We start from the raw sequence: 461373 nt of genomic DNA, 5'->3' as shown, positions 1-461373 counted from the left end.
AAGAACGAAACCTCGCCCGCCTCATTTTACGCCATGGTATCGTTAGATAGCACCCGTTACGAGCAGCAGTTAATAGCTTATGCCGAAAACCTGAAGGCGAAGCAATACTTTACAGACAACCCGGGTGTGCAGGCTTTTATAAACCGCATGATGGCTGCCAAACCCGTGTCTGTTGGTCAGAAGGCGCCTGAATTTGTTATCAGAGGCTTGGATGATAAGCCGGTTAAGTTATCAGATTACAAGGGTAAATACGTAATGCTTGACTTTTGGGCGTCATGGTGCGGCCCCTGCAGACAGGAAAATCCAAACGTGGTAAAACAATACAATCTTTATAAAGACAAAGGCTTTAATATACTGGGTATTTCGCTTGACGAGGACAAGGATCTTTGGCGGAAAGCTATAGAAGCGGATAAATTAACCTGGAAACACGCTTCTGAGTTAAAAAGCTTTGAAGGCAGCACACCATCACTTTACAGGATATACGCTATCCCTGCAAATTTTATAATTGATCCTCAAGGCATTATCATCGCAAAAAATATTACCGGTACTGATCTTGAAGATTTTTTAAAGAAAACATTTACCAAGGCTCAATAGAATGTTAAAATAAAGTACCATTTAACAATTTGTTAATATTGAGTTAACTGCAATCTTCTTTTAAGCTTATACTTTTACTCAAAAAAATAGTTAATGAGCAACACTACCAAACAGAAGATACTTATTGTTGATGATGAGCCTGATATTTTAGAGCTTATTGAATACAATTTGAAGAAGGAAGGCTACCAGGTTTACCTGGCCCATAATGGTCAGGAGGCCGTTGCCGAAGCAAAACGTTCACTGCCCGATTTGATAGTTCTTGATATAATGATGCCTAAAATGGATGGCATTGAAGCCTGCCGTATTATGCGCACCATGCCCGAGTTTAAAAATACTTTTATGGTGTTTTTAACCGCCCGCAGCGAAGAATATTCAGAGATTGCCGGTTTTAACGTTGGCGCCGATGATTACATAGCCAAACCTATTAAGCCGCGCGCCTTGGTTAGCCGTATAAACGCTATTTTGCGCCGTAATGCGCCTGTTGAAGACGTTGCAGATAATAAGCTGGAAATTGGCTCGCTGGTTATTGACCGTGAGGCATATTTGGTTTACAAGGATGGACAAAAAGTTGTACTGGCTAAAAAGGAGTTTGAACTGCTTTACTTGCTTGCATCAAAACCCGGCAAAGTTTACACCCGCGAGGTGATCCTTAAAAACATCTGGGAAGACTCGGTAGTAGTTACCAATCGTACCATTGATGTACACATTAGAAAGCTGAGAGAGAAATTAGGCGATGATGTAGTAGCCACCGTAAAAGGTGTAGGATACAAATTTGAAGCATAAAACAAAAACGCCTCCTGATAATTCAGGAGGCGTTTTTGTTTTATAGCCATTATATTATAATATAGGCTTGCGCTTAGCGGTAGCTTTTTTAGCTGTACCGGCTTTAGCGGCTGTTGCCTTAGCTGGGGCTGTATCAGCCTTCGCTTTGGTAGCAATGGCCTTTACTTTCGTATCAGCTTGTTTTTTAACATCGGCAGCAGCTGTCTTAGCTTTTGTTGTAATGGTTTTAGCTTTGTCCTCTGCTTTTGCTTTAACATCTGCAACCTTGGCTTTAGTTTCTTTAACTGCAGCTTTGGCTTTTGTGGCAACATCACTCGTTTCTTTTTTTACTGATGCTTTAGCCGTGGCTACTTTGCGGGTTGCGGCTCTTTTCTTTGGTGCAACAGCCTCTTTCAGGTCGTCAAATTTTTCTTCCGCAACATCTGCTACGTCTTCTGCCTTGTCTTTGGTGCCTTCCCACAGCTCCTCAATTGTTTCTTTAACCTTCTCAAAAAATCCCTTTTCTTCAGGTTCGGTTTTTTTATCACTCATGTTTTTATAGATAGATATTTGTATGTCAGTTAATAACCAATATTATTTGGATTTTGTTTTAGGAGGATGGAAACTGATGGGTAATTGAAAGAGATCATTTATATTATAAGTGTTGGAAAGATTTAAAAAGAGCGGCGGGCGGTGCGATTCCCGTCTCGAGAGGGGGGTTTTAATGGAGATGTTTTAAAAGTACCAGGCGGCTTTAGCTAAAACTGACGTTAAGGATTTAAATTAATAACCGTATTTTTGCCGGCTAACATAAAAGCATGAAGATACCCAAGTTTGCCGACCTGATACTGTTTGAGGATGATGATTTGATAGTGATAAACAAGCCGGCTTTTATAAGCTCGTTGGATGAACGGGGAGAGGGCAGCAGTGATATCAGCATTTTGCGTATGGCAAAGGCTTACTCAGATGATGCGCAGATCTGCCATCGTTTAGATAAAGAGACTTCCGGATCATTGATCATCGCTAAAAACCCTGAAGCGTATCGGCATATATCTATGCAGTTTGAAAAACGACAGGTAAATAAGGTTTATCATGCGGTGATTGATGGTACCCACGTATTTGATAACCTGCTGGTTGATCTGCCTATCCTAAACGTTGGTAAAGGTAACGTAACCATTAGCAGGCAGGAGGGCAAACGTGCCGAAACCTGGTTCCAGTCGCTTAAATTTTTTAAACACTATACTTTGGTAGAGTGCCGCCCGGTTACAGGTCGTATGCACCAGATCCGCATTCATTTAGCCACCCAACGTGCTTCCATCGCCGGAGACGAAATGTATAAAGGCAAACCGGTGTTTCTCTCTGCCATTAAGCGTAAATATCATTTAGGCAAGGAGCAGGAAGAACTGCCTATTATGAAGCGTTTTGCCCTGCATGCTTATCAGGTTACCTTCAAAATCTTAAACGGCACAGATGTTACTATTCATGCTCCATATCCGAAGGATTTTGAAACGCTGCTGAAGTTGTTGGAGAAGTTTGATAGTTAGTTAAACACGCGCTTTGTCGCTTGATGAGGCTTACGCGCTTACCTTGCCGCGCTATGGTCGATATGCATTTTTTCTTTTTCGAGGGGATGACCTGCGTTACTTATCGCTTGGTTAGTCCCTCGCGCTTGGCTTGCCCCGCTCATTTGCCGCGGAGGCTGTTACTTTTGTCTTGAGTGGCTGTTGCGCAACCGCCATAAGGAGCTTTCAATTTTTTATATTTATGATAGTTGCACGTGATAGAAGTTGATTCTTTCCAGGTAGATGTAGGCTTTATAAACGTGTTCACGAAGGATAATTACACTTAACTTCACCGGTTTTGGTCGGTATTTCAACATTTTCTTAAGATTATAAGCGATAGCAGCCATAGTTAGGCATTTATTGGCCTGTATAAGTCCTTTACAGTTGACCCTTTTAATGCCGAGATAATTTACCAATGTGCCGATAACCGGCTCAACTGTACTTTGTCGAAGCTTCATTAGTCTTTTAGCTTTTCGGGTCCGCATTCTCAGGTGCATAGTATCGTAATAAGGTTTGTCTAAAGTTTCCTTTATCCTTAGTCTGTTACCTTTAAAGGCTGCGCATGTGGCTTGTTGCTCGCAATTGCTACAACCCTTCACCCCGGCTCCATACTGCTTCATCCAATAGCCTGCGGTAAAGTAAGTTCCCAGATAGTTTACGTTTACGCCCCGCTCGCATTGGTAGTGATCTTGTATTGCATCATAAGTAAAACCTTCTCTCTCATAGTTGAACTGGCCTCTGTTTGGAATATAACCGGTTATACCACTTGCTTGTAGCGCCTTTAAAGCATCGGGACTGCTATAACCTGTATCAGCTACGATCTCTTGCAGCGCAATATCATTTTCAAGTAAGGTAGCTTTGAGATGTCTTAACACAGCAGCTAAACATTCACTGTCTCTTTTATCCGCTGTAAAAGCCTGTACATGGGTGATCATGTGAGTTGCTGTATCAACTGCTACCTGCCCAAGATAGTTAAGTGCCGTTGGTTTACCGGGCTTTACTGACATCTTTGCATCAGGATCTGATGGACTATAATGGGTGTCGTTTGAGGGGTTCTTCTTTGGCTTCAATCCTTTATCATCAAGTTCATCCGCCTTTTTAAACGGTGATACCGATACTGATGGCTCTTCATTATCCTGTAGTTCACGGCTGTAAGCATCCGCATCATCCAAAATGTCTTTTTCAATCAGACTATCCAAGGAGGCATTAGCTTTAATAAAGAAACCATCTACAGCCTGCCTTTTGCCTGATACCATACCTTTATCAATACATTGTTTCAGCACTTGTTTAAACAGTTCTGTAAATACATGCTCCCCATATAGCTGCCTTGTGCGACTTAGGGTGCTATGCCATGGCAATTCGTCGTCCAGATCATGATCGATGAAATACAAGAGATCCAACCGCAAGCGGGAGGTGGCTATGATACGGCGGTCGCTGTTTAGGTTTTCAAGGTAACCAACAAGTATCAACTTCATAAACACTACAGGGTCAATACTCTTTTGACCTTCTGTACCATAATACTCAGCCGTCAGCGGATAAATAAATCGTAAATCAAGTTGTTCCTTTAAGCGCCTATAGAAATTGTCGGCGGGGATATGATCTGATAGTTGAAAGTTAACAAACAACTTTTCCTGATAGGTCTTTTTGCCTTGCATACCACAAGATAACACATACCACAGTCCGCTTTGTCTGTATCTTTTCAACAAACTGTTAGTTGCGCAACAGCCACTTGATACAAAAGTAACCAAAAAATCAAGTCAGGCTGATCGCTGCCACCACACAGGCCAGACTCCCGGCCGCGCACCCTGACAGGCCTTTGCGCTTCTTTTTATTATTGCGTTATTTCTTATGGAAGAGGATCTGTCAGCCGCACAGCTTCAGCAAAGAGCAGGTAAAACTGTTGGACAGTGCGATGGCAGGGGCATAGTAAATTTTTGCTGAAGCGCGGGCCATGTGCGACAACAGGGGCAAAAAGATTACAGCCCGTGGTTTTACCTGATCGTGGGCAAGGCCTTGTGCGAAAAGAAGCATCGCGACTGACTTGATTTTTTGGTTCTTTTTCATCAAGTGGCTGTTGCGCAACTAACAGTTTGTTGAAAAGATACAGACAAAGCGGACTGTGGTATGTGTTATCTTGTGGTATGCAAGGCAAAAAGACCTATCAGGAAAAGTTGTTTGTTAACTTTCAACTATCAGATCATATTCCCGCCGACAATTTCTATAGGCGCTTAAAGGAACAACTTGATTTACGATTTATTTATCCGCTGACGGCTGAGTATTATGGTACAGAAGGTCAAAAGAGTATTGACCCTGTAGTGTTTATGAAGTTGATACTTGTTGGTTACCTTGAAAACCTAAACAGCGACCGCCGTATCATAGCCACCTCCCGCTTGCGGTTGGATCTCTTGTATTTCATCGATCATGATCTGGACGACGAATTGCCATGGCATAGCACCCTAAGTCGCACAAGGCAGCTATATGGGGAGCATGTATTTACAGAACTGTTTAAACAAGTGCTGAAACAATGTATTGATAAAGGTATGGTATCAGGCAAAAGGCAGGCTGTAGATGGTTTCTTTATTAAAGCTAATGCCTCCTTGGATAGTCTGATTGAAAAAGACATTTTGGATGATGCGGATGCTTACAGCCGTGAACTACAGGATAATGAAGAGCCATCAGTATCGGTATCACCGTTTAAAAAGGCGGATGAACTTGATGATAAAGGATTGAAGCCAAAGAAGAACCCCTCAAACGACACCCATTATAGTCCATCAGATCCTGATGCAAAGATGTCAGTAAAGCCCGGTAAACCAACGGCACTTAACTATCTTGGGCAGGTAGCAGTTGATACAGCAACTCACATGATCACCCATGTACAGGCTTTTACAGCGGATAAAAGAGACAGTGAATGTTTAGCTGCTGTGTTAAGACATCTCAAAGCTACCTTACTTGAAAATGATATTGCGCTGCAAGAGATCGTAGCTGATACAGGTTATAGCAGTCCCGATGCTTTAAAGGCGCTACAAGCAAGTGGTATAACCGGTTATATTCCAAACAGAGGCCAGTTCAACTATGAGAGAGAAGGTTTTACTTATGATGCAATACAAGATCACTACCAATGCGAGCGGGGCGTAAACGTAAACTATCTGGGAACTTACTTTACCGCAGGCTATTGGATGAAGCAGTATGGAGCCGGGGTGAAGGGTTGTAGCAATTGCGAGCAACAAGCCACATGCGCAGCCTTTAAAGGTAACAGACTAAGGATAAAGGAAACTTTAGACAAACCTTATTACGATACTATGCACCTGAGAATGCGGACCCGAAAAGCTAAAAGACTAATGAAGCTTCGACAAAGTACAGTTGAGCCGGTTATCGGCACATTGGTAAATTATCTCGGCATTAAAAGGGTCAACTGTAAAGGACTTATACAGGCCAATAAATGCCTAACTATGGCTGCTATCGCTTATAATCTTAAGAAAATGTTGAAATACCGACCAAAACCGGTGAAGTTAAGTGTAATTATCCTTCGTGAACACGTTTATAAAGCCTACATCTACCTGGAAAGAATCAACTTCTATCACGTGCAACTATCATAAATATAAAAAATTGAAAGCTCCTTATGGCGGTTGCGCAACAGCCACTCAAGGAAAAAGAACAAGGCCTCCGCGGCCTTAGCGGGGCAAGCCAAAAGTGAGGGACATCACCAAGCGATAAGGCAACCGCATGCTATGGTCTACGCCACTTCTTCCGCTAACTTCACTGTCGGTACACCAAACCTATTTAAAAAATCAACCCCTTCATCGCTGGCAATGCCCTTGTATTGCGCGTATGATTTGCTGAAATATACCTGTTTAATTCCTGCCGAAAAGATCAACCGGGCGCATGCTATGCAGGGAGATAGGGTGGTGTAAAGGGTAGCTCCTTCCAATCGCGCGCCGTTTTTTACGGCATATAAAATGGCGTTTTGTTCGGCGTGCAGGGCAAGTGAGCAACTACCTTTGGAGTCGCGGGCGCAGCCGGTTTCGGGCCATTCCTCATCGCAGTTGTGTGTGCCTGCAGGTGGGCCGTTATATCCAATAGAAATAATACGTGTATCGCGGGCTAAAACAGCACCAACCTGAGCCTTTACGCAGTGCGAGCGCAAGGCAAGGTCGGTAGCTAATTTCATAAATATATGGTCAAAACTGGGTTTCATAACTAATTGTTCTATAATGGTTTGCTGATTAATGAGCCGCCTTTACAGGTGCGTCCTCAAAATCAATTCCCTGCGCCTTCAAGATAGTTTTGGCTTTAATAGCGTAAAAAGCAAGATAAGCAAAGCAAGCCACTCCAACCAGATATGACCATTGTATGCCCAACAGCGCATCACCAGCTAAAAAGCCCTGTAATAGACTAATAAAGCCGCCACCCATTATCATCATAATAAGGTAGCCCGAGCCCTGATTGGCATGTTTGCCAAGGCCCGCAATTGCAAGGGCATAAATACAGGGCCATAAGGTAGAGCAGAAAAGGCCCACGCTTATTAAAGCATAAGCGCTGAGCATGCTGGTGGTTGTCATCCCTATAAATAAGGCTACAATAGCCAATGAAGAAAAAATTAAAAGCTGCTTTGCGGGGTTGCCTTTACTTAGCAGCTCGGCAATTATTAGTACTATTATAGCAAAACCGTAAACGTAAAACGGGGTAACATCATGGTTAGCTAATTTGCTTATTAACAGAAAAAGCCCAAAAGCTGCGTAAGGCACCACCACGTTCATTACTTTTTTGGCCACGCCCGTAAAGTTAAAAACAGCAATTGACGCTGTCCAGCGGCCAACCATCAAACTGGCCCAATATAATGATACATATGGCGCGCTGTTGGCTGTTGCCACCCCCAGTTTTTTAAGCATGTATTCGGGCAAATTGCTGGCGGTTGAAACTTCAACACCCACATAAACAAATATGGCTATCATGCCCAATACCAATTGCTGGTAACTCAGGGCGCTTTTTTTCTTAACACTTTTGGTTAATTGCGAAACATCCGCTGCTTCGGCTTCGGCCTCTGCTTCAATACGGTCGGGTATTGATGAGAATTTAAAAATAACGGCAACCAATAAAAATGCAGCTCCCAATATAAGGTACGGAAATTTTACTGCACTAATGCTGGCCTCGCTTGAACTTGCATTTACGCTGCCAAAAATAGCCAGGCTTACCAACACCGGCCCTATGGTACCACCCACGTTGTTTACGCCGCCCGCCAGGCTAAGTCGTTGTGCGCCTGTCTTCGGATCGCCCAAGGCAATAGCCAGCGCGTTGGCCGCAATTTGCTGGAGTGAAAAGCCCAAACCAACGATGAACAAGCCGGTTATCATGATGAGGAACGAAGCGGTTTCTGCGGCAGGATAAAACAACAGCGTACCCAAGGCAGAGATAACTAAACCCAAAGCAATACCGTTTTTGTAACCTATTCTATTCAGAATGTCGCCTTTAATGCCGCTTGAAATGATGGCGTAAATTATGGAACCAACTGTGTAAGCCACATAAAACGCGAATGAGATCATTTGCGATTGCCATTGCTCCAGTTGTAGCTTTTCTTTAAAAACCGGTATCAATATGTCATTACTTGCTGCAACAAATCCCCAGAAAAAAAATACCGTAATGAGGGTATACAGCGCCGATTTATAATTTTTTGACTTGTTTTGATCCATTTTTTGTTGCGGATATTAAGTTGGGATTCAAACACTAACATAAACCATTTTTTATAATTACGGCTATACTTTTTTAATTATACACACATTAGTTACCACATATAGGTATTTAAAGTTTGGTTGTTTATGATATAAGACAGATATTCGCGTTCTTCATTAAATTAAACCTAATAAATGATAGAGGCTGTTATTTCGGGGATAGGGATTGGAATAGTGTTGACGTTTTTAACCGGCCCGGTTTTTTTTGCGTTGATAAAAACCAGTATTGAACGGGGCTTTCATGCCGGTATCTACATGGCCCTGGGTGTTGTATGCAGCGATATTGTGTTTGTAGGAGCTATTTTGTTTGGCTCGCAGCTGTTTGATGTATCGGCCCAAACCAAAACCGTGGCAGGTGTTGTAGGCAGCATTATACTGTTTGTGGTTGGCATACGTTACATTATAAAAAAGGTAAAGATAAATTACAGCAATGATCAGCCCACCGGCTTAAAGCGCTACGGCTACTTTTTAAAAGGCTTTTTAATGTGTATTTTTAATCCTACGCTGTTGTTCCATTGGATAACGGTTATAGGTACAGCCAGTACAATTTTTCGTGCTGATGACAGCAGCCGCGGATTTAAAATTGCTGTAATGTTTTTAACCGTACTGGTGGTTCAGTTTGGGTTGGATACCACCAAAGCATTTTATGCTAACAAACTGCGGGATAAAGTATCGCCAAAATTAGTGCACCGCCTTAACCAGGTTGCCGGCGTGGCGCTTATTATCGCTTCGTTGGTTTTGGTTGATAAACTGGTTACACACTACATTTTTTCGGCCCCGCCCACACAGGCAAAAACTGCATCGGGCCGGCATCGTTCTTTTGCAGAGATCAAGGCGCTTTGGTAGCACCGTAAATCCAATTAAGTTTACTTCATACTCTCCCCTGGTTCTGTTTTTTTGATCTTTGCGCCCAATGGTTGTTTTATCACAAAGGCCGCTATGCTAATGCGCAAAATCAGCTCATCTACATCATGCCAAAATCTACTTTTTTAACCGCTAACTGGCTCAACCTTATCATGCTTAACTATGAGGTTGACCCCACCTTACTAAAACCTTATATCCCCGCCGGTACAGAGCTTGATCTTTGGGAGGGCAAGGCGCTGGTAAGCATGGTCGGTTTTTTATTTCATGACACCCGTGTGCTGGGCGTACACTGGCCATTTCATGTAAATTTTGAAGAAGTTAATCTGCGTTTTTATGTGCGTTATTTTGATGGTAAGATATGGAAACGCGGCGCAGTTTTTATAAGCGAGCTTGTTCCTAAACATGCCATAGCCTTAATTGCTAATAAATTATACCGCGAGCATTACCGCGCCCTGCCTATGCGCCATGCTATAAAACCGTTAAGCGAGGATAAAACCCAATATTTATACGAATGGAAGCTTAAAGGGCGCTGGAATAAATTAGGCGCAACCGTGAGCAATGAACCGGTTGACATTGTACCAGGCAGCGCAGAGGAGTTTATTTTTGAACATTATTGGGGATATAACATTTGGGATGTAAAAACTACCATGCAATACGAAGTGGAGCACCCGTCGTGGCAAACCCGCCGCGTTACTGATTATGTTTTTGATGCAGATGCTGCGGCCATTTACGGAGATGCTTTTGTGCCGTATTTACAGGGCAAACCGGCTTCTGCATTTTTTGCAAATGGCTCGGCCATTGGGGTTAGGATGGGAGAGAAGATAAGAATTTAATGTATTGTTTACTGTCCCACTTCTTGGTCAAAAAAAACAGCTATTTGCAACGTGTTGATACTTAAACTATTATATGCTATCTACAGCTAATTTTCCTGACTTATAAGTAGTCCCATTTTGTCCCAACTACAAAGTGCAAACTGCTTACTGCCAACTGCTTACTAAAAAAGGCGTCCCATCCCGGCTCATTTTGTCTCACACGCGTATGGGACACGCAGGTTGTTTACTTGTTCCCTAAAACCTGTAAAACAGCTTTGGCTTTAAGCAGGCACTCCTGGTATTCCTGCTCCGCATCGGCATGGTAAGTAATAGCGCTGCCGGCCTGGAAAGATAGGTAACGCGTTTCTGCATTATAAAGCAAGGTCCGTATCACCACATTAAAGTCAAAATCATCATCCGGACTGAAGTACCCAATGGCACCCGAGTAAAGGCCGCGTTTGCTGCGTTCGTATTCCTCCATCAGCTGCATGGCGCGTATTTTAGGCGCACCCGTCATGCTACCCATCGGGAAGGTATTACGCACCGCCTCAACAGCCAATACATCCTCCCGCAGTTGACAAACCACGGTTGATATCATTTGATGAACCTGCATAAAGCTGTATATGCCAAACAGCTCCTCGGTTTTAACAGTGCCGGGCTTAGCAGATTTGGTAAGATCATTGCGCACCAGGTCAACTATCATAACGTTTTCCTGCTGTTCCTTGGTGTGGTTGCGTAGCTGTAGCTTTATGGCTTCATCCTCCTCTGCAGTGTTGCCACGGGGCGCTGTTCCCTTTATAGGCTGAGATATAAGTGTGCTGCTACGCTTAGCCATAAAACGCTCCGGCGAGGCGCAAAGCGCATAGTTATTGTTCCACTTATAAAATGCCCCAAAAGGTTTGGGCGATGTGCGGGTGAGCTCCAGAAAGACGGCAACCGGATCGATTTTAGCATCATCAGCATAAAACTCCTGGCAGAAGTTGGTAACATAGATATCGCCTCGGGTAATGTGCTCCTTTATCTTGCCGGCTGCGCTTAAATACTGCTCCCTGCTAAACCGTTGCTTAAGTGTAACCGGTGCAATGGGCTTAACTTCTGTAATCTGATCTTCAATATCTTTTAATAGTTGTTCAGGATCATCTGAAATGATCTCAGCCTCATTACCACGGATGATGATAAGGTGCAGGGGCGCGAAAAAGTGCAGGTCAGGAAATTGGAGATGGTCGGGATTGGAAGAAGTAAGGTTCTCCACTTCATTCTTAAGGTCGTAACTCAAAAAGCCGGTTATCCAACCGGGATGCTTATTGCGGAATTTCACAAGGTCATTAAAAGCAGACCCGGCGTTGGTGATGATCTGGTGCTTAACACCAATGGCTATCAATGTATCAAATTTTGAATAAGGGTCTTTAAAATCGTTGGAGTCAAGATAACAAACCACGTCAAATGTCGAGGCCCAATGCAGGGCTTTCTTCTTGAAAATTCCGGTATCCTTTAATAGTTTTACCACCCCGTAAAAATAGCCATCTCCAAGCAAAAGGTTTGCAACCGGGCTGTAAATATCCGGGACTTGTAATTGTTTGGTAATTACCCTTATCTTTGCCTAAACTGATTTTATTATCCTTATAAAAATAATTGCAATGAAAAAACTGTTCATTTTAGCACTATGTCTTGCATTTGGCGGCTTTACTTACGCGCAAACAGATGCTCCTAAACCTGCTGCTCCGGGTGTAACTTACGGCAAAGGCACTACTGCCGACAAAGCGGTTACTACTTTAGCCCTTTCATCTGCGCTTAACACTACCCCCATTTTTAAAGGTAAAGTAACGGGTAAAGTTGTAGAAGTTTGTAAAGTTAAAGGATGCTTTATGCGATTAGCTAAAGATGATGGCAGCACCGTTGTTGTTCAATTTACTGATTACGGTTATTTTATGCCACAAAATATTGTTGGTAAAACCGTAGTAGTTGAAGGCGAAGCTGTTTTAAAAGAAACTTCAGTTAAAGACCTGAAACACCTTGCATCTGATGCAGGTAAATCAAAAGAAGAGATAGCAGCCATAAATGCACCCAAAAAGGACATTTCTGTTATGGCAGATGGCGTTTTGGTAGTTGACTAAATTGAAAGATTAGTGATTGAAGCTTAGTGATAAATGATTGATTTAAAAAGATAATAAAAATAAAGCCCTTGCTGCGTTAGCAAGGGCTTTTTTTTATTATCAACACATACTATCTTTTAATCTTCAATACTGATCTAATTAATTAGTTACCACCTTAGTGCAACACTAAAGTTTGTTTTCTATCGGGCCCTACCGAAAGATATTTAATTGGAACACCAAGTTCTTTTTCAAGATAATCAATGTATGACTGTAACCTTGCCGGTATTTCTGACAGCTCAGTTATGCCGGTCAGATCTTCGTTCCATCCGTCAATTTCCTTTAATACGGGCTCAGCATCAACCGAACAGATATCATAAGGCATATAGTCTATCTTTTCGCCTAAATAATTATAGTGAGTACAGGCGTATATTTTGTCAAATCCACTTAATACATCAGCTTTGGTCATAACCATTTGGGTAACGCCGTTCAGCATAATAGCATATTTTAAAGCAGGTAGATCTATCCAGCCGGTACGGCGTGGTCTGCCTGTTGTGGCACCAAACTCATGCCCAATACGACGCAGCTCTTCGCCGGTTTCATCATTCAACTCAGTAGGGAAGGGGCCACCGCCTACACGAGTGCAATAAGCTTTAAAAATGCCGATCACATCGCCAATGGTTGATGGTGCTATACCTAAGCCGGTACAGGCCCCGGCAGTAGTTGTGTTTGATGAAGTTACAAACGGGTAAGAACCGAAGTCTATATCCAGCATAGCGCCTTGGGCGCCCTCTGCCAAAACCTTTTTGCCTTCTCTAATATAGTTGTTAACTAAATGCTCAGAATCAACCAACGGGAATTGTTTGATCAGCTCAATGGCTTCAAAAAATGCTTGTTCGCGTTCGCTGAAATCGGCAACATCCCCATACAAAGCCTGTAGCATTGATGTATGTTTATCAACCAATTTCTGGTAACGTTCTTTAAAATCAGGCAAAGTAATATCGCCAATGCGTAAACCATTCCTACCGGTTTTATCCATGTAGGTAGGGCCAATGCCTTTTAACGTAGAACCTATCTTGCCATCACCCATGCGTTTTTCATTAGCGGCATCAAGCAACTGGTGAGTTGGCAATATAAGATGGGCTTTTTTCGCTATAACCAGGTTCTTTTTGGCAAGCAGGTCATGGCCGGCATCTTTTAATTTATCTAATTCCTTTTTTAAGGTGATAGGGTCAATAACAACGCCATTACCAATTAGGTTAAGCGTGTTGGCAAAGAATATTCCGGAAGGGATAGTATTCAGTACAAATTTCTTTCCGTCAAACTCTAAAGTGTGCCCTGCATTAGGGCCGCCCTGAAAACGGGCAATCAGGTCGTAACCTGCACTTAATACGTCAACAATCTTTCCTTTACCTTCGTCGCCCCATTGGAGGCCTAATAATACGTCAACAGCCATTATGAAATTATAGTGTTATATTAAAGGTCGCAAAGTTAATTTTTTCTGTCACAGAAACCTTCTCTAAGTTTTACACAATTTCCATAAAGATTTAAAGAGTGATGTTTGATCTCGAATTTAAGTAATTCACCCATCATGCTTTGAATCTGCTGAATGCGTGGGTCGCAAAACTCAACCACTTTACCGCAGTCTATACATATTATATGGTCGTGCTGGCGGTATCCGTATGATTTTTCAAACTGCGCCATGTTCTTACCAAACTGGTGCTTAGTAACCAGATCGCAAGATACCAGCAGCTCCAAAGTATTATAAACCGTAGCACGACTTACACGATACTTTTTGTTTTTCATGTGGATGTACAATGACTCCACATCAAAGTGATCGCTACGCGAATAGATTTCTTCTAAAATAGCAAAGCGTTCGGGCGTTTTGCGCAAACTTTTATTTTCAAGGTAAGCCTCAAAAATCTTTTTTACCATTGCTATGGTTTCCTGTTGGGGCATAGTGTTTTATTAAAGAGTCAAAGTTATCAATTATTGTTGATTAAGTTTATTGACTTGATTAAGTTGAATTCAAACAAGTCACCAAATCAACTGCTCACTAAATCAACCATTAAGAAGCCTTCTCAATCGCTGTATCAAAGCGACTCACGGTGTTAACTCCGTTTACCATTTTAAGCTTCTTTATCAGGTTGTCTAAATGTTCGGTATCATTAACATAAACCATAATTGAGCCTTCAAATATACCATTATCGCTATCAACGGTTATAGAACGCATATTCACTTTAAAGTCATTTGATATTACAGTGGTGATCTTGTTAATTAATCCAACATCGTCAATTCCCGTAATGCGTAAACCGGTTAAAAATGCCAGCTCCTGTTGATTTGTCCATTTTGCTTTAACAATGCGGTAGCCGTAATTTGCCATTAATTTCGCCGCATTAGGGCAGTTGGTGCGATGTATTTTTATGCCATCGCTTACGGTAATAAATCCAAATACATCATCGCCCGGTATGGGGTTACAACAGGCGGCCAGTTTATAGTCAATCTTCTGCATATCCTCGCCAATAAGCAGCATGTCGCTGTCTTTGGTCTTGATATTTCTAAGCAGCGTATGCACCTGCTCTGTATCTATCTTCTCCTGCGGTTTGTTTTCAATAACTTTTTCAGATAGCTGGTATTCCCGCAGATCCTTAATATCGATCAATCCTTTCGCAACATTGAAGAACAAATCCTGCGTAGACGATAACTTAAAGTAAAAACTCAGCTTATGCAGGTTTTCTGAGTTGTAGGTTATCTTGAGCGATTTCATTTTTCGCTCCAATATTTCCTTTCCATCTTCGGCAACTTTGCGTTTTTCTTCTTTTAATGCCGATTTTATTTTTGATTTTGCCTTGGCTGTAACTACAAAATTCAGCCAATCTTCTTTAGGTATTTGTTTACTCGAGGTGATGATCTCCACCTGGTCGCCATTTTGAAGCTTGTAGCTTAATGGTACCAGTTTATGGTTTACTTTAGCACCTATACAACTGGCGCCAACATCAGTGTGTATTTCAAAGGCAAAATCAAGGGCCGTAGCATTTAACGGCAGTTGTATAAGTGCTCCTTTCGGCGTGAAAATGAAGATCTCGTCAGAAAAGAGATTCATTTTAAAATCATCTAAGAACTCCAGTGCATTCGCATCAGGGTTTTTTAGCATTTCGCGCACTTTGCTCACCCACAGATCCAATCCGCTATCGGTTGATGCCTCTTTGTATTTCCAATGCGCTGCAAAACCCTTTTCGGCAATTTCGTTCATACGTTTGGTACGGATCTGCACTTCAACCCATTGCCCGCGCGGGCCCATTACGGTAGTGTGCAGAGACTCGTATCCATTTGCCTTTGGCGATGAAATCCAGTCGCGCAGCCTGTCCGGATTAGGTCTGTAAAGATCCGTGACAATAGAATATGCTTTCCAGCAATCGGCCTTTTCATTTTCGGGTGTGCTGTCCAATATAATTCTAATAGCAAAAAGATCATACACCTCCTCAAACGGCACAGCCTTTTTCTTCATCTTATTCCAGATGGAGTGGATGGATTTTGGCCGACCGAACAGATCGCCATCCAAACCCTGGCTTTCCAGTGTCTTTTTTACCGGCTCAATAAAATCGCGGATAAACCGCTCACGTTCAGTTTTTTTCTCGTTGAGTTTGTTTTTGATGAACTGGTAGGTTTCGCGCTCCATGTATTTCATGGAAAGGTCTTCCAGTTCAGACTTTATGGCATACAGGCCCAAACGGTGCGCAAGCGGCGCATACAGGTATATAGTTTCTGATGATAGTTTAAGCTGCTTATCGCGCGGCATAAACTCCATTGTGCGCATATTGTGCAGCCTGTCGGCTAACTTGATCAATATCACCCTAACATCATCTGCAAGGGTGAGCAGCATTTTCCTAAAGTTCTCGGCCTGTAAAGAGCTGTTGGTGTCAAAAACACCTGATATTTTGGTGAGGCCGTCAATAATTTTGGCTACCTTTTTACCAAACTCATTCTCTATTTCATCAAGTGTTATGTCAGTATCTTCTACAACGTCGTGCAGTAGCGCACATACTATAGAGGTAGTGCCGAGGCCAATTTCTTCGGCAGCTATCTGGGCTACTGCTATAGGATGGTAAATATAAGGTTCGCCGGATTTGCGGCGCATATCTTTATGGCTCTCCAAAGCCATATCAAAAGCCTTGCGTATCATGCGTTTATCACCCTTTTGTAAGGTAGATTTACTTGCACGCAGCAAGGTTCGATACCTTTTTAGTATCTCGGTTTTTTCCGCTTCAATGTCTATCACTAATTCTTTCATACCGCGGTTATAAATTTAATCATCACAGGTTTGCAATAAACATTTTATTTGCCGTAATTTATAAAATACAGAAAAAAATTGCTTTAATTTTGCAGAGAAGTAAAATTATGAAATTTCTTGGTCTTATTATAGTCTGCTGTTGCATGGCCGGTGTTGTAAAAGCACAGGACACTGCGCCGTATCCGGCCCTTGGCAAAAATGACACTATAAGGACCTATTCTGTTGAATATGAAGGTCAACGTATCCCATGGCTAGTGGCGCCGGAAGTACACATAGTAGACGTGCGTATTTTCAGAACGCAGGCCGACCGTGACGCTTATCGCCGTTTAAAATACAACGTTCATAAGGTTATCCCCTATGCTCGTTTTGCCGGAGAAAGATACAGGCAGTTAGAACGCGACTTGGCCCTTACTGCCGACAAAAGAAAACAGAAGGCTTTGGTAAAAGCTTGCGAGCTGCAAATAAAGGACATGTTTAAAAAGGAAATTGAAAATCTTACCGTTACCCAGGGCGAGATTTTGATAAAGTTAATTGATCGCGAGACCAATAATACTACCTATACCCTCGTTAAAGAACTAAAGGGGGGCTTTAATGCATTTCTGCTTCAATCAGCAGCGCGTATATTTGGCCATAACCTAAAAGAAGAATACGACAGGGACGAACAGCGCGATATTGAATATGTACTGCAGCAGGCGGGATATGATTCGTATAAATATTAATTAATGACTGATAATACCATCTACAGGTTTAACGCACCCATGTTAAACGGACTGGAAGAGAGTTTGAGCGCCTATAAAAATAAAGTGCTTTTAATAGTTAATACTGCCTCGCAATGTGGTTTTACCCCTCAAATGAACGATCTGGTAGCGCTGAAAAATGAGTTTGCAGGCTTGGATTTTGAAATACTTGCTTTTCCTTCCAACGATTTTGGCGGCCAGGAACCTCTGGAAGGTGCCGGTATAATTCAGTTTTGCGAGAACTATGGGGCAAATTTCCATGTTTTTGATAAGATAAGAGTAAGAGGGCCTTATGCACATCCTCTTTATAAGTTTTTTGCTGATAAAAAACAAAACGGTGTACTGTCATCAGTTCCACGCTGGAACTTCCATAAGTTTTTGGTTAACCGCCTCGGTATTGTAACAGATTTTTTTTATCCATTTACCAAGCCTACCTCATCAAAGATCAGGAAAAGAGTAGGCCGCCTGGTGAACGAAATTTAACCCCATGCAAAAATTAGATATACTGGTGCTCTCTGTACACCCGGACGATGCCGAGTTAGGTTGTGCAGGCACCCTGCTTAAACATATTGCCGACGGAAAGAAAGTAGGTATAGTGGACCTTACCCGCGGCGAATTAGGTACCCGCGGATCGGTTGAGATACGCGCTGCAGAAGCCGCCGCTTCTGCAGCTATTTTGGGCCTTCATGCCCGGGAGAATTTGGGCCTACCGGATGGGTTTTTTCAAAACACGAAGGAGTATCAATTGAAGGTTATTGAGGCTATACGTAAATATCAACCCGAAATAATTATTGGTAATGCTAGACACGACAGACATCCCGACCATGGACGAGCTTACGAATTAATTGACACGGCTTGTTTTTTATCGGGCCTGCGCAAGATTGAAACCTATAGCAACGGAGAGTTACAACAACCCTGGCGACCTAATATTTTGTTGAACTTTATACAGGACGAGTATATTGAGCCTGATATATTGGTTGACGTTACTGAACACTGGGAGAAAAAAATAGCAAGTGTTAAAGCCTTTGGTTCGCAGTTTTATAATCCTGATTGGAACGAGGGTGAGCCGCAAACCTATATTTCATCGCCTGGGTTTATTGAAGGTATTGAGGGGCGCGCGCGCGAATTTGGAAAAATTATAGGCGTAACCTACGCAGAAGGATTTACTTCGCGCAGGGTATTAGGGGTTGATAACTTGTTTAACCTTAAATAATAGCTTATACCTTAACATATTCAAACCTGTTATTTTCATCGTTACGTTGCCGTATTAACTTATTCTCATTAGACAACTTCAGCAAAATACCCGATAGTTCAGACGTTTTGAAATCGGAGTTGAATTTGTTTTTGCAATATTCTGCAATGGACGATATGGAATGCGGAGTTTTGAAAAAGTCTGTGCCCAATAACTGATTTAATACCTTTGTTGCACCGGGCTTTTTTCGCGATGCAACGTTATTTTGAGGGGCGGCATCGGTCTTTTTTTTGTGAAATATTTCGCCATTTTCTCCTTCGTTTTTTTCAAATTCTATCATGGCGTCTAATAACTTGTCCACAACTTTCACTTGTACGGCTTCGGATTTGAATGCATTAACAACCTCGGATATTTCAATAAGTTGTTTTTTTAGTTTTTCTATAGGCTTGCTCATATAAAATAACAATTTTTAGATAAAATTATTCTATGGCTAACAGGCTTATATTAGGGGGGGCGTACCTGCTAAAAAGAATTCATGATATAGATGTATACAAACATACGCTATAGGTATTTAAAATAGAAAGCAAGCATATTATTCGCCTAAGAAATAAGTTGTTGTAGCAACATTATTACATTTTTATAACAATTGAAGTATTTCCTCCAAAATATTAAGGCCATCATCAATATTATTTTTTTCAATAATAAGTGCCGGCCTAAAGCGTACGGTATGTGGGCCACAACCCAAAAACATAACGTTTCTCTTCATTCCCTCGCTTATAAATTTATCACGACTGGGCTTGTCCGCAAAATCAAATGCTGTAAGTAACCCTTTTCCGCGCACATTGTTTATTTTTGAACTACGCTCAGCTATAGTAGCCAATTGTTGTTGTAGATACAGACCATTTTCAGCTGCTTTATTGCAAAGGTCGTCCTCCTCAATTATCTCTAATATTTTTGTGGAGCGCACCATATCAACCAAACTACCGCCCCAGGTGGAGTTAATGCGTGATGGTACGTTAAACACATTGTGCTCAACTTCATCAACACGCTTGCCGGCTAAAATACCGCATACCTGCATTTTTTTGCCAAAAGCAATAATATCCGGCCGTGCTTTTTCGCCAAAGTGTTCGTGGCACCAAAATTTACCGCTAAGGCCAACGCCTGTTTGTACCTCATCAAATATTAAAAGAGCATCATTCTCATCGGCTAGTATCCGTACCCGCTCCATAAATTCTTTGCGGGCATGGTTGTCGCCGCCTTCGGCTTGTACCGGCTCAACTATTATGGCGCATATATCATCCTTGTTATCTGCAAAGGCTTGCTTTATTTGCTGGATAGAATCGTTTTCTCTCTTCTCCAGATCTGCCAGGTTCTCGTCGGTGATAGGGAATTTTACAGCCGGAAACGATACCCGCGGCCAATCAAACTTGGCAAACCACTTGGTTTTAACGGGGAGCGTGTTGGTTAGACTTAACGTGTAACCCGTTCTGCCGTGAAATGCGTGCTCAAAGTGCAGGACCTTAAAACCTTTCTCGGTGGTATAACCCTTGGCGAAGTTTTTCTGCACTTTCCAGTCCATAGCGGTTTTAAGAGCATTCTCAATAGCTAAGCCACCCCCTGATATAAAAAACGCATGCGGCAAGTAATCCGGAATGCCCACCCGTTCAAAAGTTTCAACAAACTGCGCGTACTCGGTTGTATAAATGTCAGAGTTAGAGGGATTGGTCAACGCGGCCAGCATTAGGCTCTTTTTAAATTGCTCGTCGGCCAACATTTTTGGATGGTTATATCCTAATGGAACAGAAGCAAAGCAGGTAAAAAAGTCGAGAAGGGTTCTCTGGTTTTTCGAATCGCGTATGTAAACACCCTCGCTTTTTTCCATATCAAAGGTAAGGTCGTAACCATCGGCTAAAACGTGTTTTTTTAGCGATTCAATAACATTCTCAGGAGCGACAGATAGATTGTACATAGGTATATGCTTTTAACAAACTTACTAAAAGATGTGCAAAGTGATGATGAGCAGATTTGCGGATGTGCAAATCTGCAAAATGCTAAACTGGCTTAATTGAAGGTTTGACACGTGGAATTTTTTGACGGGTAAGGTCTTATTTAATAGAATCATTTGCACATCCGCACATTTGCATATCAAAATCTATTTTTCATCCCCAACAAACCCCATATCCCGCCACTATGAATGGCTAATATTTTGCTGCCTGGTTCAAAACTGCCCTTAGCCGCCATATCATAAATGGCGTACAGCATTTTACCGGTATAAATAGGATCAATCAATATACCTGTTTTAGCAACAAACGTTTTAATGAAGGCAATTAGTTCAGTGTTTACTTTTCCATATCCACCAAAATGGTAGCTGGTATGGAGCTGGTATTCTCGGGGTTGTAATAAAAGTATTCCTATATCGCCCGTTAAAAACTCACCGCCTTTTAAAACCGGGATGCAATGAATTTGGGTGTTTAACTGATGAACCTGTAAACCGTTGACGATACCTGCTGCCATAGTTCCGGTTCCGCAGGCGCAGAAAATATGGTCATATGTTTCGGGGAGTTCATCAATCAATTCACTGCAGCCTTTTGCTGCCTCGGGCGATGCTCCGCCTTCATCAATAAAGAAAGTATCGTCGTTATCAGCAAAATGTTGGTTAAACAAGGCATGTTTATCGCGGTAGCTGTCCCGGTCAACAAAAATTAAATTCATGCCATGCATCCGGCACATAAAAAGCATGTCGTTATCAACATCGTCTCCGCGTACGAAGCCGGTTGCTTTAAAACCAAATAGTGCAGCGGCACCAGCTGTAGCTAACAAATGATTGGAGAACGCGCCGCCAAATGTTACTAAATGAGTTTTATTTTGAGCCTGTGCTTTTTTGAGAAGGTATTTAAGCTTGCGCCATTTATTGCCTGATATAATGGGGTGGATCAGGTCATCACGCTTTATAAAAACAGACAAGCCCCGTTCATCAAAAAGTTTATCCTTTATTTGATGAACGGGGCTGTAAATATCCAGATCGATATTCATTAAAGGGTATTAAAAGCCAAGGCCGATACCACCGTTAACGGATTTGTATTGACCTAAACTACCAGATGCATAAATACGAAACACAGCAAGGTTTAACTGAAAGCCAAGATCGGCGCGTAAGCCACTTACGCTGGTTTGGCTGATATTAACGGGATCTGTAAGTGTGTTGTAGGTATAAATAATGCCGTTTGGCCCTGGACCGCCACCAGATCTAACCACATACTTACCTAACACACCAAAATCTGTTTTAGCAGTTTGATAGGCCACAGCAACGAACGGCGTAAAGAACAATAATTTTTTTGATAATATAGCCTGAACGTTAACGCCACTAAACTTGGCATCAACGCGCTGGTTGTTTGAAGCATTTGATGTGCCGTCTTCGTTATCAACATCCAATGTTTTTGAGTAGTTAATGCGGCTGTAGTTAACTGCTACAGCCAGATCAAACGGACTGGCTTTTACAAAATCTTTTATAATGTTGTGTTTCACACCCAAACCAAACATACTTACTTTACCTGCGTCATCACCTAATTTAATATCAGGAGTTATCCGAAAGGTAACATCGGTATTTTGTACCAAACCCACCGTAAGCTGAACAGTTGGCGCGGGTATAATATGAAATATACCTGCAGGCATTCTGAAGCTGCTAAGTGTTTGGCCAGTTCCATCCTTCACATTCATTAATGGTCCTTCTGTGTCTTTTCCACCAAAAGTTGGTGCAATAACATCACTGGGGTTTGCCGGAGTAATGCGTGTTAAACCAACTTTGGTTACATCAAAGCTTTTGTCGGCCGTTGGTACAAAAGCTCCGTTTGCAGTTATGCGTAAATCAAAATGTAAGAGTTTTTTTGTTGCCGCAGTATTATTCCAGCCACTGTTTAAACCTGTGCCGAAGCCTTTAAATAACGGGTTTGCGTAGTTTGTAAACAGAATTGTTGCGTCGGCAGCGTTTGATCTGATCAGTTCGTCAAAACCATCCTGTGCATTAGCTGTAAGCGAAACGGCGGTCAATAATATTGCCGCAATAAAGGAGTAAAGTTTTCTCATAATTGTGATTTAAAGTGAATTAGCGGCGTAAATGTAGTATATATTTATAACTAAAAAAATAACTGCTATTTGGTATTTTACCCATATTCTCACAACTACAGATGTTAAAAAACAACTACTTTTGCCGGTATGAACGAGGATGCGGAAGTATTTGAGCAGGAAGAAAAGGACCTTTACGAACACCTTAGGGTTGTTGTGGACAAAGGCCAGTCGCTTTTGCGTATTGATAAGTTTTTAATGCATAGGGTTGAAAATGCTTCGCGCAACCGCATACAAAATGCTATTGATGCCGAAAATGTGCTGGTGAATGACAAGGCAGTTAAACCCAGCTACAAGGTAAAACCGCTCGACGTAATATCAGTGGTACTGCCGCATCCCCCCCGAGATACCGAAGTTTACCCGGAAGATCTACCTATTAATATTGTTTATGAAGATGACGATGTGTTGGTGGTGAATAAAGAAGCGGGTATGGTGGTTCATCCGGGTTACAACAATTACACCGGTACTTTAGTAAACGCGCTGGTTCATCACTTTCAGCTACTGCCCACATTGCCTGGTAATGACGGCCGCCCGGGTTTGGTGCATCGCATTGATAAAGATACATCGGGTTTGTTGCTTATCAGTAAGAATGAGCGCTCTATGAATTACTTGGCCAAGCAATTTTTTGATCACACCATTACGCGCAAGTACCTGGCCCTGGCCTGGGGCGATTTAGAGCAGGATGGTACTGTTACCGGATATATTGGCCGTAGCGTGGCCGACAGGCGCGTAATGTCAATTTATGATGATCCTGAAAAAGGGAAGTGGTCTGTAACGCACTATAAAGTTTTGGAACGATTGAATTATGTTACGCTGATAGAATGCCAGTTGGAAACAGGCCGTACACACCAGATACGTGCGCATATGAAACATATAGGGCACCCCTTATTCAGCGATGCAACCTACGGCGGCGATAAGATATTGAAAGGAACGGTCTTTAGCAAGTACAAGCAGTTTGTTGAAAATTGTTTTGAAATAATGCCCCGGCAGGCGCTACACGCGCAAACACTTGGCTTTGTGCATCCCTCTAAAAAGAAATACATACATTTTGAGGCTCCCCTGCCTGCTGATTTTTCGGCAGTGCTTGAAAAGTGGCGAAAGTATGCTACTCCTGTATAATTGGGCGCTAAACGCCCTATCTTTGTAACAATAACAAAACTACCTTTGTCAAAAAAATTAATAGATAACGTCTGCTGCTGCCCATGCTTTTTGTAAATTTTAACGGAGAAATATTGCCTGCAGACACCAAAGTACTTACGGTTGCCAACCGCGCGTTTAAGTATGGCGATGGTTTGTTTGAGAGCATGCGCATGCTGAAGGGGCAGCTTAAATTTGCCGCTGAACACGCCACCCGGCTTCAAAAGGGGATGAAAGCTTTAAAAATGGACGGTTATTCCCAAATGGACGCCTGGTTTTTAAAAGAGAAAGCTGATCAGCTGGCAACTGTTAATAAAATAAAGCATGGCCGCCTGCGCCTTAGCGTATATCGCGATGCAGAAGGATTGTACACACCATCTCAAAATAAAATTGGCTACCTGCTTGAAATTCAGCCTGTGGATGAGCCGCGTTATTTTTTAAACAGCAAGGGGCTTATAATTGATGTCTTTACCGAACTGACCAAGCCTACAAATTTCCTGTCGAATATAAAAACCTGCAACTCGCTTGTTTATGTAATGGCGGGGATCCATAAAAATCAAAATAATCTGGATGATGTTTTGCTGCTTAACCAGAATGGTTTTTTGTGCGAAGCCAGCAGCTCTAACGTGTTTGTTTATTACCAGAACCACTTATACACGCCTGCATTAAGCGAGGGTTGCGTAGAGGGTGTAATGCGGCAAGTAGTAATAGATATTGCCAACAAAATAGGGATCCCAATTACTGAAGCCCAGATAAATCCCGAAATTTTGTACGAAGCCGACGAGGTTTTTTTAACCAATGCGGTTAAGGGTATACAAACGGTAATGGGTTACGGGATCCGCAGGTATTTTAATAAGGTAAGCAAGATGTTGATGGATGAGTTGAATAAGGTTTAGAGGTAAAAATCCTTCAAATTGCCCACTCTCCAATACCTTTAAACCTTTCGCGGATGCTGCCGAGTGTCAAAAAGTCTTAGAACTATTACTTTATCTTTATTAATCCGGTAAAATATTTTTAACCTGCGATGGACTACAAATCCTCTAATGTTCTTATTTCTGATCTCAAAACTGCCAATTTCAGGAAATTGCTCAAGTAATGTTACAAAATCTAAAACAAGCTTTTTAAAATCGACAACCGACTGATGCCAAATTCAACGGCAATATAATTTAAGATAACCTCGAAATCAGTTTCAGCTTTCCGATTAAAGCTAACTTCAAAAGGCATTATTTAAATCTTGAACGAATAACTGATAATGGAATCAAATTAGATTCATCCTCGCTTTCTTCGTAAGCTTCCAATACCTGCTGTTGCTGATCTGATGACAGCGAAGTCCAAAGCGAGCCCTCACTATTTACCGATTGGCTAATTGCACCGTAAAACTGAGTTAAAATGGTCGGATCGTTAATTCGATCTATTAATTCATGGAACTCCGACTTTAACAATTCTATTTTCATAACGGTAAATTTACAACTTCACACCCCTTAAAAATTCCTCAATACTCATGCGTTTCTTGCCTTCTAACTGCACATCGGTAACTAATACATAACCATCTTGCGCGGCAAATTTCAGGTAGGTTTTGTTATCAGTTAAAAAGCCGCCGGGTAAAATTCCCGGGGTTGAGGGTTGCGTTTCTGCACGGAATATTCTAAATGTCTTATCGTTTAGTGTGGTATATGCCCCTGGCGACGGACTTAAGCCACGTATATGGTTATAAATATTTTCTGAAGGTTGGTTCCAGTTTATCAGACCATCTTTCTTGCTCAGTTTTGGTGCGGTCTTCAGCTCAATGTCTTCGGTTAACAAAGTTGATTGCGGATGCTGATTATAACGGCCGCTTTCAATAGCTTTTACTGTTTTTACCAGCAAAAGCGGCCCCTTATTCATCAACCTGTCGTGCAGTTCACCGGCTGTTTCATGGCCGGTAAGCGTAACCTTTTCGGTAAATAATATATTGCCTGTGTCAATTTCGTGTTTCAGGAAGAATGTAGTTACACCACTCTCTTTCTCACCATTTATTAATACCCAGTTAATTGGCGCCGCGCCACGATACTGAGGCAAGAGCGAGGCGTGTAAATTTATGGTGCCTTTTGACGGCATTGTCCAAACCTCTTCGGGCAACATTCTGAAAGCTACAACTACTTGCAGGTCTGCGTCAAGGGCCTTTAATTCTTCTAAAAATTTAGGGTCCTTAAGATTTGTTGGCTGCAACACCTTTAAGCCATGAGCTTTTGCGAACGTCTTTACCGGCGACTCGTTCATTTTCTGTCCCCTGCCTGCGGGCTTATCAGGCGCGGTTACCACGCCAACAATATTAGAACCTGCCTGTAGCAATTCATCCAGCGATGGAACAGCGAATTGGGGGGTGCCCATAAATACAATCTTCATAGTGATAATAGCGATGTGATGTTACTTGTAAAACTAAACTTTGTAAATAAAATATTGTATAAATTATTTATATCAACACACAGTTTTGCTGTTATATTACCCTTTACTGATACAACAAATACTTTTTTCGTGTGATTTTGAAACGGCTCAAACCCGGTTCCCAACTCCTGCGTATCTGCTGCTCCGTTTTACCCTCTTCTATTTGCTTGCGCAAAGTTTCTGTTCCTGCTAATTTGGTAAAATAAGCATTGAAAAAATTAGCCTTATCCGGAAAATCCTTATACATTTTTATCAGCCAGGAAAGATCGATCTTCCCGGTTTTTCTTAAACTGTCCGCATTGTAATTCTTAAGGTCGATACCGTAGCATACTATGTTTTTCTGCGGCGGATCTTCGCTCATGCCCGGAATACTAACAGGCATAAATGAATAGGCGTATTTCCCTTTTAAAGATGGATGCCCCACTACCTGGAACGGCTCCATAGTACCCCTGCCTAAACTAAAGGTTGTGCCCTCAAATAGGCAAACACTTGGGTAGAGCAAAATAGATTGGTAAGTATTTAAATTAGGCGATGGATTTACCGGTAATTTATAAGACGTAGCATGAGTGTAATTGGCCATTTTAATGATCGTTAGCTTACATTTTATACCTTTATTTAACCAACTTTCGCCATTTATCATTTGCGCGTATTCGGCAATGGTCATGCCGTGGGCTATTGGTATCCTGTGCATCCCAACAAACGATTTATAAGCTGTATCTAATATAGGGCCGTCAACGGTAAGCCCGTTGGGGTTTGGACGGTCAAGCACCATCAGCTCAATATTGTTTTCTGAACAAGCTTCCATTACGTAATGCAGGGTGGATATGTAAGTGTAAAACCTTGCGCCAACATCCTGAATATCAAATATCAGCACATCAAGCCCCTTTAAATCAGCCTGAGTGGGTTTGTAATGCTTACCATATAGCGATATTACGGGCAACCCGGTTTTGGCGTCTACATCGTCGCCAACAACAGCGCCGTTACTTGCATTTCCCCTAAAACCGTGTTCAGGGCCGAAGATCTTTTTTATTCTTATACCAAGCGTTAGCAAGCTGTCAACCGTAGTTGTTTGGTGCGTACCAATAACCGATGTTTGATTTACAACCATGCCTATATTTTTTCCCTTAATGTAGTTAAAATACAGCGGAATGCGGGCGGCGCCTGTAATAATTTTTTTTACGGTATCGGTTTTTGCAGATTTGCCCGCAAAAGTGCAGTTACTTTGTAGCGTTATGGTAAAAAGCAGCAGGAGGGAGGGGAGTGTCAGATCAAGAAATGATTTTATCCTTTTCATAAAAATAAATGCCTGCGCTATTTAAAAGTACCTTTTTAAGCGGTAAAACCGCATATTTGCGAAGTTACAAAAAAATACTTTTCCTTGAGTTTTGCATCATTCATAGCCGGGCGAATAACCTTTAAGTCAAAACGTACATTTTCAAAACTGATTGTGCGCATTGCTATTATTGGCATTATGCTGGGTTTAGGGGTGATGATATTATCGTTAGCGGTAGTAAAAGGTTTTAAGCGGGAGATCCGCGAAAAGATACGTGGCTTTGATGGCGATATGAAGGTGATCAAATATGATCTGAATACCTCGTTTGAAAATTCGCCTTTTGTAAGGGACACACTTTTAGAACAAACACTGCAACAAAACAAGGCTGTTGAGTACATAGCGCCTTATGCCAACAAGCCGGGGATTATTAAAGTCTCTGATAATATTGAAGGGGTAGTGCTTAAAGGCGTTAATAAAACGTATAACTGGACGTTTATAAAAAGTTGCCTGGTGGCAGGTAATGTTATCAATTTTGCCGATTCAATTGCTGCACGCACACAGCTGATGATATCGCAAACTACAGCCAACCGCTTGCGACTGAAAGTGGGTGATAAAGTGGTAATTTATTTTGTACAGAACCCACCCCGGCCCCGCCCGTTTAAAATTGTTGGTATATATGATACAAGCATTCAGGAGGTAGATAAAACCTACGTTATAGGCGACCTTTCTGTACTACAAACGGTTAATAGTCAGCAACCGGACGAAATAGGAGGGTACGAACTCAGAATAAAGAATTTTGACAAGCTCGACACCCTTGCAGGGCAGATCAACAGTGCGCTGCCTATTAAACTAAGGCTTACTACCATCAAAGAGAATTATAGCAATATATTCGACTGGTTGCAGATTTTGGATGTTAACGCACAGGTTATGCTGGTGCTGATGCTTTTGGTAGCGGTAATTAATATGATATCGGCATTGCTGATAATGATATTGGAACGCACATCAATGATAGGTATAATGAAAGCGATGGGCACCAACAACTGGGCCATACAGAAGATATTTTTATACAATGCTGCATACCTTATAAGCATTGGCTTACTGCTGGGCAATATCTTTGGGCTGGGGCTGGGGTTTTTTCAGCAAGCTACTCATTTTTTTAAGCTGGATGCCAGCTCTTATTACATGACGTTTATACCGGTTGAGATTACCTTGACAGATGTTGTGCTGCTTAACGTTGGCACCATGATAGTTTGCCTTGTAGTGCTCATAATTCCATCAATGCTAATTTCTCGCATTACACCTGTTAAGGCTATTCGGTTTAAGTAGCGTGTTAAAAATTTACAGTTTTACAAGTACGTATTCGTCAACATCATTAGCAGAAGACTTGGTTAATTTAAAATTGGTCCCATTAAATATGTACGAGTAACTGCCTTGTAAATAGCCTTTGTTAATTGCACCGGCAGTAGAGTAATTCGGATCACTAAAATCTAATGTAAGATCATCTCCTAAAAACTCACCGCTGCCGTTAGCGTGCACCACGACATCATCACTTGCCAACATGAAGCCGGTGGTAGCCATAGCTAATTGAATATTTGCCGTAGTAACATCTTTAGCAGACGTAACCGGGTCTGTATGTGTGTGCGTAAATTTACCGCTAAAAGTACCAAAGGGAGCCGGAGGTGGGTCATACTCTTTTTGGTTCGTTTTCATACATCCTGCAAAAAGTATCAATAAGGGCAATAAAAAAATCAGCTTTTTCATATGGCTTTTATAAAAGAATTACAAAGTTAAAACTACTGTTGCTTTTTTGCTTCCTCCCAAAAAACGTCCATTTCCGTAAGGCTCATGTCTTGTAACTGTCTGCCGTTTTCCGCGGCTTTGCTTTCCAGGTACTGAAACCGCTTAATAAACTTGCGGTTGGTTTTCTCTAACGCGTCTTCAGGGTTAATGTTAATAAAACGGGCATAATTTATAAGCGAAAACAAAAGATCGCCAAACTCACTTTCGGCCTTGTCATGGTCAATGGCGGTGTTATCTTCAGCATTGAACTCATTTTTAAACTCCTGCATTTCCTCTTCTACTTTTGCCCACACCTGGCTTTTTTCTTCCCAGTCAAACCCTACACCGCGGGCTTTTTCCTGTATGCGCGATGCCTTTACCAGTGCTGGTAAAGATGCAGGCACGCCACCCAATACAGATTTATTCCCTTCTTTAAGCTTTATTTGTTCCCAGTTGCGTTTTACGTCGTTCTCATCATTTACCTCCACGTCGCTATAAATGTGTGGGTGGCGGTTTATCAACTTATCGCATATACCGTTCAATACGCCTGTAATATCAAAATGGTTGCCTTCTGAGGCTATTTTGGTGTAGAACACCAGATGCAGCATTATATCACCCAACTCTTTTCTAATCTCGGGCATATCTCCGGCTAATATAGAATCCGACAGCTCATATACCTCCTCAATGGTTAAGTGCCGAAGGCTCTCTAATGTTTGTTTCCTGTCCCAAGGGCAGTTAAGGCGCAGGTCGTCCATTATGGCAAGCAGGCGCTCAAAAGCAGTTGCAGGTGTTGATGCGGTAACGGGGGGGATTAGTGGCATGTTATCGATGTGCAAATGTGTTATTAATGTGCAGATGTGCTGATATGCAAATGTGCAGATATTTTTTTGATGCGCAGATTTGAGTATGTAAATTATCTGCACATCCTCACATACGCAAATCCGTTTCTTCATCTGCACATCTTCATATCTTCACCGCTCTAAGCATTTCCCTTTTCCCCGGCGCGCCGGGTACTTTCTGCACTTGCAGCCCCATTGACTTGAGCATGCGTTTAAGATTGCCGGTTATAGCGTAGGTAACAAATACGCCGCCGAACTTGATAAATTGCATGGTATGGCCAATGGCTTCCTCGTTCCACATCTCGGGTTGGTGGGCGGCGGCAAAGGCATCAAAGTAAATAACGTCGTACCGGTTCTCTGTTTGGAACTGTAATAGTTGGCAGTGGGCGGTTTGCATATGGCAGTGGGCATTAAGTTGTACCGATTTTTGCATTGATGCCTGATAATTACCTATAAAAGAGTCCCATATAACAGGTTGGACATATTGCTCATAACCGGTATTACTTATCATTTCCTGACTTAAAGGGTAGGCCTCAATGCCGGTGTAGTTTATCTGTATGTTGTTTGTGCTGCAATAATCTGCGGTAAGCAGGAAGTTAAGGCCGGTACCGAAACCAACCTCTAAAACTGATACTTCAGTCGCTCCGGTCTGGCTGATAAAATACGCCAGTCCAGCTTTCAAAAACACGTGCCTGCTCTCTTGCAATGCGCCGTGGCGCGAGTGATAATTCTCGCCAACCTGCGGGTTAAATATGGTGTTGGAGCCATCTGCGGTGGCAACAATTTTCAAATCTGGTGTCATTACAGGCAAAGATAGAACAGAATAATTGGGTGTTGCAGAAAATATATGTTCCCAATTGTTAAAAATATAACTACTTGTATATCAATATTTTAACATTTTCAACACCAATAACTTATTCGTCGGTAAAATTCGCTGTAAATAGTGTATAACTACTTGTATATCAAATTAATACAATAGCCAATTTTAACCCTTTTTGAGGCCCATTTAGCAACAAAATAGCAACAGTTTAGCAACACAATAGCAACACTTTTGCAACAGCCTTTTAGAAAAAACGGTCGGCACTAAATCTTAAAAACAAACTATATCATTATATAATAATATATCCGCAAAACTTGTTTCACTAAATATTTAGGTATAAATTAGAATGCCAATTCTTTATTCATGAGATCAACCATAACAATCTTGCTGGTTTTAGTCAATATTTCTCTTTTTGCCCAAAAACTACCCACATTACAGCAGACCAGTTTACGTGCACCTGCCAATATTAAAATTGATGGCAAAAGCGCAGACTGGGGTGATCAATTCCAAGCCTATAACCCGGCTACCGAACTGTTTTACACAATTGCTAACGATAGTAAAAAGCTGTACCTGGTTGCAAAAACAGACGATCAGAAAGTGTTTAATAATATCATAAACGGCGGCATTAGAATCAATATACAAAAGGCAAATAATAAAACTGATGCCGGTGCATTAGCAGTTAAATATCCTTATTTAGAAAAAGGCAAATTAGTTCTGTTTACACTTCACAAAAAGGGAGAAATTCCGCCGCCCAGAGAGTTGGCAGATCATATAGCAGACTCGGTTATGACAGCGAATAACAAAAGGCTTGCTGCTAATGTAAAATGGATATATACCAATGGGCTAACAGATGTAGACAGTATATTGGCGATATATAACGATAACGGAATAGAAGCGGCAGGCGCATTTGATACTAAAAAAAGTTACACGTGCGAATTGGCCATTGATCTTAAACTTCTCGGGCTATCGGCAGAGAATGCTTCAAAATTCGCATACCATATTATCGTAAATGCCGAACCTAATAAATTTTCGATGGGACAATTTTTCGGTCGCACTATAAGCGGAACCAATGCCGACGGCAGCCCCATGAACCAGGCACAATTGGATGCATTGACAGAAAGTATGCAAAAAACAGCAAATGATATTAGTGCCACTACTGATTTTTGGGGAGAATACACTTTAGCTAAATAACCCGTCATGAAGAAGATCAACCTAACGCTATTAGCATTAACAACCATTGCAACTACTTTCGCGCAGAAACTCCCCAATGTGCAGCAGGTAAGTTTACGCGCGCCTGCTAATATCAAAATAGACGGTAAGGCTGCTGAATGGGGTGACAAATTTCAGGCCTTCAACAACGCGACAGGAGTTTTTTACAGCATTGCTAATGACAGCGAAAACCTATATCTGGTTATTTACTCAAACAGCATTGCAGCAACCGGAAAAATCCTGGCCGAAGGAATGAATATCAGCTTTAATGCAAAAAAGAAATCAACGGATAATAGCGTGCTTATAAAGTACCCTATTGCCCCAATTGGAGACGAGAGAAATGAACGGAACAAACTAATTATGTCAAAATTAAGCAAAGATGGCGAGACGATAAAAGCCGATGACAGAAAGGCCGGGCAGCTTAGTTTAAATAAAGCCATTATTGCGGCAAACAAACACATTAAAGTTTTAGGCTTGAATGCTCTTACAGACACGCTATTTTCTATATACGACGCTAAAGGAATTATAGTAAGTATGGATGGCCAGGAAGGAAATTTACTGTGTTATGAGCTTTCTATTCCTTTGAAGTACCTTGGAATTTTACCATCAGCTAAACTCAACTATAATATACGGGTAAATGAAAATTGGCTTAGTCATTACATGTCTCCGGTGGGGATACTGCCTGACGGAAAAGACGAGGGAGCGATGATGTATGCAACCGATTTTTGGGGAGAATACACTTTAGCTAAATAACCCGTCATGAAGAAGATCCAGCTAACGCTATTAGCATTAACAACCATTGCAACTACCTACGCGCAAAAGCTACCCACCGTACAACAGGCAAGTGTAACAGCTCCCTCCAACATAAAAATTGATGGAAAGGCCAATGATTGGGGCAATAAATTTGAAGCGAACAATTCCGCCACAGAGCTGCTATATACCATAGCTAATGATGATAAAAAATTATACCTAATTGCACAAACCACATCGCCAATTGTTATGAGCCGCATTGCCAATGGCGGTATAAAACTACTTATCCAGAAAAACGGCACCAAAACGGATGCAGGTGCACCTTTTATAAAGTTTCCGTTTTTACAAAAGGGCAAGCGGGTCAGCATCGGCTTTGTAAATATAATTGAAGATGGTAAGAACGGAATGCGGCGAGCGCCTGAACCTAAAAATGCAAAAGAGGCAGAAAGAATTGCCGACTCGTTAGCAAGGAATAACAACAAAAAACTAATGAAAGAGCAAAAGTGGGTATACACCAGCGGTATTGCCGGGGTGGATACCTTGCTTGCCATTTATAACGAGAACGGAATACAAGCTTCAAACGCTACCAATAGTAAAAAGGCATATACCTTTGAATTGGCAATCGATTTAAAGCTCCTTGGATTGCAGGCTGATAATGCCGAAAAGTTCTCCTATCATATTGTTATAAATGGCGAGCCCAATAAGTCTACATCACCGTTTGGCCCTGCTGTTTTTGCAGGCGACCCGGCGCTCGCTACTCAAAATGAAGAAAGAATACGAAGAATGAACGAACAAATGGAAGCACTTTATGCCACAACCGATTTTTGGGGAGAATACACTTTGGCTAAATAAAATAAAATTCACTGCCACTTTGTAGTTTTTACAAATGCTATCAACCTGACCCTGCCCGGTTTTGTTAAATAGTGTTAAAAAACTTTCGGAATTACGACAATTTCGTAGATTTACGAGATATTCGTAATAAAACTTAGATCAATCCGATTGCCATGACAAAACTATCACTATTATTATTTGCGACAGCAGCCTTCGCTAATGTAAATGCCCAAAAACTGCCGGCCATACAACAAAATAGCCCGCGTGCGCCTGCCGGTATTAAAATTGACGGTAAAACTACAGACTGGGGCAATAAATTTGAAGCCCGTAACCCAACTACTGAGTTGTTGTATACCATTGCTAATGACGATAAAAAGCTTTACCTGGTTATACAAACTGACGTTGACGATGTTTATAACCGCATAAGCAACGGGGGGATAAAACTTATTGTACAGAAAAGCGGCCGCAGAAGCGAAGAGGGAGCGGCTGTGGTTAAATTTCCATATCTGGAAAAGCCGGGTGATCTATTATTTGGCGGTTCAGGCAGGTTCCAGATAACGGTTGACCAGGGCACTATTAATGTAAGGAGAGGCGCAGAGCAGAAACCGGTTTCTAAAGAGCAGGCAGATTCTATTATGCAGGCAAACAATAAAAAACTAAGCGGTAGCTTAAAATGGATCTACACACATGGCATTGCAGGTATTGACAGTTTGGTGCCAATTTATAATGATAAAGGGATTGAAGCCGGTGTAGCGTTTGATAACAAAAAGACTTATACCTGCGAAATTGCCATTGATCTGCAACTGCTTGGGTTAACTGCCGCCACTGCCGAAAAATTTTCATATCGTCTTGTCGTTAATGGGCAACCTAATAAATACTCTGCGCCCACAGCCCCACCTACGCTTGTAATTTCGGGCTCGCCGAGTTCAGATGCAAACCCTGCAATGGCTGATAGAATAAGAACCACCAATGAAGCGCTTCAGGCTAATTTCTTACCGCGTTTTGTAACTACCGATTTTTGGGGAGAATACACCTTAGCCAAATAACCGCTACATTGTAAAAACTATGTTAGGAAGGTTAAATAATATTAAAAGCCTTGTTAACTAAAAAAATAGTTTGTATGTTAGAGCACCAATAACCATTACACCTTAAATTAGTATCTTATCTTATCACACCCTGTCCATGAAAGGCATTTACCTTACCTTATCTATATTAATACTATCGCTTAAGTTGTTGGCGCAAACCCCCGCAGCGCAAGTACCAGCTGCTTTGCCTTTTAGGGATGTGAGCGGTATAGTGAAAGACGAAAAGGACGATCCGGTACCGGGGGCCGTTATATTACTTAAATCGCCCTTAGATTCTGTTTTAACTACTACCAATAACAATGGCATATTTATATTTAAGCAGGTAAAGCGGGCGGGTTTTTATATTACCGTTAGCGGGCAGGGGATACCTACAACCACCAAACTATACCGTAATAATGATCTGGCCAAACAGATTGTGCTTGACCCCATAGAGTTAAAACCACCCAAGGCGATAGAATTAAAAGAGGTTACCATAAGCGGAGCACCCACCATAATTTATAAGCAAGACACGGTTGAGTACAAAGCCAGCGATTATAAGGTGCGCGAAGGTGATACCTTAGACGAATTGCTGAAAAAAATGGAAGGCTTTGATGTTGGGCGGGACGGAACACTGCTTTACCAGGGGCAGGAGGTAAAAAAGGGCAGACTAAACGGTAAGGATTTTATTGGCGGCGATGTTAAGCAGATTATACAGAACCTACCTGCTGAAATAATTGAAAAAGCCCAGGTAATAGATGACTATGGCGAACAGGCTGCTAAAACAGGTATTAAAACCCAGGAACCTACTAAACTTTTAAACGTTACCACCAAGCCCGAAAGGTCTATAGGTACTTATTTGAACCCAACGGCGCAAGCCGGTAATGATAAACGGTATAATACCAACGTAACCGTTACACATTTAAACGCAAACCGCCAAATAGGTATAATAGGGCGCATAAGTAACACGCAAAACGGTGTATCCAGCGGTACCAGTGGCGGCGGAGGGCAGGGAACTACCTTTAGCGGCAACCCATCAGTAAGCTACAGTGACCAGTGGACTAAGCTACGAGTAACATCGAGCTACAATTATATCTTTAGCGACAACAACTCCATCAACAAAAGCTTTGGCGAGACTTACTCTTTCGGGCAAACCGCTAACGTTAAAAACACCAGCTATTTTACACAGGAAAGCAGCAACAACATTAGTAACAGGGGCCACAGGGGTTCGGTAAGGCTTAATTACGATTTTGACAAGTATAATAACATATTGGTAGAGCCTACTTATAACTACACCAGCGGAAACACCATTTCCAGTAGCTACAAAGACAACTTAAATAATTTTACTACCGGGTTTGAGCACCAGGTAATGACCGGGGATAACACCAGCCAAACTACCAATACCGGTTTGGGCCTGAATGCCATTTACCAGCATATTTTTAAAAAGCCGCGCAGAAACATTTCTCTTCAGTTGAGTATTAACAGTTCTGACAATACAGCTGATGGAAAAAAGTTTACCAATTACAGCTTTTATGCCGATGAAACCAAGAATACTTTGCTGCGCGATTCAACGGCACATTTATTAACCCGCCGAACCAGCAACACTACAACATACGGCTCAACCTTAACCTACTTAGAGCCGCTTTCGGCAACCTCGCAGCTGGAGTTTATAGCCAGATTTAACCGCAACGTGAATGATAACGTGGCAAAGTCTGACACGGTATTGGCTAACGGTCAGCTTAAAGAGCTTACGCGCCTCAGCAATATATTTAACTACGCTTTTAACGAAAGCCGCATAACAGCCAACTATACTTACAATGGAAAAAAGATCAACCTGTCATTAGGTGGATCGTTACTGCCTACTGTTTTAACCGGTACCCGGGTCAATAACAACAATAACCAAACGGTATCTGCATCTATCAGTAATTTAAGGCTGATACCGGTTTTACGGTTTACCTATATATGGTCAACCTCACAACGATTTACGTTATCATACGCGGGTAACAATAGTCTGCCAACTTTTGATCAGATACAGCCATTTACAGATCGGTCAGACCCCATCAACATCACAACGGGTAACCCTAACCTTAAACCATCATTTAGCAATAACGTTACAGCGGCTTATAACAACTACATAGCTAATTCTAAAATTAATATAAGCTTGTCAGTAACCGCTTCTGAGACCAAAAACAAGGTGGTTACTAATACCATTCAACGGCCCGAACTGATCTCGACCAATCCAAACAGATACCGCACCGCCTACGAAACCACTTTTGTAAACCTGGATGGAGCCAACTCCTTGGGCGGCAATTACTCGTTTTCAAAACAACTGGCAGACAGGCGTTATAACCTGTCGTTCAGCGGCTCGGTAAGCTATAACTACAACGTTGCCATGAGCAACAATGTGCTGTACCACACCACTGCATGGAGTGTTAGAAACAGTTTTGGCCCGCGTATTAACCCTAATGATGTTATAGAGATCAACCCATCTATACAGCACCAAATTCAGCGTAGCTATACCTCGCTGCCCGGTGCCACCCCTACACTTTACCAAACCACATCGCTTGCGTTGGATGGCAGGTTTGTATTTAACAGCGGCTGGCGGTTTACCTACAGCGCATCAAAAAACTTTGTAACTGGTTTGGGATCCCTTAACACTAATCCGCTGGTAATAAACGCAGGCGCCGAGCGGCAGCTAACCAAAAAGAACAACCTGTATCTAACATTTAATGTATACGATATTTTAAAACAGAACAACTTTATACAGCAAAACGTAACAGCGCAGGGGGTAACCAATACATTGTCAAACTCTTTAAGCCGGTATTTTATGGTAGGCCTTAGGGCAACGTTCCAAAAATGGGGCGGCAGGCCAAAACGTAATGGGCAGGATCTGAAACGTAAGGGGGATGGAAGTTTTATTTATTAATAAAAAACAAAGGTTATGAAGAAGATCAGCTCAATAGTATTATGCCTGGCTATCGGGGCATCTGCCAATGCTCAAAAACTGCCCAACGTGCAGCAAGGCGGCACTAAAGCACCGGCTAATATTAAAATAGACGGGAAAACTACAGAATGGGGCAGTTTTGCAGCCGATAACTATGCTACAGGCCTGCGTTACACCATGGCTAATGACGATAAGAACTTGTATCTGGCCATACAGGCCACAGATCCAAATGTATTATCTAAGATCACTCAACGGGGTGTTTTGCTGATTATCGATCTTTCAGGACAAAAAACTGATAAAAATGCCATTACCGTTCAATACCCCGTTTTTGAGGTGCAGTATAAAAATAAGCCGTATTTAAAATTCAGTAACGCCGGCGGTTTAATGGCAGTAGAACGTGCCGCGATCCACGCCAATCCGGATTCCATGCTCGCTGTAGCTAATAAGCGACTAAAAACCAATGATAAGTACATTCGTACAAGCGGTATTACTGATGTGGATACGCTGCTGTCAGTTTATAATGATAAAGATATTGTTGCCCGGCAAGGGTTTGAGAAGTGGGAGCTTTATAACTACGAAATAGCCATACCGTTAAAGCATTTGAAGTTATCAGCTTCGGCAAAACAGAAGTTTTCTTATCACATCATTTTAAACGGAATAGAACTTATGAAAGATGCCGGGATGAAACAAGTTTTGATTGACGGAAAAATGGTCTGGACAATAGAGCCCGGTGCAGCATTATACAAAAAAGAAGACTTTCCTGTCATAACCGCCACCACCGATTTTTGGGCAGAATATACTTTAGCCAAATAAAAAAGGCCCCGGTCAATCACCGCGGGCCTTTTTGGGTATTATATATATGATAGGGGAAATTGCGCTTAGTTTAAGCCACGCCTGCTGGCAACGTTGCCGGCAAGATTAGTGCGGTTATCGTCTCCACGGCCGCGGTTGTCATTTGATGGCCTTCCTTCTCCACGTCCCGGTTGTGCTGGTTGGTCAAACCTGCCGTTGCCACGGTTATCATTTGATGGCCTACCTTCTCCACGTCCCGGTTGTGCCGGTTGGTCAAACCTGCCGTTGCCGCGGTTATCGTTGCGTTCGTCGGGGCGGCCGCCTCTGTTATCATTTCGGTTGTCGTTTCCTCCGTTCCAGTTAGGCTTGTTGTCGTTACGTCCGTTCCAATCCGGTCTGTTATCGTTTCCTCTGTTCCAATCGGGGCGGTTGTTGCTTGCGCTCCTATCCCAATCGCGGTTATCGTTGCGGTTGTCATAGCGTCTCCAGTCAAACTGGTTGCCACGGTACCTGGTACGGTAAACGGTATGGTTCAAGTACGGGCGGTTGGCGTGGATCTGCACCCTGCTCACATTGCGCCAGCTGTAATTGCGGTAAGCTCCCGGCAAGTAAACTGCCGATACCCAAGCGTACCCATTGTTATAGTAGTAAAGGTTCTCGCCTACGCTATAGTAAGCGTCAACTTCGGGCAGGTAATAATAATCGTCGTAAACTGCCACCGGCCTTTGTACTACAACCGGCCCACCCAGGTTAAAACCAACGCTTACGTGTACTTGTGCGCTTGCGCTATTGAAAGCAAAACCACTAAGGGCTAATGCTGATATTACGGCTAACTTTTTCATATTCTTCTCGTTTTATTTGCATTTATGACGATCAAAAAGCAGCATAGTTTAACCCGTTTAAGCTGTAAACCACTTAATTTAAAATAAAGTTTAATGCATTAAACCTTAGCCTGGGTTGGGCTTCTAAGCGAGAGGAGTAAACAAAACAGGAGAAATGCCCCTGTTTTGTTATTAAGCCATAAGGTAATTGTATTTTACATTTACCCTTAACTTTTCTTTAATCCTTTTTATATCCGCGTCTGCATTATCCTGCTCCTCTTTATTGGTGGAGTCTAACAGTGCAGCATGATAATGGCTGATTGATTTGTTCCAGTCCTTTTTCTTTTCAGCAAAAAGACCCAATAACGAATTTATAACAGCCGTGTTAACGCCTTTTACGGTAAACGCTTTTTCAGACACCGTGTTCACCATTTTATCCATGCCTAAAAATATTACCAGGCGTAAATAATGTTCATACACCTCTGGGAAATCGGGCTCCAGTTCGGCACACAGTTTAAAATGGTAACCAGCCAACTGGTAATCTTCAATAGTATAGTAATAGATTAAACCCAGTTGATAGTGCGCACGTGCGTATGTAGCGTCATTCGTTATTATCTCGTTTAGCAATTTTAAAGCCTTAGGGCGCTCGCCATAGCTTAACTCATCTAAAGCCTGTAAATATTTTTCTTCTATGGTGTAATAAGTTTCCATGTAAAAATGCATTATGCAGCTTAATGCCGCTAAGCATTAAACATAAATAAAATATAATTTTTGATATTGCCGTTTAAGCGCTGCGCTTAAACAAAGCTGCCGAAGGGTGAAGCAGATAATGCATAACCCTTCCGCTGCGGCGCACAAGGCCACATCGGTTGCATATAGCGGAAGTGATTTAGAAGTAGCATTTCTGTAAGTTTTTTACAAAGATGCTAAAAATTTTGTAAGAAGAAAAAAACAGCCTGAGATTATGCGGCTAAGCTTTGGCTAACTTTAACATTTTCAATGAGGTAATGATTTTTCAACTCAGTTTCTGATATAACAACGTTAAAATCGTCAAAGCGTATGCCATCCTCAAAAGCATACAAAATGTACGCTCTTTTATTTGCATCATAAGCGCCAAGCTCAAATATTTCGTCGTAGTTTTTACCTTTTATTTTCGCGCCGGTTACCAGTTGGTAAGCGTCAGTTATGGTTTCAAAAGTGATGTTTTTCATAGTGAAAAGGTTATTACAATAATTTTGCCAATTTATAAAGCCTACTGTTAAAAGGCAAAAAGGGCGTTTCACTTTTCAAGCGATATTCATCTTTTTATAATCAATTGATTTTGAGTGTCTTAAAAGTAATTTACAGCTAATTTTACTGACTTATAAGTTGTTTCATTTTGTTTCATGTTTAAATGTAATATGCTACCAGTCAGTGTTATATAAATTTTTTTGTTTCAAATGTTTCAGTGTTGTCATATATGTTGGTGAAACGCTGATAAGCTTAAACCTTGGCCCAACTACCAGTTATTATATGGTTTTTGGCAATATTTTAGCATAGCTTTTGCCATCTTTGCATAACATCTTTTATTATGAATAAACTGGCCAACTCCACCTCTCCATACCTGCTGCAGCATGCCAATAACCCCGTTAACTGGTATCCCTGGGGTGCAGAGGCGCTGCAAAGGGCAAAGGACGACAACAAGCTCATTATAGTAAGCATTGGTTATTCTGCCTGCCATTGGTGCCATGTTATGGAGCACGAAAGCTTTGAAGATGAGCAGGTAGCCGCTGTGATGAACGAATACTTTGTGTGTATTAAGGTAGACAGGGAGGAGCGCCCTGATGTTGATCAGATCTACATGAGCGCCGTGCAGCTGATGAGCGGCAGGGGGGGATGGCCGCTTAATTGCATTTGCCTGCCAGACCAGCGCCCTATTTATGGCGGCACCTACTACCGCAAAAACGACTGGACAAGCATCCTTTTTAACCTGGCCGACCTTTATAAGCAAAAGCCGGAAGAGGCCGAAGACTACGCTGTAAGACTGACAGACGGCATCCAGCGTTTTGAGACGCTTGACCGTATTGAAGAACAGCCTGAATATACAAAAGCTGACCTGACGCAGATCATTGGCGTTTGGAAAAGGCATCTTGACCGTGTAGAGGGCGGCGTGGGTACTGCGCCCAAATTCCCGATGCCCAACAACTGGATAAGCCTGATGCATTATGCGCATTTAGCCGAGGATGAAGATATTGCCTCTGCCGTGGAGCTTTCGTTGCAAAAAATGGCGCAAGGTGGTATATATGATCACGTTGGCGGTGGCTTTGCCCGTTACTCAGTTGACGGATTGTGGCACGTGCCGCATTTCGAGAAAATGCTGTATGATAATGCGCAGTTGGTAAGCTTGTATGCCGAGGCCAATACCTGGAGACCTGATGCTCAATATAAACAAGTAGTTAAAGAGGTGGTTGATTTTGCCGCCCGTGAGTTATTTTCGGCCGACGGCGGCTTTTACTCCGCTCTGGATGCCGATAGCGAAGGTGTGGAAGGCAAATTCTACACCTTTACTAAAGAGGAGATAGTGACTATTTTAGGTAATGATGCGGATGTGTTTTGTATTTACTATCATATAACCGACGAAGGCAACTGGCCCGAGGAAGAGACCAATGTGCTGTTTAAACGCGGCAATGACAAAGAGTTGGCCGAGGCTTTGGGTATTACGGTTGACCAAATGCTTGATAAAGTTACTACAGCACGCGCTAAAGTTTTTGCAGCACGCAGCGGCCGCATACGGCCCGGTTTGGATGACAAAATACTGGCATCGTGGAATGGTTTAATGCTTAAGGGGCTTTGCGATGCATACAGGGCTTTTAATGAGCAATATTACCTTGATCTGGCGCTAAAGAACGCCAAATTTATCACGGCTAACCTGATCGACGAAAACGGCAGGTTGCAGCGCATTTATAAAAAACCGGGCAGCACAGCTCCTGATGTTGCTTTTTTAGATGACTATGCCAACGTGGTAACAGCATTTATAGCTTTGTACGAGGTTACTTTTGACGAAACATGGCTTGATAAGGCAAAGCTCTTAACGGACAGGACGCTGCTGTATTATTATAACGAAACCGATGGCATATTTTTTTACACAGGCGATGATGACGAGCAGTTGATAGCCCGCAAATCAGAGATAATGGATAGCGTTATACCGGCGTCAAACTCGGTAATGGCGCGGGGCCTTAAAAAGCTGGGTTTACTGCTTGATAATGAGCTATACCTTGAAGTAGCCGCGCAACTGCTGCGTAACGTTATGCCGCATATGGTTAAGTTCGGTTCGTCTTATGCTAACTGGTTTATGTTGCTTACAGATGAAGTTTTTGGCATTTATGAAATAGCCATAACCGGTGCAAATGCACAAACATTGCGCACAGAGATGGAAAAAAATTACATTCCCAACAAAATTATGTTGGGCGGTACAAAAGGAAGTTTACCTTTGCTGCAAGGTAAGTTTGGGCAGGCAACTAAAATTTTTGTTTGTAAAGATAAAACCTGTGGTTTGCCTGTTGATGACGTAGCTGGTGCGATAAAACAAATAAGCAACTGAAACATTATTTATAAATCTGCCTTTTGTATAAAGAGGAATTAAACAGTTCTTCAAGGTGTTAACACTGCGAGGGGCGTATTGAAAATTAAAAATTATTACTAATGAAAATTGAATCGCAACACGTAGTGTCAGTAACATATGATCTGTATGTAGACCAGGACGGAACCGAGAACCTGGTTGAAAGCGCAACACAGGAACAACCACTTACATTTTTGTATGGCGTTGGCCAAATGCTGCCTAAGTTTGAAGAAAACTTAAGCACATTATCAACCGGCGACGACTATGATTTTAAATTAACTGCAGAAGATGCATACGGTGAGTATGACGATGAAGCTGTAGCCAATTTGCCAAAAGAAATGTTTACCGGTGCAGATGTGCCTGAGATAGGTTCTATTCTGCCTTTGCAGGATAACAATGGCAATCGTTTTCAGGGTCAGGTAGTATCAGTTGCCGAGGATTCGGTGGTTGTTGATCTGAACCACCCAATGGCAGGGCAGGAACTGCATTTTAAGGGTACCATTTTAAACGTACGCCCTGCAACACCCGAAGAGTTATCTCATGGTCACGCTCACGGTGCAGACGGACACGAGGGTCATTAAAAAATTATTAAAATACTTAAATAAGCTAACGGCTGTCTTCCAAAAAGAGACAGCCGTTTTTGTTTACTTGATTAAAAAAATACCTACTAGTGGGTATTTTTCTGCTGTTTGGGGTATTGTAAATTCGTGCCGTTAACAAACAACAACACAACTACTATATGCAGGGTAATGAAAAGCCATTGCTTAGGTGCCATAAATGCTCATCTGTATACCACTTTAAAGTGCAAGTGAATTGGTTTTTAAGACTTCTGCTATTTTTTGTGCCTTTAAAAGCATTTTTTTGCGCCCGATGTCTAAAGGTGCGGTACCATGTAATGACTTCGGAAAAATTGAAAAAATACAAGCCTGTTTAACAAACTTAAAATATAACAGCAACCGACTTCGGGAATGCGGCGGCCCTATGGGGGATAAGGCCCCCGTTCACGGGTCGGGTTGCTTGTTTAACCCTTAACGTATATTACTTGCTTGGTGTCAAAAAACTCTTCTTTAAAAAAATCTTTAAGATAATATTGCTGCACTTTTAACCCCGATTCTGTTATCTCTTCGGTTAAATCGCCACCCTTTAAATACAAAAGGCCGTTAGGTAAAACGTTTTTTGATTGTTTGTTATACTTGTTTTTTATCCACGGATGGAAGTCTTTTAAACGGGTTACAGCACGCGATACAACAAAATCAAATTTCTCTTCAACCTCTTCTGCACGCACGTGGGCTGCACGCACATTTTTAAGGCCTAAAGCGTTGGCCACTTCCTGCACCACTTTTATTTTTTTACCGATAGAGTCTACCAAAAAAAACTGTGTTTCAGGAAACATTATGGCCAGTGGTATGCCCGGGAAACCTCCGCCGGTGCCCACGTCAAGCACCTTTTCGCCCGGTAAAAACGGCATTACCTTAGCTATTCCTAACGAGTGCAATATATGACGCTCAAATAACTGGTCAATATCCTTGCGCGAGATAACGTTGATCTGGTTGTTCCACAATTCATAAAGTTCGGGCAGGCGGTCAACCTGTTGTTCTTGTTCGGGCGTAAGCTCAGGAAAGTAAGAAAATAGGGCCTCAGATGTCATCTCTGCTAACGCGGTTAATAATATTGCCCAAAAGATACCGCGCCCTGAATAATTGCGCCTTAACAGTGCCTAAAGGCAAGTCAAGCTGTTGAGCAATTTCTTCATATGATAGTTCATCAAAATAGCGCAGGGTTATTAAATTACGATACCGCAGCGGTAAACTCTGTATCAATAACTTTAGCTCTTCGGTTTGCTGTTTCTTTATTGATGTTTCCTCGGGGTTTAACTCATCTGCTTTTATTTGTAATTGTTTTTCTTCGCCGTCATCATCCATCATGCCATGAATGGAGAGCGTATTCAATTTCTTTTTGCGGATAAAATCAATACAATTATTGGTAGCAACCCTAAACAGCCAGGTACTAAAGGCATAATCAGGCTGGTATTTGTGTAACTTCTCAAAGGCCTTGGCAAATGTCTCAACAGTAAGATCCATAGCGTCTTCCTTATTGTTCACCATTTTAAGCACCATAAAGTATATAGAATCCTTGTACCGGTGCATCAGGTCGGCATAAGCTTTTTGGTTGCCTTCACGCGCTTTCACAACAAGGTAAAAGTCGTTTTTTGCATTTTCGGTAAAATTGGAGTTTATTTCCATTGCCTGGTTTTTACAAGTGCGCCGATAAGGCCAAATACACTAATGTAAATGTAATAAACAAAATCAATCACGGGCAAGTACCAAAGCTGTGCGCCTGCCGCAAGTTTTTTAAATATCCTGCTGTAAATAACTAATTGTATGATCCACCTCATTATAAAAACACCCAACACCCATAAAGGTTCAATATTTAACATAATGGATAAAATGAACACGGTGTAAAACATTAGTCCGCTTAATGCATCAAAGCTCAGCATGCGGCGGTGTTTGCCACGATACAATTTGCCTACACCCATATGGCGTTTTTTTTGACGGTATAAATCGCCAAAAGCTGCTTTTGCAGGGGTGTGCATAAACGCGTCGGGATGAATTTCAATAGCTGTATTAATCGGGGTAGCGTTTTGATTAACAAACAAATCATCATCGCCAGAAAGAATATGCATATGCGCCGCGAAACCTTTGCTTGCAAAAAATAAAGTTTTTGTATAAGCCAAATTACGGCCTATGCCCATATACGCGTTGTTATTTAACGCTGCGGAGAGGTAATTTATTGCCGTTTTTAAGGTCTCAAAACGGATGATAGAATTTAATAAACTTTTTGATTCAATATAAGGCGAGTATCCCAAAACAATTTGTATTTGAGGATCGACAAATTTGCCGGCCATATAAGTTATCCAATTTTTGGATACAGGGCTGCAATCTGCATCGGTAAATAAAAGGTGCTCATGGGCGGCGGCTTTTATCCCGAGGGTAAGTGCGAATTTCTTACCTGTTTTAAACCGCACATGCTCGGTTTTTGTAACTACTTTAAGGTGCGGGTAACGCTTTTGCAGATCTTGCAAAACAAGGTCCGAGTCGTCAGACGAGCAATCGTTCACAACAACCACTTCAAAATTTGGGTAATCCTGCTGTAATATCGCGGGCAAATTTTCTTTCAGGTTTTTCTCTTCGTTACGGGCACTTATAATAACAGATACAGGTAATTTGGCATCAGGCAGCGCCGCGGTAGGCTTATAAGTAGTTAACGACCGTTGTTTTGCTACCAGATAATATAGCTGAATAACGAAAGTCAGCAGAAAAACACCCAGAAGAGTAACGCGCAAATAAAGATCTAACACTGAATTTAAATGAGCCGCAAAGTTGTTAAAATTTTGTTGATTTTTTTACGTTGAAGATTGGTTATTGAAGATTAGTTATTAGGGACTGACGATTGGCATGTAAAGATTAATGATTGGTGTTCTATATATGCATTGAGCATAACCAATCTCCACCCACTAATCTTTAATCTCCAATCTTCAACAGCAATCACTAACTTTGCGCCGCAAAATGAAATTCAATTTAACAGCACAAGATCCGTTATCAAAAGCCCGTGCGGGCCAGATTACAACCGACCACGGAACCATACCAACGCCAATTTTTATGCCTGTGGGTACTGCGGGCACAGTAAAAGCAGTACATCAGCGCGAACTGAAAGACGATATTGAAGCCAAAATAATTTTAGGTAACACCTACCACCTTTATTTAAGGCCGGGTTTAGATGTGCTTGAACGCGCAGGTGGCCTGCATAAGTTTAATGGATGGGAGGGGCCGATATTGACCGATAGCGGCGGCTACCAGGTTTACTCATTAAGCGAGGTGCGTAAAATTAAAGAGGAAGGAGTTACTTTCCGATCGCATATTGATGGCTCTAAACACTTGTTTACGCCAGAGAATGTGATGGACATACAGCGTGTAATAGGCGGGGACATTATTATGGCATTTGATGAGTGTACGCCTTATCCCTGCGATTATAACTATGCTAAAAAGTCTATAGAAATGACGCACCGCTGGCTTAAGCGCTGCTGCGACAGGTTTGACAGTACAGAACCAAAATACGGTTATAATCAAACCTTGTTTCCAATTGTGCAGGGATCAGTTTACAAAGATTTGCGTGTACGTTCGGCAGAAGTTATAGCCTCTTTTGAGCGCGAAGGCAACGCTATAGGCGGCCTGTCAGTAGGCGAGCCGGCAGAAGAAATGTATGCCATGACAGAATTAGTGTGCGATATATTACCGGAGCAAAAACCGCGTTATTTAATGGGTGTAGGTACGCCTATTAATTTATTGGAAAATATTGCTCTGGGTGTTGATATGTTTGATTGTGTGATGCCAACCCGCAACGCGCGCAACGGGATGCTTTTTACCAAGAATGGTGTTATCAACATAAAAAATGAAAAGTGGAAGGATGATTTTTCGCCAATTGAAGAGGATAGTACCTTGTTTGCCGATAAGCAATATACAAAGGCGTACCTGCGGCATTTAATACACTCTGGCGAAATGCTGGGCGCGCAAATAGCAACATTGCACAACCTGCACTTTTATTTGTGGCTGGTAGCAGAGGCGCGTACTAAGATCATATCGGGCGAGTTTACAGCATGGAAAAACATAATGGTTAAGCGGTTGGGCCAAAGGCTTTAAATGAAGGGATTTATATACAAACATCTGAAGATACTTGACAGGTACATCATTAAGAAGTACCTGGGCACGTTTGTTTTCACATTGTTAATAGTTATAACCATATCTGTGGTGTTTGATATATCAGAACACCTGGATAATTTCTTAACGCATAACCGGTCAATTTTTGAGATAGCAAGATATTATATGGGGTTCATCCCCTTTTTTATCGATATGCTATCGCCGTTAATAACCTTCTTAGCCGTAATATTTTTTACAGCTAAAATGGCCAACCAAACAGAGATAGTGCCCATATTAAGCAGTAAAGCAAGCTTTATGCGCTTTTTAAGGCCCTACATCATAACAGCTACCCTTATTTTTCTTGTTTCACTTGTCGGTAAGGTTTATATTATACCTTATACTAACCAAATAAAGGTGACCTTTGAAAACCAGAACGGTTTTAACGGAGAGTTTAACGTGAAGAACGAAGTGCACCTGCAATTGGATAAAGGTACTTACGTTTATGTGCAATCTTTTGATAAGTTTTCAAAAACCGGCTATCAATTTGTCCTCGAGAAATTTGATGGAGACTATATGAAGCAAAGGATAGTGGCTAATTCAATTGCGTATGATTCTGTGAAAAGAGTATGGAATATGCGCGATTATTCCGTTCGTTACATAAATGGACTAAATGAAAAATTGGTGATGAACCTTAGCAAAGACACTGTATTGAACATGCAGCCCGCTGATTTTGAAAATATAAGCAATACTTATTCGGCTATGTCATTGTCTGAGTTAAATAGGCGCATTAAGCAGGAAGCAATTCGCGGATCAGGCGACTTGAAGGATATGCTTTACGAAAAATACCGGCGCTTTGTTTATCCATTCGCATCGTTTGTTCTTACGGCAATTGGTGTATCTATTTCATCGCGCAGGGTGAGGGGCGGAATTGGTATGCCCCTGGGGATTGGACTGTTTCTTTGTTTCGCTTATATAGTGGTTGATAAATTTGCGCTGGTTTTTGCTATTAAAGGCGGCCTGTCGCCATTTTTAGCTACGCTTATACCCAATACCTTTTTCGGCCTTATAGGCCTTTACCTGCTTTATAAAGCGCCTAAATGATGAAGCGTGCCGGTTCCATAAACGCTGCTGTTAATAATAATCTGCTAATACTCCATTTAACGGTATTTATATGGGGCTTTACAAGTATTTTGGGGGCGTTGATCTCTATATCTGCGGTGCAGTTAGTTTGGTACCGGGTGCTTATAGCAACAGTATCGCTGTTTCTTTATTTCAAGTTTAACAAAACAGCATTTACAATCCCCCGGCGGAGTTTTTTTCAGTTGGCTTTAATAGGAGGCATGGTAGGTGCACATTGGATTTTGTTCTTTGCATCTATCAAATTAGCCAACGTTCCGGTGGCGCTGGTATGCCTGTCATCTATCACTTTATTCACCGCTATACTTGATCCGCTCATTAGCAAAAAGCAAATTTCAAAGCTCGAAATCATCGCGGGTGTTTTGATAATAATAGGCATTGTAATTATTTTCAAATTTGAAGTACGATACACTAAGGGTATAATAGCAGGCCTTAGCAGCGCGTTGTGTGCTTCACTGTTTTCCATTGCCAACTCTATACAGATAAAAAAATACCAAGCCCCCGTGATTGCATTTTACGAGTTGATAGGAGCTTTTTTTTGGACGACCTTATACTTGCTTTTTACTGGTGGTTTTGATAAATATATGATACTTCACCGTGCTGATTTGGGTTATTTATTATTACTCGGAACGGTATGTACATCCCTTGCATACGTCGCCGGTGTATCGGTAATGCGGGAACTTTCTGCCTTCCGGGTAGCGCTTATAACCAACCTCGAGCCTGTTTATGGCATCGTAATGTCCTTTCTTTTTTTTGGGGACAGCGATAAGATGACGACCGGATTCTGGGTAGGGGCGGTCATTATTCTATCTACCATCTTTCTGTTTCCGGTAGCACTTAAGCATATTAACACCCGCAAGCAGGCTTAAATTAAGTCTTTATTTTTCCCCAATTTATAAACTAAAGCAGGGTAGGAGGTAAAATCGGTCTTTGCCCAGACTCATTTTTAAGCCCTCTAAGCGAAGTTGTGAATAGGCTGCTTCTATATACATTTTCAAAAAGATAACGCGTTACGGCGCAAATTTAGAAACAATAGTTGTGTAATGAATTGGCTTTGTTATCCGCTGGTTTTAAACGGCTATAATTGGTTAACTTTGCGGTCAAAATTTAAGTTTTGTTATTCCGATTATCGTTTGATAGTTTGTATATATAATTCTAATAATCAAATATTTAAGTTTACAGAATAGAATGGATAATTCATGTAAATGCGGTTAAGTTAATAAGTGTGAAACTAAATATTTTAGCATATCATAAAATATGGTTTATATTTGTATATAAAATGTTAACAATGAGATTAATAGAATATATTAAATAAATAATTACATCGGGTATGTAAATGAGCTGTATTTAAGGCGGGTTAGTGTATTAAAACGGTTGTTTTAATACATTGGGAAAATTGGAAGATGTTGCGCCACGAAAATTTATCCGGGGTTTCAACCGATTTTTTTGCTGTGTGATGTTCCCGCCACGGTAATCTTTTTTTCGGATACATCCATCGGCATCAAAACATCGTCGGATATCTGAATGCAATTTCAATGCCAGATGATTATTGGGCGGTCGAAGCCCAAGCTAGGTTGACCCTGAAAAACGGGTTCAATTTTTTAATAGGTGCACAATATGAATTTGCATTTTAATTCCATCAATAAAAATCGGATATTGGATAAACAATAAACCACAAGCCACCATGCGTATAACTACAATGCTTATCATCTTTATCACAATACTGTTAACCGTGGTACTGATGCAAAACACAGACCCCGTAAGATTCACCATTTTGTTCTCTGATGTAAGGATGTCCAAACTAACGGCTATGGCAATAACTGCACTGGTTGGTTTTGTTTTAGGTTACCTGGTAGGCCGCCCAAAGAAAGCCCGGGATATTGCACCAAGGTACCATGAAGGTGATCATGACGAAGATGATCCCGATACACTAAGTGAAGAAGACAGAAGGTATATAAGTAATGATTAGTAAAGCTGATTAGGCAATGGCACGAAAGATCAATTTGTCATTCTGGGCGATAGCGAAGAATCTTGTACGCTTTAAATTCGACGCGCTAAAACCGGTTTGTAAGACGCAAGAATCGAAATTTTACCTTCATTGTTCGATATCCAACATTCGGTGTTAGAGAATTAAATTCAGAATAAAAGGTACTACACCTTCCTCCGCTTCATCTCCTTTACTATCAAACTCAACTCACGGCTCATTTGGCCCGATATAGCGGTGTTTTCCTGGGCACGACGGAACAAGTAAGGCATAACGGCTTTGATTGGCCCATAGGGCACGTATTTGGCCACGTTGTATCCTCCATCAGCAAGGTTAAAGCTTAAGTTATCGCTCATGCCCAATAGCTGCGCAAAATAGACGTGTTTGTGCCTTGGGTCTATTTTTTTCATCTTTAAAAGTTCGGTTAAATAGCGGCAGCTATCTTCGTTATGCGTACCTGCAATAAAGGCTACTGCATTTATATTGTCTGTGCAATAATCTAATGCAAAATTAAAATCGCTATCGGTGGCAAATTTATCCGGCTGTATGGGCGAGGGGTAACCCAATTCATCGCCCCGGTTGCGTTCCTTTTCCATATAGGCGCCTCTAACTAATTTAGCACCCAAAATAAACTGTTCGGCTTTGGCGGTTGCGCCATCCTGCTTTAACGATGTCAGTTTATCAGCCCGGTAAAGTTGATAGGTGTTGTAAACAATGGCCTGCTCTTTATTATAGTTGCGCATCATATTAAGCGCAAGCAGGTCAATAGTATCCTGTATCCAGCTTTCTTCAGCATCTATCATAACCGGTACACCTGCAGAGTATGCCTTTTCGCAAATAGCCATTACCCTGTCGGCCACGCGTTGCCATTCTTCAATCTCCGTATCGGTTAGTGGCATGCGTTCATCCATTTTTTGCAACAAGGCAAATCTGCCCACCCCCGTTACTTTAAAAACTGTTATGGGGATTGATGGATCCTTAGCTGCCCGCCTAATGGTGCGTAATATTTCATCGCGGGTGTCATCAAAAACCTGCTCATCGTCCTCTCCCTCTATCGAGTAATCTAAAATTGTACCCACCCCTCCTTTTGCAAGGGTTTTGATGGTAGTTTCACATTCACGGATGTTCTCGCCGCCACAAAACTGTCTGAATATGGTCTTTTTGATCATACCTTGAATAGGCAGGCCCATTTTTAGCGCAAGGCTGGTAAGCGGTGGACCTATTTTAACCAAAAAATTGCTGTTTATAACTTTAAATAGCCAGTAGGCTCGGCGCAAGTCGGCATTTGAGGAATGGCGGAACGCCACCTCAGTATTTTCGAACGATAGAGGTTGTTCTTTGTGCATGGATAATAAGTATGGCCCTGCCTTGCAATAGATGCAACACACGGACAGATCAGTTAATGCCGCTAAATTATAAAATGTATATTAGATAACTCATTATTCTGCGAATAGTTTATTTTTGCTGGCACATGATTGAATTTAAAGTAACCGGCGATTTTATCCCTATGATCCAACTATTAAAGGCTACTAACCTGGTTCAAACCGGCGGCGAAGCACAAATAGTTGTGGATGAGGGCAAAGTGAAATACAACGGCCAGGTTGATTATCGTAAACGTTTGAAAGTGAGAGCGGGCGATACTGTTGAATTTGGTGGAGAGACTATAAAAGTGATATAAGAAGATGACTGAGGCATATAACGATACCTTTATTGCAGATACAATGGAACCTTTACAAAGCAATAGTTACAATATATACTTTAATGATGCTTTGACCGAAGTGGCCCGATTTATTGAGCAGGGAAAATACTCCCGGTTTTTTGTATTAACAGACGAGAACACGGTCGCACACTGCCTGCCTTTACTGCGCGAGAAATTGGGCGATGATGCTGACTTTGACCTGATAGAAATAAACGCCGGAGAAGAAAGCAAGGACATTGATTTTTGCATTGGTGTTTGGAAAATGCTGATAGACTTTGGCGCCGACCGCAAGGCCCTTTTGATAAACTTAGGTGGCGGTGTAGTTAGTGACCTGGGCGGCTTTGCTGCATCAACGTTTAAACGCGGTATTGACTTTGTACATGTACCAACAACCCTTCTTTCGCAGGTTGATGCTTCTGTGGGGGGCAAAACAGGAATTGATATTGACAGCATAAAAAACATCATTGGCACGTTTACGCAGCCAAAGGCGGTTTTTATTGAATACGAATTTTTAAAAACCCTGCCTGCCCGCCAGATCCTATCAGGCACCGCAGAGATGCTTAAACATGGCCTGATCTGCGACGCTGCTTACTGGAACCTTTTAAAAGAAAGCGACCTAAGCCAGCCTACAGCAGAAATGGTTTACAGATCTGTAGCCATAAAGAATAAAGTGGTGATAGAAGATCCGCATGAAAGGAATATCCGCAAATCATTAAACTTCGGGCACACCATTGGGCACGCGGTTGAAACCTATTCACTCATCAATGATGAAGATTCCCTTTCTCACGGCGAAGCTATCGCAATCGGCATGATCTGCGAAGCCTACCTATCCTACAAAAAAACCGGACTTAGCCTTGATGAACTGAACGAAATTACTGATGTGCTTATGGAACTTTATCCGTTCTACCAGTTGCGTGAAGAAATGAACGATAATTTGTTAGAGATCATGAAAAAGGATAAGAAGAATCAGGGTGGTAACATTAACTGCACCTTGTTAAGTACAATTGGTCAGTTTAATATCGACAACAATTGTACTGCCGAAGAGCTGATTGAAAGCCTACAGTTTTACGCGAGTTTGAATTGATAGAATAACAGGGGTGTCACCCTGAGCTTGTCGAAGGGTGCGCGTTGGCCTGCCCGCAATGGCCGACATGCTCACCATGACACTCGCGTACCATAAACAAAAAGAGCGATGAGTTTTTAAACTCATCGCTCTTTTTGTTTATACGGAGATTGTATTTTATTCTACCCCTTTTACTTTCATTTGCATGGTAAACACAGCTTTAGGGCTGGTTATAAATAAAACGTCCCGGTTTTTACCACCGAAGCAAACGTTGGTTGTTGATGGTTGAGGAACGGTTATTTGCGCTATGCGTTTTCCATCCTTGTTATAAACCTGTACGCCACGGCCGGTTAAATAAACATTGCCTTTGTCATCTAAAGTTATACCATCAGATCCTAAGTCGGCAAAAGGTGTTTTATTGCTTAGGGTACCATCCTTCTCAATGGTGTATTTAAAGGTTTTTCTGCCACCGTAATCAGCAACATAAAGGTATTTTCCATCGGGAGTACCAACAACGCCGTTAGGTACCCGCATATCGGTGATTACAGGCACGGCCTCATTGCTGCCTTTCCTTACCAAATAAACTTTCTGGCCATCCAACTGCATGCCCGGCGTGCCGCGGTGTTTCCAGAAACCACGTTGAAAATACGGATCAGAGAAATACATATCGCCTTTATCGGTTACAAAAACATCATTAGGGCCGTTCATAAATTTACCACCAATATCTTTGATCAAAGTCGTAATTTTTTTGTCAGGCGATATGCTGATCAACTCGTTCCTTAACTCGGCACAGGTAATTAAATTACCTTTTTTGTCAAAATAAGTACCATTTGCACGGCGAGAACTATCCATCCATACGGTAAGCTTATTATCAATGCCGTACATCCAGATCTTGTCGTTGTTCTGATCGGTAAAATAGATGTTGCCTTTTTTGTCGGGAGATGGCCCTTCGGTAAAGCCAAACTGATCTGATACCAAAACAGGCACCGTGCCGTCAGCAAAGAGGTCGCTGGTTGAGTCGGCCATCATAGCCAATCGCGGGTTAACAACAGGTGTAGGCTTTATCTGCATCGCCGTTAATGCCCCAAGCGATAATGCCGAGGCCACAAATATTTTATGGGTTAATTTCATGAGTATTAATAAATGGTAGCCAATTATAGTTAATAAAAAGCTAATTGGCAAATAGCTGTCGCTTTGCAGCCTTTCATCAATATATAATTTACAAACTGTTTGGGTATGATATAAAATAACGCAAATAGTTTAATGGTTTATTTTTTTGCTAATTTTGTTAGTATGAAACATTCCGGAAGAACTGACCTGCCCCTGCATTATGGTTACGTACCGCAATGGCTTGCGGAGCGTATGGCAAAGCTTGGCCTGGCGGTTATGGAAACCATTATAATGGATTACGGTGCTAATGAGGTTTTACGCCGCCTAAGCGATCCATTTTGGTTCCAGAGCCTTGGTGCGGTAATGGGTATGGACTGGCATTCTTCGGGCATAACCACCTCCGTAATGGGTGCGTTAAAATGGGCGATAAATCCGCATAGCAAAGAATTAGGCATTTATATCTGCGGCGGCAAGGGAAAATATTCAAAGCAAACACCGGACGAACTGATGAAAATAGGTTACCAAACCGGGCTCAATGGCGACGAGTTGGTGCGCTGTAGTAAGTTGAGTGCAAAGGTTGATAACACTGCCGTACAAGACGGCTTTCAGCTTTATACGCACAACTTTGTCGTTAGCAGCACCGGGCAATGGAGCGTTATACAGCAGGGCATGAATGGAAATTCGCGCATGGCGAGGCGCTATCATTGGCACTCAGAACAGCTAAGCTCGTTTGTTGAGGAACCACATAGCGCAATTTGCGGACCTAACCTTGGGTACATTTTAAACATGACGGATAAACTAGCCGCGCCCTCACGAAACGGAATAATGCAAATCGCTAATGAGCATCCCAAAAGCCATGATGGAGGAAGTTAAAAAGCTGGTCATGCCTTCGCATCACGATGTAAGGGCGAAGAATGTTGATTTGAAACGACTGGGCTCGGTGTTATGGCTGGCGCACGAGAGGCAGCCCAAAGATTTTGAAGAACTGCTTTTATTGCAGGGGCTCGGGCCGCGCACCCTGCAATCCATCACACTTGTAAGCGAAGTTATCCATGGTACGCCGTCAAGGTTTAAAGATCCTGCACGTTTCTCATTCGCGCATGGTGGCAAAGATGGGCATCCTTTCCCGGTACCAACCAAGGTTTACGACGAAACCATCGGCGTATTGCAAACAGCTATTTACAAAGCTAAATTGGGAAATAGCGATAAAAATGAAGCTATCAGGCGGCTTACCCAAATAGCCCAAAAAGCCGAAGCGGACTTTACACCTAATGCTGATTTTGATAAGGTGATAGAAGAAGAGCGCAACAACTCATGGAAATATGGCGGTCGCACTGTTTTTGGCAGAGCGAAACCGCCTGTGACACCACAACTAAAATTATTTTAACGAAGCCTTGATCTCCCGAGCCATTTCCAGGTGTTTTTTGAGCTTGGGTAACGCTCTCTCTGCAACCTTCTCTATATCGGCACTTTGACTGTGCAATTCGTTTTCAAAAAGTTTTACATCCTTTTCATGATCCATCACCATCATATTGATATAACTCTCATCAAACTCACTCCCTTTTTTTGCTTGCAGCTGCTTTATCATATCCTGGTGCTCGGTAGTTAGCACATTATTAACAACAAGTTTTTTATCGTCGGCCAGTATTTTTAATGCTTTGCCTATGCTATCATGATCGGTTATTATCATGTTGGCAAATTCCAACACCTTAGGATTGCCGCTTTTATTTTTAGCTAAATTTGCCGCTGTAATTTCAGCTAATCCTCCCTTAATACCTTTTTCCATAAACATCACGCCGCTTTTATCAGCATCAGTTTCGGTGTTTTGAACGTCCTGGCGCTGCCTTTCATCGCAAGCAGTAAATAGCGACAGAGTGGCGCAGATTGATATGCAATAAAATAGATTTTTCATAAACGATAGTTTTTAAAATACAACAAGCGTTGAAGCCGTTGGTTTGAAAAACTGTCGCAAAAAATAAATACTTCAACTGTAGCTAAACTAAATTGCGCCCTGCGTTAACAATGCCGTATACAGTACGAATAATCAATTTATCATATATAGCGTTAAGATCTGCGTTCTTTGAGTGATTTAAGCATTGTAAAGCGTAATGCTGCACAATAACTAAAGGCAATACAATCCGCTCACGAATAGCGATTGAACGCTTGTCAACCGGCGAATCCTGCATTAGCGCTTTGGCGTCTGTTAATTCAAGGAGCAGTTCTTTTGTAAGTTCAAATTCGTCCTTCAGTTGTTTCCAGAAAGCCCCAAACTTTTTATCTTTTTCAAGATAGGCCGTTATCCTGAAATCCGATTTTGACATAGACATTACGCAGTTGTCTATCATTGTACGGAAAAATCCCGACGTGTGATACAGTACTTCAACGTCTTCCCAATTGCCTTCAGCTTTCATCTTCTTCAGCGCGGTGCCTACCCCATAAAATGCAGGAACGTTTTGTTTAAGCTGGCTCCATGAAGTAACAAAGCTTATAGCGCGCAAATCTTCCAGTTTAAGCGGTGCATCTGCGTTACGCTTGGTTGGGCGACTGCTGATGTTAATACGCGACAGCAATTTTAATGGACTAAATTTTTCCAGGTACTCCACAAAAAGCGGATCGGTGCGCAGAGCCATGAACCTTTTATAGCTTTCATCGGCCATTGCAGATATGACAGCCTTTTGATCGTCCTTTAAAACATCACTGTTCTTCGGCTTTAAGGCCGATTGCACACCGGCATTTATTAGCTGCTCCATGTTAAACCGCGCAGTTTCAACCGAGCCGTATTGCGAGCTAACAGTTTGGCCCTGTATGGTAAGTTGTATATGCTCATTGGCTATTTCGCCGCCCATTGATGCGTAAAAGCGATGGGTTTTGCCACCGCCCCGTGCGGGTGGGCCGCCCCGGCCATCAAAAAAGCCCAATTCAATTTTATACTTGCGGGCCATGGCGGTTAATTCAACTTTTGCTTTATAGATTGACCAGTTGGCCATTATATAACCGCCATCCTTTGTACTATCAGAGAAACCCAGCATAATGGTTTGGCAGTTGCCACGGCGTTTTAAATGCTCGCGGTAAAATGGATGCGTATACAAACGTTCCATTACCTCAGCAGCAACTTTAAGGTCGTTCACGGTCTCAAATAAGGGCATAAAATCAACGGCAAGCTCTTCTGCCTTCCATCCGCTCCATAAAAACAGATCAATTAACTGCAAAATATCCGAAGCCTGCTGGCAGTTGCTGATGATAAAACGCTGACAGGCTTTTTGCCCGTTGGCGTATTGGATCTTCTTCATCAGCCTGATGGTGTTCAGCGTATCTTTAGTCATGTCATCGGCATCCTCAGGACAAACAAAATAGCGCTCGTTAAAGGTTAAAGCAGCCAGTTTTTGCTGCTCGTCCATCTCCAGGTAGCCTTGTGGTAGCCCCGTGTCAACGTTATTGGTAACATAATCAAGCACGTTGCGTAATATGCGGCTATCCTGCCTTATATCCAGCGTAGCGAAGAAACAGCCAAACAAGCGTATCTTACGTATCAGGTCATCAACTATATTAACAAAAAGACTGTCGTGGCTTTCTACCAGCGTTTTGCGAATAGAGCCTAATAGGTTTAGCATTTCACCCTGCAGATCACGCGCGTCTTCTTTTGGTTTGTTAAAAGCGTTCTCATAGAGCATGCTTTCCAGTGTTGCAATAGTTTTCTCAATCCCGCGGAAGGTAATACGGCGCTTCAAAAGCCTGAAATCGCGGTAATAACAGCGGAATATAATCTGCCTTAAAAGGTTAGCCACCTCGCGCGTAGTTTCGGTATTTACGTTGGGGTTACCATCGCGGTCGCCACCCGGCCAAAAACCCAGTTCAAGCAACTGGCTTTTTCGGATCTCATCAATATCAAATTCTTCCTCTAATTTTGATTGAATGCCTGATATAGCGTGATAAAAAGTATTCTCCAGGAACCAGACCAAACTAACGGCCTCATCAACCGGGGTAGGTGATGTTTTGTTAAAGAAGGGCGTTTTACCCAATTGTTGTAATAAAACATCAATGTTTTTAATATCGTTGGTTTTCAGGGCTTCGATCAGGTCATTCATAATACCCAGCACCGAGCCCGGATAAAACTGGGTAGGGTGGGCGGTAAGCACCATCCTTAACGAAAAATCCTTCAGTTTATCACTAATGTTGTCTCGCTGCTTATCACTGGCCGCGGCTTGCTGCAGTAAGCCCTGTAAAGTGCCTGTATCATCCGTACGGCCCAATTTACTGAATGATGAATCCTCTATCGCATCAAAAAGCACTACCTGCCGCTCAATGTATTGAATAAACCTGAACAGTCGGTTAAGCTGCTCGGCATGATCAATATCCGGAACGTATTTTTTAAAGAACGACTCGATAATAAGTGTAGGCGACTCCTCGTTTGCAGCACCTTTTTCGCAGTGTGAGCTAAAAAATGGCAGCAATATGCCTATCTCCTTTACCTGGTAAAAAGGCAAAGTTTGAAAAAGGCTGTTATACAACTCGAAGCGCGTAACCACCTCGCTGTTAAAGGCTGCTTCTCTTTGACTTAATTTCAAGGTTGACGACATAAGGATGTTTTTTAAAGCAGGAAAAAAAAGATGAAACCATCGCCTCACCAAATTGATGTGAATTTAAGCCAAATTAGATTAAATTGAAGAGTTATTAAAAATAATAAGTAAAAAATATTAATATACGTAATAAAATATGACATATATGTAATTATTGCAAATTTGGATATCAGGGTTTTTTACCGAAATTTACCCGATGCTAACCACCGATAAAGAGGTAAAAAGTTTTTTCTTCAGTCAATATTTTTCTGATGGGCTGCGCATGTCTTTAGGCATACTTATACCCGCACTTACCCTGTTGCAGTTTGACAGGTTTGAGCAAGGCATAGCGCTATCATTGGGCGCTGTTTGTATCTGCGTAACCGATAGCCCCGGGCCTATATTGCACAAGCGTAATGCTATGGCCATTGGCAACCTGTGTATGTTTATTGTGGCGCTTACCACCGGCTTTGCGCGTTTTAATGTATACACATTGGCGCTTGAGGTTACTGTTTTTACTTTCCTGTTTTCCATGTTTACGGTTTACGGCAACCGCTCAGCCTCTGTAGGTACTGCCGCGCTGCTTATCATGATCTTTATGATAGACAGGGATATTGAGCGCAGCGATGTGCTGAAATACAGCGGCAATATATTGGCGGGCGGTTTATGGTATATGGCGTTTAGCCTATTGTTTTTCGGGATAAGGCCTTACCGGGCCGCCCAACAGGCATTAGGTGAGAATATAGCCGATATAGTAAGGTTTTTACGTTTAAAGGCTGATTTTTACCTGCACGAAACCGACATTGAAGATAATTATCGTAAGGTAATATCCCAACAAATAAAAGTTAGCGAACACCAGGACCTTGTGCGCGAGCTGCTGTTTAAAAGCCGCGTTATGGTGCGCGAGTCTACCAATGCAAGCCGGATACTGGTATTAACCTTTGTTGACCTGGTAGATATGTTTGACCATATTATGGCTACGCATTATGATTACCAGGCCATTCGCGAAAAGTTCCAGCATACAGGCGTGCTTCCGCACATTTCACAGCTGATACAGGAAATGGCCGATGAACTGCAGAATATAGGCTACATGGTATTAAGCAACAATCGCCATAAACACCTGCGCAACTTTTTACCGCAGCTTGATCTGCTCAAACAAAAAATTGATGCCATTGGCAATGAGAAAGAAACCAGTACGCTTGTGCTAAAAAAGGTGCTAATCAACCTGCGGGACCTGAACAAGGAGATTGAAAATATCTGGACCTATTATAACTCTAACTCATCTAAGATCCTGATAGAACACAAAAGTCGCCCCGCATCTGACCATTCAAAATTTGTAAGCCACCAGGACTACGACTGGCGCATTTTTTTTGATAATCTTAACTTTGCATCAGGCGCCTTTAAACATGCCTTAAGGGTTTCTTTGGTGTGTTTTATAGGTTTTGTTGCTGCGCGATTACTGCCGCTGGGTCACCATAGCTATTGGATCTTGCTTACTATCATCGTTATTATGAAACCAGGCTTCAGCCTGTCTAAGCAACGCAATTATCAGCGCTTGTTGGGTACTATTGGGGGCGGTGTTATAGGTATACTTATTTTGATGTTTATACCCAACAGCAATGTGCAGTTTGCGTTAATGGTTGCCCTGATGATAGGCACTTACAGTTTTATGCGGCTTTATTATGTGGTAAGCGTTATCTGCATGACGCCTTATGTGCTTATCCTTTTTAAGTTTTTAGGCATCGGCGGGTTTGATATTCTGGAAGAGCGTATAATGGATACAGCCATAGGCTCTGGCTATAGCCATATTGGCAAGTTATCTTGCATTCCCTACCTGGGAGTTTGAACAAATAAAGAAGACGCTGGCTGATGCCATAACCGCAAATACCTGTTATTTGGTAAGAGCTACGGAGAGTATGACAGGTAAGCCCATAACGCTTACCGAATATAAGTTGGCGCGTAAGGATGTTTACATAAAATCTGCCAACTTATCGGCAGCGTTTGAACGGATGACATCCGAGCCTAAAAGCAAGCAGCGTAATATTAAGGATGTGCATAAGTTTGTGGTGCTAAATCATATTTTAAGCTCGTACATAGCTACGGTAGCAGGGGAGGTGACAAACAAACCCGATTATAAGGCCCGACCAAGTGCGGTAAAACTGGTAAGAAAAAGCCTTGCGTTGCTGAATGAGTCTATTAAAAAACTCGGCGGTAACAAGATTGAATTTTATGAAGATAAAAACCCTTTGCCTTTAGAGGAAAAGCCGGCTACAGTTAATGAAACGCTTTTAAAGGAACAATTGGAATTCATCAACAAAATAAGCGTTGATATTACTAAGGTTACCGATGACGTGCTGAAGTAGGCGTTTTAACTTTAAAAAACTATCAATCAATTATTTTGGCGAGGTCACGGTAAACAAAGGTTGATTCTCCGTTTGTGTTATCAATATCCAATTTCAGATCTTTTAATCCCGCGCCATGATAGCCCATGCCTTTGGTACGTTTAATGTCTTCTAACTTATTCCAGCTATTGATCAAAATAAGGCTTTGCGCGTGTATTCCGCTGCCGCTAATGTCAACTTTCATGTAATCTTTGCCTGCAATGTTGGCTAAACCCTCAAAGTTGAACGCAAGATTTACGGTACCATTATCCAAAAAATGTTTTATCAGCTCTTTTTTGTATTGTGCTGATGATGGATCAAGCGTCGCAAAAATATTATTTGTGGTTGTTGACTTACAAGATGGTGCAAGCAACATACAACTAATGGCTGAAACGATTAGAGAACTTTTCATAATGATGAGGTTTTATTATGCAATATAAGTCTTTTAATTGGTCAACAGCATATAGACATGCCGCTAAAGGAGAAGGCACAAAAAAAAGGTTTCTTTAAAAAAAGCAGGCTTAAGGTGTATGCAACTAATATTATAATGGCCTAAAAAGTCAATTTTTGATAAGTATATAGATTTAAAACGTTGTAAATGAATACTTTAGCAAAATTTCACAATTGGATTACTTGCTGTACACAGCTACACCTGCACACTCACAGCAATCCGTTTACCTTAAAAAACTGTTGAATATTGTCGGGAGCGGTAATTAAATAGGTTTGAAAACCTAACCTTTTAGCAGTTTCTAAATGCTGCGGACTATCATCAATAAACAAAGTTTCTGCCGGATTGAGGTTGTTTTCCTGCAAAACCTGCTCAAATATTTCAGCATCAGGTTTGCGTTTACCCATCAGGTGCGAGTAATAAACTTTCTCAAACAAATCATCGTTGTTGTCCATCCCAAACTCCGACTTTAAGTATTCATGTACAAAGTCAAAATGAATGGCATTAATGTTACTCAGCAAGAAAGTGCGGTATTTATGCTTTAATTGTGCCAAAAGCTCATGATTTCCTTCAGGAATACCCACAAATATTGCGTTCCATGCGCCATCTATCTGCTCGTCGGTAAGCTCCGGTTTCTTTGTGAGTTCGCGTATCCGGTTACGGAAACCTTCTGGCGTTATCTGTCCGCGTTCTAAAGCGTTAAAAACATCGTCCTGCTGGCGGTGCCCGTAGAATTCGTGAGCGTTGGTGATGCCTAATTGTTTCCAGGCTTCGGCTACCTTGTTAAAATCTATATGATAGATCACGTTACCGTAATCAAAAATGATGTTATTTATATTATTCATAACAAACGCGAGCTGCCAGTTGAGCGGCAATAATCGGCAGCAAAAATATAATAATTTAATTAAGTGAATCTCAGCGACGCAGCATTAAAAAAGGAAAATTTAAATAAATACGCTTTGTAATGTAAAGGTAAAGTCGTAAAATTGCAGCCTGAAATTTAACAGATTTCACTGCGCCTATAGCTCAGTTGGTTAGAGTAGAAGACTCATAATCTTTTGGTCCCTGGTTCGAGCCCAGGTGGGCGCACGGAAAGCGAATGAAAGACGTCGCTTGACCCTCTAAATCATTGATTTAGAGGGTTTTTATTTTATTCCAATCCTTTTCAATCCTTACGAATACACCCTTTGGAACCCCAATCCGGCTACCTGAAATTTGTTTTTAATTTCGAGGCAAATTTAAGAGTTAATGAACTGTTTTACAATTAGTTATGAGTGCTAATATAGACTAAAAAACACTCAAAATGACTCGAAAAAACACCAATCCGGCGACTAAAAGCGAGCAAGTAGGGTTTTATCCAACAGAGTCTTCAGGTGTTAGCAGGCCGGCGTCGGGCAGATTTCTTTCGATAACAAATTTTTCCATAACCAACTATTGATATTTGCCTGCAAAAATATAAGTAAGGTGGCTGAGGGCATTTTAAGATATTGCCGTATGGAACCTTTGTTCGGGAATCTCAAAGCATCTTCATGTATTGTGGTTTGTTTGATCATGGCCGCCCGCAGTACTCTTAAAACGGGCCGGCCAATATAGTTGTTGCAGAGTAGCTTTATCAGACAAATGGCAGTACGCATAAACATACTGCCATTTGTTTTTAGCCATTTGGGTGCGCCAGGCGCAGCATGTGTTTGCTATAGTGCGACTTAACTTGCAAGGTGAGGTGTATGCTCACTTGAAACTGGCGGATCGACCTGTATTAATTAGTCGCTGGTACCTGGTACAATTCGACCATATGTCCCCCACCATCCATGTACCTGGTGATAAAGCTCTTGTCGTTTAGTTCGAGTATAATAAACGTTATATTTAAGGCAGGTGCAGTGCCGGATGCAGGGCGGGTAGATGTATAATTACTTTGGTCTGCATTAAAGGCCCAGTTGCCGTTGGTGGTAACCGCACTACCATCAATGTAACTTGTTACAAGAGCACCATTGGGCATATTGGTAAAACGAGTGGCCAGCAAGCCGCTTGTTAAAGTTTGTTCAACGCCGTCAACCGTACGTTTGGCGTATTTCCAGGTTTTACCTGCAGCTGTGGTTCCTGCTATTTGCTGCACGCGGTTAAGTAAGGTTGCATCGTCACTTTTGATATAGTATGATTTTGCTCCGCCAAATTCAATGACCATTTCTGTATTACTCAGTGTCACCAAGTTAACAGGAACTCCATCTATAGATAGTGTTTTCCCGTCGGTAGATACCGACCAGGTGCCGGAATTTCCTGTTTGAGAAATAGTACCGTTGTTAATAGCGCAAGCGCGATCATCGCAGGTGTAAGTCGAGGTGCTGTAAGTGCCATTGCTGTTTAAAACTATTTTATCGTTATTTTTTGAGCAGGTACTGATACATTCTTCTACGTTATTGTAAGTGGCACGGTTGAGCGACCAGGCTTTAGTAGACGAACCGCTTAACAAGTTCTTAAAGTTTGTTGGTGTATTACCGTCCGTGTCCTTATCTTTTTTACACGATGGAATTACCGATATAAATAACAACAAGCTTAGCGCGGCGAGAGATTTTGGGATGATGTTTTTCATGAGCGTTCTTTGAGGTTTGTTTTAAAGTGTCACAGCAAAATTGAACAAACACTTCACCTCATACAATCGCATAAATATGTCTATTTTACAAGCTGATTTCAGACAATTAACAAAATGAAGATATTATAAAAGCCGGTATTTTATTGCTTTAACTACAGCTTCTGAGCGAGAGTGTACTTGCAGTTTTTCGTATATACTGCGGATATAGGTCCTTACGGTATCAACCGCAATAAAATGCTTCTCACCGATCATCTTGTAAGTCAGCCCGGCAACCAGACCTTCCAGAACCTCCAATTCTCGTTTGTTAAGTTCTATTTCTTCTTTGGGATTAGCGTAGTGTAACTTCATCAGGCCAAATACCTTCCGGGCAATAGCCGGCGACATTGGTGAACCGCCGCTACTTACCTGACGAATGGCATCCATAATATTCTCTGGCGACGAATTTTTAAGTAAATATCCTGAAGCCCCTGCTATAATGGCGGTAAGTACCTTATACTCATCTTCTAAAACAGTAAGCATTATAACCTGCGTGTTGCGGGTTTTAGTGTTCTCCTTTAATTGGCGGGTGCAATCCAGGCCGTTCATACCCGGCAGGTCAATATCCATCAACACCACATCCGGTACATCAGCAGTAATTGCTTTTATACCATCCGTGCCTGATCCGTATTCTCCTACGCATTCAAAATCGGTCGAAAAGTTAAGCAAATACTTAAGCCCGCCTCTAAAGAGTACATTGTCTTCAACAATCGCAACGCGTATAGGACTAAGCATAAATTTATTTCTAACCAGCTGTAAATATAGTAAATGGCAATGCTTAGCTCAGTCGCATAAACATGCGGTAGTTAAGATTTAGTAATTGGGCAATCAAAGAAAATTTGTGTTCCATCACCGCCGCGCGATACAATACTTAGTTTCCCGCCAGCCTGATCTGCCCGCTTGCGGATATTTCGCAACCCATTCCCTTGTCTCGCGGTAGCCACGTCAAAACCTTGTCCATCGTCAACGACACTTAAAAGAAGTATCCCACCATTTTTTGTAAGGTTAACATTGATGTTTTGAGCAGATGAATACTTAAAAGCATTGTTAAGCGATTCTTTATAAATAAGGTAAACGTTTTTGCGTATATCCATCGGTAGCTCTATCGTCTTTACATCCTCGGCTATGTTAAGTTTTACGTTGACATTTTTAACTTCTGCAAGCGGGAAGGCAAATTCACGCATCCGGTTAATTACCTCGCTCATGTTATCATTTTCAGGTTGTATCGCCCAGATCATATCCTGCATGGCCGAAACAGTACCACGCGAGGATTCCCCAATTATAGAAAGTATACCTTTTGTTCGCTGTGCGTCAGCCAGGTCGTCCCGCAAAGCCATTTCACTATATAATGCGATACTGCTCAATGTGGATCCTAACTCATCATGAAAATCTGCCGCAATGTTCGATCGGATATCTTCTACCTCTGACAGTTTTTTAAGTCGGTAACGCCTGTAAAATATAAACAGTACAACCAACAATATAGCGCAACCTGCTACTAACAGCAACATGTTCCTGTTCTGTACAGATAACTGTAAGTTATTCACCTGGTTTTTTTGGTTTAAGCTTTGCAGCTGCATGGAAGTAACCAAATTTGCTTTCTGATAATTATCCAGCTTTAAATGGTTCAACGATTCCTGCTGTCGCAAATTGTTCAATTTTAACAAAGCAAGTAATCGTTCTTTATTCATATTTGCCAGTCCCAAGCTGCTAATGCGGTTGCGATCTGTAAGACTGGCTATTTCTTGCTGTTTTTTCTCCGTTTCAGTCTCAAAGCGGTAAGCTGCATCTAATACACTTACCCGGTCAACCCGTTGCCTGGCAAAAATACTGTCTTTCAGGCCGAGGTGTTTTTTTAGATACAAGTTGGCCAATTGATGGTTTTCGATTTCCTGGTAGCAGTTAGCCAACACCTCGTAACAAGTCCATACCAAACTTTTGATATTATATAATTGGGCCTGTTGTAAACTTTTCAATTCGTATGTTATCGCCTTGTGGTATTCTCCTTTGGCTTCCGCTGTCCGGGCAAGATTGTTATAACTATACGCTCGTCCTCTCATATTTGCAACAGTATCTTCTGCGGAATAGGCCTTGTTGAAATATCCGATGGCAACATCGGGTTTGTTCATACTGAGATAAACCTTGCCGATATTGTTGTTAGCAATTACTTGTGTAAAGCTGTCATTTGGCTTTAGCTCCAAATATTTTTGATAGTAACTGATGCTTTCATTATACAAGCCCTGCGACTCTTTAATATTACCGATATTGACCAACAGATCTGCCAATGGTCCTTTTTTTAAACGTAAGGCCTGCTGATAAGCTGGTAGAAGATAGGTCATGGCTTTATCGTAATCTTCCAGGTATTTATAGATCATTCCTATTTTGTTATTGATCTGCATGACCAGTATGGCGTCGTTCAGCTTTTCGCTTAGTTTCAGCGCAGTCAGCAAATTCTCCATGGCCTGGCTGTAACTAAATTTCAGGTAAAAGCCTGAGCCTAGTCCATAATAATTTTTAGCTTCAAAAAGCACATCATTACCTCGCTTGGAATAGGTTATCCCCAGCAAACTATATTTAATAGATTCATCAGCGTTGAAGCTGTCGAAATTAATGCTTGAAACCGCGTAACCGGCGCGCCCTGCACCAACCCAGTTTTTGACTTTAAGGGCGTTATCTAAACGGCTATGCGCATTATCTAATAAAGTATCTTCATTCAAACCAACCGCATAAATATGTGCAGAAGCGCAGTAGTGAGATAGTACTAATAGAGCAATAAGCAGTTTGGAGCCAATGTTGCCAAGCATATAAGAAATGACTAAGCCTAAAAATAGGATTATATATTTACAAATACATTAGCATAAATATGTGAGGTAGGGTCGCTAAGATAACTTTGCGAAAATGCCGGAGCAGGAGAAGGCCGAACCTGACCTTGTGTAGTGAAAAGTACGAGTAAGAGCGCTTGGCTGGTTGCGGTATTAATTACAAGATGCCAGATCCACGGTAAGTAAGTCAGCGTTTTTCCACTTTATCCATCCCTCAACTTGTTTAAAACCCTCGTCTTCACCTGAGCAGTTTTTTACTGATTTGATCTTGATCTGATCACCCTTTAGTTGTAATACTTCGTATATCAAATCATTATTACTACCTGCGGCAGGTAATCTATTGCAGCCTTTAAGCCTTATTTTGTTATTTTTCAAATAGTCATCCCATTTACTAAAAGTGCACCTCAAACTGGCCTTTTTTACTTTTCGTTTTTCCTTATTTACATAAATAATAAGGTAATCCTTATCCGTACCAATGGCCTCGGCATCAAAGTCAAATTGCATGAAATCGTCTACCGGCACTACCGCCCTCGCAATTATTTTGGCAGGCATGTCCAGCATGTAAAAGCTATAGCCCTCATTATAAACCAGGAAGCCAAATTGAGACCCATCTTCGTTGTAAATATCCAGACGGTCATTCACCTCAAATTGAAACGATATTACGCCCACACCGCGTATTTTGTCTTCAGTATAACTGCTGGTGCCTGCGTCCGAGTATATCAGCGTTTCAGTTGCCTTACAATCGCCTGCATCCGGAGGGCTTTTAGGTGCTTCCGCAGGTGGACTTTCGGCGAGTAGAGCTTGGGTGGTGTCTGTGCTAGCCTGCTGTTGTGTAGCAACGTTTCCACAGCCGGCAGTAAAAACAAGGCTCATTATAGCCAACAATATCTTTAAACGTGTGTTACCAGTTAAATTCATTTTAGAAGTATTTTCTGCAGCTTATGAAACGCTTTGTTATCTGGAGGCTAACGATCTTGGTGCTTATATTGTTTTCGATAACGGCTGATAAATGTCAACCACAAATACTATGCAAGAAACCATTTCTTTAGAGGAAGTTATCAAAGAAGGCAGGAGTCCAGTTGTTAATCCAAATACTTACATGATATGCAAAAAAGATTAACTTATATCAGCCTGGCTATCTTGCTGTTATTTTTATATAGCAGCTGCAATCGGCAAAAGGAAATGGTTATTGAGCCAATAAGCGAAGAATTCAACAAGGAATACATCACCGGTAAAGGCTTAGATACAAATTTTTTTAATAACACTGATGTGATGCAATATTATCAAGTGACCAATTACGGTGGTTTGAACGCTGATCAGATCCTTGCCAATTTGCATGATTTCTCCATAGCGAGCTATCCGCCAAGCAAACTAACTCATATTCAAACACTAACTTTATTATTTTATGAAAAGAAGCTGTTTGTTGATTACCGCGATCATTTATATGAGTCAGCAAGAGATAATGACACCAGGCGGTTATATGATTACGGTGATGAGTTATTAGCGAGTATTACCTTTGAACGGCTAAAAGATGATCCCCGAAAAATGTCGTTACAAAAGATCGTTTACGATAAAGATAAACTTAAGAAGGAGGTGGTTGATACGATCTCAGTACCATAGTCGCCAAACACAAATTAGTAATAAGCTAACGTTTTATACATTGCTTAACCCATTCCAAAATCTCTTGTTTTTCAGCTTGTTTTAATACGCCTAAGGCCGTTAATGGCAGTATCCCGGAGTCCAAAGTAAGATAAAGCTGCCAGCCCGCCCAAAACGTTTTTTTGAGCGTAATATCCCGAATGCATTTGTATTGCACAAAAGTAAGCGGACCGGCATCCATTGCCATTTTACCTGCGCCACTGCCTTTTGGTATTTCCCGGTAATAAAACCCGTCATCATCCAGTCTGGCGCGTTCCACGCCATCTGCATATTTAATAAAGAAGTAGCCTCCTAACAAAAATCCCAACTTAAACGCAAGCATTAATAGCGACCCCAAAAATTCTACTACACCTTCAAAACTGAGCAGCACCCATTGGATATTATTCCAAAATGAATTTTTAATATCAACACCCATAAAGGTAAAAGCAAGCCCGACAATTATCAGAATGACACCAATTGTTATGGAGCGCCAAGGCGGCAAACAATAGCTCTTCGATGTTTCCCCGTCTTTCATTTGAGCAGAAAATGGTTTAACGTTTGTTTTTGTAAAACAACAGCGCAAGCACCCGACCTTTTTCCCCGTAACTTGCGCGGATGGTATTTGGTGCTTCTGTTTCTTCGTTTATACCGGTTAATATGATCTCCCGCTTATCTGCGACTGAACTTAAGCTCAAAACAAAGTTGCCGTTAGCTTCCGGTGTACCGTTTTGTGCAGTAAAAAGCTGTGTTTTTTGCCGGTTGCTAACCAATCTGATGTTGCTGGCACCGATATATCCATCCGTGTAAGCTAAGTGAAACACGCCATTTTTAAGCTTAGCTGTATATTTAACGGTTTCATACGCTTTAGGCTGCTGAGCCATTGCCGCGACTCCATAGAAGCAAAGGCTGCTAAATAGGACAGTTTGGAATAATATGAGTTTCATTATCTATTTATTCAAATCTGATTAAACAACCAGTTTACCAAATTGTTATCTTAATTAACAGATCTGTATTATCATGAAAACCTTTTTAAGATACGCAACCCTGCTTGTATTATTTCAAGCATTCATTGTGCGCGGTCAGTCGAAGACCAGCCTAAACGGGGTATATGCGGGAGTAGAGATCATGCCTTCTGCAATGGGGGGAATGAGCCGTAATGATGTAGTGATATTATTCCGGCCCGACGGCACCTATAATGACGATATGCGGAAGTCCGGCTGGCAACAACGTGTATCGGGCCGGTATACACTAAGCGGCCGTACGGTTTCACTGCGCACCCCAGGCGACAATAGGGCTATTACTTACACGCTGGACAATGATGGAAATATGAATGCCGGCAGCTTTAACCTTGTAAGACAACCTACGGATAACAATATACCTAACGGAAATTATGAATTTAGTTCAGCCGGGGGCTCAGGTGGCGGGGCCAGTGGCACGGCGGTGGGTAGTTTTTCAAATAAAGCATTCTATTTTGATGGACAAGGCAATTTTAGCACCAACAGCCAAACTGCCGTGGTAGTATCCGGCTCAAATGTGGGCGGTGGTAATAGTCATAAAAGCAGCGGGGGCGGCACTTATAAGATCAGCAAGGGCGTACTCACATTAACATTTGCAAATGGCGCAACCGAGGTGCATTCTTTCTTCTGTCGTCCCGGTTACGATCCTATTATGGCAGTAATTGACGGAGACATTTATTTCGTAAAAGATCGTCGTAAAAAATAATAATTATCGTTGTCGAATCTGTTTACGACAGCTAAGGTGTAGGCAAAGGGGTTCAAATAAATCACTTATAGCCTCACTGCGCCTGTATAGGTAACCAAGTTGAAGGTTCGATTTTGTTAACTTAGCAACATGGCGAACGAAATTCCGGGGCTGGATATAGCAAAACTGCGACTGCAGGGTTTCTGATCTGGGATTTTTGTAACGGGTATGCATTGCCTTAGTGCTTTTTTATCGCCGGTCATGGCTAAATAAAACGTCGGTTATACGCCATACTGCAACAAAACTTGTTGTTCACTTAAGGTAAAATGTTATCAGACCAACAAGTTTAATGTCCAGGAAATAGATTGGCTGAAAATCAACTGGTGGCTGGCTTTCGGAACTGAAGTGCGCTCCAGGTCTCATTAATTGATATTGTGGTGACGGTGGTTATTCCGAACTGTTAGGCAGTTTCTCTTATCATATCCCTGTTGAAATCAGTTTGATACCGGGATGTGCCTTTAGGGCAGGCAAACGACAACAATGTCAGGTTCAAGATAAAATGAGTCCGATGACAAAAAATTGCTATATTCTTTAAGGTTTGGAATGAAAACCATGGTGTTTTGCTCTTTTCTACATCATTAAATTTATCTGTGTGGCTGATGTACTCAAAGTCCTCTTTTATGTTTTTTGGTAGGTCAATGATCACAGGCCTGTTAAGCAAGCGTAGTTTTTCAGGTATTGATTTAATGTTTGCTCTTATTATGAGTAAAATGGTAACGGACGAAAGTTGCCGGAGCAAAAATAAACATGGCAAACAGTTGCGTCCAATGGCTACCTGTAGATAATAACATTGATGTGGCTGCCAGTAAGAATATTGCAATTGCCAAAAAAAAGTTCAGCATATAGCTTCGGGGCTTTCCGATCCACTGCACGACGTACCCAGCCAGCACCGAAAAAACAGCCCCCATCCAATGGTAATCAATTTAAAAGTGATGGACGCCGGCTCGTGTGGATGATGGGAGGTCAATGTAAACCACAGTACCGAGCTTAAGGCAAACACTAGATAAGCTGTGAAAACCGAAAAAATTTTGCGAATCATTTTGTTTCAGTCTGTCCTAGTGAAAACCAATTGCCGGAGTCATCAATGAACAATGCTTCAAAGCCATAGAATTCTTTGGTAGGTGCCTTAGTAAACACCACACCCTTAGCCTTAAGTTCTTCGTAAGTGGCAATAAGGTCTTTACATTCAAAAACGCCAAAGCCAAAAGTTCCGCTACTGACTAATTCGCGCATCTGAATTGCCGAGTCCTTTTTAAACATCATGCCTTCCGTAACAGCCATCAAGCTGATCTCCAGATCTGGCTGTTCAGGGGGACAAACGGTCAGCCAACGCATACCTGGTCCCATAGGGGCATCTGTATGCACTTTAAAGCCCAATTTATTTACATAAAAGTCGTAGGCATTATCCTGATCGAGAACAAATACGCTAACATGGTTTAATTTCGTTATCATTTTTATATTTTATATTTGCAAATATGAACTAACATCATATTTAACCCTTATTGAAAATTGCTATTTTTTTCCGACCAACCATTCTTTTCAGCAAAACAATTCGGAATAAATTTTAATGGTGTCTGCGCTATTTGGCTTTGACGTTCTAATTGGGCAAGCTGATAACTAGCCGGTGTTTGACCCACCACCTCTTTAAATAATGTAGTAAATGTACTTACGCTTTCAAATCCAACTGCAAAGCATGTTTCTGACACTTTATAATTGATTTTTAACAGACATTTAGCCTGATCAATTCTAACTCCCGTTAAGTATTGATGCGGTGTCTTTCCGTAAACGTTTTTAAAAATTCGGACAAAATGGAATTTGGAGAAAGACGCTTCTGACGAAATCAAATTCAAGTCAAGATGCTGCGAATAATTTTGATCTATAAATATCTTGGCATTCACTACTCGCCTGTATAAATAAATTTTGGGCAGTTCATTCATATAACAAATTTAATATTTATAGTTACTGAAGGCAGTGATTGATATTTTAAAATCATAAAGTATAAAATGTTGTTTAAAGAGTTGACGCTTATAAATCACCAAGCCTTTACAATATATCCAAGGCTAATTAAAGACTTGCATATACAAGCATCTGGTAGAATTTTTCCTGCTCTTTGTTGTTTCGACGTGCGGCGGCGGAATTGGAATTAAATCCATATTTTTAAAGATGACTTTTGAATTTACAGTGCAGCCTGGTTTTAATTTCGTTCAAAGCTTTGGCGAGTACTTTAACATTCCCGTCTTCAACAATGAATTGAAGATCCCGCCGCATATGGGCGAAGGCCATATCAAGATGGTTGATGTAGCACCGGGCTTTAAATTCGTTCTGCACCATTATACGTTAAAGGAAGAATTTCATTTGAAACGCAATGCGCCAGCCGAAGTCAGTGATTTGATCTCCATTGTGCTCAATAGCAATGAATTGCCCGCAGGATCTGCCATCGACCGGGAAACCGCAGTTGATTTTCTAAAGAAGAACGGTTCGTCCATCCAGGTTGCATCCACCGCTATCTCTACTGAAACCATTTTTCCTGCTAATGTTGAGGTCTATTTTGGCGTGATCGGAATTAAAAGACAGCTACTTTCCGAAATCCTGCGGGTAAACCAGGCAAATGGCCCTTTGGAAACAATTTTGCACAGCGATAGCCTGTTCTTTTATCACGAAAAAATGCATCCCGAAGTAGCGAGGGTTTTAAAGCTTGTTTCCGAGATCAATGAACTAAATAAATTGAGTGATCTGTTTTACAGCATCAAGGCCCACGAAATGGTCTACCTGTTGTTTAGTAAGCTGCTTGACCGGGACAGTGACAAACAAAGCCCGGTGAACAAGTCTGACATCGATAAATTATACCTGATCCGGACCGCTGTGCTGGCCGATCTGGGTCAGCCTCCTCATTTGAGCGAACTCGCTGTTATGGCTGGTATGAGCGAAACGAAAATGAAGCAGCTGTTTAAGCAGACCTTTGGTGATACGATTTATAACTTTTACCAGAATGAAAGGATGCAGCAAGCAGGGTTTCTATTGAAACATGCGGGCTACTCCGTTTCTGAGGCAGGCTACCGGCTCGGGTTTTCCAACCTCAGTCATTTCTCCAGGCTTTTCGAAAAACACTTTGGGGCCACTCCAAAAAAATACACGCTTGTCGGATAGGACTATTTTTCGGGCCCGCGCCGCTATTTTAACTTTCATATCCTGCTGACCTTTGACATATCAAAAAACAAACGATATGAAAAAGTTATTAATGCCTTATAAAAGCCAGGCCCTTCATTTAAAGAATCACTTAGTGATGGCGCCGATGACCCGCAGTCGTGCAATTGACAACTTACCTAACGCGCTGATTGCCGAATATTACAGCCAGCGCCGCGGCGCTGGGTTGATCATCACGGAAGGAACGGCCCCTGCACCGGAAGGCCTGGGTTATGCCCGTATTCCCGGCATATTTTCCAATGAACAAATTGAAGGCTGGAAATTAACGACTGCAGCCGTACACCAGAACAATACCAAAATATTCCTGCAACTGATGCATACTGGCCGTATTGGACACGAGGCTAACCTGCCAGCGGGTGTTCAGGTAGTTGGCGTATCCGCCATTGCAGCGGCCGGGCAAATGCATACCGATGCTGCTGGTATGCAGGATTATCCCGTTCCGATAGCTTTATCAACCCAAGGCGTAAAAAAAGTGATCGGCGAATATGTCACCGCCGCAAAAAATGCGATAGCAGCGGGTTTTGATGGTGTGGAATTACATGCTGCCAATGGCTACCTGATCGAGCAATTCCTTAACCCGAACGTTAATGATCGTAAAGATATATATGGAGGAAATATAGAAAACCGAGCGAGGTTTGCCATAGACGTTGCACAGCAGTTAGCTGATGCGATTGGTAAAGAAAAGGTGGGTGTAAGAATATCGCCTAACTCTACCCTCGGCGATCTGCAGGCTTATGATACCGATGCCACAGAGGAAACTTATATACATTTAAGCAGGGAGTTTAACCGCATTGGCCTGGCCTATATCCACATCAGTTTGAGCCCGCAGCTGCCGGTTACAACCTTAAACGCTATCCGTACAGAGTTTGAAGGTACGCTGATCTATTGTAATAACTTTACTGCCGAGAAAGCTGGGGCTGAACTGGAAAAAGGGGATGCCGACCTGATCGCTTTCGGACGGGGCTTCCTGGCCAATCCTGATCTGGAACAGCGTATCATCAATGACTCAGAATTGAATGCTCCCGACTTTACCACACTTTACACCCCAAGCGCTAAAGGTTATACGGATTATCCGGTCTTATTTTAATTAACGCCTAACAACTCAAAAAATGAAAAAGATAATTTATAATAAATTCGGCGATGCTGGTGTATTAGAAATGGCTGATGTAGAACTGCCTGTAGTCGGTGAAACATCACTTTTGATCAAGGTCAAAGCAGTGTCTGTTAATCCCCTGGACTGGAAGATCAGGAACGGGGAAATGAAATTAATGTCGGGCAGTAAATTCCCAAGAGGGACCGGTATTGACTTTTCGGGGATTGTTGAGGTTACAGGTAGTTCAGTTAAAAATTACAAGAAAGGCGATGAGGTATTTGGCCTGTTGGACGTTTTTAAAGGTGCGGCTTTGGCGGAATATATCCTGGCCGAAGAAAAAGATATTGCAATTAAACCTCAACATATTTCTTTTGAACAAGCTGCTGCCGCACCTGTAGTAGGTTCTGCGGCACTCCAGCTTTTTGATACTTTATTAAATATTGAGGCAGGTACAGAAGTGCTGATCAACGGCGCTTCGGGCGGAATTGGCATGTTTGCCATACAGATCGCGAAAATGAAGGGAGCCTTAGTTACCGCCGTGGCCAGCGATACCGGCTTAGCAGCAGTAAAGGACTGGGGAAGCGACGCGGTCATCAACTACCGCAAAGTAGATGTTTTGAAAGCGGGAAAGCTTTACGATGTTGTTATTGATCTGTCTAATCAGATGCCCTATAGCGCGGCAAAAAAGATCATGAAGCCCTCATCAGCCTATGTGCATACGGCTCCCGGACCAAAAGAGATCATCAGTTCATTTTTCATCAGCTTGTTTTCAGCAAAAAAATATAATGTGCTTATGCTTAAACCTTCACCGGTATATCTAAAGGCATTGGCAACTTATATTGACCAGGGTCTTTCTATTGTAGTCAGTAAAGCTTATCCGTTCGTTTCATTCAAAGCCGCTTTCGTCGAAGCTCCTAAAGCTCATATGGTTGGAAAAATGGTAATCAGCGTTGCTTGACATGGCATTAAGTCGACCAAACCACTGTTAAATGTAGTGGGGGCTTTCGAATTGCAGCCTCCAGAGGTCTGATGACGCTGCGGGAAGTATCAGGTGTTCATCTTCCTCGATAGATTTCCGTTAACTCATAATGCTTCATTTCGTGAAATATTATTTAAAGTATGGCGCTACTTGAGTCGTAGAAAGGAAAACGGCAGGACCGCCTGTGCAAATATCAGCAACAATAAATGTCTGGCTGCACCCTGCCGTTGTAGCTTCACCGGAAATTTTAAAGATCTGCTTACTCTTTAAGATAATAATTCGCCCATGCCAAAGATGGTCAGACCTTTGCCGAATTGTTCAACAACAGCCCGGTTAGCTGCTTCGATATATTCCCCTGTGATCGGGTCAACAACGGTTCTCAAAGGCCTTTTGCCTTTTTCTGTACCGATCAACTTAATGATCGCATCGGCCACATCCTGCGGGTTGGGGTTTTTGGTCTGGATCAGCCCGCCTACAGCGGCCATCATTTTGTTCGGCATGTCGGCAATCGCTCCATAACCCTCGAACACCGCTTGATCAGAAGCGTACTGGGTTTTCTGCTGCATTTCGGTAGGAAAGGCACCGGGCTGCAGGATAGCCACGTCAATCCCTAACCTTTTAACTTCGTAATGCAATCCTTCGCTTATACCTTCTAACCCGAACTTAGATCCGGCGTATATAGTCGCAAAGGGAAAAGAAACCCTGCCAAAGCCACTGGTTACATTAATGATCAGGCCATCGTTCTGCTTGCGCATAGCCGGTAATACCTGTTTAATGAATTTCCAGGGCGCGAAAACGTTAACATCAAATATAGCCTGTACGTCAGCGGTGGTGAAGCTTTCCGCAACGCCGTTCATGGAAACCCCGGCATTGTTGACCAGTACGTCAATGGTGCCTTCTTTTGCAATGATGGTATCGACAGCCTGCTTCACGCTTTCGTCGTCGGTCAGTGTTACATCAAGCACCGTCACATTTTCAACGGCTGCAAGGGCCTCAGCTTTTTCCGCGTTCTTACCCTTGGTATCTCTCATGGTGGCGTAAACCTGGTGGCCTAAAGCGGCAATGCTGTGGGCGGTCAGCCAACCGAAACCACTATTGGTTCCGGTTATTAATACGATCTTTTTTTTGCTCATCTTTAATTGTTTAAATAATGAGCAAATGTTGTAAAGCGATGCAGGTAAACTTTTACCATTTGGTAAAAAGCGCCGGGTGACCATTAAAAAGACAATCAACGGACATTTCGTCTTATCCGGCTAAGTGATTGCTGAGTGATGCCCAGGTAAGAAGCGACATGTGAAAGTGGTACACGATTGACAAGACCCGGAAAATGTTGATTGAACAACAGATAACGGTTTGTCGCGTCTTCTGAGACCAAAGGGCTTCTGCGTTCAATCGCTTTCAGCAGGCAATTTTTCAAGATAAGGTTCTCAATGTCTTTCCAGCTGACGATGGTATTGCCGATCTCATCCCAATCCTTTTTAGAAAAGACCAGAAATTTGCAATCGGTCTCTGCCTGAAGATATTCGGAGGAAATTATCTGTGCCTCGAACCTTTGCTGATCCGAAACAAAATTATTTTCTTCAACAAACGAGTGCGTGATCTCTTGCCCTTTATTATTGTAATAACAGAAACGAACTACGCCTTCCAGAAGAAATCCTACATACCTGGGAATCTTCCCCGCCTCAGAAAAATAGGCTTCCTTTTGAAATTCCAGGGTTTTTGCTTTGTTTAGAATGAAGTCCGTTTGCTGTTTGTTCAGATTCCCGAACTGTAGTACATAATTAATGAACGCTTCCATAGGGTAAATTTCGGGTTTATTGTGGGCGGTTTTTTTACCATTTGGTAAAAAATGGGGTTAAGCAAACATAAAGGTGCAACAATTAAAGCCTCGCTTTTTAAGCGGAGCTTTTTGTTGAATCAATACGTTATATAGATAGCCTATCAAGGCAAATGGCGCGCTAAGTGGAACCACAACAAGAACCCCTTAAATCAACGATTTAAGGGGTTCTTATTTTAAATGATCCGTTTCGATGCTCGTAAATACAGCATTTCTGGCAGTCAAATGGCTGGAAATTTTTATTTCCAGCCGCCACCCAGGGCGCGGTAAAGTGAAGAAACTGCAATTAATTCATCGCGCTTAATTGCTGCCAGTTCCAGCTCGCTTTGTAAAACATTGCCTTGGGCAGTTATAACTTCCAGATAATTGGCCATGCCGTTTCTGAATAACAAATTGGCATTGCCTGTTGCCTGTTGCAATGTATTAACACGTTGTAATGCTATGGCTTGCTGTTCTTTTAACTGTTCAATACTTACCAATGAGTTCGAAACTTCGCCTACTGCATTCAACACTGTTTGACGGAAACGCAGCACCACCTTTTCACGCTCTACCTGCGCTATCTTATAGTTGGTGCTCAGTTGTTTTTTATTGAGTAGTGGCTCTATAAGACTGCCAGATACTATACCGAATAACGATGCCGGTACATTGAACCAGTTACTTGCTCTCAATGAATTTACGCCACCGCTGGCGGTTATCCGCAATGCAGGGTACATTTCGGCCTTGGTTATACCAACGTTTGCATTGGCAATGTTTAATGTAAACTCTGCACTGCGTACGTCGGGTCTGCGGCTTATAACAACCGATGGGATGCCAGTAGCTATGTTATCAGGTAAATTAAACTGGTCTAAAACTGCGTTGCGGTTTACCTTATCAGGTAAAGCGCCCGTTAAAATGCGCAAGGCATTTTCCTGCATGGCGATAGCCTGTTCAAATTGCGGTACCAATTGCGCGGCAACTAAGCGTTGTGCTTGTGCTTGCTGTACGCCTAAAGAAGTTACCTGCCCTGCAGTGTACTGCAAGTTTATTATCCGTAATGTGCTGTCATTCAGCGTTACGTTCTTTTTCGCAATGGCCAACTGTTTATCCAGCATCAACAGGTTGTAATAGCCTTGGGCAACATTAGCTACTATGTTGGTTTGAATCAGCTTTTTTGCTTCGTTAGTTTGCAGGTAAGCAGCTAGCGCTAACTTGTTTTGATTGCGGATTTTACCCCATATATCAGCTTCCCATGATAGAGAAACATCGGCCTGGTAGTTCTCTATGTGATTTTTGCCAATGTTAAACTGGCTTAAACTCAAACCTGTCAAGCTATTGTCGGACGGGCGGTTGGAGTTTGCCGTAACATTTAATGCAAGTTGCGGTATATTGTTCCACTTTGACTGGCGCAGCACCAACTGCGATTGCTCCAGGTTTTTTACAGCCAGTTGCATATCGAAGTTATTACTGATGGCGCTGTCAATAAGTGTCTGCAAAACAGGTTCGGTAAAAAACTGTTTCCACTGTATATCAGCAATACTGCTGCTATCGCCGGTTGTTTTGATCTCCGCATTCCTGAAAGCCACAGGGGTTTCGGGTTGGGGAGTTTTTATATCTTTTGATACGGAACAAGCACTTACTATCAAAGAGATAAGGGCTAATCCGGTTATGTATTTTTTCATGTCTTTGTATTTTATGATTTGACCAATTAAGCGTTTAAAGCAGGTTCTAACTCATGCACTGCATGCCCGTTTAAATGAGGTCCTTCGTCTGTTTTGATTGGCTTGGGCTTGCCGGTTATGCGTTCTTGCAAGCCCTGGAAGATGACAAACAGGACGGGAATAATAAATAAACCTAATACCACGCCTGAAACCATCCCGCCGGCGGCGCCGATACTAATAGAGTGGTTACCTTGCGCAGATGGGCCCGTGGCAATACTCATTGGGAACAAACCGAAGATGAATGCAAGCGACGTCATGATAATGGGCCTTAACCGCAGTTTAGCTGCTTCTATGGCCGCATCAACCAATGATAAGCCTGCCTTACGGCGCTGCACAGCAAATTCTACTATCAAAATGGCGTTCTTGGCAAGCAAGCCTATCAGCATGATGAGCGCCACCTGTACATAGATGTTGTTTTCAATACCGGTAAAACCAAGTACCACAAAGGTTCCTAAAATACCGGTTGGGATAGATAGCATAACGGCCAGTGGCAGTACATAGCTTTCGTACTGAGCTGCTAACAAGAAGTATACGAATATCAAACACAGCATAAAAATTACGCTTGATTGCCCCAGTGATGAGATCTCCTCGCGGGTTTGACCCGAAAATTCAAATGTAAACCCGGATGGTAATTCTTCCTTAGCGGTTTCTTTTATGGCCTCGATGGCATCACCAGAACTAAAACCAGGTTTAGGAATAGCATTTATCTCGATAGAGTTAAAAAGGTTAAAACGAGATGCAGTTTCTGAACCATAGACACGGGTTAATTTCACCAGGGTACTTATGGGCACCATCTCGCCGGTTTTGTTTTTTACAAACACACGGTCAATTGATGCGGGATCAGTGCGGTCGGCAATATCAGCCTGAACAACCACGCGGTAATATTTGCCAAAGCGGTTAAAATCTGATGCCTGCGCACTACCAAAATAGGCTTGCATGGTTTGTAAAACGTCTTTCACGCTAACGCCTAACTGGTTGGCCTTATCATCGTCAACTTCTAATTGCAATTGCGGATAATCAGCCTTGAAAGAAGTGAAGGCTTGCGCAATGGCCGGTTTAGCCATCAGTTTGGCAATAAAGTTATTGGCTACTCCGCTAAATTTATCCAGCTTACCGCCGGTTTTATCCTGCAACACAACATTCAGGGCTTCTACATTACTAAAGCCCGGTACAGTTGGGAAGCTGAATACGAAGAAGCTGCCTGCGGTTATCTCTGCCAGTTTTCCGCGCAGGAGGTTTTGGATCTCGTCAATGTTTTTCACCTCGCCGCGTTCGTCATATGGCTTAAGCAATACAAAAAATACAGCAGATGAAGGACTCGTTGAATTCGTCAACAAATTAAAGCCGGATATACCTGTAACATAACGCGCTGATGGCATAGCATTAGCTGCATCTTCGGCCTGCTTAACTATTGCGCTTGTACGGTGCAAAGAAGCACCTGAAGGAGTACTAACAGATATCGCTATAAAGCCTTGATCTTCGGTAGGTATAAAGCCTGATTTTGTAGTGTTTACCAAATAAACGGTTACTCCAATTACAAGCGCTAATCCGGCAATGGCTACCTTTTTGTTTTTTATCAGGAATTTTACACCACCCAGGTACCTGTCGGTCATGGTGCTGAAACTGCTGTTAAAGCCTGCATAAAATTTTTCTTTAAAGCCTTTTTTATGCGCTGGTTCGCCGGTAGCAGAGTGGTTACTCTTTAAAAACAAAGCTGCCAAAGCGGGGCTTAGTGTTAAAGCGTTCACTGCTGATATTACAATTGCGATAGACATGGTGAAGGCAAATTGCCTGTAGAAAACACCGGTTGATCCCGTCATAAAGCCCACAGGTAAAAATACCGCCGCCATAACTAATGTAATGGATATGATGGCTCCCGTAATCTCGTGCATAGCTTTTGTGGTAGCCTCTCTGGGTCCTAAATGCTCGTTCTCCATTTTGGCATGCACGGCTTCTACCACTACTATCGCATCGTCAACAACAATACCTATTGCCAGTACCAATGCAAACAGGGTAAGCAAGTTGATAGAGAACCCAAACACATTCATAAAGAAGAACGTACCTAATATGGCAACCGGAACTGCAATAGCAGGAATAAGTGTTGACCTAAAATCCTGAAGGAATAAATAAACTACCAAAAACACCAGAATAAATGCTTCTATCAGCGTGTGCTCTACTTGCGATATGGATTCATCCAGCGCAGTTTTAGTACGATAGAAGTTATTAAAATGAATACCTGAAGGGAAATCCTTTGACGCTTTTTCCATCAGCTTATCAACCGCGATCTGAATTTCGTTAGCATTTGATCCGGCCAGTTGTATAACACCTATGGCTATACCATCTTTGCCGTTCAAATGGGTCATGCTGGTGTAGGAGTAGGAGCCTAATTCAACTCTTGCTACATCTTTTAAATGCAGTACAGAACCGTCTGAATTAGCGCGGATAGCTATATTCTCATACTCTTCGGGTTTGCTTAGCTTACCCTTGTATTTAATTACGTACTCAAAAACCTCGTCGCTACGCTCGCCAAGTTTGCCCGGTGCTGCTTCCAGGTTCTTATCCTGAATTGCGCTCATTACTTCGGCAGGGGTAACTTTGTAAGCAGCCATTTGCGCAGGATTTAGCCATACGCGCATTGAGTAATCTTTAACACCACCAAATATGCTTGCAGAACCTACTCCTGGTATACGTTTCAATTCAGGGATGATATTGATCTGGGCATAGTTAGCAACAAATGCCTGATCGTATTTTTTAGGGTTGTCTGTAAACATACCCACAGCACCAATTAAGCTGTTTTGCTGTTTAGTAGTAGTTATGCCTTGTTGCACTACCTCCGCGGGTAACTGACTGGTAGCCTGCGCTACCCGGTTCTGCACGTTTACTGCAGCCTGATCGGGGTCTGTACCCTGTTTGAAGTAAACTGTAATGGCAAGTGTTCCATCGTTGCTGGCAATTGAGCTCATGTAGCTCATGTTTTCAACACCGTTTATGGATTCTTCCAACGATGGGGCAACAGATCGTAATACCGTTTCTGCATTGGCGCCGGGATAAACAGCTGCTACCAATACCGCTGGTGGGGCAATATCCGGGAACTGCTGTAAGGGCAATCTGGTTAGGCCAAGTACACCTAAAATTACCAGTAAAATGGAGATAACTGTAGATAGTACAGGCCGTTCTATGAATTTTTTGAACATGACTTTAAATTTTTTTTTGTGATTTTTAGAGCAAACGCTCCCCGTTACGCGCCTAAAAGGCGATGTTGAAACGTTTTTTAGCTCCGTTTTGGAGCTGCGTTAACTAATGTTAGTGGGCTACGTTTACCGCTACTTTTTCGGCTTTTTGTTGAGGATTGATAACTGCACCTTCCTGCAAGTGATCCACACCACTCAAAACAATCCTGTCGCCTGCTTTCACGCCATCTTTTACCAGATAGTTATCACCACTTTTGCCAATAATAGTGATAGGACGTTTTTCAACTTTATTACTGTCGGCTAGGGCAAATACAAACACTTTGTCCTGCATTTCAATGGTAGCAGATTCAGGCACTGTAAGCGCATCTTTATGTTGTAGCCCCAGGCGTATTTTGCCGGTGTTACCTGCACGTAATAGGCCTTCTGGGTTGGCAAAGCTGGCACGGATAGTTATAGCGGCGGTTGTTTTATCAAACTGCCCGTCTATCATATCTATCTTACCCTGTTTAGCATAAGAAGAATTGTCAGACAGCAGCAGTGTTACCAAAGGCAATTGTGCTATTTTTTCTTTTAAAGTACTCCCGCGGTATTGTTCCTTAAAGGCTACAAAATCTTTTTCACTTAACGAAAAGTAAGCATGTACTTCGTGAACATCAGATAATTGGGTTAGTTCCTGCACATCTGTAGGGCTTACCAGGCTACCTTGTTTTTTTAATAATCTGCCTATGTAACCGTTAACCGGTGCTTTGATCAAGGTATAACCTAAGTTAATTTGGGCGGTAGATACGTTAGCTTTGGCCTGCTCAATATTTGCCTTGGCTATATCATAAGCTGCCTTTGCGGCATTTAACTGATAATCTGATATCACCTTGTTTTGAACAAGAGGGGTAAATTTTTCGATCTCAAGTCGTGCGTTGGCTAAAGCTCCTTCGGCAGCGTGCTGAGTCGCTAAAGCATTGTTTAGCGCTGCACGGAACGGCTGTTCGTTAATTTTAAACAGTGGCTGGCCGGCATTTACATATGCACCTTCATCAACAAATACTTTATCTAACGAACCACTTACCTGTGGGCGAACCTCTACATTCACAACGCCTTCTATTGCGGCAGGGTATTCCTGATAAGTAGTTTTGGTTGTGGCGCTTACAGCAGCTACCGGTAGTGATTGCGGTGGCGCGGCCGCAGTTTGAGGTGCAGGAGAACAACTGGCTAAGGCTATAGCTACAATAGCGAGAAGAATAACTTTCATAATGTTTGTTTTTGTTGTGGGATGAATGGTGCCGACAGCCTTACGTATGCTGTCGAGATAAATTGTGCTCGGCTCGTCCGAGTTATTAACGGCGTAATATTTGTTAACAGCGTTAAATCTTAATCGCGAATTAAAACTATTTGATGTCATGATTTAGTTGATTAGAGTAGTATTAGAGAGATTAAATTATATTTTATATTACTTAGTTAGATTACTTAACACCGTTAGGTAATTGTTAAGATGATTGTACATTTCATAAGCGTATGTATTAAGTGATTAATATTATTTGATACTTGCCGCGAAAGCGCTATGGTTTTATAGTGCGGATAATCCCGCCTATAGCGTCTTTCAAAACTTCTTCGTTAATTCCGTCAGGAACTCCCTGTCTTACCAGGTTGATAGAGATTAACCCGTGTACCACTGACCAAAACGTATAGTAGCGTTTACAGATCAAATCTTCGGGCGGGTTTTCCAAACCGGTTAATTTGCCTATTACGTCCCATATCATATTAGCAGGTATCTCTGCCTCAGGAATCGCATTGTCCCAAATACAACAGTTTATTTCTATACCAAACATTAACTGATACAGTTCCTTTTCGGCAAACGCAAAGTTCCAGTAGGCCAGCCACATGTCTTCCAATTGCTTCTCAGGCAATGTATGCCTATCCATTGCTGCCTTAGTATCTTTAGCTAACATAAGGTAACCCTTTTTAGTCAGCTCAAGCATTAAAGCCTCTTTGTTAGCAAAGTATTCGTAAATAACAGGCGGTGTGTATTCTATAATATCCGCAATTTTACGCATACTTAAGGCCTGCCATCCCTCTTCTCGTCCAATACGCATAGCCGCATCCAGTATACTCTTCCGGGTGTCGTCTTTTAAGCGTTGTTTTCTATCCTTGCTTGCCATTATATCACTGCAGTAATTTATCTAACAGTGTTAGGCAAATATACAGGTGTTTAATTAAATTAATATTCATTGTTTTGTCATTTAGTTATTTTCAGTTAAACATACTTAAAATCAGCACAATGAGAGTTGTTGAGATTCCTTGTTTAGGGGCTGTATATGTATTTATAGCCATAAAGCTTTTTTAAACCGAGGCCAGATTCCGTTATCCTACCCGAATATTATTTAATTATCCATAAATAATTGTTAAAACACGTTAAATTTGAATACTGTCTTCGCTAATCACTTATGGAATTTAATCAACAGCTGGAAAATGTTAAACAGTACGTGCTGACGTATTTTGGTAAGCACCACGATAAGGACCTTGTTTATCATGATTTGCAGCATACAAAAAATGTTGTAGCCAATGCCACCCTAATTGCTAATCATTATCAGTTGAATGAGAGGGATTTTTTTGTGGTGGTTGCCGCTGCGTGGCTGCATGATATGGGCTATTTTATAGATAAAAAGAATCATGAAGAAGCAGGAGCAGTTGCCGCCAGTGATTTATTGAAACAGTTTAACGTAGATGCCGCGCTTATTGAAGAGGTGAAGGGATGTATCATCGCAACTAAATTACCGCAACAACCAACGGGTCTGTTGCAAGAAATTGTGTGCGATGCTGATCTGTTTCATCTTGGTACCGAAGAATTCGGAGATCGTAACAAACTTTTGCGAAAGGAAATTGGCCTTATTAAACATATTGATCTTGATAAAAAGCAGTGGCGGCAAAAGAATATAGAAATGCTGCAATCGCATAAATACTTTACAGATTATGCCAGACTCTTACTAAATAAACAGTACCAAAAAAACCTTGATAAATTATTAGCCAAGCAAAATGAAAACGTAGGTGAACCTATAGCAACCACTACCCAAACTGAGGTTGTTAAAACCGAACCTATGGCAAATGAGAAAAAAGCAAAGTCTGATAGACCCGAACGTGGTATTGAAACGATGTTCAGGATCACATCAGGCAATAATCAGCGTCTTAGTGATATGGCTGATAATAAAGCGCATATATTGATAACGGTAAATTCTATCATTATGTCGGCTATTATAAGCTTGGTTCTGCGTAAACTGGAGGAAAATAGTTTTTTAACCATCCCCACCTTTATATTGCTTACCATCAGTTTGCTCTCCATGACTTTTTCTATACTGGCAACGCGCCCATCAATACCCAAAGGTGTTTTTACACCCGATGATATTGCTCAAAAAAAGGTGAACCTGCTATTTTTTGGTAATTTTTACAAAATGCATCTGGAAGAATATACAGATGGTATGCTTAAGGTAATGGCTGATAAAGATTTTTTATACGGAACGCTTATCCGCGATGTGTATTCGCAAGGGGTGGTGTTGGGTCGAAAATACCGGCTATTGCGTACGGCTTATAATGTTTTTATGTTTGGGCTTATCATATCGGTGCTGGCTTTTATCATAGCGTCTGTTATCAACAATCATCTTGATGTAACGCGTCACTAAAACCAGCATGGCGAAATATTCTTTTTTTGACCGCGACTTGAGTTGGCTAAGTTTTAATGAACGTGTTTTGCAGGAAGCCGCTCATGAAAATGTACCGTTAATGGAGCGTGTTAATTTTCTGGCTATATTTTCATCTAATCTGGACGAGTTTTATCGCGTACGCATGCCTGTTTTATTAGCTATGGATAATTTGGGTAAGCTTAATGATACGGTATTTGATAATCCTTTATTAGCTGCTCAACAATACATTATGCGCCAGCAAAACGAGTTTGGGAGGATATTTACCGAGCGTATAATTCCATTGCTAAAAGATAATAATGTTCATTTATTATTTAATGAAGTTTTACCCAACGCTGTTACCGAAAAAATAAGCGATTACTTTTTGAGCCAGGTGATGGCTTTTTTAAATCCGGTAGAGCTATCGCTAAAAAGCAAGTTCTTCCCGCAGAATAACGAGCTGTACTTTTTAATCAATCTTTTAGAGAACGGCGCTGAAAAAACCATTGTACTTAACATTCCATCCGACCAGTTACCCCGATTTTTTAAGACAGAGGCAGATGGCATTACTTATGTAATTTTTTTAGACGACATTATCAGATATAACCTTGATAGACTATTTAAAAACGCAGCTATACAAGGTTGCTATTCGTTTAAAATTACCAGAGATGCAGAGCTTGATCTGAAAGATGAATATACCGGCGACATGGCCGATCAGATAGAGACGCAATTATCCAAACGCGATCTGGGTATAGCCACTCGTTTTTTACACCAACCAGGTATACCGTTGCGAACTTTAAATTTGGTTAGCGATAGTTGGGGAATCCCTGCAACCAGTGCGGTGCAAGGTGGTCTATATCATAATTTAAAAGACCTGTTTAGCCTGCCGGTTAATTTGCCGGCCTCACAATATAATAAATGGCCTGCATTACACAACCCCTTTAATGCAGATGAGCCAATATTTGACCAAGTTGAAAATCAGGATATATTGTTAAATACGCCATACCAATCTTACGGCACCATTCTTCGTTTTTTTAACGAAGCCGCCCTTGATGAGGCTGTTGAAGAAATATATGTTACTCTTTATCGGGTAGCCCGCGATTCTCGTATTGCCAATGCCCTTATCAATGCGGCATCTGCGGGCAAGAAAGTAACTGTGATGGTTGAGCTAAAAGCCCGGTTTGATGAGGCGAATAACATTAAGTGGGCAAAAAAAATGAAGTCGGCCGGCGTGGATATCATCTACAGTATAACTGCTTTAAAAGTACACGCTAAGGTAGCATTGGTAAAACGCCGGATAAACCATCGCGTAAAATATTATGGTCTATTAGCTACAGGCAATTTTAATGAAAACACTGCTGCTTTTTATACCGATCATATTTTAATGACGGCCAACGGTTCAATATTAAGAGAAATAGAACTGCTGTTTATTTTTCTGGCCCGACGTGAAAAGCCATCGGCGCCGAATATGATACGTTTTGATCATTTGCTGGTTGCCGGCTTCAATTTGCGACAGCGGTTTATGGATATGATAGACCGTGAGATTGCAAATGCAAATAAAGGTTTGCCCGCATCTATCCTTATCAAATTAAACAATTTGGAGGAACGTAAACTAATAAGTAAGCTTTATGATGCATCACAGGCGGGGGTCAAAGTTGATCTTATTGTGCGCAGCATTTGCTGCTTAATTCCGGGAGTGAAAGGCATGAGCGAAAATATAACCGTTAGGCGCATTGTTGATCGCTACCTTGAGCATGGTCGGGCATTTATATTTCATAATAATGGCCAGCCCGAGGTTTATATGGGATCGGCAGACTGGATGAACCGAAATATCTATCGTCGTATAGAGGTGTGTTTCCCAGTGTACAGCGAGCAAGTAAAAACGGAGATAACGGCCATCATCAAACTGCAATTGCAAGACAATGTCAAAGCCGTAATGCTGAATGATAAATTAGAAAGTGTTAAGATAGAACCCGGTATGCCGGCCATACAATCGCAGCGTGCGGTTTATGAAATGATAGATAACGCTTTAACTGTATGAAAAACCTGGATATATTGTATAAGCTGTTTTGTGTGTGCGGGATCATCATATCTGGCGTATCATGCAATGAGCAGCAGCGTTATGCTAGTCCGCAAGGTTATGACCTAAACAAGCCGGTTAAGTATTTTATGGCCGACGCATTAACAGAGATCTCGGGTATTACATTTTATCGCGGTAAAGCCGATATATTATATGCTGAGCAGGACGAAGAGGGAAGAGTTTATTCTCTTGATCTGAACGATCCGCATTTGATGTATACCAAATTTGATAAAAAAGGCGACTATGAGGATATTGCCATTTTAGGCGAAGAGGTAATTGTGCTACGCAGCGACGGCGCCTTATTTGTATTCCCGTTTAACCAAATTGGCAAACCTGATGCCGCTAACGTAAGAAAATGGGACCGCCTGCTACCTCCAGGCGAATACGAAGGGATGTATGCAGATGAGGAAACCGGTCAGTTATACATACTCTGTAAACATTGCAGCGAAGAAAAGACAAGCAAAGAAGGAGGCGGCTTTATCTTTAAACTGTTGCCAAACGGAACATTGAAACAAAGCGGGCAATTTGGTATAAATGTACGCGATATAGAGACGTTGTTAGGTAAAAAGAAAGTACAACTCCATCCATCGGCTTTAGCTAAAAACCCTAAAACTAACGAGTGGTATATACTATCATCCGTTAATAAATTATTGGTGGTTGCTGATGCAGGCTGGAAAGTTAAAGCAGTTTATCCGCTCGCGCCATCGTTGTTTTTGCAGCCCGAGGGTATAGCTTTTGATAATAAGAATAACCTATATATATCAAACGAAGGCGATAAGGCGACAAAGGCAACGGTGTTAAAATTCAACTATAAAAAGTAGAGGCATGGCGATAAAACAATACCAGGTAAGTATTTTAACTGTTTTTTTTGCAATGCTATCGGCGCAAAGTTTTGCACAAACTGATAGTGTTACGATAGCCATTGAACCAGCATATAACAAAGTGAGCGGGTTGCACCGTTTAATTTTTGGTGAGAGTTACCGACAACTTTGGGCCACGCCGGTTAAAATGAGAGTTTTTCACCTGGCTAAAGAGAAAGGCGGATTAAAAATTTTACAACGTGGCGGAGGCTTTCAAACTAAATCACTGCGGTTGGAAGATGCCAACGGGCAGGAGTGGGTTATACGAACCATTCAAAAATATCCTGAGAGGGTGCTTCCGGCTACTTTACGAAAGACAATAGCAGCCACCATTATTCAGGATCAGATCTCGGCCGAGCATCCATTCTCCGCTTTGGTAGTTCCGCCATTGGCAAAAGCGTTGAAAATACCCCATGCAAATCCAGAAGTGGTTTTTATTCCGGATGATCCGGCTTTTGGTGAGTATCGCGCCGACTTTGCTAACCAGGTGTTTTTGTTCGAAGAACGCGAGCCGCTTGATGCTAAGAAAACTGATAATACAGCCAAAGCCCAGGAGCGGTTACAGGAAGATAACGATAATGCAGTAGATCAAAAGACCGTGTTGCGGGCTCGACTTTTAGACATGCTGTTAGGCGATTGGGATCGACATGAAGATCAGTGGCGCTGGGAAAGAGTAAAAGGTGCTAATGGTACTGTTTATGAACCCGTACCACGCGACCGTGACCAGGTTTTTTATAACACTTCGGGAGTATTACCGTGGATGGTGTCTCATCATTTATTGATGAGCAAATTTCAAAGCTATGAAGACCATATCCGATCTGTTAACCGATGGAACTTAAACGCCCGTTATTTTGACCGCTATTTCTTAAACGGATTAAGTGAGCAGGATTGGGAAGCGGAGATTGCAAATGTTCAAAAAACGCTAACTGACGATTTGATCAGCAAGTCTGTTAAACTAATGCCGGCTACCATCTATGCCAACGGCGGTGACGAGTTGGTTAAGAAGATGATTGGAAGGCGCAACATCCTTAAAAAACAGGCTTTAAAGTATTACAAATTTATATCATCCACAGTTGAAGTACCCACATCTGATAAGAATGAATATTTTGACATTACCAATCAGGCTGATGGGAAAGTAAGCTTGGTTATCAATAAGATTAACAAGAATGGTAATAAAGAGCAGGTAACTTATCAGCGCACTTTTGATCCTTCGGTAACAGATGAGATCCGGCTGTACGGAATGGGTGGTGAAGATGCTTTTAAGATCCACGGAGAAAGTAATTCTCCTATCAAAATAAGAATGGTAGGCGGCGGCGATGAAGATACTTTCGCTGTTGACAGCACCATGAGAGGTAAAGGTAATCGATATGTTTATGACCGCTCAGATAAGAAAAACAATTTGCCCGAGGATAAAGTCAAGTTGCGTTTAGGCAGCGACAGTACCGTTAATAGTTACGACAAGTACAGTTTTAAATACGACTTTTTTCAACCCTTGATACTCGGCAGCTTTAACAAAGATTACGGACTACAGTTTATTGGCAACTTTATATGGCAAAAACAGGGTTTCCGTAAAGATCCATATGCTTACCGGCAAAGTCTTTTAGTAAATTATGGCTTCACTTATAATTCGCTGCTTTTAAATTATAACGGCATTTTTAAAAACGCGGTAGGCAAAAGCGATTTGGTAATTAACGCATTAAACAAAGGGCCAAACTATACCAGTAACTTTTTTGGAGTTGGTAATAACACCATTTTTGAAAATACCGGTAATCGTCGTTTACGTTATTACCAGAATATCTACAACTATACTGAAGCCGACATCCGCGTAAAACACACTTACGATAGTAAATGGAATATAAGCGGTGGCATTACCGCGCAATACTACAATGGGGATGAAGACGACAATACTGATCGTTTTTTAAACAACTACAACACGCTGCATCCAGACGAGAAGGTATTTGCTACACAAACAAATGCTGGTTTGGTTGCCAGCTTTGGTGTTGATACCCGTAACGTGGGTGCCATTCCGCATAAGGGAGTTTATTGGAACACTAATCTGTTAGCAGTAAAATCACTCAACACTAACTCACATACCTTCGGGCAAATTCAATCAGAGTTTAGCTTTTATGTTGATCCGCTTCGTGATTCTTTACTGGTGTTGGCAGTTCGTACCGGTGGCGGTACGTCTTTCGGTAGTCCCTCTTATTATCAGAAATTAAAGCTTGGCGGCAATCAAAACCTGCGCGGTTATTACATCGGCAGATTTACCGGCAAAAGTATGGTTTACAACAATATTGAGCTGCGCCTTAAAGTGTTAGATTTTGCATCATACCTGCTGCCCGGAACGCTGGGACTTGTAGGCTTTAATGATGTTGGCCGTGTATGGTCGCCGGGAGAAAAATCGTCGCAGTGGCATTTGGGCTATGGAGGCGGTGTTTACTTTTTACCGGCGCAGCTGATATTGATACAGGGCGTTGTTGGCTTTTCAAAAGAAGGAGCCTATCCGTATATACAGGCAGGATTTAGGTTTTAGCCCCCCTAAATCTCCCCCGGTGGGGATACTTTTTGAATTGATCCGAAATATTTATTCTGCTTGCAATCCAAGCGCTCCCTTAGGGGAGTGTTGGGTGGCGCTTATAGTTGTTCATACAACTTATCATATGAAGCTGCTCTGAGCGTTGCCAGATTTTGACCATGCAACACGCCAACCCGCAAGGCCTTTAAGCCTGATACTGCCTGCAGATCCTCTACCTCTAAATGCTCCACAGTGGTGTCAAGGATCCCTTCAGCCTGCAAAATTTTAATATATTTTTTGTATTCTGTAGCTTCTTCGGCTTTTGAATAAACAATGGTGATCTTTCCTGGTTTGGTTATCCTTTCATCTGAGCCTTTGATATGCGCTTTGTCAATTCGCTTTTTAATCACTTCGTAACGGATATTATAAGCGCCATCCACATCAAAATGCTTTTCATCCATACGAAACCGGATAGCAATAGGCGTGCTAAATACCAGTATTAATGATGTAACGCCTAATGGGTAAGGTAAAATACTTTTCAGATCAAACTGTTCTATTTCCATTTCGGCAATAACGCGCAGTTGCCACAGCCGTAGCCGCTTCAGGTGCTCCGGTTTAAACTCCAGCTTTGGGGCAATGGTTTGCCCCATGTACAAGTTATGCTCAATACCATCCGTTTTAAATCGCTCAAAATAATGCGGAAAGAAAGTTTGTATTTCGGCTTGCCTGGTATCAATTACGGTTGTTAATTTTTGATTGATAAGTGATAATGTCTTTTCGTAGTTTCTGCGCTCTTGATGAAAGTAACCCGTTTTTACATCAGCATTTAAAAAATATCTTTCTACATCTTTTTGTGCCGAGAGGGATCGAAGCAAAGGATAAACCTTTGTCTCAATATAATGTTGTATCTGTTGCTCAGTATCGGCACGGATATTTATGACCAGATCACCTGTAAAAGTGCGAAGATCAAATAAAATTTCTTCAATAGCCAGCGTTTTACCGGGCTTATTCAACTTGTCTAAAATAGCTAACAGTGCCTTTAGCTGGTTGCTCAGATCTGTTTGTACGCTTTTATTGCGCGTTAAGGATGACTCGCTGATATCCACTTGCCCATACAGCGGATAAACGTCTTTAAATGTTATTTCTTTTAAAGTGTAGTCGATACCTGCGTTAGCTTCGCTGATAAAGTTAACCGCCTCGCGTTTAAACTTCCAGTAAACACTTGGGTGCAGGGTAGTATAATGATCTTGTATCAACGCCTGAACCCTGTTTTGCATTTCCTGCATTTTGCGGGCAATGGTATCTACCAAAAATGGCATTATTATATCCAGTTTGTTAGCGGTAACGCTGTTGAGTTCTTTCTTGCGCGGCGAAACCAGTTCTAAAACCCCCAGTAATACGCCATCTTTTATTACCGGCGCCAAAACGAAACTCTGTATACCTTGCTTTATTAAGTGTTGCAGCAGCTTATTGTCGGGATATTCTTTTAGCATAGCATCAACATCTGAACCTGCAAAATAAGTCTGATCATGCATAATACACTGGTAAGGCTCACCACTTAAAACCGTTTCTGCCTCATCGCCCAACATGTAGCTGGTAAATTTCAATCCCACCGCTTTGTTGTTAAAATAACCTTCATCGGGGTCAAAACGCGAAAACCCAAAACGCAGATCGGGCAGGCGGAACATGGACCGAAACGAATCCTGCAGGCTTTCTTTAACAACCTCGGGCGGTTGCCTGCTTAACAGATCTTCCTTTAAGTTAGAAAGCGCGCTTTCTAAAGTTACGTCAACCAAGGTCATAATAACAAAGCCTTTAATTACCCAACGATTAACGGGAAATCGCTTTTTCCATAACGCAAGGTCATCATAGTTGTCAATTAACTCATCTATTTCCTGCTGGGTGATAACCGGCGACTCTTCTGTAGGCAGGATCTCTAAAAAGTCAGCATTGTATAAAATACGGTAATGCTTTACAAGGCCGTCGGCAGTAGGGATGTCATAAAAAAGCGGCTTGGCAAAATCCAGGTGGACATTATAAAATCTGCTTAAAATAATGCAGCAGCTTAATACATAATACTGATGCTCGTTAAAGTCGCGTATGTTGATAGTGAAATCGGGACCGGCATCATTTAAAATATTTTGAAAACGCTGGGTCTTGTTAAATATCAATGATTGATATGGGAGGCTTACGGCTTTTATTTCATTAAGTGTTAATATCTCGGGAAATAGGTCGGCCAGTAACTCGGCTATCAGAACCTCATTATCTGTGATCTGTTCAATTGATGTTATGCCCTCACGCAACTCCGGATGCTGGTTAACTCTGGCCAGCAGATCAACAGCATGTGCGCTACGCCAATCTCCGCTATTCGCGGCGGTAACTTCCAGTTGTTCTATTATTTTATAGAAAGAAAATTGAAAGCTTAAAGGTTTATCTGTGAGCAACGTAAGCATTAGGGTGTATTAAAAACGTGGCAAATTTAAATATAAAAATAACGCATTGGGCCAGTATGCCACTATATTACATAAGAATGAGAGACAGCAGTTTAATGACAAATTAAGGGTTTGCTTTTAAGAACGAAAGCGAAACCGCTGTGCCCGCCCCTAATAATGCCCCGCCTGCAACATCAGTAGGATAATGCACGCCCAGATACATGCGCGAATAACTTACCGATCCTGCCCATAAAAACGCCGGGGCAATAACATACCATTTTGGATATGCTACAGACAAAGCTGTAGCTGTAGCTATAGTAGAAGAAGTATGGCCCGAAGGAAAAGAATATTCTTGTGCCTGGTAAACAGGTACAATCTTAATATTCTGTACAAACGGTCTGGGGCGCTTAACCAAAACCTTAATTAATTGATTAAGCCCGTATGATATGGCAGTACTACTGGCCACGTACAATGCGTTTTCACGCATTTGCCGGTCATTGGCTATTATGCCGGCTGCCAAAAGTCCGGCCGGGATACCAATATCACCATAGCGGTAAGTATTTGAAAGAAATAACATAACCCCGGTTTTTTCTGGCGTGCGATGTTCTGCCAGACTGATCATAACTCTATCGTCCCACTTTTGTACCGGCGATTGCGCAAACCCGCTGCGTAAGCCAACAATAATAAAACACAGCAGTAAAAATCTCTTTTTAATCATAAAACCTCATAAAGCAATATAAATATTTAATAATTCCTTAGCCGGATAATGAACCAGTAGGTTTTTTTTATTAAACATATTTAATAAGCTTTTCGTAAACCGTATATTAACCCATTCCTAAAAGACTATCCTTTGTGCTAAAAGTACAAGTTATAGCTAATTATTGAGCCAATTATAAACAACAAATGTGCAAAAATACCATATATAGGTGTAGCCTGTGGCTAATTGTAATATTAACAAGTATATCTTGTTCTCAGCAACTATACGCACAACCAAATCTATCAGGCAAAAAGAACGTAAAGTTCACTCATATAACCACTGCAGACGGACTATCGCAAAGTACGGTTACATGCATGTTAAAGGATAAGTATGGCTTTATCTGGTTTGGTACCGAAGATGGATTGAATAAATATGATGGCTATCGTTTCACAATTTACCGCAATAAATTAAGTGATAAAAGTAGTGTTGCGGGCAATAGTATAACTGCACTTTATGAAGATAAGGCAGCCAATTTATGGATTGGTACTAAGGAAGGGTTAAGCAGGTACAATCGCGTTAATAACACTTTTATCAATTATCATGCAGACCCGCGTAATCCAAATACGTTAACTAATTCGAGTGTTAACGCTATATGCGAGGGCGAAAATGGTAATTTGTGGATAGGTACATTTATCAATCTTAACCTTTTGAACCCTAAAACAAATAAAGTTATCCAATATACAGCTGACGGTAAACCTGGAAGTTTAAGTAACACAAGAGTAACCGACATTTTAAGCGATAGCCTTGGGCGCCTATGGGTAGGCACCAACAATGGTTTAAATCTTTTTGATCCTAAAACCGGAAAATTCAAAATATACTATCACAACAATCTTGATAAAAATACGCTGAGCAGCAGTTATGTTAAAAGAATGGCTGATGCCGGGCATGGTAACCTTTTGATCGGGACCAATGATGCAGGGTTAGACATGTTTAATACCCAGACAGGCGTTATTAGCCACCACCTGGCAAAAAAAGGTGATACATTAAGCATCAGCCATAATAATGTTCATGCCATTGCAGCAACAAACGCAGGCAACTTCTGGATAGGTACAGAAGAAGGACTTGATTTTTATAATCTCAAGGATGATAAATTTACTACATATAAAAACTCTCCGGCTGATAATACCAGTTTAAACGGCTCGTCTATAAGGGCGGTACTTGTTGATGATTTAGGTACACTGTGGGCAGCGGCGAGTTCGGCGGGGATAAGTAAGTATGATAAAAGCTTATCATTATTTAAAGCATATCGCTATTTATACGGTGATAAAAGGGGGCTGTCCGGCAGAGAGGTAACTGCATTTGCCGACGCTGACAATGGTAACATTTGGGTAGGCACAGATGGTGGTGGGCTAAATTTGTTTGATACCAGGAACGAGACCTTTAGCTACTATCAATACCGGGAAAATGTCAGGAAGGGATTGTCTGCTAATAATATACTTACCATTCTAAAAAGCAAAAGCGGCAATCGTTTATGGATAGGTAGCTACACAGGCGGGTTAGACTTGTTTGATGTTGATAAAAACCAATATACCAACTTCACTAAGGGAAATAGCGCCAATCAATTATCAGACGAAAGAGTGTTTGCTTTAATGGAAGACAGTAAAAATAATTTGTGGATAGGTACCAATGGGGGCGGAGTTAATATACTTGATCCAACTTTAACTAAAGTAACCAGGCTTAAAAGTGAATTTAATAATAACAAAACCATAAGCAACGATGTAATACGGTGCTTTTATGAAGATAGAAATGGCGACGTATGGATTGGTACTTATAACGCCGGAATTAGTGTTTACCGTGCGGCAACGCATACTATTAGCAGACTTAATAAAGCTAACAGTAATCTCTCAAACAATATTATTTTTGCTATTATCAGCGACAAGAATGGGAAGATTTGGGTGGCTACCGGCGGAGGTTTAAATGAATTTTTACCGGGTAAAAATCAGTTTAAAGCATATACAGCCGCCGATGGACTTGCTAATAACAATATTTACAGTATGGTTTGTGATACTGAAAATTACTTGTGGTTAAGCACCAGTATGGGAATAAGCCGCTTTGATAATGAAAAAAAAACCTTTAAAAATTTTACATTAAAAAACGGCTTACAAGACCATGAGTTTAAATTAAATGCTGGTTTTAGATCCGTTTCGGGCGAGATTTATTTTGGAGGTGTTAATGGTTTCAACCGTTTTGATCCAGCTTCTATTGTAGAAAATAAAAATATTCCAAAGGTGATAATAACAGGTTTTGAATTATTTAACAAACCTGTAGTAGCCGGGGTAGCTAATTCGCCGTTAAGGCAGTCTATTAGTGATGCCCGCGTTATCACTTTAAATCATGCACAATCAATATTTACATTTGAATTTTCGGCTTTAAATTATACCGTACCAGAAGATAATAGCTATGCGTATATGCTGGAGGGTTTTGAAACAGATTGGAACTATGTGGGCAGTCAACACCGGGCTACATACACTAATCTTAACGCCGGCACATACACTTTTAGGGTTAAGGCCGCTAACAACGATGGTGTTTGGAATGAAACGGGTACTGCTATAAAAATTATAATATTGCCACCATTTTGGTTAACGTGGTGGTTTAAGTCATTGGTGATATTGTTTATTATTTGTATGTTATATATTATATATAATTACAGGATAAGAATCATCAAGGCCCAAAAACTTGTATTGGAGAGGCAAGTTACAAAACGTACACAGGAGGTGCTGAAACAAGCAGAGGACCTGAAAAAGTTAAATAACGACTTAATAGAACAAACCGAAGAGCTGCAAACTTTAAACGAAGAGTTGCATGAGCAACGCATGCAGGAGGAGAAGGCCCATGCTGCTGCCGAGCAGGCAAGATTGGATGCCGAACAGGCAAACAAAGCCAAAAGCATATTTTTAGCTACTATGAGCCATGAAATACGTACACCAATGAACGGTGTTATCGGAATGGCGGCATTGTTGGGTGAAACAAATCTTAATGAAGAGCAGCACGAGTACGCAGAAACAATTATTCATAGCGGCGAAGCTTTATTAAACGTAATTAATGGCGTACTTGATTTTTCAAAGATTGAGTCGGGTAAGATGGATCTGGACCCACATGAATTCGAACTGAGGGTGTGTATTGAGGAAGTATTTGATCTATTTGCCAAAAAAACCACCGAAAACAATATCGATCTTATTTATCAGATCGATTACCGGTTGCCATCTTTACTTATTGCTGATGGTATGCGCTTACGGCAAATATTAATTAATCTGGTAAGCAACGCCATTAAATTTACACACCAAGGCGAAGTTTTTTTAAATGTCATGTTAGTCAATCAGCTTGATAACGAGTTAGAGCTGGCTTTTGAAGTGGTTGATACAGGCATAGGCATACCTGAAGAAAAGTTGCCTCAATTGTTTGAGGCATTTACTCAGGTCGACTCGTCAATAACACGTAAATATGGCGGTACAGGTTTAGGGCTGGCAATAAGTAAACGCCTTATTCAATTAATGGGCGGCTCAATAACTGTTGAAAGCAAGGAGGGCAAAGGTACCAGATTCAGATTTACTATGAAATGTGATGCATTACAGCATGACCGTCTGGAGGCATCCACACTTCCTGATGTTAAAGATAAAAACATACTAATTGTTGATGATAATACAACCAACTTAAAAGTACTAAAATCTCAGTTGGAGGTATGGAATTTAAATACTACTTCAACCCACTCCGCAGCAGAGGCACTGGAGCTTTTAAAAGCCGGGAAACCCTTTGATATGGTAATTACCGATATGCAAATGCCCGAAATGGACGGCCTTACTTTTACCCGGGTGGTTAAAAAAGCGTATCCTCAGCTACCGGTTATTTTATTAAGTTCGGTAGGTAACGAATCGCAAAAAAACTATCCCAACTTATTTGCAGCTACGCTAACCAAACCGGTTAAGCAGCACCACCTAAGCATGGCTATACAAAATGAGTTTAAGCACAAACAGTATTTGAGCAGCAATGAGCACAAACCCGTTTCTGTTTTATCGGTTGATTTTGCCGTTGCTAATCCGATAAGTATTTTAGTAGCCGAGGACAACCTGATCAATCAAAAACTTATAATGAGAATTTTAGAAAAGCTTGGATTTGAAGCGACACTGGCAAATAACGGACAGGAGGTGTTGAATGAACTTCATAAGAAAATGCATGATATTATACTGATGGATATACAAATGCCCGAATTAGATGGACTACAAACCACACGTAGTATACGTAAAATGGACCATATTGATCAGCCATATATTATAGCTATGACAGCTAATGCTATGCCCGAAGATCGCGAAGAATGCTTTGCAGCGGGCATGGACAATTATGTTTCAAAACCGGTCAAACTCGAGTTGTTGGTAAATGCGTTACATGAGGGTTATGAAGCAAAACGCCACGGTTAACCATTATCAGGGAGTGGAGATAATCCGGAAATTCAATCGATAATAATACTACTTAAGATTACCTATTCATAAGGGTAATATTCCTTAATAAATGGGTAATTACATTAATTTTTAAGTGAGTAAATAAATGTTAATTCGAAAAGCCAATTAAAGTTTTAAGTATAACAAATTACAGGCATTCCTTAATTTATTTATGTAAATCCTATACGATGAAAGTATTAAATAAATATTCGCGGTTAGGGGTTGTTTTAATCAGTTTTAGAAAATAAAATGCGAATCGGTTTTAATCATCGAATGGCATTAAAGACGAACCTGACGTGTAAGCGTTAACACACTCAGGCTTCATTTTAGTATAAGCGGGTTAAGCCGCGTTATCAATAGATGCGCGGCTTTATTATTGACACAAGGTTGCCTGCAAAGGATATAAATACAATATAAAAAAATGATCAAAAAAGTTTTAATTTTCATAACGGCCCTGCTGCCTGCAGTAACCTTTGCTCAGACGTACAAAAAGCACACTTTTACCAAGGAAAAATTATCCATTCAGTTATCCGAAGGGGTATTAAACATTATCCCTTTAACGGATAAATCTATCCGCGTGCAATGGCAAAAAGATCTCCCCGCTGAGAAGCTGGAGTTTGTTTTGATCAATAAACAAACTGCGCCCGCATTTAAAGTTACAGAAACACCCGGGCAATTAAAGTTAAGTACCAAAGCGGTAACGGTGTTATTTGATAAAAAAAGCAGCACGCTTACTTATACCAACAGCGCAGGTAAAGTGTTTTTAAGCGAAAAAGCCAACAGCCGTAAATTGATACCCGGCACCACAATGGGCGAGGCTTCTTACTCGGCAGAGCAAGCGTTTAACTCGCCTGCTGATGAATACGTATTTGGCTTAGGGCAGTTTCAGGATGGATATTATAATTTGCGCAATGTATCACGCAAGCTCATCCAGGTTAATACGCAAATCGCTATCCCATTTATTTATTCAAGCAAAGGCTATGGTATTTTATGGCACCAATATGGGTTAACCCAATTTAACCCGACTGATAATTTTGTTGAGCTTGCAAAAAAAGATACTAATGCTGTAAAAGTAAATGATGCCGATGTTACAACTACCTCAGGAACGCAGCGAGTATCGCAGCAACAGGCTTTGCATGTTGGAAAATTCAGGGTAGAAAAAGACGGCGACTACACTTTTATGCTTGACTTAGGGGATATGGATAGCCGCCATTTACTCGTTATTGACGGCGTTGCAAAGATAGATCAGGCAAACCAGTGGCTGCCACCTGCTGTAAGTAAGATCATCAGCCTTAAAGCAGGGGAGCATACTGTTCAGGTGTTATGTAAAGCATCAAACAAACAACCAAAATTATCGTGGAAACCAGTTGCAAATGAAAGCGTATTCCGCTCACCTAATGCAAAATCTTTAGATTATGTGGTGTTTTACGGTGGGGCAGATGAAGTGATAAACAACTACCGCAATCTCTCTGGCACAGTGCCAATGCTGCCGTTGTGGGCGTATGGATTTTGGCAGTGCCGTGAGCGTTATACATCAGGCAAACACCTGGTTGAAACTATTAAAGAGTTTAGAAAAAGAAATCTGCCCGTTGACGTGATAGTGCAAGACTGGCAGTATTGGGGTAAATACGGTTGGGGCGTACCTAAGTTTGATGAGACCAATTACCCAAATCCCGAAGGCTTTATAAAGGAACTACATGACCTGAATTCGCATTTCTCTGTATCGGTATGGGAAAACCTTGATAAAAAGTCAGACATAGCTAAGCCTTACCTTGAAAAAAATCTGTACCTGGCTAATAGCCCGTGGATAGATATTTACAATCCTGAAACGCAAAAAACACATTGGGCTGCTCTAAATGACAATTTGTTTGCCAAAGGAGTTGATTCATGGTGGATGGATGCTACTGAACCCGAGAACGATGCTTTGGTTGGAAAGCAAACCTATTTTGGCGCCGGCGAGTTTTACAGGCTAACCTATCCTTTGTTTGTAAGCAAGGCCGTTTATGAAGGCCAGCGCGCTGCCGACCCTAATAAAAGGGTAACTATATTAACCCGCTCAGCATTTCCTGGTCAGCAACGCTTTGGTACCATTAACTGGTCTGGTGATATTGGCTGGAATTGGGATACCTTCAAACGTCAAATCGTAGCCGGTTTAAACTACAATCTTACCGGCATGCCATACTGGACAACTGATATCGGTGGTTTCTTCCGTCCGGGCAGGGGGCAGTATACTGATGAAAAATATCATGATATATTAACCCGTTGGTTCCAGTTTGGTACGTTCAATGCCATATTCCGCATACACGGCTATCAAACCGAAACTGAACCATGGAAATACGGTGAGAAAGTGGAAGGCAATATGCGCAACATGATGAATTTAAGGTATCGTTTAATGCCGTACATCTATTCAGAAGGTTGGGAGGTGTCTAAACATGGCTCAACCATTATGCGCCCGCTGGTTATGGACTTTGCTGATGATGCTAAAGCTGTGCAACAAGAGTATCAATACATGTTCGGTAAATCATTTTTGGTTGCTCCAATTACCGCCACTGGTGTAACCGAGTGGGATGTATATCTCCCGAAAGCCGCAGGATGGTATGATTACTGGACAGGCAAACTCTATACTGCAGGGCAAACTGTTAAAGCAGCAGCACCACAGGATAAGATCCCGGTTTTTGTAAAAGCCGGTTCAATAGTGCCAATGGCTAAGCAAATGCAATATACAGGCGAGAAATCGCTTGATGTATTGGAGGTAAGGGTATACAAAGGTGCTGACGGAGCCTTCTCTTTATACGAAGATAAAGGCGACGGATATGACTATGAAAAAGGTGCATATACCACCATACCTTTTAAATGGAACGAAAAAACGCAAACCCTGGCTATTGGGGCAAGAGCAGGCGCTTATCCAAACTATTTAAAAAGCCGTACATTTAATATCGTAATTGTGAGTGAAAAAAATGGTGGCGGCATTGATGAAGGTACCACGGCTAAAAAGATCACTTACACAGGTAAACCAGTTTCTGTAAAAATTTAATTTATAAATCACCATTTTATTTATGTTCCATTCAGGATTTTCTATTAAGCGCCTTTTTTTTGCGGGCATTTTCTTAGCAACAATAACTAACATTAGTAATGCTCAAACAGCGCTTAGGGCTGGTATTGATTTCCCTGCTGAAATAGAAAATCCGGAAATAACAGGCATCAACAAAGAAGCCTACCATGCTACGTTAATGCCTTATGCAAATTTGCAGGAGGCTCTTGTAGCTAAAAGGCATTCTTCAACATTTGCTCGTAGCCTTAATGGCAAATGGAAATTTAACTGGGTAGCCAGCCCTGAAAAACGCCCGGTTGATTTTTATAAGCAAGATTTTGACGTATCTAAATGGTCCGATATATCGGTGCCTTCCAATTGGGAAGTACAGGGCTATGGTACACCGTTTTACCGTAACCTGGGCTATACCATAAAAAAGGATTTTCCGCATGTGATGAGCGAGCCTGATAAAAGATATACCGCCTTTAACGAGCGTAACCCGGTAGGTAGCTACAAAAGAAACTTTGACCTTCCTGCTGAATGGGCAGGTAGAAGGGTTTTTGTAACTTTTGATGGCGTGGACGCAGGTTTCTTTCTTTGGGTAAACGGACAAAAGGTAGGCTTTAGCGTGAATAGCCGTAATGCTGCCGAGTTTGACTTGACCAAATATTTAAAACCTGGCACTAATACAATTGCCGCCGAGGTTTATCAATACACATCAGGAACGTGGCTGGAAGATCAGGATATGTGGCGTTTGCACGGTATTTTCCGCAATGTTACTTTATGGAGTTCACCGCAAACGCACATCCGCGACTTTTTTGTAAAACCGGAGCTTGATGCCGCTTACCGCGACGCAACGGTTCAGGTATCAGCTAAAATAAAAAACTACGGCGATAACGCTACAAAAGCACAAACTTTAACGGCCACTCTTTATGACAATACAGGCAAAGAAATTGCTAAGGGAAATGTAGCCGGAGGCGCATTAAATACGAACCAGGAACAGGAACTTACGATTACTTTTCCGGTTACCAACCCAGCTAAATGGACGGCTGAAACACCAACGCTATATACCGCTGTATTAACTACGGGTGAGGGCGAGATCATTTCTCAAAAAATCGGTTTCCGTAAGATTGAGATCAAGGGGCGTATATTCATGGTAAATGGTGTACCTATCAAACTAAAAGGTGTTAACCGCCACGAACATTGGTCGGACGTTGGCCACGCTGTTACCGAGGAGCAAATGATACGCGACCTTGAAGTTATAAAACAAGGAAACTGTAACCACATACGTACCTCTCACTATTCCAATGACCCGCGCTGGTATGAGCTTTGCGATGAATGGGGCATTTGGCTGGTTGCAGAAGCAAATATGGAATACCACGGTTACGACCGTAAGTTTGACGAAGAACCAACTATGAAGGCGGCTATAGTTGACCGCAATGTGGCCAACGTAGAAAATTTTAAAAATCATCCATCAATAATCATATGGTCGCTAGGTAATGAGGGCGGTATAGGCGGTACCAACGTTGGCGCTGCGCTTACAGCAATTAAAGCGATTGATCCTTCGCGCCCAACGCATTATGAGCGTTATGGTACAGGTAAGGGCAATCCTACCGATCTGGACGGCAGAATGTACGGCACAGCTGAAGACTACCTTAGAATTGCCCAAGATAAAAATCTTACCAAACCCTTATACATCTGCGAGTTTGTGCATGCCATGTTCAACTCAATGGGTTCATTAGATACTTACTCGGATCTGTTTGATACTACTCCTGAAATTTTGGGCGGCGCAATTTGGGAGTTTCAGGATCAGGCGTTATGGAATAGGCGTGATCCTAAACACCCTATTTTGGCTTATGGTGGTGGTTTTGGCGAGTTTCCTAATGACCACTATTTCATCCACAAAGGCGTAGTTGCCTGGGATAGAAAAACGGTTAAGCCGCACTATCCGGAAATGAAAAAGGCGTTTCAATGGATAAGCACTGATCTTACCGATGCTGTTACAGGTGCTATCCGTATTCGTAACAAGTTTGAATTTGTTGCCTTAGAGGGGATAGAGGGCGTATGGAGCTTGACTGAAAATGGTGTTGAGATAAGCAAAGGCACATTTATAGTACCAAGAGTTGGCGCACGCAGAGATGGCAGGGCAACAATCCCATACAAAATAGAGCATCCTAAACCAGGGGCAGAGTACTACCTGCGTGTATCATACAATCAGGACCATAAAACCTTATGGGCTGATAAAGGCTTTGAGATTGCCTGGGATCAGTTCAAAGTGCCGGTTAACACTATAGCAATTGTAGAAGCTAAATCAACCAAGCCTGTCGCCTTAAGCCAAACGCCGCAGCTTATAAAAGTTACAGGGCAGGGTTTCTCGCTGGGCTTTGATAAACAGACCGGACAAATGAGCCAATTGATTAAAGGTGGTGTTAATATGTTAATAGCTGGTGGCGGCCCTAAAGTACACCTTTGGCGTGCTGCTCACCGTAATGATGATATGTGGGCCAATTCTGTTTGGGAAAAATATGGCGTAAATAAGCTTCAATTTTCGCTGGTGGACATCAAAGCACAGGCGGTGGATATGTTCACGGTTAAGGTAACCTCAACCGTTAGAGCAGAAGGAAAAGAAGGATTTGGCGTTTATCATACTGCTACTTATTTAATTAAAGGAGATGGATCTGTAATCGTGGATAACGATATGCAATTTGAAGGAATGCAGATAAGCCTTGGTAGGATAGGGGTACGCATGTTGCTTAACAAGGACCTTGACCACATGAAGTATTTTGGCAGGGGGCCACTAGAGAATTACAATGACCGTAAAAGCTCGGCCGATGTTGGATTGTATGAATTAGGCGTTAATGACCAGTATGAATATGAAAAACCGATGGACAGAGGTAATCATGAAGAAGTACGTTGGGTTGAGTTTGTTGGTGGAAAGACACCTTCACTCAAAATAAAGAGCGATGCCAACCTTATGCAGGTATCGGCATTGCCGCATACCGATGAGCAGATGTTTCCGGTTGAGTACAAAATAGATCTGCCACCAAGCACAGCTACGGTGTTTTGTTTGTCTACGAAAACACTGGGTGTTGGTTCTGCAAGTTGCGGCCCAAGGCCGTTGGATAAGTTCCAGGTGTGGGCGAATAACACCAGGTTTAGTTATACATTAAATTTAGTATCTAAATAAGAATTTTAACATTGTAACAATGTTGCTAAGGTGGATGGGCCCCCTTAGCATTATACATTAAACTTTGTTTACTTTTAATAAACCAACAAACCAGTTATATGAAATCGACATTTTTAAAAAATTTATCCCACGCGCGTGGGATAAAAATTGGTCTTTCAGCAATTGCTTGTATGGCTTTTGTCGCGGCTGTAGTTCCATCTAATAATGAGGACGGGCCAAAAAAGAAAGCAGAAGCTGTGCCACCACCACATACAGAATGGAAGGATTACGGCGGCGGACCCGACCACTCCAAATTCATGAACTTTACCCAGATCAACAAAAAAAACGTTGCCGATCTGCAGCCTGCATTTATCTATTCAACTGTAGCGGAAAGAGGTGGCTCATACAAGTTTAATCCAATTATTGTTGATGGAATAATGTATGTGCTGGCAAAAAATAGCTCATTAGTTGCAGTAGATATTGCCTCGGGCAAAGAGCTTTGGATACACGCTAATTTAAGAGGGATTGTTCAACGCGGCATTAACTTTTGGCAAAGTAAAGACAAAAAAGAGAAACGTTTTTTAATCTCGCTGGGCAATTACCTTCAGGCAATAGACGCCAATACGGGTAAATCCATATTAACGTTTGGAAAAAATGGTTCAGTAGATCTAAAAGAAGGTATTGGCCGCGCTCCGGAACTTTTAAGGCGTATGGCTTCAACCTCTGCCGGTCACGTTTATAATAACCTTATTCTTTTAGGCTCTGCTCCCGGTGAAGATCCTTTTTCTGGTCCTGGCGATGTAAGGGCATATGACGTAATAACTGGCAAAATGAAATGGGTGTTCCATACTATCCCACATCCGGGAGAATATGGTTACGAAAGCTGGCCTAAGGATGCCTGGAGATATTCAGGAGCTGCTAATACCTGGGGAGAAGTTTCGGTTGACGAAAAACGCGGAATAGCTTACTTTCCATTAGGGTCGCCTACTTACGATTATGATGGAGTTGACCGTAAGGGCAACAATGTTTTCGGCAATTGCCTTTTGGCCTTAGATGCGCGCAACGGAAAGCGCCTGTGGCATTTCCAAACCGTGCACCACGATATTTGGGATTATGACCTGACAGCTGCCCCTCAACTTATCACCATAAATCATAACGGTAAAAAAGTTGACGCGGTAGCCCAGGCATCAAAAAATGGATTCATGTATGTGTTTGATCGCGTTACAGGAAAACCCATCTGGCCAATCAAAGAAATGCCTTTCCCAAAAAGTGATTTGCCGGGCGAATGGACCTCGCCAACACAACCCATTCCAACTGTGGTACCCGCTTTTAACAGACATAATGTTGATGAGAAGGATATTAACCCTTATCTGCCTGATTCTATAAGACAAAAATATATAGCAAGGATAAAAGCCGCTAAAACCGGCTTATATCAACCCCTGTCTGATAAGTACGAAGTTTTTGCCTTGCCGGGTTCTGTAGGAGGCGCCAACCAGGGCAACACAGCGGCAAATCCTGATAAAGGTTTGGTTTACGTAATGTACCAGGAAATGTCGTGCTTTTATCAGTTGGTAAAAAGATCTGAAAGAGCGCCACGTGGAGGAGGCAATCCTAATGCCGCTGCGGCTTTACGCGGACAAACAGCTTATATACAATACTGCCAGGCCTGCCATGGCGCCGACCGTAATGGTGTAGAAGGTGCAGGAGTGTCTTTGGCAGACATTGGCAACCGCGTAACGCCTGACCTGTTTAAAACATATATCAATAATGGTAAAGGCCGTATGCCTGCCCAACCACACATTGATGATGCTACCCTCACTTCAATATATGCATTCCTTAACCCCGGTGGCCGGGGTGGCCGCGGCGGCGGGGCTCCTGCCGGCAACGCCATGCCTGATGGGCCAGTTGTTGCCTCGGGTGGCGCGCCTATAGCTAATCCAAGCAGTGCAAGCGAATACGGCGGCGGTATGACCGATTATCCATCAGATTATACAGGTCCTAAATCCATATATATTGAAAAAAGTAACTGGGGCACTGCCATTTCTGATATTTTGGCTCCACCTTTTGCAGGCATTGCCGCTTATGACCTTAATAAAGGCACTATAAAATGGAAGATACCATTGGGTGAGTATACCAAATCGGATGTTAAAGGTTTAGGTACACCTAACGGTACACAAAATAAGGGCATGGTGGTAACTGCCTCGGGTTTAATATTTGCAACATGCGCAGACGGTAAAGTCCGCGCTATTGATGCGGATAATGGAAAAATTTTGTGGGAGTACAACCTTGGCCGTAGCCAGCCTTCAGGTATACCTGCTATGTTCCAGGTTAATGGCAAACAATATCTGGTGGTATGCTCCACCGGCGCATTATTAGACCGAAATAAGAAAGAAGAGGACGTACCAAAGGGTTACATAACCTTTGCGTTACCCAATTTAAAATAGTTGGTATTATAAATTAATAACAAACTAACATGCTATGATAGTTAATAAGTATTTGAGGGTAATAAAAGCAGGTTTTGTGCTTTTGTTACTTGTATCGGTTTCCTTCCAGGTATCGGCCCAAAAGTTACCCACTAAAGTGATCTATTTCCTGGCGGGCCCTAAAGACCACGCAGGCGATGAAGGCTCTGGCCGGCATGAAACCCGCCGTGACCTTTTGGTAATGCAGCACTGCATTGATAGCATCAGCAATGCTACCGGCGTAAAAATCGTTACAAAATTCTCCTACAAACGCACTGCGCTTGACATTGAAGATTTGAAAGGTGTTGATGCTATAATTGTAGAGTGTAGTGCAGAAGGAAGTTCAAAAGAGCGGGCGCACCCTTTGTTTCCGCCGAGCGGTGATAACACCAAATCGTATGACAAGGCTACCCTTGCTTATTTAGCACAGTTAGATAGTCTGCATAAAGCAGGTATGGGAATTATGGTTTTGCATTGGGGTATTACCACTACCAATCAAAAAGCAACTCAGTATTACTTAAGTTGGTTTGGCTCGTCAAGTTTAAGCGGGTATACCCGTAATCCTTTGGGGTATTGGTCTGTATCACCTATTGAAGCGGCTAAGAACCACCCAATTTTGCGCGGTGTGGGGCCGTTTAACTATAAGGATGAAATATTTTCAAGAATGGTAGTGAATCCAGGAGACCCTTACCGTACAGACCTGCTTACCGGAACAATTGAAAAAAGTAATCAAGGTGCTTCCGAACCGCTTGGCATAGCTACAGCTTACGATAAGAACGGAGCACGTGGCGTACTATGGGGTGGCATGGATTACCATTCGGCTTTAAAGAATGAAAATTATCGCCGCTTTGTATTGAATGCTATTTTGTGGACGGCCGGTGTTGACGTGCCAAAAGGCGGCGTCAAATCAACCGCTAAACAACTGGCGTTATCACCAGACATCCCTGATACTTTTGACAAGTTAAAACCTGAAGGGTTTGTATTTAAATAGTTAGTTATATTTATACGATACAAATTTATTATACTGACATCAATGCTTAAATCTTTTTTTAAAACAGCTCTTTTTTTCGCCGCTGCCTGCCCGGTAGTTTGTAGCGCTCAAACCTATCAGTCGACAGCTTTGGGTGCTAAGGCTGTCGTAAACAGTCAGGCAATTGAGGTACAGTTTTATAGTCCGGACATAGTTCGGATCACAAAAACGCCTGCTGGTCAAACCTTCCAACAAGCCAGCCTTTCGGTGATTAAAAAGCCGGTTCAAACCCCTATAAAACTTATTAAGCGGGGCGATGCGCTTGACATAACAAGCAGCAAGATCAAAGTCACGCTCGACCTTAAAACAGGGGCCGTTTCGTACGCAACGGTTAAGGGCGCGATATTATTAAAAGAGAAAGCCGATGGAGCATCTTTTAAACCTTTTAATGATGCAGGGAGTAAGACACTTACTGTGGCACAATCGTTTGTTTTAGATAAGGATGAGGCTGTTTATGGCTTAGGGCAACATCAGCGCGGCAACTTGAATCAACGTAACCAGGTATATAAAAACATGATGCAGGGTAACACGGAGGATGTTGTGCCGTTTTTGCAATCTGTAAAAGGATATGGCGTTTTTTGGGACAATTATTCGCCAACAACTTTTAGCGATACGCCAAATGAAACTTTCTTTTCATCAGACGTAGGTGAAGGGATTGATTACTACTTTTTAAACGGTGGCAATGCCGATGGCGTTATAGCGCAAATGCGCGATTTGACAGGGCAAGCGCCTATGATGCCTTTATGGACCTTTGGTTTTTGGCAAAGTAAAGAGCGTTATAAAACTCAGGACGAAACAGTTGGTGTTGTAAAGAAATACCGTGAATTAGGCGTACCACTTGATGGCATTGTACAGGATTGGCAGTATTGGGGCAATAATTACCTGTGGAATTCCATGGAGTTTTTAAATGTAGATTTTTCAAATCCCCGAAAAATGATGTCTGAGGTGCATAATTTAAATGCACATCTAATGATTTCTATCTGGTCGTCATTTGGCCCTGAGACCAAGCCTTACAAAGATATGAAGGCTAAAAATATGCTGCTTGATTTTCGTACCTGGCCTGAGTCTGGCTCCGAACTATGGCCGCCAAAGCAAGACTATCCATCCGGCGTGAGACCTTATGATGTGTATAACCCCGAAGCTCGTGATATTTATTGGAACTATCTCAGTAAAGGTTTATTTCCGTATGGTATAGACGGTTGGTGGATGGATTCTACCGAGCCTGATCACCTTAGCGCCAAACCAACAGATCTGGACATTAAAACCTATTTAGGCTCTTTTCGTAAGGTCCGCAATGCCTATCCTTTAATGGGAGTTGGCGGAGTTTATGATCACCAGCGCGCCACGAGCTCAGATAAACGTGTGTTTATTTTAACCCGTTCGGCATTTGCCGGGCAGCAGCGTTATGGCGCTAACACGTGGTCGGGTGATATTACTTCATCATGGGAGACACTTGCCAAGCAGATCCCTACAGGGCTAAACTTTTCTTTAAGCGCTATTCCTTATTGGAACGCCGATATTGGTGGGTTCTTTTTAACAAAATACCCCAAAAAGCTTCAGGATCCTGATTACAGGGAACTTTATGCACGATGGATGGAGTTTGGAGCCTTTACCCCTTTAATGCGTTCGCATGGGGCCGATGCGCCAAGAGAGATCTACCAATTTGGTAATAAAGGAGACAAGGTTTATGATGCAGCTGAAAAATATATCAATTTACGCTACAGGCTTCTGCCTTACATTTATTCGGCTTCCTGGGATATAACAGCGCATCAATCAAGTATGATGCGAGCGCTGTTTATGGACTTTGCCGCTGACAAGAATGTATGGGATTCAACCAACGAATACATGTTCGGTAGGTCCATATTGGTTAACCCGGTAACTAAAGGGATGTATACCAAAGCTCAGAACACCACCACCAACATAGAGGACTTTAGCACTGTAAAATCCCAGGAAACCTATTTGCCCGCAGGCACATCATGGTATGATTTCTGGACAGGAGAGAAACTGGCAGGAGGCACCAAAGTATCAAGAGAAACTCCGTTAGACATTATCCCTATTTACATTAAAGCGGGTTCTGTACTGCCTTTCGGCCCTAAATTACAATACTCGTCAGAAAAGAACTGGGATAATCTGGAGATAAGAGTTTACCCGGGCGCTGATGGCGATTTTACCCTATATGAAGACGAGAACGACAATTATAACTATGAAAAGGGACAGTACAGCGAGGTCACTTTCCATTGGGACGATAAAAAGCGCAGCTTAAACATAGCCGACAGAAAAGGCGCATTTAAAGGAATGTTAGAAAGTCGCACCTTTAATGTTGTAGTGGCTCCGGCGGGAACAAATTATAATGGCGCCAGTGCAAAAGTTGTTAATTACACCGGTAAAAAGACCTCGGTAAAACTATAATTAAACCAACAAAAAAACGTCGTTTCCCTACCTGCGAACGGCGTTTTTTTGTGCTTTAAAACTTGCAAGTAAATTCTATAAGTCAAGTGTTGCAAAAAAATATACGTACCGGGAAAAAATGTGCAACACTTTTATTAAGTAATTGGTTATTAGTTACTTGTAAATATGGTATTTGATTTTTTTCTCTGACTTATTCGTCTGAAAAATCAACTGTAAAAGGCATGTAATGTTTTGTTTATCAACTAATTGAAAAATGAAAAAATTGACACTTTTTTGCAACAAGATAGCAACACTTTAGCAACAGAATAGCAACAGTTTTTTTACGACTCGGATGCCTTTACACCTATGGACTTAAAATATAAAAATGCTGATTACATGCTCGATGAGGCTTTCAATTCCGGGATTATTTGGCGGTTTGTAACATACTGATTACATTTAGGCACCGATTATAAATATAGCCCGATTATCCGGCCTAAAGAAAATTGCCTGTATGAACAACTCTGTACTAAAAATGTGCTGCTTTGCTGCGGCTGTACTATTTATTACCTCCTGCAAAAAAGGGAATACTGATAATAATCCAACACCAGCACCGCCTGTCACCTCCACAACGCTTATTCCTGGTTATACAGATACTGCCGGTGTGCTTAAAGTTTTAACGGCTTCAAAGTTTAGTAACATGGGTTTCGCGGTAACGTATGGGCTTATGGCAAACAACGCCGATTATCGCAATACGGTAAAAAGACATGGTAATGTGGTTACGTTTGGCAACGAGTTAAAAGAAGGATCTGTAGTTAAAAGCGACGGAAGTTATGATTATACCACTGCCGATGCCTTGTATAACATATGCAACACCAACGGTTTACAGGTGTTTGGGCACACTTTGGTGTGGCACTCTCAACAAAATACTACCTACCTTAACGGACTTATTACAGCAGCCGGCACCCCGGGTGTAGGCGGTACGCCCGGACCTAATATATTGGCTGCTTCAAACGGCGATTTTCAGCAGGGCACGAGCGGTACTTTCACCAATTGGCAAACTTTGGTAGGCGGTACAGCCGCCGCTACCTATGCTGAAGTTGCAGGTAACGGCTCAACACGGGCCTTGCAGGTAAATGTTGCAACAGCAGGTGCAAATGGTTATGATGTGCAGGCTATTGGTCCGGTGCTTAGTGTTCCGTCCGCGTCACCGGCACGTACTATCAATTTTTCAATAGACGTTAAAGCCGCTGCAGCGGGTGGTAAAGTTAGGGTAGTGGTGCAAAACGTCAATTACCTGGCTTATGATATAACACCAACCACCAGTTGGGCCACTTATACGTTTTCCTTACAGGTTGCCGAATCTGCCGCCACCGTAAGACTAAATTTCCCTAATGTGGGCACTTACGCCATTGATAACATTACCGCCAGCGACCCAACCCAAGGCACGCCGGGCGTAGGAGCAGCGCCCGCCACGGCTGCGCAGGCCGCTGCCGTAATTGATGCCGAAATGAAGCGTTACATAACCACCAGTATAACCCATTATGCAGGTAAAATAAACGCCTGGGATGTGGTAAACGAAGTTTTTTCTGATGGCAACGCGGCTATGCGTACAGATGCCAACTCAAGTGCTGGCGCTAATCAGTTTTTCTACGGAAAATATTTGGGTGTAAAGTACGATCAGGATAATTACGTGTTAAAGGCATTTAAGTATGCTAAGCAGGCTAATGCAAGCGTGTTGAGGTTTATTAATGATTACAACCTTGATTATTCACGAACCAAAACCGATTCATTAGTAGCCCTTGTAAATTTCATTAATAAAGATGGTGCTGCGTTGGTAGATGGTATAGGCACCCAAATGCACATCAGCGTAAACAGCAATAAAAGCAATATCGACTACTCGTTTCAGAAACTGGCGTCTACAGGATTAAAGATCAAGATCTCTGAAATGGATGTAGCCACTAATACATCAAAATCAAGTTCGTTCACTGCCGATGCAACAACGCTTGCTGCGCAGGCAGACATGTATAAATATGTTATACAGTCGTACCTAACAAACGTACCCGCAGCGCAGCGCTACGGCATTACAGTATGGGGTGTAGCCGATTCTGACAGCTGGATAAACACTGCAACCAACCCCGATGTGCCTTTGTTGTTTGATAAAAATTATGTTAAAAAGGCGGCGTTTGTGGGGGTGAAGTTGGGGGTGCAGTAATTAGTTGATTAGAGACTTTTTTTTCCCGCGTATTTGCGAGATAACAAGCAATCTCCGCGCGATAGGAAGTGCGTGGTTAATATCGCTTGATTAGTCCCTCGCGCTAGGCTTGCCCCGCTCAATTGCCGCGGAGGCTGTCCCCGGCCTTTGCGCTTCTTTTTTATAGTAATCCACCCTACTAGTCGAAGTTTTCAACTTCGACTAGTACATAGCCGTCCAACTTTCGCATTGTATATTAACACTTTTATCGTATAATTCTTTTCATGCAGTTTTACCGTATTTTCCTTTGGTAATTCTATCAAATCAGGTGTTTCTACGGCTGCGGTTGGCATTATTGTGGCTTTGCCTGCGCTATGAATGAGCTTCAATCAACGACTTTTTTAAGTCAATAACCGATGCCTCATCCAAATATCTAAAAAACACTAACCTATGGAATTGATAGAGATAATTGGCTTTACGGCAGGAATTTGCACTTCGGCGGCGGCGATACCACAGGTTATAAAAACAGTGAAAACCAAACAAGCCAAAGACATATCGCCGGTAATGTTTGTAATAATGCTTACCGGCAACTGCCTTTGGGTGTATTACGGGGTGGATAAATCAGATTTGCCCATTATTGTCACTAATTTGATAACCGTTGTATTGGATATTTCGATGCTTGTTTTAAAATATAAATACGGAAAGTCTCCCTCTTAATCTACCCATAATGTTGCATGCATATTAATTTGTGAAAGATGCTTTCAAAATTCCGGCTACAACAACCATAGATACGGCTACATGGCCCACGTATGCTTTGTTGATTTTGCATCAACAAATACATACACAACCATGAAAATTATTATAACAGGCTCATTGGGCCACATCAGTAAACCGCTTACAACGCAATTGGTGCAGGGCGGGCATACGGTAACCGTCATCAGCAGTAAAGAGGACAGGAGGGAAGAAATAGAAGCGCTGGAGGCCACGGCCGCCATAGGATCAGTTGAGGATGTTGATTTTTTAACTAAAACCTTCACCGGTGCCGATGCTGTTTATACCATGGTGCCGCCTAACCATTACTTTGATAAAAACCTTGATCTGATACCTTATTATGAACGCCTCGGCGCCAATTACTACCAGGCTATAAAAAACGCCGGCGTTAAGCGCCTGGTTAATTTAAGCACAGTTGGCGGTAATTTAAGCGAGGGTAACGGGATATTAAAAGGCGCTCATCGCGTCGAGCTGACTTTAAATAAACTGGGTAATGATGTTGCCATTACCCACATGCGCCCAACATCATTCAATTACAATTTGTACGGATATATTGACAGCATAAAAAATCAGGGGCTTATAGCAGCTAATTATGGTGCCGAGGATATAGTGCCCTGGGTATCGCCTTTGGATATTGCTGATGCTGTTGCGGAGGAACTGGTGACACTTAAGTCTGGCAACAAAGTGCGTTATGTATGCAGCGAGGAATTGAGCTGTAGTGAAACAGCCCGTATATTAGGTGAAGCCATTGGTAACCCCGGCCTGAAATGGGTAACAATAACAGATAAGGAAGCTTTGGATCATTTACTTTCAGTAGGGATGAATCCTGACATAGCCGAAGGTTTGGTTGAAATGTACGGAGCCTTGCACACCGGTTTATTAGCCGAAGATTACTTTGCTAACCGCCCCGTTGTTATGGGTAAGGTAAAAATGGAAGATTTTGCAAAGGATTTCGCAGCAGTATTTAATCAAAAATAAGTATATTGTATTATGGCAGGCACGGCACCACGCAGATTTGGTACAATAACAGATTTTCACCGCTTTAGGGGGTTGCCCAAACCGGAGCATCCGCTGATAAGCGTGGTGAATGTGGAGCAGATGAAAGACATTGAAGCGGATGAGCCTTATAGCATGACGTTTGATTTTTATGTAATAGCATTAAAAAGAAACTTCAACGCTAAACTAAAATACGGCCAGCAACAGTATGATTTTGATGAGGGCATGATGACCTTTACCGCTCCGGGGCAGGTAGTTGGCATTACACTTACCAGCGGCACCAAAATAAAACATTCGGGTTGGATGATATTGATCCACCCGGATTTTTTATGGGGAACCGCGCTGGCTAAAAGCATAAAGCAGTATGACTTTTTTGATTACTCGGTACACGAGGCGCTCTTCCTGTCAGACAAGGAAGAAGGCACTATTACCCAAATGATCCACAACGTAAGGCAGGAGAACAGCGCCAATATAGATAAGTATAGTCAGGGTATAATTATAGCCCAGCTGGAGCTGTTACTCACCTATGCCGAGCGCTTTTACAACAGGCAGTTTATTACCCGTAAAATTAATAACCACCAGATGCTGGATCAGTTAGAGATTGTTTTAGACGACTATTTTAAAGGCAATGTGCTAATGGAAAAGGGACTGCCTTCGGTTAGTGATGTTGCGGAGAAGTTAAATCTATCGCCCAATTATTTAAGCGGATTGCTAAAAGTACTTACGGGGCAAAGTACACAGCAGCACATCCACAATAAACTTATTGATAAAGCCAAGCAGCAACTCTCAACAACCGCGTTAACCGTTAGCGAGATTGCTTATCAATTAGGTTTTGAGCATCCGCAATCTTTCAGCAAGCTGTTCAAAACAAAAACACAACTGTCGCCGCTTGAGTTCAGGCAATCTTTTAATTGATTTATTAAGATTAAAGGTTGGGATTGAAGATTGGTGCCTATATATTATTTGATTTATTAAGATTGAAGATTGGTAGCTTATCTAATTAATGTGATGTATTAAGATTAAAGATTGGCGGCTTATCGAATTAATCCTAATCCCAACCAATCTTTAATCTTCAATCACCAATCTTCAACTAACTAAAACTAACTGTAATGGTACCGCTGGTACTCACTTTTACCGGTACGCCACCGCCGTTAACGGTACCGTCAACTTTGTCATCATCTTTGCTGCCGTTAAAATTGGTAAGCTGGTTTATGCGGATGCGGTTAGCGCGAAGCTTAAGATTAAGACCCTGGTTAGGCATTTTCAGGTTAATGCTGCCGCCGGAGTTATCTAAAGTAACATATTTACCCACCTTGGTAAGGCTTGCGGTTATGCTGCCACCGCTTGTTGAGGCATCTAAACTGCCTGATATATTTTGCAGGGCCATGCTGCCGCCGCTGGTGTGGGTTATCAATTCGCCGTTTATGTTGTTGGCGCTAACAGAGCCGCCGCTGGTGTTTGCCTCAACGGCGCCGGTCAAATCATTTAAACTTAATGATCCGCCTGAAGTATTGAGGCTAATGTTGCCGCTGCAATTTTGAGCTTTGATGCTTCCCCCGCTTGTTTCCAGTTTAATCTGGCTTTTAGAGTTAGCTATAGTAATGCTGCCGCCGCTTGTGTTTCCGTTAATATTACCGCTTAGCTGATTAAGACTTAAACTGCCGCCGCTGGTTGAAAAATCAAGGTTTCCATTCAAATCGGCCATAACTATGCTGCCACCGCTTGTGTTAAGGTTGGTTGATACGTTTTTAGGCACATATATCTTATAAGAGATACTTAAACCGTTTTTCCAGTTAAATATTTTATTTTTCTGGCTTGCGATAGCGCTTAACCGGCCGTTTGCTGCTGAAACATCAAAATTGTAATCTTCAGCCAGGCGTTGTTCAATCTGACCTTTGCTAAGCTCTTTATTGTATTGGCCTTTTATGTACACCTCAACGCGGGCCTCGCTGCCTGCAGTGCCGTTGATGGTTATACTACCGCCTGATGTGCGTGCTACGACATTCTGAACTGCTGCGCCGGAAAAGGATTTTGTTAAAAACGGGGCATTATCTGATTGAGCAAAGGCGGCTGTACTTAGCGCTGCTGCAAGTAATAAGGTAAGTATCTTTTTCATGATGGTATGGTTTATATATTAATTATATGACGTGTACACATGCGCAATGGTTACACCAAATTATTAATTAATTGATATATAAGTAAATATGGTCAAAGGTAAAAAACAGGTGCATCAAAAACGGACAGGCGCTGTACGGTTTTGGCGGGCCGGTGTTGTACATTTAACATAAATTAAACACTATGTTTAAAATAGCGTTTAGTCTGCATGGATTTCGGTATAGAATTAAAGGATATTTTCAGCATCATCACTTCAATTATATGCGGTGGCATTATCGGGTTTGAACGCGAGTATAAAAACAAGTCTACGGGTTTTCGCACCATTTTGCTCATTACGCTGGGTTCTACCATTTTCACCATCGTATCAAAACACGGCGTTGGTGCCGATGACAGAATCTCAGCCAATATAATAACTGGCATAGGCTTTATAGGGGCAGGGGTTATTTTTAAAGATAAAATGTCTGTGTTGGGCCTGACAACCGCAGCTGTTATATGGACATCGGCCGCTATCGGCATGACGGCGGGGATAGGTTATTATTCGCTTGCCATAGTGTTTACTGTAATTACATGGATAATACTGGTATTAGTAAATAAGATAGAGGTATTGATAGGCGACCTTAAAAAAAGCAAAGTAGTTAACATCACTTTTAATGATAATGACGTAAAACAACTCGGCCTTATTGAAGACAGAATAAAAGAGCTGCATTTAAAGAGCAAACGTTTACAGGTTTTTAAGGCTGATAAAGCTTTATGCGCCGTTTTAGAGATTGCCGGCACCAAACAAAATGCAGATAAACTAATAATTGAAATGCTGCAAATGGAAGAAATACGCGAATTTCATTAATAATATTGTAAATAAATACCTTAAATGGCGTATAAAATTAGTAATCTTTATGTTAGCGCTACTACCAAACAAAATTAACCGTATCTTGCACGCTTAACATTTAAAAAATATCATGGCAACAGGAACAGTAAAATTTTTTAATACTTCAAAAGGCTTCGGTTTTATTACCCCGGATGCTGGCGGTAAAGAAGTATTTGCACACGTAACAGGTTTAATTGATGAGATCCGCGAAGGTGACTCAGTTACCTACGAAGTAGAAGACGGCAAAAAAGGTCCGAGCGCGGTTAAAGTTAAATTAGCGTAATTACCTTGGCCAGATCAACAGAAACATTCAATAAAAAAGAACGAGAAAAGAAACGTCAGAAAAAGTCGTTGGATAAAAAGGAGAAGGCACAAGATCGTAAGGCTAACTCTACCAAAGGGAAAAGCCTTGATGATATGATGGCCTATATTGATGAATATGGCAACATTACATCAACACCACCAGATCCATCGCGTAAATTGAAAGTAAACTCTCAGGATATACAGATAGCTGTACCCAAACAGGAAACCATCATTGAGGATATTGTACGTACGGGGATCGTAGCATTTTTTAATGACGCCAAAGGTTATGGCTTTATAAAGGATATGCAAACCCAGGAGAGCATTTTTGTGCACGCCAATAGCCTTAGCGAACCTATAAAGGAAAACAACAAAGTAACTTTTGAAGTGGAACCCGGCCAAAAAGGCCCAACCGCTGTAAGAGTAAAAATATCCAGGTAAACCTATTGATCTTCTTGTCCGTATTCGTTTTAGTAAACGGAAGGACAAAAACAGGGAAGAAGTTAAAAAAACAAAGCCATCCGCATTGCGGATGGCTTTTCTGTTATAGCCTAATCACTAATCAGCCAATCACTAACTTAGGCTTGTTTAGCAAACTGAACGTTGAAGATCAGTTTCACCTCGTCGCTTACCACTACAGATCCAGCTTCGGTTATGCCGTCCCAGGTAAGGCCGAATTCTTTACGGTTAATTTTACCTGTAACATCAAAACCAGCCTTTGTATTGCCATAAAAATCGGTTGCAACGCCACCGTATTCTGCAGCAAGCTTAACCGGTTTGGTAACACCCTTTATAGTCAGATCGCCTTTTAGCGTATAATCGCTGCCATCTTTTTCAAATGAGGTTGATTTGAAAGTAATAGCCGGGTATTGTTCAGCGTCGAAAAAATCTGCGCCTTTTAAGTGGCCGTCGCGCTGATCCTGGTTGGTATCAATGCTGTTAACGTCAAGACTGAAGGTAACGTTAGCGCCTGTAAAATCTTCATTATCACTTTCTAAAGTGCCTTCAAATTTTTTGAATGAACCGGTAACGGTTGATATAACCAGGTGTTTTACTTTAAATTGTACTTCTGAGTGCATTGGGTCTAATACCCATTTTGTTGTTGTTGCCATTGTATTAAGAGTTTTATTTTTAAAATGATAGGACAAAGATAAATAATATATGTTTAAACATGTAGTTAAGTATTTATTATTACAATAAGCAGACACATGGTTGTTTAAACATGTAAAAAGTGATATTGTTTAGCCGAAATTGTACATGCTAAATTTAATATACCCGAAGCAACGTGCAGTAAAATTATTTGTCGGGGATAAACCGGAATCGTAAAATCAAAAAACAAGCGCTTTAAAATTGTGTTTAGTTCCTGATTAATAAATTCAAATTGGACAGTTTAAGTAACGGAAAATTCCACTTTTCAGATGACACAGTTAAACAGGATCTGGAACTTTTGACACAAGCGCTTGACGCCTCTATCTCTGGTATTATACTAACCGATCATCGACAGCCTGATAATCCGATCATCTATTGCAACAAGGCTTTTGAGACAATTACAGGTTATAACCGTAATGAGATCATTGGGCACAATTGCAGGTTTTTACAACAAGAAGACCGCCAGCAACCTGAAAGAGCTATTTTATTTAAAGCGATTAAAAATGGCGAGGCCGTATCCGTTGAAATAAGAAATTATAAAAAGGATGGCACCTTGTTCTGGAATGAATTGTATATGTCGCCAATTAAAGACGAACAAGGTAAAACTTGCTATTTTATTGGGGTGCAAAACGATATAACCAGGCGTAAAAAAGCGGAGCTTGATCTAAAGCATCAAAAAGATGTGATGGAAGAATGTGTAGTAGAGCGTACACGCAGCTTGAAGGAAAGTGAGGATTACCTGGCCAGTATTGTTCAAACCGTTCGCGAAAGTCTTATTGTGCTTAACCCTGAGCTAAAAGTTTTAAGTGTAAACGATCATTTTTTTAAAACCTTCAAAGTTACCCGCGAAGAGACCGAAGGAAAGTGGCTATACGAGTTGGGTAACGGTCAATGGAATATACCGAAGCTCAAAGAACTTTTAGAAAGCATATTGCCAACCAACAACCCGGTTGAAGCGTTTGAGGTAGAACATGATTTTCCGCATATCGGACGAAAGCTCATGTTGCTCAATGCGCATAGGATTGAACTGGAGGGTCAGTATCGCGACCGCATCTTGATAGCCATAGAAGATATAACCGACAGAAGGGAAATAGAACGCCGGAAAGACGATTTTCTATCCATAGCCAGTCACGAGCTTAAAACACCATTAACTACCATAAAAGGTTATGTGCAAATGATGCAGCGCCTTTTGCCGGTAAACGTTAGCGATAAATTTAAAGATATATTACGCAAAACAGCTATTCACGTAGACCGCCTTAATTCACTTATTGCAGAACTATTGGATGTTTCGCGAATGCAAAGCGGCAATATTGAGCTGCACCGCGAGCCTTTTGATTTTGATAAAATGGTGTATGAGACTGTAGATAATTTACAGGCTGCACACAAAAGTCATAAAATTATAGTGGTGGGAGAAGCGTCTAACAAGTATCTGGGCGATGAGGCACATATAATACAGGTAGTTAATAATCTTATATCAAACGCTATTAAGTATTCGCCTGATGCAGAAGACGTACAGGTTTACATTTCGCGTGTCAGCGATTATATAAAACTCGCTGTAACAGACAAAGGAATGGGTATTAATGCCGAGCATCATAAAAGAATATTTGAGCGTTTTTACCGCGTAGGCGAGATTCAGCAGCGTTTTCCGGGCATGGGTATAGGCCTTTATATATGTGATCAGATAATTAAAAACCACGGAGGCACACTGTGGGTGGAAAGTGAGCCAGGGAAGGGTTCTGTGTTTAGTTTTACCTTACCTGTCAATAAAGCATAATCATGAACAACAAAACAATATTAATTTGTGACGATGATGAAGGTATTCTTGATATGCTTGAACTCATTCTGGAAGACAGTGGATTTTCGATAATCCCCGTAAAAAATAGTCTGCAAATATACGATGAGATAAAAAAGACTAAGCCCGATCTGGTATTGCTTGATTTGTGGATGCCGGTACTGTCGGGCGACCAGGTGTTACGGGCGTTGCGTAAGGCGCCGGAAACCACTAAATTGCCCGTAATTGTTATTTCTGCCAGCCGGGAAGGTGAGCGTATAGCCAATGAAGCCGGAGCGAGTGATTTTATAGCTAAACCCTTTGATCTGGAATTATTAGTCAATAAGGTTAAAGAGTTGGTAGCAAATTAGCTTTGTATTGGTGTTATCAGGCATAGGGGTAACGCATTGCCCGTATGCGAGGTAAACCATGCCTACCCGAAACCCAAAGACCACTGTTCATAACTACTTAACTATTAACGCTGTATTAAGCTTGTCAAACATGCTGAACCAGCTTTGATACGCCCCCGTCTTTTTAGCCTCGGTTTCATCTACAGTTTGATGTAAAGTAACTTTGGTTTGGGTACCAATGGCAGCGAAGCTCACAGTAGTAACAATGGCTTGTGGCCATGCGTCTGATTTACCTGCCTCCCCCGCTGTTACCAAATCACCGTTTTCGTTACTTAATAGCATAGAAAAAACCAATTTCTCAGGTGCTAATACCTCCTGGTATTTGCCTTTTATCCAACAATCGCCATGTACGGGATCGTGTATAACGGAGTGAAACTCGCCACCAACTTTTACATCTAATGATTTAAAATCAATGGTGCAGCCTTCTGGGGCATACCAGTTTTTTAGAATTTCCAGATCGGTCCAAGCCTCAAAAACCTGGTCACGCGGCGCATCAAACAAATAGGTTATTTGTAATTCGTTGTTTTTATTTTCCATTGCTTTTGGTTTTTACGTCAGCTAAATATTTATCTAATTTTTCAAATTTGCTTAACCACAATTTTTTAGATTGAGTTACCCATGCCGCTACCTCGTCAAGCTGATCCAGCTTTGCTTCGCAAATACGGTCTCGCCCGTGTTGGTTTACGGTTATTAAGCCACATTCTTCCAATATGCCCACATGCAGCGAGATTGCCTGCCGGGTCATGTCAAACCGCTCTGCTATAGCATTTACATTATGCGGCTGTGCAGCAATCAAATTAATAATCCCTCTGCGGGTTGGGTCGGCAATTGCCTGGTACACGTCTCTTCTGGCTTTCATATATGCAAGTATGTGCTTGCAAATATAAGAGCAAGTATTTACTTGCGCAATAGCAAATGTTTTTTTTGTTAATGTTTATACGGTTTACCGGGCGTTATTAGTCAGCCTTATCCATGGTAGACCATACAGACTCATAAAGTTTATAATATTGTTCGGCCACCCGGTTGGGTTCAAAGCGTTTCCGGTTTAACCGGCCGCGAGCCAAGAGATGTTCTCTATACGGCTGCTCATTTATAATGCGAAGTATGCCTTTTTTAATGTCAGCTACATCAAGTGGATTTACCAGACATGCGCCATCACCGGCAACCTCTGGCATAGAAGAACAATTGGATGTAATTACCGGGCGTTCTATCATTTGAGCTTCAACAATGGGCATACCAAAGCCCTCACTTGTAGATACAAAGGCAAGCATATCGCAATCTTTATATGCCTGCAAAAGTTCATCATCGGTTAAATTATATTGATTGTCGTAATCAATATAATTATTTTTAAGTTCAAGCAGATGTGAATCCTCTAATTTTCCAATGATCCTGAGCCGGCACGGCATGTCTTTTAAAGCGCTAATGAGTCTGAAAATATTTTTATTATAGGCCGTACCTACCTGTAAAATTACCGGCTTTTCGTTATTAAAAGTTTTCGGAGAAGGCTGATAGTGAGTATCTACAGCTACCGGGATTACCTTAATTTTTTCTGCCGGGCAACCGGTATATTTAATTATTTCCTGTTTGGTGTTTTCTGATACTGTGGTTATCCACTGCGCGTGTTTTACCGGCTCATCAAGGTATAACCATTTGATCAGTTTTTGCGCCGCGCCGGTTTTTCGGTTCACCATGGCGCAATCATGGATAGTTAAAATGGTGCGTTTCCCTTTCATTAAAATATCAAGGAAATGCACCTCGCCGGTAATATGGTTGATGCCGTTATTCTGTCGCAGCGCTGCTTGTATTGTATTAAGTAGTTTACTAAAGTAACCATCGTTGTACCAACTACAGGTAAACACATTTATATGCACCCTATCTTGCAACTGTAACTTTAAATTGGCAAATATTGATTCAATACTAAAGTTTGAACCTGCACGCGGCTTTCTGTTAAAGAAATTAACTGTTAACTTGTTCACTAAATTGCTGATAACGTTTAATATTGATGCGCTATCAACCAAGGTAAACAATATTTCTTCGCCCATTTATTTTTTTTGTTTTTTCATCGGGCTAATCCAATGTTTCATATAATTTTTGCTCTGCTTTAAATTATTATATTAACCTTTAATATTTAAATAAAGTGCGATAGTGCCACAAACAATATCATAAGCTTCCTGTTTACCTTCCGTGCCTTTATCAGAGGCGTGTTAAACTGCTAAATCAAATTAAAGCCCTCAGGCGTAAGCACCTATGTAGTTTTAAGTTATTTTCTTAATTATTTATAAAAGAAAATAATATTTTTATAGTAATAAGAAAATATCGCATGAGTAAATCCCAAAAGAAAGGTTCGGTCACTTCATATCGCACATTGCCCAAATCAGCCACAGGTATTATCGGTTTAGACGAAATAACAGGTGGCGGATTTCCGACAGGCAGGCCAACACTTATATGCGGCGACGCGGGCAGTGGCAAGACGCTAATGTCTATGGAGTTTATTATACGCGGAGCAATAGAGTTTGATGAGCCTGGCGTGTTTATGGCCTTTGAGGAAAAGCCCGACGAATTAGCCATGAATGTTGCCTCTTTAGGCTTTGATTTAAAAAAACTGCAGACAGATAAAAAAATAAGGATTGACCACGTTCATATAGAACGCACCGAAATTGAAGAAACCGGCGAATACGATCTGGAAGGTTTATTTATCCGTTTAGGGCATGCCATTGATAGCATCAGCGCTAAGCGTGTGGTATTAGATACCATTGAAAACCTTTTTTCGGGCTTAACCAATGAGCGCATCCTTCGGGCCGAATTAGGAAGACTGTTTCACTGGCTTAAAGAGAAAGGCGTTACAGCAGTTATAACGGGCGAAAGGGGAGATGGAAAGCTTACAAGGCACGGTTTGGAAGAATATGTGTCTGATTGCGTAATACTGTTGGATCATCGCGTTATAGATCAGATATCAACCCGCCGCCTGCGCATTGTAAAATATCGTGGTACAGTACATGGCACAAACGAATATCCTTTTTTAATTGATGAAGAAGGTATTTCTGTATTGCCGGTAACGTCGCTGCATTTGGCTAAGGATGTGCAAACGGAGCGTGTGTCAACCGGTATTCCGGGACTTGATCAAATGTTAGGTGGGAAAGGGTTTTACAAGGGAAGCAGTATCCTTGTATCTGGCACCGCCGGAACAGGGAAAACCAGTATAGCGTCTTACTTTGCTGCGCAAGCCTGTAAGCGTGGCGACCGGTGCATCTACTTCTCATTTGAAGAATCGCCAAAACAGATCGTCAGAAATATGAAATCTATCGGTCTGAATGTACAGCAATATTTAGATAATGGGTTATTGCATTTCCACGCATCGCGGCCAACGCTGTACGGGTTAGAGATGCATCTTGTTGCCATGCATAAGCATATTCGCAAGTTTAAGCCGGATACTGTGATACTGGACCCCATAACCAACCTTATTACAATTGGTTCAGTAGGCGAGGTTAAATCAATGCTGGTACGTTTGCTTGATTTTTTAATGGAAGAGCAAATTACGGTGATGTTTACGGCTTTGTCATTAAATACAATAGTAAATGAGCAGACAGACGAAGGGGTATCATCATTAGTTGATGCCTGGCTGCTGGTGCGCGACATAGAGTTTAACGGCGAGCGTAACCGCGGTATGTATGTAATGAAATCGCGCGGCATGAAGCACTCCAACCAAGTTCGCGAATTTTTGATTACCGATACCGGCCTGAGCCTGGTGGATGTTTATTTAGGCCCGGATGGCGTGTTGACAGGCTCGGCGCGCGAAGCTGAACAACTTAAGGAACATACGGGTAAGGCGTTGCGCGATTACGCACTGGATCGTAAAGACCGCGAAGTGACCCGTAAACGCAAAGTCTTGGAATCTAAGATCTCCAGCCTGCAAACCGAGTTTGAATCGGTTGAGGAAGAGCTAAACAAGATTTATCTTGAAGAAGAACTGAAAAAAGAAATAATGGAGAAGAACCGCAGAGAGGTGATGGCACTGCGCCGCGAAAATAAGGATAATGAATTGGCAGAGGTTCCTGCTAAAAAGAAAGGTAAAAAATAAATGACACCCGTAAAATCAAAAAAAGCGTGGGAACTGAGGCTGTATGTTGCCGGTAAAACGGCTAAATCTGTTACTGCTTTAACTAATCTTCAAAAATATTGCGAAGAACATTTAAAAGGGCAGTATGTTATAGAAGTAATTGATCTGCTTGAAAAGCCACAGTTGGCAGAGGGCGATCAGATTTTTGCAATACCAACATTGGTTAGAAAGGTACCCGAGCCGATCCGAAAAATAATTGGCGATTTATCTAACGAAGAAAAAGTATTAGTAGGGCTAAATATTCGCCCTGCATAGCCGATGAAAGCAAACCAGTGGTTACAGGAAGGTAGCAGCCGAAACGACGATAAAATATCGTATAAATTGCGTTTATTTATTACTGGGGCAGCGCCTAACTCTACGCGTGCGGTTGATAATCTTATAGCTTTTTGCGAAAAAAACTTACAAGGCAATTATACGCTTGAAGTTATTGACGTTTACCAGCAGCCCGCTATTGCAGAAACAGAACAAATAATAGCCCTGCCTTTGTTAGTTAGGAATGCAGCAGAAACTAAAAGAAGATTGGTGGGGGATATGTCTGACACGCAAAAATTATATAGATATTTTAATATAACACCTTGATCACCCATGGAACAGCAACCCACATACCAACAGCTGCTGAACGAGAACAAGGAGTTACGGTGGCAGTTAGAAGAAGCAAATGATGCTATTGATGCTATCCGTAGCGGGCAGGTTGATGCCTTAATTGTAAAAAACGAAGACGGCCCTCAATTATACACTCTTAAAAGCGCCGACCAAACTTACCGGGTTTTTATTGAGCAAATGAATGAGGGGGCGGTAACTTTAAACAAGGAAGGGTTAATTCTTTACAGCAACTCGCGTTTTTCCGAGCTGGTTGGCAAGCCTTTAGAAAAAGTAATAGGTTTCAATTTCGCTGATTTTGTAATTGGCGATAAGGCTACCTTTTTTCATATAATAAACAGTAGCTGGAAGCAGGATTGCAAAGCCGAAGTGTCTATCGGTAGCGACGTTATTAGCATTCCGTGCTTGCTGTCTTGTAATGCGATGGATTTTGACGGTGGAACGGCTTTAAGCTTAATAATTACTGATCTCAGCATCCAGAAACAAAATCAAAAGCAGTTAGAGACGCAGTTTGGGCAGTTGGAAGAGGCGCAACTGCTAACACAAAAGCTAAACGATGAGTTAGAGGAAACCGTTAGGGAACGAACTAAAGATCTGATAATTAGCAAGGAACATCTAAGACTGCTAACAGACAACATTCCGCAGATGACCTGGACAAATTCCCCGGATGGTAAAATCACTTTTTACAATAAACGGTGGTATAGCTATACGGGTACTAAGCCCGTGCCGGGTGTATATGAAAGTTTTAGGTTCGTTATCCATCCGGACGATCTGAAATTGACCGAAGATCACTACTATAAAGCCATGCGCACAGGCGAGTTCTTTGAGTTTGAAAACCGTTACAGGCGGGCAGACGGAACTTATCGCTGGCACCTTAATCGGGGTATTCCGTTGTTGGATGAGGATGGCGAAATCTTGTTTTGGGTGGGCTCCGCTACCGATATTGAAGAACAAAAGCAAGCCATGGACAAGAAGGACGAGTTTATTGGTATTGCCAGCCATGAATTGAAAACGCCGCTTACAAGTTTAAAAGGTTACATCCAGCTAATGGGGATGTACAAAAAAGAAGAGGTGCCGGCTGTAATTAAGCAATATATAGCCAAGGCTAATAGCGCTGTTGTCAAGCTGCAGCATTTGATAAATGATCTGCTGGATGTAAGCAAAATACAGGCGGGGAGATTAGAGTATAAAATGGCTGATATCAACCTTGCGGAAATGTTGAATGCGGGTGTTGAGAATGCCATCCAGATGTACCCCGAATACACAATTGAACACAACATAGCTGCGGAATTGCCCGTATACGGCAATGCTGAACGGTTAGAACAAGTGATGAACAACTTGGTAAGCAACGCGGCTAAGTATTCAAGAACCGGAAGCAAGATAATGATTGAGGGGAAAGTCACAGATGGGAACGTACGCGTATCGGTAACCGACGAAGGAATTGGCCTCTCGGCCGAGCAACGCGAAAAGATCTTTGAGCGTTTTTACAGGGTGGAAGATAAAACCTATAGCGCCAGTGGCCTGGGCATGGGGCTTTACATCTCTACCGAGATCATCAACCACCATAAGGGGCAGATCAATGTGGAAAGCGAGTTAGATAAAGGATCAACCTTTTACTTTACGCTTCCCTTAAATAAGGTCTGAACACGCTTGTGTTTGTCCCACGCGTGCGCGAGACATTTTGGGACAACCGGGACACTCTTTGTAGTAAATAGTCGGCAGTAAGCATTTTCCGGTTTTTCGGCGGGACGAGTTGGGACTACTTATTCGTCAGGAAATTTAGCTGTGAATTGTAGTTAACGCGTTGATTTACAGTTATGCTAAACAGTGATGTTTTTTGCCTGATGAGACAGTCGTAGCGGGACACCAAACCCTCTACTTTAACCGATTAATAAACTCCACCAAAACCGGTACCAACTCAGGGTGCAGCGGCAGATCGGGTAGGGTATAGGTAGCTGCATTTTGTTGTATATCCGCAGGGCCTTGTTTTAAGATATGACTCATGCCATTTATCAGCTTAAACTGTGCAGAAGGTGCTGCGTTTCTTAACGTTTCTGCATTGTTTACGGCCACTTGTATGTCATTTGTGCCCTGTATTATCAGTTTCGGCACCGTTAGTTTGCTAATAGCTTTTGCGGGATCATATTTCATCCATGAAAACAAATAAGGCTGCACCACGGTGTTAAAGATCGAATTAAACGCCGGGTCCATTTTTTGTTTGGTAAAATTACCTGCCTTTACACTATCAATTATCGAAACCGCCTTTGTATAATCACTCGCAGAAAAACCGGCTTTAAGCTGTGTTTTTAAAATTACATCAGCAGGAACGCCCGGGCCAGCCAACGATATAAAGGCGTCCGCTTTTGCAGCCTCAACCGCCAGCATGCCTATTAACGATCCTTCACTGTGTCCGGCAACAATAACCTTGGTAAACCGCTTATCCGCCTTTAGCATTTTTATCATCGCTGCCGCATCGTCAACCATATCGTCAAAACTTACTTCCGCGGCAGGTTTGGTAGTGGTACTTTGGCCCACGCCGCGCTTGTCATAACGCAATACGGCAATGTCTTTAGCTTTAAGCGCCTCGCTTATCTGCAGCAGGTAATTTGGCTTTCCGTTTATCAGGGTGGAGTTACCATCGCGATCAGTAGGTCCCGAGCCCGCTATTAACAACACCACGGGCACAGCCTTTGATCCCTCAGGAACCATAAGCGTTCCCTTTAACACCGCGCTGCTGGTTTTAACCGTAACACTGCCGGGTGTTTCGCGTTTGTCAACATCTACAAAAAAGCCACCTACATTATTGGCAATATCAAAGCTGATATACAAAACTGGCCCCGAGCGTTCAAACGTGGCCAGGTACACTGTATATCCTTGCTGATTACTATAAAATTCGCTTTTGACCAAGTTGCCCAGACCGCCTTTCAACTGTTGCACGGCTACCTTCAACGCGGGTACAGTAAGCTTTGACCGCACATCATCAGCCATAAGCTCATATAAACTATCTGTTCTACCCGCATTGTAATAGGCTGTAAATTTTGCTGCTTGCCGGTCGGTAACAGCATGCTTTTGCGCGTACGCGGTATTTAGCATTAATAAGGTTATGAGCGATAGGAGAAAAGATTTCACGGGGATAAAAATTAATAACGCACATAACTTAATGCGATGGCGCTAAAGTACTGATTGATTTCTGTATATATATTAACGCCGCCTATCCAAGCGTCTCGCTTGGATACACCCATTTTAAGCGTCCCGCTTAAATTAACTAAGCAATTATTTTTAACGGACTTTCCGGGTTAGCGCTGCTATACCAGTATTCATAAGATGAGCCAACAAATCCTGCTCTAACCGGATTCTCTTGAACATAATCTATTTTTTGATCGATCACAGCAGGAGAGTAAAGTGAAACAGGATAATTGCCGTTTTGCCAAAACTGATGGCCTTCATTTAATGGATTATATTTCCCGGCGCGTTCAAAAGCTTTTATTATCCAATCGCGTCTGCTTTCCTGCGCGTTGTTTGCAATCATATCAAAAAGCTTTTTGGATGTATGGCTCTTAAACCGGCCTAACACATTACCCAGCGATCCTTGCGAAACATTGGCAACTAAGTGGATATGGTTGGTCATTATTACATAAGCATATATATTCAGACCCAAATGTTTTTGGCAATATGCGAGATTTTCAATTATAAAATCACAGTAGTAGCGCCTTGTAAAAACATCTATCCAATCAATTACGGTTAAAGTGACAAAATAAAGTTCGTCAGATGATGCATTCCGTGACACGGGCGAGGATTGTTTTTTTGCTCAATTTAATAATATATTCGTTATAATTTAAGCGGGACGCTTAAATTTTTGTGCGTCCAAGCTGCAAGCTTGGACGGGCGGAGTTATTGAGAATATAATAAAATGGGTACTATAAATATTAAGTGGTTGTTGTCATTATCCATATTGACTTTTGTACTGTCGACAATTCTTTCAAGCAATTTCAGCGGAGTAAGCGATGGTCTTACGCGTTTGGGATTCCCTATAGCTTTTATGCAGGATACCGGGGGTAAGTGCAAAGATTGCAGTGTTGCGAAATGGTTTAGATTTGGAAGCCTGATAATGGACATCGCTTTTGCTGTGGGATTGTCTTTAGGGATATTAAGTTTGTATAAAAAACTCCGGTAGTGGGTATTTATCCGCCTATCCAAGCGTCCCGCTTGGATACAACCAATTTAAGCGTCCCGCTTAAATTACTCTTCAACTATTGTTAATTGGGCAAAAAAAGTCTTTAGATTACCATGGTGGCGCTTAAATTTTTTTGCGTCCAACTTACAAGCATGGGCTGGCGTATACCGACCCCTAATTCCCCCAAGGTTTTCTAAAAAAAAATCATGACCTTGCACCCGTCAAAAAACAACGCTGTTGATGAAAAAATTAACGGAAGCGAATGCCCGCTCGTTTACCATAACGCTAATAACAATCACCTTTTTTATACGCCTGCTAATAGCCGCCTATACTGGCCTGGGCAACGGCGAGTCCTATTATTTCCGCGGCGCGTTGCACTTCGACTGGAGTTATTTTGATCAGCCGCCCTTGTTTTTCTGGTTGGGTGGTATCAGCATAAAATTACTGGGTCTTACCAATTTGGGCATTCGTTTTCCAACTGTTTTGCTGTTCGCGGGTACCAGCTGGTTGCTGTTTATCATCACCCAAAAAATATTTAATGCCAAAGCAGGCTTTTGGGCGGTAGTAGTAATGAATTTAAGCGCGGTGTTTACAGTAGCTACCGCCGTGTGGTTTCAGCCGGACGGGCCTTTAATGTTCTTTTGGCTGGCCGCCACCTGGTACCTGGTTAAACTGATGGGTGTAGGCGAGGAGCGGCTACTTGATGTTAAAGCCGACAAAGGCAAAATATACCGTTTATGGATATTGACAGGCATTTGTTTGGGCCTTGCAACCCTGAGCAAATACCATGTGTTGTTTATGTTCGCTGGTGTCTTTTTATTTGTATGTACCCGCAAGAATCAGCTGCACTGGCTTAAGCACCCGGGGCCATATATAGCTGTGTTGATTACCATTTTTATGGCTTTCCCGGTAATTTGGTGGAACTACAATAATAACTGGGTATCGTTTGTGTGGCAAGGCGAGCGCGCCGGTACCCGAGACCAGGCTTTTAAATGGCATTTTGATTGGTTTTTACGCAGCATTGGCGGGCAGGCTGCATGGCTGCTGCCATGGATCTGGTTCCCCACGGTAAGGCAATTATTTATAGCATGGAAAGAGCGCGCTAAACCCGAATATGGCTTTAACTTCTGGATGTCGGTACTGCCCATTGTTTTCTTCACGGTGCTTACCCTATGGGCCGATCTTCAATACCATTTCCACTGGCAGGCACCAGGTTACATGATGCTGTTTATGCCATTAGGGTTTGCCATTGACAAGGCATTGACAGGCACTGATGTAAACAGAAAGAAATTAACCCGCCGCTGGCTCAATTTCTCAATCTACTTTACAGTAATAACAATCAGCGTGCTTGGCTTGCACTTGGTTACGGGTTTTTGGCAAAGTTACGGCCCTAAATGGGTGGCAAGCCTGGGCGGCGGCAAGGTAGACCCCACCATACAAGGCGTTGATTATGATGAGGTAATGACCCGTTTTGAAAAAGAGGGCTGGCTAAATAATGACAAAATTTTTGCAGGCAGCCCCCGCTGGTGGCTGGCCGGCAAGGTAGATTGGGCGTTGAAGGGTAAAAAACCCATTATTTGCTTTAACCGCGATGCACGTAACTTGGCTTTTTTAGTGGACCCAAAAACATTATTGGGCAAAGATGCCATTGTTATTGGCGAGGCAAACGCTTACGATGAAACCATATACCGCGACGGCACACCCTTTTTTGATAGCATTACCCAACTGGCCGATATCCCCATCATTCGCGGCGGGGTGGTTGAAGAGCATCTGCAAGTGTATTACTGTAAAAACTTTCACCAGGCAAAAGCGCCGTTGAATGATTACCCGGTTTACCGTCAATTAAATGGTTTGGTGCCGTTTGGGAAGTAGGTTACACAGCAATAGCCGGTGATGAACCGAGGATGTTGGTATTATACACGCGCTTTTACCCGCCTGAATGTCCCCGCGCCTCCGGTATTCCAGGATGGCGCCGCAGTTACCTCTTTCTGCTCTTCTGCCTTTTTAATTAAACGATAGGTTAGCGTAGTTGCTACCGCAAACACAACATGCGCCGGTATACGTTGCAGATAGAACTTTGTATAATTTAACCAGGGTGGCAGGGGATGCGCTTTAAAAGTACCTTTCCATATTAATAACCCTATCAAGCCGCTTAATACCCCCAGTATAATGCCGTTGGTTATATTGTGTTTTATTTCCCGGTTTTCCCAAAGTTCCACATAAATAGCTGCAAATATAATACCCATGGTAAAGTGAGCGCCCCAGCCGGCTATAATTTTGGCTTGTTTGGATAAAGTGGGGGCAAGGCGCTTTATCATGGTCTCTAAATGGTCCGGCTCGCTAAAATTTTCGCCGGCAATTTTGGTCATTAATTCGCTTCCGAGCGTCATAATGAGTGTACCTGCGCTTCCGGATATAAATGTTTTTGCTACCTGGTTCATAACACGTGTTCTTTATAAAACAACGAGTCTGCCACGTTTTTTGTTCGACTCTATTTTTAAAAAGATGCTATGGGTGCACTTTGTCCAGCTTTAAATAGCCCAGATGGATAGCATCAGGTTGGCCGTCAGGTGCATGCGTAAGCTCAATCTGATATAAGGCTTTGTCATAGCTGCCAAGCAGGTCTTCAATGCGGTAGATCTCGTCTACATCTATGCCATATTTTTCGTCTATATGAGCGGCGGCGCTTTTAATAGCCTTAATGGTATTGCTTTTAAAAAACTCTGTAGTGGTGGCGGCTTTTACAGCCCATTTGCGGTCGTCTTGCACGGTTAATAGCGTATAGTGCTGCTCCTCGAGTTTGCCGCTTATGTAGCCACCCAGGTTTACAAAGAACAGACGCTTTCCGTTGTTGTTAATGGCAGAAGTTTTAGGTAAAACATTTACGCTAAAACCCTCCACTTGCGTTACCTCGCGCCAACCGTCAATATGCAGACTGCTGCCGGCTTCGGGCCAAAAATCGCGCATGCGGGGTATCAGTTCGTGCATTTCATGGGCAATGCCAAAAAAGAAATCGTGCTGCTCAACATTACGCTGCCGCGCCTTTGATCCTAATAACACCATAAAAAGTTTTAATTCAGCCATATCTTGAAACTTAGGATGCTTTTGCCAGTTTATCACCTTTCATGGCTTCAATTATAGCTGCCGAAGCTGCCTCACTAAAATCCAGTCCTGAATAGTCCGGGTTGTAACCGCCTATCAGCGGCACAGCCATAACATAGATCCTGTCGTTAAGCGCGTTAAATTTATCCAGGAGCTGAAAATGATCATTTATAGCCATGCCCGGCACTATTAAATAATATTCATCATCGGTGCCTTTTATAACCGGCTTGTCGCCACCATTTAACCAATCACTACCCACGGCGGCATCACGAAAGCGTATAGTAGCGTGACTGGCTGTATGATTCTCGACAAGGCTGCGGTAAGGAATTTCGTTAAAGGCCAAATGCTGCTGCCCTATGCAGTCAATAAATAAATTATAATGTTGCTCATGTTTGTGGCCTTGCCCGTCCATGTAACTGTACACGGCACCGCCATCTTCATGCGGTACAACTTCGCTGTCTTCGCCTACCGTTACCATGCTTAACCTGCCGGCATCATGCAGGGCCATCAGCGCCTCTGCCGAGCTTTGCGGTACAAATGCTATCACTACAGATATTAACGGCATTAGCGTTTTTTGCAGGCGCAGCATGTCTTCCGCCGAAAAATATTTTGCAGGGTAGTTCATCGCGAAGCTTAATACCGCCAGCATTTCCTTCCAGTATACCGATTCATGACGGATAATTGATTCGCGCGCTTCAACGTATTCCTTTTTTAGCAGATCAAACGGATCCTGCTCTTCGCGTTCGCTCATTATAAGTTCAACAAACTTTTCCATGTTCAGATCGGCTATCTTCTTATAATATGCGGGATCGTTCTTGCGGATGTAAGCTTTAAAATTTTGCTCAAAAACATAATCAAGCGACAAAAAGCCGTCGTTTTTTTCGCGGTTGGCTTTTACTTCTTCATCGCTTAACACCGTATCCTTACCCAAATGACTGTCTTCCAAATGGAAGCGTACAGCAGGCAGCAAACCGTTACGGGTATGCATTTTTATGCTAAAATACGAGCTATCCTCATTTACATAAAAGCGAAGAATACCTTTATCATCTTTTTCAAACCGGCCGTTGTGCCTGGCCAGTGTACGGATAGCATCAATAGCGGTTAATGACGCACCGCGGATAGCTACAGGGTAATTAGCTTGTAAAGCTATTTTTTGAGGCGGATAAGGCGAGTCGAACCAGCCGGAAACCGCATCTTCTTTGCCTTTGCGCCATAAGTGCCCGCTGCATATGATGACGCGGTTGTATTCATATTCGCCATTATCAGTAACAACGGTCACCGCATCTTTCCCCGGCTTATCTATAATATCACTCACCGTGGTGTTGTAATAAACAGTAGTGTTTATATTCAGGTCTTTGCCTTTTTTAAGCAGCATTTTAAACTGCGCATTAAGGTATTGCCCAAACAACAGTCTTGGCAGTACTTTATATTCGTTAAATTTTTCAGGATCGATATTGTATTTGTCCAGCGTGTCTTTAGGTACGCTTTTAATCCATTCAGATACCGTGGTAACCAACTCGGGTATCTCATTACCGGATACATTGGTAATGTGCTCATCGGCCGCGCCATCATGGCTGTAGGGCATTCCGCAGCCCAGATTATTGTTCTTTTCGTAAATATGTACTTCAAGTCCGGGTGTGAAGTTTTCCACCAGTCGTTTATACATAAACAAACCGCCCGGTCCGCCGCCGATAATGGCTATGGTATTATTCAGTTCTGCTTTCAACTTATAAGTATTTTCAGCATATAACCGCGTAATTCACGCTTTGTTCATTGCGGAAAATACTTGTCAATAAAACTTGTGGGAATTATCCTCTTAACCTAAGTTCAGGCACCACTATCTTTTCAATCAGCAGGCTTTTGTTATCATTTGCGTCTACATCTACCGCGCCATGATTGTTAAAGGCATCAACAGCTTCCTGCGCTTCGCGCGTTGATGCGGCGTGTACGGTAATTACAGTGCCGCTTCTTGCCAATGATGCATAGTGCTCAGCTTCGTCCTGGTTTTCGTACAGGTGGTTAAACAAGCCGTCTATCCGGTCCTCCGCAGACCTTGTCGGGTCGTAAGTATGGCGGTCAACATTTTCATCCTCAAACTCGTTGGCTACTAAATAATCTGCCGCTTGTTCAGCAAGTGAAGGGTCAGCAAAAATTCCTATTACTGTTATCATGTTTACTAAATGAATAACAGACTTAATTGTTTTACAGGCCGTTTATAAATATTGGCAGCGCATTTGCTATACCTAAACAACCTATAAAAGAAAAACATATGCAATATAAAGACGACGAGTTTTTGAATGATTTTGAGGATCAGCAAGAACAAAACGAACCTGCCGCTAATCCTATTGATGAGCCGCAAAACAATGATGCAGCCAATGCCTACGTAGTTAAAGATGAGGATGGGGTAGAAGAAAAGGACCTTAAACGTAGTTATTTATTTGGCGATGCCGAAACCAAGCCGGTGCGCGAAGGGCAACCTATGGGCGGCGAAAGCTTTGGAGAAAATAATGTAACCCCATCCGGTGATGATGAGAATAACCCTTCACGCAATGCAGGATACTCTAACGCCTACTTCGGCCGGACAGAACCAGCCGAGGAGCATCCTGAAAATAGCAACTTTACGCCGGATGGTGAAAATAACTACCAGGAAGGTACGGCAGATAACGACGGGCAATACCAGAATGCAGAACCAGGCCCTGTTGAAATAACAGATAAAGAGCGGTTAGGCCTGGATGATGAATTTGAGAACAGGCGCGATATTGAGCCTAAATAATTGGATAGCCCCGTCTGCAAAAGGCGGGGCTATTAGGTTAGGTATTATTATCTTTCAGCTATTTCTTTGACCTTGTTAAGTGCCTTTGGCCATATTTCCTTAAACATATCTACGTAGTCATTGGCCATATCACAATCTATAAGTAGCTCAGTTTGGCCACTTATTTCTTTGAGGGTATAATTTTCGTGTGCGCCGGCCCATTGCTGTACCTTTTCGCTTGTGGTATCTTCCACACCATCTTTTAGTTCGCCTAAATGTTCAATAGATAAAAATTCGTTGGGGATGTTCTCTTCAATCCGCGATACCATACCCCCCATGCCACTTTCGTCGGTGAATATAGCTTTACTGCCTTTTTTCCAGTCGGTTATAGCGCGTGAACCTTCCATAAAAACCGATGTCCACTCGCGGTAAGTAGCGTCATCCAGCAATACGCTCCACACTTTTTCGCGTGGCGCGTTAATTAATGTTTTAAAATGCAGCTTTTCCATAATGCAGTTTTTTAATTAATGCAAGTTACAAGGAAGCCTTTACAATAGAGTTGGGTAAAACGGACAATGTAGCGGGTGGAACAAGACAAGGAATGTTTCAAATCAATGAAAATTCCTCCCTTTATGAAACGCATCCTTCGGTATTGTTTCCGGTGGTATTTGCCGGGCATCATAAGGGAAAGGCTTCGAAACTTCATCACCGCGTGATGGGATGAACGGAAAATCTTCATCAGTAACCGCTGTAAGATTGTTCAGCATTTTGTTAAGGTTAAAGCAGCGTGTGGCTACCACGTGTATTACATCGCCTTCTATCTGTAGTTTACCTTCAACCATAAATAGTTTGGCCTGTAATATTTCTTTACGATATTTTTCAAAGATCTTTTCCCAAACTACCAGGTTAGAAAAGCCGGTCTCGTCTTTAATGGTAATAAATACAATACCCTTTGCCGTGCCGGGTCGTTGGCGTATGGTAATAAGGCCGGCCACTTTTACCCTGTCGCCATTCTTCATTTCTTTAAGCTTTCCGGTGGGCGTTATATGAAGCAGATCCAATTCGCGGCGGATAAAACTAACGGGATGAGCTTTGAGCGAGAGACCCGTAAAAGCAAAATCATGCACCACATGTTCGGCTGCTTTCATGGCGGGGAGTTCCATTTGCAACTGGTCAGTATTGTTGTCTTTTTTTCCTGCGAATAAACCAACCGGCTTGGTGTTAATGGCAGGTACTTCCCATAAAGCCTGCCGGCGATCTAAACCTATAGAACGGAATGCATCGGCATCTGTAAGGCGTTCAATAGCGGCTTTTGGTACGCCAGCATCGCTTATCTGTATCAGGTTGGTATAGCCGCTGCCGCGATTATCAACCAACAGCTTCATGTCTTTTTCCTTCAGGCCTTTTACTTGCCGGAAGCCGAGACGCACAACGCAATAATCGCCCTGCTTTTCTTCCATGATATTATCCCAATAAGAGTGGTTAATATCAACCGGACGAACAGTTACGCCATGCTGCCGGGCATCATCAACAATTTCGGCAGGCTGGTAAAAACCCATCGGCTGGCTGTTCAATAAAGAAGTACAAAAAACATCGGGGTAATAATACTTCAACCAGCAGGATATATAAACCAAATGCGCGAATGCCGCCGCATGGCTCTCGGGGAAACCGTAGCTGCCAAAACCTTCTAACTGTTTAAAAATGCGGGCTGCAAAATCAGGCTCATAACCTTTTTTTACCATGCCTGCCACTAACTTATCGCGGAAAGCACTAACCAGGCCCTTGGCTTTAAAAGTAGCCATGCTGCGGCGAAGTTGATCGGCCTCGGCGGGTGTAAAGTCGGCAGCTACCATGGCAATTTCCATGGCCTGCTCCTGAAAAAGTGGAACACCCAATGTTCGCCCCAATACTTCTTCCAATTCTTTTGACGGAAATTCTACCGGGTCAATACCATCCCTCCGGCGTAAATAAGGATGCACCATATCCCCCTGTATAGGGCCGGGGCGAACGATGGCTACTTCTATCACCAGATCATAAAATACACGCGGCTTCAATCGTGGCAGCATTGACATTTGGGCCCGGCTTTCTATCTGGAAAACGCCCAGTGTATCGGCCTTACATATCATATCATAAACCCTCGGGTCATCCTGGGGGACGTTTTCCAACGTAAGGCTGTGCCCGTAATGCAGTTTAACCAGATCAAACGCTTTGCGGATGCAGGTAAGCATACCCAGGGCCAATACATCCACTTTGAGTATGCCCAAAGCCTCCAAATCGTCTTTGTTCCATTCCAGTTGGGTGCGGTCTTCCATGCGGGCGTTCATTACCGGGCAAAGGTCTGACAGTTTGCAGCGCATAATAACAAAGCCACCGGTATGCTGCCCTAATTGCCGCGGAAAACCTCGCATTTGCATGGTCAAATCGAGCGCTTTTTTTAACAGCGGATCATCAGGATTGAGTCCCTGCCCGATGATGCGTTCCCGATCGAAAGCCTCTTCCGAAAAATCCCATATCGCCCCGCCCAAACGTTTAATGGTATCTTCTGATAGACCCATGGCCTTCCCCACATCGCGCAATGCGCCTTTATGCCTTTGCTGGGTTACGGTAGCTACAATGCCGGCATGTTCGCGCCCGTAAGTTTGGTAGATCCATTGGATGATCTCTTCACGGCGCTCGTGCTCAAAATCGCAATCTACATCGGGCCATTCCTCGCGCGAATCAGACATAAAACGAGAAAATAATAAACGAGATTTGGTTGGATTAACAGGCGTTATCCCCAAACAGAAACACACCGTACAGTTAGCTGCCGAGCCGCGCCCCTGATGCAAAATGCCCAATTCTTCTGCTTTTTGCGTGTACTCATAGATCCGCAGAAAATAAGGGGCCAAGGCTCTTTTCTTAAAAAAATCGAGCTCAAAATGGATCTGTTCAATAATTTCGGGAGTAATACTATCGCCCAACATTTTTTTGGCACCCGTCCAGGTATACTCTGCTAAATGCTCATCCGCCGTGCGCCCATCGGGGCTTATCCATTCTGGTTCCAGGTATTTCAGTTCATCTAAAGAGAAATTGCAGGCATTGGCAATTTCCATGGTGCGGGCCAGCGCATCAGGATATTGCCGAAACAGGCGCTCCAGTTCATCCAGCGGCTTTAAGTAGCGCTCGGCATTGGCGTGTAATTTAAACCCGGCGTTGTAAATAGTGCATTTTTCGCGTACGCAGGTCTCAATATCCTGCAACTCGCGCCGATAAGGAGCATGATAATGTACATTGCCCGTAGCTACCATAGGCACCCTGGTTTGCGCCAAACGATGAAAGCGCTTGGCATCATCGCCACTGTATGATCGGCTTGCCGCTATATATAATTGCGGCCCTAAAGCGGCTTTATATTGAGTTAAATGCGCTTTAAAATCATCATCAAAATCAAAATAAGCGTTTAAGGTATCCGGTGGGATCACCATAAATTTTATCCCTTCTGAATGATCAAAAACATCCTGCTTATACAGTTCGCATTTACCTTTTTCGGTACGCAGATTACCCAGGGTAAGCAGGCCACATAAACGGCTCCAGGCTTTAATATCAGTAGGGTAGGCCAGCAAACTGGGGCCGTCCAGCAGGTCTAAACGGCAGGCGGGAATAAGATTGATGCTATTTTTTTCAGGATTGCTATTGTTTGCCTTTATGGCGATGTGTGCACGCACCACACCAGCCATACTGTTATGATCGGTTATGGCAATGTGGTTATACCCTAATTGAGCGGCATATTCCGCCAACTCTTCGGGATGCGAACCGCCCCGCATAAAAGAGAAGTTGCTGGTTGTTTGTAGTTCGGCGTAATTTATCATGGGTGTGTGGGTGTTTGATAAATGCCAGCAGAACTCCTCTCTTGAGAGGGCGCGCGTCGGAATGTGCGGCTGCGGCGGGGATGTGTTAAGCTGCTCACATAACACACCCCTACACCCCTCTCAAGAGGGGAATCGCACAGGCCACCGCTCTGGCTTTCAATATTTGAAGTAATTGTCCTCATTGCCCCTAAGCAAAAAATCCATGAATAAACCATCTCGTATCCTCACTATCGTAATGCCCTGATCTGAATAGCCAGTACCGCCGCCCCTCAGTGTCTTCTACCGCGTAATAATCCCGGTGTTGCCCTTCATCGCGCCACCATTCGCGTTCTATACGTTCAGGGCCATCGGCTTTATCAATAAAATGCTTTTTGCCTTTATAGGTAAATTGTTTGGGGGGATAATCAGGTTCCAGCGACATTACTATTAGTTCCTCTGGTTTTCGCAATAAACGCAGCGGACGCGGCCTGTCGGCGCGCCATAAGGTAGTGGGCGCTTCCTGTAAAGATGTGGCCTCTTTTACAGATCTTTCGGGCCAATAATTTTCTGTAGGTAGGTACCTATGGATGCGCTCCGCGCCAATTTTACCACCCAACTTATCTAATAGCTCAGCTAAAGCGGCATCTTTCAGGTCGGGTTGGCTTACCCATACTTTTTCCTGCTTTACCTGCATATCTTCCACCCTTGGCAGCTCCATTACAAAAAGTTCAATACCTAAGGCGGGTTCAATTTTATCTATCTGCAAGCCAAAAAGCTTTTGCAGGTGCGATACACTGTGCGAACCCCGATTGGTGCTGATGCTTACCTGCACCTTTTTACCATCTATGCGGTAACATTTCAATATGGCTTTCCGCACTCCCTTACCTTCTGATTGCAAGCGGATGCATAAAGCTTCTAATAATTGCTGTATAGCTATTTCAATTCCGGGAACTGTTTTTATCGGTTCCATACTGGGTAGCCGTTCAACATACGCGACGGGTGGTATCAGTGGTACAAGCGGCTCATCTGTTAAACCCAAAGCTTGTGTTAAGCGTGTTATCAATTCATCACCAAAACGTTTGCGTAATTCACGGCCGGGCAAATTCATAAAGCTGCCAATTGTACGGAAACCCAGCTTTTGCAATCGCTCTAAAACCTCTTCCTCCAACCGCAGCGCGGCAGGGGGGAGTTTTGCTAATGCTTCGGCTTGTTTTTGCTGCGCGATGATGGGTGTAACCCTGCCAAAGCGTGCCACTGCCCAGGCTGCGCCCGGCGTATCGGCTATGGCGGCCCGTGCATCATAACCGTTGCCGCGCAGTTTTAAAACTATCTCTTTTAAATACCCACGTTCATCATCCCAAAGGTGGGTACAGCCAGATATATCCAACATAAGCCCCTCAGGTGCATCAGTTGCTACAACAGGCGTATAGCGTATGCACCAAAGGCCCAGTTTACGCAGCAGTTTTTCCTGTCTGCCTATTGGGTTATCAATTACTTTTAAGCCGGGTGCAATGGCCTTAGCATCGGCGGCGGCCATGCCTGCATAAACCCCTTCAGCCTCGGCTAAATTATTGGCGGCAGTTACAATAATGCGGTTACGAAGCGGGGCGGCAAAAACAAATGGCACATCCTTTAGCTCAGGCTGGCGGAGCGCCTGCCAGTCGGTCAATAAATGCCTGAACCATATGGACATATACCGTTTTTGCATGCCTCACGCCTGTAATTTATCAAATTGTGTAATTTGCTGTTCAGCAAGCATTTTTTCAACAACCACAAACTTCCCATTGGCCCATTCCACTTCCCAACTGCCCCCTCGCCCATTACGTACCCGCAGGAGGTCAACCCGCCAACGCGGAAAACCCAATCCCGGCAGATCATTAATAATTTGGCTGGGCAGGGGTGTTACCTGCCAGCGCGCGGCGCAGGCTGTAGCGCTTAATTTTTTTGATTGATTACGAAGAATAAAGCCCGTTACCCGGCTTTGCTCAACCGCTAACTGCAAACGCCGCGATTGCTTAAAATTGAGTTCGCGTACTTCGGCAACGGCCATTACCAGTCCCGGGCATTTAAGGGCTTCTTCCATGGCCCATAATACATCGCGGTCGTTCAGCAGATTTACAAAAATCACCCGTTCCGGACTAACCCCGAAAGTTTTTAAAGCCGATGGATAGAGGTTACCGGATAAGCCTATCCAAAGGCAAACGCCGCCCTGCTGCATTAAATTAGTTAGTAAGCCGCTTATTAACGCGCCCCCGGCAGTAGCCTGCTCGGTATTAGCGCAAACCATCTCGTGCACCGCACCAACCGGAAAAACCCCGTTAGGGAAAGCTGCTTCAATGGGGCCAAGGCCTATAGCTTTATGCTTACCCGCTTCGGGCGGCCTGTAGCCTTCCCATTGCAAAATATCTTTTTGCAGCCTGTTGATGAGGGCTTTGTTGGGGAAGGGCATAAACACTAATAATTTTAACGATGTAAAATTGCTAAAAATATTAGTATTTTTTGTATAAAAGTTAGAAAAAATGAATACCTGTAGGCTTAAGTGTTAAGCCACTTGAACTATACGAGCGTTTTCACATTCAGGATCAGAATTTACAAATTCGGTTATGGAATTATTCATATCTGTAAATGATTCGCCATAAAAATATAAGCCAGTTTCAGTATTACCCTGCCAATATCTTATAACATCAGTTTGTATGCCGGTTAAATTTTTGATCTTTTTATCAATTGCCTCTGTGTCTGAATTTTTATAAACTTCATCAGAAAGATTTACACCATCGAGATAAATCGCAAGGCCTTCTAATTTGCCGAATGGGATTTTTTCACCACTGTTTTCAATAATCAGTTTTGACCCCTTTGGCGCACCTAACGATTCTAATTTTGATATGATTTCATTAATCATTTCTGTAGACGGATTTATGTTCAAACGAATTTCAACATCACAATAGGATACTTCATTATTTGACTCTAATTGCGTACCTCCGCCGCTTACCTCTCCATAAAATTTTTGTTTTAAAAGCCCGTCTAAAGGGTCTTCATAAACTTCGCCCCGGTCAATAGGCATTATTTTATCGTTTAGCTGGGCAACAATATAGTTGTCTTTTGATTCCTGACTGCCTTTTGAAAATAGCTTATTCCAAATTTTTTTTATCATTGTAATTTATTAATTACCTCAGTTTATTTATCTTCTCTTAACTTCTTTATCTTTTCCAGTTCCAGCACGTCTATTTGGTCTTTTGGCCTGTTCACGGCTTTTTTATTGGAGATGAGCTGATTTATATGTAAAAAAGGGACAACGATACCATCCAGATCGGCTGTAGATGCCATTGCCAAACTTTCATTGAATGAATAGTCTATGCCTTTCATGCTGGTCATTATATCAATGTCAATGGAATTGCCTAAATAAAAACTTGTCCAGCCGGGAATAAATTCCATAGTTTCAAGTGATGGAAAATCACCATAACCCAAATCAATAAAACTGTGTCTTAAATTTTTACGGTTTTGTAGTGTGTCTTGCAACCAAAGGTCCAAATCTTCGGTATTACGATTAAAGCCATGAAAGCGGGTAGCAAAACCGCCAACCATAATATAGTTTACTTTATGATGGTTAAGGTTGCGCCAAAAGCGCAACAGTTCATCGTCTAAGATATCCATTTATTTATGACGTATTACAGCCTTCTTTAAAGCAGCATTCCTACGAAGCATCTGTGTAAAAAGTCTGAATTTCTCCATATCCGGCCTGTAAATATCCCTTTTTAACCGTTCAATTTCGGCTTCGGTCATTTCTGGTTCAATATGTTCTTTCTCCTGTTTTTGCATTGATATGCTAATATACAAACAAATTACATTAAAATTTGTCCGGGTAGTAGCATAATAGCCGTAATTTTATCCTGTTAAAATTTAAAACATACACCATGAAAATAAAATTTACGCTTACTCTATTATTAGCCGCAGGCTTATTAACAGCAAAGGCCCAAAAAACCACTGCCGACCATGAAAAGGTTAAAGGCGGCGAATTGACCATCCAGCCCATAACCCATGCCACTTTAGTATTGAGCTATCAGGGTAAAAATATTTATGTTGACCCAACAGGCGGTGCCACTGCTTTTACAGGGTTGGGCACGGCTGATATAATATTGCTGACCGATATTCATGGTGACCACTTTGATACCAAAACAATTGAAGCTATCAACACTGCAAAAACAACACTGGTAGTGCCCCAGGCGGTTGCAGAAAAGTTACCTGTTACTATTGACAAGGCAAAAGTGGTTGTCCTGAATAACGACCAAAAAACCACCCAAGGCGATATTGTTATTACTGCTGTGCCTATGTACAATCTGCCTGGAGCAAGTAACGCTAATATGCATACTAAAGGCCGTGGCAACGGGTATGTAATAACCATAGGCGGTAAAAATGTTTATATCTCAGGCGATACAGCGGGTACTCCTGAAATGAAGTCGCTAAAAAATATTGACATCGCTTTTGTTTGTATGAACCTGCCTTATACCATGGATGTGAACGAAGCAGCACAAGCCGTACTGGCTTTTAAACCAAAAGCTGTTTACCCGTACCACTACCGCGGACAAGATGTTAATACTTTTAAAAACCTGGTAAATACCGGCGATAAGAGTATTGATGTAAGACTGAGGGATTGGTATCCGGCGGCTAAATAATGCGCATAACTATCATCGGTTCCGGCAATGTTGCCACACACATGGCGGCCGCGTTAAAAAACGCGGGGCATAACATTGTGCAGGTGTACAGTCGTGATATACATCACGCCGCATTGCTGGCTTACCATGTAAAAGCCGAGCCTGTTGATGATCTGCAACACATCAGTAATGAAACTGATGTTTTTATTATTGCTGTTAAAGACGATGTAATAGGTTTGGTTGCCGAACAATTGGCAAAGTATGATAAACTGATACTACATACATCAGGCGCTACTGATATGTATTCTTTATTGGCTTTTACTGATAAGGCAGGCGTACTATATCCATTGCAAACCTTTAGTAAGGTCAAAGAAGTAAACTTTAGGCAGGTGCCTTTGTGTATTGAAGGGGCTCATGAAGGGATAATCAAACAAATAGAGGACCTTGCGCAAAGCATCAGTAATAATATTTACCGTGTTGATAGCGGGCAGCGTAAAACACTACACCTGGCAGCGGTTTTTGCCTGCAATTTCCCTAATTATTTGTACGAGGTAGCAAGACAACTGCTGGATGCCAAGGGACTTGATTTTGAATTATTGCGCCCGCTTATATCAGAGACCGCCCAAAAGGTGCAGGAACGCTTGCCTGCACAGGTGCAAACCGGGCCGGCGGTGCGTAATGATGCCGGTACTATGGATAGCCACTTAAAACTACTTGCTGAAACACCTCATTTACAGCAGATATACACAATGTTAAGTCAGGGTATTATCAAAATGGATTTTACACGACACGGCGATAAGTAATTTTGTTACTTTTGCCCAAATGAATGTTTTTAAATTAAAGATAAACTTTGAGGAAGCTGGTCACGAATCAGTTGAGTTACCTATAGCCGAAGGCGAGTCGGTACTTGATGTTTGCCTGGACAATGATATTGAGCTGCAGCATAACTGTGGCGGCGTATGCGGGTGCAGTACCTGCCATGTTTATATTAATAAGGGGATGGATAACATCCAGGAAATATCTGACAAGGAAGAGGATTTTATTGACAGGGCCGTTAATCCGCGAATTAACTCGCGTTTAGGTTGCCAAAGCGTGGTTATTGATGGCGATATTGAAGTTACGCTGCCCAATCAATCGCAGTTTTTAGGGCATTAATAAGTTTGTATACAGCATAACATGAAAGACGATAAATTTTCTTTACCTATACACTGGAACGATCACGAAGATATTGCCATGAGCCTTTACGAAAAGTTTGGCGATGATTTTAACGAATCAAAAATATACCGCATCCGGTTTACAGAATTGTTAGAGTGGGTGCTTTCACTCCCTAATTTTGCCGGTACCCGCGAGCAATCAACAGAGGGGCATCTTGAGCAGATCCAATCGGCTTGGGTGTACGAGTGGCGCGATAACCAATAATTTCAGTTGGCAGTTTTCAATTGGCAGTGCCTGCCCGTCTTAAAATAATCAAATTTAACTGCCCACTGCAAACTCAAAACTGCAAACTCAAAAATGGAATCATTTCTATCCAAGCTTAAAGATATTACCACATTTGTTTTTGATGTGGATGGCGTATTAACTGATGGTTCTGTTTTGATAACTGATACCGGCGAGCAGGCCCGTGCCTTTAACATTAAAGATGGATATGCATTGCAACTGGCCGTTAAATGCGGTTATAATGTTTGCGCCATATCCGGCAGCAGGTCTAAAATAGCTATTATCCGCTTAAATAGCTTGGGTATAAAGGATGTGTATGTAGGCGCAAACCGGAAAGTTGATAAGATGAAACTATATATGGAGGAAAAGCATGTTATCGGCTCCAATGTGTTATATATGGGTGATGACATCCCTGATCTGGGCGCCATGATGCTGGTGGGCCTGCCCACTTGCCCGGCCGATGCTGCCGAAGAAATTAAAGAGGTAAGCTTGTACGTATCGCCGCAACCCGGTGGCCGGGGCTGTGTACGCGATGTGATTGAAAAAGTGCTTAAGGTACAGGGCAAGTGGATGACCGAAGAATCATATAGCTGGTAGCCTTTGGTTCATAGTTGATGGTTCATAGCCATTACCTTCCATGAACTATGAACCATGAACTATGAACCAATTACAACTATGAACAAAAAGATCATCCTCGCATCCAAATCTCCGCGCAGGCAGGAGCTGTTAACATTAATGGATCTTGATTTCCGCATTGTGCTTAAAGATGTGGATGAGTCTTATCCCGACGGCCTGTCGCCTGAAGAAATCGCTGTTTATATAGCCAAAAAGAAAGCCGAGGCCTTTGATGAAATGGTCACTGACGAAGTAGTGCTTACTGCCGATACCATAGTAAGCATAGGCGATAAGATATTGGGCAAGCCAGATAATGAAGAACATGCTGTTGAAATGCTCAACCTACTATCCGGCAATACACACCAGGTAATTACCGGTGTTTGTTTGTTTTACAAACAGGAATACCACAGTTTTTTTGATGTATCTGATGTTACTTTTCGCCATATGAGCGATGAGGAGATACGGCATTATGTAAATAAATACAAGCCCATGGACAAAGCCGGCTCATACGGCATACAGGAGTGGGTAGGGGTTACGGGTATTGTAAAAATCAATGGCTCGTACACCAATGTGGTAGGGCTGCCTACCGAGAAGCTTTACCAGGCTTTGATAAAGTTGTAAGACATTCCCTTTTCTTAAAAAACACGGTGTTGCAAGAATATATACAACATTTGCAACAAACTTACACAACAAAAAGCCTGATGCGGAAGCACTAAAACTTTAACTATTGCATTAGTTATATAATGTGTTTATATTTAAACAACCTTTATAACCTATTGTAACAATGCCTGTCCGTAATTTTTCTTTTTTGGTGATGCTGCTGATGTTGTGTCTAGCAGCACAAAGCCAGTCTATACGCTCCGTGCAACAGGAAATAAATGCTATCTCGGCATACAACACCGCTCATACACCAGATAAGATCTTTATCCAAACCGATAAACAGAACTACAATAAAGAAGATACCATTTGGTTCAAAGCCTATGTATTTGACGCGGCAAGCCTTGGCGCATCAAATAATAGCGGGTTGATGTATATAGAAATTGAGGACGCCAATAATAGGGTAGTTAACCGCAATACTGTACTACTTACCGTAGGGGTAGGTTGGGGCAGTATTCCCCTTGTTGAAAATCGTTTTCCCGAAGGGACTTACACCTTACGGGCCTATACCAACTGGATGCGCAATTTTGATGAGCACTATATATTCAGCAGGCAGTTTACCATTGAAGCACCGCTGGATGAAGACTGGATGATCAACTCGCGCTTTGAGCTAAACGATAATGAAGGAATAAATAATGTAAAAACGGATCTGGCATTCACGACCAACGAGGGGCACAAAATGTTTGCCGAAGAATTAAAGGTGCGGATAACAGCCGGCCGGCGCACGTTGTACAGAACCGAGATGACAACCGGTGCTGATGGTACTTTGGCTTTTGATTTTAATTTACCTGATAAAGTAAATGCGAGGGACATTAATATCAGTCTTACAAAAAAGACAAAGAAAGAGAAGGAAGTGACGTTTAATGTGCCGGTAATAATAAACCGTGACGAGAAAACCGACCTGCAATTTATGCCCGAAGGCGGCAGCCTGATAACTGGAATGCTTAACAAGGTAGCTTTTAAGGCCATAAACGAAGACGGTAAAGGTGTTGATATAGAAGGAGGTGTTTACAATGACGCACATCAAAAAGTAGCTGATCTTAAGTCGATGCATCTGGGCATGGGCGTGTTTGAACTAAAGCCCGATGCCAGCCAAACTTATATTGCCAGGGTTAACTATAAACAAAAGCAACTCAGTTTTGCACTGCCCAAGGCAAAAGATACAGGCTTGGCACTGAGTGTCAGCAATAAAATAAATGGAGACTCGATAATCATTGTCGTTAACTTTACATCGGACATACAGCAAACAGATGGGATTTTTTACCTGATAGGGCAATCAAATAACAGGGTTCGTTATGGTGCCCTAATAAAAGCGGGCAAAGGCCAAAGGCTATTTAGCGTTCATCGTTCAGCCTTTCCTACAGGTGTGGCACGCTTTACGCTGCTTTCGCAGGCGCGTACACCTTTGGCAGAACGAATAATATTCATTGATCATCATGACGAGATCAAACTTGGCGTAGTCGCTTCAAAAACTGCTTACAACAATCGCGATAGTGTAAGCCTTGATATTATTGCAACAGATAAAGATGGTGCGCCTGTACAGGGGAGCTTCTCACTATTGGTTACAGATGATGCGCAGGTAAAGTTAGACTCGACAACTTTACCTAGCATGCCTGCCAAATTACTGCTGGCCGATGAACTGAAAGGTGAGATAGAAAATCCGGGCTGGTATTTTACAAAAGGAGATTCTACAGCCAAAGCCGCCGCGCTTGATGTTTTATTACTTACGCAGGGTTGGGTAAATTACAAGTGGGCCGACGTTTTTACACCTAAACAAAGGCCACCCGCCTATAAAGCCGAACCTGAATTTGCAGTAAGTGGAAGGGTGACTAACATTTTTAACACGCCAATTGAAAAAAGTAATATCATTCTGATCTCTTTAAAGCCTTTAATTGTGGCAGATACTATTACAAATGCCGCAGGAGAGTTTTCTTTTACCGGCCTTATTCCGTTTGATACGGTTGCTTATAACCTGCAAGCCAGAAATAAAAGAGGGAAGTCTTTTAATGTGGGTATAGAAGTAGACGATTTTGTTCCCCCTGTTTTTGCGGAAAATCAACAACGCCTTATTCCGTTGTATGTAAATATAGATACATCCAGGCTAAACGCTTTGCGGTTAAAACAATTGTATAGGGAAGAAGATGCAAAAATAACTGGCCGCCAGCTTCAGGAGGCTCACATAAAAGCAAAAAAAATAATTAAAGACTCAAAAAGCTTGGTTGACCCCGGCGAAGCGGATTTTGCGCTAAATACAGCTGATATAAAGGGGCAACCAAAGATGAGTTTGCTGGATCTTTTCAAAAAAAACATACCTGGCTTCAGGGTCAGGGAATATGGCACGGATGCTTTTTACAGCATTGATAACAAATCCGTTGTGTTGATAATTGACGGTATAGAGGGCAGTGCTTTCATGGGGCCAGGGTTTGGTTTAAGGCAGATATTAGAATATATGGACGCAGACGATGCAAAAGGTATAGAGGTAATGACATCTGGTAAAAATCAAATTCCTTACACCGAGCATTATCTGCCTTTTGGTTCACTTTTTTGGAAATATGCATTCATCGAACTCACCACATATTCCGGCACCGGTTTTACCAAAAAAGTGCCCGGCACTTATATTTTCCGTCCCCCTGTTTTTGCATCCAGAAAAGAGTTTTATTCACCGCGATACTCCATAAAGAAGAGCGACCCTGGCGTTGATACCCGCCAAACTCTATTTTGGGCTCCTAACGTAATTACAGGCGCTAACGGTAAAGCGTCAGTAAGTTTTTATACTGCCGATAAAACCGGAACTTATACCGTAAACGTGCAGGGCGCGGATATGGAAGGGCTGGTGGGGGCGGGCCAAAGTAAGTTAGCAATAAAAAGAAGTCAGTAAAGCTCCTTAAAAAGATACTCCTACCTGTATGGCTGCTCCTACAGAGGTAGGTAACCCATTACCAAAGCGTACCGGAAAAGGCACTGACATAAACAAACTGGCATCCTTGCCTTTTTTTATAATCTGGTTAACCACCGGTGTTACGCCAAAGCGTCCGCTACTTTCAAAGGCCAGGCGACCAATTAAATTAAAGCCGTGCTTAAACCTAAAGACCGCACCTGGATGAAATAGCACGGAATTTACCTTGGCTACATGGTTCTCGGTGCGTACGTAGGGCACAAACTCAAAGCTCACACCAAAGCTTTCACTTTTTAAAATATTGACACCAAATGGAAAACCAACGGTATACGCGCCAGAAAGGTTGCTATGGAAGCCACCATTCGAGAAAGAGCCTATAGGATTAACGATGGCGAAAAAACCGGTTACTTTTGGGTATGCCTGCGTTTGTTGAGCGGCCACTTTGGCGGGCGTAACTACCGCGGCAATAAAAAAGACGATAGGATAAATTAAAACTTTAGAGGTAATGTGTTTTAGCATATTATGGAAGATTTTAGTAAAGCTCCAAAGCTAAAAAAGCAGGTTTGGTAAAAATTGTAGGTTTTTAACTATTTGTATTGTTTTTACTTTTTAGATGTTTTTTATCCGGATAAATATTAACCTCAGCCTGCGGAAGGCAGTTCAATAACAAATGTTGTTCCTTTACCCTCCTCGCTTTCTACTCTAATAGTGCCTTTGTGGCTTTCTACTATCTGTTTTACAATACTGAGGCCCAGCCCGGTTGATTGTTCGCCTTTTAAACCTGTACGGCCTGCTTTTGAGAAACGTTCAAAAATATGGGGCAGCATATCCGCAGGAATACCCAGCCCGTGGTCTTTTATTTTAACAATAACTTTGTTGCCTTTTTGTTCCAAATGTAGTTCAATGTTATCTTTCTCTTTAGAGAATTTCATGGCATTGCTGATGAGGTTATCCAACACGCGTTGAAATTTCTCGTTATTAATATTGGTATGTACAGCGTTTGCCCCGCTTAAAAGCACTACGTTGTTTTTAAGATCCTTCTGTATCTTCCACATATTAATAATGCCCTTCAGCCATTGGTTCATCTCGGTTTTTTGCAGCTCAATATTGGTAAGGTTTTCGTTTTTTGCAGCCTCAAGCAGATCTGAGATAATACTACGAGCCTTTACACACGATGCCTTTATCATGCTAACGCTGTCCAGGGTATCTTCGCTCAGGTCATCATCTAACTCCATCATCATGGCTAATGATTCAACAGCTGCTATAGGGTTTCGCAGGTCATGCGCCACCATACCTAAAACCTGGTTTTTAAACACCGCAGCTTTCTCTATCTCCATGTTTTTGTTTCGTATCTCTATTATCTGTAAATAATAGCTGGCCTTGTACGAGTAAAAGTAACGGGAGATAAGGTAAAACCCCGACAGCAGTATGATAGAAATAAGCTGATCATACAACATGCTTGTGGTATCTGCACCAGTCATAAACAACAACCCCGTAAACACAGCCTCGCTGAGTATCATTATCACTATAACTTCATCATATTCAAGAACGCACATTACGCTTACCACACACAATGCTATCAGATAAATTGTCAGCGCATTTCGCGGTTCTGCAGTAACTATAAAAGCAGAGTACATGCCGGCAAGTATCAGGTAAAAAGAAAATATAAAAATAAAAAGGAGCATGCTTGTGCTTGCCTTTTTGGTTTTTCTTATCCGCCGTAACAGCAACTCGCTTATTAAACAAAAAACCGGCGTAACTATAATATAAAGCCAGTTGGTAAAGTTAAACTCGGGGAAATTCTGAGCTTTGGTAATATTTGCAGGCAAAACCGAAATAAGTATCCGTAGCGCAAAGTTTAACAGTAAAAAAACAATACTGCTATTGCGTATAGACATCAGATTTTGCAGCGTATAATAATTGCGGAACGCCGCCCGGTATCGCCCGGGTAAACTTCTAAAATAATGGGTATCCAATTATCAGGGGGTGCTTGGGTTTATCAAAAATAAAAAAATGAGCGACTTTTTAAAAATTGACAACTTGTTTTTAAATTGAAGGTTAATGTTTTTCCTTTTAGTTACATACTTATTTACTTTAAGGAATTGTATTTACTTGTGTTGTCAAAAAGGCGTAAGTTATTCAAATTGAATGACATTTTTTCAGACCCTTGCTAATGGCAAGCGTTTTGAGGTAGTGACACTGAAATTATTTAACCATGAATTTTAACAACTTCACCATAAAAGCGCAGGAAGCCGTGCAAAAGGCATCCGAAATTACTGTTGGCAACCAACAGCAGGCCATTGAAACAGCACATTTGTTAAAAGGCTTATTATTGGTTGATGAGAATGTAATATCGTACTTACTAAAAAAATTAAACGTAAACCTTAACCGGTTAAATACAATACTTGATAAGCAGATAGAATCGTTCGCTAAAGTGAGCGGAAGCGATGTTTACTTATCATCTGGCGCAAACTCTGCTTTGCAAAAGGCACAATCTTATCTTAAAGAGTTTAAAGATGAGTTTGTATCCGTTGAGCATATATTATTGGGTATTTTGTCTGTAAGCGATAAGGTAAGCACGGCTCTTAAAGACGCCGGCGTAAACGAAAAAGATCTGAAAAAAGCTATTGTAGGCCTACGTGGCGATAACAAGGTTACAGATCAAAACGCCGAGGCAACTTTTAATGCTTTGAATAAATATGCTCGAAATCTGAATGAATATGCCGAATCCGGCAAATTGGATCCCGTTATTGGTAGGGACGAGGAGATTCGTCGTACTATTCAAATTCTCTCCCGTCGTACAAAGAACAACCCTATTTTGGTTGGTGAGCCCGGCGTGGGTAAAACAGCAATTGCAGAGGGCATTGCGTTCCGTATTATTAAGGGCGATGTACCCGAGAGCTTGAAAAGCAAAACTGTATACTCGTTGGATATGGGGGCGCTTATAGCAGGCGCCAAATATAAAGGTGAGTTTGAAGAACGCTTAAAGGCAGTTATTAAAGAAGTTACCCAGGCCGATGGCGAGATAGTATTATTTATTGACGAAATACACACACTGGTAGGTGCAGGTGGGGGCGAGGGCGCTATGGACGCGGCCAATATTTTAAAGCCCGCCCTTGCACGCGGCGAATTAAGGGCCATTGGCGCTACAACGCTCAATGAGTATCAAAAATATGTTGAGAAGGATAAAGCCCTTGAACGCCGGTTCCAGATGGTGTTGGTAGATGAGCCGGATACGGCCGACGCCATTTCTATATTAAGAGGATTAAAGGAACGCTATGAGTCGCACCACAAGGTGCGGATTAAAGACGAGGCCATTATTGCCGCCGTTGAAATGTCGCAGCGATATATATCTGACAGGTTTTTACCGGATAAGGCTATTGACCTGATGGATGAAGCTGCATCAAAACTACGCATTGAGATGGACTCTGTACCCGAGGTGGTTGACGAGTTACAGCGCCGCATTATGCAATTGGAAATTGAACGCGAAGCTATTAAAAGAGAAAAAGACGATAAGAGAGTTGCCGAGCTAAGCGAGGAAATTGCAAATCTTTCTTCTGAGCGGGATTCTTTACGCGCCAAGTGGCAAGGTGAAAAAGATGCGGTTGATGGTATTAACTTAAAAGTTGAGCAGATTGAAAACTATAAACTGGAAGCAGAGCAGGCCGAACGCGCAGGCGATTACGGTAAAGTAGCCGAACTGCGTTATGGAAAGATCCGCGAAGCGCAGGAAGAGGTTGAGAAACTTAAGGAAGCTTTACAGGCAAACCAAAGCGAGAGCCGCATGCTGAAAGAAGAAGTTACTGCGGATGATATTGCAGGTGTGGTTTCCAGGTGGACGGGTATCCCTGTTTCTAAAATGATACAGAGCGAGCGTGAGAAATTGCTTAGCCTGGAAGATGAGTTGCACAAACGCGTAGCGGGGCAAGACGAAGCTATTGAGGCTATTAGCGATGCCATCCGTCGTAGCCGCGCGGGTTTGCAGGATAAGCGGAAACCAATAGGCTCCTTTATCTTCCTTGGAACAACCGGTGTTGGTAAAACAGAGTTAGCCAAAGCCTTGGCCGAGTATCTGTTTAACGATGAAGGCGCCATGGTGCGTATTGATATGAGCGAATACCAGGAACGCCATGCCGTATCAAGGCTGATAGGTGCGCCTCCGGGGTATGTGGGTTACGACGAAGGCGGACAGTTAACCGAAGCCGTGCGCAGAAAACCTTACAGCGTTATTTTGCTGGATGAGATAGAAAAAGCGCACCCCGATGTGTTTAACATATTGCTGCAGGTACTGGATGATGGCCGCTTAACGGATAACAAAGGCCGTTTAGTAAACTTTAAGAACACCATTATCATTATGACATCTAACATAGGCTCAAATATAATTCAGGAAAACTTCCAGTTTTTAGAGGAGGGCGACCGTGATGCCATCATCGCCAAAACAAAGAGTGACTTGTTTGAGCTGCTGCGTAAAACTATACGGCCCGAGTTTTTAAACCGTATTGACGAGATAATTATGTTTACGCCGCTTAACCGCGACGAGATAAGCGATATTGTTAAACTGCAATTTAAGCACGTACAGCAAACACTGGCCGAAATGGGCATCAGCATAGAAGCATCAGAAGAAGCTTTGGACTGGCTGGCACAGTTAGGTTACGATCCGCAATTTGGTGCAAGGCCACTAAAGCGTGTAATACAAAAACGTGTGTTGAACGAGTTATCTAAACAAATACTCGCAGGCAAAGTAGACAAAGACAGCAAAATAAAACTGGATATGTTTGATAATCAGTTTGTGTTTATGAATACGTCTGAAAATTAAATTGCACGTTTAGTTTTAAAAATACATCAAAAGCCTTCGGTTACATCCGAAGGCTTTTTGATTAAAACCTAAATGCGGGCCACTTAAATTTAAATATTTAAAAAAACAGTTTTGGGAATGTCATCGATTGGTAAAATATTTGTAATATACCGGTCCTAATTAACCCATTGATGAACCGTTGTTTTTGCCTGGTACGAGGTGTTATTGCCTTGTTTTTTTCTTTGCCGCTATTGTGTATCGCGCAGGATCTGCCCTTACTTAACGCTTTCGCACATAATGATTATCAACATAAAAAGCCTCTTTTTGATGCCTTAAGGAATGGCTATGTTAATATAGAAGCAGATGTTTATACATTTAAAGGCAAGTTAGTTGTTACCCACGTGTTGCCTCAAATACACCACCGGCGTACACTGGAAGATTTATATCTTGCTCCTTTGGCCAACCATATCGCAGGTAAAAATGTGGAAATTTATACCGGTTTTATAGAACCTCTTACCCTTATGATAGATATAAAATCTGATCCGGATAAAAGCTATAAGTTACTCAAGCCATTATTGGAAAAATATCGCAATTATTTATCCGGCTATCGTAATGGGCAATGGCAGGCTGGTCCGCTAAGAATTGTACTTTCAGGTAATAAGCCCTACAAACAACTAAAAAATGATCCTGATCGCCTGGCATTTATTGACGAAGATTTACGCAGAATAACTCGGGATACTTCTACCGGCTTATTTAGCATGGCAAGTTGCAAGTTTTCTAAACTGTTGCGTTGTAAAAAAGATGGTACATTTTCACAAAGAGATGAGGTTAGGCTACGTAACTATGTGGAGGATGCGCACAGGTATGGAGCGAGAGTTAGATTATGGTCGTCGCCGGATAAACATACAACGTGGCGGCAACTGCTTGATTGCGGTGTTGACCTGATTGTAACAGATAAACTTACCAACCTGCGCGATTTCTTGATTCAGGATAAAACGTTAGCAATAACCAGAGAAGAAGAGGAGTTAACTTATTATGCCGATACAGACAATTAAATTAACGGTCAGGAGTTTCCTATCACTTCTATCTCCTCATCAAATTTAGGCGAGATCTGCACCGTGGCAACTTTTTTCGTTAGCGCCTTTATTGTTAATGCCGCAACAATGCCTCCTAATAAATAATAGCTTACCGTTAACAATTTCGTTTCAGTGCTTTTATTTACCGGTCTGTCATTTAAACCAAGTGGTTTGGTCAATGTCAACGCACCTATTCCGGCGGCCAGCCCGAAGGCGGCGCCTTTAATAAGTAAATTTTTTTTGCGGCCCCAACCTATCATACTATAATATGCAGCGTTGTTTATTATATCGGCTGCAAGCGTGCTTAAAAACAATGTGTTTCCTGTTAGGGGCTTAGCGCCAATGCCTTTTAAGCCTTTGTTTAATGCCTGCTCGCCAATCAGATCAACACGGGGTGCTTTATCAATAAACTGTTTTGCAGTTTGATGGACAATATTTAACGCGGCCGCGCCTGCGAAGCCGCCAATGGTGTTATTTAAAGTTTTCATAAGTACACATACTTAATAACCAATAAGCCAATATAATGCCAATATAAATTTGGTGTAATAACGCTGATGACGTAAAACTTTGATTGTTTTTAGCGGTATTATATATATAATATTACACGTTATGGAAGCGAAAAAATCAAATCACCCGGAAGTGCAGGATAAACATCCTGATTATTTAAAAAGCCCTAAAGAGGCGGAAGATTTTGGTGGGCATGCTAACGAGCCCGATGTTAAAGAGAATCACCCCGACCTTGGCAATCAATCGCAGGCAGAGGCAGCTACAAATAGAGATGGAATGGATATTGAACCCGAACCGCGGGACACCGGCGGTATTATTGGTGCCGGCGATTAATTGCAAGAGGGTCGTTACAAACGGCCCTTTTAACATTTTTTTAGCAAGTTAAAGCCGGGTTGGGGTAATTATCGGTTTGATCTTCTACAGCATTATCCAGGCATTGAAAGTCTTTTTCTATTAAAAGGGATAGCTTATTATGATATCCGCTAAAGCCAACCTTTTCTGATGCCTCCCATTCCATTGCCATGTGCTCCGGCATATATAATACTATAGTATTTCGCTCAAAATCTGCGCTAAGCGTAGGTTTATCATATTTTTTTAGCGCGTAGATTAGTTTCTGTGGGCCAAAATCAACTGTTTCGTCTAAATATCCCGTTTTTATAAACTGATATACATCTGTTTTGCTCAGTCTGTATCGAATTGAGTTCCCTTTTATCCTGATTTTCATATTACGTGTCGGTTACGGCCCTTATTTTTCAAAGTATTTACTTATTAAGGTGGATTTTTCTATTAATTTATTGTGTATCTTATTTTAAAACGTATTAAAAGGTTTTCTTGATACGTTTTTCATGATTTTTATTAATTTGTTAAAAAAATATCAGTTTACGCTTGTTAAATTATTATAAAATTTGTGTTTGTTGTGTTTTGCTGTAAAATAATTAACAAATGTATGTTTAAAATCAGCAAAAATGCCATTATGTATATAAATAATATGCCAAAAATGTGATTAAAGTTATACAAAAATTGTAAATGTGATTTTTTTTATATAAAATTGCTAAGCAAACACGATAATAAGCCACTTTTTATTGTTTTGGTCATAAAAAAGTTTAAGAATATGGAAAAAACAACAGTTGTAGTGATCGGAAATGGCATGGTTGGTTACAAGTTCTGCGAAAAACTTGTAAAAAAATCATCAAACTTCAATATTGTAGTATTTGGAGAAGAGCCACGGCCTGCATATGACCGCGTTCATCTAAGCGAATATTTTAATGGAAAGTCTGCCGAGGAACTTTCGATGTCTTCCGGCTCATGGTATGCTGACAATGATATTACACTGCATCTTGCTGATCCGGTACAGGAAATAAACCGTACAAATAAAACAGTTCATTCGCTTTCGGGCATTACTATAAAATACGATTATTTAGTGTTGGCAACTGGCTCATCGGCCTTTGTACCAGATATCCCGGGAATAGAAAAGGACGGGGTATTTGTTTATCGTACTATTGAAGACCTTGACCTTATTAAAGCATATGCTACTAATGCAAAGACCGGTGCCGTAATGGGTGGCGGTCTTTTAGGTTTAGAAGCGGCTAAGGCGCTAATTGACCTGGGCATTGAAAACACACATGTAATTGAGTTTGCCCCGCGCCTTATGCCAAGGCAGATCGACTCAGCAGGAAGCGCCATGCTGCAATCAAAATTAAAAGAGCTGGGCCTTAACATACACCTCAATAAAAGCACATCATATATAGGCGGGGAGCATAAAGCAGAGTCATTAAATTTTAACAACGGTAGTGAACTGCCAATTGATATGCTGGTAATATCAGCAGGTATCCGCCCACGCGATGAATTGGCTAAATTGGCCGGTTTGCATGTTGGCACCCGGGGTGGTTTTTTGGTTGATGCCAAAATGCAAACAAGTGACGAAAGTATCTTCGCTATTGGTGAATGTGCATTATATGAAGGTATGATATATGGCCTGGTAGCCCCCGGCTATGAAATGGCCGATATTGTAGTATCGCAATTAACTGGCGGCAGCAAACTGTTTTATAGCTATGACATGAGCACCAAGCTAAAACTAATTGGTGTTGATGTAGCCAGCTTTGGCGATGCTTTTATTACTGAGCCAGATTGCCGCACCATAGTTTTTGAAGACACCCATAAAGGCATCTACAAACGCATTAATATTACTACTGATGGCAAGTACCTGTTAGGCGGTATTTTAATTGGCGATGCCGATGCATACAACATGTTGCTGCAAACAGTAAACAACAAACTGGTGCTTCCGCCAAATCCTGAAGATTTGATATTAGGATCAAGGGGTGGTGCAGAAAGTGAGGGAGCAGGCGTGATGAGCTTGCCGGATGATGCCCTTATATGCTCATGCGAGGCCGTAACTAAAGGAGCAATTTGTTCATCGGTAACAGACCTGGGTATTACCACTGTTGATGGCATAAAAAAATGCACCAAGGCAGGAACGGGTTGCGGCGGTTGTATGCCAATGGTGAAAGATCTGGTAAACGGTACACTGAAAGCAAACGGGGCTTACATTAAGAACACTATTTGTGAGCACTTTGATTACTCGCGCCAGGAGTTGTATGATCTGGTAAAAATGAACCAGATAAAAAATTACGATCTGGTGCTTGATCATTTTGGTAAAGGCGATGGCTGCGAAACCTGTAAGCCGTTGGTAGCAAGCATTCTTTCAAGCCTTTGGAACGAGGTAATAGTAAAACAATCTACCATACAGGATAGTAACGACCGTTACCTGGCCAATATCCAAAAAGGCGGTACTTACTCGGTAGTACCACGTATTCCGGGTGGCGAGATCACGCCAGATAAATTGATAGTGATAGGGCAGGTTGCTAAAAAGTATAACCTGTACACCAAAATAACCGGTGGCCAACGTATTGACTTATTCGGCGCGCACGTTAGCGATCTGCCATTAATATGGGAGGAACTGATAGATGCCGGCTTTGAAAGCGGGCATGCTTATGGCAAAGCCCTGCGTACAGTAAAAAGCTGTGTTGGCAGTACTTGGTGTCGATTTGGATTGCATGATAGCGTATCATTCGCCATAGAAGTGGAGGACAGGTACAAAGGCATCCGCGCACCGCACAAAATTAAAGGTGGTGTAAGCGGATGTATTAGGGAATGTGCCGAGGCGCAGTCGAAAGATTTCGGCATCATCGCTACAGAAAAAGGCTGGAACCTGTATGTATGCGGCAACGGCGGATCTAAACCGCAGCACGCGCAAATATTAGCAACTGATATTGACAAAGATACATTGGTTAAATACCTTGATAGGTTTTTAATGTTCTACATCAAAACTGCTGATCCGCTGACCCGTACCGCTACCTGGCTTAATAAAATGGAGGGCGGCATGAGCTACTTAAAAAATGTAGTAATAAATGATAGCCTGGGTATTTGCGAGCAGTTGGAAAGCGAAATGCAGCTATTGGTAAACACTTACCACTGCGAGTGGAAAGAAGTGGTTGAAAACCCGGAGCTACGTAAAAAATTCTCACACTTTGTTAACGAGCCCGCTCAAAAAGATCCGAGCGTAAAGTTTGAGGAAATGCGCGGACAGGTAAAAGCCAATTGGTAATAAAATAAATGCAAAACGTCATCCCGACTAGTTTCGGGACCCCGCAGGACAAGCACACCGCAATGCTTGTGGGGTGCTGAAACAAGTTCAGCATGACATATTTAAATAAGCAAAAACAAACAAACATGGAAACACTAACAGCAATTAATTGGATCCCGGCCTGCTACATTGATGATGTTCCTGAAAATGGCGGGGTTTGCATGAAACATGGCGATGAGCAAATTGCCATTTACAATTTTGCGCGCCGCAATGAGTGGTATGCTACCCAGAACCTTTGTCCGCATAAACAGCAAATGGCCTTGTCGCGCGGCATGATAGGTAGCGCCGGTGAAGACTGCGAACCTAAGATCGCTTGTCCTTTTCACAAAAAAACATTTTCGCTTTTAAGCGGCGAGTGCCTTAGCGGCGATGATTATCAAATAAAAACTTACCCTGTAAAGGTTGCCGACGGACGTGTTTATGTTGGAATTGCATTAGAATAAGCCCCACCACACCATAAAAAAAAGCCCTGCCGGGAGGTCGCATTCCCAAACAGAGCAATTAACAGTTTTATCGCTTTCACAAACTAAAAACTTAGCAAATGTATAAAAACCTACTTAAACGATGCACAATTTTTACAACAATTGTAATTTTTGCCTGCTTTTCGGCCTATGAAGCCGCTGCGCAAATGACACTAAACGCCCAGATAAGGCCACGGGCAGAATCAAGAAACGGAGTTGGTAACCTTGTATTAAAGGACTCCAAAAATGCCGGATTTGTATCGCAACGAACAAGATTAATTTTTGGTTATAAATGGGACAGGCTGACGGTTGGTGCCAGTTTACAAGATGTACGCGTGTGGGGCGCGGATGCATCTTCTGTATCGGCAACTGATAACAGAATGTTCCTGCACGAAGGTTGGGCCGAGCTTACGCTGGCCAACAAAGCCGATACGACCATCGGTTTTAAATGGGTTGATCAACTGTCATTTAAAATAGGCCGCCAGGAACTTGTTTATGATGATGCCCGATTAATTGGTAACCTTGATTGGTTGCAACAAGGCCGCCGCCACGACATGGCATTGCTAAAATTGATGCACCACGGCTGGCAGGTTGACTTAGGTTATGCCTATAACCAAAACAACGATGCTTTTGGCTTAACCAATACAGACTATGTGCCGGCAAACTTGCCGGCGACAGTAAAAAATTCTTTAGGCACGTTAGTACCTACTCCGGTCGGTATGCTTCCGTTGGCTGTAGGTGGCAGTGCCGCCAATAATAGTGCAAAAACGGGTACGCCGGTTTTTGCAAACCCGCCAGGTACCAACGGGGCTACACAGCAATACAAATCCTTTACAAGCTTATACATCAGCAAAAAGATAGATCAGACAAAATTTTCGGCACTGTTGTTTAGCGATAGTTTCGGCAAGTACCGCTTAGATTCTGTAGGTACCGCCGCTACGGGTTATGTATACGGGCGCCGTTTTGTAAGAACCGGTTTGACTGATACTTATGATTATTCTTCAGTTAACAGATACACTTACGGTTTAATGGTTAATCATACCATTGGTAACGCGTCGGGTTTCGGCAAAATAGCTATACAGGCCGCCTACTACCGTCAGGATGGCAAAAGTCGTGATAATGTGGCTTTAGATGCATACCACTATACAGCCGCTGTAACTTATCAAAAAGGCAACCTAAGCTTTACACCGGGTTATGATGTTTTATCAGGTAATAACGCAGTTAGCCCTTCGGGCAAAGACAACCGTTTTGATCCGCTATATGGTACACCACACAAGTTTTGGGGATATATGGATTACTTGTATGCAGGCACGGGCTCTCCGGCGGGTGGCTTAAACAACGCGTACTTTAAGGTTAAATATGCCACCAACACATTTGCGATAGGTGCAGATCTGCATTCATTTGCGCTAAATAAGGATATGAAAAAAGCTGATGGCAGCGTGATTGGTAAAAACCTGGGTAAAGAGATTGACTTACAGTTGAGCTATACGATGAACAAGTTTACCAACATAGAGTTGGGGTACTCAGTAATGAAAGCTACAGACAGTATGCCGTTTGCAAAAGCACAGGCTACTACAGACGTTGCCGCTGCTACCTACAATAAGACAGCCACGTGGGGATACCTTATGATCAAGTTCACCCCAGACTTTCTTTATACCAAACCTGTTGCTATCAGATAATTACAAACACTTTAAAACGTAGAAATCATGACTCAAAATATAAATAAGATATCAAAATTGTTTTTTGCCTGCATATTGCTAACCCTGTTATTTGGTGTAGCTAAGGGCGCAAATCCGCCTAAGCGCGTCATTAAACTGGGGTTTATCCCACTAACAGATTGCGCGCCGTTGGTAATAGCAAAAGAAATGGGCTTCTTCGCTAAATATGGTGTTGATGTTCAGATAACCAAAGAAGCGTCGTGGGCAGTTGTACGCGATAAAATATTAAACGGCGAGTTAGACGGCGCTCATTGCCTGTTCTCCATGCCTTTTTCAGTATATACAGGCATTGGCGGTAAAGCCGGTTCAGAAATGAAAATCGCCATGATATTGAGCAGCAATGGCCAAGCAATTACTTTATCAAAAGACTTCTGCGGAAGCGTTGGCTATAAAGATCTTAAGAGCGTTGCTGGTGCTGTAAAGCAGTTAAAAACTAAAAAAGAAGTAACCTTCGCCATGACGTTTCCGGGTGGTACGCACGATATATGGTTGCGTAACTGGTTGGCTGCTGCGGGTGTAAACTCAAAATCGGTAGGCATCATCACCATCCCTCCGCCGCAAATGGTGGCCAACATGAAGGTTGATAACATGGAAGGTTTTTGCGTAGGTGAGCCATGGAATGGTGTCGCAGCTACTCAGAATATCGGCTTTACACACATAGCCAGCCAGGATATATGGAAAGATCATCCTGAAAAGGCATTGGTAGTAAACAAGGCTTTTGCTGATACTGATAAAGAGGATCTGAAAAACGTAATGAAAGCCATTATTGACGCTTGCAAATGGTTAGATGTAATGAGCAATCGCAAAAAAGCCGCTTTGTTTTTAAGCAGACCCAATTATGTTAATGCTCCTGTTCAGGTAATTGAAGCACGACTGATGGGATCAACCGACTTGGGTTGTGACCTGGGTGTGCAAAAATACAAAGACGACTATATGTTATTTTACAAAAATGGCCAGGTAAACACCCCACGCATATCATATGGTGTTTGGTTTATGGCACAATATGTACGTTTCGGCATGTTGGATAGCGCTCCTAATTACAAAGCCATTGCGCAAAAACTGATCATGAGCGATCTGTATGAAGAAGTGGCAAAAAGCATGAATGTGCCCATTGCCGACGACATGAAACCGTTTAAGACAAACCTGGAAACGATCACTTTCGATCCGAACAATCCGGCCGCTTATATAGCCGGAGCAAAAAAATAATTTCTATCGGCAGGCTGCAATTGTAGCCTGCCGCTTATTCATCTTTTAAACAAGATAAAATGAAAAAGATATTTTCAATTCAGTCATTAATTTCCTTCGGGTACTTCTGCGCAGGCATGTTCATTTTGGGCGGGATATGGGCAGGTATTTCAAAGCTAACAGCCAATGAAATTCCAAGCCCGGGCGATACCTGGGTGGTTTTTAAAGAAGTAATGCAGCAGCCCTTTCAGGACGACCCTGACTATAAAGGCATCGGCACAAAATTATTAAGCTCTTTAGGTAGGGTAGGTATAGGGTTTGGATTAGGAAGCTTGTTGGCAATTCCATTAGGTATGTTGATGGGCAGCAGCTCAATAGCTATGCGAATGGTTAACCCAATAGTACAAATACTGCGCCCGGTATCTCCATTGGCGTGGTTCCCGTTAGGGTTGGCCATTTTTCAAGACTCGCCTAAGGCAAGCATATTCATGATCTTTATCTGTTCGCTTTGGCCGACGTTAATAAATGCCGCGGTAGGCGCAGCAAGCGTTCCGCAGGATCATAAGAATGTTAGTCGTGCTTTTGGGTTTTCAACGTGGAAATACCTAACCAAGATCTTGGTTCCTTATAGTCTTCCACATGTTATAACCGGCCTTCGCCTTTCCATCGGCGTAGCCTGGATGGTTATTGTTGCCGGCGAAATGCTTTCGGGCGGGATGGGCCTGGGTTACTTTGTTTGGGAAGAAGGGTTTAACGGCGGTAACGTAGCTAAAATTTTGGTTGCCATCATCATAATTGGTATTGTGGGTTCCTTGTTAGATAAATGTTTTACCTGGTTACAGCAGCGGTTTTCGTATGCGTAACCTTAAATTATTTCATCATGATAGATAGATCAGTTATTACGGTAGATAAGAATATAGAAGCAGTTGCAGACGCGCTGCTTAAGCAGGCCGCTGCAGAAACAAGTATAGAGGTAAACAATGTTACGGTAAGCTTTAAAACCGCTAAAGGTGTTTACACAGCCGTTAAAGACATTAACTTAACCGTACAAAAAGGCGAAATCATTTCCCTTATAGGTCATTCAGGTTGTGGTAAATCAACCTTAATGGGTACCATTAGCGGCATGGTTAAGGCTACCAGCGGCGAAGTTTATGCAAACGGAGCTAAAGTATCCGCTCCCGGACCTGACCGGGGTATAGTTTTTCAAAACTATTCGCTGCTACCCTGGATGAGCGTTTATAAAAACATTATGGTAGCAGTTGATTCTGCGCTTCCAAACTTAAGTACCGAAGAGAAACGCGCCCTCGTTGAAGCCAACCTTAAAATGGTTCACCTGTGGGATCATAAAGACAAACTACCGGGCCATTTATCGGGCGGTATGAAGCAGCGGGTGGCAATTGCTCGGGCGTTCTCTATCAATCCTAAAATTTTATTGTTAGATGAGCCCTTTGGCGCATTAGATGCATTGACCAAAAGCTCAATGCACATTGAACTGCTAAAACTTTGGAACCTGGATAACCGCGAAAAGACCATTGTAATGGTTACGCACGATATTGAAGAAGCGATTTTCTTATCGGACAGGGTAGTGGTAATGAACAATGGCCCTGCCGCTACGATAAAAGAGATCGTTGATATTCCGTTGGCTCGCCCACGTAATAAAAAAGATATTGTACACGACCCAAAATACATGGAGATACACGACAGGTTGTTAAATTTATTGATAGAAAAATTCTCCATCGCCGACGAGCACTAAGATCAAATACTATACTAAAACAATAACAGCATGACTACAACAGCAAATCAATTAAGCAAGATCAGGATCTTCAGTTTAAGCGGGGTGCAAATGCGCACTTTTCACATTACCTGGTTAATGTTTTTTGTGTGTTTCTTCGGATGGTTTGGTTTGGCGCCTTTAATGCCTACCATCCGTGCCGAACTTGGCCTTACCAAAGCACAGGTGGGTAACATCATCATTGCATCAGTAACAGCAACCATAATAGCGCGCCTTTTAATAGGTAAGCTATGTGATACCTGGGGGCCGCGTAAAACAGCAGTAAGGTTATTGCTGGTTGGAGCCATTCCGGTTTTCTTAGTGGGCTTGGCACACAGCTACACTACTTTTCTTATGTTTAGGTTAGCTATTGGCGTTATAGGGGCCTCGTTTGTCATTACCCAGTTCCATACATCAATGATGTTTGCACCCAGCATTAAGGGAACGGCTAACGCCATCACCGGCGGTTGGGGCAATTTAGGTGGCGGTGTAACTAATATGGTAATGCCTTTAATATTTACCGCCATTGTGGGATTTGGCTATTCGCCGGCACAGGCATGGCGCCATGCCATGATAGTGCCGGGTGTGATGATGCTGGTAATGGCGTTTTTATATCACCGGTATACTAAAGATACACCTAATGGTAACTATGATGAAATTGGCTATAAACAGCAAAATACCAAAACCGACTGGAGCGTATTGACTGATTGGCGTGTTTGGGCGCTAATGCTGGCGTATGCCATGTGTTTCGGTATGGAACTTACGTTTGATAACGTAGCGGCGTTGCATTTTGTAGATAGCTTTCATTTAGATCAAAGCACGGCTGGTTTTTGGGCAGGCATATTTGGTTTTATGAATATTTTTGCGCGTGCGGTAGGTGGGATAGCATCTGATAAAGTGGGTAAAAAGTATGGCATGCGTGGTAAAGGCTTGCTGTTGGCCGGGGTATTACTGTTAGAGGGTTGCGGATTATTATTATTCGCGCAAGCCGGCTCTTTGTTTATAGCAATAGCTTCAATGCTTACGTTCGCTATGTTCCTTAAAATGTCAAACGGTGCCACCTATGGTATTGTACCTTTTATAAACACCAAAAATGTTGGTTTGGTAAGCGGCATTGTAGGCGCTGGTGGTAATGTTGGTGGTATGCTATTTGGCTTCCTGTTCAAATCAGAGAGCATTACTTATGTAGAGGCCTTTACTTACATAGGTTATATTGTAATTGCCATATCGTTTGTAATACTTATAACCCGTTTTCAGAAACAACCCAATGCTAAGGTTGAGTTAAACAGCAACATGGCGGGCAGCGCTGTATAACTTTTGCCCTGTAAAAAAGCTCATGACGAGAAAGAACACCGAAAGTTTTACCTCTACCTGCTGCTACTGCGGGGTGGGCTGTGGTGTGCTTGTTAGTAAGGAAAAAAACGGCACCATTACCGTTGAAGGGGATAAGGCCCACCCGGTAAATATGGGCATGCTTTGCAGCAAGGGCATTAACCTGCACCATACCGTTAACGACAAAAGCGACAGATTGCTTTATCCGCAGATGCGGTATAATAAAAGTATGCCCATGCAGCGTGTAAGCTGGGATGATGCGCTTGACCGTGCTGCGGCAGTTTTTAAAACTTTTATTGATAAATACGGGCCGGATTCGGTAGCGTTTTACGCTTCGGGCCAGTGCCTTACCGAGGAATATTATGTACTGAATAAGCTGATGAAGGGTTTCATCGGCAGCAATAATATTGATACGAATTCGCGCCTGTGCATGAGCAGTGCAGTTGTGGGCTACAAAAAAGCCCTCGGCGAAGACAGCGTTCCGGTTTGTTATGATGATATCGAATTGGCCGATTGTTTTTATGTTACAGGAGCTAACCCCGCATGGTGCCACCCCATTTTATGGAGACGGGTTGAGGCACATAAAGCAGCTAACCCGAACATTAAGATCATTATTGTTGATCCTCGGGTTACTGATAGCGCAAGTATTGCTGATCTGCATTTGCAGATCAACCCGGGAACAGATATTACACTAAACCATGCCATTGGACGTGTGCTGATAGAGAACGGTGATATTGATCTTGATTTTATCACCAATCATGCTGAAGGATTTGAAGCATACAGCGAATTAGTATTTAGCAAAACGGTACATGAGTCGGCATTAATTTGCGGAGTTAGCGAAGCTGATATTCGTTTAGCCGCAAAATATATCGGCAATGCTAAAGGCTATATCTCTATGTGGACAATGGGGCTTAATCAAAGCGCTATCGGTGTAAATAAAAACCTGAGCCTTATAAATCTTAATTTGATCACCGGGCATATCGGTAAGCCGGGTTCGGGTCCGATGTCGTTAACCGGGCAACCCAACGCCATGGGCGGGCGCGAGGTGGGTGGTTTATCCAATTTGTTGCCTGCACACAGAGACCTGGCTAACCCGGTGCAACGCGAAGAAGTACAGAAATTTTGGGGCGGCGCAACCATTAATCCGCAAGCCGGTCTTTCTGCCACCGAGATGTTTGAGGCGCTGAATGATGGCCGCTTAAAAGCTATTTGGATATTGTGTACTAACCCAATGACCAGTTTGCCTAATGTACGCCTTGCAGAAGAGGCGCTTAAAAAGGCCAAGTTTGTGGTTGTGCAAGAGGTAACCGACAGATCAGAAAGTTTGGCTTATGCTGATGTAATATTGCCTGCTGCTGCCTGGGCCGAAAAGGAGGGCACAATGACCAATTCGGAGCGTCGCATAAGTTATCTCAATAAAATAATTGATGCGCCGGGCGAAGCTTTGCCCGATGCAGAGATAATTTGTCGCTTTGCGCAAAAAATGGGCTATAAGGGGTTTGATTTTAAAAATGCAGCAGCAATTTATGCTGAGCACGCTAAACTAACAGAGAAAACCAATATTGACATAAGCGGCTTGAATTATGATATTCTTAAGACGCGCAAAACGGTGCAATGGCCCTATAAAAAGAAAAGTCCGCTGCACGGTACGGCGCGTTTATTTACCGATAAGAAATTTTATACCCCATCCACCCGGGCTATTATTCATGCTGTGCCCGATGAGCTGACAAGCGAAATGCCCGACGCGCGTTTCCCATTTGTATTAACCACGGGCCGCATCCGCGATCAGTGGCATACAATGAGCAAAACAGGTAAGGTAAATAAGCTCAATCAGCATTATCCGGCTTCGTTTTTAGAGATCCATCCAATAGATGCACAAGCCTTGCAAATTAATGAGGGCGATGTCGCAATTATAACATCAAGAAGGGGCGAAGTGCAGGTTAAAGCCAAAATATCAACCCAAATAAAGCAGGGCGTTGTTTTTCTGCCAATGCATTGGGGTAAAGTATTAGGTAATGATTTGAACAGGGCAAATAACTTGACATCCGATCAGGTTGACCCGATGTCTAAAGAGCCTGATTTTAAATATTGTGCTGTAAGGGTAGAAAAATATAAAAAGCCTTTTCAGCGCATAGTTGTAATTGGTGCCGGCGCCGGCTCATATGGTTTTGTAAAATCATATAGAGAGTTAAATAAGGAAGATAAGATAACTGTTTTCAGTAAGGAGAATTTTCCGTTCTATAACCGCATTATGCTGCCTGATTACATAAGCGGCGAACAGAAGTGGGAGCAACTGGTAAAAATGACCGACGAAGAAGAGCCGGAATACAACATAAACCTGCTGCGCGGGGTAAGCATTGAAAAAATTGATCGCGCCAACAAAATAGTTACCGACTCACGAGGTGTTAAAACAGCTTATGACGTATTGTTGATGGCTACCGGCAGCAGGGCAGCGGTTCCGAGGAATGTGCCGCAGCTACCGGGTATTTTCACCATGCGTAACCGTACAGATGCCGATAACTTTAAAAAGCACGTGCCGCAAAATGGCCATGTTGTTGTGGTAGGTGGTGGTTTGCTGGGTCTGGAAATGGCTGCATCACTACGCGAAATGGGTATCAAGATCACCATCATTCAGCGCACGTCTCGGTTTTTGAACAGGCAGCTGGATGCATTGGGTAGCCAACTGCTTCATGAAGAAATGGCAGATCAGGGTTGTGATATTTATTACGACGACGAGATCCAGTTGTTTTACGGTCGTTCTAAATTAACAGGCGTTGGCTTAAAAAGCGGGCGCAAGCTTAACTGCGATGCCATAATACTGGCCATAGGCACTAATCCCAATTTTGAAATAGCTAAAGAAAGCGGTCTGGAATGCCGCCGTGGTGTAATTGTAAACGAACGCATGCAAACCAGCGATCCGGATATTTACGCGATTGGCGAGATTGCCGAGTTTGATGGTACCCTATACGGGATCTCAGCAGCAGCCGAGCAACAGGCAGGTGTAGTTGCAGCTTACATGAACGGTGACATAGCCAGCTATTACAAAGGTAGCCTGTTTATGAATATTATTAAGATCCACGGCTTTGATCTGTGCAGCATAGGCCTTTCAGAATGCCCTAACGATACTGAATACGAAGAAGTGGTGTTTATTGATAAGGCTAAACGCTACTATAAGAAATGCATTATTCACCAGGATAGACTGGTTGGAGCTATACTCATCGGCGACAAAAGCGAATTTTTAGAGTTTAGGGAACTAATAGCCAACAAGACAGAACTAAGCGAGAAACGCCTGCAACTGCTGCGCAGCGGAAAAGCCACCGAACCTGTGATAGGCAAATTGGTTTGCAGCTGTAATAATGTGGGCAGCGGCAACATTCAGAATAAAATTGAAGGGGGTTGCCATGGTTTGAAAGAGCTATGCTCGGTTACTGGTGCAGGAATGGGCTGCGGATCATGCAAGCCAGAGGTTAAGCGTTTGCTGGACGCGGCGCTTCAAAGCAATCTAATGGCTAAAGCGGGATAATGTATGGAGCATCTTATTAAAATAAACTTACCGGGAGGCTTTATATCAGCCGGCGATTTATATGAGATCTTACTGATTGCCGAAGCTGCGGGTGCTGATAATATCCGTTTTGGAAACCGGCAGCAACTGTATTTTAACATTGCTGCTGATAGGCTGGAGGACATGGAACTGGATATGCTGAAATCAGAGATCAGCTATGAGGTTGATGAGGATAGCCATCCTAATATCATTAGCTCCTATGTAGTAGATACTATTTTTAATCACTATGATGGCTGGCTGCGCGAGGGTGTATACAAAGATATTTTTGACGGTTTTGACCATCAGCCCAAGCTTAAGGTTAACCTGGTTGACAACAGCCAAACCTTTGTTCCGTTTTTTAGCGGGCATATCAACCTTATTGCTTCTAACACCAATAATTACTGGTTTACCTATATAAGGTTCCCTAAAACAGATCTGTTGTATTGTTTCCCTACACTGGTTTATTCGGAAGATATCCCTGCATTAGCTAAAGCTATTGAAGATACTATTTTGCAAAAGCGGGATTCGTTTTATAACCGGGCCACCGTTGACACGGACCTGTTTTACAAAATGGTCCAGAAGAAACTTAACATGGTTTTTAAGCAGGTAACCGAAGCTCTGAAACTTCCTGATTTTTACCTCCCTTATTACGAAGGGTTCAACAAATACAGCAATAAGTACTGGCTGGGTATTTATCGCCGTAACGAGCTTTTCTCGCTTAGCTTTTTAAAGGATGTTTGCCTGCTGTGCTTGAAAAGCCGTATTGGGCAGATCTATACCACGCCCTGGAAATCGCTTATCATAAAGGGTATTGACCCAACAGATCGCCCGCAGTGGGGTCTGATATTAAGCAAATACCATTTAAATGTACGCCATGCTGCTAACGAGCTCAACTGGCAGGTTGAAGATGTTTGCAAGGAAGGCCTTAAACTCAAATTGCAATTGGTACGACAATTTGAAGAGGCCGACCTGCGCACTTATCAGCTTTGCTTTGCCATTAAAACGCAGCCAAAAACAGGCTTGCAGGGGTCGATAATTATAAAGAAGGAGGGCGAGGACCTGTATACCATTTCGCATACGCGCGATTTTAACCCCAACTCGCGGGAAGAGATCACCTACGCGGCCGGAGTAGCGCAATTGGCGTTGACTGAGCATTTGGTATCGCTTTGTCACCATTTTCAAAATTTGCAGTGCGAAGCGATAGAGCCTGCGGAACTGCCTGCTAAAGCGACCCAACAAGAGGATAACCTGACAATTTACGAATGTAACTGCTGCCTTAGCCGCTACGACAAACAATACGGCGACCTGGCTAATGCTATAGCACCGGGTACTGATTTTGAAGAAATTGATACCTATAACTGCCCAGTCTGCGACGCACCAAAGAGTGAGTTTAGGCGTGTAAGCGTTTCACAAAATATGTAATACTCGCGAAACGATAGCAACACCATTATATGATAAGTGTCTGATTTTTAGATTGTTAATTTTTGTGATGAAACAATGTGAAACTACTTATTCGTCAGGAAAATTGACTGTAAAAGTTATATAACTAATTGATTATCAGGATTTTGAAATAAAACACTTTTTTTGCTGTTACGTGAAACACATATAATAGCCTTTAATTTTACTTTGCGCTTACCCCATTAAAAAGCGCCTTGAGTAAATTTGTATTATGAAAGTACAAATTTGGTCTGACGTGATGTGCCCGTTTTGCTACATAGGCAAACGCCGGTTTGAGCAAGCTTTGCAGCAGTTTGATGGCAAAGCAGATATTGAAGTGGAGTGGATGAGTTTTCAACTTAATCCGAATTTAAAAACCGATGCTTCCTTAAATGTAACGCAATACTTAGCTGATATTAAGGGTTGGACGATAGACCATGCCAGGCCAAATGAACAATCATGTTACCCAAATGGCTGCCGAGGTGGGGTTAACATATGATCTGGATAAGGCCATTGTAGCCAACAGCTTTGATGCCCACCGCTTTGCCCACCTGGCCAAGCAAAACGGCAAAGGCGAGGCAGCCGAAGAGGCCCTTTTTGATGCTTATTTTACAAAAAGGAAAAACATAGCCGACCATGATACACTCGCCGACTTGGGCGAAGCCATTGGCTTGGATAAAATTTTAGTTAAACAAACGCTAACGACAGAACAATACGCTACCGATGTTAATGCTGATGTAACGTTGGCCCAACGCTACGGAATAAGCGGTGTGCCGTTTTTTGTGGTTGATAACAAATACGGTATATCAGGCGCACAGGCAGTACCGGTTTTTTTGCAAACGCTGGAAAAAGCGTATGATGAATGGGCCGCGACCAATAAACCTGCCAAACTGGATGTTATCGAGGGCGATAGCTGCGAGGTGGGTGGTGATTGTTAAACTAAAAACCTTTTTTTATTTTAACTAAATTAATTAGCAAAACTTGCTAACTTTACGCTGTGTACGCCATAGTAGATATTGAGACAACAGGGGGGCATGCCAGTGCAAATGGTATTACCGAAATAGCCATTTGCCTGCACGATGGCAAAAAAGTAACGCAACGTTACAGCACGCTTGTAAATCCCCGCAGGGAAATACCTATTTATATAAGCGCGCTTACCGGCATTACCAACTATATGGTAGAACAGGCACCACCTTTTGAGGATGTAGCCGCAGATGTTTACCATATGCTTCACGGAAAGATCTTCGTGGCCCACAACGTTAATTTTGATTACTCGTTTGTGCGTTATCATTTGGCGCAGGCCGGGTATGAACTTACTTCTAATAAGCTTTGCACTGTTAGGTTGGGGCGCAAAATTTTGCCTGGCCACGCATCCTACAGTTTAGGGAGGCTGTGCCGCAGTTTAGGTATTGATAACGAAAGCCGCCACCGTGCTTTAGGTGACGCTGAAGCCACAGCAGAGTTATTTGGTATGATGCTGCGTGCCGACAGGGACGACCACATTAAAAAGGCCCTTAAGCAAAACTCAAAAGAACAGTTATTGCCACCGCATTTGCCAAAAGCAGATATAGAGGCGCTGCCGATGATGCCCGGCATATATTATTTTCATGACGATAGAGGCAAGGTGATATATGTAGGCAAAGCGCGGAATATAAAAAAGCGCGTTTGCAGTCATTTTACCGGTAATAACCCAGGTCCTCAGCGGCAGGAATTTTTGCGGAATATCCACCGGATAAGCTTTAAAGAATGCGGTACCGAACTGATAGCTTTTGTGTTGGAAGCAGTGGAGATAAAACGCCTTTGGCCCAAATATAACCGATCATTAAAACGTTTTGAGCATGCTTACGGCCTGTTTGTTTTTGAAGATCAGAGCGGCTATATGCGTTTAGCGGTTGATAAGCGGCGCAAATTCGCGCTGCAGCCTGTTTATACTTGTAACTCCATAAACGAGGGTTACAGCATTATCCATAGTCTTATTGATCAGTTTGAACTATGCCCTAAGCTGTGTTTTATACAGCGCAACAGCAATGCCTGCACCGGTAGTCATCCAGGCGCCTGTGCTTGCGAAGGTTTACAGGCCGTAGCCGAATATAACAATAGGGTTGCCGGCGCGATTGAGGGACTGCGCAATGCATTGCCAACCTTTGCTATTCGCGATGAAGGGCGCAACTATGATGAGCATAGCTGCATTTTGGTTGAGCGCGGGCAGTTTTATGGTATGGGCTATATTGCGCCGGGTTATCAAACTAATGATCTGCAGCAACTAAAAACCCAGCTTACTCCTTATCCGGGCAACGATTATATCCGCAATATGGTGATGAATTATGGCGAAAAATTTCCGGACAGGATGGTGGTTTTTTAAAGAAAACAGGTCTGCACTTGTTGTGATTGCAATCGATTGCTTGCTTTAAAATTAGTTTTTAGTAACAATTATACTACAGTGAAGTTTATTTTAGGGTGAATTAATGCTTCGTGTATCCTTTACATAGGCAGTGTGAGCCTTTTTGTTGCAATTATTTAACACTTTTTAAACTTTTGGTGCGTTTTAAAGTCAAAATAAGTAGCTAATAAGTTTTTGAGTAGGGGTGGCGGACTTGTTTTTGAACCCATATTATTTAAATTTGTTCGCTCAACCCACCGCAGTTTTAAATATTAATAAAACAATTAATTATATACACCAAAGGAAGATGAAGAGAACTATCGTATTAACAAGTTTTATATGTGCTATGCTTGTTGCTAATTATTCATTCGGTCAAACTACTAAAAAAACCACTACGGTTAAAAAGACCACTACAGTTACAAAAACAACAGTAGCAAAGCCAAGCGCTGCAGACCTTGTAATAGGCAAACAGGCGTTGTCAAAATCAGACTGTTTAGCTTGTCATAAAGAAGACACAAAGGTTATTGGCCCTGCTTATAATGATGTTGCAAAAAAATACGCGCCTACAGAAGCCAACTATGATATGTTGGTTAAAAAGGTAATAGCAGGTGGCTCTGGCAACTGGGGTACCGTAGCAATGTCGCCGCACCCATCATTGCCGCCGGCAGATGTAAAAAAAATGGTACAATACATATTGTCGCTTAACTAAATATTAAAAAAAGCTCTACCTTTAAATTAGGTAGGGCTTTTTTATTTTAATAAAAAAATAACTATTTGTGCTTCACGATCAGAGCACAAATTTTCTTGTTTTTTGATCGGCCGATTCATACAAAAACCAAATTATAAACCATTCCTAAATGATAAACTTTACAAAATATTACAGGCTTATCTGTAGCGTTTCGCTAATTGCCGCTATAGCTATCACCGCATCTTGTTCAAGCGCTAAAAAAGGTTCTTCTAAATCGAACAAGGTTTTGGTGTTTCACAAAATAGGCGTTAATGACAAGGGAGTACGTGCTTATCCGCATGCTTCAAGAATTCCCGGATCAATAGCTATTATGAAGTTAGGTACACAAAACAATTTTGTTGCCGATACTACCAGCGACGAAAACAAGTTTACTCCAGAGAATTTGAAGCAATACGCCGCGGTAATATTTATAAGTACTACCGGCGCTCATATTTTAAACGATGCGCATAAAGCGGCGTTTACATCATATATCCAACATGGTGGCGGGTACGTAGGTATACATGCAGCGTCGGATGGTGAATATGATTGGGCATGGTATGGAAAATTAGTTGGCGCTTACTTTAAAGCACACCCTCAAGGTACACCTACAGAAACAATTGATGTGGTTGATCGTACGTCGGCAGCTACCAAAATGTTACCTGCACGTTGGGAACGTAAAGATGAGTGGTATGCTTACAGGGCTTTGCCGCAAGATGTGCATGTTTTGTTAAACCTTGACGAGTCATCTGCTGCGCCTGAAGTTTACACCAGAAGTCCGCAAGCCAAAATGGGTGCTAACCATCCTTTAGCCTGGTGGCATGATTATGATGGCGGACGCGCGTTCTACACCGCCTTGGGCCACACAGATTCTTCTTATGAGGAGCCGCTTTTTCTGCAACACCTTTTAGCTGGTATAGAATATGCTATGGGCCGCAAAAAAATGTAATATTGATAACCCGAAAAACTAAAAACTAAATATAACCTGTAAGAATGAAAAATAACAACAAATGGCTTTTAGGTATAGCCTGCGTTTCGGCAGTGGCTTTTTATACCTGTAAGCCTGCTCAAAAGTATGCTACACAATACCCTGTAGAGCGCGATGCGGCAGGAAGGATAAAGGTGGATATGCACCCTGATCCTACACCGAAATCGCCTGAAGAAGAGATGAAGCACATTTACTTGCCGGCAGGTTACCACCTGCAATTGGTAGCATCTGAGCCAATGGTTAGTCAGCCGGTAGCCATAGCATGGGATGGTATGGGCAGAATGTACGTAGCGGAGTTGAATACCTATATGCTTGATGCTGATGGTACCGGCCAGCGTGACGAGAAATGTAGAATAAAACTTTTAGAAGATACTAATGGCGACGGCGTGATGGATAAAATGACCATTTACGTTGACAACATTATAATGCCAAGAACCTTACAGCCGCTTGATAATGGCCGCTTATTGGTAAGCCTTACCTGGACGAACGATGTATTCTGCTTTCAGGATACTAACGGCGACGGCGTGTCTGATAAAAGAACAACTGTTTATACCAGCCCGCAAGTTGGTAACAACAATAACCTTGAACACCAGAAAAGTGGTTTGATATGGAATTTGGATAATCGTATGTATGTAACATATGATGCTGTTCGTTACACCCTTCAAGGCGAAAAAGTAATAGGCGAAGAGATACAGGAAGGCGTACCACCGCAATGGGGTTTAACGCACGATGATTATGGCCGTTTGTTCTTTTCAAACGCGGGTGCTGAAGTACCTGCGCGCGATTTCCAACAGAATATCCATTACGGACAATTAGATACTAAAGATCAGTTTGACGCTGAATTTCAAGAAGTTTGGCCAATTGTAACTACGCCTGACGTTCAGGGTGGCCCAATTCGTTTGCGCCCTACAGACAGCACACTTAATCACTTTACAGCCGTTGCAGGTCAGTCAATCTATCGTGGTAACATGTTACCTAAAGATCTGTACGGAGACCTGTTAATTCCTGAACCTGTAGGTCGTATCATCCGTCGCGCTAAAGTTACCAATACCAATGGTAAAATTACTTTGCGTAACGCTTATGACAAACAAGAGTTTATTGCATCAACTGATATCAACTTCCGCCCTGTTAACACTGCAACAGGCCCGGATGGTAGCTTATATATCGTAGATATGTACCATGGTATTATCCAGGAAAGTAACTGGACTAGAAAAGGAACTTTCTTGCGCAATAAGATTGAAGACAAAGGACTGCAAAAGAATATAGGCCGTGGCCGTATCTACCGTTTGGTACATGACGATTACAAACCAAACTTTAAACAGAAATTTAACCTTTATACAGAAACGAGTGCACAGTTGGTGGCGCATTTAAGTAATATCAGCAATGGCTGGTGGAGAGATGAAGCACAGAAATTACTGGTAATCCGCAATGATAAATCAGTTGTTCCATCACTGCAAAAATTGGCTACTGATCCGGGTGTTAACCACCTTACCCGCATCCACGCATTGTGGACGCTGAACGGTATGGGATCATTAGATAACGCTACCTGGACAGCCGCTATGAAAGATAACGACGCCCGCGTTCGTAAAACTGTGGCATGGATAGGTGAGGATATGATGAAAGTTGATCCGAAAGCAATTGATCAACTGGCTACCATGATGAATGACCCGGATGCTGACGTTCGCTTCCAGTTAATGCTGAGCATGCGTTTTGTTGATTCTGATAAATCTAAAAAGATCATTGCTGATCTGATCAAGAATAATCCTAACGATCCGATGTTGGCGCTATCACAAAATTCAAGAGAAACCAAGCTTAAGGCCAAAGCAGAGCAAGCTGCACGTCAGGCAGCTTTAAGTGCTCAAAACGCTAAATTGGTTTCGCAAGGTCAAGTTATTTATAAGCAACTTTGCTTTACCTGCCATGGTGGCGATGGTAAGGGCGTTATTATTGGTGGTACTACCTCAACCGCTCCGGCGCTTGCAGGTAACCCCGATGTTAATGCATTTGGACCAGAGAAGCTGATCCGTACATTATTACATGGCTTAACAGGCCCTATCCGTGGCACTACTTACCCGGATGCTATGCCTGCTTTAGGTGGTAATGATGATGAATACATTGCATCAGTATTAAGCTATATCCGCAGCGACTTTGGCAACAAAGGAACAGTAGTTATACCTGAAGATGTTGCTACTGTTAGGAAAGCTACAGTAGCCAGAACAGCAAGCTACACTATGGCAGAATTAGATACGATCCGCCCTGTATTACGTGGAAGAGGTGGTTTTGGCGGCCCTGGTGGCCCTGCCGGACCTCCAAGATAGTATTTAAATAAGAACGATTTTAAAGGGAGCTTCTGGGAAAGAGGCTCCCTTTTTTGTGTATAAACTTTCTGTAAAATATAAATGAAAATAAAAAGCCGGTTTGAAAATCGCTAATGACTTTTTTGCGTAAGTAGGGTAATAACAGCACTACTACTAATGCAGCACTTAACAGAGAACATCCGCACAATAAGAGAAAAACTTGGCTATTCGCAGGAATATATGGCCATGAAATTGGGTATAGGCCAAAACGGCTACAGCAAAATAGAATTGGGTTATACCCGAATAACTGTTGATCGGTTATTTGAAATTGCAGGGATATTGAATACAGATGTAGTTGTTTTATTGCAACAGTCGCTGCTGAAGAAGGCGGTTTAAGTATATTAAATTTAATAAATTAACATATCATGGGAATAGGAGCACAAGAAATAATAATTATTCTGGTTATAGTATTACTGCTTTTCGGCGGTAAAAAAATACCTGAATTAATGCGTGGCATGGGTAAAGGACTTAAAGAATTTAAAGAAGCGCAAAACGAAACTCCTGCACCTGCAGAAGAGAAAATTTAGTAAAAAAGGAAACTGCGTCGGGAGCAATCCTATACGGCATATTATATAATTTGTGTTATTAGATTAACTGTTGTGTTTGGGTGTTTATTGGTTTAACTATATTCACATTATCTTATAACACTTGCGCCAAAACTATTATCCGCATTTGAAAATGCTTTTGATGCAGTACCTTTTATTTTATATCTAAACCTTTAATTTGCTCTTTATATGCTGATGGTAATAGGGCATTTCTGAAGAAACCATCAATGCCCGCCCGTCGCAATAGTTTATAAATGTCTATAACCGGCGCCGTCCAGAACATTTTTTTTAGATTCAGTAAACTATTTACATGTGCCGGCACCAAAATATCCTGCACCTGTAATACTATCTGATACCTGAAAGCGCCGAGGTGTTTTTTGTATTGTTTATACAGATCGGCAGTAAAGTTGCTATAAATCATGTTTTGTTTAAGCGATGTATCGCGCATTACATACCACTCGGTGATATTTGCGGGTAATCCATCTATTTGCATCCTTTTTCCCATCCGGTTAAATACATCAAATACTTCGTCTTTTTCTGCGTTGGTTAATGGTCTGTTAATCAATTCAAATGATCGTATGCTGTAATCTATCAGCATAAATAACACATCACGGTAGGCCCAATCGGGTATAGTGGCACCCCGGTTTTGTTCTACACCTTTATGTATAGCTGTTATCTTATCAATAGCATGCAGGGCTGTGGCTTCGTCAGCAAAAATTATCAAACGCGAGTAAGTAATAGTTGAGAACAACCGCCCCAGCGGGTCGGCAGGCAGTTTGCCGGTAAAGTACAGCCAGTCTACCGCCTTGTTTAAGGCAAATTCGGCAGCTGCACCGGCAAAAATGAACAGTGTAGTATCTGCTCGGCCCCAAATTTGGCGAACGATAGAGTTTTTAGCCACAAAAGTTTTCATGCTGATGCCTCCATTTGTTTTATCCATTTATGGCAAGGCAACAATACAGCCAAAGTGATAACCCCGAATGAACAATCTATGCATTGCCAAAAAAATGGTAGTCCACGCACGCTTCCTGCAATAAATGCTAATGGAAATATGAGCACTGCCCCGATTATACCAAACTGAACCACCCAAATGTTGCGCACAGGACTCCTAAGCGGGCCGATAAACAGTATCGCTAACATAATATGTGCAAAAGCCAGCCAGTCCGTTCCATAACTAATAAATGGATAACGTGTATTCGTGTCTTTAACCGCCAGGTACACTTTATCAAGCCATAGACTTAAGTCAGACGAACCATTTGCCTGATGCTTTACAAAGAATGCTAACTGGGTTTCAATAGGAAAGGCAGTAATTCCACTTATAAACAGGCCAATTATTACTATCCATATGCACAATCTTACACGGCTGCGGTTATTATTTATTTGAGCTTCCATCTGTTCCTTCTAAATTTTGATCAGTTCTTTTGAAATAGATCTCTGTGCCAATAATTACCAATGTACCCAGGGCGTACATTACAATGTCGGTAAAGGAGAAAAGGGTACCAAGCACTGTTGTTGCTGTAGACGAGCGGCCCAGGCCAAGCATTTGCACTAAATGGAAGTACTGCGAAACTTCTATTAAACAGGCGAAGAAAAATACGGCAATGGCTGTTTTTATAGGTGCTGAGTTTATAAAAGCTTTTACAGCGCAATAGATCAGTATTACAACCAGCAGATCGCCAAAGTAGGGGCGAATAAAGGCGTCATCCATATAAATTGCTATTGCAGTTTCAATAAAAAATAAAGCAGCTGCAAGTAAAAAGTAGATCAAATTAAATTTCATATAAAAGTACTTTGTTTTGCAAAGTAATTATAAATTTTATTAATTTGCAAGTGTTTGGCGAATAATAGTTATGTACGCTGAGGAGATCGCAAAAGTTATTTTTAAACGCTACGCTAAGCAGCTATTGATCGCTCAATAAACAGTTGGCTTTTCAGCCGGTATTTTTTTGCGAGTTATAACTACCGATTTTGAAAGCTTTAGCGCCGGTTTTTCAATAACCAGGTATATCAAATAAGCAGCTGGAATAACCGTTGCGGTAAATATAGCGCATAGTACCAAAGGCGATAAAGCATAGTTAGCTAATAAATGTTTCAGAAAATCCATTACCGGTATGTGTACCAGGTATATCGAGTATGATATTGTCCCTAAAAAGAAGGTCACAGGTTCGCGTTTTTGGGGCTTGACAAACAATATGGCTAGTACGGTAAAAAACGGTATCAAGCCACTTATAATTGATTTAAAGCTGCATATCAATAATGTAAGGGTTATAAGCGCCACAAAAAAATACCTGCGTTTTATCAGTTCCGAATAACTAATAAATGCCAAATAGCCAAAAACAAACAAGTATAAATAGGGGGCTATGTACCCAGTAGTAGTGAAGCGAAGGCAATAGCAACTAAGCAATAATAGCAGAGCGATAACTACGTATTTATTAGCTTTAATCAGCAAAGGAAATAACAATCCTAACAGTAAATAAAATTGAAACTCAATAGCCAGCGTCCAGTATACGGTTGTAAACCACCTTTGCCCGCTTATAAAGGGAATCAGGTAAGTAATATGATAAAACAACGTATCCGGCTCTATAGCGCTTAATGGGTAATATCCTATGGTGAAAAGCAAAATAATGGAAAACCAATAAGGCGGGTCTACCCGTAGGCTTCTCTTTAAGATAAAATTAAAATAGCCTTTAATCTCGTAACCTTTTCTGTATAAAGAAAGTGGTAAAATAAAGCCTGATATAACGAAGAAAATTGTTACACCCTGATTGCCGCTTTTAATTATGTAATCAATAAACTTGTTGACAGAAAGACCGGTGTTTAATTGAAAATGTAATACGCAAACGCCTAAAGCCGCAATAGCGCGTAAATACACTACGCTTGTAACAGTGTTATCCTTTACGATCATATTGAGTGGCAATATACGCAGACCTGAAACTTACTATAGCTAAACTATCAACCTTAAGAACAACCATTAAAATAGAAACGCCCCTTATACCATTTAATGAAGGGTACGTTTTTTGATCAAGTACTTCAGGTATTTCTTCAATTTCAGAAAACAAACTTTTTACCCTTTTATACTTCACCATAGCGATTAATTCGGCGAAAATAAAGGTATGAATTAATTGACGAGAGAAATTATAGTATTGTTTTTTTTAAATAAAATGTGATGTTTTAAAAAGATATTCTATCTTTGCAGTCCGTAAAAAAATGGAATTATTCCCTTTTTTATGTTGAAAATTAAATAAAAGCATTTGTAGCTCAATTGGATAGAGCATCTCACTACGGATGAGAAGGTTTGGGGTTCGAATCCCTACAAGTGCACTGAGAACAAAGCCTTTCTGTGTCAACCTTAGAAAGGCTTTTAATTTTAAAATAAGCATGCTCAACTTAGTACTATTTGGCCCTCCCGGGGCTGGTAAAGGCACCCAATCACAAAAACTTATTGAAAAATATGGGCTTATCCATCTTTCAACCGGCGATTTGTTGCGTGGCGAAATATCGCAAGGTACCAGCTTGGGTTTGGAGGCTAAAAAGCTAATGGATGAGGGAATGCTGGTTCCTGATGCGGTGGTTATCGGTATGATCAGTAATAAACTTGACTCCAACAAAAACGCTAAAGGGTTTATTTTTGATGGTTTCCCGCGTACTACAGCACAGGCGGAAGCGCTGGATGCGTTGTTAAGTAGCAAGCAATCGTCAATAACAGGTATGATCGCGCTTCAAGTTAACGATGATGAGTTAGAGAAAAGGTTGTTATTAAGAGGAAAAGATTCAGGTCGCCCTGATGACGCTAATCCGGAGATCATCCGCAAAAGAATAAAAGAATACAACGATAAAACTACACCAGTTGCCGAATACTATAAGGCACAAAATAAATTTACCGGTATAAACGGTATCGGCACAATCGATGAAATAGCTGCTGCTATCGATGCGATAATTGCCGGTTATTAATATTTCGGATTTCGGATGTTCAATTTCGGACTTACCGGTATTTGTATTTCGAATTTCGGATGTTCGCTTTCGAATTTGCGATAAAAAATCAAAATGGATGCTGGTTTGTTAATTACCAGGCACACATTCGAAATTCGAAATCTAAAATCCGAAATCAAAAATGTCTCAAGGTTCAAATTTTGTTGATTACGTAAAAATATGCTGCCGGTCTGGCCATGGCGGGGCTGGCTCTGCACATTTGCACCGCGATAAACATACCGCAACCGGCGGACCTGATGGTGGCGACGGTGGAAGAGGCGGCCATGTTATAGTTAAAGGAAATGCCCAGCTTTGGACACTATTGCACCTCAAATTCAGAAAGCACGTTATTGCAGGTGATGGCGACCGTGGCGGCAGTAGCTTATCCAGCGGTAAAACCGGCCGCGATGAAATATTGGAAGTGCCTTTGGGTACTATTGCCCGTAGCGCCGAAACCGGAGAGATATTGTTTGAAATAAATGAAGACGGCGAGACGCGCATATTAACAGATGGCGGTCGTGGCGGATTAGGTAACTGGCACTTTAAAACACCTACGCTGCAAACACCCCGCTTTGCCCAACCCGGCGAGCCCGGTAAAGAAGACTGGAACATTCTTGAATTGAAGCTTTTGGCTGATGTTGGTTTAGTGGGCTTCCCTAACGCCGGAAAATCAACACTGCTTTCGGTTGTATCTGCAGCTAAGCCAGAAATTGCCGACTATGCTTTTACTACCCTGGTACCTAATTTAGGCATTGTTGCTTACCGTGGTAACCGTTCATTTGTAATGGCCGATATTCCTGGAATAATTGAAGGAGCATCCACCGGCAAAGGCCTGGGCATACGTTTTCTTAAACACATTGAACGCAACGCCGTGTTGTTGTTTATGGTTCCGGCTGATACTACCCGTTCTATTAAACAAGAGTTTGACATTTTATTGAGGGAGTTGAACGAGTACAACCCTGAGTTAATGCACAAACCACGTGTTTTGGCAATTACCAAGGCAGATATGTTGGACGAGGAGCTGATGGAAGAAATGAAAAAAGAAGTGCCGACGGATATTCCTTCAGTTTTTATATCATCGGTAGCGCAAAAAAATATTGATCAGTTGAAAGACTTGCTTTGGGTCGAGATAAACAAACAATAATTACTCGTGGTGATAAGGCTCGCCCTTTAAAATGGTGAATGCCCTATATAAAGCTTCTGTAAAGAACAGGCGTATCATTTGATGAGAGAGGGTCATACGGGATAAAGAAAGCTTATCATTTGCCCTCGCATACACTGATTGATCAAATCCATAAGGCCCACCCACTATAAATACCAGATCTGCGGCTGCATGCGCCCGCTTTTCTAAATAACCGGCAAACTGTTTTGATGATAGTTCTGCACCGCGCTCATCCAGCAGAATAACATAATCTGTAGCGGTTATTTTTTTCAGTAACAATTCAGCTTCTTTAGTCTTCTGCTGATCCTGCGTTAAAGATTTGGTGTTTTTTAGCTCAGGCACCTCTACCACTTCCAATTTGGTGTAGTGTTTAAGGCGCTTAACGTATTTATCAATACCTTCTTTTAAATACTCATCTTCAGTTTTGCCGATAACAAGGAATGTGATCTTCATAGCGCTAAATTAAAATATAAGTGCTTATTTAGCCTCAGATTTATGGAAGATATAATTAACAATTACCAAAGCTACGCTTTGGCCGCCGCTGCGGAGGCCAGCCGTTATAAAAAACTTGCCGACCAGTACTCGCTTATGCGTTTGGGGGTGTTTTTCCTCATGGCTTTGTCTGTTTATTTAGGTATAGAGCTTAATGACTTTTCCATCATCGCCATATGTTTTGTAGTGCTTTTGTTATGTTTTGCAGCGTTAGTTAAGCGCCAAAGCATTTATGAGCAAAAAAGAAAATACTATACTGATTTGGAGCGTGTTAACAACAACGAGATAACCTGCATGCGCGATGGCAGTAATCTTTACAACAATGGTGCTCGATATAATAATGAAAAACATTTTTATACCTCTGATCTGGACATTTTTGGCAATGCATCATTATTTAGCCTGGTTAACAGGGCAGCAACCTCTTTGGGAAACGACAAATTAGCTGCCTGGCTGAATGCTCCGGCTAATCGCGATGCAATTTTGTTACGGCAGCAAGCCGCGGAGGAAATTGCCGGTAAAGGACAGTGGAAACCCGAATTGCAAACCTTGTTATTGTTTGCCAATGGTACTGATATTAACCGCTTTCAGCATTTATTCAATTATCTTAAAAGCCCCTTGAACATTCCCGGGGAAAAAGCGCTGTCTAAGTACATTACAATAGCGCCAATATTGTTAACCGTGGTAATTGTTGGGGCGTTTTTCAGTCCGGTTTTTAAATTATTGACACTTTTTTTGGTAGCGGCTAACTTGAGTATCGTAGCATCACGAGGCAGTTATATCATGAAATCGGGTTTTATTGCCGATAAAATAAGTGATGTTTTAGCTGCGTATGCCGTAGCTTTTAATAAGATTGAAGCAGAAAAATGGGACGCTGATTTGAATAAGGAACTGGCGGGCCGGATAATTGAAAAGCAAACATCAAAAAACATAGCTCAACTATCCCAACTTATTCATAAGCTTGGTTACAACCTGGTAATGATAGTAAACTTTGTGCTTAATATCTTTTTTCTGTGGGCACTTAAGCAGGTAATAGCTATTGAAAAATGGAAGCGCGATAATTACCACGACCTTGAAGATGCCTTTGATGTTATAGCAGAATTTGAGGCGCTATACAGTATTGCCGGCTTGCGCATCAACTACCAGGAATGGGCTATACCGCAGATTGCTGACGGCGAGGGCTACACCGTAACTAGTAAGGCGCTGGCGCATCCGCTTATTAAGGCATCAGGCCGTGTAGAGAATGATTATGAATTAACCGATACCTTTAAGGTAGACATTATAACGGGCTCAAATATGGCGGGAAAAAGCACATTTTTACGCACAGTAGGTATTAACAGTGTACTTGCACTATGTGGTGCGCCTGTGTGCGCCGAAAGTATGACCGTATCGGTAATTACATTGGTGAGTTATATGCGTATCAAAGATTCGCTAAACGAAAGCACCTCAACCTTTAAGGCCGAGCTTGATCGTTTACAAATGCTGCTGGCCGCGGTTGAAAACGAGCCCAAAGTTTTCTTTTTAATAGACGAAATGCTGCGGGGCACCAATTCTGTAGATAAATATTTAGGCTCAAAAGCAGTAATAGAGCAACTAATTAAAAAGAAAGGTGTGGGCATGGTTGCTACGCACGATCTGCAAATTGCCAGGTTGGAAGATAAGTACCCTGACTACGTGCGTAACTTCTATTTTGATATACAAATAAGTAACGGGCAAATGCTTTTTGATTACAAATTGAAGCTCGGCGAATGCAAAACTTTTAACGCCAGTTTGCTGCTAAAACAGATAGGTATTGATGTAAATACAACCGACTGAGCTTTGTAAAACTTTTGTTGCCCTAACAGCTTCATATATTGTTTGTTATATTTGTTATAGCAACACTGCTGAATTCAATCGCGATAAATATGAGGCGGATCAAGAAGTTATTGATTTTTACTTTACTGCTTTTACCAATTATAAGCAAGGCGAATTCAATTTTGCTACCTATGGACGAGGCGCAGAAAGAGCATCTTAAAGCTTATGGTATTGCGTTTTGGGTTTTAAAAGCTGATAAGGAGGTACAGTGGCTGCTTAATTATCGTGCAGGCAGCTTTTTAATTGAATACAGCAAAGCTTTAGAAGACGAGTGCAAAATACGTGGTGTAAGCTATGAGGTGGTAAGCGATGCCAGCGTAAGCACAATTATGGCTACCATAAATGATCCATCGGTAAATATGGATGTGGTTAAGCTGCAAAAGGCACCCAGAGTTGCTGTTTATTCGCCTAAGGATAAAGGGCCGTTAGAAGACGCAGTTGACCTTGTACTTAAGTATGCCGAAATACCATTTGATTATATTTACGATGAAGGTATTTTAAAAGGCGACCTGCCTAAATATGATTGGCTGCACCTGCATCATGAGGATTTTACAGGCCAGTTTAGCAAATTTGGTAACGGGTTTGGCAATTACGAATGGAATTTGCGTAACCGGCAGATGCAGGAGGAAGTAGCAAAGAAATTTGGATACAGCAAAGTATCAAAAATGAAACTGGCGGTGGCAGAGCGTATCAGAGATTTTACTGCAGGCGGCGGATTTTTGTTTGCCATGTGTTCCGGAGCGGATAGTTTTGACATAGCCTTAGCCGCCCATAATACTGATATTGTTGATAGTGAATATGACGGTGATCCTATCGACGATAACGCACAGGCCAAATTGGATTTTACTCAAACTTTCGCATTTCAGAATTTTACACTGCAGCTTGGCCCGCGGGCGCGTAAGTTCAGCAATATAGACACCCGTACCTTGAACAGGGTTCCAATGGCTACAGACTTTTTTACACTATTTGATTTTTCGGCCAAATGGGATATAGTACCGAGTATGCTTACCCAGGATCATGAGCGGGTTTTGAAAGGTTTTATAGGCTTAGCCACAGCTTTTGATAAAGATTTGCTAAAGCCCGGCGTTACCATTATGGGTGAACAGAAAACCGAAGGTGAAGCACGCTATATACATGGCGAATACGGCAAAGGGCAATGGACATTTTACGGAGGCCATGACCCCGAGGATTACCAGCATTCGCCCGGTTCTCCACAAACCGATCTTAAATTGCATCCCAACTCGCCCGGTTACCGGTTAATATTGAATAATGTATTATTCCCAGCGGCTAAGAAGAAGAAGCAGAAAACCTGATAACTAGGGCTAATAGTTTCTTTTTTGTGATTAAAGTGATATTTTTAAGAACTTATCCTTGGTCATGAAATTTTTTTCTCTCTTAATATCGTTAACCTTTTTTTCTTTATCCTCTTTTTGTCAGACAGATCAAAAGCAGGAAAGAGTGATGTTTATTGTAGATAGCATCCCTGTAATAGATGAGCCAGACAAAAGTGAGGGCACTCTTACGAATGAAGACATCGATCATGTAACCGTTATCACCTCTCCTGATAGTTTAAAATTACATGGGTATTCTAATTTAGATAAATTAATAATTGTTATTACTAAAGAATACGCCAAACGGCCCGCCGACGTAAAGAGAATCCCCTCTACTAAAATAATGGAACAAAGAAAGGGCGTTTGGTATTTAATGGGTGCCAAAATTCCCTATTCTGGGCATTTTATCGATTATTTTTATAATGGCAAAATAAAAGGAGACGGAACTTTAAAAGAAGGTATTGTTGATGGTCTTAGAACTACTTACTATTTAAACGGCAATAAAAGTTTTTTTAGAAATTATGTAAACGGAATTGCCGATGGTTATTCAGAGGAGTATTTCAGTAATGGAGCAATTAAACAGAAGGGGACCTTTAAAAAAGGATTGGACGATGGTATATGGCAAGATTTTTACTCAACAGGTGAACTCAAGAGGCAGGCAAACTTTGTGAACTTAAAGGCGGTAATGACAAAGGAAGAGGAAAAATTTTATACTTTACAAGACAAATCGGTTGAGTTGATGAGAAATGGAGATTATGGTGGTGCGATAAAAAAACTCAATGATGCTATCCTGTTGAATAACAACTATGCCGACGCTTATTTTAACAGAGGAACTGCAAAATTAAACAATCTCGATTTTGATAATGCTATTGCAGATTTTGATAAAGCAATAGAATTAGAGCCACTCTACATGGAGGCCCTTGCCAACAGAGCATTTGCAAGAATAAGAAAGTACCAGTTTAAAGATGGCACAACGCTATCAAAAACATCACAAATTACGGTGGTGGCGGCAAAAGATAAGGTAGAAATACCTTTAGAAGACAAAAATAAAATATGTAATGACTTGGCGAAGAGCGTTGAATTGGGTGATACTATTGATATGATATTTGAAGCAATAGAGAGTTATTGTAAATAATAATCTTACTGATAAAAATTCCACCTCACCCCAAATTTCAACATGCTTGACAGTTGCGGATAACGGTAAACCGTGTAATAGCCTTTACTAAATAAACCCTGATTAGCATAATCATACATCACCAGCAAGTCGGTGTTTTTAATGTTGGCTTTTAAAAACACAGAGGCAAAAGGGTAGGAGGAGAACTGCACATCGGCCCCATTATAAAACTGGCCTAAACCAACTGCGTATGAAGGAGCTGAATATGGGGTATTATAACGCACCGTTACGCCTGTTGATGTGCGCAGCACTTTGAATAGAAAAGAATTTAAGTATAAGCTACTGTAAGTATATACCTCCGGAATGCGCAAAGTTTTTTGGTAGTCGGTTTTTTGATAAACTACAAAGTTGTCAAAATGCCAGTTGCCAAACGCGAGGTTTTTACCCGCACTTATTTTTAAAAGGTTAATAGGACTGGAAAGTTGTACCGGATGGGCATCGTTTCCGCCGGGAGAAGATTCGTAATACAGGTAATCGTTCAATAAAAAATATTCAGCTTTAACATCTAACGCTAAAGCATCATTTATATAGTTGAAGGAAAGCGCCGTTGTTTTTTGGTTGGCGAAACTGTTGTTGAAAATATAATGATTACTTACCCAACTGGTAGCAACCAGCGATGGCGAACTGCTTTGCTGGTAAGCATTCAATACAATTCTTCCCGCTTTGTCATTACCGGATAGCAGCAACTTAGCGTCATACAAAAAATCGCCAAAATTGCGGCCAACCACTATCTGATTAACCGTGGCTTGTAAACTCAGCTTGTCGCTAAAGCGATAGCTGGCCCGCCCGTTAAGCGTAATATTTTGAAAATTTGCCTGCTGTTGTTTTTGCGGTAATACCACCTTTACACCAAACTCATTAAGTGTTGTATCAACTACATACTGATTGTAGCTATACAGATCGTGTGTAAGGCCAACATCTAACTTAAACTCGTTTTTTACAAACTGACTTGATTTACCACGCAAGTAAAAACTATAAGAAAACTCGTTTTGAATATTATTTACCGTTAACGAATCTTTAGTTCTATTTGAGCTAAAGTAATAGTCGGGGAAAACATGATAGACATCCTGGTCACCTTGTTGATAAATATATTTTTTCTGGCTTACATTCAGCGTATGCGAAAAGCGCTGTGTAGGCAAAATATTGGCACTGCTTTTATTTTTAACCAAGGTAGTATCAATGCGCCCCACATAGTAAAATTGCTTAATATGCAAGGTGGTCTCCTTTTGGTTAGAAAAAGAATTCGGCAAACGTACACGCTCCGTGTTTTTATCGAACGACCCGCGCGCACTGGTAAAAAGTGAATCATTCAACACAGAACCGGTTTCAGGCGATTTGATGTTATTGAAAATTAACGTAGTTAATAAATTGTATCTTTTGTTAGTTGACTCGTACCAGCTAAAAACATTCCCCGTAAGGTTGCTTACATTTTGTCCTAAAACACTTCTATTAGCATACGTTCCGCGCGAGCCGAGGAAGTTTAAGCTAAATCCCACATTCCAGTTAGGTTTTACGTTTTGTGTGTGAAAAGCTTTAAAAAATTGTTCTTCAGCACCACCTGTTACCATTGTTAAAAGGGTGTACGGCACCCGTGCATTAAAATAGTAAACATCATCCAGGGTGAACTGCCACGGATCAAGCGCGTGTAAGCCAACATCAAAGCCAATGGTTTTGCGTGGCTCAAACAACAAACTGCGGGCCGCGAGCCCCATTGTGCCACCCAGACTTATTTTTGGGTTTCGGGCGTAAAAAAGTGGATTGTAGTTCTCAAAGTCAACAAGCGAAGTATCGAGCGGAAACAACTGCGTGCTATCGCGCAGCAAAGCCTCGTTAGTTATCTTAATAAACCTTGTATTAAATATAACAGAATCCATACGCTGCCTTTCGCGTTTGCGAAGCGTATCAATCATTTGGTCAGAAGTTAACGCCTGGCTTCGGTTTCGCGTAGTGTCATTATAATTTTGGTAACGCGGGTCGTTATTATAATTACCGTTGTTGCTGCCGTTATTGTAACCGCCATTGTTATACCCACCGTTGTTGTACGGTGGTCCGTTTTGTGCAACAGTTGTTGTAACCCAAAAGCAAATAAATAAGAATAAAAGAAGCGTTAATCTATCAGGCATTTAAACTCGCTATCAGTTCTTTTAAAATCAACGTCATGTTCGGCTCAGCAGCTTGCGCAACGCCAATGATCTCTTCAACCGAAACAGGTACAAGTTCTTCTCCAAAACCTTCATCAGTGAGTACAGATATGGCAAAAACCGGCAAACTCATGTGTTTGGCCACTATAACTTCGGGTACCGTGCTCATGCCTACTGCATCGCCGCCAATAATACGCAGATAGCGATATTCGGCCCTTGTTTCCAAATTTGGCCCTGATACAGCTACGTATACCCCTTTGTGGCAGGTAATGTTGTTTTGTTTGGCAATATTAAGCGCTTTAGCTATCAAAGTATGTTGATAAGGCTGGCTCATATCCGGGAAACGCGGCCCCAACTCTTCGTTATTGCGGCCTGCCAGAGGGTTTTCTGGTTGCAGGTTAATATGATCAGCAATTACCATCAGATCGCCTTTTTTAAATTCGGGGTTTAAGGATCCGCTCGCGTTTGAAACAAACAGGGTTTTTATTCCCAGCATTTTCATCACCCTAACGGGGAAAGTTATCTCCTGCATGCTGTAACCTTCATAGTAATGCAGGCGCCCTTGCATGGCAACAACTTTTACACCGGCTAACTTTCCGAATATCAACTTACCCGAGTGAAACTCCAGGGTTGAGATAGGAAAATCAGGAATGTTGGAATACATCAGCTGTTTCTCAACCTCAATTTCGTTAACCAGGCCGCCTAAACCGGTGCCTAATATTATGCCTACTTCGGGTTCAAAGTCGCCTATCCGTTTTTTTATATAACTAACTGTGTGGTAGATGTTCTCTAACATAATTTAAAACTGTTTGATCAAAATTTTGCTGATGGTGTAAAAATTTAACGCCTATGGGCTGTATATATACCGGCAGCTGATTAAGTATTTCTTTGAGTTCATGCAATCCTAAACGCTGTGCATCCTTTTCTGTTGTGATGATCAGTTTTTTTTGTGATTTGCATGCACTAAAGTCATCGGCAAGTTTAGTGATATTTTTTAAGCTAAAGCTGTGATGATCTGGATAATTGTGATGTATAACGTTTAAAGTTTGTGTTTTTATATGGTCAACCAGCGGAGTGGGGTTAGCTATGCCCGTTAGCAGAAATACGGTGGTGCCTGCATCATCAATTTCTGCACTGGCACGGCTCCCGGCTATATCATATAATGGCATATAGCTTATAGTTGAAAAATACAACTGCTGATAGGGTAGCGGGTTTATTTTATCAGCTATTTTTTTCTGCATAGCATCGTTAATATTTTCCGGGCATTTGCTAATTACAATTATATCTGCTCGCCAGCGGCCGCTAAATGGTTCGCGCAGGTTTCCGGCAGGCAATAGAAATTGGGCCTGCTTAATACTGTTATAATCAAATAACAATATACTTAATCCGGGTTTTACTGCTCTGTGCTGGTAGGCATCGTCCAGAATGATAACATCGTGATGGCCTTTCAATTGTTCAATTCCAACCACCCGTTTCTCGCAGACCGCCACCGTAAGTTCCGGGAACTTATATTTAAACTGCGCCGGTTCATCACCAATTTGGCTTGCGTTAGTGTTTTTATCTGCTACCAGAAATCCTTTGGTGGTCCGCCCGTAACCCCTGCTAAGTGTAGCCAGTTTGTTATTGGTTTTGAGCAGGCGAATTAAATACTCTGTCATAGGGCTTTTACCTACGCCACCAATCTCCAGGTTGCCTACAGCAATAACCGGTATGTCGAACTCCCGGCTCACCAACAAGCCGGCATCATAAAGCCAGTTGCGCATTATGATAATGAGGCCATAAACCAGAGAGAATGGAAATAAAAGCAAGCGCAGGTATTTCATACAGCGAAGATAGTGATTGATTGAAGATTGGATAATTAAAGATTAGTAATAGCCGATGTATTCTTCAGAGATAATTAAGGTGTCGTTATAAACTAATCTTTACAAACCAATCTACCTCACTCCGTTTTCATTCTCTTTTTAGCTGCCGGTTTAAACTCATAATCGCCGCCAAGCAAGTAGCCCCACGGTTTGGTGCTTTCTATCCTGTCAAATATAATTTTGAATATAGCTATAACGGGAATGGAAAGAAACATACCCGACAACCCCCACAACATTTCGCCTAAAATGATGCCTAAAAAGGTTATTAATGCATTCAGCCTTACTTTTGATCCAACAACTGTGGGTAGCAATAAATTAGCATCAACAGCATGTATAACAATTATGCTTACAGCAACTGCAACAGTATTAGTTATTGGCCCTGTGGCAAAAGTTATCAGCACACTTAAAATCAGCGCTGTAAAGATGCCGAGATACGGTATTATGTTGAAAAGGCCAACCATCAGGCCGAGTAATACAGCGTATTTAATATCTATCATCCAGAAAGCGGTGCAGGCAACTGCGGCAACTATTATCATCTCAAATAATAATCCCAAAATGTACTGACGCAGGATGCTTTGTATGTTTTGAGCAATATCGTGTACGACATGTCCGTGTTCATCTGTAAATACTTTTAATACAAACCGATACAGCAACCTGCGGTAAAACAATATAAAAAACGTAAAGATTATTATAAAAGCATAGAACAACCTTAACGACGATACCGCGCCAAACGTGGTAGTAATAACCTGGCTGCCAGATGAAAGTAGTTTTTTTGCCGTATCATCCACCATTGTTTTTTGGCTTTCCAAATTGATGCTTAATCTTCCCTGTATCCATAGCGATACGTCGTTAATTGATTGTGTAAGCTGATTTTTAAGCATCGGCCAGTCTGCCGTTAAACGCGATATTTGAGCCCCTACCAAATAAAGTATCGCAATAACCATAGCTGCCAGGAGAATAACCGATAAAAACGAGGATATGGAACGAGGCATACGCAGCTTACGTTCAAAAAAATTAGAGAGCGGCAGCAACAATATGGCGAACAGAAAGCCAAACATAAGCGGATCAAGCAATTCTTTGCCCTGCACAATCAAATATCCCAACACTACAAAACCTATCAGAGTAAAGGCTAAGCGTTCGTAAAATGGGGCAATTATTTTTTTTGATACCATGTTGTCGTTTTTTTAAACTAACGCCCTTAAGCTGCCATTTATTTGTTTTGAATATAGTAATATAATAATAAACAGAGACGGTGCCATATAAAATGGCAAACATTTTGCTGAATAGTCAATTATTTACCTAATGAAAATGTTATGGCAAAGTATTCGGAAAAAGCAGGTGAAAAAGTAGAAAAAACCATGCACGAAATGAAGGAAGGCAAACTTAAAAGCGGCAGCGGCAAAAAAGTTACCAGCAAAAAACAGGCTGTAGCCATTGGCCTGTCAGAAGCGCGGAAAGAAGGCGCTAAGGTTCCTAAAAAGAAAGATTGAGCTGTAAGCAAGCGCCACATTGACAAATGTGGCCTTTTACTTTTTAATAAGTTCCGTAGCTATCCAATTCTCTAACTTGCCTTCACTTTCTAACTGGGCAAGCATCTCCACGTTTTTGTCTCGCGAGTGTTTTTTTTCTGCGCCGTATTTTGTAATTACGGCTTTAAATCCAGCCAGTTTTGCTTTGTTAATATCAAAGATTGTTTTATCTGCGTGGGTTTGCAAGGTATACTTTGTATACCCGCCCATATACGCAAAAAGCAACTCTTTATTTTTTTCCATTATTTTCATAAGGATATCATCGCTAACTTCTACGGTAACTGTAGGGCTGCCAGACATCCATGCTAAAAAAAACGAATTTGCGATCTGTCTTTCGCCATTTTTCGGATTCCATGGCGTTTGTTCTAACCAGTTGATGACGTTTATAACGTCTTTTTCATATTTGTTATAATCTTCCGGAGTTGTAAGGGAATAACTTTTAGGCACAGGAGATAGCTGTGCCAGGCTATTTAAGCTGGCGGTCAAAAAAAATACCGTAAATAAATAGGTAATAACTCTCATAAAAGTTTAAGTACTATTTTTACTAAATTAGATATTTTTTTTAAAATCAACTATTTCCTTCATTTTAAGGCAGGTTTGGCAAAGGCGTCTATAATATCCATTAAAACAATTGCATCATCCAAACTGCAAGGATTATCCCCCTCTCCATTAAAATAATTAACTACCTTTTCTATCATAGGGTAACCAATATGTGTGGGTTGAACAAACGTTTTTGCGGTTTCGCCATCGCCGTTCTTTAATGTTACAGTATAAGGGTCATTAAAAAACGGAAAACTAATGCTACCCTTTGAGCCAACTATTACACATTCATCTGCAACTTCAGACGGTGCAACATTAAAACACCACGAGCCGTTTACTACAACACCGTTCTCAAAAATTATGCTGCCGCAGGTATGGTCGGTAGCGCCATATGCGCCGGCCTGATTAATAGAAAATCCACTGTATTTTACCGGTGCACCAAAATAAAACAGCATTTGATCTAACTGATGGGGCGAAAGATCATTAAAATAACCACCGCCAGATAGATGGGGCATAATACGCCAGTTATCCGGTGATAGGTCTTCATTATCCGGCTTTGCGGTTTTCCACGTTCTTATTTGCACACTGCGTACATCGCCAATTGCACCACTATCCAACAGGTCTTTAACATACAGGTACATAGGCAACGCCCTGCGATAGTGCGCTACTGAAAGCTTGCCGCTGCTTTGCTTTAATGCCGCGGCCATTTGCCGGGCTTCGTTTGCGTTAATTGTTACCGGTTTATCTACGTAAACATTTAAACCACGTTTAAGGCACGCAATGGCATACGCTAAATGGGAGGACGGCGGCGTGGCCACATACACTGCATTTATCTCTGCGTTGTCTAACAACTGCTCTGCATCGCTGTACCATTTACCTACGCCATGTCTACGTGCGTAATCCTCTGCTTTGGCTGCGTCCCGGCGCATTACAGCTATCAGCCTGCTGTTAGGTGCTTTGTAAAGTGGCGGCCCGCTTTTTATCTCGGTAACATCGCCGCAGCCAATTATACCCCAGTTTATTGTTCCCATGCTATTAATTGCTTATGCTATCATTTAAATTATCTCGGCCACTACAAACGTACTGCCCCCCACAAAAACCAGATCTTTGGGTCCCGCGTTTATCTGCGCTGCGGCTAATGCTTCTTTTACTGACGGATAGCTTTCGCCATGCAAATCAAAATCGCGCGCTTTTTTACGTAAATCCTTAGCATCTAAGCCGCGCGGAATATCCGGACGGCAGAAGTAATATATTGCGTTTTTAGGCAAGAGCGCCAAAACTTTGCTGCTATCCTTATCGCTAACCATGCCTATAACAAAATGCAATTGTTGGTGCGGTGTCGCGGTAATGTTTTTCAGCACTTCCTGGATACCATCCGGATTATGGCCCGTATCGCAAATGGTCAGTGGCGATTGATTCAAAACTTCCCACCGCCCATGTAAACCTGTAAGTGTTTTTACTTTACTTAAGGCAGTTTTTACATGTTCATCAGTTATAACGAAGCCCTGACTGCGCAGTTCATCAACCGAGCTTAACACGGTTTTTATATTTTTAAGCTGATAACTGCCCACCAGATCCAGTTGTAATAAATAGGTGTGCTGTTTGAGGATATTTGAAGCCGCAACGCTTAGCTGCTGATTAATTACGCTGTCCTTTATTTCTATATTCCATTCGTCTGCTGCAAAACTAATGGGTGCCCCCACATCATCAGCTTTTTTTATAAACACATCAGCTACTTCATCCTGGCGTTCGCCAATTATAGCGGGGATGTTCGGCTTAATTATACCTGCTTTTTCAGCTGCAATAAAGGGGAGCGTATTGCCCAGCAGATCTGTATGGTCCCAACCTATATTGGTAATTACAGATAGTAATGGCGTGATAACGTTAGTAGAGTCGAGCCGGCCGCCTAAGCCGGTTTCAATAATGGCAATCTCAACCTGTTCGTTTGCAAAACATTCAAAGGCCAGGCCTACAGTCATTTCAAAGAACGACAGGTTTAGCCGTTCAATATCGTTGTTGTAACGCGCTACAAAATCAATAACGGCTTGTTTGCTGATCATTTCACCATTCAAGCGTATCCGTTCCCGGAAATCTTTTAAATGCGGCGATGTATAGAGGCCCGTTTTGTAACCTGCGGTTTGCAGTATAGCAGCCAGCATGTGCGACGTGGACCCCTTGCCGTTGGTGCCCGCTATGTGTACGCTCTTAAATTTAGTTTCGGGATGATTGAGTAGCTTACAGAGCGCTATAGTGTTACTTAGATCCTTAGTAATAGCGGCCGCCCCTGTGCGCGAGAACATAGGCAGGCGGGTATAGAGATAATTGATGGTTTGCTGATAGTCCATAAGGTTGCAGCGGTAAATTTAACAGAATTATAGATGGGTTTTTATACTAACGTAATTGTGAGCATTGTTTACCGGCAAATTAACCAAAATGCTTATTTTTGAAAAGTTTAGTCTTTTAAGTATACTTACACTCGTAATGAGAAAATTTCTGTTAGTACTGTTAATATTAGGTTGGGGCGCGTCTGCCGGGGCGCAAAGTATAAGTTTGTTAAACCTGATGAACTTAACCAGCCTTAGTAACCAACAGGCGGCAGACGACATTGCTGCACGCAAAGTTTTTAAGTTGCAGTATGGAGAAGAAGTAGACGGCTTTTTAATAGAGGCTTACACAACCACTGCGCCAAGTAATAAGGTAGAAACCATTATTGTGGGCCGCGGGTTTAAACTGGCCAGCGGCGGGGTGTTGCATACAGCCAGTTATGTTAGCGCCAATACAAAGGATGTTATTAAGCTGATGGCTCAGGCAAAGGGAGCAAACCTAAAGCAAAGCTTCCATGGAGCTGATAATAAAGATAACATTTATATTTACGACAGCATTTTATACCACATGATGGTGCGCATAAGTCTTGATGGTACCCGCTCGGCCGTTGATATTAGCGAGAAACAGCTTTTTATCGAGTAACACTGACGGTGTTGCAAAAAATATGCGTTCCCGAGGCAAAAAAAACCTAATTAATTGAATATTAGTACTTTATATATTTTGCTTTCGATTACTTATTCGTCAGCAAAATCAGCTGTGGATTACTTATAAGTTACTGATTATAAGCGTACTGTAAAACATAAAAATAGGCAGTTTCTCTGCAGTTTTTGCAACACTATATCAACAGATTAGCAACACTATAGCAACAGTTTTAGCACAGTGATAAACTTTATAATAGACATGTTAGTAATTTAAATATTATTTAGATTTATCAATTGAAACCAATTAGCTACTAAACCATGAAAAAGTATTTCAGAAAGGACATAGCCCTTATTGCGGCGGCGTTTGCAATTGTATTCTGCTATATCCAATGTTCTCCTAAACTTAGCCCAACTATTGCGGCTGTGCCAAATACTACGCCACAAGCTGATTTAAACAAGGGGCTGAAAGATTACTTTAAAGATGATTTTTTGGTTGGCGTGGCAGTGGGTTCCAGATCAATAAGAACAGACTCTCCTTTAATAACCAGGGAATTTAATAGCGTGACAGCAGAGAACGACATGAAAGTGGGGATTATACATCCAACGGAAGGCACTTACAACTGGAAGAATGCTGACGATATTGTAGCCTTTGCAGAAAGACATAAAATTAACATACGCGGCCATAATTTGCTTTGGCACACGCAAAATGCCGAGTGGATGTTTGTAGGGCCGGATGGGAAACAGGCTACAAAAGAGTTGGTGTTAAAGCGCCTAAAGGAACACATCTATACAGTGATGAACCGCTACAAAGGCAAAATTTATGCATGGGATGTGGTGAACGAAGCTATTGATGACAGCCAGGACCCTACAGTGATGTACCGCAAAACTAAATGGCTGGAAATATTTGACGGGCCTGAGTTTATAGACGCAGCTTTCAGGTTTGCGCACGAGGCGGATTCTAAAGCAAAGTTATATTACAATGAGTTTAACAGCGAGCGTGAGGTTAAACGCGAAAAGATATTTAAACTGATGAAAAGGCTGAAGGCTAACGGCGTACCGATTGACGGGGTGGGTTTTCAGGCGCATTGGTCATTAGATTATCCAACGGCTACGCAACTGCGTACTGCCCTGGATGAGATAGTTTCATTAGGTTTAGAGGTGCAAATTACCGAACTGGACCTAACAATTCATCCAAGGCCTTTAGGCGCACCAGCACCCACAACACCACCTGTTGACCTTGGTTATACTCCCGAATTAGAGGCCCGGCAAGTAGCGAAATATAAAGAGATATTTGACATATTAAGGGCGTATAAAAAGAATATAAAAGCTGTTACCTTTTGGAAAGTTAGCGACAGAGGAAGTTGGTTAGATAGCCGTGGGGGTGGCTCGGCAGGTGATGTGAAACCTGCCACGCCAATGATGCTTAAAGCTTACCCGCTATTGTTTGATGTTAACAGTCAACGTAAGAAAGCGTATTGGGCGGTTGTGAATAAATGATTTTTGCCCCCGCAGCGTTTCTCACAGCGTACACTGCAACAGAAACAACATTGTGCCTCGCAGGGTCCCTTTCAAAAGATGCTGCGGGACAAAGCACTACGTTTTTAAGAAGTTAATGCTACGTTTTTAGCCAACGTTTTAAAACGATCACCATCGGCTTGTACAACGGTAATGGTAACTGCGCCCGTTTTACTGGTGTTAATGTCGCGCACAATGCCCGCTTTACCTTTGTGGGTACCACCAATTACTTTACACGACGCTCCGTCTGATATTTCTTTACTCATGGCAGAAAATATATAATTATAATTATAAATATAGACGATTTTTAATTACAAGCAGAATGCCTGCATGCTGTATGCCTCAGGGGTGAGCATCAAACGATGAGAATTAGCGACAATGAAAACCTGGAAATTGGTATCAGTAACTATGAACCATAAACTATGATCCATCAACCAAAAACCTACTGCGCCTTAAACATAAACGTTACGGTGCCCAGCTGCTGTTCCTGCGCATTTTCAAGTGCGTTAAGGTGTGCATCACGAACGGCGTCTTCGCATTTATCCAGCAACGCGGCATCGGTAATGGTAGTGCCGCGGGCGCCTGCACGGGCATACACAACCGTACCATTTTTGTCAACACGCAGTTCCACCACCACTCGGCCTGTTTGCCTACCGGTATAAGTCACTATTGGTCTTGATGTAAAGCTACGTTGAGCCATCGTTAAGTTACCCCCGTTACCTGATCCGGTACCGTCATAATTATTGGTAAGAGTGCTACCTGTAGGTTTGCCCTGGTTGCCGGGCGCGTTGCCGTTGCCATCACCCTCGCCAACGCCGTTGTTGGTTTTGCCTTTGTATAACGCGTTTTGGTTAACTGTTGGTTTTGCTTCAGTTTTATTGGGTTGCGTAGCTACAGTACTGCTTGGTTTCTTAGTGTTTGCCGCAACTTCGGGCGCATCTTCGCTATTTTGAGTTACAACATTTTTATCGCTGCTTTCAACCTGGGTTTTCTCCGGGGTGGGGGTGGCGTCGGTTACTTTATCGGGCTTGGTATTGTTGGCGTTCTCAGCAACCGATGGCTCATCAATACTCATATAATCGCTGCCCATACCTTCATCAACCGTACCGTAATTTACCAATATACCGCCTGTACCGTTTTCGGGCAGGGCAGGCGTACCGAACACAATAAACCAGCACGCAGCAATAAGCACAGCCATAATTATGCCTGTAGCTAAAAATGCTTTGGGATAGTTGTTTTCTTCGTGTTCGTAGTTAGTCATTTGTCATTTGTCATTATGTCATTGGTAATCCGGTATAACCTAATCAACCAATCTCTAGTTAACTAATCACTAATTTTTCGGTTCTGTTGCCAAAACAAGTTTCATATTCAATTTTTGGGCCGTGTCCATCACTTGTACCACATCTTGTATAGCAACCGTTTTTTCTACATATAAAACAATGGTTAGTTCTGTTGCCAGTTTTTTGTAACCCTCCAGGGTGCTGCTCAAATTGGCAACGGGTATTTCCTTTTTATCAACGTAATATTTCAGGTCCTGAGTTATAGATACTACTATCGTTTTTTTTGAGATCGATTTCCCGCTGGATGATTTAGGCAGCATCAATTTAATAACGTTGGGATTTGCTACCGTTGACGCAATGAGGAAAAACAAAAGCAGGAAGAACATGATATCGTTCATAGCCGAAGTATGTACTTCGGCAGAAGCTCCTCTTTTTCTTTTTCTTAAATTCATTTGCTTGGTTCTTCTAACAGGTCAATAAATTCAATTGCGTCTGTTTCCAGTTTTAATATCACTTTATCCACCATCATATTCAAAATGTGGTAGCATATATAAGCTATCATACCTACAAATAAGCCAGCAGCCGATGTTACCATCTTTACATACAAACCAGCTGATATTGTGCCTATACCTATATCACCTGTTTGTGAGATATCAAAAAATATTTTTATTACGCCGGCTATTGTTCCTAAAAAGCCTAACATGGGGGCTATGCCAGCTATAATGCCCAAAATACCTATGTTTTTTTCGAGTTTTGATACCTCTAACTTGCCAATGTTTTCAACAGCGCCCTCAATGTCTTTTATAGGGCGGCCTATGCGTAATAATCCTTTTTGCAGCATGCGGCCCAAAGGCGTGTTGCTGTTGCGGCAAATTGCAATGGCAGAGTCAAGATTACCCGCTAATACGCTGCCACGGATCTGCTGGATTAACTGCGACTCATTTTTTGCGGCTTTGCGGATGGTAAAATATCGCTCAAAAAATATGACTAAACCTAATACCGCTAAAATACCTATGGGTAGCATAACCCAGCCGCCTTTTAATAAAAGGTCGCCAAAACGTAGTTCTTGTGGTGGTGCGGTCGCTAACTGTTGCGCGGTGCGGTTTGCGGTATCCGCCAATTGGCTAATGGTATCTGTAACTGCCTGCATTATGTATAATTATAGTTCTTTATTGGTTTAATTTTGTTCGGGTATTTCTATGGTATAGGCCCACTTGTTTAATTTACCTTCTTTTATAAGCTTTTGTTTAAAAGCCTCGCTTTCACTTATTGACGTAAAGTTGCCTAATGAAATTTTAATAAGCTTCCCCGGCCTGTCTTCAGCCAGTTTAGCGTTAAGCAGGCCCATCGCCTTGTATTTTTTTACCGCTTCGTTAGCTGCCCATAAATTTTTAAAGCCTTTCCCTGTTATTAATTCAAAGCGGGCTCTTGCAATTGTATCTGCTGCAACAACACTTGTCGTATCATTTAACGTATTATCAGCGCTATCAGTATTTGCTGTATCAAGTGCGGGAACTTCAATTGTGTTTGGTCGCGTTTCTACAGCGGTGACTGGCTGATCGTTTTTCCAAAATTGTAGCTTGTTAAAAGTATCCGGGGAATACATGTAAAGTGCCAAAACACCAACTGCTAATACGGCAACTATAACAAGCGATATCAGTATGCTCCGTAAGGGACCACTGCGTTCTTCCTCCTCTTCGGGCAGATCAAGAAAAGCTTCGTCATAAGCTGATGATGTATGAGGCTCAAGCGTTTCTTCCGGATGGTTACTAAAAGGTTCCACATAGTTTGATGATATGGAATCTTCAAATTTATCGGCAACAAGAGGCGAAACTTTTTCTTCAGCTATAGGCGCAAACTTTTCCTCAGCAACAGGAGTGAATGTCTTTTCGCTAACAGGTTCGATGCTTTTATTAACAAATTCAACTTTCTCTTCTTCAGTGTTGTGATAAGAAAACGCAGTTTCGGGTGCGGACTGATGCTGACGGGCAGACGCATTACTTAACTTAGTGATCCTGATAGGAACATACCCGTAAAGTTCGGAGTCGTCAAGTAACCTGTCATTTGGTCTAAATGAAAGCTCGGACCTGTCAGTAAAAAAATAGCCCATATTACCCAGCGGTACATCTGCAACTATAGCCTGCAAGCGCAGGTTGGCAACGTATTTTTGAATAAAATATTTAGCAGATGTAAGCGATATGTGTTTTTTAGCAACCAAATATTCAGCTAATTCATCATTATCTACGTCAACCTGCGGCTCAAAATGTACTTTGTTATACGGCGGGTAAAAAAGTTCTTCCCTCTCATCATAATAAGCGCTCATGCGTATTTGCGAAAAGTTTCCCAAGCCGGCTACCTTTACTTCGCCCTGCTGTACTAAAAACTCACCCAAATAAAAACCTACATCCATGGGCTAAAAGTAAGGGATAATCGCATAACATCAAAACCAGTGATGCCCTTTAAAAGCTATAACTTGCGCCGCCAAATATATTAAAGCCATAATTTTGATAATACAGCCAGTTTTGACTGTCAGCGTTCAGGATGTTGTTAACCTGCCCAAATATGGTTATCTTCTTTGTTACCTTATATTCAACTCCGCCACTCAGATCTGCAAACGCGTCTATAGCAGAGCGGGTAGCTCCGGCTGCCTGCATAGAGGCGCTTACGTAAGGATCAAAAGTTTGGCCCCTGTACAACAGCGTGCCGTTTACAATAACCTTATCATTAATACGTATAGAGGCTCCGCCTTTCAGTTTAAATTTGGGAAGATTCCAGGCAGTTTTTTCTGACGCCAACTGATAATCCACAAATTCAACGCTCCCGAAAATATTTACATCCTCGGTTGCTTTGTAATCAAGTTCGCCGTTGAAGCCGTTTACGCGCGCAGTGCCATCGTCATATAAAACTTTAAACTTGTTGTATCCTGCCGCTATATTAAAATTGCTTACCATCAAAGGCATATTTTTAACGCTGTTACGGTAAATAGTGGCTTTAAAGTTTAAGCCGGGGGCTAGTGTACCTTTTAATCCCGCGCTTATATCCAATTCGTCAACCGAGTTGCGGATGCCGAGATTTTGGCCAAGAAAAGGGTTTACAGCATAAAAATTCCTCAACGTTGATTTATTGATGTCGCCTTTGGCTTCAACAAACAAGCGGGCATATTTGGGTATAACCTGCAACTCGGCTTTTGCCGCCGGAAATATAAAAAAGCGCGATGAAAAGCCAAATTCGGTGGCAAGGGTAACGCCTGCATCAATTTTGTAATTGGTACCCTGAAATTTTATGTAAGGATTAACACGTGCAATGCTGTTATTGATGGAGTATTGCTCGTCTTTTTGTGTGGTCAGATCAAGCGATGCGCTTGCACCCGCGTAAAACTGCTTAATGGTTTGATTTAAAAATCCGGATATGGCAACATTGTTTTCGCGTGCTTTAAACCTGTCCGCAAAACCATAGCCCTGCAACTTAAGCGCATAAGTAAAATCATTTTCCACATCGCGGTAATTCTTAACCAGTTCACCTTCGGCGCTTATGGTATTAAAATATTGATGGGCAGGGAAGAAGTTTGCGGCAGGGGGTGGGTCATAAGGATTGTAACCGTAAAAGTTGTTACTGCGATTACTGAAGTCAATACGCCCGCTCAGTGAATTTACAGAGCCTATACTTTTGCCAAATACACCAACCTGATTGGTAATGGTATTCTGTTTTTCAAAAGCAGTGCCGCTTTGGCCAAAATGTTTAAAATAGCCCGCAACCTGCAGGGCTTCGTCTTTGCCATTACCAAAATAGCCCTCGGCAAAGGTAGTTTTAAGGCTCCCGACACCGGCCCTGACAAAATTGTTCGTCGGGATTGAATCTACCTCTGCAGGCATACGCATGGCGTTTAGCTGTTTTATATCCGTATTGCGTTCCAAACGCTTGTCAATAGGTGTATAGGTAAGCGGTGCCTTAAACGGTGCCTTATCTTCCATATCAGGGTTACGGCGCAGCTTAACAGCGTCGGCCAAAACTGGTTTGTATGCCGTAGTAATCACAATTTCTTCAGACAGGCTACCACCGCTTTGCTGCGCATTATTAGCTGCTCCACCGTTTTTAGTTGTATCAACTTTAATCTTTGATGCAGCATCGCCAATGTTTTGTGCATCGGCCTTTTTTGGCTGCGTTGCTGGTTTTTGCGCAGGTCTTCTTTGCGCATCTGCGCCCAGAGTAAAGCAAAGCACCATCAGTAAGGTAAGCAGGGTAAGTGTGTATCTCAATTTCATTGCTTTTGTATAGTATTTACTTGTTGCCTTGTTTTATTGTTTACTGGTGCTATCCTGTTGTGTGCCGGTTACGGTTGTTTTTTTCTGCGGCGATAGCCTGTCCAGCTTTTGGCGGGCCGTTGTAAGAATATCATCTTCGCCTTTATAATTTTCAATTATACTCTGCAGTGTAGCCTTAGCCTGAAAGGTATCTTTAAGGCCAACATAGTTGTCGGCTAAAAGGATATAGGTTTTTGCAACCCAGTAATCATAATTCGGCAGGTCCTTCACAAGATCAAAGCAGGTTTTTTGCGATATCTTATATTGCCGCTTTAAGTATTGCACATTGGCAATATTGTAGCGGGCCTCTGCGGCGGCAATAGTCTTAGTATTATCAGCAGTATAGGTAAATTCTTTTACAGCAGATGTGGTATCGGCAAGTTGTAAGTAAGCCACGCCGGCGTATAAGCCTGTTTTGAATTTATCCTCCTGCGATGTTTTTTCATTTTCGCGCACAAGGTGCACGTAGTTAATGGCTTCCTCAGGCATGCGCATTTGCGAATAGCAAAGCATCAAATTATTAATCGCGAATGTGTAGTCAGCTTTATATTCTGATGTGGTTTCCAGCTTTTTAAGAAATGCCACTGCATCGTTCCATTTTTTCTGCGCCAGATATAGCTTAGCCATGCTGATGAGTGATTGCTCAGTGTAAGCGCTGCTCCAGTCGTTCAATATCACATTATAATCGGCCACGGCCTCATCGTAGCGGTTAAGATTAACCAAGCTTTGAGCGCGGGTAAACCGGGCTTGTTTTTCGTAAATAGGTTTTGTATTAAATTTATCAAAATAGGCACTCACGGCTGCCGCAGCTCCCTGCCAATCGCCGCGCACATACAGATTGTTTGCTGCCGTCATCATTATACTTTCCTGTTCAGATGTTGTATAATTGCCAATAGGTGTGCTAACGGCATAGTTTAGATACGTTTGAGCGTCGCCTTTATCCGTATAAATTTTCTCAATCTGTTTAAGAGCTTGCTTTGCTTCAGTTGCAGACGGGTAATCTTTCACTACCCGTTTAAAGTCTTCCACCGCAGCCATGTCATCACCAGCGTTATAGTCTATTAAACCAATTGTTGTGAGGGCGCGTGGTATGTAGCTGCTGCGCGGATATTTTTCAACCATGGTTTGCAGCGCGCTTTTGGCTGTGGCGCCATCGTTTTTAACAAAATAAGTGTAAGCTATCTCAAAGTCTGAATCATCGGCGTAATCAGAATTAGGGAATTTGTTTAGTACCTCTTTAAGCGTGCCGATCTTAGCATCCGGACTGCCTTGTAAGCCCTGTATCATTCCACGTTGAAACAAAGCGTAATCCTGACCTTTGCTTCCCTGTGCAATTATGCGGTTGTAATAACCAAGCGCCTTGCCGTAGCTTTTCAGTACAAAGTAGCTGTCGCCAATACGGGTAACAGCATCGTTTATGCTGTTTTTGTCTTTCTCTTCGCCACGTAAAAAACGTTCAAAAAACTGTGCAGCCTTGCTGTACTTTTCGTCGTAAAACGCGGCATAGGCCAAAGCATAGTTGGCATAGTTGGCAACATTCGTTTCGGCAGCCTCAGGCATCTGCAAAAATTTCTCAAAATTCTCAACAGATTCGCCGTATTTGCGCACTTCATACATCGCTTCCGCCATCCAGTAAGTCGTGAGGGCTTTAATGTTCCGGTCTACCGGGTTTTGCAATGAGCGTAAAAAGATGCCAATTGCATTCTCAAAAGCACGTTCGTTGTAAAATTCTAATCCACGGTAATAAGTAACTTTTTGATAAGCTATTCTCGCACTTTCAGATTTGTTAGGAATAGGTTCCAATATCTCAACCGCCTCTTTATAATTACGCGAATTTAAAAGCACCTCTCCTAAAAGCACTTTAACCTCGGTATTGCGGGTTGAGTTGGGATAGTTTTTAAGGTAGGCACGTGTGGCATCTAAAGCCTGCGTATAAAAATCAAGTTCGTATGATAATTTGGCATACTCATAAAGCGCGTCTTCCTGTAATTGTCTGTCAAAGTTCAGTTTTGAAGCCGCCAGGAAAGCGTTGCGGGCACTTTCCTTGTTATTCATTTTCAGGAAAACCTGCCCCAGTATATAGCTGCCGTTTTGGGCGTAAACATCATTGTCGCTAACAAGGGTTTCTAATTCGCTGGCTGCCTTTGAAAAATTACCAACCTTAAAATAGGCGTAACCCATTTGGTAACTATCCTGCGTGTTTTGGGTTTTGCCCAGGTCTTTATCTTCAAACTTGCTGTAGTAATTAACCGCATTATCATAATCGCTTTTTGCAAAATACGAAGCACCGAGTATGCGCAGCATTTCAGTTTCATTTTGCTGACGGGTGCGGTTTAAAATGGGTACTGCATAGTTTATAACGTCATCATACCTTTTATCCAGAAAATAAACGGCGGTAATATAATAAGGATAGCTGTTCTCGTATTTTTTTGAATTTTTTAACTTTTCAAAGTTTACCAGCGCCAGGTGATAATCTTGATTTAAGTAGGCTATATAGGCAAAATAGTAGGTGGCATCATCGGTAAATTGAGAACGCTTGTTTTTTACTTCGCCAAACAGTTGCTGCGCATTTTTAAAATCGTTGAGCGAAAAGTAAGCGTAAGCTTTGCGGAATTTGTACTCGTTATTTTCAGGACCGGTAAGTTCGTTGGCATCAATTTTATCAAACCATTTAATGGTCTCCTGGTATTTACTCTGTTTTGAGTAGGAGCGGCCTATCTGGTAAAACGCCAGTTTGGTAAGCGTATTTTCAGGATGTTCTTTAATGAACTTTAAGAACAGACTTTCGGCATCATCATTACCCAACTCCAGCGCGCAAAGGGCAAGATAATATTGCGAACTCTCTTCTATAAGAGAAAGTTCTGACTCAAACTTTGATTGATTAGAAGTTTTAAGCGCCAGATCTTGCACCAGGTGATATTGCTGGGCCGCAGCAACATATTTTCCGTCATCAAGCAAGCGTTTTGCAGCATGGTAGGTGCTGTAAAGTTGCGAGGAGGGGTTTTGTTGTGCTAATGCTGGCGCGGTGATTATGAAAAGAGGGAACAGGTAGTATTTTAATTTTATCATAAAACGCGGACAAAAAGTTCTGCAATTTAATTATTCAATAAGCTATAATCCACATAAATAATTAACACCTGTGGAAAATTAGTTTTTTAACGCAGTAAATTTTGGGATGGTATGGATGTGGAAAAAATTAGTCATTGGTGATTAGTCAATGGTAATTAGTTACACTTTTGATTAATTGAATGTATTAGCAGAGAATGCGGTATTAAGATATTGTTGGGGGATTAAGCATTATCAAGTACATGTTTCGGGCTTATTAATATTAGCTGCAAAAATGACCAATAACAATTGACTAATGGCAATTAAGCCACTATCTGCCGCTGAACGCAGCTTAGTAACGCATCTATATCAAAAGGTTTAGCAACAAAACCATCCGGTTGGTAAGCGGGAGAGTTTATATCTTTAAGTGCATGGCTGGCAGAGATCATAATAACCGGAATTTTATGAGTTTCTACATTCGTTTTAATATCGCGGCATAGTTCGCGTCCATCCATATTGCCTAACATAATATCCAATATTATCAGATCAGGCTTAAATGATCGGATATTATCGAATAAAGAATGGCCATTTGTAAGGGGCTCAACTAAATAACCTGAATCTTCCAGGATATATTGTACTATTTCAAGGATGTCTTTGTCGTCATCAACCACTAAAATCCGTCTCATTGTTAAAAATACTATATAAAAAAGGTACAGCAATTACTTATTGTTTAACAAGCAATTGCTGTACCATTTTTCAATTTAACTTAATTATTAGTTGTTTTCCGGTTTTAGATATTAAAATATTATTAGAACGATATATTTTATATTAAATAGAAATATAGAAGTGTGTTATATTGTTAACATTAGCTTGACTGTCCTAAAAACCGAATAGCTGTTTAAGGTCAGGCTTTATAACTGTACCGTATTTTTTCAAATCTTCTTCGCTTACCTTTTTCTCTGATGCAACAATGCAATAAGTATAAGCTTTGTTTTTAATTTGCGCGTCATGAAATGCTTTCAGGTCAGCAAAGCTCATTTTATCCAAATTCTCAAAAACGTCCTTACGCAGATCATGGTCAAGACCCAGGCGTTTTGCGGCCAAATAGTCTGTTATAATACCGTCCTCGGTAATACGTTCTGTTTCTATTGATTTACGCACATTATCTTTTGCAAGAGTTACACCCTCATTTGATTCAGGTAAAACGGTAAGCAAATCATTCATGCCTTTTATCGCTTCGTTTAGCTTATCGGCCTGTGTGCCTATATAAGCTGCAAACACACCGCGGTTTTCTTTTTTACCCGGCGTTGCATATTGAGCAGAGGTGGAATATGCCAAAGCTTTAGATTCCCGCAGATCCTGCAATACTATTGAACTAAAACCGCCTGTACCGAAGTAATTATTAAACACCTCAATGCTTGGTTCTAATGCAGGGTTATATTTTTCACCGTTATGTATCCAGTAAATTTCTGCCTGCACCATATCGTAGTTTGCAAAAAGCACCTGGTTTGCCGTGTTGGTTACCTGGGTAAATTTAACCGCCGGCGGGTACGCTGTAAATGATGCAGGTACTTTATGCAGCGAAGCTACGTCTGAACCAGCCGCCGCGGCTGTTTTTGGCCCGTAATAAAGTACTATATGGCTGTAATTGTTAAGCTCATGCAAAACCCGTATAAGATCCTCAGATTTTAAGGCATCCAATTGCTCATTAGTAAGGCCATAATTGTACGGGTTTTCAGGGCCATATTGGGCGTAGCTTAACAACCCCTGCATAAGGGCTGATTTATTTATTTTAGAGTTTTCGCGTGAACGTTTTATCCTTGCCTTTAAACTCGCCAGTGCCGCCTCGTCGGGCTTACAGTTGGCCAACAGGTCTTCATAAAGCTTTACGGTGGCCGCAAAGTTCTCCTGCAAGCCGTTAAAGCTTACCGTAGTGATCTCATTGCCTGCACTTATACTATAGGTGGATGCTAATTTATAAAACGCTTTGCTAAAGTCCTCTGATGTTTGTGTACCTGTACCTAAAAACTGCAGGTATTGGGCCGCTATTGGTAACAGTTTATTGTTCCAGGCACCCATCTCATAACGGTAATATAATCTGAAAAGGTTGTTATCGTTATTTTTCACTGCCAATACGTCAAGGTTACCTGCCTTAGCGCGCTGTATGTCTTTTTGATAGTCCAACCAAACAGGTTTTATATTAGTAACCGGCATTGCCATAACCTGTTTTAAGAACGACGACTGCGCTGCGGGGTTTAAATCAACCGGCGTAATTGTGGGTTTGTCCACTTTAACAATGTTCTTGTCCTCGCCCTGGTGCTTATAAACTATAACATAGTTTTGGCTGTTAAGGTATTTATTGGCAAAGGCTATTATTTGTGGCTTTGTTACTGCAGACAGCTCTTTTACAGTACCAACAACGTTTTTCCAGTCAACACCTGATGTAAAAGCACTCATCAGGTCATCTGCTCTCGCAGAATAATCTTCATTTTGTTGTATTAGGCGTTTTTTCTCGTTGTTAACAATGGATAGGATCAGGTCGTCAGAAAATTCACCCGCACGCAGCTTGGCAATTTCTGCCAACATCAGGTCGCGTACTTCATCTAACGACTGGCCCTTAACGGGGTTGCCACGCAGCATCAGCACACCATAATCTTTTAAACCGTAACTGCTTGCACTTGCGCTCAATAGCTTTTGTTTTTTGATAAGGTCAAGGTCAAACAAACCTGCTTTTCCGTTAGTAAGCATTGAACCCATCAGGTCAAGCAAGCGCGCGTCGCGGGTATTTGCACCCGGAAAACGAAACGCCAAAGTAACGTTCTCGGCATTTGGCCCATATACATCTGCCATTATTGGCGCGGTTATAGGTTGTTCCGCATCAAATTTATAGGCCGGGACGGGCTTTGATTTAAGATAACTAAAGGCAACGTCTATTTTTTTAATTACTGCATCGGGATTAAAATCGCCCGAAAGAATAACACCCATATTATTCGGAACGTAGTAATCATAATAATACCTGCGAATAGCAACCAGCGATGGGTTTTTTAAATGCTCAACGGTACCAATTGTAGTTTGTTTACCATAATTGTTATTGGGGAACAACTTCGTAAACATGGTCTCTGTCACCTTACGGCCATCATCATCAAGCGTGCGATTCTTTTCTTCATACACTGCTTCCAATTCGGTGTGGAAAATTCTAAGTATAGGGTTTCTAAAACGCTCCGCCTGCACTTTCAGAAATTTATCCATAGCGTTAGCCGGTATATCTTCGGTATAAACAGTCTGTTCAAACGAGGTGAAGGCGTTGCTGCTTTGGCCGCCCATCGAGGTCATCATTTTATCGTATTCGTTGGCGATAGCATATTTAGCCGCCTCGCCCGATGCCTTGTCGATCTCTTTGTATATCTCCTTACGTTTTGCTTCGTCCTTTGTGTTATTATATTGTTCGTACAAAGCGTCAACTTTAGTAAGTAATGGTTTTTCTTTTTCCCAGTTTAACGATCCAAATTTATCGGTTCCCTTAAAAAGCATATGCTCCAGGTAATGTGCCAGGCCTGTGTGGTCGGCAGGGTCGGTTTTGCTTCCGGCCTTTACAGCTATATAGGCCTGTATACGCGGCTGTTTTTTTGTGGGGCTTAAAATAACAGTTAAGCCATTTTTTAAAGTATAAAACCGTGAGTGCGTAGGGTCGCCTGTTACATATTTGTAATTATAACCCGCTGCGGTGGCCTGTTTCCAGGCAATAGGGGTTTGAGCCGTTAAACTTTGGGCTACAAAAAATAAAAGGCCGAGGAAAAGGAATCTGTATTTCATGATATTGTTTGGATGTTGCAGCAATAAAAGTATTTAAAAATAACACATAAAAAAAGCCGGCGTATGTTAACGTCGGCTCATTTTTCTATTTTTTATAAAAACTATCGTTAATAGTCAGATTCCCCACTGCTGCGGTCGCGGTAATTTCCGTTTCCTCCGCCGCTGCGCTTATCATCGTTTCCATATTTTTTATAACCACCGCCGCTATCGTTTCCACCGCGGTAACCGCTGTTACCTCCTCCGCCGCTGCGCTTATCATCATTTCCATATTTTTTATAACCGCCGCCGCTGTCATTGCCACCACGGAAATTGCGGTTACCACCGCCGAAATTGCCCGCGGGCCTTTCTTTTTCGCGAGCTTCGCTAACAGCAATGTTTTTGTCAAGAACTTTTCTTTCGTTCAGTTCGGCAATTGCGTTGTTCGCCTCGGTACTGTCGGGCATTTCAACAAATGCAAAACACTTGCTTCTGCCGGTTTCGCGGTCCATAATAAGGTTGACAGAATTTACCGTCCCATAAGCGGCAAAAAGGTCTGCAATTTGGGCTTCCTGATATTGATGGGGCAGCCTGGCTACAAAAATTTTCATTAAACTATAATATGATGATTAAAAAAGCAAGTTTGTAGTGTAAACATACACTAATATAATTTTATTTACAATTACAATAGCCAAGCTTAATTTGTTTTAAAAAACGGTAGTTTTTTAATTATTTTATAAGAAGATTTACTTTTTCGACCAGTTCTGTAAGATCAAAAGGTTTGTTAATGATAGCATCACATCCATACGCCGATAATTCATCGGCATGATTAACATAAGCTGAGAAAATAATTACGGGTACATGCTTAAAATCAGGGTGCGATTTTATCTGCCGGCAAAGCTCGCCGCCGTTGGTGCCCGAAACGCGATAATCTAATATTACCAGGTTGGGATTAAATTGTTTTACAAGCGGAATAACGTCCGTGCTCTCTGAGGTGCTTTTGACATCAAACTTTTCGTAGGATAATGTTTCGTGGACAATATCCAGGATGTCTTGATTGTCATCTAAAACTAATATGCGTTTTGACATTGATGTTAATATTCCGGGAAAAATTAAAAAAGCGGTTAATGTGTTTTAAAATCTAAGCGTCGGAAAAAAATAGTCTGAAAATTGGAACGTTGCAAAAATAGTAATTTTGTTAAATAATAACCTGCACAAAAAGCGCGGTTGTTAATTTGTAACGAATATTAATAATATTGAATAATACAGGCATACCAAATATAATAGATTTTGAGCTTTACATGTTGGTGTGCATGGGCTTGTTAAAAGGCCTCACCAACCGTAAGTAACAACAATTTGCTTTCCTGGCTCATGCCAAAGTCAATGCCAATATTGGTGTCAGACTTTTTGTTGTATTTTATACGTATGCCTGCGCCGGCAGCGGGGTTCCAGTATTTAAATTGCCGGGTATTAGATTCGCTGGCCGAATTAACATTTGCAAATACTACAAAACCTAACAAGCCATTTCGAGTTAGATCACGGCGGTATTCAGCCTCAAAGTATAACAAAGCCTGCCCACGATGCCGGTTTTGTAATATGCCGCGGCCAGACCTTTGGTCGGGTTCCATGCCAATAGCGGGCAAATTTAAATAAGGTGTTAGTGGCGTAAGGGTGGCCCAGTAATAAGTCCAGAAAGCCAGCAGGTTTTTCTTGCCGTTATTACTCAGCGAGTGGTACTTGCGCACATCAAGGTATATAGATTTCCAACTGTTGGTGCTTCCCCATGTTTTATAGTTAAGGCGGTATATAAAGTTACCGTACCAGCCGGGCAGGGGGTTTAGCGCGTTATTACGGCTATCGTACAAAACATTAAAGCTTGGGCCCGATGAGAATGAACTTTGGTTTGTTCGTGTGCCGTACTCGTAACCGGTAAACTGCTCGAAGTTTGTTTTTGCGCCATTGTCGCTATCAACATCAAAATAGTAATCCAGATTATAGCCGATACCCACATACAGGTAAGATGTTATGCGTTTAACAATGCTCTGATAAAAGCGCATATATTTATAATCAACCAAAAACTTATTATCCTGCGGTTGGCCGCCACCCAGGCCCCAGGTGTATTGCGGGTACACTAACAAGCGTGTATCGCCCTGGATGTTAAACATATTATGCTTTACCCAAATGTTTGAGCGGATAGGTAAGCCATAACGCCCGCTAAAGTTTAAGTAAGGCGTAAAATTAACGTTGGATATATATGTAGTTTGCGGATTACCCAAATAAAAGCTCGCGGTGGTTGATGTTATAAGCATCCTGTCTGGCCCGGCGTTTGACGATGAAACCGGCAAAATAGAGAAATAGATCCTTTTGCCTGCGGTATCGGGCGGTCTTTTACTTTGGATATTAAAAAGGTCGCGGCCTATATCTATAATGTCAGTTTTACCCGTTGTGTCAATAATGTTTTTATTTTTAGGATGATCGCTGCTCATCTGCGCAAAGAGCATAACGGGCAGAACAAAAAGTACAAAAAGGAATAGATATTTAAACATTCGCGCGCTATCAACAATAGATATAACAACGCAAATAATATACAAATTGTACACATAAGAATAGAAAAAATACTCGTTAAAATTTACCGTTATAAAACATTCGCTTAGCTTTAAAAAGCGATCTTTGCCGCCTTAGCCGGATTGTCGCGGTAATATGTTTTTATGACGAAAAAGAAATACTTTTTAACGGTACTTATATTGGGTTGCTTAACTGCCCTTTCGCCTTTTTCAATTGATATGTACCTGCCGGGTTTTCCGGATATAGCAAAATCATTAAACACCACTACAGCGCAGGTAGCGTTGTCATTGTCCAGCTATTTTATAGGGCTGGCAGGCGGTCAATTATTGTACGGCCCTTTATTAGACAGGTTTGGACGTAAGCCCCCCTTATACATCGGTCTTGCGGTTTATATCGCGGCATCAGCGGGGTGTTTTATGTCGGCAGATATAAACACGCTTATTGTGTTACGTTTTATCCAGGCAGTAGGCGGCTGCGCAGCAGGTGTAGCATCAATGACCATGGTGCGCGATCTTTTCCCCGTTGAAGAAAATGCTAAGGTATTCGCGCTGTTGATACTGGTTTTAGGCGCTTCGCCAATGGTGGCCCCAACTGCAGGCGGTTATATTACCGCTGCTTTTAACTGGCATTTAATATTTGTTGTATTGGGTATTATGGGCTTATTGTTAATACCTGCCGTAATATGGCTGCCTGATACATATAAACCCAACCTTAATTATTCTCTAAAACCGGCACCCATCATTAATAGTTTTTGGGAGGTTGCAAGAACGCCACAGTTTTTTACTTATGCGCTGGCAGGAGCATTCTCTTTCATGGGGTTGTTTGTATACGTTTCAGGTTCGCCAATGGTGTTTATGGAGTTGTTTAGGGTAGAAGCTAAAACCTACGGATGGATCTTCGCCGGTTTGTCCATCGGCTTTATTGGTGCAAGTCAGATTAACAACGTGCTGCTTAAAAAATTCACCAGCGAACAAATTGCCAGAACTGCATTGACCGTTCAGGTTATTAGTTCTGTTATATTTTTTACAGGATCAAGTTACGGCGTATTCGGCCTTGCGGGAACAATAGCAATGATATTTATTATGTTGTGTTGCGTGGGTACCACTAACCCAAATGCATCGGCACTTTCGCTGGCACCGTTTTCGCAAAATGCAGGTACGGCTTCCTCATTATTAGGTGCATTGCAGTTGGGTCTGGGATCTTTCGGCACCATGTTGATCAGCTATTTCAATATCCCTACAACGCTGCCTATGGCAGGTATTATGGCTGCATCAGCAAGTATAGCTTTATTGGTTTTACTTGTAGGTAGCAGGTTTATAAAAAATAAGGTAAAAGCTAAGGGTGCGGTAGTGGCGGGTCATTAGCCACAGCCCCCTCTAAATCTCCCCGGAAAGGGGAGACTTTACAAAGCGTCCGAATATACACTCTCTGCTCTCGTCCTCAGGTTATATCCTGATGCCATTACTTCACCGTAAGCACCTGCGGTGCGCACAGCAATAAGGTCGCCCCTAAATGATTCAGGCAGCTCAACATCCTTACGGAAACAATCCGTACTCTCGCAAATAGGGCCGACAACATCATAGTGAATGGTTTTATCTTCCGGACTTTCTGACTTTCCGACTTCCGGACTACCCGCCTGCCTGCTAATATTCTCCACTTCATGGTACGCTTGGTATAACATAGGGCGCATCAATTCAGTCATTCCCGCATCCAGTACCAAAAAGTTTTTCTTCTGGCCGTTTTTAACATATAGCACGCGCGATATTAAAGAGGCGCATTGCGCCACCAGCGCTCGGCCCAGCTCAAAATGTACCTCCTGACCGGGTTTAACGTTCAAAAAGTCTTTAAATACTTTAAAATAACCTTCAAAGTTGGCTATAGTGTTGGTGTCAGGGTGATAGTAATCAACGCCCAGGCCGCCACCTGTATTCAATATTTTTACTTTAAAACCGCGATCCTCAAACCAGTCCTGCATTTCGTTAATGCGGATACACAAGCTGCGGTAAACCTCAAGGTCAGTAATTTGTGACCCTATATGAAAGTGTATACCTAAAAACTGCAGATTATTGCAGGCGCGCAAGGTTTCGGCAACATCCCCCAATTGCCAGGTGTTTATGCCAAATTTGTTCTCGTCTAAACCGGTAGTAATATAGTGATGGGTATGCGCATCAACATTAGGGTTAATGCGGATGGCGACGCCGGCTGTTTTATTTTTTGCTTTGGCCAAATCATTTATAATGGTCAATTCCTGTACAGATTCAACATTAAAGCAAACTATATCTGCGTCAAGAGCAGCGTTTATTTCTTTATCAGATTTGCCTACACCTGCAAAAACAATTTTTTCTTTACCAAAGCCATGTTCAACAGCAGCCTTTACTTCCCCGCCGCTCACACAATCCGCACCAAAACCAAATGATTGGATCATATCCAGCACCTTAGGATTGAAATTAGCTTTCATGGCATAATGTACATGGAAGCCATATTTAGACGATGCAGTGTGGCACGCTGCTAAAGTTTGGCGCAGCACCTCCATATTGTAATAATAAAAAGGCGTTTCAATACTTTGAAAACTGGAAATGGTATCTGGGTTAAACATTATTATAAGTCAAAAATCAAAATTAAAAAGTCAAAAACCTGACTTGATCAATAATCCGAATCGAAAATCCGGTATAAAAACAAATTCGAAATCGAAAATCCGACATTCGAAATCAAAATAAATCCAATATCCGAAGTTAAAATAACCTGCTATGCAGGCTCCTTAGCGCTTCCACCTTATCTTCGGTTTCAACCAGTACAGATAGGTTATGCTTACTGCCACCATAGCTTATCATGCGCAATGGCAGGTGTTTTAAAGCATCTAAAACGCGCGAGCCAAAGCCCTGCTTATCAGCCGCAAAATCTCCTACAACACAAATAATGGTTTGGTCGGCGTCTACTTCAACATTGCCAAAAGCCTCAAGCTCTGCTAATATTTGCGTCAGATATGTTGTGTCATCAATGGTTAAGGATACCGCCACTTCTGATGTGGTGATCATATCAATTGATGTTTTATAGCGCTCAAACACCTCAAACACGCGGCGCAAAAAACCATAGGCCAGTAACATCCGGCTTGAGTTGATTTTAATGGCGGTAATACCATCCTTTGCGGCTATTGATTTTATTTTGTTCTTTTCGCTATCGTTAGTTATCAAAGTACCTTTTGCCATTGGTTCCATGGTATTAAGCAGGCGTACAGGTATTTTGTATTTCTGCGCCGGGAACACGCTTTGCGGATGCAATATTTTTGCCCCGAAGTAAGCCAGCTCGGCTGCCTCATCAAATGATAGCTGCGCGATGGGAGAGGTGCCCTTAACAATCCGCGGATCGTTATTGTGCATGCCGTCAATATCTGTCCAGATCTGCACTTCCTCGCTGCGAATGCCAGCTCCAATTAATGATGCAGTATAATCACTGCCGCCGCGGCGCAGATTATCTATCTCGCCAAAGGCATTGCGGCAGATATAGCCTTGTGTAATAAAAAAATTATTACCCTTATGCTGCTCAAGCATTGGTGTTAAATGCGATGTTATATAGTCAACTATAGGTTCGTTGTCCTCATCAATCTTCATAAAATCCAACGCGGGCAACAATACCGATGGCACACCTATTTCTGTTAAATAAACATGGTATAAAGTGGTAGATAATAGTTCGCCCTGCGCCAGTATTATTTTTTCTTCAACGGAGGTAAACAGATCATTAGCAACACCGCTTAGCAGCGAAAAATGATAATCTATAACTTCCTTGCCCTGCACTAAAAACTCGGGTTTGGCAAAAAGTTCTTTAATAAATGTTTCGTATTTATCCTTTAGAATACTTATCAATTGAGCAGCCTTGGGTTTATCGCCGGTAAGGTAGGCCTGTCCAATTGCAACCAGGCTGTTGGTTGTACCAGATACGGCCGAAAGTACCACTATCTGCCTTTCAGAAGCATCAATAATATCAAGCAACTTCTTCATCCGCTCCGGGCTGCCTACTGATGTTCCGCCAAATTTTAAAACTTTCATTTTGTATTTCTTAGTCCTGATACCGGCAATAAAAATTGTTGCCCATACCTGTTTTGAGGCGCTAAAAATAGGGATTTAAAGAGATAAAATATTATAACCACCGCAATTAATTTGAGCGTTAGAAACATAGAACATAATCAACCCATACAAGAATTGATGGTGATGTTTTTTATAAAAAAACTTTAATTAAAAATCGCCAATGGCATTTTCAGAACGTTTTGCTTTACAGGTTACAAAAACTGACTTATAAGTCAGTTTTTGTAAAAACATGGTAATAGGCTTTGTTTGCAAATAAATTAATGTCGAGATTTACCGTAGGTTATTTTAATAGGGGTATTAAATAGCTATAAAAAGTCATCCGCTTTGGTGGGTGGCTTTTTTGCTTTTATGGCCAGCTACATGCAGGTTAAGATACTTCCCCTTTAATTATTGCTCGGTTTGCACATGAGTTTTGAAGATCATTTCTAAAATTTCGCGGGTATTATCGGCATAATCTACTTTAACAGTAGTGCCATTGTTCAGCCAGTTTAAAATGGTTTCGCTGTGTTTGGGCTTAAGGCTTTTAATAACGGGTACGCCCATTTCTTTTAGTGCTGCTGCGTTCAATTGCTGTTCGTATTGGTTTTTCATGGGAATCACCAGCAATTTCTTTTTCATAAATAATGCTTCGGCTGGTGTTTCAAAACCTGCACCGCAAAGCACGCCCTCGCTCTCGGCCATGCTTTTTATAAATGCTTTGTTGTTAATGGGCTGAATAAATACATTGCCGTGCTGCTTTATCTTACTGTTATGTTTGGAGAATACGTCCCAATGAATATCCTTAAATTCCGAGAGGCGTTTTATCAACCGCTTGTCATCATAAGCGGGCAGGTAAACGGTATAATGGCCCTTATTACTAATGCGTTGCTCACGTACTTGTTGCCGTATTACAGGAGTAAAGGTTTTCTTGTCGAACTTTTTAAAGTGGAAGCCATAAGACACAGATACCGGAGCATAATTTCTAAGCACAAGCTTTCCAATCATATCCGTTTCTTCCGTTTTTGGCGTATTATCGCCCAAAACTGCTGCCTGATGACTTAGGCCAATGCAGGGCTTATCCGCCAAGTAACAAGCCCAGGCCGATACGGGTTCAAAATCATTAATAACAACGTCGTATTTATCAATCGGAAGTTCTTTTATTTCTTTAAGAAACTTGCGGAAACGCGATTTTAAGAAAGATTTCCACAAGTCTACACCGCCGGATTTTCCGAAGATGAAACCGAAGCCATTAAATTTATATTTTATCGGGAAGGGGAGGTTCAAATCGCCCTGGTTGCCGCTTACCAGTACATCAACATCGCCCATTTGCTGCAGCAGCGGTACAATATCCATTGAACGGCTTAGGTGCCCGTTGCCGGTACCTTGTATTGCGTAAAGTATTTTCATCATTTTAAAAAACAATAACAAATAAAGAGAGCCTTTGCAGCTCTCTTTATTATTAACTGATCTTATTAGTCAATGAAAAAAGAACGGCGTGGTAGTACATCATTTGAATAATGATGCAAAGCTAAGTTTGATGTATTAAACCAATGTTAAATTCCTGTTAGGTGTTAAGGTGGCAACAATATTATCTAAAGTTGTGGCAAAATTTGATATTTGATTTAAATAAAAACTAACTATCTTAGCAATATGCTTATCACTGAGGATTTTTTGCACTATATATGGAAGTTCCGGCTGTTTGAACGCTCCGCGTTGCAAACCGTTAATGGTGATGAGTTGGAGATCTATTCTGCAGGGTTACATAACACTGATTCAGGTCCCGATTTTCATAATGGTCGCATCCGCATAGGGGAAACCACCTGGGCGGGCAACATAGAGATCCACATTAATTCGTCAGACTGGCAAAAACACAATCACACTACAGACGATGCCTATAATAACGTTATTCTCCATGTAGTTTATCGCGATGACACACCGCTTGTTTTAACCGATGGTCGTAGTGTGCCTACGCTTGAACTAAAGAACCGTATTCCTGAAGATTTATATATCAAATATCACAACCTGGTTTATGGCGAGAAAACAATTATTCCGTGCGAACGCAGTATAGGCAAGTTAGATGATTTTACCCTGCGCACCTGGTTTACACGCGTATTGATTGAAAGGCTGGAGAAAAAATCAGCGACAGTAATTGCGGCCCTGGAAGTTAACCGTGGCGATTGGGAAGAAACGTTTTACAGGTTTTTAGCGGCCAATTTTGGCTTTAAAACAAATGCGCTTCCATTTGAATTAATGGCGCGTTCGCTGCCGCAAAATATTTTGGCCAAAAACAAAAGTAACCCGCTGCAAATTGAAGCGCTGATTTTTGGGCAGGCAGGTATGCTGGAAGATGATTTTGAAGATGAATACCCACAGCAATTAAAACAAGAGTACGCCTTTCTGCGCAAAAAGTACCACCTAACGCCCATAGAAAAACATCTGTGGAAGTTTATGCGCCTGCGACCGCAAAACTTCCCTACTATACGGTTGGCTCAGTTTGCCGCGCTAATAGTTAACTCCAATCACCTGTTTTCAAAAGTGCTTGATATCAGGGATGTAAGAACCCTGGGTGACTTGTTTGATGGAATAAAAGTGAATGCTTATTGGGACGACAGATACCGTTTTGATAAAATTTCTAAACCTTCTCCCAAAAATTTGGGTGTGGCATCAATTAATGTGCTACTTTTAAATACTTTAGCTGTATTTTTGTTTAGTTACGGTAAGCATCATCAGCAACAATACTACATTGATCGTAGTTTAAAACTGCTGGAAAGTTTGCCGGGTGAACAAAATCAGATCATTGCTGATTTTAATTCGTTAGGTGTTAAAGCAGGCTCTGCGTTTGAATCGCAGGCGCTGTTAGAGTTGAAAAATTATTATTGTAATTATAAAAAATGCCTGCAATGCAGCGTTGGAAATAAGATCTTAAAATTAGCCTGATTATTATGTTACAACAACTGATCACTTTTTTTGAACGGCACTCCTTCGGAGTTTGTACTTATTTAGGCGAGCGCTTTAATATTTCTATCTCCAAGATCAGGCTTTTTTTTATTTACTCTTCGTTTTTAGCAGTTGGCTTTCCGCTGATATTTTACTTTTTTGCAGGTATAGTTTTGGATATCCGCAACTATGTAAAACGCGGCCGCGCCGGTGTAACCGACAGGTAATACTGTGCTTCTCGTCACTTATAATCAAAACCATTCTGCTATCTTTAAAGTTTAGTATTTACAACTAAACAGCTATGGCATTTATTGATTATTATAAGGTTTTAGGGCTTGATAAAACAGCATCAGATAAAGATATAAAGAACGCGTATCGAAAACTCGCGCGCAAGTATCACCCTGACCTTAACCCTAACGACGCCGAAGCCAATAAGAAATTTCAACAGCTTAATGAAGCCAACGAAGTATTAGCTGACCCCGAAAAGCGCAAGAAATACGATAAATATGGCGAGAACTGGCAACACGGCGAAGCTTATGATCAGGCCCGGCAACAGCAACAAAGCCAGCAACGCAGTTATGGGGGAGGCGGTGCTCAGGGATTTGATTTTGATGGCTTTGGCAGCGGCGATGATTTTTCAGATTTCTTCCAGTCCATGTTTGGCGGAGGTGGTGGAGCAGGCAGGGGGCGGCAAGCCCGGTACCGTGGGCAGGATTTTAATGCCGAACTGCAGCTAAACCTTACCCAAATAGCCGAAACCCATAAACAGACACTTACTGTTAACGGAAGGAACATCCGCATTACCATACCTGCGGGTGTTGAAAACGGGCAAACTATAAAAATTGCGGGCCATGGTGGACCGGGCGCCAACGGCGGCCCCGCCGGCGACCTCTTTATAAAATTTTTAGTGAGCGATGACCCACGCTTCCGCAGGCAGGGGGCCGACCTGTTTGCTATTGCAAAAATTGATGTTTATACCGCTGTGCTTGGTGGAGAACTGACCATAGACACACTTACCGGTAAAGTGAAGCTAAACGTAAAACCCGAAACGCAAAATGGCGCAAAGGTTAAATTAAAAGGAAAAGGCCTGCCGGTTTACAAAAAAGAAGGCCAGCATGGCGACCTGTATATTACTTACGATGTGCAAATTCCCACCAACCTAAGCGATAAACAAAAGCAATTATTTGAAGAACTGTCTAAATCATCATAAAACTAAGCCATTATGAGAACAGATAATTTAATAGCAGCTAAGCAGTTTTGCATTTACCATGAAGTGGAGGTACCTTTATTACCGAGTTACAGCAAGCGGGCCTAATTGAAGTAACAGTAGTTAACCAGGACTACTACATACCCGAAAGCGAACTGCAAAAACTAGAGCGGCTAACGCGGCTGCACAACGAACTGGAAATAAACACGGCAGGTATAGAAGCCATAAGCCATTTACTGCAACGGCTGGAAGATATCCATGAAGAAATGCGACTGTTGCGGAATAAACTCAACGCATATCAATAGGCTGTATGGGTTGTTTTTAGGCAATTATTTAGTTTTTTTAATTTTTATACTGCTGTTTAACAGTAAATTATAGCTTTCGGGTATGTATTTGTTAAACCCTGCGCTGTTGGGTTTGTCTCAATAATACAAACAACAAGATTGAGATATTTAAAAAATATGATCATGAAAACTTTAAAATTAGCCATAGCAACAATAGCATTAGCATTAGGATTTCAGGCAGCCGAAGCACAGGTAAGGGTGGGCGTACAAATTGGTACACCGGCGCCACGCCACGTAGTTTATGAAAGGCCGGTAGTATACAACAGGCCGGTAGTTGTGCGCCACAGACCAGTAGTATACTACAGAAGGCCCGTTGTGGTAGCTCACCGTGGCCCTGCAAGATACCGCCAGGCGGTACGTTACAGAGGTGGCAATCGTTACTACGTTAACCAACCGTACTACTCTTCATACAGAAGATATTAATAACAAAGAACAGAAAAGTAAAAGGCTCTCAATTTTGAGGGCCTTTTTGTGTTTTATGACTTCTGCTGTTAACATATGTTTATCGCTTTAATTTTTATCTTTATCTCTGTTAAGCCATATCCTTATGATCAGCATTGATACCGTACGCCAGTTTGCATTATCCCTGCCGGGTACGGAAGAATATGATCATTTTGGTAAACCCGCTTTCAGGGCCAATAAGCGCACATTCGCTACACTTTGGGTGCCGGAGCAGCGTGCAATGGTTAAATTATCTCTTATTGATCAATCTGTGTTCTCGGCTTTTGATCCGGCTGTTATCTATCCTGTGCCCAATAAATGGGGCCTGCAGGGTTGCACATTTTTTGAACTGAGCACCGCACGGCAGGATATGCTGGAAGATGCACTAACAACCGCCTGGCAGGCTGCCACAGAAAAACGAGTTAAAAAGAAGAAATGAAAATTAAACTCAAGCTCACATTTGCGGCACTGCTTGCCATCCTTTTATGGTTTGGCATTGTACTTCAATTTTACATTTCCATACCTGATTATCTTGAAAAAGGCCGCACTTTGGGTGGCGCTATAGTGCAACTGTTAAGTTACTTCACTATCCAAACCAATTTTTTGCTGGCGCTTTTATTGAGTTTGCTGGTTTTAAAACCGCAATCAAAATGGGGGCGTTTTTTTGCAGCACCTCACGTTATCGGCGCTATGGCGGCTTACATCACCATAGTTGGCCTGGTATACCACTTTATGCTGCGCACTCAGTTTCATCCCGTAGCTCTTTTTAAGGTAACAAGCGATATTTTTCATATTATAAGTCCTATTGCATTTATCATTTTCTGGCTGTTTCTGATTGATAAAACCCTAATAAAGTGGCTCAATACACTTTTATGGCTGGTATACCCGCTTATATACACTATTTACATACTTATACGCGGCGCGTTTACCGGCTATTATCCATATAATTTTTTAGACGTAACAGAATTGGGTTATGCAAGGGTAATGACTAATTGCGGGTTTCTTTTAGTAGGATTTATAATATTGAATGCATTATATATTTTGATAAGCCGTGTGGCAGCTAAGCCAATAAAGGCCAGGCAAATTAAACCTTAGGGTAGGTTTATAGTTTAAATGATAGAGAGATTAGTGTAAAAGAAAGCTCCTATCATGAAAAAGTTAACTATAAATACCATAGCAATTACTGGCTTAATTATAACGGTTTTAGCAACCGGCTGCTCAATACAGCGCCATCCAAAACGAGTGAGAAATTACAGCAACGATCGTTATCGTCATTACGGCCACAACGATTACGATCGCGACCGCGAACATCGTTACGCTCCACCCCGTCAGTATTAAAATGAAATAAAAATTCCCTGCCATTTAGCAGGGAATTTTTATTTTAGTCTATACCTGAATTTTACATACAGATTAGCTTTCCTTTTTTAAATTGCGGTTTAAAACATAGTTCCATTTATGCGTAGAGGCGGCTTCTTTTCTATCTTCCTGCTTATAGCAGTAATAAGTTTCATTTTTGATTGGTATGTATTCTCGGGTCTTAAAACTCTTACTAACGATTGGAAGTCGCAATTGGCCCGCGCATTGGTTACTTATGGCTTTCCGCTTTTATCTGTTACCGTTACCATAGTATTTTTAATAAGTTTCGGCACCATGCGCGGCACCAGGGGCATGAGCCATTTTAACGAGTGGATGCTTAGCCTTTTCCTGGCCTTTTTTGTAACCAAGCTGGTGTTTTCTATTGTGCTTGGTTTGGGTGATCTGGGTGGTTTTTTCGTCGGACTTTACAGTTTAATTGCCGAACCAAGTGCTAAAACACATTTTCCGGGTCGCCGCAAATTTATAAGCGAGCTGGCAGTACTTCTTGCTGCGTTCCCATTTTTTGGTTTTTTATATGCGATAGTAAGAGGAAAATACGATTATAAGGTACACCGCCAAACTATTTATTTTGACGAGCTGCCCGAAGCTTTCGATGGCTTTACCATTACTCAATTGTCTGACATACACGCCGGTAGTTTTGATAACGAGAGCGCTATGCAAAAAGGCATTGATTTGGCTCAAGCTCAAAAAAGCGATCTGTTTGTCTTTACCGGTGACCTGGTAAACAACCACTCTGACGAGATTGAGCAATACATTGATAACTTTAGCAAACTGCGCTCACCGTATGGCCAATTCTCCATATTAGGAAACCATGACTACGGCGACTATGTACAATGGGACAGCCCGAAGGATAAAGAGGCCAACCTTGATAAATTGAAACTGCACCACAAAGATCTTGGTTTTCGCTTGTTATTGAATGAGCATCTCGAAATAGAAAAAGGCGGACAAAAAATAGCACTTATCGGTATTGAGAACTGGGGTAAGGGCTTTAAACAAGCCGGCGATCTGAAAAAGGCCATGCTTGGTGTTGACAAAAACGCATTTAAAATATTACTCTCGCACGATCCGACACATTGGGAAGAGCAGGTACGTTATAACCCCGTTGATATTCATCTTACCTTATCCGGGCATACGCACGGTGCACAGTTTGGTGTAGAAGTGGCGGGCATAAGATGGAGCCCTGTACAATACCGCTACCTGGATTGGGCCGGTTTGATCAATCAGAAAAATCGCTATTTGTATGTTAACCGTGGTTTTGGCTTTTTAGCTTTTTCGGGCAGATTGGGCATCTGGCCGGAAATCACTGTTTTGACATTGAAGAAGAAAAGGGCTTAAGGATCTCGTAATCGCTTGTTTGAGCATGATAATTAGGGGTGGAAAGATACGTTGTCATATTGAGCGATAGCGAAATATCTTATACGCCTGCCAATCTCGCGGCAGGGTTGCGCGTTACCTACCAGTTTTATAAGATTCTTCGCTATTGCTCGGAATGACAAATTTATTTTGCCGAATGTATCCTAATCAATTCATCAATCAACTTAACCTGCGCTTCGTTCACCTTTACAACCGCCTCATTAACATCAAACCAAGCGGCCTTGTCTATCTCAGGGAAACCGGCCATCTTGCCCGAGCGTGGCGGCCATTCCATTTCAAAAACATTACTCACTATCGTATCGTGATCTATATCTCCTTCAACGGCCCATGCATGAACCGTTTTGCCGCTTTTTAACCTTATAGGAGATAGTTTGGCGAAATCACCATCAACGGGCTGGCCTGTTTCCTCTAAAAACTCGCGTTTAGCAGCCGATAGCGGGTCTTCCTCATCGCCAAATTCGCCTTTGGGAATTGACCAGGCACCGGCATCTTTATTTTTAAAGAACGGCCCGCCCGGGTGTACCAGGAAAACCTGCAATTGATTATTGATGTTGCGGTAAAGTAAAATTCCGGCGCTTTGCTTAGGCATATAGCAGCTTTTAGTAAAATGTGTCGTCAATATAATTAATTTTGCGAAACTATGCTACCACTTTAGGGGGCTGGGGGGCTAATGTTTACAGGAATAATAGAGACTTTAGGTACAATAAGCAATTTACAGCATGAGCAGGGCAACCTGCATATTACGGTTGAATCTGCTATATCAAACGAGTTAAAAATAGACCAGTCTGTTGCGCATAACGGCGTTTGCCTAACAGTGGTTGGCATTGCCGATGGTAAGCACACCGTGACAGCTATTGCTGAAACCCTTAATAAAACCAGTCTTGGCCATTTTGCAGTGGGCGACGCTGTGAACCTGGAGCGCTGTATGCAGATGAATGCACGTTTAGACGGCCACATTGTGCAGGGGCACGTAGATCAAACGGCTGTTTGCACCTATTTTGCAGCGCTCGGGGGCAGCTGGGAATATACTTTTGAGTATGATGCTGCCTTGGGTAATGTAACTGTTGAAAAAGGTTCTATCTGCGTAAATGGCATTAGTTTAACGGTAGTTAATTCACAAGCCAACAGTTTTTCTGTAGCCATAATTCCGTATACATATGAGCACACTAACCTGCAAAACGTACGTGAAGGATCAGTAGTAAACCTTGAGTTTGATATTATTGGCAAATACGTTGCGCGCTTAATGCAACGCTAACTAATGCGCTGTTTTTAAAACATCAACACGGGCTTTGCTGTAGGCGATGTAATCCTTTTCTTTCTCTCCGTCCGGTTTTGATGCAATGTATTTTTTAAAGTATTTAAGCGCGCTTTTGGGGTCCTTCAACTTAACATCGTATAAATTGGCCAGATAATAATAAGTAAGCGGATAGTCATCATACAGCAAAGCCTTTTGATAGGATGCTAAAGCCTTGGTGAGCTGATCGCGATTTTCGTAACTGTCTGCCATTTCGCCGTAGTATGCACTGGTGCTGGTTGATATGCTTAGCTTTACAGCCTTTTCTAAATAAACTATCGCATTTTTCTGGTCATTTAAACGCTTAAAGCAAAGTGCGGTAAAATATGCCGTCGCTTCCGATTGTAACTGCTCAGGGAGCCCCAGTAATGTTTCAAGGCCACAGCGATAATCTTTAACATTATAATAGGCCTTACCTAATTTGTTAATCACAGATACAGAGTTATCACCTGCTTGCAATAGCTGTTCGCCGGTTTGTATCGCCAGCTTCCATTTCTTTTGTTCATAAGTAAGCGATAGCAGGCTTCGCAGCAATATCAAATTCTCAGGGTCGGCAGCCAGGGCAGGCATCAGCACCTTTTCGGCTAATGGCAACAATTTCATTTGTACATAACGGTCGCTTAAATCTGATGCAACGTCAAATTCAGTAGAATCCAGTTTATTGGCTTTTTGAAGGTATACTATCTGCGCCGCTACATCCCCTTTTAGTGAGCGCAGTTGCGCCAATTGCTTATAAACCCCAAAATTGCTGCTATCCAATAAAGTATACTTTTTGTAAAATGCTTCAGACCGCATGGCATTGCCACGCCTCTGATTAATAGCTGCCATGTTATACAATGAGGTTTTATCTGTAGTATCACGATCATACATACGCTGGTAAAAAACCTCAGCTTCGGGCAGTTTCCCCGACATGGAGGCCGTGTAAGCCATGCGCGACAGTTCTTTTACATCGGTAACTGGCTCGGTGTAGACGGTTTTTAGGTAGTTAAAAGCGTCAGCAAAGCGGTTGCTTTGGTAATATTCTAACAGTAATCCATCGTCTGTTTTGCGAGTTTGCTGCGCGTAACAGGCGGTATAAAATGTAATAAATATCAGGAGGGAGGTGAACGTTAATTTCATTTAACTAAAATATTAGTTAAAATTGAGATTTGCAAATTTTAAACAAAAAAGCATTTATAGGGTTACAACTATAATAAAACTTAAATACATACTTATGGATACGTTAAAGAAATTTGGTTTGATGGAGAAAATAGTCCACGAGTTGGAAGACTTAAGGAACAGTCAGCAAGCTATCATGCAAAAGCTGGGTAAAATAGAAGTAGACAATATTGACCTGGGCGATAAAAGATTAGAAAAAGTGCTGCCCGATATGCACCAGCGTATAGCCGATAACCTTGATGCAATAGCAGGATTAATGGAAGACTTTGCAGAGCAAACAGACAAATTCAGCGATAAGAACAATATTACCGCGCTGAAAGAACAGGAAGCGATAGACAGTTTAAAATAATAAAAGCCCCGAAAGGGGCTTTGTTGTTAATCTCCGTTAATTTTAACCCGCTCGAATTGGAAAATCACCCATCTTTACTTCTTATCCAAAAAATCCGGAAGGTAAACTACCTGCCCATGTTTTTCCGCAACAGTCAGAAGCTTTTTTAAAGCGTCCGGCGTCATTGGCGGTGGCGGAATAAATTCACCGGCAGCAACAGGTTCGCCTATTTCTTCAAAAAACTCTTCTAAACCGGCCGGCACAACAGTGCAAAGCAAATGTGCTACCTCATCACTTACATTTTTAAAGTAATGCACTACGCCACCTTTGGGAATTACTACATAGGAGCCTTTTGTTGCCGAATAGACCCCGGCTTCAGAATGAACTTCCACATCACCGTCAACCACGTAAAAGGTTTCGTAAAAATCAGCATGAGAGTGGGGTCCCGGGCCATGTTGTGGAGGTATCAGCATGTCGATAGTGGCAAATGCACCGTTAGTTTGCTTGCCGGATACAAGTACACGATAGTTATCGCCCACCACTGATAATATTTTCCCGCCTGTAGGGTCTACGGTTATTGGCGCCGGTTTTGAGTTTTCCATATTAATCTAATTTATTTAAATATAGCTTATTTGATTTGCCAGTAATCCGGATTTTAACCCGGACTTTAATAGTTGCATTTGTGATATGACAATAAATTATTAACCTTCAGTGCGTACTTAAGGATATGGGATTTACAAATTAGACTAACACTATTATTAGATATCTTCTTACGTTGTTTGGGACAAAAAACAGCATTTTCATAAGCTATTCGTTACCAAATAATTACCCGATTCTTACAGCTAATCTTCCTGACTTATAAGTAGTCTCACGTTGTCCCACGTTAAAATGCTAAGCAACTTACGGCCAGTTGCTTATTAGAAAGACTGTCCCACGTGTCCCAATTTGTCTCACACACGAGTGGGACAAAACGCTACTTAACCATCAAACTGTTGTTCTTCCTGTTCACATCCGGCAGGGCAGCATCAGGGTCAATGCTAACACTCTCTACTGCCGATGTTGTAGGTATCACAAACGTGGTGGCCTTGTTCTGCATCCAGGTTTCAACGGGCAGTTTCATGCGCAGTTTGGTGCCGTCCTTTAGTTTGGCCTCAATGCTAAAAGGCATGGCCATAGCTTCTTTATTGGCAACCACCACCTGTATGCCGTTTTTGGCATCGCCGCCAACATAGTTCGCGCTTATCAGGGCAAGATCCAGCTTATAATTGTTCAGGAACCATCCCCGCCAATACCAGGCAAGGTCCTCGCCGGCTGCGTTCTCCATGGCCCGGTAAAAGTCCTCCGGTTGGGGGTGCTTATAGGCCCATTTGCGTATGTAGTTGCTAAAGGCGTAGTCAAAACGGTCTTTACCCAAGATCTGCTCACGCAACAGTATCAAACCAAAAGCAGGCTTAAAATAGGTGAGGGGGTGGCGGTACTTTTCGGGTATGGCATCAGGGTAAGTATTGATAGCAGGCGATGCCGGATCAATTATGTCAGGGATGATCTCGTCTGCCGGGTTGCCACCGCGGGGTGCGTATTCGCCATCGCGCTTGGGAGCGTACTCACCCTTGTTGATAACATCAGAAGCGTACACGTCTATAAAGGTGTTAAATCCTTCATCCATCCAGGCAAAGCGGCGCTCGTTTGACCCCACTATCATCGGGAACCAGTTATGACCAATCTCGTGCGCTGTTACCCAAAATAGCTCCTTGCCTTTGTCGGTAATACCGTCAAACAAAATGCCCGGATATTCCATACCACCAGCAATCCCTGCTTCGTTTATAGCCGCCGGGTAAGGGTAGGGGAACCATTTGGTTGAGAAGTACTCTACAGCACCCTTTAGGTACTCTGTAGACCGACCCCAGGCATCGTTGCCCGCGCTCTCCACCGGGTAAACCGACATGGAAATGGACTTTTTACCACCCGGCAGGTTTATCCTTGCCGCATCCCATATAAATGCCCGCGAAGCGCCAAAGGCAACATCACGAGTGTTCAGCATTTTAAAGTGCCAGGTTAGCGTACCCTTGTTTACCGGCCGCGACGCTGGGTCGGTAACCTCTTGGGAAGTACGGATCATAACTGTATTGTCACTGTTGCGGGCAGCTGCCAGGCGGCTTACCTGTTTGGCGGTTAGCACCTCCGCAGGATTAACCAGTTCACCGGAGCCTGCAACTATCATATCCCAAGGCACAGTTACCCGGTAATCAATATCGCCGTACTCGCAGTAAAACTCGCCGCTGCCTAAAAAAGGGAGTGTATCCCAACCATTCGAGTCATCATAAACACACATGCGCGGAAACCATTGTGCTATCTCGAAGATGGTACCATTTTTTGTTTGGGTATAGTCTGTACGCCCGCCAAAGGCGCCGGGTATAGTGTAGTGATAATTGATCAGCAGATTGATCTTGCCACCCTTTGCTGCCAAAGCTGATGGAAGACGGATTTGCATGCGGGTATCTGTAATTACATAATTAGCTTTCTGCACCTTGCCATTAACCGAAATGGACACCGACTCAATGATATAACCATCTGTATGCTGGTCAGCCTTAGGCTGGTTGCCGGTAACAAAGTTAGACCGGGCATCTTTTTTATAAGTGTTCTGGTCCATTTGCAGCCATAAGTACCCCAAAGCATCCGGACTGTTGTTGGTATAGGTTATGTTCTCTGCACAAGTGAGCAGCTTGCTTGCCGTATCTATTTTTGCTTTTAGCACATAGTCGGCGCGGTTTTGCCAGTACTTAGGGCCGGGCTCGCCATTGGCCGAATGAAACTCATTACCCTTCTCTGTATAGAACGGTGGCGCAAACAAAGCCGAAGGATTATAATTAGACCTGATGGTATCATTGGATGTATTACGAGCCCTGCGTTGAGCCTGTGTTAAGGAAAAACTGCAAAGTAAAACCAGCAGAGCGAAGAGTTTAAGTTTCATGCGTATCAGTTAAGGATAGCAATATACAAAAACAGGTTTATTCCCGCTAAAATAGATCGGCCAAAATGCCTTCTTTAAGCGAATTAGTACAAAGCTGAACATTGTTGACGCTGATCTTATCCATAACAAAGCGGGTAAGTAATGATGCCACCACTATCATATCTACCCTAATGGAAACGATGCCCTCCATACTTTTACGCTGCAGGTGCGATGATGAGATAAGCCTATCTGTTACGGCAATTAGTTCTTCAGTTTGAAATGTGTAATTTTTGATGTTTTTCAGATCAAAGGGGTTGCGTTTGTCCAGTTCAATAATCTCGGCAAAGGTTTCAAACGCGCCTGACGAGCCTATTATGGTTGACGCATTGTATCGTTGAGCTGCATCAAAAAGCGGTGCCAGTTTCTCTTCCAGATAGCTGTGAAGGCCTGCAATTGATGCGGAGGGGATAGGATCAACCTGATGAAACTTATCCATTAACCGTGCGGCACCTATCTCAAAACTTTGTTTCCAGAAAATCTCATCGGCATTACATAAAATGAACTCAACGCTACCGCCGCCAATATCCATAATAAGCGAGGTTGCTGTGCCAAGGCTGCCGGCGAGTTTAACACCTTTATAAATGTAAGCTGCTTCCTGCTCGCCGTTTATCAGTTCTATATTGATGCCTGTTAATGAATGTACCTTATCAATAAATTCTTGTCCGTTAGCTGCATTGCGCAGCGCCGAGGTAGCAACGGCCCGCACATTATCAACACTGCTGTTGGCAATATCCTGCTCATATTGCTGCATGGCGTCAATACCACGGTTAAAAGCGGCGGGAACAATAATACCCTTATTGATGCCACCTTCACCTAATTTAGCAGGTAAGCTTTTGTGCACTATCTCCTCGTAAGAAGCCGCTGTGCCCCGCGCAATAAGTAAATGAAAAGTGTTGGTGCCGAGGTCCATTACGGCTACAGTTTTTTGCTGGCTCATAAACAGGTATGTGCCGTAATAATGCAAAAAAATAATTTAATGTTTTAAGCTATAGAAATTTCGTGTTTAAAACTACTTAGTCAGGTAAAATATATTGGCGTATTGTGCTACAGTGCCGTTGTCTTTCTCTGCTTCGTTGTTATTGATAAGAAGCTTGTCTATTTTAGGCTGGGTACCGTTAAACTGTAATTTGAGTTCGTAAGCGGGGTCGCTACCTAGTTTGAGGAATATACTTTCTCCTGATTGTCTTATTGTGCTTAAGCCATTAACAAATAAAGTGTTAAAGCGGAAGTTTTCGTTACCGTAAGAGAAAGTTGGCCTGATATAAAAATCAAGCTGCACAGCATTTCCGTTTGCATCTTTTTTAAATACCTGTATATTATTTTTGGCGTAATACCCTATATTTTTATCACTTAGCAGATCAACCCCCGCAGCATTTTTGATAACTAACATCAGTTCTGGTTGTTGTATAGGCGAGCAGCCGCAAAGTCTGCCGCCGCCGATATTTGTTTTTTTGCAGCCTACACCCGCTACAAATATTACAAAGCAAACAAATAGAAATTTTTTCATAGTGGTTTGTTTAAGTCACCAATGAAACGTATTGAAACGGCACTGTGCTACAAATGGAAGAATTTTATTTTAACCAAAAGGGGGTTGTGCGGGGGATAGCAAAAAGCGCCGTACCTTGTTATCAGGACGGCGCTTTTCAGTTTTGGATGGTTTTATTTAAAGCTGAAGATCAGCGGAAATATAAAAGTTACTATAATGGTCCAAACAAAGTAAACGGGCAAATAAGCGGATATCACTTTTCCCACTTCGCTTATCTCTGTCCGTTTGGTTAGCGTTCTGAAAAAGCTTACGGTAACCAGCACAAGATTTATCAGGATCAATATATTGCCACCCATAATTGCCAGTCGGTTAGGCGTAATGCCCAGGGTTGTTATACGGTATAGTATAGCAGATAGTGCCACGCCGTTTACAATGATGGTTACAACAGATAGAAATACAAGTGTGTATATTTCTGCCTGGGTTTTGTTTGCCTTTGATGTTTCTGCAACTGAGAAGAAAATTATGGCTAACACGCCAACGAGCAGGGCGTTAAATATCAACAGAAACTCTCTATCATTATAAGGGTTTTTGCCGGAGTATACTATCGCAACTAAATAAACAACCAGCATTACAGCTACCAGCGGACTGAAGATGCGGGCAATTACCGGCGACACCTTACCTACCAATTGCGGATTGGTTTGAGTAAGAAACGTGCCGACTATTGGTGCCGCCGCAAGGCCGAATATGGCTACATTTTTAAAGTAAAACTCCTCAATACGTAAACCAATAAGCGAAAACAGACCCACCGTTATAGCACTCATTATTCCGCCTGCTATTAAAATGAGCGCCGTCATTACAATCAGGTCGCCGTTGTATTTTAAGAAGTTAAGGCGCTTTTCTACGTTGCTGGCAGCGTTGCCAATGTATGCAAAACCCGTAATGCACCATAGAAACAGTACCAGGTGAATGCAGGACAATAACAGCGTATCGCTTGTTTTTACATTAGGTAAAAGATTGATGAATACCAGCCCGGCAAGCATAGCTGCGCCGCATATGGCTATTTTTGCAACGGATAACTTATTCTTCCAAATAAAATAAGCGGCAACAAAGGGGAAAACTATGAAGCCTATATTGCGGGGGTAAAAGAACTCCTCATTTATAGTAAAAAAATGCGGTAGCTTGGCTATTAAACCGGCTATAAGAGCTATCACTACAATAAATTGCAGTTCGCCACGGGTGCCCCAGTTTATCTCATCGCTTTCGTAGTTAAGTCGTTCGTGCCAAAAATCGGCCAGCGGGTTGCCTTTAAGCTCAGGGTAAATCACATCAAAGGTTCGTTTAAAAGGGGCTTTGTTGGCGCGATACATCTTTTCTAAATGAGCCGGGTGGTCCATTTTAGAAAGCATGTCGTCTTTCATGTTGCTATGGTTTAGTTCCATAATGTACCGGCTAAACCTAACACTATACCCATCCATAAGCCAACGGTGCAAATAATTGCAGTCAGCAAAAAAGTAAGGGTTTTGTTCCACGCATATGTGTTACGTAAACGTATCATAAAATGAGCCACTAAACCACCCATAGCACCCGACAGGGGAGTGATGATAAACGGCCTTAACATCCATAATTGTCCCCATTCTGCTCGGGCATGTTTTACAGGTAATACAAATATAGCTATCACTACCAGGCCAATACCTGTGCCTATAAGCATGCGTTTTACTAATGAACCCGTTTGGCCGGGTTGTGCTGTTAAGTTATTTGCGTGTGTCATTTTTGGTGATTGTTTAATTTGGAAGCAAAGATATATAAAAGAACTTTGTTTTTCAAAGTAGTTTGTCATGTTTTTACTTTTTTTCTTGACTGTCTTATTTCTGCATTGACTTGTCCTGTTGTATTGTTAAGTTCAACGATTTTCCATAGTTTTAACACACATTAACTGTTCATTTATTAACCCCCATAATTGATTTATTTTACGATGTCTAAAATAAGACTATTACTATGCTGTATTGCCCCACTTTACCTGGGTACGCTTGATTGCCAGGCGCAGGCTAAATTGGTAGAGAAAGTTACCCGTAAACCCGGCGAGCTTACCATTCCGTACGAGAAATACCTACTCCCTAACGGCTTAACTGTTATTGTTCACGAGGATCACTCTGATCCGTTGGTACATGTTGATGTAACCTACCATGTAGGCTCGGCACGAGAGCAGATTGGCAAATCGGGGTTTGCGCATTTTTTTGAACACATGATGTTTCAGGGCTCAGACAATGTTGCCGATGAGGAACTATTCAAGATCATATCCGAGGCAGGTGGTACCAATAATGGCTCCACCAATCGCGATCGTACCAATTACTACGAGACCGTGCCTAATAATCAATTGGAGAAAATGCTTTGGCTGGAAGCCGACCGCATGGGGTTTTTGCTTGATGCTGTTACACAGCAAAAATTTGAAATACAACGTGCCACGGTGAAGAACGAGCGTGGTCAGAATTATGATAACCGCCCGTATGGGTTAATGGGCGAAAAAACCTCGGCTGCTCTATACCCATATGGCCACCCTTATTCGTGGATGACCATTGGTTACCTTGAAGATTTGAACAAAGGCAACGTTAACGATCTGAAAAATTTCTTTTTACGCTGGTACGGACCTAACAATGCAGTGCTTACAGTTGGTGGCGACGTAAAGCCTGCCCAAGTAGTAAAGCTGGCGGAAAAATATTTCGGCCCTATAAAACGTGGTCCGGCTGTAAGTACAATGAAATTGCCTGCTCCGGTGTTAACGGCAGATCGGTATATATCTTATGAGGATAATGTGCGTTTTCCGCGTCTGATGATGACGTTCCCTACCGTGCCCGCTTATCACCCTGACGAAGTGCCGCTTGACATGCTGGCCGAAATATTAGGACAGGGACAGAACTCTATCCTGTATAAAAATTTGATAAAAAATCAAAAATCATTGTCGGCCACTGCCAGTCATCCCTGCACTGAACTTGCGGGAGAATTTTCTATCGGCGTTGTGCCTGCTCCGGGACAAACATTGGCAGATATGGAAAAAATTGTGCGTGCTGCTTTTGATGAGTTTGAAAAAACCGGCGTGAGCGACGAGGTTGCCAAACGTATTATTGCTACCCAGCAAGCGCGGATGATCAACCAACTTGCCAGCGTATCCGGCAAAGTTTCAAACCTGGCCAACTACCAAACTTTAACAGGCAACGCCAACTATTATCCAAAAGATCTGAAACGCTATCAAACAGTTTCAAAAGCAGATGTGATGCGCGTGTTCAACACGTATATTAAAGGCAAGCATGCAGTTATTTTAAGTGTTTACCCTAAAGGCAAACCCGAAGAAGTGGCCCATGACGATAATTTTAAAATAGATGCTTCAAATTATAAAGCCCCTAAAGACGAATACAGCGGCTTAAAATATGTTAAGGCAAAAGATAGCTTTAACCGTAAAAAGCAACCTGGTTCAGGAGCTAACCCTGTGGTAAAATTGCCTGCTATCTGGAAGGACAAAACCACTAACGGTATAACTGTAATAGGTGCCAAAAGCGACGAGATACCTTCGGTAACAATGTTGTTTTCAACCAAAGGTGGGCATGTATTGGAACCACTTGCAAAATCTGGCCTGGCATCGCTTACGGCACAGATGTTAAATGAGGCTTCAGAACGTTACACGGCCGAGGAATTGAGTACACGTTTAGGTTTGTTGGGCTCTACCATCTCTTTTAGCAGCAATGCTACGCGTGCATATGTAAGTGTTTATAGTTTCACACGTAATATTGACGCAACGTTGGAGCTGCTGGAAGAACGTTTGCTTCATCCCCGTTTTGATCAGGCTGATTTTGATCGACTGAAAAAGCAGCGACTGGAGCAGATCAAAAACCAACAAACCGATGCCTCGGCATTAGCTAATATTGCGTTCGCAAAAACTTTATATGGCGATGGAAATATAATGGCTGTGCCATCCGTAGGTACCGTTGCAACTGTATCGTCTATTACCCTTGACGATGTTAAGAACTATTATAAAGCTAATTATTCACCGGAGGCTACCAACCTTGTTGTAGTTGGCGACATGAGTCAGGCTGCTATAACAGCTAAATTAGGTTTTCTAAAAAAATGGCAGGGTGCCGATATTACTTTGCCAAAAATTGGCGCAGGCACAGCGTTGCCAAATACTCGTTTGTATTTGGTAAATAAAGACAAAGCTCCGCAATCAGAGATACGAATAGGCTACCTTGCGTTGCCTTTTGATGCCACCGGAGAATATTACAAAGCCAACCTAATGAACTACGTATTGGGAGCGGCGTTTAACAGCAGGCTGAACCTGAAGCTACGCGAAGACAAAGGCTATACTTATGGTGCGGGTTCCTATTTCTCAGGCACTGAAAAAACCGGGCAGTTTTTAGCTTATGCGGGTGTTCGGGGTAATGTTACCGATAGCTCCGTATATGAATTTATGACCGAGTTACGCCGGTTCAGGGATCAGGGTATTACCGACCAGGAATTAAGCTTTGTTAAAAATGCGATAGGGCAGACCAAGGCACTTGATTATGAAACAGCCTTGCAGAAAGCTTATTTTTTAGATGATATTGCCAGATATAACCTGGATACCGATTACATCAAAACGCAGGACGAAATACTTAAAAACATTACTAAAGCAGAGATAAATGCGCTGGCTAAAAAATACCTGCCTATAGAAAATATGGTGATTGTTGTTGTTGGCGATAAGGCATCAATTAAACCTGGATTAGAAAAACTGGGTTACCCTATAACAGAATTGGATATGGAAGGAAATCCGGTAAAATAAAACGATGTGACCATATTTTGCCTGCAAAATAGTACTCTGACGGGGGGTACACTGAAAAGGCAATATCATGCTGACCACAGAGGTGTTTATACTTAATGACGAAGCGATCGTTTGTAAGTATAAACACCTCTTTTTGTATGGGGTAATTTATCAGCGCCATCCGGTTTAAAAACCGTAAATCTTGTAAATAACCTTAAATCGAGGCCTCTGTTAACGTGAAATCTTCGCTAACATCTACGCTAATTGTATGTCCGAAAAAAAGATCGTTATCAAGAAAGTATACCACAAAGGTTCCGTCAGCATAGGCGGTCACTCCCTCTAAGTCAATTCTTTTTATAAAGTCCTCTTCCGCTACGATATCTTCATCCTCGTCCAGCCACTCTCCGTTTTTCAGCGACAAAAGGTTTGAAGCAGCGAATTTTTTAATAGTATCCATTTTATCGTCCAGCCAATGGGCCACATGTTTCGAAAGCTTTTCAGCCAACTGAAGCTCGTTTTCGCTAAAATTTAGCACCAGCATATTATAAGTATTTTTGGGTGTGGTAACATCGCCTTCAAAACCCGCGAATTTAGATTCGTACTTAAGCATATTGTTTAGTTTGTGCAATTAATTTAAACTATTGCTGTTATCGTAAAACTAACAGATTATTAACAAAATAATTGTTTTACAGCTTAATGCGAAACAGCCTTCAGACCTATTATTGAACCAATCAGTGTAGTGATAAAAAACAAACGCCAAAATGTAGCGGGATCTTTAAATACAACTATTCCCATAATTACAGTTCCAACAGCGCCTATGCCCGTCCATACTGCGTAGGCTGTTCCTATCGGCAGGGTTTGTGTTGCTTTAACCAATAATATCATGCTTATAGCCATGGTAACCACAAAGCCCCCAAACCACCAATACATTTCTGTGCCCGATGTTTCTTTAACCTTACCCAGGCAGGATGCAAAGGCTACTTCAAATAATCCGGCGATTATGACGATTATCCAGTTCATAAGTAATTTTTGGGTAAAGGTAGAATTATGAGAGAGCTTTTTCTAACCTACGCGATTGTTTGGAGGCGTTTTTATTTTACAATAGAGTCGAAGAAATGTTAACATACCTTATGATAAGTTAAAGAATATAATATCTTTGGATTGCCGCTCACGATTGCAATTATATGAAGATAATCTTACTGATTTTCGCCTTATCATTTTCCCTAAACAGTTACAGCCAGCGTACGGACAGCTTAATTAACCTGATCTATAAACAAAAAACAGATACCGCCCGCATAAGGCGGATGTATGACGTATTTCTTACTGCCGGCGAAATAGGGGAGATTAAAGCTACTGAAGCGCATCAAAGGTGTTGGCCTTAACCAAAAAAAATAAGGACCGTGTTGGAGAAGCAATTGCGACAGCAGAATTGGGCTATATTTTTTTAAACGCAGGGAGCACCGTTCAAGGCGCGAAGTTGTTATTATCGGCATTAAAGATTGCAGAAGAAACCGGTAATGACCAAGCTATGGGTATCGCGTATCAAAACCTCGGCTTGGCGCAGACAGAATCTTATAAGTATAAAGAATTACAACAAAAAGCCGAAACTTATTCTTCCAAAGCAGGAGATCATCTTTTCTTGTGTTTTGAGTATTTAAATCTTTCCATGTACTACGCCCGGGCCAAAAAGGTCGATTCGGCACTTTATTATGCGGAAAAAGGGTATGGTATTGCGAAAACTAAAAATTTTACCCAAGTGCAAGGGTCATTGTTGATCAGACTTTCTGTTATCCAACGCAGGTTAGGAAACAATGGACTTGCACTGGAGTATATTCGCATAGCAGATAGGCTGAGTAACAATAAAGTTCTTAACCCGGTTGACAAATTAGAAGTATATAATGCGTATACCCGGTTTTTTAGGACGCTGGGCCAAACAGATTCCGCATTTTTCTATGCTTATAAGAGTTTAATCACCGCGAAAAAGGGTTTTGTGGTCGACAATCTTCAACCTGCGCTTGATCTAAGTGAGTTGTATGAAAATAAAAATGCTGATAGTGCATTAAAATATACGCGGATTGCTTACGCATTGAGAGATACTTTTAATAACGGACAGAAACTGCAACAAATAATGGCCCTTAATTTTGACGAAGCCAGGCGGCAGGAAAGTTTGCTGGCTGCTAAAGAACTAGAAGCAGAAGAGCATGCGCAAAACCTTCAATATGTAGCGATAGCTATTGCTTTGGTAATATTTGCTTTGCTGTTTTTAATGTTCAGCCATTCTGTAATTGCCACACAAGGCACCATTAAATTTTTAGGTATTCTTTCCTTACTTATTGTGTTTGAGTTTATCAATTTATTGATACACCCTTTCATAGGGACTTTAACACACCATTCGCCGGTTTTAATGTTGCTTTTTATGGTATGCCTGGCTGCACTTTTAATTCCAATTCATCATAAGTTAGAGCATTGGATCACCAATAAAATGGTCGAAAAAAATAAAAAAATAAGGCTGGCTTCTGCCAAAAAAACAATCGCCGAATTGGAGAATTAAAGCTATTGACTTTTGGTTCCCTATAAGATGCCCCTAAATTTGTAATTTCGTTAAATGCAACAGGCCAATAACCCCCTTCACGGCAAAACCCTCGAAATGATATTGAATGATCTGGTGGCTCATTACGGTTGGGCCGAGTTGGGTTATCGTATCCGCATAAATTGCTTCCTGTCTGATCCCTCAATCAAATCAAGCCTCAAATTTTTGCGCAGAACGCAATGGGCACGAACAAAGGTTGAAGAGTTATATATAGAAACTTTTAATAAGTCCTGACTTTATTACAGTTTTGTTAACCCGCTTTTTATTCTTCATTCAAGTGGCGCAAAAACGACGATGGGTTGTTAAGAAACGATTTTGTGAGGTAATAATGCTCTGTATCCTCATAAGTGGTTTCTTGTACGCCGCTTTCGCCAAATTGATAAATAGTAGCATCCGGGTAACAAATCAACATCGGCGAGTGGGTGGCAATGATAAACTGCGCCCTGCCACTTTTATCTAATTGATTGATAATAGACATAAAAGCCAATATACGCGCCGGGGAAAGTGCGGCCTCTGGCTCATCAAGCAAGTAGATGCCCGATTCAAATTGATTGGTAAATAAAGCAAGGAAAGACTCACCGTGTGATTGCTCATGCAATGACCTGCCACCATACGCATTAAGTATGCGCCGGTTTGGCTCTTCCTCAGCTAATTCGTCAATGTATGATGCGAAATTAAAAAAGCTTTCTGCCCGCATAAAAAATCCTTCTGTAATTCTGCGCGGTGTCCACAGTAGTTGTAACACCGCTGCTAAAGGTGTTTCATAACCATCAAATTTCCAACCTGTGTTTAAATTGTGATTACGGTTGCCACCGCGCAGGCTGAAACCACATTGCTCGGCAATGCCTTCCAGCAACGTCGATTTACCCGATCCATTCTCTCCAACAAAAAAAGAAACGTTTGATTTAAGTTTCAGATTTAAGCCTTTATTTAAACTCGGGATATTTTGCAGATAGCCAGCAGATAAAGGTGGAAGAGATATTTTAGATAAGAAAGGCATATCGACTTTTTATATATGCAATTTAAAAATACAGACTGCGAATCTGTAATACCTCAAAAACCACTACCAGCCTGGTGTAAAGCCCACTCCAAATACAGGTTTCTTTACATCCGTGCGGTTAAGTGGCAACGCAAAGTAAGGCTCTAATACAAAGGCGCCAAAAAGGTTAACACGTAATGATATGCCCGTACTTAAGGCTGGTACCCGTTGATTAGTATTATACGTTGCTACACCGTTTACATCTGGCAGCCTGTCGGGCGCAAGGCCCAGTTTTATTTGGTTACCCGCGTTCCAGGCTAAACCGGCATCAAAAAACAGGTTCAAGTCTGAGAAAAGGAACTTAGATTTTATTTGTGATAGCTTTTCGGGGCCGGTAAACGGCAATCTTACCTCAAAGCTACTCACCGCTATACGCGAGCCGGAAAGCTGGTCTATAGTAAAACCATTGCTGGGTTGCCCACTGCCATTGCCGTTATAAAAGGTTTGAGATTCATACCCTCTCATCAGGAAAGGATACCCTAAAAACAGCGGGTAAAGTGCATCTGCTTTGCCAAACCTGCCGTATCCATACAAGCGCATAGCAAAAGTTACAGGGGCCACCCGAACATATTTACGCAGATCAATTGTAGGCGCGAAAAATTTGTAGCTTCCAACGTTATAGGCTGCTTCCACCCGGTATCTGAAACCGCTTAACGGAGCTGCCACACCAAAAAAGGAATTATCGCCTACAAGTGCAGTGCTTAGCTGAAAGATACGGAAGGTCCGCAGGTTTATGCCACCGTTAGCCGGATCTGCATTATAGTCTGTTGTACTGATATTTTTCTTATCGTAACCCAGGTAATAGTTGTTGGTATCATAGTAAGTGCTGTACCTGTCAACGCGATAATAGTATTGCGATGCCGCCGTTCCAAATTCAATACGGTGAACCTTGTTGAATGGATAGGAAGTAAATAGCGAAACCTGATCCTGAAAGGTGCGGACGATGTCATATCGCTCTTCAATCGCAGGCGTTGGTTTATTATTTACATTGTAAGTGGTGGCTACCGCGCTATAAGTAGCAAACCGATAGGGGATATGTGATATACCTGTTCCCCAGTTCCAGCGGCTTTCCTGGTTTATATACATAAACTGTCCGCCAAAATCATACAATTCGCCGTTAACAGCCAGGCCCGCATAGATCTGGTTACGACCGAGGATATCACTAAAAACGCCCTGTACCCCACTGGCCAGACCAGTGTTGCCGAATGAGCTTACGGATACGCCCACTCCGCTGCTGGCAAGATAGTCCATTTTGAATTTAGACCGGTATTTAACTGTTTTAACAGAGTCTGCCGGTATTCTTGGGTATAACAGGTAATTATTAAGATTAGAATTGATAAGATCAACACCAACCGAGCGTGGCGGAGGAAGTGTGCCCGCCGCAAAATTTGTTTGCGCAGGATCCGCAGCCACCGCTGAAAAATCAGATTCTTTTGCGGTGTATAAGTTATACTTTTGGGCACGGTAGTAAGAGTACGCCACATCACCGCTGGCAGATACGCTTAAAGCCGGCGAAAAATCGGTTATCCCGCTTATACCGGTAAACATATTAGTCATTTGATTTACTTGCCCGCTGGCCACGTTATAAAGGTAAAGGTTGCGGAAACCATCGCGGTTAGACAGGAAATAAATGCCAGAGCCATCCGAAGAGTATTGCGGGTTTAAGTTATTAGCTCCGTTAAATACGTTCAAATCGGTCACCCGCCCGGTAGTTGTGTCATAAATAGCCAGGTTAAATGTTATAGCTTGCGATAGGCTTTTATCATAAGTTGCCCTGTCTGTAGCAAACACTATTTTTTTGCCATCTCTGGAAAAACTTGGCTGATAATCAGAATATTTGTCGTTAGTTAATTGGGTGATTTTTTTTGTATCGAAGTTATAAACGTACAAATCACTTTGCCCTTCAGACATTCCCTGGAAAACGATCTGATTGCCGGTAGGCGACCACGACAGGTTACCAAACTGCTCAGCTTTTTCCATCGACACATTATACAATACCTTGCCGCTGGGTACCTCGACCACCAGCATGCGGTTACGGCCCTTGCTAAATATGCTAAAAGCAAACTTCTTGCCATCGGGCGACCAGGTTCCGGCTGATTCTAAAAAGTTAAACTCATCCACGTGCGTATTAGATACCCGGCTTGTGAGCTTTTTAATTATGCGCCCCGTTCGGTTATCTGCTAAAAAGAGATCTATAGCAAAGAGACTTTTTTCTGACAGGAAAGCCATGTACTTGCCGTCTGGACTAATAGATGGTGCTACATTCATTTTGCCCGAGTTCTTTTCGTCTATTACAATATGGCCTATTGGTTTCTGTACTGTATCGGTTAAAAAGGGCTTATAAGTGGCTTCTATTGATTTTTTCCAAAGCTCAGATAAGGTTTTATCATCATAACCAAACGTTCGTCTTATGGCATAAGGAAGCCCGTAGCGCGCTGTGTTTTTAAAGAACGGCACAATAACAGTATCCCCATAAGTTGAACCTATAAACGACCAAAAGGCCTCGCCGTAGCGATAAGGGAAGTATTTACTGCTTTCAGTAAGGTCCCGGATGGTGGGAATGTCATTATTAAGGTAAGCATCCCGCATCCACATAGCCGTGTAAGTATCTTTTTTACCGAGAGAGAGGTATTCGGCCATACCCTCAATCATCCATAGCGGCACGTTCTCCAGATTCTCAAATTCTTCACCTTTCTCACGTAACACATGATATTGAAACGCGTGTACCAGTTCGTGCCCTAACACGTGGCGGGTTACGTGGTTATTTTCCATAACCGGCATCACCACACGGTTTTTCAGCCCTTCAGTAACACCACCTGTTCCTACCTCAATATCTCCTTCAATTGCGGTTGTCTGTTGAAAATCGGGATGGTTTGCGTATAAAATGATAGGATTAGCAACTTTGAATGTATCGCGGAAAACCTGTTGATGCAGGGTATACCAAAGCTCGCTTTCCTGCGCCATGCGTTTAACAAGGCTATCGTTTTTTAAGTAATAATATATTTCAAAGTGCGGAGTTTTGTAAACCTGAAATTTGAGTTTTTTATAGCGAACCTTATTTTGACCGAAATATTGCGCCTTTGCATCAAACCCCGACAGCAATATAAAGACAACACTAAGTAATACAACAGAGAATTTTGCTGTTTTAAAGATAAGGAAGCAAGGTTTTGCCATGAGTTTAAAATTATGCAGGCGCTAATTTAAATAAATGCGCTGTTAAATAATGTTAAATTTTGTAAAGCAAACTTTATGGCGCTATAGCTGGTGCCGTTGCAGGTTCTGTTGTTTGCAGCGTGTCAAAAGGAACTTCCATCAAACTGTCTACAGCTAATGTATCCACCGAGATCCTTGGCGAAGGGCAATCATACGGTTTGCTGATCTTTACCCATGGTTTTGGAAAAGGCCCGGGGGTATAGCCCGATTTTGGATCAGCGTAAACTTTCTCCATAAAGCGGCCAAAAATAGGCAAAGCAGTGTGCGAACCTTCGCCGGTTTCTGATGAGTTAAAGTGTACGCTTCTGTCGTCGGCACCCACCCAAACACCGGTAACAAGGTCTTTGGTTATGCCCATGTACCAGCCGTCAACATAGTCAGACGATGTTCCTGTTTTTCCGCCTATCTGGTTGTTTTTATCCCACAATTTATATTCCCAAAGCGCCTGCGATGTGCCACCCGGTTCTTCCATGCCACCTCTGAACATGTATAGCATTAACCAAGCCGTTTCTTCGCTTATAGCACGTTCGCTTTGCAACTCAAATTCTTTGAGGACTTTGCCATCCTGGTCGGTTATTTTAGTTACCAAAAGAGGGTCTATTTTCTCGCCTTTATTTAAGAAGGTGCTGTAGGCACGCACCATTTCGTACACTGATACGTCGTTTGAACCTAATGATACTGATGGCACCGGTTTAAGGTCGCTTTCAATACCTACTTTATGGGCATAGTCTACCACTTTATCCCAGCCAACTGCCTCAGTTACCTGCGCTGTTACAGAGTTAACTGATTTGCCCATTGCCCAGCGTAATGACATTTCCCGACCTGTGAAGTTCCAATCGGCGTTGTTGGGCTCCCAAACTTCCTCTTTTCCGCCATAAGTATATTTAATGCTTACCCTTTTGTCAGTAAATTTGTCACAAGGTGTGTAGCCGTTGTCTAGTGCTGTTAAGTATGCAAAAGGCTTAAATGTTGACCCGGCCTGGCGTTTAGACTGGTTTACGTGGTCGTAGTTAAAGTGCTTAAAATCAATACCGCCAACCCATACTTTTATTTTTCCGGTGCTTGGTTCAACACTCATCATCCCGGTGTTTAAAATACGGGCATAATATTTTATAGAATCAACGGTTGAAAACGTGGTGTCCTGATCGCCCTTCCACGTAAATACGCGCATGCGTTTGGGGGTTTCAAAATAACGTTTTATCTGAACGGTGTCACCTTTGTATTTGGCTTGTAATAGTTTATAAATGGGTAAACGCTGTTCGGCTTTTAAAACAAAATCTTTTATCTCGTTTCCTTTCGAGTCGCGCCAAGGGTTTTGATTACCCCAAACATTATCAAAGCGGCGTTGTAACATCTTCATTTTTTCGGCAACTGCCTCTTCTGCATACCCCTGTAAGCGCGAATCAATGGTGGTGTAGATCTTTAAACCATCTTCGTACAGGTCGTAATCGTTGTCCTTGCACCATTTTTTTAGCCAACGTTCTACGGCTTCGCGCAGGTAAGAATCACCATGCGATAAATTTTCAACGTAACTTAAATTAAGCTTGATAGGTTGTTTGCTGTATATGTCAAATGCCTGTTTGGTTATATAGTTATACTTCTGCATCTGCCCCAATACAACGTTGCGACGCTCTTTAGATTTTTCAGGATTGTTTATAGGATTATAGGTTGATGTTGCTTTGAGCATACCCACCAGCGTAGCCGCTTCACCTGGATTAACGGCGTTAGGGTTTTTGTTGAAGAATTTTAAAGTAGCTGTTTTAATGCCGAAAGAGTTGTTGCCAAACGGAACGGTATTTAAATAAAGTGTAAGTATTTCTTGTTTGCTATAAACGTGTTCCAGTTTAAATGCGGTTAACCACTCTTTAAACTTAAATACAACGGTACGCAAAACCGGAATATGCCTGATAAACCCCTGCGATTTGCGCTTACGGGTTGAAAAAAGGTTTTTAGCCAATTGTTGCGTAATTGTACTAGCCCCGCGGCGGTCGCCCTTGGCCGTTGAGAGCATACTGCTAACGAACGAATAAAAATCAACGCCGCTATGACTGTAAAATCTTATATCTTCTGTAGAAACAAGCGCATTTATAAGATTTGGAGAGATATCTTTATATTCAACCGGCGACCTGTTTTCTTTATAATACTGACCTATAAGCTTACCGTCTGCAGTATATACCTGCGATCCTACTGATAGTCGTGGTTGTTTAATGTCCTGCATGTCAGGCGAGTACCCGAACAACCATAAAAAATTAAGTTCAATGCTGCAAAAGAACAGGATAACAAAGTAAATAAAGATGATTATATACCTGAGGTACTTGTTATGTATGCGTTTGAACATTCGGTAAAGATGTAAAATTATGGCTCAAAATTACAAGTCTGATTATATTTCTGTAACAACGAATATATCGTCAATTAATTTTAGTGGCACACATGATAGCTGATAAATAACGCTTATAAAGGTTAGTGTGTTTTTTTAGATTTTTTGCTCGCCTTGGCAAATTTATTAAAAGCAAGTGCTGTGTCTATCCAATAATTAAAATTTACAGCATTGCTCAATATCTCCGCACTCACAAAAACATAGTCCTTTAATGGTTTTCCATTGCGTATCATTCCTCTTACGCCGTATATTTCCAATGCTTCCAGATAAAACGGACCTACTCTGCAAAGCATCTCGTCGTTACTGGCGCAAACACACATTTTGCCATTTACCATAAAGCAAATGCCATTAAACATTTTCTTCTCCTCAACATTGCTATAGCCTTTGTTAAACAGTGTTTCTCTGATTCTATTTGTTAAATCTTCGTTGGCCGCCATTTTGACTATTGAAACGTAGCTGTTGTTACAAAGCTTAAGGTACCATTTCTTACGGCAATGGCTTTAAGGGTCATCCCGGCAGTTAAAGGTATAGGTTTAGTATAAGCAGTTGATGAGGTAGTGGGAGTGGAGCCATCGGTGGTGTAATAAATGGCATTAGCTTCTAAATCATTACTTTTTATGGCGATTTGCGTAGGTGGCGCGAGCGTTTGTAAAACTGTTATGCTTGGGTTAGGCACAATTTTATTGTCAACGATCTTTGATGTTGGGCGTTCCATATCCTGCATGGCCATGCGATTAGGCAACTTGCCTGTAAAAAACTCTACATCTGCGCCATTGGCTAAATCATCATGATTAATGTATAGCTTATTATGCGATTTTTTATTGATGTTAACGCCCTGTAAATAAATATTATCTCTGCTGACAACGGCGCCACTGTTTAGTAGGGTAATTTTTTTTCCGTTTTCCAGATGTACAACTGCTTTGGCAAACTGCGGCAATCCTATTTGATATTGTTGCTGGCCCGGCGCTATGTTGTAAAGCCCCAGACACGTCATTATGTACCATGCCGACATCTGCCCGCAATCTTCGTTGCCGGTGAGGCCATCCGGTTTGTCAGAGTAAAATTCGGTAAGTATGCGGTTAAGGTAAAGCTGTGTTTTATCGGGTGTGTTGGTGAAGTTAAACAAATAGGCCAAGTGATGGCTGGGTTCATTACCATGCGCATACATACCAATAAGGCCTGTAATATCCGGCAGTTCTGTGCCGGTAAGCTTAGCAGTTGTTGTAAACATTTCATCAAGCTTAGCGGCAAACTTATCTATACCGCCCAGATTTGCCGCAAGTCCTTCAACATCCTGGGGTACAAAAAAAGAGTATTGCCATGCGTTACCTTCTACATAGAATTTCTGATCAACTTCGTTTGCATCAAACGGTGCTTTCCATCCGCCATTAATGCGTGGCTGCATAAAGCCGCTCTGATTATTAAAAACATTCTTCCAGTACTGCGCCCGCTGAATGTAAGTTTCATAATCCTTTTGCTCGCCCAGCATTTTAGCCATTTGGGCAACGCACCAATCGTCATAGGCGTACTCTAATGTTTTTGATACCACTTCGGTTTCCTTGTCGCTGGTGGCCACAAAGCCCGTAGTGCGGTAGGAGTCTAACCCAAAATTGTTGCGGTTAACAGCCGATTTCATCGCCGCAAAAGCTTCCGGAACATTAAAATCGCGGATGCCTTTTGCATAAGCATCCACAATAACCGGGATAGCATGATTACCTATCATACAGTAAGTTTCATCGGATGCAAGGGGCCATATAGGCAGTAAGCCGCCCTGCTGATTAATAGCCAAAAAGCTTTTAATAAAGTCGGTTGTACGTTTACGATCAATAATATTTAACAGCGGGTGTTCGGCCCGGTACGTATCCCAAAGAGAAAAAACGGTATAATAATTAAAGCCCTCCGCATAATGGATTTTGCCATCCAAGCCACGGTATTGCCCATCAACATCATTATAAATGTTAGGTGCCAGCATAACATGGTACATGGCGGTATAAAACATGGTTTGTTTCATGCGCGCATGATCTGGCGGAGGTGGAGTTTTTTTATTTTTACCAGCTGGAGATTTTTGTGCATCCGGATTTGGCATACCAACCGGCACCGTGCGCTGCCCGGCCGGTGGAGCGCCACCTTCTATTTCAATTTTAGAAAGTTCAATATTCCACGCAACTTTGGCGGCTTTTTCTACACGTTTAAAATCAAAATCAGGTACCTCGGTATCCAGGTTTTTTAAAGCGCCTTCTGTACTTACAGATGATATACCCACTTTGCTGATCAGTTGGTTAGGGTCGTCAAACTGAAGGAACAACTTTACATTTTTGCCCTCGGCTTTTTTCAGCCCTTCTTTTACCTCATAATTAACGGCTATTCCATAAGTTTTAAAGGGTTTGGAGAACTTGGCATAGAAGTAAACATACTGATCTTTGGCCCAGCCTTTAGACTGACGCATGCCTCTGATCTCGTGGTTGTTAACTATCTCTATCCACGAGTTGGTTACCTGGTCACGGTGCTGCAGATCAATAATTATATTGGCCTCTTTGGTTGATGGATAATCATATTTATGCACACCAACCCTTGTTGTTGCGGTGAGTTCAACATCAATGTCGTATTTGTCAAGGTGCGTTTTGTAATATCCTGGCGATGCATCTTCATTCTTTTTTTGGAAGACCGAACTATATTCCGTGTTTTTAAACTGGGGGTGACCAACAGTAGGCATAAACAGCACGTCGCAGTAATCAGGTACGCCGGTACCACTTAGGTGTGTGTGGGAAAAGCCATAAACTACAGAATCGGTATAGTGATAACCAGAGCAACCATCCCAGCCAGTCAACCGGGTATCGGGGCTTAGTTGCATCATCCCAAAGGGAGTTACAGCACCCGGGTAAGTGTGCCCGTGGCCACCCGTACCTATAAATGGATCAACAAATTTTGTGTAATCCTGCTTTTTTTGAGCCGATGAAGAATAAGCAAAGGCCAATATAAGCGATGTAAACAATGCGGCACAAAATGATCTCATTTATTGATATTAATTATGTGAAATTAAGATTTTATGGCAAATTCGTCTGCATCGTTTAAAAAAGGTAATGCCGTCCTGGTTTTAGCTACTTCGTCTGCAATAATTGAGAAAGTATAAACATCCTCTTCATCGCGTTTGTAATAAACAACGTTGCCATTTGGATCATTGCAGGTTGAATCGCCCGAATGATAGATCTCGTTTCCATCGTGCCCAACGCGGTTAAGCCCTATAACATAAGCCTGGTTTTCTATTGCTCTTGCAGTAAGCAGCGCACGCCAGTGGGCAGCCCGTTTTTCTGGCCAGTTAGCCACTACCAATAAAAGATCATAAAGTTCACCCGTGTTTCTCAGCCAAACAGGAAAGCGGAGATCATAACAAATAACCGGGCAAATTTTCCAGCCTTTAAGCTCCACCATAATTCTTTTATTGCCGGCGGTATAGGTTTCGTGTTCTTTGCCCATCGCGAAAAGATGTTTCTTATCATAATGCTGATAAGTGCCATCGGGCCGCATCCATATCAGGCGGTTATAATATTTACCGTCCTCTTTTATTATCAGGCTACCGGTAATTGCACAATTGTGTTTTACGGCAGTTTGATGCATCCAATCCATCGTTTTGCCGCCCATAGGCTCTGCCAGTTGGGTAGCGTTCATAGAAAAACCGGTATTAAACATTTCCGGTAAAATGATCAGATCCGTTTTCTCGCGAATACCGCCAGATAGGCGTAAACCTATGTTTTGCAGGTTTTTATCAATGTTTTCCCAATAAAGGTATCCTTGAAATGTGGTGATCTTTAAATTTTCCATAGTGTTGTACCCACTGGCTTTTGCTCTTAAAGTTTAAAATCAATCAATCTATTAACGGCATTGTCTAAGGTTTCTTGCCTTTTTGCAAAGCAAAAGCGAATTATGCGGTGATCTGTACCTTGCGTGTAAAAGACCGATGTGGGTATGCAGGCCACACCGGCTTGCTTTGTTAAGCGTAAAGCAAAGTCAACATCCGGCTCATCCGTTAGATGCCCGTATTTAGCCAACTGGAAATAAGAACCCCGCGACGGCAGCAACTCAAATTGCGTAGCGGATAGTCCATTTACAAAATGATCCCGCTTTTGCTGAAAAAATGCCGGAAGGCTTAAGTAAACATTTTCATCCTCCAGATAGTTGGCAATCGCTGTTTGCACCGCGGAGTTTACGCTGAATACAATATACTGGTGAATTTTTCTAAACTCGTGTGTTAAATAGGCAGGAGCGAGGCAATACCCCACTTTCCACCCGGTGGCATGAAACAATTTACCAAAAGAAGCCACAACAAAACTGCGTTGCGCAAGGTCGGGATAGCGGGCCATGCTGTGGTGGGTTGCACCATCATATATTAAATGCTCATAAACTTCATCACTTAAAATAAATATATCACGATCTTTTACTAACGCCGTAAGCTCATCAATATCCTCTTGCTGTAAAATGGTAGCGGTTGGGTTATGCGGCGAATTGATGATGATTAGCTTGGTTCGGTTACTCATTAGTTTCCGTACCATCCCCCAGTCAATGCGGTAATTTGGCGGCTGCAACTCCATTGATTTTACAACACCACCCATCAGCTTAACGGCAGGGGCGTAGCAATCAAAGGCCGGCTCAAAAATTATCACCTCATCATTAGGATTAACAACGGTGCAAATAGCCGTGAAAACAGCCTGGGTTCCTCCGGCAGTTACGGTTATTTCTGATACAGGATCATATTTTGCACCGTATAGCCGCTCAGTTTTTATGGCTATCTGCTCGCGCAGCTTCATAACACCGCCCATTGGCGCATATTGATTATGACCATCTTTCATCGCCTGGTTAACCAATTCTATCAATTCAGCAGAGCATTCATAATCAGGAAATCCCTGCGAAAGATTGATTGCGCCAACCTCCGCAGCAAGGGCAGACATGGTAGTAAAAATGGTAGTACCAACAGATGGCAATTTAGATGTTATGGTAGTCATGTAATGCTAAAGTAGTAAAAAAGCCCTTAGCGCTGCCATTTTTTGCATTCTGTCCATTTTATTTAACTTAGTAGCATGAAGATAAAAAGCTGTTTACCTGTTGTACTTTTTGCCCTTGTATTATTCTCTTGCGGGCCTTCAAAAAAAAGTGACGTACCCGTTATTGGCTTTGTTGATTATTTGGAAGATGCTACTTTAGCGCAAGCCCGCGCAGGCTTTACTGATGCATTGAAAAAGAGCGGTTTTAGCGAAGAAGACAAAACCGTTAAAATTGAATACAGAAACGCTCAAAATAGTTTGCCTACCTTAACGCAAATAGTTAATTATTTCGTTTCAGAACCGGTTGATCTGCTGGCTACGTGCACAACATTGTCTACGCTTACTTCTGTTCAAAAAACTAAAACTATTCCCATTTTTGGCATGGTTTCGCCAACGCCCGAATTGATGAAGGTATTAGATGCTAACGGAAAGGCCCCCGCCAATTTGTTGGGCACTACCAAGGATCTTAAATATATAGATACATCGTTTAATATCATCCCTCAACTCATTAAACCCAAAGGTAAAAAATTGGTTATTGGTATGATCTACAACCAGGCCGAGCCACAGTCGGCAGATGCTATGCAGCATATTAAAGGTTTATCTGATGCTGCTGGAATAACTTTACTGGCCCTACCGCTGAATACCTCAGCCGATGCGCAATTGGTTACAAAATCCTTATTAGGTAAAAACATCGACGCATATTTTGCAAACCCTGATAACGCTGTATTTGCCTCTTTTGAAACCATTCTGAAAAATTGTAATACAGCCGATGTGCCCATCTTTACCAGTGAGGCGGGTTTAGTACAGCGTGGTGCTGTGGCAGCTTTTGGTGCCGACATTTATCAATGGGGATACCAGTCGGGTGAGCAAGCAGCGCAATTTTTAAAAACCGGGAAAACCGACGGGCTCAAACTGGAAATGGTTAAAGTGCGCAAGCGGGTTTATAATGCGGATGCCGCTAAGAAATATAATCTGGTTATACCTGCTAACTTCGAAGCGGTAAAATGAGTTTCTACCTAACCGCACTGTTACAGGGACTGTGCTTTGCAGGGGTAGCACTGGGCGTTTTTATATCAATGAAGATATTTAAAATACCCGACATCACTACCAATGGTAGCTATACGCTTGGCGGGGCCGTTACGGCTGTAATGCTGACTCATCAACTACCAACCGTATCGATATTACCTGCTGTGCTTGCTGCTGGTGCCATTGCCGGCGCGGCAACCGGAATTATCCACACCAAGCTAAAGATCAATGCCTTACTGGCAGGTATATTGGTGATGACTGCCTTGTACTCCATTAATTTAACGCTCATGGGAAGATCAGATCTCCCCCTCATTAACACGCCGTCGGTGTTTACTATCTTAATAATTAGTAACAATGCAGACGTAAATACTTTTTGGATATTGTCGTTCTTTGTGGCAACTATAGTAGCGCTGATAGCCTATTTGCTTAAAACCGATTTTGGACTGGCTATGCGGGCAACCGGTGATAGCGAAACCATGATTCGCGCCCTTGGTGTGAATACCGATACCATGAAGATAATTGGTCTGGCCTTAGCCAATGCTCTTACAGCGGTAAGCGGTTATTTGATGAGCCAATTGCAGGGATTTGCGGATATCAATATGGGGGTAGATACGGTGATTATCGGCTTGGGATCTGTAATTATAGCCGAAATATTAATAAGCTGGTTGCAGTTAACATCCGTTTGGTTAAGCTTGTTGTTGGTTTTAGCAGGAACCGTAATATTTCAGTTGGTATTAGCGTTCACGTTGGATATTGGTGTTGACGCTAATCTGCTTAAGCTGGTAACAGCTTTATTTGTACTGATAATAGTTAGCCTGCCGCGATTGAATTTTTTTAGTAAACAATTATAAAACCGATAAAAATGAAAATGTTTTACAAAGCCTGCCCAATGGCTTGTCTTGCCTTATTTGTATTTGCCACCTGTGTATTCTCCGGAATACGCGTTCAGGCTGCCACGCAATACTATTATAAGATAAAGGTATACCACTTTAAAACTAAAGCGCAGGAAGATAGACTTGACGCTTACTTTAAAGACGCTTATTTACCAGCTATGCACAAAGCCGGGGTTAAAAAGGTAGGTGTATTTAAAGTTATTACGCCTGATAGCCTTGACAAAAAGATTTATGTTTTTGCTCCGTTCAAAACTTTTGACGAGTTAGAAACTACCGATCAAAAATTGCTGAATGATAAACAATACACTTCTGCGGGTAAAGATTATCTGGAAGCCCCATCAGCCAGCGCACCTTACGCACGCATTGAAACTATTATTTTACGCGCCATGAGCGGTGCGCCCGAGCCCGAAGTTCCGAAATTAACAGGTCCGAAAGCGCAGCGTGTATACGAGCTGCGTAGTTACGAAGGTGCTACCGAGGCTTTGCATGCCAATAAACTAAAAATGTTTAACGTTGGCGACGAAATGGGGATTTTTAAAAAGCTGGATTTTAACGCGGTTTTTTATGGCGCAGTTATAGCCGGAAGCAAAATGCCTAACCTGATGTACATGACTACCTTTAACAATCAGCAAGAGAATACAGATAAATGGAAAGTATTTATGAGCGATCCGCAATTTTCTGTGCTTAGCAAAGATCCGCAATACAAAGGCAATGTATCAAAAAACGAGCGTGTGTATTTGTACCCGACGGAGTATTCAGATTATTAAGTTTTTTATATTTGCTGCAGGGGCACCGCCGTTGCAGCAAATATAAAACCCCAACCTACACCTATGGAGCCCATTAAGGTTAACATGAGTAAAAACCGTTTGGAGGCTTTCAGTGACGGTGTTATGGCCATCATCATTACTATTATGGTGCTTGAGCTAAAAGTGCCGCATGGCTCGCACCTTAAAGATCTCGAACCGTTGTTGCCGGTATTCGTTAGCTACGTAATGAGTTTTATTTACGTGGGTATCTACTGGAACAATCATCACCACACGCTGCACGCGGTTCATTCAATAAATGGCAGGGTGCTTTGGGCAAACATGCACTTTCTTTTCTGGTTATCGATGGTTCCTTTTGTTACCGCGTGGATGGGGGAGAACGCTTTTAAACAAACCTGGCCTATAGTTATGTATGGCTTTGTACTATTTATGAACGCCGTAGCCTATACCATTTTAATGGTCGCGCTTGTTAAACATGAAGGCAAAAACTCTTTGCTGGGCGATGCTTTAGGTACAGACCGAAAAGGCAAAATATCGCTTATTTTCTATGTACTTGCTATCGCTGTAGCATTTATAAACACCTATGTTAGTTTCGCCTTGTATTTTGCCGTTGCCTGTATATGGTTTATCCCCGATAGGAGAATCGAAAAAAAAATGGCCAGTGAGCAGCGCAAGCCTTAACGTGGCCTGAATTTGTACCTGTCGGCGTTATTAAAATTAACAGTAAGCCTTGCAGATACGCGCACATACGGATAGTTTTTAACTACATCCGGAAAGTCCTTGTAATTGCCTTGCAAGGTAAAATACCCCGACTCCGCTACAACAGAAAAGTTTTTGATGACCTTTACATCCAGTTCGTTTGAAACAGCATTCAAATAATAATGCGATGGATTACCGTTTACGGTGTTAAGGTAACCACCGTTGTAATGTATCCCATAGCAAATTTTGTCAGACAATGCTATCGTGCCTCCGCCGTTTACCGCAAATCCAATTCCGTAATCGTAGTTGCGTTTATTAAAAATATGATCATCTGGCACAGCGCCGAGTAGTATAGGGCCAGCGCCAATATTTGTGGTTAGCTTGAATTTTTTTGGCAAAGTAAATTCCGAGATCAGGTTGATCTTAACGCTCTGCCCGCCATAGAAAAACGCCTGATTATTTATGTAATCATAATTAGCCGATAAGACAGCAACGTGATTGATCTCTTTGTTTGAGCGGATACGCCATCCGGCTAACGATCCGTATACACTGACAACGTTAACCAGTGAGCTGTCATCCTTACCACCTTCAATGTTCACCACTATATTGCTAAATGGTGTACGATATCCCTGATAAGCTGTACCATAAATAAATTTCATATGTCCGTACCAGCCAAATCTGCCCCTGTTATCGGCATTGTAACGGCGATAGCCAAGGTCAAATTCTGCTAATACTTTTGATGAATCGCGTTCAATAGTATTGCGGGTTGATTTGCCAAACTTGCCGGTAATAATTCTATTAAAGCCGTTCATTGGGCTTACCACAAATGCCAGCACCTCGCTGCCATATCGCTTAAAGCCGCGGCCACGGTTATTCACTATCATGTTAGATAGCCGGTAGGTCATCTCGCCTAAAACTATACCGCCAAAAGTGGTATTTACTGCGTCATTAATGGAAGGGCGTTCAGTTTCGGCCAAAGTTTCCCAAACCAAGGTTCCTGCTACAGTACCCGGTATTGATTCCCAAAAGTTATAACCGTTTGCGCGAAAGGAGTTAAAATATAAACTGCCGTGATAAGGATGCCCAAATTGATTGGTTTGAAATGGATCTCTGTCCCACTCCCATGATGTGGGTTTAAGGTTGCGGCCCATAGTAGCCAGGTTAATATCCGCATAATCCTTGTTTACAACAAATTTGTCATATAGCCATGGTGTAACCAATGAAACACCAGTTTGGAATGCAGCGCGCCCAAAATGTTTCTCACGCGGTACTTCCACCGGCGGCTTTTTGCGTTTTACGGAATCAACTACCGCAGGCACCTCTAAAACGGGCATTACCTGTGCATATACGTGATCGCTTATTAAGATGAACGCAAATGCAATAAATAGTTTTGAAAAGTTGGATTTTAGATAAAAAGGTCGAAGTAGCTTCATAGACATATCCGCACCGCTAAAGACGAGCCTGATATCTATTCAAACATACGTCGGTGACGAGATATAAAGCGCAAAACTTATAAAATGTTTGCACAGCGTTAAATTTTTAGTGCAAGCATTATCGTTAGCCATTATATGCTGCCTGTAGTTTGGCAATATCCAGTTTGCTCATTTGCATCATGGCTTGCATAGCTCTTTGTGATCCCTCTTTATTAGGCCCCCACAATACCGATCCAAGTATTTGTGGTACTATTTGCCATGACAAGCCGAATTTATCTTTCAGCCATCCGCATCGGCTTTCCTGCCCGCCATCTGCTGTTAGTTTTTGCCAAAAATAGTCTACCTCGCCTTGGTCGGTGCAGTTTACATAAAACGATACCGACTCGTTAAACTTAAAAAGCGGGCCGCCATTCAATACCATAAAGTCCTGACCGTTAATGGTAAAAGATGCGGTAAGTACCTTATCGCCCATTTTGTGAACGTTGTTTATAGCAGCATCCTTAAAAACAGAAACATAAAAGTTCATTGCCTCTTCGGCATTGTTATCGAACCATAAAAACGGTGTTATCTTTTGCATTATTTTCCTCCCTATATTTTTAAGCAATTGTTTGTTGATGTAAAGGTAGTAGATGTTTTTTTATCAAGACAGGTGCATAAACGACAATGTGCAGGGGGTATCGCGCAGTTTAATTAATGGCTTGGTTAAGCATATTTTGATGAAAATAAAGTAAACGCCGCTAGACAAGATTATTGTTTATTGCGCGGCGGCGTTTTTAATTAAACCTTAGCGGTTAATTTTCTTTGAGCCTGGAACCATAGCGCTCCAAATATTACCGCCACTATAATAAGCACAACAGCCACAGGTTTATTGCTTTCCCAAAGCCATTTGGTCTTTTCAATTTTAAAAGTAATTGCGATGCTCAGGAACGCGCACATAATAGTGGCACTCATAAATAAATTTCTTTTTTTCATTTTCTTATCGTTGTTAAATTTCTGCAACAAAAGTAGCGGCGCTAAATATTGCTGCCAACAAATCAGGGGTTGAAAAAGGGTGGATGAGAGGGTTGAAAAAAGTGCTATAAGCTATTTACCTAACTGTTTAGCAAATAATTGAGCTTCTTTGCGACTGCTGATCCCTAATGTTTTGTAAATGCTATTGATGTGCGTTTTGAGCGTGCTATGTTCGATCATCAGTTGTGAGGTTATCTCTTTGTTGGAAAGCCCCCGCATTATCAGATCAAGCACCTCTCTTTGGCGAAGGCTGAGTTCATTTAATTTAGTTTCCAACAAAGAAGAATTATGACTATTGAGTTTTATGTTGTTGATGAGTTGCTGTGTTTTGCTTTTTTCAATTTTAAGCCATGTAATGGCTAACAAAACAGTTACCAATGCCAATATTAATGCAACGGTTGGGTAATTAGTCCAGGCCATTTTTAATCCACGGCTATCAAACCTTATAGCAACCGTGCATAAAAACAGGAAAACAGCCATAACCTCTAACAGTTTCTGCCTGCGATAAAGTATGTCGATTATATTTTTTAAAATAGCCACTACCGAAAGATGCGAAAATGTTGATTAAAACGAGGTGAAAAAGTGTAAATAAAAATCAAATTTATATATTTGCGCCATATAGCACATATTACATGAAGAACTTAGGACTTGTTATTACAGTAGTTGGATTAGCCATAATTGCCGGTTGTTTCTTTTTAACTCCTCCGCACGCGTTAAACCCCGCAGATTCTGAAAGTGGACTTGATGCCTCAGCAGCATTAACTTTCGGTGGCTTTATAGTTTTTGGTGTGGGTGTTGTGATGTACATCTCAAGCCTTCCGTTTGCTAACCAAAAGAAATAAGGCATTTTAAGATATTTAAATTTAAATATTGTGATACACAGTATCACATCATTCCTTGTCTTTGATAGTTAAAGATAAAAAAGAAGCCACCTATATATCGATGGCTTCTTTTTTATGTGGTAAACTTTGTGGCTATATCCGTTGAATCTCAGGTTTGAAAGGCTTTTCAAAAGGTTTTACCCCTTTTACACCTACCTTACGCCGATATACTTTGTTGTTTATAGTTACATAGATTATATCAAAATTTGGTCCGCCAAAACAAAGGTTTGATGGACTGCCTTCGCCGGGAGTAGGTATAATGGTTATTACCCGGCTCTGCTCATCAAGTACTTGGATGCCCATTCTGGTAGTAACCCACATACGGCCGTTAGCATCAAATTTTGCCCCGTCAGACCACGCGTTGTCCGCATCGTCGGGCACGTGCAGCCAACCCAGGCGTTGTTTATTGGTAAGTGTTCCATCGGCTTTAACCTTAAAAACATACACCCAATGTGTTGCCGATTCGCACACATACAACATGGTTTGGTCAACACTTAGCGCTAAGCCATTGGCAAATTTAAGTCCTTCATCAACTACCAGTTTTTGCCCGTTTGGCTTTATCAGGTATATTTTACTAGGTTTATCAACTCCGTTAGGCGCTGTTACGTAGATGTTGCCATTGTTGCCTATGGTAATGTCATTTCCGTTTATAATACCGCTGGCAACAATAGTAGCTTTGTTATTGGCATCATAACTTATAACCTGGTTGGTGGCGTTGGCAATGGTATAACGTTTGCCATCAGGACCGAAGGCTGTTCCGCTTGCTTTTTTTGCATCGATATTTAATTGGGAAAGCTTTCCGTTTAAATCAACTTTATATGTTTTTGAGTTAGGTATATCCTGAAAGAAAACCTCGCCAGCTGCATTTGTAGCGGTGCCTTCAGCAAAACCGTAACCATCGCCAACCAATTGCCACCCCTCGGTAGGAATTATTATTTTACTGGTATAAGCATTTTTTGAAATTCCCGCTTTAACCGGAGCCGGGTAACCCTTCCATAAAAAGCGCATAGCCTGCGGAAATATTGCCGTGGCGTGGTTGCTGTTATGTGCGCCTTCGCCCCAGGAGTGCTCAACTTCATAACCCGCAAACTGAAACGCTCTTTCCATCATCTGCGCGGTTATCCACCAATCGCCTGCGTAATTATTCAGGTCGTTGGTGCCATCCTGCAAAAATACTCTAATGGGTTTAGGTTCATATTTCCGTATCAGGGTAGCAAATCTTTCGCCGCCACGCAGGCCAACAAAGGTGCTTATCGCACTAAAAACCCTTGAAAACGACTCCGGCCTTTCCCACGCAACGTTGAAGCCGGCAATAGCGCCACTGCTTTGCCCGCCAATTGCCCTATCATTTGCATTTTTTGATAACATAATGGAACGGCCATCTTTGGTCTTCTGTTTTTCAACAAATGGTAAAACTTCGGTAAGTAAAAACTTGGCATAATTATCACCTAAGCCATCATACTCAAAACTGCGGTTGTTGCGGTTAGCAGCAGTTTGGGGGTTTTCGGCAACTATTTGTCCCGGCGTTACAAAAACGCCAATTGTAACAGGCATTTCTTTACTGTTGATCAAATTATCAAAAACAGTAGGAGCTTTAAACTGAACGGCATCCTGGTTAACATATAAGCAGGCAGGCTTTTTACCATCATACTGCACGGGCACATAAATGGTAACCGTGCGGGTGGTGCCAGAATAAATCTTTGATTCGGTAAAAGGCAAAGTTATCAGCTCGCCCTGTGGCACACCTGCGTGTACTACCGAAGCAGAATCAACAGGATATTTTTCTACAGGAGCCTGCGCAAAGGCGATTTGAAGCGTTAAACAACAAACAAAAGCTACGGCTTTCATCAATTTAAATGTGGTCATTTTCTTAATGATTTATATAATTGGCTATCAAATATATAAATTAATAAGGCACACATTAAGCCTTTAAAAGCACTATGTTTTTGATGAGACTCTTCGCCAGATTCGTTGAAGTATAAATGATCCTCCTCCTGTTAAGGAGAAGGATCATAAATTATTAAACTATCTAATTGATATTGAGTGGTAGGTATAAGCTAAAAGTTATGTTCCGACCAGGATTGTAAACCCCAAAAGTAGGATCAGTTAATGCCAGGCGTCCCGGGCGCAGGCGGTTTAAGGCATCGTAATAACGTTTATCGCTCAGGTTATTTCCTGATACCGCCAGTTTAATTGGCTGTTTGCCCATATTAAACGTAGCACCTACGCCAGCGTTTATTAAAGTGTAACCACCGGCTGCTGTTTCAAAATTTGCATCAATGCGTTTTTGACTAAAAAAGTTATCAAGACCTAAAGACACATAAAAGTTTTTTACTCCGCTTACTTTAGGCTCAAACCGTAATGTATTATGAATAACCCCTGCCGGTATAAGCGCAAGCGGGCGATCAAAGGTTTTGTTCTGCGCGTGTGTATAAGAGAATGTGTTATCAAAATGAAGAAACTCTGCCGGGTGCAGATTAAAACTTCCTTCTAACCCGTAAAGGTTTGCGTTTACCTGCCCGTACCGATAAACATCAAAGTTTTGTGGCTTACCTTCCTCGTCAAGCTGCGTAATTTGTTCTCCGGCCTTTGCGGATGCATAGATGTAATTGTTGATATAGTTTTCATAAATGCCAAAGCTTCCTGAAAATATATCAGCATCAAAATCAAGTGTGGCATCAGCCTGATAACTGCGCTCTGGTTTTAGGTTAGGGTTGCCTATTTCATAACGCACAGTCCCTTCATGGGCTCCATTTGAACCTAGCTCGGCCGGGTTTGGCGCACGGAAGGCTGAGCCTGCATTGGCTTTAAACGTAAGCGCGTCATTAAACGAATGGGTATAGCCAGCTGCGCCACTCACGTTGCTGAATCTGTTTTTAAACCCGGTAAACTGTTCTTTACCATTAACAAATAGCTGCTTACCATCGTTGTTAACATAGTCATAGCGCAAGCCTGCATTAAAGGTGTTTTTATCCCACGATTTTTTAACGTAAACAAAGGTTCCTACAGATGTCTGGTCGTATTCGGGGATAAGATATTCATAACCTTTATTTGTACTGCTTTCATTAGAAGCGCTTAAACCTATAATGGGTTGCCAGCCGTCTGCCTCCCCTAAGTAGTATTTAGCGTCGGCAGAAAAGGTATTCAGGTCAAAAAACAAAGCAGGGTCGGAACTCTCCAACTCGCGGCGCTGATTTTTTTGATAACCCAGATCAAGCTTAAGAGTGTTGTTGCCAATAATAAAATTATTGTTTAACGCAAGTTTGTAGTGGCGGATGTCCTGTCTTGGGAAATCAAGCTTTCTACCGGTGGCTTTATTGGTATACAAGGCATCGCCCGGTTCCGCTTCGTTAAAGCCGATGTTGTTTTTAAAATAGGAAAAATTAAGGTGTGAGTAGCCCCATTCTTTATTTAGGCCCAGCATGCCACTTAAGCTGGTATTATTAAATCCACTGTTGATGTAATAACCAGCGGGTGTTTTAAAATCATGCGCATTTTGATAGGATCCGCGACCGCGCCATACAAAGCCGCTGTTGTTGCCGCTTAACATTAAAGATGTATTTGTAAGGCCGTTATTAGTTGCATAGCTGCTCAAAATCTCGCCTTTAAGTTTCCCGGGTGATGGTACCAGCGGATCAAGCACATTAATAACACCACCAATTGCGTCTGATCCGTATAACAGAGAGGCAGCCCCGCGAAGTACCTCAACACGGTCGGCCTGGTTTTGGTCTATTTCTATGCCGTGTTCATCTCCCCATTGTTGGCCCTGTTGTTTTACCCCGTTGGTCAGCGTAACCACGCGGTTGTAGCTAAGGCCGCGAATTACGGGTTTTGATATGGCGCCCCCTGTTGTAATTTGGCCCATGCCCGGCACCTGTCGTGCCAAAGCGTCCACCAGGTTAGTTGATGGCCCAAGCAGTTCCTCGCGAGAAACGCTGCTTGCCGACGTGCTGTTACTTTTATTGCTGGATGTAATGGGCGTGCCTGTAATTACCACCTCTTTTATCTCGACAATACTTTGTTCCAGCGCGAAATTTAAAGCACCACCTATGGCAAGATCAATGGTTTTTACTTGTGTTTTATAGCCCGAATAACGCGCTTCAACAACATAGCGGCCTTTAGATGGGAGGGAGGTGAATGAAAATTGCCCGTTTGCGTCACTAATTGTACTCAATCGCAATTGGGATATAGTAATTACAGTGCCCGGCAAAGTCTCGCCTGTTTTGGCGTCTGTTATAGTGCCGCTTACCGAGCCGACTGCGTTGGCGAATAAATAATATGGAAATATTACAGCTATAAAAAAGCCGAATAATAATTTAAGTTTCATTACGAGAATGTTTAACTGAATTTTAAAAAAAAAGAATAATTGTGCCCTAGCGGGGATATTTGTTTCAGTTAAACAAGAGGCGGGCCACGGGTGGCTGCAAGTACCAGCGATATGCTTTGATAAGAAAGGGCTGCAACCCGCAGCTGTTTATAAGCCGAACCATAAATTACGGTATTATTCAGGTCGACGCTTAAAAGGGCGGTAGTATCGTGATTAAGCTGGCAAATTTTACAGTTTTCTTCGGTACCGGTAGAGGTATTGTGTTTTGACTGCTTTGTTTTAGCGTAAGATGCAACGTGACTGTGGCTAAAAACAATGATCTGCCCTGTGGTAAAACACAGCAACAAAACCAAAGCTGCTACAATTCTTGTTGTATTATTTTTCATAAGCCTCTGCAAAGGTAGTTATAAAATGCAAAAGCAACAAGCTTGCATTAAGTAAATTTTGAGTGATTTATTGTCAGTAAAGTACTATGATTTTTTGGCCGTGGCGAATACAATTACACCACCCACAAGCAAAATACCACCAGCATACGGAGGCCAGTTAACACTTTTTTCTTTCTCTGCTGATATCTCAAGAGGACCCGCATCAATTATTTTTTCTTTTTTTGTGTAGGTAAAACCGGTCCAGATCAGCATAGCTGCGCCAATCACTATCATTATAATTCCAATTGTTCTGTTCATGGCAGTTGTTTTAATGTTTGATATCACAACACCGCGTGTTTTAAATTGTTTCAAAGGATAGGGCAGGGGGGCTTAAACAAAAAAAGGGCGAAGACCAATTGATCCCCACCCCCAACTTTACAAAAAATTTTAACGCCAGCCGCCGCCAAGGGCACGGTATAAGTTCACTTCGTTTAAAAATATATTCTTTTTAGTAACAGCCAATTGCAATTCGGCATCAAGCACATTCCGCTGTGCGGTAATAACCTCCAGATAAGTTGCGCGGCCAACCAGGTAAAGATCCCTTGAAACGCTCACAGCATTATTTAAAGCCGTTACTTCTTCCTGCTTTAACTGATAGTATTTATGGAAGTTATCCATACCTTTAAGGCTGTTCATCACTTCCTGATAGCCACCAATAATAGTTTTCTGATAATCATATAAGGCAGCTTTTGCTTCGGCAACTTTGTATTTGTAATCAGATTTTACACGCCTGCGGTTAAGTACCGGTGCCGTAAGCCCGCCAATAATACCATAAACTGCTGATGCAGGGTTGAATAGTAAGGCGCCTTTAAAAGCGTTATACCCGCCGTATGCATCAATTGTTAATGCCGGAAAGAAGGCCGCCCTCGCTGATCGGATATCAGCATTAAGCGCCATCAATTCCAATTCAGCCTGCCGTATATCGGGCCTGTTAAGCAGCAACTGTGTGGGTATACCTGTGTTAAGCTGGCGTGGTTCGGTTAGTGTTATTATAGATGTGTCGCGCACTATTGGGCGATTAAAACTGCCGGTAAGTAAACGCAGCGCATTTTCTACCTCTGTTATTTGTTGTGATACTTCATATTGCAGTCCTTTTGTGTATGCCAGTTGGGCTACAAATTGCTGTACCGCTAATTCAGTGGCACGACCGCCTAACTTTTGTATCTGCACAATTTCAAGGGCGCTCTCCTGCAAGATTACATTTTTTTTGATAATGCCCAATTCATTGTCAAGCGCTAATAGCTCATAGTAATTGGCAGCTATCTGAGCCGTCAGTTCTGTAGAAACTAACCTGTATCCACTTTGCGTAGCAAGATATCGAGCTAAGGCAGCTTTCTTCTGACTTTTAAGCTTACCCCATAGATCAACTTCCCATGAACTGCGAAGCCCCACAAATAGATCGGGCGTTGGGCTGGTAGGGATGCTTTGCTTATCGTTGATGTTGTTGGAAAGGTTGGTATCATAGTTACCTACACCGTTCATAGTGTAAGCGCCAAAACGATCGGCACCTGCACTTACGTTCAAATTTACCCAGGGCAGTAATAATGATTTGCTATACTTAAAATTAGCCGCCGCCATTTCAACACGTTGCAGGGTCGCCTGTAAATCCAGGTTAGCGTTGAAAGCTGTATCAATAAGCTGCGTTAACAACGGATCAGCAAAAAAGCTCTTTGATGGTAGGGCGGCTACTGTATTAGTATCAGCCGTTAACGCTACAAAGCTGGCAGGTAAGACCTTATCCGATTTTACGGTAATGGCCTTATAGTTTTTACATCCTGCTGCCATAGCCAGCAGCAGCATGATTATGTAGAACTTATAATATTTTATAGTGTGTAGCATTGTTTATTGGTGATGATTTAAGTATTCTGGTTCAATTACTTGTACAGGAACTGCTTGTGGATTGGGTTTCTTTTTGCCCATTGATGCAAAAATGACGTACAAGCCCGGAATGATAAACACACCGAAAATTGTACCGAACAACATACCGCCCGCAGCAGCTGTACCAATTGAGCGGTTACCCACAGCACCTGCACCGGTTGCTATACAAAGCGGGATCAATCCCGCAATAAATGCAAATGATGTCATCAAAATGGGTCGTAAACGCGAAGAAGCTCCGTCAGTAGCCGCTTGTAGCACTGTTGCCCCTTGGCGTTGCCGTTGCACAGCGAATTCAATTATTAGAATAGCGTTTTTACCCAGCAAGCCTATAAGCATCACCAAAGCTACCTGCGCATAAATGTTGTTCTCAAGCCCTAAGATCTTGAGGAAAAAGAATGCTCCGAAAATGCCTGTCGGTAACGAAAGAATAACCGGAAGCGGCAGTAAAAAACTCTCGTATTGTGCACAAAGTAGTAGATAAACAAATATCAAACAGAGCAGGAAGATGTAAATAGTTTGATCTCCGGAAAGTGTTTGCTCCCTCGTCATACCAGACCATTGAAAGATGTATCCACGCGGCAACTCTGCGGACTTTTCCTCAATGGTTTTAATAGCATCACCGCTGCTAAAACCTTCCTCAGAGTCGCCTGTAACCATTGCAGAAGTGTACATGTTAAAGCGTGTAACCTGTTCGGGGCCCAACACGCGTTTTATTGAAATAAAGGTTGAAAAGGGCACCATTTCTCCTTTATTGTTTTTTATCATAAGACGCAATAGGTCTTCAGGTTTGCCTCTATACTCAGGGGATGCCTGAACCATTACTTTATACATTTGCCCAAAGCGAATGAAATTGGATGCATAGTAACTACCCATCAAAGTTTGTAAAGTAGACATCGCCTGGTCTGTTGTTATTCCTTTTTGTGCTGCTACTGCATGATCTATGGAGATGAGATATTGCGGAAAAGTGGCGTTAAAGTTGCTTGACGTACCAGAAATTTGAGGCGTCTGGTTAAGCAAATTTACGAAGTCGTTTGTTACTTCTGCTTCCTTCACCAGATTGCCTGTACCACTCTTGTCTAAAACTCTAAATTCAAAACCACTCGTATTGCCAAATCCCTGAACCGTTGGCGGTGGTAGAAACTGGATATCAGCATCGGATATTCCTTTAGTTCTTTCTTCAAGAATGGCTATTATGTCATTAACAGATTCTTTCCGATCATCCCAGGTTTTAAGATTGATCATCCCCATTCCGTAAGATGCCCCGGCCGTGTTATTCACTAAACTAAAGCCTGCAAGGGTCGATATGGATTCTACTGCGTCCAGCGATTTGGTTTGCTCGTAAATAGCAGACAGAACATTTTCTGTACGCTCCACAGTTGCGCCTGGTGGCGTAGTTACGTTAACATAAATTACGCCTTGATCTTCAGTGGGAATAAAACCTGTGGGTAATATGGCATTGAAGCCCCAGGTGGCAATAAAAAAGAATGCCAGCACGCCTATTGTTAATGCTTTCCGTCCGGCTATTTTTGCTGTAAAGCCTGTATACTTGTCGGCTAAAGAATTATAGCCGGTATTGAATTTATCGAAAAACCTTGCTAACGCACCTTTATGTACTTCAGAATTATGTGGCTTTAGCATCAATGCGCATAAAGCAGGAGTAAGCGTTACCGCATTTATACCTGAAATCACTATGGAAAAAGCCAGTGTTAAGGAGAATTGCCTGTAAAATACACCAACCGGCCCCGTCATAAATGCAACCGGGACAAACACTGCCGACATCACAAGGGTTATGGCAATTATAGCCCCGCTAATGTCTTTCATGGCAGAGATGGTAGCATCCATAGGGGATAGATGTTCTTCGGCCATTTTTACGTGCACGGCCTCTACCACTACAATGGCGTTGTCCACCACTATGCCTATGGCTAATACCAGTGCAAAAAGGGTAAGCAGGTTTATAGAAAAGCCTAAGGCCTGCATACATGCCAAAGTTCCTATCAAAGCTACGGGTACCGCAAGGCCCGAGATCAGTGTGGAGCGAAAATCCTGAAGGAACAGGTAAACCACCAAAAACACCAAAATAAATGCTTCGATCAGCGTGCGTAAAACCTCATGGATAGATGCATCCAAAAAACGGGAGACATCATAATTGACATTGTATCCCATCCCTTTAGGAAACTGCGTGGCCTTAAGCTCAGCCATACGTGCCTTTATATTGGTAATAACTTCGCGCGCATTTGAACCTGGCCGCTGTTTGATCATGATGGATGCAGAAGGCCGTCCATCTGTTTTCGAAACCATACCATAGTTTAAAGAACCGAACTCCACATCAGCAATCTCGCGCAGCTTTAACACAGATCCATTGTCATCCGCCCGTATAACGATGTTTTTATATTCTTCCGGCTCAAAAAACTTGCCCGGATATCTTAAGACATATTGCAGTAATTGCGGCGATTTATCCGAACTTACCCCCGTTTTACCAGGGGCAGCCTCCACATTTTGAGCACGAATAGCTTCAATAACGTCGTCGGTTGACACCTTGTAAGCAGACATACGATCCGGTTTTAACCACACACGCATGGCATACTCTTTAGCACCTAAAATTTCTGCATAACCTACACCGTCAATGCGTTTTAACTCCTGCAATACGTTAATATCAGCAAAGTTGTAGATGAATTTTTCATCAAGCTTGTCATCCTCACTGATAATATTAAGGTACATCAGCATGCTGTTTACCTCTTTCTCGGTCTGCACGCCTGCTTTAGTTACTTCTTCCGGTAATTCGTCAAGCGTTTTTGAAACACGGCCTTGTACAATAACCGCGGCTTGGTCTGGGTCTGTGCCCACATTAAAATTTACTTCAATAATGGTCAATCCGTCATTAGTACAAACGGTTGACATATAGGTCATGCCTGGCACGCCGTTAATAGAACGCTCAAGCGGGGTAGCAACAGCTTTCGCACAAACTTCGGCATTAGCACCTGTGTAGTTGGCTGTAACGGTAACAGTAGGGGGGGCAATATCGGGGAACTGTGTTATAGGTAGCTGCAATAAAGCCAAAACACCCACCAACACAATAAGCAGAGAAATAACAAGCGACAGTATAGGTCGCCTGATGAACATTTCGAACATAAGGGTAGTACGTTAGATAAAAAATAAAAGAATAACAGGCTTGTAACCTATTTCATGGCCAGCTTTTTTCCGGCCGAGGCGCTAATGGGTTGTATAACCATTCCATCGCGTGCATTTTGTGTGCCTTCATACACAATCTTGTCGCCGTGTTTAAGCCCATCCTTTACCACATAATAGTGTGCAAGGCGGGTAACTGGCGCAATACTTTGCATGTGCAGCATATTATTTTTATCTACTACGTACACGTAGCTCTTGTCTTGTACATCAAATACAGACTGTTGCGGAACTAATATTACAGAATCAACATTTGATGAAATAAACAATTTCCCGGTAGCGCCATGGCGCAGCAACCTGTTCGGGTTAGGAAATTTGGCCCTGAAGTCTATTGATCCGGTTGATTGTTCTATTTGTCCTTCAACTGTTTCTATATTTCCGGGTTGTTGGTAAGCACTTCCGTCAGACAGAACAAGTTTCACGCTGGTATCTGATACTTTTTTTCTTTCCGCACGCTGATATCTTAGGTACTCGTTTTCCGGAAAACTGAAGTAAGCGTACATGGCAGAAATATCAGAAACATCAGTAAGCAAAGTTCCTTCGTCTATCAAACTGCCTGCCTTAAGCGGAATGCGGTCAACTATACCATCAAATGGAGCGCGTATATTGGTATAGGCTAAGTGATTTTCAGCACTTTGTACCGATGATTTCGCCTCTTCAATTGTGGCCTTGTCGGCATTTAACCGGGCAAGTGCCACTTCAAGTTCTGATTTGGATATAACCTTTTTATCAACCAGTAATTTTATACGTTCAGCTTCAACCTCTGTAGCGCGCGCGGCGGCTATAGCACTGCTTAGCGCGGCCTTAGCCTTGCTTAGCATAACGCGGTACTCTTCGTCGCTTATTTTAAAAAGTAGCTGGCCTTTTGTTACTGATTTGCCTTCATCTACATATATTTTTTCAAGAAAACCTTTAACCCGGGCTCTTATTTCTACGTTACGGATGGCTTGTATGTCGGCCACGTAGGGGGTTTCTAAAATTGTGTCGCGGGCGGTAAGGGTAACCACCGGTAGTTGTTCAATAGTTTTTACTTGTTCCTTATTGTCCTGACTATTAGCCGTGCACCCCGTTATGTAAACGGGTACAGTTATAACTAATAGCCATCTATATATTGATCTAATCCTTGCCATAATGTTTGTTATATTAAGCTATGTATTTGATATCTGCGAAGCGGATATCCTGAATAAAAACACACAATGCGTTAAGCGTATTAATAGCTATATCAGAACGGACTTAGTCTGAAGAGAAAGTTGTAATAACTGGGCAAAAAGTGGCTTACCGTATGATATTTACTACGGTAAAGCTTTATTGTAGTAGGGATAGTATTGCAAAAAGAAAACAGTTGTTGGGTAGGAACCAACATAGCCGGGGATGTGATCCGGTTAAATAAGAAATGGTTTCGGTATTTAATTTTATGAGAATGATCTCCTTCTTTTTCGGTTAGATCCTCATAAAAATGGACAGCGGTGCTCAAGAACGAGCTCATTTCTAATAAACATTCCTCTGACGTATCGGTACATGATGAATTAAGCTCTACAAGATTTGTAGGTACCTGAAACCAAATAACTGAGTTGATCAGCCATGCAAAAAGAATTATGTGCGTCCATCTTTTCAGCATAGAGGCGAATTTAACAATAAAAAGTCAACAAAATCAATCAATTTTGAATAAATTGATAGTTTTTTTGGCTTTGTAATAGAAATATTATAATTAATTAAGAATATTATGATCTATTTAATAAATGATAAGCAAAAAAAATGTTTAATAACAACGTTGTTTTTAAAAAACTATTTTCATATTTGCGGTGGTTTAAAAATGAAGTTTACGAATTTAAATATTAACTGGTGGTGGCTTAACGAGAGATCGTAGGGCAAATCCGTGTTATATATAGATATATTGTAAGGGTTGCCAGTTTGGTAACCCTTTTTTGTTTAAAAATCATTTTTAAATCATAGCCTCTAAAAGTTAAAATGAAACAAATATTAAATCATCTTTTTGAAAATAAAGCGTTCAGCAAAGAAGAGGCGCAAGAGATACTGACCAACATATCAACAGGTAAGTACAACAACTCGCAAATTACCGCCTTCATGACGGCTTATTGTATGCGTAGTATCACTGTTAATGAGTTGGAAGGCTTTCGCGATGCCATGCTTGACCTTTGCCTGCCCGTAGATATGGGTGGAATGGAAATGATAGATCTTTGCGGCACAGGCGGCGATGGGAAGGATACTTTCAATATTTCAACCCTTGCCTCATTTATAGTGGCAGGTGCAGGTTATAAGGTAGCTAAACATGGTAACTATGGTGTATCATCTGGTTGCGGGTCATCCAATGTTATGGAGTATCTGGGCTACAGCTTTACCAATGATATTGATACGCTTAAAAGTAGTGCGGATAAGGCAAACATTTGTTTTTTACATGCGCCGCTCTTTCATCCTGCCATGAAAACCGTAGCGCCAATAAGGCGGGAATTAGGAGTAAAAACGTTTTTTAATATGCTTGGGCCAATGGTTAATCCAGCAAGGCCAAAAAACCAATTGGTAGGCGTATACAATCTTGAGCTGGCACGTATGTACGCCTATCTGTATCAGCGTTCTGACAGGAAATATACCATATTAAACGCCCTTGACGGGTATGATGAGGTATCGCTTACGTGCGATTTTAAAACCTTTTCAGCCGAAGGCGAGAAGATCTTCTCACCAGAGGCTTTAGGCTTTGGCCGATTAGATCCAGCGCAAATTGCGGGAGGCAGCGATGTACCCGAATCTGCAGCGATATTTACTAAAGTGCTAAATGGCGAGGGAACCGAAGCGCAAAATAATGTTGTTTTAGTAAACGCAGCACTTGCTATTAAAACTATTAAGCCATTAAGCAGCTTTGGCGATTGTTTTTACGAAGCCGAAGAATCGCTTATACAGAAGAAAGCGCTTAAAAGCTTTAAAACGCTTATACAGAATTAAAATGAAAATTAAGGTTTGTGGCTTGCGCAATGCCGAAAATATAAAAGCCGTGGCAGCTTTGGGTCCTGATTATATTGGACTTATACGTTACGATCGCTCACCTCGCTATGTAAACAACATTGATGATGCACGCTTGGACACCTTACCCGAAACCATTTTGAAGACCGGTGTTTTCGTTAACGAAAGCGCAGAAAATGTAGCGCAGCTAATAAGTAAGTATGGCTTAAATGCTATTCAATTACACGGCAATGAAAGTGCTGATTTTGCCGCCTCATTCAAAAACAAAGTTGTAGTTTTAAAGGCGTTTGGAGTAGACGAAAATTTCGATTTTAATTGTCTGGAAAACTACGTGGGGAGCGTTGATTTTTTTCTTTTTGACACCAAGACAGCAACGCACGGCGGCTCTGGCAAGACTTTTAATTGGAGCGCGTTGAACGAATACGAGCTAAACGTGCCATTCTTTTTAAGTGGTGGGCTAAGCTTGGAAAACCTGAGCGAAATAAAGAATATAAAACATCCGCAGTTTTACGGGGTTGATCTCAATAGTCGTTTTGAAACATCGCCGGGAATTAAAGATATAGAAAAACTAAAAAAGGCATTTGCCATTGTAAAACAATATACCACTAATGAAATACGGAGTTAACGAACAGGGCTACTACGGCGACTTTGGCGGGGCGTACGTTCCCGAAATGCTTTACCCTAACGTGGAGGAACTACGGCAGCGATATTTATCCATTATCAGCGAACCTGGTTTTCGTACCGAATTTGATCAGTTGCTTAAGGATTATGTGGGCAGGCCATCGCCATTGTATTTTGCTAAAAGATATTCAGAGAAATACGGTGCTAACATATTTCTAAAGCGAGAAGACCTTAACCATACAGGTTCGCATAAGATAAATAACGCGATAGGGCAGATACTTTTGGCTAAGCGACTGGGTAAGACACGTATTATAGCGGAGACCGGAGCAGGGCAACATGGCGTGGCGACTGCTACGGTGTGCGCACTAATGGGGCTGGAATGTATAGTTTATATGGGCGAGATAGATATGGCGAGGCAGGCACCTAATGTATCCCGTATGAAAATGCTCGGCGCTAAGGTTGTTCCGGCAACATCCGGCAGTAAAACTTTAAAAGATGCTACCAACGAGGCGCTGCGCGACTGGATTGCTAATCCGGTAGATACCCATTATATTATAGGATCTGTAGTGGGTCCGTACCCATACCCTGATATGGTGGCACGTTTTCAATCTATCATATCCTTCGAAACCAAAAAACAATTACTTGAGCATACAGGAAACGAACTGCCTCAATATGTTATGGCATGTGTTGGTGGCGGCAGTAACGCCATGGGCATGTTTTACCACTTTTTGGATGACGACGCTGTACAGTTAGTTGCTGTTGAGGCTGCCGGAAAAGGAGTTGATAGCGGACACTCTGCGGCTACAACTTTTTTAGGCCGGGAAGGTGTTTTGCATGGCAGCCGCACTATTTTAATGCAGACGGATGACGGCCAGGTTGTTGAGCCTTATTCTATATCTGCAGGCTTGGATTACCCTGGGATAGGTCCGCAACACGCGCATCTTTATAAGATAAAACGCGCTCAATACGCCAGCGTTACAGACGACGAAGCTTTGCAGGCGGGTTTGTTATGCTGCCAGTTAGAGGGCATTATCCCTGCTATTGAGTCGGCGCACGCATTGGCACAATTAGAGAAAATGCAATTTAAGGCAAACGATAATGTGGTGATCTGCCTATCAGGCAGGGGAGACAAGGACTTAGATACGTATATAAAACATTTTGGATATTAGGGAGTTCATGGATCATAGTTAATAGTTCATAGTAACTATTGCCCATGAACTACCAACTATTAACTAACCATGAACCGTTTAAACAAACTCTTTCAAGAGAAAAAAAACAATCTTTTATCCATTTATTTTACAGCGGGTTATCCCGAACTTAATTCGACGCTTAAAATCGCAGAGGCTTTGGAAAAAGCGGGTGCCGACTTTTTAGAGATAGGTTTCCCTTATTCTGATCCCGTGTCTGATGGCCCTACAATTCAGCACAGTTCAGAGCGCGCATTAGAGAGCGGAATGAGCCTTAATGTATTGTTTGAGCAACTAAAAGATCTGCGTAACCGCGTTAGTATCCCAATTTTACTAATGGGCTACGTAAACCCTATTGTGCAGTATGGCGTTGAGCGCTTTTGTAAAAAAGCCGCGGAAGTAGGGGTAGACGGTATAATTGTACCTGATTTACCAATGTACGAGTACGAGAGCATGTACGCGCCGTTTTTCAAAGACAATAACCTGAGCAATATTTTCCTGGTTACGCCACAAACCTCGCCTGAGCGGATCAGGAAGATTGACGAGCTGAGCAATAGCTTTATATACCTGCTATCATCTTCATCCATAACAGGTGGTAAGTTAAGTGTATCCGTTAACATTGAAGATTACTATAAACGTGTGGTGGCCATGCAGCTAAAAAACCCAACTATCATTGGCTTTGGCATTACCGACAAGAAATCATTTGATAAAGCGTGTGAATACGCTAACGGTGCCATTGTAGGCAGTAAGTTTGTTAAGCTTTTAGGGGAGGAGGATTATTTACAAAAGATACCGGCTTTTATAGAATCTATAAAACAAGATTAGTTATCACTTCTGGTTAACATAGCCGGGTGTTGCAAAAAAAAGTTTTTCCAATGGAATAAAAAAGATAAAGTATTAAATATCAATAACTTAAATATTTTATGCATCACTACTTATTTGTCAGTAAAGTACGCTGTGAATTGGTTGTAAATATTTGATTATAAGCATCTTGTAAAAACAGAATATTGGTGCTTTTTTACCGTTTTTAGCAACACTTTAGCAACACAATAGCAACAGATAAGCAACACTTTTGCAACAGCCTTTTAGAATGACCCGTCCTAAAAAGTTTGTATTACCAAAATATAAATAGCTAAACTTTACAGCGCATACACCGTAATTATAAAGCTTTTACCGCCTCAATCAGCATTTCTGCAGTTGCCTGAATAGTGTGATGGATAATATCCTCACGGGTCCCGCTAAATACCTTTCTAAAACTGCAGGGATTGCCTTTAACCAGTGCAGAAACAAACATGGTACCAACGGGTTTCTCTGCTGTTTCGCTGCCCCCGGGTGCCGTAAGCCCGGTAACGCCAACCTGAATGTCTGAAGGTATTTTTGAATCTAAACGTTCAGCCAGATCACGCGTAACCTCCATTGATTCGGGCGTAAATTTTTCAAATAAATCGCGGGGGACGCCTAACAATGACACCTTCAAATCGGCGTCATAACATACAATGCCGCCTTTTAATACTTTGCCCGAATGTTCTGTTAGTGCAAATTCCGAACAGAGCCACCCGGCGGTAGCACTTTCTGCAAAAGCAATGGTGAGCCCCCTTTTGGCCATCAATCTGCTTAACTCATTTATTTTGCTCTCTGCCATAACCTTATGTTTAAGTATTAAACAATCAAAGTTTGGCGCGGTTTTACAACAAAGATGAAAATAGGCCGGTTAAAAAAATCGGGAAAAGCAATAAGTGTATTAAAAACAATTATACATTTGTTGTAGTTGTTCAAAACCATTTATCAATACCAATAAACAATTATGAAATTTTTTAATTCTACACTGCTGGTAGTGTGTTTAAGTGCTTATGGCTTAAATAGTTACGCTCAGGATGTTTCTGTACTTAGCCCCGATAAGCAATTGAGTATTAACATCACCGTAGCCGACGGAAAGCCGGCCTATTCGGTAACTTACAAGGGCAAGGTAATGTTGGATAAGTCGCCGTTGGGCCTTACTACTAACGAGGGCGATTTTAGCAACGGCATGAAATATTTAAGCAATACCCAAGGTGTTGTAGACAAAAACTATACGCAGGATAAGATCAAACGGTCACAGATTCACTACGTGGCCAACAAACTTATTTATGTATTAGAAAATGCCAAACAGCGTAAATTAAATATAGAATTTCAGGTAAGTAATAACAACATCGCTTTCCGTTATGAAATTGAGCCAATGGGCGAGCGGATGTCTTGCGTGGTTGAGAAAGAGGCCACAGGCTTTAAATTTCCGGCCACAACAACAACCTTCCTGTCTAATAATATGTCACCAATGACGGGATTTGCACGTACCGCCCCAAGTTATGAAAGTGCTTACGTGGCTGATGCACCGATGGTAAAACCACGCCCTGCTGCAGATGGTTACGTGTTTCCCGGTTTGTTTCATGTTGGTACTGATGGTTGGGTTTTGTTAACAGAAACGGGCCTGAGCAGCCTTTACTGCGCGTCGCACTTAAGCGAGATATCAGCAGATGGTGTATATTCTATAGAATACCCAAGCGTTAAGCAAAATAATGGCTTCGGGTCAACAGGCGCTGCCATATCATTGCCGGGCCATACGCCGTGGAGAACGATCACTGTAGGTGATAATTTAAAACCAATTGTTGAAACTACCATCCCTTATGACGTAGTTGACCCATTGTATGCAGCATCTAAAGTTTATAAATACGGCAAAGGCACCTGGAGCTGGATATTATGGCAGGATAACAGCATGAATTATGCAGATCAGGTTAAGTTTATTGATCTGGCTGCCACGCTTAAGTACGATTTTATTTTGATAGATGCTTTGTGGGATAAGAATATAGGCAAAGAAAAAATGAAGGAGCTGGTAAAATATGCCGCTACTAAAAAAGTCGGCGTGTTTTTATGGTACAACTCAAACGGCCAGTTCAATGATGCACCGCAAGGTCCGCGCGATAAAATGAACACGTCTATCGAACGAAAAAAAGAAATGAAATGGCTGCGCGATATAGGTGTGGTTGGCCTTAAAGTTGACTTTTGGGGTGGCGATAAACAAGAAACCATTCGTTTGTACGAGGATATCTTTTCTGATGGCAATGATTATGGTCTGATGATAGACGTTCACGGCGCAACGTTGCCGCGGGGATGGGAACGTATGTACCCTAATTATGTAGGTACTGAAGCCGTTTTGGCATCAGAGATGGTGTATTTTAATCAGGGCAACCGCCAAACGGAGGCTGTTTATGCTACGTTCCACCCATTCATCCGTAACGCGGTGGGTAACATGGAGTTTGGCGGAACCTTCCTAAACAAGTTCCTAACCAAAACCAATCAAACACGTAGCCCCCGTTTAACAACAGATGCATTCCAGTTGGCAACAACTATTTTGTTTCAAAACTCGGTACAGTTTTTCGCGCTTGCACCTAATAACCTAACAGACGTGCCAGCTTTTGAAATTGACTTTATGAAAACTGTACCCACCACATGGGATGAAACAGTTTACATTGATGGCTATCCGGGTAAAAGTGCCGTAATTGCACGTCGCTCTCAAGGCAGGTGGTATATAGCCGGCGCTAACGCAGGTAAAGAAGTTTTAAAGCTTAAGCTTAGTTTACCAATGATAGCCGGTAAAAAAGTACAGCTTTACAATGACGATAGTGCTAAAACTACTTTTACCAAACAAATTGATATAGGTAAAAACGGCGAATTGGAAATTGAAGTTCAGCCAAATGGCGGCTTTGTAATAAAGTAATTTTATTCAATTAGCAATAAATAAAGCCTCGCGTAAATGCGGGGCTTTTGTTTTTTTAATTCCCTTAATGCAATTGCAAGTTCTTACTGGGGCAGGGGCGCGGCGGATGGTGAGTTGGGTGGTAGGGGTTTTGTCTGCAAATAAATTCTGTTTAATCCCTTCCTTCATCTTCCCCGGGGAAGGAATAGCAATACCCAAAGCTTCTTTATAAATCTTTAATGAACCTTTGATATGGTCTCCGGGCCCAAACAAAAAAAGGCCGTCCTTTCGGAGCGGCCCTTTAACCTATCAAATTGTATAAACCTATAAAGAATATCTTAATGTTATGCCAAGTGTTCTCTGATCGCCCAATACACCTGCATACTGACCGGCGTTACCGCCTGCAGGTAATAATTGCTCAAAGTAATTTTGGTTAAGTATGTTACGAGCCCATACATAAGCGCTTATTCCGCGTGAAGCTTTAAAGCCTAAACGGCCATTAAGCAATCCGTAACCGGCAATGTTTAGATAAGCCGACGGGGTTGCGCTTGATGAGAACGATGAACGGAAAGAACCATCAGCAGCTAAAAAGAATTTTGAAGTATTGTTTCCTAAAAAGCTGGCATCGGTGTCAAACTCGCCACCTATTGCGCCTGCCCATTTAGAAACGCCGGGTAATGCAGCACCCGAGATATCTTTAAATGCCGGTGTTAAACCTGTTTCCTCTAATGGTAGCGGAGCGTTAGTAAACTTAACGTATTTAGCATCTGTCCAGGCAGCATTTCCGTAGAAAGAGAAATGTTGATCTACTTTGTAATTAGCGTCTAACTCTAAACCTTTTACGTTTACTTTATCGGCATTTGCAATGTAACCGCGGTTAACAGTCAGATCCGGCGACTGAACGTTGGTTTGATAGTTATCGATATCTGAATTGTGGAAAGTCAAATTCACAATAAAGTTATCCAACGGTGTGCTTTTGAAGCCTATTTCGTAGTGGTGTGTCTTCTCTGGTTTGATCACCGCGTAATCTAAAATGGTTTTACCCGCCTCTGGCGATGGCAAACCGGCCACGTTAACACCTACTGGCTTATAGCTTGTAGAGTAAGTAGCAAAAGCATTAAATCTTGTGCTCGGCCTGTACGCTGCAGTTAATGAATAAGTAAAGTTATTTTCGTCAACATTTGTTGCGTAATTCTGGCTGCTGTACACACCGTTTTTAATTTTTTGAAGTTCGGATTTTACTGCTGTACTGTAAGAAGAGTTAGCTATATCCAACCCACCTCTGGCCTGGCGATCATAATAAACATCCTTTTTGTCGTAGTTGATACGTGCGCCAGGTACAATGTGGAAGTTTTTAACTATTTCATAATCAAGACTACCAAAAGCAGCGGCGCTTTTTGATTTGATAGAAGCGTTAGTGTAAATACCGTAGCCTTCTAACAAATTTGGTGTAGCCCATAATTGGTCGTTAGTTGTACCGGGGGTGTTAGCATTATTTCCGGTTGAGCTCTTTGCAAAACGCCATTGTGCAGCACCAGACTCTTCAGTACCCGTAATCTTAACTTCCTGATCTAAGTAGAATACACCTACAACACCACTCAGGTTTTTAGCAAAATCGCCGGCATAACGTATCTCTTGCGACCAGTTATGGTGTTTTGCGGGGTTTTGAGATTTAGCCAACACAGGCAAACCTGTAAAGTCGCGGTCGTTTGAAGGATCCCAATCCCAGTAACGATATGCCGTAGTAGATGTTAACGTACCCGGACCGATTTTAAAATCACCGTTTAATGATACACCTCCTAATTTGTTACCTGATCTCCATGGTGTGTCGTGATCTATCACGCGATCAAAGGCATTGGTACTTGGTAATTTATAACCTAAGTCGGCTATAATTGCATTAAACTGACGATAAGCAGCACGTTTTGTAGGTGCAATACCTGCTACAACCTGCGCGTAACCATCGGGTTTTTGGTCAGATGCGTCGCCTGCTAAAGTTATAGATACATTATCAGATGGTTTATATAAAAATTGCAAACGGGCACCTAAGTTATTCAAATCATTAGTAGCGCGTCCGGTGCGAATGTTCTGAACTAAGCCATCGCGCTGTGTACCCGAGAAAGATAGACGAGCCGCAATTGTTTTGCTTAACGGACCGGTTATAGCAGCTTTACCTTGAACGTAACCAAAGTTACCAAAGCTGGTCTCAAAAGTATAACCAGGGGTAAAGCTTGGCTTGCGGGTAGTGATGTTAAAGGCACCGGCTGCGGTGTTCTTGCCAAATAAGGTACCTTGCGGGCCACGTAAAACTTCAATATTTTCTACGTCGATAAAGTCAAACGTAGCAACTGCAGGCCGTGCGTAATAAACGCCATCTACATAAACACCAACACCCGGATCCAAACCGTCATTGGTTAAACCAAATGGTGAGCCTATACCACGAATATTGATCCCGGTGTTACGCGGGTTAGATGTGTATAATTGTAATGACGGTACAAACTGCTTAACGTAGTTAACGTTAAATGCACCCGCCTGATCAATTTGTGCACCACCCACAACAGAAACCGGAATAGGAACATCCTGTAAAAGCTCTCTACGACGGCGTGATGTTACAACGATCTCGCTCAGCAGATCATCTTCAACCAGCGTTAACTCTAATGGAGTAGTTTGAAAAGACAAAACCTGGAAATCCTGCGGTTTAAAACCAACCGATTTTACCTGGAGATAGAAAGGAACCTCCAGTTTAGGAGTGATAGTGAAAACACCTTGCTCGTCAGCAGCTACTGACGTGGTTGTACCTCTAACCGTTACCGTTGCGTGCGGTACCGGGGTGCCTTTAGAATTTTTTACTACGCCTGTTACCACATTTTGCGCGAATGCGGCAGGAGATGAATAAACCAGGATAGTTAACAGTAAAAATTTTACCGTGTTTTTAATAAGTTTCATTTGTATTTGTGTGCTTTAATTTTTAGTTGTTATGTGTTACTATAATAATAGGTGGTCGAAAAAGTATCGGTTAGCAACAACACGAGTTTGTGATTTGGGAAAAGTAAAGTTTGGTCATAAATATTATATAAATTCTATAGATTTAGTCGACAAAAATATTAATTAAAATCGTTCCGTCAATTCTTTTTTAAAAATATTTAGTAAGCTGTTAAAAAACAGGCGTTTGTAAAACAATGCGGGTTGTGAATTCATTTTAAGAGATCCATTTAAAAGTTGCTATTGGGCTGCTTTTTATCTAACTATTCAATGGCAAATGCTTATTTTGCAAAATGCAATCTTTTGAAGTGGATAAGAAGGACCTGACCAGGGTTAAAGCGGCCCTTGAGGGTGACGATGCAGCGTTATCTGAGATACTGAAAGACTACCATGCTTCTGAGATAGCAATCCTGTTTGAAAAATTGCCATCGGATTCGCAGGAGCGGATCATCAATATATTGCCTACCGACGTCGCTTCAGAAGTTATTTCCGAAATGGATGAAGAAGCACATCCCGGAGAACTGCTTATCAATCTTCATCCCGAGAAACGATCTGAAATTGTAAGCGAACTGGATTATGACGACGCGACCGACCTACTTGGCCAACTTGAAGAGCACGAGCAGGAGGACCTGCTTGAAAGTATGGATGCAGAGGACGCATCCAGTATACGCGCACTTTTAAGCTATGGCGAGTATACCGCGGGTGGTTTGATGAATTCGTCGCTTATAAAGGTGAACATCAGGCAGGATAAAAAAGGAGCACTTGACGATATCATCCGCCAATCTGAAGAGATGGAGGAGTTTTACACCATTTATGTGGTGGAAGACGATGATACTTTACAAGGTGTAGTATCCATCAAAAATATAATAAAAGCGCATGCCGATGCCAAAATAAGCGATCTGCTTAAAGCGGACCCGGTTTACGTTAAGGCCGATGTTGACCAGGAAGAAGTGGCCAGACTAATATCGCAATATAATCTTACCACTATCCCAGTTGTTGATGATCACATGAAGCTGTTAGGGCGCATTACGGTTGATGACATCATCGACGTAATGGAGGAGGAGAGCACAGAGGATATTTTAAAGTTCTCGGGTGTATCAGAAGATGAAGAACTGAGTGGTAGCTGGCAGGATGCTGTAAAAAGCCGTTTACCCTGGTTGGTATTAAACCTTGCTACCGGCTTTTTGGCTGCCGGCGTGGTGAGGCATTTCGCATCTGTGCAAATTGCTATCCCAACAATTGTAGCATACATGACGATTGTGAGTGGTATGGGTGGGAATGCAGCAACGCAAGCATTAGCGGTAACAGTACGCCGTATATCTTTAAGCGATTTGACGGATAGTCAGGCTTATCGTACAGTTTTAAAAGAATTTTCGGTAGGGCTGATCAATGGTGCAGTTAATGGGTTAATAGTGGGGGCATTTGCCTTTTTCTATGATGGTAGCCCACTGCTGGGACTGGTTTTATTTTTAGCCATGACAGGAAATCTTTTTATAGCTGGTTTAACGGGGGCTACAATTCCGTTAGTTTTAAAGCGGGTTGGAATTGATCCCGCAGTGGCCTCGTCCATTATCATTACTACATTTACAGACTGTGCCGGATTTTTCTTGCCATTGTGGTTTGCCAGCAAGTTTTTGCTGTAAGGGTTAAAAATGTAAACGGTTTAATTGTAATTTTGTAATTATGCTTCATCCAATAATACAGTCGCGTTTACCAAGTATTGTGAGGTTGTTCGAAACCTATAATATAAAACGCGCGTATGCTTTTGGCTCGGTTGTAAGTGATAAATTTAACGATAACAGCGACATTGATCTGTTAGTTGATTTTGAGGATACAATAAATACTTTAGACAGGGGGAGAATATGGTGGGATTTGCATGATGAACTAAGAACTTTATTTGACAGAGAAGTAGATTTGCTTATAGAAGGATCTTTAAAAAACCCTTATTTACGCGCGGATATCGACGAGAAAAAGCAATTGATATATGCAGCGTGAGTTAAAAAAGTATTTGTTTGATATACTAACCTGTATTGAGAACATCGAACAATTTGTTGGGGAGCATAATGATTTTGAAAGTTTCGACAAAAACCTTATGCTTCAACACGCTGTTGAAAGAAACTTAGAGATTATAGGTGAGGCAGTGAACAACTTGCTTAAGTTATATCCAGACATACAGATTACGGATGCAAGAAGAATAGTTGATACACGAAATAAAATTATCCATAGCTATGATAATGTACATCCTGAACAGATATGGAATATAATAATTAACCATTTATCAACATTAAAGCAAGACACAAAGACGCTTTTAGACGGATAATTTAATATTTATAAAATTATATATAATGACTGAAGTAAGACATAACTGGACCCGCGAGGAGATTGCTGAAATATATCATACGCCGCTGCTTGACCTTATTTATAAAGCAGCTACTATACATCGTGAAAATAAAGATTATGCCGAAGTACAGATCAGCTCGCTCATCTCTATAAAAACGGGTGGCTGCCCTGAAGATTGCGCTTATTGCCCACAGGCAGCACGCTACAATACAGGTGTTGATGTGCATGCCATTATGCCCAAAGAAGAAGTTATTGCTGTTGCACAAAAAGCAAAGGCCGGCGGCGCTTCAAGGCTTTGCATGGGTGCCGCATGGCGCGAGGTACGCGATAACCGCGATTTTGATAAAGTGATTGACATGGTAAAAGCGGTTAACGGTTTAGATATGGAGGTTTGTTGTACCCTTGGTATGCTTACCGAAAGCCAGGCACAACGCTTAGCTGACGCGGGTTTATATGCTTATAACCATAACCTTGATACGTCTGAGGATGATTATAAACGCATCATAACAACCCGAACCTATGACGACAGGCTGCAGACATTGGAGCATGTGCGTAAAGCAAAGATCTCGGTATGCAGCGGCGGTATAATTGGCTTAGGCGAAACGGTGGAAGATCGCGTCTCTATGATCAAAACGCTATCTAATTTACCACAACATCCAGAGTCAGTTCCAATCAATGCCCTTGTGCCTGTTAAAGGTACTCCGTTGGCAGATCAGCCGCGCGTTTCTATATGGGATATGGTTCGTATGATTGCCACTACCCGCATTGTTATGCCTAAAACGGTTGTACGCCTTTCTGCCGGCCGTACCGAAATGAGCACTGTTGAGCAGGCCTTTTGTTTTATGGCAGGTGCCAATTCTATATTTGCCGGCGAGAAATTGCTTACCACTCCAAACCCATCATTTGATGAGGATATGGCCATGTTTGAGCTGCTTGGTTTAACACCACGTAAGGCTTTTAAAAACGGTAGGCCCGAGATCAAAGAGATTAAGGAAATGAGTATAAATGAAGTGATATAAAATATATAGGCCGGTTCATCCGGCCTTTTTTTATGAATTAAACCTTTCTTCAAACTTTCCGTCATTCAGCATGGTTAATTTAACATGCTGAAGATCAAAAACAACATTATCATATTTTTATTCCCGGGTTTATTATTGGCAACAGCCTGTAGTAAAATGAATGGGCCGGCAGCGCTCTTTAAAAAAAGCTCGCCACATGATGTTTATGCTGACAATCTCCGTTCTGCCGGATTGGAGCGCACCGAGATGGGCAGGCAATGGCTAAGCAGGGCAGCTAACATAGCCGGCAGTGCATTAGCCATTAAAATACCTTATAAAGAGACCGGCTTTTTCGCACCCGAAAAAACACAGACTGTCACACTTAGTTTTAATGCTGTTAAAGGGCAAAAGATCAATATCGCTGTAACAAAAAAGCCTGCTCTTAATTTCAATATCTATGCTGATGTTTTTGCAAGCGCTAAGAATGGCGAATTAGACAGGGTGGCATTTGCTGATACAACCGGCACTGCACTTGAATATGAAATTAACGAAACCGGAAAATACTACCTGCGCCTGCAACCCGAACTTTTAAGCGGCGGTCAATATACATTGAGCATTACAGCCGGCCCGTCACTCGGTTTCCCGGTTAGCGCATCGGCAAATCCGCGTATCGGCAGCTTTTATGGTGACGGGCGTGATGAAGGAAACAGATTGCATGAGGGCATAGATATTTTTGCGCCTAAAAGATCACCTGCTGTAGCAGCTGCAAATGGTGTGGTGACTTCGGTAAGAGAGAACACGCTAGGTGGAAAGGTTGTATTTATGCGGCCTGATGGAAAGGACTATTCTTTATACTACGCACATTTAGATTCGCAAATGGTAAATTCCGGTCAAAACGTACGTATTGGTGACACACTCGGCCTTGTTGGTAATACCGGTAACGCACGCTATACGCCAAGTCATTTACATTTTGGCGTTTATACGGGAAACGGTACAGTTGATCCTCTTTATTTTGTTAATAGAGAAGTTAAGAAGCCTCACCAAATAAGCGCACCGCTAAGCTTACTTAATGCCACAGTACGGATAAACAGAAAGGCAGAGGTAATTACAACTTCTGAATCGGATTCAAAAAAGCAAACATTCGCAGTTAACACACCGCTTACTGTTAACGCTGCTACTGCAAACCAATATAAGGTAACGTTTCCGGATGGCAATATCGGCTACATTGAAAGTAAAGCCGTCGCCACAATATCTTCTCTAAAAAAAATCACTTTGAAAAATTCTGCTGTTCTATTTAATGCTCCTGACAGTTTAACTGCTTTGCCTATAGCTGCGGTTAAATTGGGAGATAGGGTTGATCTATTAGGTACTTACCAAAACTACCAATTGGTTAAAATAGATAATAACAGCGGATGGATAGCCGTCAAAGATTAAACCATTTGGTTTGTTTTGTGTCTTATAGTTCCAAATTTATCTCTTTGATAATTTTAAAGAAAATATATTTACTTAATGATAATATCTTGACAAAAATTGTATTAATTGTTAAATATTAAGTGTATATTTGTTCTATCCAATTCACCACAAGCAATTTATCATTTTAAATTAGAAGATATGAGAAAACATTTTTGGTTGGTATGCTGCGTTTTTTTGATGTTATGTGTTACAGCTATTAGCTGGGCGCCTGCAGAAGGAAAAAAAGTTACAGCAACCACAAAAAGCGGATACTCTGCTAAAGAGTTGTTTAATGAGTATGTAAGTAGCATTTATCAGGCTGCAAGTCTTAACCAAGCAGGGCTTAGCCAGCCGGTTTTTGAAAAAGCCTTAACCGGGTATTTTAACCTGAAGGCAGCAAATAAACTATCAAAAAGCAGTGGTGTGGTAACCGTGGTTGATTTTACAAAGTCAAGCCGCGAAAAGCGCATGTGGATAGTTGATATCCTGAATAAAAAATTGTTGCTGAATACATGGGTAGCACACGGGCAGGGTAGTGGCGGCGATATGGCTGATCATTTTTCAAACACCAACGAGTCGCATCAAAGTAGCATTGGCTTTTACGTAACTGATGATATTTATTTTGGTAAGCATGGCCGCTCATTGCGTTTAGACGGAATGGATGAAGGTTTTAACACTGCAGCCCGTAACCGCGCTATAGTTGTTCATGCAGCTGATTATGTTAGCCAGGGAGCAATATCGCAATTAGGCCGCTTAGGCAGAAGCCATGGTTGCCCTGCAGTTTCTCCAGAAGTTATAGATATGGTTATCAATAATATTAAAGGCAAAACGTTGCTATTTATTAACGGAAACGCGAGCAACTATACATCAAAGTATTTGAATGATGCTTTTGAGAGTGATTTTATGTTAAACGTGGCTTCAACAACGTCTACAGATTCTCTTCCTAAGATTTAAAGACTTAATCCAGTTATAAATTATACAACAAAGGCGCTGTGATTATTCACAGCGCCTTTGTTATTAATGTTCTTTATATCTACTAAGTCAATATCATTTTGTTCATATGTGCATAAAGCACGATATCCAATCCATATACGTCATTTCTGAACTGCAACCTACCGCTCTCGTCGGCCCAGCAAGTAATATAAGTTAAGTATACCGGAACTTTTTTAGGCAAGCCTATATCGGTTGGCTCGGTATTGTTGGCATCCATGTTTTTAACTATCCTGTCGTATTTTTCGCCCTGGCCAAATAATGCTAAGGCCAACTCTTGCGGTTTCTCTACCCGTACGCAGCCATGACTTACCGCGCGAACTTCTTTGTTAAATGCAAGTTTAGCAGGTGTATCATGCAGGTAAACGCTGCTGCTGTTATTAAATAAGAATTTTATTTTTCCTAAAGCATTCCCATCTCCCGGGCGCTGTTTAAATGAATACTGATCGGCCGGGGCACTTGCCCAGTCTATGGTTTCAGGGTCATCCACCTTCTTACCACCCTGATATACATCAATTCCCTCATTCTCTAAGTAGTAAGGGTCTCGGGCAGCTATTTTCATAATTTCCTTAGTCGCTATACTTTCGGGGATATTCCAAACGGGGTTAACCTGCACACTGTGTATCATACTGTTTAATTGCGGTGTTTCGCGAGAGAATGGACGATCGGTTTTATCACTTTCGTCGTACTCAACAAGGTTATCGGTATTATCAACATTCCTGCCCTCACCAACGCAAACCTTCATGTTAAGCGTTGACCGACCATTTTCCATAACGTCTAAATGATAGTCCGGAATGTTTACCATTACATATTTACCCTCGCCCATAGGCTTATTCTTCCAGCGCAGGCGTTCAAGGTTTACCGCCAGGGTGCGTTCCGCTTCTTCAGCAGTCATGCCAGGCACTTTTACGCCACTTATTAAGGCCTTTTGCAACGCCAGGTATTGCGCGTCTTTGGGCTGGATGCTATCCAGATAACTTTTTAAATTAGCTGTCCGAAAAACCTGCAACATAGATACGCTATCCGGGCGTTTTGTTTCGGTATAATAACGTTGATAAATACGACGCGGACTTATCACACCAAACTGCAACGCATTAGCGTAATTAACCAATGCGTTTGCTGATAAGATCTCTAACTCGGCAATGTCATGATAAGCTTCATCAAGCGTTTTGATAGCTTTTTTATCATGAAGTTTATTAATTAGAACATTGATCCTGTCTGCTTGAAACATTTTTGGATTAAGGCCATGATCTTTTGCTTTTAACAGGTACTCGTTTGCAGGGTTAAATTTTTCGTTTATAATATGGTCCATTACAAAAACGGCGTCATAACCGTTGCTTTCATACAAGGGAACTATCACCTGAGATTGTTTTATTCTTGCTTTCTCATCGGCCAGTAACTTTTGAAATACCGGCGCAAAACCTTCGGGAGTTACATCTTTAAAAACCTTATTTTTGGTTGCATCAAAAAGTTGCTTGCCCATATCTGACCGACTTTTTTTACAGGCCTGAAAGGTGAATGTGATCGCTATCAGCGCAAAGGCGCAATAGTAGTTTATTAATTTGGGTTTGATATTTATCATAGTAGCTGAATGTTATAACGCTACAAATGCAATACCCATACCATTATCTTATTCTATTAAATAATAGTTTATTATTTTAAAAAATATATTAAATATTTATGGCAGAACCATATCAACACGAAGTTTGGTTAAGAGGACCGCTGCCCCAGGTTCCGGCATTGTTACAACCTGTGGCCCACGCTTTATTGCAGGCAAAAGAAGAAGTTAACAGGCTGATGGCAGATTTTCCGGAAATATTGCTGTGGATAAAACCAATAAATATGGCCTCCCCGGGTTTCCATATTCAGCATATGACTGGGGTGATAGACCGCCTATTTACTTATGCTAATAATAACGCGCTAACCCAGCAGCAACTTGATTTTTTGCATAGCGAAGGTGAACCGCCCAAAAAAGAGGACAGCGTTGCAGCTTTATTAGATGCATTTAGTATAAGGGTTAATGCAGCTGTTGAAAAATTAGGCACTGTTGATGTAGCTACTCTTACCGAAATGAGGGGAGTTGGCAGGGCGCAAATCCCATCAACTGTAATTGGTTTGTATATGCATACAGCTGAGCATATCATGCGCCATTCGGGCCAGCTTTTAGTTACCGTACGTATATTAAAAGGCAGCTGATGCTGTCGTAATTTATTTAGTATAACCTGCCGAAGTTTTTAATGCCTCAATAGCATTTACTAAATAGGCAAATGGCGCATTCCAGTTGATAGCTATTTCGTTAGAAGCGTATGCCTGGTCATTATCAGACAATGCACGGTTTGGTATTTTTGTAGGTAAAGGAACCTTATCTTGTTGGCTTGGGTTTGGCCCGCCGGATAAAAGACCCGGTACAGGTTCAATAACCCCATCGGCAACTGATTGACGATGATGGGGGTGCATAATGGATTTATGGCCAAATCCGGTAACCAATGAATAACTTGTGCCATTACGGCCTAATAAATAATCTAAATTGGCTAATGCAGCGTTTAGATATTGCTTGTTTTTTGTTAGTAAATAACCGTTTATTAATGCTACTCCCTGATTGGCAGCAACAGAACTACTTCCCCAGATAAAATCACGATTTGATCGCCCCATAGCCGTTTGATAGGCAGAAAGGGTTGCAGGGTTTGACAAGCTATCAGCAAAAGCTGTGAGTTTATTGGTTAATATGGGTATAAAAGCTTTTAAAGAAGGAGTTAAGCTACTGCGGTTGCGTAATAAACTGTAGTAAGCCAACATGCGTACTTGTGACCAGGATGGTATTGACAAGCGAATATTTTCCATTGCCAAGTTTTTTATATAACCTTCATCTTTAGTAGTGATATACAATTCAGCGGCGGCCCAATCAAATTCATCATCAAATCGGCTATCTCCATAACCACCTGTAACTACCTTTGGTTCAAATTGTTTATTCATGGCATCCTGGTTGTAGGCCATTTTAGGATTGGCCAAAGCCCATTGCCACGCGTTTAATGCCGCTTTAAGGCACGAATCGGCCAAACCCGGTACCTGTTTTTCAAAAGGTTTCAAAATTCTGCTTGCCTGCGCCATAACAGCCACAAAATCAAGTGTGGCTGCGGTACCTTTTTGTACCACATAACGTGGTGTAGTGGCCTTAGCGGGCATTATCATCCCGTCAAATGACGCATTGGTTAATTTATTATATACACCACCATCAATCGGGTCCTGCATGGCTAACATCCACCGCAAGTTCCATAAACATTCATCCAGTACATCAGGTAACTGGTTATTGCTTTCGGGAATATTTAAATAAACGGTTTTCATGTGTGCCGGGAAGTCTTCATACAATGACAACAGCGTGCCCATGGTAATACCGCTGTTAACTATATAACTATTATAGTCGCCCGCATCATACCATCCACTCGGAACATAAATTATACTTCCTGCAGGCCGTTTACCACTCGCGGCAGATGGATGTATTATTACACCATTGCCCATATGCCCGGCTGGTCTGTTCCATTTGCCTGCATATTTTTCAAGTAATGGGATAGAAGCTCTTTGATAATAAAACCCTTTTATGGATGCCGCTGCTACTTTTTGATGGATATCAATATTGATAGTAAATGGATAACTATAGTTTGCTTCGGGTACATCTAAAATATAGTTACCCGCTTGCTTTAATGTTGAGAAATCGGCCAGGTAAATAGTTCTGCCAGACAGATCTGGTTTTGCCGATGGTATAAGCGTGCCGTTAAATACTGTTTTATGATCGGCTGATTGTATGGTAAAATTTTGAGTATGATCTGTAAGTACTACAGCTGTCTTTGGCCCTTTTGGGTAAAATCCCAACTGGTTTAGGCGAATACTATCTGATGCTACGTCAGATTGAGCGTTTGCAGATGCGCCGGCAAAGATGCAGGTACTAAATAATGCACCCACAAAGATGTTGAAGTGATTTTTCATGATTTATAATGGTGGTACCAATATACTAAAGCAACTTTATAGTTGGTGTTTTAGTTATTCATGCCGGCCGGCTACAGAAGGCCGCAAGGGTTTTCAAGGTCAAACAGTGGTATTCCCCATTATCCTGTAGAGGTAATAATAGCCGGCTGCGGCTGCAAAACTTATTGCGCCAAAAATCCACCACAGTAAATTAAATCCGCCGTAAGCTATTACATTGCTCCCAAAAAATGGCGCCACAATTTGAGCCGCCGACCAGGACATGCTGTAAAGCGCAGCATACTCACCACGATTGTGAGGCGTTGTACGGCTGATCCAGAACGAGTTCATAAAAGGCATTGCAAACATCTCGCTGAAGGTAACCAGAACTACTACAATTATTGCTGCTACTGCACCCGGCGGTAAAATATTTAACAATATATAAGAAACACCTCCTAAGGCAACGCCGCCTATTATATATACCATGCGGTTACGTCTACCTTCCAACTTATGTATCATCACCATTTCGATCACTACGATCAAGAGGCCATTTAATGCCATCAGGAAGCCGATAAACCGCTCGCTAAAGTGCCATTCAATTTTAAAAAATACGGGTTGCATTATCATAAACTGGTAAAAGCACACTGCAAACAATGTTGCAAATGCAATAAAGGCGAGGTAAATCTTGTCTTTATATGCTGACGTTTTGATAATGTTTGTATCGGGCTTTCTTATTGTCTTAGCCACGGCCGCCCGTGGCATCAGCAACAATAGTAATACAGCTGCCAGTATATTGGTACAGCCATCCACCCAAAACAATAAATGATAGTTGACAGACGCCAGAAAACCACCTAAGCCACCGCCAACTGCCCACCCCAAATTTATAGCCAGGCGATTTAAAGAGTACGAGCGGGTTTTATTAGCATCGCTGCTGTAATGGGCAATAGCTGCAGAGTTTGCCGGGCGAAAGGACTCATTACAAAGGCTGAGTACAAAGGAACCGATGGCCAAAACAGTGAAGTTTTGAAGAAAGCCCAGTAACATAAATAACATGCCACCGCTTATTAATGCACCCACCTGCATATCATAAAAGCCTGTTCTGTCAACCAGTTTACCGCCTAAAAACGCACCTGTTAAGGCACCCACGCCGAACAGCGCCATAATGGTGCCCGCTTGTACAATACTGAAATGTAGCTGCTGGATACAATAAATGCTCAAAAACGGCACAACCATGGTACCGCTACGGTTAATAAGCATTACAACACTCAAATACCAGCTGTTTTTTGACAGACCGCTGTAAGCTTCTTTATAAAGTTGTATGGTGTAGGAGAGCATGACGCAAAGATAAGATGAGCAAATGTGCTGATATGCAGATGTGCAAAAATTAAATGATGTTTAGAACATGCGCTAAGTTAATAGCGCGATAAGTTGTTACAGCGTTGGGGTGCATGTGGTTTGGGTCAAACAGGAATGTTTCTATACCCAGGGATAATGCAGCTTTTATTTCTGAATTAGGGTCATCACCTATAATTAACAGATCTGCGGGCTGGTACCTATGCATGTTCATCAGCTCTTTAAAGATATCCTGTTTTGTTTTAGGACTTATCTCAGGATCTACGATATAAATCTCTTTAAAATCCTGCTCAATGTCCAGTTGCTTTATCTTGCTATATTGTAGTTTGGTAAAGCCGGTGGTAACCAAAAATTTATTAAGATTAATGCTTTTAATGTGATGATAATCTGCAAAAGGCTGGATGGGCTTTTCGTAGGTGATGTTTTTAAGTAGTTCAATACCTCTGCTTTTGAGTTTGGCACTGAAGTTAAATTCATCAGCCACCTGCTGAAATGGCCTGCGGGTCATTTCGTTTTTGGCAAGCTCGATAACAGACGAATCAACATCCGGATCGTTTTTTAAAAGATTGAAAAATTGGCTAAACAGATCATCTGCTATATCGCTAACCGGATAAATGGTATTATCAAGATCAAGTATTAGCGCGCGTTTCATGTGATGTATTTTTAGATTTCACAACTTTAAAAAGTTATCAAATCTTTATTGCGGCATTATGGTATTCCTGTTTCTCAACCAATGGTCGGCCACAACCAATGCAGCCATAGCTTCAACAATAGGTACGGCACGCGGTACCACACATGGATCATGGCGGCCTTTACCCGAAATTTCGGCAGCGTCGCCTGTAGCGTTAATAGTGGCCTGGTTATGCATAATGGTGGCAACCGGTTTAAAAGCCACTTTAAAATCAATTGGCATTCCATTGCTTATCCCGCCTTGTATCCCGCCAGAGTAATTGCTGATAGTTTTGATCTCGCCAGTTTCATTTTTTATAAATACATCATTATGCTCAGATCCCCGCATTTCACTCCCCTCAAAACCTGATCCGAATTCAAAACCGTGTACAGCGTTGATGCTCAACATGGCCTTGCCCAAATCAGCATGTAATTTATCAAAAACCGGGTCGCCCAAACCAACCGGGCAGTTTAATATATGGCAACTCACTTTGCCACCAACGGTGTCGCCGTCTTTACGCACACTGTCAATAAAATCAATCATTTCATTGGCTGTGGCTGGGTCGGCGCAGCGAACAATGTTTTTTTCGCGTTCGGCTATAAAATCATCGGCGCTTTGTATTTCTACATTAGGAGCATCAATTTTACCAACGCTGCTTACATGGGCAACTATTTCAATACCTTGTGTTTTAAGTAGTAGTTTGGCCAAAGCGCCCGCGGCTACCCGTGCAGCAGTTTCGCGCGCAGAAGAGCGCCCGCCGCCACGATGATCACGAACGCCGTATTTGGTTTGATAGGTATAATCGGCATGAGATGGACGGAAAACGTCTGTGTTGTGGCTATAATCCTTTGAACGCTGATCTTCATTCGGAATCAGCATCATAATAGGTGTACCGGTAGTCTTACCTTCAAACACACCCGAAAGTATGCGCACCGTATCGCTCTCCTTACGTTGGGTAGTTATTTTTGACTGGCCGGGTTTGCGCTTATCCAGTTCGCCCTGAATGTAATCCACATCAACATCCAGCATAGAAGGGCAGCCGTCAATTATTACGCCGATAGCCTCGCCGTGCGATTCGCCAAATGTTGTTATTCTGAATAATTGCCCAAATGAATTGCCTGCCATGTTGTATTTGATGTGCAGATGTGCAGATGTGCACATGTGCAGATTATTAATTTGTCATTGCGAGCGTAACGCGGCAATTGCGAACTTTTCACCTTGCGATTGCTTTGTATCTCGCAATGACAGTTATTTATAAATTGTCTATCACAAATCCCACCTTCTCCAGATCTGTCCAAAATGCCGGGTATGATTTTTCAACCACTTTAGCATCTTCAACTTCCAGCTCAGGTATCAGCAACGCCAAAGGCGCGAAGGCCATGGCCATGCGATGATCGTCATATGTATTAACGAACATGCGTTCCGGGATGAACTTGCCGCTGCAGTCTACGCTGTAATGTTCGTTATCTTCTATCAGTTTAACGCCCATTTTTGCCAGTTCGTTTTGTAAAGCCGCAATACGGTCGGTCTCCTTAATTTTTAAAGTTTCCAGGCCGGTGAAGGTAGCTTCGTGACCCAGCGCGGCACAAACAACAATGACGGTTTGCGCCAGATCTGGGCATTTCTTCATATCAAACAGCTTTTTGCTGATAGGCTTAACTTCCTTTTTAAGAAAAACGCCGCCATCTTTAAACTGTGACGTAATACCGAAGTTGGCCATTATCTCAGTAATAACGCTATCGCCCTGAAGGCTATAGGGAGTTAATCCTGTGAGAAAAAGTTCTGCTTCATCAGCCAATGCTGCTATAGCAAACCAGTAAGATGCAGCGCTCCAATCAGGTTCAACGGGTAGCGCAGTTTCTTTAAATTCCTGATGAGCGATACCTATTACACTGTCATTCCATTCGTGCTTTATACCTGCCTGCTCTAACATGGCCAACGTCATTTCTACATATGGCCGCGATGTTAATTCCCCTTCAATATGAAGTTCTAAACCTTGCGGCAATTTAGCCGCTATCAACAACAACGCTGTAATATACTGACTGCTGATATTACCTTTTATGCTGATTCGGTTGGTTTTTTGTTCCAGATTACCTTTTATGTGAATGGGAGGGAAGCCCTCGTTTTCTACATAATCTATTTCTGCCCCAAGCTCACGTAGTGCATCAACCAAAATGCCTATTGGCCTTTGTTTCATGCGGGTGCTGCCTGTTAAAATCACTTCGTCGGGCTGCAAAGTATAATATGCTGTTAAAAAGCGCATAGCCGTACCTGCGGGTCCGATGTTGACAGTTTCTGGTCCATGGTCCATGGTCGATGGTCCATGGACATTTTCTGCCAACTGCTTACTATCAACTGCCGACTGATTAAGTATCCCCGCAAGTGTAACCGTATCCGCAGCATCAGAAACATTTTTCACTTTAACTTTACCGTCGCTCAGCGCCTCAATAATAAGCGCGCGGTTGCATTCGCTTTTTGAGCCGGTGAGATTAACTGTGCCGTTTGAGGTTTTGCCGATCTTTTTAAGCAGAATATTATTACTCATTTTAAGCGTGCGTAAGTTTTTCTGCTTGCTGACCTGCCTGATCTTTGTTCATGATCTCTGTTTGTCTGCGGATAGATTCGTTATGCACAAGCTCCAAAAATTTCTCGGTAAACTCTTCGCTTAATTTTAAAGCTTTACCGTAACTGATAGCTTTTTGTAAAATTTCGTCCCAACGGTTTACCTGTAAAATGGTGATATTGTTGTCGCGTTTGTAAGTGCCTATTTCTTCAGCAATTTTCATGCGCTCAGCAATTTTCTGTATCAGCAGGTCGTCTATTTTATCAATATTGTTGCGCAGATCATGCAATTTATCCTTAACAATAGCGTCACCTGCTTCCGGCTTACGCAAAACCAAACGATCTATCAGATCTGCCAAGGCAGCCGGAGTAACTTGTTGCTTAGCATCAGTCCATGCCACACTTGGATCAATGTGCGACTCGATCATCAGGCCCTGCATATCAAGATCCAACGCCTTTTGTGATACGTACCCTATCAGATCACGATTGCCGGTAATATGGCTCGGATCACATATAATAGGTAGGTGAGGGGCCAAAGTTTTTAGATGAATGGCTATATCCCACATAGGCTCATTACGGAAAGCTGATTTCTCGTATGATGAAAAGCCACGGTGAATAGCTGCCAATTTAGTGATGCCGGCGTTATTAATGCGCTCTAATGCACCTATCCATAATGAGATATCAGGATTAACGGGGTTTTTAACCATAACAGGCACATCAACACCTTTTAGCGCGTCGGCAATTTCCTGTACGGTAAAAGGGTTAGCAGTTGAACGTGCGCCCACCCATAAAATATCTACGCCTGCAGCTAAGGCTTCTTCAACGTGTTTAGCTGTTGCAACTTCAACTGCTGTAGGTAAGCCGGTTTCGGCTTTGGCGCGTTTTAACCACTCCAAACCAATGCTTCCAATACCTTCAAACTCGCCCGGGCGGGTACGTGGTTTCCAGATACCTGCACGTAAAGCAGCTATTTTGCCTGTGTTTTTTAGTAAATGGGCAGTAGCTACTAACTGATCCTCGGTTTCAGCGCTGCATGGGCCTGCAATTAACAGGGGCTCACTTCCGCCGTTTATCCATGTGTTTAGCGGCTGTATGTTTAAATTAAGTTTCATCGTTTTAAATTGATTGCGAATGTCTGTAAATCTGTTTTATTTATTTAATTTTTTTATACTAATATATTTGCGTTCGGGTTTTTCAACTGCTGCTGTAACGATTGCTTTTTCAGCTTCTTCCTCATAGCGGAGGTACTCGCCTAAAATGTTAAAGTTGTGTGTGTACTTAAGTACTTGTTTAACCGCAGCATCATAGTGCTTGCCATCGTTCCATTCCACGTCAACATAAAAATTGTACTCATGATGCTTACCCAACACCGGCATTGATTGTATTTTACTCATATTAACGCCCAGGTCAGCAAAAATATTTAACACCTTAGCCAATGCGCCCACCTGGTTACTTACCTGGAAGCACAATGATGCTTTATTTGGTGTTTGCTTGGTCACGTTATCATGCGTTGTAAGGATCAGGAAACGGGTATAATTCTTTTTGTTCGATTCTATGCGGCGTTCCATAATGTCTAATCCGTACAACCTGGCCGCAAGAATATTGGCTATAGCAACAGTATCAGTAAGCTGTTCATCCCGTATGCGTTTAGCGCAAGCCGCAGTGTCGCTGCTCTCCACAATTTTAAGGTGCGGATACTCATCCAAAAAGTCATTACATTGGCGTATAGCCATTGGATGGGATGTAACATATTTTATTTGGTCAAATGTTACACCGGGTAATGCCATTAAATGCAGTTGGATAGGCAGGTAAACCTCGCCAACCACCGGGAAATTGTAACCAAGTAATAAAGAATAGTTAGGCAGAATGCTGCCGGCTATACTATTCTCAATGGCCATAACTATGTAATCGGCTTCTTTATTTTCCAAAGCAACAAATGTTTGCTTGAACGAATCGCATTCAATAGTTTCAATATTTTCGCCGAAATATTCAAATGCAGCTTGTTCGTGGAAAGATGCCCTTATTCCTTGTATAGCTACTCTTGGTTTATCTTTTTTCATAAATACTGTTAAAGCAAAAAGTCCCGGCTTTATGGCCGGGACTTTTCAATTTCTTGTTATATGTTTTTGCATATTAGTCCCGGCTTGTACTGTTAAAGTAAAAGTAGTAGCCGTAAAAATATGCGCTGTTAAATTTCATTGTTCTTTATTACGTTGCGAATATACGGCAAAAAACCATATGTCAATAGAAAATTTTTATTTTTTGTTAAAAAACCATACAAACCAAATTTTATTTCGTGAATTAGGTGGTTTGCAGTTTTCGGTGGGCGTTAGCACTAGGCACAGTATGCAGTTTGCAGCATCCAGTTAGCGTTTTAAATATCTACTTCACTAAAAATAAATGCCAACTGCCTACTATTAACTGCAAACTAACAGTAAGCTGACCAAAGCCTATTGATGAGCACCGCAATAAAGCTTACTTTTGTGTGCAATTTTAAAAACTAATGTCTGAAATTATAGAACACGTTAAATGCCTTATCATAGGTTCGGGTCCCGCAGGTTATACCGCCGCGATATATGCGTCTCGCGCAGACCTTAAACCCGTAATGTATACGGGTATGCTTGCCGGCGGCCAGCTTACCCAAACTACTGATGTAGAAAATTTCCCCGGCTACCCTCATGGAATTATGGGGCCGGAGATGATGGAAGATTTTCGTAAACAGGCTGAGCGTCTGGGCACCGAGATCCGTTTTGGATATGTTAGTTCGGTTGATTTTTCAAGTCTGCCACATAAAGTTGTTGTTGATGAAGTAAAAACCATTACTGCTGATACCGTTATTATATCAACAGGTGCTTCTGCTAAATGGCTTGGTTTAGACTCCGAACAAAAATACAGCGGCTTTGGTGTATCAGCTTGCGCGGTATGTGATGGGTTCTTTTTTAAAGGACAGGACGTAGCTATAGTAGGAGCAGGCGATACCGCAGCGGAAGAAGCCACCTATCTGGCTAAATTATGCCGTAAGGTTTATATGATAGTGCGCAGGGACGAGTTCAGGGCATCAAAAGCCATGGTACACCGTGTGTTGAATACAAAAAACATCGAGTTATTATATAATACGGAAACGCAGGAAATTTTGGGCGATGGGCAAAGTGTTAATGGCGTAAGAGTTTTAAATAACAAAACTGCAGAGGAAAGAGTGCTTGATGTTACCGGTTTCTTTGTAGCGATAGGTCATAAGCCTAATACTGAAATATTTAAAGACTGGATCCATATGGATGAGACAGGTTACATAAAAACGCATCCGGGATCAACCGAAACAAATGTTGAAGGTGTATTTTGCTGCGGCGATGCTCAGGATCATATCTACCGTCAAGCGGTTACCGCCGCAGGTACAGGGTGTATGGCAGCTATTGATGCCGAGCGTTACTTAGCTGCTAAAGAGCATGTGGTAACTGCATAATTCGGTAAAGAAAATTATAGATAAATTAAGCTGCCCTCGGGTGGCTTTTTTTGTTTAGTTAAATGATCTACGTGATTGACGCAGCCATTGATAGATCCAGGTATTGATCAACAAAAGCCCCATTCCGTAAAAAACATCTTCTATAGGTATGGTTAATATCCGCGGACCGATAATATGATCGGGACTGTACCATACAACAGGAGCGGCTAAACCTGTGCCGGTCAATAACCCATTCACTATTAAAAATGGGATAAGCAGTATACCATATATCACGTAAAACCTACCCAACCAGGGTGCTTTAAAGTAATACGCTGCATACAGCAGCACCGCGAGTAATCCAAATGCCGATGCAGTGTAATAGTTATTACGATATATAACAGCCACAACCACACACAAGCCAATTAGCGCGTAACTAATAACCGCTAAATTTTCTGAAAGTAGTTGCTCCGGAATAACTCTTATCAAACAGTCGAATGTGAAAACGCACGCGTATGGAATACAGATAAAAAACAGTATTTCTTCAAGTGGCATGTTACCAATGCGTATACCGGTAATATAGGTTGGGTTAAAACCCCAAACGCCCATTGTGGTAAACCAGCTATCCCATAACAGATAAAAAAGTGCCGTAACTATGATAGCCGGAAGCAACGCATACCAATGCTTATATAACCCGCTCCTTGGATGAAAGGACACCAGCAGTGGAACGGATATGCTGAACAGATCTATCAATAAATATGTGTACTTCGTCATGAGGAGCTTTTTTGCTCTTTAAAGTACTTACGTGGCACCCAAAGCATCCCAAAGCACTCGCCATGTTCTTTATTTAAATGTTTATGGTGCCTTTTGTGGGCTCTGCGGATACCCAACAAATATGGATTCTTGGTATCTCTTAGCCATTTTATACGCTGATGGATAAAAATATCGTGCACAAAAAAGTAACAGAACCCGTAAATTGTTATACCCAGGCCAATGTAAAATGCATAAGTTGCGGGTGTATAAATACCAATAGCCAAACATGTGATACCGGGTGTAGCAAATATCAGAAAGAATGCATCGTTATGCTCTAAAAAGCCATAATGCTCTTTATGATGGTGATCTGCATGCAGCCCCCAAAGTAAACCATGCATTAAGTATTTATGCGCAAGCCACGCAACAACCTCCATAGCAAGGAATGAACCCAATGCAATCAAAATATCTAATATAACCTGCCACATATCTTGCCAATAATCAATGTTGTAAACAAATTTTAAACCATTCACTATAATTTTCGGGGTTGCGAATCAAATCTTCTTCCAAATCCGCGCGGTTAACATACCTAAACGACGATACCTCAGTCGGGTCGGGGCTAGGCAAGTCGTTACTTATCCCCATAAAAACATGATCGTACTCATTTTCTACAAGCCCATGGTCTAACTCCGCCGTATATTTAAAACTAAACCAGAAAGCTAAATTACAATCCAGGCCCATTTCTTCTTTAAGACGGCGGTGCGCTGCATCCAATAAATCTTCGCCGGGGCGTGGATGACTACAACATGTGTTACTCCATTTGCCAGCTGAGTGATATTTGTGTTGCGCCCGTTGTTGTAGTAAATAGTCACCTTTGTCATTGAAAACGAAGACAGAAATAGCCCGATGCATAGTACCGGTTAGGTGGGCTTCCATTTTTTCCATCACACCCACTTCTATGTCATTATCATCTACCAATATCACACTTTCCATATACTCTTTTATAATCTTTCTTTTGATCTAAGTATCATTAGATCCAGTTTAACTTATGTTTAAGCAGGGTATCAAATAACAACGCTATTTTGCGGCTATTAGATATGCGGAACCTTGTAGAAAAAACTGTGCAGGCACCTGCGACCTTAATTTTTTCAAATAATTTTTGATAGTATCGGTAGGCCAGAAACACTCCACGGCGCGATGATCGCGGTAACGCACGAATGCCCTTCAAAGCTTCAGAAAGGTCTGCTTCTATGTCCAACTCAATCCTACGTTTATCAGTTTCTGTAAATTGAGCCAGGTTAACTCCCGGGAAATAACACCTGTTCAGTTGCAAATAATCCGCGCCAATATCTCTTAAAAAATTGATCTTTTGAAAAGCCGACCCGAGTTTCATTGCACGTGGCTTAAGGTCTTCATAAGTTTGCTTATCACCACCCGTAAATACGTAAAGGCACATCAGGCCAACTACTTCTGCCGACCCAAGAATGTACTCCTCATATTTCTGCTGGGTATAATTTTGATTGGCCAGATCCATTTCCATACTATAAAGAAACTGACTTATTAATAAATGATCTATGCCATAGGTACGCACTGTCTGTTGAAACGAATTTAGCACCGGATTAAGACTAATACCTTGCGCTATGGCGTCAAAACAATCTTTTTTAAACTGATTGAGTAGTAATTGTTTATCGTAGTCGTGAAAACTATCTACTATTTCATCAGCTAATCGCACAAAACCGTAGATGGCGTATATAGGGTCATGCAGCTTTTTATCCAGAAAACGGATACCTAAAGAAAAGCTGGTACTATAACGCCTTGTTGTTAACTTGCTGCATTCTGCCGATAACTGATCAAATTTCTCTTTCATAGGCCTTTAGCTTGTAGGTGTTTTAATAATTGATGTGCGGCTACGTTGCCTGATATAATTGCTGGTGGAACACCTGGCCCGGGTACGGTTAAGTGACCGGCATAAAACAGGTTCTCGATTTTTGTATTTCTAATAGATGGTTTAAGTATGGCTGTTTGCCTTAGCGTATTTGCCAAACCATAGGCATTGCCGCCAAATGCATTGTAGTCGGCTTTGAAGTCTGCTATGCAATAACTTTTTTTATAATCAAGCTGGTCGCCGATACTTTGTCCGCAGTAATCTTCCAGTCGCTTTAAAATTAGAGCAAAATATTTCTCGCGTATTTCTTCGCTGTCTATTATATCTACAGCCAAGGGCATTAGTATAAAAATATTTTCGTGGCCTGCGGGTGCTACCGTATCATCCGTTTTTGATGTGCAGCAAACATAAAACAGTGGTTTTGTAGGCCATTGCGGTTCGCGATAGATTTCGCGGGCATGAACTTGTAAATCTTCATCGAAAAACAAATTATGATGTTTAAGCCTGTCAATCTTCTTCTTAACGCCAAGGTAAAAAATGAGTGCCGATGGCGCCATTACGCGGTTTTGCCAGTATTTAGGTGTATAGTTGCGGTATTGGGGTCTAAGTAATTCCTGATCGATATGATGATAATCGGCACTGCCAATCACTCCGTCAACTACACGATTGCCAACGTTTGTGTGAATATAAGCTATTTTTTTATCCCTGATGTCAAATCCGGTAACCGTTACATCTGTGTAAAACTGAACGCCCTGATTTTCGGCAACAGTTTTCATGGCGGTTATAACGCTCCCGAAACCGCCTTTCGGGTACCAGGTTCCCAAGGCAAGGCCGGCGTAATTCATTAAGCTGTACAGTGCGGGAGTGTCCTGGGCCATGGCTCCTAAAAACAAAGCCGGAAATTCCATAAGAGCCTTTAACTTGGGGTTTTTAAAATATTTCTTAACATGGGCGCTGAGCGACGTAAAAACCTGAAGTCTTAAAAGCCCCTTTGCCAAATCCATGTCGGCAAACTCGGCAATTGATAAACCGGGTTTGTAAACCAATTTGTTAATGCCTATATCATATTTATACGCCGCTTCGCGTAAAAATTTTTGTAAAGCTAATCCCGCGCCTTCTTCAGTATTCTCAAACAAGTCGGTTAATTCGGCAAAGTTAGCAGGTACCTCCATTACGTCGTTTTTGCCGAAAATAATAGCGTATTGCGGATCTAAGGCGCTTAAATGGTATAAGTCGGCCGCTTTGTGTCCCATATCGCTAAAGAATTTCTCAAACACATCGGGCATCCAGTACCAACTTGGGCCCATGTCAAATGTGTAGCCATTATCGGTAGAAAATTGTCGTGCCCGGCCGCCTATTGTAGTATTTTTTTCATAAACGCTTACCTGGCAGCCTGCTTTGGCCAGATAGGCGGCAGCACTCAAGCCCGCAAAGCCCGACCCGATAACAGCTATATGCTTATTTAGATAACGATTACTCATATATTCCATTATTTTTCGCTACCTGTTCAAAAGCATTTGGAGACTCCATCCATTTTAAATTGACGGGATAGTTTATTTCTGTGAGTACTTTTTTGTTGCCTGATACATATATACTGGTAGTAGGAAACTTAGCTGAAAGTTCATTTACGTAAGCCTGCGCGTTTGTAGTAGGGCGTATACGTGTAATAAAAAAAAGTAAATTTTGCGGTTGTGTTGCTTCTGCTGTGTTGATTAGTGAGGATAAAGGCAACCTCGGCCCCAGATATGTAACCTTATGACCATTAGCACGAAGCAGATAGCAGGCAAGCAACAACCCAATATCATGATCCTCATCCTCGGGTAAAAAAAGAATCCAACGCTTAGCGCCGGAAGTTTGCTGCGTATTTAAGTTGTCAATAGCGGCAAAAATCTTCTGCTTTATTATCTGCGCGAGAAAATGTTCCTGGGATGGACACAATCTACCGTTAAGCCACATCAAGCCCATTCGCACAAGCGTAGGATAGATAACGAGCTTATAAGTATCAAGCACTCCGTTCTGTTCGATTGATGAGGTTATTAGTGCGCTTATTTTTTGCTCGTTATAAATTAAACTGTTATTAATTATTTGCGATGTATAAAACTCAAACCTGTGCTCTGCGGACGATTCCTTATCAATGTCTTGCTGCAATAGATCAGACATGTCGTCCTTGCTCAACCCACATGCCCGCGAGATCTTGTGCCCGGCATGATAAAGGCCAGCTAAGCATAGCAATCTTTTTAACTGCTCATCGTCATAAAAGCGAGTATTCCCGGCAGTGCGCAAAGGTTTAAGAGCGCCATAACGGCGTTCCCAAATTCTTATGTTATGGACGGATATACCAGATAGCTGCTCCAGATCAGAAATAGAGTATTGCAATTTGTCTAAATTTTAAGTTGATAAATTTAGACAAATAATCGTATATTTTTTATTTTGTTTTACTACTATTTGGAATGACTAAAGGAGCGACCATTCATTGATAAACTTTGTGGCATTATTTTTACAGGGTAAGTGCCATAGTTTTTTAATAAAATTTTAAATTCACCAACTCAATTATTTGATGGACCCGTTTATGTATAAAAGAGCCCGGTTATTTCTTGGCGCATTGTTCGTTTTTTTTACTGCTACTTTAAAAGCGCAAGACACTGACCCGAACATGGGTATAATACCGGCACCTGTTTCCGTCAAAAAAAACGTGGGCAGTTTTGTGCTAAGTCGCGAAACCACTTTGCTGGCAGATAGCACTGATAACAAAGCCGTTTTATTCTTGGTAGATTACCTACAGAATAAAGCTGCTCTACGCATTCAGCCAAAACAAACTTCAGCACAAAGCAGCAATAACAGTGTTGTCTTAACCAGCGTAGGTTCTGAAAACCTGGCAGCAGACGGTTATCGACTAACTATAACACCTCAAAACATTACCGTAGTTGGTAAAGGAGCAGGTTTATTTTATGGTATACAAACGCTAATACAACTTATACCATTTGAACATGCTGCCGCTATTAACATTCCTTGTGCACAAATAGAAGACTTTCCGCGTTTCAAGTACCGTGGTTTTATGCTGGATGTTTCCCGACACTTTTTCTCGGTTGAAACTGTAAAGAAATACATTGATCTAATGGCAATGTATAAGCTAAATAATTTCCATTGGCATCTTAGTGATGATCAGGGGTGGAGGGTTGAGATAAAAAAGTACCCCAAGTTAACTGACATAGCCAGCAGACGTGCCGAAACGCTTATTGGAAATTACCACGACCGTCAGCCGCAACAATTTGATAGTACCCCTTATGGCGGTTTTTATACACAGGATGAAATTCGCGATGTAGTACGCTATGCGGCTGCAAAGTACATTAATATTATTCCGGAGATTGATATGCCTGGTCACTCGAAGGCTGCACTTACCGCATATCCTGAATTTGGCTGTAATGCGCCCGACACCTACACGGTATCAGGTACTTGGAGTGAAAGGCACGATGTTTTTTGCCCAACGGAGGCTACTTTCACTTTTTTGCAGGATATATTAACGGAGCTCATGGCGCTGTTCCCGGGAAAGTACATCCACATAGGCGGCGATGAGGTGGCTAAGGACGATTGGAAAGCTAATACTTTTTCGCAGCAACTAATAAAACGGTTAAAGTTGAAAGATGAAAAGGGGCTGCAAAGCTATTTTATCCGCAGGATGGAGGAGTTTGTTAACTCAAAAGGTCGCGTTGTTATTGGTTGGGATGAGATATTAGACGGCGGTATTGCACCAAATGCAACAGTAATGAGCTGGCGCGGCGAAGCTGGTGGTATAGCAGCTGCACAACAAAAGCACGATGTTATTATGGCGCCAAGCAACCAGGCACTTTATCTTGATCATACCCAAGGAACAAATTTGAATACCGAACCTGTTGGTATCGGAGGCAATGCACCTATATTAAAAACGTATAGTTACAATCCAATACCAATGCAGCTTACTCCTGATCAGCAAAAGTATATAATTGGCGTACAAGCAAATTTATGGAACGAGTATATAGCAACACCTAATAAAGTGGAGTATATGCTATTACCGAGATTTATGGCACTCTCAGAAATTGCTTGGACACCGTTGGCTAATAAAAGTTTTGCTGATTTTATGGAGGTGAGGATACCGCAGCACCTGGCTGTTTTGGAAAAGAACAACTATAACTATCGCGTCCCAACAGCAATAGGCGCGAAGGATACAATAATGTTTGGCAGCCAACTTAATGCCCTGTTAAAACCATCGGTAAAAGGGGCAAAAGTGTATTATACCATTGATGGTTATACCCCAAATGAAACTGATCTTGAATATACAGCTCCACTTAGCTTCAGTATTCCCCCAAGTCAGTATCGCGAACTACAAACAGTTGTAATAACACCTGCCGGAAAACGCAGCATCGCTGCAAAAACAGTAATTTATAACAAAACCCCACTACCGCCGGTTGAATACACGGCAAACAGGCCCGGGCTTTTTATATCAGTTATTTCCCGGTAACGACTTTACCAATGTGCGTCAGTTAAACCTCTCTACCGCACCATTTGATACGTTGCAAGTGATTAGGAGTTTTAATACATTGCCATTTCGTAAAATAGCCTCGTCTTTCGGCGTAATTTATAATGGCTATTTACGGGTTGAGGAAGATGGTGTTTACGGTTTTTCAACCCTGTCTGATGATGGATCGATGCTTTTTATTGATGATCTTCCGGTAGTAGATAACGATGGGCGCCATTCGGCAATAGAGAAGAGTGGGGCCGTACCGCTCCTGAAAGGGTTTCATAAAATTACTATAAAATATATTGACGTACGCATACCGGGGAGTTTACGTGTATTTATGACCATCCCCGGTAAACCTAAGGGTGAGTTATCGCCCGAATCACTTTTTTATTAAATATATATGAGAAAATTCGCAATTCTTTACGTTCCGGTGCTTTGTGCAATTATTGCCGGTTGCAGCGGCAACGAAAAACCGGTAGTTAAAGCGCCAACGGCTATGGCACCAGCTATACAGGCGCCGTTTCGCTTTCATAAACTTATGGAAGTATCCCCGGGCCAATATTATGACGTGTTGAGTTGGGGCCGTGGCGCTACAGACACCGGATCGTTCATTATTCTACACTCCGATTCATCAGGCAGAAAATATAACACTACAACGGGCGATCTCGATGGCAGCATTATGGATGTTTATAATACAGATATGGACGCAGATGGCAACCCCGAAATATTGATCGAGGCCAAAAGCACCGATACCACTAAATACGTAAATATTTACGCCTTTGAGTTTAACAATAACAATGCACGTAAAATTGATTTTCCGAGACTTAAAAGCTCTAAGACGAATTACAGAGGGAAAGATAATTTTTATATACAGGATGGTAAACTGATACGGGAGTTCCCTTCGTATAAAGGCAGTGGCAGCGAGGCAAAACCAACCGGTGGGAAGTTTAAACTGCAATACAGTTTAAGCGGGAACGAGTTTGATATAAAAACGCTGGTAAAAGATTCGACACTTAAAGAAGAAAAAGTTGTGCAGGCGGCACCCAAGAAAAAGGAAAGCACGAAGGAGAAAGCTACTAAAAAGAAACGGCGCCGCAGGTAACTTATTGAGGTAACAGTACCATCATTTCTTCGGCGTTGCGTGGTGCAACGGCATTAACATCATTGTTGAAATAAAACCAACCTTCCCTGGTAGGTTTATGTATTGCATTAATAACTTTTTTTAAAGACTCTTCACTATAAGGTGAACTATAAAGTTGGGGTACACCATGAAAACGATAGTACGTTGATGATGCGTTTTGAATCACCTCGTCGGGCAAGCCAGGATAGCTCATACCGCAAAAGGTGATATTCTTTTGTGCAAGACTGTTATAGACTTTCTCGTTCCACCAGCTAACGTGCCGCGGTTCAAAAACATTGTTAAATGATGGGTCGAGGCTATTAATAACACGATCAAGTTTCTCCTCATCAAACTGAAAATTGGGTGGCAATTGAAAAAGTACAGGCCCTAATTTTTCTTGCAAGCCGTTGTTGATGGTATCGTAAAAGCTACTGATAAAATCCACTGTATTAATGAACTTTCGGTAGTGCGTTATGGCACGCGGGGCTTTCACAGCAAATCTAAAATCATCCGGACTGTTAGAATGCCAGTTTTGAAGAAATGATAATCTTGGAAAACGATAAAATGTAACATTCAGTTCCAGGGTTTTAAAGTGTTGGCAATAATATTCGAACCATTTTTTTTGAGGCAACCCTTCCGGATAGAATCTTTCTTTCCAGTGTTTATAATGAAATCCAGAACATCCTATATGCCATTCCATACAGATAGAACCAGCGTTTCTGTTTCTTTGTTTCTTTAATTTTGCGTTGGTGATATTCTCTTTACAATTGGTTAAAATATTTTGATGCTAATGGCTTTTTTGCATATTTGTATAAACCCATTAAGCCTGTGCATTTTTTATATCCAGCTTTTTTATTCGCTTTATTGTCGCTTGCTATACCTGTAATTGTGCACCTGTTCAATTTTCGCAGGTATCAGAAGGTTTACTTTAGTAATGTGCAATTCCTAAAGAATATACAGGAGCAGCAATCGTCGCGGAGAAATGTAAAGGAACGCCTTATTTTAGCTTCGCGACTATTAGCCTTGTTTTTTTTGGTGATGGCATTTGCCCGCCCTTACCTGCCCGGCAAACATGCCGAGATTGCCGGCCCGAGGCAGTTAGTGAGTATCTTTATTGATAACTCTTATTCCATGCAAAACCTCAATCGGGAAGGTTCATTATTGGATGAGGCCAAACGCAGGGCTAAAGAGATTGCCGCTGCATATACGAATAATGATCGTTTTCAACTGCTAACCCAGGATTTTGAGGGCCGCCATCAACGCTTGTTAACCCGTGCTGAATTTTTTGACGAAGCCGATGCAGTAAAGATCAGTCCGCGTAACCATAACCTGCAGCAGATTATCTACAGACAACAAAGCTTGCTGGATATGCAGCCGGAAGCCGAACGGTCTGTTTATATCTTGTCTGATTTTCAAAAGAATATAACAGCGGGCAAGCCTTTAAAAAGTGATACAAGCTTACATATAAGCCTGGTTCAGCTAAAGGCCAGCGCGCCGGCAAATGTTGCCGTTGATTCAGTTTGGCTGCTGAGCGCTATTCATCGCCCCGGCGAAACCGAGAAAATGATTGTCAAACTGCACAATTATGCTAACCAGGCATCAACCAAAATACCGCTTAGGTTAAGTATAAACGGTGAGCAAAAAGCTTTAGGTGGTTTTACTATCCCGGCTCATTCATCACAGATTGATACATTAAATTTTTCGGGATTAACCGCCGGCTGGCAACGCGGCGAAATAAGTATGCAGGATAACCCTGTTACATTTGACAATCGCTTTTTTCTCAGCTTCAATGTAAAAGAAAAAATGCCGGTATTATTAATTGATGGCGGCGTTCCAAACCCATTTCTAAAAGCTGTTTTTGCATCAGATCCCTTTTTTGCAGTTAGTCGAGTTTCCGATGGTAACGTGGATTATGCTTCACTGGGTACTTATCCGCTTATAGCTTTAAGTGATGTTCGCTTAGTTTCGCCCGGTTTGGCCCAGCAACTAACTACCTATGTTAAAAAGGGCGGTACGCTGGTTGTATTTCCGGCTACAGATGCCGACTTAGTTAATAACCGATCTTTTCTGCAAAACTTAGGTGCGGCTTATCCGGATCAAATTGCAACAGAGAATGTTAAGGTAACATCGCTAAATTTACAAAACCCTGTTTTTAAAGACATCTTCGAGGCTTTCCCGAGAAATCCGGATCTGCCTTTGGTTAAAAAATATTATCACCTTAATTCGGCTGTAAAAATGCAAAGCGAAAGCCTGATGCAGTTGCAGAACGGTTATTCTTTCTGGGCCGGATACAATAGCGGGGCAGGGAAAGTTTATGTATCTGCCGTGCCGTTAGCTGAGGATTTTAGTAATCTGCCGCGTCATGCTTTGTTTGTGCCTATAATGTTCAGGATAGCTTTATTGAGCGGGCGTGAACAACCTTTATTTTACAGTATGGGGCATGATGATGTAATAGAGACCATGCCGATACAATCATCAGAAAAGCAATTACTAAAACTAACAAAAGCAGGCAAAAGCATTATACCTGAAGTAAGACAACAGGAGGGAAGCACGCTGCTGTATGTATCAGACCAATTGCAGGAAACAGGTTTATATGATTTGAAAAAGCAAGACAGTACGGTTGCTGTTATGGCCTTTAATGATAACAGGGCCGAGTCTGATATGAGCTACTACACAACGAGCGAATTGAATGACATTGTGCCCGAAGCGCGGGGAGTTATACAAACCACAAAGGCATCATTAAAAGATGTGATAGGTACATCAAATTTTGGTACGCAATTATGGAAACTTTGTATAATTTTGGCATTGGTTTTTCTGGCTATCGAAATACTGCTGATAAAGTTTTATAAAACATATCAGCGGGTACTTTTAAGGGACGAAGAACCGACACCAGTCCACCCATAAACAGCGCAAATGAATTTGCTTATCAAGTCCGCTACAGTTGTTGATCCTAACTCTCCCTTTAATCAACAAGTTGCTGATATTTTAATTAAACAAGGAAAAATTACGGCAATAGCCAAAGAAATAATTGCCGAAGAGACTGTTTTTGATGCAAATGGAAAGTATATAATACCCGGCTTTTTCGATCTAAACTGTAATATAGGCGAACTTGGTCTTGAGTCAAAGGAAACCTTGCAATCAGGTACTAAAGCAGCAGCAGCAGGCGGATTCACGGGGATTGCGTTAATGCCTAATACACAGCCGCCTGTACATTCAAAAGCAGAAGTAGAATATTTACTTAACCGCGCCAAAAATAACTTGGTTGACGTTTATCCGCTTGGAACGATCTCGCACAAAAGGGAAGGGAAGGACCTTGCCGAAATGTATGATATGTACCTGAGCGGAGCTAAAGCATTTACAGACGGTACCCGACCTGTAAGTGACGCGGGACTTATGGAACGTGCATTACTGTATACTAAAGGTTTTGATGCACTTGTTTTCTCCTATCCTGAAGACCCTGCCATAGCAGGTAAGGCTAAAGTTAATGAAGGCGAAGTAAGCACCTTACTGGGTATGAAAGGCATTCCTTCGCTGGCGGAGGAACTTATAGTGGCGCGCGATCTTTACCTGGCAGAATACACCGATTCAAAAATACATTTCAGTACTATCACCACGTCCCGCTCTGTTGATCTTATAAAAGAGGCGAAAAAAAGAGGCATAAAAGTAACTTGTGATGTTGCTGCCCATCACCTTGTGCTCACTGATCAGGCTTTAATGGGCTTTGACAGCCTTTATAAGGTAAAACCACCACTACGTACGGCTGCTGATGTAAAGGCGCTTATAAAGGGCTTAAATGATGGTACTATTGATGCCATAGTTAGTCAACATACACCACACGAGATCGAATTTAAGGATGTTGAGTTTGAGGTAGCAGAATATGGTATGATAGGCCTGCAAACAGCTTTTTCTCTTGCTTTAAAAGCGGGGTTATCACTTGAAACTATAGTGCAGAAAATGTCAGTCAACCCAAGGAACATCCTGAGTGTTGCGGTTCCGGTTATAGCAGAAGGCTTACCTGCAAACCTGCTTGTAGTTGACAAAAATGCTGAATGGCACTATAACAGAGATAACAACCTTTCCACTTCATCTAACTCACCTTATTTAGGTCAAAATTTAAAAGGTAGCGTGTTGCTTACCTGTAACAATAATCAAGTGTTCGTATCTGATAAATTATAAGGTAATGATAGATCCCAAAGTTAATTCGGCAATTAACGCTGCCATGCAGGCATTCGCTAAATATGCAAACACCGATGCAGGAAAATTGACTACGCATTTAGAAGAGGTTTTTTCTTTAGAAATGGACTTTTTAACCAAGGTTGATGCACTTGACAAAACAGTTAACGATAACCCTAAGCTGGAAGGATTGCGGGAAATATTGTTTGACTTGCTGATGATCAACTTTTTTAGCGCCGACGTTAAAAAGCTGGAAGAGGATTACCTTGATAGTAAGGAATGGGAGGCCATAGAAGAAGATACGCTTGACAGAGGCACAGAGCTGCTTAATCTGCTGCTTTACCTTAATGAATGTGCCGACGAAGATATAGAACCGGAGTTGGAAGACTATCTGAAAGAATTTTTACTGGTTGATGAAGATGAGTTTCAAGACGAGTACAGAATATACGAACCGGTAATAGCCAACCAGATACTAATGGAAAGCCCGGTAAACGAGATAACGAAGGTCGCCGAAAAATTGCCTGAAGATTCTGAACTTAAAGAGATTTTTTACCCGATGATGTGCTTCTTCCAAAACCCGGAAGCAGACGAACCCGAAAAGAAAAACATAGCAGACAATGCCGTTGAAAAAGAATTTGATATGTCGGTATTTGCTATATTACAGTCGTTTTTATAAACCTTAAAATAAAATGTTATGGAACAGAATTTAAATCAAGTGATAAAAAAGAAAGGGCTTGAAAAAGGACTTGTATTGGGCGTTATTTTGCTCGTGTTAGGAATATTAAGTTATTACTTTATGACGGGGATGACAGAGAATATGTGGCTCATCCTTTTCGGCCCTATGTTAATTTCATTAGTTATTCCGTTGGTTGTTGCAATATTTTTTTCAATTGCACTTAGGAAGGAAATTGGTGGTTTCTGGAATTTTAAACAAGCGGTAACAGGCATTTTCATTATGTTTTTTGTTGCAAACATTTTATCATTTATTGGCAGAGACTTGATCTTTGCCAAGGTGGTTGAGCCTAATATGGTTGAAAATATGCAAACAGCTATGGTCAACTCAACATCTGCCATGCTTGAAAAAAGTGGCCAAGAGCAGGAAGCCATTGATAAGAAAGTCGAAGAAATAAATCAGCAGTTTGAAAAGCAAAAAAATCCAACTATTGGCAGTACTATCCAAAGCCAGCTAATTGCTATTATTTTCCTTTTTGTGTTAGCTGTTATATTTGCAGCAATATTTAAACGTGAGCCCATAAGAAATGGACTCGACGAAGCTGTTGATCCTGAATAAGGATTAATACATAATATAAACAAGACAGGCCTTCCGAAAATCGGAAGGCCTGTCTTGTTTATATTATGCAAATAGTTTGCCTTACTTTTTCATTACCTGTTTGATAATATCATTGCCAAACACAAATACCATCAACGATATCAATAACACAAATCCAACAATTTGGGCACGCTCTAAAAACTTATCACTTAGCGGTTTGCCCTTTATCATTTCAATTATCAGGAACACTGCATGCCCACCATCTAATGCCGGTATAGGCAGCAAATTGGTAAAGGCAAGCACCATAGAAAGGAAGCCTACCAGGCTCCAGAAGTGAAGCCAATCTAACGTAGTACCAAACATATTGGCAATGCCCACAGGGCCAACAACGGCCTTGTTAAATTTAACATCACCGGTAAATACTTTTGACAGGCCCTTAATATTATCAGTAAAAGTGCCCCAGGCTTTTGAGGCGCCTACAGGTAACGAACCAACAAAGCCGTATTTTACAGTAACATCTGCCGGTAAATTGAAATCAGCAAAAAAGCCGATAGTGCCCTCTGGGCTGATTTGAGCAGTCAAATGCCTCGCAGAATCAGCGCGGAAAACGGTAAGGTCAACCACCTTGCCTTGGTTTTGCTTTAAGTTAGTTTGCAGCTCATCATAAAATTTAACAGATACATTGTTTACAGCAATTATACTATCACCTTTTAGCAAGCCTGCTTTAGCAGCTCCGCTGTTTGGCGTAACAGAATCAACCGTGAACGTTGTACGCGGCCTGATGAACTGCTCAATACCATAATCTGCAAGTTCTCCTATAATATTAGAAGGCACTTTAAGTTCGAATGTTTTACCCTCACGCTCTACAGTTAAAACGCTATGATCAAGCAAAACTTTTGAGCTGATCAGCTCCTGAAAACGCTCTACCGGTTTGCCATTAACTGCTATAATTTTATCGCCCGCTTTAAGGCCCATTTTAGTGCCAATAATGCCGGGCGCAATGCCATTTGTAACGCTGCTGTTAGGAATATAGGTTTCGCCCACTTTAGCAGTTAGCATCCAGAATATAAAAATCCCTAATACCACGTTAACAATTATACCACCCAACATAACAATAAGGCGCTGCCAGGCCGGTTTTGAACGGAACTCCCAAGGCTGAGGCGGGCCTGCCATTTGCTCGGTATCCATAGATTCATCTATCATACCGGCAATTTTAACATATCCGCCCAAAGGCAACCAGCCTATACCGTATTCAACATCCTTATAAGTAAATTTAAACAGGCTGAAATTCCAGGCATCAAAAAACAAATAGAATTTTTCTACCCTAATTCCAAAAGCCCTTGCAGCTAAAAAGTGGCCCAGCTCGTGCAGTATCACCAAAATCGACAGCCCCAGTATTAACTGGCCAACCATTATTACTATACCCATATATTATTTATATCAAATTGCAGCACCTTTAACGGTTTTATGCTGTATTATATTTTGCGCAAATATGCGTGTTTCTTTGTCAGTATTCAAATAGTCATCAAGTGTTGGACTGCCGATATAGCTGATATGTTTCATGCAATCATCAATAATATCGCTTATTTGTAAAAAGCTTATTTTATCAGTTAAAAAACCTGCCACTGCAATCTCGTTAGCCGCGTTAATAATGCAAGGCATATTGCCGCCTTTATCAAGCGCATCAAAGGCGAGAGCAAGATTTCTGAAAGTTTTTGTATCGGCAGCTTCAAAACTCAGATTAGGATATGCCGTAAAATCAAATCGTTTATAGGCGTTCTGCAACCGTTCAGGATAAGCCAGCGCATACTGAATGGGTAGCTTCATATCCGGCAAACCCATTTGCGCTTTTATAGAACCGTCTTTAAACTGCACCATTGAATGGATGATGGATTGCGGGTGCACAATTACCTCTATTTGGTCATTGGCAATATCAAAAAGCCATTTGGCCTCTATAACTTCCAACCCTTTATTCATCAGCGTAGCCGAATCAATGGTGATCTTGGCACCCATTACCCAATTGGGATGTTTAAGGGCATGCTCGCGGGTAACATTAGCTAAAAAAGCCGCGTCTTTACCCCTGAACGGGCCACCCGAAGCCGTAAGTATAAGTTTTTCTATCGAGCGGCTATCCTCGCCAACCAAACACTGGTAAATGGCTGAGTGCTCCGAATCAACGGGTAATATCTTAACTTCGTGTTTTTTGGCCAGATCAGTTATTAATTCCCCTGCAACCACCAAAGTTTCTTTATTAGCTAACGCGATAGTCTTACCAGCCTTAATAGCCGCAATTGTAGGTTGCAAACCGGCAAAGCCAACCATGGCGGTTAAAACGATGTCGATTTCGGAATGGGTAACAGCATCAATTATTGCGTTTATACCAGCAAGTACCTTAATTGATGTGTGGGAAAGTGCCCGCTTAACCTCTGCAAATTTAGCGTCATCACATATCGCTACATATTCCGGATCAAACTGTAAAGCCTGTTGTATCAGTAAATAAGCATTATTGTTAGCGGTTAATAAAAACGCTTTAAATAATAATGGATTTTCGCTTATTACCTCAAGCGCCTGCGTACCTATGCTGCCGGTTGAACCGAGGATGGCGATATTTTTGGGTTCGTTCAATTTGTTTTATCAATGTGTTATCACGAGGGACCCGTAATAGCTCAGTTTAAATCTTTATTTAATATACGCTTGTAAACCGTCGGCTATCTTTCTGTCGTTAGATAAACGCGGCACTTTATTCTGACCCCCAAGTTTTCCCTGCGATCGCATAAAGTTAATAAAAGCATCTTTTTTTAGGTTTTTTATTATCAAAGGTTGCAAAATATTGCCATCAATAAGGTCAAAATAATAAATATTTTTTGCTTGAAGCGCTTTATCAACCTTTACAGCAAACGCCGCCATATTGCGTGGTTCAGATCCAAATTCAACGAACCATTCATGATAGGGCAGTTGTCCTTCGCCGGGATTTACCTGCGGCGCTACCGTGAATTCAACTATGTCAATTCTTTCTTCGTTGGCAACGCTCATTAAAGCATGTTCTACCTCTTCGCCAATAACATGTTCGCCAAAGGCTGATATATAATGCTTTATGCGCCCGCTTACTATTATTTTATAGGGATTTTTAGAAACAAACTTTACCGTATCGCCTATGCTGTAGCCCCACAAGCCGGCATTTGTATTCATTATCAGCGCGTAGTTTTTATCTAATTCAACATCTTCCAAACTAATGCGGGTAGGGTTGTCGTTAAAATATTCATCAGAAGGAATAAATTCATAAAAAATGCCGGAGTCTGCCAACAGCAACAATCCTTTTTCTTTTTGCGAATCCTGAAAGGCGATAAAGCCTTCTGAGGCTGGATACGTTTCTATCGTATCAATGGCAAATCCAATACTTTCCTGAATACGGGCGCGGTAGGGTTCAAAATTTACACCGCCGTAAACGTACAGCTTAAAGTTAGGGAAGATATCCTTTATTTTTTTACCACCAGAGGCAGCCGAAAGGCGGTCGAAATACATCTGGCACCATGGAGGTATGCCGGATATAAGGCGCATATCTTCGTTAAGCGTTTCCTGTACTATCGCATCTACCTTTTGTTCCCAATCATCAATGCAATTAACCTCGTGGCTTGGCAGGCGGTTTTTTTGGAGATAGGCGGGAACGTGGTGCGCTACAATACCTGATAGCCTCCCGGTTGGAATACCAGCCTTTTCGGCCAATTCAGGGCTACCTTGCAGGAATATCATCTTACCATCAACAAAGTCAGATTTGCCGGTTTCGTGAATGTAGCTAAGCAATGCATTGCGTGCGGCCTTTATATGTTCCGGCATACTTTCCTTGCTTATAGGAATGTATTTTACCCCCGATGTTGTGCCGGATGTTTTGGTAAGATAAGCAGGTTTACCCGGCCAAAGCACATTCTCTTTCCCATCAACAACCCGTTTAATGTAAGGAGTAAGTTCTTCATAATCGCGAACAGGCACCAGCCTTTTAAAATCGTCGTAGGTTTTAATCTCATCAAAATGATGATCTAATCCAAAGGCGGTTTGCCGGGCTTGCTCAATTATTTTGCGAAAAGTTGTATGTTGAAGCGCCACCGCATTTACGCGTATTTTATTGATGTCGCGGTTAACCCACGCGGCAAATAGCTTGCTTAAAACAGCTTTTAAACCCATTGCTTAATCTGTTTCTGCAAAGTTATCATCAATATCTTTATGACTATAAATTAGCTTTCGATAAGTTACGGCCAAAATTGTATTAACAAATGGGTAGGTAAAAATAACAGCAAGCGATGAAATTGGATAATATTGGGCAATTTTAACGGGAAGGGCTATAAGTAATAAAATAATAATCAACATCGTAAGTACTTTAAAAAAATATCCGCTTGTAAGCAAATAGCTTTGATTAAGTGACTCAAACACTCCTGAATGGTCGTCGACAATAAAAGTTATGAAAAACATTAAACGAAGCGAAAGATATAACCCTGCTACAACTACTATGTCTTCCAAAAATTCTTTAATATTAGGATAGTCCTCCAGTCCAAACGTTAAAAATTTGAAAGTAGTTATAGCAAAGGCAATTAAAAAAACTACACCTAAGTAACTTATTATCATTTTAAAGGCTGGGAGCACCTGCGAAAATTCAAACTCGTGATACTCACTGTCGATAAGGGTAAATAAGAGTTTATAAAGACCAAGCGTCGTATAAGCTTGTACAAAAACCATCAAAAATGAGACTGCCATTTTACTCCAGTAAGCTTCTGGCGCAATTACATATTCAGTGATAATGGCAAGTATTGATAATAACAAAAATGATATAACCGAATAAACAATTATGGTTACAAAGTTTTTCTTAAAAATTACCCATGCAGTTTTTGTAGTTTCTGCGACCGAAAAAGGATGGTACATGTTATATTATACTGTAGGTATTTGCTTTTTTAACACAATGCGCTTCCAAAAGTCTTGCATAAAGCCCAAACCGTATGCTGTTAACTGAATAAAGGAGGCCACCACTCCCAAAAATGCGATTTTTAAAGATTTGTTTTTCCACCAAGCGTGAAAAAATATCAACATAATTATTACCGCCAATATAATATCGAATATTATGCCCAGTGGGAGGTAAAATATATTGCTCAATATCATAATTACAAGGAAAATAGTAAAAGCTGCAGGGAAGAAATGTACCAATTTCAACGTGTCGGGAAAAAACTTATATATGTTGATACGTGCGCGACCAAAAAAGTGGATCTGCTTATAAAATTGCAGCAAACTGGTTCGGCGTTTATGATAAACTTTGGCTTCGGGGATTAAGCCGATCTTAAATCCTAAGGAATGTATGCGGATACTGTACTCTATATCTTCGCCCAGGCGGGTTATCTTAAACCCACCAGCCTTTTGCCAGGCCTGTCGCGAAATACCCATATTAAAACTGCGCGGGTGGAACTGCCCGCCAATAGCCTTTTTATTACCCCTGATGCCTCCTGTTGTGAACGGCGAGGTCATGGCATAGCTGATGGCTTTCTGAGTAGGAGTGAAGCTATCATGTGCGGCATCGGGCCCACCATAGGCATCCAGCCAGTTTGTGATGAGTGAATCGTTAACTATCTGGAAGTAATCTTCCGGTATCAGGCAGTCTGAATCAAATATTACAAAGTAATCGCCTTTGGCGCGCTCAAAGGCGTAGTTGCGGGCAAAACCCTGGCCGCCGTTTTCTTTAACATAATAATGCACATCAAGTTGATCGGTAAAGTCTTTTACGATATCCGATGCGTCGAGTTTTGAACCATCCTCAATAACCAAAACCTCAAACTTTTTATAGGTTTGCTGCACCAGTGTTTCCAGCAGTTCTTTGATCTCCTGCGGGCGATTATATAAGGGGATGATTACGGAGAAAAACATTTTTTTAATGTGCAGATGTGCAAATATGCAGATTGTTTAATAAGAGTTAAACGTAAAAGTTCATTTGCACGTATGGGCAATTGCATGTCTGCACATCCGGTTATATTACATCATCAATTTGATACCTGTTACGGTCGGGCGCGCTGCGGGCAACTAACTCGGCAACGAAGCCCGTTAGAAATAATTGAGAACCCAATATGATAGCCACAAGGGCTATATAAAACAGCGGCTGATCAGTTACATCGCGGGTTATTTTAATATGATGAGCTATATCATAAAGCTTATTTGCAATGAGCCATATTGCTATAATGGTACCAGTAAAAAAACTAAGGGTGCCCATTGTGCCGAAAAAGTGCATAGGCCGTTTACCAAACTTGCCAACAAAGAATATCGACAGCAGATCTAAAAGTCCATTAATAAACCGGCTCATACCAAACTTCGTTGTGCCGTATTTACGCGCGCGGTGCTCAACCACTTGCTCGCCAATTTTGGTGAAGCCCGCCCATTTGGCAATTACGGGCACGTAACGGTGCATTTCGCCATAAACCTCTATATTCTTAACCACGGCCTTGCGGTAGGCTTTCAATCCGCAGTTAAAGTCGTGCAGGTTATCTATGCCCGACATTTTGCGGGTGGCCCAGTTGTAAACCTTGGTTGGTATGGTTTTACTCAAGGGGTCATAACGCTTAGCTTTCCAGCCTGATACCAGGTCGTATTTATCGTCGGTGATGCGGCGGTATAGCGCAGGGATCTCATCCGGGCTATCCTGCAGGTCGGCATCCATGGTAATTATTACATCGCCCTGGGCTTTTTCAAAGCCGGTGTTCAATGCGGCCGATTTGCCATAGTTGCGCCTAAACCTTACGCCCGTTATAAACTGATTATTTAAGCGCAGTTTATTGATCATATCCCAGGAGCCATCGTTACTGCCATCATCCACCAGAACGATCTCGTAAGTAAAATGATTCTCGTCCATCACCCGGCTTATCCATGAGGTTAGTTCGGGTAATGATTCTACTTCGTTATATAAAGGTACTACTACTGATATGTCCATTTATAGGGCAGGTTGATAAAAACCCATGCAAAAATATAAAAATAGGGGAATGGTTAAGCCAATGTTATGTTAAGCGGTGTTAAATATTGTTAAAAGCGAAAAAAGGATGTTGTAAAAAGTAAACATAATCCCGCAAAATGTAAAATATTTATACATAAGTATTTCACTATAAGTTAATTATGAAGTTTAAGATGCAGGTGAATTTATTCTTTTTTGGCCATGCTTACAAAAGCAGCTGCTAACACCTGTATGTTATAAACACTATACTATAGTCAAAGGCTACAGACATACTCGTCCATAACTTGGAAACTACCAACTGCGGGTAAATCTTTGAATACAATTGTTCAACTAACACAAAATGAATACCTTTGCGCCGATTAATCTTATCACACTCATGAAGAATTTATTTTGCCTTGGATTACTTGTTTTGTTCTTCGCTTCCTGCCAAAAGATCAGTATAAAGACAGTTACGCCGAAAGATACGGCTGTAAAAAAGTACCCGATAAGCTTTAGCACATCCGGATTTTCATCAAGTATAAGCGATTTACAGTCCTCGTCAATCAAAACGCTTGCAACAAGCGCGCCGTTGATGTCTTATCCTCTTTCACTCCTCACTTATACCGCTTATGACAGCCAGGGTAATGTGGTTAGCCGACTGCAACAGTACGCCCAAAACCCAACCGCAGTAACCCGATTAAAGGAGCGCCAGAATTCAATACCGCTGGCAAAAAGCACATTAGGCACTTTTGTGGATACCTTGGCAGCAGGTACTTATACCTGCATTGTTACGGCAGGGCAGGAAGAATCTAATTGGGACGTGCCCGCTACTTTAGCCATGCAGAATCTTTCTATAGGTCATCCGAATATTTTTTCATCACTTAGCCAGGGTAAATTTTACCCATCGTTAACTGCCTCTATGATATATGACGGCTTTGTGTATAAAGGACAAATGACCGTTGGCCCTAATAACACAAGTCAGTCACTTAAATTGAACCGAATTGTCGGTAAGCTCAAAATTGTAATAGAAGATGCTCTGGCGTTAAACGTTGACGGTGTGCTTTTTGAATTCGAAGCTGTAGGATTTTATTATGATCTTAACAAAATGGTTTGGGATGGTACAACTAAAGAAACCTACAATGGCAATATAAATGTAGGCAGCTATGCCGGAAAAGCCGGGTATTCAAAAGAAATTATTTTATCGCCCGGTACGCACAGATTCACCATGAAATTTTTAGATGCCAATCAAAAAGTTATTGTTAGCAAGCAACTTTCAGTCCCTGTGGTTGCTAACCAGGTGACAACGTTAATCGGGAAAGCTTTCACCACACAAAATACAACAGGTTTTACTACTTCTATTGATCAAAATTGGGAAACCGGTTCATCCGTTAAGTTTTAAAAAAGAAACGTCATTTACCTTATAAAGGTATTGATTAATAACTGCGTGTTGGTATAATAACCAGCACGAAGCACTTAAAACAGGGTGCTATCAAGAAACCTTGTTTAAGGAAATTACTTTACCGCCATCACATCATTTGGGGGCAATAATTTAAAGCCTTGCCTTGCATAAACCACCCACTTGCCTTGTTCTTTTTTCCAAACCATTAAAACACCTAAAGCCAGTTTGCCGGGCTCTGTCTTTCCCTTTTGGTGCACACCGAAAAGTTTTTGCCTTACAATGGCGGTGTTGCCGTGCACATCAATTGTTTGGTCGGTAATGTTCAATTCTAAAAACTTCCAGCTCTTGGTAGCCAGCGAATCAACAAAGCCACGTTTAGTCTGTATATCGCCATTAGAGTGGCCGTAACTCAGCACATCCGCTGTTAAATCATTTAGCGAATCAAGACTTCCGGATTTTGTAGCCGCGGTAAAATCATTTACCCGTTTTTCAACGGCGGCTTTTTCTGCGGCAGGGTCGCCTGATTCTTCTTTTTGAGCGGTTGGTTGTGTGCATGCTGCAATAGTAAACACAGCCATAGCAAGTAACAGGTATTGTAACTTCTTCATAAGGTTTGTTTGGTAATTGGATAAACGAATGTAGGTTAACCACCATGAATTTGCAAATGGTGCTTAGTTTTATGGTCGTTTCATCTCATTTTTAAGCTACTTTAAACCATTTTTTAAATGGGCATATCAAATCGGCTTAGTTTTACCCTCATGGAACCAATAGAACAAAAAAGAAACTATCCGCTAATTGTTGAAACCGTTTTACTGGTAGCGCTTGCGTCGCTGTATGTTATCGGGTATTTGGTTAAAGTTTATAACAAATGGGAAGAGTTATACATAGACGGATTTAAAGAATTCAATTTCTCCAGAGCTATGGTTAAGCATGACATTGGGGATTTTTTAATTCGTACCCATGTTCAATGGCCCATAATTATCGCTTCAATTTTGCTCTTATCCGGCTGGGCGGTGTTTCATGCAGGCGTTATCCCCCGGGTTGTTAAACGTGTGTGGAACCTGCGCATCTTTCTATTGATTACCCTCTCTATTGTTCTTATAGCAACATCCCTTTTTGTTTACCATTATTTTCGCGAATATTTCAGGTATTATTTAGGTATTGATTATAATTCTAATGATATAAGGTTTCGTCACCTTTACCCCAACGGCATAAAGATCTACTCGCTTTACCGTTTACGCACGCTTGTTACAGATCTTTTCGGCGTTTTTGTAGCGTTCGGTATGCTTGAACTGGCGCTTGGCGCATGTCACCGCTTTCGCCTGTTGCTGCAAAACGAAACTGACGCGTTTTACCGTGTTATAACTTATCTGCCTTTGCTACTTTTCGCTATGCTGCTGATATTCATTACCCTGGCTTTGCGTTTGCAAACGCCGCTTTGGACAGAAAATTTAAGATATGTTTTATACCTCGGCGGCTCGGGATTAATTGTATGGTTAATGCAGGAGTTTATTACGGTGGAGTTTAAGCCCGAATTAATGCGGACAGATTCTGGAAAATTTTATGTTTTGCTGTCCGGCTTGGTGGCTATATGGTTGGGCCTCAATCTTGTTGTTTGGCTATGCTATAGCTATTTTGAGTTTAACAGGGAAAATGACCTTGTAGCGATGTTGATCATGACACTTTTCGCTGCCCTGGTAATAGCAGTGCTCCGCCGATATTCCTTTAAGAGCAAAACAAAGCTGGAGCGCCTTTCATCGGCTACGCTGGCAGAACTTTCGCAGTTAAGAACGCAGTTAAACCCGCACTTTTTATTTAATTCGCTCAATAGTTTATACACTGCCGCCCATCGCGAAAAGAGCGAAGCCACTGCCGAAGGGATACAGCGCCTGGCCGACATAATGCGCTTTATATTAAGTGAAAATAACCACGAACGAATATTGCTTGAAAAGGAAATACAATACCTTGAAAATTACCTCTACATACAACGCTTACGGGTAGACGAAACACAGGGTGTCGATATCACCGTAAGCCTTACGGTATCCACACCGCACGCTTACATTGCGCCTATGATGTTGATTCCATTTGTAGAGAATGCCTTTAAACATGGCATTAGTCACAGGTCGCCATCGTGGATCCATGTGGGTTTAACGGTTGAAAATGGTAAACTGGATTTTCATGTGGCCAACTCGCGACACAAAAAATCGGCTCATGACCCTGAAGAATTTCAGGGTGGGATAGGGATGCCAAACATCCGTAAACGTTTAGAACTTATTTATGCCCACCGTTATACGCTGGATATTAAAGAAACAAATGATGAGTACAGCGCAAAGCTTACCCTGCAATTATGGTAGAAATACTTACTTTGGCCAAATGTTGTTAACCGCAATTGCTATTGATGATGAACCCGACGCGGTAGAGCTGATTGGTATTTTGGCCGAAAAGGTGCCTTTTTTAACCCTTAAGGCCACTTTTACCAATGCTTTTACAGCGATAGCCTGGTTGCAGCAAAACAAGGTGGACCTGATATTTCTGGATATTAAAATGCCCGATATAAACGGAATAGACCTGCTGAACAGCCTTACCGCGCCGCCCATGGTTGTTTTTACAACGGCTTATTCTGAGCACGCAGTAGAGGGTTTTGAATTGAATGCAATAGATTATCTGTTAAAGCCCTTTTCGTCCATCCGCTTTTTAAAAGCCTGCAATAAAGCTTTGGAGATAAAGACCATGCGCGGCGGCGAAGCCTTGCCTTACATTTTTGTTAAAACCGGCTATCAGGAAGAGAGAGTGATGTTGAGTGATATAAGGTATCTGGAAGCCGATGGCAATTACGTTACCTATGTATTGCCAGACAGGAATTTATTGTGCCGGCAAAGCCTTACTGATGCACTTAATGCACTGCCTCAAAACACCTTTATGCGTGTACAGCGCTCATATGTTGTAAACACAGCCTATGTTACCAAAACGGCCCGCTTTGAAATTTATATTGACGATAAACTTATCCCCGTAGGCGAGTCGTACATGCAGCAGGTGGCCGAGTTGCGGTCAAGCCTGAGAAAATAGCCAATTAATATAGTTTATTCGGCTGTTTATTCATGGTTTGCTATTTTGTATTAAATACCTAAATTGCAACTGTAAACCAATTATAAACCCTTTTAACCGTAACAATTTTTATGAGTACCCCAAACGCTATAGCCAATCCGGCTCCATTAGGTTTGTGCGCTTTCGGCATGACCACCATTTTGCTTAACATTCACAACGCAGGCTTTTTTGAGCTTAACTCCATGATATTAGGAATGGGCATTTTTTATGGTGGCCTGGCACAGGTTATAGCAGGCGTTATTGAAGCTAAAAAGGATAACACGTTTGGTCTTACCGCCTTTACCTCTTATGGTTTCTTCTGGCTGTCGTTGGTCGGGCTTCTTGTTATGCCTAAGCTGGGCTGGGCCGAAAAAACATCTGATACTGCTATGGCTGCCTATCTTGGTGTATGGGGCGTGTTTACCTTGTTGTTATTTTTTGGCACGCTGCATTTAAGTAAGGCACTGCAGTTTGTATTTGGATCGTTGGTAGTATTGTTTGCTTTATTAGCTTATAGCCGTGCTACTGGTAACGCAACTATAGGCAAACTTGCCGGTTACGAAGGCATTGTTTGCGGCGCATCTGCTGTTTATACCGGCATTGCCCAGGTGTTGAACGAAGTTTATGGCAGAACAGTTTGGCCTTTGGGCCCAGTACAAAAATAATTTGCCGTAAATTGCGGGCGTGAAAGATTTTAAAAAATATTATGTAGTTCCGGCTTCGCCCGATGAGGTGTACCTGGCTTTAACCAATGCACCAACCATTCAATTATGGACAGGCGACGCAGTCGAAATGGATGCTACACCCGGCGGCGAATTTTCTATGTGGGATGGCAGCATAGTGGGAAAAAATATAGAATTGGAGCCCGGCAAAAAGATTGTGCAGCAATGGTATTTTGATGGGCAGTCTGATGATTCGATCGTAACCATAAAACTGCACGCTGATAAAGCCGGAACGTCCGTAGAGTTACGCCATACTAATATACCCGATGCTGATTACAACGATATTAGCGAGGGTTGGACGGATAGTTACTTTGGATCACTGATCGATTTTTACGAGGATTAAGCGATTTGCATAAACAAAAATAGCGATGGGTTTTAAACCCATCGCTATTTTTGTTTATAGTTCATCTTAGTTTTTTAAACTTACGCCGTTACTTCCGGGTGAATAAACACTTTTGAGGTAATTTGTGCCCCTGCTTTTTCTAAGGTTGCAGACACGGAGCAATACTTGCCTAATGAAAGATCTACCGCTTTGGCTGCCTTATCCGGATCAATATCACCATATAAATGGAACTCGATATCAACAGTTTGCCATAAAGAAGGCTCAACACCTGCTTCGCGGTCACCATTTACTACCATTTTATAATCTTTAACTTCCTGGCGTTGCTTTTTTAATATTGCAATAACATCAATGGCCGAACAACCTGCCAAACCCATTAACAAGATCTGCATAGGGCGCACTCCATAGTCAAGCCCTCCGCTTTGCGGGCTGCTGTCCATTTTAACTATATGTCCGCTCTCATCTTTGGCTTCAAAGCCAAAATCGCCGCTAACACGGCTTAGTTCAATTTTTGCCATAACACAAATGTAAAAGTAGGCTAAGTTAATAACTAAGTGCCGTATTGTATTTGATGTAGTTTAAGTTTAATGTAATTTTAAACGCTATAACAACGTAACGAATATGAAAAAGACCCTTTTCACTACCATTTTTATGTGTTTAACTTATGCGGTTTTTGCGCAGGGCAAGCTAATATCCTACGAAGAAATACAGTTTATGCTACACAACAACATAAACCGCGATGATAGCCTGTTGTTGGGCAAGGGATATATCCAAAAATCAAAAAACGAAAAAAAGAAAACACGCGAGTATACATTAGCCACTAATAGGGGAACGTATATTAATTTAACCATGCGTGCCGATGGCCGCCGCCTTTTTATGGAGCTGGCCACCAATGATATACAGCAGCATGATGTATTAATGAGCTCAATAGGGCAGTACCCACACAAAACAGAAACCATGGGCGATATGAATATCTATGTTCTTAAAGATGTAGGGAGTATTTATATTACCCAAACAGAAAACGTTCCTTACGATCCGATGAAGAAAAACTACGTGATACAGATAGCGCCTGATAAAAATGTGATGGCGTATGATTGAAGTTAGTTGAGCGGAGATATAATCATGGCTGATATCGATCTAAAACAACTATATAATTTGTTAGTTGACACCTTGTTGTTAGCTGCTCCTGCCATTGATATTGGCGATGAGCAACTGGATAATTGCTTAAAGGAACTCGAAGGCGACTCGTATACTTTTCTTCATCCCATAACTCTTCAAAAACTACGTAACGCAAACTTTTTAAATGAGTTTCAAACAGCTGAAATCGAAGATTTAAGAAATCGGATAATCGCAATTTCCCCGAACCTTTGGACACCAGAAGGTTTCAAAACAAATAATGAATGGCAGGCCGTGAGAGAAAGAGCAAATGATATAGTAACTGGCTTGCGCTCGTAGAAGACGAGCGCAAGCTTTATGTGGCAACCTATTTCTTACTCTTATTTACTATCTTATAAATATCCAAACGTCTATCTTTCAAGTTTCTTACTGCGCCAAAGCTGTGTAGTTCCTTTAACAGATCAAGGTCAACATCAGCTATCAGGGTGGTCTCGGTATTTGGTGTCGCCTCTGCTTTTATACCATTACTGGGGAACGAAAAATCCGAAGGCGTAAACACCGCAGATTGCGCATACTGAATATCCATATTATGCACTTTTGGCAAATTACCCACGCTGCCGGCTATGGCTACATAGCATTCATTTTCTATGGCGCGGGCCTGTGCGCAGCTGCGCACACGGGTGTACCCGTTCTGAGTATCAGTCATAAAAGGTACAAACAGGATGCTCATGCCTTGTTCCGCCAGCAATCGGGGCAGTTCCGGAAACTCCACATCGTAACAGATCAAAATGCCTATTTTGCCGCAGTCGGTATCATAAGTAGTAATAATGTCACCACCTACCATTCCCCAAGCGCTTGTTTCCGCTGGTGTTAGATGAATTTTGCGATACATTTCATAAGAGCCGTCGCGGCGGCATAAATAGCCAATATTTAACAATACACCGTTTTCAAGATAGGGCATGCTGCCGGTAATAATGTTGATGTTATAACTTATGGCGTATTCGATAAATTTATCGCGCAGCGGGATGGTATATTTAGCAATCTCTCGCATGGCCCCGGCTCCGCTCATGTGGTTATAGGCCGTCATTAAAGGGGCGTTAAACAACTCAGGGAACAGCACAAAGTCGCTCTGGTAATCGCTTATCACATCAACAAAAAACTCAATTTGCTCGCAAAGCGACTCCATGTTTTCAAAGGGTCGCATTTGCCATTGTACCAGCCCAAGGCGCACTACAGATTTATTGGAGTTGATATGGGCCGCTTCCTCATTGTAGTAAATGTTGTTCCACTCTAACAGCGAGGCGTACTCCAACGATTCGGTATCGCCGGGCAAATAACCTTTTAAGATCTTTCTAACGTGAAAATCATTAGCTAACTGGAAAGACAGGGTGGGGTCATGAATTTCTTTTCCTTTTACTTTTTCAAGGTAAGCCTTTGGGGTAAGTTGGTCGGCATAATCTTTATATTTAGGTATACGCCCACCGGCGATAATAGCACGCAGGTTATGCCTTTCGCATATTTCCTTACGGGCATCATAAAGCCTTCTGCCTATCCGCATCCCTCTGTGATCTGGGTGAACAAAAAAGTCAATGCCGTACAGTACATCTCCCTTTTCGTCGTGGGTAGAGAACGAGTAGTTGCCTGTTATTTGTGCGTAAGTGTGGTTATCACCAAATTTTTCATAATCAACTATTAACGATAGGGCACAACCGGCTATGGCGCCATTAACCAGAATACATATTTGCCCTTCGGGAAATATCTCAACCAGTTTGCTGATGTGTGTTTCACCCCAATAGGAAGCACCTTCCCATTCAGAGTAAGCTTCTATCATGGAGGCCTTTAAGCCCAAATAATCATCTTTGGTTAGGGTTCTTAATTCTATTTTAAGGTCTTCGTTCTTTATTTCTTTTTCTTTCATGGTAGTTGTTTGTGCAAATAAGGCGCTGTAGTGTTATTAACAAAAAAAAACATCTTCCTGTTAGGGAAGATGCTTCACAATAATTTTTATAGTAAGTTAAGCTACTTTTACATTTACTGCGTTTGGTCCTTTGCGGCCCTGCTCAATGTCAAAACTAACAGCGTTATTCTCGCGAATATTGTCAATCAGACCTGAAGAATGAACAAATATTTCGGCTCCACCATCATTTGGTGTAATAAATCCGAAACCTTTTGTGTCGTTAAAAAATTTTACTGTTCCTTGTTGCATTGTATTTTTTATTAATAAAGTTACAAAGTACGGATAATTATTGACAAATTTCTCTTTAGTGAAAAAATTTAACGTTTATTTAATCTGGGAGCCTGCGTCCTGAAAAAATAACCTTGCAAATTGTTGCAAAAGTGTTGCTATTCTGTTGCTAAAGTGTTTCACAGAAAACTGATTGGTTATTTTCTATTTAGCTGATAACAAACAATTTAGTAGTTTGTGGCTAAATTTATTGGTTCGGATTTTCCACGGCAAAAAAGTTAAACATTTGATATACAGGTATTTCAATTTTTATTTTAAGGGAACGTTTATTTTTTGCAACACCCGCGCTGATATGGTGGATTACATTGGCTTTAAAAACTCAATATTACGTTTAAGCCCAGCAAATTTTGTCCGTTTAACCGCCGATTTTTGAAATACCTTTTGGAAAATTTCTTCTGTAATTTCGGCAATATCTTCCCGTCTCAACCCTATCAGATCAGGGTGGGGATCAAAGGCAGGTTCGGTATGCAGAACAGAAAATTTATTCCAGGGGCAAACATCCTGACAAATATCGCAGCCAAACATCCAGTTGTCCATTTTGCCTTTAAACTCTGTAGGTAGCTCGTCTTTGAGTTCGATGGTGAGGTAAGATATACACCTGCTGCCATCCACCACGTAAGGGCCAACTATGGCATCGGTAGGGCAGGCGTCTATGCAGCGGGTACAGGTGCCACAATGGTCGGCAGTGGGTTCAACATCATATTCCAGCTCTATATCCACTATCAGTTCTGCTAAAAAGAAGAACGAACCGGCGTTTTTGTTAAGCAAATTACTGTTTTTACCAATCCAGCCAATACCTGCCTTTTTTGCCCATGCCTTGTCCAGCACCGGGGCAGAATCAACAAAAGCACGACCGCCAACTTCGCCTATCTTTTCATTGATTGTGGCTAATAAATGCTTTAGCTTATCTTTTATTACGGTATGATAATCTTGCCCGTATGCATACTTTGAGATCTTAGGCGCAAGCGGGTCTGACTGCGCAGTATCAGTATAGTAATTAAGTGCCAGCGAAATAACCGATTTGGCGCCATCTACCAGCAAACGTGGATCAAGGCGTTTATCAAAGTAGTTTTCCATGTATTGCATGTTGCCGTGCATGCCCGCTTTCAGCCAGGCTTCCAGGCGCGGGGCTTCTCGTTCTAAAAACTCTGCTTTGGCAATACCGCAAAACATAAAGCCCAGCTTTTTGGCCTCATCTTTGATTAGTTTGCTATATGCCGACCGGTCTTGCTGCATTTAAGCAAAGATAGCACAATTTAAAAACACAGCATTTAAACCATTGTTAACCTATAAACAAACTACCATGGAAAACTTAAATAATGATCCGATAGACGAACAGATCACTAACGACGATAATTCTGTAACCAATAAAGACGGCGATAATATGCTGGAGCAGGAAGAAGGTACTAATATACAGAACAAACCCGATGAAGTTAGGGTACCTACGATTACCCCCGAAGCCGCAGATGTTGATGCCCCGGAAGATGTTGTAGAGGATGATAAAAGCGAAGATGAGGCGGCCTCATCCAATAAAGGCGATGGCCCCAAGGGAGAGAACCTGTAAATACAATAAATGGAAAAGCACCTAGCATAGCGCTGAGGGGCTTTTCCATTTTATATATTATAAACTTGCGTTTACCGTAATGCCTTTTGCAGTAAGTAAAAGTTTTGGCTGAACAATTTCGCGCTCTGTGCTGGTATAAGCATCCAGATCAGTTTTATTTATAGTTGATGTTTTGCTGTAATCTAAATGATAGTTTTCAACCATTCCTGATAAGTCGGCTTTAGCCTCGTCATTCACCACAATATTAGCGGCAACAGCATCAACATCTAATGAAGCAACCGAATTGTCGTTTAATTGAATATTAAGTGATAAAGCAGAAAGAATTCCTTTATATGATTTAACAATAGCGTTATCATTCGCAGTAATGGCACGTAAGTCGGTAACAGTAACAATTACAACCAGCGCATCGGTTTTGTAAGATGCTATGCGCAGTACTCCATTTTCGTTTTGAACCCTGGCGTTGTCGCCGTAGTAATCATTGTAAATTTTTACGCCGTCTTCTTTGCCGTTAGTTATATAAACCTCTACATTTCCACTCGCTTCAATTTTGCTGATCGGGCCTACTTCTGTTAAAATAACAGCGCCGTTGTCGGCTTTAGTATTGGCAAAAGTAAGGGTGGTAGTGCTTATTAATAAAGATACAGTTGCGATGATTGTTGTGAATTTAGTTTTCATTGTCTTTTTATTACGGGTGAATATTTGTTAGTTATTTTAAATACACCTCTATGACTGACTGAAAAACAAAAAGTTAAGTGGGGGTTAGTGTATATTAGACAACATGGGTAGTTGTGTAGGCAAATACCCCGATTGTGTCGTCAACATGTTTTATTTTAGATAGTGTTGTGGCGCACAATAAACAAAAAAGCCGCGTTGGTTAAAACGCGGCTCTATATTTTTATAGACACCCCCTTTAGAGGGCGTTGAGCTAATAGCTATTTTTAATAGCGTTATGCAATGTCTTGGTACTCCAGTATCCGCTGTCTAAAATACGGCGAACAGTCATCAGTGGATCGTTCGGGTCGCGCTTTTCTGCTAATTGGAAGGCCATTTTAAACCCACGTTTATGCAGCTCCGGTAAATTCTCTGCATTCCATAGGCCAAAAGGGAAAGCAAAGTAATTTATCTTTTTCCCCGTTATTTCTTCCAGCTTTGCAGTGGGTTTGTCTAATTGCGTAACCCAGTCATCAGTAGGTTTGAGGGTGATCTTGCCGTTTTTACCTAAAATTTTAAGCGATGATGTATGCGATAATCGATCAAAGCGGTGGTGGTCCCAGGTATGGCTACCAATTACATTGCCATCATCAGATAGTTTTTTTATCTGATCGTTGTTCATGTAATTAGGTCTGCCAATTGACACCGTCATAATAAAATAAACAGCCTTAAAACCATATTTTTTCAATTCCGGCGCGGCAATAGTAAACTGATCCAGGTCGGTATCATCAAAGGTCAGCATAATGGGCTTGCTTGGCAGTGCTGCACCTGTAGTTAAGTAAGCATATAACTGATCGGGCAATATTGTGTGGTAACCGCTATCGGCCAGGCTTTTTATCTTTGCTTTAAAATCAGCTACCGGTACAATATAGTCTTTAGCGTTTTTAGAATCTTTCGGGCGCCAGTCTCGTATTTGGTGGTAACACAGAATGGGCACTTGTTTGCGCGCCATAATGGCGTTTTTATCAATTTTTACAGGCCCTGAAGGAGCGGGAGCTTGCTCCGCCACTTCTGTGTTGACTGGCACAGTAGTATCGCCCAAAGAAGCGCTTTTTTCTGATTTTGACTGACATGACATTGCAAGCAAAAGGGTTGCAGTTAGCAGTAGGTGGTAAGATTTTAACATAGTAGATATAATAAAAAACTGCCTGTAAAGTTTTTGCAGGCCACAAATATATTTTAAGTTTCTTAGTTAAATTAAATGATGGGTTGTTTTAAAATAAAGAAGGAGTACCGCCCGGCTTTATCCTGCCCAAATGTTTGTAAGCACTCTCGGTAGCTTCGCGGCCGCGGGCAGTACGCATTAAAAAGCCTTCCTGTATCAAAAATGGTTCGTAAACTTCCTCTATGGTTCCTTCATCTTCTCCAACGGCCGTAGCGATGGTTTTAAGACCAACAGGGCCGCCTTTAAATTTATCTATAATCGTTGTCAATATTTTGTTGTCCATTTCATCCAAACCGTGCTCGTCAACATTTAAGGCGTTAAGGGCGTATTTGGCTATAACGGTGTCAATATTGCCGTCTCCTTTTATCTGGGCAAAGTCGCGGGTGCGGCGCAGCAATGCATTCGCAATACGCGGTGTACCACGGCTCCGCCGGGCAATCTCATAGGCCCCCTCATCGCTAATAGGAGTTTTTAATATGGAAGATGAACGCAAAATAATGGTGGTAAGTAACTTGGCATCATAATACTCCAACCTTGAATTTATACCAAAACGGGCCCGCAACGGCGCTGTAAGTAAACCGGAGCGGGTGGTGGCTCCAACCAAAGTGAATGGATTTAATGATAACTGTACCGAGCGGGCATTAGGGCCGCTCTCCAGCATAATATCTATCTTGAAGTCTTCCATTGCCGAGTATAGATACTCTTCAACCAGCGGGCTTAAACGGTGTATCTCGTCAATAAATAATATATCGCCGCTTTCAAGGTTAGTTAACAAACCGGCCAGGTCGCCGGGTTTATCTAATACCGGGCCGGAGGTTATTTTTATACCAACACCCATCTCGTTAGCAATAATGTGCGAAAGGGTTGTTTTTCCTAAACCCGGTGGCCCGTGCAATAAAACATGGTCAAGCGCCTCGCCACGTTGCCGCGCAGCTTGTACAAAAACTCTTAAGTTGGCTAAAATTTTATGCTGACCGGTAAAATCCTCAAAAACCTGTGGCCGCAATACTTTCTCGATATCGCGTTCGGCAGAAGTAAGGTGTTCCCGGCTCGGATCTAAGTTCTCGTTCATTTTGCCAACTAAATTAGTATTTTTTATTTCGAATTTAGAATGTTCAATATCGAATTTGACATGTAGCCTTGATAGTCAGTAAAATATCTGTAACCACAAATTTTAGGAATGAAAAAACAGTATTACAAGAAAAAAATCCGAAATGGAAAATCCGATGTCCGCAATAAAAATCACCCTTCGGGATACTTTCTGAACATTGCATTGATACGCATCTGTATAACACCCATAAAAGCTTCCTTAAATATACCTTTTGACATTTTAGAAGTGCCCGCGGTGCGATCGGTAAATATAATGGCGATTTCGTTAACGCTAAACCCATGTCTTACGGCTGTGTATTTCATTTCTATCTGAAAAGCGTAACCCACAAACTTTATCCTATCCAGGTCTATGGTTTCTAAAACACTACGTTTATAACACATAAAGCCAGCGGTAAAGTCCTGTATATTAACGCCGGTGATAAAACGTACATAAACAGAGGCAAAGTAGCTCATTAATACCCTGCTCATGGGCCAGTTTACTACGTTAACGCCTTTAATGTAACGCGAACCTACGGTAACATCCGCCCCTTCAACACATGCTCTTCGTAAACGAAGCAGGTCCTCCGGATTGTGAGAAAAGTCGGCATCCATCTCAAATATATAATCATATTTATGCGCAAGGGCCCATTTAAATCCATGGATATAAGCGGTGCCAAGCCCCTGTTTGCCATTGCGTTCCTCTATAAATAAAGAATCGGGGTAAACGTTTCTTATTGATTTGACTATAATATTGGTACCATCAGGCGAGCCGTCGTCAATTATAAGTATATGGAAATCATGAGGCAAAGAAAATATCTTACGGATCATCCGTTCGATGTTCTCGCGCTCATTATAGGTGGGGATAATAACTAAGCTATCAGGCACTTATTAATTTAGATAATGCAGCTTTAAACTTCGGCTAAAATAACAGAAATAGCGGCTATAAAAAATAAAAAAACAGGAGCCATATCCAGCTCCTGTTTTATAACGGTAAAAGTGCCTTATAAATTATTGGTATCTGCAATTACCTTGTTATCGGGCTCAACGTCAGGGTCATTAATATAGTTGCGCTCTTTTAATCGCGGCGATATGATCATAAAAGCTACCAGAAATGCCGTACAGATCCCTACAAATAGCCAATAAAAATCGGCCCCTACAAATTTTGCAAAGAAACCACCTTTAGCAATATTGCCATTAACCAGGGCGTCAAATAAGTTGCCACAGGCAACGGTAAGTAACCAAATGGCGGTCATGGTACTTTTCATTGATTTAGGCGCCTGCGTGTAAGCATATTCCAAACCGGTTATTGATACTAAAACCTCAGCAGCCGACAACACTATATAAGCAAACACCTGCCACCAAACAGAAGGATGTGCCCCTGCATCAACACGCTCCTGTACAAATGCTATAATAACAAAAGACAAAGCGGTGAGCGCCAAACCTGCACCTATACGGCGCAGTGGTGTGGTTTTAATGCCTATCTTGTCTAAAAAGGGATATAAAAAGTAAGTAAACAAAGGGATAAAAGTCAGCAAAAACACCGGGTTGAAAGTTTGCACCTGACCAGCCAGTATAGTAAAGCTCGTAAACCCAAGGTCAATGTGCCTGTCAAGTTTTTCAGCTTGTAACACCCATTCAGATAAGTTTTGATCCCACATTGCCCAAAAAATAGGTGCAAATATAAAAACGGCCATTACGCGATAAACAGCTTTAACGCCTTCAACTTTTTCGGGATTAAACTCTCCTTTGGCAACATCAAGCAGGGCGTGCCCTTTTTGCTTTTTGCCTATATTGAGTAAAGCGTATACAGAGATAAACACAAAATTATTTTTGTTTACGCCACCAGGGGGCACGCGTACATACATCTTTCGGCCCGAAAAGAAAATGGCGGTTGCCAAAACCATTAATATACCCGGAATGCCGAATGCCCATTGTGCACCGTAATTTTTATACACCCAAGGAATCATGATGGTAGCTATTACAGAACCAGAGTTGATACTAAAATAAAACCAGCCATAAACCTTTGATAACAATACCTGGTTGGTTTTATCAAACTGATCGCCCACGTTGGCAGATACGCATGATTTTATCCCACCGGCACCAACAGCAACCAGCACCAGGCCGAATATAAAGCCATTAAGATTACTATCAAACACAGCCAGGAATAAGTGCCCAAAACAATAAACAATAGAGATCCATAAAATGATCTTGTATTTACCGGTAAACCAGTCGGCAACCAATCCACCAACAAATGGCAGCGTATAAGCAAGGGTGACAAAAAAGTGCGTACTCTCATTAGCCTTAGCCTCGGCTACTGTTTGCAGCGCCGGGTTTAATGTTGGGTTAAAAAATTGCGCCACCAAAAAAGTAGCCAATATAGACCGCATACCATAAAAGCTGAAACGCTCGGCAGCTTCGTTCCCTATAATAAAAGGAATACTTTTAGGGTATCGGGGTTTAAGCGCGGCGACAGCCGCAGGTGCTTTTTCAGACATAAGATCAGTTTAATGGGACGAAAATACTATTTATATCGTGAAAAAAAATTTCCTCTCAATTTAACAAATTGTTTGCTTTTAAAACTATTGTATAGGCTTTTTTACGATAGGTTTGACTTCCAGCTTTGGAGCAGGTAACTGACCGGGGTCTATAAAAGCAGCATCGCTTTCGTTGGGAACGTTGCGCATATCCAGGTTTTCAGCAAGCTCCCAGCGTCCGTTTTTAAGACGATAACCGTTGTAGGACAGATCGGGACCGTAAGTATCGGGTTGATCTTTCAGTTTTTTATCAGGTGGAACTAAATTGTCAAAAACGATCAGATTCTCGCTTGGCACGTATCGCAGCAGCATTGATGCCTGGCGGGTGTATTGAAAAACAACACGACTGCGCCGTTTATCTTTAGCGACAAAAACAGGTAAACCTAATACCGGTTTATCGTTTTTAAATGATAATACATCTATTACTTTTTTGGTCGACCGGTCGGTATAGCCTTTCCATCCTAACAAAACATAATGCGGAATGGCTCCCTGTACGGGTATAATGGTGTAATATTGCGCACCGTACCACTTAGTGTTATCAGTAACGGTATCTTCCGGGTGTGTAATTAGTGGGGAATAATCGTCCAGCGGATAGAGTTTCAAAGCTCCTCCTGTATTCATTTGTATGGCGCCATAAAAGCGGTAGCTGCCATCATCGTTAGCTATATGCCAGCTGAAGATGCGGAAACGGTTATCCGGTGAGTTAAGTATGCTAACAGCTTTTAGCGAATCGAATTTATAAAGGAAGGAATTTTGCGCTTTAAGTGCACTTACCAATGTTTTTATAAAGGTATAGTTGGCATTTTTGCGTGCAAGTTCGTCGGGGTTGTTAATGAAGTTGCTGCCTAAACTATTCAGGCTATCTTGGTAAGTATTTAGCATTGCCAAATCCTTTTGCTGAAACTGTGCAAAGCTGTTGTAAAAAGTAAATGTCGCTAACAGGGTAATATAGAGCCGTTTTATCACTATTTATAACTGTTTATATTGTGCTTTAACGTAAATTTTCGAAAACAATTGCACTTGCCCCGCCACCGCCATTGCAGATGCCGGCAGCACCGTATTTGCCGTTGTTTTGTTGCAGCACATGAAGTAAAGTAACTAAAATACGCGCACCCGACGCGCCCAGCGGATGCCCGAGCGATACAGCGCCACCGTTAACGTTAACTTTTGCCTCATCTAAAGCCATTTGTTGGTTGTTGGCAATAGCCACTACAGAGAATGCTTCGTTTATCTCAAAAAAATCAATGTCGGCTGTTGTTAAGCCTGCACGGTGCAAAGCCAACGGCAACGCTTTTGACGGCGCTGTAGTAAACCACTCTGGTGCTTGCTGGGCGTCTGCGTAGGATATGATGCGAGCCAGTGGTTTCAAACCTAATTCTGCTGCTTTGTCTTCACTCATTAACACCAGCGCCGCTGCGCCGTCATTTAAGGTAGAGGCGTTGGCTGCTGTTATGGTGCCATCTTTTTTAAAAGTGGCTTTCAAGGACGCTATCTTATCAAACTTTACCTTTTTAGGTTCTTCGTCTTCTGATAAGAAGGTACTACCGCCTGATTTGTCTTTGAGTTCTACAGGGGTTATCTCCTTATTGAATTTGCCTTCGGTTTGTGCCTTTAGAGCCCGCTTGTATGATTCTTTGGCATAAGCATCCTGCTCATCGCGACTTATATTACATTCGGTTGCACATAGCTCAGCCGCTGATGCCATGTGATAATCATTATATACGTCCCATAAACCATCTTTGAGCAAGCCATCGGTTAATTGTCCGTTGCCTAAACGGTAGCCGGTGCGGGCCTTATCAAGATAGTAGGGCACATTGCTCATGCTTTCCATGCCCCCGGCTATTACTGTTTCATTTTGGCCAAGGGCTATGCTTTGTGCCGCCAGCATTACCGCTTTCATGCCCGATGCGCAAACTTTGTTAACAGTTGTAGCTGGCAGGTAGGGCAGACCCGCATAAATTGCTGCTTGTGTTGCCGGTGCCTGGCCCAGGTTGGCCGACAATACATTCCCCATAAATACTTCCTGAATTTGTGTTGGCGATACACCTGCTTTTTCAATAGCCGAAGCTATTGCCAAACCACCCAGTTGCGTTGCAGTAAACGATGACAGCACACCGCCGAAACTTCCTATCGGTGTGCGGGTGGCGGCTACAATAACAACTTGCTTTGGTAGTATCATATGTTAATGTAAAGCTAAATGAAATATTTGAAAAACGCCTGCACAGTTAAAAATGGAGGTGTTGCAAAAAATATGCGTTATAGAAAAATAACAGCACATGATTATTGTTAATAAATTGAATATCAGATTCTTGTAAATTTTTAATTTCAAGATCTTGCAATAACTTATTTGTCAGGGAAATTAGCTGTGGATTGATTGTAAGAGGTTCATTATCAGTATCCTGTAAAAACCAGAAATTGGTGCTTTTTTGCCGCTTTATGCAACACTTTAGCAACAGTTTTGCAACAGATAAGCAACACTTTTGCAACAGTTTGGATCACCCTGGCCCTTAAAAGGTTTACTTATATGGTTGTTAATACTGATAGGGGTTTACACCCTCAAATTATTTTTTTAAGACGGCTTCTTAACCTTCGCGGTTTTCTTACGTGCGTGCAAAGCCTGCTGCAGCAGGAATTCTATCTGTCCGTTGGTGCTTCTAAATTCGCACTCGGCCCATGCCTCAATTTCTTTCAGCATATCAGGGTTTACACGTAATACAAATGCCTTTTTTTCAGCCATGTCCAGCGTTTTCCATTTTTAATTTAAATGCCAAAAATACTAACGCAGAAAAATTTGGAATTTCGGCTGCCCTTTTAGCAAAACTTAAAGAAACTTTTCCAGAAAATGATCCAAAATCCATCCTTAATAATTCATTGTTATATTCATCCGTCCAAACATATTCGGATTTCCATATAGAGGGTGCGCTGTAAATAAAAGTGCGCCCATTGTTTAAGGTAAGCGTTACAGTACTGCTCAATGTTTTCCTTGTAACTGTCCCTAAAAAACTTCCTTCAGCGTTTGTAATTTCAAAGCTGCCGGTCCAAAACTTTTTTATGCTTAATACCTCATCAGCGGTTTCAAATAGGGTAGTGCCTTGCCAAAAGCCTTGATTATAAATTTTTGCGTACACAAAAGCGTTATCGGTAAGTTCATAATTTGATTTGTACCACTTGGGCTGCACTATCCAAAGCTCATTGGTTTTTAGCTTATTTATGTGTGTTAAGTTTTGATATTCCATACAACAACACCCTACGCAGCGGCGGCCCGCGCTTGTCTAAGCAATCTTAAATTAATACCTATAAATGCCATTAAGAGCAGATTATCGGCTTGTTTAATAATGGTGGGGTCTGTTATAGAAACTACCATAGGGCGGGAAAAGCTAAACCTTCCGGATATGTTTATCAACTCTTTATCACCAGCCATCCAACTCATTTTACTTGTAAACAAGCCTGCCCCGGGGGTACGCACAAACGAAGTTTTAAAACCGTTGTTTAATTCGATGTTGTTTGTGTACCTCCATATGTTACGTGTAGTTTTACCAATTACTTCCCCGTTTTTTAATATCAATGTTTCCCTGCTGAAAATCCCTGCCCTTCGCAATGTAAAAGTGTTATCAGCTATTTCAATAGTCCTCTGGCTTACTGAAAGCGAATCCCTGCTCAATCTGCCATAGTTAAACTGGCCGTCGCTCAATAAATAGTCGGGCATCCAAAATCCGCTACGTAACACGGTAAGTTCATTTGAGCGCAGCTGGTCTATTTGTCTGTATATGCTCATAAATTAATGATATAAAGTACCTGTATTTACTATCGGATTTACTGCCTTATCGCCGCAAAGCACAACTAACAGATTGCTCACCATAGCAGCTTTTCGTTCTTCGTCCAGTTCAACAATATTTTTTTCAGACAATTTTTGCAATGCCATTTCTACCATGCCAACTGCGCCTTCCACTATCAGTCTGCGGGCAGATATTATTGCAGAAGCCTGTTGCCGTTGTAGCATAGTATGCGCAATTTCGGGTGCGTAAGCCAGGTGCGATATACGCGCTTCTAAAACTTCAATACCGGCCGGTTCAAGGCGTTCATTCAGTTCTTTCTCTAACAATAAACTTACTTGTTCAGCTCCGTTGCTTAGTGTTATCTGCTCGTTTTCGTCGTCCATATTGTCGTAAGCAAAAGAGTTGGCTAAATGCCGCACGGCAGCTTCGCTTTGAATATTTACATATTGCAGGTAGTTTTCAACAGCAAACAAGGCTTTTGCCGTGTCTTTTATGCGCCAAACAATTACTGCGGCTATTTCAATAGGGTTACCGTGCTTGTCGTTTACCTTTAATTGTTGCCCATTAAGGTTAAATGCTTTTAACGATACCTTCTTTTTAATAGTTAAAGGATTCACCCAAAAAAAGCCGTCTTGCTTTACTGTGCCAACATACTTGCCAAATAGTATTAAAACTTTTGATTCATTAGGATTAACAATTATCAGTCCTGGCAGTACCAGTATAAAGTCTAACAGGCCAATAATAACAGCTGTTATAAAGTTTTGATGTACTATACAAAAGCCGGTAGCTCCCAGCAATAACAGAAAAACAACAAGGGTTAAATAACCTGACGGGGGATTTAGGATTTTTTCAGTATTCATGATTTTATGATTTTAAAATGATATCATAAAGATATCAAAATTGAAATGATAAAAGCAAGAAAAACTTACATGTAGTTAAAAATTAGTTATTTTTGAGTGCTCAAAACATTAAATGGCTAAATTTTCTACTTCGCGCCAAAAAGCCGCTTTGCGTAAATACGCCCGAAACATTAAGTATTTAATGGTTGTGGTAAGTACAGTAGTTATAGTATTTACCTTGCCAAAGCAGGTTAAGTTTAGCTACGAAATTGAGAAAGGGCGCATTTGGAACCAGAAGGACCTGGTATCGCCATATAACTTTGCCATATTAAAAACCCAGCAAGAACTTGAGAAGGATAACAAGGCTGCATTAGCTAACGTTAAGCCGGTTTACCAGTTTAATGCAGGTATGGCACAGCAGCAAATAGCCGGTTTTAAGGTTGATCTGGAGATAAAATGGCATAGCGCAAACATCGGTAATGATAAAAAAAATAAATATATAGCAACCGGGGTTGATCTGCTTAACACGGTTTACACCAGGGGTATTTTAACCTTAAATACCAAGTATATGCAGAACGTGCAAGGGTATACCATTACCGTGCTGGATAAAAACATAGGTACCGAGAAAAATACCGCCGAATTGTTTACCCGCGAAAGTGCTCTGAAATTTTGCGATGAATTACTAAACCAGCGCACTGATCTGGACAAAGCGTTTCTGCTGGACCTGCTGCAAACACGTATTCAGAATAATATCATTTACGATCACAGACTAACCTTAAATATAGAGAATGATGCCCTTGCAGACCTGTCAATAAGCAATGGCATGGTGCAAAAAGGGGAGGTGATTGTTACCAGGGGATCCGTTGTTAATGATGATATTTATCAGAAACTGCAATCATATAAAAAAGCTTTCGAAGATAACGCCCGTATAAAGGGTAGCCCTAAACTGGTGTTAGCGGGTCAGTTTGTGCTGGTATCAATAGCCATAGTGTTGTTAATGGTTTTCCTCTATTTGTTCAGGAGGGATATTTTTGACGACAACCGGCTGGTTGGTGTTATATTATTGGTAATAACGGCTATGCTTTTCACGCTGTCAATGGCTATAAAGTTTGAGCTGCCTAATATGTATTATATACCTTATTGTATAGTACCTATTATTATCCGCATATTATTTGATACCCGCCTTGCACTTAATATACACATGCTTGTGGTGCTTATGGCCGGCTTTTTTGTGCCCAACAGCTTTGAGTTTGCCTATTTTGAAATAACCGCGGGCATGGTATCTATTTACAGCATAAAACACCTGGCCCGCCGCGAACAGTTCCTTATTTCGGCAGTAATTATAATGGTTACTTACTTTATGGCCTTTTTAGGTATTTCGCTTATTAAGGAGGGCACCATAGTAAACCTGGACTGGGTAAGTTTTGTGCCATTTATAGTTAGCGTGTTATTAACGTTATTGGCTTACCCGCTTATTTATTTGTTTGAGCGAATATTTTCTATCACTTCTGATATCACCCTTATTGAGCTTACCAATACCAATGCTCCATTGCTGCGCGAAATGGCATTTACCGCTCCCGGCACATTTCAGCATTCGCTACAGGTGGCCAATCTTGCCGAGAACGCCATTTATGCTATTGGTGGCAACGCTTTGCTGGTTAGGGCAGGGGCGCTTTACCATGATATAGGTAAAATGGATAACCCGTTGTTTTTTATTGAAAACCAAAACTCGGTTTTTAATCCGCATGATAAGTTGCCTTATGAGGAGAGCGCACAGGTTATAATAAGGCACGTGAGCCGCGGTATTGAGATGGCGCAAAAAGCCAATATCCCCGATATTGTTATTGATTTTATACGCACCCACCACGGTAATACAAGGGTAGATTATTTTTACCAATCGTTCCTGAAAAATTTCCCTGAGAAGATAGTTGACGAAAATACCTTCAGGTATCCGGGCCCTATACCATTTTCAAAGGAAACGGGTGTGTTGATGCTTGCAGATTCGATTGAAGCTGCTTCGCGATCGCTAAAACAACCGGATGAAACATCTATTAACAACCTGGTTGACCGGATTGTTAAGTATAAGCTTGATCAGGATCAGCTTAACGACAGCAATATTACTTTGAAAGACCTTGAGACCATTAAAACCATATTTAAACGCATGCTGATGAGCATTTATCATGTGCGTATCAACTATTAAAAATGGCTCATTTGCAGGCTGCGGATATTTTTATTGCCTTATAAACAGCGTTATAAATTAATACCTGAAATTTTTTTTTGCCGACTTACGCTAATTACTATATTTGCAGTCCCTGAAAAAAGGGTGTTTATTAATAAAGGTGAGGTGCCTGAGAGGCCGAAAGGATCAGTTTGCTAAACTGACGTACGGGAAACTGTACCGAGGGTTCGAATCCCTCCCTCACCGCCAAGACCTATATCAAAGGTTATCAAAAGGCTCTAAATCAACGATTTAGAGCCTTTTTTATTTCTGCTATTGTCACAAATCATTCATATGAGCCCAAATAAAAAGGAGTACTTTAAGGAGTACCACGTTTTATTTTTTACTATATACGGAGAATGAGGGTCATTTACCAGACACCTTACCTAAGGCATTTTACGGCCCGGTTCGAGTCGGTTTAGTGTTAAGCTTTTAGTGCGCTAAGGTATTTGGTCTTTAATTGTTCATTGGTAGTTTTTTTTATTTTTTTGACAGGGGGCTAAGCCTATATTAATAATTCGCAGACTACGGTTCACAGCTCCGCGTGTGGAAAGGGTAATCTAAGTCTCAAATGAAGTGGATCTTCAATTTAATCAAAAAAATACAGACGAATAAGTAGGTATTGCATTACGATATTGGCAATATTGTCTTTTTTAATAACGATTTCGCTATTTTATTTTCAATAATTCTCTAAATTAATTAATGTTTTAACATTTATTTATTGAATTGATTGCAATTATTTTAAATACGCTTAAAATGGGATATATTTGAGTATAATAATTTCCATGGTGAGCGGTATTTCTGAAAATTATTTAACATTAACTGAAAAGGAATTGGTTTTGCTGCTGAAAGAGGGCGATAAGTCCGCTTTTGGGCAGCTTTATCACAATTATAGGGTCAGATTATATCACAATATTTTAAAAATGATAAAATCTGATGAAGGTGCCGAGGAGATATTGCAGGAATTGTTTGTCAAAATATGGCTGAACAGGCAAAACCTTGATCCTGAAAGATCATTCAAAGCCTATCTCTTTAAAATTTCCGAAAATCTGGTATACGATTTCTTCCGCAGAGCCGCCCTGAACAGAAAACGGGAAAGTCATTTGGCGATGGTAGCTTCAGGCGAAGTCAACAACGTCGAACGTTATATCTACTTTAAAGAAAGCAGCCTGTTGGTCAATCAGGCCATAGAAAACTTGCCACCGCGACGAAAAGAGATCTATAAACTCTGCAAGATAGATGGCAAGAGCTACCAGGAAGTAAGTCACTCGTTGGGGATCTCCATCTCTACTATTAATGAGCATATTGTTAAAGCCACTAAGGCAGTCCGTAAGTTTTTCCTGTTGGCTACAAACGTCAGTTAGCTCATTGCTTGCAGTACCATGCTATTCGAAAAACCATAGCAATTATGGCAATACTTGATGATATTGATAATAATTGCCTCTATTTTAATTTTTTTTGAATCGAGAGCCGATGTAATTTAATTGCTGATCGTATTATAATAAAATGTCGGAAAATTGGAAGACGATCAGATTCTTAGGGATGTATTTCAGCGCTATTTGAATAACAGATGTTCAAAGCAAGAGGTCAACTTATTGCTTAAACGGTTTTTAGTTGATGGCAATGAAGAAGCGCTACGGGAACTCATAGCGGATAAGCTGAAAAACTATTCACTTGCGGAAGATCAGCAGTTGCATTACCCAAAAAAGTCTTTCGATGCCGCGTTTAATGACTTGTTGAGCAAAATAGCAGATGAAGAGGCGTTTCAGCAAGAGACAAGTACGCATTCAGTTTCGCATCGCCCGTTGATCGTTCAAATAACAGCGGTTATTATAGTTGCGTTATTAGTGTTTGAAGGGTGGTATAGCTACTACAAACCGCGTAAGCCGCAGCAACTAGCACGTGTTGATAGTAAAAGAACAAGCATTGCTCCGGGCGGGAACAAGGCTGTACTAACCTTGCAGGATGGCTCAACTATTGTTTTGAATGATGCCGAAAACGGCACACTTGCCAGGCAGGGCAATACGAGTATCGTTAAATTGGCCAACGGACAACTCGTTTACAATGAAGCATCGGGCCCTGCTGATAAAGTGCTTTATAATACGATGACCACACCGCGCGGGGGGCAATACAAGTTGACCCTGCCTGATGGCACAAACGTATGGCTTAATTCTGCATCGTCCATAAATTATCCTACTGCTTTTGTAGGCAACGAGCGTAAAGTAGCGATTACAGGTGAGGCTTATTTTGAAGTGGCTAAAGATAAAAGCAAGCCTTTCCACGTTGTGGCGGGTAACCAAAGCATTGAAGTATTAGGCACCCATTTTAATGTAATGGCCTACGCGGATGAGGAGAATATAAAAACGACTTTGTTGGAAGGATCTGTAAAAATAAGTGAACATAATAATATCAGTATCCTAAGGCCCGGCGATCAGGCTGTTGTGGCCAGCAAAGGGGGGATTACGGTTAAGCCTGCCAACATTGACGAAGCCATGGCCTGGAAAAACGGATATTTTAAATTTAGCCGGGTCGACATTAAACATATCATGCGCCAGATCTCCCGATGGTATGATGTTGAAGTAGTATATGAAGGCGATATGCCCTATGATGAGTTTGTAGGAAAGATAGGCAGAAGTGAAAACATATCACAAATACTGCACGTACTTGAATTGGAGCATGTTCATTTTAAAATTGAAGGAAAAAAAATTATAGTACTGCCCTAGCTAACAAAAATCTATTAACCCCTGAAAAAAAGAAATTGCTTATGAAGAGATAGTTATCCAACCCCAAAATAGCCATTCAAAAAAAATACCGAAAGCGCTACCAACACTTCCGGTAATAATAAAATGAGCAGGCCAAAACGATCCAAGACAGAATCATATTTATTCACTCAAACCTTGCAAAGATATGCAATTAAATTTTCTCTGTAAAGGGCGTAGTACTTTACGGCTCTTTCCCTCCAAAGTGTTTATTATTATGAAGTTAACGCTGTTTATTATTCTAATTTCATGCATGCAGCTAAGCGCCAAGGTGTATTCTCAAAAGATAACCCTATCCGGAAAGAATATCCCCTTGGAAAAAGCATTGTTAACTATTGAACAGCAAAGTGGTTATTTCATCCTATACAAATATAACGAAGTTCAAAAAGCAAAGCCTGTTACGGTAAGTATTGAGAACAAACCAGTTACTGAAGCTTTAAATTTGGTATTTAAAGATCAGCCATTCAGTTATCAGATAGAGAATAATACGATAATAATTAACGAAAAAAAGTCCGCGCCCGAAAAAATACAGGCGCTTCCGCCTAAGAATATAAAAGGAAAAGTTCAGGATGAGAAAGGCGAAGCCCTGCCGGGCGCAACAGTTAAAGTTAGAGGGTCGCAACTAATAGCTGCTACCGATATGAACGGTCAGTTTGAACTGAATAACATACCGGACGATGCTATTATTCAGGTGTCGTTTATAGGCTACAAAAGCCGCGAAATCGCTACCACGGGAGCTACAGCATTTACGGTTACACTGGAACAAGAGGAATCGTCATTGTCTGAAGTAGTGGTATCAGGTTTGGCAACTACTGTTAAACGCAGTAACGCGGCCAATGCTGTTACGCACCTTACTTCAAAGGAACTTACCGGTTCTGCACCGCCCGTTACTATTGATGGTGCCATGAGCGGTAAGGTTATAGGTGCCAATATTGTGGCCAATAGCGGTGCACCGGGTGGTGGTATCTCTATTAAACTGCGTGGTATCTCGTCAATTATAGGCAGTTCAGAGCCCTTGTATGTTATAGATGGTGTGTTTGTAAACAATTCTCAGTTTGCTACCGGTGCAGGTGCCGGTCCATTTAGCGGTGCGGGCGCCAACCAAGATCAAGTTACAAACCGCCTGTCTGACATTAATCCGGCGGATATCGAGTCAATTGATGTGTTAAAAGGCCCAAGTGCCGGTGCCATTTACGGTACACGAGCTAACGCGGGTGTTGTTATTATAACAACTAAAAAAGGTAGAATTGGCCAAACGCGTGTAAATATTAATCAGGACTATGGATTTTCGTCAGTTGCCAAGCTGTTAGGTTCATCTGATTGGAGCCTTGATCCGCTTGGGCCGCAGGGCCAAACTAAATTTGACTATGTTTTTGGAAATGGCAATCATTACGAATATAGCGACCCTGCAATGCCTGCGAGCCAAAAAACACAGATAGACTTATGGCGGCAGGCTACAACAGATGGCAAAATAACTGACTATGAAAAATACATTTACGGTAACATTGGCCACATCAGTAATACCAGCCTGAGCATTTCGGGCGGTACCGACAAAACCAAATTTTATTTATCGGCGGGTTTAAACGACGAAACGGGTATTGAAAAGCGCACGGGATTTCAGCGTAGATCAGTTAAATTGAATTTGGATCAAACTTTAACCAAGTTCTGGACATTTTCAATAGGGTCAAACTACCTTAATACAGGCAACCAACGCGGCTTTAGCGGTAATGACAACCGCGGAGTATCCGTTCCCTATACGTTAGCCTACACACCTAATTATGCGCAATTATTGCCTGTAGACGGTGTTTATCCTGATTCGAGATATACCGCTGACAGCCCGGTTGCAATTTCGGGCCGGGCTGTAAATACCGAAACCACCAACCGCATAATACAGTCGTTCAGCTCAAATATGTTTTTGCTTAGAAAGCCTAACAATGTTTTGAAATTTACTTTTTCGGGCGGTGTGGATTTTGTATTGACCGAAGCAGAGGTTTACATGCCAGAAGACCTTCAATCGCAAAAAACCAAACCTAATCCGGGTGCTTCTCGCTATTCTAAAAACAGAAGTTTCAACACCAATTACCAGGCTTTTTTAATCGACAACTGGAAACTGTTTAAAAATATTGATATGACCACTCAGGTCGGCTTTGTTAAGCTTTCAACCAATAATGATTTTAGCTGGATACAAGGCGAGGGTTTATTACCAAAGCAACGCAACCCAAATAACGCCACCGTTAGATCGGCAAGCGAAACTTTTCAGCAATGGACCGATATAGGCTTTGTTGGTCAGCAGGAGTTTAACTGGGAAGATAAGGTAGTTGGTACTGTAGGTATACGTTTTGATAAATCAAATTTGAATGGTATCAACTATAACAAATATTATACGTTCCCGCGGGCATCACTTGCCGTTAACCTTACAAAATTTGATTTTTGGAAATTTGAACCAATTAGCCAGATGAAGGTAAGGGCAGCCTTTGGGCGTACCGGTGGCGTGCCAAACTATGGCGCTACATTTAATCCGCTTGGTACTACTATTATTGACGGTAAATTAGGAACAATAACGCCTACAACCGTAGGTAATGCCGCTATTGAGCCGGAAACAGCTCAGGAAATTGAAACAGGAATAGACCTGGGCTTTTTTAACAATAAAATAACGTTAGAGGCTACTTACTACGTTAAGAATGTTTATAACCTGCTTAACCCTTATACTATATCCTCGGGTACAGGTGTTACGCAGTTCAATGCTTACCCGGTTGGCGACTTGCAGAATACGGGCATGGAATTAAGTTTGGGCGCTACACCTGTTAAAAGTACTAACTTTGTGTGGACAACCGGCCTGCAATACTGGTATAACCGCACCAAAGTAACACGTTTAACTATTCCAAACTCTATAGTAGGTAGTGGCTTTAGTATTTATGGCCGTAATCAGTTAAGGGTGGGTTCATCGCCGACAGCATGGTACGGCACACCAAACGTTGCGGATGCAGACGGTGTACTACAGTCAACGCAATACGAGGATGCGCAACCGAAGTACCAGGCATCTTGGCAAAACAACTTAACTTTCTTTAAAAACTTTGAGTTTTCGTTCCTGTTGCACAGAAGCTACGGTAACTTTAACTCTAACCTTACCCGCAAACAAAAAGACGTTGGTGGAACAACTGTCGACTGGAGCGTGGTTGATAACTTGTGGGGAATGCCTGGTGTTCCAAACGGAAAGGCCAGAAACCCAAGTAATCCGGGAGTTACTGCCCGCGAGTTTATTCAGGACGCAAGTTACTGGCGGCTAAGAGAGGTTTCAATTTATTATTCTGTTCCTAAAGTGTTCCTTGTCAGCAAGTTGCACAATTCTGTTCAGAGTATGCGTATCGGCGCTTCTGCAACCAATCTGTTCACTGTTACTAACTATTATGGCTACAACCCCGAAGTATCAAATTTTGGTAACCAGTCGGTTGGTGCAAGTGTTGATAATACTCCGTACCCAAGCAGCAAACGTATTTTCTTTCACTTAGCACTTGGATTTTAATTTAATTATTAAAGAACTGAAACATGAAACACTTTAAAATAAAAACATCGATTTTGCTTACCGGGACAATACTCATGCTACAAGCCTGTAGTATTTTTGAAACCAAGCAAATAATAGATCCTAACTCGCCTTCAGTTGAAACGGTATTAACAAATGCTTCAGCAGCGCAGTTAGATCAGTTAGGCATAGGTGTACAATCAACCATGCGAAACGGCTTTTCTAACCTGCGCCTGGTTGCCGGGTCCATCGGTCGCGAGGTGTATAACCTTAGCTCTACCGAAACCACTTGGGTAACAGAATTGTTAGGTACAACCAATGGCGGGTTTAATAACAATACCGGTTTTAACGGCTCATACAGCGATTTTTCGCAAACCCGCAGAAGAGCGGAGTTATTTCAACGGTCGGCAACTAACACCTCCACCATATCAGAAATTCAGAAGAACAGCATCCGCGGCTTTTGTAATACTGTACAGGCCTGGGCAATGTTAAAAAACCTGAACATGCAATATCAAAACGGTATACGTATTAACTTTACCGATTTGGCTGCACCCGGCGATTTACTTAAGCCAGGCCCCTTCGTATCTTATGATGCAGCGCTTACCGAAATTAAACGCCTGCTTGATCTGGGCGCTACTCAATTGGATGGCGGAGGAACTGCCTTTGCCTTTAGCATGACAAGTGGCTGGGCCGGTTTTTCAACTCCTGCAACTTTTAAAAGATTTAATCGCGCTGTAGCTGCCGAAGTGGCTATTTATCAAAAGGACTGGAATGGAGCGCTTACTGCACTGAACGGATCTTTCCTTGTAGTAGCAGGCTCAATTACAACCGGCCCCGTGTTTACGTATTCAACAACATCCGGAGATATGACAAACCCAACCTTTAAGGTGAAGAATGACATAGCAAGCCCTGTTGTTGCGCAGAACCTGTTTATTACCCAGGCTGAAGCCGGTGATACCCGGGTATTTGGCGCAAACGCAAAAGTGGCGAAAAGAACCAGCGCAAGATCATTTGCTGGGTTAATAGGAGAGTATGATGTTTATATGTATCCTAACAATACCGCCCCAATATCAATTATGCGCAATGAGGAATTGATACTGATTTATGCTGAAGCTAAGATACAAACGAATGACTTTGCCGAAGGCATTAAGGCATTGGATGCTATCCGGGCATCTGCTGGTCTGCCGCCAATTGCTACAGCAAAACCTGCTATCATTGCGGACAAGGCCCTGCTGATAGATGAAATGCTTAACCAACGCCGCTACTCATTGTTTTATGAGGGCCACCGCTGGTTTGACATGCGCCGCTACGACAGGCTGGCCCAGTTGCCAAATGATTTGCCAACTGCGAAAGTATACACTCAAATGATACGCCCGTTTGCTGAGGTGCAATGGGACTTAAAGAATCCGCAATAATTAATCAATTAAAGCATATTAAAAATGAAACTTAAATTATTTTCGATAGCGTTGTTAATAGTAGCCGGTTTTTCGGCTGCTAAAGCGCAAACAAAAGCGGGGGCTAAAACCCCCACTTTTAAGCTGTCTTTTGCGTCATCGGCCAGTAAAGAGGCTATTTCAGGGCGTATGTTCCTGATAGTTTCTTATGCCGATACTATTGAACCGCGCTTGCAGGTGGGCCGCTATGGCACGCAGTTTTTTGGTATTGATGTTGATAAATTGGCACCCGGGAGAGAGGTGACTTTTAATAATTCAATACTGGGTTATCCGGTTAATAAAATGGCGGATATCCCGCCGGGTGATTATTTTATACAGGCTGTAATAAGCAAATACACTGAGTTTAAACGTTCTGACGGTCACACAGTTTGGATGCATATGGACCAATGGGAGGGCCAGAAATGGCAAACCTCACCAGGTAACATCTACAGCAAGGTGATGAAAGTGTCTATCAACAAAGGCACGGCGCCCGTAGTGTCATTAGCTGCTGATAAAGTAATACCACCTATACCACCTATACCTGATAGTAAATTTGTAAAGCACATCAAAATTCAAAGCGAAAAGCTGACCAAATTTTGGGGACATCCAATCTTTATAGGCGCTACAATTTTATTGCCTAACGGTTATGATGAAAATCCAACTAAAAAATACCCTACGGTTTATGCACAGGGACACTTTTCAACTGCGCCGCCGTTCAGATTTAAGGATGACCCAGCCAACGAGTTTTATAAAGTGTGGACATCGAAGGATTTCCCGGCTATGATTGGCATAACTATTCAGCATCCAACGCCATATTTTGACGACTCTTACGCTGTTAATACTCCTAATAACGGTCCGTTTGGCGACGCGATACATGAGGAATTGATTCCCTTAATTGAAAAGCAATTCCGTGCCATACCCGAAGGCTGGGCCCGTTTACTAACAGGGGGCTCTACAGGCGGCTGGGAATCATTTGCATTACAATGCCTGTATCCTGAGTTTTATGGCGGCACATGGTCATACTCGCCAGATCCATTAGATTTTCATAACGTGGAGGGCATTAATGTGTACGATGATACCAATGCTTTTTACAAAATATACGAGTGGTATAAAGTGCCTACAATTAATACCCGCTGGTCAACCACAGGCGATGCCCGCTTAACATCAGAGCAGCGCAACATTATGGAGTTGGTTAACGGCACTAAAGGCCGTTCAGGGGGCCAACTGGATATCTGGAGTTCGGTATTTGGCCCTGTCGGGGCCGATGGCTATTTCAAGCCATTATTTAATAAGGCCACCGGGGAAATGGATAGATCGATAGCCAAATACTGGATAGACAACTGGGATATGCGTGTTTACCTGCAAAAAAACTGGGCCACTGTTGGTCCTAAACTGGTTGGTAAGCTAAACATCATAGCCGGTCGCTATGACGATTTCTTCCTGAATTTTGGGGTATACCATATGGAAGATTTCCTGGTGAAAACAAGCAATCCGGCTTATGGTGGTACCATTACGTATGGCGACAGGGGAGGCCACAGCTACCGTAACTATACCAATGGCGAGCTGATAAAAGTGATGGAGGCGCACTTGAAAAAGATGCATCCCGGGTATGCCAAATAATTTGGAGCGTTTACATTTTAAACCCAATGTTATTATGAAAAATTTAAATACCTCACCGCGATATGGCTGGCTTAAATTTATCGCAGTACTTCCCTTGGCGGTACTGTGCTTAATCACCTCGCTGCAAGCGCAGCGCAGCCCCGCAGGGGCAAACCCGGCAAGAGCGGTAAATAAAGTAGATTCGGCCTACGTGCGTAACAATTATAAAAAGATGGAGATAATGGTGCCCATGCGCGACGGCGCTAAGCTGTTTACTTCTATTTATATGCCTAAAGACAGCACCAAAAGTTATCCCATTATGATGAGCCGTTCACCATATGGTTCAGCGCCATACGGAGCGGAATATAAAACCGCTATAGGCCCATCGGCGCTTTTTATGCGCGAAGGCTTCATATTTGTTTATCAGGATGCGCGCGGCAGGTTTCTTTCGGAAGGCGATTTTACCGCTACAAGACCCCATATTGCCAATAAAAAATCAAATAAAGATGTTGATGAAAGCTCTGATACCTACGATGCAATTGACTGGATGATCAAAAACCTTCCGCACAACAATGGTAAAGTGGGTACATGGGGTATTTCTGCGCCCGGATTTTATGCTACCATGACGGCTATAGATGCGCACCCTGCTTTAAAAGCTGTATCGCCGCAGGCGCCGGTAACCAACTGGTTTATGGGGGATGACCGCCACCACAATGGTGCATTTCAGCAAATGGGTACCTTTGCCTTTCTTTCGTCTTTTGGTGTAGTGAGGCCAAAACCTACCACAGTAAATTCTCCGGGTTTTTCGGCATATGGTACACCTGATGGTTATAAATTCCATTTGGGTATCGGTCCGTTGAAGAACTATAATGAAAAGATCTTCCACCACACCAACGCGCTCTGGGACTCGATGATGCTGCATGATAATTATGATCATTACTGGCAAAGTCGCACGCCCGAGCCGCATTTAAAAAACATTGGACCGGCGGTGATGACAGTAGGTGGCTTCTTTGATCAGGAAGATCAGTATGGACCTTTAAAAGTATATGCAAGCATTGAAAAAGGCGGCCACAAAGATCGTAACATCATGGTTATGGGCCCTTGGTACCACGGCGGTTTTGCCCGTGGTGATGGAGAGAGTCTGGGCAATATGGTAATGGGGCAAAAAACCGGTGTTTATTACCGCGAAAAAATCGAGTTCCCTTTTTTTATGCGTTACCTGAAGGATGCGCCTGACCCTAAACTGCCTAACGTTTACGTTTTTGAAACAGGGACCAATGTTTGGAAACAATATACCAGCTGGCCGGCTCCCGAATCAAAACCGGTAGCCATGTATTTACAGTCCGGGGGTAAATTGGCGTTTAGTAAACCAATGGCCGTCGCTAAAGCTTTTGACGAATACATGAGCGATCCAAACAAGCCGGTGCCCTACACAGCCGAAATACGGGCAATAAGAGGCAGCGAGTTTATGGTAGAGGATCAGCGGTTCGCTTCCACCCGACCGGATGTACTGACTTATGAAAGCCCCGTTTTAGATAAAGATGTTACCATCGCGGGCAACGTAGCAGCCGACCTGTTTGTCACCACTACCGGTACCGATGCTGATTTTATTGTAAAACTAATAGACGTTTACCCGAACGATGCGCCCAATAACAGTATGATGAATCCGGCGGCGCAAATGGGCGGCTTCCAGATGATGATACGGGGCGAAGTAATGCGGGCGAAATACCGCAATAGTTTTTCGAAACCCGAACCCATGATACCGGGAAAGGTTACCGAGGTTAAGTTTGATATGGAAGATGCCAATCATACTTTTTTAAAAGGGCATAAAATCATGATACAGATACAAAGCACCTGGTTCCCGCTATCGGACAGGAACCCACAGAAATTTGTAAACATCTATAAAGCCACTGAGGCTGATTTTCAAAAGGCTACGCACCGGGTTTTCTTTAGCCCGCAATATCCTTCGCATGTTAATGTAAGGATAATTGAAAAATAAAAGTTTTTGATAGGTTGTTTGATGGCAAGGCGGAAACCGAATTTACTTTTGGTTCCGCCTTTGTTGCATTTTAACTGCGGTGCTTCTATTAAAGATCTGCTGGATTCGAGGAGGATATGGATTATGCAAATGCGATCGCCGTAATTAATCGCTTCCGCAACTCTTCATCAGCTTTATTAACTCACTGCTGATTAAATAATTAGCAACATGACCGGAATTTCGAAAAATGTCGTTGACGGCATCAGAAAAGATTACATCTCCGGTGCTACTACGTCAGCCAAAGCGCTTGCCATAAAATTGGAATGCGATAAGACAACGGTGCTTAATTACAGAAAGATTTTCAGTACAATATCTAAATATTACCCCGATCGCATTAACGATTATTTTTCAATTTAAAGGTATACAAAGTCAATGCTGGAGACTTCACCTTGGACCGGGAAAGGGAATTAAAAAGCTTGTTTTTAGAGATTGTCGACGTTTATCAAACAAACTATGGATTCCAGCCAAAGCCTTTATACGAAATTTACAGGAGCAAAGTAGAGTGGGCTTATTCTTATCGGATATTTACGTTGCGCTTTTGGACTTGGAAAAGGGAGAATAACATTTGCTATTATCATCATCTCAGAATCAAAGAGATCTCAAGCGCTGACCCCGAAAAAAGCCGGTAAATGATCTCGGGTAAAGAATTAGTAAAACCTGTTTTCGATGAGGCAAACAACTGCGATGTAAAAAAATGATCGTATAGAAGACCATGAGTTTTTTCATCTTGCAAAGTTAGCTCGGTGTAAAATGCTGATCTCCAAACTGTACCAAAAGTGTGTTCTTTTTTTGTCGGGGGCGAAGAAGTCGTTGGCGAGGATGTTATAGAACTGTGTGCTGAGCGGACAAGCTGCGGATGGTAAGGACGTTGCTACGGCTCGAATAGGCACTTGGTATAATTATGTTCTTAATTATTAACAGCCAGCCCTTAAAAGTTAAATCCACAATCGCAACGATTTCACAATTTACTATAATCAGGTGGTACTCTTGTATTGCCAGACGATAGTCTACCCGGACAGGTTGATTCCTTCTTTGTCACACTGTAACAAACTTAGATTTTTTATACGGTGTAACCAGTTTAGTACCTAAGCCATTTGTTTCCAAACAACGCAATAGGTTTGTTCAATGATGTTTAAAGTCCTTTCAATTTTCCATAAAATGCGTCAGCGTAACTACTACTGACAGGAATGATATGTTCTCCAATTTTGATCCTGTTTTTTTCTATGTGGTCGATCTTGTTGACGGCAACCATGAAAGACCGGTGCACCCGCACAAAATTGGCCGCTGGCAGCAATTCTTCCAGTTTAGCAAAGCTCAACAGGGCCATGACTTTTTCTTTAACCATATGGATCCGCAGATAATCCTTCATGGCTTCTACAAAAAGAATATCCCCGACCGCAATTTTTTGAATGCGATGGCCCACCTTCAGGAACAGGTACTCCGGTTCATTTTTGATCTTCACGGTCTCATTTTCCCCGAGGGATAACGCCCTGGTGTTTCGCTCCTGGTAAAGGCGCAGCACCACTTGATAAAATTTTTCGAACGGAAATGGCTTCACCAGATAGTCCTTTACTTCCAGTTCGTAAGCTTTCAGAGCGTATCGATCATAAGCTGTTGTGAGAATGATCATTGGCTTGTATTTCAGCATAGGAATAAAGCTCAGCCCATCCAGGTCCGGCATATTGATGTCGAGGAAAAGCAGATCGGGTTTTCCTGCGCTAACTGACCGGCTGCTTCCAGGGGACTCAGGAACGTACCTTTCAGCTCCAGGAAAGGAACTTTGGCGATGTACGCTTCCAGTATTTCCTGAGCCAGGTACTCGTCGTCGATGATATAGCAGGTCAATTTTTCACTCATGTGCCTTTAACTGAGGTCCACTGATGGTTAGGCTGATATTAAATGTTTCACCCGAGCCATCGATCTCCAGCTTATGCTGGTCCGGGTAAAGCAAGGCCAGCCTTTTGCGGACATTCTGCAAACCGATGCCGCCTGGCCCCTCAAGGTTGTTACCCGGTTGTTTATTGATCGGGTTCCCGATATCGAAGGTAAGGGATTTTTCATTAACGGCTATGCTGACCTTAATATCAGCCGGCTCCAGTCGGGCAGGACTATGTTTATAAGCGTTCTCAATTAAATGTATGAACAGGAGCGGGGCTACGCTGCAGGAATTCATATCCCCTTTGATTGCCAGATCGACCACCGCGTTTTTTTTGTACCGCAGTTGTTGCAGATTTATATAATCTTCAGGTAATCGATCTCTCTCGAAAGTGGCACTAACTGTGCATTAGACTCATAGATCATATACCGCATCAGCGAGGCCAGGCGCATGACCGCTTCGGGCGCGGCCGGAGCTTGCTTGTAAACAAGCGTATGGATGTTGTTTAGAGTATTGAACAAAAAATGCGGATTGATTTGTGATTTTAAATAATACAGTTCGGCTTCAACGGCTTGCTTTTCTAATTGCTCTTTCCTGATCGTATTCAGTACCAGGTTTTCTGTTACCCTTGCTAACCAGCCCAGGAAAATAAAGATAGGTACGATGGTGAACAATGCCATGCCGTAGTACTCATAGAACAAGTGGTCCGCTTTGCGGTCGGCATAATGAAGCAGCGCAAAGACAAATGGCCCGGTTAGGACGACCCCTGTCAGGCGGAGGAAATAATCCTTCCGTTTACGCTTACCACCGTACCGGGTCAGCAAAAAAAAGTGGCTGTAAAAAACATATAGGTCGGTCAGTAGGAAAACAAGGGTCGCGTTCAGCCAATGAAAACTTTTGTCCTCTTTTAATTGAAGGGTTACGAACGCGCTGAATAGCATCCACACAACGATATGAATGAGCACGAACAGCTTTTTGATCCGTTCCATAAACAAAGATATTTTTTTCACCCTTCCCGGGTTAGCTACTCGACGAGTTGACCTGATCGGTCTACGAATACCGCGATCTGACCCCTGGAAGCTCCAGGCGATCAAAACCAGGGTTTGGTCGATTAGTTTACAGCAACGGCATATCGCTTTTTGCTGCGTTGATCCTGACAGTTCTTTTACATAGAATAGTAAGACAATGAGGTGTAATGCCTTGTATTCTGAGCTTAATGAAAATACGAACAATGAAAGAAATGGATAACCTTCAAAATGCCCTGCGCATCCGCAACCTGTCGAAAACCTATGCCAACGGTGTCCCGGCGCTCAACGATATATCACTTACTATTCCGCAAGGTATGTATGGCCTGTTAGGCCCGAATGGCGCCGGAAAATCTACCCTAATGCGAACATCGGCTACTTTGCAGGAACCTAACCAGGGCAGCATCACGCTGGCGATCTGGACATTTTGCTGGAGAAAGACCTGTTACGTAGAACGCTGGGCTACCTGCCACAGGAGTTCGGGGTATATCCCGGTGCCAGGGCATATGATCTGCTGGATCATTTTGCCATTTTAAAAGGGATTACCGGCCGTGCAGCCCGGCGTGAGATCACGGAAGCTTTGCTGAAGAAAACCAATCTCTGGGATGTCCGCAAGCAAAAATTGGGCGGGTATTCAGGCGGCATGCGCCAGCGCTTCGGCGTCGCGGTCGCACTGTTAGGAGACCCGCAATTGCTGATTGTGGACGAACCTACGGCAGGTCTTGATCCTGCGGAACGCGTCAGGTTCCTGAACCTGCTCAGTGAGCTGGGCGAAAACAGCGTAGTCATACTTTCTACCCACATCGTCGAGGATGTGGCGGAGCTGTGCACCCGGATGGCCATTATCAATAAGGGGCAGATCTTACTTGAGGGCGATCCTCAACAGGCCATTGCGGAGATCAAGGGAAAGGTCTGGCGCAAGGTCATTGACAAACATAGCTTGGCTGAAGTGGAGGCGCAATACCCGGTGATATCCACTAAATTGTTCAGCGGCCGCACGGTGGTGCACGTCTATGCAAACGGGCAGCCGGGCGCCGGTTTTGAGGCGGTTGAGTCCAGCCTGGAAGACGTTTATTTCACGACTATGGCCGGCCACTATGGAAAAAGGAGGGCAGGAGATGCAGCTTAAAGCTAGATTTTTGTTCGAGCTGCGCTACCAGCTGCGCAAGCCATATACCTGATTATTTTTTGGCGTATTGCTATTAATTGCGTTCCTGCTTACACGGGATAGTTCCCTGGAAGACGCGCTTTATCATACGCTGTTTGTCAATTCACCTTACCTGATCGTAAAAACGGAGGCAGTCGCGGGCATCCTGTGGCTGGTTATAGCCGCCGCTGTGGCGGGTGATGCAGCCGCAAGGGATGTACAGACCAGGATGCATTCGCTGGTCTACACCACCGGTATTGATACGAGGTCTTATCTGTTTGGGAAATTCGGCGCTGCATTAGCGATCAATCTGCTGATCCTGCTGGCCATACCCGTTGGTGGCCTGCTCGGCGTTTATGTGCCGGGCAGGCAGCCTGAAGTGATCGGGCCGTTCCGGCCGGCAGCTTACCTGACTTCTTTCGCCTACTTTACCCTGCCAAATGCTTTTTTTGCCACCGCCATACAGTTTTGCATCGCGCTGCGTAAAGGAAAACCGATGGCCGCTTATCTGGGGAGTATCATACTGGTATTCATGAGTTATTTCGTGGCCACGCTTGTGCGGTTTTATGTCTTCCGCGAACAAGGCATGTTACTGGACCCTCTGGGTGTACACGTCTTCCTGGAGAACCTCGGCGCCGACTGGACAGCGTAATTTGCTAACCACGAAATAGAGAGCAACCTTGAACAGCATGAGGAAAGAAAACAATTGGGAAGTACAATAGCTAAAATGCCTGCCGACCAACGCGAAGTACTGATAATGAGCAAATATCAGGAATTACCCTATAGCGAGATAGCCGCTATATTGAAAACCACCGAAGGCAATATTAAAGTAAAGGTATACCGGGCCATACAAGAGTTAAAAAAGATGTACAATAAACAATAACGCTATGGAAGATATAGGAATTGAACTCAAGATATTAGATTATTTACAAGACCGTTTGTCAGATACAGAACGACGGGAAGTAGATGACTTACTAAATTCGTCGCCTTCTTTTGCTACCAAATTTAGCGAAGTAAAACAGGTGTGGGAGGGATTGGATCTGCGGACAGTGCCTGAGATGGATCCATCTGTTAAAAATGATTTTCAGGCGATGCTAAAGACTTTTGAACTGGAGCAGGTGCATAAAATAGAAAGCATTTGGAATTCAGTTACCGACCTGTTTAGGTATAAGCAGCAATACAACTGGGTATATGCTATATTGTTAGTAGGTTTTGGAGCGATGATCTCTTATGTTTTTTTGAAAACACAAAACAATTCTGACGCAAAACTCAGCCAAAATCCAAACGATGTACGGCAAACACAAATGCTAAGTATGCTGGAAAACCCGACTGCCGCAGAACGTATGAAAGCTGTTGGTTATACAGATGAATTAAACAGCGTTAATGACAAAGTGATTAATGCCTTGCTCGTTACCCTAAATACAGATGCTAACGAAAATGTAAGGTTGGCCACGCTGGACGCATTAACGCAATTGGCAGATAACCCTAAAGTTCGCAAGGGTCTGGTTAATTCCATTGTCAGGCAGGAATCAGAACTGATGCAGGTGGCATTGGCTGATGCTATGTTACACTTACAGGAGAAACGGTCTCTTAAATCTTTTAAAAAGCTACTGAATGGTGAAAGCGTTACTAATGATATGATCAGGAAAAAACTGGAACAAACCGTAAGACAACTGGAAACGATCTAATATTACAAATTAGCAGGAACATGAAAATAGTAGTGATGATATGGCTGGCGTTATTTTGCTTCAAATCAGTAAAGAGCCAGAACAAAGAGGAATTGACCATTAAATTATCCGACCCTTTGAAAGCCGGAAAACTGGATGTAGAGCTTTTTAACGGAACAATAAAAGTGATAGGCTATAGCGGAAGGGAGGTGATAATCAGTGCTACAGGGCCGTATTACCCTAATAATTACAACAAGATAGCGGGTGCGACAGCCACAAACAGCGAAGCAAAAGACGGCCAGGGTAAAGCGCTTAATGTTTCCCGGCAAGACAACGTTGTAAAAATCAAGGTGGAAAAGCCCAGGATCATGAATTTGATCATCAAGGTCCCCCAGAATTTTTCAGTTGTTTTGAAAGTCTTAACTGCGGGGGAGATCAGGGTAGAAAAAGTGGATGGCAATCACGAAGTTTCCATAATAGCCGGGAATATTACCATGTCAGCTATAGATGGCTCGGTATTGGCCAATACAAAAAACGGCAATATCACCGTTGATATGACCTCGGTAAAAAAAGAAAGCCCATTAGCTTTAAGCAATGTTGGGGGCGCGATAACTTTGAACTTACCTTTAAATTCTAAAGCCGACGTAACACTTCGGACAGAATTTGCTGAGGTACATTCGGATTTTAATATCTCCGCTTTAAACGCAAAGGATATTTCAAAAAATAGTGCGACCGGGAAAATAAATGGTGGAGGGGCTAACATCTTAATGCGATCAGTCGGGGGAAATATCGAGTTGAGGAAAGTAAAGTGACAACGGAATCTTAAATAAAGATGCAAGGCGCAATAAATAATGAGGAGGAAGTGCTTTTAAATGTATGGATTCCAAAGTCTGTATTGACAGACATAAAATCCTTCGGCTTAGAAAAGGATTTATCTGTTAAAGACATTACAATCGATGCTCTGAAGTTGTATTTAAATTTCAAATTAAAACAATCTTAGGCATTGGGTAGACTATGCCAACGCCTGTTAGTTAATCACTTCTTAAGCTTAAACCGGATGGGATATCGTCGCGTTGACCCCATTACGGCAATCATAAATACGCCCCCAGGTAGTGATGATATTGATTAAAACACTAAAAAGACGGAAAAGATAATAGAGGACAGGAATTGATTATTTTGTCAAACAAATGGAACAAAGGAAATGACCCAATCAATTATTCAGATCGCTCTGTTAGTTAAAGACTATGATGATGCTATTGAATTTTATGAAAAAAAGTTGAATTTCAAAGTAGTTGAAGACACGAATCTTTCCGATGGTAAGCGCTGGGTTTTAATACGACCTTCGAATGCTACAGGATGTTGTATACTTCTTGCAAAAGCTGCAAATTACCAACAGTTGTTGGCGGTTGGAAATCAGAGCGGTGGCAGGATTTTCTTATTTTTAGAAACGGATGATTTTCACCGTGATTATAACCATATGGTAAGTAACCAAATCATTTTTGTTCGCGAACCAGTAGTCGAAAGTTATGGCACTGTAGCTGTTTTTAAAGATTTATATGGCAACTTATGGGACCTTATTCAACGGTCGACGACCTAGCGGGTGTCGCTAAGGTACATTAGCACATCCGATAGGACGTCGTAAGTCCACGGCAAGGAACGATTGCCGGACTTCTTACCTTGACTTACGGACCTCGTAGCGCATATCACCCTGAAAGTGGCGTTCCATATCACGTCGTTCAGCATTTTTCTTCATGCGGCGGTTAAGTCCCCAAAGGAACAGCGCCCAAATCCCAAAGCCAACGGCATAGAGTAAAAAAGGTCTAGGGGAGTACATCGCTCCCATGAAAGCACCGGTGGATATGAAGCAAGTGAAGACCAGGTAAACAAATGTTTTCATAAAAATAATTGGTTGATGCTGAAAATCAGGCATGCGCAAAGGTTGGAATTGCCCGATATCGTGTAGGTAATATACTAATTATATTAGTTATTTGCAAAGGATTTTTAACAAATTTTAATTGATTTCAAAGATCTTATTGTTTAGCCGTGCGGCCTGCACATAGGATCGTAGAGTATTGACCAGGTCGGAAACGGGAATACCGCGCAGCCATACAATCGGATTTTCCGAGTCGGTGCTTTTCAGCGTCAGATTCGTCAGGCCACATATCTGTAGTAAAAACGGCCTTGTTAAAATGTAATCCTTCACCCTGTATAATTCCACGTAATCGGTCCTTTTAAAAAAGATCCCGGTCGATATGCTAATGGTTTCAGGCGTAATTACATACCGGATCTTGCGGATAAACAAAAAGCGATAGAAACCCATCCCGGCTGAAAGCAGGCTGAACCAGATCAGGCCCGGCCAGAACCGCCAGGCTAATAGGAGCAATGCGATGCTAGCCAGTAAGAATATCGTAACCTGTATAAAAGCGAATACGGTGGCAAAGGCGCGTATACCTCAAACGCTATTTGATAGTATGAAACTTCAACAGTTGGTTACAGAGTACGAGAGAAAGCTAATAGTTGAATTTTCCGTTAATGATAACCCGTCCTTCAATTTACGAAGCCAAACGTCCTTTTTGCATTACTACCACAAGTATGCAAAATGTGTGGCGGGCCGGCTTAACATGGAGACACTGCAATACGACTTTTTAGGGACAGTGAATGTTATCGCTGCTTTCAGTGTGGCGATTTATAAAGTTCACACAGCTAAAATAGCTTATACCGATCTGGTTATAGAAGTAATATTGAGTTATTTTACAATTATCATTGTCGCTAAAATTTGTAATGCATTAGCTGTGGTTACGGACGGTGCTTTACCCGTCCTTCAATTTCTTGACGAATAAATTTCTCATCGCAGTGAACACTATCACCGGCATTAAAGCGCCGGAAGGGATTGCTGTGCCATTTTCAATCAACCTTCAACTTATAAAAATTCATATCCGGGTTTCCGGCTGGTCAATTTACAGGTTTAAAAACATGATGAATTATGGAAAAACAACGTTGCAGAAAAAGTCTTAAAAAGTATAGAATCAGAATTAGTCCGTCTATACGAGAAAGATCTGTCTGTTATAGAGCGGCTAAGGCAAGCAATTCCGATCATTAATCGTTCAATGTCTGATTTAAAAGGATTAGTTGTTGATAAAGGATTTACGTCCGAAAAGGAGGAAATCTATTTCTTTAAACATATCAAACCGCGGGTTTATGCCCATCAGATATATGAAGTTCTTCTATTTCACCTTCGTCAGCACACGCCCGCGGGTCCTGCTGAAATGATTAAATCCTATTATGAGGATGAATTAAAACAGGTATTTCGCTTCTTCCGAATCGAGTCGTTCGCCTACGAGTATTTTAAGAACGTGGCCACGGAGTTGGATCACGCCTATTTCGTTCGTGATCAATCACGCATCGAAACACCCTTACTGGATCTGGTTGACCCGTCGCCGGGCTTTTCAACTGCCTGGGATTATAAATTCGCAAAATTCATTGCATATGAACGATTGCAGGAACTATTAATTGAGCATCTGACAGATTTCACCGGCTGCCTTGAAAAAGCAAACGTCCGCCCGGGAAAAAGGCCTTGTTATGAAATGGACAGGAGATACCATCAACCTGGTGGAGATAGCATACGGGATCTGGCTAACCGGTCAAATTAATCATGGTAACGCAGGGATTGCTGAGATCACGCAGTTTTTAGAAACCAGTTTCCGGGTGAATATTGGCCGGCCTTTTAGAAGATGGCAATCGATCTCTAACAGGAAAAGGGTAAGTCCCGTTAAATATGTGGATCAGATCAAGGACGCTATATTAAAGAGGTTGGATGATGAAAATGCCTGAAGTCTGCAGGCAAATACAAAGCTGCCAATAACCTGAAAGAATGATGGCTGATTATTTGAGGGTGGCACCCCAAAGGTACCCGCAGATTTCTGCTCAACTTGTTTTATTTGAATTCAATTCTTAGGTATGGCAGTTCAAATAATAACGAAAGAAGATCTAGTAGCGTTCGAGGAAAGGTTAATAGCAAAGATAGGGGACCTGTTGGGACACAATAAGGAAGAACCAAGGAAATGGCTGAAGAGTTATCAGGTTAAGAACCTGTTGAAGATCTCGCCGAACACCTTACAGAAATTGCGATTGGATGGTACCTTATCGTTTACGAAAATAGGAGGGATATTTTATTACAGCCACGAGGACATTTTGAAACTACTCGAGAGTAAAAAAAAGCCGAACGTCCGTTGATTTGTTTACCATAGGCCACGATACGTAGATATCCTGCTGTGCTGTTGATATTGTTTTTCAGCCAGGAAATTATTGTTTCAATGACGCAATTTTAAAACGCTCCAGTAAATTTAACAACTGATTGTTATGTATTTAACTTAATAATTATTAAATTTGAGAAGCGAAAGAGACGAGGTTCACCTATCCTAACACCTGAACTGCTAAGGTTCTTTTTTATATATTGATAGGCAATCACTTACAGAAAATAGTTGTCGTCCTGCCATCCCGACAACAAGCGATACCAAAATGTATCAAAACCCTGTAAATCAATTATTTACAGGGTTTTTGCTTTAAGGCATTTCCCCAAAAACGTCAATTTATATCAAAAACCCGCAGTTTGTGCTTCACCTATCCGAACACCTGTTTTTAAATTCTAAATTTGAGGTGTACGGATGTGGCTTAAAATACTGAAATACAGTATTTTATAACTGTTGAAAATGACTGTTTTTGACCGGTTTTGAGCCATTTTGAACCCACTTTTGAGCCTGTTTTTTATAGGTAAATAATCAAAAGTAATCACATAAAATGAAATGGTATGAGAAATGCAAACAGTTTTGGACTGCACTTTAACTTAAGAACAGAAAAAGAAAGAGATGGAAAAGCTCCTATATACGCTGGGATAACGGTGAACGGGAGGAGGGTATTTGCCGCTAGTAAGAAGTTCATTAGCGTTAAATGCTGGGACAGTGGTAAGGGTTTAGGTAAAGCCAATACTCAGGAAGGAAAAGAAATTAACGCTTATTTGGATCAGGTAAGGCAGTCTATAATGGAATGCTACCAGGATTTTCAGGTACAAAGAAAAGTAATTACAGTTGAGATCATCAAGGCGGCTTTTCTAAAAACAGGAAGTGATGAGCGTACAATAGCGGAAATATCCCAGTACCACAACGAAATGTCAATAAGTGTGCTCGCGGCCGGCACCATGAAAAATTATTATACGACACAGAAGTATCTATCAGAATTTACACTCAGGAAGTATAAAAGGAAAGAGTATTTCCTTTCTGAACTCAACTATAAATTTATTCAGGACTTTGAGGTTTTTCTTCGTAACCATCAGCCGCTTGACCATCAAAAGCCTTTGACGAATAACGGCATTATGAAACACCTGGAGCGATTCCGGAAAATGATCAACCTCGCTTACCGAGTGGAGTGGATCAATCGCGATCCCTTTGAGAAGTTCACCCTAAAATACAAAAAGGTAGAGAAGGAGTTTTTGACGGCAAGGGAATTAAGTGCTATAGAAAATAAGGAACTTGACTTGCCCCGGTTAAGCGTTGTAAGAGACATTTTTGTTTTTTGCTGCTATACCGGACTTGCATTTGTGGATGTAATGAATCTGAAGCCAGAGCATATAATCATTGGCACCGATGGTGAACTTTGGATAAAGACGTCAAGGCAGAAAACTACCATAGTTGTAAATGTTCCATTGCTATTACAAGCAAAAAAAATAATGGAAAAATACAAAGGAAATGTTAGGGCTAACGCAAAAGGAACGATTTTTCCCCAACTTTCTAATCAGAAAATGAACAGTTATTTAAAGGAACTAGCAGAGCGTTGTGACATCTATAAAGTTTTAACATTTCATATTGCGCGGCATACTTTTGCTACTACGGTAACGCTTTTAAATGGTGTTCCAATAGAGACGGTTAGTAAATTGTTAGGTCATACAACAATGCGATCGACGCAGGTATATGCGAAAGTTATTGAACAAAAAGTGAGCGAGGATATGGCAAAACTAAATAGAAAGTTGAATGAATAAGTATGCCGTGGTGTTATATTTAGGAGAAGTGGCTAACGGCAATCGCAATATTCGCCAGGGTGTTTTTTAATTGCATCCTTTCTGTAAATAATTAGTTAAGAAGACATGAATTGAATAAACAATTGTCAACCTTTTTTGAGTTTGATTGTTAGCGTCACATGAAACAGGAAAATACTATCAAAACCAAATATAATGACGCCGAATTGGAGGAGTTCAGAGAACTTATCTCCGATTAAATTAAAGTCGCAAGGGAAGAGTAAACCGAACTTGCCAGCGTCCTAAGTTCGTCCAAGTCAAACGGAGACGACGCAGCTATTGCCGGCAAGACATTAGAAGACGGCTCAGCCACATTTGAAAAAGAACAAACCAACCAATTGGCTGCGCGCCAGAAGAAATTTATCGAGGAGCTTGAGGCGGCACTAATGCGCATTGATAATAAAACTTATGGAATCTGCCGTACCACCGGAAAATTAATACCCAAAGAGCGCCTTTTCGCATTACCGCACACCACACAAACAATGGAGGCAAACTAAAACAAGCTTAGTGCTATGAAGAAGTTAGTCTTATTTGATTTTGACGGAACGCTGGCTGAAAGTAAAGCTGCAATCGACGGTGAGATGAGCACCATCTTAAGCAATTTGGTAACCGTTGCCAGAGTGGCTATCATATCCGGTGGTGACTAGGCCTCAATTTCAAAAGCAGGTCCTGACGTACCTGCCTCATACCGATCTTAAAAAGCTATCCATTTTGCCGACATGTCGTACCAAATATTACAACTATGATCACGGCTGGGAACAGCTGGATGCGGAAAATTTCACCAACGAACAAAACTGCCTGATTATTGATTGCTTACTTAGCAACCCAATGATCAAACTCTTCGTAGTCGGGTTTCCTAAAGAAATGGATGAACCGAAATTGCACACATTTTTCAGCGACTTTGGAGATGTCGTGGCGGTGAAAATCATTACGGAGCAGGACACCGGCATGAGCAAAGGTTACGCCTTCGTAGATTTTATGGATGAGGTTGGTGCGCGTCTGGCGATCAAGGAGCTGGACGGATCATCTTTTGAAGACCGTACACTTAATGTCCGACTGGCAGACAAGCAGCCACGGCCTCGAACCTCTTTGGAAAAGCCGGTTGCAGAAAGGCAATATGAGAAAGTGCGCCAGGTTTCGTCGAAGCGCCCGCGTCGCAAATCTTGACAGCTTAATTCACTCCGCCAATAATTTTATTATCGCTCCAACCAATTCCGTGGAAATCTGCCATGACCGAAAGCCGGCTATAATTCCCGATATACGCCACCTTGACACGTTTTATTACCTGCGTTTCCAGATCTTAGCTGCAATCACTTTTCTATTGGCCGAATGATCATAAGCCATTAAATAAAACCAATAAATTAATAAATTAAACGGTTAATTAAAAAATGCCTAACAAATTGGTAATTTACAACGTATAGGTGTATTTAAAGGATTTTAAAATTGTTCGTTGATATCAGTGTCAACCCCTGTTTCCAATCTCGCTGCACGAAGTTTCCTGTAAATAGACCAGCCACTGAAAATGTAAATAACAGTAATAACCGTGAATATCCACAAAGGGATGTCTTTCCCTGAAATGACCATATACAAATACGGTAAGCTATAACCTAATGCGGCAAATAGTAGCGGCAATAAAAAGGATTGCTTATCCTTAAGGTTTTTAATGGCCCGGGCAACGAAAATAAGGAACAGCAGTTTGCTTAACAGGTATAACACAAGAAAAATCCATGGATCGAGGTGATGTAGGTCGGCTTGATGAAACAGATAGTCCCTGATCAGATTGAAATAGTGGGCCATGTTATTTTTGGATGAGTGCCAAGAGTTTTGATGAATCGGCGAATCCTTCCCACTTTTTAGCCAGGCTGCCGTCAGTATTAAAATAGAATAGGGTTGGGGTTGCCTTGATCGGATAGATCGCGTTCAGTTTTTTCCCTTCTTCACTGTCAATATCGATAGCTAAATTGATTAATTGTGTGTTATACTTATCACCTACTTTTTTTTCGATTAACACTTCCTGCTCCATTTTTTTGCAGGTAGAACACCAAGAGGCGTGGGCAAAAACAAATAAAGGTTTGCCCGTAGCTGCAGCAGGCCATAGCTTAATGCCCGCTGGCAGGCCATGGTCAGGCGTTCATTACCTGCTTTCTTTGCGAAGCCCAGTACACCCAGGCAGGACTTATAGGCTTGTTCAGGGTGTTGCTTGCGCTCCAGTATTTGTAGGATAAACAGCCGTACATCCTCATGGATAGATGCTGCCCAATCCAGGAACTTATCCGGTGTCCAGTCGGTTACAAAGCGGTGGGTGGTGGCCATGTGGTCTTTATCAGTTTTATAGCCGTAAGGGTTCTTATTGCGCTTATGGATGGCGATGCGCTCATAATTCGAATAGACCTCTACGGTATTACGCGAGTAAAGCAGTTTGACCCTTTTGCCGATAAAGCGGTATGGAACGCTGTAATAGTGTTTATCCGGCCCTAAGTTAACATGGCCATTCTTGATAACCCTGGCATGAAATTGCTTTTTGAACTGGTAACGTAATACTGGTAATGGTGCGAGGGTTTCCTTTTCGATCTCTTCAACCTGTAGCCTCCGGCTGTAGTTGCGGCCTTTGAGCATCTGGCTATTATGGGCTTCCAGTGCTGCCCATATCGCTGTATTAAGGTCTGTTAAAGAATGGTAGACCTCTTTGTTTAAAGGGGCGTAGATCTTGGTATAAATAATCTTTACAGCGCCTTCTACCAGTGCTTTGTCGCGCGGGCGGTACGCCCGCGCCGGTAGTATAGTCGTCCCGTAATGATCTGCAAAGTCTTCAAACGTTTCGTTCAAAGTTGGCTCATAACGGCTGCTTTGGTTACGGCAGCCTTCAGGTTGTCCGGCACAATAGCGGCTGGTACGCCCCCGATATAATGCAGAGCATTCTCGCAGGCGGCTATAAAGTCTTCCTTTTGCTGGGTCGGTACAGCCTCCACATAGGTTAACTGGCTGGCACCGAGGATAGCCACAAAGACCTCTACCGGGATGATCTCACCGGTATCCTTATCTGTTACATACAGCTTTTCGCCTGCAAAGTCCACATAAAGCTTATCGCCGGCTTTATGATCCATGTGCATCGTTGGGTTCACCCTGGCCTTCCATTGATTGTAATAGAAGCAAAATTGGCTGTACTGGTAGCCATCAGGAAACTCTTTTCGGTAGGCTTCCCAAAGCATGTAACGGTTCATACCGGTACGCTTTAGCTCTTTATCTACGTGGGGAAAGCACCGCAGCATGGACTTCATACGGTCGGTTGGTGGGTGTTCTTTGGTCTTGCCAAAGACGTCTTCCAGCTCTTTATCATTCAGGGCATTGACCTCATCAAAAGTGAAGCCTGTCTCCTTAAACGCAGCCAGGTACTTCTTTACCGTATTGCGCGAGGCATTGGTTTGGGCAGCAATGGACATTATGCTCCGTTGCTGGCTGTGCATCTTTAGTATCTTTCTTATCTTACTCATGCTGATAGTCAAATTGGCCATTCTTAGAAGGTGTATCGTGCCCTCTTAAGATGGTTTATGCTATAGCACTTGCTGCAAGTTAGGGTGGTCAATTACCCCCGGAATACCCTGGTCAGTTTGCCCCGGAATGGGTGGTGAGCTTGAAACGGAACGGGGTGGTCACATTCATCAGAATCTCCAGCTATACTTTGGAAAGCCACTAAAGAGCGTTTACAGGTATTTGACCTGAAAGGCAAAGCCAAGCCCAACGCTGATACTTCATTGTATTATGCACCCTTATTTAACCTTTCACAGGATGGTAGCGTATGTATGGGTACGGTCAATATCAATATTGACATGCAAACCCATTTGGAGGAGTTCATGACCCAATGGGAAACCTACTTTTTTAACAGCTTTTTCACTCATACGCTCGGTAATCATAGGCATTGCAAAGGCAATCTTGTCCAGTTATGGCAGGATCAGGTCGGTAGAGGCAGGGAGTTTCCGCAGAACGAATTAATCAAAAACGGTCGAACAGTAAAAAATTTAATCCGATGAAAAAGACAAAAGCAAAAGATAACCGCACAGTCGTGCATATCGTGAACAAAGAGTTGATACAGCCCTATAATCCTGTTACCGTTAACCTGATTGGCGCAGGGGGAACAGGTGGACGGGTATTGACCGCATTGGCAAGAATAAGCCAGGCTTTAACATCGCTTAATCGTCCCGGTTTAATGGTCAGGGTATTTGATGATGATATCGTCAATCGTGCCAATTTGGGACGGCAATTATTTACCACCGCCGAACTAGGCTTGTATAAATCTGTAGCGTTGATTAACCGTATTAACCGTTTCTTCGGAACGAACTGGAAAGCAATCACGGAAAAATATGATAGGACATATAGTGGCGACAAGGAAAGCGCAGGGGCGACCATTACCATCGGTTGTGTCGATACCGTTCAGGCGAGAGAAGATATTGCACATATCCTAAAAACACTGAACAAGCGTATGAACAACAGCCGTAGCCAACCGCTTTATTATGTGGATTTCGGCAACAGCAGGGAAACTGGGCAGGTAATCCTGTCCACAATTGGTAAAATCAAACAGCGCGAATCCAAACAATACCGCACCACAGAAACCCTGCCGATGGTAACGGATGAATTTGGCGAACTGTTAAAGGCATCTGTAACATAAGACACTAATTTACAATGGCATAGGGGATTAGGTTCAAATCCCTCCCTCACCGCCAAATTTAGTAAAAATATATCTAAGTCCTGCAAGTCAATTGATTGCAGGCCTTTTTTGTTTTTTAAATAATAGCGTGGTTTTATGTCTTAAATCACAACAAAATGGTGCCTAATTAGTGCATATGGGCGCTTGGTTTTATAGCTTTTGTTTTTGTAATATAATACGGCTAAGGCCCGCGGGTGCGGTTTCCACGCAGTTGGACTATATTTTAAGTTTTAATAATTTTACATTAGTTTGTCACTCAAAAGTTGCCTAAATTTCCGCCCAGCTTATAGTATGATATACTTGTAAGTTCGCTACCAGTTGATATGAATACAGAGAAGGAATTATGGGATCTTTTTTTAGCTGGTGATGAGCTTGCTTACGGCCAAATTCTTAAGCAGTATTCTGACAGGATGTTCAGTTACGGTTGCAGGATGTGCGCTGACGAAGATCTGGTAAAAGACTGCGTTCAGGAGATTTTTTTAACGTTATGGAATAACAAAGCCAATTTAAGTTCCACAGATTCAATTACATGGTATTTGTTAAAGTGTACAAAGACAAGCATTATCCGCGAACAGAAGAAATGGCTAAAAAAAGAAGAACTGGTAGATGATTACGTTTTTGATGTTGAATTTGATATCGAAACTAAAATAATTGCAGACCTGGATAATCTTAAAATAGCAGATAAAATAAAGTCTATAATTAACCAACTGCCACCCAGGCAAAAGGAAATACTTTATTTAAGGTTTTATGAAAATTTCACTTTAACAGAGATCGCAAAGCTGATGGATCTCAGTTCGCAATCAGTTTATAATTTACTTCAAAAGGCTTACAAAAATTTTAGAGCAGAGTGGCTACCCTTAGTTATTATGTTATTTAAAATTTTAAGTGTCTGACTAACAGTTAATTTTCCGGTTAGCTCAAATTATTTACTTTTTATAGGGTAGATTTTAGGAAAAATTGTCTTTTACTGTTAAACCAATTATAATAGATGAATAGTTACCGGGATTACGAAATCGAAGATTTTGTTTGCGACGACTTTTTTATGGAGTGGGCATTAAATCCACACAAAGAAAACTCTTATTTCTGGGATAATTGGCAGCGCGAAAACCCTGATAAAATAGCGCGTTTGCAAAATGCACGGGCAATTTTAATGGCTATACGTGTAAAAGACAACCACAAGCATCTTACTGAAGGCGACATATCAAATATTGTCAATTATGTTAACAAGCACGGAAATGATATGCAGGAAACCGAGGTAGTTCAAATGGAGCGTCATTCTTATACCTGGCTTAAAGTTGCCGCAAGTATCGTTGTTCTGTTTACTTTAACAATAGGTTACAGATATCTTACAAACAACGTTAATAACGTTGCTAAAAATAAAACGTCGTTGCCGGCACTTGTTGAAACCAATTTAACCAGGATAAAAAACCAGTCAAGAGAGGGTTTAGTTGTTAAACTTTCAGATGGTAGCGTGGTGGTTTTAAGTCCTAATTCAAATCTTTCATATCCAAAACATTTTTGGGGCACAACCAGAGAAGTAAATTTAGAGGGCAAGGGTTTTTTCGAGGTGAAGAAAAATCCCAAAAAACCGTTTTTTGTCCATACAAAATATCTTACCACCAAAGTTTTAGGTACAAGTTTTATTGTTAACGCTGCTGTAAATCAAATAAGCACCGTTGTAGTAATTACCGGTAAGGTAATGGTTAACCGAACTGATAATCCCCAGGACAATAGCTGGATCACGTTAACGCCCAATAAGCAAGTAGCCTACGCGCCGTCAACAGAGAAAATTAAAACAGATACAGTGGTCAATCATCCAACCTTATCTGCAGATATAGCGTACAATGCGTTCGTTTTTAAAGAAACGCCATTTTTAACTATACTTCAAAAACTGGAAGAAGCGTATCACATAACGATCGAATACAATATTGATAAATACGGAAAGACTTCAGTAACAGGAGATATCAGTAAACTATCGCTTGATGAAAAGGTGAAGTTTATATGCAAGGCCGTAAACGCTAATTATCAAATTGACGCCGGCCGTATACGGATATATTAATTGAAACCAATAATAAATAACAGATAAACCAATTTACCCTAAATTTTAAGATATATGAGTAGAAAAATTACTTAACAAAAAACGGCCGTATAAAATACCGCCGTTTAAAAATCCCAACGAAATGGCTTCTCACACACATTAATCACCCGTAAAAAAGGTGGTACGGGATTTTTATTTGATATGATCAATAGAACTTATTAACCATAAACCAAAAGTATGAAATTAAAACCTCTGCTAATAACTTTTATGAGGATTACTTTTTTACAATTAGCGCTCGTCTTAACCATGATAGGCTCTTCCCTTGCAAAAGATGGAAAGGCGCAAATTGCATTACAACAAATCGTCACTATAAACGAGTCTAACACCCAGCTGATAAATGTTTTATCACAGCTGGAGAAGACGTATAAAATCAGTTTTTTTTATAGCGATCAACTGGTAAACGTTAAACAAAAAGTAAACGTTTCTGCAAATCAAAAACAGCTGTCTGCTGTATTGCAAGAGCTTTTAGACCCTTTGAATTTGACATTCGAGGCAACAGAAAGTGTAATAGTTTTAAACAATAAGGGCGATGCTGCACCACAAAGCATACCTGTAACCGGTAAAGTGGCTGATGACAAAAATGGAACTCCCTTACCCGGCGTTACTGTAAAAGTTAAAGGCACAACGATGGCGGTTGCAACAGATGCCGATGGCGTTTATAAAATTAATGTGCCCAGCGCGCAGTCTATATTGGTTTTCTCATCATTAGGTTATGATGAGACCGAAAAGGCTGTTGGTGCTAACAGAACCTTAAATATAACACTTAAAGAAAGACTTAATAACCTTGATGAGGTTATTGTAGTAGGTTTTGGGCAGCAAAAGAAAGAAAGTGTTGTAGGTGCAATATCTCAGGTAAATGCAACGGTTCTGCAAAGGGCCGGCGGTGTATCTAATATTGGCGCCGCATTAACCGGTAATATTCCGGGTATTACTACTATTCAAAGCTCTGGCGCGCCTGGTGCAGAAGATCCTCAGATAACCATCAGGGGCCAAAGCACCTGGAACAACAGTAGCCCATTAGTTTTGGTAGACGGAATTGAGCGCTCCATGGCCGGGCTGGATATACAGTCTGTACAAAGTATATCAGTGTTAAAAGATGCATCTGCAACCGCCGTTTTTGGGGTAAAAGGCGCTAATGGTGTAATACTTATCACTACAAAAAGGGGGTCGGCCGGTAAGGCAAACATAAATGTCACCGTCAATACCACCATGAAGGTGCCATCAAGGCTTCCACCTAAGTTAGACTCATATGACGCATTGGCCGTTAGAAACTTAGCCATAGAACGCGAATTAGGTACCAGCCCGGCATCATGGGACAAGTACACGCCCTATGCAGAATTATATAAATATCGTTACCCAAAGGATCTGACAGAAGCCGAACGCTACCCTAACGTGGACTGGATTGCAGAAACGACAAAAAAATCTGCAATGTCTTATAATCCTAATATCAGTATATCCGGAGGAACTCAGGCTGTTAAATATTTTACGTCTGTTGATTACCTTAATGAGGGAGACGTAATGAGGGTATATGAAAATAATAAAGGTTATAGCCCCGGCTTTGGTTACGAACGATTAAATGTTAGAAGCAACCTTGATTTTACCTTAACAAAATCTACCACCCTTACCGCAAATTTGGCTGGCTTATTTGGCGATAGACAAAACACCACAAGTGGTTTTGAATATACCTTGTGGCAAGCGGCTTATGTAAACCCGCCTGATGTGATGCTGCCAAGATATGCAAACGGTAACTGGGGGTATTATAATCCGGATAACGTTTCTGTAGCCAACTCTGCCTATCTTTTAGCTAACGGTGGTTTAAGAAGCACTAAAACAACCCAATTCAATACTGATTTTGCTATAAAGCAAGATCTAGGCATGTTTGTAAAAGGGCTAAGCCTAAAAGGCACAGTCTCTTTGGATAACACCTTTGTAGCCCAGGGCGGAGTGAATGATACAGATGCACAGCAACAGTATATTGATCCGGTAACGGGCCTTATTGTATTAAAAAACACCATCGGTAACGGTGGCAGAGATCAGTTTGATTACATTCAAAGCCCCTGGACTGTTGCTGCAGACGCTATGCAGAACGGCTCTACCAGGCGGCAGTTATTTTACCAGATGCAGGTTAATCAGAACATGACATTTGGAGACCATAATATAACTGCAATGGGCTTGTTTCAGCGTAGTGAAGCCGCCACCGGTAGTGAGTTTCCTAACTACAGGGAAGATTGGGTATTTAGAACTACCTATAACTTTAAAGGCAAATACTTCCTTGAAGTAAACGGCTCATATAACGGTTCTGAGAAATTCAGTAACGATCACAGATTTCAATTTTTCCCGTCGGCAGCAGGTGGCTGGACAATAAGCGAGGAAAAATTTGTGAAGAACAACCTGCCGTGGTTAGAGGTTTTCAAACTTCGCGGTTCATATGGTTTGGTTGGTAATGACAATATTAACGGCAGATGGCTGTATATGTCGCAATGGGCGTTCGGAAGCGTTTCCCGTCTTGGAGACCTATCTGGTGGTAACAGCCCTTATACCTGGTACAGACAATCAAGCATTGGCAATCCGGATGTAAAATGGGAAACCGTGGCAAAGTCTAACTTTGCTGTAGACTTCTCAGTCTTAAAAGGCCTGGTAGCAGGTTCGGTAGATGTATTTAATGATTACCGTACGGATATTCTGATTGCCGGAAATGCCAGAGCAACCCCGGCATATTTTGGCGGCACACCACCAACGGCTAACCTGGGCAAAGTAAGAACCAAAGGTTACGAAATTGAGCTACGCTTAAACAAACGTATTGGAAGCAATTTAAGAGTATGGCTTAATGCTAATATGACCCACGCCGTTGATAAAGTGTTAGATGCAGACGATCCGCAATTATTGGTTGACTATCAGAAAAAAGCTGGTTTTCAGATCAACCAGTACAGATCAATACTATCTAACGGTTTTGCCGATAGTTGGGACGAAGTTTATGGCAGCACAAGGCATGATGCAAATGATGCTGATAAACTGCCGGGTAACTTTAACCTTGTTGATTTTAACGGAGATGGTGTTGTTAACTCTTTTGACAATGCACCATATTCCTATCCTGAAAGGCCGCAAAATACATATAACGCAACCATCGGCTTTGAATACAAAGGGTTTAGCGCATTCGCACAATTCTACTCAGTGAACAACGTAACCCGCAATATGCAGCAAACAAATTTCCCCAATAGTTTAAACGCGGTATATCCGCAGGGCGATTACTGGACAAAGGAAAACCCTAATGCAGATTTGCCTGTGCCACGCTGGAGAACCAGAAACTACGATGGCGGATTAGGAACATTTTATGACCTTGACGGATCATATATACGTTTAAAAACAGCAGAAATAGCATACGCCTTTAAAGGTAGTACAATACAAAAAATGGGTATAAAATCAATGCGTATATTTTTAAATGGAAGTAACCTTATCCTATGGTCGAAAATGCCTGATGACCGCGAAGCCAATTTTGGCACCAGCGGTGGCCAGGGAGCTTACCCAACAGTTAAGCGTTACAACTTAGGAGTGAACGTAAGTTTTTAAATCTTAAAATTAAAAATATGAAAACTAATACAAAAGCAATTCTTATTACAACCATAGTGTTGTTGAGTTTTGGCGTAGTGTCTTGTAAAAAATATTTGGACAGATCTCCTGCAGCTGCAATTTCAGACGAGGAAGCATTTGTTAACTTCAGAAACTTTCAGGGCTTTACAGAAGAATTATATCATTGCGTACCCGACATGTCGCATCCAAATTTTACAGGCGATTGGAACTTTGCAGATGAAGAGGTTCCCAGTACAACTGCTTTGCAAAGATTGGCCTGGCAGTTTGACCAGGGTAACTATTTGGCATGGTTTACATCAGGCGATTCATGGTTAAACGAAAATGCAGGTGTAAATACAGGTAATGATGGTAAAACTAAAGGTTTGTGGCCATTAGCATGGTACGGTATCCGTAAGGCAAACTTAGGGCTGGCTAATTTAGATAAATTGGTAGGCACGCAAGAAGAGAAGGATATTATTAAGGGCCAATTATTGTTTTTCCGCGGGTGGTTCCATTTTGAGTTAATGATCTACTGGGGTGGGCTGCCCTATATTGACAGGGTTTTGCCACCAACAGAAAAACTTGAACTACCAAGGCTTAAGTACAGGGAAACCGCGCTGTTGGCAGCAAAAGATTTTGAAGCAGCAGCAGCACTGCTACCTGCTAACTGGGATAAAACCACAGTAGGCCAGGTAACGCTAAACAATAATAATGGCAGGGTTACCAAATCTGCAGCGCTGGGATATTTAGGCAAGGACCTTTTATATGCGGCAAGCCCGTTAATGAATGAGGTTTCTGGCGGCCCGGCTGCATATGATCAGGAAATGTGTAAAAAAGCGGCAGACGCTTTTGTAAAACTTTTAAAATTATCAGAATCTGGTGACGCCTATCATAAATTGATGCCATTTGCCACCTGGAATAATAACTGGTATGTAGTTAGTTCGCCTGTTAAAGTACCCGGTTATCCTGAAGTGATTTTTGGCCCCCCTCTTTATGATCAGGGTAACACACCGTTTGGAACAACTCGCCAATACATCCCTTCTAAAATAGGTGGCGACGTGGGTGTTGATTCGCCAACCGCCAATTACATTAATAATTTCGGAATGGCTAATGGTTTGCCTATAACAGATCCGGCGTCGGGCTATACCAAAACAGATCCTTGGGTAAACAGAGATCCCCGTTTTTATAAATCAATTATAACAGATGGTGAAAGAATGATCCAGTCAAATGGCGGAGCGTTGGAATACCGGTTTGCAAATCTTTTTACAGGCGGAAACTACAGGGAGGAAAGTGGCGGAAGCCGTACAGGTTACCTTACACGTAAGTTTACCAGCCCGGAAAACAACGATACAGATAATGGTTGGAACAGGTATGCCATTGTAATGCCTTACTTACGCCTTGCTGATGTTTACCTTATGTATGCCGAAGCTGTATTACAAGGCTATGGAACGCCTCAAAGCAGCTATCCTGGATACATGACAGCGATTGACGCAGTTAACGTGGTTAGAAACCGCGCAACAGTGCCAAACGTAGATCCTAAATTTTTAGGTTCTTCAACAGCTTTTATGAGTCAGCTTATTCGCGAGAGAGCAGTAGAACTTGCTTTTGAGGGCCATCGTTGGTTAGATCTGCGCAGATGGAAAATAGCTGGTAATCCTGAATACTTGCAAAAAACCGGGATAGAGTTTGACCGCGGGCCAGGTAATAAACCGCTTAATTTCCGCGAACGCCTTATTATAACAAGGGTATTTGAGAAAAAGCATGAGTGGTTACCATTACCAACCAGCCAGGTAAATCTTTATCCATCTTTCCCGCAAAACCCGGGATGGTAAGTTTGAGATTTAAGAAAGGGTTATATAGTAACACTGCCACATTTTTTTGCGTGGCAGCAGTTTTAACTAATTCATCTATTTAATAAGAAACTATGAAGCATATAAAAACATTACAAATGTTGCTACTGATGCTAACATTTGTATGTAGCAACTTATACGCGCAAAGATCCGCTGATGTAAACATAAACACTGTCGTTTATGATCAATACAAGCAACCGGTATCTGGTGCTACTATATCTATCAATAAGGGCGCTGTTTTAGGCACTACTGATATAACGGGACTTGTTAACGTAAAAGTTCCTTCAAATGCCGTTATCAGCATTAAGGCTAACGGATTTAGGGAACAAATAATTAACGCGACTGCCATTCCCGGATCAATTTCGCTTGATAAAGACAACAGCAACAAAAATTACACGGTGAATTTAATTAACCGTCAGGTTGATGTTAAGGATCTTCCTGGTGCTATAACTGTAATAAATCCGGAGGATTATATTAATCAAGATTATAGCCTTACAGCAGCAGAGGGAACTGCAGGGCGTGTTGCAGGTTTGCTCGGTACAAATAACATATGGGGCCTTGAAAACGCCCTTGTGTTAATTGATGGTATTGCGCGCGAAATGAATGATATTACATTTAATGAAATAGGGCAAATAACTGTTTTAAAAGGGGTAAACGCTGTTGCTGTATTTGGCGCACAGGCCGCAAAAGGAGCAATTTTAATTACTTCCAGACGTGGTAAAATTGGCCCAACACAGGTTAGTGTACGTGTTAATAAAGGTATCTCTAAGCCAACCGCACTTCCAAAATTTCTTGGGTCTGCAGATTACATGACTTTATACAACGAAGGTCGTCGTAACGATGGGGTGCCGACTTTGTATACAGATGCACAAATAGCGGGTTCTAAAAGCGGAAATAAATACCGCTATCCGAGTACAGATTTCTATTCATCTGAGTTTCTTAAAAGTACCACAAACACTACTGATGTTAACGCAGGTTTTACCAGTGGTAATGAAACAGCAAAGTTTTATACAAATGTAGGTTGGTCCAGCAATACTTCGCTACTTAAGTTAGGGGCGGGAGACGACGAGAAAAATAATCGTTTCAATATCAGAGGTAATGTAGATGTTAAACTGAGTAATAGAATCACTACATCTTTAGATGTTTCTGCTGTACTTAATGATAATCGCACAGGGTTGGGTAATTTTTTTGGCGCAGCCGCCACTACGTTACCTAACAGGTATACGCCACTTATACCTATTAGCAGCACTACCTGGGGCGCAGTGCGTAACACTGCCAACCAAAGCAGGAACATAGTTGACGGTAAATACATTTTGGGCGGGGCTCAGGACATTTTAACCAACCCATTTGCCGACCTTTTAGTTGGAGGTTACCAAAAGTCAGTTAGGCGCTCTTTCCAGCTTACTCAAAAAATCAATGTTGATTTGGGTGGTATTTTACCTGGTTTGTATTTAAAAACAAGGCTAAATGTTGATTTTGTTAACTCATACCTGCAGTCAATAAACAATACATATTCTGTATACGCACCAACTTGGAGCGCTACTCAAGACAGTATTACTGCGCTTACCAAATTTGGCAATGATAGCCGCACCGGAACGGAAAATATAAATAACACGGCTCAAACTATCAATAAAGGCCTTTTAGCACAACTTGGCTATGAGACATCTATTAATAACGAGCACAATATATCGGCAGTTATTATTGGTTATGGTAATATGGGCACAATTAGTGGTGTAGCCCAGGCATCAACATTTGCAAACGCAACTTTTGAGGGTAAATACAACTATAAGCACAAATATTGGGCAGATTTTACAGCCGGTGTGTCCAACTCAACTAAATTGGCGCCCGGAAACCGAACTGCATTTTCGCCAACAGCAAATTTGGGCTGGCTAATCAGTTCCGAAGACTTCCTGGCTGGCTCTAAGATTGTAGACATGCTAAAACTATCTGTTTCTGCAGGTAGCTTAAGTACCGATTTGGATATTACCAATTATTATCTGTACGATAATCAATATACACAAGGTGGTCAGCCTAACTACACCTGGAACGAAAATGCATTTGGTAATAATGCCACAGCATCTTTATATGGCACCAACCCGGGTCTGAGGTTTTCAAAAAGGAAAGAAATAACTGCTACGTTGCAAGGTTCGTTTTTCAGAGAGCTTTTAGATTTGCAGGCAACATTCTTCTCCACAACTATTGCTGATCTGCCAACACAAAGGTTTTCTCAATATCCAAACTTCTATAGCCCTTTTATTCCATATTCAAACTATAATGGAAACAGGTATACTGGCGTTGATTTTGCAATTGGCGTTAGGAAAACCTTAGGAAAAGTGAACCTTAATATAGGTGCAACCGGCACATTTGTTCAGGCCACAGCTGTAAAACGCGATGAGCTATACACAGACAGTTATCAAAACAGAACGGGAAAAGATGCGAGCGCCATATTTGGTCTCGTAAATAAAGGCTTTTTCGCAAATGCGGCCGATATTGCTGCCAGCCCTGTTCAGGCATTTGGCGCGGTACAACCGGGAGACATTAAGTACGTGGACCAAAATGGCGACAAAATTATTAATGAAAGAGACGAAGTTAGAATTGGCCGTACCCTTGCTCCATTTAACTATGGTTTAAATATAGCCGCATCTTATAAAAACTTCACATTGTTTGTTCGCGGAACCGGCTCTGTGGGCGGAAGCGCACTTACCACCAACAACTATTTTTGGGTAGATGGTGACGATAAATACTCTGAAAAAGTTTTGAACAGGTGGACACCTGCAACCGCAAATTCGGCAACTTTTCCTCGGTTATCTTCCGTTGCGAATAATAATAACTTCAGAAACTCTGATTTTTGGATGTATAAAACAACCAACTTAATGTTAAATAAGGTGCAGATTACCTATCGCTTTCCATCAAAACTCATAGATGGATCGTTTGTGAAAAACCTTAATATTTATGTGGTTGGCTCTAATTTATACAACTTCTCTGCACAACGGGATATTATGAATTTAAACATAGGATCAGCGCCTCAAATGAGGAACTTTTTCTTAGGATGCACAGCTAATTTTTAAACGATAGATCGTATAAAACTAAATAGTATGAACAAAAATATAGCAATACTTTTTATGCTGGCAGCAGTGTTTGCCGGATGTAAAAAACTCACTGTACCATTGGATGATAATCATCGTACGTTGGACGATATATATACAGACGCAAGGTTTGGGGAAGGTTTACTAATGAATGGGTACACAAGGCTGCCTACAAACAGCTATAACTTTAATGACGTTGCCACAGATGATGCTGTTACCAATGATAAAAGTACCTCTGCATATGGCAACTTCCAAAGAATTGCTACCGGACAATGGTCTTCATTTAACAATCCTTTAGACAGGTGGAATAACGGTTACCTGGCTATTACTTACATCAATAAGTTTTTGGCAAACGTGGATAAAATATTCTATGCTGCCAACCCCGTTGTAAACAAAATGTTTATAGACAGGCTTAAAGGCGAAGCTTATGGATTACGTGCTTACCACATGTATTATCTTTTGCAGGCACACGGTGGCGTGGGTAGTAGTGGGGCGCTATTGGGTGTTCCGATTTTTACAGAAGACCTGGTAGAGGGCTCTGACTTAAAAAAACAGAGAAATACTTTCGAACAGTGTGTTCAACAGATATATACTGATTTAACAGAAGCAGAGAAATATTTGCCGCTTAATTATGGTGACGTTACTGCCGTGTCACAAATACCTGCAAAATATACAGGTGCTGATCCTGTTGACTATAACCGGGTGTTTGGAGGTGTTGCCAAGCAGCGGTATGAGTGCCAATATTGTAAAAGGGATACGCGCAAAAGCAGCTTTTCTGGCCGCCAGTCCTGCTTACAGTGCCGGAACTACAACAACCTGGGCAATTGCAGCAGATTATACTGCAAAAGCACTTGATATTATTGGTGGTGTAAACGGTATTGACCCACAGGGCGGGCTATGGTACTTGGCTGCAAATGTGGATGCCTTAAATGTGGTTAATAATATTGATCAAAAGGAAATGCTATGGCGTGGCACAAATGGTAATCAAACTAATAATCTTGAGCGCGATAACATGCCGCCAACATTATTTGGAAACGCAAGGGTAAATCCAACACAAAATTTAGTGGATGCATTCCCAATGGCTAACGGTTTCCCAATTACATCAGCGGCCAGCAATTATAACCCGGCGAACCCGTATGCAGGTCGTGATCCGAGATTGGCAAGATACATTGTTACAAATGGAGCAACAATGTCAAGCAAGGCTATTTTATCCAGACAGGAAGGTGGTAATGACGCTGTTGATTTTCTTCCAACCTCAACCAGAACCGGTTACTATTTACGTAAACTATTACGTGAAGACGTGAATTTAAATCCGGCCTCTACATCTTCAAGAAGGCACTACGCTGTACACATCAGATTTACGGAGTTGTTTTTAAATTATGCCGAAGCAGCCAACGAAGCTTTTGGCCCGGATGGTACAGGTAGCAGCACTTATTCTGCCCGCGCGGTGATAGCTGCTATACGTAAAAGAGCAGGAATAACTCAGCCTGATGCCTATTTAGCCTCGATCAACAATAAAGATGATATGAGAACTCTTATAAAAAATGAAAGAAGATTGGAACTTTGCTTTGAAGGCTTCAGATTCTGGGACCTACGCAGATGGAAAGATCCGATTAACAATCCGATTACTGAGCCGGCTAAAGGTGTGGTTATTTCGCCTGCAAATGTTTTTACCTACCGCACGGTAGAGAACAGGGTATATGCTAATCATATGTATTATGGGCCATTGCCTAATGCAGAAGTATTAAAAGCAAACCTGGTGCAAAATCAAGGCTATTAATTGTTTGTATTTAATAAATAAAAAATGAAAAAAAATATTTTCGCTTTTTTGGCAGCCTCGTTACTCCTGGCTTCCTGCACAAAAAACAATGACTGGGAATTTCCAGACTTTGATTATTCAACTGTATACTTTTCATACCAATCTCCTATAAGAACCATCACATTAGGAGAAGATATATATGATAACACATTGGATAACCAACATAAAAGTTTAATTATGGCAACTCTTGGTGGTGTGTACACTAACAAAAAAGACGTAGCCGTTGATGTGGTAGTAGATAATACACTAACACAAAATTTAAAGTTTTCGCTTCCTACCGGTGTTGGCGGTAATGTAGTTGCCATGCCAAGTAGTTATTATGCGCTGCCGGCAAATAAGCAAATCATTATACCAAAAGGTAATATGTCTGGTGGTATTGAAGTACAGTTAACCGACGCGTTTTTTGCTGATCCGCTTTCAGTAGGCAATAATTATGTAATTCCGTTAAGAATGACCAAGGTTACCGGTGCCGATTCAATTCTTAAAGGTCAAACTGCTTTGGCTAATCCCGATCGTAGAATAGCGCAAAACTGGGGCATCGTACCTAAAGATTATATACTTTATGCAGTAAAGTATATTAATCAGTATCATGGCAACTATTTGCGCAGAGGAGTTGATGAAGTAAAAGGAAATGGCGGCAACACCGCACTTGATACTAAAATAATTTATCATAAAACCTATGTGGAGCAAGATGAAGTAGTTGGTTTGACAACTAACTCTTTAACTGATAATGCCTTGGCATTAGTTGCCAGAAATAAAGACAACAGCACAACATCTTTTACGGTTAATCTTAAGTTTGACAACGCCGGCAAATGTGTTGTTTCCGCACCGCCGGCATCTGCTTATACCGTATCAGGAACTGGCGAGTTTGTAAAAAAAGGAGACATGTGGGGCAACACAAAACGAGACGTTTTGCGGTTGAAATATCAAGTGGCTTTTGCCGCCTCAACACACAGTTTTACAGACACCATAGTGATGAGAGACAGAGCTGTGAAATTAGAAACCTTTAATTTCGTTGTTCAGTAAGCTATTTAATTACCTTCTGTTGCTGACTTCATCGGGAGCGTAATACGATTTCATATAAGGTTTATTAAGAACACTAATTAGTGGCATGGTTAAATTAGATTTAGCTATGCCACTTTTAGTTTTATACTACCGAACGCCATAGTGGTAAAGCTCATCGGCGCAATTGCAATCCTTGGGCCAAAATGGTACCCTTTGCAAGTTACAACATGCCTGTGCAGTATGCTGGCATTAATGCCGAGCACGAAACCGTGCGTAAAGCCGTAGGCGTTTTTGATGTGAGCCACATGGGCGAGTTCATCCTGAAAGGCGAAGGAGCCCTTGACCTGATACAACGCGTTAGCAGCAACGATGCGGCTAAATTGTATGATGGCAAAGTGCAATACTTCTGTTTGCCTAATGAGCAAGGCGGCATTGTTGATGATCTGCTGGTTTACCGCATTGATGAGAAAACTTATATGCTGGTAGTAAACGCATCCAACATTGATAAAGACTGGGATTGGATAAGCAAATTCAATACAGCAGGTCACCTTCATTGTAAAAGCTATTGGCATGGGCTATGTACCCAAGGGCTTTTGCCAAAGAGGGCACGGAGATCTTCATCAAAATCAGAGATAACAAAATTAAGGCAAAGGTGGTTAAGCCGCCGTTTACCCCCTAAACCCCTAAAGGGGGAACAATAGTTCAGTAAATGGATATACAACCCTTAGTAGTGTATGTACCGTTATTTGTTTAGTGACTTATAAAGCTTCTTCATTTTTTTAGCATCTTTCTCCAGTTTTTCAACCAGGTCATGCACTTCATTGGTCTTGATGCTTTTCAATTTAAAGATAATTGAGTCCTTGGTTTCATAAAGCGGGCGTAGTTGTTTACTGTTGCTATAAAACTCAACATCCGCAAAGAATTTGGCCAGGTGCTCCTGATTTTTACTCCGGAGCCTGGTTTGCTCTTCATCAACACTTTTATTGGTGATCAATCGATCATAATAGTCGAAATGGGCGATGAGATCTGATATCTCCAGTGCCACCACATTAAAATCCATAGTATGTTTATTAAAGTCGGCAAGATAGGCACTGGATCAATACAGCGAGCGATGCTAACAAAAACTTAATATTGGCTTAAAACATCCTGCTATTCGACGTAACTTTTCCAATCCGTTTATCTTTGCGTGATACAAGTTCGCAAAGTTGTATAGCGGCGCTCTCAAAATCGTCATGATTATCGCTTAGGAGTAACCAGGCGGTATCGATACCGTCATCAAGTTGAAATTGAGTAACGGCGGGAATCTCTATTTTCAAGCTATCATGATTTTCCCGCTGTGTGGCAATCCAAATGCCGTTATGCTGCGGATTTTTAGCGGTTTTGCGGAAGATCAGTACTATCTTTTGATCAAAATAAATATAAAACATGCCAATAGCCGGTTTTACCATGACCGCAGTGGGTAGGTAATCTAACAGAAAATCAAATGGCATTAGCTTTTTCATGCTTAAAGTTAATCAATTGATCTTTTACTACTCAGGGCAAAAGCGCGAACGTGTTTCTATGCGGTGTTGAATAAAACGTACGGGGTTATGCAGCCGAACGACAACAGCCGGTTTTGACAGAGTATTGGATGAATTTTGTAGTAAGCCACCTCACAAAATGTTGCTCAGTCAATATTTAATATTTATTGGTCGTAACAAATCACTCTCTTATACATCCTATTATAAAGTTAACTGATTTTCCAAATACTAAATAATTAGTTATATCTTTATTACTTGTAAACCCTTACCGCAATTATTAATGAAAATCACATTTCTGGCTTTGTTAGCCATTTTTCTATCCACACAAGTATCTTACGGGCAAAACCAGCACACGGTAAAAGGTGTTACAGTTGATTCTGTTTCTAAAGCAAGATTAAACGGCAGTATAAGTGTTTTGAATGCCAAGGACTCTGTTTTGCGCAAGTTTACTTATGCCGATGATAACGGTGCATTTACTGTTAGCGGCCTGCAGGCGGGCAAATACTTGCTGTTTATCACTTACCCCGGTTACGACAATAAAATGAGACCGTTTACTTTGGGACCGCCAAATGCAGTTACTGACTTGGGAAACGTTGGCGTGAGTGCTGTAGTTAAAACGTTAAATGAAGTAACAGTAAAAAGCACGCCACAGGAAATTAAAATAAAAGGCGACACCCTTGAGTACAATGCAAAGGCGTATGTTATACAACCCAACTCAAAGGTAGAAGACCTTTTAAGGCAGATGCCGGGCGTGCAGATTGATAAAAATGGGAAAATAACCGTGAACGGACAAGCTGTACCAAAGGTACTGGTAGACGGTGAGGAGTTTTTTGGCGATGACCCAACCCTTGTTACCCAGAATTTACGCGGTGATATGGTATCGTCTGTACAAATTTATGATAGACGAAGTGATCAGGCATCCTTTACAGGTATAGACGACGGACAGCGAATAAAAACCATCAACGTAAAACTAAAAGAAGATAAGAAAAAAGGGATTTTTGGTAAAGTGAGTGCCGGCGTAGGTAATGATGACTACTACGAAACACAAGGCTTATTTAATAAGTTTACGGCCCGCAGCAAATTTGCAGCCTATGGTACGTTTGCAAACACTGGCAAGACGGGATTAGGTGCAGCCGATAACAGTAGGATAGGCTCATCAAACAATTACGCGCAGATAGCCGATAATGGGGGGATATTTGTACAAGGCGGCGGCGATGACGATCTGGACGCGAGCTCCGGTAATTATAACGGCAACGGTTTACCCGAAGTACAGGCAGGCGGTGCGCATTATGATACCAAAATAAAAAATGATGCTACCTTAAACGCTAACTATAAAGTAGGTACGCTTGATGTAAAGGGAATATATAACTCATCAATCCAGGTAACTATACCGGGTAGTAAACAGGATCAAACCGCTTACCGCGATCTGCATAACAATACCTTTAGACAAAAGGCTGACCTTACTTATTTTACAAAACTTGATACTTCATCAACACTGAAAATTGGTGTTGATGCAATTACAAAGCACTTAAAAGTTGATAACGACCTACTAACAACGATAGTTGGCGAAACAGGTAATATATTGACAAAAGAAAGAAGGATAACCAGTTCAGATAATCACCAAAAGGGATTGAATTTGAATGCATTATATACCTTCAAGTTCAGAAAGCCAACCCGCACTTTTTCATGGGCCGTTTCTGAAACTTATGCTGAAAATACTGCGACAAATTATTTGTACTCGCTACAGTACAGGGCAAATAAAACACCTACAGATAGTTTAACCGATCAGTACAAACCCATTACGGCAAAAAACACGTCGTTTAGCAGTAACATGAATTACACCGAGCCTTTAACAAAGTACCTGGCTTTACAACTTAATTATGGCCTGGGAATAAGCAACACAAATTCTGATAAACCAACGTTTGATAAATCACAATCTGGCCTGTATGATAATTTCAACAACATATATAGCAACGATTTTAAGATCAATACACTAACCAATAGATTTGGCGGTGTTTTTAACTATCGCAAGAACAAAACCATACTAAATTTTGGTACCCGCGCTTCCCTTGTTGATTACGAACAAACCGAACGATATAGCGGGCGGATCTTTAAACGCAGTTTTGTTAACTGGTCGCCCCAGGCAACTTATCAATATCAAATGTCTGCGCAAAAGATATTTTTGCTGAATTATTCCGGTAACATGTCACAACCAAGTGTTGATCAGTTACAACCGATCCTTAATAACAGCAATACCTTAAATACACTTATTGGTAATCCGGACCTGAAAGCACAGTTCAGTCATAGTTTACAGGCCATTTATCAATCACAGAAAATTATTACAAGGCAATCGCTTGCCTTGGTAGGTTCAATAAATATTACTGATAACCAGATCGTTTCAAAAATTACAAATGACCCACTGACAGGTAAGACAGTTACGCAGTACGTTAACCTAAATAATGAACGTCAATACAATGCAAACCTGACTATACAAGGAAGCCAGCGGATAACAGGTACAGAAATAGATGTACGTTTAGGCCTTAATGGCGGCAGAAGCGCTAATTTTAGCTTTATCAATAATGGCTTAAATAGGGTAGATCAAACTAACTTAACGCTACAAGTTGGGTTACAAACAGTTAAGTTTCAAAAATATGAGCTGCAGGTTAATGTATCTCCTAACTACAGTTTTAATAAAAACTCATTAATACCTCAAAACAACAATAACGCCGCCGGTATGAACGTAAACGCACGCGGAACGTTATACCTTCCTGGAAAACTGATCCTGGCATCGGATGTGAATTACAGGTATACTGCAAAAACACAGCGCATAGATGCTATTAACATGACCATTCTAAATACGTCATTAAGTAAAACTTTCTTAAAAGAGGATAAGCTAAAAGTAACTTTATCTGGCATCAACCTTTTAAATGCCAACCCAACTTTAAGCCGCAGTATAGGTGCTACTCAAATCTCGCAGAGCAGCTTTAATACCATAATGCGCTACTTTATGTTAGGCGTAAGCTGGGACTTTACAAAATTTGGTACATCAGCAGCAACAAACTAATTATCATGAAAAAGACGATTATAATCCTCATCACTATATTATTTAGCGGTAATATTTTATTTGCCCAGCAAAATGTTCGTTTTATAACCAGCGGAACTATCGAGTATCAAAAACGAGTTAACACGTTCCAGGTAATGGGCAATGTGGTATCACCTACAGCCGATGCAAGCCTGAAAGCAAGAATGCAGCAGACGGTAGATCAGTACAAAAAATTACAATCACAATTTGCTACTTTTAACAGTACCTTAATTTTTAGCGGCAATAAAACATTGCTTACACCTATAATGCCGATTGCGCCGTACCAAAGTTTCCAGTTGAATCCTATCACAGCTGAATCTAATACCATTTATACAGATCTTAATGCAAGCAAAATTGTGATGGAGAAAGATGCCATGGGCGAGCAGTTTTTACTAACAGACAGCACACGGAAAGTAAAGTGGAGAATAACAGATGAAACCCGCGATATATTGGGTTATAACTGTATACGTGCCAATGGTATAATATCTGATTCTATATACGTCGTGGCTTTTTATTCTGATAAGATCCGAGTTAGTGGTGGCCCCGAATTGTTTACCGGTCTGCCTGGCATGATATTGCAATTAGCTATACCGCACGAAAATGTATCATGGGTAGCTACTAAAATAATTGATTCGGAACCTACCAAACCAATAACCCAGCCAAAAAAAGGAAAGCCTGTTAATACCCAGCAATTGCTGGCCACGATAAGAAAAGGAATGGATGCTTACAGGGTAAGCGGTATAAACGTAGATTACTATTTGAAAATATTAGGCCTACTGTAACCAACCTGTTTTTTAATAATGCCAAGGCAATCGGGTCGTCCGAATGTTTTGGCATTGTCTGTTTATAGGGGATAACCTGCATTTTGACAGCCCATCGGCTGATGAACTGGGCAAAAGATACGCAGCTAAAATGCTGGTATTGCAGAAAAAGAAATAACAGTAAAAGCGTTGCGGTCTTTGACCATACAAATAACGCCGTAACATTTTAACACAAGCTGTATCTTACCCGCATTAAGAAGATTTAACAACTTATGCAGGGTTTTGAGACCATCTATACACAATACTCTCCCCAGATATTCAGGGTATGTATGGGCTATGTGAACGATGCTGAGCAGGCGAAGGATCTAACTCAGGAGACTTTTATTTCAGTTTGGAAAAATCTTGACTCGTTCCGTCATGAATCAAAGATAAGTACCTGGATCTATCGCATTGCTACCAACAACTGTTTGCGTGCAATAGAGGTAGGAAAGAGAATGATAAAAACCGAACTACCTCTACACCTTCCTGATCTACCTGACGAAAGCCCTGAAGAAAAGTTGCGATTTCTGTACCAGGCAATATCCGAGTTGGAAGAAACAGAACGTATCATCATTTCCCTGTTGCTGGAAGATTTGCCACAGGGCGAGATTGCTGACATTGTTGGGCTTAACCCGGGTACAGTACGTGTAAGGATACATCGCATTAAAGAAAAATTAGCTATTAAATTCAGAGAGCATGGACAATTTGAATGAGCTTAAAGCCATTTGGCAAACAGCAAAAACCGAGGAACTGCCCACAACAGCGGAAATGATTACACTGGCAAAAAAGTTTCGTTATCAGAAGCTACGAAACAAAGTGTTGTCAATAGTAGTAGGAGTGATGGCTATTTTTTTAATGCTTACTTTCTTCGTTACCACTCCACAGTTGGCAACAACAACTATCGCAGGAATGATATTTACCGTGATTACCTGCATTATATTGATATATACGAATGCAAGGTCGATAAAACGTTTTATTGATTTAAAAGACTACAGCAACAAGGAATTTATCCGATTTTTAGAACAAACCCGCCGAAACCAGTTGTATTATTACAAGTATACACAAGTGGCCGGTTTGCTGTTTAGTAGCATCGGTTTGCTTTTATTTCTTTATGAGTTTGTACAAAAAAGCAATGCTCTGTCTGCAGCGTTTTATACAATAGCAGTGGGGTGGCCCTTATTTATGTGCTTTTATTTACGCCCACGTAATTTTAAAAAGCAGTCTGCCAAACTGAACGACATGTTAACATCATTAAAGAAAGTAAACGATCAACTCCAATGAAAAAGACAAAAGTTACCATATGGCTTATCTGTATGTTACCATTAGTTATCTCGATAGTGGTGCTGCAACGTTTATCAAATATACCTGATTTTTTGCGCGGGGCATTAACGGGTGTTTGTATAGGATTGCAATTGATGTTTTTTGTTTTGCTGAAAAAGAAGAAACCAACGCCAGGCTATTGAAGCATAAAAGCGATGTATTTAGAAAAAATGGTACGCCATTTAAGCAGGACGAAGTGAATGTTATTAAGGAGCAGACTTGAAAAAAGTAATATCCGCAGTTAAGTTTCAGGAATAAATAATCTAAAATTAAACTTATTGCAATTCCATACGTCATAAATATATTATTATCAATAGTATATATGAAGGCAGCAGTAAAATATCCCATTTATTTATTCCTTGCTGTAGTAGTTATATTGGCATCGGCATTTATTTTTAGGCCCAATGAAAACGAACAAACTATTTCCTTCCCCTATAAAAAAGCGGGGTTAACAAACCGGCAAGCCGCAGCGCATTTACTCAATAGGTTTACCTATGGTGCCACACCAAGCGAAGTAGACGAAGTTGTAAAAATGGGCCTTGAAAAATGGTTCCTGCAACAGTTGGACGGCAATTTACCCGACGATTCCCTAAATCAGATACTAAGCAAATATGATGCACTTAAGCTATCCAATAAAGAAATTGTTGCTCAATTTCCTAAAAATGCTGTGGTAAAACGTTTGGCGGTTAGAGACAGCGTTATTAATAAAGACTCAATTAACGTAGACCGAAAAGAATATAAAGATTTGCTTGCCAGCTATATGCAGCAACATAGCCTTAAACCGGAGCAGGAATTGTTAAGGCAGCTTTATGAGCAAAAAGTTTTGCGAGCCACTTATAGCAATAACCAATTGCACGAGGTTTTAACTGATTTTTGGTTCAACCATTTCAATGTTTCGTTAACCAAAAATCAATCTGCGCAATTTATTCCCAGTTATGAGCGCGATGCCATCCGCCCAAATGTTACCGGCAATTTTGATGCGTTGCTGTTAGCAACGGCAAAGTCGCCGGCTATGCTTTATTTTTTGGATAACTTTAGTAGTACGGGCACTAATACGCAAAAGCCCCGGGCATTGATGAGAAATGCCGCAAATATGCAGCCTGTAAAAAAAGCCCAGGGATTAAATGAAAATTATGCCCGCGAAGTAATGGAACTGCATACGTTGGGTGTTGATGGAGGGTACACGCAGCAGGATGTGACACAGGCTGCAAAAGTGTTAACGGGTTGGACGGTCTTCCCTATGGGAGAGTATGGCAACGCCGACGCCCTACAAAAACTGATTAATAACACGGGCGAAGAAGGGCTTATACAAAAGGGGTATGTACACGAAGGAGACTTTCTGTATACCCCAAACAGGCATGATAACGATGAAAAAACAGTGTTAGGCAAATACTTTGATGGTGATGGCGGCTATATGGAAGGCGTTGATCTGCTTGAAATGCTGGCGCACCATCCTTCTACTGCTAAGTTCATCACAAAAAAACTAGCTGTCCGTTTTGTTAATGACGCACCGCCGCAAAGTTTATTAGATAAAATGGCGAAGACCTTTACACAAACTGATGGTAACATCCGTCAGGTTTTGATCACTATGGTTTCCTCGCGTGAATTTTGGAATACAAAAGCACTTCGCGAAAAAACTAAATCACCGTTTGAGTTGGTTATAAGTTCAGCACGTGCATTAAACGCGCGGATAGATCAGCCCATTCAATTATATAATTGGGCAAACAGAATTGGCCAGCGTGTTTACGCTTACCAGGCACCAACCGGTTTTCCAGATAGATCGCAGTATTGGATCAATAGCGGGGCTTTGCTTAACCGCATGAATTTTGGCCTTGCAATGGCTACAGGGCGTGTTCCTGGTGTTAAGGTTGATCTTGCTGCGCTTAATAATAATCATGAGCCTGAGAGCCCTGAAGCGGCATTACTGACCTACGGTAAATTACTGTTACCGGAACGCGACTTGAGCCAAACTATAAAAGAGCTTATGCCAATGTTGAGCGAAAAAGAACTCGCAAATAAAGTAGATGCCGCCGCCAAGGCGCCGCAGGGTAATAAGAGTGGTGAGATAATGATGGATATGGATGTCTTCGGAAAAAAGAAGAATAACAATGCTCGTAATTTACAGACAATCGCAAACGGAAATAACAGTATGCTGGCGCAGGTGGTAGGCATTATTTTAGGATCGCCAGAGTTTCAACGGAGATAAATAAAAATTTGAGATGGTATCAAGAAGAGGATTTATAAAATCAGGTGGGTTAGCTTTACTTGGAGTAGGGTTAATGGGTGGCATACCAGCTTTTTTAGCAGAGGCTGTTGCTAGTGAAAAAAACCGTACGCTATATTCAAAAAAGAAGGTAATGGTGTGCATATTTCAGCGCGGTGCCATGGATGGCTTAATGGCTGTTACTCCTTTTACCGATGACTATCTAAAAGCGGCCAGGCCGACGCTTTTTATGTCGGCAGCTAAAAGCCAAAATGTAAACTCTTTAATAGATCTTGATGGGCACTTTGGTCTTCACCCGGCTATGGCGCCCTTTGCAGATTTGTATAACCAAAAGCAATTGGCCATAGTACATGGTATCGGTTCGCCAAATAATACACGCTCGCATTTTGACGCACAGGACTATATGGAATCTGGCACACCATTTAACAAAGGCACAACAAGCGGTTGGCTCAATCGTGCTGTTGGTTTGCTTGGGCACGATGCCACGCCTTTTCAGGCCGTAAGTCTAACCTCATCGTTACCGCGCTCTTTTTATGGCGATAACCCAACGCTGGCCGTTAGCAGTCTGCAGGACTTTGCCATACAAATGCGAGGTAACCCTGGCGGTGCCAATATGGCTGCGAAAAGCTTTGAAGATCTTTATCAGCAGACTTCATCATCGCTGCTTAAACAGACAGGCAAAGAAAGTTTTGATGCAGTTAAAATGCTGCAAAAAACAGATATCAAAAATTATAAACCAGCTAACAATGTTCTCTATCCCAATACGCCTCTTGGCAATTCGCTTAAGCAAATAGCGCAATTGATAAAAATGGATGTTGGTTTAGAGATTGCTTTTACCGAATCAAATGGTTGGGATACGCACTTTAACCAGGGGACCGACAAAGGGTTATTTGCACGTAACGTAGCCGATTTAAGTGGTTGTATAACTGCTTTTTGGAACGATATAGGCGCCTATCAGGATGATGTTACGGTGATGACCATGACCGAGTTTGGCCGTACTGTAAAACAAAACGGGACGGGCGGTACAGACCATGGTCGGGCATCATGCAATTTTATTTTGGGTAACGATGTAAAAGGCGGCATGGTTCATGGCAATGTTAAGCCGTTGTCGATGGAAAATTTAGAAGACGGCCGCGACTTAGCAGTAACCACTGATTTTAGAAGTGTATTTAGCGAAGTTGCCGACAGGCATTTAAAATTAAGTAATGACAGGGTACTTTTTCCGGATTGGAAGGGTGATAAGGTAGGAGTAATGCGGAGTTAACGCTTTAACTGAGCTATTTGCAGCGCTTTACGCAAAACCTCTTCAATGTCGGCAGTCGGCAGATCTTTGTCGGCGTCAAAGAGCATTATTTTCATCCGTGCACGTTTCTCCGTTATCAACGCAGCATGATCAATCAATTTCCCATCCACAATACCCAGGTAAGGCTGGTGCAAGGTTTTATGCGCCCATAAATAGCATAGCATTTTGCCTTTATAGCAAAACATAGGCATGCGGTATTTCCACTCAGCGGTTATGTCTTTATCTTGATTTAAAATTATAGTACGTAAAGCAAGCAAGCAGCTTTTAACGGGTTCTTGGTGAGTAAGGTAAAAGTTATCTAACTCGTTTACCATATTTAACAATTGTTCCCCATTTAGGGCGCGAGTGGGCTTAACCGTTGCCTGATCGCCTCATATAAAATAACGCCGGTCGCGACAGATACGTTAAGCGACTCTATTTCGCCATACATCGGTATTTTAGCCAGATGATCTGCAATGCGGATGATTTCATTACGAACACCATCTTCTTCAGATCCCATTATAATTGCGGTAGGTGCGGTGTAATCGGGTTGGTAAATGTATTCTTTGGTTTTTTCGGTACAACAAACCAATTGTAAGCCAGATTCCTGTATAAATCTTACCGTCTGCATAAAATTGTCATGCCGGCAAACGGGAATTTTATATAGCGCGCCTGCTGATGTTTTAATAGCATCAGGGTTTATCTGCGCAGAACCCTTTGCGGGCACTACTATTGCGTGTACACCACTACATTCAGCTGTACGGGCAATGGCACCCATGTTACGTACATCAGTTATGGAGTCGAGTATAAGAATAAGCGGGGTTTCTCCTTTTTCAAATATCTGTGGAATGATGTCCTCAATGCGCTGATAGGTAATAGGCGAGATAAAAGCCACAACACCCTGATGGTTTTTCATGGTGAGGCGGTTAAGTTTTTCAACAGGTACCTGCTGCGCGGTAATATTATATTCGTTCATGAGTTCTTTAAGCTCAGAGATAAGACCACCGCCAACACCTCGTTGTACATAAAGCGATTCAATTTCTTTACCCGAACGGATGGCTTCTATCACCGCACGGGTACCAAATACCATTTGATTACTTTCTCTCGGTTCCCTGCTCTCCCGGTTATTATACATCATTTTTTACTATAACTATCTGAAACACAAAAGTAGCGATATTAATTGATTAAGCCTTTATTGAAGTGTTTTAAGCGCTGATTTATAGCTTTGGTTAACATGTTAAAAACGTTATCCACATTGTATTAAATCCCTGATATTCAGAACGAAATTTTGCTATTCAACAAGTTATTAACATTGGGTGTTAATTAAAATCATTTAAAACGATATCAAAAATGCGGTTTTAATTTTATCGTGTTAACCGAATGTTAACGATAGTTATCTATTTTTGATACATGATTTTTGAGAACGAAAACTCCAATTACAAGCCGAATACTAACGAAAAACGAAGCCGGATTACCAACCCTACACCTTACAGCGGAATGGGCAAATTACCGCCGCAAGCTGTTGACCTTGAGGAGGCTGTGTTAGGTGCATTAATGCTGGAGAAAGACGCCCTTTCATCTGTTATTGATATTTTAAAACCCGAAGTTTTTTATCGAGATAATCATCAACGCATATTTCAAGCCATACGTACGCTGTTTGAAAAGACATCGCCGGTTGATATTCTTACCGTGACTGCGCAATTGCGCACGCAGGGCGAACTGGAAATGATAGGAGGGGCATACTATATTACCGAACTTACCAACCGTGTTGCATCCGCTGCTAATATTGAGTACCACTCGCGCATTATTATTCAAAAATTTATTCAGCGGGAGCTCATCAGGATCTCCACAGACATAATAAACAGCGCGTATGAAGACACTACCGACGTGCTTGATTTGTTGGATAAGGCCGAGAAAAACTTGTTCGAGATAGCGCAAAATAACCTTCGTCGAGATTCGCGCAAAATGGACGACCTGTTGCATGAAACGCTGAAAGAAATAGAATTACTCAAAGATAAAAAAGATGGCCTTACCGGTATAGCTTCAGGATTTACTGAGCTGGACAGAATGACCTCGGGCTGGCAAAAATCCGACCTTGTAATTATCGCAGCCCGCCCTGCAATGGGTAAAACTGCCTTTGTTTTAAGCTGCGCGCGTAACGCAGCGGTTGATTTTGATAAGCCGGTAGTTGTGTTCTCGTTAGAGATGTCGTCTATTCAATTGGTTAATCGTTTGGTATCAGGAGAAACTGAAATTGAACAGGAAAAGATAAGAAAAGGAACACTGGAAGAGTGGGAATGGCAACAGATCCACTCAAAAATAGGAAGATTGGAGCAGGCTCCTCTCATTATAGATGATACACCCGCACTTAATATTTTTGAGTTCCGTGCTAAATGCCGTCGTCTTAAATCACAGCATGATATTCAATTGATCATAATTGACTACCTGCAACTGATGCAAGGTAAAGCCGATGGAAAAGGCGGTGGTAACCGTGAGCAGGAGATAGGCAGTATATCACGCGCTTTGAAATCAGTAGCTAAGGAACTGAATGTGCCGGTTATAGCGCTTTCGCAATTAAGTCGCGCGGTTGAGAATCGCCCGGGGGGCTCTAAAAGGCCGATGCTATCAGATTTACGTGAGTCGGGCTCTATTGAGCAGGATGCGGATATGGTTTTATTCCTTTACCGTCCGGAGTATTATGGATTAGAAGTTGATGAAGACAATAACCCAACGCAAGGTGTAGGAGAAGTTATTATTGCCAAACACCGTAACGGTGAGACCGGCAGGGTGAGGTTGAAGTTTGTGGGCAAATATGTTAAGTTTACCGATTTGGATGGGGGAGACAGCTTTGAGGCGCCAAGTCCGTTTGCAGGTCTTAACCCTTCACAAAACTTTGACAAGCCCAGCAACTTCATCATCCGTCCATCACGCATGGACGATCTGGAAGATGAGCCACCGTTTTAAATTATTTCGAGACATTTTAAACGACCAAAGCCACCTTAGAAGTGGCTTTGGTCGTTTAAAAAGAACTTTGCAATCCTTATATCCTACAAATTTTAGTCATTAGTCCGCGTTTACAAACGAGCGCAGCATCCAGGTATTTTTCTCTTTATACTGCATAAATTTGTTGACCATGTCGTTGGTTCCGTCGTCGCCTGCCTCCTCGCTGATCTCCATTAAATCCCGCTCCAGTTCAATTAGTTTAGCCATATCATCAATAACGGCCTTTACCAGGTCTGTATCCTTAACACCTATAGTATTTATCTCTTTTATCTCAGAAATGTTAATGTACTCGGCAAAAGTGCTTACAGGTGGTTTCCCAAGCGTTAAAACTCGTTCGGCAATTTCATCAATTGTTAGCTGCGCCTGTGTATACAACTCTTCAAATTTAATGTGAAGGGTGAAGAAGTTGTTGCCCTTAACGTTCCAGTGGGCTCCTCTTAGTTTTTGGTAATGAATGTGGTAATTGGCAAGCAGATCATTTAAATGATCAACAACCGGTTTAACTGCTTTTTCGGTAAGGCTTATTTCTTTAGCGTCCATGATATTTTTAATTATTGTGAATGAACAGGCTTATGCTTGTTTTGTTTAATAAAAATACCACTCTTTTTATTAATAAAGGCATATTTGCATCTCTTATGACGCAATTCTCACCATTCATCAGCAAGCAATTCCGGGGCATTATCTGGCGTATGGAAATTGACGAAATAAGCGACACTATTTATCTTGAAATAAGAAAGGCCGAAGATAAGCTTGTAACCTTTGCTGCTGTTGATCTGATATCGGGCCACACAAAATTCGAAAATATTATTCTGCCTGAACGATGGTTAACCGGCATTGAGGCAGCTTATAACAACGTATTGTTAGTACATGGATACCTGGGCCAAAATGCACCTGTACACAGGGGGTTAACCGCTCTTGATGAAAATGGCTCCGCAATATGGAGCAATTATAGCATTGCGCTTGATCGCCTGAGTGTTAATGGCCCAATTATGTATGCTGCTCAGATACAGCCGCGTAAACTTTTTTTAACAGACATTCGTACAGGCGCTAACATCAAACAGTTTGATAGTGTGGTAGACACTGAGTACGTAAACAGCGTAGTATTTCCGCACAATGTTACGGACGGTGAATTAAACTTTGACCTTCCTGTAGAGTCGTACAACAGGGTTGTGGATTATCTTAGTTACAATAATTATAGAATTGTATCTTTGCACACGCTTGCCGAAGGGCAACTCATACAAAGCTTATATATATGGCAGAACAAAGATTTGGTTTACGAGGATTTATTGAACGATAACATACAAAAAATGCAACCCGAGGCGTTTATCCTGTATAAAAACAGAATAATTTATATAAAAAACAAGACCCAGTTAAAGGTTATTTCCCTATAAATATCTGAATACTATTTTATTATGAAATTAAAAGTTTTGTTGTTAGTTGCACCTTTGCTATCGCTGTCCGTAGAGCTATTTGCTTCGGCACCGGTAGATTCTATTGGTGTTGAGAACTTAAACGGTAAAAAAGTGGTGCTGCATAAGCTGGACCCAAAAGATAATTATTTTTCGGTGGGCCGCAGATATAACGTGAAGCCCAATATTATTATCCAATTTAATAATAATGCCGAGCTGAAAATTGGTGGTATCATTAAGGTGCCTACTGAGCAGCCATTTTTAGCGCCGACTGTGCAGCCGGTTGTATCGCAAAGTACACCTGTTGGGCCGCAAAATGCTTCTGTAGTAGCACAAAACGCACCTGTCGTGTCACAGACCACGACGCCAACCGTTACTGCAGATGCAAATCTTATGCAATATAAAGTATCCGCAGGAGAGACAATGTATTCCATTGCCAAGCGCTTTAACACAACTGTTGAAGATATTGTTAAGCTGAATAATTTAACTTCGAGTAATGCCGTCTCAGGACAATCGTTAAAAATTAAAATGAATTCAGCTAACGTTCCTGTGCCGGTTCCTGTCGCGCCTCCAATAGTTGTTAAAACAGATTCTTTCAGTTATAGCAGTCCTCAGGATAGTATGAATGCTGTAAAGTTTGGCGCCAATAAGTTTGGCCTCTATGAAAAAGCTGAAAAAGGCATAGCAGTTTCCATTACCGAGGAAGGGCTGGATCCTTCTAAAAAATTAGCACTTCACCGCACCGCACCTGTAGGTACCGTTATAAAAATAACTAATCCGATGACGGGTAAAACAACTTTTGCTAAAGTTGTAGGTCGTTTTACAGATAGCGAGTCTACAAAAGATGCCATTATAGTAGTTACCAAAAACGTTGCTGATTCTATTGGTGCGTTGGATAAACGAGTTCACGTAAACATCAGCTACGGAAGCCCAAATGAATAAACCGTATATTATTGGAATAGCAGGAGGGAGCGGGTCAGGAAAGACTTTTTTTTTGAACCGTTTTTTAGATCACTTTACCAAAGACGAGATTTGCCTGGTCTCTCAGGATGATTATTATATTCCGGTGGCTCATAACATGACGCCGGAAGAAAATAAACTCTATAACTTTGATCTGCCTCGTACTATTGATGCCGAACATTTTGAAACGGATGTTCTGGATCTTATAGCAGGCAAAACCATCCTTAAAACAGAATATACCTTTAATAACCCTAATGCTAAGCCTAAAACATTAGAGATAAAACCAGCTCCGATAGTAATTATAGAAGGCCTGTTTATAATGCACTTCAAAGGAATAGCCGATTTAATAGATATGAAGATATTTGTTGAGGCAGATGGGGCTATCGCTTTAGAACGCCGTTTAAAACGCGATCTGCTTGAACGTGGCTACTCTAACGACGATGTGATGTATAAATGGGTGCACCATGTTGTGCCGGCTTATAACGAGTATTTGCTGCCTTATAAGGACGAGTGCCACAAAATCATTATCAACAATACCAATACCACCCAAAACATTGTTAAAGTGACCGAGGAGATATCGGCTGAATTAAGGAAAACAGTTTTTGGCAGCTAACGCCTAAATTCCTTCTTTAATACTTCTGAAAGGTTTTTCAGGCTCATCAATGCTGAACATGGTTAGTATGCTATCTTTTAAGGTCATGTAATCTCCACGCGGGCTAACCACCAGTTTTTTTACGCCGTTATGTGTTATAGCCATTGGTTGTATTTTAGAAGTCACCTTACCATCGCCGTCCATTTCAATAACGTAAAATTGTTCGTCTTTTCTGTCATCATAAATAATGCTTACGGTCCCGGCAGCATCATCAATAAATTTTCCTACAACCAATTTTCCAACCATTTCTTCGGGGCTAATAGATAGTAAGTGTTGTGCAGCTTCGGGGGTAAAACCAATAAATTCAAAATTCATCGGCTTATTATCATAATCGCGTATCGTGTCCTTGGCGGTCACTACACCGGGTTTTGGGTATCCGGCTATGGCGTAAACTATAACGCCGCCTGTATTTTTATAGCTATTGCCAGGCAACAAGAAATTAAGCTCAAGCGCTGCGTGCTGTGTACTATCATTACGAATGTTACCGGCTATATCCAGCATTTGCTGTTTGCTGATGCGGCCTTTTAACTGAACGTCCATTTTAGCGCCGTCAGCAGTTTTAGCTACGTTTGTTATACTGTATGGTTCTGTTGGTTTGTTTGAATTACATGCTGCTAACGCAACCAACAATATAAGGAAGATCTTTTTCATACGTACAAATTCATCACCGTAAGGCGGGCTGCAAATATATTCCTAAAAAAATAACCCGGCAATAGCAGTATTATATATCAGGCAGGCTTCTCGGATTGGTTTTTTTCTCCAACTATAGAATCACTTTTTAACAGATAAAACCTTATAAACTACTCCTTCAAGTTCAATTTAGCAAAAAAATCCCACAGCACTATACCTGCTGATACTACGATATTAAAGGAATGCTTAGTGCCAAACTGTGGTATTTCAATGCATCCGTCGGCAATAGCCATTACTTCATCGCTTACACCATTTACTTCATTGCCAAACACCAATGCATAATTCTCGTTTTCGGCAGGGGTAAACTCATTCAACATGGTGCTGGCCTCGGCTTGCTCTATTGCTATAATCTGATAGCCGTCGGTTTTTAGCTGTTGAATAGCTTCTTTAACGTCAGTATAATAACTCCAATCTACAGACTGTGTGGCCCCTAAAGCTGTTTTTTCTATTTCGCGATGAGGGGGCTGGGCCGTAATGCCGCATAAAATCACTTTTTCCACTGCAAAACCATCGCTTGTACGGAATATAGAACCTATATTGTGCATGCTGCGCACATTGTCTAAAACCACCACAACCGGCAGTTTTTGCTGTGTTTTAAACTCAGCTACCGTCGCGCGGTTTAGTTCGTCTAACTTTAGTTTACGCATTTCAAAAATCAGGTATTACTGTTTTCTTTCGGGTTGATAGATATACTACCAACACCATTACTTATAGATTGCTGGTAAACCGCGGGGGCATAACCTATTTTATCCTTATAATAAGCTATCACTTCATTACTAAAGGCTTCAAAACTATCTTTTTTTACTAATGCAATGGCACAGCCACCAAACCCCGCGCCGGTCATACGTGCGCCGGCAACATTGGCGTTTGTTTTCGCATAATCTACAATCGTATCCAGTTCTATCCCGCTTACTTCATAAAGATTGCGCAACGAGTTGTGCGATGCATACATCAGTTGACCAAACTCTGCAAGGCTGTTTTTTGATAAAGCAGTTATAGCAAGCTTAACCCGTTCATTCTCTTCAATAACATGTTGGGCACGCTTATATACTGTTTTATCTGCTATAAGGTGTTCGTTTTCTTTAAAAGTTGCCACGTCAATATCACAAAGATCGTCAATATCCAGCCGCTGCCGCAATGCAGTTAAAGCCGCCTCACATTCCTGTACCCGCTCATTATATTTTGATTCTACAAGTTTGCGGGGTTTATTAGTATTTATCACCGCTAAAATGTAATCGCCCAAATTGGCCGTCACCAGGTCGTAGTCCAAAGTGTCGCAGCTTATGGCCATGGCTTTATCCTTTTCGCCGAAGGTTACAGCAAACTGATCCATTATCCCGCTGTTTACACCTATAAAATTATTCTCAACCGCTTTTGAGAGTTTAACCAGATCAAGTTTTGAATAGCCCGCATTAAACAATTCGTTAAAAGCATAAGCCGTTACTACTTCGATAGAGGCTGATGATGAAAGCCCAGACCCGATAGGGACATTACCCCAGTAAAGCATGTCCAGACCTTTTATCTGGTGTCCGTCCCTTAAAAAATAATCAGCAACCCCAAGCGGAAAATTATACCAGTTATCACCGCTCTTTGTGTAGCCTGCTTGTAAAGGTATTTCTGCAAATTCATCAAAATTGAGGCTTCTTAAACGCAATACATTATCATTATTCGGCGCAACATAAAGCGTTGTGCCAAATTCAATTGCACACGGCAATACAAGCCCCCCATTGTAGTCTATGTGCTCACCAATGAGGTTTATCCTGCCTGGACAAAAAAAAGCATTTACGGCTTCCTTTTGGTAGATTTGAACAAATTTTTGAAAAAGATCACTATTCATTACCTGTGTTTTGTTTGAGTTGGCAAATATTGAAATTATTACACTATTAACCTTAATGTTACTTTAATAAAAACACCTTCGCGACTCGCTTTGTTTATAACAACAGTTTAAATAAAAATAACATGCAATACATAGTAACCGGATATGATTTTACAGATGACGGCGCAATACAGCGCAGATTAAATGTGCGCCCCCATCATCTTGATTTTGCCCGCGCCACCAAGGCGGCAGGCAATCTTATAAGCGCAGCTGCTATTTTAAATGAAGAAGGAAATGCTGTGGGTTCAGTAATGTTTCTTCAGTTTGATACAGAAGAGGAGTTAAATGCATGGAAAGCCGGTGAACCTTATTTCACCCAAGGTGTTTGGGAAACTATTGATGTTAAACCGGCTCGGGTGGCAGAGTTATAGTAGCAGCTGCTATAAACGCCGCTACTATAAATAAAATACTATTGCACTTTATAGCGATAAACGGCGCGCCCTATGTTACCGTCGGCATCAAAGCCTTCAATTATTGCTCTATAACTTCCTCTTCCGTCTGCATTAAAAAAGTCAAAGGTGGCGGCACCGCTGGTGGGATCGGTGTTTACACGTGGGTTCCAGTAAATAGTGGTACGTAAGTCACTGCCAACGGGCGAGTCTTTAGTAACCTCATAACGGGGGCTGTAAAACATCCTTGCCGCAGTAAAACCCTTCGGTTTTATTTTGACGCCGCTGTTGGCTGGCATCATGTCATCTAAAACAGCGTTTATCTGATCCTTGCTCATTTTGACTGTCTCAATCTTTTTTGAGTTTACAACAACCACACCAGTGGTATTGCTCATTCGGTTAATGCCACTAACACCATCATTTAAAAATACCTCTACAGATTCAACGGTTTTTGGATCAACTGAGCGTAAGCCACTTAAATCCATCATAACGTTATTTACATAGATAGCAACAGGTCGCCTATCTCCCTGCATATAACTTCTTCTTATATATAAATTATCCTGCTCAAAGGTTAATCCCGCCGCATTTTGCAGACAATCAAATAAATTCGCACATACGGAAAGCATATTACCATCAAGGGTGTGGTCGGCCATCATAGTTAATCCTGTGAGATTGGAATTGTCTAAATGGCTGGCCCGCTTAATTTTAGGAGCAACGGTGGCCCGTATAGTTACTTCATTAAGCACACGAGAATTATCTGCAACTTTTTTGCTGTTTTGCAAATAAGGGCGCATAGCGCTGTCAATATTAAGAAATGCCGCCGGAGCGTTGATACTTGCCGTAATAGGTTGAAAAGAATCACTGTTTAATATGATCATGAAGTTATTGCTGTTTGGGTTGCCCTTGGCACTTACCACAGCCTGCAGTGAATCTGGGAAATAAAGCTTTGAAAAAGTAAACTCGCCTACAGTATTAGCCTGGGTGTTTACGGATAAACGCCTGTCTTTGACCTCAAAGTTAATATTTCCGCGATTTACCGGCATACCTTGTGATGTGCGCAAACTACCTGATATAGTGATACCGTCTTCGGGTTGAAATTTTACATTAGAAGGCAATTTATTTGTAGCTATGTCTTTATATATAATTCTACTATACCCTTGTGTAAGCATCAGAGCATCCAGGTCAGAATTTGTTTTATCTGTTGCATTGTTAAAGTAATAATTAGGCTTTTCAATATAACCCTTCAGATCTGACGTTAAAAGTAAATCAGTCAGAATAGTTGTTTCAGAACTTTCGTCAAAAGGAACTTTTGTCTCATCAATTACAGTAACCGAGAGATCTGCCGCAACGGGTTTCTCCGCGTTTTTTGCAGATACATTCATTACCACTTTATCCCTGCCTGTATAAACTGTTTTCGGAGTTGTCAGCGTTAGGGATAGTTGATCGTCCGCCTTATTGATAAAAACAAGTCGTTCAGATAATGCATCTCCGTTACTGTTCAGAACGCTTATTTTGGCTACACCCGACGGCAGTTTATTAGTTATTGACAAGGGGTATGTAGTTGCATTTAAGGCACCAGTTTGTGCCGCATAAAAAATCGCCTGGCCGTTTTGTGCTACAATGTAGAAGCGCTTGCCTTTGTTTTTTTGAAGAAATGCATCATTACACAGTAAATTAAGCACAATACGCTGCGGAGATACCGTTGCAACGCTGATTGCAATGTCCTGTGCACTTACTTTAGGCAGATCATAATTACCTTTAGAGCCGTCGGCAAAGGTTATAGCGGCCTTATAAATTTTACCAGCAACGGGCGTAAGGCTGAAAGTGCCCATTCCCAAATGCTGGGATGAAATGGTCGCAACGGTAGCTCCTGCATTATCAGTAATAATTCCCTTCATGTCAACACCCATACCATTGGCAGCTATGGCTTTAAAAGCAACTTTACCAGCTACGCCTTCAATCAGATCGCCACCCTCGGGAAAAAACTGAACATCAGTTGGCGCGGCAGTGCTTTTTAAAGAGAATTGGTTGGTTACTTCTTTGGGGTTTGCGTCAATTTCGGTAATCAAGTCGCTTGAAGACAGGTCCGTCAATTTATTTGTATCAAAACTTACCGTTATATTACCGGCAGCATCTGTAGTTCCTTTTCCTTTTGACAGTACATCATCATTTTTGGTCTGAACTTTCCAGTTCACTTTTTTGCCCGCAATTGCGCTTCCGTCGGTGTTGCGATAGTTAAGGCGTGCGGTTACTTTAGCGGCATTATTTTGTGTGGATGACGTTAGCGAAATATTTGTGAGAACAGTTTTGTTGATCGCGTCGCCTATACTTATAGTTTTATCAAAAAAGTAAGCCGTGTCAAAGTTGCGCATCCATTTAGTGTATGCCCTTATTTGATAATTTCCCTGCTTATATTTTGCTTTAATTATGGCGATATTACCAAAAGCCACACCTTTAGTAATAGCTAGCTTAAGCTTTTGTACTATAGTGTCCTTATTAATCACGTCCACATAAACCACGTTGCTTATTGCGGAGGGTACCCGTTGCTTCAAATCACCATAACTGTCTGCTGTAACGTAGGCTTTAAACCAAATGGTATCGCCCACTGCATAGTATGGTTTATCAAAATGAAGATATACTTTTTCTATTGGATATGAGCTGTTGTAATCTGCCGTTTTTTGCGCAAGCGTTACCAACGGAATAGAATCTGTTTGTGAAAAAGCTGATAAGCCGGTTACTAAAAACAGCGATAGTAAAAAAGTAGATCTCTTCAGGTTCATATTGCGATTTGAAGTATAATTGGTTAAATATAGATAAGTTACAACACGCGGGCGCTAAAACATGCTATTTTAACATTTTTTTACAAATTATAGTATGTTTTAACGCGTAACTTTTTAGGCAGGTTTGTTTATAAACGGAGATTTTTATAAAAGACAAGGCAGAATTCTATACAGAATTCTGCCTTGACGCCTTGCGGCTAAACGGTAATTTATTTACCAGCCGCTTCCCTTTTGGGCTACACCACTGCTGATATGGCCTTCTGCTGTAGCTTTGCTCATTATAGCAGCCATTTTGTTTCCCGCACCATCTGTACCGGTTGCAATGTATCTGCCTGATTTTACATCAATAACAGGATCAACCATTGGTACGTTTTTGGTTTTTGTTTTCACTGAATAGGCGGTAATGCCGCCACTTGTAGGTGTTGCCATGATAAGTTTTTAATTGTTTTAAAAAGTTTAACCCTTGTTAGGTAATAATTGTTTGTACAAACATAATGTATTGTTATTAACATGTACAACCTATTAGCTAAAAGATATTCCAAAAAATGTTAAAAAAGGCCTGTTTTGGAGTCGTTTTTTGCAATTTGTGGAAAACTTGTTACTCCTCAAATGTAAATATTGTAAGTGAACGTGAAAATTGCTCTTTTAAAAATGCACTCGCATAGCGCTTTTAGATGTAAAAAAGAAACCACTAAGCCTTTTAAACACCAAATAGGTTGATAGCTTATAGTTAACAATATACTTTTACCTATTCTTTTTCAACCACAACAGCTGTTCCGTACGCTAACACTTCTGTTATACCCTGCATTATTTCATTGGCGTCATATCGCATAGCAACTATGGCATTGGCGCCCATAACCCGGGCGTGCTCTATTAGCAATTGATAAGCTTCCTGGCGTGTATTTTCGCAAAGTTCAACATAAATTGAAAGCCTGCCGCCAAATAATGACTGAAAGCCACCTGCTATATTGCCAAGCGCACTGCGACTACGCACCGTAACGCCACGCACAACGCCTAATTGTTTAACAATTTTGTAACCCTCAAGCGAGTTAGCGGTGGTAACTAATGATGTATCCATTATTGTAATTTTTAAATTTTAAACACGGGCAGATTAAACAACCCTTTTTTTAATTTAGATTAAAACGCCTAACGAGAATTACATATAAAACTATATTTATTTGTATTTACACAAATAAGAGGTCTGCGCCGATGTTTTAACTTTGAATGACGAGTTAGCAGGTACTTCAAACGACTGACCGTTGGTAAAGCTCGTCCATTCTGTTTGGCCCGGAAGCAATGCCACAAGTTCTCCTTCAATTACTACCATGGTTTCATGGGTTGCCGTGCCAAATTCGTATTCTCCGCTTTCAATTACGCCAATGGTTGATTTACCTTCGGCCGATGTATAGGCAAGTGACTTTACTGTGCCTTCAAAATATTCGTTTACGTTGATCATTGTAGTTTTTTTTAGTGCCCGAAGATGGGAATTTCAGTCAATACTTCAAAGGGAATGGGGCCATGAACTATTATCCATCAACTATCAACTAATTCCTTAACCCCACCAAAAGCCGCGAAATAAGAATTTTTATGTAATACCTCTACCTGCTTAAAGCCAACCTTTTTTAGTAGTTCGGTTTGATAATTTAATGATCGGGGTGTGTCCTCGTATGCCACATAGTCCAATACTTTTTTCCGATAATCCGGTCCCCCCAATGTGTCCAAATAATCACTGTATTTCTGGTGGAACAGACGCTTCAACGGTTCCGAATCATGCGTTATTAAATCCGATATCCAGAAGCTACCTCCCGGTTTAAGCATCCGGTACATATTAGAAAAAACACTTTCCCAATCGGCATCATCCCTTAAATGGTGCAGTGTCGCAGCGGCTAAAATTATATCAAAGCTCTGATCCGGCAAATTAAGGTTCCGCATATCATCCTGAATAATAGCAACCTCGCCGTTTGTTTCTGCACTTACACGCTCCTTTGCCCTTAATAGCATGGGCATGCTCAAATCATTAAGCGTACAGTTTAAATCGCCTGTTTTGCTTAACATTTTTAAGGTATAGTTACCGGCGCCGCAACCTATGTCAAGCAGATCATTAGCTTCGGGATTGATGTACTTAGCTGCTTCGGTACATAACTCCATGGTAAGCGGGGCATCAATGGTAGTCAGCTGGCCGGTATCTAAGTTAGAAAAACGTTCAACATCGTTATCAAAACGATGTCTTATTTCGTCGTTCCCTGCTTTTTTTGAATAGTCTGTGATCATACTTTAATGTTTATTATTGCCAAAGCTAAACGCATTTTTAATATTTGTAGCACTGTAATTAAACGGTGGTGAAAATTATTCGAAATAGTATCCAGGCAAGTTATTTGCCTGGCCAATTGAAACTGTTTAGCCCTAAAAGACGTAAATACGGAACCAAACTTGTAAATATGCCGAACGCACCTATTCCAAAAAACGAATTTGAAAGACTAATTGACCTTTCAGAATATGATCTGGATTATTCCGGTCTGGAAGACAATTTTAAAGACCTTGCAAAACTAGCGGCCAATGTAGCCGGTACAAAAATTTCTTTGGTAAATCTTATCGACTCATTCACTCAATGGAGCATAACTAACCATGGATTAGCCATTGATCAGATGCCGAGGGAGGAATCTGTATGCCAATACACAATAATGGATGACCAACCCTTTGAAGTGGCGGATCTGTCTGCCGATGATCGTTTCAAAAATAAATTTTACGTAACGGATGATCCCAATCTTCGATATTATTACGGTCTTCCCTTAACCACGTCTGAAGGCCATAATATTGGTGCATTATGTGTGCTCGACAAGGAAATAAAGAGCATATCACCCGAAAAGACTGAACTGCTTAAAATAATTGCCAACGAAATTGTTAACCGTCTAAAAGCGCTTAAAGTAATTAATGACCTAAAGGGGCAATTAAGGTATGCCGACGAGACGAAAAAGAAGGTTGCGCATGACATACGGGGCCCACTGGGAGGTATTATAGGGCTGGCACAGATCATCAGCGAGCAGGGGCAAACTAACCAAATAGATGAAGTACTTGAATTTATTAACCTGATACAAAAAAGCGGGAAATCTATATTAGAATTGGCTGATGAAATATTGACGGCTGATGAAAAACAGGCCCCCAAAGGAGATGAATTTAACCTGATAATGCTTAAAGATAAGCTGGAAAAACTTTATCAGCCTCAAGCCCGCAATAAGAATATCAGGTTTACTGTTTTTATTTCGCCAGAAACGGCGACGGTACCTTTTTCACGAAATAAACTACTTCAGATAATTGGTAATCTGGTATCCAATGCAATGAAATTTACGCCTGAGAGTGGGCAGGTACGCGTATCATTAACGCTTAAAACCGAACAAGAAACACCGGTATTATTAAAGATTTCAGTAAGCGACAGCGGGGTAGGAATGTCTGATCAGGCAATTGAAAAGATTCTTGATGGAACAGCCTCATCAACTGATGGCACTGGCGGCGAGCATGGGTATGGTTTTGGTTTAGCGCTGGTTAAACATCTTATAAGTAGTTTAAACGGAACCATGCACATAATTTCAAGGCCCGGCGAAGGCGCAACATTTGAAGTAAGCTTGCCACAAATGGTATCGTAGTTAACGCCTCATTGTTCTTATAAACATAATAAGGAGTATAAATAAAATAGCAATTTCAATAATTTTCATTTTTCCAAATGTAACAAACAAAGGCCCGCTCATCGCGGGTTTTTTGTTTGTTATATCTGCGGCGTATCAATCTTAAAACCCTTATTTATGATGCAAATAAATTAAATGTTGTTGTGCTACAGCCACTTTGGTTTGTTTTAACATTTTGTTAACCCAGAAGCAAAGGTTTTTCTATATTTGCGGCGGGTAAGTCTTTTACGGCCAGCTCCTCTTGAACTCCCCCAGGGTGGGAACGCAGCAAGGGTAGAGAGTTGAGCGGCGCGATAAAAGTAGCTTACCCATTTTTTGTGCCCAAAATTTCGATAATTATATTTGTTGAATGTAAATTTTAAAGAGCGGGTAATCGCGTTCTTTAACTTTCAACCACTAATCTTACCAAAAGCTTATCTTAGCACCATGCTTGATATAGTTATTATAGGGGCCGGCCCCATAGGCATTGCCTGCGGCCTTAGGGCGCAAAGGGAGGGGTTAAGTTTTGTTATTCTTGACAAAGGCTGCCTTGTCAATTCTTTATACAACTACCCCGCAACCATGACTTTTTTTTCTACTTCGGAGAAATTGGAAATAGGTGGGGTGCCTTTTGTTACCGTAAATAATAAACCGGGCCGTGCCGAAGCTTTAGAATATTATCGCAGAGTGGCAACCTCGCATAACCTGCCTGTTAAGTTATTTGAGGAGGTTATCACCATTCAACCCGACGGCGACACCTACACTGTTACAACAAATAAAGGAACATGCCAATCAAAAAAGGTGATTATAGCCACCGGTTTTTATGATGTAGCCGTAACATTGGATATACCTGGTGAGGAATTGCCTAAGGTTAAACATTATTATAAAGACCCGCATTACTTTGCCATGCAAAAAGTAGTAGTTGTGGGTTCCAGTAATTCGGCCATTGACGTGGCCCTGGAGACGTATAGAAAGGGCGCTCACGTCACCTTAGTAATTAGGGGTGAAGAGGTGAGCCAAAGGGTTAAATATTGGGTGCGACCTGATATTTTAAACCGGATTAAAGAAGGCAGTATAAAGGCCTACTTCAAATCTAACCTGAAAGCCGTAAGAGAGCATGATGTAGACATTGACACTCCGGAAGGGATCGTTACGATACCAAATGATTTTGTAATGGCCATGACGGGGTACAAACCCAATTTTGATGTGCTGAAAAAATGGGGACTTAACCTATCTGCAGATAAAAATATACCGGAGTATAACCCCGAAACTATGGAGACCCATTTGCCGGGTTTATACCTTGCGGGGGTAGTTTGCGGCGGACTGGACACCCACCTTTGGTTTATTGAAAATTCGCGCATTCATGCTGAAATGATCGTTGATGATATAATGGCTAAAAGGTGAGCATTTTATCACTTTGATTAAGGGAAGGGATTTAATTTTTTAACTTTCTCAAGTCTTTCAAAACCAAAGTTTTATTCAGCTAATGTAAACTTAACATTATTAACTATTCACATTATCAACTAAATCAACTTTTCGCTTGTATAAATAAAAAATAATGCAAATTTTTGCATCAAATTTTAAATAAAGCAAATAACTATAATAATGAACCTTCAAAGCTTAAATAAGCCCGCCGCGAGAGACATAAAAGCTCCGTTTGCCGCTGCTTTGGTTTCTACTGTTTTATTTACCCCGTCTCGACGAAGGCTCTATATCCCCAGAGTTTAATTGCAGGTAGTTATTGCCTGACAAAAAAAACCGAAGTTTTAATTAAACTTCTCCGTTAAAAAACACTTTAATAACAAAGGCCTTACGGCCAAATGTTAACAGTAATTTTTTCTATCCATAATGACCATACAAGATTTTGATATACAGGTTGCATCAGCACAGCACGCAGACTACGCGCAGATAATATGCGACGAGATGGCCGAGTCGGCCAAGGCCCGTGGTACCGGCATTGCGCAGCGCTCGCCTGAATATGTTGCAAATAAGATGCTGGAAGGTAAAGCAGTTATTGCTTTGCACAAAGACGGTACCTGGGCAGGTTTTTGCTATATAGAAACCTGGAGCCATGGCGATTTTGTGGCTAATTCCGGTCTAATTGTTTCACCGCCCTTTCGTAAGGCCGGTTTGGCTAAAGCTATCAAGCATAAAATTTTCGAACTTTCGCGCACCAAATATCCCGAAGCTAAACTGTTTGGCTTGACTACCGGATTGGCGGTAATGAAGATCAACTCGGAGTTAGGTTACGAACCGGTAACCTATTCAGAACTTACGCAGGACGAGGAATTTTGGAAAGGCTGCCGCAGCTGCGTTAATTATGATATTTTGACCAGCAAAGAACGTAAGAATTGCATGTGCACCGCTATGCTTTTTGATCCCGCTGAAAAGCAGAAGCAGACAGAAGATAAATTAGAAAAGATAACGCACAAAGCTAACTTGTTTAAGCGAATTGAATCGGCAATAAAAAGTTTCGGGCAAAGTCTTGATGAAAGTCTTAAATAGGCTTAAGGTTAGTAGTAATAGAAGCACAAAAGAAATAATACCTTTTACCTCGATAAAAATGGATAAAAAGAAAGTAGTACTTGCTTATAGCGGAGGTTTAGATACCTCATTTTGTTGTATTTATTTGACCCGCGATTTGGGTTATGAAGTTCACTCAGTTATTGTTAACACAGGTGGTTTCAGCGAAGAAGAACTGAAAACTGTTGAGAAACGCGCTTACGAAATGGGCGTAACGTCTCACCATGTGGTTGACGAAACCGAGAATTACTATAACACTTGCGTACGTTACTTAATTTATGGCAACGTATTAAAAAATAACACTTATCCATTATCAGTTAGTGCCGAGCGTGTTAGCCAGGCTACTGCCATTGCTAACTATGCTAAAGAAATAGGGGCCGAGTTTGTGGCGCATGGCAGCACCGGCGCGGGTAACGACCAGGTAAGGTTTGATATGATCTTTAATATCCTGATTCCTAACGTTGGTATAATTACGCCGATAAGAGATTTAAAGCTCAGTCGCGAAGCTGAAATAGAATACCTGAAAAAGCATGGTGTTGAAATGAATTTTGAAAAAGCCAAATACTCTATCAACAAGGGCATATGGGGTACATCAGTGGGTGGTAAAGAAACGCTTACGTCAAATTTAGGTTTGCCTGAAGATGCCTGGCCCACACAGGTTACTGAGACCGAAACTAAAAACGTTGAGCTGGAGTTTGAGCACGGCGAGCTGATTGGTTTAAATGGCGTTAAATACAATCATCCGACTAAAGTAATACAAGCATTGCAAGCCATAGCCGGGCCTTATGGTTTAGGGAGAGATATACATGTTGGCGATACCATTATAGGTATAAAAGGCCGTGTTGGTTTTGAGGCTGCGGCACCAATGATCATTATAAAAGCTCACCATACATTAGAGAAACACACGCTAACCAAATGGCAATTAACCTGGAAAGATCAGCTATCTATGTTTTATGGCAACTGGCTGCACGAAGGGCAGTTTCACGATCCGATTATGCGCAACATGGAAGCCTTTTTAACGGATACCCAAAAACAGGTGAGCGGTAAAGTATTTGTGCAACTGCAACCATATCGTTTCCAGGTAGTAGGCATTGAGTCGGATCATGATCTAATGTCGAACAAATTTGGTACCTATGGTGAAATGAATAATTCATGGAGCGGCGAGGATGTTAAGGGTTTCTCTAAGATCTTCGGCAACCAGGTAATGATCTATCATAAAGTTAACGGCGCGGAATAATGAACACAGTATTTTCAAAGGGCGAATGTTTACAACATTACACGTGGGGTGATGATTGCCACGGTTGGACCTTTGTTGATACTGATGCTTTGTCTGTAAAGCAAGAGCTTATGCCGCCCGATACTGCAGAGCAGCTGCATTATCATGAGCAGGCAAGGCAGATGTTTTTTATTCTGAAAGGCAGGGCTTTGTTTACCATTAATGGTGAACAAACCGAGTTGCGGGAGCAGCAAGGGATAGAAATATTACCCGGCCAGCAGCACCTGATAGCAAATAACCAACAGACCGATTTGGAATTTATTTTATACAGTTATCCATCAACAAAAAATGACAGAGTCAACGTCTAAAATACGTGCGGGAATTATTGGCGGAGCAGGATATACAGGTGGCGAAATGCTGCGGATACTGATCAATCACCCTGATGTAGAAATTGCTTTTGTGCATAGCAACAGTAATGCAGGTAATCATGTATACGTTATACATACTGACCTTTTTGGCGATACCGACATGCGCTTTACAGATACACTATCTACTGATGTTGACGTGTTGTTTCTGTGTGTCGGCCACGGCGATGCGCGTAAGTTTTTGGAAGCAAATGAAATTCCGGGTACGGTTAAGATAATTGATCTGAGTCAGGATTTCAGGCTTTTTGCTACTTCAACCATCGGTAACAAACAGTTTGTTTATGGCTTGCCTGAATTGAATAAAGAAGCTATAAAATCGGCACAGAACATTGCTAATCCTGGTTGTTTTGCTACCACTTTGCAATTAGCGCTGCTGCCCTTAGCTGCAAAAGGTTTGCTTAATACAGAGGTGCATATATCTGCCACAACAGGCTCAACTGGAGCGGGGCAGAGCCTTGCAACCACTTCTCATTTTACATGGCGTAATGATAATCTATCCGTCTATAAAGCCTTTGGGCACCAGCATTTAAATGAAATAGGGCAGTCGCTTAACCAGTTGCAGCCTGATTTTGGCCAGACTTTAAACTTTATTCCTTACCGGGGCGATTTTACCCGCGGAATATTTGCCGGTATACATTTGGATAGTGAACTGGAAGAAGATGAGGCGTTAAAACTTTACCACGACTTTTATGCTGCGCACCCGTTTACCCATGTTACCAGCAGAAACATAGATCTTAAACAAGTGGTTAACACCAATAAAGTATTTTTACAAGTTAAAAAGCATGGCAATAAGCTATTTATAATAAGCATTTTAGACAATTTACTTAAAGGCGCGTCGGGCCAGGCAGTTCAAAATATGAACCTGCTATTTGGTCTGGATGAACGCGCCGGTTTACGATTAAAGGCAACGGGCTTTTAAGCCCTTGAGCCAAAACAGATCGTATAAAACTAAATTTTAATTTAAATAGCTAACAATGAAATTATTCGACGTATATCCTATAAATAATATAAACATAACGCGGGGCGTAGGTAGCCTTGTTTATGATGATAAAGGCCAGGAGTATCTTGACCTGTATGGCGGCCACGCCGTAATTTCAATAGGTCATACTCACCCACATTATGTAAAGCGGTTGGAAGACCAGTTACATAAAATTGGTTTTTATTCTAACTCGATAGAGATTCCCATACAAAAGCAACTGGCAGAAAAATTAGGTCAGGTTTCCGGCAGGGAAGACTATCAATTATTCTTATGCAACTCAGGTGCAGAGGCTAATGAGAACGCCATGAAACTGGCTTCGTTCTATAATGGCAAAAAGAAAGTTATTGCTTTTACAGGTGCTTTCCACGGGCGTACATCATTGGCTGTAGCTGTTACGGACAACCCTAAGATCGTTCCGCCTGTTAACGAGAGCGATAATGTAGTTAGGGTACCTTGGAAGGATGAGGAAGCCTTGGCGCAAGCCTTTGCAAATAATGAAATATCATCGGTAATTGTAGAAGGCATCCAGGGCGTGGGCGGCATACAGGTAGCACCGGAAAGCTTTTTGCAAAAGATCCGTTCGTTGTGTGATGTGCACAATGCCGTTTTTATTGCTGATTCGATACAGTGCGGTTATGGCCGGTCGGGTAAGTTCTACTCGCATGATTATGCCGGGGTTAGTGCTGACATTTACACAATGGCAAAAGGTATTGGCAACGGCTTCCCGATAGGAGCTATCAGCATATCGCCTAAAATACAACCTGCTTACGGCATGTTAGGTACTACTTTTGGTGGCAATCATTTGGCATGTGCAGCTGCTTTGGCTGTGCTTGAAGTTATGGAAGAAGATAACCTGATGCAAAATGCAGCGGAAGTAGGTGGTTATCTGATAACAGAGTTAAATAAATTTAAGCAGGTAAACGAAGTTAGGGGCAGGGGCTTAATGATAGGTATTGATCTGCCGGCTGAATTTGCTCATGCTAAGAAGGACTTATTATTTAAGCACCACATATTTACCGGCGAAGCTAAGCCTAACGTGATTAGACTTTTACCGGCTTTAAATTTAACCAAAGCACACGCCGATCAGTTTTTGGAGGCGTTTAGCAAAGTGATACTATGAAACTCTTTACATCCGTACGCGACGTAGCCGACATTAACGCCCTTGTGGCTGATGCTTTAGCGCTTAAACAAAATCCGTTTGCGCATCAGCATTTGGGTAAGAATAAAACCATTGGTCTGGTTTTTTTAAACCCCAGCCTGCGTACGCGTATGAGTACCCAAAAGGCGGCTACTAATTTAGGCATGAACGCCATGGTGTTAAATATTGACAAAGAAGGCTGGGCCCTTGAGCTGCGTGACGGTGCCATAATGAATGGTACCACCGTAGAACACATCCGCGAAGCCGCTGCTGTGCTGGGGCAGTATGTTGATATTATTGGTGTACGTTCGTTCCCGGGCTTAAAAGATAGGGAAGAGGATTACACCGAAACTGTTTTTAATAAGTTTGTGGAGTTTTGTGGGGTACCGGTAGTAAGCCTGGAATCGGCCACGCGGCATCCACTGCAAAGTTTGGCAGATCTGGTTACAATAACCGAGTTAAAAACGCGTCCGCGGCCAAAAGTTGTGCTGACATGGGCACCACACATCAAGGCCCTGCCACAGGCCGTACCCAACTCTTTTGCTGAATGGATGTGCAAGGCAGATGTAGACTTTACTATAGCTCATCCGGCCGGTTACGACTTGAATACCGACTTTACCAATGGCGCAACTATTACCCACGATCAGGAAGCTGCGTTAGCTGATGCAGATTTCATCTACGTAAAAAACTGGTCGGCGTACGAGCCTTATGGCCAGGTTTTACCGGGTAATGAGGACTGGATGCTAACCAATGAAAAATTGAAGAATACCAACGACGCTAAGGTAATGCATTGCCTGCCCGTACGTCGCAATTTGGAGCTATCCGACGAGATTTTGGATGGACCCCATTCGGTTGTAGTTCACGAGGCCGGCAACCGGGAGTGGGCAGCGCAGGCGGTTTTGAAGAAGATGTTGGAAAGTTTGTAGTATGAACGTCGACAATATTAAAGAAATTCAAATTGACGACTTGGGTAGACTACGTATTTATCCTGAACGGGAAGTGTTTACTTTAATTTGGCGGTCAGCAACAGAAGTTCATTGGGACGAAAAAAATTCGTTTCTATATTCGCCCAAGCCAAGAGAGTGGTCTTATCTAAATTGGTATCAGCATATTATTGGGGTAATCGAAACGGAATATCACTGCAAACTTTTACTAACACCGGATACTAAGTGGGTAAGTATATCTCAAACGTGTAAAGATCAAATGCTACTGCAATAGAATGTACACCCCCAAAGTCAATTTAATAACTGATCCGCAAGAGGCTATCAACTTCATGCAACGATATAGCTTTGCTACCTTGGTAACTGTTAGCAACGGTGTGCCATCTGCAACGCATTTGCCATTTGTGGTAGAGGAGCGGGAAGGCAAAGTGATATTGATCTCGCACCTCGCTAAAGCAAACCCGCAGGCGGATGAATTATTGAATGGTAAAGCTTTGGTAGTATTTACCGAGCCTCACGCTTATATCTCACCAAAGCATTATGAGCATGAAAAAAATGTTCCTACCTGGAATTATATTGCCGTGCATGCTTACGGAGCCGCCACGCTAATAGAAAGCCCTGAAATGAAAGCCGCATTGCTGGAGCAAACCATTAATTTTTATGAAGCAGCTTATATACAGCAATGGAAAGCTCTGCCTAATGATTTTAGGCTTAATATGATGAAAGGCATTGTTGGTTTTGAGATTGTTGTTGATGAATTACAAGGCAAGAAAAAACTGAGTCAAAACCGGAGCGAGAAAGAGCGCGAGAACATTATCAACGAGTTAAGCGGAAGTGGGGATAGCGTAGGTAGGGATATTGCAGCCTATATGAGATCAATGGAGTTAAAGTAATTTCAAACTCTTTACGCTTCTTTTTCTATAGATGCGTTGATCAACTTGTTCAACGTTAATCCCTGTACAATCACAGAAAAAACAACAATAAAATATGCACCTGCCAATATGGTGTGTTTATGCGGCCCGTTAGGTAAGGCCAGAGCCAGCGCTATTGATATACCGCCACGTAAGCCGGCCCAGGTGAGTATGTTGATGTTTTTATAGCTTACGTCAAGTGTACGCCTTAAAAATGTTAAGGGCAGCATTATACTTAGCCAACGGGCGGTTAAAATAACTATGATGCCTATGCCACCGGCAAGCCAGTATTTATTTAAGAAAGGAAGATTAAGCATCTGCAAACCTATCATCACAAATAAAATTGTATTCAGCATTTCGTCTATCAGTTCCCAAAATTTTTCGAGCGCCTGATGCGAACGTTCGTTGCTATCGATGTTAATTGATCGGGTACCGGCAAACAAGCCTGCCGATACAACCGCCAATGGAATAGAAAACTCAAGGTAAGCGGCAGAAACTGATATGCTCATAACTAAGGCTAATGACACAAGCACTATTGTTTGAAAATCATTAATAGACTTCATCAACCTGAAAGCGATGAAGCCCATTCCCAAACCCAGAAATATACCACCGAATACAGATTTAATAAACAGGAAGGCAGCTTCGCTAAAGTCAATATTGTTGGTGCCGGTTCTGGTTATTTGCAGCAGTGTTATAAACAGTACCAGGCCTATACCATCGTTGAACAATGATTCGCCGGAGATGATAGTTTCGAGTTTAGCCGGTAATTTTGAGCTTTTAACAATGGCGCTTACAGCTACAGGGTCAGTGGGAGAGATGAGTGCCCCAAACAGAAAACAATATAGCAAGGGTATATCAAAATTAAACAAACGGGTAATGCCGTAAAATATCAATCCAAATATGCCGCACGACAATATTACGCCAACAGTGCTTAAAATGAAAACCGGGCGCATTTCTTTTTTTAATCGTTTGGTGTTTAATGTAAACGCTCCCGAAAACAGCAGGAAACCTAACATTATATCCAACACGGTTTCTGAAAAATCTATATTTCGCGCCAGCATGGTAAGGTACCTTACCGAGTTTGGATATACGTTGTTAATAACGATAGTAACAATGGAGCCGATTATGGCAATACTAACAACCCCGATAGTTCCCGGTAGCTTGATAAACCGGGCATTGATATACGAATAAAAGGCACTTACAATAACCAGAAAGGTTATTAATATAAAAAGATCCATGTATCCAGATTAGTGTTCGGGATCAACCGTACGTGTTTGTGTATTGAACGGCCGCAGGATAAGCCTGTTATCGCTGTTCTTGGTCATGTAATTTATAACCCATTCCATAAATACAGAGGCTTTGTTTGAGAACCCGGCCAATGACATGATGTGAACAAAACCCCACAAAACCCATGCAATAAAGCCGGTAAGGTGTAGTTTACCAATATCTGCTAAAGCCTTGTTGCGCCCAACTGTTGCTAAAGTGCCTTTGTCTTGATATTTGAAAGCTTGTGTAGCTTCGCCGCTAAGCAGGTGTTGCAGGTTTTTAGCCAACCAGGCGCCTTGTTGTATGGCAACAGGGGCCACGCCGGGATGTCCATTTGGCAATTCTTCGTTTACAACAGCTGATACATCGCCTATCGCAAAAATATTTTGATAACCAACTACACGGTTTATCTCATCAGTTTGTATGCGGGTGCCCCGCACAATGGTAGCACCGGTCAACCCCTCGGGTACCTCGCCCTTTACTCCGGCCGCCCAAAAAACGTTATGGGTTTTAATAATTTGGCCGTTGTTTATTGTTAACTCCAGTCCATCGTAACTTTGTACACGCACGCCGTTATAAACCGTTACCTTGTCGCCCTGCAAATACTCTTTTGCCACACGGGATGCTTTTTCTGACATTGCTGCCAGTAATCGTTCCTTGCTTTCAATCAAATAAACGCTCATGTGCTGTTCCTTCAAGTGCCTGTAGTCTTTGCTAAGTATCAGGCGGCGCATTTCGGCCAGTGCTCCTGATAACTCCACGCCTGTAGGCCCGCCGCCAACTACTACAAATGTCATCAACGCATCGCGCTCTACCGCATCGCGGGTAATTAACGCTTTTTCCAGATTTTGCAGCACCAGCACGCGCATGTTCAAAGCCTCGGGCACATTTTTCATTGGCATCGCAAAACGCGCTATCTGGTCGTTACCCAAAAAATTAGTGTTTGATCCGGTTGCTATCACCAGGTAGTCATAATGGATCTCGCCTATACTGGTTGTAACTGTATTGCTTTCGGCATTTATTTGCTTAACATTAGCCAGGTTAAAATTAAAATTGTTTTGATAAGTAAATATCCGGCGAATAGGGAAAGCGATAGAGTCTGCCGGTAAAGCCCCAACGGCAACCTGGTATAATAAAGGTTGAAATGTATGATAATTATGCTTATCCAGCATCAGTATTTCTACCGGTGCGTTTTTTAGTTGTTTTGCGAGTTGTATACCGGCAAAACCTGCTCCAATAATAACTACACGGGGTTTTGGGTTGCTGTGGTGATCCATGTATGGCATTTGCAATAAACTTAGTTATTTGCTGGTAATAAAGGGTTGATGTATAAATTTAAAATGCGCAATAGTTTATATTGCAGTTAAAATAAAGAACATGAAAAAACCGATACTGTTTTTATTAGCCATTATATTGAGCAACACAATGCTGGCGCAGGTTAAACAGGTAGATAGCTGGACCGACGGAAAATACATCAATGTTAACGGCGCTAAACTTTGGGTAGTTACAGTAGGCGAGGGCGATCCTGTTATTTTCATTTCGGGCGGGCCCGGTGGCGCGCACACTGGTTTACGGAGTTTTGATCCACTGGCCCAAAAACATCATCAATTAATATATTTTGATGCTTTTGGCAGAGGTAAATCTGATACAGCTAAAATAGTAACGGAATATACCATTGCCCGCGATGTAGAAGATATTGAGGGCTTGCGTAAAGCGCTGAAGCTGGATAAGATCGCTGTGCTTGGGCACTCGTACGGTGGGGTTGTGGCGCAGGGCTATGCTATTAAATACCCGCAAAATGTAAGTCATTTAATTTTGGCTGATACTTTTCATAGCTTTATTATGTGGCAGGAGAACGATGATAACTCCAACCACGAGATTAGAACGGGTTATCCCGAGGTTTGGGATGCGTTGATGAAGATTCGCGAAAAGGGAGCTGTATCAAGCGACAAGGAGCATCAGGACATTTACGGACGCGTACCCTACGGATTTATGTATGCCTATAACCCCGATAAATTTGCTGCCCGCGGCGGTAAAGCGTATCCAAACTCGTTTAATAGCAAGTTATATTACCAAATGGTGGGTAAAGACGGTGATTTTATTGTTGGAAATGACATCGGTACATTTGACTTTCGCAAACAATTAAAGGATCTGAAAATGCCTATACTTATTGTAACCGGCCGTTATGATAGAGTGGCCGTGCCATGGATGGCAGTTAAGTACAAGGAATATTGCCCGCAGGCGCAGTTTGTGATGTTTGAAAAATCGGGCCATAACCCGCAGGTTGAAGAGCCGGAGAAGGAGTTTCAGATCATTAACGAATTTTTAGGAAAGTAAAGCATACCCTTAATTAGAAAACGCGATATTTAAATCTGGTGGTATTATTTACTCTTTTTTGATGGTGGTGTATTCCATCTTGGTAAATCGCCATGGAGATCAATGTATAGATCAAGTATATCCAATTCAATTTCAAGAGGATCATCATTGTTCATTTTATCATCCGTTATCCACCAATAAACATCAAGCGCATCTATATTTTCAGCAAGCATTTTAACTGCCCATTCTTTAGAGCGGGGAGTGCTGAAGGACCTTCCTTTTAAAATAAAATTCTTTATACTATTATATTCCAATTTATTTGGGCTGCCAGAGCCGCCAATATATACCATATCAACTCTGCCATGTTTTAGTTCGTAAATAATACATACCCCGTGGCCGGATTCTGGCATATTACATACTTGTTCAATAGCGTCAGTGGCTCTAAAGAAAAAGTGGCCATTCGTTTTGTATTTATTTAGTTCGTCAAACATAAATATTGTCGTGTTTTAACAAAAAAGACCCGTATAACAAATACAGGTCTTCAAATATAATTTAATACTTACAGCCTATCTTTTTTCCAACTCCACATAATCAAGGTTAACAGCGCCGGTATAGATCTGGCGTGGGCGACCGATAGGCTCCTTGTTCTCTTTCATCTCTTTCCATTGAGCAATCCATCCAGGTAAACGACCAAGGGCGAATAATACCGTGAACATATCAGTTGGGAAACCTAAAGCGCGGTAAATAATACCTGAGTAAAAGTCAACGTTTGGATACAGTTTACGCTCAACAAAGTAAGGATCCTTCAAAGCTACTTCTTCAAGGCGTTTAGCAATTTCCAACACCTCGTCATTAATACCTAATTTCTCCAATATTTCGTCGCATGCCTTTTTAATGATCTTGGCGCGTGGATCAAAGTTTTTATAAACGCGGTGACCAAAACCCATCAAACGGAAAGGATCGTTCTTGTCTTTTGCTTTCGCTATCCATTTATCGGTATCACCACCGTCTTCTTTAATCTGCTCCAACATTTCAATAACCGCCTGGTTGGCACCGCCATGCAACGGACCCCACAAAGCCGAGATACCTGCTGAAACCGAAGCGTAAATATTTGACTCAGACGAACCTACAATACGCACGGTAGAGGTAGAACAGTTTTGCTCATGATCTGCATGCAGGATAAGCAGCGTATTCATGGCGTTAACAACCACCGGATCTATCACAACATCCTCGGTACGCTGACCAAAGGTCATGTTTAGGAAATTGGTAACGTAATCATATTTATTCTGCGGATAAATTACCGGATGACCTAATGTTTTTTTGTAGATCCACGATACCAAAGTAGCCATTTTAGCCAACATTTTTATAATGCTTTGGTTTTGCTCTGCCGGTGTTTGATTGGGTTTAAGCGATTCTGGGTAAAAAGCCGATAACGCACCAACCAATGACGATAGCTGACCCATTGGATGAGATTTTGACGGAAAACCATCAAAAAACTTCTTCATATCCTCGTGCAGCAAGGTGTGGTGTGTCAACTCATGTTGAAACGCCTTTAACTGTTCAACTGTAGGCAAATTGCCATATATCAATAGATAGGCAACTTCAATAAAAGTTGATTTTTCTGCCAATTGCTCAATCGGATAACCTCTGTATTTAAGTATTCCAAGCTCTCCGTCTAAAAAGGTAATTGCACTTTTTGTAGCACCGGTATTTTTGTAACCTATGTCAAGGGTTACATACCCGCTCAGATCCCTTAATTTAGAAATATCGATCGCCTTCTCACCTTCCGAACCCTCTATAATCGGGAGTTCATATGTTTTATCACCAAGTTGTAGTTGTGCTTTGCCAGACATAGAAAGAGTATTAAATAAGCAACAAATATATAAAATCAAAGCGTAAAAAAGACACTAACGTCTCTGCCAATTGTAAAAAACCTGTCCCGAAAACGTTATTTCTTATGCTTGATTACCACCACGATATGCCATGGTTAATTTGATATTAATTGCTACCTTCAATGCATAATTTAGCGCAAACGTTTTAGCTGTTTAAATGAGTTTCAGCCTATACCTTTTACTTGCATTTATAGTTGTTTTTAGCCTTAGTGCCGCCATTATAATAATGATGAGGTGGCGCGTTAAAAAAGGCAACAGCAAATTAGCTAACCAACTTAAAACCAGTGATAATCTTAACGCGCTTTTAAACTCACTTAACGACGTAATATTTGAATTTAACGAAGATAAAGTTTGCCTTAATGTATGGTTTAATGAGCATACTGATAGGGTAGTTGATCCGCGCATATGCCTGGGTAAAAAATTAGAGGAAGTAATTGGCCAGGAAAAGGCGCTTAAGTTTAACAAAGCGCTTGATTATGTTACAACCCACAGGCGGCCAACCTCGCTGCAATATATATCAGACCACGGAACCGGTGCCTGGTTGCTGGCAAAAGTTACCCCGGTTTATGACGAGGCGGGTAATTACCTAAAACGCATTTCGGCTTCGGTATCTGATATATCTGAACAAAAAAGATATGAAAACGCGTTAAAGGAGAAAGAACTGTTGTTGTTAGAAGCGCAGCACGTTGCAAAGATTGGAAACTGGCTATATGATGATGATAAACAAGATGTTCAGTTATCAGATAGCCTTTTAAATATTCTGGATACTAAAGCTGTGCCGGGAGGAATTGAGGTACTTGAATATTATATGAGTCTGGTTTATCCTGATGATTATGAAGCATGTCATAATTTTCTAACCACAATTCATCTAACAAATGTAAAACAGCATGAGCATCGCTTAGTGACACCGGCCGGTGTCACTAAGTATATTAAAATAATTATTGGCGATAAAATATTTAATGATACAGGCGGCTTACAAAGAATATTCGGCATAATACAAGATGTAACAGACATAAAACTATCTGAAAAAATTATCAAGCGGGGCCGGGCGGAGTTAATAGAAGCTCAAACCATAGCTAAAATTGGCAACTGGAGTTGGCGCCCATCAACAAACAAATTAACCTACTCTGACGAATTGCTTAATATTTTTGGGGTCCATCCGCAACAACTTATCCAAATGGCGCCATTTAAGCTTTTATTAAGAAATGCTCACCATAACGATAGAACTATTATTCGTGATCTATGTAAAAATGGAAACACCGTTTCAGGGCATACATGTGTTTTCAGGATAGTTGCACCACAAAAAAAGGTAAAGTACATAAGTATAATTGTTGGCAAAATATTGCGTAACGAAAAAGGGGAACTGTATAAAATTATTGGAACATTACAGGACATAACCAGCCAAAAGCAGGCAGAGCTTGATTATGAAAGGACTGAGAATAAATACAAAGACGTTTTAGAAACAGTAAAGCTGGCTGCCATAACAGTTAACCGATATGGCGAGGTCATTTTTTGTAATCACTACCTGGCTGATTTGCTTGGATATAAACAAACTGATCTGCTGCGAATGAATTGGTTTGAACATTTTGTCCCGGCCGACATACGACAGCATTTAAACGGTATGATATTGGGTGGCGCTTTGCCCAGTCAGTATACTAATTCAATTATATGTAAGGATGGCAGCGAGCGGGTTATGAGCTGGCAGAACACCATGACACGCGATGAAAATGGCGACATTGATGAGATTACCGGCATTGGCGAGGATATAACAGAACAGCAGCGGGCTACACAAGAACTTATAACAGCTAAGGAAATAGCCGAGCGATCGTCAAAGTTTAAGTCGGAATTTTTGTCTACCATGAGCCATGAGATTCGCACGCCAATGAATGCCGTGATAGGTACTACTAACTTATTATTAAGCGATAACCCTAACCCCGAGCAGTTAGAATACCTTAACATCCTGAAATTTTCGGGCGAAAATCTGCTGGCTATCATCAACGATATTTTAGATTATAATAAAATTGAAGCAGGTAAACTTGAACTTAATCAGCTCAGGTTTGATCTGCGCCAATTGGCCCAAAAAACTAAGCTGGCTTTCAGCACAAGGGCTGCCGAGAAGAATCTACAACTTGAACTATCGGTTGACAGTGAAATTCCGGAATATTTAATTGGCGACCAGGTGCGGTTGAGCCAGATATTAAATAACCTGATAAGTAATGCTGTAAAATTTACCGAAAAAGGTAAAGTCACTCTGCAGTTACAACTATTAGGCGCCAGCGACACAGATATAACAATTAAATTTTTGGTTGCGGATACAGGGGTAGGTATATCTCCTGAAAACCAGGCGGCGATATTTGACCCATTTGTTCAGGATCCTGTTGTTAACCAGCCGGCTAATATGGGTACAGGCCTGGGCCTGGCCATTACCAAGCGGCTGGTCAATCTTCACAAAAGTGATATTTCTGTAATAAGCGAACCCGGAAAAGGGTCGCAATTTATTTTTGTAATAACATTCGCCTTACCCGCGGCTTCATTGCCACAGCAGGAAGAAACTATTGAAACCAATACCATACAAAATATTGCCGGAATGGAGGTGCTTGTTGTTGATGACAATAAAATGAACCTGCTCATCGCCTCAAAGTTTTTGAAAAGATGGCATGTAAATGTAGACGAAGCAATTAATGGCAAAGAGGCCGTTAAAATAGTTGCACAAAAGCGCTATGATCTTATCATAATGGACCTGCAAATGCCATTAATGAATGGCTTTGAAGCCACCCAAAAAATAAGAGAGTTTAATACCCAAGTACCGATAATAGCCCTCACAGCCGATGCAATGCCCGAAACTTATGATAAAGCAATTGCTTGCGGTATGAACGACTATTTAACCAAACCTTTTGTGCCCGATACTTTTTTTAGTAAAGTATCATCCTATTATAAAAAGCCCGATAATTAATCATCGCTTTTATATAAGTCACCGGCTTTTTCTGCAGAAAGCTTTATCCCTTTTATCATCGCCGAGCTGAAGCCATTGTGTTCCATTTCGTTAAGGCCGGCAATGGTACAACCTTTAGGTGATGTTACTTTATCTATTTCCTGCTCTGGGTGCGATGATAGCTGTAATAACAGGTTAGCTGCACCCTTAGCCGTTTGAGCCGCCATTTTAAGCGCATCATGGGCATGGAAACCAATTTCTGTACCACCTTGTGAAGCAGCGCGCACTGAGCGTAAAAAGAAAGCTATACCGCAAGCACACAACGCGGTGGCAGACGTCATTAGCTCTTCATTTATTTGCAAGCTTACACCCACTGTGTCAAACAAGGATTTTACCAGGTTAACATTCTTTGTACTGCCTGTATCAGTTGCAATGCAGGTCATGGAGTCGCCAATAGCTATCGCGGTGTTTGGCATGGCCCTTACCACCTGAACGTTCATTTCCAGATAGGAGCGGATATCCTCACAGCTTACGCCTGATATAACCGATACAAGCAGTTGCTTTTCTGATTTAATGGCCGGCTTTATTTCATCAAGCAGTTTATTTAGCTGCTGCGGTAATACCGCTAAAATAACAATATCAGCACGTTTAGCGGCTTTCATGTTATTTGATGTGACTTGATAACCCAGCGTTGTATACTCGGTCAGCGCATCTAAATTTCTGCGCGTAAGCGTTATTTCCTGCGGCTCCCATAAGCCCGACTTTACAAGGCCCTTTGCTAATGATAAACCAATATTTCCGCTGCCCAAAATGGCAACATGTTGTTGCGAACTCATGTGTTTTTACTTAAACGTGTACCAAAAGGTTTATTCTGTGTTATGTTTCCCAGATCGTCTGACCGGCCTATTACCACCGCTTTAACACCGCAGGCTATTGCCGTAAATGCATTATCAAGTTTAGGTAGCATGCCACTATGTATGATCTGCTGTATTTTTAATTCTTCGTAACGTACAGGGTCTATTTCCCTTATAACTGATTCTTCGTCATCTATATCCATCAGCACTCCCTTCTTTTCAAAACAATATATCAGTGTGGTATTAAACACACCGGCCATAGCCACGGCCAAGGCAGACGCTATAGTATCAGCATTGGTATTTAGCAGTTGCCCATCGCCATCGTGCGTTAAAGCGCAAAAAACAGGGATAAAGCCCGCTTTTAACAGGTTGTTTATTCCACCGGTGTTTACAGACCCATCGTAAATATCGCCTACAAAGCCATAATCAATGGTTTTTACAGGGCGTTTTTTTGCTTTTATCAAATTGCCGTCGGCGCCCGTTAAACCTATGGCGTTGCTGCCAAACCGCTGCAGCTGGGCAACTATATTTTTATTAACCAAACCGCCGTAAACCATAGTTACTACCCGTAGGGTTTCCACATCGGTTACCCTTCTGCCATCAACCAATCGCGATTCTATCCCCAGGCTGTCTGATACCTGCGTGGCTATTTTACCGCCGCCATGTACTAATATCTTATATCCCGGTAAATCCTTAAAATCTTTAAGAAAATGGTAAAGATTTTCGGAATTATCAATAACATTTCCGCCAATTTTAATAATAATCAGGCTATCCATAGACATTATTACATAATAATAGACAAAACTAATTAAAAATTGACCATTTGGCTGTCAAAAAGATGTCTTTCACCACAAAACAATGTAAAATAATAAAAACTTAAAAAAGCGTTATATAACTTATTAAATAGTTGCATAACTGAAAAATAAGTTTTAAGTTTGATTTATGGAAGAGTTAACTAAAACAGAAGAGCGCGTGATGCAGATAATATGGAAGCTAAAACGCTGCTTTGTTAAGGATATTATAGATGCACTGCCAGACGATCCTAAACCGCCTTATAACACCATTTCATCGGTAGTGCGGCTTTTAGAAAAGAAAGGTTATTTAGATTATAAGGCATACGGCAAAACCTACGAGTATTTCCCGGCAATAACCAAGGCAGAATATCGTAAGGCATTTTTTAAGAAAATGATATCAGGTTACTTTGATAATTCTGTAGAGAGCCTGGTGTCATTTATGGTAAAAGAAGAGCAGTTGAGTAAGGAGGATATGGAGAAAATTAAAGATATCATCAACAAAAACAAATAAGGTTATGAACGCCGTAGTTTATCTTTTTCAAGTGAGTGCATGCATGGGTATATTTTACCTGTTTTATTACCTGCTGCTTAACCGGTATACTTTTTTTACCATCAACCGGTGGTATCTAATTATCACGCTGGCCATTAGCTTTATTATACCGTTGCTTACCATAACGGTGCAGCATCAGGATGCCTATCCGCAGGTTATAAAGCAGGTGGTATATATCAATCAAATGCAAACACCGCAGCCGGTTTTAGTTACAAACGAGGCGCCTGCACAAGTACAAATTAATTGGATGGCATTGGTGAGATTGATATACATGGTGGCGGTAACGGGATTGTTAATAAGACTGTTGTTGATAGTGGTGAAATTTTTTACACGGATTAAAAACACGAAGAGGACAAAAATTGGCGGGATACTTATTGTAAAAGGAGATGAAGAGCTACGCAACGGATCATTCTTTAATTATATTTTTTTAAATGATGATGAACTGAGCGCTGATGAACTGGAGCAAATTATAGCACACGAAATGTTGCATGTTAAACGCTACCATTCTGTTGACAGGATGTTGGTTAAAATAGCGCAGGTGTTTTTGTGGTTTAACCCATTTGTTTACCTGTATGCCAGGGCCATTGAAGAGAACCATGAGTTTGAGGTGGACCGCGCTGTGAGCAGCTCAACCGACAGAAATAAATATGCCGAGCTGTTGTTTCATTTATCAGTGGCAAAACAAGGCACACTTTACCACAACTTTAGTATGGTGCCGCTCAAGAAACGCATTACTATGTTATTTACTAAACCTACCAATCGCATGAAAAAAGTTATCTACCTGCTTGTTTTACCTGTGGTATTAATAAGCTGCCTGGCCTTTGCCAAGCTAAAAAATGAGGGTTCAATTAAGATCAAAAGATCACCCGCATCTGTCGTTGCCGATACTACAGTAAAGGTAAAGTACCGGCAGAAATCAAAACTTACGCCCGCCCAGAGAAAAGCGCAGGACGAAGGATTTAAGAAAATGCAAGCTTACTTTGAGTCGCCGGAAGGGAAGCGGAAAATGGCTTTATCTGAATCTATCCGATCAAAAGTAATAACCGTGGACATTTTGGGTGATTATAATAGCAAGGAAGGAATGTTTAGAGGCAAAATGGTGAGGGAGAAAAGCAGTGGTAATGAGTTTTTGTTACTCAGTTGGTACGGACAGGAAAAGCAACTTAACAGCCAATTAAATAAAGGCGATGAAGTTAATATGAAAATTTTTGGTGCAGGGGTAAGTCCGGATAGGCCCGTTACCATAACGCCCGCTTACGTTATCAAAGGAGGAAAAGAAATATTCCGGTTAGTTGAAGCTGAAAAAATACCCCAATATCCTTTTTTGTATGAAGCCAACAAAGTGCGTTTTGCCGACGGACAGATAACTAACATTACAAAGTACTCCGATGGCAAATGGAAAACCGCTGTTTTTGAAAGAGTTAACGGTTACAAATTTAATTTAAGCTTTAAATCCGATGCGCCAAACCTTGATATAATTAAAGAAGGTGACCATGTTACGCTACGCTTTATACACGAGGTAAAAACAGGCGACAAAACCTACAACATAAAAGATTGGGTTGCTATCTCTACAGATATAAAAGATTATGGTATTAAAAACCCTGAATGGTTTAACAAGTTTTATGAATTGGTAAAAGCAGATACAGGGAAAATAAGTGCTATAAATGGTATTGAAAGTTTAGGAACCAAACCATTAGTTTTAATTAATGGTACGGAGTACGACAAGAATATATTGTATAAAATAAGTATGCGGGGTGTTAAAGGCACAAGTATTTATCCGCCCAATAATGGCACTACAAAATATGGCGACAAAGCAAAAGATGGTGCCGTAATTATTGATACCCGCGATGGAGAGATAAATTATTTAACAGACAATGAGATGCAGAATATTATAAAGGCAAACGTTGCAAAAGAGAAATTTTTTTCGCGCACAACCTTAACAAAAGAGGATGGTAGTAAATATGATCTTGCTACAATAAATCGCAAATCAGGTACTGTTATTAATGCCGATGTTTCTACTAATGGCAGGATTGCTTTTATAATAAACAACAAGGTATATAGCGAAAAGGATTTTAAGCGCCTTTTTCCGGTTGATAAAGCAAGTTATGGGGGCGGCGGCGGCGTTTATATGGGAACAAAAGAACTTGCTGCACGTGGCTTTAAATTAGACGGTTACGAAATAGTTTTTGTTTTCGAGACAGGTGCCGGTTTAAAAACAACCAATGCAGCGGAAAGAACAGGTGCCATTGCACCGGATAACAAAGGAATTAATAAAACAATGAAGGGTAAACCCGTTCTAATAACAGGAGGTAGTAGCGATTATAGTGGCCGAACTGCTGTTGGGTTTACTGCAGGCGCTATGTATAAGTATAAAAAATCCTCTCTTTTCTCATCATACCGCACTAATTCTCCTTCAAACGCGATATTTCAATCAATGGGCAGCAATAATAATACTACAGAGGATACAAAAAAAGTGGGCGGAGCAACTGTACCGGAGCAAAAGGATACCGATTCTATCAAATCATTGAAGCAAATGATAAGGACAATTCCTGGTGTTGAAATAAAACCAGACGGTACTTTGTGGGTAAACAACCAGCCTGTAAAAAAGGCATTAATAAACGGAAAGCAATACATGGGTGGTGGTGTATCGCAAGCTATAAACACGGTTCCTGCAGAAATTACAAATAACGTTAAGGTAACTAGCACGCCAAAGATATTGGTAGACGGAAAAGAATTTATTCCTGTAGAAGGAATAAATAAAGTAAAAGCCGCAAATGCACCCAAAATATTGGTAGACGGAAAGGAGTTCATTCCTAACAATAATGACATCCAAAAAAAGGATCTGTTAAACAGCATCCAAAAGTTAAAACCAGGCAACAGCAACGTGAATGATTCTCTTGTAGCGACACATTTTTCGGGAGAAGTGAAAGCAGTAAAGGATATTGTGGGTACGAAACTGGTAATTATAAAAAACGGCGATTTTTTTGCCGCCTATTCCAACCTTGCCAATGTTAATGTAACACTCGGGCAGGAAGTGACACGCGGGCAGATATTAGGTGTGGCATCATTTAATGCTTACGAAAACAAACGGTTAGCACTTTTTGAGTTGTATAGAAATTCTAATAAGATAACTGACAAAACAGAACAGGAAACTATTTTGAAAAATTTTGAAGCGCCCAAATTGAATATGGTTACTGGTTTTAAAAATATGTATGCCTATTTCTTACCAAAAACCAACCACTAATATTCATAGACTTTACCTAAACCTTATCATGAAACAATTTATTTTATTCTTGTTAACTGGCGTGATATTTATAAACGCACAGGCCCAAAAACTACCCAATAAACAGGAAGTAAGCTTTAAAGCACCCGCAAATGTGAAAATTGATGGTAAAGCCGCGGAGTGGGGCGATTTTAAAGCCTATAACAGCGCTACCGGTTTATTCTATACTCTGGCAAACGATGAGCAGAATCTGTACCTAATTATACAAGCCGGAAACAGGCGCGCAATGAATAAGATTTTTGCCGGGGGTATAAGCCTGTTACTTACAAATACCACTAATGCAGATAAAAATGCACGTGGCATTATTACCTATCTGGCACTCGCCAAATCTAACAGGTTCGCCATCGTCGAAATGTTGAAAGATACTACAGCTATGAATTTCAAGGCGATAAATGGTGCTATGGCCGCTTCACTTAAAACCATCGGCGTAAAAAATCTGAATGATATCAGCGAGGACGTCATTTCTGTTTATAATGATTACGGCATAATGGCTGCCAGCTATCTAACTGACAGGGAAACTTATACCTGCGAGATTGCTATTCCTTTAAAAAACTTAAAATCGTTTATTAACAGCAAATCGGTTATAAATTACACTTTGCAGGCTAATGCGGAATCATTAAACAGTATGAAAGTTGTTGTAAATGGCAAGGAGGTAGACGACGCGACTGCAAACCCACGCGTGATGGAAATGATGAACAAAATATATCAATCAGAGGATGGAGCATCATTGCGCGAAACCATGAGTGACACCAATGTATCGGGCGAGTATACTTTAGCGAAATAAGGGGAGCAGTTAATCCCCCATAAAAAGTGTTGCTAAACTGTTGCTTTTTTGTTGCTAAAGTGTTGCTAAAAATGTCAAAAAAGCGCCAATTTTTTAATTTTTCAGCACCTTGATAATCAGTCGCTTATGGTAAGCATATGGTTGATTTTCCTGACGAATAAGTAGTTGTAAAAAATAAATTTAACACATTAATTATCAATTAATTAACTTTTTGTTGCATAGGGAACGCATATTTTTTGCAACACTCCATTAATCACTGCTGTCACTGGTGTACTGATAGGTTTCTTTATTGTTAACTGGTAATACAATGCCGCTGCCATGGCCTTGTTGCCACCAAAAGTTCATGCGTAATTTATTGCCGCTGCCCGTTTCATTCATGGTCTCTGCATCATATAAGCGCCCGTTTACCATCACATACTTAATGTTATCGCTGTTGCGGATATCATCCAATGGGTTTTGGTTCATGATGACCAGATCAGCCAGTTTGCCCTTCTCTAATGATCCTATCTCTTTATCCATGCCAAGGTAGGCTGCGCCGTTGATAGTCGCACTACGCAGCACCTGCATTGGCGACATACCGCCCTGGGCCAGCATCCACAGTTCCCAATGCGCACCCAAACCCTGCAACTGCCCATGCGAGCCTAAGTTGATTTTGGTGCCGCCATCGCTTATCTGCTTAACATATTTTGACACCTCTATATGGCCATAATCGCCGTACTCAGCCGTACCCCGTCTCCGTGACCGCGAATCAACAATAGATGGTGGCACATAAGTAAGGAGCCTGTCGTTCTTCCAAACCTCTGTGCGGTCATACCAATAGTTCTCGCCAAACTGGGTGCCATAGGCAACAATAAGGGTAGGTGTATAGCCCGTTTTGCTGCCGTTCCAAAGCGCTTTAACATCCTTGTAAACCGGCCAAACGGGTATATTATGTTCAATACCGGTGTGGCCGTCCAGTATCATGTTCATATTGGTAAAATAGGTTGAACCTCCTTCGGGCACAACTTCAAGTTGCAGCAAACGGGCCGCCTCAATTACCTGCTGCCGCTGTTCACGGCGCGGCTGATTATAGCTCTTGACAGAAAATGCACCAACTGCCTTTAGCCTTCGCAGGTGCGATAGGGCATCATCAAGGCTGTTTATAACGGCTTTAAAATCACCGTCTGCGCCATATAATATTGTTCCTGTGGTATACACCCTTGGGCCAACCATATTGCCCGCTTTTAGCATTTCAGATTGGCTCAGGGCCATTTCTGTATTGCTTGATGGATCGTGAGCGGTGGTTACGCCATAAGCCAAATTGGCGTAGTAACTCCAATCCTGCTGCGGGTTTATACCATCCGGGCTTGGGTTTAAATGGGCGTGTACATCCACAAGGCCGGGGATAATGGTCTTACCCGATACATCATAAACCTTTGCGTCAGCCGGCACCTGTACTTCAGCTGCTTTGCCCACAGCTACAATTTTATTCTGATCTATCAGGATAACCCCGTTCTCTATCACCTCGTCGCCCTTCATGGTAATAATGCGCGCATTGGTAAATGCTATTTTGCCTTGGGGTAGGTCGGTCTTTAGTTTCAGGCCAATATCAACTCCTATGGTATCAATCGGTGGGGTTTTGTCAGTACCGCCCTCAGCAAACGGGAACGCATTCCTAATGTCGCGGGTAAAGTACCTCGGTCCCAGGCTCCACATCAACCTTTGACTATCCTTGCTCCAATGGATATAAGTGCCTGCATCGCGGGTTAGCTTGTTTAGGGGTAGAGCTTTGTTAGTAGCAGAAAGTTCCTGCGGGCTGCCGGTGTTAACCATGGGGGTTAAATAGCAGTTAAACAGCTCTGTAAAAGCCATCCACTTCCCATCCGGGCTTGGCGCGAACTGAGTAGCGTACTTCGAGGTGTAAAGTGTTTGCTGACGTGCACCGCTAACATCCATAACCTTAAAAACCTTATTGCCGTTCTCTGTGGTTTGATAATAGATCTTGCTGTCATCCGCAGAGAACTGTGCGTTTATACCCACCTTGCTTATGAGTTGGGGTTGCCCACCTTTAACCGGCATAATATAAACCCCGGGATTGCCGCCAAACGCAAAGCCCAAAACCTCACTGCCCACGCCTTTGCGGTAGATTAATTTATCGCCTTTATTAGAAAACCTTGGCGTATAATAAAAACCTTTTTCTGTAGTGATACGCGTTACCTGCTTAGTGGCCAGGTCAATGCTGTTTATTGCGCCTTTAAGCTCGTCGCTCCATGATACATAAACAAGCGACTTGCCATCCGGACTAAAAGATGGATCATATTGAAAATCCTTTAAAGTATCTATTCTTACCGGCTCGCCTTTGGGCAATTCCTTTATATAAATATAGCCAGCTGCGCTAAACGCCACGAACTTGCCATCCGGCGAGGTGGTAAGCTGCCTTATCATTTTCGGCGTAAACTCTTCCTGGTAAACCTTTTGCTGGAAATGAAGCGCGTCGGTAATTGTTTGGGTTGATGTTACCTCAAAAGGGATCTGGGATGTAGTAGCAGCATCTATATCCAGGTTCCATATTTTCCCCTTAGCATAAAATATAATGTGTTTGCCGTCCGGAGTCCAGTTAAAATTTGGGTAAGTGCCGAAAATGGCCCAGGTTTCCTGCTGGTCGTGCGATAGGTCATCATAAACAGGCCATTCCTCTGCCGTTCCCAAGTCGCGCAGATATAAAACTGACTTTAACCGCGACCGCTTTACAAATGCCATCAACTTACCATCCGGCGACAATTGTGGGCGACATGCGCCGCCGGTACCGCCTGTTACCGTTTCAATGTCGCCTGTTGTTCTATCAAGTCGCTTTATAGCATAAATACCCCCATAGGGATCCTTGTTATATTGAAATGTCGGCCCGGGGGTTACATCCTCACTCCAATAAACATAATTCCCATCGGGCGAGACAATAGGTTCTCCCGCATCCTGCTGGTCGTTTTTGCGTTTGGTTAACTGCACGCCTTCGCCACCGGTTTTGTGATAAAGCCACATTTCGCCTGCGCCTAATGAGCGGGTACCTGTAAAATGTTTACGCGCAACCAAGTATTGCCCGTCAGGCGTCCATGATGCGTTATTTAATAATCTAAAAGTTTCTTTAGTAACTGCGTGTTTATTGCTGCCATCGGCGTTCATTATCCATATGTTATCACCGCCATCCCTGTCGCTTGTGAAAGAGATGAATTTACCATCAGGGCTAAAACGTGGCTGCACCTCCCATGATTTGCCGCCCGAAAGCAGGGTTGCTTTGCCGCCCGCAATTGGTATAGTATATATATCACCAAGCAGATCAAAGGCAATACTTTTACCGTCAGCACTAACATCCACATTCATCCATGTACCTTCATCAGTAGTGATAGTAACTTTTTTTGAGGTACCCGGCGGATTTTCCACATTCCATTTGGTTTGGGCGGTGGCGGAAAGAGAAATAGCAATACAGAACAATATATAAAGGCAGTATCTTCATCGTTTCTTATTTATAGCTGCTAAGTTAAAACTATTGATACATTTTAATAGTTTTGAAGGCACCACAAATAAAATGACCATTCAACAAATCCTTAAAACCTATTGGAACCACGACAGCTTCCGCCCAATGCAGGAAGACATTATCCAATCGGTTTTGTTGGGTTATGATACATTGGCGCTGCTGCCAACAGGGGGCGGCAAATCGGTATGTTTCCAGGTTCCGGCTATGGCCAAAGCGGGGATCTGTATTGTAGTGTCTCCGTTGATAGCTTTAATGAAAGATCAGGTGGAGAATTTGAAGGCTAAAGGCATAGACGCTATAGCTATCGTATCGGGCATGGGTAAACGCGAAGTAGATATTGCGTTGGATAATTGCATATATAGCGGTGTTAAGTTCCTGTATCTTTCGCCCGAACGTTTGTTATCTGAATTGGTTCGCGAGCGGATCAGGTATATGAATGTCAATCTCTTTGCGGTTGACGAGGCGCATTGTATCTCCCAATGGGGATACGATTTCAGGCCGCCGTATTTGCATATAGCAGACCTGCGCGAACTGCATCCACATGTACCCGTTTTGGCGCTAACAGCAACGGCCACGCTGGAGGTAAGGGAAGACATTCAGCAAAAACTTCTTTTTAAAAATCCCGCTGTTTTTACCAAGAGTTTTGAGCGCAAGAATATTGCCTACGTTGTGCGGCAGGATGAAGATAAACTTCGCAAACTGCTCGAAGTTGTAAATAATGTTAAAGGCAGCGGAATTGTTTATGTGCAAACACGGCGGGAATGCGCTGAATTAGTGCGTTTTTTAATGGATAACCACGTAAAGGCCGATATGTACCATGCCGGACTAACACCTGATGAGCGCGCGAAAAAACAAGAAAGCTGGAAGAGTAACCAAACGCGGGTTATAGTTGCTACTAACGCCTTTGGGATGGGAATTGATAAGCCAGACGTTAGGTTTGTTGTGCACAAGGATGTACCACAAAGTTTAGAAGCTTATTATCAAGAAGCAGGCAGGGGGGGGCGAGATGAATTTAAAGCCTACGCTGTATTGCTCTATAACCAGGCGGATAGGTTTAAAATGCTGAAAAAGTTTGAGTTGAGTTTCCCCTCTGTAGACGAAATTAAGAAAGTATATAATCATTTAGGCAGTTACTACCATATAGCTTTTAGTGCAGGAGCAGGCGTAAGCTTTGATTTAGATCTTGGCGATTTTTGCTCACGTTTTAAATTGGATGTTATAAAAACGCTCAATGCTTTAAAGTTTTTAGAAAAAGATGAATACATCAGCTTTAACGAATGTGCTTTTTTGCCTTCCCGTTTTCGGTTTGACGTGGATCACGAAACGCTGTATAACTTTCAGATCCAAAACCAGGGTTGGGATGCTTTTATAAAATCGATCTTAAGATCATACGGCGGAGCATTTGAAAGTTATGTAAGCCTGAGGGAGTTTGATATCTCCCGGCGAAGCGGCCTCAGCGTTCAGCAGGTTATTGAAGGGCTTAAGCAATTAGCAGAATATGGACTGGTAAACTATTTTCCGCAAAATGATCAACCACAGTTAACTTTTATAAAGCCACGGCAGCAAACGCTTTACATTAACAAAGTTTATATAGAAGAGCGCAAAGCTTTGTATCAACGTAAGATGGAAGCAGTTTTTGCATACGCATCGCACAAGCAATGTCGCAGTCAGCTTTTATTAGCTTATTTTGATGAGCCGGGCGCAGGTAAATGCGGAGTATGTGATGTTTGTTTGGAAGAGAAGAGAAAGTATTCTGCAGCCGACATGAGGGATGAAATTACAAATGATATTGCTCAATTGCTTAGTGATTCACCAACAGACCTTGATACTTTGGTGAGCTCAATTAAAAATGGCAGCGAAAAAGAAATACTTGACACCATCAGGCTCTTATTGGATGCCGGAAAAATAAGGTTCAACGGAGAAAAATACTATCTGTAACCAGGCAAGACTGCTCTTTTTACGGTCAAATTCTACCTGAAACAATCCTTTTCCTAAAAAATTCGCCGACGTATTTCACGCGTTCACCGAGAAAAACCCGCACGTTGTCTAATATACACTATCTGGCTGTAACGTTTTTCGGATGAGGTCGTCATATGGGTGTATTTAAAAATAATAAAAAGCATTACACTCAAAATATTTAAGACAATGAAAACTAAAGTTTTAACCCTGATAACATTAGTAACTTTAACTATAGCTACTACAAGCGCAACTTTTGCCAACACAAAAACTAACAACAACGTTACAGTTTTAGGCAACGTTAAACCAATTACAAGCATTGAAGCACACGGTAATGTTGAGATCCATATTACCAATGGTGATAAAGATGGCGTAAAGGTATTTGACGAATACTATAACCAAAATGCACTGATCCAAAATGAAAACGGCGTTTTACGTGTATCATCTTACAAAGCCGAAAAATTGGTAATAGAAATAACAGTTACTGATCTGCGCGCCATCTCTGCATCTGATAACGTAATTGTTAAATCTTTTGGAAGATTTTCGTCGCTTGACCTGGCAGTAGAGTTAAACAACAACGCAATTGCTGAGCTTAACGTCGATGCGTTTGCTGCAAAGTTCACTATAAATGATCGTGCAAAAGCCGACATTAGCGGAACAATTGATGACTACCAACTTAACTACAGTCGCTCATCAACTGTAAACAGAACATACCTGGCAACAACAAACCGTATCGAAAAAATAACTACCCCACTGCCACAATCAGTAGTAGCTATGTCTGATACTTTAAGTATTGCCAGCCTTTAATATCACTTTTGCAAAAGTTCAATATATATTCCACTAAAAGCTGCCTGTTAACGGGCAGCTTTTTTTACCTTTTAGGTAAACGTTGTATATCTTTATATAAAAAATCCTCGCCCGTCATCTCAACAAACATTAGCGACTAACAAACGTTGAGTTTGAACTATAACTTACCTATATGAAAACACGCTACAAATCTATCTGCATAATATTTTTCTCGGTCTTAATAATCGCAATACATAGCTGCAAAACAGGATGTATTGAGGGTTCGGGGAAAGAGGCGACGGATAAACGAAAGGTTGCCGAGTTTACAAAGCTGGATATTGCCGGAAGCTTTAATGTTACCCTCGTTCAGGACAGTTCTAACTCGGTTACCATAACTTCCGACGATAACATTATAAGCATTGTTAAAACAGATATGAGCGGAGATAAATTAAAGATATCCACGGATAACAAAAATATATGCAGCTCAAAAGAAATTACTATAACTATCGGCGTTCGAAACCTTAAAGCCATTTCTGCCTCCGGAGCGGTTGAAATAGCTTCAAGTGGCCGTCTTAACCTGGGCGATCTGGATCTTGATTTATCAGGGGCCACAAAAGTAAACCTGGATGTTGCAGCATCAAATATTGAAACGAATGGAAGTGGTGTAAATGAGATTACCTTAAAGGGTCAGGCCAGCTCACACACCATTGAGTTAAGCGGCAGCGGAAGCCTGCATGCATTTGATTTAGTGGTTGGCAACTACTCAATAGAGACATCCGGCCAAAGCGATTGCGAGATCAATGTGTTAAGTCAACTAAATATCCATAGTACAGGTGCCAGCGATATCAAATATAAAGGAAGCCCTGCAACGATAAAGAAAAGCAAAACGGGTGCATTATCACTTACTAAAGTAGAATAATCATATAAAAGTATTTGATACTCATAGCGCATTACGATATGGAAGTGTATGTAAATTCTTAAAAATAAATTCCTATTTTTGCGCCTCGAAATTTTGACGATGCATGAGCGTCGGACCTAAATTTCGGGGCGTTTAATTTAAAATACCGAACATGAATATTTCACAGGAAAAGATCGATAACCTGAATGCAGTTTTAAAAATTAATATTGACCCTGCCGATTATCAGCAGCGTGTTGACAAATCAATAAAAGACCAAGCCAAAAAAGCCAAATTGCCCGGTTTTCGTCCGGGTATGGTGCCACCGGCCCATATCAAAAAAATGTATGGCAAAAGCATCCTGGTTGATGAGATCAATAACCTGTTATCTGATACATTAAACAACTATATCACCGAGCAAAATATAGAAGTTTTAGGCCAGCCGTTACCTAAAGTTGACGAAGCAAAAGAATATAACTGGGATTTTAATGACCAGTTTGAGTTTAACTATGAGATTGGTTTGGCTCCTGCGTTTGATCTTGATTTTTCTTCAAAAGATACGTTAACACAATACGTTATTAAAGTTGACGAGACTACTTTAGCAGAACGTATCAAAAATATCCGTCGTAGCTATGGCAAGATGACAAATCCTGACGTATCGGCAGATGATGACGTGCTTTATGCGCAGTTAGTGCAGCTTTCTCCGGATGGTTCTGTTTTTGATGAAGGCATTATAAATACAACATCTGTACGTTTAGACCAGATAAAAGATGAGGCCGTTAAAACTTCATTAATTGGTTTGAAAAAAGATGATGAATTGACTTTTGATATTCAGAAAGCTTATGATAACGATGCGGTAAAAATCGCGGCTATTTTAGGTATTGACGAAGCAGAAGCAGAGCAGGTTAAATCAAACTTCAAGCTAACTGTTAAAAACATTAACCGTTTAGAAGAGGGTGATTTGAACCAGGAGTTCTTTGACAAATTATTTGGTGCAGGTACCGTAACAGACGAAGCCGGTTTCAGAGCAAAAATTACTGAGGAGCTGGAAAGCATGATGCAGCAAGATGCTGAACGCAAATTGCAAAACGATATCTACAACTACAGCCTTGAAAAAGTAAATTTTGAATTGCCTGATGAGTTTTTAAAGCGTTGGTTAAAAGCAACCAACGAAAAACTGACCGAAGAAGAATTGCAAGGTGGTTATGCAGATTTTGCTAAGAACCTTAAGTGGACCTTGATAGAAAACAGAATAATTAAGGATAACAAACTCGAGATAAAATACGAGGAGGTTTTAGCAGCGGCAAAAGTAAGTCTTGATGCACAGTTCAGGATGTATAGCCCACAGGCGCTTACAGACGAGCAGTTAAGCCAGTACGCCGTGCAGTACCTGCAAAATAAAGAGAATGCCAATAAAGTATTTGAAGAAGTAAAAGCGCTTAAAACTATTGATTACATAAAAAGCGTAATTACTTTAGATAATAAGGAGATTACCTATGATGCGTTTAAGGAATTAGCGCAATAAGTAATTTTAACAAATATTTTAAGCAAAGGCATCTCGAAAGGATGCCTTTGTTGTTTAACCATGGGTTGTTGGATTAAAGGATTTTAATGTCCGCTTGTACAATTAATCTTATATGCCTTAATCCTATAAATCATGCTCTAATTTTTACTTTTAACAAACTTTATCATTAAAATAATATTCAACTAAAAACTATATTTATCGCGGCATCGCCGTAAACCCAAACAGTAAATACATATACACATGAATAGTAATCCAGATAGAAACGAATTTAGAAAATACGCTGTTAAACACCACCGCATCAGCAGCACTTACGTAGATAAATTTATAGGTCAGGTAAACCGTACGCCATCGGGTATTACAACCGTACCTGCCGTTACCGGCATGACGCCCTATATTTTAGAGGAGCGCCAGCTTAACGTTCAGGCGATGGATGTTTTCTCACGCTTGATGATGGATCGCATTATATTTTTAGGCGATGCCATTTATGATCAAAACGCTAATATTATACAGGCGCAGCTGCTTTTCTTACAATCTGCAGATGCCAAACGCGATATCCAGATCTACATCAATTCTCCGGGCGGATCTGTATACGCAGGCTTAGGCATTTATGATACCATGCAGTTAATCTCAAATGATGTTGCAACTATCTGTACAGGCATGGCTGCTTCAATGGGCGCGGTATTACTCTGTGCAGGTGCCGAGGGTAAACGTGCAGCGTTACCACATTCGCGTGTAATGATCCATCAGCCATCTGGCGGCGCGCAAGGGCAGCAATCTGATATTGAAATATCATATCACGAGATTACCAAATTGAAGAAAGAATTATACCAGATCATTGCAGATCATAGCGGTGCATCATATGAAAAAGTACATGACGCATCTGATCGTGATTACTGGATGACCTCTGAAGAAGCCAAAGAATTTGGTATGATAGATGAGATTTTAAAAGGAGCTAAAACAAAATCAAAGTAATTTGATTAATAGTGAATAGGTTATAATGTTGATTAAGTGAATGATTAGACCAATCGTTCTCTTAATCAACCTTTACCACTTACTCATCAATTGCTTTATACCAACCAATTGTTTAACTTTGTTATCATTATAAATCACAATGAATAAAAACAGCAAAGAAATAAGGTGTTCATTCTGCGGCGCAGGCAAGCAGGACTCCCTTATGCTGATAGCAGGGCTTGATGCACACATTTGTGATAAATGTGTTAACCAGGCTAATGAAATATTAGCCGAGGAACTGAAGGTGCGTAAAGTAAAAACTTCATCGTCCACCCCGGCAATATTAAAACCAGCCGAGATAAAAGCTCACCTTGATCAATATGTTATAGGTCAGGATGATGCAAAGAAAATTTTGTCGGTTGCTACTTACAATCACTACAAAAGGCTTAACCAGCGGATAGATAAAGACGAGGTTGAGATAGAAAAATCAAACATCATAATGGTGGGCGAGACAGGTACCGGCAAAACGCTTTTAGCTAAAACATTGGCTAAAGTGCTTAACGTACCGTTTTGTATTTGCGATGCCACTGTTTTAACGGAAGCCGGCTATGTTGGCGAGGATGTTGAGAGTATTTTAACCCGCCTTTTACAATCAGCTGATTACGATGTTGCTATGGCCGAAAGAGGCATGGTTTATATTGATGAAGTTGATAAGATTGCACGTAAAAGCGATAATGCTTCTATAACACGTGATGTATCTGGCGAGGGTGTGCAACAGGCATTATTAAAAATATTGGAAGGAACAATGGTTAATGTACCACCTCAGGGCGGCCGTAAACATCCCGACCAAAAAATGATCACTGTAAATACCAGCAACATATTGTTTATATGCGGTGGCGCATTTGACGGCATTGATAGAAAAATTGCTAACCGTTTACGCACACAAACTGTTGGTTACAAGTTAAAAGGTAACGAGGCAGAGCTTGATCTTAAAAACCTGTATAAGTATATTACTCCGCAGGATTTGAAATCATTTGGTTTGATACCTGAACTGATAGGCCGCTTGCCGGTGTTAACTTACCTTAATCCGCTTGACAGGGAGGCCCTGTTTAATATCCTTACTGAACCTAAAAACTCATTATTAAAGCAGTACAAAAAATTGTTTGAATATGAGGGCGTTAAACTTGATTTTGAGGATGACGTGTTAGAGTTTATTGTAGATAAAGCGATGGAATTTAAATTAGGTGCGCGTGGTTTACGCTCTATTTGTGAGGCAATTATGATAGATGCTATGTTTGAGTTCCCTTCGAAAAAGGACATCAAAAAGCTGACCATAACCGTTGACTACGCGAGAGAAAAATTTGAAAAGTCTGACCTTAAAAAGTTAAAAGTGGCTTAACAAAACGTGAATAAGCTACGGCTATATTTATTGCAATATTAAATGAACCCCGGCTATAGTCGGGGTTTGTTGTTAAAAAAGAGATGTTATGAACGAAGAATTAGACGTAAAAAAGGTGGGAACGACCCAGCCAAAGGTAAAAGAAGTAACAAGCCCTGTAAGGGCCGGATTAAAAACGAAAGAGGCCATTGTAACCAACTGGCTACCGCGTTATACGGGCCGCCCATTGGAGGCGTTTGGGGACTACGTTATCCTCACCAACTTTTCAAAGTACATTCAGCTATTTTCTGAATGGAATGATAATGCCCCGATTATGGGTTTAGATAAGCCGATGCAAAGCGTTACTGCTAATGGCATTACCATCATTAATTTTGGGATGGGTAGTTCGGTTGCTGCTACAGTAATGGATCTGCTTACCGCCATCCACCCAAAAGCTGTAATATTTTTAGGTAAATGCGGCGGCTTAAAGCGCAAGAATAATGTGGGTGATTTGATACTTCCGATAGCTGCTATAAGAGGCGAGGGGACCTCCAATGATTATTTACCCGCCGAGGTGCCTGCGCTGCCGTCCTTCGCGCTGCAAAAAGCGATATCAACTACCATTCGCGATTTTTCATTGGATTACTGGACCGGTACCTGTTATACCACCAACCGCAGGGTTTGGGAGCACGATAAAGTATTTAAAAAATACTTAAAGCAATTGCGGGCTATGGCGGTAGATATGGAAACGGCTACTATTTTTACAACTGGCTTCGCTAACAAGATCCCTACAGGAGCGTTGTTACTGGTGTCTGACCAGCCGATGATACCTGAAGGCGTTAAGACCAGCGAAAGCGACTCGAAAGTTACCGGATCATATGTAGAAACGCATTTAAAGGTAGGTATAGAATCGCTTAAACAACTTATAAATAATGGATTAACAGTTAAGCACTTAAGGTTTTAAGGTGATCAGCTGAGTAGTTGATTGATTTAAGTGGTTGATAAAGCCATATTAAATTGGCAATTCATCTTACTCATCGACTAACTTGAAAAATTGAGAACTACTTACAGCGTTAACTTAATTAATTAATCAACCAACATGTGGCATAACAATATACTCGAAACCATAGGCAATACACCGCTGGTTAAACTGAATAAAATAGCTAAAGATATACCGGCAACGGTATTGGCGAAAATAGAAACCACTAACCCCGGTAACTCTATTAAGGACCGTATGGCGCTTAAAATGATTGAGGATGCCGAAAAAAGTGGTAAGCTTAAACCCAACGGTACCATAATTGAAGGTACATCCGGCAACACAGGTATGGGTTTGGCCATTGCAGCGGTGATAAAAGGCTATAAATGTATTTTCACCAGTACAGATAAGCAATCAAAGGAAAAGTTTGACGCTTTGCGTGCCTTTGGTGCCGAAGTTATTGTTTGCCCAACCAATGTTGACCCTGAAGATCCGCGCTCATATTATTCGGTATCATCTCGCTTAGAGCGCGAGGTACCTAATTCATGGAAGCCTAATCAATATGATAACCTGTCTAACAGCCAGGCGCATTATGAGTCTACAGGCCCTGAGATTTGGGAGCAAACCGAAGGCAAGGTAACGCACGTTATTGCCGGGGTAGGCACCGGCGGTACCTTATCTGGCATAGCTAAGTATTTAAAGGAGAAAAACCCCGCTATACAGATATTGGGTATTGATACTTATGGCTCTGTATTTAAAAAGTACAAAGAGACCGGCATATTTGATAAAAACGAGATCTACCCCTATATCACAGAGGGAATAGGCGAAGACTTTTTGCCGGCTAACGTTGATTTTAGCCTGATTGACCATTTCGAAAAGGTAACTGATAAAGATGCTGCGTTAATGACCCGCGAAGTGGCCCGCAAAGAAGGTATTTTTGTGGGTAATTCAACAGGATCTGCTGTGGCGGGTTTGCTGCAGATGAAGGACAGGTTTAAAGCAGGCGATGTTGTTGTTATCATTTTTCCTGATCATGGTACCCGTTATTTGGGTAAAATGTATAACGATGACTGGCTACGCGATCGTGGTTTCCTGAAAGATGAAAAGCTGACCGCCCGAGATATCATCCGAAAAAAAGAAAGTGTTGAGATAGTTACTATTGATATTGAAAAAACGGTTTTAGAAGCCATCAATACCATTAAGTCGCTCAATATATCGCAAATACCGGTTACGCAGCAAGGTATGGTGATAGGCAAAATAACAGAGAGTGATATTTTGAATGCACTGCTTGAAAACCCTTCTTTAAAATCTCAATCTGTTAAAAATATAACCACCGCACCGTTCCCGTTTGTTGACCTAAATGCCTCTATCGATAAAATATCAGGTATGATCAATAAAGATAATATAGCCGTTTTGGTTGAGGATGAAGCGGGTAAAATTGAGATTATTACACAGTACGATATTATAAACGCAATATCTTTATAGTTGCGAAATGTAAAAGGCTTTTTTTGTGTCCGTAATAAATTTGATAATGAATTTTAAGTTTTTAATTATTTCGTTATTCGTGTTTATTTCTTGCCAGGAAAAACATGATAAATTGGGAATAGAAACTGCCAGAAAACAGCTAAAGGAGGCGCTAACTGAGCGGGCACCAAATTTTAATTTAGTAAAAAAAGCACTCAAAAACGAACAAGCAGCTATAGCAGTTGCTGAACCGATTTTATTCAAGGGTTATGGAAAAAAGCAAATTGAAAGTGAAAGGCCTTACGAGGTCTATTTAATCAATAATTACTGGGTTATTAACGGCACTCTTCCTATGGGATGGGATCCACTCACCATTTCTTAAATATCACAAAAACGGCCAAAACTATCAGCGCGAAACCGACCAAATGGTTCCAGGCAAATTTTTCTGTTTTGAAGAATATGATAGAGAAGATCATGAAGATGGTGAGTGTTATAGCCTCCTGAATTGTTTTTAGCTGTACTAAGCTGTAGGGGCCGCCATCGCCTTTAAAACCGGCGCGGTTAGCGGGCACCTGAAAAACATATTCAAAAAATGCCAGTCCCCAGCTGATGAAGATAATGGAGATAAGGCCCAGATTTTTACCCCAATCATAATCCTTAAACTTTAAATGCCCATACCAGGCAAACGTCATAAAGGTGTTTGATATGATCAAAAAAATGATGGTCTTAAGTCCCCGCATAGTGCGCTAAAATAAAAAATCATCTTCATATCTGCACATCCGCAAATTTGCATGTTTTACCATGTCTTTGCTTTGATAAAACGTTGGTGGTAACACTGGTAAAACTCGGATTTGGGCTCTAATAAGTATATATCAGTACCCTTTTCGCGGGCGTAGGTGTTAGTAACGCTATCCAGTTTTACGTGGCCCTTTAACATGTCTTTGTAGTAGATCATATCATCATCGCCGGTATCGCTCACATATATCACATATTTGGCATTAATTTGTGGCGGAGCCCATAGCGAGAAACTGCTGGCCAGGCTAACGGGTAGCGGTAAATTGTACCGCTTGCCTAAATGGCGTAAAGCGCCGGCTTCGCCGTAATTGGTTGTAAAAATAATGGTTTCGCGCTGCTTGTGGGGGCTGAAGCTGCTGTAATTATCTGCCACTTTTTTTGTCATTTCATCCCAGCCTAACATATCGGCATAATCTTGCGTGGTGGCGTGGTGCTGCCGGTCCTCCCACACCGTAACAGACTTGAGTACTTCGGTATGTTTATTAATATAATCAAAGAAACTTAACGTGCGTTTAAATGATAATACAGGCAAAACTATAGGCAACAGTATTAAATTAGGAATAATGAAAACCAGCAATATAGCGATGCGTAAAGGCAGGATAGCTTTTATCCACCTATCAAACCCAAAGCCCCCGGCGGCAAATAGCATAGGGTAGGCCCCAAATAGATAATAGGCCTTTCCGTTCATATCCATTAAAAAGAAAAAGATAAGCAGGTAGGCAAATGCTAAAAATTGAAACTTGCGCAGCTTGAAGGAGAATAGCAGAAAGAAAAAACCTGTAAGCCATAAAATAACCGCTAAACCGTGCGACATAAGTTGCTGCTTGGTAAAATCAAGCGGATGAATAAAACTTAACTGCGTTTTTTTTAGCTCGTCCATGTGCCCAAATACCGGCCAGTTGTGATGGTATTGCCATACCAGGTTGGGCAAAAATATCAGTAAAGCAAGGAGCGCAGCGCCTATTACGTGCTTGTTCAATAAAAGGCGGCGTTGTTTTGTAAATACCAGCGCCAAAATAAGCGAGCCCGCAAAAAAGGCCATAGTATACTTAGTGAGCAAGCCGATGCCAATAACCAATCCTATAAAGTACAAGTATTTAGGCGATGAGTCGTTGTTAATATAGCGCACCATTAGCCAAACCATCAATACCCACCACAATTGATCAAATACCACGGGCTGAAAAAGATAACCTGTTGCTGCAAATGAGGGCGAAAAGATAATGGCGCTGCAAGCCAATGCTATAGCAAACTTTTTACCGCCCATTTCAACAGTAAGCTTGCCTGTTAGCCACACTATTATGGCAGCGCATATAGTGGTAAATATTCGCGCCCCTACTAACGAATCGCCAAAGGCCAGGTGTGTTATTTTGGCAATAAAAGCTATAAACGGGGGGACTTCTTTATAACCCCAATCCATATGATCTGCAAGGGCCAAATGCAAAAGCTCGTCACGATGAAAACCGAACCGGGAGATAGCCATCAGATTAAGAACTATCTTAAGAAATACAAAAATCAGTATAAAATTGTTATAGCTGGCTCGTCTGTTTAAATAGGGCATGCAATTTTTGACGGTCGGTTTTGATAAAGATATATATTTAAGGTAAAAGGCGAAAAGTTTTTTAGGCCGAAAGCTAAAAGCATAAATTAAAAAACGTTTTTGGTGATGTTATCCCTCCGCAGGGGTTAAGGGCAAGTACGGACAAACCCAAAAAAACAAAAGGCGAAAAGTAGCTTTCCACCTTTCGCCTTTTACATTTCAGCTTTTTACCTCACTCAAATCCTCTTAATATCAGCCCCTAAAGCTTTTAAGCGCTTATCAATATGTTGATAGCCGCGTTCAATCTGCTCTATATTATATATGGTTGATTTACCCTGTGCAGAAAGTGCTGCTATCAATAATGATACCCCTGCACGAATGTCAGGCGACGTCATGGAGATACCGCGCAACTTAACCTGCTTATCCAAACCTATTACCGTAGCACGGTGCGGGTCGCAAAGGATGATTTGTGCTCCCATGTCCAACAGTTTGTCAACAAAGAACAACCTGCTTTCAAACATTTTTTGATGGATTAAAACAGATCCTTTTGCCTGTATGGCTACTACCAACACTATGCTCAAAAGATCGGGAGTAAAGCCCGGCCATGGCGCATCAGCAATGGTCATGATAGATCCGTCAATAAAGGTTTCTATCTCGTAATGCTCTTGTGCGGGGATAAAAATATCATCACCACGCAGCTCCATTTTAATGCCCAGGCGTTTGAATACATCAGGTATCATACCTAACTCTTTATACTGCACATCTTTAATCGTTATCTCAGAGCCCGTCATCGCGGCTAATCCTATGAACGAGCCTATCTCTATCATATCCGGCAGCATACGGTGTTCTGTACCGTGCAACTCGGTAACGCCCTCAATAGTTAGCAGGTTTGAACCTATGCCGCTGATTTTAGCACCCATGCGGTTAAGCATTTTACACAGCTGCTGCAAATAGGGCTCGCAGGCGGCATTGTAAATGGTGGTGATACCTTTAGCCAAAACAGCCGCCATTACTATGTTGGCCGTGCCGGTTACTGATGCTTCGTCCAATAAAATATAGGTGCCCTGCAGGTTTGATGCATCGACATTAAAAAAGCCGTCTTCGGGATTATAGTTAAACTTGGCGCCTAATTTTTCAAAGCCTAAAAAGTGGGTATCTAAACGCCTTCTGCCAATTTTATCGCCGCCGGGTTTGGGTATTGATGCTTTGCCGAAACGCGCCAACAGCGGGCCTACTATCATAATAGAGCCACGTAAGCTGCCACCTTTTGACTTAAAAGCCGCCGACTGGAAAAAATTCTGGTCGATGTTTTTAGCTTCAAATGTATATGTGTCAGGTTTTTGGCGCTCTACTTTTACACCCATGTCGCCTAACAGCTCAATAAGCTTGTTTACATCTTTTATATCGGGTATGTTGCTTATGGTTATCTTTTCGCTGGTAAGCAATACCGCCGAAAGTATTTGCAGTGCTTCGTTTTTAGCACCCTGTGGCGTTATTTCGCCCTTTAATGGCTTGCCGCCAATTATCTCGAAAGCGTCTTTCATTTTTGGTTCTTTATTGGTTCATTGTTCATGGTTTATGGTTCATAGTAAATTTGCTATTAACCATAAACCATGAACAATTACCTATTAATGTTTCTTCGGGCCACCGCTGTTGCGGTTGCGGTTTTGGTTATTATTGTTGTTGTTATTGTTATTAGTGCGACCGCGATTTTGGTTATTGTTGCTGCCACCGCCGCCACCACCACCACGGTTTTGCGTATTGTTGTTCCGTCCGCGGTTGTTTTGCGCTTGTACAGGCGGGCGATATTCAACTTTGCTCAAGCTTATGTTTTCGTCAACCTTTAATTCTCCTTTTGACAACGCCACCAGGTCTGCTAAAATGGTTTCATCAGCAACAGAATCTTTGTTCCACTGCACGTAAGCCATCTTCATAAAATTAGCAATGGCCTGCACCATGTGGCGCCTGCGCTCGGGCTCTTCAATGCTCTTAGCCTTTTCTATCATCATCTCAATAGTTTTGCCGTAGTGCTTGTAGCGTATGCGCTGGTTAGGGTACTTTAACGGTTCAGGCTTAATATGGATAGCATCCATTTCGGGCTTAGGGTACGGCGAATCAACATCTATCTTAAAATCAGATATAATGTGCAGGTGATCCCACAGCTTGTGTTTAAAATCAGCCACATCGCGCAAATGCGGGTTTAAAAAACCCATCAGGTCTATCACAACCTGTGCGTAGCGGTTGCGTTCTTCTTTAGTGGGTAACGCAACAATATATTTAACCATATTTTGCACGTTACGGCCATATTCCGACAGGATGAGTTTGTTCCTGGTTGAATTATAATCAAATTCAGGCATAGTATTTTGAGCCATGTTATGTTGTTTTTTTAAGAAAGTTTTAAGTTAGCCAGGCAGGTTTCCTGTTAAAAAGGCAACGTAGGCTAAAATTGAATTGTAGTACAGAAGTAGTACTGCAAATATAAGGTAATTGTTTTTAAATAAGCAAGACGGTTTTATTCAGGATTTCGAATTTCAGGATGCCGGCCCTAACTATGCAAGTTCATATTCAATATTTTAAATCCGATATTCTAACATCCGGAAATATTACCTTTACCTTTATGATCATCACCCACACCGATATATACCGCTTCAGCATCCCCATGCAGCCATTTACCATAGCCACCGGCACTATGGATTATGCTCAAAATGTATTTATACGATTGCATACAGATGCCGGGTTTTATGGGGTGGGAGAGTGTTCTGCCTTCCCGATGATCGTTGGCGAAACGCAGGAAACCTGCTTGGCTATGGCCCGCGAATTTGCGCGACTTTGGACGGGGCAGAATGCGTTGGATATACCCGCCCGCCTGCAACAACTGCATGATTTTACTTCCGGCAACACCACCATAAAAAGCGCCTTTGATATGGCCCTGTATGATATTGCAGCTAAAAACGCAGGCCTGCCGCTTTATAAGTTTTTAGGGGGTGATAAACGCGTGGTAGAAACCGATATTACCATTGGCTTAGGCACTCCCGAAGAAATGGCAGCAAAAGCGCTTGATTTTAAACGCAGCGGTGCCGGCATATTAAAGGTAAAACTGGGTAAAAAAGCTACCGAAGATGTGGAGCGCATCAGATTGATAAGAATGGCCGTTGGTAGCGATATAAAAATAAGGGTTGATGCCAACCAGGGCTGGAGTTTTGACGCCGCTGTATATGCTTTGCAGGCCATTGGGCAGTATAACATCGAGTTTTGTGAGCAGCCCATGCGCACCTGGCATAACGACCGCCTGCCCGAACTGATGCAACTATCGCCGGTTAAGATCATGGCTGATGAGAGTGTGTACAACCACCATGATGCCCGTATGCAGATCAACAGTGGCTCTTGCCATTATATTAATATCAAGATGTCAAAATCAGGCGGGATATTTGAGGCCAGGAAGATACACGATACCGCTGCCGAAAAGCACATACCCTGCATGATGGGCGGCATGTTAGAGAGCCGCATTGCACTGAGCGCCAAGCTGCACTTTGTATACGCCAGCCCTAACATTAAATTTTACGATATGGATACCTGCATGATAGGTCACCTGCAAAACCCATGCATCGGCGGCGTAAGGTTTAACGGCTACTTTTTAGATATTGACGATACCCCCGGCATTGGCGCCGATGCTGATAAAGGGTTTTTAGAGCGGTGTGAGAGATTTTCTATTTAGCCATTAGTCACTTGTCATTGGTCATCCAACCTGTTTAGTTACAATTGACCAATAACTAGTAACAAATTAATGACAATTGACTAATAACCTAACGACTCAACTCCGTAAAATACTTATGGAAAAGCGGGATTGTTTCAATGCCTTTATAGTAGTTAAAAATATCATACTTCTCGTTGGGAGAGTGCAGGGCATCGCTATCTAAACCAAAGCCCATCAGTACCGTTTTAATACCTAATTCTGCTTCAAAAAGGGCCACAATAGGTATGCTGCCGCCACCACGGGTAGGTATAGGCGCTTTACCAAAAGATTCTGTTATAGCTTTTTGTGCTGCGCGATAAGCCACACTATCAGTAGGGGTAACTACAGGCTCGCCACCGTGGTGGGGCGTAACCTTTACCTTTACGTATGGCGGAGCAATCTTCTTAAAATGATCTGTAAACAGCTGCGTTATTTTATCAGAGCCCTGGTTAGGCACCAACCGCATTGATATTTTTGCACTGGCTTTTGATGGGAGTACGGTTTTGGCACCCTCGCCAATATAGCCGCCCCAAATACCGTTTACCTCAAGGGTAGGGCGGGTGCCGGTGCGTTCAAAGGTGCTGTAACCTTTTTCACCCCATAACTCGCTTATATCCAAATCGGTTTTATATTCATTTTCATCATAAGGCGCGGCGTTTAATTCTTTGCGCTCGGCATCGGTCAAATCAATCACATCATCATAAAAACCGGGAATATTTACCTTGTTATTATCATCATGTAAAGATGCTATCATTTTAGCCAGTATGGTTGCAGGGTTAGCCACCGCACCACCATACACACCCGAGTGCAGATCGCGGTTAGGGCCGGTAACTTCTACCTCCAGATACGCCAAACCACGCAGGCCGGTCTCTAATGATGGATGCTCCATGCTTATCATGGATGTATCAGATATCAGCACAACATCGGCAGCGAGGCGCTCTTTATTAGCTTTAACAAATATGCTCAGGTTGGCAGAGCCTACTTCTTCTTCGCCCTCAATCATAAATTTAATATTGCAGGGCAGGGTATCGGTTTGCATCATCAGCTCAAAAGCTTTTACATGCATATAAAACTGACCCTTATCATCGCAGGCACCGCGGGCATATATTTTACCATCGCGCACGGTGGGTTCAAAGGGAGGGGTTTTCCATAGGTCCAGTGGGTCGGCAGGCTGCACATCGTAGTGGCCATAAACCAAAACAGTAGGTTTGGTAGGGTCTATCAATTTCTCGCCATAAACTATTGGGTAACCGGCCGTTGGGCAAACTTCAACCTTATCTGCACCGGCCTGGCGTAGCTTTTCTGCCACATAATCGGCAGTTTTTAACACATCTGCTTTAAATGCAGGGTCTGCGCTAACAGATGGGAAACGAAGCAATTCAAACAGCTCATTCAGCATGCGCTCTTTATTTTGCTCAACATATTGCTTAATAGTTTGCATAGGCATAAAATTTGAGCAAATATAGCAGGTATTTTTCTGCTTATGTAAATCTTTACCTAATTATGGCGAGGTAGTTAGCATAATGAATGAAATGCCATAATGCTTTTATATCTTTGCATTTAACCCATTATTTATTATTGATTAAATGGATTATCGGAAGATAATTTACGGTTGTATTTTATTTTGCTTTGTTAATTTAACAGCATATGCGCAGCTACCCAGTTGCAGCGCGGCTGCTCGTTTTTATTCAAAGGACAGCATCAATGTAACCACATTTGGCGCAAGCACGGTAAATGGTGTAGGTGGTTTTTCTTTTCAGAATTTTCTTAAAAACAACATACAGTCGTGCTATACAGGTATTATTGTTACCGTAACCAAAGATGCTGTATCAGGCGAGACCTCAACACAGGGCTTAAAACGGTTCCCCGGAGCTATAGCTGATAAAACAGGTTTTGTGTTGATATTGATAGGTGCTAATGATGCCCTGGCCTTGGTTAACAAAACTATGACCATAAGACAAACCGAGGCCAATATGCGTTACTATATTGAAACCTCGTTAAAGAATAATCTTATACCAATTATAGGATCCATACAGTTCTTCAATGACAAGAACAACCAAAACCTTAAAACGGCGAATTTATATGTTGGCCAAATAAACGGCTTATACAGAAGGTTGGCGAGAGACTATAAAGTGTATTTTGCAGATATAAACCGGGCCCTGGGGCGCGACTTTAATTTATATCAGGATGTTGTGCATCCTAACGAGGCTGGGTATAAACTAATTAGTTTTGTGTGGTTTGATGCCATTAACCAGGCAATTGATGATAAGTTGCTGCTGATAGGGTTAAATCAAAATTATCCTAATCCGGCTTCAACGCGCACACGCGTCGGGTTTAGTTTATCGCAAGCGGGCAGGGTAGTAATAAACCTTTATAATATGCAAGGTAAATTTGTAAGAAATTTATTTGATGCCTACCAAAATGCAGGTTACCAGGAAACGGAGGCTGTACTTAACGGGCTTACGCCGGGTGTATACATTTACAGTATGCAGGTAGGGGGGCAGGTGCTTAGTAAAAAAATGATAGTTATTCAGGGTTACTGATCAGTCGGCAGTAGCCAACGCTGCAGTTAATGTGGTAGTTGTGGTCTTTTCTGCAAGTATCTTTTTTTCCAATTTCAAATCCACCTTCTCGCTTTTGCGACTAATTGATAAAGCAGTTAATCCGGTTGAAAGTAGTAATACAGCTGTGATGGATATCTTTTTCATCTGAAGTGTAGTGGGTTCTTTCTGAGATATTTTAATTACTAAATGCTTAAAGACTTAGTCGGCAGTACCCAAGTTGTTTTTTTCAGTTCTGTCAGCAGTACCCAAATTGTTTTTCTCTCCGGTTCTGTCAGCAGTACCTAAGTTGTTTTTCTCAGTTCTGTCGGCGGTGCCTAAATTATTCTTCTCGCCGGCGAAAGTTGTAGATACACCTGCTGTTAAAATGATTGCTGCTGCTATGATAAATTTTTTCATAATCGTTATTTAATAATGTGATTGTTGAGGTTATATGTGTAGTTAGTTTTATATTAAAATCTGTCGGCAGTACCCAGGTTGTTTTTCTCGTTTCTATCTGCAGTACCCAAGTTGTTTTTCTCGGTTCTATCAGCAGTACCCAAGTTGTTTTTTTCAGTTCTGTCAGCAGTACCCAAATTGTTTTTCTCTCCGGTTCTGTCAGCAGTACCTAAGTTGTTTTTCTCAGTTCTGTCGGCGGTACCTAAATTGTTTTTCTCGCCGGCGAAAGTTGTAGATACACCTGCTGTTAAAATGATTGCTGCTGCTATGATGAATTTTTTCATGATCGTTATTTTATAATGTGATTGTTGAGGTTAATTTGATTAGTATATGTTGGTTTATTATTAAGATCTGTCGGCGGTACCCAAGTTGTTTTTTTCAGTTCTGTCAGCAGTACCTAAGTTGTTTTTTTCAGCCCTGTCAGCAGTACCTAAGTTGTTTTTTTCGGTTCTGTCAGCGGTACCCAAATTGTTTTTCTCTCCGGTTCTATCAGCAGTACCTAAGTTGTTTTTCTCAGTTCTGTCGGCTGTTCCTAAATTGTTTTTTTCGCCGGCGAAAGTTGTAGATACACCTGCTGTTAAAATGATTGCTGCTGCTATGATGAATTTTTTCATGATCGTTATTTTATAATGTGATTGTTGAGGTTAATTTGATTAGTATATGTTGGTTTATTATTAAGATCTGTCGGCGGTACCCAAGTTGTTTTTTTCAGTTCTGTCAGCAGTACCTAAGTTGTTTTTTTCAGCCCTGTCAGCAGTACCTAAGTTGTTTTTTTCGGTTCTGTCAGCGGTACCCAAATTGTTTTTCTCTCCGGTTCTATCAGCAGTACCTAAGTTGTTTTTCTCAGTTCTGTCGGCTGTTCCTAAATTGTTTTTCTCGCCCGCGAAAGTCGTAGATACACCTGCTGTTAAAATGATTGCTGCTGCTATGATGAATTTTTTCATGATCGTTGTTATGTATATTGTTGTAATTGGTTAAATACTATTTCTGGTTATATTAAGATCTGTCGGCCGTACCTAAGTTGTTTTTCTCGCCGGTTCTATCGGCCGTACCTAAGTTGTTTTTTTCGCCGGTTCTGTCAGCAGTACCTAAGTTGTTTTTTTCGCCGGTTCTGTCAGCAGTGCCCAAATTGTTTTTCTCGCCTGTTCTGTCAGCAGTACCTAAGTTGTTTTTCTCGCCTGTTCTATCGGCAGTACCTAAATTGTTTTTCTCACCTATAGCTGAAACAGCAAAAGTTGTGTTGATTCCTATTGATAAAAGGATTGCTAAAACGATAGTAATTTTTTTCATTCTTATAATGTTTATTAATTTTTATAATGCTTATACGTGTTTAATACTTCAATTTCTGTCGAAATCGAGTTAGTCTGCAGTTGCCAATACAGCTACTCCGTTGTTAACCGAAACTTTCTCAACTTGAAGAGATGTTGCTTTTTCAGTTGTATTTGGAGTGATAGTTTTTATCAATGACAATATTCCAACTGATAATACGATTGCTGCTGTTAAGATGATCTTTGACATGATATTTTGATTTGATAATTAGAGTAATAGTTAATTGATTGATGTGTTATTTATGTTAGTCTGCTGTTGCCAGAAAACTTTTTGTTGAAAAATTATTCAAAGAAAAAACAGTTCGGTCTATCCTTATAACTTCTCTTTTTGTGCAGGCTACCAATACTGCAAAAAGAAAAACCCATGTTGTAGTTAAAATGTATTTTTTCATAGTTCTTATTTTTTTAACTTATTATGATATTTTATAAAAAATAGGTTACATGTATTAATTAATAGTTAATATGTATCACGAGTTTTTATGCTTTGCTCTTGCAATCCGGCCATTCTTATCTGGCATTTAACTATCGGTTTTCGCTATGTTCCCCTTTTTTCTTTATCTATATTTTTAAAATTTAATAGTTAATAACTAGTTTGTATAATTTTGATATTCAAACACTTAACAGGGCAAATATATGTATATGTTTCATTAATTACAAAGCAACATTCATAAAAATAATTTCTCCATTTACCCTTGTTTTTTTGCAGAATGAAAAATATATACCTTATTATTTATAACTTTCACCATAATTAAACGTAAAAGTGATTTAATGAGGAAAATCTACGCGTGTTTGCTTTTTTTATTAGTTACTAGCTTTGTATACGCAAATAATAATCAGGATGTTACGGCTAAGGATACAAATGAAGTAATAGCGTTAAATAAACATGGCTACGACAACCGCCTTATTGACCCTAAGCAGACCGTTGTTTATGCGGAAAGAGCCCTGAAACTTGCCTCCCAACTAAAATTTGAACGTGGTGTTGCCGAGGCCTATCGCATTAAAGGCATTGGCCAGTATTATCTAAACAACCCTGACAGCGCTTTAAACCGATATTTTGAGTCGCTTACCATCTACGAAAAACTAAAAGATGAACGTGGAGCAGCAAAGGTCAATAATAACATAGGTAACCTCTATCAGCTTGTTGACTACGATAAAGCGTTGGAATATTTTAGCAAGGCCGAAGTTATTGCAAACAAGTACCGTGATACAAATCTGATAGCTTCGTTAAGCCTTAACATGGGCAATATTTATAACCGCAAAAATGCTTATGAACAAGCTAAGACCCATTACAACAAGGCGCTGCAATTGTTTACTATTCTACAAAACGACGTTATTTTAGTACAATGTCTGGAAAATTTAGGTTTTTTATATTACCAGTTGCGTGATTTTCCGAAGGCTAAAGCACTCTTATTGGAAGCGCATGACAAAGCTAAAGCAAAAGACATGAAGTCGTCATTGGCGGCGATTAATCTTACGTTAACGGATCTTTACGTTTCTGAGGGGAATTTTACAGAAGCTGAAAAATATCTTACCGAGGGTCGTACATATTCTATCCTTATTGATAATAAGAAGGATATTTATGATTACAAACATACTGCCTATGAAATGGCTCTTAAACGTAAGAAGTACAAAGAAGCGTTGGATTATCTTATCAATATTTATCAGGAAGACAGTGTAAGTTTTCGTAGCAACGCATCTGTAAGATTTGAATTTTTTAAAAAGGAAAATGCTAAGGCCGTAAAAGATTTATCGGATAAAAAGGATGCAGAAACATCTGTGATAAAATTCTGGGCTGTTACAGTTGTGGCGTGTTTGTTAGCGGTGGTTATTGTATTATTATTTGTTAGCGTTAAACGTAAGGCTACAACCAACCTGCAATTACAACAGCTTAACGAAGAGATATCCAGGCAAAAAGATAATCTGGATCGAATAAATCACCACCTTGAAGAAATAATTGACGAAAGAACCAAAGACCTGCAAGCAAAGAATAGAAAGTTGTCAGAATACTCATCTTATTTGTCGCACCAGATACGTGGGCCCATAGCTACTCTTAAAGGCCTTATGAATTTGGAAAATGAAGGATTAGTTGACCAGGCAGAGTGCATCAACCTAATGGGTAAGTGTGTGGCTGAAATTGACGATAAAATTATTGAAATGAGCGATATGTTGCACGAACCGGAAAGGGAATCAGAATCGTCATAATAAACGCTTACCGTTTTAGCTGGGCCATGTAGGATGTATGGTGGCTGTTTCCATCCATCCCGAATAAGCGCAATACCATGATATCATATGTAAAATAAGGTCTTTCCGGTGCCGCCGATAACCGCGTGTTTCAAATGCTATTCGCTCGTCGCCGGCTGTTACAAAAAATCTTACTTCGCCTTTACTGGGGGTAAACACAGCACTTAATAGATTTATTGCCTTAACTTTTAACTTGGTTTCAGCATCGTGTATGGTGTCTGTAGTTGTTGCACCGCTTGCCTGAGTTGATATCAAATAATTAGCCATGGCTTAGTATTAATTCAGATTTATACTGCAATTTCTTTATCAGTTAATAGCGTGCTAAAACCAGGCCAAACATATACAATCATGCAACCGCCTTGTTTGGAACGTCATTTAGTTAGTATTAGTTAGGGAGATACTTAAACGCTTTTATATTATGAAGTGATCTTGCTGTTACGCAATTCTTCATACAATAAAATAACCTTGCGTTGCAGGTTCACTATTTCTGATTCGCGGTCAAGTAGCTTTTTTTGAACAATACTTAAGTTTGAAGGTTGCTGATCAATAGGTTGTTCGGCATCCATTGACAATATTTGTACAACATTCACTTCATAGATATTAGCGATCTGCTCAAGACGCGAAAGATTGATATCAGTTACGCCGGTTTCAATTTTTGAAAAGGCGGGTATTGATATGCCCAATTTATTTGCCACATCTTCCTGGCTCCAGCCATTTTGATGGCGGAAAGCGCGAATGTTTTTGCCTACACTTTTGTTGGTCTTCTTCTTCAAATTTTCGTTCATGATTTTAATTTTTTAATTGTGAAAAAAATTGGGTTATCATTACGAAACCAAAACGTATGCCATATTAATTATAAGGCATATTTAAGCTGAAAGGCAACAAAATTTGTTATCGGGATTTAATTTTGGGGCGTTAATTCCCCATTAATTGGGTAATTAATTAATTATTGGTTACAATGGATAGCTTGGCAAACTTTAAAAGCAATTGCTTTTGCCCAATTTCTTTAAAGAAAATAGTCGCTTTAATATCGGGCTTGTTACCTTCCATGCTTATCACTTTGCCAAAACCAAAACGCTCATGCTCTACTTCCATACCCACCTGCAGGTTTGATGTATTCGAAGGTTTAAAATTAACCGACGGTACATGGGCCTTTGCCAGTATAGATGTGGTTTTAACCGGTGCGTTGGTTCCAGTTTTAGGCTTAGGCTTTGAAAAACTGTCACTGCGCCCCCAGGCCGTGCGTTCATCATCATAAGATGAACTGCTGCTTGCGGCAGGCTTTGCAGTAAAATCAAGCTCAAGATATTGCGCGTCTATCTCATCTAAAAACCTGCTTGGTTCGCAGTTTATAAGTGTACCAAATTTAAAGCGGGATGTAGCGTAACTTAATGATAACTTAGTTTCTGCCCGGGTAATGGCAACATAAAAAAGCCGGCGCTCTTCTTCCAGATCACTGCGCGAATTGAGCGACATTTGCGACGGAAACAGATTTTCCTCTAAGCCCACTACATATACCTGCGGAAATTCCAGCCCTTTTGAAGAGTGTATGGTCATTAGCGATACCGTATCAGCATCCTTGTTTTTATCGTTATCATCATTAGTAAGCAAGGCAATGTCTTGCATAAAAACATCCAGACCTTTCTCTTCCAGATCCTCGCGCTCACTAAACTCCTTAATACCGTTAAGCAATTCCTGTATGTTCTCGTAACGGTTAAGTCCTTCAACAGATTTATCTTCGTACAGATCTTTCAGCAGGCCCGAGTGCTGGGCTATATATAAAGCCGCCTCATAAGCTGTTTGTGTTTTGGTTAACACCTGGAAGCTCTGTATCATGGTAGCAAAAGCCATTAACTGCGCTGGTGCTTTTTCTAAATACCTGGGAGCTTCCAATATAATTTCAAACGGACTAAGTGCATTTTTATCTGCTGCTACAATTATTCTGTCTACAGTTGTATCACCTATACCGCGTTTGGGATAATTGATTACGCGTTTAAGCGCTTCTTCATCATTAGGGTTAAATGTAAGCCTGAAATAGGCTATCAGGTCCTTAATCTCTTTACGTTGATAGAAGGAGAGGCCCCCATATATTTTATAAGGAATACCCAGTTTTCGCAGGGCTTCCTCCATTGATCGCGACTGTGCGTTGGTGCGGTACAAAATGGCAAAATCATGCCATTTAAGGCCCTTGGTGCTGCGCTCCTGCATTATCCCTTCAGCAACTATGTTGCCTTCCTCGTTATCGCTGAAAGCGCGCATAACCTTTATCCGGTCGCCTTGTTCTTTTTCAGAAAAAACGTTCTTTTTAAGCTGCTCTTTATTATTGGCGATAATGCTGTTGGCAACATTTACTATGTTTTGTGTAGACCGGTAGTTCTGCTCCAGTTTAAAAATCTTCAGATCTGGGTAATCCTTCTCAAAGTTGAGTATGTTCTGGATATTGGCACCACGGAATGCGTAGATACTCTGCGCATCATCACCCACCACACAAATATTCTCGTTAACTGCCGCAAGCTTTTTCACAATCAGGTATTGCGAAAAGTTGGTATCCTGATACTCATCAACCATTAAATATTTAAACTTATGCTGATACTTGTTAAGCGTTTCCGGAAAAAGTTTCAGCAACTCGTTGGTTTTAAAAAGCAAATCGTCAAAATCCATAGCACCGGCACGAAAGCAGCGGTTAACATAGGTCTCGTAGATCTTACCCAACATACCGCGACCGCTTGAAAAATCGTCGGCCTGTATCTGCTCGTTGTTTTGATATTCCTGCCACGATACGAGGTTGTTTTTAGCAGCCGATACCCGGTTAAGTACAAAGTTTACGCTGTACAGCTTATCATCCAGGTTCATTTCTTTTAAAACGGCCCTGTAAACGCTCTTGCTATCGTCGGTATCATATATAGTAAAGTTGTTGGGGTAGCCTATTTTATCGGCTTCAACCCGCAGCAGCTTGGCAAATACCGAGTGGAAGGTGCCCATCCATATGTTCTTCGCTTCAGGGCCCACCAGGTGCATTATACGCTCGCGCATTTCGCGTGCGGCTTTGTTGGTAAAGGTAAGCACCAGTATATTAAACGGATCAACCCCGTTGGCAATTAGGTGCGCCACCCTATAAGTAATAACCCTTGTTTTACCCGAACCTGCACCGGCTATAATCATTACCGGCCCGTGTATTTGCTGTACGGCCGCCG

General features: G+C 41.7%; 426 protein-coding genes, 3 tRNA genes, 1 other RNA gene and 2 pseudogenes (2 of these 432 cut by a window edge). 223 read left to right on the top strand and 209 right to left on the bottom strand.

Annotation, left to right across the window (positions count from 1 at the left end; translation table 11 throughout):
• Both ACVW2L_RS11050 and ACVW2L_RS11045 read left to right on the top strand, forming a co-directional pair.
• On the top strand, window positions 1–594 hold the 3' portion of the coding sequence (locus ACVW2L_RS11050; RefSeq protein WP_457128024.1) for a redoxin domain-containing protein. The gene continues 534 nt to the left of window position 1, outside the view; 594 of the gene's 1128 nt are visible here — the last part of the coding sequence; its start codon lies off the left edge, out of view; the stop codon is at window positions 592–594.
• A 93-nt stretch (window positions 595–687) separates the two neighbouring features.
• Entirely contained in the window at window positions 688–1377 is a 690-nt protein-coding gene (locus ACVW2L_RS11045) for a response regulator transcription factor (protein WP_457128023.1), read from the top strand.
• Window positions 1378–1431: 54 nt separating this feature from the next.
• Here ACVW2L_RS11045 and ACVW2L_RS11040 read toward each other — a convergent pair whose 3' ends face one another.
• Complete coding sequence (locus tag ACVW2L_RS11040) at window positions 1432–1908, bottom strand: hypothetical protein (protein ID WP_457128022.1); 477 nt, start codon at window positions 1906–1908, stop codon at window positions 1432–1434.
• A 266-nt stretch (window positions 1909–2174) separates the two neighbouring features.
• Between ACVW2L_RS11040 and ACVW2L_RS11035 the strand changes: the two genes are divergently transcribed.
• Complete coding sequence (locus ACVW2L_RS11035) at window positions 2175–2900, top strand: RluA family pseudouridine synthase (protein WP_457128021.1); 726 nt, start codon at window positions 2175–2177, stop codon at window positions 2898–2900.
• A gap of 218 nt (window positions 2901–3118) precedes the next feature.
• Here the strand turns inward: ACVW2L_RS11035 and ACVW2L_RS11030 are convergent, their stop codons facing one another.
• Together ACVW2L_RS11030 and ACVW2L_RS11025 are read right to left on the bottom strand one after the other, a co-directional pair.
• Window positions 3119–4573, bottom strand: coding sequence for an IS1182 family transposase (locus tag ACVW2L_RS11030; RefSeq protein WP_457128019.1), 1455 nt, complete (start codon window positions 4571–4573; stop codon window positions 3119–3121).
• A 208-nt stretch (window positions 4574–4781) separates the two neighbouring features.
• The gene (locus ACVW2L_RS11025) at window positions 4782–4982 is read right to left on the bottom strand and encodes a hypothetical protein (RefSeq protein WP_457128020.1); all 201 of its coding nucleotides are present in this window, start codon (window positions 4980–4982) and stop codon (window positions 4782–4784) included.
• A gap of 77 nt (window positions 4983–5059) precedes the next feature.
• On the opposite strand from ACVW2L_RS11025, the gene ACVW2L_RS11020 reads away from it, so the two are divergent.
• The gene (locus tag ACVW2L_RS11020; protein WP_457128019.1) at window positions 5060–6514 is read left to right on the top strand and encodes an IS1182 family transposase; all 1455 of its coding nucleotides are present in this window, start codon (window positions 5060–5062) and stop codon (window positions 6512–6514) included.
• A gap of 137 nt (window positions 6515–6651) precedes the next feature.
• Here ACVW2L_RS11020 and ACVW2L_RS11015 read toward each other — a convergent pair whose 3' ends face one another.
• Window positions 6652–7113, bottom strand: a complete 462-nt coding sequence (locus ACVW2L_RS11015) for a deoxycytidylate deaminase (RefSeq protein ID WP_457128018.1) — start codon at window positions 7111–7113, stop codon at window positions 6652–6654.
• Between the two features lie 28 nt (window positions 7114–7141).
• Window positions 7142–8605 (bottom strand): MFS transporter, encoded by a 1464-nt coding sequence (locus ACVW2L_RS11010; protein ID WP_457128017.1) that lies wholly within the window; start codon window positions 8603–8605, stop codon window positions 7142–7144.
• 174 nt (window positions 8606–8779) lie between these two features.
• Between ACVW2L_RS11010 and ACVW2L_RS11005 the strand changes: the two genes are divergently transcribed.
• Both ACVW2L_RS11005 and ACVW2L_RS11000 read left to right on the top strand, forming a co-directional pair.
• Complete coding sequence (locus tag ACVW2L_RS11005; protein WP_457128016.1) at window positions 8780–9490, top strand: LysE family translocator; 711 nt, start codon at window positions 8780–8782, stop codon at window positions 9488–9490.
• Window positions 9491–9615: 125 nt separating this feature from the next.
• The gene (locus ACVW2L_RS11000) at window positions 9616–10341 is read left to right on the top strand and encodes a YqjF family protein (RefSeq protein WP_457128015.1); all 726 of its coding nucleotides are present in this window, start codon (window positions 9616–9618) and stop codon (window positions 10339–10341) included.
• Between the two features lie 223 nt (window positions 10342–10564).
• Here the strand turns inward: ACVW2L_RS11000 and ACVW2L_RS10995 are convergent, their stop codons facing one another.
• On the bottom strand, window positions 10565–11827 hold the full coding sequence (locus ACVW2L_RS10995; RefSeq protein WP_457128014.1) for an anthranilate synthase component I family protein: 1263 nt from the start codon (window positions 11825–11827) through the stop codon (window positions 10565–10567).
• A gap of 130 nt (window positions 11828–11957) precedes the next feature.
• Between ACVW2L_RS10995 and ACVW2L_RS10990 the strand changes: the two genes are divergently transcribed.
• Entirely contained in the window at window positions 11958–12434 is a 477-nt protein-coding gene (locus tag ACVW2L_RS10990; RefSeq protein ID WP_457128013.1) for a DUF4920 domain-containing protein, read from the top strand.
• Between the two features lie 154 nt (window positions 12435–12588).
• Here ACVW2L_RS10990 and ACVW2L_RS10985 read toward each other — a convergent pair whose 3' ends face one another.
• The 3 genes from ACVW2L_RS10985 to ACVW2L_RS10975 form a co-directional block, all read right to left on the bottom strand.
• Window positions 12589–13866, bottom strand: a complete 1278-nt coding sequence (locus tag ACVW2L_RS10985) for an adenylosuccinate synthase (RefSeq protein ID WP_457128012.1) — start codon at window positions 13864–13866, stop codon at window positions 12589–12591.
• 35 nt (window positions 13867–13901) lie between these two features.
• The gene (locus ACVW2L_RS10980; RefSeq protein WP_457128011.1) at window positions 13902–14369 is read right to left on the bottom strand and encodes a Fur family transcriptional regulator; all 468 of its coding nucleotides are present in this window, start codon (window positions 14367–14369) and stop codon (window positions 13902–13904) included.
• A gap of 109 nt (window positions 14370–14478) precedes the next feature.
• On the bottom strand, window positions 14479–16701 hold the full coding sequence (locus tag ACVW2L_RS10975) for a RelA/SpoT family protein (RefSeq protein WP_457128010.1): 2223 nt from the start codon (window positions 16699–16701) through the stop codon (window positions 14479–14481).
• A gap of 107 nt (window positions 16702–16808) precedes the next feature.
• Between ACVW2L_RS10975 and ACVW2L_RS10970 the strand changes: the two genes are divergently transcribed.
• The 3 genes from ACVW2L_RS10970 to bshB1 are packed head-to-tail and all read left to right on the top strand — an operon-like array spanning window position 16809 to window position 18651.
• Complete coding sequence (locus ACVW2L_RS10970) at window positions 16809–17420, top strand: DUF4294 domain-containing protein (RefSeq protein ID WP_457128009.1); 612 nt, start codon at window positions 16809–16811, stop codon at window positions 17418–17420.
• Window positions 17421–17423: 3 nt separating this feature from the next.
• On the top strand, window positions 17424–17921 hold the full coding sequence (locus ACVW2L_RS10965) for a glutathione peroxidase (protein WP_457128008.1): 498 nt from the start codon (window positions 17424–17426) through the stop codon (window positions 17919–17921).
• A gap of 4 nt (window positions 17922–17925) precedes the next feature.
• A complete protein-coding gene (gene bshB1, locus ACVW2L_RS10960) occupies window positions 17926–18651 on the top strand; it encodes a bacillithiol biosynthesis deacetylase BshB1 (protein ID WP_457128007.1) in 726 nt (241 codons plus the stop codon).
• Between the two features lie 4 nt (window positions 18652–18655).
• Here the strand turns inward: bshB1 and ACVW2L_RS10955 are convergent, their stop codons facing one another.
• From ACVW2L_RS10955 to ACVW2L_RS10940, 4 genes are all read right to left on the bottom strand, one after another.
• Window positions 18656–19084 (bottom strand): hypothetical protein, encoded by a 429-nt coding sequence (locus ACVW2L_RS10955; protein ID WP_457128006.1) that lies wholly within the window; start codon window positions 19082–19084, stop codon window positions 18656–18658.
• Between the two features lie 183 nt (window positions 19085–19267).
• On the bottom strand, window positions 19268–20599 hold the full coding sequence (gene lat / locus ACVW2L_RS10950) for an L-lysine 6-transaminase (protein ID WP_457128005.1): 1332 nt from the start codon (window positions 20597–20599) through the stop codon (window positions 19268–19270).
• Window positions 20600–20775: 176 nt separating this feature from the next.
• Window positions 20776–21663, bottom strand: coding sequence for a 1-aminocyclopropane-1-carboxylate deaminase/D-cysteine desulfhydrase (locus ACVW2L_RS10945; RefSeq protein ID WP_457128004.1), 888 nt, complete (start codon window positions 21661–21663; stop codon window positions 20776–20778).
• Between the two features lie 9 nt (window positions 21664–21672).
• On the bottom strand, window positions 21673–22710 hold the full coding sequence (locus ACVW2L_RS10940) for a DUF6588 family protein (protein WP_457128003.1): 1038 nt from the start codon (window positions 22708–22710) through the stop codon (window positions 21673–21675).
• A 129-nt stretch (window positions 22711–22839) separates the two neighbouring features.
• On the opposite strand from ACVW2L_RS10940, the gene ACVW2L_RS10935 reads away from it, so the two are divergent.
• Both ACVW2L_RS10935 and ACVW2L_RS10930 read left to right on the top strand, forming a co-directional pair.
• Entirely contained in the window at window positions 22840–23868 is a 1029-nt protein-coding gene (locus ACVW2L_RS10935) for an RluA family pseudouridine synthase (protein ID WP_457128002.1), read from the top strand.
• Window positions 23869–23951: 83 nt separating this feature from the next.
• Complete coding sequence (locus ACVW2L_RS10930) at window positions 23952–24782, top strand: aminotransferase class IV (protein ID WP_457128001.1); 831 nt, start codon at window positions 23952–23954, stop codon at window positions 24780–24782.
• 327 nt (window positions 24783–25109) lie between these two features.
• Here the strand turns inward: ACVW2L_RS10930 and ACVW2L_RS10925 are convergent, their stop codons facing one another.
• From ACVW2L_RS10925 to ACVW2L_RS10915, 3 genes are all read right to left on the bottom strand, one after another.
• Window positions 25110–25340, bottom strand: a complete 231-nt coding sequence (locus tag ACVW2L_RS10925) for a hypothetical protein (protein WP_457128000.1) — start codon at window positions 25338–25340, stop codon at window positions 25110–25112.
• A gap of 10 nt (window positions 25341–25350) precedes the next feature.
• The gene (fmt, locus tag ACVW2L_RS10920) at window positions 25351–26271 is read right to left on the bottom strand and encodes a methionyl-tRNA formyltransferase (RefSeq protein WP_457127999.1); all 921 of its coding nucleotides are present in this window, start codon (window positions 26269–26271) and stop codon (window positions 25351–25353) included.
• A 103-nt stretch (window positions 26272–26374) separates the two neighbouring features.
• The gene (locus ACVW2L_RS10915; RefSeq protein WP_457127998.1) at window positions 26375–27604 is read right to left on the bottom strand and encodes an exo-beta-N-acetylmuramidase NamZ family protein; all 1230 of its coding nucleotides are present in this window, start codon (window positions 27602–27604) and stop codon (window positions 26375–26377) included.
• 84 nt (window positions 27605–27688) lie between these two features.
• On the opposite strand from ACVW2L_RS10915, the gene ACVW2L_RS10910 reads away from it, so the two are divergent.
• Complete coding sequence (locus tag ACVW2L_RS10910) at window positions 27689–28909, top strand: ABC transporter permease (protein WP_457127997.1); 1221 nt, start codon at window positions 27689–27691, stop codon at window positions 28907–28909.
• 12 nt (window positions 28910–28921) lie between these two features.
• Here ACVW2L_RS10910 and ACVW2L_RS10905 read toward each other — a convergent pair whose 3' ends face one another.
• From ACVW2L_RS10905 to mnmD, 3 genes are all read right to left on the bottom strand, one after another.
• The gene (locus ACVW2L_RS10905) at window positions 28922–29344 is read right to left on the bottom strand and encodes a hypothetical protein (protein ID WP_457127996.1); all 423 of its coding nucleotides are present in this window, start codon (window positions 29342–29344) and stop codon (window positions 28922–28924) included.
• A gap of 32 nt (window positions 29345–29376) precedes the next feature.
• The gene (gene mazG / locus ACVW2L_RS10900; RefSeq protein WP_457127995.1) at window positions 29377–30183 is read right to left on the bottom strand and encodes a nucleoside triphosphate pyrophosphohydrolase; all 807 of its coding nucleotides are present in this window, start codon (window positions 30181–30183) and stop codon (window positions 29377–29379) included.
• Window positions 30184–30325: 142 nt separating this feature from the next.
• Entirely contained in the window at window positions 30326–31003 is a 678-nt protein-coding gene (gene mnmD, locus ACVW2L_RS10895; RefSeq protein WP_457127994.1) for a tRNA (5-methylaminomethyl-2-thiouridine)(34)-methyltransferase MnmD, read from the bottom strand.
• A gap of 381 nt (window positions 31004–31384) precedes the next feature.
• Between mnmD and ACVW2L_RS10890 the strand changes: the two genes are divergently transcribed.
• The 6 genes from ACVW2L_RS10890 (at window position 31385) to ACVW2L_RS10865 (ending at window position 38629) form a co-directional block, all read left to right on the top strand.
• Complete coding sequence (locus ACVW2L_RS10890; RefSeq protein WP_457127993.1) at window positions 31385–32212, top strand: hypothetical protein; 828 nt, start codon at window positions 31385–31387, stop codon at window positions 32210–32212.
• Window positions 32213–32218: 6 nt separating this feature from the next.
• Window positions 32219–32983, top strand: a complete 765-nt coding sequence (locus tag ACVW2L_RS10885) for a hypothetical protein (protein ID WP_457127992.1) — start codon at window positions 32219–32221, stop codon at window positions 32981–32983.
• Between the two features lie 6 nt (window positions 32984–32989).
• Window positions 32990–33832, top strand: a complete 843-nt coding sequence (locus ACVW2L_RS10880) for a hypothetical protein (RefSeq protein WP_457127991.1) — start codon at window positions 32990–32992, stop codon at window positions 33830–33832.
• A 152-nt stretch (window positions 33833–33984) separates the two neighbouring features.
• A complete protein-coding gene (locus ACVW2L_RS10875; protein ID WP_457127990.1) occupies window positions 33985–34857 on the top strand; it encodes a hypothetical protein in 873 nt (290 codons plus the stop codon).
• Window positions 34858–34993: 136 nt separating this feature from the next.
• Window positions 34994–37798, top strand: a complete 2805-nt coding sequence (locus ACVW2L_RS10870; protein ID WP_457127989.1) for a TonB-dependent receptor — start codon at window positions 34994–34996, stop codon at window positions 37796–37798.
• Window positions 37799–37813: 15 nt separating this feature from the next.
• Window positions 37814–38629 (top strand): hypothetical protein, encoded by an 816-nt coding sequence (locus ACVW2L_RS10865; RefSeq protein WP_457127988.1) that lies wholly within the window; start codon window positions 37814–37816, stop codon window positions 38627–38629.
• Between the two features lie 65 nt (window positions 38630–38694).
• Here ACVW2L_RS10865 and ACVW2L_RS10860 read toward each other — a convergent pair whose 3' ends face one another.
• The 3 genes from ACVW2L_RS10860 to ACVW2L_RS10850 form a co-directional block, all read right to left on the bottom strand.
• The gene (locus tag ACVW2L_RS10860) at window positions 38695–39450 is read right to left on the bottom strand and encodes a hypothetical protein (protein WP_457127987.1); all 756 of its coding nucleotides are present in this window, start codon (window positions 39448–39450) and stop codon (window positions 38695–38697) included.
• A gap of 171 nt (window positions 39451–39621) precedes the next feature.
• Window positions 39622–40140: a hypothetical protein gene (locus tag ACVW2L_RS10855; RefSeq protein WP_457127986.1), complete on the bottom strand. Its 519-nt coding sequence runs from the start codon at window positions 40138–40140 to the stop codon at window positions 39622–39624.
• A gap of 251 nt (window positions 40141–40391) precedes the next feature.
• Entirely contained in the window at window positions 40392–40640 is a 249-nt protein-coding gene (locus ACVW2L_RS10850; RefSeq protein ID WP_457127985.1) for a hypothetical protein, read from the bottom strand.
• A gap of 359 nt (window positions 40641–40999) precedes the next feature.
• On the opposite strand from ACVW2L_RS10850, the gene ACVW2L_RS10845 reads away from it, so the two are divergent.
• A complete protein-coding gene (locus ACVW2L_RS10845) occupies window positions 41000–43009 on the top strand; it encodes a thioredoxin domain-containing protein (RefSeq protein WP_457127984.1) in 2010 nt (669 codons plus the stop codon).
• A 101-nt stretch (window positions 43010–43110) separates the two neighbouring features.
• The gene (locus ACVW2L_RS10840) at window positions 43111–43608 is read left to right on the top strand and encodes an FKBP-type peptidyl-prolyl cis-trans isomerase (RefSeq protein ID WP_457127983.1); all 498 of its coding nucleotides are present in this window, start codon (window positions 43111–43113) and stop codon (window positions 43606–43608) included.
• Window positions 43609–44048: 440 nt separating this feature from the next.
• Here the strand turns inward: ACVW2L_RS10840 and rsmG are convergent, their stop codons facing one another.
• From rsmG to ACVW2L_RS10825, 3 genes are read right to left on the bottom strand one after another with little or no spacing between them, the layout of a single operon-like run.
• On the bottom strand, window positions 44049–44675 hold the full coding sequence (gene rsmG, locus ACVW2L_RS10835) for a 16S rRNA (guanine(527)-N(7))-methyltransferase RsmG (RefSeq protein WP_457127982.1): 627 nt from the start codon (window positions 44673–44675) through the stop codon (window positions 44049–44051).
• Window positions 44665–45270, bottom strand: a complete 606-nt coding sequence (locus ACVW2L_RS10830; RefSeq protein ID WP_457127981.1) for an RNA polymerase sigma factor — start codon at window positions 45268–45270, stop codon at window positions 44665–44667. The genes rsmG and ACVW2L_RS10830 overlap by 11 nt, the downstream gene beginning before the upstream one ends.
• Window positions 45261–46370 carry a glycosyltransferase gene (locus tag ACVW2L_RS10825; protein ID WP_457127980.1) on the bottom strand — a complete coding sequence of 370 codons (1110 nt, stop codon included), beginning with the start codon at window positions 46368–46370 and terminating at the stop codon, window positions 45261–45263. The genes ACVW2L_RS10830 and ACVW2L_RS10825 overlap by 10 nt, the downstream gene beginning before the upstream one ends.
• Before the next feature lie 223 nt (window positions 46371–46593).
• Here ACVW2L_RS10825 and tgt point away from each other — a divergent pair, with 223 nt between their 5' ends.
• The 4 genes from tgt (at window position 46594) to ACVW2L_RS10805 (ending at window position 50827) form a co-directional block, all read left to right on the top strand.
• Window positions 46594–47724 carry a tRNA guanosine(34) transglycosylase Tgt gene (gene tgt / locus ACVW2L_RS10820; RefSeq protein ID WP_457127979.1) on the top strand — a complete coding sequence of 377 codons (1131 nt, stop codon included), beginning with the start codon at window positions 46594–46596 and terminating at the stop codon, window positions 47722–47724.
• Entirely contained in the window at window positions 47725–48822 is a 1098-nt protein-coding gene (locus ACVW2L_RS10815; protein WP_457127978.1) for an LptF/LptG family permease, read from the top strand.
• Window positions 48819–49727 (top strand): DMT family transporter, encoded by a 909-nt coding sequence (locus tag ACVW2L_RS10810; protein ID WP_457127977.1) that lies wholly within the window; start codon window positions 48819–48821, stop codon window positions 49725–49727. Before ACVW2L_RS10815 ends, ACVW2L_RS10810 begins: the two co-directional genes overlap by 4 nt.
• 815 nt (window positions 49728–50542) lie before the next feature.
• Window positions 50543–50827, top strand: a complete 285-nt coding sequence (locus ACVW2L_RS10805; protein WP_457127976.1) for a hypothetical protein — start codon at window positions 50543–50545, stop codon at window positions 50825–50827.
• Between the two features lie 182 nt (window positions 50828–51009).
• Here ACVW2L_RS10805 and ACVW2L_RS10800 read toward each other — a convergent pair whose 3' ends face one another.
• Window positions 51010–52188: a proline dehydrogenase family protein gene (locus ACVW2L_RS10800; protein WP_457127975.1), complete on the bottom strand. Its 1179-nt coding sequence runs from the start codon at window positions 52186–52188 to the stop codon at window positions 51010–51012.
• 125 nt (window positions 52189–52313) lie between these two features.
• Here ACVW2L_RS10800 and ACVW2L_RS10795 point away from each other — a divergent pair, with 125 nt between their 5' ends.
• Together ACVW2L_RS10795 and aroB are read left to right on the top strand one after the other, a co-directional pair.
• Window positions 52314–52520, top strand: coding sequence for an RNA-binding S4 domain-containing protein (locus ACVW2L_RS10795; protein ID WP_457127974.1), 207 nt, complete (start codon window positions 52314–52316; stop codon window positions 52518–52520).
• A 4-nt stretch (window positions 52521–52524) separates the two neighbouring features.
• A complete protein-coding gene (aroB, locus tag ACVW2L_RS10790) occupies window positions 52525–53625 on the top strand; it encodes a 3-dehydroquinate synthase (RefSeq protein ID WP_457127973.1) in 1101 nt (366 codons plus the stop codon).
• A gap of 156 nt (window positions 53626–53781) precedes the next feature.
• Here aroB and ACVW2L_RS10785 read toward each other — a convergent pair whose 3' ends face one another.
• The gene (locus tag ACVW2L_RS10785) at window positions 53782–54735 is read right to left on the bottom strand and encodes an SMP-30/gluconolactonase/LRE family protein (RefSeq protein WP_457127972.1); all 954 of its coding nucleotides are present in this window, start codon (window positions 54733–54735) and stop codon (window positions 53782–53784) included.
• Between the two features lie 162 nt (window positions 54736–54897).
• Between ACVW2L_RS10785 and ACVW2L_RS10780 the strand changes: the two genes are divergently transcribed.
• Both ACVW2L_RS10780 and ACVW2L_RS10775 read left to right on the top strand, forming a co-directional pair.
• Entirely contained in the window at window positions 54898–55587 is a 690-nt protein-coding gene (locus ACVW2L_RS10780; protein ID WP_457127971.1) for a DUF763 domain-containing protein, read from the top strand.
• The gene (locus ACVW2L_RS10775; protein WP_457127970.1) at window positions 55553–56101 is read left to right on the top strand and encodes a DUF763 domain-containing protein; all 549 of its coding nucleotides are present in this window, start codon (window positions 55553–55555) and stop codon (window positions 56099–56101) included. The genes ACVW2L_RS10780 and ACVW2L_RS10775 overlap by 35 nt, the downstream gene beginning before the upstream one ends.
• Here ACVW2L_RS10775 and ACVW2L_RS10770 read toward each other — a convergent pair.
• The gene (locus ACVW2L_RS10770; RefSeq protein ID WP_457127969.1) at window positions 56093–56626 is read right to left on the bottom strand and encodes a DUF4142 domain-containing protein; all 534 of its coding nucleotides are present in this window, start codon (window positions 56624–56626) and stop codon (window positions 56093–56095) included. The two genes, ACVW2L_RS10775 and ACVW2L_RS10770, sit on opposite strands and share 9 nt — an antisense overlap.
• A gap of 82 nt (window positions 56627–56708) precedes the next feature.
• Complete coding sequence (locus tag ACVW2L_RS10765; RefSeq protein ID WP_457127968.1) at window positions 56709–59291, bottom strand: phosphoenolpyruvate carboxylase; 2583 nt, start codon at window positions 59289–59291, stop codon at window positions 56709–56711.
• A gap of 196 nt (window positions 59292–59487) precedes the next feature.
• Between ACVW2L_RS10765 and ACVW2L_RS10760 the strand changes: the two genes are divergently transcribed.
• Entirely contained in the window at window positions 59488–61116 is a 1629-nt protein-coding gene (locus ACVW2L_RS10760; protein ID WP_457127967.1) for an FUSC family membrane protein, read from the top strand.
• The gene (locus tag ACVW2L_RS10755; RefSeq protein WP_457127966.1) at window positions 61079–61633 is read left to right on the top strand and encodes an FUSC family protein; all 555 of its coding nucleotides are present in this window, start codon (window positions 61079–61081) and stop codon (window positions 61631–61633) included. The genes ACVW2L_RS10760 and ACVW2L_RS10755 overlap by 38 nt, the downstream gene beginning before the upstream one ends.
• A gap of 22 nt (window positions 61634–61655) precedes the next feature.
• On the opposite strand, the gene ACVW2L_RS10750 is transcribed toward ACVW2L_RS10755, so the two are convergent.
• Both ACVW2L_RS10750 and ACVW2L_RS10745 read right to left on the bottom strand, forming a co-directional pair.
• A complete protein-coding gene (locus ACVW2L_RS10750) occupies window positions 61656–62063 on the bottom strand; it encodes a hypothetical protein (protein ID WP_457127965.1) in 408 nt (135 codons plus the stop codon).
• A 248-nt stretch (window positions 62064–62311) separates the two neighbouring features.
• A complete protein-coding gene (locus ACVW2L_RS10745; RefSeq protein ID WP_457127964.1) occupies window positions 62312–62944 on the bottom strand; it encodes an HAD family hydrolase in 633 nt (210 codons plus the stop codon).
• Window positions 62945–63114: 170 nt separating this feature from the next.
• Between ACVW2L_RS10745 and ACVW2L_RS10740 the strand changes: the two genes are divergently transcribed.
• Window positions 63115–63188, top strand: a tRNA-Ile gene (locus tag ACVW2L_RS10740).
• A gap of 667 nt (window positions 63189–63855) precedes the next feature.
• Here ACVW2L_RS10740 and ACVW2L_RS10735 read toward each other — a convergent pair.
• From ACVW2L_RS10735 to ACVW2L_RS10720, 4 genes are all read right to left on the bottom strand, one after another.
• Window positions 63856–64686 (bottom strand): lipocalin family protein, encoded by an 831-nt coding sequence (locus ACVW2L_RS10735; RefSeq protein WP_457127963.1) that lies wholly within the window; start codon window positions 64684–64686, stop codon window positions 63856–63858.
• 123 nt (window positions 64687–64809) lie between these two features.
• On the bottom strand, window positions 64810–65457 hold the full coding sequence (locus ACVW2L_RS10730; RefSeq protein ID WP_457127962.1) for a response regulator: 648 nt from the start codon (window positions 65455–65457) through the stop codon (window positions 64810–64812).
• Between the two features lie 71 nt (window positions 65458–65528).
• Window positions 65529–67523 carry a tetratricopeptide repeat-containing sensor histidine kinase gene (locus tag ACVW2L_RS10725; protein ID WP_457127961.1) on the bottom strand — a complete coding sequence of 665 codons (1995 nt, stop codon included), beginning with the start codon at window positions 67521–67523 and terminating at the stop codon, window positions 65529–65531.
• Window positions 67524–67694: 171 nt separating this feature from the next.
• Window positions 67695–68459, bottom strand: coding sequence for a hypothetical protein (locus ACVW2L_RS10720; RefSeq protein WP_457127960.1), 765 nt, complete (start codon window positions 68457–68459; stop codon window positions 67695–67697).
• Between the two features lie 186 nt (window positions 68460–68645).
• On the opposite strand from ACVW2L_RS10720, the gene ACVW2L_RS10715 reads away from it, so the two are divergent.
• Complete coding sequence (locus ACVW2L_RS10715; RefSeq protein WP_457127959.1) at window positions 68646–69161, top strand: hypothetical protein; 516 nt, start codon at window positions 68646–68648, stop codon at window positions 69159–69161.
• Window positions 69162–69186: 25 nt separating this feature from the next.
• Here ACVW2L_RS10715 and ACVW2L_RS10710 read toward each other — a convergent pair whose 3' ends face one another.
• Entirely contained in the window at window positions 69187–69714 is a 528-nt protein-coding gene (locus tag ACVW2L_RS10710) for a hypothetical protein (RefSeq protein WP_457127958.1), read from the bottom strand.
• A 16-nt stretch (window positions 69715–69730) separates the two neighbouring features.
• The gene (locus ACVW2L_RS10705) at window positions 69731–70123 is read right to left on the bottom strand and encodes a hypothetical protein (protein WP_457127957.1); all 393 of its coding nucleotides are present in this window, start codon (window positions 70121–70123) and stop codon (window positions 69731–69733) included.
• Between the two features lie 73 nt (window positions 70124–70196).
• On the opposite strand from ACVW2L_RS10705, the gene ACVW2L_RS10700 reads away from it, so the two are divergent.
• Window positions 70197–70901 carry a hypothetical protein gene (locus ACVW2L_RS10700; RefSeq protein ID WP_457127956.1) on the top strand — a complete coding sequence of 235 codons (705 nt, stop codon included), beginning with the start codon at window positions 70197–70199 and terminating at the stop codon, window positions 70899–70901.
• 1074 nt (window positions 70902–71975) lie between these two features.
• Here the strand turns inward: ACVW2L_RS10700 and ACVW2L_RS10695 are convergent.
• Together ACVW2L_RS10695 and ACVW2L_RS10690 are read right to left on the bottom strand one after the other, a co-directional pair.
• Window positions 71976–72392 (bottom strand): VOC family protein, encoded by a 417-nt coding sequence (locus ACVW2L_RS10695; RefSeq protein WP_457127955.1) that lies wholly within the window; start codon window positions 72390–72392, stop codon window positions 71976–71978.
• Window positions 72393–72439: 47 nt separating this feature from the next.
• On the bottom strand, window positions 72440–72877 hold the full coding sequence (locus ACVW2L_RS10690) for a helix-turn-helix transcriptional regulator (RefSeq protein WP_457127954.1): 438 nt from the start codon (window positions 72875–72877) through the stop codon (window positions 72440–72442).
• 226 nt (window positions 72878–73103) lie between these two features.
• Here ACVW2L_RS10690 and ACVW2L_RS10685 point away from each other — a divergent pair, with 226 nt between their 5' ends.
• From ACVW2L_RS10685 to ACVW2L_RS10675, 3 genes are all read left to right on the top strand, one after another.
• Window positions 73104–74087, top strand: a complete 984-nt coding sequence (locus ACVW2L_RS10685; RefSeq protein WP_457127953.1) for a helix-turn-helix transcriptional regulator — start codon at window positions 73104–73106, stop codon at window positions 74085–74087.
• 76 nt (window positions 74088–74163) lie between these two features.
• On the top strand, window positions 74164–75231 hold the full coding sequence (locus ACVW2L_RS10680) for an alkene reductase (RefSeq protein WP_457127952.1): 1068 nt from the start codon (window positions 74164–74166) through the stop codon (window positions 75229–75231).
• Between the two features lie 22 nt (window positions 75232–75253).
• Window positions 75254–76195 (top strand): NAD(P)-dependent alcohol dehydrogenase, encoded by a 942-nt coding sequence (locus tag ACVW2L_RS10675; protein WP_457127951.1) that lies wholly within the window; start codon window positions 75254–75256, stop codon window positions 76193–76195.
• Window positions 76196–76482: 287 nt separating this feature from the next.
• Here ACVW2L_RS10675 and ACVW2L_RS10670 read toward each other — a convergent pair whose 3' ends face one another.
• The 6 genes from ACVW2L_RS10670 to ACVW2L_RS10645 all read right to left on the bottom strand — a co-directional run bounded on the left by ACVW2L_RS10670 (window position 76483) and on the right by ACVW2L_RS10645 (window position 85094).
• Entirely contained in the window at window positions 76483–77349 is an 867-nt protein-coding gene (locus ACVW2L_RS10670; protein WP_457127950.1) for an SDR family oxidoreductase, read from the bottom strand.
• 95 nt (window positions 77350–77444) lie between these two features.
• Window positions 77445–78014: a Crp/Fnr family transcriptional regulator gene (locus ACVW2L_RS10665; protein ID WP_457127949.1), complete on the bottom strand. Its 570-nt coding sequence runs from the start codon at window positions 78012–78014 to the stop codon at window positions 77445–77447.
• 278 nt (window positions 78015–78292) lie between these two features.
• Window positions 78293–79711 (bottom strand): TolC family protein, encoded by a 1419-nt coding sequence (locus ACVW2L_RS10660; RefSeq protein WP_457127948.1) that lies wholly within the window; start codon window positions 79709–79711, stop codon window positions 78293–78295.
• Between the two features lie 26 nt (window positions 79712–79737).
• Window positions 79738–82944, bottom strand: coding sequence for an efflux RND transporter permease subunit (locus ACVW2L_RS10655; RefSeq protein WP_457127947.1), 3207 nt, complete (start codon window positions 82942–82944; stop codon window positions 79738–79740).
• Window positions 82945–83053: 109 nt separating this feature from the next.
• Window positions 83054–84337, bottom strand: a complete 1284-nt coding sequence (locus ACVW2L_RS10650; protein WP_457127946.1) for an efflux RND transporter periplasmic adaptor subunit — start codon at window positions 84335–84337, stop codon at window positions 83054–83056.
• 157 nt (window positions 84338–84494) lie between these two features.
• Window positions 84495–85094 carry a TetR/AcrR family transcriptional regulator gene (locus ACVW2L_RS10645; RefSeq protein WP_457127945.1) on the bottom strand — a complete coding sequence of 200 codons (600 nt, stop codon included), beginning with the start codon at window positions 85092–85094 and terminating at the stop codon, window positions 84495–84497.
• A 285-nt stretch (window positions 85095–85379) separates the two neighbouring features.
• Here ACVW2L_RS10645 and ACVW2L_RS10640 point away from each other — a divergent pair, with 285 nt between their 5' ends.
• Genes ACVW2L_RS10640 through ACVW2L_RS10625 form a run of 4 tightly spaced genes read left to right on the top strand, consistent with a single transcriptional unit; the run spans window position 85380 to window position 92079 of the window.
• Entirely contained in the window at window positions 85380–86609 is a 1230-nt protein-coding gene (locus ACVW2L_RS10640) for a Pycsar system effector family protein (protein WP_457127944.1), read from the top strand.
• A 7-nt stretch (window positions 86610–86616) separates the two neighbouring features.
• Entirely contained in the window at window positions 86617–88647 is a 2031-nt protein-coding gene (ppk1, locus tag ACVW2L_RS10635; RefSeq protein ID WP_457127943.1) for a polyphosphate kinase 1, read from the top strand.
• On the top strand, window positions 88644–89507 hold the full coding sequence (locus ACVW2L_RS10630; protein ID WP_457127942.1) for an SdiA-regulated domain-containing protein: 864 nt from the start codon (window positions 88644–88646) through the stop codon (window positions 89505–89507). The genes ppk1 and ACVW2L_RS10630 overlap by 4 nt, the downstream gene beginning before the upstream one ends.
• 4 nt (window positions 89508–89511) lie before the next feature.
• Window positions 89512–92079: a BamA/TamA family outer membrane protein gene (locus ACVW2L_RS10625; RefSeq protein WP_457127941.1), complete on the top strand. Its 2568-nt coding sequence runs from the start codon at window positions 89512–89514 to the stop codon at window positions 92077–92079.
• 101 nt (window positions 92080–92180) lie between these two features.
• Here the strand turns inward: ACVW2L_RS10625 and ACVW2L_RS10620 are convergent, their stop codons facing one another.
• Window positions 92181–94514 (bottom strand): GAF domain-containing protein, encoded by a 2334-nt coding sequence (locus ACVW2L_RS10620; RefSeq protein ID WP_457127940.1) that lies wholly within the window; start codon window positions 94512–94514, stop codon window positions 92181–92183.
• A gap of 103 nt (window positions 94515–94617) precedes the next feature.
• The gene (locus ACVW2L_RS10615) at window positions 94618–95211 is read right to left on the bottom strand and encodes a phosphatase PAP2 family protein (RefSeq protein WP_457127939.1); all 594 of its coding nucleotides are present in this window, start codon (window positions 95209–95211) and stop codon (window positions 94618–94620) included.
• 185 nt (window positions 95212–95396) lie between these two features.
• Between ACVW2L_RS10615 and ACVW2L_RS10610 the strand changes: the two genes are divergently transcribed.
• The 10 genes from ACVW2L_RS10610 to ACVW2L_RS10565 all read left to right on the top strand — a co-directional run bounded on the left by ACVW2L_RS10610 (window position 95397) and on the right by ACVW2L_RS10565 (window position 116633).
• A complete protein-coding gene (locus ACVW2L_RS10610) occupies window positions 95397–99662 on the top strand; it encodes a two-component regulator propeller domain-containing protein (protein ID WP_457127938.1) in 4266 nt (1421 codons plus the stop codon).
• Window positions 99663–100104: 442 nt separating this feature from the next.
• Entirely contained in the window at window positions 100105–102717 is a 2613-nt protein-coding gene (locus ACVW2L_RS10605; protein WP_457127937.1) for a TIM-barrel domain-containing protein, read from the top strand.
• Between the two features lie 22 nt (window positions 102718–102739).
• Window positions 102740–105901: a glycoside hydrolase family 2 TIM barrel-domain containing protein gene (locus ACVW2L_RS10600; protein ID WP_457127936.1), complete on the top strand. Its 3162-nt coding sequence runs from the start codon at window positions 102740–102742 to the stop codon at window positions 105899–105901.
• A 98-nt stretch (window positions 105902–105999) separates the two neighbouring features.
• Window positions 106000–108324: an outer membrane protein assembly factor BamB family protein gene (locus ACVW2L_RS10595; protein WP_457127935.1), complete on the top strand. Its 2325-nt coding sequence runs from the start codon at window positions 106000–106002 to the stop codon at window positions 108322–108324.
• A gap of 34 nt (window positions 108325–108358) precedes the next feature.
• Window positions 108359–109333, top strand: coding sequence for a hypothetical protein (locus ACVW2L_RS10590; protein WP_457127934.1), 975 nt, complete (start codon window positions 108359–108361; stop codon window positions 109331–109333).
• Window positions 109334–109375: 42 nt separating this feature from the next.
• Window positions 109376–111781 carry a TIM-barrel domain-containing protein gene (locus ACVW2L_RS10585; protein ID WP_457127933.1) on the top strand — a complete coding sequence of 802 codons (2406 nt, stop codon included), beginning with the start codon at window positions 109376–109378 and terminating at the stop codon, window positions 111779–111781.
• Window positions 111782–112271: 490 nt separating this feature from the next.
• On the top strand, window positions 112272–113972 hold the full coding sequence (locus tag ACVW2L_RS10580) for an endo-1,4-beta-xylanase (protein WP_457127932.1): 1701 nt from the start codon (window positions 112272–112274) through the stop codon (window positions 113970–113972).
• A gap of 429 nt (window positions 113973–114401) precedes the next feature.
• The gene (locus ACVW2L_RS10575; RefSeq protein ID WP_457127931.1) at window positions 114402–114668 is read left to right on the top strand and encodes a SemiSWEET family sugar transporter; all 267 of its coding nucleotides are present in this window, start codon (window positions 114402–114404) and stop codon (window positions 114666–114668) included.
• Window positions 114669–114800: 132 nt separating this feature from the next.
• Window positions 114801–115700: an NAD(P)H-binding protein gene (locus tag ACVW2L_RS10570; protein ID WP_457127930.1), complete on the top strand. Its 900-nt coding sequence runs from the start codon at window positions 114801–114803 to the stop codon at window positions 115698–115700.
• A 12-nt stretch (window positions 115701–115712) separates the two neighbouring features.
• Window positions 115713–116633, top strand: coding sequence for a helix-turn-helix domain-containing protein (locus ACVW2L_RS10565; protein WP_457127929.1), 921 nt, complete (start codon window positions 115713–115715; stop codon window positions 116631–116633).
• A 175-nt stretch (window positions 116634–116808) separates the two neighbouring features.
• On the opposite strand, the gene ACVW2L_RS10560 is transcribed toward ACVW2L_RS10565, so the two are convergent.
• Window positions 116809–117834: a DUF4097 family beta strand repeat-containing protein gene (locus ACVW2L_RS10560; protein ID WP_457127928.1), complete on the bottom strand. Its 1026-nt coding sequence runs from the start codon at window positions 117832–117834 to the stop codon at window positions 116809–116811.
• Window positions 117835–118041: 207 nt separating this feature from the next.
• Between ACVW2L_RS10560 and ACVW2L_RS10555 the strand changes: the two genes are divergently transcribed.
• From ACVW2L_RS10555 to ACVW2L_RS10545, 3 genes are all read left to right on the top strand, one after another.
• Window positions 118042–118677 (top strand): MgtC/SapB family protein, encoded by a 636-nt coding sequence (locus ACVW2L_RS10555; protein WP_457127927.1) that lies wholly within the window; start codon window positions 118042–118044, stop codon window positions 118675–118677.
• A gap of 112 nt (window positions 118678–118789) precedes the next feature.
• Window positions 118790–118981, top strand: a complete 192-nt coding sequence (locus ACVW2L_RS10550) for a cold-shock protein (RefSeq protein WP_294793039.1) — start codon at window positions 118790–118792, stop codon at window positions 118979–118981.
• Between the two features lie 5 nt (window positions 118982–118986).
• Complete coding sequence (locus ACVW2L_RS10545; RefSeq protein WP_457127926.1) at window positions 118987–119439, top strand: cold-shock protein; 453 nt, start codon at window positions 118987–118989, stop codon at window positions 119437–119439.
• Window positions 119440–119576: 137 nt separating this feature from the next.
• Here the strand turns inward: ACVW2L_RS10545 and ACVW2L_RS10540 are convergent, their stop codons facing one another.
• Complete coding sequence (locus tag ACVW2L_RS10540; protein ID WP_457127925.1) at window positions 119577–120110, bottom strand: YceI family protein; 534 nt, start codon at window positions 120108–120110, stop codon at window positions 119577–119579.
• A gap of 269 nt (window positions 120111–120379) precedes the next feature.
• On the opposite strand from ACVW2L_RS10540, the gene ACVW2L_RS10535 reads away from it, so the two are divergent.
• Together ACVW2L_RS10535 and ACVW2L_RS10530 are read left to right on the top strand one after the other, a co-directional pair.
• Window positions 120380–121921, top strand: coding sequence for a PAS domain-containing sensor histidine kinase (locus ACVW2L_RS10535; protein WP_457127924.1), 1542 nt, complete (start codon window positions 120380–120382; stop codon window positions 121919–121921).
• Between the two features lie 2 nt (window positions 121922–121923).
• Window positions 121924–122289 (top strand): response regulator, encoded by a 366-nt coding sequence (locus ACVW2L_RS10530; RefSeq protein WP_457127923.1) that lies wholly within the window; start codon window positions 121924–121926, stop codon window positions 122287–122289.
• 93 nt (window positions 122290–122382) lie between these two features.
• Here the strand turns inward: ACVW2L_RS10530 and ACVW2L_RS10525 are convergent, their stop codons facing one another.
• The 3 genes from ACVW2L_RS10525 to ACVW2L_RS10515 all read right to left on the bottom strand — a co-directional run bounded on the left by ACVW2L_RS10525 (window position 122383) and on the right by ACVW2L_RS10515 (window position 124370).
• Window positions 122383–122865: an SRPBCC family protein gene (locus tag ACVW2L_RS10525; protein WP_457127922.1), complete on the bottom strand. Its 483-nt coding sequence runs from the start codon at window positions 122863–122865 to the stop codon at window positions 122383–122385.
• Complete coding sequence (locus ACVW2L_RS10520; RefSeq protein ID WP_457127921.1) at window positions 122855–123187, bottom strand: ArsR/SmtB family transcription factor; 333 nt, start codon at window positions 123185–123187, stop codon at window positions 122855–122857. The genes ACVW2L_RS10525 and ACVW2L_RS10520 overlap by 11 nt, the downstream gene beginning before the upstream one ends.
• A gap of 97 nt (window positions 123188–123284) precedes the next feature.
• A complete protein-coding gene (locus tag ACVW2L_RS10515) occupies window positions 123285–124370 on the bottom strand; it encodes a glycosyltransferase family 4 protein (RefSeq protein WP_457127920.1) in 1086 nt (361 codons plus the stop codon).
• 278 nt (window positions 124371–124648) lie between these two features.
• Between ACVW2L_RS10515 and kaiC the strand changes: the two genes are divergently transcribed.
• The 4 genes from kaiC to ACVW2L_RS10495 are packed head-to-tail and all read left to right on the top strand — an operon-like array spanning window position 124649 to window position 128689.
• Entirely contained in the window at window positions 124649–126406 is a 1758-nt protein-coding gene (gene kaiC, locus ACVW2L_RS10510) for a circadian clock protein KaiC (RefSeq protein ID WP_457127919.1), read from the top strand.
• On the top strand, window positions 126407–126700 hold the full coding sequence (locus ACVW2L_RS10505) for a circadian clock KaiB family protein (RefSeq protein ID WP_457127918.1): 294 nt from the start codon (window positions 126407–126409) through the stop codon (window positions 126698–126700).
• 3 nt (window positions 126701–126703) lie between these two features.
• Window positions 126704–127024 (top strand): circadian clock KaiB family protein, encoded by a 321-nt coding sequence (locus ACVW2L_RS10500; RefSeq protein ID WP_457127917.1) that lies wholly within the window; start codon window positions 126704–126706, stop codon window positions 127022–127024.
• Between the two features lie 6 nt (window positions 127025–127030).
• Complete coding sequence (locus ACVW2L_RS10495; RefSeq protein WP_457127916.1) at window positions 127031–128689, top strand: PAS domain-containing sensor histidine kinase; 1659 nt, start codon at window positions 127031–127033, stop codon at window positions 128687–128689.
• A gap of 231 nt (window positions 128690–128920) precedes the next feature.
• On the opposite strand, the gene ACVW2L_RS10490 is transcribed toward ACVW2L_RS10495, so the two are convergent.
• Window positions 128921–130174 (bottom strand): alpha/beta fold hydrolase, encoded by a 1254-nt coding sequence (locus ACVW2L_RS10490; RefSeq protein ID WP_457127915.1) that lies wholly within the window; start codon window positions 130172–130174, stop codon window positions 128921–128923.
• A gap of 136 nt (window positions 130175–130310) precedes the next feature.
• Window positions 130311–130832 carry an REP-associated tyrosine transposase gene (locus ACVW2L_RS10485; protein WP_457127914.1) on the bottom strand — a complete coding sequence of 174 codons (522 nt, stop codon included), beginning with the start codon at window positions 130830–130832 and terminating at the stop codon, window positions 130311–130313.
• 123 nt (window positions 130833–130955) lie between these two features.
• On the opposite strand from ACVW2L_RS10485, the gene ACVW2L_RS10480 reads away from it, so the two are divergent.
• Both ACVW2L_RS10480 and ACVW2L_RS10475 read left to right on the top strand, forming a co-directional pair.
• Entirely contained in the window at window positions 130956–131219 is a 264-nt protein-coding gene (locus tag ACVW2L_RS10480) for a hypothetical protein (RefSeq protein WP_457127913.1), read from the top strand.
• A 240-nt stretch (window positions 131220–131459) separates the two neighbouring features.
• A complete protein-coding gene (locus ACVW2L_RS10475) occupies window positions 131460–133091 on the top strand; it encodes an ArnT family glycosyltransferase (protein ID WP_457127912.1) in 1632 nt (543 codons plus the stop codon).
• Window positions 133092–133132: 41 nt separating this feature from the next.
• On the opposite strand, the gene ACVW2L_RS10470 is transcribed toward ACVW2L_RS10475, so the two are convergent.
• From ACVW2L_RS10470 to ACVW2L_RS10455, 4 genes are all read right to left on the bottom strand, one after another.
• Complete coding sequence (locus tag ACVW2L_RS10470) at window positions 133133–133660, bottom strand: hypothetical protein (protein WP_457127911.1); 528 nt, start codon at window positions 133658–133660, stop codon at window positions 133133–133135.
• Window positions 133661–133727: 67 nt separating this feature from the next.
• Window positions 133728–134303 (bottom strand): DUF1543 domain-containing protein, encoded by a 576-nt coding sequence (locus tag ACVW2L_RS10465; RefSeq protein WP_457127910.1) that lies wholly within the window; start codon window positions 134301–134303, stop codon window positions 133728–133730.
• Window positions 134304–134313: 10 nt separating this feature from the next.
• The gene (locus tag ACVW2L_RS10460; RefSeq protein ID WP_457127909.1) at window positions 134314–136047 is read right to left on the bottom strand and encodes an FAD/NAD(P)-binding protein; all 1734 of its coding nucleotides are present in this window, start codon (window positions 136045–136047) and stop codon (window positions 134314–134316) included.
• 82 nt (window positions 136048–136129) lie between these two features.
• Window positions 136130–136492, bottom strand: coding sequence for a hypothetical protein (locus tag ACVW2L_RS10455; protein WP_457127908.1), 363 nt, complete (start codon window positions 136490–136492; stop codon window positions 136130–136132).
• Between the two features lie 98 nt (window positions 136493–136590).
• Here ACVW2L_RS10455 and ACVW2L_RS10450 point away from each other — a divergent pair, with 98 nt between their 5' ends.
• A complete protein-coding gene (locus tag ACVW2L_RS10450) occupies window positions 136591–137094 on the top strand; it encodes a hypothetical protein (protein ID WP_457127907.1) in 504 nt (167 codons plus the stop codon).
• A gap of 47 nt (window positions 137095–137141) precedes the next feature.
• Here ACVW2L_RS10450 and ACVW2L_RS10445 read toward each other — a convergent pair whose 3' ends face one another.
• The 7 genes from ACVW2L_RS10445 to ACVW2L_RS10415 form a co-directional block, all read right to left on the bottom strand.
• The gene (locus ACVW2L_RS10445) at window positions 137142–137582 is read right to left on the bottom strand and encodes an SRPBCC family protein (protein ID WP_457127906.1); all 441 of its coding nucleotides are present in this window, start codon (window positions 137580–137582) and stop codon (window positions 137142–137144) included.
• Window positions 137583–137684: 102 nt separating this feature from the next.
• The gene (locus tag ACVW2L_RS10440; protein ID WP_457127905.1) at window positions 137685–140918 is read right to left on the bottom strand and encodes an error-prone DNA polymerase; all 3234 of its coding nucleotides are present in this window, start codon (window positions 140916–140918) and stop codon (window positions 137685–137687) included.
• A gap of 187 nt (window positions 140919–141105) precedes the next feature.
• Window positions 141106–142605, bottom strand: coding sequence for a Y-family DNA polymerase (locus tag ACVW2L_RS10435; RefSeq protein ID WP_457127904.1), 1500 nt, complete (start codon window positions 142603–142605; stop codon window positions 141106–141108).
• A gap of 3 nt (window positions 142606–142608) precedes the next feature.
• Window positions 142609–143346, bottom strand: a complete 738-nt coding sequence (locus tag ACVW2L_RS10430; RefSeq protein WP_457127903.1) for an ImuA family protein — start codon at window positions 143344–143346, stop codon at window positions 142609–142611.
• A 93-nt stretch (window positions 143347–143439) separates the two neighbouring features.
• Window positions 143440–144048, bottom strand: a complete 609-nt coding sequence (locus ACVW2L_RS10425) for a hypothetical protein (protein WP_457127902.1) — start codon at window positions 144046–144048, stop codon at window positions 143440–143442.
• A 23-nt stretch (window positions 144049–144071) separates the two neighbouring features.
• A complete protein-coding gene (locus ACVW2L_RS10420; RefSeq protein ID WP_457127901.1) occupies window positions 144072–144548 on the bottom strand; it encodes a hypothetical protein in 477 nt (158 codons plus the stop codon).
• Window positions 144549–144713, bottom strand: a complete 165-nt coding sequence (locus ACVW2L_RS10415) for a hypothetical protein (protein WP_457127900.1) — start codon at window positions 144711–144713, stop codon at window positions 144549–144551.
• A 95-nt stretch (window positions 144714–144808) separates the two neighbouring features.
• Between ACVW2L_RS10415 and ACVW2L_RS10410 the strand changes: the two genes are divergently transcribed.
• From ACVW2L_RS10410 to ACVW2L_RS10380, 7 genes are all read left to right on the top strand, one after another.
• A complete protein-coding gene (locus ACVW2L_RS10410) occupies window positions 144809–145567 on the top strand; it encodes an MBL fold metallo-hydrolase (RefSeq protein WP_457127899.1) in 759 nt (252 codons plus the stop codon).
• The gene (locus tag ACVW2L_RS10405; RefSeq protein WP_457127898.1) at window positions 145567–146349 is read left to right on the top strand and encodes a Rossmann-like and DUF2520 domain-containing protein; all 783 of its coding nucleotides are present in this window, start codon (window positions 145567–145569) and stop codon (window positions 146347–146349) included. The genes ACVW2L_RS10410 and ACVW2L_RS10405 overlap by 1 nt, the downstream gene beginning before the upstream one ends.
• A 19-nt stretch (window positions 146350–146368) precedes the next feature.
• Window positions 146369–146701 carry a 2Fe-2S iron-sulfur cluster-binding protein gene (locus tag ACVW2L_RS10400; RefSeq protein WP_457127897.1) on the top strand — a complete coding sequence of 111 codons (333 nt, stop codon included), beginning with the start codon at window positions 146369–146371 and terminating at the stop codon, window positions 146699–146701.
• A 21-nt stretch (window positions 146702–146722) separates the two neighbouring features.
• Window positions 146723–146965: a Fe-S cluster assembly protein IscX gene (iscX, locus tag ACVW2L_RS10395; RefSeq protein WP_457127896.1), complete on the top strand. Its 243-nt coding sequence runs from the start codon at window positions 146723–146725 to the stop codon at window positions 146963–146965.
• A 93-nt stretch (window positions 146966–147058) separates the two neighbouring features.
• Complete coding sequence (locus ACVW2L_RS10390) at window positions 147059–147580, top strand: KdsC family phosphatase (RefSeq protein ID WP_457127895.1); 522 nt, start codon at window positions 147059–147061, stop codon at window positions 147578–147580.
• 78 nt (window positions 147581–147658) lie between these two features.
• A complete protein-coding gene (locus tag ACVW2L_RS10385) occupies window positions 147659–148219 on the top strand; it encodes a Maf family nucleotide pyrophosphatase (protein WP_457127894.1) in 561 nt (186 codons plus the stop codon).
• Between the two features lie 163 nt (window positions 148220–148382).
• Window positions 148383–151133 (top strand): hypothetical protein, encoded by a 2751-nt coding sequence (locus ACVW2L_RS10380; protein ID WP_457127893.1) that lies wholly within the window; start codon window positions 148383–148385, stop codon window positions 151131–151133.
• 6 nt (window positions 151134–151139) lie between these two features.
• Here ACVW2L_RS10380 and ACVW2L_RS10375 read toward each other — a convergent pair whose 3' ends face one another.
• Both ACVW2L_RS10375 and ACVW2L_RS10370 read right to left on the bottom strand, forming a co-directional pair.
• Entirely contained in the window at window positions 151140–151670 is a 531-nt protein-coding gene (locus ACVW2L_RS10375) for a hypothetical protein (RefSeq protein WP_457127892.1), read from the bottom strand.
• A 122-nt stretch (window positions 151671–151792) separates the two neighbouring features.
• A complete protein-coding gene (locus ACVW2L_RS10370; protein ID WP_457127891.1) occupies window positions 151793–153049 on the bottom strand; it encodes a sensor histidine kinase in 1257 nt (418 codons plus the stop codon).
• A 317-nt stretch (window positions 153050–153366) separates the two neighbouring features.
• Here ACVW2L_RS10370 and clpB point away from each other — a divergent pair, with 317 nt between their 5' ends.
• Together clpB and ACVW2L_RS10360 are read left to right on the top strand one after the other, a co-directional pair.
• On the top strand, window positions 153367–155967 hold the full coding sequence (gene clpB / locus ACVW2L_RS10365; RefSeq protein ID WP_457127890.1) for an ATP-dependent chaperone ClpB: 2601 nt from the start codon (window positions 153367–153369) through the stop codon (window positions 155965–155967).
• Window positions 155968–156137: 170 nt separating this feature from the next.
• Window positions 156138–157001, top strand: coding sequence for a phosphatidylinositol-specific phospholipase C/glycerophosphodiester phosphodiesterase family protein (locus tag ACVW2L_RS10360; protein WP_457127889.1), 864 nt, complete (start codon window positions 156138–156140; stop codon window positions 156999–157001).
• A gap of 8 nt (window positions 157002–157009) precedes the next feature.
• Here the strand turns inward: ACVW2L_RS10360 and ACVW2L_RS10355 are convergent, their stop codons facing one another.
• Window positions 157010–157510, bottom strand: a complete 501-nt coding sequence (locus tag ACVW2L_RS10355; protein WP_457127888.1) for a hypothetical protein — start codon at window positions 157508–157510, stop codon at window positions 157010–157012.
• 121 nt (window positions 157511–157631) lie between these two features.
• Between ACVW2L_RS10355 and ACVW2L_RS10350 the strand changes: the two genes are divergently transcribed.
• A complete protein-coding gene (locus ACVW2L_RS10350) occupies window positions 157632–157862 on the top strand; it encodes a hypothetical protein (RefSeq protein WP_457127887.1) in 231 nt (76 codons plus the stop codon).
• Between the two features lie 40 nt (window positions 157863–157902).
• Here ACVW2L_RS10350 and ACVW2L_RS10345 read toward each other — a convergent pair whose 3' ends face one another.
• Entirely contained in the window at window positions 157903–158253 is a 351-nt protein-coding gene (locus ACVW2L_RS10345) for a DUF7009 family protein (protein WP_457127886.1), read from the bottom strand.
• 387 nt (window positions 158254–158640) lie between these two features.
• Between ACVW2L_RS10345 and nirB the strand changes: the two genes are divergently transcribed.
• The 17 genes from nirB to tatA all read left to right on the top strand — a co-directional run bounded on the left by nirB (window position 158641) and on the right by tatA (window position 179593).
• Window positions 158641–161133 (top strand): nitrite reductase large subunit NirB, encoded by a 2493-nt coding sequence (gene nirB / locus ACVW2L_RS10340; RefSeq protein ID WP_457127885.1) that lies wholly within the window; start codon window positions 158641–158643, stop codon window positions 161131–161133.
• Between the two features lie 125 nt (window positions 161134–161258).
• The gene (gene nirD / locus ACVW2L_RS10335) at window positions 161259–161615 is read left to right on the top strand and encodes a nitrite reductase small subunit NirD (protein ID WP_457127884.1); all 357 of its coding nucleotides are present in this window, start codon (window positions 161259–161261) and stop codon (window positions 161613–161615) included.
• Window positions 161616–161713: 98 nt separating this feature from the next.
• Window positions 161714–163312, top strand: coding sequence for an alginate export family protein (locus tag ACVW2L_RS10330; protein ID WP_457127883.1), 1599 nt, complete (start codon window positions 161714–161716; stop codon window positions 163310–163312).
• Window positions 163313–163339: 27 nt separating this feature from the next.
• On the top strand, window positions 163340–164557 hold the full coding sequence (locus ACVW2L_RS10325; RefSeq protein WP_457127882.1) for a CmpA/NrtA family ABC transporter substrate-binding protein: 1218 nt from the start codon (window positions 163340–163342) through the stop codon (window positions 164555–164557).
• A gap of 59 nt (window positions 164558–164616) precedes the next feature.
• A complete protein-coding gene (locus ACVW2L_RS10320; protein ID WP_457127881.1) occupies window positions 164617–165399 on the top strand; it encodes an ABC transporter permease in 783 nt (260 codons plus the stop codon).
• A gap of 17 nt (window positions 165400–165416) precedes the next feature.
• Entirely contained in the window at window positions 165417–166289 is an 873-nt protein-coding gene (locus tag ACVW2L_RS10315; protein WP_457127880.1) for an ABC transporter ATP-binding protein, read from the top strand.
• A gap of 30 nt (window positions 166290–166319) precedes the next feature.
• The gene (locus ACVW2L_RS10310) at window positions 166320–167621 is read left to right on the top strand and encodes a NarK family nitrate/nitrite MFS transporter (RefSeq protein WP_457127879.1); all 1302 of its coding nucleotides are present in this window, start codon (window positions 166320–166322) and stop codon (window positions 167619–167621) included.
• Between the two features lie 22 nt (window positions 167622–167643).
• On the top strand, window positions 167644–171162 hold the full coding sequence (locus ACVW2L_RS10305; RefSeq protein WP_457127878.1) for a molybdopterin-dependent oxidoreductase: 3519 nt from the start codon (window positions 167644–167646) through the stop codon (window positions 171160–171162).
• Between the two features lie 3 nt (window positions 171163–171165).
• The gene (locus ACVW2L_RS10300; RefSeq protein WP_457127877.1) at window positions 171166–172602 is read left to right on the top strand and encodes a rubredoxin; all 1437 of its coding nucleotides are present in this window, start codon (window positions 171166–171168) and stop codon (window positions 172600–172602) included.
• A gap of 247 nt (window positions 172603–172849) precedes the next feature.
• Complete coding sequence (locus ACVW2L_RS10295) at window positions 172850–173116, top strand: DsbA family protein (RefSeq protein ID WP_457127876.1); 267 nt, start codon at window positions 172850–172852, stop codon at window positions 173114–173116.
• The gene (locus ACVW2L_RS10290; RefSeq protein ID WP_457127875.1) at window positions 173088–173555 is read left to right on the top strand and encodes a DsbA family oxidoreductase; all 468 of its coding nucleotides are present in this window, start codon (window positions 173088–173090) and stop codon (window positions 173553–173555) included. The genes ACVW2L_RS10295 and ACVW2L_RS10290 overlap by 29 nt, the downstream gene beginning before the upstream one ends.
• A 59-nt stretch (window positions 173556–173614) precedes the next feature.
• Window positions 173615–174979, top strand: a complete 1365-nt coding sequence (locus tag ACVW2L_RS10285) for an exonuclease domain-containing protein (protein WP_457127874.1) — start codon at window positions 173615–173617, stop codon at window positions 174977–174979.
• A gap of 325 nt (window positions 174980–175304) precedes the next feature.
• Window positions 175305–175706, top strand: a complete 402-nt coding sequence (locus ACVW2L_RS10280; RefSeq protein WP_457127873.1) for a c-type cytochrome — start codon at window positions 175305–175307, stop codon at window positions 175704–175706.
• Between the two features lie 148 nt (window positions 175707–175854).
• Window positions 175855–176670 carry a ThuA domain-containing protein gene (locus tag ACVW2L_RS10275; protein WP_457127872.1) on the top strand — a complete coding sequence of 272 codons (816 nt, stop codon included), beginning with the start codon at window positions 175855–175857 and terminating at the stop codon, window positions 176668–176670.
• Window positions 176671–176714: 44 nt separating this feature from the next.
• Entirely contained in the window at window positions 176715–179027 is a 2313-nt protein-coding gene (locus ACVW2L_RS10270) for a DUF7133 domain-containing protein (protein WP_457127871.1), read from the top strand.
• Window positions 179028–179183: 156 nt separating this feature from the next.
• On the top strand, window positions 179184–179402 hold the full coding sequence (locus tag ACVW2L_RS10265; RefSeq protein ID WP_457127870.1) for a helix-turn-helix domain-containing protein: 219 nt from the start codon (window positions 179184–179186) through the stop codon (window positions 179400–179402).
• A 29-nt stretch (window positions 179403–179431) separates the two neighbouring features.
• A complete protein-coding gene (gene tatA, locus ACVW2L_RS10260; RefSeq protein WP_457127869.1) occupies window positions 179432–179593 on the top strand; it encodes a twin-arginine translocase TatA/TatE family subunit in 162 nt (53 codons plus the stop codon).
• A gap of 172 nt (window positions 179594–179765) precedes the next feature.
• Here the strand turns inward: tatA and ACVW2L_RS10255 are convergent, their stop codons facing one another.
• From ACVW2L_RS10255 to ACVW2L_RS10235, 5 genes are all read right to left on the bottom strand, one after another.
• Window positions 179766–180551: an oxygenase MpaB family protein gene (locus ACVW2L_RS10255; RefSeq protein WP_457127868.1), complete on the bottom strand. Its 786-nt coding sequence runs from the start codon at window positions 180549–180551 to the stop codon at window positions 179766–179768.
• On the bottom strand, window positions 180521–181003 hold the full coding sequence (locus ACVW2L_RS10250) for a hypothetical protein (protein WP_457127867.1): 483 nt from the start codon (window positions 181001–181003) through the stop codon (window positions 180521–180523). Before ACVW2L_RS10250 ends, ACVW2L_RS10255 begins: the two co-directional genes overlap by 31 nt.
• Window positions 180984–181391, bottom strand: a complete 408-nt coding sequence (locus tag ACVW2L_RS10245; protein ID WP_457127866.1) for a ribosomal maturation YjgA family protein — start codon at window positions 181389–181391, stop codon at window positions 180984–180986. Before ACVW2L_RS10245 ends, ACVW2L_RS10250 begins: the two co-directional genes overlap by 20 nt.
• 132 nt (window positions 181392–181523) lie before the next feature.
• Window positions 181524–182516 carry an acyltransferase family protein gene (locus ACVW2L_RS10240; protein WP_457127865.1) on the bottom strand — a complete coding sequence of 331 codons (993 nt, stop codon included), beginning with the start codon at window positions 182514–182516 and terminating at the stop codon, window positions 181524–181526.
• Window positions 182500–182697: a hypothetical protein gene (locus ACVW2L_RS10235; protein ID WP_457127864.1), complete on the bottom strand. Its 198-nt coding sequence runs from the start codon at window positions 182695–182697 to the stop codon at window positions 182500–182502. Before ACVW2L_RS10235 ends, ACVW2L_RS10240 begins: the two co-directional genes overlap by 17 nt.
• A gap of 161 nt (window positions 182698–182858) precedes the next feature.
• Between ACVW2L_RS10235 and ACVW2L_RS10230 the strand changes: the two genes are divergently transcribed.
• The 3 genes from ACVW2L_RS10230 (at window position 182859) to obgE (ending at window position 184724) form a co-directional block, all read left to right on the top strand.
• A tRNA-Arg gene (locus ACVW2L_RS10230) sits at window positions 182859–182932 on the top strand.
• Window positions 182933–182989: 57 nt separating this feature from the next.
• Entirely contained in the window at window positions 182990–183562 is a 573-nt protein-coding gene (locus ACVW2L_RS10225; RefSeq protein ID WP_457127863.1) for an adenylate kinase, read from the top strand.
• Window positions 183563–183722: 160 nt separating this feature from the next.
• Window positions 183723–184724 carry a GTPase ObgE gene (gene obgE / locus ACVW2L_RS10220; RefSeq protein ID WP_457127862.1) on the top strand — a complete coding sequence of 334 codons (1002 nt, stop codon included), beginning with the start codon at window positions 183723–183725 and terminating at the stop codon, window positions 184722–184724.
• Here the strand turns inward: obgE and rlmH are convergent, their stop codons facing one another.
• Complete coding sequence (gene rlmH, locus ACVW2L_RS10215) at window positions 184725–185195, bottom strand: 23S rRNA (pseudouridine(1915)-N(3))-methyltransferase RlmH (protein ID WP_457127861.1); 471 nt, start codon at window positions 185193–185195, stop codon at window positions 184725–184727. It lies immediately after the preceding gene.
• 42 nt (window positions 185196–185237) lie between these two features.
• Here rlmH and ACVW2L_RS10210 point away from each other — a divergent pair, with 42 nt between their 5' ends.
• The 3 genes from ACVW2L_RS10210 (at window position 185238) to ACVW2L_RS10200 (ending at window position 189551) form a co-directional block, all read left to right on the top strand.
• Window positions 185238–187046 carry a MutS-related protein gene (locus ACVW2L_RS10210; protein ID WP_457127860.1) on the top strand — a complete coding sequence of 603 codons (1809 nt, stop codon included), beginning with the start codon at window positions 185238–185240 and terminating at the stop codon, window positions 187044–187046.
• Window positions 187047–187216: 170 nt separating this feature from the next.
• Window positions 187217–188398: an asparagine synthetase B gene (locus ACVW2L_RS10205; RefSeq protein WP_457127859.1), complete on the top strand. Its 1182-nt coding sequence runs from the start codon at window positions 187217–187219 to the stop codon at window positions 188396–188398.
• Window positions 188399–188462: 64 nt separating this feature from the next.
• Window positions 188463–189551, top strand: coding sequence for a tetratricopeptide repeat protein (locus ACVW2L_RS10200; RefSeq protein WP_457127858.1), 1089 nt, complete (start codon window positions 188463–188465; stop codon window positions 189549–189551).
• Between the two features lie 5 nt (window positions 189552–189556).
• Here ACVW2L_RS10200 and ACVW2L_RS10195 read toward each other — a convergent pair whose 3' ends face one another.
• The 4 genes from ACVW2L_RS10195 to ACVW2L_RS10180 form a co-directional block, all read right to left on the bottom strand.
• Window positions 189557–191713 carry a putative porin gene (locus ACVW2L_RS10195; protein WP_457127857.1) on the bottom strand — a complete coding sequence of 719 codons (2157 nt, stop codon included), beginning with the start codon at window positions 191711–191713 and terminating at the stop codon, window positions 189557–189559.
• The gene (locus ACVW2L_RS10190) at window positions 191706–192527 is read right to left on the bottom strand and encodes a purine-nucleoside phosphorylase (RefSeq protein WP_457127856.1); all 822 of its coding nucleotides are present in this window, start codon (window positions 192525–192527) and stop codon (window positions 191706–191708) included. The genes ACVW2L_RS10195 and ACVW2L_RS10190 overlap by 8 nt, the downstream gene beginning before the upstream one ends.
• Window positions 192499–193554 (bottom strand): tetraacyldisaccharide 4'-kinase, encoded by a 1056-nt coding sequence (lpxK, locus tag ACVW2L_RS10185; RefSeq protein WP_457127855.1) that lies wholly within the window; start codon window positions 193552–193554, stop codon window positions 192499–192501. The genes ACVW2L_RS10190 and lpxK overlap by 29 nt, the downstream gene beginning before the upstream one ends.
• 116 nt (window positions 193555–193670) lie before the next feature.
• The gene (locus ACVW2L_RS10180) at window positions 193671–194765 is read right to left on the bottom strand and encodes an AI-2E family transporter (RefSeq protein ID WP_457127854.1); all 1095 of its coding nucleotides are present in this window, start codon (window positions 194763–194765) and stop codon (window positions 193671–193673) included.
• A 141-nt stretch (window positions 194766–194906) separates the two neighbouring features.
• Here ACVW2L_RS10180 and ACVW2L_RS10175 point away from each other — a divergent pair, with 141 nt between their 5' ends.
• On the top strand, window positions 194907–195083 hold the full coding sequence (locus tag ACVW2L_RS10175; RefSeq protein ID WP_294794781.1) for a DUF6496 domain-containing protein: 177 nt from the start codon (window positions 194907–194909) through the stop codon (window positions 195081–195083).
• Between the two features lie 36 nt (window positions 195084–195119).
• On the opposite strand, the gene ACVW2L_RS10170 is transcribed toward ACVW2L_RS10175, so the two are convergent.
• Genes ACVW2L_RS10170 through ACVW2L_RS10160 form a run of 3 tightly spaced genes read right to left on the bottom strand, consistent with a single transcriptional unit; the run spans window position 195120 to window position 198007 of the window.
• Window positions 195120–195644 (bottom strand): hypothetical protein, encoded by a 525-nt coding sequence (locus ACVW2L_RS10170; protein ID WP_457127853.1) that lies wholly within the window; start codon window positions 195642–195644, stop codon window positions 195120–195122.
• Between the two features lie 59 nt (window positions 195645–195703).
• Window positions 195704–196693, bottom strand: a complete 990-nt coding sequence (locus ACVW2L_RS10165) for a Gfo/Idh/MocA family protein (RefSeq protein WP_457127852.1) — start codon at window positions 196691–196693, stop codon at window positions 195704–195706.
• A gap of 24 nt (window positions 196694–196717) precedes the next feature.
• Window positions 196718–198007 carry a bifunctional folylpolyglutamate synthase/dihydrofolate synthase gene (locus ACVW2L_RS10160; RefSeq protein WP_457127851.1) on the bottom strand — a complete coding sequence of 430 codons (1290 nt, stop codon included), beginning with the start codon at window positions 198005–198007 and terminating at the stop codon, window positions 196718–196720.
• A gap of 136 nt (window positions 198008–198143) precedes the next feature.
• Between ACVW2L_RS10160 and ACVW2L_RS10155 the strand changes: the two genes are divergently transcribed.
• The gene (locus tag ACVW2L_RS10155; RefSeq protein ID WP_457127850.1) at window positions 198144–198629 is read left to right on the top strand and encodes a hypothetical protein; all 486 of its coding nucleotides are present in this window, start codon (window positions 198144–198146) and stop codon (window positions 198627–198629) included.
• Between the two features lie 317 nt (window positions 198630–198946).
• Entirely contained in the window at window positions 198947–200125 is a 1179-nt protein-coding gene (locus ACVW2L_RS10150; RefSeq protein WP_457127849.1) for an endo-1,4-beta-xylanase, read from the top strand.
• A 104-nt stretch (window positions 200126–200229) separates the two neighbouring features.
• Here the strand turns inward: ACVW2L_RS10150 and ACVW2L_RS10145 are convergent, their stop codons facing one another.
• From ACVW2L_RS10145 to ACVW2L_RS10090, 12 genes are all read right to left on the bottom strand, one after another.
• Window positions 200230–200409: a KOW motif-containing protein gene (locus ACVW2L_RS10145; RefSeq protein ID WP_457127848.1), complete on the bottom strand. Its 180-nt coding sequence runs from the start codon at window positions 200407–200409 to the stop codon at window positions 200230–200232.
• A 176-nt stretch (window positions 200410–200585) separates the two neighbouring features.
• Complete coding sequence (locus ACVW2L_RS10140; RefSeq protein ID WP_457127847.1) at window positions 200586–201404, bottom strand: energy transducer TonB; 819 nt, start codon at window positions 201402–201404, stop codon at window positions 200586–200588.
• A 69-nt stretch (window positions 201405–201473) separates the two neighbouring features.
• Window positions 201474–201875 carry an ExbD/TolR family protein gene (locus ACVW2L_RS10135; protein WP_457127846.1) on the bottom strand — a complete coding sequence of 134 codons (402 nt, stop codon included), beginning with the start codon at window positions 201873–201875 and terminating at the stop codon, window positions 201474–201476.
• Window positions 201872–202573 carry a MotA/TolQ/ExbB proton channel family protein gene (locus ACVW2L_RS10130; protein ID WP_457127845.1) on the bottom strand — a complete coding sequence of 234 codons (702 nt, stop codon included), beginning with the start codon at window positions 202571–202573 and terminating at the stop codon, window positions 201872–201874. Before ACVW2L_RS10130 ends, ACVW2L_RS10135 begins: the two co-directional genes overlap by 4 nt.
• A gap of 27 nt (window positions 202574–202600) precedes the next feature.
• Window positions 202601–203833 (bottom strand): HU domain-containing protein, encoded by a 1233-nt coding sequence (locus ACVW2L_RS10125; protein WP_457127844.1) that lies wholly within the window; start codon window positions 203831–203833, stop codon window positions 202601–202603.
• Between the two features lie 49 nt (window positions 203834–203882).
• Window positions 203883–205685, bottom strand: coding sequence for a hypothetical protein (locus ACVW2L_RS10120; RefSeq protein ID WP_457127843.1), 1803 nt, complete (start codon window positions 205683–205685; stop codon window positions 203883–203885).
• Window positions 205686–205718: 33 nt separating this feature from the next.
• The gene (locus tag ACVW2L_RS10115; RefSeq protein WP_457127842.1) at window positions 205719–208793 is read right to left on the bottom strand and encodes a tetratricopeptide repeat protein; all 3075 of its coding nucleotides are present in this window, start codon (window positions 208791–208793) and stop codon (window positions 205719–205721) included.
• Window positions 208794–209092: 299 nt separating this feature from the next.
• A complete protein-coding gene (locus ACVW2L_RS10110) occupies window positions 209093–209455 on the bottom strand; it encodes a response regulator transcription factor (RefSeq protein WP_457127841.1) in 363 nt (120 codons plus the stop codon).
• A 193-nt stretch (window positions 209456–209648) separates the two neighbouring features.
• A complete protein-coding gene (locus tag ACVW2L_RS10105; RefSeq protein WP_457127840.1) occupies window positions 209649–212582 on the bottom strand; it encodes an insulinase family protein in 2934 nt (977 codons plus the stop codon).
• Between the two features lie 107 nt (window positions 212583–212689).
• A complete protein-coding gene (locus ACVW2L_RS10100; RefSeq protein ID WP_457127839.1) occupies window positions 212690–213169 on the bottom strand; it encodes an RNA recognition motif domain-containing protein in 480 nt (159 codons plus the stop codon).
• 118 nt (window positions 213170–213287) lie between these two features.
• Window positions 213288–213647, bottom strand: a complete 360-nt coding sequence (locus ACVW2L_RS10095) for a response regulator (protein WP_457127838.1) — start codon at window positions 213645–213647, stop codon at window positions 213288–213290.
• Between the two features lie 233 nt (window positions 213648–213880).
• The gene (locus ACVW2L_RS10090; protein ID WP_457127837.1) at window positions 213881–215104 is read right to left on the bottom strand and encodes a BamA/TamA family outer membrane protein; all 1224 of its coding nucleotides are present in this window, start codon (window positions 215102–215104) and stop codon (window positions 213881–213883) included.
• Between the two features lie 162 nt (window positions 215105–215266).
• Here ACVW2L_RS10090 and ACVW2L_RS10085 point away from each other — a divergent pair, with 162 nt between their 5' ends.
• Window positions 215267–216487: a multidrug effflux MFS transporter gene (locus ACVW2L_RS10085; RefSeq protein ID WP_457127836.1), complete on the top strand. Its 1221-nt coding sequence runs from the start codon at window positions 215267–215269 to the stop codon at window positions 216485–216487.
• Window positions 216488–216525: 38 nt separating this feature from the next.
• On the opposite strand, the gene lysA is transcribed toward ACVW2L_RS10085, so the two are convergent.
• From lysA to ACVW2L_RS10070, 3 genes are all read right to left on the bottom strand, one after another.
• The gene (lysA, locus tag ACVW2L_RS10080) at window positions 216526–217719 is read right to left on the bottom strand and encodes a diaminopimelate decarboxylase (RefSeq protein WP_457127835.1); all 1194 of its coding nucleotides are present in this window, start codon (window positions 217717–217719) and stop codon (window positions 216526–216528) included.
• A 136-nt stretch (window positions 217720–217855) separates the two neighbouring features.
• Window positions 217856–219166, bottom strand: coding sequence for an aspartate kinase (locus ACVW2L_RS10075; RefSeq protein WP_457127834.1), 1311 nt, complete (start codon window positions 219164–219166; stop codon window positions 217856–217858).
• A 426-nt stretch (window positions 219167–219592) separates the two neighbouring features.
• A complete protein-coding gene (locus ACVW2L_RS10070; protein ID WP_457127833.1) occupies window positions 219593–220594 on the bottom strand; it encodes a glycosyltransferase family protein in 1002 nt (333 codons plus the stop codon).
• A 240-nt stretch (window positions 220595–220834) separates the two neighbouring features.
• Here ACVW2L_RS10070 and ACVW2L_RS10065 point away from each other — a divergent pair, with 240 nt between their 5' ends.
• The 9 genes from ACVW2L_RS10065 (at window position 220835) to ACVW2L_RS10025 (ending at window position 226825) form a co-directional block, all read left to right on the top strand.
• A complete protein-coding gene (locus tag ACVW2L_RS10065) occupies window positions 220835–222121 on the top strand; it encodes a DUF2851 family protein (protein ID WP_457127832.1) in 1287 nt (428 codons plus the stop codon).
• Between the two features lie 5 nt (window positions 222122–222126).
• Entirely contained in the window at window positions 222127–222348 is a 222-nt protein-coding gene (locus ACVW2L_RS10060) for a PspC domain-containing protein (protein ID WP_457127831.1), read from the top strand.
• Between the two features lie 74 nt (window positions 222349–222422).
• Window positions 222423–223331 (top strand): DnaJ C-terminal domain-containing protein, encoded by a 909-nt coding sequence (locus ACVW2L_RS10055; RefSeq protein ID WP_457127830.1) that lies wholly within the window; start codon window positions 222423–222425, stop codon window positions 223329–223331.
• Window positions 223332–223408: 77 nt separating this feature from the next.
• Window positions 223409–223633, top strand: a complete 225-nt coding sequence (locus ACVW2L_RS10050) for a chaperone modulator CbpM (protein ID WP_457130195.1) — start codon at window positions 223409–223411, stop codon at window positions 223631–223633.
• A gap of 162 nt (window positions 223634–223795) precedes the next feature.
• Window positions 223796–224095, top strand: a complete 300-nt coding sequence (locus ACVW2L_RS10045) for a hypothetical protein (protein ID WP_457127829.1) — start codon at window positions 223796–223798, stop codon at window positions 224093–224095.
• 124 nt (window positions 224096–224219) lie between these two features.
• Window positions 224220–224552 carry an MmcQ/YjbR family DNA-binding protein gene (locus ACVW2L_RS10040; RefSeq protein ID WP_457127828.1) on the top strand — a complete coding sequence of 111 codons (333 nt, stop codon included), beginning with the start codon at window positions 224220–224222 and terminating at the stop codon, window positions 224550–224552.
• Entirely contained in the window at window positions 224549–225208 is a 660-nt protein-coding gene (locus ACVW2L_RS10035; RefSeq protein WP_457127827.1) for a Pr6Pr family membrane protein, read from the top strand. The genes ACVW2L_RS10040 and ACVW2L_RS10035 overlap by 4 nt, the downstream gene beginning before the upstream one ends.
• Window positions 225209–225262: 54 nt before the next feature.
• On the top strand, window positions 225263–225451 hold the full coding sequence (locus ACVW2L_RS10030) for a hypothetical protein (protein ID WP_457127826.1): 189 nt from the start codon (window positions 225263–225265) through the stop codon (window positions 225449–225451).
• Window positions 225452–225568: 117 nt separating this feature from the next.
• Window positions 225569–226825, top strand: a complete 1257-nt coding sequence (locus ACVW2L_RS10025; RefSeq protein ID WP_457127825.1) for a metallophosphoesterase — start codon at window positions 225569–225571, stop codon at window positions 226823–226825.
• A 163-nt stretch (window positions 226826–226988) separates the two neighbouring features.
• Here ACVW2L_RS10025 and ACVW2L_RS10020 read toward each other — a convergent pair whose 3' ends face one another.
• On the bottom strand, window positions 226989–227453 hold the full coding sequence (locus tag ACVW2L_RS10020) for an NUDIX domain-containing protein (protein ID WP_457127824.1): 465 nt from the start codon (window positions 227451–227453) through the stop codon (window positions 226989–226991).
• Window positions 227454–227534: 81 nt separating this feature from the next.
• Here ACVW2L_RS10020 and ACVW2L_RS10015 point away from each other — a divergent pair, with 81 nt between their 5' ends.
• Complete coding sequence (locus ACVW2L_RS10015; RefSeq protein WP_457127823.1) at window positions 227535–228119, top strand: riboflavin synthase; 585 nt, start codon at window positions 227535–227537, stop codon at window positions 228117–228119.
• On the opposite strand, the gene ACVW2L_RS10010 is transcribed toward ACVW2L_RS10015, so the two are convergent.
• On the bottom strand, window positions 228120–229277 hold the full coding sequence (locus tag ACVW2L_RS10010; RefSeq protein WP_457127822.1) for a tetratricopeptide repeat protein: 1158 nt from the start codon (window positions 229275–229277) through the stop codon (window positions 228120–228122).
• Between the two features lie 94 nt (window positions 229278–229371).
• Between ACVW2L_RS10010 and ACVW2L_RS10005 the strand changes: the two genes are divergently transcribed.
• Window positions 229372–229665 (top strand): hypothetical protein, encoded by a 294-nt coding sequence (locus ACVW2L_RS10005; protein WP_457127821.1) that lies wholly within the window; start codon window positions 229372–229374, stop codon window positions 229663–229665.
• Between the two features lie 74 nt (window positions 229666–229739).
• On the opposite strand, the gene ACVW2L_RS10000 is transcribed toward ACVW2L_RS10005, so the two are convergent.
• The 6 genes from ACVW2L_RS10000 to ACVW2L_RS09975 all read right to left on the bottom strand — a co-directional run bounded on the left by ACVW2L_RS10000 (window position 229740) and on the right by ACVW2L_RS09975 (window position 235908).
• A complete protein-coding gene (locus tag ACVW2L_RS10000) occupies window positions 229740–230246 on the bottom strand; it encodes a cupin domain-containing protein (protein WP_457127820.1) in 507 nt (168 codons plus the stop codon).
• Window positions 230247–230617: 371 nt separating this feature from the next.
• Window positions 230618–232615: a M1 family metallopeptidase gene (locus ACVW2L_RS09995; protein WP_457127819.1), complete on the bottom strand. Its 1998-nt coding sequence runs from the start codon at window positions 232613–232615 to the stop codon at window positions 230618–230620.
• Window positions 232616–232661: 46 nt separating this feature from the next.
• Window positions 232662–233591: a Ppx/GppA phosphatase family protein gene (locus tag ACVW2L_RS09990; protein ID WP_457127818.1), complete on the bottom strand. Its 930-nt coding sequence runs from the start codon at window positions 233589–233591 to the stop codon at window positions 232662–232664.
• 72 nt (window positions 233592–233663) lie between these two features.
• Window positions 233664–234161 carry a hypothetical protein gene (locus tag ACVW2L_RS09985; RefSeq protein WP_457127817.1) on the bottom strand — a complete coding sequence of 166 codons (498 nt, stop codon included), beginning with the start codon at window positions 234159–234161 and terminating at the stop codon, window positions 233664–233666.
• A 152-nt stretch (window positions 234162–234313) separates the two neighbouring features.
• Complete coding sequence (locus ACVW2L_RS09980; RefSeq protein WP_457127816.1) at window positions 234314–235579, bottom strand: hypothetical protein; 1266 nt, start codon at window positions 235577–235579, stop codon at window positions 234314–234316.
• On the bottom strand, window positions 235570–235908 hold the full coding sequence (locus ACVW2L_RS09975) for a hypothetical protein (RefSeq protein ID WP_457127815.1): 339 nt from the start codon (window positions 235906–235908) through the stop codon (window positions 235570–235572). The genes ACVW2L_RS09980 and ACVW2L_RS09975 overlap by 10 nt, the downstream gene beginning before the upstream one ends.
• A gap of 204 nt (window positions 235909–236112) precedes the next feature.
• Here ACVW2L_RS09975 and ACVW2L_RS09970 point away from each other — a divergent pair, with 204 nt between their 5' ends.
• Window positions 236113–238947, top strand: coding sequence for a M16 family metallopeptidase (locus tag ACVW2L_RS09970; RefSeq protein WP_457127814.1), 2835 nt, complete (start codon window positions 236113–236115; stop codon window positions 238945–238947).
• 193 nt (window positions 238948–239140) lie between these two features.
• Here the strand turns inward: ACVW2L_RS09970 and ACVW2L_RS09965 are convergent, their stop codons facing one another.
• The gene (locus ACVW2L_RS09965) at window positions 239141–239536 is read right to left on the bottom strand and encodes a DUF2262 domain-containing protein (RefSeq protein WP_457127813.1); all 396 of its coding nucleotides are present in this window, start codon (window positions 239534–239536) and stop codon (window positions 239141–239143) included.
• 83 nt (window positions 239537–239619) lie between these two features.
• On the bottom strand, window positions 239620–239946 hold the full coding sequence (locus ACVW2L_RS09960; RefSeq protein ID WP_457127812.1) for a DMT family transporter: 327 nt from the start codon (window positions 239944–239946) through the stop codon (window positions 239620–239622).
• Window positions 239947–240110: 164 nt separating this feature from the next.
• On the opposite strand from ACVW2L_RS09960, the gene ACVW2L_RS09955 reads away from it, so the two are divergent.
• The 3 genes from ACVW2L_RS09955 to ACVW2L_RS09945 are packed head-to-tail and all read left to right on the top strand — an operon-like array spanning window position 240111 to window position 241750.
• The gene (locus tag ACVW2L_RS09955) at window positions 240111–240308 is read left to right on the top strand and encodes a hypothetical protein (RefSeq protein ID WP_457127811.1); all 198 of its coding nucleotides are present in this window, start codon (window positions 240111–240113) and stop codon (window positions 240306–240308) included.
• Window positions 240296–241477 (top strand): hypothetical protein, encoded by a 1182-nt coding sequence (locus tag ACVW2L_RS09950; protein ID WP_457127810.1) that lies wholly within the window; start codon window positions 240296–240298, stop codon window positions 241475–241477. Before ACVW2L_RS09955 ends, ACVW2L_RS09950 begins: the two co-directional genes overlap by 13 nt.
• A 54-nt stretch (window positions 241478–241531) precedes the next feature.
• Window positions 241532–241750, top strand: a complete 219-nt coding sequence (locus tag ACVW2L_RS09945; RefSeq protein WP_457127809.1) for a VF530 family protein — start codon at window positions 241532–241534, stop codon at window positions 241748–241750.
• Window positions 241751–241778: 28 nt separating this feature from the next.
• Here the strand turns inward: ACVW2L_RS09945 and ACVW2L_RS09940 are convergent, their stop codons facing one another.
• The 7 genes from ACVW2L_RS09940 to ACVW2L_RS09910 all read right to left on the bottom strand — a co-directional run bounded on the left by ACVW2L_RS09940 (window position 241779) and on the right by ACVW2L_RS09910 (window position 253142).
• A complete protein-coding gene (locus ACVW2L_RS09940; protein ID WP_457127808.1) occupies window positions 241779–242516 on the bottom strand; it encodes an AAA family ATPase in 738 nt (245 codons plus the stop codon).
• Between the two features lie 63 nt (window positions 242517–242579).
• Window positions 242580–245729: a tolB protein precursor gene (locus ACVW2L_RS09935; protein WP_457127807.1), complete on the bottom strand. Its 3150-nt coding sequence runs from the start codon at window positions 245727–245729 to the stop codon at window positions 242580–242582.
• Window positions 245730–245802: 73 nt separating this feature from the next.
• Entirely contained in the window at window positions 245803–248106 is a 2304-nt protein-coding gene (locus tag ACVW2L_RS09930) for a penicillin-binding protein 1A (protein WP_457127806.1), read from the bottom strand.
• 122 nt (window positions 248107–248228) lie between these two features.
• Entirely contained in the window at window positions 248229–248582 is a 354-nt protein-coding gene (locus ACVW2L_RS09925) for a TfoX/Sxy family protein (RefSeq protein WP_457127805.1), read from the bottom strand.
• Window positions 248583–248587: 5 nt separating this feature from the next.
• Window positions 248588–251158 (bottom strand): GH92 family glycosyl hydrolase, encoded by a 2571-nt coding sequence (locus ACVW2L_RS09920; protein ID WP_457127804.1) that lies wholly within the window; start codon window positions 251156–251158, stop codon window positions 248588–248590.
• Between the two features lie 23 nt (window positions 251159–251181).
• A complete protein-coding gene (locus ACVW2L_RS09915; RefSeq protein WP_457127803.1) occupies window positions 251182–251964 on the bottom strand; it encodes an amidohydrolase in 783 nt (260 codons plus the stop codon).
• A 26-nt stretch (window positions 251965–251990) separates the two neighbouring features.
• Window positions 251991–253142 carry a methionine aminotransferase gene (locus tag ACVW2L_RS09910; protein ID WP_457127802.1) on the bottom strand — a complete coding sequence of 384 codons (1152 nt, stop codon included), beginning with the start codon at window positions 253140–253142 and terminating at the stop codon, window positions 251991–251993.
• A gap of 75 nt (window positions 253143–253217) precedes the next feature.
• On the opposite strand from ACVW2L_RS09910, the gene ACVW2L_RS09905 reads away from it, so the two are divergent.
• The 4 genes from ACVW2L_RS09905 (at window position 253218) to ACVW2L_RS09890 (ending at window position 256545) form a co-directional block, all read left to right on the top strand.
• Window positions 253218–254189 carry an ABC transporter substrate-binding protein gene (locus tag ACVW2L_RS09905; RefSeq protein WP_457127801.1) on the top strand — a complete coding sequence of 324 codons (972 nt, stop codon included), beginning with the start codon at window positions 253218–253220 and terminating at the stop codon, window positions 254187–254189.
• Window positions 254186–255058 carry an ABC transporter permease gene (locus ACVW2L_RS09900; protein WP_457127800.1) on the top strand — a complete coding sequence of 291 codons (873 nt, stop codon included), beginning with the start codon at window positions 254186–254188 and terminating at the stop codon, window positions 255056–255058. Before ACVW2L_RS09905 ends, ACVW2L_RS09900 begins: the two co-directional genes overlap by 4 nt.
• Before the next feature lie 11 nt (window positions 255059–255069).
• Window positions 255070–255867 carry an NIPSNAP family protein gene (locus ACVW2L_RS09895; protein ID WP_457127799.1) on the top strand — a complete coding sequence of 266 codons (798 nt, stop codon included), beginning with the start codon at window positions 255070–255072 and terminating at the stop codon, window positions 255865–255867.
• A 63-nt stretch (window positions 255868–255930) separates the two neighbouring features.
• Window positions 255931–256545 carry a TMEM175 family protein gene (locus tag ACVW2L_RS09890; protein ID WP_457127798.1) on the top strand — a complete coding sequence of 205 codons (615 nt, stop codon included), beginning with the start codon at window positions 255931–255933 and terminating at the stop codon, window positions 256543–256545.
• On the opposite strand, the gene ACVW2L_RS09885 is transcribed toward ACVW2L_RS09890, so the two are convergent.
• The 4 genes from ACVW2L_RS09885 to ACVW2L_RS09870 form a co-directional block, all read right to left on the bottom strand.
• Complete coding sequence (locus ACVW2L_RS09885; protein WP_457127797.1) at window positions 256542–257996, bottom strand: DUF3943 domain-containing protein; 1455 nt, start codon at window positions 257994–257996, stop codon at window positions 256542–256544. The two genes, ACVW2L_RS09890 and ACVW2L_RS09885, sit on opposite strands and share 4 nt — an antisense overlap.
• A 124-nt stretch (window positions 257997–258120) precedes the next feature.
• The gene (locus ACVW2L_RS09880) at window positions 258121–258573 is read right to left on the bottom strand and encodes a VOC family protein (RefSeq protein WP_457127796.1); all 453 of its coding nucleotides are present in this window, start codon (window positions 258571–258573) and stop codon (window positions 258121–258123) included.
• A 200-nt stretch (window positions 258574–258773) separates the two neighbouring features.
• Window positions 258774–258968, bottom strand: a complete 195-nt coding sequence (locus ACVW2L_RS09875) for a hypothetical protein (protein ID WP_457127795.1) — start codon at window positions 258966–258968, stop codon at window positions 258774–258776.
• 111 nt (window positions 258969–259079) lie between these two features.
• Entirely contained in the window at window positions 259080–259547 is a 468-nt protein-coding gene (locus tag ACVW2L_RS09870; RefSeq protein ID WP_457127794.1) for a response regulator transcription factor, read from the bottom strand.
• Window positions 259548–259639: 92 nt separating this feature from the next.
• On the opposite strand from ACVW2L_RS09870, the gene ACVW2L_RS09865 reads away from it, so the two are divergent.
• Window positions 259640–259849 (top strand): hypothetical protein, encoded by a 210-nt coding sequence (locus tag ACVW2L_RS09865; RefSeq protein ID WP_457127793.1) that lies wholly within the window; start codon window positions 259640–259642, stop codon window positions 259847–259849.
• Between the two features lie 132 nt (window positions 259850–259981).
• Here the strand turns inward: ACVW2L_RS09865 and ACVW2L_RS09860 are convergent, their stop codons facing one another.
• The 7 genes from ACVW2L_RS09860 to ACVW2L_RS09830 all read right to left on the bottom strand — a co-directional run bounded on the left by ACVW2L_RS09860 (window position 259982) and on the right by ACVW2L_RS09830 (window position 270831).
• Entirely contained in the window at window positions 259982–261754 is a 1773-nt protein-coding gene (locus ACVW2L_RS09860) for an SMP-30/gluconolactonase/LRE family protein (RefSeq protein WP_457127792.1), read from the bottom strand.
• A gap of 163 nt (window positions 261755–261917) precedes the next feature.
• Complete coding sequence (locus tag ACVW2L_RS09855) at window positions 261918–264215, bottom strand: TonB-dependent receptor (RefSeq protein WP_457127791.1); 2298 nt, start codon at window positions 264213–264215, stop codon at window positions 261918–261920.
• Between the two features lie 68 nt (window positions 264216–264283).
• Window positions 264284–264601 carry a hypothetical protein gene (locus ACVW2L_RS09850; protein ID WP_457127790.1) on the bottom strand — a complete coding sequence of 106 codons (318 nt, stop codon included), beginning with the start codon at window positions 264599–264601 and terminating at the stop codon, window positions 264284–264286.
• Window positions 264602–264685: 84 nt separating this feature from the next.
• Window positions 264686–264898 (bottom strand): hypothetical protein, encoded by a 213-nt coding sequence (locus tag ACVW2L_RS09845; protein WP_457127789.1) that lies wholly within the window; start codon window positions 264896–264898, stop codon window positions 264686–264688.
• A gap of 129 nt (window positions 264899–265027) precedes the next feature.
• Window positions 265028–266479 carry a TolC family protein gene (locus ACVW2L_RS09840; protein ID WP_457127788.1) on the bottom strand — a complete coding sequence of 484 codons (1452 nt, stop codon included), beginning with the start codon at window positions 266477–266479 and terminating at the stop codon, window positions 265028–265030.
• Between the two features lie 3 nt (window positions 266480–266482).
• Entirely contained in the window at window positions 266483–269647 is a 3165-nt protein-coding gene (locus ACVW2L_RS09835; protein WP_457127787.1) for an efflux RND transporter permease subunit, read from the bottom strand.
• Between the two features lie 47 nt (window positions 269648–269694).
• Window positions 269695–270831 carry an efflux RND transporter periplasmic adaptor subunit gene (locus ACVW2L_RS09830; RefSeq protein WP_457127786.1) on the bottom strand — a complete coding sequence of 379 codons (1137 nt, stop codon included), beginning with the start codon at window positions 270829–270831 and terminating at the stop codon, window positions 269695–269697.
• Window positions 270832–271669: 838 nt separating this feature from the next.
• On the opposite strand from ACVW2L_RS09830, the gene trpD reads away from it, so the two are divergent.
• From trpD to trpA, 4 genes are all read left to right on the top strand, one after another.
• Window positions 271670–272659, top strand: a complete 990-nt coding sequence (gene trpD / locus ACVW2L_RS09825) for an anthranilate phosphoribosyltransferase (protein ID WP_457127785.1) — start codon at window positions 271670–271672, stop codon at window positions 272657–272659.
• Window position 272660: 1 nt separating this feature from the next.
• Entirely contained in the window at window positions 272661–273302 is a 642-nt protein-coding gene (locus ACVW2L_RS09820) for a phosphoribosylanthranilate isomerase (RefSeq protein WP_457127784.1), read from the top strand.
• On the top strand, window positions 273286–274467 hold the full coding sequence (trpB, locus tag ACVW2L_RS09815) for a tryptophan synthase subunit beta (RefSeq protein ID WP_457127783.1): 1182 nt from the start codon (window positions 273286–273288) through the stop codon (window positions 274465–274467). Before ACVW2L_RS09820 ends, trpB begins: the two co-directional genes overlap by 17 nt.
• Before the next feature lie 69 nt (window positions 274468–274536).
• A complete protein-coding gene (gene trpA / locus ACVW2L_RS09810) occupies window positions 274537–275310 on the top strand; it encodes a tryptophan synthase subunit alpha (protein ID WP_457127782.1) in 774 nt (257 codons plus the stop codon).
• Between the two features lie 334 nt (window positions 275311–275644).
• On the opposite strand, the gene ACVW2L_RS09805 is transcribed toward trpA, so the two are convergent.
• Window positions 275645–276127, bottom strand: a complete 483-nt coding sequence (locus tag ACVW2L_RS09805) for a CinA family protein (RefSeq protein ID WP_457127781.1) — start codon at window positions 276125–276127, stop codon at window positions 275645–275647.
• A gap of 162 nt (window positions 276128–276289) precedes the next feature.
• On the opposite strand from ACVW2L_RS09805, the gene ACVW2L_RS09800 reads away from it, so the two are divergent.
• A complete protein-coding gene (locus ACVW2L_RS09800; RefSeq protein WP_457127780.1) occupies window positions 276290–278236 on the top strand; it encodes a glycoside hydrolase family 97 catalytic domain-containing protein in 1947 nt (648 codons plus the stop codon).
• Window positions 278237–278539: 303 nt separating this feature from the next.
• Here the strand turns inward: ACVW2L_RS09800 and ACVW2L_RS09795 are convergent, their stop codons facing one another.
• Window positions 278540–281158, bottom strand: coding sequence for a TonB-dependent receptor (locus tag ACVW2L_RS09795; protein WP_457127779.1), 2619 nt, complete (start codon window positions 281156–281158; stop codon window positions 278540–278542).
• 329 nt (window positions 281159–281487) lie between these two features.
• Here ACVW2L_RS09795 and mgtE point away from each other — a divergent pair, with 329 nt between their 5' ends.
• The 6 genes from mgtE to ACVW2L_RS09765 all read left to right on the top strand — a co-directional run bounded on the left by mgtE (window position 281488) and on the right by ACVW2L_RS09765 (window position 286938).
• Complete coding sequence (mgtE, locus tag ACVW2L_RS09790) at window positions 281488–282837, top strand: magnesium transporter (RefSeq protein WP_457127778.1); 1350 nt, start codon at window positions 281488–281490, stop codon at window positions 282835–282837.
• A 40-nt stretch (window positions 282838–282877) separates the two neighbouring features.
• Window positions 282878–283189 (top strand): nucleotidyltransferase family protein, encoded by a 312-nt coding sequence (locus tag ACVW2L_RS09785; protein ID WP_457127777.1) that lies wholly within the window; start codon window positions 282878–282880, stop codon window positions 283187–283189.
• Window positions 283179–283514: a HepT-like ribonuclease domain-containing protein gene (locus ACVW2L_RS09780; RefSeq protein WP_457127776.1), complete on the top strand. Its 336-nt coding sequence runs from the start codon at window positions 283179–283181 to the stop codon at window positions 283512–283514. Before ACVW2L_RS09785 ends, ACVW2L_RS09780 begins: the two co-directional genes overlap by 11 nt.
• A gap of 25 nt (window positions 283515–283539) precedes the next feature.
• A complete protein-coding gene (gene bioB, locus ACVW2L_RS09775; RefSeq protein WP_457127775.1) occupies window positions 283540–284553 on the top strand; it encodes a biotin synthase BioB in 1014 nt (337 codons plus the stop codon).
• Window positions 284554–284637: 84 nt separating this feature from the next.
• Complete coding sequence (locus ACVW2L_RS09770) at window positions 284638–285966, top strand: peptidoglycan DD-metalloendopeptidase family protein (RefSeq protein ID WP_457127774.1); 1329 nt, start codon at window positions 284638–284640, stop codon at window positions 285964–285966.
• Window positions 285967–286143: 177 nt separating this feature from the next.
• Window positions 286144–286938, top strand: coding sequence for a murein L,D-transpeptidase catalytic domain family protein (locus ACVW2L_RS09765; RefSeq protein ID WP_457127773.1), 795 nt, complete (start codon window positions 286144–286146; stop codon window positions 286936–286938).
• A gap of 82 nt (window positions 286939–287020) precedes the next feature.
• Here ACVW2L_RS09765 and ACVW2L_RS09760 read toward each other — a convergent pair whose 3' ends face one another.
• Complete coding sequence (locus tag ACVW2L_RS09760) at window positions 287021–288556, bottom strand: L,D-transpeptidase scaffold domain-containing protein (protein ID WP_457127772.1); 1536 nt, start codon at window positions 288554–288556, stop codon at window positions 287021–287023.
• Between the two features lie 98 nt (window positions 288557–288654).
• On the opposite strand from ACVW2L_RS09760, the gene ACVW2L_RS09755 reads away from it, so the two are divergent.
• Window positions 288655–289170: a DinB family protein gene (locus ACVW2L_RS09755; protein WP_457127771.1), complete on the top strand. Its 516-nt coding sequence runs from the start codon at window positions 288655–288657 to the stop codon at window positions 289168–289170.
• Window positions 289171–289182: 12 nt separating this feature from the next.
• Here ACVW2L_RS09755 and ACVW2L_RS09750 read toward each other — a convergent pair whose 3' ends face one another.
• The 7 genes from ACVW2L_RS09750 to ACVW2L_RS09720 all read right to left on the bottom strand — a co-directional run bounded on the left by ACVW2L_RS09750 (window position 289183) and on the right by ACVW2L_RS09720 (window position 297576).
• A complete protein-coding gene (locus tag ACVW2L_RS09750; protein ID WP_457127770.1) occupies window positions 289183–290955 on the bottom strand; it encodes a glycoside hydrolase family 9 protein in 1773 nt (590 codons plus the stop codon).
• A gap of 99 nt (window positions 290956–291054) precedes the next feature.
• Window positions 291055–292266, bottom strand: a complete 1212-nt coding sequence (locus ACVW2L_RS09745) for an MFS transporter (protein ID WP_457127769.1) — start codon at window positions 292264–292266, stop codon at window positions 291055–291057.
• A gap of 49 nt (window positions 292267–292315) precedes the next feature.
• Entirely contained in the window at window positions 292316–292936 is a 621-nt protein-coding gene (locus tag ACVW2L_RS09740) for an HAD family hydrolase (RefSeq protein ID WP_457127768.1), read from the bottom strand.
• A 45-nt stretch (window positions 292937–292981) separates the two neighbouring features.
• Complete coding sequence (aroC, locus tag ACVW2L_RS09735; RefSeq protein WP_457130194.1) at window positions 292982–294079, bottom strand: chorismate synthase; 1098 nt, start codon at window positions 294077–294079, stop codon at window positions 292982–292984.
• 127 nt (window positions 294080–294206) lie between these two features.
• On the bottom strand, window positions 294207–295499 hold the full coding sequence (aroA, locus tag ACVW2L_RS09730; protein WP_457127767.1) for a 3-phosphoshikimate 1-carboxyvinyltransferase: 1293 nt from the start codon (window positions 295497–295499) through the stop codon (window positions 294207–294209).
• A 1-nt stretch (window position 295500) separates the two neighbouring features.
• Complete coding sequence (locus tag ACVW2L_RS09725; RefSeq protein ID WP_457127766.1) at window positions 295501–296628, bottom strand: chorismate mutase; 1128 nt, start codon at window positions 296626–296628, stop codon at window positions 295501–295503.
• Between the two features lie 36 nt (window positions 296629–296664).
• Complete coding sequence (locus ACVW2L_RS09720) at window positions 296665–297576, bottom strand: prephenate dehydratase (protein ID WP_457127765.1); 912 nt, start codon at window positions 297574–297576, stop codon at window positions 296665–296667.
• Between the two features lie 443 nt (window positions 297577–298019).
• Between ACVW2L_RS09720 and trxB the strand changes: the two genes are divergently transcribed.
• Window positions 298020–298976, top strand: coding sequence for a thioredoxin-disulfide reductase (gene trxB / locus ACVW2L_RS09715; protein ID WP_457127764.1), 957 nt, complete (start codon window positions 298020–298022; stop codon window positions 298974–298976).
• A gap of 54 nt (window positions 298977–299030) precedes the next feature.
• Here the strand turns inward: trxB and ACVW2L_RS09710 are convergent, their stop codons facing one another.
• Genes ACVW2L_RS09710 through ACVW2L_RS09685 form a run of 6 tightly spaced genes read right to left on the bottom strand, consistent with a single transcriptional unit; the run spans window position 299031 to window position 303963 of the window.
• Window positions 299031–299726, bottom strand: a complete 696-nt coding sequence (locus ACVW2L_RS09710) for a lycopene cyclase domain-containing protein (protein WP_457127763.1) — start codon at window positions 299724–299726, stop codon at window positions 299031–299033.
• On the bottom strand, window positions 299723–300235 hold the full coding sequence (locus ACVW2L_RS09705; RefSeq protein ID WP_457127762.1) for a beta-carotene hydroxylase: 513 nt from the start codon (window positions 300233–300235) through the stop codon (window positions 299723–299725). Before ACVW2L_RS09705 ends, ACVW2L_RS09710 begins: the two co-directional genes overlap by 4 nt.
• Window positions 300204–300695: an isopentenyl-diphosphate Delta-isomerase gene (gene idi / locus ACVW2L_RS09700; protein ID WP_457127761.1), complete on the bottom strand. Its 492-nt coding sequence runs from the start codon at window positions 300693–300695 to the stop codon at window positions 300204–300206. Before idi ends, ACVW2L_RS09705 begins: the two co-directional genes overlap by 32 nt.
• 37 nt (window positions 300696–300732) lie before the next feature.
• Window positions 300733–301569: a phytoene/squalene synthase family protein gene (locus tag ACVW2L_RS09695; protein ID WP_457127760.1), complete on the bottom strand. Its 837-nt coding sequence runs from the start codon at window positions 301567–301569 to the stop codon at window positions 300733–300735.
• A complete protein-coding gene (locus ACVW2L_RS09690) occupies window positions 301566–303068 on the bottom strand; it encodes a phytoene desaturase family protein (protein WP_457127759.1) in 1503 nt (500 codons plus the stop codon). The genes ACVW2L_RS09695 and ACVW2L_RS09690 overlap by 4 nt, the downstream gene beginning before the upstream one ends.
• Entirely contained in the window at window positions 303061–303963 is a 903-nt protein-coding gene (locus tag ACVW2L_RS09685; protein WP_457127758.1) for a MerR family transcriptional regulator, read from the bottom strand. Before ACVW2L_RS09685 ends, ACVW2L_RS09690 begins: the two co-directional genes overlap by 8 nt.
• 193 nt (window positions 303964–304156) lie before the next feature.
• Between ACVW2L_RS09685 and ACVW2L_RS09680 the strand changes: the two genes are divergently transcribed.
• From ACVW2L_RS09680 to ACVW2L_RS09670, 3 genes are read left to right on the top strand one after another with little or no spacing between them, the layout of a single operon-like run.
• On the top strand, window positions 304157–306082 hold the full coding sequence (locus ACVW2L_RS09680; protein ID WP_457127757.1) for a beta-N-acetylhexosaminidase: 1926 nt from the start codon (window positions 304157–304159) through the stop codon (window positions 306080–306082).
• Window positions 306030–306476 (top strand): PA14 domain-containing protein, encoded by a 447-nt coding sequence (locus ACVW2L_RS09675; protein ID WP_457127756.1) that lies wholly within the window; start codon window positions 306030–306032, stop codon window positions 306474–306476. The genes ACVW2L_RS09680 and ACVW2L_RS09675 overlap by 53 nt, the downstream gene beginning before the upstream one ends.
• A 6-nt stretch (window positions 306477–306482) precedes the next feature.
• Complete coding sequence (locus tag ACVW2L_RS09670) at window positions 306483–307184, top strand: PliI family lysozyme inhibitor of I-type lysozyme (protein ID WP_457127755.1); 702 nt, start codon at window positions 306483–306485, stop codon at window positions 307182–307184.
• A 1-nt stretch (window position 307185) separates the two neighbouring features.
• Here ACVW2L_RS09670 and ACVW2L_RS09665 read toward each other — a convergent pair whose 3' ends face one another.
• The gene (locus ACVW2L_RS09665; protein WP_457127754.1) at window positions 307186–307902 is read right to left on the bottom strand and encodes a DUF72 domain-containing protein; all 717 of its coding nucleotides are present in this window, start codon (window positions 307900–307902) and stop codon (window positions 307186–307188) included.
• Between the two features lie 128 nt (window positions 307903–308030).
• Here ACVW2L_RS09665 and ACVW2L_RS09660 point away from each other — a divergent pair, with 128 nt between their 5' ends.
• The 4 genes from ACVW2L_RS09660 to ACVW2L_RS09645 are packed head-to-tail and all read left to right on the top strand — an operon-like array spanning window position 308031 to window position 312666.
• Window positions 308031–310106 carry a BatA domain-containing protein gene (locus tag ACVW2L_RS09660; protein WP_457127753.1) on the top strand — a complete coding sequence of 692 codons (2076 nt, stop codon included), beginning with the start codon at window positions 308031–308033 and terminating at the stop codon, window positions 310104–310106.
• Window positions 310107–310115: 9 nt separating this feature from the next.
• Complete coding sequence (locus tag ACVW2L_RS09655) at window positions 310116–311378, top strand: dihydroorotase (RefSeq protein WP_457127752.1); 1263 nt, start codon at window positions 310116–310118, stop codon at window positions 311376–311378.
• A gap of 4 nt (window positions 311379–311382) precedes the next feature.
• A complete protein-coding gene (locus ACVW2L_RS09650) occupies window positions 311383–312051 on the top strand; it encodes a hypothetical protein (RefSeq protein WP_457127751.1) in 669 nt (222 codons plus the stop codon).
• 18 nt (window positions 312052–312069) lie between these two features.
• Window positions 312070–312666: a DUF4199 domain-containing protein gene (locus ACVW2L_RS09645; protein WP_457127750.1), complete on the top strand. Its 597-nt coding sequence runs from the start codon at window positions 312070–312072 to the stop codon at window positions 312664–312666.
• 81 nt (window positions 312667–312747) lie between these two features.
• Here the strand turns inward: ACVW2L_RS09645 and rseP are convergent, their stop codons facing one another.
• The 6 genes from rseP to ACVW2L_RS09615 all read right to left on the bottom strand — a co-directional run bounded on the left by rseP (window position 312748) and on the right by ACVW2L_RS09615 (window position 319600).
• Window positions 312748–314073 carry an RIP metalloprotease RseP gene (gene rseP, locus ACVW2L_RS09640; RefSeq protein WP_457127749.1) on the bottom strand — a complete coding sequence of 442 codons (1326 nt, stop codon included), beginning with the start codon at window positions 314071–314073 and terminating at the stop codon, window positions 312748–312750.
• A gap of 12 nt (window positions 314074–314085) precedes the next feature.
• The gene (locus ACVW2L_RS09635) at window positions 314086–315270 is read right to left on the bottom strand and encodes a 1-deoxy-D-xylulose-5-phosphate reductoisomerase (protein WP_457127748.1); all 1185 of its coding nucleotides are present in this window, start codon (window positions 315268–315270) and stop codon (window positions 314086–314088) included.
• Between the two features lie 54 nt (window positions 315271–315324).
• Window positions 315325–316824, bottom strand: coding sequence for a GH3 auxin-responsive promoter family protein (locus ACVW2L_RS09630; RefSeq protein WP_457127747.1), 1500 nt, complete (start codon window positions 316822–316824; stop codon window positions 315325–315327).
• A gap of 3 nt (window positions 316825–316827) precedes the next feature.
• A complete protein-coding gene (locus ACVW2L_RS09625) occupies window positions 316828–317556 on the bottom strand; it encodes a hypothetical protein (protein ID WP_457127746.1) in 729 nt (242 codons plus the stop codon).
• Between the two features lie 6 nt (window positions 317557–317562).
• Entirely contained in the window at window positions 317563–318546 is a 984-nt protein-coding gene (locus tag ACVW2L_RS09620; protein ID WP_457127745.1) for a glycosyltransferase, read from the bottom strand.
• A 100-nt stretch (window positions 318547–318646) separates the two neighbouring features.
• Window positions 318647–319600, bottom strand: a complete 954-nt coding sequence (locus ACVW2L_RS09615) for a glycosyltransferase family 2 protein (protein ID WP_457127744.1) — start codon at window positions 319598–319600, stop codon at window positions 318647–318649.
• 394 nt (window positions 319601–319994) lie between these two features.
• Here ACVW2L_RS09615 and ACVW2L_RS09610 point away from each other — a divergent pair, with 394 nt between their 5' ends.
• Window positions 319995–320996 (top strand): FimB/Mfa2 family fimbrial subunit, encoded by a 1002-nt coding sequence (locus ACVW2L_RS09610; RefSeq protein WP_457127743.1) that lies wholly within the window; start codon window positions 319995–319997, stop codon window positions 320994–320996.
• 113 nt (window positions 320997–321109) lie between these two features.
• On the opposite strand, the gene ACVW2L_RS09605 is transcribed toward ACVW2L_RS09610, so the two are convergent.
• The gene (locus ACVW2L_RS09605) at window positions 321110–321604 is read right to left on the bottom strand and encodes a nuclear transport factor 2 family protein (RefSeq protein WP_457127742.1); all 495 of its coding nucleotides are present in this window, start codon (window positions 321602–321604) and stop codon (window positions 321110–321112) included.
• 150 nt (window positions 321605–321754) lie between these two features.
• Here ACVW2L_RS09605 and ACVW2L_RS09600 point away from each other — a divergent pair, with 150 nt between their 5' ends.
• The 4 genes from ACVW2L_RS09600 to ACVW2L_RS09585 all read left to right on the top strand — a co-directional run bounded on the left by ACVW2L_RS09600 (window position 321755) and on the right by ACVW2L_RS09585 (window position 325145).
• The gene (locus ACVW2L_RS09600; protein ID WP_457127741.1) at window positions 321755–323350 is read left to right on the top strand and encodes a sensor histidine kinase; all 1596 of its coding nucleotides are present in this window, start codon (window positions 321755–321757) and stop codon (window positions 323348–323350) included.
• Window positions 323274–324062 carry a LytR/AlgR family response regulator transcription factor gene (locus ACVW2L_RS09595; RefSeq protein WP_457127740.1) on the top strand — a complete coding sequence of 263 codons (789 nt, stop codon included), beginning with the start codon at window positions 323274–323276 and terminating at the stop codon, window positions 324060–324062. The genes ACVW2L_RS09600 and ACVW2L_RS09595 overlap by 77 nt, the downstream gene beginning before the upstream one ends.
• Window positions 324063–324172: 110 nt before the next feature.
• A complete protein-coding gene (locus ACVW2L_RS09590; protein WP_457127739.1) occupies window positions 324173–324745 on the top strand; it encodes an acetate uptake transporter in 573 nt (190 codons plus the stop codon).
• A gap of 19 nt (window positions 324746–324764) precedes the next feature.
• A complete protein-coding gene (locus tag ACVW2L_RS09585; protein ID WP_457127738.1) occupies window positions 324765–325145 on the top strand; it encodes an SRPBCC domain-containing protein in 381 nt (126 codons plus the stop codon).
• A gap of 80 nt (window positions 325146–325225) precedes the next feature.
• Here ACVW2L_RS09585 and ACVW2L_RS09580 read toward each other — a convergent pair whose 3' ends face one another.
• A complete protein-coding gene (locus ACVW2L_RS09580; RefSeq protein ID WP_457127737.1) occupies window positions 325226–325660 on the bottom strand; it encodes an OsmC family protein in 435 nt (144 codons plus the stop codon).
• Between the two features lie 103 nt (window positions 325661–325763).
• Here ACVW2L_RS09580 and ACVW2L_RS09575 point away from each other — a divergent pair, with 103 nt between their 5' ends.
• Entirely contained in the window at window positions 325764–326240 is a 477-nt protein-coding gene (locus tag ACVW2L_RS09575; protein WP_457127736.1) for a hypothetical protein, read from the top strand.
• A 24-nt stretch (window positions 326241–326264) separates the two neighbouring features.
• On the top strand, window positions 326265–326597 hold the full coding sequence (locus ACVW2L_RS09570; RefSeq protein ID WP_457127735.1) for a hypothetical protein: 333 nt from the start codon (window positions 326265–326267) through the stop codon (window positions 326595–326597).
• A 28-nt stretch (window positions 326598–326625) separates the two neighbouring features.
• Here ACVW2L_RS09570 and ACVW2L_RS09565 read toward each other — a convergent pair whose 3' ends face one another.
• The 3 genes from ACVW2L_RS09565 to queG form a co-directional block, all read right to left on the bottom strand.
• Entirely contained in the window at window positions 326626–328176 is a 1551-nt protein-coding gene (locus ACVW2L_RS09565) for a GNAT family N-acetyltransferase (RefSeq protein WP_457127734.1), read from the bottom strand.
• A 96-nt stretch (window positions 328177–328272) separates the two neighbouring features.
• Window positions 328273–328464: a cold-shock protein gene (locus tag ACVW2L_RS09560; RefSeq protein WP_457127733.1), complete on the bottom strand. Its 192-nt coding sequence runs from the start codon at window positions 328462–328464 to the stop codon at window positions 328273–328275.
• A gap of 339 nt (window positions 328465–328803) precedes the next feature.
• Complete coding sequence (queG, locus tag ACVW2L_RS09555; protein WP_457127732.1) at window positions 328804–329739, bottom strand: tRNA epoxyqueuosine(34) reductase QueG; 936 nt, start codon at window positions 329737–329739, stop codon at window positions 328804–328806.
• A 67-nt stretch (window positions 329740–329806) separates the two neighbouring features.
• Between queG and ACVW2L_RS09550 the strand changes: the two genes are divergently transcribed.
• Window positions 329807–330067, top strand: a complete 261-nt coding sequence (locus tag ACVW2L_RS09550) for a hypothetical protein (protein WP_457127731.1) — start codon at window positions 329807–329809, stop codon at window positions 330065–330067.
• Window positions 330068–330124: 57 nt separating this feature from the next.
• On the opposite strand, the gene ACVW2L_RS09545 is transcribed toward ACVW2L_RS09550, so the two are convergent.
• From ACVW2L_RS09545 to ACVW2L_RS09495, 11 genes are all read right to left on the bottom strand, one after another.
• Complete coding sequence (locus ACVW2L_RS09545; RefSeq protein WP_457127730.1) at window positions 330125–330742, bottom strand: GIN domain-containing protein; 618 nt, start codon at window positions 330740–330742, stop codon at window positions 330125–330127.
• A gap of 250 nt (window positions 330743–330992) precedes the next feature.
• Window positions 330993–331856, bottom strand: coding sequence for a polysaccharide deacetylase family protein (locus ACVW2L_RS09540; RefSeq protein WP_457127729.1), 864 nt, complete (start codon window positions 331854–331856; stop codon window positions 330993–330995).
• Between the two features lie 136 nt (window positions 331857–331992).
• Window positions 331993–333015, bottom strand: coding sequence for a Holliday junction branch migration DNA helicase RuvB (gene ruvB / locus ACVW2L_RS09535; protein WP_457127728.1), 1023 nt, complete (start codon window positions 333013–333015; stop codon window positions 331993–331995).
• A 170-nt stretch (window positions 333016–333185) separates the two neighbouring features.
• Complete coding sequence (locus tag ACVW2L_RS09530; RefSeq protein WP_457127727.1) at window positions 333186–333917, bottom strand: polyprenol monophosphomannose synthase; 732 nt, start codon at window positions 333915–333917, stop codon at window positions 333186–333188.
• A gap of 116 nt (window positions 333918–334033) precedes the next feature.
• The gene (locus ACVW2L_RS09525; protein ID WP_457127726.1) at window positions 334034–335527 is read right to left on the bottom strand and encodes a POT family MFS transporter; all 1494 of its coding nucleotides are present in this window, start codon (window positions 335525–335527) and stop codon (window positions 334034–334036) included.
• 84 nt (window positions 335528–335611) lie between these two features.
• On the bottom strand, window positions 335612–336532 hold the full coding sequence (locus ACVW2L_RS09520) for a hypothetical protein (RefSeq protein ID WP_457127725.1): 921 nt from the start codon (window positions 336530–336532) through the stop codon (window positions 335612–335614).
• Window positions 336533–336557: 25 nt separating this feature from the next.
• The gene (locus ACVW2L_RS09515) at window positions 336558–337745 is read right to left on the bottom strand and encodes an acetyl-CoA C-acyltransferase (RefSeq protein ID WP_457127724.1); all 1188 of its coding nucleotides are present in this window, start codon (window positions 337743–337745) and stop codon (window positions 336558–336560) included.
• Between the two features lie 390 nt (window positions 337746–338135).
• Window positions 338136–338303, bottom strand: coding sequence for an Arc family DNA binding domain-containing protein (locus ACVW2L_RS09510; RefSeq protein ID WP_457127723.1), 168 nt, complete (start codon window positions 338301–338303; stop codon window positions 338136–338138).
• On the bottom strand, window positions 338296–338802 hold the full coding sequence (locus ACVW2L_RS09505) for a hypothetical protein (RefSeq protein ID WP_457127722.1): 507 nt from the start codon (window positions 338800–338802) through the stop codon (window positions 338296–338298). The genes ACVW2L_RS09510 and ACVW2L_RS09505 overlap by 8 nt, the downstream gene beginning before the upstream one ends.
• Window positions 338803–338813: 11 nt before the next feature.
• Complete coding sequence (locus ACVW2L_RS09500; protein WP_457127721.1) at window positions 338814–339341, bottom strand: hypothetical protein; 528 nt, start codon at window positions 339339–339341, stop codon at window positions 338814–338816.
• 3 nt (window positions 339342–339344) lie between these two features.
• A complete protein-coding gene (locus ACVW2L_RS09495) occupies window positions 339345–340202 on the bottom strand; it encodes an SPFH domain-containing protein (protein WP_457127720.1) in 858 nt (285 codons plus the stop codon).
• A 112-nt stretch (window positions 340203–340314) separates the two neighbouring features.
• On the opposite strand from ACVW2L_RS09495, the gene ACVW2L_RS09490 reads away from it, so the two are divergent.
• The 9 genes from ACVW2L_RS09490 (at window position 340315) to ACVW2L_RS09450 (ending at window position 354105) form a co-directional block, all read left to right on the top strand.
• The gene (locus ACVW2L_RS09490) at window positions 340315–342381 is read left to right on the top strand and encodes an HD family phosphohydrolase (RefSeq protein WP_457127719.1); all 2067 of its coding nucleotides are present in this window, start codon (window positions 340315–340317) and stop codon (window positions 342379–342381) included.
• A 138-nt stretch (window positions 342382–342519) separates the two neighbouring features.
• Window positions 342520–342609: transfer RNA gene (locus ACVW2L_RS09485), tRNA-Ser, on the top strand.
• A 557-nt stretch (window positions 342610–343166) separates the two neighbouring features.
• Entirely contained in the window at window positions 343167–343763 is a 597-nt protein-coding gene (locus ACVW2L_RS09480) for an RNA polymerase sigma factor (RefSeq protein ID WP_457127718.1), read from the top strand.
• A gap of 153 nt (window positions 343764–343916) precedes the next feature.
• Complete coding sequence (locus tag ACVW2L_RS09475) at window positions 343917–345122, top strand: FecR family protein (RefSeq protein ID WP_457127717.1); 1206 nt, start codon at window positions 343917–343919, stop codon at window positions 345120–345122.
• A gap of 253 nt (window positions 345123–345375) precedes the next feature.
• Complete coding sequence (locus ACVW2L_RS09470; protein WP_457127716.1) at window positions 345376–348681, top strand: SusC/RagA family TonB-linked outer membrane protein; 3306 nt, start codon at window positions 345376–345378, stop codon at window positions 348679–348681.
• Window positions 348682–348704: 23 nt separating this feature from the next.
• Window positions 348705–350093 carry a RagB/SusD family nutrient uptake outer membrane protein gene (locus ACVW2L_RS09465; RefSeq protein WP_457127715.1) on the top strand — a complete coding sequence of 463 codons (1389 nt, stop codon included), beginning with the start codon at window positions 348705–348707 and terminating at the stop codon, window positions 350091–350093.
• 24 nt (window positions 350094–350117) lie between these two features.
• Window positions 350118–351731, top strand: coding sequence for an alpha/beta hydrolase-fold protein (locus ACVW2L_RS09460; RefSeq protein ID WP_457127714.1), 1614 nt, complete (start codon window positions 350118–350120; stop codon window positions 351729–351731).
• Between the two features lie 34 nt (window positions 351732–351765).
• A complete protein-coding gene (locus tag ACVW2L_RS09455) occupies window positions 351766–353709 on the top strand; it encodes a CocE/NonD family hydrolase (RefSeq protein ID WP_457127713.1) in 1944 nt (647 codons plus the stop codon).
• A gap of 207 nt (window positions 353710–353916) precedes the next feature.
• Window positions 353917–354105, top strand: a complete 189-nt coding sequence (locus tag ACVW2L_RS09450) for a hypothetical protein (RefSeq protein WP_457127712.1) — start codon at window positions 353917–353919, stop codon at window positions 354103–354105.
• 775 nt (window positions 354106–354880) lie between these two features.
• On the opposite strand, the gene ACVW2L_RS09445 is transcribed toward ACVW2L_RS09450, so the two are convergent.
• The 4 genes from ACVW2L_RS09445 to ACVW2L_RS09430 are packed head-to-tail and all read right to left on the bottom strand — an operon-like array spanning window position 354881 to window position 356634.
• Complete coding sequence (locus ACVW2L_RS09445; protein WP_457127711.1) at window positions 354881–355429, bottom strand: LytR/AlgR family response regulator transcription factor; 549 nt, start codon at window positions 355427–355429, stop codon at window positions 354881–354883.
• The gene (locus tag ACVW2L_RS09440; RefSeq protein WP_457127710.1) at window positions 355408–355605 is read right to left on the bottom strand and encodes a hypothetical protein; all 198 of its coding nucleotides are present in this window, start codon (window positions 355603–355605) and stop codon (window positions 355408–355410) included. The genes ACVW2L_RS09445 and ACVW2L_RS09440 overlap by 22 nt, the downstream gene beginning before the upstream one ends.
• Entirely contained in the window at window positions 355598–355921 is a 324-nt protein-coding gene (locus tag ACVW2L_RS09435) for a hypothetical protein (RefSeq protein WP_457127709.1), read from the bottom strand. The genes ACVW2L_RS09440 and ACVW2L_RS09435 overlap by 8 nt, the downstream gene beginning before the upstream one ends.
• 59 nt (window positions 355922–355980) lie before the next feature.
• Entirely contained in the window at window positions 355981–356634 is a 654-nt protein-coding gene (locus ACVW2L_RS09430) for a histidine kinase (protein WP_457127708.1), read from the bottom strand.
• A 206-nt stretch (window positions 356635–356840) separates the two neighbouring features.
• Here ACVW2L_RS09430 and ACVW2L_RS09425 point away from each other — a divergent pair, with 206 nt between their 5' ends.
• The 7 genes from ACVW2L_RS09425 to ACVW2L_RS09395 all read left to right on the top strand — a co-directional run bounded on the left by ACVW2L_RS09425 (window position 356841) and on the right by ACVW2L_RS09395 (window position 361060).
• The gene (locus ACVW2L_RS09425) at window positions 356841–357185 is read left to right on the top strand and encodes an ATP-binding cassette domain-containing protein (protein ID WP_457127707.1); all 345 of its coding nucleotides are present in this window, start codon (window positions 356841–356843) and stop codon (window positions 357183–357185) included.
• The gene (locus tag ACVW2L_RS09420; protein WP_457127706.1) at window positions 357077–357778 is read left to right on the top strand and encodes an ATP-binding cassette domain-containing protein; all 702 of its coding nucleotides are present in this window, start codon (window positions 357077–357079) and stop codon (window positions 357776–357778) included. The genes ACVW2L_RS09425 and ACVW2L_RS09420 overlap by 109 nt, the downstream gene beginning before the upstream one ends.
• A gap of 67 nt (window positions 357779–357845) precedes the next feature.
• Window positions 357846–358448 (top strand): hypothetical protein, encoded by a 603-nt coding sequence (locus tag ACVW2L_RS09415; RefSeq protein WP_457127705.1) that lies wholly within the window; start codon window positions 357846–357848, stop codon window positions 358446–358448.
• Window positions 358449–358463: 15 nt separating this feature from the next.
• On the top strand, window positions 358464–358679 hold the full coding sequence (locus tag ACVW2L_RS09410) for an RNA polymerase sigma factor (RefSeq protein ID WP_457130193.1): 216 nt from the start codon (window positions 358464–358466) through the stop codon (window positions 358677–358679).
• A gap of 4 nt (window positions 358680–358683) precedes the next feature.
• Window positions 358684–359484 carry a hypothetical protein gene (locus tag ACVW2L_RS09405; protein ID WP_457127521.1) on the top strand — a complete coding sequence of 267 codons (801 nt, stop codon included), beginning with the start codon at window positions 358684–358686 and terminating at the stop codon, window positions 359482–359484.
• Complete coding sequence (locus ACVW2L_RS09400) at window positions 359484–360275, top strand: DUF4097 family beta strand repeat-containing protein (RefSeq protein ID WP_457130192.1); 792 nt, start codon at window positions 359484–359486, stop codon at window positions 360273–360275. Before ACVW2L_RS09405 ends, ACVW2L_RS09400 begins: the two co-directional genes overlap by 1 nt.
• A gap of 389 nt (window positions 360276–360664) precedes the next feature.
• Complete coding sequence (locus tag ACVW2L_RS09395; protein ID WP_457127704.1) at window positions 360665–361060, top strand: VOC family protein; 396 nt, start codon at window positions 360665–360667, stop codon at window positions 361058–361060.
• Window positions 361061–361135: 75 nt separating this feature from the next.
• On the opposite strand, the gene ACVW2L_RS09390 is transcribed toward ACVW2L_RS09395, so the two are convergent.
• Window positions 361136–361393, bottom strand: coding sequence for a hypothetical protein (locus ACVW2L_RS09390; RefSeq protein ID WP_457127703.1), 258 nt, complete (start codon window positions 361391–361393; stop codon window positions 361136–361138).
• 81 nt (window positions 361394–361474) lie between these two features.
• Entirely contained in the window at window positions 361475–361846 is a 372-nt protein-coding gene (locus tag ACVW2L_RS09385; RefSeq protein ID WP_457127702.1) for a PH domain-containing protein, read from the bottom strand.
• A gap of 88 nt (window positions 361847–361934) precedes the next feature.
• On the opposite strand from ACVW2L_RS09385, the gene ACVW2L_RS09380 reads away from it, so the two are divergent.
• The 8 genes and pseudogenes from ACVW2L_RS09380 to ACVW2L_RS09345 all read left to right on the top strand — a co-directional run bounded on the left by ACVW2L_RS09380 (window position 361935) and on the right by ACVW2L_RS09345 (window position 366697).
• Window positions 361935–362303: a hypothetical protein gene (locus ACVW2L_RS09380; protein WP_457127701.1), complete on the top strand. Its 369-nt coding sequence runs from the start codon at window positions 361935–361937 to the stop codon at window positions 362301–362303.
• Between the two features lie 267 nt (window positions 362304–362570).
• A complete protein-coding gene (locus tag ACVW2L_RS09375) occupies window positions 362571–363113 on the top strand; it encodes an RteC domain-containing protein (RefSeq protein WP_457127700.1) in 543 nt (180 codons plus the stop codon).
• Complete coding sequence (locus tag ACVW2L_RS09370; RefSeq protein WP_457127699.1) at window positions 363043–363294, top strand: RteC domain-containing protein; 252 nt, start codon at window positions 363043–363045, stop codon at window positions 363292–363294. The genes ACVW2L_RS09375 and ACVW2L_RS09370 overlap by 71 nt, the downstream gene beginning before the upstream one ends.
• A 126-nt stretch (window positions 363295–363420) precedes the next feature.
• Entirely contained in the window at window positions 363421–363696 is a 276-nt protein-coding gene (locus tag ACVW2L_RS09365; RefSeq protein ID WP_457127698.1) for a helix-turn-helix domain-containing protein, read from the top strand.
• A gap of 574 nt (window positions 363697–364270) precedes the next feature.
• On the top strand, window positions 364271–365494 hold the full coding sequence (locus ACVW2L_RS09360; RefSeq protein WP_457127697.1) for a site-specific integrase: 1224 nt from the start codon (window positions 364271–364273) through the stop codon (window positions 365492–365494).
• A 158-nt stretch (window positions 365495–365652) separates the two neighbouring features.
• Window positions 365653–366027, top strand: a pseudogene (locus ACVW2L_RS09355) (TraR/DksA family transcriptional regulator).
• 15 nt (window positions 366028–366042) lie between these two features.
• Window positions 366043–366177: a hypothetical protein gene (locus ACVW2L_RS09350; RefSeq protein ID WP_457127696.1), complete on the top strand. Its 135-nt coding sequence runs from the start codon at window positions 366043–366045 to the stop codon at window positions 366175–366177.
• On the top strand, window positions 366143–366697 hold the full coding sequence (locus tag ACVW2L_RS09345) for an RNA recognition motif domain-containing protein (RefSeq protein WP_457127695.1): 555 nt from the start codon (window positions 366143–366145) through the stop codon (window positions 366695–366697). Before ACVW2L_RS09350 ends, ACVW2L_RS09345 begins: the two co-directional genes overlap by 35 nt.
• Before the next feature lie 270 nt (window positions 366698–366967).
• Here ACVW2L_RS09345 and ACVW2L_RS09340 read toward each other — a convergent pair whose 3' ends face one another.
• Genes ACVW2L_RS09340 through ACVW2L_RS09325 form a run of 4 tightly spaced genes read right to left on the bottom strand, consistent with a single transcriptional unit; the run spans window position 366968 to window position 369021 of the window.
• On the bottom strand, window positions 366968–367327 hold the full coding sequence (locus ACVW2L_RS09340; protein ID WP_457127694.1) for a hypothetical protein: 360 nt from the start codon (window positions 367325–367327) through the stop codon (window positions 366968–366970).
• A gap of 1 nt (window position 367328) precedes the next feature.
• Complete coding sequence (locus ACVW2L_RS09335; protein ID WP_457130191.1) at window positions 367329–367634, bottom strand: thioredoxin fold domain-containing protein; 306 nt, start codon at window positions 367632–367634, stop codon at window positions 367329–367331.
• Window positions 367535–368356, bottom strand: a complete 822-nt coding sequence (locus ACVW2L_RS09330) for a Mu transposase domain-containing protein (RefSeq protein ID WP_457127693.1) — start codon at window positions 368354–368356, stop codon at window positions 367535–367537. Before ACVW2L_RS09330 ends, ACVW2L_RS09335 begins: the two co-directional genes overlap by 100 nt.
• Window positions 368353–369021 carry a helix-turn-helix domain-containing protein gene (locus ACVW2L_RS09325; RefSeq protein ID WP_457127692.1) on the bottom strand — a complete coding sequence of 223 codons (669 nt, stop codon included), beginning with the start codon at window positions 369019–369021 and terminating at the stop codon, window positions 368353–368355. Before ACVW2L_RS09325 ends, ACVW2L_RS09330 begins: the two co-directional genes overlap by 4 nt.
• Window positions 369022–369204: 183 nt before the next feature.
• Here ACVW2L_RS09325 and ACVW2L_RS09320 point away from each other — a divergent pair, with 183 nt between their 5' ends.
• From ACVW2L_RS09320 to ACVW2L_RS09270, 11 genes and pseudogenes are all read left to right on the top strand, one after another.
• Window positions 369205–369558 carry a hypothetical protein gene (locus tag ACVW2L_RS09320; protein WP_457130190.1) on the top strand — a complete coding sequence of 118 codons (354 nt, stop codon included), beginning with the start codon at window positions 369205–369207 and terminating at the stop codon, window positions 369556–369558.
• Complete coding sequence (locus ACVW2L_RS09315) at window positions 369555–370193, top strand: PRTRC system ThiF family protein (RefSeq protein ID WP_457127691.1); 639 nt, start codon at window positions 369555–369557, stop codon at window positions 370191–370193. The genes ACVW2L_RS09320 and ACVW2L_RS09315 overlap by 4 nt, the downstream gene beginning before the upstream one ends.
• A gap of 362 nt (window positions 370194–370555) precedes the next feature.
• Entirely contained in the window at window positions 370556–371125 is a 570-nt protein-coding gene (locus ACVW2L_RS09310; protein WP_457127690.1) for an RNA polymerase sigma factor, read from the top strand.
• A 95-nt stretch (window positions 371126–371220) separates the two neighbouring features.
• The gene (locus ACVW2L_RS09305; protein ID WP_457127689.1) at window positions 371221–372291 is read left to right on the top strand and encodes a FecR family protein; all 1071 of its coding nucleotides are present in this window, start codon (window positions 371221–371223) and stop codon (window positions 372289–372291) included.
• A 246-nt stretch (window positions 372292–372537) separates the two neighbouring features.
• The gene (locus ACVW2L_RS09300) at window positions 372538–375897 is read left to right on the top strand and encodes a TonB-dependent receptor (protein WP_457127688.1); all 3360 of its coding nucleotides are present in this window, start codon (window positions 372538–372540) and stop codon (window positions 375895–375897) included.
• Window positions 375898–375914: 17 nt separating this feature from the next.
• Window positions 375915–377729, top strand: a complete 1815-nt coding sequence (locus ACVW2L_RS09295) for a RagB/SusD family nutrient uptake outer membrane protein (protein WP_457127687.1) — start codon at window positions 375915–375917, stop codon at window positions 377727–377729.
• A 92-nt stretch (window positions 377730–377821) separates the two neighbouring features.
• Window positions 377822–380815 carry a SusC/RagA family TonB-linked outer membrane protein gene (locus ACVW2L_RS09290; RefSeq protein WP_457127686.1) on the top strand — a complete coding sequence of 998 codons (2994 nt, stop codon included), beginning with the start codon at window positions 377822–377824 and terminating at the stop codon, window positions 380813–380815.
• A gap of 27 nt (window positions 380816–380842) precedes the next feature.
• Window positions 380843–381688: a RagB/SusD family nutrient uptake outer membrane protein gene (locus tag ACVW2L_RS09285; protein WP_457127685.1), complete on the top strand. Its 846-nt coding sequence runs from the start codon at window positions 380843–380845 to the stop codon at window positions 381686–381688.
• Window positions 381689–381791: 103 nt separating this feature from the next.
• The gene (locus tag ACVW2L_RS09280) at window positions 381792–382613 is read left to right on the top strand and encodes a RagB/SusD family nutrient uptake outer membrane protein (RefSeq protein WP_457130189.1); all 822 of its coding nucleotides are present in this window, start codon (window positions 381792–381794) and stop codon (window positions 382611–382613) included.
• Between the two features lie 24 nt (window positions 382614–382637).
• Complete coding sequence (locus ACVW2L_RS09275; protein WP_457127684.1) at window positions 382638–383678, top strand: DUF5627 domain-containing protein; 1041 nt, start codon at window positions 382638–382640, stop codon at window positions 383676–383678.
• Between the two features lie 182 nt (window positions 383679–383860).
• A pseudogene (locus tag ACVW2L_RS09270) lies at window positions 383861–384202 on the top strand (glycine cleavage system aminomethyltransferase GcvT); the annotation flags it as partial.
• A gap of 197 nt (window positions 384203–384399) precedes the next feature.
• Here ACVW2L_RS09270 and ACVW2L_RS09265 read toward each other — a convergent pair.
• Window positions 384400–384717: a hypothetical protein gene (locus ACVW2L_RS09265; protein WP_457127683.1), complete on the bottom strand. Its 318-nt coding sequence runs from the start codon at window positions 384715–384717 to the stop codon at window positions 384400–384402.
• Window positions 384718–384793: 76 nt separating this feature from the next.
• Window positions 384794–385159, bottom strand: coding sequence for a hypothetical protein (locus ACVW2L_RS09260; protein ID WP_457127682.1), 366 nt, complete (start codon window positions 385157–385159; stop codon window positions 384794–384796).
• A 298-nt stretch (window positions 385160–385457) separates the two neighbouring features.
• Here ACVW2L_RS09260 and ACVW2L_RS09255 point away from each other — a divergent pair, with 298 nt between their 5' ends.
• From ACVW2L_RS09255 to ACVW2L_RS09225, 7 genes are all read left to right on the top strand, one after another.
• Complete coding sequence (locus ACVW2L_RS09255) at window positions 385458–388241, top strand: outer membrane beta-barrel protein (protein ID WP_457127681.1); 2784 nt, start codon at window positions 385458–385460, stop codon at window positions 388239–388241.
• Window positions 388242–388246: 5 nt separating this feature from the next.
• Window positions 388247–389041: a GLPGLI family protein gene (locus ACVW2L_RS09250; protein ID WP_457127680.1), complete on the top strand. Its 795-nt coding sequence runs from the start codon at window positions 388247–388249 to the stop codon at window positions 389039–389041.
• A gap of 251 nt (window positions 389042–389292) precedes the next feature.
• Window positions 389293–389772: an RNA polymerase sigma factor gene (locus ACVW2L_RS09245; RefSeq protein ID WP_457127679.1), complete on the top strand. Its 480-nt coding sequence runs from the start codon at window positions 389293–389295 to the stop codon at window positions 389770–389772.
• Window positions 389756–390340 carry a hypothetical protein gene (locus ACVW2L_RS09240; RefSeq protein WP_457127678.1) on the top strand — a complete coding sequence of 195 codons (585 nt, stop codon included), beginning with the start codon at window positions 389756–389758 and terminating at the stop codon, window positions 390338–390340. Before ACVW2L_RS09245 ends, ACVW2L_RS09240 begins: the two co-directional genes overlap by 17 nt.
• Complete coding sequence (locus ACVW2L_RS09235) at window positions 390337–390522, top strand: hypothetical protein (RefSeq protein WP_457127677.1); 186 nt, start codon at window positions 390337–390339, stop codon at window positions 390520–390522. The genes ACVW2L_RS09240 and ACVW2L_RS09235 overlap by 4 nt, the downstream gene beginning before the upstream one ends.
• A gap of 179 nt (window positions 390523–390701) precedes the next feature.
• Entirely contained in the window at window positions 390702–392585 is a 1884-nt protein-coding gene (locus ACVW2L_RS09230) for a DUF1800 domain-containing protein (RefSeq protein ID WP_457127676.1), read from the top strand.
• Between the two features lie 13 nt (window positions 392586–392598).
• Window positions 392599–393867, top strand: a complete 1269-nt coding sequence (locus tag ACVW2L_RS09225) for a DUF1501 domain-containing protein (RefSeq protein ID WP_457127675.1) — start codon at window positions 392599–392601, stop codon at window positions 393865–393867.
• Here the strand turns inward: ACVW2L_RS09225 and ACVW2L_RS09220 are convergent.
• Together ACVW2L_RS09220 and rlmB are read right to left on the bottom strand one after the other, a co-directional pair.
• Window positions 393864–394220: a DUF1801 domain-containing protein gene (locus ACVW2L_RS09220; protein ID WP_457127674.1), complete on the bottom strand. Its 357-nt coding sequence runs from the start codon at window positions 394218–394220 to the stop codon at window positions 393864–393866. The two genes, ACVW2L_RS09225 and ACVW2L_RS09220, sit on opposite strands and share 4 nt — an antisense overlap.
• A gap of 20 nt (window positions 394221–394240) precedes the next feature.
• Window positions 394241–395020, bottom strand: coding sequence for a 23S rRNA (guanosine(2251)-2'-O)-methyltransferase RlmB (rlmB, locus tag ACVW2L_RS09215; RefSeq protein ID WP_457130188.1), 780 nt, complete (start codon window positions 395018–395020; stop codon window positions 394241–394243).
• Between the two features lie 275 nt (window positions 395021–395295).
• On the opposite strand from rlmB, the gene dnaB reads away from it, so the two are divergent.
• A complete protein-coding gene (gene dnaB, locus ACVW2L_RS09210) occupies window positions 395296–396849 on the top strand; it encodes a replicative DNA helicase (protein WP_457127673.1) in 1554 nt (517 codons plus the stop codon).
• Between the two features lie 99 nt (window positions 396850–396948).
• Here the strand turns inward: dnaB and ACVW2L_RS09205 are convergent, their stop codons facing one another.
• The gene (locus ACVW2L_RS09205) at window positions 396949–397428 is read right to left on the bottom strand and encodes a Dps family protein (RefSeq protein WP_457127672.1); all 480 of its coding nucleotides are present in this window, start codon (window positions 397426–397428) and stop codon (window positions 396949–396951) included.
• Between the two features lie 95 nt (window positions 397429–397523).
• Between ACVW2L_RS09205 and ACVW2L_RS09200 the strand changes: the two genes are divergently transcribed.
• From ACVW2L_RS09200 to ACVW2L_RS09190, 3 genes are read left to right on the top strand one after another with little or no spacing between them, the layout of a single operon-like run.
• Window positions 397524–398279: a DUF4905 domain-containing protein gene (locus ACVW2L_RS09200; RefSeq protein ID WP_457127671.1), complete on the top strand. Its 756-nt coding sequence runs from the start codon at window positions 397524–397526 to the stop codon at window positions 398277–398279.
• Window positions 398280–398300: 21 nt separating this feature from the next.
• A complete protein-coding gene (locus ACVW2L_RS09195) occupies window positions 398301–399239 on the top strand; it encodes a DPBB and LysM peptidoglycan-binding domain-containing protein (RefSeq protein ID WP_457127670.1) in 939 nt (312 codons plus the stop codon).
• Entirely contained in the window at window positions 399232–399870 is a 639-nt protein-coding gene (locus tag ACVW2L_RS09190; protein ID WP_457127669.1) for a uridine kinase family protein, read from the top strand. Before ACVW2L_RS09195 ends, ACVW2L_RS09190 begins: the two co-directional genes overlap by 8 nt.
• A 3-nt stretch (window positions 399871–399873) precedes the next feature.
• Here ACVW2L_RS09190 and ACVW2L_RS09185 read toward each other — a convergent pair whose 3' ends face one another.
• The 3 genes from ACVW2L_RS09185 to ACVW2L_RS09175 form a co-directional block, all read right to left on the bottom strand.
• Window positions 399874–400560, bottom strand: coding sequence for a hypothetical protein (locus ACVW2L_RS09185; protein ID WP_457127668.1), 687 nt, complete (start codon window positions 400558–400560; stop codon window positions 399874–399876).
• A 149-nt stretch (window positions 400561–400709) separates the two neighbouring features.
• Window positions 400710–401246, bottom strand: a complete 537-nt coding sequence (locus ACVW2L_RS09180; protein WP_457127667.1) for an RNA methyltransferase — start codon at window positions 401244–401246, stop codon at window positions 400710–400712.
• A gap of 8 nt (window positions 401247–401254) precedes the next feature.
• Window positions 401255–402436 carry a galactokinase gene (locus ACVW2L_RS09175; RefSeq protein ID WP_457127666.1) on the bottom strand — a complete coding sequence of 394 codons (1182 nt, stop codon included), beginning with the start codon at window positions 402434–402436 and terminating at the stop codon, window positions 401255–401257.
• Between the two features lie 122 nt (window positions 402437–402558).
• On the opposite strand from ACVW2L_RS09175, the gene ACVW2L_RS09170 reads away from it, so the two are divergent.
• Window positions 402559–402846 carry a YciI family protein gene (locus ACVW2L_RS09170; protein WP_457127665.1) on the top strand — a complete coding sequence of 96 codons (288 nt, stop codon included), beginning with the start codon at window positions 402559–402561 and terminating at the stop codon, window positions 402844–402846.
• Window positions 402847–402884: 38 nt separating this feature from the next.
• Here the strand turns inward: ACVW2L_RS09170 and ACVW2L_RS09165 are convergent, their stop codons facing one another.
• From ACVW2L_RS09165 to ACVW2L_RS09145, 5 genes are all read right to left on the bottom strand, one after another.
• On the bottom strand, window positions 402885–405644 hold the full coding sequence (locus ACVW2L_RS09165; RefSeq protein ID WP_457127664.1) for a carboxypeptidase regulatory-like domain-containing protein: 2760 nt from the start codon (window positions 405642–405644) through the stop codon (window positions 402885–402887).
• A gap of 213 nt (window positions 405645–405857) precedes the next feature.
• On the bottom strand, window positions 405858–406073 hold the full coding sequence (locus ACVW2L_RS09160) for a hypothetical protein (RefSeq protein WP_457127663.1): 216 nt from the start codon (window positions 406071–406073) through the stop codon (window positions 405858–405860).
• Between the two features lie 319 nt (window positions 406074–406392).
• The gene (locus ACVW2L_RS09155; protein WP_457127662.1) at window positions 406393–406722 is read right to left on the bottom strand and encodes a YbjQ family protein; all 330 of its coding nucleotides are present in this window, start codon (window positions 406720–406722) and stop codon (window positions 406393–406395) included.
• 96 nt (window positions 406723–406818) lie between these two features.
• Entirely contained in the window at window positions 406819–407100 is a 282-nt protein-coding gene (gene ppnP / locus ACVW2L_RS09150; protein ID WP_457127661.1) for a pyrimidine/purine nucleoside phosphorylase, read from the bottom strand.
• A gap of 77 nt (window positions 407101–407177) precedes the next feature.
• Window positions 407178–407915 carry a class I SAM-dependent methyltransferase gene (locus ACVW2L_RS09145; RefSeq protein WP_457127660.1) on the bottom strand — a complete coding sequence of 246 codons (738 nt, stop codon included), beginning with the start codon at window positions 407913–407915 and terminating at the stop codon, window positions 407178–407180.
• A gap of 167 nt (window positions 407916–408082) precedes the next feature.
• On the opposite strand from ACVW2L_RS09145, the gene ACVW2L_RS09140 reads away from it, so the two are divergent.
• The 11 genes from ACVW2L_RS09140 to ACVW2L_RS09090 all read left to right on the top strand — a co-directional run bounded on the left by ACVW2L_RS09140 (window position 408083) and on the right by ACVW2L_RS09090 (window position 417418).
• Entirely contained in the window at window positions 408083–409285 is a 1203-nt protein-coding gene (locus ACVW2L_RS09140) for a GAF domain-containing sensor histidine kinase (protein WP_457127659.1), read from the top strand.
• A gap of 253 nt (window positions 409286–409538) precedes the next feature.
• Window positions 409539–409637, top strand: an RNA gene (gene ffs / locus ACVW2L_RS09135) — signal recognition particle sRNA small type.
• A 113-nt stretch (window positions 409638–409750) separates the two neighbouring features.
• Entirely contained in the window at window positions 409751–410707 is a 957-nt protein-coding gene (locus tag ACVW2L_RS09130; RefSeq protein WP_457127658.1) for a YpdA family putative bacillithiol disulfide reductase, read from the top strand.
• A 444-nt stretch (window positions 410708–411151) separates the two neighbouring features.
• Window positions 411152–411808, top strand: coding sequence for a GNAT family N-acetyltransferase (locus tag ACVW2L_RS09125; RefSeq protein ID WP_457127657.1), 657 nt, complete (start codon window positions 411152–411154; stop codon window positions 411806–411808).
• Between the two features lie 58 nt (window positions 411809–411866).
• Window positions 411867–413063 carry an argininosuccinate synthase gene (gene argG, locus ACVW2L_RS09120; RefSeq protein WP_457127656.1) on the top strand — a complete coding sequence of 399 codons (1197 nt, stop codon included), beginning with the start codon at window positions 411867–411869 and terminating at the stop codon, window positions 413061–413063.
• Window positions 413063–413410 (top strand): cupin domain-containing protein, encoded by a 348-nt coding sequence (locus tag ACVW2L_RS09115; RefSeq protein WP_457127655.1) that lies wholly within the window; start codon window positions 413063–413065, stop codon window positions 413408–413410. The genes argG and ACVW2L_RS09115 overlap by 1 nt, the downstream gene beginning before the upstream one ends.
• Window positions 413391–414386, top strand: a complete 996-nt coding sequence (gene argC, locus ACVW2L_RS09110; protein WP_457127654.1) for an N-acetyl-gamma-glutamyl-phosphate reductase — start codon at window positions 413391–413393, stop codon at window positions 414384–414386. Before ACVW2L_RS09115 ends, argC begins: the two co-directional genes overlap by 20 nt.
• A 55-nt stretch (window positions 414387–414441) precedes the next feature.
• The gene (locus ACVW2L_RS09105) at window positions 414442–415566 is read left to right on the top strand and encodes an aspartate aminotransferase family protein (RefSeq protein ID WP_457127653.1); all 1125 of its coding nucleotides are present in this window, start codon (window positions 414442–414444) and stop codon (window positions 415564–415566) included.
• On the top strand, window positions 415563–416510 hold the full coding sequence (locus ACVW2L_RS09100) for an N-acetylornithine carbamoyltransferase (protein WP_457127652.1): 948 nt from the start codon (window positions 415563–415565) through the stop codon (window positions 416508–416510). Before ACVW2L_RS09105 ends, ACVW2L_RS09100 begins: the two co-directional genes overlap by 4 nt.
• A 1-nt stretch (window position 416511) precedes the next feature.
• A complete protein-coding gene (locus ACVW2L_RS09095) occupies window positions 416512–416802 on the top strand; it encodes a hypothetical protein (RefSeq protein ID WP_457127651.1) in 291 nt (96 codons plus the stop codon).
• A 1-nt stretch (window position 416803) separates the two neighbouring features.
• Complete coding sequence (locus ACVW2L_RS09090) at window positions 416804–417418, top strand: FMN-binding negative transcriptional regulator (RefSeq protein WP_457127650.1); 615 nt, start codon at window positions 416804–416806, stop codon at window positions 417416–417418.
• An 11-nt stretch (window positions 417419–417429) separates the two neighbouring features.
• On the opposite strand, the gene ACVW2L_RS09085 is transcribed toward ACVW2L_RS09090, so the two are convergent.
• Window positions 417430–418674, bottom strand: coding sequence for a cation:proton antiporter (locus ACVW2L_RS09085; RefSeq protein ID WP_457127649.1), 1245 nt, complete (start codon window positions 418672–418674; stop codon window positions 417430–417432).
• Window positions 418675–418683: 9 nt separating this feature from the next.
• Entirely contained in the window at window positions 418684–419988 is a 1305-nt protein-coding gene (locus tag ACVW2L_RS09080) for an NAD(P)/FAD-dependent oxidoreductase (RefSeq protein ID WP_457127648.1), read from the bottom strand.
• A gap of 91 nt (window positions 419989–420079) precedes the next feature.
• On the opposite strand from ACVW2L_RS09080, the gene ACVW2L_RS09075 reads away from it, so the two are divergent.
• Window positions 420080–421039 (top strand): alpha/beta fold hydrolase, encoded by a 960-nt coding sequence (locus ACVW2L_RS09075; protein ID WP_457127647.1) that lies wholly within the window; start codon window positions 420080–420082, stop codon window positions 421037–421039.
• A 44-nt stretch (window positions 421040–421083) separates the two neighbouring features.
• Here ACVW2L_RS09075 and ACVW2L_RS09070 read toward each other — a convergent pair whose 3' ends face one another.
• Both ACVW2L_RS09070 and ACVW2L_RS09065 read right to left on the bottom strand, forming a co-directional pair.
• Complete coding sequence (locus ACVW2L_RS09070; protein WP_457127646.1) at window positions 421084–421509, bottom strand: hypothetical protein; 426 nt, start codon at window positions 421507–421509, stop codon at window positions 421084–421086.
• A 75-nt stretch (window positions 421510–421584) separates the two neighbouring features.
• On the bottom strand, window positions 421585–422871 hold the full coding sequence (locus ACVW2L_RS09065; RefSeq protein WP_457127645.1) for a citrate synthase: 1287 nt from the start codon (window positions 422869–422871) through the stop codon (window positions 421585–421587).
• 196 nt (window positions 422872–423067) lie between these two features.
• Between ACVW2L_RS09065 and ACVW2L_RS09060 the strand changes: the two genes are divergently transcribed.
• On the top strand, window positions 423068–425863 hold the full coding sequence (locus ACVW2L_RS09060; RefSeq protein ID WP_457127644.1) for a PAS domain S-box protein: 2796 nt from the start codon (window positions 423068–423070) through the stop codon (window positions 425861–425863).
• On the opposite strand, the gene proC is transcribed toward ACVW2L_RS09060, so the two are convergent.
• Both proC and argB read right to left on the bottom strand, forming a co-directional pair.
• Window positions 425860–426678, bottom strand: a complete 819-nt coding sequence (proC, locus tag ACVW2L_RS09055) for a pyrroline-5-carboxylate reductase (protein ID WP_457127643.1) — start codon at window positions 426676–426678, stop codon at window positions 425860–425862. The two genes, ACVW2L_RS09060 and proC, sit on opposite strands and share 4 nt — an antisense overlap.
• Window positions 426675–427472, bottom strand: a complete 798-nt coding sequence (gene argB / locus ACVW2L_RS09050) for an acetylglutamate kinase (protein ID WP_457127642.1) — start codon at window positions 427470–427472, stop codon at window positions 426675–426677. The genes proC and argB overlap by 4 nt, the downstream gene beginning before the upstream one ends.
• A 166-nt stretch (window positions 427473–427638) precedes the next feature.
• On the opposite strand from argB, the gene ACVW2L_RS09045 reads away from it, so the two are divergent.
• Genes ACVW2L_RS09045 through ACVW2L_RS09035 form a run of 3 tightly spaced genes read left to right on the top strand, consistent with a single transcriptional unit; the run spans window position 427639 to window position 432107 of the window.
• Entirely contained in the window at window positions 427639–428001 is a 363-nt protein-coding gene (locus ACVW2L_RS09045; protein WP_457127641.1) for a BlaI/MecI/CopY family transcriptional regulator, read from the top strand.
• Window positions 428002–428005: 4 nt separating this feature from the next.
• On the top strand, window positions 428006–431284 hold the full coding sequence (locus ACVW2L_RS09040; RefSeq protein ID WP_457127640.1) for a M56 family metallopeptidase: 3279 nt from the start codon (window positions 428006–428008) through the stop codon (window positions 431282–431284).
• A 28-nt stretch (window positions 431285–431312) separates the two neighbouring features.
• The gene (locus ACVW2L_RS09035) at window positions 431313–432107 is read left to right on the top strand and encodes a hypothetical protein (protein ID WP_457127639.1); all 795 of its coding nucleotides are present in this window, start codon (window positions 431313–431315) and stop codon (window positions 432105–432107) included.
• Between the two features lie 249 nt (window positions 432108–432356).
• On the opposite strand, the gene ACVW2L_RS09030 is transcribed toward ACVW2L_RS09035, so the two are convergent.
• Window positions 432357–435521 carry an amidohydrolase family protein gene (locus tag ACVW2L_RS09030; RefSeq protein WP_457127638.1) on the bottom strand — a complete coding sequence of 1055 codons (3165 nt, stop codon included), beginning with the start codon at window positions 435519–435521 and terminating at the stop codon, window positions 432357–432359.
• Window positions 435522–435666: 145 nt separating this feature from the next.
• Between ACVW2L_RS09030 and ACVW2L_RS09025 the strand changes: the two genes are divergently transcribed.
• The 9 genes from ACVW2L_RS09025 to ACVW2L_RS08985 all read left to right on the top strand — a co-directional run bounded on the left by ACVW2L_RS09025 (window position 435667) and on the right by ACVW2L_RS08985 (window position 445928).
• Entirely contained in the window at window positions 435667–437553 is a 1887-nt protein-coding gene (locus ACVW2L_RS09025) for a RecQ family ATP-dependent DNA helicase (protein ID WP_457127637.1), read from the top strand.
• Window positions 437554–437760: 207 nt separating this feature from the next.
• Window positions 437761–438378 (top strand): GIN domain-containing protein, encoded by a 618-nt coding sequence (locus ACVW2L_RS09020; protein WP_457127636.1) that lies wholly within the window; start codon window positions 437761–437763, stop codon window positions 438376–438378.
• Between the two features lie 172 nt (window positions 438379–438550).
• A complete protein-coding gene (locus ACVW2L_RS09015) occupies window positions 438551–439276 on the top strand; it encodes a head GIN domain-containing protein (protein WP_457127635.1) in 726 nt (241 codons plus the stop codon).
• A 151-nt stretch (window positions 439277–439427) separates the two neighbouring features.
• Window positions 439428–440777 (top strand): trigger factor, encoded by a 1350-nt coding sequence (gene tig / locus ACVW2L_RS09010; protein ID WP_457127634.1) that lies wholly within the window; start codon window positions 439428–439430, stop codon window positions 440775–440777.
• 240 nt (window positions 440778–441017) lie between these two features.
• Entirely contained in the window at window positions 441018–441749 is a 732-nt protein-coding gene (locus ACVW2L_RS09005) for an ATP-dependent Clp protease proteolytic subunit (protein WP_457127633.1), read from the top strand.
• A gap of 139 nt (window positions 441750–441888) precedes the next feature.
• The gene (gene clpX, locus ACVW2L_RS09000) at window positions 441889–443127 is read left to right on the top strand and encodes an ATP-dependent Clp protease ATP-binding subunit ClpX (RefSeq protein WP_457127632.1); all 1239 of its coding nucleotides are present in this window, start codon (window positions 441889–441891) and stop codon (window positions 443125–443127) included.
• 88 nt (window positions 443128–443215) lie between these two features.
• Window positions 443216–444070 (top strand): AMP nucleosidase, encoded by an 855-nt coding sequence (locus tag ACVW2L_RS08995; RefSeq protein ID WP_457127631.1) that lies wholly within the window; start codon window positions 443216–443218, stop codon window positions 444068–444070.
• A gap of 135 nt (window positions 444071–444205) precedes the next feature.
• Window positions 444206–445567, top strand: coding sequence for a pyridoxal-phosphate dependent enzyme (locus ACVW2L_RS08990; RefSeq protein WP_457127630.1), 1362 nt, complete (start codon window positions 444206–444208; stop codon window positions 445565–445567).
• 46 nt (window positions 445568–445613) lie between these two features.
• Window positions 445614–445928: an NTF2 fold immunity protein gene (locus ACVW2L_RS08985; RefSeq protein ID WP_457127629.1), complete on the top strand. Its 315-nt coding sequence runs from the start codon at window positions 445614–445616 to the stop codon at window positions 445926–445928.
• Here the strand turns inward: ACVW2L_RS08985 and ACVW2L_RS08980 are convergent.
• From ACVW2L_RS08980 to ACVW2L_RS08965, 4 genes are all read right to left on the bottom strand, one after another.
• Window positions 445915–446286, bottom strand: a complete 372-nt coding sequence (locus tag ACVW2L_RS08980) for a DMT family protein (RefSeq protein ID WP_457127628.1) — start codon at window positions 446284–446286, stop codon at window positions 445915–445917. The two genes, ACVW2L_RS08985 and ACVW2L_RS08980, sit on opposite strands and share 14 nt — an antisense overlap.
• 56 nt (window positions 446287–446342) lie before the next feature.
• A complete protein-coding gene (locus tag ACVW2L_RS08975) occupies window positions 446343–447821 on the bottom strand; it encodes a glycosyltransferase family 39 protein (protein ID WP_457127627.1) in 1479 nt (492 codons plus the stop codon).
• Between the two features lie 293 nt (window positions 447822–448114).
• Window positions 448115–449422, bottom strand: coding sequence for a UDP-N-acetylglucosamine 1-carboxyvinyltransferase (murA, locus tag ACVW2L_RS08970; protein ID WP_457127626.1), 1308 nt, complete (start codon window positions 449420–449422; stop codon window positions 448115–448117).
• Window positions 449423–449506: 84 nt separating this feature from the next.
• Window positions 449507–450250 carry a DUF4290 domain-containing protein gene (locus ACVW2L_RS08965; RefSeq protein ID WP_457127625.1) on the bottom strand — a complete coding sequence of 248 codons (744 nt, stop codon included), beginning with the start codon at window positions 450248–450250 and terminating at the stop codon, window positions 449507–449509.
• 245 nt (window positions 450251–450495) lie between these two features.
• On the opposite strand from ACVW2L_RS08965, the gene ACVW2L_RS08960 reads away from it, so the two are divergent.
• A complete protein-coding gene (locus ACVW2L_RS08960) occupies window positions 450496–451593 on the top strand; it encodes a mandelate racemase/muconate lactonizing enzyme family protein (protein WP_457127624.1) in 1098 nt (365 codons plus the stop codon).
• A gap of 88 nt (window positions 451594–451681) precedes the next feature.
• Here the strand turns inward: ACVW2L_RS08960 and ACVW2L_RS08955 are convergent, their stop codons facing one another.
• The gene (locus tag ACVW2L_RS08955; RefSeq protein ID WP_457127623.1) at window positions 451682–453052 is read right to left on the bottom strand and encodes a dipeptidase; all 1371 of its coding nucleotides are present in this window, start codon (window positions 453050–453052) and stop codon (window positions 451682–451684) included.
• Between the two features lie 145 nt (window positions 453053–453197).
• Here ACVW2L_RS08955 and ACVW2L_RS08950 point away from each other — a divergent pair, with 145 nt between their 5' ends.
• Window positions 453198–454154: a GDSL-type esterase/lipase family protein gene (locus tag ACVW2L_RS08950; RefSeq protein WP_457127622.1), complete on the top strand. Its 957-nt coding sequence runs from the start codon at window positions 453198–453200 to the stop codon at window positions 454152–454154.
• Here ACVW2L_RS08950 and ACVW2L_RS08945 read toward each other — a convergent pair whose 3' ends face one another.
• The 7 genes from ACVW2L_RS08945 to ACVW2L_RS08915 all read right to left on the bottom strand — a co-directional run bounded on the left by ACVW2L_RS08945 (window position 454155) and on the right by ACVW2L_RS08915 (window position 456128).
• Complete coding sequence (locus ACVW2L_RS08945) at window positions 454155–454319, bottom strand: hypothetical protein (protein ID WP_457127621.1); 165 nt, start codon at window positions 454317–454319, stop codon at window positions 454155–454157.
• 54 nt (window positions 454320–454373) lie between these two features.
• Entirely contained in the window at window positions 454374–454571 is a 198-nt protein-coding gene (locus ACVW2L_RS08940) for a hypothetical protein (RefSeq protein WP_457127620.1), read from the bottom strand.
• 53 nt (window positions 454572–454624) lie between these two features.
• Window positions 454625–454894, bottom strand: coding sequence for a hypothetical protein (locus ACVW2L_RS08935; protein WP_457127619.1), 270 nt, complete (start codon window positions 454892–454894; stop codon window positions 454625–454627).
• 60 nt (window positions 454895–454954) lie between these two features.
• Window positions 454955–455224: a hypothetical protein gene (locus tag ACVW2L_RS08930; protein ID WP_457127618.1), complete on the bottom strand. Its 270-nt coding sequence runs from the start codon at window positions 455222–455224 to the stop codon at window positions 454955–454957.
• Between the two features lie 60 nt (window positions 455225–455284).
• Window positions 455285–455554 carry a hypothetical protein gene (locus ACVW2L_RS08925; protein ID WP_457127618.1) on the bottom strand — a complete coding sequence of 90 codons (270 nt, stop codon included), beginning with the start codon at window positions 455552–455554 and terminating at the stop codon, window positions 455285–455287.
• 52 nt (window positions 455555–455606) lie between these two features.
• On the bottom strand, window positions 455607–455900 hold the full coding sequence (locus ACVW2L_RS08920) for a hypothetical protein (protein WP_457127617.1): 294 nt from the start codon (window positions 455898–455900) through the stop codon (window positions 455607–455609).
• Between the two features lie 69 nt (window positions 455901–455969).
• On the bottom strand, window positions 455970–456128 hold the full coding sequence (locus tag ACVW2L_RS08915; protein WP_457127616.1) for a hypothetical protein: 159 nt from the start codon (window positions 456126–456128) through the stop codon (window positions 455970–455972).
• A gap of 578 nt (window positions 456129–456706) precedes the next feature.
• Here ACVW2L_RS08915 and ACVW2L_RS08910 point away from each other — a divergent pair.
• Entirely contained in the window at window positions 456707–458140 is a 1434-nt protein-coding gene (locus ACVW2L_RS08910; RefSeq protein ID WP_457127615.1) for a tetratricopeptide repeat protein, read from the top strand.
• Window positions 458141–458155: 15 nt separating this feature from the next.
• On the opposite strand, the gene ACVW2L_RS08905 is transcribed toward ACVW2L_RS08910, so the two are convergent.
• The 3 genes from ACVW2L_RS08905 to ACVW2L_RS08895 form a co-directional block, all read right to left on the bottom strand.
• A complete protein-coding gene (locus ACVW2L_RS08905) occupies window positions 458156–458446 on the bottom strand; it encodes a hypothetical protein (RefSeq protein ID WP_457127614.1) in 291 nt (96 codons plus the stop codon).
• Window positions 458447–458595: 149 nt separating this feature from the next.
• On the bottom strand, window positions 458596–458964 hold the full coding sequence (locus tag ACVW2L_RS08900; protein ID WP_457127613.1) for a helix-turn-helix domain-containing protein: 369 nt from the start codon (window positions 458962–458964) through the stop codon (window positions 458596–458598).
• Window positions 458965–459121: 157 nt separating this feature from the next.
• Window positions 459122–461373, bottom strand: partial view of an ATP-dependent helicase gene (locus ACVW2L_RS08895; RefSeq protein ID WP_457127612.1) — the 3' portion only. The gene runs 34 nt beyond the window's last position; only the last 2252 of its 2286 coding nucleotides appear in the window; its start codon lies beyond the right edge, outside the window — the gene reads right to left on this strand; it ends in the stop codon at window positions 459122–459124.

Source organism: Mucilaginibacter sp. HD30 (assembly GCF_054061755.1).
The sequence above is the reverse complement of the archived record's forward strand: the minus strand, read 5'-3'. Positions and strand labels throughout refer to the sequence as shown.

Coding starts and splice junctions, on each gene's coding strand:
- ACVW2L_RS09035 (WP_457127639.1), top strand. CDS start 431,313: ATGAAACAATTTATTTTATTCTTGTTAACTGGCGTGATATTTATAAAC.
- ACVW2L_RS09855 (WP_457127791.1), bottom strand. CDS start 264,215: ATGAAACTTAAATTATTATTCGGCTTTTTTATAGCTGTAATATTTCCA.
- ACVW2L_RS10450 (WP_457127907.1), top strand. CDS start 136,591: ATGCAATATAAAGACGACGAGTTTTTGAATGATTTTGAGGATCAGCAA.
- kaiC (WP_457127919.1), top strand. CDS start 124,649: ATGAGTAAATCCCAAAAGAAAGGTTCGGTCACTTCATATCGCACATTG.
- ACVW2L_RS10580 (WP_457127932.1), top strand. CDS start 112,272: ATGAACAACTCTGTACTAAAAATGTGCTGCTTTGCTGCGGCTGTACTA.
- ACVW2L_RS09125 (WP_457127657.1), top strand. CDS start 411,152: ATGACCATACAAGATTTTGATATACAGGTTGCATCAGCACAGCACGCA.
- ACVW2L_RS10005 (WP_457127821.1), top strand. CDS start 229,372: ATGGATACGTTAAAGAAATTTGGTTTGATGGAGAAAATAGTCCACGAG.
- ACVW2L_RS10275 (WP_457127872.1), top strand. CDS start 175,855: ATGATAAACTTTACAAAATATTACAGGCTTATCTGTAGCGTTTCGCTA.
- ACVW2L_RS09455 (WP_457127713.1), top strand. CDS start 351,766: ATGAAAAATTTAAATACCTCACCGCGATATGGCTGGCTTAAATTTATC.
- ACVW2L_RS09360 (WP_457127697.1), top strand. CDS start 364,271: ATGAGAAATGCAAACAGTTTTGGACTGCACTTTAACTTAAGAACAGAA.
- ACVW2L_RS10650 (WP_457127946.1), bottom strand. CDS start 84,337: ATGACATCAAATAGTTTTAATTCGCGATTAAGATTTAACGCTGTTAAC.
- ACVW2L_RS10660 (WP_457127948.1), bottom strand. CDS start 79,711: ATGAAAAAATACATAACCGGATTAGCCCTTATCTCTTTGATAGTAAGT.
- ACVW2L_RS09245 (WP_457127679.1), top strand. CDS start 389,293: ATGCAGGGTTTTGAGACCATCTATACACAATACTCTCCCCAGATATTC.
- ACVW2L_RS10300 (WP_457127877.1), top strand. CDS start 171,166: ATGGAGCATCTTATTAAAATAAACTTACCGGGAGGCTTTATATCAGCC.
- queG (WP_457127732.1), bottom strand. CDS start 329,739: ATGCAGCAAGACCGGTCGGCATATAGCAAACTAATCAAAGATGAGGCC.
- ACVW2L_RS09095 (WP_457127651.1), top strand. CDS start 416,512: ATGAACGTCGACAATATTAAAGAAATTCAAATTGACGACTTGGGTAGA.
- ACVW2L_RS09440 (WP_457127710.1), bottom strand. CDS start 355,605: ATGAGTGAAAAATTGACCTGCTATATCATCGACGACGAGTACCTGGCT.
- ACVW2L_RS09920 (WP_457127804.1), bottom strand. CDS start 251,158: ATGAGATCATTTTGTGCCGCATTGTTTACATCGCTTATATTGGCCTTT.
- ACVW2L_RS10925 (WP_457128000.1), bottom strand. CDS start 25,340: ATGAAAATAGAATTGTTAAAGTCGGAGTTCCATGAATTAATAGATCGA.
- ACVW2L_RS09965 (WP_457127813.1), bottom strand. CDS start 239,536: ATGCTTAAGTACGAATCTAAATTCGCGGGTTTTGAAGGCGATGTTACC.
- rlmB (WP_457130188.1), bottom strand. CDS start 395,020: ATGTATAATAACCGGGAGAGCAGGGAACCGAGAGAAAGTAATCAAATG.
- ACVW2L_RS08960 (WP_457127624.1), top strand. CDS start 450,496: ATGATCATCACCCACACCGATATATACCGCTTCAGCATCCCCATGCAG.
- ACVW2L_RS10355 (WP_457127888.1), bottom strand. CDS start 157,510: ATGAAAACTTTAAATAACACCATTGGCGGCTTCGCAGGCGCGGCCGCG.
- nirB (WP_457127885.1), top strand. CDS start 158,641: ATGGAAAAAACAACAGTTGTAGTGATCGGAAATGGCATGGTTGGTTAC.
- ACVW2L_RS10615 (WP_457127939.1), bottom strand. CDS start 95,211: ATGATTAAAAAGAGATTTTTACTGCTGTGTTTTATTATTGTTGGCTTA.
- ACVW2L_RS09620 (WP_457127745.1), bottom strand. CDS start 318,546: ATGTTTTTCTCCGTAATCATCCCCTTATATAATCGCCCGCAGGAGATC.
- ACVW2L_RS08905 (WP_457127614.1), bottom strand. CDS start 458,446: ATGGCTAATTATTTGATATCAACTCAGGCAAGCGGTGCAACAACTACA.
- fmt (WP_457127999.1), bottom strand. CDS start 26,271: ATGAAGATTGTATTTATGGGCACCCCCCAATTCGCTGTTCCATCGCTG.
- ACVW2L_RS10810 (WP_457127977.1), top strand. CDS start 48,819: ATGATGAAGCGTGCCGGTTCCATAAACGCTGCTGTTAATAATAATCTG.
- ACVW2L_RS09680 (WP_457127757.1), top strand. CDS start 304,157: ATGTATAAAAGAGCCCGGTTATTTCTTGGCGCATTGTTCGTTTTTTTT.
- ACVW2L_RS09955 (WP_457127811.1), top strand. CDS start 240,111: ATGAAGATAATCTTACTGATTTTCGCCTTATCATTTTCCCTAAACAGT.
- ACVW2L_RS10440 (WP_457127905.1), bottom strand. CDS start 140,918: ATGATAAATTACGCCGAACTACAAACAACCAGCAACTTCTCTTTTATG.
- ACVW2L_RS09860 (WP_457127792.1), bottom strand. CDS start 261,754: ATGACCACATTTAAATTGATGAAAGCCGTAGCTTTTGTTTGTTGTTTA.
- ACVW2L_RS09495 (WP_457127720.1), bottom strand. CDS start 340,202: ATGAATACTGAAAAAATCCTAAATCCCCCGTCAGGTTATTTAACCCTT.
- ACVW2L_RS11000 (WP_457128015.1), top strand. CDS start 9,616: ATGCCAAAATCTACTTTTTTAACCGCTAACTGGCTCAACCTTATCATG.
- ACVW2L_RS10135 (WP_457127846.1), bottom strand. CDS start 201,875: ATGAATTTAAGAAAAAGAAAAAGAGGAGCTTCTGCCGAAGTACATACT.
- ACVW2L_RS09045 (WP_457127641.1), top strand. CDS start 427,639: ATGGAAGAGTTAACTAAAACAGAAGAGCGCGTGATGCAGATAATATGG.
- ACVW2L_RS09340 (WP_457127694.1), bottom strand. CDS start 367,327: ATGGCCCACTATTTCAATCTGATCAGGGACTATCTGTTTCATCAAGCC.
- ACVW2L_RS10550 (WP_294793039.1), top strand. CDS start 118,790: ATGGCAACAGGAACAGTAAAATTTTTTAATACTTCAAAAGGCTTCGGT.
- ACVW2L_RS10265 (WP_457127870.1), top strand. CDS start 179,184: ATGCAGCACTTAACAGAGAACATCCGCACAATAAGAGAAAAACTTGGC.
- ACVW2L_RS10155 (WP_457127850.1), top strand. CDS start 198,144: ATGAGAAAATTTCTGTTAGTACTGTTAATATTAGGTTGGGGCGCGTCT.
- ACVW2L_RS09025 (WP_457127637.1), top strand. CDS start 435,667: ATGACCATTCAACAAATCCTTAAAACCTATTGGAACCACGACAGCTTC.
- ACVW2L_RS10605 (WP_457127937.1), top strand. CDS start 100,105: ATGATCAAAAAAGTTTTAATTTTCATAACGGCCCTGCTGCCTGCAGTA.
- ACVW2L_RS10240 (WP_457127865.1), bottom strand. CDS start 182,516: ATGATCGTAAAGGATAACACTGTTACAAGCGTAGTGTATTTACGCGCT.
- ACVW2L_RS10140 (WP_457127847.1), bottom strand. CDS start 201,404: ATGACTAACTACGAACACGAAGAAAACAACTATCCCAAAGCATTTTTA.
- ACVW2L_RS10000 (WP_457127820.1), bottom strand. CDS start 230,246: ATGGAAAACTCAAAACCGGCGCCAATAACCGTAGACCCTACAGGCGGG.
- aroB (WP_457127973.1), top strand. CDS start 52,525: ATGACTGAGGCATATAACGATACCTTTATTGCAGATACAATGGAACCT.
- ACVW2L_RS10525 (WP_457127922.1), bottom strand. CDS start 122,865: ATGGAAAATAAAAACAACGAATTACAAATAACCTATTTGTTTGATGCG.
- ACVW2L_RS09250 (WP_457127680.1), top strand. CDS start 388,247: ATGAAAAAGACGATTATAATCCTCATCACTATATTATTTAGCGGTAAT.
- ACVW2L_RS10330 (WP_457127883.1), top strand. CDS start 161,714: ATGTATAAAAACCTACTTAAACGATGCACAATTTTTACAACAATTGTA.
- tgt (WP_457127979.1), top strand. CDS start 46,594: ATGAAATTCAATTTAACAGCACAAGATCCGTTATCAAAAGCCCGTGCG.
- ACVW2L_RS10255 (WP_457127868.1), bottom strand. CDS start 180,551: ATGGATAAAACAAATGGAGGCATCAGCATGAAAACTTTTGTGGCTAAA.
- ACVW2L_RS09925 (WP_457127805.1), bottom strand. CDS start 248,582: ATGGCGGCCAACGAAGATTTAACAAATAGAATCAGAGAAACACTGTTT.
- ACVW2L_RS09540 (WP_457127729.1), bottom strand. CDS start 331,856: ATGTCATGTCAGTCAAAATCAGAAAAAAGCGCTTCTTTGGGCGATACT.
- ACVW2L_RS09435 (WP_457127709.1), bottom strand. CDS start 355,921: ATGAATTCCTGCAGCGTAGCCCCGCTCCTGTTCATACATTTAATTGAG.
- ACVW2L_RS09875 (WP_457127795.1), bottom strand. CDS start 258,968: ATGAAAAAAAGAAATTTATTTATGAGTGCCACTATTATGTGCGCGTTC.
- ACVW2L_RS10690 (WP_457127954.1), bottom strand. CDS start 72,877: ATGAATGAACTGCCCAAAATTTATTTATACAGGCGAGTAGTGAATGCC.
- ACVW2L_RS10445 (WP_457127906.1), bottom strand. CDS start 137,582: ATGGAAAAGCTGCATTTTAAAACATTAATTAACGCGCCACGCGAAAAA.
- ACVW2L_RS09805 (WP_457127781.1), bottom strand. CDS start 276,127: ATGGCAGAGAGCAAAATAAATGAGTTAAGCAGATTGATGGCCAAAAGG.
- ACVW2L_RS10780 (WP_457127971.1), top strand. CDS start 54,898: ATGAAACATTCCGGAAGAACTGACCTGCCCCTGCATTATGGTTACGTA.
- ACVW2L_RS09500 (WP_457127721.1), bottom strand. CDS start 339,341: ATGAGCATATACAGACAAATAGACCAGCTGCGCTCAAATGAACTTACC.
- ACVW2L_RS09935 (WP_457127807.1), bottom strand. CDS start 245,729: ATGGCAAAACCTTGCTTCCTTATCTTTAAAACAGCAAAATTCTCTGTT.
- ACVW2L_RS10405 (WP_457127898.1), top strand. CDS start 145,567: ATGCGCATAACTATCATCGGTTCCGGCAATGTTGCCACACACATGGCG.
- ppk1 (WP_457127943.1), top strand. CDS start 86,617: ATGGCGAAATATTCTTTTTTTGACCGCGACTTGAGTTGGCTAAGTTTT.
- ACVW2L_RS10055 (WP_457127830.1), top strand. CDS start 222,423: ATGGCATTTATTGATTATTATAAGGTTTTAGGGCTTGATAAAACAGCA.
- ACVW2L_RS10475 (WP_457127912.1), top strand. CDS start 131,460: ATGAAAAAATTAACGGAAGCGAATGCCCGCTCGTTTACCATAACGCTA.
- ACVW2L_RS11030 (WP_457128019.1), bottom strand. CDS start 4,573: ATGCAAGGCAAAAAGACCTATCAGGAAAAGTTGTTTGTTAACTTTCAA.
- ACVW2L_RS10190 (WP_457127856.1), bottom strand. CDS start 192,527: ATGTTAGAGAACATCTACCACACAGTTAGTTATATAAAAAAACGGATA.
- ACVW2L_RS10945 (WP_457128004.1), bottom strand. CDS start 21,663: ATGAATATCGATCTGGATATTTACAGCCCCGTTCATCAAATAAAGGAT.
- ACVW2L_RS09755 (WP_457127771.1), top strand. CDS start 288,655: ATGGCAGAACCATATCAACACGAAGTTTGGTTAAGAGGACCGCTGCCC.
- ACVW2L_RS09140 (WP_457127659.1), top strand. CDS start 408,083: ATGCCGAACGCACCTATTCCAAAAAACGAATTTGAAAGACTAATTGAC.
- ACVW2L_RS10705 (WP_457127957.1), bottom strand. CDS start 70,123: ATGAAACTCATATTATTCCAAACTGTCCTATTTAGCAGCCTTTGCTTC.
- ACVW2L_RS09460 (WP_457127714.1), top strand. CDS start 350,118: ATGAAACTTAAATTATTTTCGATAGCGTTGTTAATAGTAGCCGGTTTT.
- ACVW2L_RS09105 (WP_457127653.1), top strand. CDS start 414,442: ATGAAATTATTCGACGTATATCCTATAAATAATATAAACATAACGCGG.
- ACVW2L_RS09765 (WP_457127773.1), top strand. CDS start 286,144: ATGAGAAAACATTTTTGGTTGGTATGCTGCGTTTTTTTGATGTTATGT.
- ACVW2L_RS09205 (WP_457127672.1), bottom strand. CDS start 397,428: ATGGACGCTAAAGAAATAAGCCTTACCGAAAAAGCAGTTAAACCGGTT.
- ACVW2L_RS09115 (WP_457127655.1), top strand. CDS start 413,063: ATGAACACAGTATTTTCAAAGGGCGAATGTTTACAACATTACACGTGG.
- proC (WP_457127643.1), bottom strand. CDS start 426,678: ATGAGTTCGCAACAACATGTTGCCATTTTGGGCAGCGGAAATATTGGT.
- ACVW2L_RS10880 (WP_457127991.1), top strand. CDS start 32,990: ATGAAGAAGATCCAGCTAACGCTATTAGCATTAACAACCATTGCAACT.
- ACVW2L_RS10760 (WP_457127967.1), top strand. CDS start 59,488: ATGCTAACCACCGATAAAGAGGTAAAAAGTTTTTTCTTCAGTCAATAT.
- ACVW2L_RS10600 (WP_457127936.1), top strand. CDS start 102,740: ATGTTCCATTCAGGATTTTCTATTAAGCGCCTTTTTTTTGCGGGCATT.
- ACVW2L_RS09625 (WP_457127746.1), bottom strand. CDS start 317,556: ATGTACCATCCTTTTTCGGTCGCAGAAACTACAAAAACTGCATGGGTA.
- ACVW2L_RS09785 (WP_457127777.1), top strand. CDS start 282,878: ATGCTTCATCCAATAATACAGTCGCGTTTACCAAGTATTGTGAGGTTG.
- ACVW2L_RS09160 (WP_457127663.1), bottom strand. CDS start 406,073: ATGGCAACACCTACAAGTGGCGGCATTACCGCCTATTCAGTGAAAACA.
- ACVW2L_RS10695 (WP_457127955.1), bottom strand. CDS start 72,392: ATGATAACGAAATTAAACCATGTTAGCGTATTTGTTCTCGATCAGGAT.
- tig (WP_457127634.1), top strand. CDS start 439,428: ATGAATATTTCACAGGAAAAGATCGATAACCTGAATGCAGTTTTAAAA.
- ACVW2L_RS09800 (WP_457127780.1), top strand. CDS start 276,290: ATGAAATTTTTTAATTCTACACTGCTGGTAGTGTGTTTAAGTGCTTAT.
- trxB (WP_457127764.1), top strand. CDS start 298,020: ATGTCTGAAATTATAGAACACGTTAAATGCCTTATCATAGGTTCGGGT.
- ACVW2L_RS09425 (WP_457127707.1), top strand. CDS start 356,841: ATGAAAATACGAACAATGAAAGAAATGGATAACCTTCAAAATGCCCTG.
- ACVW2L_RS09975 (WP_457127815.1), bottom strand. CDS start 235,908: ATGACACACGCAAATAACTTAACAGCACAACCCGGCCAAACGGGTTCA.
- ACVW2L_RS08940 (WP_457127620.1), bottom strand. CDS start 454,571: ATGAAAAAATTTATCATAGCAGCAGCAATCATTTTAACAGCAGGTGTA.
- ACVW2L_RS08915 (WP_457127616.1), bottom strand. CDS start 456,128: ATGTCAAAGATCATCTTAACAGCAGCAATCGTATTATCAGTTGGAATA.
- ACVW2L_RS09235 (WP_457127677.1), top strand. CDS start 390,337: ATGAAAAAGACAAAAGTTACCATATGGCTTATCTGTATGTTACCATTA.
- clpX (WP_457127632.1), top strand. CDS start 441,889: ATGAATAAAAACAGCAAAGAAATAAGGTGTTCATTCTGCGGCGCAGGC.
- ACVW2L_RS09895 (WP_457127799.1), top strand. CDS start 255,070: ATGAAAATGTTTTACAAAGCCTGCCCAATGGCTTGTCTTGCCTTATTT.
- ACVW2L_RS10930 (WP_457128001.1), top strand. CDS start 23,952: ATGCTTTTTGTAAATTTTAACGGAGAAATATTGCCTGCAGACACCAAA.
- ACVW2L_RS10465 (WP_457127910.1), bottom strand. CDS start 134,303: ATGGCTGAATTAAAACTTTTTATGGTGTTATTAGGATCAAAGGCGCGG.
- ACVW2L_RS08975 (WP_457127627.1), bottom strand. CDS start 447,821: ATGGCTATCTCCCGGTTCGGTTTTCATCGTGACGAGCTTTTGCATTTG.
- ACVW2L_RS10795 (WP_457127974.1), top strand. CDS start 52,314: ATGATTGAATTTAAAGTAACCGGCGATTTTATCCCTATGATCCAACTA.
- ACVW2L_RS10750 (WP_457127965.1), bottom strand. CDS start 62,063: ATGAAAAGTTCTCTAATCGTTTCAGCCATTAGTTGTATGTTGCTTGCA.
- ACVW2L_RS10915 (WP_457127998.1), bottom strand. CDS start 27,604: ATGAAAAGGATAAAATCATTTCTTGATCTGACACTCCCCTCCCTCCTG.
- ACVW2L_RS09190 (WP_457127669.1), top strand. CDS start 399,232: ATGAATAAACCGTATATTATTGGAATAGCAGGAGGGAGCGGGTCAGGA.
- ACVW2L_RS10715 (WP_457127959.1), top strand. CDS start 68,646: ATGCAAAAAAGATTAACTTATATCAGCCTGGCTATCTTGCTGTTATTT.
- ACVW2L_RS10595 (WP_457127935.1), top strand. CDS start 106,000: ATGAAATCGACATTTTTAAAAAATTTATCCCACGCGCGTGGGATAAAA.
- ACVW2L_RS09060 (WP_457127644.1), top strand. CDS start 423,068: ATGAGTTTCAGCCTATACCTTTTACTTGCATTTATAGTTGTTTTTAGC.
- ACVW2L_RS10270 (WP_457127871.1), top strand. CDS start 176,715: ATGAAAAATAACAACAAATGGCTTTTAGGTATAGCCTGCGTTTCGGCA.
- ACVW2L_RS10210 (WP_457127860.1), top strand. CDS start 185,238: ATGGAAGATATAATTAACAATTACCAAAGCTACGCTTTGGCCGCCGCT.
- ACVW2L_RS10800 (WP_457127975.1), bottom strand. CDS start 52,188: ATGCACAAAGAACAACCTCTATCGTTCGAAAATACTGAGGTGGCGTTC.
- ACVW2L_RS10045 (WP_457127829.1), top strand. CDS start 223,796: ATGAAAACTTTAAAATTAGCCATAGCAACAATAGCATTAGCATTAGGA.
- ruvB (WP_457127728.1), bottom strand. CDS start 333,015: ATGAACGAGAACTTAGATCCGAGCCGGGAACACCTTACTTCTGCCGAA.
- ACVW2L_RS10875 (WP_457127990.1), top strand. CDS start 33,985: ATGACAAAACTATCACTATTATTATTTGCGACAGCAGCCTTCGCTAAT.
- ACVW2L_RS09560 (WP_457127733.1), bottom strand. CDS start 328,464: ATGCAACAAGGAACAGTAAAATTTTTTAACGACACAAAAGGTTTCGGA.
- ACVW2L_RS09980 (WP_457127816.1), bottom strand. CDS start 235,579: ATGGAACTAAACCATAGCAACATGAAAGACGACATGCTTTCTAAAATG.
- ACVW2L_RS08925 (WP_457127618.1), bottom strand. CDS start 455,554: ATGAAAAAATTCATCATAGCAGCAGCAATCATTTTAACAGCAGGTGTA.
- ACVW2L_RS08900 (WP_457127613.1), bottom strand. CDS start 458,964: ATGAACGAAAATTTGAAGAAGAAGACCAACAAAAGTGTAGGCAAAAAC.
- ACVW2L_RS09575 (WP_457127736.1), top strand. CDS start 325,764: ATGAAAAAGACCCTTTTCACTACCATTTTTATGTGTTTAACTTATGCG.
- ACVW2L_RS10515 (WP_457127920.1), bottom strand. CDS start 124,370: ATGGGCGAAGAAATATTGTTTACCTTGGTTGATAGCGCATCAATATTA.
- ACVW2L_RS09380 (WP_457127701.1), top strand. CDS start 361,935: ATGAAACTTCAACAGTTGGTTACAGAGTACGAGAGAAAGCTAATAGTT.
- ACVW2L_RS10665 (WP_457127949.1), bottom strand. CDS start 78,014: ATGGAAGCGTTCATTAATTATGTACTACAGTTCGGGAATCTGAACAAA.
- ACVW2L_RS10645 (WP_457127945.1), bottom strand. CDS start 85,094: ATGGCAAGCAAGGATAGAAAACAACGCTTAAAAGACGACACCCGGAAG.
- ACVW2L_RS09085 (WP_457127649.1), bottom strand. CDS start 418,674: ATGGATCTTTTTATATTAATAACCTTTCTGGTTATTGTAAGTGCCTTT.
- murA (WP_457127626.1), bottom strand. CDS start 449,422: ATGAAAGACGCTTTCGAGATAATTGGCGGCAAGCCATTAAAGGGCGAA.
- ACVW2L_RS08950 (WP_457127622.1), top strand. CDS start 453,198: ATGGATTATCGGAAGATAATTTACGGTTGTATTTTATTTTGCTTTGTT.
- ACVW2L_RS09580 (WP_457127737.1), bottom strand. CDS start 325,660: ATGGCAAAAATTGAACTAAGCCGTGTTAGCGGCGATTTTGGCTTTGAA.
- ACVW2L_RS10590 (WP_457127934.1), top strand. CDS start 108,359: ATGATAGTTAATAAGTATTTGAGGGTAATAAAAGCAGGTTTTGTGCTT.
- ACVW2L_RS10495 (WP_457127916.1), top strand. CDS start 127,031: ATGGAACAGCAACCCACATACCAACAGCTGCTGAACGAGAACAAGGAG.
- ACVW2L_RS10410 (WP_457127899.1), top strand. CDS start 144,809: ATGAAAATAAAATTTACGCTTACTCTATTATTAGCCGCAGGCTTATTA.
- ACVW2L_RS09195 (WP_457127670.1), top strand. CDS start 398,301: ATGAAATTAAAAGTTTTGTTGTTAGTTGCACCTTTGCTATCGCTGTCC.
- ACVW2L_RS11035 (WP_457128021.1), top strand. CDS start 2,175: ATGAAGATACCCAAGTTTGCCGACCTGATACTGTTTGAGGATGATGAT.
- ACVW2L_RS09915 (WP_457127803.1), bottom strand. CDS start 251,964: ATGGAAAATTTAAAGATCACCACATTTCAAGGATACCTTTATTGGGAA.
- ACVW2L_RS10235 (WP_457127864.1), bottom strand. CDS start 182,697: ATGGTGAAGTATAAAAGGGTAAAAAGTTTGTTTTCTGAAATTGAAGAA.
- ACVW2L_RS10905 (WP_457127996.1), bottom strand. CDS start 29,344: ATGAAAAAGCTGATTTTTTTATTGCCCTTATTGATACTTTTTGCAGGA.
- argG (WP_457127656.1), top strand. CDS start 411,867: ATGGATAAAAAGAAAGTAGTACTTGCTTATAGCGGAGGTTTAGATACC.
- ACVW2L_RS10455 (WP_457127908.1), bottom strand. CDS start 136,492: ATGATAACAGTAATAGGAATTTTTGCTGACCCTTCACTTGCTGAACAA.
- ACVW2L_RS09365 (WP_457127698.1), top strand. CDS start 363,421: ATGGCAGTTCAAATAATAACGAAAGAAGATCTAGTAGCGTTCGAGGAA.
- ACVW2L_RS09650 (WP_457127751.1), top strand. CDS start 311,383: ATGATAGATCCCAAAGTTAATTCGGCAATTAACGCTGCCATGCAGGCA.
- ACVW2L_RS09985 (WP_457127817.1), bottom strand. CDS start 234,161: ATGAAAAAATTTCTATTTGTTTGCTTTGTAATATTTGTAGCGGGTGTA.
- ACVW2L_RS10065 (WP_457127832.1), top strand. CDS start 220,835: ATGCTTATCACTGAGGATTTTTTGCACTATATATGGAAGTTCCGGCTG.
- ACVW2L_RS10685 (WP_457127953.1), top strand. CDS start 73,104: ATGACTTTTGAATTTACAGTGCAGCCTGGTTTTAATTTCGTTCAAAGC.
- ACVW2L_RS09265 (WP_457127683.1), bottom strand. CDS start 384,717: ATGGATTTTAATGTGGTGGCACTGGAGATATCAGATCTCATCGCCCAT.
- ACVW2L_RS10100 (WP_457127839.1), bottom strand. CDS start 213,169: ATGAAAATTTTTGTAGCCAGGCTGCCCCATCAATATCAGGAAGCCCAA.
- ACVW2L_RS09525 (WP_457127726.1), bottom strand. CDS start 335,527: ATGTCTGAAAAAGCACCTGCGGCTGTCGCCGCGCTTAAACCCCGATAC.
- ACVW2L_RS10860 (WP_457127987.1), bottom strand. CDS start 39,450: ATGAAAAAGTTAGCCGTAATATCAGCATTAGCCCTTAGTGGTTTTGCT.
- ACVW2L_RS08955 (WP_457127623.1), bottom strand. CDS start 453,052: ATGCAAACTATTAAGCAATATGTTGAGCAAAATAAAGAGCGCATGCTG.
- ACVW2L_RS09465 (WP_457127715.1), top strand. CDS start 348,705: ATGAAACACTTTAAAATAAAAACATCGATTTTGCTTACCGGGACAATA.
- ACVW2L_RS09505 (WP_457127722.1), bottom strand. CDS start 338,802: ATGGAATATCAAAACTTAACACACATAAATAAGCTAAAAACCAATGAG.
- ACVW2L_RS10935 (WP_457128002.1), top strand. CDS start 22,840: ATGAACGAGGATGCGGAAGTATTTGAGCAGGAAGAAAAGGACCTTTAC.
- ACVW2L_RS10025 (WP_457127825.1), top strand. CDS start 225,569: ATGCGTAGAGGCGGCTTCTTTTCTATCTTCCTGCTTATAGCAGTAATA.
- lpxK (WP_457127855.1), bottom strand. CDS start 193,554: ATGAAATACCTGCGCTTGCTTTTATTTCCATTCTCTCTGGTTTATGGC.
- ACVW2L_RS10840 (WP_457127983.1), top strand. CDS start 43,111: ATGAAAATTGAATCGCAACACGTAGTGTCAGTAACATATGATCTGTAT.
- ACVW2L_RS10730 (WP_457127962.1), bottom strand. CDS start 65,457: ATGCTTAGTCCTATACGCGTTGCGATTGTTGAAGACAATGTACTCTTT.
- ACVW2L_RS10350 (WP_457127887.1), top strand. CDS start 157,632: ATGGAAGCGAAAAAATCAAATCACCCGGAAGTGCAGGATAAACATCCT.
- idi (WP_457127761.1), bottom strand. CDS start 300,695: ATGGAAAGTGTGATATTGGTAGATGATAATGACATAGAAGTGGGTGTG.
- ACVW2L_RS10200 (WP_457127858.1), top strand. CDS start 188,463: ATGAAATTTTTTTCTCTCTTAATATCGTTAACCTTTTTTTCTTTATCC.
- ACVW2L_RS09350 (WP_457127696.1), top strand. CDS start 366,043: ATGAAGAAGTTAGTCTTATTTGATTTTGACGGAACGCTGGCTGAAAGT.
- ACVW2L_RS09820 (WP_457127784.1), top strand. CDS start 272,661: ATGAAAATTAAGGTTTGTGGCTTGCGCAATGCCGAAAATATAAAAGCC.
- ACVW2L_RS09910 (WP_457127802.1), bottom strand. CDS start 253,142: ATGACTACCATAACATCTAAATTGCCATCTGTTGGTACTACCATTTTT.
- ACVW2L_RS09180 (WP_457127667.1), bottom strand. CDS start 401,246: ATGCGTAAACTAAAGTTAGACGAACTAAACCGCGCGACGGTAGCTGAG.
- ACVW2L_RS10375 (WP_457127892.1), bottom strand. CDS start 151,670: ATGCTAAAACACATTACCTCTAAAGTTTTAATTTATCCTATCGTCTTT.
- ACVW2L_RS09550 (WP_457127731.1), top strand. CDS start 329,807: ATGGAAAACTTAAATAATGATCCGATAGACGAACAGATCACTAACGAC.
- ACVW2L_RS11020 (WP_457128019.1), top strand. CDS start 5,060: ATGCAAGGCAAAAAGACCTATCAGGAAAAGTTGTTTGTTAACTTTCAA.
- ACVW2L_RS10570 (WP_457127930.1), top strand. CDS start 114,801: ATGAAAATTATTATAACAGGCTCATTGGGCCACATCAGTAAACCGCTT.
- ACVW2L_RS09220 (WP_457127674.1), bottom strand. CDS start 394,220: ATGGTAAACGAGTTAGATAACTTTTACCTTACTCACCAAGAACCCGTT.
- ACVW2L_RS10720 (WP_457127960.1), bottom strand. CDS start 68,459: ATGAATTTAACTGGTAACACACGTTTAAAGATATTGTTGGCTATAATG.
- ACVW2L_RS08995 (WP_457127631.1), top strand. CDS start 443,216: ATGAACGAAGAATTAGACGTAAAAAAGGTGGGAACGACCCAGCCAAAG.
- ACVW2L_RS09090 (WP_457127650.1), top strand. CDS start 416,804: ATGTACACCCCCAAAGTCAATTTAATAACTGATCCGCAAGAGGCTATC.
- mnmD (WP_457127994.1), bottom strand. CDS start 31,003: ATGACACCAGATTTGAAAATTGTTGCCACCGCAGATGGCTCCAACACC.
- ACVW2L_RS11025 (WP_457128020.1), bottom strand. CDS start 4,982: ATGAAAAAGAACCAAAAAATCAAGTCAGTCGCGATGCTTCTTTTCGCA.
- lat (WP_457128005.1), bottom strand. CDS start 20,599: ATGTACAATCTATCTGTCGCTCCTGAGAATGTTATTGAATCGCTAAAA.
- ACVW2L_RS11010 (WP_457128017.1), bottom strand. CDS start 8,605: ATGGATCAAAACAAGTCAAAAAATTATAAATCGGCGCTGTATACCCTC.
- ACVW2L_RS10360 (WP_457127889.1), top strand. CDS start 156,138: ATGAACCGTTGTTTTTGCCTGGTACGAGGTGTTATTGCCTTGTTTTTT.
- ACVW2L_RS09240 (WP_457127678.1), top strand. CDS start 389,756: ATGGACAATTTGAATGAGCTTAAAGCCATTTGGCAAACAGCAAAAACC.
- ACVW2L_RS09745 (WP_457127769.1), bottom strand. CDS start 292,266: ATGCTCTCCTACACCATACAACTTTATAAAGAAGCTTACAGCGGTCTG.
- ACVW2L_RS08935 (WP_457127619.1), bottom strand. CDS start 454,894: ATGAAAAAATTCATCATAGCAGCAGCAATCATTTTAACAGCAGGTGTA.
- ACVW2L_RS09710 (WP_457127763.1), bottom strand. CDS start 299,726: ATGACGAAGTACACATATTTATTGATAGATCTGTTCAGCATATCCGTT.
- ACVW2L_RS08980 (WP_457127628.1), bottom strand. CDS start 446,286: ATGCGGGGACTTAAGACCATCATTTTTTTGATCATATCAAACACCTTT.
- ACVW2L_RS09795 (WP_457127779.1), bottom strand. CDS start 281,158: ATGAAACTTATTAAAAACACGGTAAAATTTTTACTGTTAACTATCCTG.
- lysA (WP_457127835.1), bottom strand. CDS start 217,719: ATGTTTAACCCAGATACCATTTCCAGTTTTCAAAGTATTGAAACGCCT.
- ACVW2L_RS09175 (WP_457127666.1), bottom strand. CDS start 402,436: ATGAATAGTGATCTTTTTCAAAAATTTGTTCAAATCTACCAAAAGGAA.
- iscX (WP_457127896.1), top strand. CDS start 146,723: ATGAAAGACGATAAATTTTCTTTACCTATACACTGGAACGATCACGAA.
- ACVW2L_RS08920 (WP_457127617.1), bottom strand. CDS start 455,900: ATGAAAAAAATTACTATCGTTTTAGCAATCCTTTTATCAATAGGAATC.
- ACVW2L_RS09840 (WP_457127788.1), bottom strand. CDS start 266,479: ATGCTACACACTATAAAATATTATAAGTTCTACATAATCATGCTGCTG.
- ACVW2L_RS09695 (WP_457127760.1), bottom strand. CDS start 301,569: ATGAAAGAGAAATTTGATCAGTTATCGGCAGAATGCAGCAAGTTAACA.
- argC (WP_457127654.1), top strand. CDS start 413,391: ATGACAGAGTCAACGTCTAAAATACGTGCGGGAATTATTGGCGGAGCA.
- ACVW2L_RS09720 (WP_457127765.1), bottom strand. CDS start 297,576: ATGAAAAAAGATAAACCAAGAGTAGCTATACAAGGAATAAGGGCATCT.
- ACVW2L_RS09605 (WP_457127742.1), bottom strand. CDS start 321,604: ATGAAGAAGTTACAATACCTGTTACTTGCTATGGCTGTGTTTACTATT.
- ACVW2L_RS10295 (WP_457127876.1), top strand. CDS start 172,850: ATGAAAGTACAAATTTGGTCTGACGTGATGTGCCCGTTTTGCTACATA.
- ACVW2L_RS09390 (WP_457127703.1), bottom strand. CDS start 361,393: ATGCCTGATTTTCAGCATCAACCAATTATTTTTATGAAAACATTTGTT.
- ACVW2L_RS10020 (WP_457127824.1), bottom strand. CDS start 227,453: ATGCCTAAGCAAAGCGCCGGAATTTTACTTTACCGCAACATCAATAAT.
- ACVW2L_RS09305 (WP_457127689.1), top strand. CDS start 371,221: ATGAATAGTTACCGGGATTACGAAATCGAAGATTTTGTTTGCGACGAC.
- ACVW2L_RS09890 (WP_457127798.1), top strand. CDS start 255,931: ATGGAGCCCATTAAGGTTAACATGAGTAAAAACCGTTTGGAGGCTTTC.
- ACVW2L_RS09905 (WP_457127801.1), top strand. CDS start 253,218: ATGAAGATAAAAAGCTGTTTACCTGTTGTACTTTTTGCCCTTGTATTA.
- ACVW2L_RS09295 (WP_457127687.1), top strand. CDS start 375,915: ATGAAAACTAATACAAAAGCAATTCTTATTACAACCATAGTGTTGTTG.
- ACVW2L_RS09595 (WP_457127740.1), top strand. CDS start 323,274: ATGCCCACCGTTATACGCTGGATATTAAAGAAACAAATGATGAGTACA.
- ACVW2L_RS10225 (WP_457127863.1), top strand. CDS start 182,990: ATGCTCAACTTAGTACTATTTGGCCCTCCCGGGGCTGGTAAAGGCACC.
- ACVW2L_RS09315 (WP_457127691.1), top strand. CDS start 369,555: ATGAAAAAGACAAAAGCAAAAGATAACCGCACAGTCGTGCATATCGTG.
- ACVW2L_RS09570 (WP_457127735.1), top strand. CDS start 326,265: ATGGCTGATATCGATCTAAAACAACTATATAATTTGTTAGTTGACACC.
- ACVW2L_RS09845 (WP_457127789.1), bottom strand. CDS start 264,898: ATGAACAGAACAATTGGAATTATAATGATAGTGATTGGCGCAGCTATG.
- ACVW2L_RS11045 (WP_457128023.1), top strand. CDS start 688: ATGAGCAACACTACCAAACAGAAGATACTTATTGTTGATGATGAGCCT.
- ACVW2L_RS10390 (WP_457127895.1), top strand. CDS start 147,059: ATGGAATCATTTCTATCCAAGCTTAAAGATATTACCACATTTGTTTTT.
- ACVW2L_RS10250 (WP_457127867.1), bottom strand. CDS start 181,003: ATGGAAGCTCAAATAAATAATAACCGCAGCCGTGTAAGATTGTGCATA.
- ACVW2L_RS09690 (WP_457127759.1), bottom strand. CDS start 303,068: ATGAGTAATCGTTATCTAAATAAGCATATAGCTGTTATCGGGTCGGGC.
- ACVW2L_RS09165 (WP_457127664.1), bottom strand. CDS start 405,644: ATGAACCTGAAGAGATCTACTTTTTTACTATCGCTGTTTTTAGTAACC.
- ACVW2L_RS09725 (WP_457127766.1), bottom strand. CDS start 296,628: ATGAAACTTAATTTAAACATACAGCCGCTAAACACATGGATAAACGGC.
- ACVW2L_RS10830 (WP_457127981.1), bottom strand. CDS start 45,270: ATGGAAATAAACTCCAATTTTACCGAAAATGCAAAAAACGACTTTTAC.
- ACVW2L_RS09200 (WP_457127671.1), top strand. CDS start 397,524: ATGACGCAATTCTCACCATTCATCAGCAAGCAATTCCGGGGCATTATC.
- ACVW2L_RS10955 (WP_457128006.1), bottom strand. CDS start 19,084: ATGAGCAAGCCTATAGAAAAACTAAAAAAACAACTTATTGAAATATCC.
- ACVW2L_RS10670 (WP_457127950.1), bottom strand. CDS start 77,349: ATGAGCAAAAAAAAGATCGTATTAATAACCGGAACCAATAGTGGTTTC.
- ACVW2L_RS10180 (WP_457127854.1), bottom strand. CDS start 194,765: ATGGTATCAAAAAAAATAATTGCCCCATTTTACGAACGCTTAGCCTTT.
- rlmH (WP_457127861.1), bottom strand. CDS start 185,195: ATGAAGATCACATTCCTTGTTATCGGCAAAACTGAAGATGAGTATTTA.
- ACVW2L_RS10010 (WP_457127822.1), bottom strand. CDS start 229,277: ATGAAATTAACGTTCACCTCCCTCCTGATATTTATTACATTTTATACC.
- ACVW2L_RS10540 (WP_457127925.1), bottom strand. CDS start 120,110: ATGGCAACAACAACAAAATGGGTATTAGACCCAATGCACTCAGAAGTA.
- ACVW2L_RS10700 (WP_457127956.1), top strand. CDS start 70,197: ATGAAAACCTTTTTAAGATACGCAACCCTGCTTGTATTATTTCAAGCA.
- ACVW2L_RS10530 (WP_457127923.1), top strand. CDS start 121,924: ATGAACAACAAAACAATATTAATTTGTGACGATGATGAAGGTATTCTT.
- ACVW2L_RS10310 (WP_457127879.1), top strand. CDS start 166,320: ATGACTACAACAGCAAATCAATTAAGCAAGATCAGGATCTTCAGTTTA.
- ACVW2L_RS10785 (WP_457127972.1), bottom strand. CDS start 54,735: ATGAAATTAACCCATAAAATATTTGTGGCCTCGGCATTATCGCTTGGG.
- ACVW2L_RS10980 (WP_457128011.1), bottom strand. CDS start 14,369: ATGCCCCAACAGGAAACCATAGCAATGGTAAAAAAGATTTTTGAGGCT.
- aroC (WP_457130194.1), bottom strand. CDS start 294,079: ATGGCAGGCAATTCATTTGGGCAATTATTCAGAATAACAACATTTGGC.
- ACVW2L_RS10575 (WP_457127931.1), top strand. CDS start 114,402: ATGGAATTGATAGAGATAATTGGCTTTACGGCAGGAATTTGCACTTCG.
- ACVW2L_RS10290 (WP_457127875.1), top strand. CDS start 173,088: ATGGCTGCCGAGGTGGGGTTAACATATGATCTGGATAAGGCCATTGTA.
- ACVW2L_RS10035 (WP_457127827.1), top strand. CDS start 224,549: ATGAAAATTAAACTCAAGCTCACATTTGCGGCACTGCTTGCCATCCTT.
- ACVW2L_RS10745 (WP_457127964.1), bottom strand. CDS start 62,944: ATGAATAATATAAATAACATCATTTTTGATTACGGTAACGTGATCTAT.
- ACVW2L_RS10640 (WP_457127944.1), top strand. CDS start 85,380: ATGGAATTTAATCAACAGCTGGAAAATGTTAAACAGTACGTGCTGACG.
- ACVW2L_RS09185 (WP_457127668.1), bottom strand. CDS start 400,560: ATGAAAAAGATCTTCCTTATATTGTTGGTTGCGTTAGCAGCATGTAAT.
- ACVW2L_RS10975 (WP_457128010.1), bottom strand. CDS start 16,701: ATGAAAGAATTAGTGATAGACATTGAAGCGGAAAAAACCGAGATACTA.
- ACVW2L_RS10500 (WP_457127917.1), top strand. CDS start 126,704: ATGAAAGCAAACCAGTGGTTACAGGAAGGTAGCAGCCGAAACGACGAT.
- ACVW2L_RS09600 (WP_457127741.1), top strand. CDS start 321,755: ATGGAACCAATAGAACAAAAAAGAAACTATCCGCTAATTGTTGAAACC.
- ACVW2L_RS10060 (WP_457127831.1), top strand. CDS start 222,127: ATGTTACAACAACTGATCACTTTTTTTGAACGGCACTCCTTCGGAGTT.
- ACVW2L_RS10160 (WP_457127851.1), bottom strand. CDS start 198,007: ATGGACTATCAGCAAACCATCAATTATCTCTATACCCGCCTGCCTATG.
- mgtE (WP_457127778.1), top strand. CDS start 281,488: ATGCAATCTTTTGAAGTGGATAAGAAGGACCTGACCAGGGTTAAAGCG.
- ACVW2L_RS10175 (WP_294794781.1), top strand. CDS start 194,907: ATGGCAAAGTATTCGGAAAAAGCAGGTGAAAAAGTAGAAAAAACCATG.
- ACVW2L_RS10630 (WP_457127942.1), top strand. CDS start 88,644: ATGAAAAACCTGGATATATTGTATAAGCTGTTTTGTGTGTGCGGGATC.
- ACVW2L_RS09075 (WP_457127647.1), top strand. CDS start 420,080: ATGAAAAAACCGATACTGTTTTTATTAGCCATTATATTGAGCAACACA.
- ACVW2L_RS09960 (WP_457127812.1), bottom strand. CDS start 239,946: ATGAACTGGATAATCGTCATAATCGCCGGATTATTTGAAGTAGCCTTT.
- ACVW2L_RS09740 (WP_457127768.1), bottom strand. CDS start 292,936: ATGAAACGCGCGCTAATACTTGATCTTGATAATACCATTTATCCGGTT.
- ACVW2L_RS09015 (WP_457127635.1), top strand. CDS start 438,551: ATGAAAACACGCTACAAATCTATCTGCATAATATTTTTCTCGGTCTTA.
- ACVW2L_RS10765 (WP_457127968.1), bottom strand. CDS start 59,291: ATGTCGTCAACCTTGAAATTAAGTCAAAGAGAAGCAGCCTTTAACAGC.
- ACVW2L_RS10470 (WP_457127911.1), bottom strand. CDS start 133,660: ATGAACCAGGTAGCAAAAACATTTATATCCGGAAGCGCAGGTACACTC.
- clpB (WP_457127890.1), top strand. CDS start 153,367: ATGAATTTTAACAACTTCACCATAAAAGCGCAGGAAGCCGTGCAAAAG.
- ACVW2L_RS09020 (WP_457127636.1), top strand. CDS start 437,761: ATGAAAACTAAAGTTTTAACCCTGATAACATTAGTAACTTTAACTATA.
- ACVW2L_RS09325 (WP_457127692.1), bottom strand. CDS start 369,021: ATGAGTAAGATAAGAAAGATACTAAAGATGCACAGCCAGCAACGGAGC.
- ACVW2L_RS10885 (WP_457127992.1), top strand. CDS start 32,219: ATGAAGAAGATCAACCTAACGCTATTAGCATTAACAACCATTGCAACT.
- ACVW2L_RS09155 (WP_457127662.1), bottom strand. CDS start 406,722: ATGGATACATCATTAGTTACCACCGCTAACTCGCTTGAGGGTTACAAA.
- ACVW2L_RS11040 (WP_457128022.1), bottom strand. CDS start 1,908: ATGAGTGATAAAAAAACCGAACCTGAAGAAAAGGGATTTTTTGAGAAG.
- ACVW2L_RS09645 (WP_457127750.1), top strand. CDS start 312,070: ATGGAACAGAATTTAAATCAAGTGATAAAAAAGAAAGGGCTTGAAAAA.
- ACVW2L_RS10170 (WP_457127853.1), bottom strand. CDS start 195,644: ATGAGAGTTATTACCTATTTATTTACGGTATTTTTTTTGACCGCCAGC.
- ACVW2L_RS10620 (WP_457127940.1), bottom strand. CDS start 94,514: ATGCTTACGTTGCTCACAGATAAACCTTTAAGCTTTCAATTTTCTTTC.
- ACVW2L_RS09280 (WP_457130189.1), top strand. CDS start 381,792: ATGCTATGGCGTGGCACAAATGGTAATCAAACTAATAATCTTGAGCGC.
- ACVW2L_RS09445 (WP_457127711.1), bottom strand. CDS start 355,429: ATGCCGGACCTGGATGGGCTGAGCTTTATTCCTATGCTGAAATACAAG.
- ACVW2L_RS10970 (WP_457128009.1), top strand. CDS start 16,809: ATGAAATTTCTTGGTCTTATTATAGTCTGCTGTTGCATGGCCGGTGTT.
- argB (WP_457127642.1), bottom strand. CDS start 427,472: ATGGATAGCCTGATTATTATTAAAATTGGCGGAAATGTTATTGATAAT.
- ACVW2L_RS09780 (WP_457127776.1), top strand. CDS start 283,179: ATGCAGCGTGAGTTAAAAAAGTATTTGTTTGATATACTAACCTGTATT.
- ACVW2L_RS10430 (WP_457127903.1), bottom strand. CDS start 143,346: ATGCCCTTCCCCAACAAAGCCCTCATCAACAGGCTGCAAAAAGATATT.
- ACVW2L_RS09945 (WP_457127809.1), top strand. CDS start 241,532: ATGCAACAGGCCAATAACCCCCTTCACGGCAAAACCCTCGAAATGATA.
- ACVW2L_RS10245 (WP_457127866.1), bottom strand. CDS start 181,391: ATGAAATTTAATTTGATCTACTTTTTACTTGCAGCTGCTTTATTTTTT.
- ACVW2L_RS09370 (WP_457127699.1), top strand. CDS start 363,043: ATGAAATGGACAGGAGATACCATCAACCTGGTGGAGATAGCATACGGG.
- ACVW2L_RS09610 (WP_457127743.1), top strand. CDS start 319,995: ATGAAGAATTTATTTTGCCTTGGATTACTTGTTTTGTTCTTCGCTTCC.
- ACVW2L_RS09080 (WP_457127648.1), bottom strand. CDS start 419,988: ATGCCATACATGGATCACCACAGCAACCCAAAACCCCGTGTAGTTATT.
- ACVW2L_RS10370 (WP_457127891.1), bottom strand. CDS start 153,049: ATGTCTATACGCAATAGCAGTATTGTTTTTTTACTGTTAAACTTTGCG.
- ACVW2L_RS09750 (WP_457127770.1), bottom strand. CDS start 290,955: ATGAAAAATCACTTCAACATCTTTGTGGGTGCATTATTTAGTACCTGC.
- ACVW2L_RS11005 (WP_457128016.1), top strand. CDS start 8,780: ATGATAGAGGCTGTTATTTCGGGGATAGGGATTGGAATAGTGTTGACG.
- ACVW2L_RS09285 (WP_457127685.1), top strand. CDS start 380,843: ATGAACAAAAATATAGCAATACTTTTTATGCTGGCAGCAGTGTTTGCC.
- ACVW2L_RS10030 (WP_457127826.1), top strand. CDS start 225,263: ATGAAAAAGTTAACTATAAATACCATAGCAATTACTGGCTTAATTATA.
- ACVW2L_RS09835 (WP_457127787.1), bottom strand. CDS start 269,647: ATGTTCGAAATGTTCATCAGGCGACCTATACTGTCGCTTGTTATTTCT.
- ACVW2L_RS10845 (WP_457127984.1), top strand. CDS start 41,000: ATGAATAAACTGGCCAACTCCACCTCTCCATACCTGCTGCAGCATGCC.
- ACVW2L_RS09130 (WP_457127658.1), top strand. CDS start 409,751: ATGCTTGATATAGTTATTATAGGGGCCGGCCCCATAGGCATTGCCTGC.
- trpB (WP_457127783.1), top strand. CDS start 273,286: ATGAAATACGGAGTTAACGAACAGGGCTACTACGGCGACTTTGGCGGG.
- ACVW2L_RS09670 (WP_457127755.1), top strand. CDS start 306,483: ATGAGAAAATTCGCAATTCTTTACGTTCCGGTGCTTTGTGCAATTATT.
- ACVW2L_RS09770 (WP_457127774.1), top strand. CDS start 284,638: ATGCTGAAGATCAAAAACAACATTATCATATTTTTATTCCCGGGTTTA.
- ACVW2L_RS09590 (WP_457127739.1), top strand. CDS start 324,173: ATGAGTACCCCAAACGCTATAGCCAATCCGGCTCCATTAGGTTTGTGC.
- ACVW2L_RS10105 (WP_457127840.1), bottom strand. CDS start 212,582: ATGAAATACAGATTCCTTTTCCTCGGCCTTTTATTTTTTGTAGCCCAA.
- ACVW2L_RS10870 (WP_457127989.1), top strand. CDS start 34,994: ATGAAAGGCATTTACCTTACCTTATCTATATTAATACTATCGCTTAAG.
- ACVW2L_RS10075 (WP_457127834.1), bottom strand. CDS start 219,166: ATGAAAGTTTTAAAATTTGGCGGAACATCAGTAGGCAGCCCGGAGCGG.
- bshB1 (WP_457128007.1), top strand. CDS start 17,926: ATGCAAAAATTAGATATACTGGTGCTCTCTGTACACCCGGACGATGCC.
- ACVW2L_RS09880 (WP_457127796.1), bottom strand. CDS start 258,573: ATGCAAAAGATAACACCGTTTTTATGGTTCGATAACAATGCCGAAGAG.
- ACVW2L_RS10940 (WP_457128003.1), bottom strand. CDS start 22,710: ATGAGAAAACTTTACTCCTTTATTGCGGCAATATTATTGACCGCCGTT.
- ACVW2L_RS10585 (WP_457127933.1), top strand. CDS start 109,376: ATGCTTAAATCTTTTTTTAAAACAGCTCTTTTTTTCGCCGCTGCCTGC.
- ACVW2L_RS09490 (WP_457127719.1), top strand. CDS start 340,315: ATGGCTAAATTTTCTACTTCGCGCCAAAAAGCCGCTTTGCGTAAATAC.
- ACVW2L_RS08965 (WP_457127625.1), bottom strand. CDS start 450,250: ATGGCTCAAAATACTATGCCTGAATTTGATTATAATTCAACCAGGAAC.
- ACVW2L_RS08910 (WP_457127615.1), top strand. CDS start 456,707: ATGAGGAAAATCTACGCGTGTTTGCTTTTTTTATTAGTTACTAGCTTT.
- ACVW2L_RS09005 (WP_457127633.1), top strand. CDS start 441,018: ATGAATAGTAATCCAGATAGAAACGAATTTAGAAAATACGCTGTTAAA.
- ACVW2L_RS09900 (WP_457127800.1), top strand. CDS start 254,186: ATGAGTTTCTACCTAACCGCACTGTTACAGGGACTGTGCTTTGCAGGG.
- ACVW2L_RS09145 (WP_457127660.1), bottom strand. CDS start 407,915: ATGATCACAGACTATTCAAAAAAAGCAGGGAACGACGAAATAAGACAT.
- ACVW2L_RS10520 (WP_457127921.1), bottom strand. CDS start 123,187: ATGAAAGCCAGAAGAGACGTGTACCAGGCAATTGCCGACCCAACCCGC.
- ACVW2L_RS10130 (WP_457127845.1), bottom strand. CDS start 202,573: ATGCAGGCAGTTACAGATACCATTAGCCAATTGGCGGATACCGCAAAC.
- ACVW2L_RS10680 (WP_457127952.1), top strand. CDS start 74,164: ATGAAAAAGTTATTAATGCCTTATAAAAGCCAGGCCCTTCATTTAAAG.
- ACVW2L_RS10850 (WP_457127985.1), bottom strand. CDS start 40,640: ATGAAAAACATCACTTTTGAAACCATAACTGACGCTTACCAACTGGTA.
- ACVW2L_RS10625 (WP_457127941.1), top strand. CDS start 89,512: ATGGCGATAAAACAATACCAGGTAAGTATTTTAACTGTTTTTTTTGCA.
- ACVW2L_RS09310 (WP_457127690.1), top strand. CDS start 370,556: ATGAATACAGAGAAGGAATTATGGGATCTTTTTTTAGCTGGTGATGAG.
- tatA (WP_457127869.1), top strand. CDS start 179,432: ATGGGAATAGGAGCACAAGAAATAATAATTATTCTGGTTATAGTATTA.
- ACVW2L_RS09760 (WP_457127772.1), bottom strand. CDS start 288,556: ATGATAAATATCAAACCCAAATTAATAAACTACTATTGCGCCTTTGCG.
- ACVW2L_RS10480 (WP_457127913.1), top strand. CDS start 130,956: ATGGGTACTATAAATATTAAGTGGTTGTTGTCATTATCCATATTGACT.
- nirD (WP_457127884.1), top strand. CDS start 161,259: ATGGAAACACTAACAGCAATTAATTGGATCCCGGCCTGCTACATTGAT.
- ACVW2L_RS09070 (WP_457127646.1), bottom strand. CDS start 421,509: ATGTTTGACGAACTAAATAAATACAAAACGAATGGCCACTTTTTCTTT.
- ACVW2L_RS10120 (WP_457127843.1), bottom strand. CDS start 205,685: ATGAAATTGAGATACACACTTACCCTGCTTACCTTACTGATGGTGCTT.
- ACVW2L_RS10305 (WP_457127878.1), top strand. CDS start 167,644: ATGACGAGAAAGAACACCGAAAGTTTTACCTCTACCTGCTGCTACTGC.
- ACVW2L_RS10325 (WP_457127882.1), top strand. CDS start 163,340: ATGACTCAAAATATAAATAAGATATCAAAATTGTTTTTTGCCTGCATA.
- ACVW2L_RS10770 (WP_457127969.1), bottom strand. CDS start 56,626: ATGAAAAATCTATTTTATTGCATATCAATCTGCGCCACTCTGTCGCTA.
- ACVW2L_RS10280 (WP_457127873.1), top strand. CDS start 175,305: ATGAAGAGAACTATCGTATTAACAAGTTTTATATGTGCTATGCTTGTT.
- ACVW2L_RS10435 (WP_457127904.1), bottom strand. CDS start 142,605: ATGCAAAAACGGTATATGTCCATATGGTTCAGGCATTTATTGACCGAC.
- ACVW2L_RS09565 (WP_457127734.1), bottom strand. CDS start 328,176: ATGAAAGAAAAAGAAATAAAGAACGAAGACCTTAAAATAGAATTAAGA.
- ACVW2L_RS10040 (WP_457127828.1), top strand. CDS start 224,220: ATGATCAGCATTGATACCGTACGCCAGTTTGCATTATCCCTGCCGGGT.
- ACVW2L_RS10380 (WP_457127893.1), top strand. CDS start 148,383: ATGCCTGTCCGTAATTTTTCTTTTTTGGTGATGCTGCTGATGTTGTGT.
- ACVW2L_RS09470 (WP_457127716.1), top strand. CDS start 345,376: ATGAAGTTAACGCTGTTTATTATTCTAATTTCATGCATGCAGCTAAGC.
- rsmG (WP_457127982.1), bottom strand. CDS start 44,675: ATGACATCTGAGGCCCTATTTTCTTACTTTCCTGAGCTTACGCCCGAA.
- ACVW2L_RS10205 (WP_457127859.1), top strand. CDS start 187,217: ATGGACGAGGCGCAGAAAGAGCATCTTAAAGCTTATGGTATTGCGTTT.
- ACVW2L_RS09995 (WP_457127819.1), bottom strand. CDS start 232,615: ATGAAACTTAAACTCTTCGCTCTGCTGGTTTTACTTTGCAGTTTTTCC.
- ACVW2L_RS09665 (WP_457127754.1), bottom strand. CDS start 307,902: ATGGAATGGCATATAGGATGTTCTGGATTTCATTATAAACACTGGAAA.
- ACVW2L_RS09515 (WP_457127724.1), bottom strand. CDS start 337,745: ATGATACTACCAAAGCAAGTTGTTATTGTAGCCGCCACCCGCACACCG.
- ACVW2L_RS10420 (WP_457127901.1), bottom strand. CDS start 144,548: ATGGATATCTTAGACGATGAACTGTTGCGCTTTTGGCGCAACCTTAAC.
- ACVW2L_RS09655 (WP_457127752.1), top strand. CDS start 310,116: ATGAATTTGCTTATCAAGTCCGCTACAGTTGTTGATCCTAACTCTCCC.
- bioB (WP_457127775.1), top strand. CDS start 283,540: ATGACTGAAGTAAGACATAACTGGACCCGCGAGGAGATTGCTGAAATA.
- ACVW2L_RS09930 (WP_457127806.1), bottom strand. CDS start 248,106: ATGTTCAAACGCATACATAACAAGTACCTCAGGTATATAATCATCTTT.
- ACVW2L_RS08990 (WP_457127630.1), top strand. CDS start 444,206: ATGTGGCATAACAATATACTCGAAACCATAGGCAATACACCGCTGGTT.
- ACVW2L_RS10150 (WP_457127849.1), top strand. CDS start 198,947: ATGAAAAAGTATTTCAGAAAGGACATAGCCCTTATTGCGGCGGCGTTT.
- ACVW2L_RS09260 (WP_457127682.1), bottom strand. CDS start 385,159: ATGAAAAAGCTAATGCCATTTGATTTTCTGTTAGATTACCTACCCACT.
- ACVW2L_RS09275 (WP_457127684.1), top strand. CDS start 382,638: ATGAAAAAAAATATTTTCGCTTTTTTGGCAGCCTCGTTACTCCTGGCT.
- ACVW2L_RS10415 (WP_457127900.1), bottom strand. CDS start 144,713: ATGCAAAAACAGGAGAAAGAACATATTGAACCAGAAATGACCGAAGCC.
- ACVW2L_RS10320 (WP_457127881.1), top strand. CDS start 164,617: ATGAAAAAGATATTTTCAATTCAGTCATTAATTTCCTTCGGGTACTTC.
- ACVW2L_RS10095 (WP_457127838.1), bottom strand. CDS start 213,647: ATGTCAAAACGCATATTAGTTTTAGATGACAATCAAGACATCCTGGAT.
- ACVW2L_RS10425 (WP_457127902.1), bottom strand. CDS start 144,048: ATGATAAAAAAAATTTGGAATAAGCTATTTTCAAAAGGCAGTCAGGAA.
- ACVW2L_RS10805 (WP_457127976.1), top strand. CDS start 50,543: ATGCGTATAACTACAATGCTTATCATCTTTATCACAATACTGTTAACC.
- ACVW2L_RS10505 (WP_457127918.1), top strand. CDS start 126,407: ATGACACCCGTAAAATCAAAAAAAGCGTGGGAACTGAGGCTGTATGTT.
- ACVW2L_RS10965 (WP_457128008.1), top strand. CDS start 17,424: ATGACTGATAATACCATCTACAGGTTTAACGCACCCATGTTAAACGGA.
- ACVW2L_RS10710 (WP_457127958.1), bottom strand. CDS start 69,714: ATGAAAGACGGGGAAACATCGAAGAGCTATTGTTTGCCGCCTTGGCGC.
- ACVW2L_RS09885 (WP_457127797.1), bottom strand. CDS start 257,996: ATGAAGCTACTTCGACCTTTTTATCTAAAATCCAACTTTTCAAAACTA.
- ACVW2L_RS09225 (WP_457127675.1), top strand. CDS start 392,599: ATGGTATCAAGAAGAGGATTTATAAAATCAGGTGGGTTAGCTTTACTT.
- ACVW2L_RS09230 (WP_457127676.1), top strand. CDS start 390,702: ATGAAGGCAGCAGTAAAATATCCCATTTATTTATTCCTTGCTGTAGTA.
- trpA (WP_457127782.1), top strand. CDS start 274,537: ATGAACCGTTTAAACAAACTCTTTCAAGAGAAAAAAAACAATCTTTTA.
- ACVW2L_RS10195 (WP_457127857.1), bottom strand. CDS start 191,713: ATGCCTGATAGATTAACGCTTCTTTTATTCTTATTTATTTGCTTTTGG.
- ACVW2L_RS09300 (WP_457127688.1), top strand. CDS start 372,538: ATGAGGATTACTTTTTTACAATTAGCGCTCGTCTTAACCATGATAGGC.
- ACVW2L_RS08930 (WP_457127618.1), bottom strand. CDS start 455,224: ATGAAAAAATTCATCATAGCAGCAGCAATCATTTTAACAGCAGGTGTA.
- ACVW2L_RS10815 (WP_457127978.1), top strand. CDS start 47,725: ATGAAGGGATTTATATACAAACATCTGAAGATACTTGACAGGTACATC.
- ACVW2L_RS10015 (WP_457127823.1), top strand. CDS start 227,535: ATGTTTACAGGAATAATAGAGACTTTAGGTACAATAAGCAATTTACAG.
- ACVW2L_RS10090 (WP_457127837.1), bottom strand. CDS start 215,104: ATGTTTAAATATCTATTCCTTTTTGTACTTTTTGTTCTGCCCGTTATG.
- ppnP (WP_457127661.1), bottom strand. CDS start 407,100: ATGATCAACGTAAACGAATATTTTGAAGGCACAGTAAAGTCACTTGCC.
- ACVW2L_RS09395 (WP_457127704.1), top strand. CDS start 360,665: ATGACCCAATCAATTATTCAGATCGCTCTGTTAGTTAAAGACTATGAT.
- ACVW2L_RS10675 (WP_457127951.1), top strand. CDS start 75,254: ATGAAAAAGATAATTTATAATAAATTCGGCGATGCTGGTGTATTAGAA.
- ACVW2L_RS09850 (WP_457127790.1), bottom strand. CDS start 264,601: ATGAAAAATAATACAACAAGAATTGTAGCAGCTTTGGTTTTGTTGCTG.
- ACVW2L_RS10555 (WP_457127927.1), top strand. CDS start 118,042: ATGGATTTCGGTATAGAATTAAAGGATATTTTCAGCATCATCACTTCA.
- ACVW2L_RS10400 (WP_457127897.1), top strand. CDS start 146,369: ATGAATGTTTTTAAATTAAAGATAAACTTTGAGGAAGCTGGTCACGAA.
- ACVW2L_RS11015 (WP_457128018.1), bottom strand. CDS start 7,113: ATGAAACCCAGTTTTGACCATATATTTATGAAATTAGCTACCGACCTT.
- ACVW2L_RS10610 (WP_457127938.1), top strand. CDS start 95,397: ATGTGCAAAAATACCATATATAGGTGTAGCCTGTGGCTAATTGTAATA.
- ACVW2L_RS10115 (WP_457127842.1), bottom strand. CDS start 208,793: ATGATAAAATTAAAATACTACCTGTTCCCTCTTTTCATAATCACCGCG.
- ACVW2L_RS09290 (WP_457127686.1), top strand. CDS start 377,822: ATGAAGCATATAAAAACATTACAAATGTTGCTACTGATGCTAACATTT.
- ACVW2L_RS09510 (WP_457127723.1), bottom strand. CDS start 338,303: ATGGCTGAAAAAAAGGCATTTGTATTACGTGTAAACCCTGATATGCTG.
- ACVW2L_RS09405 (WP_457127521.1), top strand. CDS start 358,684: ATGGAAGATATAGGAATTGAACTCAAGATATTAGATTATTTACAAGAC.
- obgE (WP_457127862.1), top strand. CDS start 183,723: ATGTCTCAAGGTTCAAATTTTGTTGATTACGTAAAAATATGCTGCCGG.
- mazG (WP_457127995.1), bottom strand. CDS start 30,183: ATGCCACTAATCCCCCCCGTTACCGCATCAACACCTGCAACTGCTTTT.
- ACVW2L_RS09450 (WP_457127712.1), top strand. CDS start 353,917: ATGACCGGAATTTCGAAAAATGTCGTTGACGGCATCAGAAAAGATTAC.
- ACVW2L_RS09100 (WP_457127652.1), top strand. CDS start 415,563: ATGAAACTCTTTACATCCGTACGCGACGTAGCCGACATTAACGCCCTT.
- ACVW2L_RS09255 (WP_457127681.1), top strand. CDS start 385,458: ATGAAAATCACATTTCTGGCTTTGTTAGCCATTTTTCTATCCACACAA.
- ACVW2L_RS10855 (WP_457127986.1), bottom strand. CDS start 40,140: ATGGAAACTTATTACACCATAGAAGAAAAATATTTACAGGCTTTAGAT.
- ACVW2L_RS10165 (WP_457127852.1), bottom strand. CDS start 196,693: ATGGGAACAATAAACTGGGGTATAATTGGCTGCGGCGATGTTACCGAG.
- ACVW2L_RS09630 (WP_457127747.1), bottom strand. CDS start 316,824: ATGGGTTTAAAAGCTGTTTTAAGCAAGCTATTTGCCGCGTGGGTTAAC.
- ACVW2L_RS10985 (WP_457128012.1), bottom strand. CDS start 13,866: ATGGCTGTTGACGTATTATTAGGCCTCCAATGGGGCGACGAAGGTAAA.
- ACVW2L_RS09865 (WP_457127793.1), top strand. CDS start 259,640: ATGAAGAACTTAGGACTTGTTATTACAGTAGTTGGATTAGCCATAATT.
- ACVW2L_RS09040 (WP_457127640.1), top strand. CDS start 428,006: ATGAACGCCGTAGTTTATCTTTTTCAAGTGAGTGCATGCATGGGTATA.
- trpD (WP_457127785.1), top strand. CDS start 271,670: ATGAAACAAATATTAAATCATCTTTTTGAAAATAAAGCGTTCAGCAAA.
- ACVW2L_RS09170 (WP_457127665.1), top strand. CDS start 402,559: ATGCAATACATAGTAACCGGATATGATTTTACAGATGACGGCGCAATA.
- rseP (WP_457127749.1), bottom strand. CDS start 314,073: ATGGGTATAGTAATAATGGTTGGCCAGTTAATACTGGGGCTGTCGATT.
- ACVW2L_RS10560 (WP_457127928.1), bottom strand. CDS start 117,834: ATGAAAAAGATACTTACCTTATTACTTGCAGCAGCGCTAAGTACAGCC.
- aroA (WP_457127767.1), bottom strand. CDS start 295,499: ATGAGTAATAATATTCTGCTTAAAAAGATCGGCAAAACCTCAAACGGC.
- ACVW2L_RS10125 (WP_457127844.1), bottom strand. CDS start 203,833: ATGGATGTAGGTTTTTATTTGGGTGAGTTTTTAGTACAGCAGGGCGAA.
- ACVW2L_RS10655 (WP_457127947.1), bottom strand. CDS start 82,944: ATGTTCAAAAAATTCATAGAACGGCCTGTACTATCTACAGTTATCTCC.
- ACVW2L_RS10775 (WP_457127970.1), top strand. CDS start 55,553: ATGAGCATCCCAAAAGCCATGATGGAGGAAGTTAAAAAGCTGGTCATG.
- ACVW2L_RS10345 (WP_457127886.1), bottom strand. CDS start 158,253: ATGAAAATCAGGATAAAAGGGAACTCAATTCGATACAGACTGAGCAAA.
- ACVW2L_RS09545 (WP_457127730.1), bottom strand. CDS start 330,742: ATGAAAACTAAATTCACAACAATCATCGCAACTGTATCTTTATTAATA.
- ACVW2L_RS10085 (WP_457127836.1), top strand. CDS start 215,267: ATGACGAAAAAGAAATACTTTTTAACGGTACTTATATTGGGTTGCTTA.
- ACVW2L_RS10070 (WP_457127833.1), bottom strand. CDS start 220,594: ATGATGAAAATACTTTACGCAATACAAGGTACCGGCAACGGGCACCTA.
- ACVW2L_RS10890 (WP_457127993.1), top strand. CDS start 31,385: ATGAGATCAACCATAACAATCTTGCTGGTTTTAGTCAATATTTCTCTT.
- ACVW2L_RS10735 (WP_457127963.1), bottom strand. CDS start 64,686: ATGAAAAACATCATCCCAAAATCTCTCGCCGCGCTAAGCTTGTTGTTA.
- ACVW2L_RS10110 (WP_457127841.1), bottom strand. CDS start 209,455: ATGAGACGGATTTTAGTGGTTGATGACGACAAAGACATCCTTGAAATA.
- ACVW2L_RS09970 (WP_457127814.1), top strand. CDS start 236,113: ATGTCTAAAATAAGACTATTACTATGCTGTATTGCCCCACTTTACCTG.
- ACVW2L_RS10725 (WP_457127961.1), bottom strand. CDS start 67,523: ATGCTTGGCAACATTGGCTCCAAACTGCTTATTGCTCTATTAGTACTA.
- ACVW2L_RS10990 (WP_457128013.1), top strand. CDS start 11,958: ATGAAAAAACTGTTCATTTTAGCACTATGTCTTGCATTTGGCGGCTTT.
- ACVW2L_RS10145 (WP_457127848.1), bottom strand. CDS start 200,409: ATGAGTAAAGAAATATCAGACGGAGCGTCGTGTAAAGTAATTGGTGGT.
- ACVW2L_RS09990 (WP_457127818.1), bottom strand. CDS start 233,591: ATGAGCCAGCAAAAAACTGTAGCCGTAATGGACCTCGGCACCAACACT.
- ACVW2L_RS09940 (WP_457127808.1), bottom strand. CDS start 242,516: ATGCCTTTCTTATCTAAAATATCTCTTCCACCTTTATCTGCTGGCTAT.
- ACVW2L_RS08945 (WP_457127621.1), bottom strand. CDS start 454,319: ATGAAAAAGATATCCATCACAGCTGTATTACTACTTTCAACCGGATTA.
- ACVW2L_RS10865 (WP_457127988.1), top strand. CDS start 37,814: ATGAAGAAGATCAGCTCAATAGTATTATGCCTGGCTATCGGGGCATCT.
- ACVW2L_RS09830 (WP_457127786.1), bottom strand. CDS start 270,831: ATGGCAAGGATTAGATCAATATATAGATGGCTATTAGTTATAACTGTA.
- ACVW2L_RS10315 (WP_457127880.1), top strand. CDS start 165,417: ATGATAGATAGATCAGTTATTACGGTAGATAAGAATATAGAAGCAGTT.
- ACVW2L_RS08985 (WP_457127629.1), top strand. CDS start 445,614: ATGAATTTTAAGTTTTTAATTATTTCGTTATTCGTGTTTATTTCTTGC.
- dnaB (WP_457127673.1), top strand. CDS start 395,296: ATGATTTTTGAGAACGAAAACTCCAATTACAAGCCGAATACTAACGAA.
- ACVW2L_RS09615 (WP_457127744.1), bottom strand. CDS start 319,600: ATGGACATATCAGTAGTAGTACCTTTATATAACGAAGTAGAATCATTA.
- ACVW2L_RS09065 (WP_457127645.1), bottom strand. CDS start 422,871: ATGTCTGGCAAAGCACAACTACAACTTGGTGATAAAACATATGAACTC.
- ACVW2L_RS10385 (WP_457127894.1), top strand. CDS start 147,659: ATGAACAAAAAGATCATCCTCGCATCCAAATCTCCGCGCAGGCAGGAG.
- ACVW2L_RS10565 (WP_457127929.1), top strand. CDS start 115,713: ATGGCAGGCACGGCACCACGCAGATTTGGTACAATAACAGATTTTCAC.
- ACVW2L_RS09375 (WP_457127700.1), top strand. CDS start 362,571: ATGTCTGATTTAAAAGGATTAGTTGTTGATAAAGGATTTACGTCCGAA.